General features: G+C 61.9%; 437 protein-coding genes, 6 tRNA genes, 11 pseudogenes and 1 riboswitch (2 of these 455 cut by a window edge). Of the genes and pseudogenes, 247 read left to right on the top strand and 207 right to left on the bottom strand.

Features of this window, described 5'->3' with window-relative positions; all coding sequences use genetic code 11:
• The 4 genes from ybaL to QMO82_RS26325 all read left to right on the top strand — a co-directional run.
• On the top strand, positions 1 to 1,483 hold the 3' portion of the coding sequence (gene ybaL / locus QMO82_RS26340; RefSeq protein ID WP_183605672.1) for a YbaL family putative K(+) efflux transporter. The gene continues 335 nt to the left of window position 1, outside the view; only the last 1,483 of its 1,818 coding nucleotides appear in the window; the start codon falls outside the window, past its left edge; the stop codon is at positions 1,481 to 1,483.
• A 54-nt stretch (positions 1,484 to 1,537) separates the two neighbouring features.
• Positions 1,538 to 1,918, top strand: coding sequence for a hypothetical protein (locus tag QMO82_RS26335; RefSeq protein WP_183605671.1), 381 nt, complete (start codon positions 1,538 to 1,540; stop codon positions 1,916 to 1,918).
• Between the two features lie 83 nt (positions 1,919 to 2,001).
• Positions 2,002 to 4,551 carry a protein translocase subunit SecD gene (gene secD, locus QMO82_RS26330; RefSeq protein ID WP_183605670.1) on the top strand — a complete coding sequence of 850 codons (2,550 nt, stop codon included), beginning with the start codon at positions 2,002 to 2,004 and terminating at the stop codon, positions 4,549 to 4,551.
• A gap of 170 nt (positions 4,552 to 4,721) precedes the next feature.
• Positions 4,722 to 5,438 carry an ATP-binding protein gene (locus tag QMO82_RS26325; RefSeq protein ID WP_183605669.1) on the top strand — a complete coding sequence of 239 codons (717 nt, stop codon included), beginning with the start codon at positions 4,722 to 4,724 and terminating at the stop codon, positions 5,436 to 5,438.
• Between the two features lie 70 nt (positions 5,439 to 5,508).
• Here QMO82_RS26325 and QMO82_RS26320 read toward each other — a convergent pair whose 3' ends face one another.
• The 3 genes from QMO82_RS26320 to QMO82_RS26310 form a co-directional block, all read right to left on the bottom strand.
• A complete protein-coding gene (locus tag QMO82_RS26320) occupies positions 5,509 to 5,946 on the bottom strand; it encodes a response regulator (protein WP_183605668.1) in 438 nt (145 codons plus the stop codon).
• Positions 5,947 to 5,976: 30 nt separating this feature from the next.
• Positions 5,977 to 6,681 (bottom strand): LuxR C-terminal-related transcriptional regulator, encoded by a 705-nt coding sequence (locus QMO82_RS26315; protein ID WP_183605667.1) that lies wholly within the window; start codon positions 6,679 to 6,681, stop codon positions 5,977 to 5,979.
• Positions 6,682 to 7,153: 472 nt separating this feature from the next.
• A complete protein-coding gene (locus QMO82_RS26310) occupies positions 7,154 to 7,531 on the bottom strand; it encodes a response regulator (protein WP_183605666.1) in 378 nt (125 codons plus the stop codon).
• Positions 7,532 to 7,725: 194 nt separating this feature from the next.
• Between QMO82_RS26310 and QMO82_RS26305 the strand changes: the two genes are divergently transcribed.
• From QMO82_RS26305 to QMO82_RS26290, 4 genes are read left to right on the top strand one after another with little or no spacing between them, the layout of a single operon-like run.
• Complete coding sequence (locus tag QMO82_RS26305; RefSeq protein WP_183605665.1) at positions 7,726 to 9,867, top strand: PAS domain S-box protein; 2,142 nt, start codon at positions 7,726 to 7,728, stop codon at positions 9,865 to 9,867.
• A complete protein-coding gene (locus QMO82_RS26300; protein WP_085736129.1) occupies positions 9,854 to 10,279 on the top strand; it encodes a response regulator in 426 nt (141 codons plus the stop codon). Before QMO82_RS26305 ends, QMO82_RS26300 begins: the two co-directional genes overlap by 14 nt.
• Before the next feature lie 4 nt (positions 10,280 to 10,283).
• A complete protein-coding gene (locus tag QMO82_RS26295; protein WP_183605664.1) occupies positions 10,284 to 11,879 on the top strand; it encodes a response regulator in 1,596 nt (531 codons plus the stop codon).
• Between the two features lie 21 nt (positions 11,880 to 11,900).
• On the top strand, positions 11,901 to 13,583 hold the full coding sequence (locus tag QMO82_RS26290; RefSeq protein WP_246718171.1) for a VOC family protein: 1,683 nt from the start codon (positions 11,901 to 11,903) through the stop codon (positions 13,581 to 13,583).
• Here QMO82_RS26290 and QMO82_RS26285 read toward each other — a convergent pair.
• The 3 genes from QMO82_RS26285 to QMO82_RS26275 all read right to left on the bottom strand — a co-directional run bounded on the left by QMO82_RS26285 (position 13,549) and on the right by QMO82_RS26275 (position 16,634).
• The gene (locus tag QMO82_RS26285) at positions 13,549 to 14,454 is read right to left on the bottom strand and encodes a DMT family transporter (protein ID WP_183605662.1); all 906 of its coding nucleotides are present in this window, start codon (positions 14,452 to 14,454) and stop codon (positions 13,549 to 13,551) included. The two genes, QMO82_RS26290 and QMO82_RS26285, sit on opposite strands and share 35 nt — an antisense overlap.
• Before the next feature lie 216 nt (positions 14,455 to 14,670).
• On the bottom strand, positions 14,671 to 16,125 hold the full coding sequence (locus tag QMO82_RS26280; protein ID WP_183605661.1) for an FAD/NAD(P)-binding protein: 1,455 nt from the start codon (positions 16,123 to 16,125) through the stop codon (positions 14,671 to 14,673).
• Positions 16,126 to 16,205: 80 nt separating this feature from the next.
• On the bottom strand, positions 16,206 to 16,634 hold the full coding sequence (locus QMO82_RS26275) for an OsmC family protein (RefSeq protein ID WP_183605660.1): 429 nt from the start codon (positions 16,632 to 16,634) through the stop codon (positions 16,206 to 16,208).
• Positions 16,635 to 16,778: 144 nt separating this feature from the next.
• Here QMO82_RS26275 and QMO82_RS26270 point away from each other — a divergent pair, with 144 nt between their 5' ends.
• From QMO82_RS26270 to QMO82_RS26260, 3 genes are read left to right on the top strand one after another with little or no spacing between them, the layout of a single operon-like run.
• The gene (locus QMO82_RS26270) at positions 16,779 to 17,039 is read left to right on the top strand and encodes a hypothetical protein (protein ID WP_003570398.1); all 261 of its coding nucleotides are present in this window, start codon (positions 16,779 to 16,781) and stop codon (positions 17,037 to 17,039) included.
• 55 nt (positions 17,040 to 17,094) lie between these two features.
• Positions 17,095 to 17,328 (top strand): DUF2188 domain-containing protein, encoded by a 234-nt coding sequence (locus QMO82_RS26265; RefSeq protein WP_183605659.1) that lies wholly within the window; start codon positions 17,095 to 17,097, stop codon positions 17,326 to 17,328.
• Between the two features lie 18 nt (positions 17,329 to 17,346).
• Complete coding sequence (locus QMO82_RS26260) at positions 17,347 to 18,198, top strand: Ku protein (RefSeq protein ID WP_183605658.1); 852 nt, start codon at positions 17,347 to 17,349, stop codon at positions 18,196 to 18,198.
• Between the two features lie 99 nt (positions 18,199 to 18,297).
• Here QMO82_RS26260 and QMO82_RS26255 read toward each other — a convergent pair whose 3' ends face one another.
• The gene (locus tag QMO82_RS26255; protein ID WP_183605657.1) at positions 18,298 to 19,104 is read right to left on the bottom strand and encodes a Ku protein; all 807 of its coding nucleotides are present in this window, start codon (positions 19,102 to 19,104) and stop codon (positions 18,298 to 18,300) included.
• A 499-nt stretch (positions 19,105 to 19,603) separates the two neighbouring features.
• Between QMO82_RS26255 and QMO82_RS26250 the strand changes: the two genes are divergently transcribed.
• Positions 19,604 to 20,938 carry an O-antigen ligase gene (locus QMO82_RS26250; RefSeq protein WP_183605656.1) on the top strand — a complete coding sequence of 445 codons (1,335 nt, stop codon included), beginning with the start codon at positions 19,604 to 19,606 and terminating at the stop codon, positions 20,936 to 20,938.
• Positions 20,939 to 20,981: 43 nt separating this feature from the next.
• Here the strand turns inward: QMO82_RS26250 and QMO82_RS26245 are convergent, their stop codons facing one another.
• Positions 20,982 to 22,127, bottom strand: coding sequence for a right-handed parallel beta-helix repeat-containing protein (locus tag QMO82_RS26245; RefSeq protein ID WP_183605655.1), 1,146 nt, complete (start codon positions 22,125 to 22,127; stop codon positions 20,982 to 20,984).
• A 640-nt stretch (positions 22,128 to 22,767) separates the two neighbouring features.
• Between QMO82_RS26245 and QMO82_RS26240 the strand changes: the two genes are divergently transcribed.
• The gene (locus QMO82_RS26240; protein ID WP_183605654.1) at positions 22,768 to 24,609 is read left to right on the top strand and encodes an acyltransferase family protein; all 1,842 of its coding nucleotides are present in this window, start codon (positions 22,768 to 22,770) and stop codon (positions 24,607 to 24,609) included.
• Here the strand turns inward: QMO82_RS26240 and QMO82_RS26235 are convergent.
• On the bottom strand, positions 24,599 to 25,249 hold the full coding sequence (locus tag QMO82_RS26235; protein WP_183606637.1) for a triacylglycerol lipase: 651 nt from the start codon (positions 25,247 to 25,249) through the stop codon (positions 24,599 to 24,601). The two genes, QMO82_RS26240 and QMO82_RS26235, sit on opposite strands and share 11 nt — an antisense overlap.
• Before the next feature lie 202 nt (positions 25,250 to 25,451).
• Between QMO82_RS26235 and QMO82_RS26230 the strand changes: the two genes are divergently transcribed.
• A complete protein-coding gene (locus tag QMO82_RS26230) occupies positions 25,452 to 26,477 on the top strand; it encodes a LacI family DNA-binding transcriptional regulator (protein ID WP_183605653.1) in 1,026 nt (341 codons plus the stop codon).
• Here QMO82_RS26230 and QMO82_RS26225 read toward each other — a convergent pair.
• From QMO82_RS26225 to QMO82_RS26170, 12 genes are all read right to left on the bottom strand, one after another.
• Positions 26,474 to 27,484, bottom strand: a complete 1,011-nt coding sequence (locus tag QMO82_RS26225; RefSeq protein ID WP_183605652.1) for a zinc-dependent alcohol dehydrogenase family protein — start codon at positions 27,482 to 27,484, stop codon at positions 26,474 to 26,476. The genes QMO82_RS26230 and QMO82_RS26225 overlap by 4 nt on opposite strands.
• Positions 27,485 to 27,539: 55 nt before the next feature.
• Positions 27,540 to 28,328: an L-iditol 2-dehydrogenase gene (locus QMO82_RS26220; protein WP_183605651.1), complete on the bottom strand. Its 789-nt coding sequence runs from the start codon at positions 28,326 to 28,328 to the stop codon at positions 27,540 to 27,542.
• A 136-nt stretch (positions 28,329 to 28,464) separates the two neighbouring features.
• Positions 28,465 to 29,523 carry a carbohydrate kinase family protein gene (locus tag QMO82_RS26215; protein ID WP_183605650.1) on the bottom strand — a complete coding sequence of 353 codons (1,059 nt, stop codon included), beginning with the start codon at positions 29,521 to 29,523 and terminating at the stop codon, positions 28,465 to 28,467.
• Positions 29,523 to 30,194 (bottom strand): D-lyxose/D-mannose family sugar isomerase, encoded by a 672-nt coding sequence (locus tag QMO82_RS26210; protein ID WP_183605649.1) that lies wholly within the window; start codon positions 30,192 to 30,194, stop codon positions 29,523 to 29,525. Before QMO82_RS26210 ends, QMO82_RS26215 begins: the two co-directional genes overlap by 1 nt.
• Positions 30,194 to 31,348 (bottom strand): Gfo/Idh/MocA family protein, encoded by a 1,155-nt coding sequence (locus tag QMO82_RS26205; protein WP_183605648.1) that lies wholly within the window; start codon positions 31,346 to 31,348, stop codon positions 30,194 to 30,196. Before QMO82_RS26205 ends, QMO82_RS26210 begins: the two co-directional genes overlap by 1 nt.
• Positions 31,349 to 31,370: 22 nt before the next feature.
• Positions 31,371 to 32,195 carry a class I fructose-bisphosphate aldolase gene (locus QMO82_RS26200; RefSeq protein ID WP_183605647.1) on the bottom strand — a complete coding sequence of 275 codons (825 nt, stop codon included), beginning with the start codon at positions 32,193 to 32,195 and terminating at the stop codon, positions 31,371 to 31,373.
• A 140-nt stretch (positions 32,196 to 32,335) separates the two neighbouring features.
• Positions 32,336 to 33,109 (bottom strand): SDR family NAD(P)-dependent oxidoreductase, encoded by a 774-nt coding sequence (locus QMO82_RS26195; RefSeq protein WP_183605646.1) that lies wholly within the window; start codon positions 33,107 to 33,109, stop codon positions 32,336 to 32,338.
• 11 nt (positions 33,110 to 33,120) lie between these two features.
• Positions 33,121 to 33,846, bottom strand: coding sequence for an SDR family oxidoreductase (locus tag QMO82_RS26190; protein ID WP_183605645.1), 726 nt, complete (start codon positions 33,844 to 33,846; stop codon positions 33,121 to 33,123).
• Positions 33,847 to 33,858: 12 nt separating this feature from the next.
• Positions 33,859 to 35,145, bottom strand: a complete 1,287-nt coding sequence (locus tag QMO82_RS26185) for a D-tagatose-bisphosphate aldolase, class II, non-catalytic subunit (RefSeq protein WP_183606636.1) — start codon at positions 35,143 to 35,145, stop codon at positions 33,859 to 33,861.
• A complete protein-coding gene (locus QMO82_RS26180; protein WP_183605644.1) occupies positions 35,145 to 36,122 on the bottom strand; it encodes a sugar kinase in 978 nt (325 codons plus the stop codon). The genes QMO82_RS26185 and QMO82_RS26180 overlap by 1 nt, the downstream gene beginning before the upstream one ends.
• A gap of 29 nt (positions 36,123 to 36,151) precedes the next feature.
• Positions 36,152 to 37,378: an ROK family protein gene (locus QMO82_RS26175; protein ID WP_183605643.1), complete on the bottom strand. Its 1,227-nt coding sequence runs from the start codon at positions 37,376 to 37,378 to the stop codon at positions 36,152 to 36,154.
• Positions 37,379 to 37,440: 62 nt separating this feature from the next.
• Entirely contained in the window at positions 37,441 to 38,325 is an 885-nt protein-coding gene (locus QMO82_RS26170; RefSeq protein ID WP_183605642.1) for a sugar phosphate isomerase/epimerase, read from the bottom strand.
• 295 nt (positions 38,326 to 38,620) lie between these two features.
• Here QMO82_RS26170 and QMO82_RS26165 point away from each other — a divergent pair, with 295 nt between their 5' ends.
• The 6 genes from QMO82_RS26165 to QMO82_RS26140 all read left to right on the top strand — a co-directional run bounded on the left by QMO82_RS26165 (position 38,621) and on the right by QMO82_RS26140 (position 43,936).
• Positions 38,621 to 40,054 (top strand): extracellular solute-binding protein, encoded by a 1,434-nt coding sequence (locus QMO82_RS26165; protein WP_183605641.1) that lies wholly within the window; start codon positions 38,621 to 38,623, stop codon positions 40,052 to 40,054.
• 96 nt (positions 40,055 to 40,150) lie between these two features.
• Entirely contained in the window at positions 40,151 to 41,026 is an 876-nt protein-coding gene (locus tag QMO82_RS26160; RefSeq protein WP_097619971.1) for a carbohydrate ABC transporter permease, read from the top strand.
• Positions 41,027 to 41,030: 4 nt separating this feature from the next.
• Entirely contained in the window at positions 41,031 to 41,867 is an 837-nt protein-coding gene (locus QMO82_RS26155; protein WP_183605640.1) for a carbohydrate ABC transporter permease, read from the top strand.
• Positions 41,868 to 41,871: 4 nt separating this feature from the next.
• Positions 41,872 to 42,078, top strand: coding sequence for a DUF2160 family membrane protein (locus QMO82_RS26150; protein WP_183605639.1), 207 nt, complete (start codon positions 41,872 to 41,874; stop codon positions 42,076 to 42,078).
• A gap of 58 nt (positions 42,079 to 42,136) precedes the next feature.
• On the top strand, positions 42,137 to 43,198 hold the full coding sequence (locus QMO82_RS26145; protein WP_183605638.1) for an ABC transporter ATP-binding protein: 1,062 nt from the start codon (positions 42,137 to 42,139) through the stop codon (positions 43,196 to 43,198).
• Between the two features lie 12 nt (positions 43,199 to 43,210).
• Complete coding sequence (locus tag QMO82_RS26140; protein ID WP_183605637.1) at positions 43,211 to 43,936, top strand: SDR family oxidoreductase; 726 nt, start codon at positions 43,211 to 43,213, stop codon at positions 43,934 to 43,936.
• 9 nt (positions 43,937 to 43,945) lie between these two features.
• On the opposite strand, the gene QMO82_RS26135 is transcribed toward QMO82_RS26140, so the two are convergent.
• The 11 genes from QMO82_RS26135 to QMO82_RS26085 all read right to left on the bottom strand — a co-directional run bounded on the left by QMO82_RS26135 (position 43,946) and on the right by QMO82_RS26085 (position 50,819).
• On the bottom strand, positions 43,946 to 44,197 hold the full coding sequence (locus QMO82_RS26135) for a hypothetical protein (protein ID WP_183605636.1): 252 nt from the start codon (positions 44,195 to 44,197) through the stop codon (positions 43,946 to 43,948).
• A 559-nt stretch (positions 44,198 to 44,756) separates the two neighbouring features.
• Positions 44,757 to 44,832, bottom strand: a tRNA-Phe gene (locus tag QMO82_RS26130).
• Between the two features lie 179 nt (positions 44,833 to 45,011).
• A complete protein-coding gene (gene yacG, locus QMO82_RS26125; protein WP_183605635.1) occupies positions 45,012 to 45,224 on the bottom strand; it encodes a DNA gyrase inhibitor YacG in 213 nt (70 codons plus the stop codon).
• A gap of 131 nt (positions 45,225 to 45,355) precedes the next feature.
• The gene (locus tag QMO82_RS26120) at positions 45,356 to 45,976 is read right to left on the bottom strand and encodes a Maf-like protein (protein WP_028757471.1); all 621 of its coding nucleotides are present in this window, start codon (positions 45,974 to 45,976) and stop codon (positions 45,356 to 45,358) included.
• Between the two features lie 55 nt (positions 45,977 to 46,031).
• Positions 46,032 to 46,250 (bottom strand): translation initiation factor IF-1, encoded by a 219-nt coding sequence (gene infA, locus QMO82_RS26115; protein ID WP_003545338.1) that lies wholly within the window; start codon positions 46,248 to 46,250, stop codon positions 46,032 to 46,034.
• Between the two features lie 123 nt (positions 46,251 to 46,373).
• Entirely contained in the window at positions 46,374 to 46,850 is a 477-nt protein-coding gene (locus QMO82_RS26110; protein ID WP_183605634.1) for a low molecular weight phosphatase family protein, read from the bottom strand.
• Between the two features lie 5 nt (positions 46,851 to 46,855).
• Positions 46,856 to 47,329 carry a UPF0262 family protein gene (locus QMO82_RS26105; protein WP_097619979.1) on the bottom strand — a complete coding sequence of 158 codons (474 nt, stop codon included), beginning with the start codon at positions 47,327 to 47,329 and terminating at the stop codon, positions 46,856 to 46,858.
• 4 nt (positions 47,330 to 47,333) lie between these two features.
• Positions 47,334 to 48,632, bottom strand: a complete 1,299-nt coding sequence (hisD, locus tag QMO82_RS26100) for a histidinol dehydrogenase (RefSeq protein ID WP_183605633.1) — start codon at positions 48,630 to 48,632, stop codon at positions 47,334 to 47,336.
• Positions 48,633 to 48,681: 49 nt separating this feature from the next.
• Complete coding sequence (locus QMO82_RS26095; protein WP_183605632.1) at positions 48,682 to 49,113, bottom strand: DUF2948 family protein; 432 nt, start codon at positions 49,111 to 49,113, stop codon at positions 48,682 to 48,684.
• Between the two features lie 111 nt (positions 49,114 to 49,224).
• On the bottom strand, positions 49,225 to 50,517 hold the full coding sequence (gene murA, locus QMO82_RS26090) for a UDP-N-acetylglucosamine 1-carboxyvinyltransferase (protein ID WP_183605631.1): 1,293 nt from the start codon (positions 50,515 to 50,517) through the stop codon (positions 49,225 to 49,227).
• Positions 50,518 to 50,624: 107 nt separating this feature from the next.
• On the bottom strand, positions 50,625 to 50,819 hold the full coding sequence (locus QMO82_RS26085; protein ID WP_010069185.1) for a hypothetical protein: 195 nt from the start codon (positions 50,817 to 50,819) through the stop codon (positions 50,625 to 50,627).
• A 157-nt stretch (positions 50,820 to 50,976) separates the two neighbouring features.
• Here QMO82_RS26085 and QMO82_RS26080 point away from each other — a divergent pair.
• Positions 50,977 to 51,051 (top strand) — tRNA-Thr (locus QMO82_RS26080).
• Positions 51,052 to 51,329: 278 nt separating this feature from the next.
• On the top strand, positions 51,330 to 51,572 hold the full coding sequence (locus tag QMO82_RS26075) for a DUF982 domain-containing protein (protein WP_097619983.1): 243 nt from the start codon (positions 51,330 to 51,332) through the stop codon (positions 51,570 to 51,572).
• Between the two features lie 301 nt (positions 51,573 to 51,873).
• Here the strand turns inward: QMO82_RS26075 and QMO82_RS26070 are convergent, their stop codons facing one another.
• Together QMO82_RS26070 and QMO82_RS26065 are read right to left on the bottom strand one after the other, a co-directional pair.
• Entirely contained in the window at positions 51,874 to 52,134 is a 261-nt protein-coding gene (locus QMO82_RS26070) for a hypothetical protein (protein WP_183605630.1), read from the bottom strand.
• A gap of 94 nt (positions 52,135 to 52,228) precedes the next feature.
• Positions 52,229 to 52,489 carry a BON domain-containing protein gene (locus tag QMO82_RS26065; protein ID WP_183606635.1) on the bottom strand — a complete coding sequence of 87 codons (261 nt, stop codon included), beginning with the start codon at positions 52,487 to 52,489 and terminating at the stop codon, positions 52,229 to 52,231.
• A gap of 125 nt (positions 52,490 to 52,614) precedes the next feature.
• Here QMO82_RS26065 and QMO82_RS26060 point away from each other — a divergent pair, with 125 nt between their 5' ends.
• Positions 52,615 to 52,890: a hypothetical protein gene (locus QMO82_RS26060; RefSeq protein ID WP_183605629.1), complete on the top strand. Its 276-nt coding sequence runs from the start codon at positions 52,615 to 52,617 to the stop codon at positions 52,888 to 52,890.
• Between the two features lie 107 nt (positions 52,891 to 52,997).
• Entirely contained in the window at positions 52,998 to 55,058 is a 2,061-nt protein-coding gene (locus QMO82_RS26055; RefSeq protein ID WP_183605628.1) for an ATP-dependent helicase, read from the top strand.
• 11 nt (positions 55,059 to 55,069) lie between these two features.
• Here the strand turns inward: QMO82_RS26055 and QMO82_RS26050 are convergent, their stop codons facing one another.
• From QMO82_RS26050 to mscL, 5 genes and pseudogenes are all read right to left on the bottom strand, one after another.
• On the bottom strand, positions 55,070 to 56,122 hold the full coding sequence (locus QMO82_RS26050; protein WP_183605627.1) for an enoyl-CoA hydratase/isomerase family protein: 1,053 nt from the start codon (positions 56,120 to 56,122) through the stop codon (positions 55,070 to 55,072).
• 83 nt (positions 56,123 to 56,205) lie between these two features.
• Positions 56,206 to 56,433: pseudogene (locus QMO82_RS26045) on the bottom strand (EAL domain-containing protein); the annotation flags it as partial.
• Between the two features lie 108 nt (positions 56,434 to 56,541).
• Positions 56,542 to 57,576: a UDP-glucose 4-epimerase GalE gene (gene galE, locus QMO82_RS26040; protein ID WP_183605626.1), complete on the bottom strand. Its 1,035-nt coding sequence runs from the start codon at positions 57,574 to 57,576 to the stop codon at positions 56,542 to 56,544.
• A gap of 194 nt (positions 57,577 to 57,770) precedes the next feature.
• Positions 57,771 to 58,937: a pyridoxal phosphate-dependent aminotransferase gene (locus QMO82_RS26035; RefSeq protein ID WP_183605625.1), complete on the bottom strand. Its 1,167-nt coding sequence runs from the start codon at positions 58,935 to 58,937 to the stop codon at positions 57,771 to 57,773.
• A 123-nt stretch (positions 58,938 to 59,060) separates the two neighbouring features.
• Complete coding sequence (mscL, locus tag QMO82_RS26030; RefSeq protein ID WP_183605624.1) at positions 59,061 to 59,498, bottom strand: large conductance mechanosensitive channel protein MscL; 438 nt, start codon at positions 59,496 to 59,498, stop codon at positions 59,061 to 59,063.
• A 318-nt stretch (positions 59,499 to 59,816) separates the two neighbouring features.
• Between mscL and QMO82_RS26025 the strand changes: the two genes are divergently transcribed.
• The gene (locus QMO82_RS26025; RefSeq protein WP_183605623.1) at positions 59,817 to 63,356 is read left to right on the top strand and encodes a PAS domain-containing hybrid sensor histidine kinase/response regulator; all 3,540 of its coding nucleotides are present in this window, start codon (positions 59,817 to 59,819) and stop codon (positions 63,354 to 63,356) included.
• A gap of 2 nt (positions 63,357 to 63,358) precedes the next feature.
• Here QMO82_RS26025 and QMO82_RS26020 read toward each other — a convergent pair whose 3' ends face one another.
• Positions 63,359 to 63,916, bottom strand: a complete 558-nt coding sequence (locus QMO82_RS26020; RefSeq protein ID WP_183605622.1) for a TetR/AcrR family transcriptional regulator — start codon at positions 63,914 to 63,916, stop codon at positions 63,359 to 63,361.
• Positions 63,917 to 64,053: 137 nt separating this feature from the next.
• Between QMO82_RS26020 and QMO82_RS26015 the strand changes: the two genes are divergently transcribed.
• Complete coding sequence (locus QMO82_RS26015; RefSeq protein WP_183605621.1) at positions 64,054 to 65,256, top strand: MFS transporter; 1,203 nt, start codon at positions 64,054 to 64,056, stop codon at positions 65,254 to 65,256.
• 60 nt (positions 65,257 to 65,316) lie between these two features.
• Here QMO82_RS26015 and QMO82_RS26010 read toward each other — a convergent pair whose 3' ends face one another.
• From QMO82_RS26010 to QMO82_RS26000, 3 genes are all read right to left on the bottom strand, one after another.
• On the bottom strand, positions 65,317 to 67,674 hold the full coding sequence (locus tag QMO82_RS26010; RefSeq protein WP_183605620.1) for a methyl-accepting chemotaxis protein: 2,358 nt from the start codon (positions 67,672 to 67,674) through the stop codon (positions 65,317 to 65,319).
• Between the two features lie 237 nt (positions 67,675 to 67,911).
• The gene (locus QMO82_RS26005; protein ID WP_183605619.1) at positions 67,912 to 68,355 is read right to left on the bottom strand and encodes a nuclear transport factor 2 family protein; all 444 of its coding nucleotides are present in this window, start codon (positions 68,353 to 68,355) and stop codon (positions 67,912 to 67,914) included.
• A gap of 106 nt (positions 68,356 to 68,461) precedes the next feature.
• Complete coding sequence (locus QMO82_RS26000; protein WP_183605618.1) at positions 68,462 to 68,866, bottom strand: GFA family protein; 405 nt, start codon at positions 68,864 to 68,866, stop codon at positions 68,462 to 68,464.
• A gap of 116 nt (positions 68,867 to 68,982) precedes the next feature.
• Here QMO82_RS26000 and QMO82_RS25995 point away from each other — a divergent pair, with 116 nt between their 5' ends.
• Complete coding sequence (locus tag QMO82_RS25995) at positions 68,983 to 69,426, top strand: MarR family winged helix-turn-helix transcriptional regulator (protein ID WP_246718165.1); 444 nt, start codon at positions 68,983 to 68,985, stop codon at positions 69,424 to 69,426.
• 201 nt (positions 69,427 to 69,627) lie between these two features.
• On the opposite strand, the gene QMO82_RS25990 is transcribed toward QMO82_RS25995, so the two are convergent.
• The 5 genes from QMO82_RS25990 to QMO82_RS25970 form a co-directional block, all read right to left on the bottom strand.
• Positions 69,628 to 69,837 carry a cold-shock protein gene (locus QMO82_RS25990; RefSeq protein WP_003545273.1) on the bottom strand — a complete coding sequence of 70 codons (210 nt, stop codon included), beginning with the start codon at positions 69,835 to 69,837 and terminating at the stop codon, positions 69,628 to 69,630.
• Between the two features lie 263 nt (positions 69,838 to 70,100).
• On the bottom strand, positions 70,101 to 72,314 hold the full coding sequence (locus QMO82_RS25985; RefSeq protein WP_183605616.1) for an FAD-dependent oxidoreductase: 2,214 nt from the start codon (positions 72,312 to 72,314) through the stop codon (positions 70,101 to 70,103).
• A gap of 16 nt (positions 72,315 to 72,330) precedes the next feature.
• The gene (locus tag QMO82_RS25980) at positions 72,331 to 72,714 is read right to left on the bottom strand and encodes a cupin domain-containing protein (RefSeq protein ID WP_183605615.1); all 384 of its coding nucleotides are present in this window, start codon (positions 72,712 to 72,714) and stop codon (positions 72,331 to 72,333) included.
• Positions 72,715 to 72,716: 2 nt separating this feature from the next.
• Positions 72,717 to 73,925 (bottom strand): acetyl-CoA C-acetyltransferase, encoded by a 1,209-nt coding sequence (locus tag QMO82_RS25975; protein ID WP_183605614.1) that lies wholly within the window; start codon positions 73,923 to 73,925, stop codon positions 72,717 to 72,719.
• A 100-nt stretch (positions 73,926 to 74,025) separates the two neighbouring features.
• Positions 74,026 to 75,822: an acyl-CoA dehydrogenase C-terminal domain-containing protein gene (locus tag QMO82_RS25970; protein WP_183605613.1), complete on the bottom strand. Its 1,797-nt coding sequence runs from the start codon at positions 75,820 to 75,822 to the stop codon at positions 74,026 to 74,028.
• Positions 75,823 to 76,078: 256 nt separating this feature from the next.
• On the opposite strand from QMO82_RS25970, the gene QMO82_RS25965 reads away from it, so the two are divergent.
• The 7 genes from QMO82_RS25965 (at position 76,079) to QMO82_RS25935 (ending at position 84,921) form a co-directional block, all read left to right on the top strand.
• Positions 76,079 to 76,768: a DNA-3-methyladenine glycosylase I gene (locus QMO82_RS25965; RefSeq protein WP_183605612.1), complete on the top strand. Its 690-nt coding sequence runs from the start codon at positions 76,079 to 76,081 to the stop codon at positions 76,766 to 76,768.
• A gap of 72 nt (positions 76,769 to 76,840) precedes the next feature.
• The gene (locus QMO82_RS25960) at positions 76,841 to 77,542 is read left to right on the top strand and encodes an SDR family NAD(P)-dependent oxidoreductase (protein WP_183605611.1); all 702 of its coding nucleotides are present in this window, start codon (positions 76,841 to 76,843) and stop codon (positions 77,540 to 77,542) included.
• Positions 77,543 to 77,627: 85 nt separating this feature from the next.
• Entirely contained in the window at positions 77,628 to 77,993 is a 366-nt protein-coding gene (locus QMO82_RS25955; protein ID WP_183605610.1) for a VOC family protein, read from the top strand.
• A gap of 330 nt (positions 77,994 to 78,323) precedes the next feature.
• Positions 78,324 to 82,097 (top strand): SEL1-like repeat protein, encoded by a 3,774-nt coding sequence (locus QMO82_RS25950; protein WP_183605609.1) that lies wholly within the window; start codon positions 78,324 to 78,326, stop codon positions 82,095 to 82,097.
• Positions 82,098 to 82,467: 370 nt separating this feature from the next.
• Positions 82,468 to 83,391 (top strand): sulfite exporter TauE/SafE family protein, encoded by a 924-nt coding sequence (locus tag QMO82_RS25945; protein ID WP_097621918.1) that lies wholly within the window; start codon positions 82,468 to 82,470, stop codon positions 83,389 to 83,391.
• Positions 83,391 to 84,191, top strand: a complete 801-nt coding sequence (locus QMO82_RS25940) for a TIGR02186 family protein (RefSeq protein ID WP_183605608.1) — start codon at positions 83,391 to 83,393, stop codon at positions 84,189 to 84,191. Before QMO82_RS25945 ends, QMO82_RS25940 begins: the two co-directional genes overlap by 1 nt.
• A 148-nt stretch (positions 84,192 to 84,339) precedes the next feature.
• Positions 84,340 to 84,921, top strand: coding sequence for a transglycosylase SLT domain-containing protein (locus tag QMO82_RS25935; RefSeq protein WP_097621916.1), 582 nt, complete (start codon positions 84,340 to 84,342; stop codon positions 84,919 to 84,921).
• 19 nt (positions 84,922 to 84,940) lie between these two features.
• Here the strand turns inward: QMO82_RS25935 and pdeM are convergent, their stop codons facing one another.
• The 3 genes from pdeM to QMO82_RS25920 all read right to left on the bottom strand — a co-directional run bounded on the left by pdeM (position 84,941) and on the right by QMO82_RS25920 (position 88,995).
• The gene (pdeM, locus tag QMO82_RS25930) at positions 84,941 to 85,666 is read right to left on the bottom strand and encodes a ligase-associated DNA damage response endonuclease PdeM (RefSeq protein WP_272783178.1); all 726 of its coding nucleotides are present in this window, start codon (positions 85,664 to 85,666) and stop codon (positions 84,941 to 84,943) included.
• 27 nt (positions 85,667 to 85,693) lie between these two features.
• Positions 85,694 to 88,204: a ligase-associated DNA damage response DEXH box helicase gene (locus QMO82_RS25925; RefSeq protein ID WP_183606634.1), complete on the bottom strand. Its 2,511-nt coding sequence runs from the start codon at positions 88,202 to 88,204 to the stop codon at positions 85,694 to 85,696.
• A 158-nt stretch (positions 88,205 to 88,362) separates the two neighbouring features.
• Positions 88,363 to 88,995, bottom strand: coding sequence for a YitT family protein (locus QMO82_RS25920; protein WP_183605606.1), 633 nt, complete (start codon positions 88,993 to 88,995; stop codon positions 88,363 to 88,365).
• A 127-nt stretch (positions 88,996 to 89,122) separates the two neighbouring features.
• On the opposite strand from QMO82_RS25920, the gene QMO82_RS25915 reads away from it, so the two are divergent.
• On the top strand, positions 89,123 to 89,623 hold the full coding sequence (locus QMO82_RS25915; RefSeq protein WP_183605605.1) for an Rrf2 family transcriptional regulator: 501 nt from the start codon (positions 89,123 to 89,125) through the stop codon (positions 89,621 to 89,623).
• A 23-nt stretch (positions 89,624 to 89,646) separates the two neighbouring features.
• On the top strand, positions 89,647 to 90,108 hold the full coding sequence (locus tag QMO82_RS25910) for a carboxymuconolactone decarboxylase family protein (RefSeq protein WP_183605604.1): 462 nt from the start codon (positions 89,647 to 89,649) through the stop codon (positions 90,106 to 90,108).
• 52 nt (positions 90,109 to 90,160) lie between these two features.
• Here the strand turns inward: QMO82_RS25910 and QMO82_RS25905 are convergent, their stop codons facing one another.
• From QMO82_RS25905 to QMO82_RS25895, 3 genes are all read right to left on the bottom strand, one after another.
• Positions 90,161 to 90,295 carry a hypothetical protein gene (locus QMO82_RS25905; protein ID WP_272782890.1) on the bottom strand — a complete coding sequence of 45 codons (135 nt, stop codon included), beginning with the start codon at positions 90,293 to 90,295 and terminating at the stop codon, positions 90,161 to 90,163.
• 136 nt (positions 90,296 to 90,431) lie between these two features.
• Positions 90,432 to 91,070, bottom strand: coding sequence for a YitT family protein (locus QMO82_RS25900; RefSeq protein WP_183605603.1), 639 nt, complete (start codon positions 91,068 to 91,070; stop codon positions 90,432 to 90,434).
• A 210-nt stretch (positions 91,071 to 91,280) separates the two neighbouring features.
• Positions 91,281 to 92,213 carry a class I SAM-dependent methyltransferase gene (locus tag QMO82_RS25895; protein ID WP_183605602.1) on the bottom strand — a complete coding sequence of 311 codons (933 nt, stop codon included), beginning with the start codon at positions 92,211 to 92,213 and terminating at the stop codon, positions 91,281 to 91,283.
• Positions 92,214 to 92,405: 192 nt separating this feature from the next.
• Between QMO82_RS25895 and QMO82_RS25890 the strand changes: the two genes are divergently transcribed.
• From QMO82_RS25890 to QMO82_RS25880, 3 genes are all read left to right on the top strand, one after another.
• The gene (locus tag QMO82_RS25890) at positions 92,406 to 92,672 is read left to right on the top strand and encodes a DUF6460 domain-containing protein (protein ID WP_183605601.1); all 267 of its coding nucleotides are present in this window, start codon (positions 92,406 to 92,408) and stop codon (positions 92,670 to 92,672) included.
• 1 nt (position 92,673) lies between these two features.
• A complete protein-coding gene (locus QMO82_RS25885; RefSeq protein ID WP_183605600.1) occupies positions 92,674 to 93,171 on the top strand; it encodes a CAP domain-containing protein in 498 nt (165 codons plus the stop codon).
• Positions 93,172 to 93,256: 85 nt separating this feature from the next.
• Positions 93,257 to 94,603, top strand: a complete 1,347-nt coding sequence (locus QMO82_RS25880; RefSeq protein ID WP_183605599.1) for an MATE family efflux transporter — start codon at positions 93,257 to 93,259, stop codon at positions 94,601 to 94,603.
• On the opposite strand, the gene QMO82_RS25875 is transcribed toward QMO82_RS25880, so the two are convergent.
• Both QMO82_RS25875 and QMO82_RS25870 read right to left on the bottom strand, forming a co-directional pair.
• Positions 94,579 to 95,667, bottom strand: a complete 1,089-nt coding sequence (locus tag QMO82_RS25875; RefSeq protein WP_283196553.1) for a quinone-dependent dihydroorotate dehydrogenase — start codon at positions 95,665 to 95,667, stop codon at positions 94,579 to 94,581. The genes QMO82_RS25880 and QMO82_RS25875 overlap by 25 nt on opposite strands.
• Positions 95,664 to 96,017 carry a DUF952 domain-containing protein gene (locus QMO82_RS25870; RefSeq protein WP_183605597.1) on the bottom strand — a complete coding sequence of 118 codons (354 nt, stop codon included), beginning with the start codon at positions 96,015 to 96,017 and terminating at the stop codon, positions 95,664 to 95,666. The genes QMO82_RS25875 and QMO82_RS25870 overlap by 4 nt, the downstream gene beginning before the upstream one ends.
• A gap of 118 nt (positions 96,018 to 96,135) precedes the next feature.
• On the opposite strand from QMO82_RS25870, the gene QMO82_RS25865 reads away from it, so the two are divergent.
• The 5 genes from QMO82_RS25865 (at position 96,136) to QMO82_RS25845 (ending at position 99,338) form a co-directional block, all read left to right on the top strand.
• The gene (locus QMO82_RS25865) at positions 96,136 to 96,534 is read left to right on the top strand and encodes a hypothetical protein (protein ID WP_183605596.1); all 399 of its coding nucleotides are present in this window, start codon (positions 96,136 to 96,138) and stop codon (positions 96,532 to 96,534) included.
• A gap of 92 nt (positions 96,535 to 96,626) precedes the next feature.
• Entirely contained in the window at positions 96,627 to 97,274 is a 648-nt protein-coding gene (locus tag QMO82_RS25860; protein WP_183605595.1) for a response regulator transcription factor, read from the top strand.
• A 147-nt stretch (positions 97,275 to 97,421) separates the two neighbouring features.
• On the top strand, positions 97,422 to 98,111 hold the full coding sequence (locus QMO82_RS25855; RefSeq protein WP_183605594.1) for a helix-turn-helix transcriptional regulator: 690 nt from the start codon (positions 97,422 to 97,424) through the stop codon (positions 98,109 to 98,111).
• Between the two features lie 11 nt (positions 98,112 to 98,122).
• Positions 98,123 to 98,842: a thermonuclease family protein gene (locus tag QMO82_RS25850; RefSeq protein ID WP_183605593.1), complete on the top strand. Its 720-nt coding sequence runs from the start codon at positions 98,123 to 98,125 to the stop codon at positions 98,840 to 98,842.
• Positions 98,843 to 98,924: 82 nt separating this feature from the next.
• Positions 98,925 to 99,338 (top strand): tellurite resistance TerB family protein, encoded by a 414-nt coding sequence (locus QMO82_RS25845; protein ID WP_003570543.1) that lies wholly within the window; start codon positions 98,925 to 98,927, stop codon positions 99,336 to 99,338.
• Positions 99,339 to 99,356: 18 nt separating this feature from the next.
• Here the strand turns inward: QMO82_RS25845 and QMO82_RS25840 are convergent, their stop codons facing one another.
• Complete coding sequence (locus QMO82_RS25840; protein WP_183605592.1) at positions 99,357 to 100,232, bottom strand: transporter substrate-binding domain-containing protein; 876 nt, start codon at positions 100,230 to 100,232, stop codon at positions 99,357 to 99,359.
• A gap of 417 nt (positions 100,233 to 100,649) precedes the next feature.
• Between QMO82_RS25840 and QMO82_RS25835 the strand changes: the two genes are divergently transcribed.
• Positions 100,650 to 102,659, top strand: a complete 2,010-nt coding sequence (locus tag QMO82_RS25835) for a methyl-accepting chemotaxis protein (protein WP_183605591.1) — start codon at positions 100,650 to 100,652, stop codon at positions 102,657 to 102,659.
• Positions 102,660 to 102,920: 261 nt separating this feature from the next.
• Here QMO82_RS25835 and QMO82_RS25830 read toward each other — a convergent pair whose 3' ends face one another.
• Positions 102,921 to 103,301: a VOC family protein gene (locus QMO82_RS25830; RefSeq protein ID WP_183605590.1), complete on the bottom strand. Its 381-nt coding sequence runs from the start codon at positions 103,299 to 103,301 to the stop codon at positions 102,921 to 102,923.
• 412 nt (positions 103,302 to 103,713) lie between these two features.
• Here QMO82_RS25830 and QMO82_RS25825 point away from each other — a divergent pair, with 412 nt between their 5' ends.
• Positions 103,714 to 103,992 (top strand): hypothetical protein, encoded by a 279-nt coding sequence (locus QMO82_RS25825; RefSeq protein ID WP_183605589.1) that lies wholly within the window; start codon positions 103,714 to 103,716, stop codon positions 103,990 to 103,992.
• Between the two features lie 26 nt (positions 103,993 to 104,018).
• Here QMO82_RS25825 and QMO82_RS25820 read toward each other — a convergent pair whose 3' ends face one another.
• The gene (locus QMO82_RS25820; protein ID WP_183605588.1) at positions 104,019 to 105,167 is read right to left on the bottom strand and encodes a helix-turn-helix domain-containing protein; all 1,149 of its coding nucleotides are present in this window, start codon (positions 105,165 to 105,167) and stop codon (positions 104,019 to 104,021) included.
• Positions 105,168 to 105,521: 354 nt separating this feature from the next.
• Between QMO82_RS25820 and QMO82_RS25815 the strand changes: the two genes are divergently transcribed.
• Genes QMO82_RS25815 through QMO82_RS25795 form a run of 5 tightly spaced genes read left to right on the top strand, consistent with a single transcriptional unit; the run spans position 105,522 to position 110,944 of the window.
• A complete protein-coding gene (locus tag QMO82_RS25815) occupies positions 105,522 to 106,568 on the top strand; it encodes a UDP-glucuronic acid decarboxylase family protein (protein WP_183605587.1) in 1,047 nt (348 codons plus the stop codon).
• The gene (gene galE, locus QMO82_RS25810) at positions 106,568 to 107,554 is read left to right on the top strand and encodes a UDP-glucose 4-epimerase GalE (protein ID WP_183605586.1); all 987 of its coding nucleotides are present in this window, start codon (positions 106,568 to 106,570) and stop codon (positions 107,552 to 107,554) included. Before QMO82_RS25815 ends, galE (QMO82_RS25810) begins: the two co-directional genes overlap by 1 nt.
• Positions 107,551 to 109,458 (top strand): glycosyltransferase family 2 protein, encoded by a 1,908-nt coding sequence (locus QMO82_RS25805; RefSeq protein ID WP_183605585.1) that lies wholly within the window; start codon positions 107,551 to 107,553, stop codon positions 109,456 to 109,458. The genes galE (QMO82_RS25810) and QMO82_RS25805 overlap by 4 nt, the downstream gene beginning before the upstream one ends.
• 19 nt (positions 109,459 to 109,477) lie before the next feature.
• The gene (locus QMO82_RS25800; RefSeq protein WP_183606633.1) at positions 109,478 to 110,416 is read left to right on the top strand and encodes a glycoside hydrolase family 26 protein; all 939 of its coding nucleotides are present in this window, start codon (positions 109,478 to 109,480) and stop codon (positions 110,414 to 110,416) included.
• Positions 110,417 to 110,434: 18 nt separating this feature from the next.
• Positions 110,435 to 110,944 carry a DUF995 domain-containing protein gene (locus QMO82_RS25795; protein WP_183605584.1) on the top strand — a complete coding sequence of 170 codons (510 nt, stop codon included), beginning with the start codon at positions 110,435 to 110,437 and terminating at the stop codon, positions 110,942 to 110,944.
• Between the two features lie 204 nt (positions 110,945 to 111,148).
• On the opposite strand, the gene QMO82_RS25790 is transcribed toward QMO82_RS25795, so the two are convergent.
• Positions 111,149 to 111,222: transfer RNA gene (locus QMO82_RS25790), tRNA-Gly, on the bottom strand.
• A gap of 59 nt (positions 111,223 to 111,281) precedes the next feature.
• The gene (locus tag QMO82_RS25785) at positions 111,282 to 112,376 is read right to left on the bottom strand and encodes a 2'-deoxycytidine 5'-triphosphate deaminase (RefSeq protein ID WP_183605583.1); all 1,095 of its coding nucleotides are present in this window, start codon (positions 112,374 to 112,376) and stop codon (positions 111,282 to 111,284) included.
• 73 nt (positions 112,377 to 112,449) lie between these two features.
• Positions 112,450 to 112,528: riboswitch (SAM riboswitch) on the top strand.
• A gap of 42 nt (positions 112,529 to 112,570) precedes the next feature.
• Here QMO82_RS25785 and QMO82_RS25780 point away from each other — a divergent pair.
• Together QMO82_RS25780 and apaG are read left to right on the top strand one after the other, a co-directional pair.
• Positions 112,571 to 113,755, top strand: coding sequence for an O-succinylhomoserine sulfhydrylase (locus tag QMO82_RS25780; protein WP_183605582.1), 1,185 nt, complete (start codon positions 112,571 to 112,573; stop codon positions 113,753 to 113,755).
• A gap of 242 nt (positions 113,756 to 113,997) precedes the next feature.
• The gene (gene apaG / locus QMO82_RS25775; RefSeq protein WP_183606632.1) at positions 113,998 to 114,390 is read left to right on the top strand and encodes a Co2+/Mg2+ efflux protein ApaG; all 393 of its coding nucleotides are present in this window, start codon (positions 113,998 to 114,000) and stop codon (positions 114,388 to 114,390) included.
• A gap of 195 nt (positions 114,391 to 114,585) precedes the next feature.
• Here the strand turns inward: apaG and QMO82_RS25770 are convergent, their stop codons facing one another.
• The 4 genes from QMO82_RS25770 to QMO82_RS25755 all read right to left on the bottom strand — a co-directional run bounded on the left by QMO82_RS25770 (position 114,586) and on the right by QMO82_RS25755 (position 118,533).
• Positions 114,586 to 115,173: a hypothetical protein gene (locus QMO82_RS25770; RefSeq protein WP_183605581.1), complete on the bottom strand. Its 588-nt coding sequence runs from the start codon at positions 115,171 to 115,173 to the stop codon at positions 114,586 to 114,588.
• 122 nt (positions 115,174 to 115,295) lie between these two features.
• Positions 115,296 to 116,291 carry an Hsp33 family molecular chaperone gene (locus tag QMO82_RS25765; RefSeq protein ID WP_183605580.1) on the bottom strand — a complete coding sequence of 332 codons (996 nt, stop codon included), beginning with the start codon at positions 116,289 to 116,291 and terminating at the stop codon, positions 115,296 to 115,298.
• Positions 116,292 to 116,379: 88 nt separating this feature from the next.
• Positions 116,380 to 117,294, bottom strand: coding sequence for an ornithine carbamoyltransferase (gene argF / locus QMO82_RS25760; RefSeq protein ID WP_183605579.1), 915 nt, complete (start codon positions 117,292 to 117,294; stop codon positions 116,380 to 116,382).
• Positions 117,295 to 117,333: 39 nt separating this feature from the next.
• The gene (locus tag QMO82_RS25755) at positions 117,334 to 118,533 is read right to left on the bottom strand and encodes an aspartate aminotransferase family protein (protein ID WP_183605578.1); all 1,200 of its coding nucleotides are present in this window, start codon (positions 118,531 to 118,533) and stop codon (positions 117,334 to 117,336) included.
• Between the two features lie 424 nt (positions 118,534 to 118,957).
• Between QMO82_RS25755 and QMO82_RS25750 the strand changes: the two genes are divergently transcribed.
• Positions 118,958 to 119,491 (top strand): GcrA family cell cycle regulator, encoded by a 534-nt coding sequence (locus QMO82_RS25750; protein WP_183605577.1) that lies wholly within the window; start codon positions 118,958 to 118,960, stop codon positions 119,489 to 119,491.
• A gap of 312 nt (positions 119,492 to 119,803) precedes the next feature.
• Here the strand turns inward: QMO82_RS25750 and phoB are convergent, their stop codons facing one another.
• The 7 genes from phoB to phoR form a co-directional block, all read right to left on the bottom strand.
• On the bottom strand, positions 119,804 to 120,487 hold the full coding sequence (gene phoB / locus QMO82_RS25745; protein ID WP_010068798.1) for a phosphate regulon transcriptional regulator PhoB: 684 nt from the start codon (positions 120,485 to 120,487) through the stop codon (positions 119,804 to 119,806).
• A gap of 178 nt (positions 120,488 to 120,665) precedes the next feature.
• Positions 120,666 to 121,379, bottom strand: a complete 714-nt coding sequence (gene phoU, locus QMO82_RS25740; protein ID WP_183605576.1) for a phosphate signaling complex protein PhoU — start codon at positions 121,377 to 121,379, stop codon at positions 120,666 to 120,668.
• A gap of 44 nt (positions 121,380 to 121,423) precedes the next feature.
• Positions 121,424 to 122,239 (bottom strand): phosphate ABC transporter ATP-binding protein PstB, encoded by an 816-nt coding sequence (gene pstB, locus QMO82_RS25735; RefSeq protein WP_003556197.1) that lies wholly within the window; start codon positions 122,237 to 122,239, stop codon positions 121,424 to 121,426.
• Between the two features lie 15 nt (positions 122,240 to 122,254).
• The gene (gene pstA, locus QMO82_RS25730; RefSeq protein ID WP_183605575.1) at positions 122,255 to 123,577 is read right to left on the bottom strand and encodes a phosphate ABC transporter permease PstA; all 1,323 of its coding nucleotides are present in this window, start codon (positions 123,575 to 123,577) and stop codon (positions 122,255 to 122,257) included.
• A complete protein-coding gene (gene pstC, locus QMO82_RS25725; protein ID WP_183605574.1) occupies positions 123,574 to 125,055 on the bottom strand; it encodes a phosphate ABC transporter permease subunit PstC in 1,482 nt (493 codons plus the stop codon). Before pstC ends, pstA begins: the two co-directional genes overlap by 4 nt.
• Positions 125,056 to 125,219: 164 nt before the next feature.
• Positions 125,220 to 126,254 (bottom strand): substrate-binding domain-containing protein, encoded by a 1,035-nt coding sequence (locus QMO82_RS25720; RefSeq protein WP_183605573.1) that lies wholly within the window; start codon positions 126,252 to 126,254, stop codon positions 125,220 to 125,222.
• Between the two features lie 516 nt (positions 126,255 to 126,770).
• The gene (gene phoR / locus QMO82_RS25715; RefSeq protein ID WP_183605572.1) at positions 126,771 to 127,994 is read right to left on the bottom strand and encodes a phosphate regulon sensor histidine kinase PhoR; all 1,224 of its coding nucleotides are present in this window, start codon (positions 127,992 to 127,994) and stop codon (positions 126,771 to 126,773) included.
• A 242-nt stretch (positions 127,995 to 128,236) separates the two neighbouring features.
• Here phoR and ppk2 point away from each other — a divergent pair, with 242 nt between their 5' ends.
• Positions 128,237 to 129,118, top strand: coding sequence for a polyphosphate kinase 2 (ppk2, locus tag QMO82_RS25710; protein WP_183605571.1), 882 nt, complete (start codon positions 128,237 to 128,239; stop codon positions 129,116 to 129,118).
• Positions 129,119 to 129,166: 48 nt separating this feature from the next.
• Here ppk2 and QMO82_RS25705 read toward each other — a convergent pair whose 3' ends face one another.
• Positions 129,167 to 130,351 (bottom strand): regulator, encoded by a 1,185-nt coding sequence (locus tag QMO82_RS25705; protein WP_183605570.1) that lies wholly within the window; start codon positions 130,349 to 130,351, stop codon positions 129,167 to 129,169.
• A 286-nt stretch (positions 130,352 to 130,637) separates the two neighbouring features.
• On the opposite strand from QMO82_RS25705, the gene QMO82_RS25700 reads away from it, so the two are divergent.
• From QMO82_RS25700 to QMO82_RS25675, 6 genes are all read left to right on the top strand, one after another.
• Positions 130,638 to 131,597, top strand: coding sequence for a nitronate monooxygenase family protein (locus QMO82_RS25700; RefSeq protein ID WP_183605569.1), 960 nt, complete (start codon positions 130,638 to 130,640; stop codon positions 131,595 to 131,597).
• A gap of 121 nt (positions 131,598 to 131,718) precedes the next feature.
• Positions 131,719 to 131,794: transfer RNA gene (locus tag QMO82_RS25695), tRNA-Thr, on the top strand.
• A gap of 194 nt (positions 131,795 to 131,988) precedes the next feature.
• Positions 131,989 to 132,462 carry a hypothetical protein gene (locus QMO82_RS25690; protein ID WP_183605568.1) on the top strand — a complete coding sequence of 158 codons (474 nt, stop codon included), beginning with the start codon at positions 131,989 to 131,991 and terminating at the stop codon, positions 132,460 to 132,462.
• A 197-nt stretch (positions 132,463 to 132,659) separates the two neighbouring features.
• Positions 132,660 to 133,040, top strand: coding sequence for a hypothetical protein (locus QMO82_RS25685; protein ID WP_183605567.1), 381 nt, complete (start codon positions 132,660 to 132,662; stop codon positions 133,038 to 133,040).
• A 237-nt stretch (positions 133,041 to 133,277) separates the two neighbouring features.
• A complete protein-coding gene (locus tag QMO82_RS25680) occupies positions 133,278 to 134,768 on the top strand; it encodes an MDR family MFS transporter (RefSeq protein ID WP_183605566.1) in 1,491 nt (496 codons plus the stop codon).
• A 41-nt stretch (positions 134,769 to 134,809) separates the two neighbouring features.
• Positions 134,810 to 135,379, top strand: coding sequence for an AAA family ATPase (locus tag QMO82_RS25675; protein ID WP_183605565.1), 570 nt, complete (start codon positions 134,810 to 134,812; stop codon positions 135,377 to 135,379).
• A 29-nt stretch (positions 135,380 to 135,408) separates the two neighbouring features.
• Here the strand turns inward: QMO82_RS25675 and QMO82_RS25670 are convergent, their stop codons facing one another.
• Entirely contained in the window at positions 135,409 to 135,786 is a 378-nt protein-coding gene (locus QMO82_RS25670; RefSeq protein ID WP_183605564.1) for a nuclear transport factor 2 family protein, read from the bottom strand.
• Positions 135,787 to 135,906: 120 nt separating this feature from the next.
• Between QMO82_RS25670 and QMO82_RS25665 the strand changes: the two genes are divergently transcribed.
• Positions 135,907 to 136,350 carry a MarR family winged helix-turn-helix transcriptional regulator gene (locus QMO82_RS25665; protein ID WP_183605563.1) on the top strand — a complete coding sequence of 148 codons (444 nt, stop codon included), beginning with the start codon at positions 135,907 to 135,909 and terminating at the stop codon, positions 136,348 to 136,350.
• 83 nt (positions 136,351 to 136,433) lie between these two features.
• On the top strand, positions 136,434 to 136,814 hold the full coding sequence (locus QMO82_RS25660) for a GFA family protein (RefSeq protein ID WP_183605562.1): 381 nt from the start codon (positions 136,434 to 136,436) through the stop codon (positions 136,812 to 136,814).
• Positions 136,815 to 136,882: 68 nt separating this feature from the next.
• Here QMO82_RS25660 and QMO82_RS25655 read toward each other — a convergent pair whose 3' ends face one another.
• Positions 136,883 to 138,877, bottom strand: a complete 1,995-nt coding sequence (locus QMO82_RS25655; protein ID WP_183605561.1) for an ABC transporter ATP-binding protein/permease — start codon at positions 138,875 to 138,877, stop codon at positions 136,883 to 136,885.
• A gap of 124 nt (positions 138,878 to 139,001) precedes the next feature.
• The gene (locus tag QMO82_RS25650; protein ID WP_183605560.1) at positions 139,002 to 139,901 is read right to left on the bottom strand and encodes a GntR family transcriptional regulator; all 900 of its coding nucleotides are present in this window, start codon (positions 139,899 to 139,901) and stop codon (positions 139,002 to 139,004) included.
• A gap of 227 nt (positions 139,902 to 140,128) precedes the next feature.
• On the opposite strand from QMO82_RS25650, the gene QMO82_RS25645 reads away from it, so the two are divergent.
• The 7 genes from QMO82_RS25645 (at position 140,129) to QMO82_RS25615 (ending at position 148,437) form a co-directional block, all read left to right on the top strand.
• Positions 140,129 to 141,631: a UxaA family hydrolase gene (locus QMO82_RS25645; protein WP_183605559.1), complete on the top strand. Its 1,503-nt coding sequence runs from the start codon at positions 140,129 to 140,131 to the stop codon at positions 141,629 to 141,631.
• 92 nt (positions 141,632 to 141,723) lie between these two features.
• Positions 141,724 to 142,743, top strand: coding sequence for an aldo/keto reductase (locus QMO82_RS25640; RefSeq protein ID WP_183605558.1), 1,020 nt, complete (start codon positions 141,724 to 141,726; stop codon positions 142,741 to 142,743).
• Between the two features lie 9 nt (positions 142,744 to 142,752).
• Positions 142,753 to 143,199 carry an RbsD/FucU family protein gene (locus QMO82_RS25635; RefSeq protein WP_183605557.1) on the top strand — a complete coding sequence of 149 codons (447 nt, stop codon included), beginning with the start codon at positions 142,753 to 142,755 and terminating at the stop codon, positions 143,197 to 143,199.
• Positions 143,200 to 143,407: 208 nt separating this feature from the next.
• A complete protein-coding gene (locus tag QMO82_RS25630) occupies positions 143,408 to 144,397 on the top strand; it encodes an ABC transporter substrate-binding protein (RefSeq protein WP_097622153.1) in 990 nt (329 codons plus the stop codon).
• A gap of 103 nt (positions 144,398 to 144,500) precedes the next feature.
• Positions 144,501 to 146,054, top strand: a complete 1,554-nt coding sequence (locus QMO82_RS25625; RefSeq protein WP_097622152.1) for a sugar ABC transporter ATP-binding protein — start codon at positions 144,501 to 144,503, stop codon at positions 146,052 to 146,054.
• 122 nt (positions 146,055 to 146,176) lie between these two features.
• Positions 146,177 to 147,151, top strand: coding sequence for an ABC transporter permease (locus QMO82_RS25620; RefSeq protein ID WP_097622151.1), 975 nt, complete (start codon positions 146,177 to 146,179; stop codon positions 147,149 to 147,151).
• A gap of 266 nt (positions 147,152 to 147,417) precedes the next feature.
• Complete coding sequence (locus QMO82_RS25615; protein WP_183605556.1) at positions 147,418 to 148,437, top strand: zinc-binding alcohol dehydrogenase family protein; 1,020 nt, start codon at positions 147,418 to 147,420, stop codon at positions 148,435 to 148,437.
• Positions 148,438 to 148,703: 266 nt separating this feature from the next.
• Here QMO82_RS25615 and QMO82_RS25610 read toward each other — a convergent pair whose 3' ends face one another.
• Positions 148,704 to 149,429, bottom strand: a complete 726-nt coding sequence (locus QMO82_RS25610) for a copper homeostasis protein CutC (protein WP_183605555.1) — start codon at positions 149,427 to 149,429, stop codon at positions 148,704 to 148,706.
• Positions 149,426 to 150,673, bottom strand: coding sequence for a LysR family transcriptional regulator (locus tag QMO82_RS25605; RefSeq protein ID WP_183605554.1), 1,248 nt, complete (start codon positions 150,671 to 150,673; stop codon positions 149,426 to 149,428). The genes QMO82_RS25610 and QMO82_RS25605 overlap by 4 nt, the downstream gene beginning before the upstream one ends.
• 49 nt (positions 150,674 to 150,722) lie before the next feature.
• On the opposite strand from QMO82_RS25605, the gene QMO82_RS25600 reads away from it, so the two are divergent.
• From QMO82_RS25600 to QMO82_RS25570, 7 genes are all read left to right on the top strand, one after another.
• Entirely contained in the window at positions 150,723 to 150,908 is a 186-nt protein-coding gene (locus tag QMO82_RS25600) for an acetyltransferase (protein WP_210305625.1), read from the top strand.
• Positions 150,909 to 151,093: 185 nt separating this feature from the next.
• Entirely contained in the window at positions 151,094 to 152,002 is a 909-nt protein-coding gene (locus QMO82_RS25595; RefSeq protein WP_183605552.1) for an ABC transporter substrate-binding protein, read from the top strand.
• 87 nt (positions 152,003 to 152,089) lie between these two features.
• Positions 152,090 to 153,256, top strand: coding sequence for an ABC transporter permease (locus QMO82_RS25590; protein ID WP_183605551.1), 1,167 nt, complete (start codon positions 152,090 to 152,092; stop codon positions 153,254 to 153,256).
• Positions 153,253 to 154,197: an ABC transporter ATP-binding protein gene (locus tag QMO82_RS25585; RefSeq protein WP_183605550.1), complete on the top strand. Its 945-nt coding sequence runs from the start codon at positions 153,253 to 153,255 to the stop codon at positions 154,195 to 154,197. The genes QMO82_RS25590 and QMO82_RS25585 overlap by 4 nt, the downstream gene beginning before the upstream one ends.
• Positions 154,194 to 154,943, top strand: coding sequence for an ABC transporter permease (locus QMO82_RS25580; RefSeq protein WP_183605549.1), 750 nt, complete (start codon positions 154,194 to 154,196; stop codon positions 154,941 to 154,943). Before QMO82_RS25585 ends, QMO82_RS25580 begins: the two co-directional genes overlap by 4 nt.
• 96 nt (positions 154,944 to 155,039) lie before the next feature.
• On the top strand, positions 155,040 to 155,435 hold the full coding sequence (locus tag QMO82_RS25575) for a VOC family protein (protein WP_183605548.1): 396 nt from the start codon (positions 155,040 to 155,042) through the stop codon (positions 155,433 to 155,435).
• A 74-nt stretch (positions 155,436 to 155,509) separates the two neighbouring features.
• The gene (locus QMO82_RS25570; protein WP_183605547.1) at positions 155,510 to 157,963 is read left to right on the top strand and encodes a glycoside hydrolase family 2 protein; all 2,454 of its coding nucleotides are present in this window, start codon (positions 155,510 to 155,512) and stop codon (positions 157,961 to 157,963) included.
• 206 nt (positions 157,964 to 158,169) lie between these two features.
• On the opposite strand, the gene QMO82_RS25565 is transcribed toward QMO82_RS25570, so the two are convergent.
• Entirely contained in the window at positions 158,170 to 158,562 is a 393-nt protein-coding gene (locus QMO82_RS25565) for a PRC-barrel domain-containing protein (RefSeq protein ID WP_183605546.1), read from the bottom strand.
• A 245-nt stretch (positions 158,563 to 158,807) separates the two neighbouring features.
• Between QMO82_RS25565 and QMO82_RS25560 the strand changes: the two genes are divergently transcribed.
• The 3 genes from QMO82_RS25560 (at position 158,808) to otsA (ending at position 164,274) form a co-directional block, all read left to right on the top strand.
• Positions 158,808 to 160,508 (top strand): long-chain fatty acid--CoA ligase, encoded by a 1,701-nt coding sequence (locus tag QMO82_RS25560; protein ID WP_183605545.1) that lies wholly within the window; start codon positions 158,808 to 158,810, stop codon positions 160,506 to 160,508.
• A gap of 185 nt (positions 160,509 to 160,693) precedes the next feature.
• Complete coding sequence (gene pgi / locus QMO82_RS25555) at positions 160,694 to 162,319, top strand: glucose-6-phosphate isomerase (RefSeq protein WP_183605544.1); 1,626 nt, start codon at positions 160,694 to 160,696, stop codon at positions 162,317 to 162,319.
• 554 nt (positions 162,320 to 162,873) lie between these two features.
• Entirely contained in the window at positions 162,874 to 164,274 is a 1,401-nt protein-coding gene (otsA, locus tag QMO82_RS25550; protein WP_183605543.1) for an alpha,alpha-trehalose-phosphate synthase (UDP-forming), read from the top strand.
• 58 nt (positions 164,275 to 164,332) lie between these two features.
• Here otsA and QMO82_RS25545 read toward each other — a convergent pair whose 3' ends face one another.
• From QMO82_RS25545 to QMO82_RS25535, 3 genes are all read right to left on the bottom strand, one after another.
• A complete protein-coding gene (locus QMO82_RS25545) occupies positions 164,333 to 165,259 on the bottom strand; it encodes a carbohydrate kinase (RefSeq protein WP_183605542.1) in 927 nt (308 codons plus the stop codon).
• 61 nt (positions 165,260 to 165,320) lie between these two features.
• Positions 165,321 to 166,010 carry an orotate phosphoribosyltransferase gene (locus QMO82_RS25540; protein ID WP_183605541.1) on the bottom strand — a complete coding sequence of 230 codons (690 nt, stop codon included), beginning with the start codon at positions 166,008 to 166,010 and terminating at the stop codon, positions 165,321 to 165,323.
• Positions 166,011 to 166,083: 73 nt separating this feature from the next.
• Entirely contained in the window at positions 166,084 to 166,737 is a 654-nt protein-coding gene (locus tag QMO82_RS25535) for a TetR/AcrR family transcriptional regulator (RefSeq protein ID WP_183605540.1), read from the bottom strand.
• A 101-nt stretch (positions 166,738 to 166,838) separates the two neighbouring features.
• On the opposite strand from QMO82_RS25535, the gene QMO82_RS25530 reads away from it, so the two are divergent.
• The 3 genes from QMO82_RS25530 to QMO82_RS25520 all read left to right on the top strand — a co-directional run bounded on the left by QMO82_RS25530 (position 166,839) and on the right by QMO82_RS25520 (position 168,887).
• Positions 166,839 to 167,663, top strand: coding sequence for an NmrA family NAD(P)-binding protein (locus QMO82_RS25530; RefSeq protein ID WP_183605539.1), 825 nt, complete (start codon positions 166,839 to 166,841; stop codon positions 167,661 to 167,663).
• A 2-nt stretch (positions 167,664 to 167,665) separates the two neighbouring features.
• Entirely contained in the window at positions 167,666 to 168,148 is a 483-nt protein-coding gene (locus tag QMO82_RS25525) for a DUF1772 domain-containing protein (RefSeq protein ID WP_183605538.1), read from the top strand.
• Positions 168,149 to 168,245: 97 nt separating this feature from the next.
• Positions 168,246 to 168,887 carry a glutathione S-transferase family protein gene (locus QMO82_RS25520; RefSeq protein WP_183605537.1) on the top strand — a complete coding sequence of 214 codons (642 nt, stop codon included), beginning with the start codon at positions 168,246 to 168,248 and terminating at the stop codon, positions 168,885 to 168,887.
• A 1-nt stretch (position 168,888) separates the two neighbouring features.
• Here the strand turns inward: QMO82_RS25520 and QMO82_RS25515 are convergent, their stop codons facing one another.
• The 7 genes from QMO82_RS25515 to QMO82_RS25485 all read right to left on the bottom strand — a co-directional run bounded on the left by QMO82_RS25515 (position 168,889) and on the right by QMO82_RS25485 (position 175,873).
• On the bottom strand, positions 168,889 to 169,425 hold the full coding sequence (locus QMO82_RS25515) for a glyoxalase superfamily protein (RefSeq protein WP_183605536.1): 537 nt from the start codon (positions 169,423 to 169,425) through the stop codon (positions 168,889 to 168,891).
• A gap of 202 nt (positions 169,426 to 169,627) precedes the next feature.
• A complete protein-coding gene (locus QMO82_RS25510) occupies positions 169,628 to 170,806 on the bottom strand; it encodes a GGDEF domain-containing protein (RefSeq protein WP_183605535.1) in 1,179 nt (392 codons plus the stop codon).
• A gap of 177 nt (positions 170,807 to 170,983) precedes the next feature.
• A complete protein-coding gene (gene pyrC / locus QMO82_RS25505; RefSeq protein ID WP_183605534.1) occupies positions 170,984 to 172,030 on the bottom strand; it encodes a dihydroorotase in 1,047 nt (348 codons plus the stop codon).
• Positions 172,031 to 172,204: 174 nt separating this feature from the next.
• Positions 172,205 to 172,837, bottom strand: coding sequence for a nucleoside triphosphate hydrolase (locus tag QMO82_RS25500; RefSeq protein ID WP_183605533.1), 633 nt, complete (start codon positions 172,835 to 172,837; stop codon positions 172,205 to 172,207).
• Entirely contained in the window at positions 172,834 to 173,631 is a 798-nt protein-coding gene (locus QMO82_RS25495) for an ATP-binding cassette domain-containing protein (RefSeq protein WP_183605532.1), read from the bottom strand. Before QMO82_RS25495 ends, QMO82_RS25500 begins: the two co-directional genes overlap by 4 nt.
• A gap of 2 nt (positions 173,632 to 173,633) precedes the next feature.
• On the bottom strand, positions 173,634 to 174,698 hold the full coding sequence (locus tag QMO82_RS25490; protein WP_183605531.1) for an ABC transporter permease: 1,065 nt from the start codon (positions 174,696 to 174,698) through the stop codon (positions 173,634 to 173,636).
• A gap of 155 nt (positions 174,699 to 174,853) precedes the next feature.
• Entirely contained in the window at positions 174,854 to 175,873 is a 1,020-nt protein-coding gene (locus QMO82_RS25485) for a sugar ABC transporter substrate-binding protein (protein WP_028756641.1), read from the bottom strand.
• Positions 175,874 to 176,101: 228 nt separating this feature from the next.
• Between QMO82_RS25485 and QMO82_RS25480 the strand changes: the two genes are divergently transcribed.
• On the top strand, positions 176,102 to 177,349 hold the full coding sequence (locus QMO82_RS25480; protein ID WP_183605530.1) for an ROK family transcriptional regulator: 1,248 nt from the start codon (positions 176,102 to 176,104) through the stop codon (positions 177,347 to 177,349).
• The gene (locus QMO82_RS25475; protein ID WP_183605529.1) at positions 177,333 to 177,806 is read left to right on the top strand and encodes an RbsD/FucU family protein; all 474 of its coding nucleotides are present in this window, start codon (positions 177,333 to 177,335) and stop codon (positions 177,804 to 177,806) included. The genes QMO82_RS25480 and QMO82_RS25475 overlap by 17 nt, the downstream gene beginning before the upstream one ends.
• 346 nt (positions 177,807 to 178,152) lie before the next feature.
• Here QMO82_RS25475 and QMO82_RS25470 read toward each other — a convergent pair whose 3' ends face one another.
• Positions 178,153 to 179,043 (bottom strand): type 1 glutamine amidotransferase domain-containing protein, encoded by an 891-nt coding sequence (locus tag QMO82_RS25470; protein WP_183605528.1) that lies wholly within the window; start codon positions 179,041 to 179,043, stop codon positions 178,153 to 178,155.
• Between the two features lie 231 nt (positions 179,044 to 179,274).
• Between QMO82_RS25470 and QMO82_RS25465 the strand changes: the two genes are divergently transcribed.
• Positions 179,275 to 179,754 carry a MarR family winged helix-turn-helix transcriptional regulator gene (locus tag QMO82_RS25465; RefSeq protein ID WP_246718163.1) on the top strand — a complete coding sequence of 160 codons (480 nt, stop codon included), beginning with the start codon at positions 179,275 to 179,277 and terminating at the stop codon, positions 179,752 to 179,754.
• Positions 179,755 to 179,936: 182 nt separating this feature from the next.
• Here the strand turns inward: QMO82_RS25465 and QMO82_RS25460 are convergent, their stop codons facing one another.
• Entirely contained in the window at positions 179,937 to 180,476 is a 540-nt protein-coding gene (locus QMO82_RS25460) for a MarR family winged helix-turn-helix transcriptional regulator (RefSeq protein WP_183606631.1), read from the bottom strand.
• Positions 180,477 to 180,564: 88 nt separating this feature from the next.
• Here QMO82_RS25460 and QMO82_RS25455 point away from each other — a divergent pair, with 88 nt between their 5' ends.
• The 3 genes from QMO82_RS25455 to QMO82_RS25445 all read left to right on the top strand — a co-directional run bounded on the left by QMO82_RS25455 (position 180,565) and on the right by QMO82_RS25445 (position 183,696).
• On the top strand, positions 180,565 to 181,365 hold the full coding sequence (locus tag QMO82_RS25455) for an SDR family oxidoreductase (RefSeq protein ID WP_183605526.1): 801 nt from the start codon (positions 180,565 to 180,567) through the stop codon (positions 181,363 to 181,365).
• A 108-nt stretch (positions 181,366 to 181,473) separates the two neighbouring features.
• Entirely contained in the window at positions 181,474 to 182,571 is a 1,098-nt protein-coding gene (locus tag QMO82_RS25450; RefSeq protein ID WP_183605525.1) for an NADH:flavin oxidoreductase/NADH oxidase, read from the top strand.
• A gap of 117 nt (positions 182,572 to 182,688) precedes the next feature.
• Positions 182,689 to 183,696 (top strand): helix-turn-helix domain-containing protein, encoded by a 1,008-nt coding sequence (locus QMO82_RS25445; protein ID WP_246718161.1) that lies wholly within the window; start codon positions 182,689 to 182,691, stop codon positions 183,694 to 183,696.
• Positions 183,697 to 183,745: 49 nt separating this feature from the next.
• On the opposite strand, the gene QMO82_RS25440 is transcribed toward QMO82_RS25445, so the two are convergent.
• Positions 183,746 to 184,648 (bottom strand): alpha/beta fold hydrolase, encoded by a 903-nt coding sequence (locus QMO82_RS25440; protein ID WP_183605524.1) that lies wholly within the window; start codon positions 184,646 to 184,648, stop codon positions 183,746 to 183,748.
• A gap of 252 nt (positions 184,649 to 184,900) precedes the next feature.
• Between QMO82_RS25440 and QMO82_RS25435 the strand changes: the two genes are divergently transcribed.
• Positions 184,901 to 185,482, top strand: coding sequence for a TetR/AcrR family transcriptional regulator (locus tag QMO82_RS25435; protein ID WP_183605523.1), 582 nt, complete (start codon positions 184,901 to 184,903; stop codon positions 185,480 to 185,482).
• Positions 185,483 to 185,511: 29 nt separating this feature from the next.
• On the opposite strand, the gene QMO82_RS25430 is transcribed toward QMO82_RS25435, so the two are convergent.
• The 3 genes from QMO82_RS25430 to QMO82_RS25420 all read right to left on the bottom strand — a co-directional run bounded on the left by QMO82_RS25430 (position 185,512) and on the right by QMO82_RS25420 (position 188,577).
• Positions 185,512 to 186,600 (bottom strand): alkene reductase, encoded by a 1,089-nt coding sequence (locus tag QMO82_RS25430; protein ID WP_183605522.1) that lies wholly within the window; start codon positions 186,598 to 186,600, stop codon positions 185,512 to 185,514.
• A gap of 76 nt (positions 186,601 to 186,676) precedes the next feature.
• The gene (locus QMO82_RS25425; RefSeq protein ID WP_183605521.1) at positions 186,677 to 187,681 is read right to left on the bottom strand and encodes an NADP-dependent oxidoreductase; all 1,005 of its coding nucleotides are present in this window, start codon (positions 187,679 to 187,681) and stop codon (positions 186,677 to 186,679) included.
• Between the two features lie 32 nt (positions 187,682 to 187,713).
• Positions 187,714 to 188,577, bottom strand: coding sequence for an alpha/beta fold hydrolase (locus QMO82_RS25420; protein ID WP_183605520.1), 864 nt, complete (start codon positions 188,575 to 188,577; stop codon positions 187,714 to 187,716).
• A gap of 712 nt (positions 188,578 to 189,289) precedes the next feature.
• Here QMO82_RS25420 and QMO82_RS25415 point away from each other — a divergent pair.
• The 3 genes and pseudogenes from QMO82_RS25415 to QMO82_RS25405 all read left to right on the top strand — a co-directional run bounded on the left by QMO82_RS25415 (position 189,290) and on the right by QMO82_RS25405 (position 191,943).
• Positions 189,290 to 190,837, top strand: a complete 1,548-nt coding sequence (locus QMO82_RS25415; RefSeq protein WP_183605519.1) for a bifunctional diguanylate cyclase/phosphodiesterase — start codon at positions 189,290 to 189,292, stop codon at positions 190,835 to 190,837.
• Positions 190,838 to 191,135: 298 nt separating this feature from the next.
• Positions 191,136 to 191,404, top strand: a pseudogene (locus QMO82_RS25410) (TetR/AcrR family transcriptional regulator); the annotation flags it as partial.
• 242 nt (positions 191,405 to 191,646) lie between these two features.
• Positions 191,647 to 191,943, top strand: a complete 297-nt coding sequence (locus tag QMO82_RS25405) for a YciI family protein (protein ID WP_183605518.1) — start codon at positions 191,647 to 191,649, stop codon at positions 191,941 to 191,943.
• Positions 191,944 to 192,004: 61 nt separating this feature from the next.
• Here QMO82_RS25405 and QMO82_RS25400 read toward each other — a convergent pair whose 3' ends face one another.
• On the bottom strand, positions 192,005 to 192,637 hold the full coding sequence (locus tag QMO82_RS25400) for a TetR/AcrR family transcriptional regulator (protein WP_183605517.1): 633 nt from the start codon (positions 192,635 to 192,637) through the stop codon (positions 192,005 to 192,007).
• Between the two features lie 475 nt (positions 192,638 to 193,112).
• Between QMO82_RS25400 and QMO82_RS25395 the strand changes: the two genes are divergently transcribed.
• Positions 193,113 to 193,928 (top strand): oxidoreductase, encoded by an 816-nt coding sequence (locus QMO82_RS25395; RefSeq protein WP_183605516.1) that lies wholly within the window; start codon positions 193,113 to 193,115, stop codon positions 193,926 to 193,928.
• Positions 193,929 to 194,021: 93 nt separating this feature from the next.
• Here the strand turns inward: QMO82_RS25395 and QMO82_RS25390 are convergent, their stop codons facing one another.
• The 9 genes from QMO82_RS25390 to QMO82_RS25350 all read right to left on the bottom strand — a co-directional run bounded on the left by QMO82_RS25390 (position 194,022) and on the right by QMO82_RS25350 (position 202,407).
• A complete protein-coding gene (locus QMO82_RS25390) occupies positions 194,022 to 195,059 on the bottom strand; it encodes a 4-hydroxyproline epimerase (protein WP_183605515.1) in 1,038 nt (345 codons plus the stop codon).
• 38 nt (positions 195,060 to 195,097) lie between these two features.
• Positions 195,098 to 196,348, bottom strand: coding sequence for an FAD-binding oxidoreductase (locus QMO82_RS25385; protein WP_183605514.1), 1,251 nt, complete (start codon positions 196,346 to 196,348; stop codon positions 195,098 to 195,100).
• Between the two features lie 79 nt (positions 196,349 to 196,427).
• Positions 196,428 to 197,705, bottom strand: coding sequence for an alpha/beta hydrolase (locus QMO82_RS25380; RefSeq protein WP_183605513.1), 1,278 nt, complete (start codon positions 197,703 to 197,705; stop codon positions 196,428 to 196,430).
• A 510-nt stretch (positions 197,706 to 198,215) separates the two neighbouring features.
• Complete coding sequence (locus tag QMO82_RS25375) at positions 198,216 to 199,097, bottom strand: aldo/keto reductase (protein WP_183605512.1); 882 nt, start codon at positions 199,095 to 199,097, stop codon at positions 198,216 to 198,218.
• 259 nt (positions 199,098 to 199,356) lie between these two features.
• Complete coding sequence (locus tag QMO82_RS25370) at positions 199,357 to 199,989, bottom strand: TetR family transcriptional regulator (protein ID WP_183605511.1); 633 nt, start codon at positions 199,987 to 199,989, stop codon at positions 199,357 to 199,359.
• A gap of 19 nt (positions 199,990 to 200,008) precedes the next feature.
• Entirely contained in the window at positions 200,009 to 200,680 is a 672-nt protein-coding gene (locus QMO82_RS25365; protein ID WP_183605510.1) for a class I SAM-dependent methyltransferase, read from the bottom strand.
• Positions 200,681 to 201,064: 384 nt separating this feature from the next.
• Positions 201,065 to 201,367: a hypothetical protein gene (locus QMO82_RS25360; RefSeq protein WP_183605509.1), complete on the bottom strand. Its 303-nt coding sequence runs from the start codon at positions 201,365 to 201,367 to the stop codon at positions 201,065 to 201,067.
• A 155-nt stretch (positions 201,368 to 201,522) separates the two neighbouring features.
• Complete coding sequence (locus QMO82_RS25355) at positions 201,523 to 201,894, bottom strand: cell surface protein (protein ID WP_183605508.1); 372 nt, start codon at positions 201,892 to 201,894, stop codon at positions 201,523 to 201,525.
• 192 nt (positions 201,895 to 202,086) lie between these two features.
• Positions 202,087 to 202,407, bottom strand: coding sequence for a hypothetical protein (locus QMO82_RS25350; protein ID WP_183605507.1), 321 nt, complete (start codon positions 202,405 to 202,407; stop codon positions 202,087 to 202,089).
• Positions 202,408 to 202,594: 187 nt separating this feature from the next.
• On the opposite strand from QMO82_RS25350, the pseudogene QMO82_RS25345 reads away from it, so the two are divergent.
• Positions 202,595 to 203,288 (top strand): annotated as a pseudogene (locus QMO82_RS25345) (class I SAM-dependent methyltransferase); the annotation flags it as partial.
• A 92-nt stretch (positions 203,289 to 203,380) separates the two neighbouring features.
• Here QMO82_RS25345 and QMO82_RS25340 read toward each other — a convergent pair.
• The gene (locus tag QMO82_RS25340) at positions 203,381 to 203,968 is read right to left on the bottom strand and encodes a hypothetical protein (RefSeq protein ID WP_183606629.1); all 588 of its coding nucleotides are present in this window, start codon (positions 203,966 to 203,968) and stop codon (positions 203,381 to 203,383) included.
• A 287-nt stretch (positions 203,969 to 204,255) separates the two neighbouring features.
• Between QMO82_RS25340 and QMO82_RS25335 the strand changes: the two genes are divergently transcribed.
• The gene (locus tag QMO82_RS25335) at positions 204,256 to 204,675 is read left to right on the top strand and encodes a hypothetical protein (RefSeq protein WP_183605506.1); all 420 of its coding nucleotides are present in this window, start codon (positions 204,256 to 204,258) and stop codon (positions 204,673 to 204,675) included.
• Positions 204,676 to 204,884: 209 nt separating this feature from the next.
• Positions 204,885 to 206,375, top strand: a complete 1,491-nt coding sequence (locus QMO82_RS25330) for a hypothetical protein (protein ID WP_183606628.1) — start codon at positions 204,885 to 204,887, stop codon at positions 206,373 to 206,375.
• A gap of 18 nt (positions 206,376 to 206,393) precedes the next feature.
• On the opposite strand, the gene QMO82_RS25325 is transcribed toward QMO82_RS25330, so the two are convergent.
• Both QMO82_RS25325 and QMO82_RS25320 read right to left on the bottom strand, forming a co-directional pair.
• Positions 206,394 to 207,002, bottom strand: a complete 609-nt coding sequence (locus tag QMO82_RS25325; protein WP_183605505.1) for a pyridoxamine 5'-phosphate oxidase family protein — start codon at positions 207,000 to 207,002, stop codon at positions 206,394 to 206,396.
• Between the two features lie 8 nt (positions 207,003 to 207,010).
• Positions 207,011 to 207,715: an SDR family oxidoreductase gene (locus QMO82_RS25320; protein ID WP_183605504.1), complete on the bottom strand. Its 705-nt coding sequence runs from the start codon at positions 207,713 to 207,715 to the stop codon at positions 207,011 to 207,013.
• Between the two features lie 115 nt (positions 207,716 to 207,830).
• Here QMO82_RS25320 and QMO82_RS25315 point away from each other — a divergent pair, with 115 nt between their 5' ends.
• The gene (locus QMO82_RS25315; RefSeq protein WP_183605503.1) at positions 207,831 to 208,706 is read left to right on the top strand and encodes a LysR substrate-binding domain-containing protein; all 876 of its coding nucleotides are present in this window, start codon (positions 207,831 to 207,833) and stop codon (positions 208,704 to 208,706) included.
• Between the two features lie 290 nt (positions 208,707 to 208,996).
• Here the strand turns inward: QMO82_RS25315 and QMO82_RS25310 are convergent.
• The 3 genes from QMO82_RS25310 to QMO82_RS25300 form a co-directional block, all read right to left on the bottom strand.
• Positions 208,997 to 209,073 (bottom strand) — tRNA-Arg (locus QMO82_RS25310).
• 121 nt (positions 209,074 to 209,194) lie between these two features.
• A complete protein-coding gene (locus QMO82_RS25305) occupies positions 209,195 to 210,715 on the bottom strand; it encodes an ATP-binding protein (protein WP_183605502.1) in 1,521 nt (506 codons plus the stop codon).
• A 369-nt stretch (positions 210,716 to 211,084) separates the two neighbouring features.
• The gene (locus tag QMO82_RS25300) at positions 211,085 to 213,082 is read right to left on the bottom strand and encodes a methyl-accepting chemotaxis protein (protein ID WP_183605501.1); all 1,998 of its coding nucleotides are present in this window, start codon (positions 213,080 to 213,082) and stop codon (positions 211,085 to 211,087) included.
• Positions 213,083 to 213,518: 436 nt separating this feature from the next.
• Between QMO82_RS25300 and rpmH the strand changes: the two genes are divergently transcribed.
• The 6 genes from rpmH to QMO82_RS25270 all read left to right on the top strand — a co-directional run bounded on the left by rpmH (position 213,519) and on the right by QMO82_RS25270 (position 217,659).
• Positions 213,519 to 213,653, top strand: a complete 135-nt coding sequence (gene rpmH, locus QMO82_RS25295) for a 50S ribosomal protein L34 (protein ID WP_003570740.1) — start codon at positions 213,519 to 213,521, stop codon at positions 213,651 to 213,653.
• Between the two features lie 21 nt (positions 213,654 to 213,674).
• The gene (rnpA, locus tag QMO82_RS25290; RefSeq protein ID WP_097616948.1) at positions 213,675 to 214,076 is read left to right on the top strand and encodes a ribonuclease P protein component; all 402 of its coding nucleotides are present in this window, start codon (positions 213,675 to 213,677) and stop codon (positions 214,074 to 214,076) included.
• Positions 214,076 to 215,869: a membrane protein insertase YidC gene (yidC, locus tag QMO82_RS25285; protein WP_183605500.1), complete on the top strand. Its 1,794-nt coding sequence runs from the start codon at positions 214,076 to 214,078 to the stop codon at positions 215,867 to 215,869. The genes rnpA and yidC overlap by 1 nt, the downstream gene beginning before the upstream one ends.
• Positions 215,870 to 216,022: 153 nt before the next feature.
• Positions 216,023 to 216,676 (top strand): ribosome biogenesis GTP-binding protein YihA/YsxC, encoded by a 654-nt coding sequence (yihA, locus tag QMO82_RS25280; protein WP_183605499.1) that lies wholly within the window; start codon positions 216,023 to 216,025, stop codon positions 216,674 to 216,676.
• 259 nt (positions 216,677 to 216,935) lie between these two features.
• Entirely contained in the window at positions 216,936 to 217,145 is a 210-nt protein-coding gene (locus tag QMO82_RS25275; RefSeq protein WP_183605498.1) for a cold-shock protein, read from the top strand.
• Between the two features lie 238 nt (positions 217,146 to 217,383).
• On the top strand, positions 217,384 to 217,659 hold the full coding sequence (locus QMO82_RS25270; RefSeq protein ID WP_183606627.1) for a hypothetical protein: 276 nt from the start codon (positions 217,384 to 217,386) through the stop codon (positions 217,657 to 217,659).
• Between the two features lie 184 nt (positions 217,660 to 217,843).
• Here QMO82_RS25270 and QMO82_RS25265 read toward each other — a convergent pair whose 3' ends face one another.
• Positions 217,844 to 218,008, bottom strand: a complete 165-nt coding sequence (locus QMO82_RS25265) for a hypothetical protein (protein ID WP_245433062.1) — start codon at positions 218,006 to 218,008, stop codon at positions 217,844 to 217,846.
• Between QMO82_RS25265 and QMO82_RS25260 the strand changes: the two genes are divergently transcribed.
• Positions 217,952 to 218,980, top strand: coding sequence for a sensor histidine kinase (locus QMO82_RS25260; RefSeq protein ID WP_246718239.1), 1,029 nt, complete (start codon positions 217,952 to 217,954; stop codon positions 218,978 to 218,980). The genes QMO82_RS25265 and QMO82_RS25260 overlap by 57 nt on opposite strands.
• Positions 218,981 to 219,095: 115 nt before the next feature.
• On the opposite strand, the gene QMO82_RS25255 is transcribed toward QMO82_RS25260, so the two are convergent.
• The 3 genes from QMO82_RS25255 to QMO82_RS25245 form a co-directional block, all read right to left on the bottom strand.
• On the bottom strand, positions 219,096 to 219,650 hold the full coding sequence (locus QMO82_RS25255; protein ID WP_183605496.1) for a fasciclin domain-containing protein: 555 nt from the start codon (positions 219,648 to 219,650) through the stop codon (positions 219,096 to 219,098).
• A gap of 142 nt (positions 219,651 to 219,792) precedes the next feature.
• Positions 219,793 to 220,512, bottom strand: a complete 720-nt coding sequence (locus QMO82_RS25250) for an anti-sigma factor (protein WP_183605495.1) — start codon at positions 220,510 to 220,512, stop codon at positions 219,793 to 219,795.
• Positions 220,509 to 221,048 (bottom strand): sigma-70 family RNA polymerase sigma factor, encoded by a 540-nt coding sequence (locus QMO82_RS25245; RefSeq protein WP_183605494.1) that lies wholly within the window; start codon positions 221,046 to 221,048, stop codon positions 220,509 to 220,511. The genes QMO82_RS25250 and QMO82_RS25245 overlap by 4 nt, the downstream gene beginning before the upstream one ends.
• Positions 221,049 to 221,190: 142 nt before the next feature.
• Here QMO82_RS25245 and argB point away from each other — a divergent pair, with 142 nt between their 5' ends.
• Positions 221,191 to 222,078, top strand: coding sequence for an acetylglutamate kinase (argB, locus tag QMO82_RS25240; RefSeq protein ID WP_010065789.1), 888 nt, complete (start codon positions 221,191 to 221,193; stop codon positions 222,076 to 222,078).
• 278 nt (positions 222,079 to 222,356) lie between these two features.
• Positions 222,357 to 223,505 carry an alpha-hydroxy acid oxidase gene (locus QMO82_RS25235; RefSeq protein ID WP_183605493.1) on the top strand — a complete coding sequence of 383 codons (1,149 nt, stop codon included), beginning with the start codon at positions 222,357 to 222,359 and terminating at the stop codon, positions 223,503 to 223,505.
• A 65-nt stretch (positions 223,506 to 223,570) separates the two neighbouring features.
• Here the strand turns inward: QMO82_RS25235 and QMO82_RS25230 are convergent, their stop codons facing one another.
• The 3 genes and pseudogenes from QMO82_RS25230 to bchE all read right to left on the bottom strand — a co-directional run bounded on the left by QMO82_RS25230 (position 223,571) and on the right by bchE (position 226,996).
• Positions 223,571 to 224,341 (bottom strand): isocitrate lyase/phosphoenolpyruvate mutase family protein, encoded by a 771-nt coding sequence (locus QMO82_RS25230; RefSeq protein ID WP_183605492.1) that lies wholly within the window; start codon positions 224,339 to 224,341, stop codon positions 223,571 to 223,573.
• Positions 224,338 to 225,411, bottom strand: a pseudogene (locus QMO82_RS25225) (bifunctional transcriptional activator/DNA repair enzyme AdaA). The gene QMO82_RS25230 and the pseudogene QMO82_RS25225 overlap by 4 nt, the downstream one beginning before the upstream one ends.
• Positions 225,412 to 225,466: 55 nt before the next feature.
• A complete protein-coding gene (bchE, locus tag QMO82_RS25220; protein ID WP_183605491.1) occupies positions 225,467 to 226,996 on the bottom strand; it encodes a magnesium-protoporphyrin IX monomethyl ester anaerobic oxidative cyclase in 1,530 nt (509 codons plus the stop codon).
• Positions 226,997 to 227,183: 187 nt separating this feature from the next.
• On the opposite strand from bchE, the gene QMO82_RS25215 reads away from it, so the two are divergent.
• Both QMO82_RS25215 and QMO82_RS25210 read left to right on the top strand, forming a co-directional pair.
• Entirely contained in the window at positions 227,184 to 227,897 is a 714-nt protein-coding gene (locus QMO82_RS25215; protein WP_183605490.1) for a pyrimidine 5'-nucleotidase, read from the top strand.
• Positions 227,898 to 228,018: 121 nt separating this feature from the next.
• Positions 228,019 to 228,657 (top strand): EF-hand domain-containing protein, encoded by a 639-nt coding sequence (locus QMO82_RS25210; RefSeq protein ID WP_183605489.1) that lies wholly within the window; start codon positions 228,019 to 228,021, stop codon positions 228,655 to 228,657.
• A gap of 75 nt (positions 228,658 to 228,732) precedes the next feature.
• On the opposite strand, the gene QMO82_RS25205 is transcribed toward QMO82_RS25210, so the two are convergent.
• The gene (locus QMO82_RS25205) at positions 228,733 to 229,599 is read right to left on the bottom strand and encodes an LOG family protein (protein ID WP_097616963.1); all 867 of its coding nucleotides are present in this window, start codon (positions 229,597 to 229,599) and stop codon (positions 228,733 to 228,735) included.
• 193 nt (positions 229,600 to 229,792) lie between these two features.
• On the opposite strand from QMO82_RS25205, the gene dapD reads away from it, so the two are divergent.
• The 3 genes from dapD (at position 229,793) to QMO82_RS25190 (ending at position 232,527) form a co-directional block, all read left to right on the top strand.
• Positions 229,793 to 230,653, top strand: coding sequence for a 2,3,4,5-tetrahydropyridine-2,6-dicarboxylate N-succinyltransferase (gene dapD, locus QMO82_RS25200; protein ID WP_183605488.1), 861 nt, complete (start codon positions 229,793 to 229,795; stop codon positions 230,651 to 230,653).
• 97 nt (positions 230,654 to 230,750) lie between these two features.
• Positions 230,751 to 231,944, top strand: a complete 1,194-nt coding sequence (gene dapE, locus QMO82_RS25195) for a succinyl-diaminopimelate desuccinylase (protein ID WP_183605487.1) — start codon at positions 230,751 to 230,753, stop codon at positions 231,942 to 231,944.
• On the top strand, positions 231,931 to 232,527 hold the full coding sequence (locus QMO82_RS25190; RefSeq protein ID WP_183605486.1) for a hypothetical protein: 597 nt from the start codon (positions 231,931 to 231,933) through the stop codon (positions 232,525 to 232,527). Before dapE ends, QMO82_RS25190 begins: the two co-directional genes overlap by 14 nt.
• 6 nt (positions 232,528 to 232,533) lie before the next feature.
• On the opposite strand, the gene truA is transcribed toward QMO82_RS25190, so the two are convergent.
• From truA to QMO82_RS25160, 6 genes are all read right to left on the bottom strand, one after another.
• A complete protein-coding gene (truA, locus tag QMO82_RS25185) occupies positions 232,534 to 233,352 on the bottom strand; it encodes a tRNA pseudouridine(38-40) synthase TruA (protein ID WP_183605485.1) in 819 nt (272 codons plus the stop codon).
• Positions 233,352 to 234,287: a methionyl-tRNA formyltransferase gene (fmt, locus tag QMO82_RS25180; RefSeq protein WP_183605484.1), complete on the bottom strand. Its 936-nt coding sequence runs from the start codon at positions 234,285 to 234,287 to the stop codon at positions 233,352 to 233,354. The genes truA and fmt overlap by 1 nt, the downstream gene beginning before the upstream one ends.
• 20 nt (positions 234,288 to 234,307) lie before the next feature.
• Positions 234,308 to 234,730 carry a type II toxin-antitoxin system VapC family toxin gene (locus QMO82_RS25175; protein WP_183605483.1) on the bottom strand — a complete coding sequence of 141 codons (423 nt, stop codon included), beginning with the start codon at positions 234,728 to 234,730 and terminating at the stop codon, positions 234,308 to 234,310.
• Positions 234,727 to 235,011 (bottom strand): plasmid stabilization protein, encoded by a 285-nt coding sequence (locus QMO82_RS25170; RefSeq protein ID WP_183605482.1) that lies wholly within the window; start codon positions 235,009 to 235,011, stop codon positions 234,727 to 234,729. Before QMO82_RS25170 ends, QMO82_RS25175 begins: the two co-directional genes overlap by 4 nt.
• A 65-nt stretch (positions 235,012 to 235,076) precedes the next feature.
• A complete protein-coding gene (gene def / locus QMO82_RS25165; protein ID WP_183605481.1) occupies positions 235,077 to 235,592 on the bottom strand; it encodes a peptide deformylase in 516 nt (171 codons plus the stop codon).
• 98 nt (positions 235,593 to 235,690) lie between these two features.
• A complete protein-coding gene (locus tag QMO82_RS25160) occupies positions 235,691 to 237,187 on the bottom strand; it encodes a globin-coupled sensor protein (RefSeq protein ID WP_183605480.1) in 1,497 nt (498 codons plus the stop codon).
• Positions 237,188 to 237,392: 205 nt separating this feature from the next.
• Here QMO82_RS25160 and QMO82_RS25155 point away from each other — a divergent pair, with 205 nt between their 5' ends.
• From QMO82_RS25155 to QMO82_RS25145, 3 genes are all read left to right on the top strand, one after another.
• A complete protein-coding gene (locus QMO82_RS25155) occupies positions 237,393 to 238,619 on the top strand; it encodes a DNA recombination protein RmuC (protein WP_183605479.1) in 1,227 nt (408 codons plus the stop codon).
• Positions 238,620 to 238,760: 141 nt separating this feature from the next.
• Complete coding sequence (locus tag QMO82_RS25150; RefSeq protein WP_183605478.1) at positions 238,761 to 239,660, top strand: ribokinase; 900 nt, start codon at positions 238,761 to 238,763, stop codon at positions 239,658 to 239,660.
• Positions 239,661 to 239,901: 241 nt separating this feature from the next.
• Entirely contained in the window at positions 239,902 to 242,262 is a 2,361-nt protein-coding gene (locus tag QMO82_RS25145) for a methyl-accepting chemotaxis protein (RefSeq protein ID WP_183605477.1), read from the top strand.
• A gap of 69 nt (positions 242,263 to 242,331) precedes the next feature.
• Here QMO82_RS25145 and ptsN read toward each other — a convergent pair whose 3' ends face one another.
• The 7 genes from ptsN to lptC form a co-directional block, all read right to left on the bottom strand.
• Positions 242,332 to 242,796: a PTS IIA-like nitrogen regulatory protein PtsN gene (gene ptsN, locus QMO82_RS25140; protein WP_003570770.1), complete on the bottom strand. Its 465-nt coding sequence runs from the start codon at positions 242,794 to 242,796 to the stop codon at positions 242,332 to 242,334.
• 70 nt (positions 242,797 to 242,866) lie between these two features.
• Complete coding sequence (raiA, locus tag QMO82_RS25135) at positions 242,867 to 243,442, bottom strand: ribosome-associated translation inhibitor RaiA (protein WP_003570772.1); 576 nt, start codon at positions 243,440 to 243,442, stop codon at positions 242,867 to 242,869.
• Between the two features lie 268 nt (positions 243,443 to 243,710).
• Positions 243,711 to 244,655 (bottom strand): DMT family transporter, encoded by a 945-nt coding sequence (locus QMO82_RS25130; protein WP_183605476.1) that lies wholly within the window; start codon positions 244,653 to 244,655, stop codon positions 243,711 to 243,713.
• 80 nt (positions 244,656 to 244,735) lie between these two features.
• Positions 244,736 to 246,295 carry an RNA polymerase factor sigma-54 gene (rpoN, locus tag QMO82_RS25125; RefSeq protein WP_183605475.1) on the bottom strand — a complete coding sequence of 520 codons (1,560 nt, stop codon included), beginning with the start codon at positions 246,293 to 246,295 and terminating at the stop codon, positions 244,736 to 244,738.
• A 152-nt stretch (positions 246,296 to 246,447) separates the two neighbouring features.
• Entirely contained in the window at positions 246,448 to 247,224 is a 777-nt protein-coding gene (gene lptB, locus QMO82_RS25120) for an LPS export ABC transporter ATP-binding protein (RefSeq protein WP_183606626.1), read from the bottom strand.
• 40 nt (positions 247,225 to 247,264) lie between these two features.
• A complete protein-coding gene (locus QMO82_RS25115) occupies positions 247,265 to 247,912 on the bottom strand; it encodes an LptA/OstA family protein (RefSeq protein ID WP_183605474.1) in 648 nt (215 codons plus the stop codon).
• A gap of 15 nt (positions 247,913 to 247,927) precedes the next feature.
• The gene (lptC, locus tag QMO82_RS25110) at positions 247,928 to 248,593 is read right to left on the bottom strand and encodes an LPS export ABC transporter periplasmic protein LptC (protein WP_183605473.1); all 666 of its coding nucleotides are present in this window, start codon (positions 248,591 to 248,593) and stop codon (positions 247,928 to 247,930) included.
• Positions 248,594 to 248,817: 224 nt separating this feature from the next.
• Between lptC and sppA the strand changes: the two genes are divergently transcribed.
• From sppA to QMO82_RS25095, 3 genes are all read left to right on the top strand, one after another.
• On the top strand, positions 248,818 to 249,768 hold the full coding sequence (sppA, locus tag QMO82_RS25105) for a signal peptide peptidase SppA (RefSeq protein WP_183606625.1): 951 nt from the start codon (positions 248,818 to 248,820) through the stop codon (positions 249,766 to 249,768).
• Between the two features lie 29 nt (positions 249,769 to 249,797).
• Positions 249,798 to 250,097, top strand: coding sequence for an integration host factor subunit beta (locus QMO82_RS25100; RefSeq protein ID WP_003544934.1), 300 nt, complete (start codon positions 249,798 to 249,800; stop codon positions 250,095 to 250,097).
• A gap of 171 nt (positions 250,098 to 250,268) precedes the next feature.
• Positions 250,269 to 250,601 (top strand): LapA family protein, encoded by a 333-nt coding sequence (locus tag QMO82_RS25095; protein ID WP_183605472.1) that lies wholly within the window; start codon positions 250,269 to 250,271, stop codon positions 250,599 to 250,601.
• A 53-nt stretch (positions 250,602 to 250,654) separates the two neighbouring features.
• Here the strand turns inward: QMO82_RS25095 and QMO82_RS25090 are convergent, their stop codons facing one another.
• On the bottom strand, positions 250,655 to 251,089 hold the full coding sequence (locus QMO82_RS25090; RefSeq protein WP_183605471.1) for a GNAT family N-acetyltransferase: 435 nt from the start codon (positions 251,087 to 251,089) through the stop codon (positions 250,655 to 250,657).
• Positions 251,090 to 251,164: 75 nt separating this feature from the next.
• Complete coding sequence (locus QMO82_RS25085) at positions 251,165 to 251,620, bottom strand: carbon monoxide dehydrogenase subunit G (RefSeq protein WP_183605470.1); 456 nt, start codon at positions 251,618 to 251,620, stop codon at positions 251,165 to 251,167.
• Between the two features lie 121 nt (positions 251,621 to 251,741).
• Between QMO82_RS25085 and QMO82_RS25080 the strand changes: the two genes are divergently transcribed.
• The 6 genes from QMO82_RS25080 (at position 251,742) to QMO82_RS25055 (ending at position 258,295) form a co-directional block, all read left to right on the top strand.
• Entirely contained in the window at positions 251,742 to 252,332 is a 591-nt protein-coding gene (locus QMO82_RS25080) for an NUDIX hydrolase (RefSeq protein ID WP_183605469.1), read from the top strand.
• A gap of 186 nt (positions 252,333 to 252,518) precedes the next feature.
• Positions 252,519 to 253,616, top strand: a complete 1,098-nt coding sequence (locus QMO82_RS25075) for a class I SAM-dependent methyltransferase (RefSeq protein ID WP_183605468.1) — start codon at positions 252,519 to 252,521, stop codon at positions 253,614 to 253,616.
• Complete coding sequence (locus tag QMO82_RS25070; protein ID WP_183605467.1) at positions 253,613 to 254,473, top strand: RNA methyltransferase; 861 nt, start codon at positions 253,613 to 253,615, stop codon at positions 254,471 to 254,473. The genes QMO82_RS25075 and QMO82_RS25070 overlap by 4 nt, the downstream gene beginning before the upstream one ends.
• Positions 254,470 to 254,973 (top strand): signal peptidase II, encoded by a 504-nt coding sequence (gene lspA / locus QMO82_RS25065; RefSeq protein ID WP_183605466.1) that lies wholly within the window; start codon positions 254,470 to 254,472, stop codon positions 254,971 to 254,973. The genes QMO82_RS25070 and lspA overlap by 4 nt, the downstream gene beginning before the upstream one ends.
• 55 nt (positions 254,974 to 255,028) lie before the next feature.
• Positions 255,029 to 257,308, top strand: a complete 2,280-nt coding sequence (locus QMO82_RS25060) for an ATP-binding protein (RefSeq protein WP_183605465.1) — start codon at positions 255,029 to 255,031, stop codon at positions 257,306 to 257,308.
• A gap of 108 nt (positions 257,309 to 257,416) precedes the next feature.
• A complete protein-coding gene (locus QMO82_RS25055; protein ID WP_183605464.1) occupies positions 257,417 to 258,295 on the top strand; it encodes a GNAT family N-acetyltransferase in 879 nt (292 codons plus the stop codon).
• 81 nt (positions 258,296 to 258,376) lie between these two features.
• On the opposite strand, the gene QMO82_RS25050 is transcribed toward QMO82_RS25055, so the two are convergent.
• A complete protein-coding gene (locus QMO82_RS25050) occupies positions 258,377 to 259,363 on the bottom strand; it encodes an AraC family transcriptional regulator (RefSeq protein ID WP_183605463.1) in 987 nt (328 codons plus the stop codon).
• Positions 259,364 to 259,596: 233 nt separating this feature from the next.
• On the bottom strand, positions 259,597 to 261,879 hold the full coding sequence (locus tag QMO82_RS25045; protein WP_183605462.1) for an NADP-dependent malic enzyme: 2,283 nt from the start codon (positions 261,877 to 261,879) through the stop codon (positions 259,597 to 259,599).
• 113 nt (positions 261,880 to 261,992) lie between these two features.
• On the opposite strand from QMO82_RS25045, the gene mutS reads away from it, so the two are divergent.
• From mutS to murJ, 4 genes are all read left to right on the top strand, one after another.
• Positions 261,993 to 264,719, top strand: coding sequence for a DNA mismatch repair protein MutS (gene mutS, locus QMO82_RS25040; protein ID WP_183605461.1), 2,727 nt, complete (start codon positions 261,993 to 261,995; stop codon positions 264,717 to 264,719).
• Positions 264,720 to 264,731: 12 nt separating this feature from the next.
• A complete protein-coding gene (locus QMO82_RS25035; RefSeq protein WP_183605460.1) occupies positions 264,732 to 265,007 on the top strand; it encodes a hypothetical protein in 276 nt (91 codons plus the stop codon).
• Between the two features lie 135 nt (positions 265,008 to 265,142).
• Positions 265,143 to 268,049, top strand: a complete 2,907-nt coding sequence (locus QMO82_RS25030; protein ID WP_183605459.1) for a [protein-PII] uridylyltransferase — start codon at positions 265,143 to 265,145, stop codon at positions 268,047 to 268,049.
• Positions 268,050 to 268,073: 24 nt separating this feature from the next.
• A complete protein-coding gene (gene murJ / locus QMO82_RS25025; RefSeq protein WP_183605458.1) occupies positions 268,074 to 269,654 on the top strand; it encodes a murein biosynthesis integral membrane protein MurJ in 1,581 nt (526 codons plus the stop codon).
• A gap of 7 nt (positions 269,655 to 269,661) precedes the next feature.
• On the opposite strand, the gene QMO82_RS25020 is transcribed toward murJ, so the two are convergent.
• The gene (locus tag QMO82_RS25020) at positions 269,662 to 270,090 is read right to left on the bottom strand and encodes a D-Ala-D-Ala carboxypeptidase family metallohydrolase (protein WP_183605457.1); all 429 of its coding nucleotides are present in this window, start codon (positions 270,088 to 270,090) and stop codon (positions 269,662 to 269,664) included.
• A gap of 186 nt (positions 270,091 to 270,276) precedes the next feature.
• Here QMO82_RS25020 and QMO82_RS25015 point away from each other — a divergent pair, with 186 nt between their 5' ends.
• The 17 genes from QMO82_RS25015 (at position 270,277) to QMO82_RS24935 (ending at position 285,455) form a co-directional block, all read left to right on the top strand.
• Positions 270,277 to 270,675: a VOC family protein gene (locus tag QMO82_RS25015; protein WP_183605456.1), complete on the top strand. Its 399-nt coding sequence runs from the start codon at positions 270,277 to 270,279 to the stop codon at positions 270,673 to 270,675.
• 98 nt (positions 270,676 to 270,773) lie between these two features.
• A complete protein-coding gene (trpS, locus tag QMO82_RS25010; protein ID WP_183605455.1) occupies positions 270,774 to 271,838 on the top strand; it encodes a tryptophan--tRNA ligase in 1,065 nt (354 codons plus the stop codon).
• 108 nt (positions 271,839 to 271,946) lie between these two features.
• Positions 271,947 to 272,438: a universal stress protein gene (locus tag QMO82_RS25005; protein WP_097617000.1), complete on the top strand. Its 492-nt coding sequence runs from the start codon at positions 271,947 to 271,949 to the stop codon at positions 272,436 to 272,438.
• Between the two features lie 105 nt (positions 272,439 to 272,543).
• Positions 272,544 to 273,110 carry a NifU family protein gene (locus QMO82_RS25000; RefSeq protein ID WP_183605454.1) on the top strand — a complete coding sequence of 189 codons (567 nt, stop codon included), beginning with the start codon at positions 272,544 to 272,546 and terminating at the stop codon, positions 273,108 to 273,110.
• Between the two features lie 88 nt (positions 273,111 to 273,198).
• Positions 273,199 to 273,861 carry a tRNA (adenosine(37)-N6)-threonylcarbamoyltransferase complex dimerization subunit type 1 TsaB gene (gene tsaB / locus QMO82_RS24995; protein ID WP_183605453.1) on the top strand — a complete coding sequence of 221 codons (663 nt, stop codon included), beginning with the start codon at positions 273,199 to 273,201 and terminating at the stop codon, positions 273,859 to 273,861.
• A complete protein-coding gene (locus QMO82_RS24990; protein WP_183605452.1) occupies positions 273,858 to 274,358 on the top strand; it encodes a GNAT family N-acetyltransferase in 501 nt (166 codons plus the stop codon). The genes tsaB and QMO82_RS24990 overlap by 4 nt, the downstream gene beginning before the upstream one ends.
• An 80-nt stretch (positions 274,359 to 274,438) precedes the next feature.
• Positions 274,439 to 274,867 (top strand): Fur family transcriptional regulator, encoded by a 429-nt coding sequence (locus QMO82_RS24985; protein ID WP_007633774.1) that lies wholly within the window; start codon positions 274,439 to 274,441, stop codon positions 274,865 to 274,867.
• Between the two features lie 27 nt (positions 274,868 to 274,894).
• Positions 274,895 to 275,692 (top strand): 1-acyl-sn-glycerol-3-phosphate acyltransferase, encoded by a 798-nt coding sequence (locus tag QMO82_RS24980; protein WP_183605451.1) that lies wholly within the window; start codon positions 274,895 to 274,897, stop codon positions 275,690 to 275,692.
• A gap of 317 nt (positions 275,693 to 276,009) precedes the next feature.
• On the top strand, positions 276,010 to 277,431 hold the full coding sequence (gene miaB, locus QMO82_RS24975; protein ID WP_183605450.1) for a tRNA (N6-isopentenyl adenosine(37)-C2)-methylthiotransferase MiaB: 1,422 nt from the start codon (positions 276,010 to 276,012) through the stop codon (positions 277,429 to 277,431).
• Positions 277,432 to 277,449: 18 nt separating this feature from the next.
• Entirely contained in the window at positions 277,450 to 278,502 is a 1,053-nt protein-coding gene (locus QMO82_RS24970) for a PhoH family protein (protein WP_183605449.1), read from the top strand.
• Entirely contained in the window at positions 278,502 to 279,017 is a 516-nt protein-coding gene (gene ybeY / locus QMO82_RS24965; protein WP_097617008.1) for an rRNA maturation RNase YbeY, read from the top strand. The genes QMO82_RS24970 and ybeY overlap by 1 nt, the downstream gene beginning before the upstream one ends.
• Positions 279,014 to 280,159: a hemolysin family protein gene (locus QMO82_RS24960; RefSeq protein WP_183605448.1), complete on the top strand. Its 1,146-nt coding sequence runs from the start codon at positions 279,014 to 279,016 to the stop codon at positions 280,157 to 280,159. The genes ybeY and QMO82_RS24960 overlap by 4 nt, the downstream gene beginning before the upstream one ends.
• Positions 280,160 to 280,391: 232 nt before the next feature.
• A complete protein-coding gene (gene lnt, locus QMO82_RS24955; protein WP_183605447.1) occupies positions 280,392 to 281,996 on the top strand; it encodes an apolipoprotein N-acyltransferase in 1,605 nt (534 codons plus the stop codon).
• 150 nt (positions 281,997 to 282,146) lie between these two features.
• On the top strand, positions 282,147 to 282,566 hold the full coding sequence (locus tag QMO82_RS24950; protein ID WP_183605446.1) for a helix-turn-helix domain-containing protein: 420 nt from the start codon (positions 282,147 to 282,149) through the stop codon (positions 282,564 to 282,566).
• Positions 282,567 to 282,743: 177 nt separating this feature from the next.
• Positions 282,744 to 283,982, top strand: coding sequence for a methionine adenosyltransferase (metK, locus tag QMO82_RS24945; RefSeq protein WP_183605445.1), 1,239 nt, complete (start codon positions 282,744 to 282,746; stop codon positions 283,980 to 283,982).
• A gap of 8 nt (positions 283,983 to 283,990) precedes the next feature.
• The gene (locus QMO82_RS24940; protein ID WP_183605444.1) at positions 283,991 to 284,692 is read left to right on the top strand and encodes a tRNA (guanosine(46)-N(7))-methyltransferase TrmB; all 702 of its coding nucleotides are present in this window, start codon (positions 283,991 to 283,993) and stop codon (positions 284,690 to 284,692) included.
• A 205-nt stretch (positions 284,693 to 284,897) separates the two neighbouring features.
• On the top strand, positions 284,898 to 285,455 hold the full coding sequence (locus QMO82_RS24935) for a dihydrofolate reductase family protein (protein ID WP_183605443.1): 558 nt from the start codon (positions 284,898 to 284,900) through the stop codon (positions 285,453 to 285,455).
• A 110-nt stretch (positions 285,456 to 285,565) separates the two neighbouring features.
• On the opposite strand, the gene QMO82_RS24930 is transcribed toward QMO82_RS24935, so the two are convergent.
• Both QMO82_RS24930 and QMO82_RS24925 read right to left on the bottom strand, forming a co-directional pair.
• Entirely contained in the window at positions 285,566 to 285,823 is a 258-nt protein-coding gene (locus QMO82_RS24930) for a DUF1150 family protein (protein WP_008524631.1), read from the bottom strand.
• Positions 285,824 to 285,870: 47 nt separating this feature from the next.
• Positions 285,871 to 286,296: an Hsp20 family protein gene (locus QMO82_RS24925; protein ID WP_003583826.1), complete on the bottom strand. Its 426-nt coding sequence runs from the start codon at positions 286,294 to 286,296 to the stop codon at positions 285,871 to 285,873.
• Positions 286,297 to 286,573: 277 nt separating this feature from the next.
• Here QMO82_RS24925 and QMO82_RS24920 point away from each other — a divergent pair, with 277 nt between their 5' ends.
• Positions 286,574 to 287,518 (top strand): nucleoside hydrolase, encoded by a 945-nt coding sequence (locus QMO82_RS24920; RefSeq protein WP_183605442.1) that lies wholly within the window; start codon positions 286,574 to 286,576, stop codon positions 287,516 to 287,518.
• A 42-nt stretch (positions 287,519 to 287,560) separates the two neighbouring features.
• Here QMO82_RS24920 and grpE read toward each other — a convergent pair whose 3' ends face one another.
• On the bottom strand, positions 287,561 to 288,193 hold the full coding sequence (grpE, locus tag QMO82_RS24915) for a nucleotide exchange factor GrpE (protein WP_183605441.1): 633 nt from the start codon (positions 288,191 to 288,193) through the stop codon (positions 287,561 to 287,563).
• 141 nt (positions 288,194 to 288,334) lie between these two features.
• Positions 288,335 to 289,423 (bottom strand): heat-inducible transcriptional repressor HrcA, encoded by a 1,089-nt coding sequence (gene hrcA / locus QMO82_RS24910; RefSeq protein WP_183605440.1) that lies wholly within the window; start codon positions 289,421 to 289,423, stop codon positions 288,335 to 288,337.
• A gap of 127 nt (positions 289,424 to 289,550) precedes the next feature.
• Here hrcA and rph point away from each other — a divergent pair, with 127 nt between their 5' ends.
• The 4 genes from rph to hemW are packed head-to-tail and all read left to right on the top strand — an operon-like array spanning position 289,551 to position 292,549.
• The gene (gene rph, locus QMO82_RS24905; protein WP_183605439.1) at positions 289,551 to 290,270 is read left to right on the top strand and encodes a ribonuclease PH; all 720 of its coding nucleotides are present in this window, start codon (positions 289,551 to 289,553) and stop codon (positions 290,268 to 290,270) included.
• A complete protein-coding gene (locus QMO82_RS24900) occupies positions 290,267 to 290,692 on the top strand; it encodes a VOC family protein (RefSeq protein WP_183605438.1) in 426 nt (141 codons plus the stop codon). Before rph ends, QMO82_RS24900 begins: the two co-directional genes overlap by 4 nt.
• Positions 290,693 to 291,337 (top strand): RdgB/HAM1 family non-canonical purine NTP pyrophosphatase, encoded by a 645-nt coding sequence (gene rdgB / locus QMO82_RS24895; protein ID WP_183605437.1) that lies wholly within the window; start codon positions 290,693 to 290,695, stop codon positions 291,335 to 291,337.
• Positions 291,338 to 291,346: 9 nt separating this feature from the next.
• The gene (hemW, locus tag QMO82_RS24890) at positions 291,347 to 292,549 is read left to right on the top strand and encodes a radical SAM family heme chaperone HemW (protein ID WP_183605436.1); all 1,203 of its coding nucleotides are present in this window, start codon (positions 291,347 to 291,349) and stop codon (positions 292,547 to 292,549) included.
• Positions 292,550 to 292,612: 63 nt separating this feature from the next.
• Here the strand turns inward: hemW and QMO82_RS24885 are convergent, their stop codons facing one another.
• The 5 genes from QMO82_RS24885 to mutM all read right to left on the bottom strand — a co-directional run bounded on the left by QMO82_RS24885 (position 292,613) and on the right by mutM (position 298,437).
• Positions 292,613 to 293,695: a saccharopine dehydrogenase family protein gene (locus QMO82_RS24885; RefSeq protein ID WP_183605435.1), complete on the bottom strand. Its 1,083-nt coding sequence runs from the start codon at positions 293,693 to 293,695 to the stop codon at positions 292,613 to 292,615.
• Positions 293,696 to 293,874: 179 nt separating this feature from the next.
• The gene (gene dnaA / locus QMO82_RS24880; RefSeq protein ID WP_183606624.1) at positions 293,875 to 295,425 is read right to left on the bottom strand and encodes a chromosomal replication initiator protein DnaA; all 1,551 of its coding nucleotides are present in this window, start codon (positions 295,423 to 295,425) and stop codon (positions 293,875 to 293,877) included.
• 853 nt (positions 295,426 to 296,278) lie between these two features.
• Entirely contained in the window at positions 296,279 to 296,557 is a 279-nt protein-coding gene (gene rpsT / locus QMO82_RS24875; RefSeq protein WP_183605434.1) for a 30S ribosomal protein S20, read from the bottom strand.
• A gap of 191 nt (positions 296,558 to 296,748) precedes the next feature.
• Positions 296,749 to 297,522 (bottom strand): enoyl-CoA hydratase, encoded by a 774-nt coding sequence (locus QMO82_RS24870; RefSeq protein WP_183605433.1) that lies wholly within the window; start codon positions 297,520 to 297,522, stop codon positions 296,749 to 296,751.
• 24 nt (positions 297,523 to 297,546) lie between these two features.
• Positions 297,547 to 298,437 carry a bifunctional DNA-formamidopyrimidine glycosylase/DNA-(apurinic or apyrimidinic site) lyase gene (mutM, locus tag QMO82_RS24865; protein ID WP_183605432.1) on the bottom strand — a complete coding sequence of 297 codons (891 nt, stop codon included), beginning with the start codon at positions 298,435 to 298,437 and terminating at the stop codon, positions 297,547 to 297,549.
• 149 nt (positions 298,438 to 298,586) lie between these two features.
• Between mutM and ubiE the strand changes: the two genes are divergently transcribed.
• The 8 genes from ubiE (at position 298,587) to QMO82_RS24825 (ending at position 308,561) form a co-directional block, all read left to right on the top strand.
• Positions 298,587 to 299,363 (top strand): bifunctional demethylmenaquinone methyltransferase/2-methoxy-6-polyprenyl-1,4-benzoquinol methylase UbiE, encoded by a 777-nt coding sequence (ubiE, locus tag QMO82_RS24860; protein WP_183605431.1) that lies wholly within the window; start codon positions 298,587 to 298,589, stop codon positions 299,361 to 299,363.
• 50 nt (positions 299,364 to 299,413) lie between these two features.
• Positions 299,414 to 300,988 (top strand): 2-polyprenylphenol 6-hydroxylase, encoded by a 1,575-nt coding sequence (ubiB, locus tag QMO82_RS24855; protein ID WP_183605430.1) that lies wholly within the window; start codon positions 299,414 to 299,416, stop codon positions 300,986 to 300,988.
• Positions 300,989 to 301,190: 202 nt separating this feature from the next.
• Positions 301,191 to 302,777: an aromatic amino acid lyase gene (locus QMO82_RS24850; protein ID WP_183605429.1), complete on the top strand. Its 1,587-nt coding sequence runs from the start codon at positions 301,191 to 301,193 to the stop codon at positions 302,775 to 302,777.
• A gap of 21 nt (positions 302,778 to 302,798) precedes the next feature.
• Positions 302,799 to 304,178 carry a dihydroorotase family protein gene (locus QMO82_RS24845; protein ID WP_183605428.1) on the top strand — a complete coding sequence of 460 codons (1,380 nt, stop codon included), beginning with the start codon at positions 302,799 to 302,801 and terminating at the stop codon, positions 304,176 to 304,178.
• Positions 304,175 to 305,455 (top strand): Zn-dependent hydrolase, encoded by a 1,281-nt coding sequence (locus QMO82_RS24840; RefSeq protein ID WP_183605427.1) that lies wholly within the window; start codon positions 304,175 to 304,177, stop codon positions 305,453 to 305,455. The genes QMO82_RS24845 and QMO82_RS24840 overlap by 4 nt, the downstream gene beginning before the upstream one ends.
• Positions 305,436 to 306,533: a DUF917 domain-containing protein gene (locus tag QMO82_RS24835; protein ID WP_183605426.1), complete on the top strand. Its 1,098-nt coding sequence runs from the start codon at positions 305,436 to 305,438 to the stop codon at positions 306,531 to 306,533. The genes QMO82_RS24840 and QMO82_RS24835 overlap by 20 nt, the downstream gene beginning before the upstream one ends.
• Before the next feature lie 3 nt (positions 306,534 to 306,536).
• Positions 306,537 to 306,866, top strand: coding sequence for a TfoX/Sxy family protein (locus QMO82_RS24830; RefSeq protein WP_183605425.1), 330 nt, complete (start codon positions 306,537 to 306,539; stop codon positions 306,864 to 306,866).
• A gap of 33 nt (positions 306,867 to 306,899) precedes the next feature.
• On the top strand, positions 306,900 to 308,561 hold the full coding sequence (locus QMO82_RS24825) for a urocanate hydratase (protein WP_183605424.1): 1,662 nt from the start codon (positions 306,900 to 306,902) through the stop codon (positions 308,559 to 308,561).
• Positions 308,562 to 308,578: 17 nt separating this feature from the next.
• Here the strand turns inward: QMO82_RS24825 and QMO82_RS24820 are convergent, their stop codons facing one another.
• Together QMO82_RS24820 and QMO82_RS24815 are read right to left on the bottom strand one after the other, a co-directional pair.
• A complete protein-coding gene (locus QMO82_RS24820) occupies positions 308,579 to 308,965 on the bottom strand; it encodes a VOC family protein (protein WP_183605423.1) in 387 nt (128 codons plus the stop codon).
• Positions 308,962 to 310,212, bottom strand: coding sequence for an MFS transporter (locus QMO82_RS24815; protein WP_183605422.1), 1,251 nt, complete (start codon positions 310,210 to 310,212; stop codon positions 308,962 to 308,964). The genes QMO82_RS24820 and QMO82_RS24815 overlap by 4 nt, the downstream gene beginning before the upstream one ends.
• A 90-nt stretch (positions 310,213 to 310,302) precedes the next feature.
• Here QMO82_RS24815 and QMO82_RS24810 point away from each other — a divergent pair, with 90 nt between their 5' ends.
• On the top strand, positions 310,303 to 311,181 hold the full coding sequence (locus QMO82_RS24810) for a LysR family transcriptional regulator (protein WP_183605421.1): 879 nt from the start codon (positions 310,303 to 310,305) through the stop codon (positions 311,179 to 311,181).
• A 1-nt stretch (position 311,182) separates the two neighbouring features.
• Here the strand turns inward: QMO82_RS24810 and QMO82_RS24805 are convergent, their stop codons facing one another.
• On the bottom strand, positions 311,183 to 312,088 hold the full coding sequence (locus QMO82_RS24805) for a LysR family transcriptional regulator (protein ID WP_183605420.1): 906 nt from the start codon (positions 312,086 to 312,088) through the stop codon (positions 311,183 to 311,185).
• Positions 312,089 to 312,214: 126 nt separating this feature from the next.
• Here QMO82_RS24805 and QMO82_RS24800 point away from each other — a divergent pair, with 126 nt between their 5' ends.
• The 3 genes from QMO82_RS24800 (at position 312,215) to coaBC (ending at position 315,147) form a co-directional block, all read left to right on the top strand.
• A complete protein-coding gene (locus QMO82_RS24800) occupies positions 312,215 to 312,979 on the top strand; it encodes an SDR family oxidoreductase (protein WP_183605419.1) in 765 nt (254 codons plus the stop codon).
• 71 nt (positions 312,980 to 313,050) lie between these two features.
• Entirely contained in the window at positions 313,051 to 313,800 is a 750-nt protein-coding gene (locus QMO82_RS24795; protein ID WP_183605418.1) for an SDR family oxidoreductase, read from the top strand.
• Between the two features lie 141 nt (positions 313,801 to 313,941).
• Entirely contained in the window at positions 313,942 to 315,147 is a 1,206-nt protein-coding gene (coaBC, locus tag QMO82_RS24790; RefSeq protein WP_183605417.1) for a bifunctional phosphopantothenoylcysteine decarboxylase/phosphopantothenate--cysteine ligase CoaBC, read from the top strand.
• A gap of 30 nt (positions 315,148 to 315,177) precedes the next feature.
• Here coaBC and QMO82_RS24785 read toward each other — a convergent pair whose 3' ends face one another.
• Complete coding sequence (locus QMO82_RS24785; protein ID WP_183605416.1) at positions 315,178 to 315,990, bottom strand: class II glutamine amidotransferase; 813 nt, start codon at positions 315,988 to 315,990, stop codon at positions 315,178 to 315,180.
• 511 nt (positions 315,991 to 316,501) lie between these two features.
• On the opposite strand from QMO82_RS24785, the gene QMO82_RS24780 reads away from it, so the two are divergent.
• The 4 genes from QMO82_RS24780 to QMO82_RS24765 all read left to right on the top strand — a co-directional run bounded on the left by QMO82_RS24780 (position 316,502) and on the right by QMO82_RS24765 (position 320,520).
• Entirely contained in the window at positions 316,502 to 317,179 is a 678-nt protein-coding gene (locus tag QMO82_RS24780; RefSeq protein WP_183605415.1) for a FadR/GntR family transcriptional regulator, read from the top strand.
• Entirely contained in the window at positions 317,176 to 318,465 is a 1,290-nt protein-coding gene (locus tag QMO82_RS24775; protein ID WP_183605414.1) for an MFS transporter, read from the top strand. Before QMO82_RS24780 ends, QMO82_RS24775 begins: the two co-directional genes overlap by 4 nt.
• Before the next feature lie 113 nt (positions 318,466 to 318,578).
• Positions 318,579 to 320,108: a S10 family peptidase gene (locus QMO82_RS24770; protein WP_183606623.1), complete on the top strand. Its 1,530-nt coding sequence runs from the start codon at positions 318,579 to 318,581 to the stop codon at positions 320,106 to 320,108.
• Positions 320,109 to 320,118: 10 nt separating this feature from the next.
• Positions 320,119 to 320,520 carry a GFA family protein gene (locus QMO82_RS24765; protein ID WP_183605413.1) on the top strand — a complete coding sequence of 134 codons (402 nt, stop codon included), beginning with the start codon at positions 320,119 to 320,121 and terminating at the stop codon, positions 320,518 to 320,520.
• 41 nt (positions 320,521 to 320,561) lie between these two features.
• On the opposite strand, the pseudogene QMO82_RS24760 reads toward QMO82_RS24765, so the two are convergent.
• Positions 320,562 to 321,113, bottom strand: a pseudogene (locus QMO82_RS24760) (Lrp/AsnC family transcriptional regulator).
• Between the two features lie 25 nt (positions 321,114 to 321,138).
• Between QMO82_RS24760 and QMO82_RS24755 the strand changes: the two are divergent.
• On the top strand, positions 321,139 to 321,525 hold the full coding sequence (locus QMO82_RS24755) for a RidA family protein (RefSeq protein WP_183605412.1): 387 nt from the start codon (positions 321,139 to 321,141) through the stop codon (positions 321,523 to 321,525).
• 44 nt (positions 321,526 to 321,569) lie between these two features.
• Here QMO82_RS24755 and QMO82_RS24750 read toward each other — a convergent pair whose 3' ends face one another.
• Positions 321,570 to 322,277 (bottom strand): glutathione S-transferase family protein, encoded by a 708-nt coding sequence (locus QMO82_RS24750; RefSeq protein WP_183605411.1) that lies wholly within the window; start codon positions 322,275 to 322,277, stop codon positions 321,570 to 321,572.
• Between the two features lie 114 nt (positions 322,278 to 322,391).
• On the opposite strand from QMO82_RS24750, the gene QMO82_RS24745 reads away from it, so the two are divergent.
• Entirely contained in the window at positions 322,392 to 323,285 is an 894-nt protein-coding gene (locus QMO82_RS24745) for a LysR substrate-binding domain-containing protein (RefSeq protein WP_183605410.1), read from the top strand.
• Positions 323,286 to 323,288: 3 nt separating this feature from the next.
• On the opposite strand, the gene QMO82_RS24740 is transcribed toward QMO82_RS24745, so the two are convergent.
• Positions 323,289 to 324,872 (bottom strand): peptide chain release factor 3, encoded by a 1,584-nt coding sequence (locus tag QMO82_RS24740; protein WP_183605409.1) that lies wholly within the window; start codon positions 324,870 to 324,872, stop codon positions 323,289 to 323,291.
• Between the two features lie 90 nt (positions 324,873 to 324,962).
• Here QMO82_RS24740 and dut point away from each other — a divergent pair, with 90 nt between their 5' ends.
• Positions 324,963 to 325,433, top strand: coding sequence for a dUTP diphosphatase (gene dut, locus QMO82_RS24735; RefSeq protein ID WP_183605408.1), 471 nt, complete (start codon positions 324,963 to 324,965; stop codon positions 325,431 to 325,433).
• A gap of 40 nt (positions 325,434 to 325,473) precedes the next feature.
• Positions 325,474 to 326,286 carry a hypothetical protein gene (locus QMO82_RS24730; RefSeq protein WP_246718158.1) on the top strand — a complete coding sequence of 271 codons (813 nt, stop codon included), beginning with the start codon at positions 325,474 to 325,476 and terminating at the stop codon, positions 326,284 to 326,286.
• A gap of 71 nt (positions 326,287 to 326,357) precedes the next feature.
• On the opposite strand, the gene QMO82_RS24725 is transcribed toward QMO82_RS24730, so the two are convergent.
• Positions 326,358 to 326,822 carry an Lrp/AsnC family transcriptional regulator gene (locus QMO82_RS24725; protein WP_183605407.1) on the bottom strand — a complete coding sequence of 155 codons (465 nt, stop codon included), beginning with the start codon at positions 326,820 to 326,822 and terminating at the stop codon, positions 326,358 to 326,360.
• 112 nt (positions 326,823 to 326,934) lie between these two features.
• Here QMO82_RS24725 and QMO82_RS24720 point away from each other — a divergent pair, with 112 nt between their 5' ends.
• Positions 326,935 to 327,837 (top strand): DMT family transporter, encoded by a 903-nt coding sequence (locus QMO82_RS24720; protein WP_183605406.1) that lies wholly within the window; start codon positions 326,935 to 326,937, stop codon positions 327,835 to 327,837.
• 34 nt (positions 327,838 to 327,871) lie between these two features.
• On the opposite strand, the gene QMO82_RS24715 is transcribed toward QMO82_RS24720, so the two are convergent.
• Positions 327,872 to 328,390, bottom strand: coding sequence for a Dps family protein (locus QMO82_RS24715; protein WP_183605405.1), 519 nt, complete (start codon positions 328,388 to 328,390; stop codon positions 327,872 to 327,874).
• A gap of 232 nt (positions 328,391 to 328,622) precedes the next feature.
• On the opposite strand from QMO82_RS24715, the gene QMO82_RS24710 reads away from it, so the two are divergent.
• On the top strand, positions 328,623 to 329,240 hold the full coding sequence (locus QMO82_RS24710) for a LysE family translocator (protein WP_183605404.1): 618 nt from the start codon (positions 328,623 to 328,625) through the stop codon (positions 329,238 to 329,240).
• 145 nt (positions 329,241 to 329,385) lie between these two features.
• The gene (gene cysK, locus QMO82_RS24705; protein ID WP_183605403.1) at positions 329,386 to 330,348 is read left to right on the top strand and encodes a cysteine synthase A; all 963 of its coding nucleotides are present in this window, start codon (positions 329,386 to 329,388) and stop codon (positions 330,346 to 330,348) included.
• A gap of 327 nt (positions 330,349 to 330,675) precedes the next feature.
• Here cysK and QMO82_RS24700 read toward each other — a convergent pair whose 3' ends face one another.
• The 11 genes and pseudogenes from QMO82_RS24700 to QMO82_RS24650 form a co-directional block, all read right to left on the bottom strand.
• Positions 330,676 to 331,704 carry a reverse transcriptase family protein gene (locus QMO82_RS24700; RefSeq protein ID WP_183605402.1) on the bottom strand — a complete coding sequence of 343 codons (1,029 nt, stop codon included), beginning with the start codon at positions 331,702 to 331,704 and terminating at the stop codon, positions 330,676 to 330,678.
• A gap of 156 nt (positions 331,705 to 331,860) precedes the next feature.
• Positions 331,861 to 332,181, bottom strand: coding sequence for a hypothetical protein (locus tag QMO82_RS24695; RefSeq protein ID WP_183605401.1), 321 nt, complete (start codon positions 332,179 to 332,181; stop codon positions 331,861 to 331,863).
• Between the two features lie 4 nt (positions 332,182 to 332,185).
• Positions 332,186 to 333,052 carry a hypothetical protein gene (locus QMO82_RS24690; RefSeq protein WP_183631810.1) on the bottom strand — a complete coding sequence of 289 codons (867 nt, stop codon included), beginning with the start codon at positions 333,050 to 333,052 and terminating at the stop codon, positions 332,186 to 332,188.
• Positions 333,053 to 333,288: 236 nt separating this feature from the next.
• Positions 333,289 to 334,551: a hypothetical protein gene (locus tag QMO82_RS24685; RefSeq protein WP_183605399.1), complete on the bottom strand. Its 1,263-nt coding sequence runs from the start codon at positions 334,549 to 334,551 to the stop codon at positions 333,289 to 333,291.
• Position 334,552: 1 nt separating this feature from the next.
• Entirely contained in the window at positions 334,553 to 335,260 is a 708-nt protein-coding gene (locus tag QMO82_RS24680) for a lysozyme (RefSeq protein ID WP_183605398.1), read from the bottom strand.
• A gap of 155 nt (positions 335,261 to 335,415) precedes the next feature.
• Positions 335,416 to 335,739, bottom strand: a pseudogene (locus QMO82_RS24675) (ATP-binding protein); the annotation flags it as partial.
• Positions 335,740 to 335,883: 144 nt separating this feature from the next.
• Positions 335,884 to 337,416 (bottom strand): YifB family Mg chelatase-like AAA ATPase, encoded by a 1,533-nt coding sequence (locus QMO82_RS24670; RefSeq protein WP_183605397.1) that lies wholly within the window; start codon positions 337,414 to 337,416, stop codon positions 335,884 to 335,886.
• A gap of 175 nt (positions 337,417 to 337,591) precedes the next feature.
• The gene (gshB, locus tag QMO82_RS24665) at positions 337,592 to 338,539 is read right to left on the bottom strand and encodes a glutathione synthase (RefSeq protein WP_183605396.1); all 948 of its coding nucleotides are present in this window, start codon (positions 338,537 to 338,539) and stop codon (positions 337,592 to 337,594) included.
• Between the two features lie 84 nt (positions 338,540 to 338,623).
• Positions 338,624 to 339,658, bottom strand: a complete 1,035-nt coding sequence (locus QMO82_RS24660) for an ABC transporter permease (protein WP_183605395.1) — start codon at positions 339,656 to 339,658, stop codon at positions 338,624 to 338,626.
• Positions 339,642 to 341,177, bottom strand: coding sequence for a sugar ABC transporter ATP-binding protein (locus QMO82_RS24655; RefSeq protein WP_183605394.1), 1,536 nt, complete (start codon positions 341,175 to 341,177; stop codon positions 339,642 to 339,644). The genes QMO82_RS24660 and QMO82_RS24655 overlap by 17 nt, the downstream gene beginning before the upstream one ends.
• A gap of 136 nt (positions 341,178 to 341,313) precedes the next feature.
• The gene (locus QMO82_RS24650) at positions 341,314 to 342,297 is read right to left on the bottom strand and encodes a sugar ABC transporter substrate-binding protein (protein ID WP_183605393.1); all 984 of its coding nucleotides are present in this window, start codon (positions 342,295 to 342,297) and stop codon (positions 341,314 to 341,316) included.
• A gap of 335 nt (positions 342,298 to 342,632) precedes the next feature.
• Between QMO82_RS24650 and QMO82_RS24645 the strand changes: the two genes are divergently transcribed.
• Positions 342,633 to 343,667, top strand: coding sequence for a LacI family DNA-binding transcriptional regulator (locus tag QMO82_RS24645; protein WP_183605392.1), 1,035 nt, complete (start codon positions 342,633 to 342,635; stop codon positions 343,665 to 343,667).
• A gap of 148 nt (positions 343,668 to 343,815) precedes the next feature.
• Here QMO82_RS24645 and QMO82_RS24640 read toward each other — a convergent pair whose 3' ends face one another.
• The 3 genes from QMO82_RS24640 to rsmI all read right to left on the bottom strand — a co-directional run bounded on the left by QMO82_RS24640 (position 343,816) and on the right by rsmI (position 345,708).
• Positions 343,816 to 344,319, bottom strand: coding sequence for a cupin domain-containing protein (locus tag QMO82_RS24640; protein ID WP_183605391.1), 504 nt, complete (start codon positions 344,317 to 344,319; stop codon positions 343,816 to 343,818).
• A 113-nt stretch (positions 344,320 to 344,432) separates the two neighbouring features.
• Positions 344,433 to 344,801, bottom strand: coding sequence for a YraN family protein (locus QMO82_RS24635; protein WP_183605390.1), 369 nt, complete (start codon positions 344,799 to 344,801; stop codon positions 344,433 to 344,435).
• Complete coding sequence (gene rsmI, locus QMO82_RS24630) at positions 344,791 to 345,708, bottom strand: 16S rRNA (cytidine(1402)-2'-O)-methyltransferase (protein ID WP_183605389.1); 918 nt, start codon at positions 345,706 to 345,708, stop codon at positions 344,791 to 344,793. The genes QMO82_RS24635 and rsmI overlap by 11 nt, the downstream gene beginning before the upstream one ends.
• 248 nt (positions 345,709 to 345,956) lie before the next feature.
• Here rsmI and dnaN point away from each other — a divergent pair, with 248 nt between their 5' ends.
• The 7 genes from dnaN (at position 345,957) to QMO82_RS24595 (ending at position 351,434) form a co-directional block, all read left to right on the top strand.
• The gene (dnaN, locus tag QMO82_RS24625; RefSeq protein ID WP_183605388.1) at positions 345,957 to 347,075 is read left to right on the top strand and encodes a DNA polymerase III subunit beta; all 1,119 of its coding nucleotides are present in this window, start codon (positions 345,957 to 345,959) and stop codon (positions 347,073 to 347,075) included.
• Between the two features lie 51 nt (positions 347,076 to 347,126).
• A complete protein-coding gene (locus QMO82_RS24620) occupies positions 347,127 to 348,038 on the top strand; it encodes a DUF72 domain-containing protein (protein WP_183605387.1) in 912 nt (303 codons plus the stop codon).
• 95 nt (positions 348,039 to 348,133) lie between these two features.
• Complete coding sequence (gene pmtA / locus QMO82_RS24615; RefSeq protein ID WP_183605386.1) at positions 348,134 to 348,733, top strand: phospholipid N-methyltransferase PmtA; 600 nt, start codon at positions 348,134 to 348,136, stop codon at positions 348,731 to 348,733.
• Entirely contained in the window at positions 348,734 to 349,315 is a 582-nt protein-coding gene (locus QMO82_RS24610) for a histidine phosphatase family protein (protein ID WP_183605385.1), read from the top strand.
• A gap of 6 nt (positions 349,316 to 349,321) precedes the next feature.
• Entirely contained in the window at positions 349,322 to 350,029 is a 708-nt protein-coding gene (gene pyrF, locus QMO82_RS24605; RefSeq protein WP_183605384.1) for an orotidine-5'-phosphate decarboxylase, read from the top strand.
• 25 nt (positions 350,030 to 350,054) lie between these two features.
• On the top strand, positions 350,055 to 350,342 hold the full coding sequence (locus QMO82_RS24600; RefSeq protein WP_183605383.1) for a DUF1330 domain-containing protein: 288 nt from the start codon (positions 350,055 to 350,057) through the stop codon (positions 350,340 to 350,342).
• Positions 350,343 to 350,453: 111 nt separating this feature from the next.
• Positions 350,454 to 351,434, top strand: a complete 981-nt coding sequence (locus QMO82_RS24595) for a complex I NDUFA9 subunit family protein (protein ID WP_183605382.1) — start codon at positions 350,454 to 350,456, stop codon at positions 351,432 to 351,434.
• 819 nt (positions 351,435 to 352,253) lie between these two features.
• On the opposite strand, the gene QMO82_RS24590 is transcribed toward QMO82_RS24595, so the two are convergent.
• The gene (locus QMO82_RS24590) at positions 352,254 to 353,051 is read right to left on the bottom strand and encodes an undecaprenyl-diphosphate phosphatase (RefSeq protein ID WP_183605381.1); all 798 of its coding nucleotides are present in this window, start codon (positions 353,049 to 353,051) and stop codon (positions 352,254 to 352,256) included.
• Between the two features lie 230 nt (positions 353,052 to 353,281).
• Here QMO82_RS24590 and QMO82_RS24585 point away from each other — a divergent pair, with 230 nt between their 5' ends.
• The 9 genes from QMO82_RS24585 to QMO82_RS24545 all read left to right on the top strand — a co-directional run bounded on the left by QMO82_RS24585 (position 353,282) and on the right by QMO82_RS24545 (position 363,489).
• Positions 353,282 to 353,974: a glutathione S-transferase family protein gene (locus QMO82_RS24585; RefSeq protein ID WP_183605380.1), complete on the top strand. Its 693-nt coding sequence runs from the start codon at positions 353,282 to 353,284 to the stop codon at positions 353,972 to 353,974.
• 12 nt (positions 353,975 to 353,986) lie between these two features.
• On the top strand, positions 353,987 to 355,144 hold the full coding sequence (queG, locus tag QMO82_RS24580) for a tRNA epoxyqueuosine(34) reductase QueG (RefSeq protein ID WP_183605379.1): 1,158 nt from the start codon (positions 353,987 to 353,989) through the stop codon (positions 355,142 to 355,144).
• On the top strand, positions 355,144 to 356,013 hold the full coding sequence (locus tag QMO82_RS24575) for an SDR family oxidoreductase (protein WP_183605378.1): 870 nt from the start codon (positions 355,144 to 355,146) through the stop codon (positions 356,011 to 356,013). Before queG ends, QMO82_RS24575 begins: the two co-directional genes overlap by 1 nt.
• Positions 356,014 to 356,421: 408 nt before the next feature.
• Positions 356,422 to 356,784 carry a septal ring lytic transglycosylase RlpA family protein gene (locus QMO82_RS24570; protein ID WP_097612507.1) on the top strand — a complete coding sequence of 121 codons (363 nt, stop codon included), beginning with the start codon at positions 356,422 to 356,424 and terminating at the stop codon, positions 356,782 to 356,784.
• Between the two features lie 150 nt (positions 356,785 to 356,934).
• A complete protein-coding gene (locus tag QMO82_RS24565; protein WP_183605377.1) occupies positions 356,935 to 358,224 on the top strand; it encodes an RsmB/NOP family class I SAM-dependent RNA methyltransferase in 1,290 nt (429 codons plus the stop codon).
• A gap of 220 nt (positions 358,225 to 358,444) precedes the next feature.
• Positions 358,445 to 359,716 carry an imelysin family protein gene (locus QMO82_RS24560; protein ID WP_183605376.1) on the top strand — a complete coding sequence of 424 codons (1,272 nt, stop codon included), beginning with the start codon at positions 358,445 to 358,447 and terminating at the stop codon, positions 359,714 to 359,716.
• Positions 359,717 to 359,763: 47 nt separating this feature from the next.
• Positions 359,764 to 361,302, top strand: a complete 1,539-nt coding sequence (locus tag QMO82_RS24555; RefSeq protein WP_183605375.1) for a di-heme oxidoredictase family protein — start codon at positions 359,764 to 359,766, stop codon at positions 361,300 to 361,302.
• Complete coding sequence (locus QMO82_RS24550; RefSeq protein WP_183605374.1) at positions 361,302 to 362,402, top strand: imelysin family protein; 1,101 nt, start codon at positions 361,302 to 361,304, stop codon at positions 362,400 to 362,402. The genes QMO82_RS24555 and QMO82_RS24550 overlap by 1 nt, the downstream gene beginning before the upstream one ends.
• A gap of 4 nt (positions 362,403 to 362,406) precedes the next feature.
• Positions 362,407 to 363,489 (top strand): DUF1513 domain-containing protein, encoded by a 1,083-nt coding sequence (locus QMO82_RS24545; RefSeq protein ID WP_183605373.1) that lies wholly within the window; start codon positions 362,407 to 362,409, stop codon positions 363,487 to 363,489.
• Between the two features lie 46 nt (positions 363,490 to 363,535).
• On the opposite strand, the gene QMO82_RS24540 is transcribed toward QMO82_RS24545, so the two are convergent.
• Positions 363,536 to 364,609: a DUF2252 family protein gene (locus QMO82_RS24540; RefSeq protein WP_183605372.1), complete on the bottom strand. Its 1,074-nt coding sequence runs from the start codon at positions 364,607 to 364,609 to the stop codon at positions 363,536 to 363,538.
• A gap of 219 nt (positions 364,610 to 364,828) precedes the next feature.
• On the opposite strand from QMO82_RS24540, the gene QMO82_RS24535 reads away from it, so the two are divergent.
• From QMO82_RS24535 to guaA, 3 genes are all read left to right on the top strand, one after another.
• Positions 364,829 to 365,278: a PaaI family thioesterase gene (locus QMO82_RS24535; RefSeq protein ID WP_003544704.1), complete on the top strand. Its 450-nt coding sequence runs from the start codon at positions 364,829 to 364,831 to the stop codon at positions 365,276 to 365,278.
• Positions 365,275 to 365,913: a 5'-methylthioadenosine/S-adenosylhomocysteine nucleosidase gene (locus tag QMO82_RS24530; protein ID WP_183605371.1), complete on the top strand. Its 639-nt coding sequence runs from the start codon at positions 365,275 to 365,277 to the stop codon at positions 365,911 to 365,913. Before QMO82_RS24535 ends, QMO82_RS24530 begins: the two co-directional genes overlap by 4 nt.
• Positions 365,914 to 366,085: 172 nt before the next feature.
• Positions 366,086 to 367,648 carry a glutamine-hydrolyzing GMP synthase gene (gene guaA / locus QMO82_RS24525; protein WP_183605370.1) on the top strand — a complete coding sequence of 521 codons (1,563 nt, stop codon included), beginning with the start codon at positions 366,086 to 366,088 and terminating at the stop codon, positions 367,646 to 367,648.
• A 339-nt stretch (positions 367,649 to 367,987) separates the two neighbouring features.
• Here guaA and QMO82_RS24520 read toward each other — a convergent pair whose 3' ends face one another.
• Together QMO82_RS24520 and QMO82_RS24515 are read right to left on the bottom strand one after the other, a co-directional pair.
• On the bottom strand, positions 367,988 to 368,590 hold the full coding sequence (locus QMO82_RS24520) for an NADPH-dependent F420 reductase (protein ID WP_183605369.1): 603 nt from the start codon (positions 368,588 to 368,590) through the stop codon (positions 367,988 to 367,990).
• Positions 368,591 to 368,739: 149 nt separating this feature from the next.
• On the bottom strand, positions 368,740 to 369,474 hold the full coding sequence (locus QMO82_RS24515; RefSeq protein ID WP_183605368.1) for an SDR family NAD(P)-dependent oxidoreductase: 735 nt from the start codon (positions 369,472 to 369,474) through the stop codon (positions 368,740 to 368,742).
• 292 nt (positions 369,475 to 369,766) lie between these two features.
• On the opposite strand from QMO82_RS24515, the gene QMO82_RS24510 reads away from it, so the two are divergent.
• A complete protein-coding gene (locus QMO82_RS24510; protein ID WP_183605367.1) occupies positions 369,767 to 370,663 on the top strand; it encodes a LysR family transcriptional regulator in 897 nt (298 codons plus the stop codon).
• Between the two features lie 124 nt (positions 370,664 to 370,787).
• Here QMO82_RS24510 and QMO82_RS24505 read toward each other — a convergent pair whose 3' ends face one another.
• Both QMO82_RS24505 and QMO82_RS24500 read right to left on the bottom strand, forming a co-directional pair.
• The gene (locus tag QMO82_RS24505) at positions 370,788 to 371,219 is read right to left on the bottom strand and encodes a type II toxin-antitoxin system VapC family toxin (RefSeq protein ID WP_183605366.1); all 432 of its coding nucleotides are present in this window, start codon (positions 371,217 to 371,219) and stop codon (positions 370,788 to 370,790) included.
• The gene (locus QMO82_RS24500; protein ID WP_183605365.1) at positions 371,216 to 371,515 is read right to left on the bottom strand and encodes a hypothetical protein; all 300 of its coding nucleotides are present in this window, start codon (positions 371,513 to 371,515) and stop codon (positions 371,216 to 371,218) included. Before QMO82_RS24500 ends, QMO82_RS24505 begins: the two co-directional genes overlap by 4 nt.
• A 285-nt stretch (positions 371,516 to 371,800) precedes the next feature.
• On the opposite strand from QMO82_RS24500, the gene QMO82_RS24495 reads away from it, so the two are divergent.
• A complete protein-coding gene (locus QMO82_RS24495) occupies positions 371,801 to 372,295 on the top strand; it encodes a GNAT family N-acetyltransferase (RefSeq protein WP_183605364.1) in 495 nt (164 codons plus the stop codon).
• Between the two features lie 84 nt (positions 372,296 to 372,379).
• On the opposite strand, the gene QMO82_RS24490 is transcribed toward QMO82_RS24495, so the two are convergent.
• From QMO82_RS24490 to QMO82_RS24480, 3 genes are all read right to left on the bottom strand, one after another.
• Entirely contained in the window at positions 372,380 to 372,925 is a 546-nt protein-coding gene (locus QMO82_RS24490) for a YbhB/YbcL family Raf kinase inhibitor-like protein (protein WP_183605363.1), read from the bottom strand.
• A gap of 38 nt (positions 372,926 to 372,963) precedes the next feature.
• On the bottom strand, positions 372,964 to 373,818 hold the full coding sequence (locus QMO82_RS24485) for a helix-turn-helix domain-containing protein (RefSeq protein WP_183605362.1): 855 nt from the start codon (positions 373,816 to 373,818) through the stop codon (positions 372,964 to 372,966).
• Between the two features lie 131 nt (positions 373,819 to 373,949).
• Positions 373,950 to 374,846, bottom strand: coding sequence for a LysR family transcriptional regulator (locus QMO82_RS24480; protein WP_183605361.1), 897 nt, complete (start codon positions 374,844 to 374,846; stop codon positions 373,950 to 373,952).
• 104 nt (positions 374,847 to 374,950) lie between these two features.
• On the opposite strand from QMO82_RS24480, the gene QMO82_RS24475 reads away from it, so the two are divergent.
• The 3 genes from QMO82_RS24475 to QMO82_RS24465 are packed head-to-tail and all read left to right on the top strand — an operon-like array spanning position 374,951 to position 377,027.
• On the top strand, positions 374,951 to 375,325 hold the full coding sequence (locus tag QMO82_RS24475) for an Atu4866 domain-containing protein (RefSeq protein WP_183606621.1): 375 nt from the start codon (positions 374,951 to 374,953) through the stop codon (positions 375,323 to 375,325).
• A gap of 58 nt (positions 375,326 to 375,383) precedes the next feature.
• Complete coding sequence (locus QMO82_RS24470; RefSeq protein ID WP_183605360.1) at positions 375,384 to 376,235, top strand: oxidoreductase; 852 nt, start codon at positions 375,384 to 375,386, stop codon at positions 376,233 to 376,235.
• Between the two features lie 57 nt (positions 376,236 to 376,292).
• Positions 376,293 to 377,027, top strand: coding sequence for an SDR family oxidoreductase (locus tag QMO82_RS24465; protein ID WP_183605359.1), 735 nt, complete (start codon positions 376,293 to 376,295; stop codon positions 377,025 to 377,027).
• A gap of 35 nt (positions 377,028 to 377,062) precedes the next feature.
• Here the strand turns inward: QMO82_RS24465 and QMO82_RS24460 are convergent, their stop codons facing one another.
• Entirely contained in the window at positions 377,063 to 377,626 is a 564-nt protein-coding gene (locus QMO82_RS24460) for a methylated-DNA--[protein]-cysteine S-methyltransferase (RefSeq protein WP_183605358.1), read from the bottom strand.
• 165 nt (positions 377,627 to 377,791) lie between these two features.
• Here QMO82_RS24460 and QMO82_RS24455 point away from each other — a divergent pair, with 165 nt between their 5' ends.
• From QMO82_RS24455 to ybaK, 4 genes are all read left to right on the top strand, one after another.
• On the top strand, positions 377,792 to 378,388 hold the full coding sequence (locus tag QMO82_RS24455) for a 2'-5' RNA ligase family protein (protein ID WP_183605357.1): 597 nt from the start codon (positions 377,792 to 377,794) through the stop codon (positions 378,386 to 378,388).
• Positions 378,389 to 378,461: 73 nt separating this feature from the next.
• Positions 378,462 to 379,517 (top strand): succinylglutamate desuccinylase/aspartoacylase family protein, encoded by a 1,056-nt coding sequence (locus tag QMO82_RS24450; RefSeq protein ID WP_183605356.1) that lies wholly within the window; start codon positions 378,462 to 378,464, stop codon positions 379,515 to 379,517.
• Between the two features lie 103 nt (positions 379,518 to 379,620).
• Positions 379,621 to 379,971, top strand: a complete 351-nt coding sequence (locus QMO82_RS24445) for an ArsC family reductase (RefSeq protein ID WP_183605355.1) — start codon at positions 379,621 to 379,623, stop codon at positions 379,969 to 379,971.
• 32 nt (positions 379,972 to 380,003) lie between these two features.
• Positions 380,004 to 380,477 (top strand): Cys-tRNA(Pro) deacylase, encoded by a 474-nt coding sequence (ybaK, locus tag QMO82_RS24440; RefSeq protein ID WP_183605354.1) that lies wholly within the window; start codon positions 380,004 to 380,006, stop codon positions 380,475 to 380,477.
• 49 nt (positions 380,478 to 380,526) lie between these two features.
• Here ybaK and QMO82_RS24435 read toward each other — a convergent pair whose 3' ends face one another.
• Positions 380,527 to 380,970 (bottom strand): MarR family winged helix-turn-helix transcriptional regulator, encoded by a 444-nt coding sequence (locus QMO82_RS24435; protein ID WP_183605353.1) that lies wholly within the window; start codon positions 380,968 to 380,970, stop codon positions 380,527 to 380,529.
• Positions 380,971 to 381,050: 80 nt separating this feature from the next.
• On the opposite strand from QMO82_RS24435, the gene QMO82_RS24430 reads away from it, so the two are divergent.
• Positions 381,051 to 381,734, top strand: a complete 684-nt coding sequence (locus QMO82_RS24430; RefSeq protein WP_183605352.1) for a glutathione S-transferase family protein — start codon at positions 381,051 to 381,053, stop codon at positions 381,732 to 381,734.
• 126 nt (positions 381,735 to 381,860) lie between these two features.
• A complete protein-coding gene (locus tag QMO82_RS24425; RefSeq protein WP_183605351.1) occupies positions 381,861 to 383,114 on the top strand; it encodes an aminopeptidase in 1,254 nt (417 codons plus the stop codon).
• Here QMO82_RS24425 and QMO82_RS24420 read toward each other — a convergent pair.
• Entirely contained in the window at positions 383,062 to 383,973 is a 912-nt protein-coding gene (locus QMO82_RS24420) for an EamA family transporter (RefSeq protein WP_183605350.1), read from the bottom strand. The two genes, QMO82_RS24425 and QMO82_RS24420, sit on opposite strands and share 53 nt — an antisense overlap.
• A gap of 81 nt (positions 383,974 to 384,054) precedes the next feature.
• Here QMO82_RS24420 and QMO82_RS24415 point away from each other — a divergent pair, with 81 nt between their 5' ends.
• Positions 384,055 to 384,552, top strand: coding sequence for a MarR family winged helix-turn-helix transcriptional regulator (locus QMO82_RS24415; protein WP_183605349.1), 498 nt, complete (start codon positions 384,055 to 384,057; stop codon positions 384,550 to 384,552).
• On the opposite strand, the gene QMO82_RS24410 is transcribed toward QMO82_RS24415, so the two are convergent.
• On the bottom strand, positions 384,553 to 385,146 hold the full coding sequence (locus QMO82_RS24410; RefSeq protein ID WP_183605348.1) for an NAD(P)H-dependent oxidoreductase: 594 nt from the start codon (positions 385,144 to 385,146) through the stop codon (positions 384,553 to 384,555).
• Between the two features lie 2 nt (positions 385,147 to 385,148).
• On the bottom strand, positions 385,149 to 386,729 hold the full coding sequence (gene xseA, locus QMO82_RS24405; RefSeq protein WP_183605347.1) for an exodeoxyribonuclease VII large subunit: 1,581 nt from the start codon (positions 386,727 to 386,729) through the stop codon (positions 385,149 to 385,151).
• A 307-nt stretch (positions 386,730 to 387,036) separates the two neighbouring features.
• Between xseA and QMO82_RS24400 the strand changes: the two genes are divergently transcribed.
• A complete protein-coding gene (locus QMO82_RS24400) occupies positions 387,037 to 387,282 on the top strand; it encodes a hypothetical protein (RefSeq protein WP_183605346.1) in 246 nt (81 codons plus the stop codon).
• Positions 387,283 to 387,320: 38 nt separating this feature from the next.
• Here the strand turns inward: QMO82_RS24400 and QMO82_RS24395 are convergent, their stop codons facing one another.
• Positions 387,321 to 389,168 carry a hypothetical protein gene (locus QMO82_RS24395; RefSeq protein ID WP_183605345.1) on the bottom strand — a complete coding sequence of 616 codons (1,848 nt, stop codon included), beginning with the start codon at positions 389,166 to 389,168 and terminating at the stop codon, positions 387,321 to 387,323.
• 160 nt (positions 389,169 to 389,328) lie between these two features.
• On the opposite strand from QMO82_RS24395, the gene QMO82_RS24390 reads away from it, so the two are divergent.
• Positions 389,329 to 390,336 carry a glycosyltransferase gene (locus tag QMO82_RS24390; RefSeq protein WP_183605344.1) on the top strand — a complete coding sequence of 336 codons (1,008 nt, stop codon included), beginning with the start codon at positions 389,329 to 389,331 and terminating at the stop codon, positions 390,334 to 390,336.
• Positions 390,333 to 390,704 (top strand): annotated as a pseudogene (locus QMO82_RS24385) (GtrA family protein); the annotation flags it as partial. The gene QMO82_RS24390 and the pseudogene QMO82_RS24385, both read left to right, overlap by 4 nt.
• A 134-nt stretch (positions 390,705 to 390,838) precedes the next feature.
• Here the strand turns inward: QMO82_RS24385 and QMO82_RS24380 are convergent.
• Positions 390,839 to 391,154 (bottom strand): annotated as a pseudogene (locus QMO82_RS24380) (LamB/YcsF family protein); the annotation flags it as partial.
• On the opposite strand from QMO82_RS24380, the pseudogene QMO82_RS24375 reads away from it, so the two are divergent.
• From QMO82_RS24375 to QMO82_RS24365, 3 genes and pseudogenes are all read left to right on the top strand, one after another.
• Positions 391,147 to 391,549, top strand: a pseudogene (locus tag QMO82_RS24375) (DDE-type integrase/transposase/recombinase); the annotation flags it as partial. The pseudogenes QMO82_RS24380 and QMO82_RS24375 sit on opposite strands and share 8 nt — an antisense overlap.
• 321 nt (positions 391,550 to 391,870) lie before the next feature.
• Positions 391,871 to 393,796: a HAMP domain-containing methyl-accepting chemotaxis protein gene (locus QMO82_RS24370; protein ID WP_183605341.1), complete on the top strand. Its 1,926-nt coding sequence runs from the start codon at positions 391,871 to 391,873 to the stop codon at positions 393,794 to 393,796.
• A complete protein-coding gene (locus QMO82_RS24365; RefSeq protein WP_246718156.1) occupies positions 393,796 to 394,275 on the top strand; it encodes a chemotaxis protein CheW in 480 nt (159 codons plus the stop codon). The genes QMO82_RS24370 and QMO82_RS24365 overlap by 1 nt, the downstream gene beginning before the upstream one ends.
• A gap of 302 nt (positions 394,276 to 394,577) precedes the next feature.
• On the opposite strand, the gene QMO82_RS24360 is transcribed toward QMO82_RS24365, so the two are convergent.
• On the bottom strand, positions 394,578 to 395,564 hold the full coding sequence (locus QMO82_RS24360) for a Gfo/Idh/MocA family protein (protein WP_183605340.1): 987 nt from the start codon (positions 395,562 to 395,564) through the stop codon (positions 394,578 to 394,580).
• 181 nt (positions 395,565 to 395,745) lie between these two features.
• Here QMO82_RS24360 and QMO82_RS24355 point away from each other — a divergent pair, with 181 nt between their 5' ends.
• Positions 395,746 to 396,693, top strand: a complete 948-nt coding sequence (locus QMO82_RS24355) for an aldo/keto reductase (protein WP_183605339.1) — start codon at positions 395,746 to 395,748, stop codon at positions 396,691 to 396,693.
• Between the two features lie 11 nt (positions 396,694 to 396,704).
• On the top strand, positions 396,705 to 397,148 hold the full coding sequence (locus tag QMO82_RS24350) for a GNAT family N-acetyltransferase (RefSeq protein WP_183605338.1): 444 nt from the start codon (positions 396,705 to 396,707) through the stop codon (positions 397,146 to 397,148).
• Positions 397,149 to 397,156: 8 nt separating this feature from the next.
• On the opposite strand, the pseudogene QMO82_RS24345 reads toward QMO82_RS24350, so the two are convergent.
• Positions 397,157 to 397,811: pseudogene (locus QMO82_RS24345) on the bottom strand (hypothetical protein).
• A gap of 113 nt (positions 397,812 to 397,924) precedes the next feature.
• On the opposite strand from QMO82_RS24345, the gene QMO82_RS24340 reads away from it, so the two are divergent.
• Complete coding sequence (locus QMO82_RS24340) at positions 397,925 to 398,422, top strand: ferritin-like domain-containing protein (protein WP_097617111.1); 498 nt, start codon at positions 397,925 to 397,927, stop codon at positions 398,420 to 398,422.
• A gap of 29 nt (positions 398,423 to 398,451) precedes the next feature.
• On the opposite strand, the gene QMO82_RS24335 is transcribed toward QMO82_RS24340, so the two are convergent.
• The gene (locus QMO82_RS24335; RefSeq protein WP_183605336.1) at positions 398,452 to 399,360 is read right to left on the bottom strand and encodes a LysR family transcriptional regulator; all 909 of its coding nucleotides are present in this window, start codon (positions 399,358 to 399,360) and stop codon (positions 398,452 to 398,454) included.
• A 121-nt stretch (positions 399,361 to 399,481) separates the two neighbouring features.
• Here QMO82_RS24335 and QMO82_RS24330 point away from each other — a divergent pair, with 121 nt between their 5' ends.
• A complete protein-coding gene (locus QMO82_RS24330; protein ID WP_183605335.1) occupies positions 399,482 to 400,477 on the top strand; it encodes an aldo/keto reductase in 996 nt (331 codons plus the stop codon).
• Between the two features lie 92 nt (positions 400,478 to 400,569).
• A complete protein-coding gene (locus QMO82_RS24325; RefSeq protein WP_183605334.1) occupies positions 400,570 to 400,929 on the top strand; it encodes a nuclear transport factor 2 family protein in 360 nt (119 codons plus the stop codon).
• A gap of 56 nt (positions 400,930 to 400,985) precedes the next feature.
• On the opposite strand, the gene pheT is transcribed toward QMO82_RS24325, so the two are convergent.
• The 5 genes from pheT to infC all read right to left on the bottom strand — a co-directional run bounded on the left by pheT (position 400,986) and on the right by infC (position 406,164).
• Entirely contained in the window at positions 400,986 to 403,409 is a 2,424-nt protein-coding gene (pheT, locus tag QMO82_RS24320; protein WP_183605333.1) for a phenylalanine--tRNA ligase subunit beta, read from the bottom strand.
• Between the two features lie 16 nt (positions 403,410 to 403,425).
• On the bottom strand, positions 403,426 to 404,508 hold the full coding sequence (gene pheS / locus QMO82_RS24315) for a phenylalanine--tRNA ligase subunit alpha (protein ID WP_183605332.1): 1,083 nt from the start codon (positions 404,506 to 404,508) through the stop codon (positions 403,426 to 403,428).
• Positions 404,509 to 404,657: 149 nt separating this feature from the next.
• Positions 404,658 to 405,062, bottom strand: coding sequence for a 50S ribosomal protein L20 (gene rplT, locus QMO82_RS24310; RefSeq protein WP_010067047.1), 405 nt, complete (start codon positions 405,060 to 405,062; stop codon positions 404,658 to 404,660).
• A gap of 38 nt (positions 405,063 to 405,100) precedes the next feature.
• The gene (gene rpmI / locus QMO82_RS24305; protein ID WP_003570998.1) at positions 405,101 to 405,304 is read right to left on the bottom strand and encodes a 50S ribosomal protein L35; all 204 of its coding nucleotides are present in this window, start codon (positions 405,302 to 405,304) and stop codon (positions 405,101 to 405,103) included.
• A 323-nt stretch (positions 405,305 to 405,627) separates the two neighbouring features.
• Positions 405,628 to 406,164 (bottom strand): translation initiation factor IF-3, encoded by a 537-nt coding sequence (gene infC / locus QMO82_RS24300; RefSeq protein ID WP_012559640.1) that lies wholly within the window; start codon positions 406,162 to 406,164, stop codon positions 405,628 to 405,630.
• Between the two features lie 178 nt (positions 406,165 to 406,342).
• On the opposite strand from infC, the gene QMO82_RS24295 reads away from it, so the two are divergent.
• Together QMO82_RS24295 and QMO82_RS24290 are read left to right on the top strand one after the other, a co-directional pair.
• A complete protein-coding gene (locus tag QMO82_RS24295; RefSeq protein WP_183605331.1) occupies positions 406,343 to 407,167 on the top strand; it encodes a carboxylesterase in 825 nt (274 codons plus the stop codon).
• 154 nt (positions 407,168 to 407,321) lie between these two features.
• Positions 407,322 to 407,921 (top strand): transglutaminase-like cysteine peptidase, encoded by a 600-nt coding sequence (locus QMO82_RS24290; protein WP_097617117.1) that lies wholly within the window; start codon positions 407,322 to 407,324, stop codon positions 407,919 to 407,921.
• Positions 407,922 to 408,336: 415 nt separating this feature from the next.
• On the opposite strand, the gene mbfA is transcribed toward QMO82_RS24290, so the two are convergent.
• Positions 408,337 to 409,320, bottom strand: a complete 984-nt coding sequence (gene mbfA, locus QMO82_RS24285) for an iron exporter MbfA (protein ID WP_183605330.1) — start codon at positions 409,318 to 409,320, stop codon at positions 408,337 to 408,339.
• Positions 409,321 to 409,545: 225 nt separating this feature from the next.
• Between mbfA and QMO82_RS24280 the strand changes: the two genes are divergently transcribed.
• Complete coding sequence (locus QMO82_RS24280) at positions 409,546 to 410,013, top strand: group III truncated hemoglobin (protein WP_183605329.1); 468 nt, start codon at positions 409,546 to 409,548, stop codon at positions 410,011 to 410,013.
• A 4-nt stretch (positions 410,014 to 410,017) separates the two neighbouring features.
• On the opposite strand, the gene QMO82_RS24275 is transcribed toward QMO82_RS24280, so the two are convergent.
• The 3 genes from QMO82_RS24275 to QMO82_RS24265 form a co-directional block, all read right to left on the bottom strand.
• On the bottom strand, positions 410,018 to 410,926 hold the full coding sequence (locus QMO82_RS24275; RefSeq protein WP_183605328.1) for a DMT family transporter: 909 nt from the start codon (positions 410,924 to 410,926) through the stop codon (positions 410,018 to 410,020).
• A gap of 135 nt (positions 410,927 to 411,061) precedes the next feature.
• A complete protein-coding gene (gene recX, locus QMO82_RS24270) occupies positions 411,062 to 411,613 on the bottom strand; it encodes a recombination regulator RecX (protein WP_183605327.1) in 552 nt (183 codons plus the stop codon).
• 9 nt (positions 411,614 to 411,622) lie between these two features.
• Complete coding sequence (locus tag QMO82_RS24265) at positions 411,623 to 412,648, bottom strand: histone deacetylase family protein (RefSeq protein WP_183605326.1); 1,026 nt, start codon at positions 412,646 to 412,648, stop codon at positions 411,623 to 411,625.
• A gap of 133 nt (positions 412,649 to 412,781) precedes the next feature.
• Between QMO82_RS24265 and QMO82_RS24260 the strand changes: the two genes are divergently transcribed.
• Positions 412,782 to 413,393 carry an HAD family hydrolase gene (locus QMO82_RS24260; RefSeq protein WP_183605325.1) on the top strand — a complete coding sequence of 204 codons (612 nt, stop codon included), beginning with the start codon at positions 412,782 to 412,784 and terminating at the stop codon, positions 413,391 to 413,393.
• A gap of 15 nt (positions 413,394 to 413,408) precedes the next feature.
• Here QMO82_RS24260 and QMO82_RS24255 read toward each other — a convergent pair whose 3' ends face one another.
• Positions 413,409 to 413,927 (bottom strand): GNAT family N-acetyltransferase, encoded by a 519-nt coding sequence (locus QMO82_RS24255; RefSeq protein ID WP_183605324.1) that lies wholly within the window; start codon positions 413,925 to 413,927, stop codon positions 413,409 to 413,411.
• A gap of 24 nt (positions 413,928 to 413,951) precedes the next feature.
• On the bottom strand, positions 413,952 to 414,518 hold the full coding sequence (locus tag QMO82_RS24250; protein ID WP_183605323.1) for an XRE family transcriptional regulator: 567 nt from the start codon (positions 414,516 to 414,518) through the stop codon (positions 413,952 to 413,954).
• A gap of 139 nt (positions 414,519 to 414,657) precedes the next feature.
• On the opposite strand from QMO82_RS24250, the gene tenA reads away from it, so the two are divergent.
• The 4 genes and pseudogenes from tenA to QMO82_RS24230 form a co-directional block, all read left to right on the top strand.
• Positions 414,658 to 415,356 (top strand): thiaminase II, encoded by a 699-nt coding sequence (gene tenA, locus QMO82_RS24245; protein ID WP_183605322.1) that lies wholly within the window; start codon positions 414,658 to 414,660, stop codon positions 415,354 to 415,356.
• A 75-nt stretch (positions 415,357 to 415,431) separates the two neighbouring features.
• Positions 415,432 to 417,264, top strand: coding sequence for a translation elongation factor 4 (gene lepA, locus QMO82_RS24240; RefSeq protein ID WP_183605321.1), 1,833 nt, complete (start codon positions 415,432 to 415,434; stop codon positions 417,262 to 417,264).
• Positions 417,265 to 417,322: 58 nt separating this feature from the next.
• Positions 417,323 to 417,553, top strand: a complete 231-nt coding sequence (locus tag QMO82_RS24235; RefSeq protein WP_183605320.1) for a type II toxin-antitoxin system CcdA family antitoxin — start codon at positions 417,323 to 417,325, stop codon at positions 417,551 to 417,553.
• Positions 417,554 to 417,560: 7 nt separating this feature from the next.
• Positions 417,561 to 417,851, top strand: a pseudogene (locus QMO82_RS24230) (CcdB family protein); the annotation flags it as partial.
• Between the two features lie 2 nt (positions 417,852 to 417,853).
• Here QMO82_RS24230 and QMO82_RS24225 read toward each other — a convergent pair.
• Both QMO82_RS24225 and QMO82_RS24220 read right to left on the bottom strand, forming a co-directional pair.
• On the bottom strand, positions 417,854 to 418,306 hold the full coding sequence (locus QMO82_RS24225) for a GFA family protein (protein ID WP_183605319.1): 453 nt from the start codon (positions 418,304 to 418,306) through the stop codon (positions 417,854 to 417,856).
• Positions 418,307 to 418,396: 90 nt separating this feature from the next.
• Positions 418,397 to 419,830, bottom strand: a complete 1,434-nt coding sequence (locus QMO82_RS24220; protein ID WP_210305629.1) for an MFS transporter — start codon at positions 419,828 to 419,830, stop codon at positions 418,397 to 418,399.
• 112 nt (positions 419,831 to 419,942) lie between these two features.
• Here QMO82_RS24220 and QMO82_RS24215 point away from each other — a divergent pair, with 112 nt between their 5' ends.
• Positions 419,943 to 420,395: a helix-turn-helix domain-containing protein gene (locus QMO82_RS24215; RefSeq protein WP_183605318.1), complete on the top strand. Its 453-nt coding sequence runs from the start codon at positions 419,943 to 419,945 to the stop codon at positions 420,393 to 420,395.
• Between the two features lie 37 nt (positions 420,396 to 420,432).
• Here the strand turns inward: QMO82_RS24215 and QMO82_RS24210 are convergent, their stop codons facing one another.
• On the bottom strand, positions 420,433 to 420,981 hold the full coding sequence (locus QMO82_RS24210; protein WP_183605317.1) for a sugar O-acetyltransferase: 549 nt from the start codon (positions 420,979 to 420,981) through the stop codon (positions 420,433 to 420,435).
• A gap of 11 nt (positions 420,982 to 420,992) precedes the next feature.
• Positions 420,993 to 421,730: a type 1 glutamine amidotransferase gene (locus QMO82_RS24205; RefSeq protein ID WP_183605316.1), complete on the bottom strand. Its 738-nt coding sequence runs from the start codon at positions 421,728 to 421,730 to the stop codon at positions 420,993 to 420,995.
• A 127-nt stretch (positions 421,731 to 421,857) separates the two neighbouring features.
• On the opposite strand from QMO82_RS24205, the gene QMO82_RS24200 reads away from it, so the two are divergent.
• Complete coding sequence (locus tag QMO82_RS24200) at positions 421,858 to 422,151, top strand: SelT/SelW/SelH family protein (RefSeq protein WP_071084390.1); 294 nt, start codon at positions 421,858 to 421,860, stop codon at positions 422,149 to 422,151.
• Between the two features lie 11 nt (positions 422,152 to 422,162).
• Here QMO82_RS24200 and QMO82_RS24195 read toward each other — a convergent pair whose 3' ends face one another.
• The gene (locus tag QMO82_RS24195; protein WP_183605315.1) at positions 422,163 to 422,576 is read right to left on the bottom strand and encodes a BA14K family protein; all 414 of its coding nucleotides are present in this window, start codon (positions 422,574 to 422,576) and stop codon (positions 422,163 to 422,165) included.
• A 168-nt stretch (positions 422,577 to 422,744) separates the two neighbouring features.
• Between QMO82_RS24195 and QMO82_RS24190 the strand changes: the two genes are divergently transcribed.
• A tRNA-Leu gene (locus QMO82_RS24190) sits at positions 422,745 to 422,831 on the top strand.
• Between the two features lie 191 nt (positions 422,832 to 423,022).
• Here the strand turns inward: QMO82_RS24190 and QMO82_RS24185 are convergent.
• Entirely contained in the window at positions 423,023 to 423,319 is a 297-nt protein-coding gene (locus QMO82_RS24185) for a DUF982 domain-containing protein (protein ID WP_183605314.1), read from the bottom strand.
• Positions 423,320 to 423,691: 372 nt separating this feature from the next.
• On the opposite strand from QMO82_RS24185, the gene rfbF reads away from it, so the two are divergent.
• From rfbF to QMO82_RS24145, 8 genes are all read left to right on the top strand, one after another.
• Positions 423,692 to 424,465, top strand: a complete 774-nt coding sequence (gene rfbF, locus QMO82_RS24180) for a glucose-1-phosphate cytidylyltransferase (protein WP_183605313.1) — start codon at positions 423,692 to 423,694, stop codon at positions 424,463 to 424,465.
• The gene (rfbG, locus tag QMO82_RS24175; RefSeq protein ID WP_183610827.1) at positions 424,456 to 425,520 is read left to right on the top strand and encodes a CDP-glucose 4,6-dehydratase; all 1,065 of its coding nucleotides are present in this window, start codon (positions 424,456 to 424,458) and stop codon (positions 425,518 to 425,520) included. Before rfbF ends, rfbG begins: the two co-directional genes overlap by 10 nt.
• Positions 425,517 to 426,752, top strand: a complete 1,236-nt coding sequence (locus QMO82_RS24170; protein ID WP_183605312.1) for a class I SAM-dependent methyltransferase — start codon at positions 425,517 to 425,519, stop codon at positions 426,750 to 426,752. The genes rfbG and QMO82_RS24170 overlap by 4 nt, the downstream gene beginning before the upstream one ends.
• The gene (gene rfbC, locus QMO82_RS24165; RefSeq protein WP_183605311.1) at positions 426,749 to 427,291 is read left to right on the top strand and encodes a dTDP-4-dehydrorhamnose 3,5-epimerase; all 543 of its coding nucleotides are present in this window, start codon (positions 426,749 to 426,751) and stop codon (positions 427,289 to 427,291) included. The genes QMO82_RS24170 and rfbC overlap by 4 nt, the downstream gene beginning before the upstream one ends.
• Positions 427,288 to 428,526: a glycosyltransferase family A protein gene (locus QMO82_RS24160; protein WP_183605310.1), complete on the top strand. Its 1,239-nt coding sequence runs from the start codon at positions 427,288 to 427,290 to the stop codon at positions 428,524 to 428,526. The genes rfbC and QMO82_RS24160 overlap by 4 nt, the downstream gene beginning before the upstream one ends.
• Before the next feature lie 76 nt (positions 428,527 to 428,602).
• On the top strand, positions 428,603 to 429,751 hold the full coding sequence (locus tag QMO82_RS24155) for a DegT/DnrJ/EryC1/StrS family aminotransferase (RefSeq protein WP_183605309.1): 1,149 nt from the start codon (positions 428,603 to 428,605) through the stop codon (positions 429,749 to 429,751).
• A 32-nt stretch (positions 429,752 to 429,783) separates the two neighbouring features.
• Complete coding sequence (locus tag QMO82_RS24150) at positions 429,784 to 430,542, top strand: cephalosporin hydroxylase family protein (RefSeq protein ID WP_183605308.1); 759 nt, start codon at positions 429,784 to 429,786, stop codon at positions 430,540 to 430,542.
• A 24-nt stretch (positions 430,543 to 430,566) separates the two neighbouring features.
• A complete protein-coding gene (locus QMO82_RS24145; RefSeq protein ID WP_183605307.1) occupies positions 430,567 to 431,241 on the top strand; it encodes a GNAT family N-acetyltransferase in 675 nt (224 codons plus the stop codon).
• A gap of 6 nt (positions 431,242 to 431,247) precedes the next feature.
• Here QMO82_RS24145 and QMO82_RS24140 read toward each other — a convergent pair whose 3' ends face one another.
• Positions 431,248 to 431,580, bottom strand: a complete 333-nt coding sequence (locus tag QMO82_RS24140; protein ID WP_183605306.1) for a hypothetical protein — start codon at positions 431,578 to 431,580, stop codon at positions 431,248 to 431,250.
• Positions 431,581 to 431,641: 61 nt separating this feature from the next.
• Positions 431,642 to 433,264 (bottom strand): GumC family protein, encoded by a 1,623-nt coding sequence (locus QMO82_RS24135; RefSeq protein ID WP_183605305.1) that lies wholly within the window; start codon positions 433,262 to 433,264, stop codon positions 431,642 to 431,644.
• 137 nt (positions 433,265 to 433,401) lie between these two features.
• Here QMO82_RS24135 and QMO82_RS24130 point away from each other — a divergent pair, with 137 nt between their 5' ends.
• The 12 genes from QMO82_RS24130 to QMO82_RS24075 form a co-directional block, all read left to right on the top strand.
• Positions 433,402 to 434,451, top strand: coding sequence for a glycoside hydrolase family 5 protein (locus tag QMO82_RS24130; RefSeq protein ID WP_183605304.1), 1,050 nt, complete (start codon positions 433,402 to 433,404; stop codon positions 434,449 to 434,451).
• A 2-nt stretch (positions 434,452 to 434,453) separates the two neighbouring features.
• Entirely contained in the window at positions 434,454 to 435,734 is a 1,281-nt protein-coding gene (locus QMO82_RS24125; protein ID WP_183605303.1) for a hypothetical protein, read from the top strand.
• Positions 435,735 to 435,902: 168 nt separating this feature from the next.
• The gene (locus QMO82_RS24120; RefSeq protein WP_183605302.1) at positions 435,903 to 436,919 is read left to right on the top strand and encodes an acyltransferase; all 1,017 of its coding nucleotides are present in this window, start codon (positions 435,903 to 435,905) and stop codon (positions 436,917 to 436,919) included.
• A gap of 218 nt (positions 436,920 to 437,137) precedes the next feature.
• On the top strand, positions 437,138 to 438,022 hold the full coding sequence (gene purU / locus QMO82_RS24115) for a formyltetrahydrofolate deformylase (protein WP_183610821.1): 885 nt from the start codon (positions 437,138 to 437,140) through the stop codon (positions 438,020 to 438,022).
• Between the two features lie 112 nt (positions 438,023 to 438,134).
• Positions 438,135 to 441,062 (top strand): aminotransferase, encoded by a 2,928-nt coding sequence (locus QMO82_RS24110; protein ID WP_183610049.1) that lies wholly within the window; start codon positions 438,135 to 438,137, stop codon positions 441,060 to 441,062.
• Between the two features lie 523 nt (positions 441,063 to 441,585).
• Positions 441,586 to 441,780: a hypothetical protein gene (locus tag QMO82_RS24105; RefSeq protein ID WP_003544544.1), complete on the top strand. Its 195-nt coding sequence runs from the start codon at positions 441,586 to 441,588 to the stop codon at positions 441,778 to 441,780.
• A 128-nt stretch (positions 441,781 to 441,908) separates the two neighbouring features.
• The gene (locus tag QMO82_RS24100; protein WP_183610048.1) at positions 441,909 to 442,904 is read left to right on the top strand and encodes a P1 family peptidase; all 996 of its coding nucleotides are present in this window, start codon (positions 441,909 to 441,911) and stop codon (positions 442,902 to 442,904) included.
• Positions 442,905 to 442,960: 56 nt separating this feature from the next.
• Positions 442,961 to 443,881 carry a LysR family transcriptional regulator gene (locus tag QMO82_RS24095; RefSeq protein WP_183610047.1) on the top strand — a complete coding sequence of 307 codons (921 nt, stop codon included), beginning with the start codon at positions 442,961 to 442,963 and terminating at the stop codon, positions 443,879 to 443,881.
• Between the two features lie 147 nt (positions 443,882 to 444,028).
• Positions 444,029 to 445,549: an ABC transporter substrate-binding protein gene (locus QMO82_RS24090; protein WP_183610046.1), complete on the top strand. Its 1,521-nt coding sequence runs from the start codon at positions 444,029 to 444,031 to the stop codon at positions 445,547 to 445,549.
• Positions 445,550 to 445,817: 268 nt separating this feature from the next.
• A complete protein-coding gene (locus tag QMO82_RS24085; protein WP_183610045.1) occupies positions 445,818 to 446,765 on the top strand; it encodes an ABC transporter permease in 948 nt (315 codons plus the stop codon).
• Between the two features lie 3 nt (positions 446,766 to 446,768).
• Complete coding sequence (locus QMO82_RS24080) at positions 446,769 to 447,632, top strand: ABC transporter permease (RefSeq protein ID WP_183610044.1); 864 nt, start codon at positions 446,769 to 446,771, stop codon at positions 447,630 to 447,632.
• A gap of 30 nt (positions 447,633 to 447,662) precedes the next feature.
• Positions 447,663 to 447,833, top strand: partial view of an amidase gene (locus QMO82_RS24075; RefSeq protein ID WP_183610043.1) — the beginning only. The gene runs 1,254 nt beyond the window's last position; the window shows 171 of its 1,425 coding nt (coding positions 1–171); its start codon is at positions 447,663 to 447,665; its stop codon lies off the right edge, out of view.

Here is a 447,833-nt window from a genome sequence, read left to right as displayed (position 1 = left end):
GCCGACCGGCGGCAGCCTGGTCTTCGGCCTGGCGCTTTCGGTCGCTTCAACCGTGGTGCTGCTGAAAGCGCTACAGGAGCGGCGGCTCGTCGAGACGGAGCGCGGCAGGATCGCCGTCGGCTGGCTGATCGTCGAGGATCTCGCCATGGTGCTGGCGCTGGTGCTGATCCCGGCCGCAGCCAGCATCGGCGGCGAGGGCCATGCTCCTGTCGAGCCGCTCTCGGCCGGGCTGAGCCGCCTGTTCGGGCTCGATCTCGGCATCGGCGGCATGATCGCCATGACGCTGGTGAAGGTGGCGCTGTTCGTGGCGCTGATGCTGGTCTTCGGCCGCAAGCTCATTCCGTGGACGATGCACCGCATTGCCCATACCGGGTCGCGCGAGCTGTTCCGGCTCGGCGTGCTGGCGATCGCGCTCGGCGTCGCTTTCGGCGCGGCAAAGCTCTTCGGCGTGTCGCTGGCGCTCGGCGCCTTCTTTGCCGGCATGGTGCTGGCCGAAAGCGAGCTCAGCCATCGCGCCGCCCAGGAAAGCCTGCCGCTGCGCGACGCCTTCGCCGTGCTGTTCTTCGTCTCGGTCGGCATGCTGTTCGATCCGAACATCCTGATCGACAAGCCACTGCCGATTCTGGCCACCATCTTCATCATCGTCATCGGCAAGTCCGTCGCCGCGCTGCTGATCGTGCTCGCCTTCAAGAAGCCGCTCGGCACGGCGCTGACGATTTCGGCCAGCCTCGGCCAGATCGGCGAATTCTCCTTCATCCTCGCCGCCCTCGGCGTCGAACTCGGTCTGCTGCCGGGAGAAGGCCGCGATCTGATCCTCGCCGGCGCCATCATCTCGATCATCCTCAATCCGCTGCTGTTCTTCCTCTGCGACCGCATGCGGCCGCTTTTCGAAGGTGCGAAACGTGAAGACGTCGTGGCGGACCCAGCCGCTGCCGATGCGATCGCCACCCAGGAGGAGACGCCGGCCGAAGACGACGAGGTGCACCCGACCGCTCTCGGCGGCCACGCCATTCTCGTCGGCTACGGGCGGGTCGGCAGCATCGTCGGACAGAACCTCAAATCGTCAGCCACACCTTTTCTCGTCATCGAGGATTCCGACAAGCGCATCGGCGAACTGAAGGCGCAGGGCATCGAAACCCTGATGGGCAATGCGGTGGCGAGGGAAACGCTCGACCTCGCCAATCTCTCAGGCGCCCGCAGCATCGCCATCGCCATCCCGAACGCCTTCGAGGCCTGCCGCATCGCCGAACAGGCGCGCAGCGTCAATCCGTCGATCCTCATCGTCGCCCGCGCCCATTCCGACGCCGAGGTCGATGAATTGAAGCACTATGGCGCCGACACCGTCATCATGGGCGAGCGTGAAATCGGGCTTGGCATGGTTGACCGGCTCGCCCAAGTGCATCATGAGAGTGTGCCCTATGAAGACGGGCATGGGCCTGATACAATTATCCCGGCGGATGACCCTCCGCCGCAAAGAGAATGAGAGATTGGCGCGCTTTTGAGCCGATACGGGAGTGACATCGCCGGGACGGAGACGATGGAGCTGGATCAGCACCGTCTGACGAACCGTATCGCCGCTTCCCTCCTCTTCGTCATCCTTGCTTATCTCGGCCTGCTTTTCGGCGGCAATCTGATCATCTCGCCCGATGTCGCCGTCAATACGCTTTCCTCCTCCGGCCGGGATCCGCAGCCGCCGCAGCTGACTGCGCGCGATGCCGTGCGCGGATTGCTCGCCACCGAGCGCAGGCTTGCGCCGAAGCAGGCAGTCCATGACAGCGGATCGCCCGCGCTTGCCGCCGCCCCGGTTCTCGATTTCGCCGGCTGGGACATATCAGCCGTTTTTCCGGCATCTGAAGCGTCGCTTCATGCCGCGGTCTCCAGGGCCCATCAGCCGCGCGCCCCGCCGGCGGCTGCCTGACGTTTGCGCCGAGGCGCTTCCGACATCTGACGACATACCGCCAGCGCCTGAGCGCCGGCCCTCGATTATCTAAGGAATACAACATGCGTACTTCACCATGGCTGGTGTTCACCTATACGGTGATCATCTTTCTCGGCCTATTAATCGCCCTGCCGAACGTCCTGCCGCAATCCGTCCTCCAGCGCGTGCCGGCTTGGCTGCCGCATGAACAGGTGTCGCTCGGCCTCGACCTTCGCGGCGGCTCGCATCTCGTTCTGGAAGTCGACGAAGCCGATCTGACCAAGGAGCGGCTGCAATCGCTGCTTCAGGACGCCCGCCGCGTGCTGCGCGAAAAGGGCATCCAGCCCAAGGCCGTCGTCCGCAGCCAGAACCAGATCGTCGTGACGCTCGCCGATGCCGCCCAGAGCGATGCCGCCGTCACCGAGCTCAAGACGCTCGCCAACCCGATCAGCACCGGCATCAGCGCCGGTCAGGCGGATCTTGCCGTCACTGCAAACGGCGCCACCATCACCGTCGGCTTCTCGCCGGCCGGCATCTCCGCCAATGTCGACAATGCCGTCCAGCAGAGCCTTGAAGTCATCCGCCAGCGCGTCGACCAGGTCGGCGTCTCCGAGCCGACCATCCAGCGCATCGGCGCCAACCGCGTGCTCGTCCAGCTTCCGGGCGCACAGGACCCGTCGCGCCTGCGTGAGCTTCTCGGCTCCACCGCCAAGATGTCGTTCCACATGCTGTCGCCGAACAACCAGCCAGGTCCCGGCGTGACCATGCTGAAGGACGATGAAGGCCGTACCTACCCGGTGCTCGATCGTGTCGAAATCTCCGGCGACCGGCTGTCGGATGCCCGCGTCAGCTTCGATCCGAACACGCATGAGCCGATCGTCAGCTTCCGCTTCGACAGCGCCGGGGCCAGCCGCTTTGCCGATATCACCCGTCAAAACGTCGGCAATCCCTTCGCCATCGTCCTCGACGACAAGGTGCTGAGTGCCCCTGTCATCCGCGAGCCGATCACCGGCGGTTCCGGCCAGATTTCCGGCAACTTCTCGGCCGACAGCGCCACGACACTTGCCGCCATGCTGCGCGCCGGCGCCCTGCCCGCCAAGCTGACGGTCATCGAGGAACGCACGGTCGGCGCCGACCTCGGCGCCGATGCCATCAAGATGGGTATTTATTCCGGCCTCGTCGGCTTTGCTCTCGTTGCCCTCTTCATCTTCGTTCTCTATGGCACCTGGGGCATCCTGGCGAATGTGGCGCTGCTGATCCACACGATCCTGACCTTCTCGGCCCTAACGCTGGTGGGGGCGACGCTGACCCTGCCGGGCATTGCCGGTGTCGTGCTCGGCATCGGCCTTGCGGTCGATGCCAACGTTCTCATTAACGAGCGCATCCGTGAGGAAACGCGCAAGGGCAAGAGCGCCTTCGCCGCCATCGATACCGGCTTCAACCGGGCCTATTCCACCATCATCGATGGCAACATGACGGCCCTGATTGCGGCCGCCATCCTGTTCTATTTCGGCTCCGGACCGGTTCGCGGCTTTGCCGTGACCATGGCGCTCGGCCTGATCATCTCGATGTTCACCTCGGTTGCCTTCGTGCGCGTCGCAATGATCGAGATCACCCGCCGCCGCAAGTTCAAGGTGCTGAACATCCGGCCGCTGATCCCGTTCAGCCCTTATGACAAGCATATCCAGTTCATGAAGGCGCGCTTCTTCGGCGTCACCGTTTCGGCGCTGCTGTCGATTGCCTCCGTCGTGCTGTTCATTCATCCCGGCCTCAACTACGGCGTCGATTTCCGCGGCGGCATCCAGATGTCCGTCAAGACGCAAGGGGCTGCTGATCTTGCGAAGTTCCGCGAAGGTCTTGATAGTCTCGGCCTCGGCGAAATCACGCTGCAGTCCTTCGGCGACAAGAACAGCATCCTCGTCCGCGCGCAGCGGCAGGAGGGCGGCGAAGAGGCGCAGACGGCAGCGGTGACCAAGCTGAAGGCAGAAGTCGCCAAGATCGACCCGTCCGCCACCGTCGAAGGCACCGACGTCATCGGCCCCAAGGTCAGCGGCGAGCTCGCCTCGGCCGGCATCCTGTCGGTGGTGATCGCAAGCTTCGCGATGCTGATCTATATCTGGGTGCGGTTCGAATGGCCGTTTGCCGTCGGCGCCATCGTCACGCTGGTGCTCGACGTCACCAAGGCGATCGGCTTCTTCGCGATCACCGGCCTCGACTTCAACCTGACGGCCATCGCCGCCATCCTGACGCTCGTCGGTTACTCGGTGAACGACAAGGTCGTCGTCTATGACCGCATGCGCGAAAACATGCGGCTCTATAAGTCGATGCCGTTGCGCGAGATCATCGACAAGTCGATCAACGAGACCCTGGCGCGAAGCCTCTACACCAATGCGACGGCCTTCCTCGCCCTGGTGCCGATGGCGATCTGGGGCGGCAGCGCCGTCTCGAGCTTCGCGATCCCGATGGTCTTCGGCATTCTCGTGGCCGGCGCCTCTTCGATCTTCATCGCCGCCCCGATTCTGCTCTTCCTCGGCGACTGGCGCCGCCGCCACGCCAAGGCCGCCCCGGGAGACGATACGGCCGTTGAGATCATCCCGCCGGAACAGGGTCGCCCGCGCAAGTCGGCAAGCTAAAATATCCAGTTGACGCATCCTTGAAGAGGGCGCTGGTTGCAGAGCCGGCGCCCTCTTTCTATTGTCGGTGACTGCAAGGATAAAATCATGCAGCGTTTCAAAGGATTACAGCGTCCTTTGCGTGCCTGAAAACAGACGCGGCGCTGCCACAGAGATCGGGAAACCGCAAGATGTCATCCGACCCGACGAGACCATCGGAAACCAATATTGCCGGCGACAGCGAGGAGCGCATCAAACGATTTCTCGCGACCGCCTCGCACGACCTGCAATCGCCGCTCCGCCATATCGCCATGTATGCCGAGCTGCTGCTCGACGATCTCGAGGAAACGCTCGACGGCGAACAGCTTCAGAGCCTCAGGATGATCATGGAGAAGGCGCAAGCCGCACAACGCCTCACCAAGGCATTGATGAGCCTTGCGGGCGGAGCACCTCAGGTGACACCTGAAGAGGTCGATCTGCAGGCGCTCTCCGAAAATGTCTGGGGCGAGCTGACCGACGAAACTGGGGTTAGCGATGCGACGCTTGAAAGCGAAGGCCTGCCCTCCATCCGCACCGACGCCGCCCTGCTCGGGCTGGTGCTGCGGCATCTGCTGACCAATGCCCTCATTTATCGCGGCGAAGCGCCGCCACATGTGACGATTGCGGCGGAGCGAAAGGGCACGGATTGGTTCATCCGGATCTCCGACAATGGCCCGGGCATCGATACTGCCTATCGCGAGCGGATATTCGAGCCTTTCTGGAAATTGCCGAAGGCGGGAGCGGTCCAGGGCGCCGGCCTCGGATTGACGACGGCGCGGGAGTTTCTGACGGCACTTGGCGGCAATATCAGCCTGGAACATTCGGATGCAAGCGGCAGCCGCTTCATCATCCGCCTTCCGATTGCCTAAGCGTCTCGCAAAAGTGTGCAGTGGTTATGCGAGTGGCAGGCGAATCTGAAGATCGCGCCGCGCTTTAGGGTCAAATGCTGTAATCGTCCTTCCAAAAATCCGGGACGTCATAGGTCACATATTCGCGGATGATGTGCTGCAGCGTCTGGGCATCGATCTCGTCCTTGCCGATGCGAAAATCGACGCCGTAGTTCGGGAACTCCTGGAAATAGCCGCCCGATATATCGGTCGAGACGACGCCGATCGGGCCGGTGTAACCGATGCCGCGCAGTTCCGGCACCGTTTCGCGGAAATCGGCGTTCGGCAGAAGGCGGTTGTCGAGCAGGATGAGATCGAAACGCGCCAAGCGGATTTTTTCCAGCGCGTCCCCGATAGACGGTGAATATTCGACCTCGACGGCCGGCTCGGAGAGCTCGGCGATCTTCTTCTTGAGCGCACGGAATTCGATGAATTCGTCGTCGACAAAGAGAACCTTTACGGCGTTCCTTCGGCCCGTTTCGGTGATCATCGTCTCAATTCCCCAATCCCGAAACCAGCTTCACGTAACCAAACCATTCCGCAAGGCGATCGCCACCATATGAACGCGGTTGACGGCGTCCAGTTTGCGCGCGGCCGCGGTGATGTGCGAATTGACCGTATGTTCGGAGAGACCGAGAATGATGGCGATCTCCGCCGACGTCTTGCCTTCGCTCGTCCATTTGACGATTTCCGATTCGCGGTGGGTCAGCCGTCCGGACATTTCCGGCGTCAGGATTTCCTCATAAAGCTTGTCGAAAATGCGCATGGCGTCGAGAAGCATGTCGGCGATCTCGCTCTGATCCGGCTCCTGACGCTCGCCGCTGAGCACAAGACAATAGCGCCGCCCTTCCGGGGTGAACAGCGGGATGAACAGGAAGACGCCACTCTGGAACTCGTTGAAAACGAGATCGGACCGGTAATCTTCCGGCCGCACATTCCTGCCGTGAACCGGCGTTGCCAGAAACTGAGCGGACTTTGCCCGGACGGTGCCGAGCGCTTCCTTCAACGTCGTGATGAAAAGGCCGACACGCCGGTCGGCGACATTGGTGATGACGATATCGCGTTCACCGAAAGGGGCCGAAGCCTCGGAAATGCGGGCCAGCGCGAAATTATCGAAGTTATAGTGCTGCGCGGCCGACTTCAGCAGACGGAAAAAATCGGTGCGGTTGATCGCCCGACTCAGCTCCGGTCCGGCATGAAAGGGAATTGCCGGGACATTGTTCATTCCCACTCTTCCTCTCCTCCGCCAATGCCTCCAATCCCGAAATCTTGGGATATACGTCTTAAACGCGAAGAGCTACAAAAATTGCGAGACGGTTGATGACGAATATCGAAACGGGGACTTTCGATATTTAAGGCGGAAATCATCAACTATCTCAACTACAAGTGATGCACGGGTTACTGAGGGGCAGTAGTTCTTACCTGGGTGTCGTAAATCTTCGCGCATCAACATCCATGAATGCGAGAAGGCAGTGCCAGACGTAAGCGCGAGAGAGCCGATAGACCCATTCAGCTAAGGGGTTGGCTGATGTTCGTGGCGGCGAACGCGGGTTGATCGGTTCTCTCAGCGCTTAATTTGCGTCGCATTTGCTTCGCTTCGGTTGCATCTTGGGATGCGTCCTCGACCTTGTCAATCTCGGTTTGTCATATGGCTTGGACAAAGGACAGGAAACAGCTTAGCGGGCTTTCGCCGTTTCCTACATCTCGAGATTGAGAATAATCCTGGCGAGGTCAAGCGGCTTTTCCAGATAGACATCGGCGCCGGCCTCAAGTGAGCGCGCCCGGTCCTCGGCCGCATCCGATCCGCTGCAGACAGCAAGCCGCATCGCTTTGAAACGATCATCCCGGCGCAGCCTGCTCACCAGGCCGATGCCGCTGTCGAGCGGCATGTAGAGATCGACGACCAGCAGTTCCGGCAGGGGCCAGCCTTCCGCCGCGCGCTGTTCCAGCGCCGCCAGCGCCGTCTCGGCGGTCGAAAAACAGAATAGATCGACCTCTATCTGCTGCTTCCTGCGGATATAGTCGAGATAGAAGAGATCATCCCTGCTGTCGTCGACATAAATTATGGTAGGCATTCAGCACCGTGATTTGGATATTGTTCGAATGAACCTCGTTGTCCTTCACCGTCACGATATCGCGATTTCACGAAAATTCGATCCATCTTATCGAAAAATCGTTTTGCGAAAAGCGTGGCACCGCCCGCCACTGACTATTGAGTATTCCTCGATTTCGGAAAAAATGGCGACGCCAAGCGAGGAGGAAACGACGGGTGCAGGATAAGGGCAACGTGGACCTTCAGGACCAGCGGAGGCGGTCGCGCTACCGTGGCTTCGCGATTGCGGTTGGCTGCCTGATGGTCCTTCTCGGGGTGAGCGCTGTTGCCGGCTGGCTGCTGCAGATCAAGGCGATCATTTCGCTCGTTCCCGGCTTTCCGTCGATGGCCTTCAACACAGCGCTCTGCTTCGTGCTTTCCGGCCTGGGGCTGGCGGCCTCGACGCTGGCTGCCCGTCGCTTTCGGTTGGCAGCAACGATCATGGCAGGGCTTGCCGCGGCGATCGCCGCGGCCCGGCTGGTGGAAATCATCACCATCGGGCGGACTTTCCACAATGTCGACCTGTTGATCGCGCGCTTCCTGGTTCCGCCCGATTTCATCGCTGAGATCGGTGGCGGCATGGGGCCGAATACGGCGTTGGTCTTCCTGATCGCCAATCTTTCGCTGCTGCTCGCTCTCCACGCGGAGAGGAAAAGCCAGGTGGTGCAGGAATTGACGAGCTATGTCGTCATCACCCTCGGCATGATCGCCCTGGCCAGCTATGTCACATCAGCCGAACAGGGTTACCGCTGGGGACCCTATGCGGCGATGGCGCTGCATACGGCGATCGGCATCGTGATCTTCGGCTCGGGGCTTCTCGCCCGCTCCTGGTGGATGCAGCCGGCAAACCGGGCGCAGATCCCGCTCTGGATCCCGGCTGCGGTCTGCTTCACCGGCCTTCTCGTCGATCTCTATACGCCGCTCGGCGTCGCCAACGGTATTCTCTATGTGCCGCTGGTGCTGACGGCGCTCTGGTTCGGCAACAGGAACGCGCCGCTTTTCTTCGCTTTTGCCTGCACCGTGCTTTTGATGCTCGGCTTCTTCGCCGTCCGGCACGACGAGGCGGCGTTCTGGCAGGAGATCGCCAACCGCACGATTACGGCGGCGACGCTCTGGCTGATCGCCATCCTCGTCTTTTATTTCATGCGCAACAATCATAACCTCGAAACCGAGCGCGTCCGCTTCGGCGCGCTGGTGCGCGGCACGCCCGATGCCGTCATCGTCATCGACGAGGCTGGAACGATCAGGAGCTTCAACCCAGCGGCCGAAACCATGTTCGGTTACTCTCCGCAGGAGACGATCGGTCAGAATATCAAGATGCTGATGCCCGAACCCTACCATTCCGAGCACGACGGCTATCTCGCCCATTACCGCCAGACCGGCGAAGAGCGCATCATCGGCACGACACGCATGGTCTCCGGACGACGCAAGAGCGGCATCGTCTTTCCGATCGACGTTTCCATCAGCGCCGTCGCCACCGGCGATACGAGGATTTTCGTCGGTATCGTGCGTGATATCAGCGAGCGCGCCAGGCAGGAAGAGCGGATGAAAACGACGCTTGCCCAGCTCGAGGCCTATACGGCCGAACTCGAGCGCAGCAACCACGACCTCGACGAATTCGCCTATATCGCCTCGCATGACCTCAAGGAACCGCTGCGCGGCCTGCACAACCACTCCCGGTTCCTGCTGGAGGACTATGAAGACAAGCTCGACGATGACGGCGTACGCCGGCTGAACCGGCTGGTGCGCCTCAGCCAGCGGATGGAGAAACTCGTCAACGACCTTCTTTACTTCTCCCGGCTCGGGCGGCAACAGCTGGCGGTCAAACGCACCGATATCGGCCTGATCGTCAAGGATGTCGTCGCGACGATGGAACTCCTGCTGGAGGAGCGACATGCCAAGGTCATCATCGACGGCCAGTTGCCGGATGTGGTCTGCGACGCGCCGCGATTGACCGAGGTGTTCCGCAATCTCATCACCAATGCGATCAAATACAATGACAAGCCGGCTCCGCTCGTTTCGATCGGCTATCTCGATCGGTTCGTCGGCAAGGACGGCACGGTTGCCCGCAACGTGTTTTTCGTTAGGGATAACGGCAAGGGCATACCCCAGGAATTCCATGAGGACATTTTCCGCATTTTCAAACGGCTGGAAAAGTCGCAGGATTCCGACGACGGCACCGGAGCAGGCCTCACCTTCGTCCGCAAGATCATCGCCCGGCACAATGGCGATATCTGGCTGGAATCCGAGGTCGGCGCCGGCACCACATTCTATTTCACCCTGGGAAAAAAACGCGAGGGGCAGAATGCAGCAGCGTGACACGCAACCGATCCTGATCGTCGAGGACAGCGAAGACGATTTCGAAGCAACGATGCGCGCCTTCAAACGCACCAACCTGCGCAATTCGATCCGCTGGGCGGCCTCCGGGCAGGAAGCGCTCGACATGCTCGCGGCGATGGTGCCGAAGCCGGGGCTGATCCTGCTCGATCTCAACATGCCGGGCCTTGACGGCCGCAAGACGCTGGAGGCGATCAAATCGAACGCCGGCTGGCGCAAAATCCCGGTGGTGATCCTGACCACCTCCGACGACGAGCGCGACATCGAAGGCTGCTATGCGCTGGGCGCCAATACCTATGTGCAGAAGCCGGTCGATCTCGACGGGCTGTTCGCGGCGATCCAGCGGCTGAAGGAATACTGGTTCGAAATCGCCATCCTGCCGCTCGAGGACTGACAGATTGGCGGAAGACTGCAGCATTCTCATCATCGACGACAATATCGACGATCGCGAGGTCTATCGCCGCATATTGGGCCGCGTCTCCAGCACCGCCTATACCGTTCTGGAGGCGGAGACGGGTGAAGAGGGCCTGGCGCTGAACAGCCGCAAACGGCCGAACTGCATTCTGCTCGACTATTCGCTGCCGGGGCGCGACGGGCTCGGCGTGCTGGCCGACATTCTGGAGCGCGATCCCGCCGCCAACGTCATCATGCTGACTGGCCAGGGCAGCGAAACCGTCGCCGTCGAGGTGATGAAGAGCGGCGCGCGCGACTATCTGACAAAGGATTCGCTGTCGCCGGAAACACTGCACCGCTGCATCCAGAACGCCATCATGCACGGCATGCTGGAAGCACAGCTGGAGCAGAAGCGGCAATCGCTTGAGATCTTCACACGGGCCATGGCCCATGACCTGAAGGAGCCGCTCAGGACGATCAAATCCTTCAGCCGCATCCTGCACGGGTCATCGGCGCTTCCGGCCGAAGACCGGGAACTGCTCGATTACGTGCTCAGCGCCGCCGACCATATGGAAGACCTGATCGTCAAGGTCTCGGGCTTCACCAGACTCGAGGCCTCCGGCGGGCCGGAGCTGACGCCAGTCTCGCTCTCCGATGTGCTTAATCAGGTGGAGGACAATCTGCGCCAGCAGACCGAAAGCCGCGGCGCCGTCATCATCCGCGGGACGCTGCCGGAGGTGATGGGCGATGCGACGCTGCTGACCCAACTCCTGCAGAACCTCGTGTCGAATGCCGTCCGCTACTGCGAGCAGAAGATTCCCGAGGTTACGATCTCAGGCGAGGCGCATGGAGACATGTGCCGTCTCACCGTGCGTGACAACGGACCTGGCATCGATCCTCAGCATCGCGAACTGATCTTCCAGCCGTTCAAGCGTCTCGTCGGCCGCGGCATCGAAGGCACCGGGCTCGGCCTTGCCATCTGCCGCCGCATCGCGCAGCTGCATGGCGGCGCGATCTGGTGCGAGGCGGAAAATGGGCCGGGCGCCACTTTCATTGTCGACGTGCCGCTCGCCGAGGCGAGGCCCGAGCCGCCGGCCGTATCGGTCATGCCGCACAGCGCCAAGCCCGCCGAGCAGCCGGGCGAAGGGCCCGGCAGGCTTGCCGAAGTGCTGCTGGTGGAAGACAGCCCGGCCGACATCCAGATTCTGAAGATCAAGCTGATGCGGCGGGAGAAGGTGAATTTCAACCTGCATGTCGCCACCAACGGACGCGAGGCGATGCGGCTGCTGGAAGAGCGCGCCGGCATCGCCGATCTGCCACAGATCGACCTGATGCTGCTCGACATCAACATGCCGATCATGGACGGCTTCGAGGTGCTGCATGCGCTTTCCGCCGATGTCCGCCTCAGCCAAATTCCCGTCTGCATTCTCAGCACCTCAAGCGATGAGACCGACATGCGACGGGCCCGAAATCTCGGCGCACGCGCCTATATGGTCAAGCCGCCGACCCTGCAGCAACTGGAAGAGGCACTCGAAGATGTCGAACATTTGGAGCTGCTGCAGCGCGGCGATTCGCTTGCGCTTTGTGCGGAACAAAACTAAGCGATGGTCATTGGCAACGGTATGACCTTCGCAGCTTTCATACTCGCGCTCCTGACGACGCCGCTTCAATCAGGACTGCTCCAGATGGTATCAGGCATACATCACGTCACCGCCGTCACTCGAAAAGTGCAGGCGAACGTGGATTTTTACGCAGGCTTTCTCGGCATGCGGCTTGTCAAGCAGACGGCCGGTTACGAGGACGCGACTCAACTGCATCTCTTCTACGGCGATGCGGCGGGCACGCCGGGTTCGCTCCTGACCTTCCTCGCCTGGGAAGATGGCGCGCCCGGCCGGGCCGGCTACGGCCAGATCAGCGAAATATCACTGTCGATCGACCCTGCGAGCATCGGCTACTGGCTGACGCGCGCCATGAGCTTCGGTCTGCGCTCGGAAGGGCCGGCCGACGAATTCGGCGAACCGGTGCTCCGGCTGAAGGACCCCGACAACATCATCCTCAAGCTCGCAGGCGCAAAGGCTCTGACATCGCCGGCCGTCTGGGACGGCGCCTCGATCCCGGTCGAGCACGCCATCCAGCGGGTGCGCGGTGCAACTATGCTGACGGAGAGGCCCGCCGAGAGCCGCGGCTTCCTCGAGCGCCATTTCGGCTATCGCTTCCAGGCCAACCGCGGCACGATCGACAGGCTGGTTTCGCAATCCGGCGACGTCATCGACGTGCGCGATGCCCGCGGCTTCTGGTCCGGTGCGCCGGGCACCGGCACGGTCGATCACGTCGCCTTCCGCGCGCCCGATGAGGAGACGCTGCTGTCCGTCCGCAAGGCGCTCGAAGCCACCGATGCATCGCCGACCAACATGCACGACCGCAAATATTTCCGCTCGCTTTACGCCCGCGAGCCTGGCGGCACGCTGGTGGAGCTTGCCACCGACAAGCCGGGCATGGCCGTCGATGAAGAACATGCCGCGCTCGGGACGAAGCTGTTCGTACCGCCCGAAGCCATCACCAATCTCCATGACCTGAAGGTGGTGCTGCCGCAATTTTCAATGCCCGGCCAGCCGCGCATCAATTATCGCGAGCTGCCTTTCGTCCATCGCTTCTATACGCCCCCGGATCCCGACGGCAGCGTCTTCGTGCTGCTGCACGGCTCCGGCGGCAATGAGACGACGCTGATGCCGCTCTTGAACAAGGCGGCGCCGCGGGCGACGCTGCTCGGCGTGCGCGGCCGGGCGACGGAGGAAGGTTTTCCGCGCTGGTACAAGCGCATCACCCCCTTCTCCTTCGACCAAAACGACATCAAGACCGAAGCGGAAGCCTTCGCAGCTTTCATCGAGGGTGCGGTCAAATCCTACGGGCTCGATCCGCAGAAGGTCGTCTATGTCGGTTACTCCAATGGCGCCAACCTGCTGAACTCGCTGCTCTACCTGCACCCGAACCTGGTTCACAAGGCGGTGCTGCTGCGCTCCATGCCTGTTCTCAGCGACTATCCGCATGCCGATCTGAAGGGCACGGATCTGCTCGTCATCAGCGGCAAGACGGATGCCTACGGCAAATATGCGAGCGAGCTGGAAGAGCGGTTGAAGAGTTCGGGCGCCACCGTCGATTCCGACGTCATTCCCGGCGGCCATGATCTCGGCGATGCCGATGTGCCGATCATCCAGAAGTGGTTGCTCCAGAGAATGGGCGACGATCCACCGCCGCTGGAGCAGCAAGCGACTAAGCCGAGGAGCGAGACGTTCGGGCAACCATGATCCCGGCAAGGACGACGGCGCCGCCCAGCGCCTGCATCGTGCCGATCGCCTCGTTGAGCAGCGCCCAGGCGAGGATGGCGGCGACGACCGGCTGCAGCAGCAGCGTCAGCGAGGAAAAGGCCGGCGGCAGATAGGCCAGCGCATAGGTGATCGCCGCCTGCCCGCCGGCATGGCTGATAAACGCGAGGCCAAAGACCATCGACCAGCCATAGACGGTCATCGGCAGCATGTGGCCCTCAATGAAGAAGGCGACCGGAAAGATGCAGATGGCAGCCGACGCCGTGCTCCACAGCATGATTCGCGTCGTATCGAACCGGCTGCGCAGGCTGCCGAGCGCAAGGATGTAGCAGGCATAGAAGAAGGCGGCTGTTGTCGCCAGGCCGTCGCCGTGAAGGTCGCCGTTGCCGATCGCTGCCGGTCCGCCTTTCAAGACGATGACGCCGGCCAGCGCCAAGGCAAGCCCGAGCAGGAAGACGCGGCTGATCCGCGCTTTGAAAAAGAGAAAGGCGATCACGGTGACGAAAACAGGCGCAAGGTTGGCGAGCAACGTCGCATTGGCGACTGACGTCATCGTGATCGAAAGGTGCCAGGCGGCGAGATCGAGCGACAGCATGACGCCCGGAAGGATGAGCAGGCCGTAGTCGGAAAGGTTTTGCGGCCTCGGCCCCCTCTCCTTTTTCATCAGCGAGACGATGACGATCGGGATCAGCGCCAGCGCCACGCGCCAGAAGGCCGTCGCCATCGGCCCGACCTCGGAAAGCCGGACGAAGATCGGCGAGCCACCGATCGCCGCCCCGCCGAGAATGAGCGCCGCCAGGGGGAAGCGGTTGGAAGGAGAGCCTTCGGAAAGGGTGGAGGCCGGCTGCGACATGATCTCGATATTCTTGGTCGCCCGAAAACAGGGCGGTGGGATATTGGCTGCCGAGTGCGTATCAGAAGTCGATCGCCGGCGACAGCCGCCAAGCGGCATCCGAATATAAGATCAAGCCGGATGCGTGTTTGGAACGGTTCAGCTTTAGAACCGCTTCAAACTTTGTTCTTACAATTGCCGGCAAAAGCGCTTCGCGTTTTGCCTGGGAAAACCGCTTTACACTTCTGGAATTGCTCCGGTCGCGTTCACCCGCAGCTTCCCGGCGATCTCGGTGGCGACGAAGAAGGCATGCTCGGTCACCTGCGGCAGGCCCATCAGTTCGCCGAACGTACCGCGCGCCAAAGGGCCGGAGATCAGCAGCGAAGGATCTGCCTTTCCGGATGGGCCGATCGCCTCCGAGCGCTCGGTGCAGGCAAAGCCGAGGCCTGTGGGATCAAGCGACAGGTGGCCGCTTGCGACCAATGCCGCGAGCCAGGGCTGGGTTTCGAGAATGCCGCCATGGGCCGGGCCGGTGGTGACGACGACGGCGTCATAACTCCGCTCCAGCGGCTGGCGCTGATGGCGCGGCTGCAGGGCGCAGACGATGCGCTCGCCTTCGATGCGCGCATCGGCGACCGAGCCGGCGAGAATCTCGAGGCGGTCGGCAGCAACCGCCGTGTCGAGCACCGCCTCGACCTGCGGCGCGATTCGGAAACGGTGCACGTCCCAATAGGGACGCAGATGGCGGACGAGGCGGCGGCGTTCGGCAACCGGCAGCGCTTGCCAGAGATCATATCCCTGCGCCCGCACCTGGTCGATCACGCCGTGCCAGCTGATGCCCTCAGCCTTCGCCGCTTTTATGGCGGTGCGGATCGCTGCCAGCAGCGACACGGCAGACGGGGCCGTACCGGCGAGGAAATCGCCGAAGAGCGGCTGCGGCACCGGCGCATGCCCACGCGACCGCAGGCCACGGCGCGAGATTGATGTCACCGGACCGTCATGCCCGCGTTCAGCCAGCGAGGCGATGACATCGGCAGCCGTCAGGCCGTTGCCGATGACCAGCACCCGGTCATGCGGACGGATCACGTCGAGCGCGCCCGGCTTGGTGGTATCGGCGACGAAACGGGGATGGGCTGCAAGCCGGCTCGCGAGCCGGCCGGGGGCTGCGGGCGGCGGGTGGCTGGTGGCGATCGCAACGATATCGGCCTCAGTGACGCCGCCTTTATCGTCGCGGATCGTCCAGCGGCCGGCATGGCGCTCAACGCTGGTCACGGCAGCGCGGCGATGACGCACGTCCCCATCCTCCAGCAACGGTTTCAGCAGGGAGGAGACGTAATCGCCGAACAGCCGACGCCGCGGGAAGAGCGAGCCATCGGGTCGTTTTGCGTCGGGGTCGTCGGCGACGGCGTCGCGGGCTTCGATCCAGGCCTGGAATTCGCCGATGTCGTCGGGCTGCAGGCTCATCTTGGCGGCTGGAACATTGATGCGATGGGCCGGATCTGTCGTGTCATAGGCAAGGCCGCGGCCGAGCTCGGCGCGCGGCTCGAAGACTAGGATGACGGGACGCTCGCCGCGGCTCGTTCGGCCGAGATGATAGGCGACACCTGCGCCGGAGACACCGCCGCCGATGATGGCGACGACGGGCGGTTCGAACGTCGGAGATGGCTTGGAATGCATGGCGGCCGGGATCATTGCTTTCGATGCCGGAAGCATAGAAGCCGGGCAGCGGCCGCGCAATCCTTCCGCCACCATTGTCTATAATTTTTATAGGCTTATCCCGATATCGTCGTCGAAAAATCGGGGTTGCCGCGGATTGTATTGCTCACCGTGCAGATCTCATCCTCCGCCGCATGGACGATCTTGCGCCGGCTTTCCTCATCGATATCACCCTTGATCGAGAAGGCGATGTTGAACCTGGCAACGCGCGAAAGGCCCTCCGTCGCCTTCTCGCCGGTGACGTCGGCGGTGATCTCGCTGATCTTGTCGAGAATGCCCATCTGGCTGGCGGCCATGCGGGCGCTGAGCACGAGGCAGGCAGACAGCGAGGAATAGAGCAGGTCGAGCGGGTTGAAGCCCGGCTGCGACGGCGACGTGACGATATCGATCTCGCCCTTGGTGGCGGAGGTGACATGCGGAAAACCGGTGCGGCCGAGAACGGCGGTGGCGCCGGTCGGGCGGGGACGGGCCTTAAGATCGACCATGATGAAATCCTCTCGTGAACATTCTGCAGATGGCAATTTCCGCCCGGCGCCGCACCGGGCAACGGCTGCCCGCCGGTTTCGGAACCTTTCCATCCGTCAGCAGTTGATTACACCTGAACGAAACAGTGACAAAGGTGGATTGCGATGGTGCATGTCCGCAGAATGGATCGCCAGGGCGGGCGCATGGACGCCCGCGATCGGCTGATCGTCGCGCTCTATGCACAGCTGAAGGCCGAGCGGGAAACACGCGAGACGCTGGAATGGGCGATCCGCAACGGTGCCGTCTCGCAGGAGGTGCTGGAGGCGATTGCCGCCGATCCGGTTCCCGTCGTCACCAGCGAGGATATCGCCTCGGTGGAGAAGATCATCGCGCTGGACGAGCGGCGCAAAACAAATCGGAATTAGAGTATGATGGCGACGCCGTCATGCTCCCTATCTCATTGAGAAGAGGAGATTCGAAATGGCCGATATCACCTATCAGGTCGTGCCGCATGACAATGGCTGGGCCTATAAGCTCGGCGACACGCTGTCGGAAACCTATGCGACGGCGGATGAAGCGATCGTTCACGCCAAGGACGCCGCGTCGCGTCAGAAGATCGGCGATGGCGACGCGTTGCTTGCTTATCCCGCGCCCGATGGCCGCGGCTGGGCATTCCAGGAACTCGAAACCGACAAGAGCAACAGTCGGCTCTGATTTGCGACGGAGGATGGAATGGCCGCGCGGGCAAGCTGGAAGGGTCATCTGAAGGTGGGCGACCTTGCCTGCGCCGTCGGGCTTTACACCGCCATTTCCTCTTCCGACCGCGTCTCCTTCAATATCATCAACCGCAAGACCGGCCATCGGGTGGAACGGCAATTCGTCGACAGCGAGACCGGCAAACCGGTCGAACGGGACGACCAGGTCAAGGGCTACCAGATGGAGAATGGCGATTACCTCGTCATCGAGGGCGACGAGATCGCGCAACTCATGCCGGAAAGCGACAAGGTGCTCAATATCAAGGCTTTCATCGGCTACGACGATATCGACAAGCTTTATTTCGACCGGCCTTATTACCTCGCCCCGGTCGACGAACATGACGAAGAGGCGCTGCTGCTGATTGCCAGGGGCATGCGTGACGGCAAGGTCGCAGCACTCGCCGAAGCCGTGCTGTTCCGGCGCAACCGGACGCTGCTGATCCGTCCGCATGACGACTGTATCGTCGCGACGATGCTGAACTTCGACTATGAGGTGCGTTCGGCTGATACCGTCTTCAAGGACATTCCCGACATCAAGTTCGACAAGGAGATGATCGCCCTTGCCGGCCATATCATCGGCACCAAGCAGGGCAGTTTCGAACCGAGCGAATATGTGGATCGCTATGAGGCTGCCCTCGTCGAACTGGTGAAGGCGAAGATCGAGGGCCGGGCACCGCCGAAGAAGAAACAGCCGCCGGAACGCAAGGTCGTCGACCTGATGGAAGCACTGCGCCAAAGCGCCGGCATGAGCGGCAAGAGCTCGGCAAAGCCGCCGGCACCGAAGAAGGCGCCGGCGCGCAGCGACAGCCCCAGCAAAAAGGCGGGCTGAGAGGGCTCTGGAAACCGGTCGATGCCTTGCCGAGAAAGCGCCGGGACGGTTTTTTCGCGGCGGCAAAATCGTTGGAGAAGAAGAGAAGATTGACCGTTCTTAACGCGGCGGCTTCCGCTCGCCCTCCGCGGCCAGGCTCTTTTTCAGCGCATCCATGATATTGATGACGTTGCCGGTCGATTTCACCGGTGCGGGTTTTTTCGCCGGCGCTGCCTTCTTCAGGCTCTTCTGCTTGCCGCGGATCATCGACTTCAGGCGCTTCTGGATCGGATCCTGCACCATGGCCGGGCTCCAATCTTTCGTCTCTTCCTTCACCAGCTGCGTCATCAGTGTCAGCAGCTTGCTGTCGATCTCCGCCTTGCCGTCGAGCTCGGCCACCGGTTCGCGCACCTCGTCGCCATAACGCAGGGTCCAGAGAACGATGCCCTTGCCCTGCGGTTCCAAGAGCACGGCACGCTCGCGACGATAGAGCACCAGCCTGGCGATACCGACCACATCATTCGCCTTCATCGCCTCGCGGATGACGCAGAAGGCTTCCACCCCGACCTTGTCCTCGGGGGCCAGAAAATGCGGTTTGTCGTACCAGATCCAATCGATCGAGCCGCGCGGTACGAATGTGTCGATATCGATGGTGCGGGTGCTTTCGAGCCCGACCTCCTCGATCTCCTCGTCTTCGAGCAGAACATAGTCGTCCTCGCCGCGCGGATAACCTTTCACCTGGTCCCGATCGGCCACCGGCTTATGGGTGACGCTGTCGACATAGCGGCTTTCGACGCGGTTCTTCGTCTGGCGATTGAGCACATGGAAACGCACTTTGTTGCTTTCGGTCGTCGCCGGCGTCAGCGAGACGGCGGCGGTGACGAGCGAGAGCTTGAGATAACCTTTCCAGAATGTCTGACGCGCCATGTCTGTCCTGCCTCCCGGACACGGTTGGGCATTGTTATCAACGGCGGATTCGGTGTTTGGTTCCGGGAACTGAATGAGGTTTCGATTGACGACAGCAGCCAACGTGCCGGCTGGCGCGGCAGGAGTGCGATCGCGCCGGCCTGTGGGTTGGACCAGCGGGCGCGACATATTGGAAGGTTCAGCAAACTGGATTCGACGAATGATATGGCTTAGAGTGACGCCGCATGGCGGGCTCAAGCAGGAACTGAAGCAATAACTAATTGATCCAGTTCACTAATTTGGCAAAGACCATGCACTGCAAGAAGAGCTGCGTGTCGGCTGTTTTGGATTGTGGGAGTGGTCAACCGATCGAACCGTAACGTTTCTGATGGGTCGTAGACGGAAATCAGTGTCGATGATTTCGATACCGCATACAGAGTCCAACAGAGGTAAATTGTAATTTTGGCTCAGTCCTATTTCGAATAGGAACATCCCCGAACATGAGATAGAAGAGCTCTTAATGGCGATACAAGACGCGTCTATAGCACGAGACTATTATCAGGGCAGCCACCGCCGGCGGACTGCTTCCAGATGGCGCGTCAGACGGGACGTGCTGGCGAAGCTGGTTCTTACTGTCGCATTTTACGCCGCGCTTTGGCGGGCGACCGGCATGTGGTACGGCCTGCCGGCAAATTTCGATGATGGCGCGGCGGTAGACCCGCTTCCGATGAAGTTAATGCTTTACAGCCTTATCCCATTGTCGGGTTTGTATTTTCTGTTGGAACAGCGGCAATTCATAAGGACCTTTTCGAGGATTTCACCTCTCATCGGGGTCGTTGCCATTTCCTGTCTGACATCAATCGTCTTCTCGATTGACAAAGGTGCGTCTCTCAAGGGATTGGCCGCCGTCATCGTTCTCGCGGTCCCACCGCTTCTGTTTCGCGCGCGGTACGGCAATGTGGAAGCCTTTCGCATCCTGGGACGTTTTGCGATCGCGGCTGCATTCATCAACGTTCTCTATACCGCCGCTTTCCCGCAATTCGCCATCATGCGCGGCAGCTATGCCGGCATGGTAAAGGGGGCGTTTTACCACAAGAATACGTTGGGACAGTTTTGCTCGGTCAGCTTTGTTTGTCTGTTGTCAACGCAGAAGCTGGGCCGGCTTCGTTACAGCACGCTGGTACGATGGGCTGCGATGCTTTGCCTCCTCGCTTTGATTGTAGCGACAAAGTCCTCGACAGCGGTTGTATTGACGATGTTCGGCAGTATCATGCTGTATGCTATCCGGATTATCCACGTCTATCCAAATCGCCTTTTTCGCTCATTTGTCGTCGCTTTGCTGTTTCTTCTTGTGGGTTTCGGCGCCAGTTTCATTTATTTAGGCGTGGCCTCCGCCGTTGCTGAAGCTTTCGGCAAAGACCTTACTTTCTCGGGACGCACCAACATCTGGGAACAGCTGTTTCCGCTGATATGGGATAGGCCGATAACCGGCTATGGCTTTGCGATGTTCCGCCAGCCAGACGTCATGGAGGAATATGTCAAGGTGACGTTCGACGCCCGGTCGACGCACAACACCTATCTCGAACTTGCCCTCAATATCGGCATTCCCGGTGTCAGTGCATGGGTCGTGTTTTTGGTGACCCGTCTGTTCCGGAAGATGACAATCGTCGAAGCCGATCAAGAGCAATCGGGCGCCAGACGAAAGGAAATCGTGATCGTCATCCTGATCATGCTTGGATCGATGACAGAGGCCGGGATGATGCTCGCACCTTTTATTCTCTGGCCACACACTGTGATTGCACTCTCCGAGCTGCGTCCGAAGCTGTTGGCAAACCGGAGACCGCGTGAGGCTTGAGACGCGGAGGCTTGACGGGCGCTCCGCTGGTCTCAGCGGGCGATTAAGTCGAGAGATAGCGTTTCTGCCAAGGCAGCATGCTTTCTTGCCATGCACGCGGCGTGAAATCGTCATAGGCAGTCTCGGCAATCGCCAGCATCCAATTCTGCTCCTTGCGGGCCAGCAAGACGCATGACAATTCCATGCCAGGTTCGATCGCAATGGAGGGCCGGTTGGCGCCTGGAATGTCGATCCCCTTGTCACGCCACTGGATGCGGATCTCGTCGGGCTCTGATGTCCATTCGCCGGAGGAAACGGAAACCTTTCCGTCGGGCTTGACGCGAAGCGGCGGCGGCGTGACGTTCAGAAAGCTGCCGTCGTTGAGATAGTTGCCGTCGACTTCCCCCGCCGTTGCCTCGCCGTTTCCCTTCAGAACGATGTCCTGCTTGCACCGCAGGAAAATGTTGCGTCGAAAGCTTCCGGACCAAGGCCGATTGGCGAAAAAACCGATCTCACATTCGCTGATCACGTTATCGTGGATGTTCATGTCTTTGCGAAATGCCAGGCTTTGGTCCGAGTAACCGCTCAAACTCACGCCGCGATTGCTGTTCTCGATCCTGTTGTCATAAACATGGTGGCCGGCATGGTTGGCTTGATCGCCGATCCCGTAACCGAAGGAATAATCGTTCATCCTCCCGTCCCGCATGACGTTGCTGCGCACGACCGCATCGTCGCCGATCGACGAAAAGGAGAAATTTTTGCCCCCGATGAAATTATATTCAACGCGGTATTGTCGCGTTCTGCCGCAAACCAGCGCCCCCTTGTTGGATGTGCTGGTCGGCGACTGAAGAAAAAGATTGCCCCGGATGACCACATTAGAGCTCACATTGCGGTCGTCGTTTTCGTAGGCGAATTGGCAACAATCCGCCCCCTGGCCGGGCGCCGCGCCGACGCGGTTGTTCTCCAGCAACACGTCCGACGTCATCGTAAGGTAAATGCCGTCACCGCGTACATTCTCGGTCTCGCAGCGCCTTATGACGAGATTCCTGCCATTGTGAAATTTGAAGCCGCGGGGAGAATTCTTGACGATCACATCTTCGATCACCGTATCGGAAAACACCTGATAGGCGAGGCCAATGTCCTCGGCGCCGTCGATGACCTGCCCCCGGGTGGATGCACCGTGAATTTTCTTTCGCAAGATGGCGGTCATCGGATCTCCATTCGATACGGTTGCAGCTCGTCATAATGAGGGATCGTGTGGCGGATGTTTGAATATCGGAAAATTATCTTAGCCTGAACGACCGCTGGGAAATCGATGCCAATAGACCCTGACATCCCGACAATCCGTATCGCGCAAATCATGCCTGCGCTTCCGTTTTATCGGGGTTCGGCCACATCGGCCGGAACAGTATCCGTCCATCCGCGCGCTCTGACCTTGGAGCGCTTGCCGGCATCCACCGGTCACACCTTCGCCCAATTTGGCCTGCAAGCCGTTCTGGCAATGCCGCGCTGCGTTTCAGCAGTCAATGTTAAATCACCCGTCAGGCTCTATGGCCTGAGTCGTGGAACCGTTGAAAGGCAGCTGTAAAATGTGCCCTTTAATTGAATCCCTGTCGCAATGAGAAGCGGATTGATATCGCTCTCCTTGTCGCCGGCTTCATCGGACGAATGGTAAAATAGCAGTACCCCGAAAACCCCGACCTTGCGGCCCCTGCGCTGACTCCAGAGGTCGTCTCTCGCCATGGCCGGAAACCCGTCTAAGGTGAGTTATTTTCATTTTACCCTGATGCCGGTTGCATCTTGAAGGGTCTCGCGGTACGAAGTTCCGGGAGGCCAAATCGAGGCCAAAAATGATTACGCATCGTCAAGATATCGACGGCCTGCGTGCCGTAGCCGTAATTTTCGTGATTCTTTATCACTGTGGATTTGATCGCATGCTCCCCGGCGGATTTATCGGGGTGGACATTTTCTTCGTGATATCGGGATATCTGATTACGAAAATCATTCTTGCCGACGTGAGCGATGGCCGATTCTCGATCGGCAACTTTTATAGTCGCCGAGCAAAACGAATTCTTCCCGCTGTCGTGGTCATGTATGCTTTTGTGATGGCGGCTTCCTATTTTACGATGCTGCCTGACGAAAGCTTGCGGGTTTTCAAATCCGTGACGTCCTCCGCGCTTTTTGCTTCAAATGCCTACTTCTATTTTACAACTGGATATTTCGATGATTCCGCGGAATTCAATCCAGTCCTGCACACATGGTCGTTGTCGGTCGAAGAGCAGTTCTACGTCTTTTTTCCCCTGATCGTCATGTTGGCTAGCCGATATGGGCGCAGGGCAACCGGGATGGCCATAGCGGGGCTTTTTGCGGTCAGCATCATTGCCTCCATTATCACCGTTCCAATCAATCGCTCCGCAGCCTTTTATCTTGTGCAGTATCGCGCGTGGGAACTGCTCGTAGGCTCTCTCATCGCAGGACCGGCATTGACGAAATTCGCTGATGCTCGGGTCAACCATGTGCTTTCGGCAATCGGTGCTTTGCTGATCTGCCTCAGCGCATTGCTGCTATCAAAGACGTCGGAGTTTCCCGGATTGACGGCGTTGCCCGCCACCGCAGGCACGGCGCTGATCATCTGGACAGGCCCAAGCACCGTTGTCAGCAAGCTTCTCTCATTGAGGGTCGCCACCTCCATAGGCTTGATCTCCTACTCGCTCTATCTGTGGCATTGGCCGATTTGGGTATTTTCGAACCAGTATGGGGCGTGGGACCACGGCTGGCAGTTGGTGCCAGTCGCTTTGAGTTTCGTCGTCGCATATGTTTCGTGGCGGTTTGTCGAAACGCCGTTCCGAACGATGAGATACCGACCTGCCGTGTCCGTTGCCGCCGGGGCTGCTTCAATCGCATCCGTAGCCATGCTGGCATTTGTCGGGCAACTCGCTGCCGAACAAATGAAAGAGGACAACACGGTCGTTGAGCGTGTGGCGGAATTTGCGGACTACGACCCTTCGAAAGCCTTTCGCAGTGGACAATGCTTCCTCACGTCAAACGACGGCATCGAAAAATACGATCGTGATGCCTGCCTGGCTCTATCAAAGAATCAGCAAAACATTGCGCTCGTCGGTGATAGTCACGCCGCTCATTTATATCCTGGGCTGAGGACGCTTACGGGGGCCAATGTCATTCAGGCGAACGCATCAGGATGTCGTCCTACTCTCGACACCGAAGGCGAAGAACGCTGCATCGAACTCATGAACTACATGTTCAAGGAGTTCTTGCCGAGTCATAAAGTCGATGTTCTCATATTGGCTGGGCGCTGGACAAAAGATGACGTGAAACTCATCAGAAAGACGGTGGATTACCTGTCACCCTTTGCCAAAAAGGTCGTCGTCTTCGGACCGGTGGCAGAATATAAATCTTCCCTACCACGGTTGCTCGCACACAGTCTCTACGAGAAGCAACCCTTTAAAGCCGCCGATCATCTGGTGCCTCGACAACATATCGGTCTGGACATTCAAGACGCCTTGGCCGGAAGCGGAGCAACATACATCTCCACTTATAAGACGATGTGCAACCCGGATTGTGTGGTGTGGACAAAAGGCGGAGACCCAGTCCAATTCGACTATGGGCACTTCACCGCTGACGGCTCCCGCGTTCTGATTTCAAGAGTTAAGCAAGCCCTGGTCATTCCGTAAACCGCCCATCTTTCAGAAACGACAGGGTCTCTTTCCACATCGTTCTGTTGACGGGTAAGAACGTGTGGTTGGCTGCGATGACGATATGCGCCGCCGCGCCGTCGAGACGGGTGCTCTCCACCGACACCTTTCCATCATTCGGCACCCTGAGACCGATGATAAAGGAAGAGACCGGGTCAATGGTCCGATTGCCGGCGATGATGCCGAGTTCGCAATCGACCGTGCCGAACAGCTGGGTCATGGCCGTTTGATCGGTCGTCAGCTGCTGTCCCGCCGGTCCATAGAATTTCCTGTATAGCGGCCAGCCCTTGAGGAAATCGGCAACCTGACTGCCGTTGTTCGGCGTTCCGACCATGACCACCCTGCCGAGGTTGGATGGGCGATCGTTCCTGAGAAAAGCCCGGATGATCAGCCCGCCCATCGAATAACCGACGAAATGGACACGGCCGTCGCCTCCTTCCTTCGCAGCACCGTCGATCTCCGGCCGAACGAAGTCGACGAGGTCGCCGATCGAAAACCGGGTGGAGGGGTAGCCGACATTGACGACCCGAAACCCGTGGCCGGACAGGAAGTTGGCGAGCTTCTGCATGCTTTTTCTGGTCCGGGCAATACCGTGAAAAAGGATGACCGTGTCGTTCATCATGTGTCCGCCCAAGGTGCCGCTATCGATCAAGCACCTATCCTGTAGCTTTCAAGGCGGACCTTGTCGATCAAGGCCGGATAACCATCAGTCCGAAGAGCGCCGGTGTGACGTCGCGCGCTTGATGCGGCGCCCCGCTAGTGATCTAGATGTGAACTGCAGCAGTCCGCCTTATTCGACCGCCCGAAAGAAATGCGAACACGTGACGACCAGCATCAGACATATCGCCAAACTTGCAGGAACGTCGGTCTCTTCGGTCTCGCGCGTGCTCAACAACAGCGGTTACGCCTCGCCTGAGCTCCGTGACCGGGTCGAGGCGGCGATCCGAACGCTGAACTACACGCCCAGCAAGGGCGCGCGCATGCTGCGCGGTGCGCCAAGCCGGATGATCGGGCTGATGCTGCCGTCGATCGACGTGCCTTTCTTCGGCATCCTGGCCCATGCCATCGAACAGGAATTGTTCCAGCACGGCTATCAGACGCTGATCTGCAGCACGGCGGAAAATATGGACCACGAGGCGCGCTATATCTCCATGCTGCTCGCTCAGCGCGTCGACGGCGTCATCGTCGCCAGCGCCTTCGGCAGCATCGAGCATTTCGGGGTGCTGCGGGACGCCCGCATTCCGATCATCGCCATCGACCGCGAACTGAACGGCATCGCCGACGAGGCTGTCATGGCCGATCATGAAGAAGGCGGGCGGCTGATGGCGCGCCATCTGATCGGTCTCGGCCACCAAGCGATCGCCATCGTCGGCGCGCCGGCACACAGCCAGCCGATCCAACTTCGCCTTCAGGGCATCACGGCGGAAATGGCTGGAAACGGCATCGCGCCGGCGATCGTGGCGATGGCGGAAGAGCACAGCTTTGCCGAAACCTACCGGCTGGCGCGGGAATTGCTGGCGTTCCGGCCGGATATCACCGCGATCATCGGCACGACCGACATTTCGGCGATTGCCGCCATCCATGCCATCCAGGATCGCGGATTTTCCGTTCCGAACGACTATTCGGTCGTCGGCTTCGACGATCTGCCGGAGGCCGCCTATGTCTTTCCGCGGCTGACAACGGTCGCACAGCCGATCCGCGATGTCGGGCAGCAGGCCGCCCGGTTGCTGGAATCGCTGATCGACGAGCACCAGACAGGGGACGAATCCCGGCGGGGTGCGATCGTCAAAGTGCCGGTCACGCTGATCGAGCGTGATTCCACCGGCCCCGTCCGCAACCGAGGCTAAGGCCGGACGATGACCTTGATCTCGCCCGGCAATGGTGCATTGCCCACCACCTCGGCGACCTCCTCGAGACCGATGGTTCTGGTGACCAGTGCGTCCAGTTCCAATGCCCCGCTCGCGACCATTGCCGCAGCGCGCGAATGGGTGAAGGGGTTGAGGTAGGCCGGCCTGATATCGACTTCATTGACCAGCAGATCGAAGGGCAGAACCGGCACCTCGACACCGGCCGGCGTCACCCCGAAAAGCACGAAGGCACCACCGCGCCGCGCCATTTTCAGACCGCTTTGAAGCGTGTCGCTGACGCCGGCGCACTCGATGACCACGTCAGCGCCACCTTTGGTGACCTCTCGAACGGACGCGATCGTGTCCGGAGAGGCGGGGTCGAAGGCGTGCGTCGCCCCCAGGCGCAGAGCAGTTTGGCGTCTCGATTGCTGCCGCGTGATCAAAATGATCTCGCCTGCCCCGGCCAGGCGGGCCAGTTGCACCATCAGCAGGCCGATCACGCCGCCGCCAAGGATGGCGACGCTGTCGCCCGGACGGATCCCTGCCTTGTCGATGGCGTGGATACAGCAGGCCAGCGGTTCACTGAAGGCGCCGTGAACGGGATCGAGGTCGGCCGGCAGGACGAAGGCCTGCGCGTGCGGCACCGCCACATATTCGGCAAAGCCGCCGTCCCGTGTCACGCCGATGGCGGTCAGCCTCTCACACAGATTCGGCCGCGCCCGCGTGCAAGCTGGACAGGTGCCGCAGGCAATATTGGGGTCCACCGTCACCAGCTCGCCGCCGGTAAACCGTGTCACACCATCGCCGATCTCTTCGACGATGCCGCTGAATTCGTGGCCCAGCGTGACGGGGATCGCTGTCGGATACTCGCCCTTGTACATGTGGCGATCGGAACCGCAGATGCCGGCGGCTGCGACCCGGACAAGCAGCTCGCCCGGCCCGGCAACCGGTTTTTCGACGCTGCGCATGGTCAAAGACCCGATCGACTCCAAGCGTACAGCCTTCATTCCACTCCTCCAGACCCCAAGTTCGATTGCCTATTGCTGCTGATGAAGCGAAGCGTCAGCTCATGACATTGCCGCCATCGACATTGTAGCACTGCGCCACGATGTATGCTGCATCGGGGCCGGCCAGGAAGGCTGCCATGGCCGCTTGTTCTTGGGGCGCGCCAAATCGTCCGGCGGGGACGGCGGCGGCCACGCGGCGTTTGACGTCGCCGGGTTTCAAACCTTCGCGGCTGCCGAGTTTTGCATCGACGACGTCCCACATCGGCGTATCGACGACGCCGGGCGCGATGGCGTTGACGTTGATCCCGTAGCGGATCAGCTCCAGAGCGCAGCTTTGCGTGATGCTGATGACGGCCGCCTTGGAGGCGCAATAAGCCACCGCCGGCCCTTCGCCCCGACGCCCCGCCTGGGACGAGAAGTTGATGATGCGTCCACCTTCCCCTCTCTCCACCATGTGCCGGGCGACGGCCTGCGTCATGAAGATCAGGCCTTCGATATTGACCTGAAATACCCGAGCGGTGCGCTCCCGGGATATCTCCAGAATCGACTCGACGTCGTAAATACCGGCGGCATTGACCAGGATGTCGATCTGACCGGCGGTTGAGATGGTGAAGCGTGCCGCCTCTTCGATACTGTCCTGGCTGGTCACGTCAAGCGCCACACCCCAGGCATCAGGACCGATCGTTTCCGCCACCCGCGCGCAGCGTTCACCGTCGAGATCCGCCACGACAACCCTGGCGCCTTCGGCGGCGAAGCGTTCGCAGACCGCTTTGCCGATGCCGCTCGCGCCTCCTGTGACCAATGCCACCTTGCCGGAGAGCCGTTCCGTTTCCGTATAGGTCATCGCCCTGCCTCCCCGGTCGCGCCTAAATCGGCAAGGTTGCCGTCTACGGCTGCCATAGTGAATAGCTTCATGTCTGCTCCTCCATTCCGACTGGACGATGATCGGCGCCACCCTCTCCCGAGGCGACGCCGATGGGTCAAGCGGGTTGCGGGTTCGTCTCCGTTGCCTCCTGAAGGAGGACGGATATGTCGGGGATGCCATCCGTGGCCGTCGCACCCCCAAGGCAACGCGCGGCCGCCGCATGGGCGACGGCGCAGATATGCTCGACCGGCCAGTTCTCATGCAGGCCGTAGAGCACGGCGGCGCAGAAGGCGTCTCCGGCGCCGACCGTGCTGACGATGTCACCGGGGTCGACGGGCCTTGACCGCGTCATGACCGGGGAAGCGCCTGATGCAAACCAGAAGCAGATTTCCGGCGCATGGATGATCGCTCCTTTCGCGACGCCCGCGCCCAGCAGGCGCTCGCCCGCTTCCAATAGCCCCGCCTCGATCAAATCTCCCTTCGCATCGCGAACGGTAACGCCGGTTGCCCGACCCGCCTCCATCTCGTTGATGATCAGGAAATCGCAGAAGGGCAGAGCGACGCCGACCTTGGCCGCAAAGTCCGGGTCTTCGCTCGAAACGAAATCCACGCAGGTCGTGAGCCCCGCGCGGCGCGCGGCCTCCAGCAGGCGCGACGCTCCCGAACGACCGTCGGGGCCGATGCGGTCGAGACCCGGCAACAGCATGAGGTAACCGAGATAGAACAGCCGATAGCCGGCCTTGGCGAAGGCCGCGGGTGAGACAAGCTCATCCGTGACGGCATCGTTGGCGCCGCCATGATAGAAGAAGGTGCGGTTCTGACCGGGCACATTCATGACATGCGTATGCGCCGTCACCCGGTCGGCCAGCGCCGTCAGCCCGCCGACGTCGACGCCGGCAACGGCAAGGCGGGCCTTGACGATTTCTCCGTCCTGATCGGCGCCGATGCATCCGGCCACCGCCAGCCTTCCCGGAAATCCGAGCGAGGCGAGATCGGTGACGACATTGGCCGCCCCGCCGCCCACGCCCAGATCCTGGTGCAGGATATGAGCAAGATTGCCCTGTTCGGGCCAATAGGACAGGGTGTGGACGCGATCGACGATGAAGTTTCCCGCGCAGACGATGCCGCCCTTTTTCCGACTGTCGCGATGTTGAACCTCCTCCCCGGTTCGCATCAGCGGCCTCCTTCGTTCCAGAGGGGTTTGAGCGGCGGCTCGTCCTCCTCGATCGCGGCAAAGCGGCCGATCGGCTCCAGGAAGACATTATCGCTGTTGTCGTCATTGACCTGGCTGACCTCGCCGACAAGCACAGCTCCGCCGCCTTTCCGGCCATAGAAGCGGTGGTAAAGCCCGGTGCGGATCGTCACGCTCTGGCCAGGCTTGAGAACCAGCGGCTCCCATGCGGAGAGGCGGTGCGGCAGCCCGTCGACCGGAACCGCCACATCCTCCGTCAGCACATTGCCATCGGCATCGGTTGCGGCGAATTCGATGACGAGATCGCCGCCGGCGCGATTGATGATGTCTTCCATCTTCGCCGCATGCCGGTGCGTCGGCGTGACCTGCCCTTCCCCAACGAAGAGCAACTTTTCGGCATAGGTCCGCTCACCCTCGATATCAACGATGCCATTGCGCAGGCAGAACAGCACGAGGCCGCATTCGGCAAACCGGTTCGAGCCGAAATCGGTGACATCCCAACCCAGCTGATGGGCGCGCAAATAGGCTGAGGCCTCCGGATGAGCGGCAAAATCCGCCGCCGTCCAATAGCCCCATGCCGGCAGAGACCAGTGCCAGCGCTCGAGAGTTTCGGTTGCCCGCCGCAAGGCGGCGTTGATCGCAGAGCGCTGCATCAGACGGATGCCCCACCATACGCGACCGGCACCACGACGTCTTCGCGGCCGGATTTGAGAGCAGCCGTCAGCACCGCATGATGCGCCTGCGCCTCCGCCGGCGTCGCGCAGCCGAAACCGTTGGCATTGCCGCCGGCAAGTTCGTCGACGAAGGCCGCCCACATCTGCTGTATGGCGTCGGCAAAACCGAATTCGAAGATCTTGCCTGTAATGGCTGGAAACAGCGAGCCGTAGCCGAGATCCTCGGTGCTCCAGGCTTGCGCACCGCCATTATAATCCATCCACTGCCACTGGCGCGGCGACTTCGTGCTGAAGAAAGCGCTTTTCTTCATGCCGAGAACGCGGATGTACCAGCTGTTGGATTCGCCGGGCGCGATGCGCCAGGTTTTCAGCACCATCGGGAAATCCTGATCGCCGGTGCGCACGCGGCTGCTGATCGTCGCATTGTCCCAGGTGGTGCAGGGCAGCATGCCGCCCTTGCCGTCGGGACGTTCGGTGACCTTCTTGACCAATTGCGCATGCAGGGTGGTCGGGCGCCAGCCGAGACGCAGCGGCACGTGCAGCACATGCATGCCGAGATCACCCATGCAGCCATAGTCGCCGTTGATCTCGGCCATGCGCTTCCAGTTGATCGGCTTCTGCCGGTCGATATCCGAAGAGTGCAGGAAACCCGCCTCGACTTCGAGGATCTCCCCCATCTCGCCGCTTTTTGCAAGCGCGATAACCTTCTGTGCGCCGGGGAAGAACGGCATTTCCGAGGAGCAGCGGACCAGGAGTTCGGGATGTTCGGCGAGAACCGCCATGATCTCCCGGTTCTGAGCTGCGTCCATGCCGAAGGGCTTCTCGCCGAGAAGATGCTTTCCGGCCTTCAGGATATCGATATAGAATTGCTGGTGCAGCACATGCGGGACTGCGCAATAGACCGCATCGACCTCGGGATTGGCCAGAAGCTCCTTATAGTCGGCGGTCACTTGGCGAACGCTCGGCACATGATCCTTGAACCAGTCGAGCAGCGTCGTGTTGGTGTCGCAGACGGCGACGATTTCCGGTCGTGCCTTCACATCGGCCAGATGCAGCCAGCGCGCCGCGGCGCTGGCAAATTCGCGCCCCATCAGGCCGCAGCCGATGACGCCGAAGCGGAATATTTTCGTCATGACATCTCCTCCCCGATGCGCGTCAGCCAATATGCCGGGAGGCTTGCTCGACGGAAGCCTTGTCATGGACGATCGCCATCAAGGCCCGCGTCATGCCGCCGGGATTGTGATGCTGGATGACGTTGCGGCCATAGACGATGCCACGGGCGCCCTGCTCCATCAACTGCTTGGTGCGGATCAGGATTTCCTGATCCGAAACGCGGCCGCCGCCGCGCACCAGCACCGGCAGGCCTTGGGCGATCTCGACCACGCGATGATATTCCTCGACATTGTCGCAGGGGTCGGCCTTGATGATATCAGCACCAAGTTCGGCCGCCTGACGCACAAGCGGCAGGATCTTGTCGATCGCGCCATCCACCATGTAGGCACCCTTGGAATTGTCCTGCATGACGAGCGGTTCGACCATCAGCGGCATGCCGTAAATCTCGCATTGGCGCTTCAGGCTGTTCACATTGCGCACGCAGGCGCGGTAGACCTCCGGCTGGTCCGGCAGCATCAAAAGATTGACGACGACACAGGCGGCATCCAACGCAACGCCCTGTTCCACCGCCCTGTCGATCATTTCGGAGAACAGCTGGGACGGCAGAGGATTGCCGTAAATGTTGGCGATGTCGGTGCGCAGCACCAGTGCCGGACGATGCTTGCCGGGGATCGCCTGCAGAATGGGTGCGGTCCCCGGCGGAAGCTGAATGGCATCGGGTGCCGCCTCAGCGATCACCTCGATGGCCATCTTCATGTTCTCGATGCCGGAAAGGAAGGTTCGTTCATTGAACATGCCGTGATCGATGGCAACGTCAAAACAATTTCCAGACACGCCGAAAAGTCGGTTCAACCGCGCGGATTTCATCACACTCCTCCCAGATATGGCAACGTTTCCACATTCGAATAAATGCAGCAGGAATGAGAGTCAAGAAAATGTGGTAACGTTTCCACATTCCCTGATTTGTTTGCAGCCGGCCTTCCAACGCGCGCCTCGCTCCCAAAAGATTACCAGCAGGTGAAGCCCGCATCGACATTGACGATCGCCCCGGTCATCAGGCTGGCTGCCCCCGATGCGAGGAAGAGGACAGCACTTGCCACCTCCTCCGGCGTTCCCATCCTGCCCATCGGTGTGTCGGCGAGCCAGAATGGAATCCGCTCGCGATTGGCTTCGACGGCCGCCACCATGGGTGTCTCGATATAGGTGGGCGCGACGGCATTGACCCTGACGCCGTGATGCGCCCACTCGGCGGCCAACGAGCGCGTGAGATGATGGACCGCCGCCTTGGAGACGTTATAGGCCGTCTGAGGCTGAGGCCGGTTGCAGATCGTCCCCGACATCGAGCCGAGATTGACGATGGCGCCCCGTTTCATCGAAATCATGGGGCGACCGAAGGCGCGCGAGCACCAGAAGACACCGTTGAGATTGACGTCCATCATGCGCAGCCAATCCGCGTCGGTGAGCTCCTCCGCCGGAATGCCGCTCTGGCCAATGCCGGCATTGTTGACGAGGATCGTTGTCGGCCGCCCGCCATCGGCAAGCTCGGTTGCGATTGCGTCCATTCGGGCCGCGTCGGTGACGTCACCAACCCGGACTTCGACGTCGTAGCCTCTGCCGCGCAGCGCAAGCGCTTGCTCAGCGTCGGCCCCGCTGCGTTCGATGACAACGACGGCAGCACCCGCCTCCGCCAGCGCCTCGGTGCAGCAGAGACCGATCGCACGCCCTCCGCCTGTGACCACCGCACGTTCGCCGTCCAGGCGAAATTTCTGCTGGTAACTCATGTCAGGCTCCTTCAGATGTCGAATGCGCTTGGAAGCACCACGATATCGCGGATGGTGACGTTGCGCGGCCGGGTCAGCATGAAGATGATCGCGTCGGCGACTTCCTTGGGCTCGATCAAAGCCCCGGCCTCCTTGGCCTTGCGAAGGTTTTCCTCCGGCCAGTCCGCAAGCAGAGCGCTGATCACCGGCCCCGGAGAAACCGAGCCCACGCGAATGCCGTTTTTCAGAAGCTGGCGTCGCATCGTCTGGACGAAGCAGGTCATCGCCCACTTCGACGACGAATAGACCGGCTCCCATGGAATCGCCGAATGTCCGGCGACCGAGCTGGTGACGACAATGTCGCCAGTGCCACGTTCGATCATGTGCGGAATGACATTTCGAACGTTCTTAATGACGACGTTCACGTTGAGATTGAGCATCCGATCGATGGTATCAAGATCGGTTTCCATCAGGTCGCCGCCGATATAGGTGCCGGCATTGGCGTGCAGGATGTCGAGTTTGCCCGTCTTCGACAGGACACCCTCGAGCAGTCCCGCGCACTGGTCCGGATCCAGCAAGTTGATCTTGAGCGGAATGGCGCGCTCGCCAAGCCGGGCGCAAACCGTCTCAAGGGCCTTCTCATCGCGGTCCACCAGCACGACCGTCGCGCCAGCGGCGAGCATTGCCTCCGTCGAAGCGAGTCCTATTCCGGACGCTGCACCCGTGACCGCTGCGATCTTCCCATTCAATTCCGTCATCGATTTCTCCTCCTATCTTGATGCTGATTTCTCGACGCCGCAGGCGGCGTGATAGTCCGAAAGACTTTTCGTCACTCTCCAGACCAGAACCTGTTCCGGATCGAGCGGCGCATCTGCGAAGTGCTGCGCGGCCGGCATGTGCTGCCAAAGCAAAGGCAGCGGCACGGATTGCCCTCGAAGGGCCTCGCATAGGCGCCGGACGGCGCCTTGCGCTTCAGCCGACGCCCAGTAGTAGCGGATGCGGTCGGAGAGCGAATAGTGACGCAACCAGCGCTTCTCGCCGTTCGTTCCGTGGTAGTGGCGGCTCCAATTGCCCGGTTGATCGAGCATCAGCGCCTCCATCGCCGTATAAAGCGGCCGCTCGCCGTAATCGGGCAAGAGGTCGGACGCGATTGCATCCAGCCCGTAGAGCGCCTCGCGCAGGACGAAGGTCAGCTCGGGACCGACCTTGAGGATGGGGAACCCGTCCTCGACCAGCGCGGTCAACGGGCCGGTGCCCTGATAATCGGTCGAGTGCGCCTCGAAGACGAATTGCGGCTCGTCTGTCAGCACCGATTGCAGCGCATCGATCTTGCTGCTGTCATAGAGGATGACATTGTGATTGCCGAACTCGACGCCCGGCTGAACGACCAGACCGATGGCGCGGCCGAACGCCTCCGCCAGTCCTGCCTCGGTAAAAACCCGGCGGTGGACGTCGATCGTCTTCAGCGCCGCCGCGGCGGCCGTCGGTTCGATCGTCGTCAGCGCATGGTCGGCCCCACCCGGCGGCGGCACCTCGGTGCCGATGACATAAACCGGCATTGCGCCGCCGGCCTTCTTCGCCGAGACGTCGGCGACTTTAGCCAGCCGGGCGGCACGATGGGCGGTGGTTTCGTCGTCGAGCGCCACCGGCTCGCCCAGGCAGCCCATCGAGGCATCGAGGTGAATCTTGCGGAATCCGGCGTCGACATAGGCGGCAACCATCTTCTCCGCCTCGGCCATCGCCTCTTGCGCCGGGCGATCGCGCCAAGGATTGGGACCGAGGTGATCGCCGCCGAGAACGATCAGATTTTCGGGGCACCCTTCCTCTGCGGCGATCTTCATCACGAGAGACGCAAAGTCGCTTGGCGTCATGCCCGTGTAGCCGCCGAGGTGGTTGACCTGGTTGCAGGTCGCTTCGATCAGGACGGTACTCTCCTGTTGCCGCCCGTGCCGAAGTGCAGCTCGAAGCACGATCGGATGGGCGGAGCATACGGAGGTCACGCCTTTCGGGTGGCCTTCGATCCTCAGCCTGGCGAGTTGGTTGAGATGCACCTGCATCACGGCCGCCTTTCCGTTGAAGCGATAAATGCATCGAGTTCTCGGCGAGTGCCGGCCCCTTCCATCGGGCCCAGCACGGTCACATTGCGGGCGCCGGCAGCCGAGGCATAGGTCAGCGCTTGCTGCTGAGACATTCCGAGCCGCCGGCAGGTGAGATAGGCACCGCCGAAGCAGTCGCCGGCACCCGTCGGGTCGACCTCCTGAACGACGAATGCCGGAGCGTCGATGCGGTCTCCTTGCCCGCCGAAATAGGTCGCGCCATCAGCTCCGCGTTTCAGCACGACCTCCTTGACACCGATCTCGAACAAGCGGCGGATCGCTTCTGCCTCGCCTTCGACACCTGCGGCACGCTCGAGCTCCTCTCCGGACGGCAGAAGGAGATCGGCCATGGCGACGAGCTTGGAAAAGCGGCGCTCGGTGTCCCCATCCAGCTTCAACTCCTTGCGAATGTTCGGGTCCACCGAGAGCGTTCCGCCGCGTGCCTTGACGATATCGACCGCCTTGTCGATCACCTCCCGCGCACTGGGGACCGACAGAGCCGAGCCCATCACATGAAGATGCCCGCTCCGATCGATCAGATCGCCGACCGTTTGCGACCAGCCGAAGCGCGCAGCTGCGGATGTGGCGATGTTGTAGACGAAATCCCGGGAGCCATCCTTGCGGTAGCGGACAAAGGCGCTTCCTGTGGGATAGTCCGGATCGATCGAGATCGCCGACACGTCGACGCCATCGCGTTTGAGGCGATCGGTATTGACGCGGCCGAAATCGTCATCGCCGACGGCGCCGACCATGGCCGCTTTGCCGCCCAGGCGGCCGCATTGCGAAATGAAGATCGCCGGCGCCCCGCTCGCAAACGGGCCGACCAGCGGCTGGGCTTCGAGAAACCCGTCTCCAACCGTCGTGGCGACGATCTCCACGAGGATCTCGCCTACGCAAACCGTGGGACCGAGCGCGTCCGGGGCCAATACTGAAGCCATTTCAATCCTGCTTTCGATCGTTCTTGTCGTCAACTCGTCGCCGATTGAACCGGCGCACCGTCCTCGCTGCCGAATTCCTCGTTCTCCAGTGACAGAAAGCGTTGGTGCAGCATGCATGCCGCCCCGAAGGCGGAACCGAACTCCGCATCGCCGTCGACGACGATCTCGGGCGTGGGGAAAGGAATGTTCTGGCCTTCCGACATGTGCACCGCCACGCGGGCGGCGACCATCGGGTAGAGGGATGCCACGGAGCCGCCGAGCACGATCCTGTCCGGGTCGAGCAGACGACACGCCTGCAGCAAGGCGTATGCGAGATGGCGCGACCAGCTTTCGGCGATATTGACCGCGGCCGGGACACGGTCACGAACGTCGCCGAGGAAGTCCTGCAGATCCGCGTCCTTGCGGCCGACAGCCTCGCGATACTGCCTGATGAGCACCTCGCGACCGATCAACTGTTCGAACTTCTGACCGCCGCTTCCCGGCACCATTGTGTGGCCGATTTCTCCCGCCAGGCCGTGGCCGCCCCGGAACAGCTTGCCATCGATCATGATGCCGCCGCCGACACCGGTTTCCATGAGCAGGAACAGGGTCACACCCGCGGCGCCGTGACGATAGCTGTCACCGATCGCAAAGGCGTTGGCGTCGTTTTCGACCGCGATCGGGAGGGTATCCGGGACGGCGGCCAGGAAGGCAGCGCGGCCAATCTCCTTCAACGGCACGTCCCGCCAGCCGATGATCGGGGCCAGGGTGACAAATCCATCCGGCAGGATATGGGCCGGCGTCGATATGCCGAGACCCTTGCACCTGCCGATCATCCCTTTCGCCATCGCGCCGATAATGAGTTCGACACCCTGCGCTACTGCCGCCTCCACCGTCGAAGACGGCGTATCGAACGCCATTTTCCGGCATGCCCGGACTTCGGCGGAGAGATCGATGACTGCTGCCGATATATGCTCGACGCCGATCTCTATCCCGACGAAGAATGCGGCATCGGCAACCAGTTCAAGCATGATGCCCGGACGGCCGGCACGGGAATGCTCCGAGCGCGGCTTGCCGCTCTCATCCGACTCCTGAACGAACCCGCCTTCCGTCAGTTCGGCGACGATCTCTCCCGAGGATGAGCGATTCATGCCGAGCTTGCGGGCGAGATCGGCTCGGCTGAGGCTTCGGTGGGCGTAGATCGTCTGCAAGGCGGCGACGATATTGTTCTGCCGGATCCTGCGCGGCGAACTCCCGATGGAGACGGTGTCGTTCATATTTCAATTCCCTTCAAGTCGCCCAACCCTTACACGACTGGAACAGGCTGTCAGAAGGATAATCAGGGCCGCGCGTTTGTGGCGCGGCGGCGCTTGGCCTCGTCATATTTCAGCTCGATGTAGCGCTTCGCATGGGCTGCAAGCGGATCATTCTCCTCCCAGGTATCGCGCCAGATCGCGCAGGCGAGCGAAAGGCCTTCGTCGACCACCGTCGTCGAGAAGCTTTCGAACACGATGTCGCTGCTGTAGTCGATGTCGAGCAGCGCGTCGAAGATCAGATCGAAGTTGATGACGCCGTCGCCGAGGTACCCGCGATTGCTCTCGCCGATGTGGAAGTAGCCGATCTTGTCGCCGGCCAGACGGATCGCGGCGGCCGGATTGGCTTCCTCGATGTTCATATGGAACGTGTCGAGATGCAGACGGACATGCGCCGATCCGGTCTCGGCGATGAACTTGAGCCCCTGCGCCGTCGTATTCAGCAGGTTCGTCTCGAACCGGTTGACGACCTCCAGGACGAGGTCGACGTTCGCCTGCCTGGCGACTTCGCCGGTTGCGGCGATCGCGGCGATACTGTTGTCCCAGCCCTTCTTCGTCGGCTGGCGATTGTACTTGGTATGGGCGGAATAGAGAATTCCACCGAGCTTGTTGCCGCCGATATCGCGGACCGCGCGAACGGCATCGGCCAGCGTCTGCCTGCCGGCGGAGACAGCAGACATGTCCTCGCTCGATACGTCCTTGTCGAGCGGCAGACCCATCGTCACGCCGATTTCGACGTCAAGGGATTGCGCAAGCTTCGCCAATCGATCGAGGTTGAATTTCTCGGGGCGCAGATAGGCAAATTCGATGGTGCGATATCCATGTTCGGCCGTCTTGTTGAGGGCCATCTCCAGCCCTTCCTGCGTTTGGCCGCCTGTCCATACAAATGAATGGATCCCCAATCGACGCATAGGTTTTTCCTCCACGATCTGCCTTTGATTGCGGACAGTGCTATGCCTTTTAGTTTGGTAAGGCAACAAATAATTTCAAGCTGATATTTTTTGTTGCCATGCGAAATATCTTTGCAATGCAGCATTTTAGGCCAATTCACACTAATCCGCCTCTGCAAAAGAAATTAGTTTCCGCAAAAATCAAAGAGATAGTCCGCCTATTTGCATGTTTAGACAACAAATGTTGCGCTGTCGGATTTTTTGGCCTACACAAGCACCGGCGAAACGATCTCGCTGCACTCTGGGAGGATTGGAAATGCATCATGCTTTGAAGGCTAGCGCGCTTGCGCTGACGCTCGGCCTCGCCACCACCGCCTCGCCGGCCTGGGCCGACTTCTGGTCCGATGCCGGGGCTAAATACAAGGGCGTGACGCTGCACGGCGTCACCGAAAGCACCCCGCCATCGAACTACATCAAGAACGTGCTCGCCCCGGAATTCGAAAAGAAGACCGGCATCAAGGTCGACATCGAGACGACGTCCTGGGATCAGATGTACGATAAGGCCATCAAGGACATGGAAGCCAAAACCGGCATCTATGACATGGTCTATATCGAGCAGGACATCATCTACTCTTATCTCGCCAGGAATTTCCTCGTCGACATCACCAAGACGCTGAAAGACCAGCCGGATCTGAAGGCGCCGACCTATGACGACTCGAACTTCACCAGCTTTGCCGACTACTTCAAGGACACGAGCGGCGATCTCTTCGGCGTTCCGATGGAAGCCTTCCTGAAGACCTATCTCTATCGTAAGGACCTGTTCGACGATCCGAAGATCAAGGAAGCCTTCAAGAAGGAAACCGGCAGGGAGCTGAAGCCGGCGACCACCCACGCGGAATATACGGAGATTGCCGAATTCTTCACGAAGTACGGCAAGGACAACGGCCTGGAGCTCTGGGGCACGACCGCTCAGGCCCATACCGGCCATCCGGCGTCCTGGTATGAATTCTTCGAGTCCATCGTGCCGACCTTCGGCGTCTACAATTGGGGCATCGACGCCAAGAACAATTATGCGGCGACGGTCGAACACGGCGGCTCGATGAACGGCGACAAGGCGAAGGCCGCGCTGAAATATTGGTTGCACCTGCGCGACATCGCTCCTCCGGAATCGACGCAGTCGACCTGGACGGAAACCGCGACGACCTTTGCCGCGGGTCGTGTCGCCCAGGGACTGATCTACGGTGAGAACGCCGCCTGGATCGCCAGCGATCCGGCACAGTCGAAGGTTGTGGGACAGGTCGGCTTCGCTCTGCCGCCGCTCGAGCCAGGCGTATTGGACGATGCGAAAGCCGGAAAGGGCTATATCGGCTATTACGATGGCGGCGCCTTCGGCGTGCCGATCACGTCCAAGAACAGGGAAGCGTCGCTGCTCTTCCTCGAATTCATCGGCCAGAACGAAGTGCAGCCCGATTGGGCGATCGCCGCACCGCGCATCACCAACAAGGCGACGTTCGACGATCCGAAGGTGAAGGAAATGGACGTCAAGCTCGGCGGCTTCTATACGATGCTGAAGGACGAGGGCAAGCTCTTCGCCGGCGCTCCTCCCTACCCCTTCCATGCGCAGGTGCGTGAAGCGACCGCTCCGATCTTCTACGACATCCTGACCGGCAAGATCGGTCCCGATGAAGGCCTCGACCAGATGGCGGCCAAGGCCGAAGAGGAGCTCACCTCGCTCGGCTATCGCAAATAAACATCCTCCCAACTGACGGGTCGTTTCCGACGACCCGTCATCTTTGCGCTCCTAGACGGAGCGGACGTCCACATAGCGTTCAATGGGGGATAGGCGATGCATTCGCAGAAGCTCGGATGGCTGTTGCTGTCACCGACCATCATAATCCTTGGACTGTTCGGGATCTTCCCGTTCATCTACGTCCTCTGGGTCTCGTTCCACGCGTGGAACCCGTTCGCGGCCAATCCGGGCATGGTCTTCAACTGGGCAGACAATTATCGGCGGCTGGTCTTCGACCCGCAGTTCCTGGCTTCGCTCGGCATAACCCTGGCATTCGTCTTCTTCGCGGTCGTGTCGGAACTGGTCCTCGGCTACATCCTTGCCCAGGCGCTGCTGAAGGACTTTCCCGGAAAAGCGGTGTTTCGCACGATCCATACCCTGCCGCTGATCATGGCGCCGATCATCGTCGGCTCCGTCTGGAAGCTGATGACCACGCCGTCGATCGGCATCATTCCCTATCTGCTCCGAAGCTGGTTCGGCTACGATCTGAATATCGGCCAGAGTGCCGTCGCGGCCTTCACCGTCACTGTCATCATGGACATCTGGCACTGGACGCCGCTCGTCACCCTCTCGCTGATCGCCGCCCTCGTCTCGCTTCCGTCGGACCCGTTCGAGCAGGCGCAGATCGACGGCGCCGGCAAGAGCCAGATCTTCTGGCACATAACGCTGCCTTTGATCCGCCCGGCCCTGCTCGCCACCGTGTTCATCCGGCTGATGGACGCGCTGCGCACCGTCGACGAAGTGCTGATGCTGACCGGCGGCGGTCCGGGTTCATCGACGCGCTACATCGGCGTCCATATTTTCCGGGAAGTCTTTCCGAAGACGAATTACGGCTACGGTTCGGCCATATCCGTCATCGTCCTTTACCTCACCATCGTCGTCTGCTGGCTGCTCTATGTCGGCCTGATTGCGCCCCGCGTGAAGAGAGGTTGACGCGATGAAGACCCAGCCCCCCTGGCTTCCGGTCGTCCTGTGGACCCTGATAAGCCTCGCGACCCTTTTCCCGATCTACTGGCTGTTCGTCATCTCGGTGAAGCAGCCCTTCGACCTGTTCTCGACGCCCGACGTCATTCTCCGGAGCTTCTTCTGGAAGAACTACCAAGACGTGCTGACCAATCCGACCTTGCGCGGCTACATGCTCAACTCGATGATCATTTCGTCGGGCAACGCGCTGCTTGTCACGACGCTCGGCTTTTTTGCCTGCTACGCCCTGACGCGCTTCGAGCTTGCCGGCAAGGAAAGCATCTTTTTCTGGACGATCACGAACCGCATGGCGCCGCCGGCGGTCTTCCTGCTGCCGCTTTTCCTGCTGCTGACGCAGGTCTACAGGATCGGCGACTTCTCGCTCGCCGATTCCAGGCTGGGCATGATCCTGGTCTATTGCTCCTTCAACCTTCCCTTCGCCATCTGGACGCTGCGCCCGACCGTGGAAGGCATTCCGAAGGAGTTGGACGAGGCCGCCTATATGGACGGCGCCAGCCCATGGGTCGTCCTCTATGACATCGTCTTCCCCCTGGCGCGGCCCGGACTTGCGGTGACGCTGATCCTGACCTGGGTGTTTGCGTGGAACGAATATCTGCTGGCGGCGACGCTCACCAATTTCAATGCGCGGACGCTGACCACCGGCCTGTCGGAATATGTGACGACCACGGGAACGGCCTGGGGCATCATGGCGGCGATCTCAATGCTGACACTGGTTCCGGCACTTATCGTGTTTTCGGTGGTGCAACGTCACATCGTTGCCGGCCTGACCTTCGGCGCCGTGAAAGGATGAAGCCATGACGTCTCCATCAGGAAATAATCAACGCAAGCCGGGCTTTCTGCCGATCGAAACGAACTGGTTCGACCGGCTGTTCATCGCGGTGGTGATCTGGGTCGCGCTCTCGCTGTTCTGGATGCGGTTCCTCGAGCCGTTCGGGCTTTCGGTCTGGTTTGCGGCAGCCATCTCGGCGGTGCTCGGCGCCTATCTCGTCTGGAAGGGATGAGCCGATGAATTCCCTCAACGCCAAGATACAAGCTGAACTGCTTTAGGGAGGAACGACATTGGCAAATGTACAGGTGAGCGACGTCACCAAGAAGTATGGCGCACTACAGGTCATGCACGGCGTCAGCGTCGACATCGAGGATGGCGAATTCGTCGTGCTGGTCGGCCCATCCGGATGCGGCAAGTCCACACTGCTGCGGATGATCGCCGGTCTCGAGACCGTCAGCGGCGGCGATATCCGGATCGGCGGCCGTGTCGTCACCAACGCTCCGCCGAAGGAGCGCGACATCGCCATGGTCTTCCAGAGCTATGCGCTTTATCCGCACAAGACGGTCGCCGAGAATATGGGTTTTCCGCTGAAAATGGCCAAGCGCCCCAAGGCGGAGATCGACGAGAAGGTCGGCAGGGCGGCCGAGATTCTCGACCTGACGCGTTATCTCGACCGCTATCCGAAACAGCTGTCGGGCGGGCAGCGTCAGCGCGTGGCGATGGGCCGCGCGATCGTGCGCGATCCGAAGGTCTTCCTGTTCGACGAACCATTGTCGAACCTCGACGCTAAACTCCGCGTCACCATGCGCGTCGAGATCAAGGAGCTTCACCAGCGGCTGAAGACCACGACCGTCTACGTCACGCATGATCAGATCGAGGCCATGACGATGGCCAACAAGATCGTGGTGATGCGCGACGGCAGGGTCGAGCAGATCGGCAAGCCGCTCGATCTCTACGACTTCCCGGTCAACCTCTTCGTCGCCGGCTTCATCGGCAGCCCATCGATGAACTTCCTGCAAGGTCGCATCGCCACCCGTGACGGCAGGAAGGTCGTCGTCACCGACCAGGGTATCGCCCTTCCCATGGGAAATACCAATGCGGACGAAGGAAGAGCCGTAACCTACGGCATCCGGCCGGAGCATATCACGATCGGCGATGAAGGCGTTCCGGTGGAGGTCTCGGTGTTCGAGCCCACCGGTTCGGAGACATTGATCTTCGGCCGCACGGGCGGCGTGCCGATCGACGCGCTGATCCGCGAACGCATCGAGGTCGATCCCGGACGGACGATGTACTTCCACATCGATCCCCGACGTGCACATATCTTCGATCGGGAAACGGGCCAGAGACTGTAAGGGAGACGATCCATGGAGTTCAAAGGAAAGACGGTTATCGTGACCGGCGCCGGAAAAGGCATCGGACGCGAAATTGTCAGGATGCTCATCGAGCGGGGTGCTGAGGTGGTGGCCCTGACGCGGAGTGCCGCCGACGTCGAAGCATTGCGTGGGGAGCCCGGCTGCCGGGCCATACAGGTCGATCTCGCCGACGCCGATGCGACCAGACAGGCTGCGATCGCCGCCCTTCCGGCCGATTTTCTCGTCAACTGCGCCGGCACGACCGAACTCCAGCCGTTCCTGGAGACAACCGTCGAAGCCTTCGACCGGCTTGTCGCGGTCAACACCCGTGCTCCGATGATCGTCGCCCAGGAATATGCTCGTTCACTGATCAAAGAGGGCCGCAGAGGCGCCATCGTCAATGTCTCGTCGGTCGCCGCCTTCGTCGGCCTCCCCGACCACGCTGCCTATTGCGCGTCGAAGGGTGGATTGGATGGCTTGACGCGCGTCATGGCCAAGGAGCTTGCACCTCACGGCATCCGCGCCAACGGAATCCATCCCACGGTGACGCTGACCCCGATGGCGGTGAAGGCATGGAGCGATCCCGAGAAGGCCACGGGGATGATGCAACGAATTCCCGTCGGTCGGTTTGCCGAGCCAGCTGACATTGCCGAAGTTGTTCTCTTCCTGCTTTCCGATGAAGCTGCCATGGTGAACGGGATATCGATGCCGGTGGACGGCGGCTATATGATCGCGTGAGATTCAGGATTAACGTGTCGTACGATCCTGCGATTGCGATACGGGAAACGGCGATTTTGGCCGCCGCACCAATCGGCGCAGCTCATCTTGATCAATAAAATGATCCGTCACGCCGGCCTCTTTGTCCGGATGGCTGAAAACAAGACCGTCGGAATCCTCGAGCTTCAGGGCTTGCTCCGTATTCATGATCCCGAGCGCCTGGCGCTCATACTCGGACTCGAGCGCCGCCTCGACGATGGCTTTTTTCTTGCGCATGTCCATGTCCTCCGTTGCTCAAATGGTAACGGACGGGCGGACTCGCGGTTCCCATCAGGGATTCACGATATGAGACCGGCTGAAACGAACATCCCATCGATACACGGCCCTCTATCGCACGGGTGTAGCAAGCAGTCAGCTGCAAACCTGTCTGAGTCACCCATCAAAATTTTGCAGCTTAACAGCACTTCGAGCTTTGGACCTCCGCGTCGTCACTCGCGACCGGAATGCCGGCGGAATTCTCTCATCACGGACTTGCGATTCCTTTCACTCTTTATGCTCTACCGTCAAAACCATTGGCATGGCCCAGTTGACCTGAAGGATCGGCCAGCGCAGTAATCTGACGTTGTCATCCTCGACCTGCGCCTCCCATCGCGCATAAAATGCAATTTCAAGTGAGGGTTTTCTACGACGGTTGTCTACACGGAGGACAGCCCAGCGCGCCCGTGCTCGGAGCAACATCGTTCGACGTTCGATACCACGTTTCGCGCTGCTACCGGCTGCGGCAGCAAAGCCGCACGTTTTCAGGCGTTCAAGAATCAGCTGATTGGTAAGGAAATCAAAGTGGTGCCCAGGACCGGAATCGAACCAGTGACACGCGGATTTTCAATCCGCTGCTCTACCAACTGAGCTACCTGGGCTAACCTGCTTCCGCTGGTGCTTTTCAGAAAAAGAACCGTGGGGCCTTGGTTCGCCCCGGAAGCGAGCGGGGTTATAGCATCTTGTTCGGCCATGGCAAGCGTCAAATGACTCTTTTTTGACGGTCTTGCCGGTTTTGCCGATTCATGAGGAAAAATAAGAGCTTCGCCGGGAAGTTTCTCTAGTTTTCCTCATCTGGGTAATCGGCCTTCGTCTCGTCGTCGGCCACCGGGATGGCATAGGCGCCGGTCAGCCAGCGGGAGAGATCGACCTCGCGGCAGCGATTGGAGCAGAAGGGGTAATGTTCGCGGTGGGAGGGTTTGCCGCATTCGGGGCAAGGGCGCGCCTTGCGCAGCGGCTCGACCTTGGCGGCCGGTTTGTTGTCGTCTGGCATATCGGTCCGTCCTAGAGCATGTCGAGCAAAAATGTCCAACGGTTTTGCGACAACGACATGCGTAAAAACAAAGCCTTAAAGCGCGAGGGATCTGAAAGATCGTGACGCGCTTCAAGCATCGGCCGTCGGGCTCAGCCCTCGGGCCACCGGCTATGCACATCGAAGCCTTCGCCGGTCAGAAGCAGAATGGTTTCATAAAGCGGCAGGCCGACGACATTGGTGTAGGAACCCACCATCTTCTGTACGAAGGTGCCGGCAAGGCCCTGGATGCCGTAGGCGCCTGCCTTGCCGCGCCACTGGCCGGAGGCCAGGTAGTTTTCGATCTCGAAGCCGGAGAGCCGCTTGAAGCGGACCTTGGTCTCGACGATCTTCTGGCGGATCTTGCGATCCGGCGTCACCAGGCAAACGCCGGTGTAGACCATATGGTTGCGCCCCGACAAGAGATGCAGCGAGCTCAACGCCTCGTCGGCAAACTCGGCCTTGCCGAGAATGCGCCGGCCGACGGCGACCACCGTATCGGCTGACAGGATATAGCTGCCCTTCCAGGTGATATCGCCTTTGATAGCGGCAAGGGCAGCCTCGGCCTTCTCCGCCGAAAGCCGGCGCGCGAGCGAACGCGGGTGCTCCGACTTCTTCGGCGCCTCGTCGATATCCATCGGCATCAGGCGCGATGGCTCGATGCCGGCCTGGTTGAGCAGGTCGACGCGACGGGGCGAGCCCGAGGCCAGAATGAGCTTGTATTTCAGCGTCATGGAACCTCGACCATCGGCAGACGGGAGAAAAACCCTTGCAGGGCCCTGGGCAAGCTTACTTGAAACGGTAGGTGATGCGGCCCTTGGTCAGATCGTAGGGCGTCATTTCCACCAGCACCTTGTCGCCGGCGAGAACGCGGATACGGTTCTTGCGCATACGGCCGGCGGTATGGGCGATGATCTCGTGTTCGTTTTCGAGCTTCACGCGGAACGTCGCATTCGGCAGAAGTTCGGTGACGATTCCCGGGAATTCGAGGACTTCTTCTTTAGGCATATAAGTGTTTTCTTCCTGTGGGTTGAATAGGCAGCGCAGGGCGCGCCTTCAAAATTTGGGCGGAAACTACACAATCAACGATGGTTTGTGAACCTTGTTGATCAGGCTTTCCTTTATTTGTTTTCAAGCCGATTGCGCGGCGATGCCATTTCGCTTGAGTAGCCGGCTTTCGATGAGGCCGGCCAGGTGATCGCGAACCTCGCGGTAGCTCTCCAGAATCTGCTCGCGCGTGCCGCTGACTACGGTCGGATCCATCGTCGGCCAGTAGACGACGTCGATCGCATTCGACCTGGTCAGCTCGAGCGCCGAATGATGGGCCTGCGGCGACAGGGTGATGATCAGATCGAAAAAATCGTCCTCGAGCTCTTCCAGCGTTTGCGGCTGGCGGCGCCCAAGGGACAGCCCGATTTCTTCGAGCACGACATCCACGAAGGGATCACGTTCGCCGGCGCGAACGCCGGCGGACTTGATATAGGTATTGGACGGCAGAATGCTACGGGCAATCGCTTCAGCCATCGGCGAGCGGATGGCATTCATGCCGCACATGAAGAGGATGGCGCCCGGCCGCTTTCCCTCCTCGACGTCGGCGGCGAGATCCATGGCCGTCACCCGCGCCAGTAGAGCACGCAGACCAGGGTGAACAGCCGCCGGGCGGTGTCGAAATCGACCTCTATCTTGCCGGTCAGCCTGTCCTTCAGCGTCTGCGAACCTTCATTGTGGATACCGCGCCGGCCCATGTCGATCGCCTCGATGCGGCTCGGTGTGGCCGAACGGATCGCTTCATAATAGCTCTCGCAGATCATGAAGTAATCCTTGACGATCCGCCGGAAAGGGGTGAGCGACAGGATATGGGTGGCAACCGTGCCACCCTCTTCCGTGGTGATGCCGAAGACCAGCTTCGAATCGACCAGCGAGATGTTCAACCGGTAGGGCCCGCCGGCATGGCCGAGCGGCGCGAAGCTGTTCTCCTCGATCAGATCGAAGATGGCGACGGCGCGTTCATGCTCGACATCGGGCGTCGAACGGCCGATCGTATCGTCCAAGACGACGTCGCAAAGCCGGAAATCGCCCTTCGCCATCCCCTCACCTTTCGAGGTTGAGGCGGATCGCGACCGATCGCGCATGGGCATCGAGGCCTTCGGAGACCGCTAGCGCGATCGCCGCCGGGCCGAGGGTGCGCAGTTGCTGCGGCCCAAGGCGCAGGATCGAGGTGCGCTTGACGAAATCGAGCACCGAAAGACCGGATGAGAAACGGGCCGAACGTGCGGTCGGCAGCACGTGGTTCGAACCGCCGACATAATCGCCGATCACCTCAGGCGTATGGGCGCCGATGAAGATCGCGCCGGCATTGCGGATGCCGTCGAGCAGCCGGTCCGGATCGGCGACGGCAAGCTCCAGATGCTCGGCGGCGATGCGGTTGGCGAGCGGAATGGCCTGTTTCAGATCGGAAACGAGGATGACCGCGCCGAAATCGCGCCAGCTTGCCGCCGCCGTCTCAGCGCGGTTCAGCGTCTTCAGCTGGCGTTCGACCGCCTGCTCCACCGCCTTGCCGAACTCGGCATTATCGGTGATCAGGATCGCCTGGGCGCTGACATCGTGTTCGGCCTGCGCCAGGAGGTCGGCGGCAATCCAATCCGGATTGTTGTCCTTGTCGGCAATGACAAGCACCTCGGAGGGGCCGGCGATCATGTCGATGCCGACGGTGCCGAAGACATGGCGCTTGGCGGCGGCGACATAGGCATTGCCCGGGCCGGTGATCTTGGCAACCGGGGCGATCGTCTCGGTGCCATAGGCAAGTGCCGCGATCGCCTGGGCGCCGCCGACACGATAGATCTCGGTGACGCCGACAAGCTTGGCGGCGGCAAGCACCGCCGGATTGACGGCGCCGCCGGTGGCGGGAACGGCGATGACGATGCGGTCGACACCGGCGACCTTGGCCGGCACGGCATTCATCAGCACCGAGCTCGGATAACTCGCGGTGCCGCCCGGAACATAGAGGCCGACCGCTTCGATCGCCGTCCAGCGCGAGCCGAGACCGACGCCGAGATCATCCTCATAAATATCGTCCTTCGGCAGCTGCCGGCGATGGTGGGATTCGATGCGCAGGGCCGCGAGCTTCAGCGCGCCCAGCACCTCCGATGGCACCGCCTCGACGGCGGCGTCGATTTCCTCTGATGTGACACGCATCGGCACGGTCGCGTAATCGATGCCATCGAATTTCAGCGAATATTCGGCCAGCGCCACATCGCCGCGCGCCCTGGTATCATCGATGATGGCGCGAACGGTGGCGTTCACATCCTCGGAAACTTCACGCTTCGTCGTCAGAAAGGCAGCGAAATGCTGCTCGAAACCTTCCGATGCCTGATCCAGCCAGATTGCCAAGGCCGATATTCCTTCTCAACTCGAAACTGCGATATTCAAACGTCAAGCGTCAGCGATGGCGCGGCTTGGAGGAGGCCTCCCAGGCGCCGCCGATATCGGCCAGCTGGACCTCGATGCATTCGACATCGAGCGCAATCGAGGCGGTGCCGGACAGCGACAGCTCGATCGTACCCTCCGGCCCCTCGCCCTTCTGCTCGAAGCGCAATGCCAGCAGCGACAGCACCTCGTCGCGTTTGCCACGATCGATGCCCAGCGACCGGACGGCAAGCACACGCTTGAAGACCAGGGCAGCACGGCGGCGCTCGAAACCCCGGCGCTTACGCGCGGCACCTTCCCAGACGAAACGATTGACGGCAAGCGCGAACTGCGCGTCACGCGGCGACCAGTCGATATCTCCGACCTTGAAGACGCTGTCCTGCATATGCGCGGAAACGACCGCAAGGTCTTCGTCATCGAGCGCCACAAGCTTCAGGTCGGTCATTCAGCCTCATCCCATCATCGGTCAATGCCGGGGGCACCGCCGGAATGGCGACGCGTCAGACAAGGGAAATAGGATGCTGCGGCGGATTACGCAACCGGGATAAGGGCGCGTTTACTCGCTGATGCGCTCGACGATGGCGCCGCAGCGGGTCAACTTCTCCTCGAGCCGCTCGAAACCACGGTCGAGATGATAGACGCGGGAGACCGTGGTTTCGCCCTCGGCGGCAAGGCCGGCAATGACGAGCGAAACCGAGGCGCGCAGGTCGGTCGCCATGACGGGCGCACCGCGCAGGCGTTCGACGCCCTCGATCTTCGCCGTCTGGCCGGAGAGCGAGATCCTGGCGCCGAGGCGGGCAAGCTCCTGCACATGCATGAAGCGGTTTTCGAAGATGGTCTCGGTGACGTGCGAAACGCCCGAAGAACGGGTCATCAGCGCCATGAACTGCGCCTGCAAATCGGTCGGGAAACCAGGGAAGGGATCTGTGACGATATCGACCGGCTTGATGCCGGCGCCGTTGCGCCGGATGCGCATGCCGTTGTTGGTCGAGAAAATCTCCGCGCCGGCGCGGCGCAGCGTTTCCACCGCGGTTTCGAGCAGCGCCACATCGGTATTTTCCAGCACGACGTCACCGCCGGCCATGGCGACGGCCATCGCATAGGTGCCGGTCTCGATGCGATCCGGCAGGACGCGGTGACGGGCGCCGGAGAGCGAGGTGACGCCTTCGATGGTGATGGTCGCAGTACCCGCGCCCGATATCTTGGCGCCCATGGCGTTCAGGCAGTTGGCGAGATCGACGACCTCGGGCTCGCGGGCGGCATTGCCGATGACAGTCGTGCCGCGGGCAAGGGTTGCGGCCATCATCATCACATGGGTGGCGCCGACCGAAACCTTCGGGAAGGTGTAGCGCGCGCCGATCAGGCCGCCGGCCGGCGCCCTGGCATTGATATAACCGGCATCGATTTCCATCGACGCGCCGAGCGCCGTCAGACCGTCGATGAAGAGATCGACAGGGCGCGTGCCGATGGCACAGCCGCCCGGCAGCGACACGCGGCAATGGCCCTCGCGCGCCAGGAGCGGGCCGATGACCCAGAAGGACGCGCGCATCTTCGAGACCAGCTCATAAGAAGCCGTGGTATCGACGATGGTGCGGCAGGTGAAATGGATCGTGCGGGCGTAGGAATCTTCCTGGCGCTCGCGGCGGCCGTTGACGGCAACATCGACGCCGTGATTGCCGAGGATGCGCATCAGGAGTTCGACATCGGCCAGATGCGGCACGTTTTCCAGCGTCAGCGTATCGCTGGTCAGAAGCGAGGCGATCATCAGCGGCAGTGCGGCATTCTTGGCGCCGGAAATCGGAATGATGCCATTCAGCTCATTACCGCCGACGATTCTGATACGATCCATGTGCGCTTACGGGCCGCGCCCGCCTTTCCTGAAAGTTGTGCCTTGAAAGAAGGAGTGAGGTGTTTAGGGGATTTATCAAAACGCTTCAATTGGCGAGGGACGGAACATTACGATTCGTCCATTTTTGCGGCGGGCAGGCCATTTGTTTCGTCGGCTTGCCCGGAACGGCGGGCGCGCACCTGCTGTTTGCGTCTTGAAAGATTTTCTCTGAGCTTGTCGGCGGCGCGCTCGCGGCGCAGTTTCGCCTGTGCCTCGATCGCCTCTTTGCGGCTCTGCTGGCCGGTTTCGGTCTTGTCGTTCATGCAGACAGGATTAGCCGAATTTGCGCCGATCCAAAAGTCCCTTGCGTGCCAATCCACGCGAAGTTGGAATTTGCTGCTTGCGCTTGCCGTCAAGCTGTGGCAATAGCCGCCCCGTTCCCGCAATTGAGCCGCCCGGCTCCGCACGGGTACTGGTCCTGCTGCCGTAGCTCAGTGGTAGAGCACACCCTTGGTAAGGGTGAGGTCGGTGGTTCAATCCCACTCGGCAGCACCAGTTTTCTTTCAGTATTAGGAATCATTTTGCTCTCTCTCGGTGAGAGTAGCCCCTGATCGCAATGGTGGCGCGCCGGCGCCATACAACTTATTTGCGACCGATAAAAATTCCTCATGGCCTGCGTGCGCACGCAAGCTGACATTTCGCCTCATCAGCAACCAACGATTCACCATTGTTGACCGTGAAAATCACGCTAGAATAGCGATCATGGCGGCGCCTCCCCGGAGGAATAGAGGCGCTGCACCGTTGTTTCTGTCGACAATCGTGGAGGAGCATCGATGGCAACTGAAAGATGGAACAGTCCGGTGACGGTCGGTTTCGAAGGTGCCAGCGCGCGAACGGTCAACGGCCCGTTCGATGCGTTGAAGTGCCTGGCGGATTTCTGGCCGAACGCACGCGGACTTCGTTACATCAAGGCCCGCAGCACCTGCCGGGCAGCACTCGACGGGCGCAAGAGCGTGGAAGAAGCGAGAGCTGAATTCCTGGCGGCGGCCGAAGAAGCGAAGCTGAAGCTGCATTGAACCTGCGCATAATCCTTTCCGAAAATCGATTCCGATTTTCCGGGTTATGCATTGCACTTCGCTGAGGATATCGACCATTCCCGGCGTTTCGGTAAAGGAAACGTGCCGGAACGGGGCAATGCTTTCATTTTGCTTAACCCTGCATCGAACTCGTGGCGGGTTTTGGTGCAACGGGCGTTGCGCCTGATACAGCTGTCTTCATAGAAGATGTTCAGCCATCATGATGATGGTCAGAGGCTCGTACCCTCTGCGGAAACGCAAGGCGAGCCTCGTCCGAGCAAGCCCTTCCTGTTTTCAGTTTTCAGCAGCCCGCGCCGCCCTCATTCTCCACCTCGACATAACCGACGCCGATGATCGTACCGTCTGCCGCGCGGATGAAGGAGGGGAGGTAGTGAGGCTCTGCCGGCTGGCAGGCGACGGTGCCGGTATATTCGTTGAGGGCGATCTGGTCCTTCGGCAAAGCGGAATAATTCGTGCCGGTTTCCAGCGAGGCATAGGCGGAGCCGGCAAGGACACCGCCTGTTATCAAGGTCATTGCCGAGAGGCGAAGAAGCGGCTGCATTAGGATCTCCAGCGTTCAGGTCCGGCCTTTCAACCCGCGGGATGGTATTTTGGTTCCCTTCATGCGTTGCAAAGACATGAGGGCGCGGGACCGGCTAGTGTCGCAGCAAGCGACTGTGCACATAGCCTCGTCCGACGATGTTCTCGGCGATCTCGACCGCCCGCTCGACATCACCACGCCTGTGCACGAAGCCTTCCAGGACGACATAGGCGCCCGATATGCTGACGGTGATTTCTCCCGCTTCGATATCGCCGGTCGCATGAAGGGCGCTTTCCACCGAGGCGCGCGTCGCCGCATCGCTGTGGCCCTGCCGGCCGGGCTCCTCATGGTCGGTGAATGCTGGAAACCCGAGCACCGTGACCGTCTCCTGATGTTGGTAGATGCAGGTTAACGCCGTGCGGGACGTTTCGTTGCAGCCGGGCGGATAGCCCTTGGCGGAAGAGGCTGCGATTTCCATATCTGGCTACAGTCGAAAGAGGGATGACGACGATGAAAGCGCTTCTATCAGCCTTGTTGACCGGGGCCTTGCTTGCCGGCTGTTCCTCGGCAGACAGGCCGGCGCTGGAACCCATTCCCGGCAGCATCACCTATGGCGGCCAGCCGCGGACGAAGCTGACCAAATCGCCGGTCGGCAGCGCCGTCCACCACCAATTCTACAACGGGACGGGCCAGCGGGTGGAGGAAACCTATATTCTTCAGCCCGATCGCAGCCTGAAACTGGTGCGGCGCGTAATCGGCCCGGATTTCCCCGATTGAGACTCGCTCGACGCAGCGCGGCGCTTGACAGCGGCTGAAATCGCGAACATTCAAGGAACATCTAATCTTTCCCCAGTGATTCTGCGGGAGCCCGACCGGACGGCTGGATGTATCTCGAAAAGCTCAATCCCCAGCAGCGCATGGCCGTCGAGCATGGCACGCTCACCGACGGCAGCCATATTGCCGGGCCGCTGCTGGTCATTGCCGGCGCCGGCTCCGGCAAGACGAATACGCTGGCGCATCGGGTCGCGCATCTGATCGTCAAGGGCGCCGATCCCCGCCGCATCCTGCTGATGACCTTCTCACGCCGGGCAGCCGCCGAGATGGCGCGCCGCGTCGAGCGCATCTGCCGGGATGTTCTCGGCGCCAATGCCGGCATCATGGCGGATGCACTGTCCTGGTCCGGCACCTTTCACGGCATCGGCGCGCGGCTGCTGCGCGATTATGCGCAGCAGATCGGCCTCGATCCTGACTTTACCATCCACGACCGCGAAGACAGCGCCGACCTGATGAACCTCATCCGGCACGACCTCGGCTTCTCCAAGACGGAAAGCCGGTTTCCGGCCAAAGGCACCTGCCTTGCGATCTATTCCCGAGCGGTGAATTCGGAGACCGCGCTCGATCAGGTGCTGCGCGATGCCTTTCCCTGGTGCGCGACATGGGAGAAACAGCTGCGCGAGCTTTTCGCCTGTTATGTCGAGGCCAAGCAGAGCCAGAACGTGCTCGATTACGACGACCTGCTGCTCTATTGGGCGCAGATGGTCGGCGAGACTGTCATTGCCGAGGATATCGGCAGCCGCTTCGACCATGTGCTGGTCGACGAATATCAGGACACCAACCGGCTGCAGGCCTCGATCCTCATGGCGCTGAAGCCGCAAGGCCAGGGGCTGACCGTCGTCGGCGACGATGCCCAATCGATCTATTCCTTCCGCGCCGCGACGGTGCGCAATATCCTCGATTTTCCCGCTGCCTTCAGCCCGGTCGCTGATATCGTCACGCTCGACCGCAATTACCGCTCGACGCAGCCGATCCTGGCGGCTGCCAACGCCGTCATCGATCTCGCCTCGGAACGCTTCACCAAGAATCTCTGGACCGAGCGGCAATCATCGGAGCGGCCGCGCCTGGTGACGGTGCGCGACGAGACCGAGCAGGCGCGATATGTCGCCGACATGGTGCTCGACAACCGCGAGGAAGGCTTGAAGCTCAAGCAGCAGGCGGTGCTGTTCCGCGCCTCGCATCACAGCGGCCCGCTGGAGGTCGAATTGACCCGACGCAACATTCCCTTCGTCAAATTCGGCGGGCTGAAGTTCCTCGACAGCGCACATGTCAAGGACATGCTGGCTGCGCTGCGCTTCGCCCAGAACCCGCGCGACCGAGTGGCGGGCTTCCGGCTGATGCAGATCCTGCCGGGCGTCGGGCCGTCGACGGCACAGAAGGCGCTCGACCTGATGGCTGAGGATGCGAGCCCGCTATCGGCGCTCGCCGAAATGCCGGCGCCGCCGCGCTCCGGCGAGGACTGGACTGTTTTCGTTGCCATGCTGCAGGAGATGAAATCCGGCAAGGCCGGCTGGCCGGCGGAGATCGGCCTGGCGCGGCAATGGTACGCGCCGCATCTGGAACGGCTGCATGAGGACGCCGCGACGCGGCAAGCCGATCTGCTGCAGCTCGAGCAGATCGCCGGCGGTTATGCCTCGCGCGAACGTTTTCTCACCGAACTCACCCTCGATCCGCCGGATGCGACCAGCGACCAGGCGGGCGTGCCGCTTCTCGACGAGGACTATCTCATCCTGTCGACCATCCATTCCGCCAAGGGCCAGGAATGGACGCGGGTCTTCATGCTGAACGTCGTCGACGGCTGCATTCCCAGCGATCTGGCCGTCGGCGCCACCGCCGAAATCGAGGAGGAACGCCGGCTGCTCTATGTCGCGATGACGCGAGCGAGAGACGGCCTCGATCTGGTCGTGCCGCAACGCTTCTTCACCTACGGCCAGAATTCGCAGGGCGACCGGCATGTCTATGCCTCACGTAGCCGCTTCATCCCGGCGACGCTGCTGCAGTTCTTCGAGGCCTGCAGCTGGCCGCAGGTGAAATCGGAGACCGCCGCGCAAGCGCAGGCGCGGCAGGTGCGCATCGATGTCGGCGCCCGTATGCGCGGCATGTGGCGATAGGCTGGAACAGTTCAGAGCGAAAGCGGCGGCTCGGCCGGTTTCAGGAAATGCTCGATTGTCGCCGCCCCGACGGCCTCGACTGAGGCGGGCGACCATTTCGGATTGCGGTCCTTGTCGATGACGGCGGCACGGATGCCTTCGAAGAAATCGGGATTATCAAGCATCTGCAGGCAGGCGCCGAGTTCGCGGCCGAGGCATTCGGCAAGCGAGGCGCTGCGGCGGCCGGCCCTGAGCAGCCGCAAAGCGAGCTTCAGGCTGGTCGGAGACCGCGTCAGCAGCACCCGGCGCGTCTCGGCGGCGAAATCGCCCTTCTCCTCGGCGAGTGCTGCCAGGATTTCCCCGACGTTGTCGAAACGGAAGGTGCGATCGATCAATGCCGCGTTCAGCCGCAGCCGGCTTTCTCCGGCGGGCTCCGAAAGCGCCTGCAGCACCGCATCGACGTCGCTCGATGAACTGCCGCGTGCCAAGCCCGACAAAGCATCGATCACCGCACCGAGCCGCGACGAAGCGATCTGCAGGTCGGCAAGCCCAGCGTGGAGCGCGTCGGCGGCACCGACATCCAGCCCGGTCAGCCCGAGCCATGTTCCGGCCTCGCCGGGCGCCTGCGGCAGCAGCCAGGTGGCGCCGACATCGGGGACATAGCCGATGCCGGTTTCGGGCATGGCGAGGCGCGTGCGCTCGGTGACAACGCGGTGGCAGCCGTGCGCCGACAGGCCGACGCCGCCGCCCATGGTGATGCCATCCATCAGCGCGACATAGGGTTTGGGATAGGAGGCGATCTGATGGTTGAGGCGGAATTCCTCGCGCCAGAAGGTTCCTGCCAGGCCATCGCCGGCGCGGGCGCTTTCATGCAGGGCGCGGATGTCGCCGCCGGCGCAGAAGCCGCGTTCGCCCTCGCCTGTCGCCACGACGCTTGCCACCTCGCAATCCTCGGCAAAAGCGTGCAGCGCCGCGGTGATCGTGCGGACCATCGGCAACGTCAGGCTGTTCAGCGCCCGCGGCCGGTTGAGCCGGATCACGCCTGCGGTGCCTCGCCGTTCAATGATGACTTCGTCGTCCTGCATGGTTCACCTCCTCGGTCACGACCATGAATAGACGACGATCCAGCTTCGCTCCAGTCGATTTGCGACTGGTCGATCGGATCCGTTCAGGCAGACAGCGAATTGCGCGCGGAGGCTGCCGCTTCGCACCGGGCGGCATAGTCGATGGCAAGTTCCAGCGGCAGCGGCCGCGAGAAATGATAGCCCTGCGCCAGACGAACGCCCATCGCCTTCAATCCGTCGGCGATCTCTTCGCTTTCGACGCCTTCGGCGACCGAGGCCATGCCGAGATTCTGGCCGAAATTGGCGACCGAGCGGGTGATGTTCATGCAGCGGGTCATGCAGGTCCCGCAGGCACGGGGATGGTCAACAGGCTGGCACCCCGGTAGAAGCGCTTCGCGCCTTGCCTGGCAAAACCGTTACACGCTTTGCCTGGAATTGCTCTAGAAAGACGCGGCGGCGAGTGCCCGGTGGATGCTGTGCAGATCGTCGACATTTCTGTTCGACAGGAAGAGTTCCCAATCGAGCGAGCTCTGGACGATGGTTTCGAGAGAATCGTATCTCGGTTTCCAGTCGAGCACCTGCCTTGCGAGCGAAGCGTCGGCGACGACGCTTGCCGAATCGCCGGCGCGGCGCGGCGCCATGTGGATCTTGAAGGAATGCCCGTGCAGGCGCGTGACCATGTTCAGTACGTCGAGCACGGAATAGCCGCTGCCATAACCGCAATTGGCAACGAGCGAGCCCTTGTCCTTGCGCAGGTGCTGCAGGGCTTTCAGATGTGCATCGACAAGATCGGTGACATGGATGTAATCGCGCACGCCGGTGCCGTCATGGGTGGGATAATCGATACCATAGACACTGACGCTGTCGCGCCTGCCGAGGGCTGCCTCGCAGGCAACCTTGATCAGGTGGGTGGCGCCTGAGGTCGACTGGCCGGCACGGTGGTCGGGATCGGCGCCGGCGACGTTGAAGTAGCGAAGCGCGACATAGTTGAAATCATAGGCGGCGGCGGCATCGCGCAGCATGAATTCGGTTATCAGCTTCGACTGGCCGTAAGGATTTTCCGGATTGAGGGGAGCGGTCTCCTTCACCGGCAGGTCCGTCTTCTGCTGGCCGTAGACGGCCGCCGTCGAGGAGAAGACGAAGTTGCGGATTCCGGCCTTGACCGAGGCGGAGAGCAGCGCCCGGGTCTTGCCGGAATTGTTGTCGTAATAGGAGAGCGGATCGGCGACCGAGACCGGGACGACGGCGGAGCCGGCGAAATGGATGATCGCCTCGATGTCGTTTTCGATGAAGATCTTCTTCAATATGTCGGGATCGGCGACGTCGCCGAGATAGAAACGCGCCGCCGGCGCCACGGCCCAGCGAAAGCCCGTGGAGAGGCGGTCGAGCACGACCACATCCTCGCCCGCATCGAGCAGCGCCCAAACCATGTGACTGCCGATATATCCGGCGCCGCCCGTCACCAAAACCGCCATGTCCCGCATCCCTGCTTTCGTTTTATAGCAGGGGCATCAGGCCCGGTTTTTCTTTCCAATTTTCTTATCGAACGGCCGTTCGAGGACCTTTGAACCGGTATGTTTGGACTTGTGGTTAGAGGCCGATTTCGGGCTTTGCTAGAGTTTTATCGATCGGGCGATTCCGGCACAAAACCAGCCGGCCTGGCCGCTTCTCAGCGCTTGAGGATATAATCGCAGAGACGCTCGGCCGCGATCGCCACCTGCGCGGGGTCGCGCAGGAAACAGGCGCGCAGGAAAAGCTCGCCGCCAGCGCCGAACGCGGTTCCGGGAGCAAGGCCGACGCCCGTCTTGTCGACGATATCGAGCGCTGCCTTGCGGCTGTCGGCGACGCCGTCGATCTTCAGGAAAGCGTAAAGCGCGCCGTCTGGCTTCAGCGTCTCGACGCGGTTGGTGGCAACAAGCGCATCGCAGAGAATATCGCGGGAGCGGGCTGCCTTGGCGATATTGGCAGCGATGAAATCGTCGCCCTTGTCCAGGGCGGCGACGGCGCCCTTCTGCATGAACTGCGCGACGCCCGACGTCGAATACTGGACGAGGTTTTCGAGCACCTGGCCCATCTCAGGGGGTGCGACGATCCAGCCGACACGCCAGCCGGTCATCGACCAGTTTTTCGAGAAGGAATTGACGAAGATGATTTTGTCATCAGGCGCCATCACATCGAGGAAGGAGGCCGCGCGGCCGCCTGGAAAATAATAGAGGGCGTAGATCTCATCCGCCATGATCCAGAGGTCGTGCTTGCGGGCCAGCGCCAGGATATCGGCGAGATCCTTCTTCGTTGCTGTCCAGCCTGTCGGGTTCGACGGCGTGTTGATGAAGAGGCCCCTGGTCTTTTCCGTGATGGCGGCTTCGATGCGGTTGAGATCGACCGCCCATTTGCCGCCTTCGAACTGCAGCTCGACACCGACCGAACATGCGCCTGCGATTTCGAGGGCGGCGGCAATATTCGGCCAGGCGGGGGTGAGATAGACGAATTCGTCACCCGGCGAGGTCAACGCCTGAACGCTGATCTGGATCGCCTGCATGCCAGAACCGGTGACATAGAAATGCTCGACCGGAAGCCGGATTCCGAAATGTCTGGCGTAATAATCCGAAAGCGCCTGGCGAAGCTCGGGAATGCCGCGCTGCCAGGTGTAGAAGGTCTCGCCTGAAGCAAGCGCATCCATCGCCGCCCGGCTGATGAAGTCAGGCGTCGGCAGATCACCTTCACCCACCCAGAGCGGCAGCAGGCCTTCGCGGCCACGGGCATAATTGACGACTTCGACGATCCCGCTTTCGGGCGCCGTAATGGCGCGCGGGCTGAGGCTTTTCACGATCGACATGCATATCTCCGGTTTCCGCCTTCATAGAGGATTTACGTCGGCAAATCCCATGATATCCAGTGATGGCACATCGATTTTCGTGATGGATCGGCCCGGCCGGAACGGATGGGGCTCCAGTGCGAATCAAGCCGTCGGGCGCGTGGCGAGAAGATCGCGGATTTCCGTCAGCAGCTGAACGTCTGCCGGCGGCGGGGGCAACTCTTCCGGTGCGGCCTTTTCCTGGCGCTCGACCTGGGCACGTAGGATGTTCACGCCCTTGACCATCAGGAAGATGATCCAGGCGAGGATCAGGAAGTTGATGAGGACGGTGAGGAAACTGCCATAGGCAAACACCGCTCCCTGCTCGCGGGCGGCCGCAAGCGACGGGGCGTTGACGGCCGAGGACAGTGGCAGGAAGTAATTCGAAAAATCGAAGCCGCCGAAAATGGCGCCCACGATCGGCATGATCAGATCGTCGACCAAAGATTTGACGATGCCGCCAAAGGCGCCGCCGATGATGACGCCGACAGCAAGATCCATGACATTCCCGCGCGCGATAAAGGCCTTGAACTCGTTGAGCATCGCATCCGTCTCCCTTCGATGCATTTCAAAGATATGCAAGTGTCTGTTATAGCGTCACGCGTCTCTACAGCCTCGTAAAAAAGGCTCAACGCTTTGAATTGACGCACAATTTATTCTTAATCAATTCCGATTTGAGGAATTATGCAGTAGCAGCATCTTCATTGCAATTCATCAATCGGCAATCGCAATTATTCGGCAATACCCCTCACGGCCTTTGACTTAAGGCCTAGATGGCCAGGAATTTTCAAAGCGCCTGAAATAACTTAAGCTGACCCCACGTTGCGGAGGTCCCGGCGGGTTTCCGCCGGCGGAGGGTCAATGCTTCCAGGCTGGGTCATATTCGCGTCTGCCTTCGGCTATCTGCTGCTGCTTTTCGCTGTGGCAAGCTATGGCGACCGCAAGAACCGCAGCCAGGGCACGCTTGATCGCGGCCCGGGCATGCTCGGCCCGGGCGCGCTGGAAGGCGGATGGCCCGTCGTCTATGCGCTGAGCCTTGCAATCTACTGCACCTCCTGGACCTATTTCGGCAGCGTCGGGCTTGCCGCGCAGCGCGGGTTGGAATTTGCTGGTATCTATATCGGCCCGATCCTGCTCTTCACGCTCGGCATGCCCTTGCTTCGCCGCATCATCGAGCTCGCCAAGGCCGAAAAGCTCACCTCGGTTGCCGATTTCGTCGCGGCGCGTTACGGAAAGAACCCGACGGTCGCCACCATCGTCGCGCTGATCTCGCTGATCGGCACCATTCCCTATATCGCGCTGCAGCTGAAAGCCATTTCCAGCACCGTCAGCGCCATGGTCAACCCGTCGGATTACGGCATCGGCAGCGGCAATCTCTATTTCCTCGACCTGCCGCTCCTCGCAACGCTGGTGCTTGCCTGCTTCGCCATCATGTTCGGCACCCGGCACACGGATGCGACCGAACACCAGGACGGGCTGATCCTCGCCGTCTCGATGGAATCCGTCGTCAAGCTCGTCGCCTTCCTGACGGCCGGCGTCTGCGTCATCTGGTTTCTCTTCGACGGTCCGGCCGACCTCTGGCGGAAGACCGTCGACAACACGCTGGTTATGTCGGCGCTGAGTTACCATACGCCGATCAGCCGCTGGATCACCCTGATCCTGCTGTCGGCCTTCGCGATCATCCTGCTGCCGCGGCAATTCCACGTGACGGTCGTCGAGAACCGGACGCCGAAACAGTTGAAACTCGCAGGCTTCCTGTTTCCTGTTTATCTCATATCAATCAATCTCTTCGTGCTGCCGGTGGCGATCGGCGGGCTCTTGACCTTCGGTGGCAACGGCAATGCCGATTTCTACATGCTGTCGCTGCCGCTTGCCGGCCAGATGCCGGTGGTGTCGCTGATCACCTTCATCGGCGGCTTCTCCGCCGCAACGGCGATGGTCATCGTCGATTCGGTGGCGCTGTCGATCATGGTGTCGAACGACATCATCATGCCGATCTTCCTCAGGCGCAAACTCGCCGGCCGCGCCAGCCTGCGCGACAATTTCGCCAAGACGCTGCTCAATATCCGCCGCAGCGCCATCTTCGCCGTGCTGCTGTTCGGCTATGCCTATTACCGCTCGACCGACAGCACCGCCGGCCTTGCCTCGATCGGCCTGCTTTCCTTTGCGGCGATCGCGCAGATCGCCCCGGCGCTCTTCGGCGGGCTGATCTGGCGGCGGGCGAATGCGCGCGGCGCCATCCTCGGGCTGATCTCCGGCTTCGTCATCTGGGTCTATCTGCTGTTCCTGCCCTCGCTCGGCGGCCCCGATTATTCCTATGTGGCAAGCGCCGTCCTCGGCTTCATCTTTCCCGGGACGACGCTGTTTACCGCCCCCGACGCCGATCCGCTGGTCAATGCGACCGTCATGAGCCTGCTCGTCAATACCGCCTTCTTCGTCGTCGGCTCGCTCACCCGCAATGCCAGGCCGCTGGAACGCATCCAGGCCGGCATCTTCGTCAAGCGGCATTCGCGCTCGCAATTTGCCACGCGCGGCTGGAAGACCCGCGTCAGCGTTGGCGACCTCAAGGCGGCGATCTCGCGCTATCTCGGCGAAGAGCGCATGCAGCGTTCGTTCACCACCTACGAACAAGGTTCCGGCCGCAAGCTGGAGGACGAACAGCCGGCCGACATGGCGCTCATCCATTTCAGCGAACAGCTGCTCGGCAGCGCCATCGGCTCCTCTTCTGCCCGGCTGGTGCTGTCGCTGATCCTGCAGAAGATCGAGGATGCCTCTTCCGATACCGCCTGGCTGCTCGACCAGGCGAGCGAGGCGCTGCAATATAACCAGGACATGCTGCAGACGGCGCTTTCGCAGATGGACCAGGGCATTGCGGTGTTCGACAGTTCCAACCGGCTGACGATCTGGAACCGGCGCTTCCGGCAATTGCTGGATCTGCCGGAAAGTGCCGGTCAGGTCGGTTTTCCCCTGTCGGAGATCGTCACCACGCTCAGCCAGCGCGGCGATATCGCGCCCGGCGATCTCAGCCAGACGGTGCGGCATTTTCTGACGCTCGACAAACCCTTCTCGCTGGTGCTCGGCGGCGGCGAGCGGATCATCGAGGTGCGCTCCAACGCCATGCCCGACAAGGGCATCGTCGCCACCTTCACCGATATCACTCAGCGCGTCACCGCCGACCAGGCGCTGAAACAGGCGAACGAGACGCTGGAACAGCGCGTCGCCGAACGCACGGCCGAGCTGACCCGCGTCAACCGCGAACTCGGCGAGGCGCGCGCTGCCGCCGACGAGGCGAATATCGGCAAGACCCGCTTTTTCGCCGCCGCCGGCCACGACATCCTGCAGCCGCTGAATGCCGCCCGGCTCTATTCCTCGGCGCTGGTCGAGCGCATGGCGCAATCCGACAACAGCCCGATCGTGCGCAACATCGATTCGGCGCTGGAATCGGTCGAAACCATTCTCGGTGCGGTGCTCGATATTTCGAGGCTCGATACCGGCGCGATGCGGCCACGGCTCGCCGCCGTGGCACTCTCCGACCTGCTCAAGCGCATCGAGACCGATTTCGCACCGATCGCCCGGGAAAAACAGCTGAAACTGGTGGTCATGCCGACGTCGCTCAGGGTCCGCTCCGACCCCAACCTTTTGCGCCGGCTGGTGCAGAACCTGGTTTCCAACGCCATCAAATACACGATCACCGGCAAGGTGCTGGTGGGTGCGCGGCGGCGCGGCAACCAGGTGATCATCCAGGTGATCGATTCCGGCATCGGCATTCCGCCGTCGAAATTCCGCACCGTGTTCAAGGAATTCGCGCGGCTGGATGAAGGCGCCAAAACCGCCTCCGGCCTCGGGCTCGGCCTTTCGATCGTCGACCGCATCGCCCGCGTGCTCAATCATCCGGTCGAGCTGCAGTCGACGCATGGCAAGGGCACTGAATTCCGCATCGCCATGCCGCTTGACGTCTCGCGCCCGGCCGAGGCCGCAGCGGCCGCCGCCCCTGCCGACCGCCCGGGGCAGCCGCTCAAGGGGCTGAAGATCCTCTGCATCGACAACGAGCCGAAGATCCTCGAAGGCATGCGGCTGCTGCTCAGCGGCTGGGGTTGCGAAGTCAAGGGGCTGGATTGTCTCGCCGACGTGATATCCAGCGACGGTCGTGACGGGCCGCCGGATCTCGCCATCGCCGATTATCATCTCGACGACGGCACAGGCATTGCCGCGATCCTGCATCTGCGCCGGCAGTTCGGCGCCGATATCCCTGCCCTGATGATCACCGCCGACCGCACGCCGGAGGTGCGCAGCGAAGCCGAGCGGCACGACATCGCCGTTCAGCACAAACCGGTGCGGCCGGCGGCGCTGCGCGCCTATATCACCCAGATTTCCGGCCTGAAACGCGCCGCCGCAGAGTAAAATTAGTCCGCTGTGTTCATGACGCGGGCGACCAGATCGCGCACACGCGCCGTATCCGGCACGTCGCCGAACAGGATGCGATACATGATCGGCGCCACGACCTGGTCCATGACCAGATCGACATCCGGAAACGGCCCGTGGCGGGCCTTCGCCCGCTCGGCGATGACGACGATCTGCTGGCGGGTATATTCGCAGCATTTGCAGGCATTTGCGCCTGCTTGCGCCGCCAGCACGTCGCGGATCATCTCGCGGCCCGGGCCGGAGGACATTTCCTCGGCATATTGCTCGGCCCAAGCCTCGAGATCGGCACTGCCGCTGCCGGCATCGACCGGCTGCATATCCGGGCGCAAACGCTCGACGGCGACATCGGCAAGAAGCGCCTGCAGGTCGCCCCAGCGGCGATAGATGGTCGACGGCGTCACACCCGCCTTGCCGGCGATCAGCGGGATGGTCACCTCGGCGCGGCTCATCTCGGCCAGCAGCTCACGCACCGCCTTGTGCACCGATGCCTGAACCCTGGCGCTTCTGCCGCCCGGGCGGAGATTCTCCTTCACTGCCATGCCTGCAACCCGACTTTTGCACCTGACGCCCATAGTTCAAAATCTTTGACAGAACCATAAACGCAAATAATTTGCCTTTACCAGGCGCCTACCCTACATGGAGCTAACGCAACTGTTTAGCTTTAAGGGGCTTATATATGGTCGCCGCAGCCAAATCCATAGAGAATTCGCCGCGCCCCTCGATCGGCTTTCATGCGCTGACGCTCGCCACTTTCTTCGGCGCCTCCGCAGCGCCCACGCCGCTCTACCGGATCTATCAGGAGAACTTCGCGCTCTCGCCGGTGCTGATCACGGTGGTCTTCGCCGTCTACGCCTTCGCGCTGCTGGCGGCACTGCTGATCGCCGGTTCGATCTCCGACCATCTCGGCCGCAAGCCGGTGATCTTTTTCGCCCTGGTGCTCGAAATCGTCGCCATGGGCCTGTTCGTCGTCGCCAGCGGTCCCGGCTGGCTGATCGCGGCGCGGATCGTGCAGGGCATTGCAACGGGGATTGCCGGCGCCTCGCTCGGAGCCGCTCTCGTTGATGTCGACCGGGCCAAAGGGCAGATCGTCAATTCGATCGCGCCGCTTTGCGGCATGGCGGTGGGCGCGGTCGGCACCAGCGCCTTGATCCAATACGGCCCCTTCCCGATGCATCTCACCTACGCGCTGCTGCTCGTCGCCTTCACCCTGCAGGCAGCGGCCATCTGGCTGACGCGCGAGACCGGCGGCACACGGCCGGGCGCGCTCGGTTCGCTGATACCGCGGGTCGCTGTTCCGCCGCAGGTGAAGCGGCCGCTGTCGCTGGTGACGCCGATCAACGTCGCCAACTGGACGCTTGCCGGCTTCTATCTGTCGCTGGTCCCGTCGCTGGTCGCCAGCACCACCGGCAGCGGCGCGCCGCTGACGGGCGGCGCCGTCGTCACCGCGTTGATGGTGAGCGGGGCAATCGCCGTCTATCTCAGGCGCGGCAAGACGGCCTCGGCCAACCTCGGTTTCGGCGTGTCGGCGAAGACACTCGGCATCCTGACGGTCGTTGCCGGCGTGCATCTCGCCAACGTGCCGCTGCTTCTCGTCGGCACCGTCTTCACCGGCGCCGGTTTCGGCACCAATTTCCTCGGCTCGATCGGCACGATCATGCCACTTGCCAAACCGGACGAGCGGGCCGGATTACTGGCGGCCTTCTACGTCCAGAGCTACCTCGCCTTCAGCCTGCCGGCGATCCTTGCCGGGTTCCTGGCGAAATCGGCCGGTTACGCGCTGACGACGGATATTTATGCGACGGCGATCTTGTTGCTGATGGGCGTCGGGATCACGGCGGTTCGCGCCGGCCGGCGCAAGGCGGCGGAAAGCGCAGCCTGACATTCTTCATCGGCCGAGATCGACCGGAGCGAAGGGTCTCCGCTCCGGTCAAGGGCTGTGTCAGAAGTCCTCCCAGCCATCGCCGGCCGAAGCTGCTGCCTTTGAGCCGCCGCCCAGAGCGACAGCCAGCGTCTTCTTCAATGCGCGGGCCGGAGAGGGAACGGGGGTCATCGTGTGCGATGATACGACTTTCGGAGCGGCGACCGGACGCGGGACATTCGAACGCGTCGTAGTCGAAGTCATGCCCGCGCCGGTATCGAGCCGGAACTGACCCAAGCGTCCGGAGAGGGCAGAGACCTCGGTCGCAAGCCTGTGGGCCGCCGCGTTGGACTCCTCCACCATGGACGCATTCTTCTGCGTCGCCTGATCCATCTGATTGACAGCCGTATTGATTTCCTGAAGGCCGGTCGACTGCTCGCGCGCCGACTGAACGATCGCGTCGACATTGCGGTCGATCTGCTGCACCTCCTGGACAATGCCTTCCAGAGCATCGCCGGTCTGGCGGACCAAGGCAACACCCTGCTGCACCTGGCCGCCGGATGAGCTGATCAGAGCCTTGATCTCCTTGGCCGCGCCAGCCGAGCGCTGCGCGAGCTCGCGGACCTCCTGAGCGACCACGGCGAAGCCCTTGCCGGCTTCACCGGCGCGCGCGGCCTCGACGCCGGCATTCAGCGCCAGCAGGTTTGTCTGGAAGGCGATCTCGTCGATCACGCCGATGATGTTTGAGATCGACTTGGACGACTGTTCGATGTCGTGCATCGCTTCGACGGCGCGTTGCACGATCTGGCCGGAACGTTCGGCATTTTCCTTCGTCCGAGCAACCATCGATCCTGCTTCTTCGGCACGCGCCGTGGAATCCTTGACCGACGTCGTAATCTGCTCCAACGCTGCCGCCGTTTCCTCGACGGAGGCCGCCTGCTGTTCCGTCCGGCGCGCAAGATCGTCGGCAGCAGAACGGATCTCCTCAGTGCCGCTTTGAATGACCGCAGCATTTTGCGAGAACGACAGCAGCGCCGACCGCAGTTTGACGACCGACTCGTTGAAATTGACGCGGGTCTGGTCAAGCGTCGCCGCGAAAGGCTGCTCGAGTGCGATCGTTACGTCGCCTTCGGCAAGCTTGGCGAGGCCAAGCGCCAATTCGCCGACGGCGAATTTGACGTCGGCTTCCTGAGCCTGGTCGATCCGGGCGCGCTCCGCACGCTCCTTTTCCTGCAGCATACGGTTTTCTTCTGCCTCGGTCTGCAGGCGTGCTCTTTCGCGGTTGCTCTCGAGCAGTGCCTTCAGGGAGCGCGAGAGGTCACCGATTTCGTCCTTCGCGTCGCCGTCTTTCAGGGTCACGTCGAGTTTGCCGGCAGCAATGTCGGCAGTCTCGCCGATCACGCTGGAAATCCGGCCGACGAAGCGGCGGGCGATCAGCCACCCGGCGAGGCCGAGCAGCAAGGCCGCTAGGCTGGTGGCGAGAACGGCATCCCGCACGACCGTATAGAGAGCCCCGAAGAGTGTCGCCTTCGGGACCGAAACGATCGCATACCAATTTGAGCTCTCGGCAAGCTTGACCGCGACGGCAACCGCCAGAGAGACGCTGCCATCCTCATTGGTCACCTCATGCTCGACACCGGGCGTGGCGATCAGACGATCCCAATCCGCAGTCTTTATTCCCGTCTCCGACAGGCTCTTGCCGATGAGGCTCGCATCCGGATGGCTCACGATCTTGCCGGCGCTGGTGACCAGTCCAAGGAAGCCCGCGCCCATGGGTCGAATGGCCGCCAGCGCCTTGTTGGTGTCCTGCAGCGAAAGATCGAGGCCGGCAACGCCGACCGCTTTTCCATCGATGATGATCGGCTTGGTGACGGAGGTCATCAAAACATCCTTGCCGTCGATCGCATAGGAATAGGGCTCGATGACAACGGTTTTGCGCTGTGTGAACGGCAGCTGATAATAGTCGCCCGGCCCAGCCAGTGTGTAATCGGTCAACGCGGTATGGGTGATCTGGCCGCCGCTGCGCACCCAGTAGGGCACATAGCGGCCCGTCGTGTCATGACCTTCCTTGCCGACGAAATCCTTGTCCTTGCCATCGAAGGCATTCGGCTCCCAGCCGGTCCAAGTCGCAAGGATTGACGGGTTGGCTTGCAGCATGTTGAGCAGGACCTTGTCCGCCTTGGTACGATCGGTGTCGCCCAGTTCCTTCATCGTCGTCAGCACGGTGTCCAGTCCGTCGACGATATGCACTGTGCCGCCGATATTCTTTTCGATATTCAGCGCTTCGGCTGTGGCGATCTGGCGCATCTGTTCGATGCTGCCGCTGCGAATTTCGTTATAAGCTTGATAAAAAATGATGCCGGAAGCACCAATAACGGCAATGACGCCGCAAGCCGCCACTGAAAAAAGATTGCGACTTGTCGTAGATTTGAAAAACATGTTCCCGCTCGTTTCGCTGCTGTACTAGCGGACGCCTCAAGTCAATTCGCCGGCGCGCTTGAACAACTGTCACCCAGCAAAACCGAAGGCTCCCGAGATCCATGCTTGCAAATTTTGATTAAAAAAGTTCTCATTCTCCACAAGTCGGCAAACGGAACTATCCGGTTCCAGTTGATATCCCACGATGCACGCCCCACTGCTAATTGCAGGATAGAATTATACAAACAGAGCGTGGCTTCACGGCGTCAGATCAAGCAGCGCGCGGCCGCTGCCATCCATCGCGAAAGGCACCGAGGCGTGCTGGTGGGCAACCAGCCAGCGGCCGTCCTGCTTGACGAGGCCCAGCGTCTGGCGGAACCAGAGATCGACCTCGGCGCCATCAGTCTTGGTTCCCGTCATGTGCATGAGGCCGCTCCAGAAGGCGACATCCCCGCCGACCGTCAGCTTGGCATCGCGCACCTCGCCGCCGATCGGGCCTTCCCAGGTGTCAAACCAGGCCTGCAGGCCCGCCTGGTCCTTGCCGTAATAGACGAGCGGCGGCGCCAGCGAAAATTCGACGGACTCTTCGGCCTCATAGGAAAGCGCCTCCTCGGCGTTCTTTTCCCCCAGCGCCTTGGCGCGCATCATCAGCATGGCGATGACCGCCTCTTCCTCGTGCCTGGCATTCGTTTCATCTTTCACATCCGTTCTCCTTCTCCGCTATGAACCGAGGACGAACGGGATGACGATGATCCGACAAGCTTTGCGCAATTCCAGCAAAACTGCCGCGCATTTTGTTGGAATTACTTCAGAGGTAACTCGTCACTTCAGGTTCGTTCCACCAGGCATCATGCCTGCCGTCGGAGTAACGGACCGGCAGTGCTGCCAGTTCCTCAGGGGTGATATCGTCGAGGCAGGCAATGTTGATCGAGACATAGGCGCCGCCGATCGCTTCGACATAACCATCGCCAAAGGCCGGCACGCCGCAAGTGCGGCAGAAGCGGTGATGACCGCTCATGGTGTTGAACTGGTAGTCTGATGTTTCCGCCGGGTCGCACATCAGCCGGAAATCCTCCGGCTTGACGTTGGCGCCCCAATAGCGCCGCTTGGCGCAGATCGAACAATTGCAGCGGCCGGTGCCTTCTTCGAGGTCCATGTCCACCTCGTAATGCACTTTGCCGCAATGGCAGCTTCCCTTGTAGGTTTTCTTCATGGGTGATCTCCTCCTTCGACGTTGCATCGGCCGATCGCGCATGACAATATGTTGTCATTATGGATGAGATACAAAATCGACAACATGTTGTCAAACAAAATCGACCGGAGCGAACGATGGAGGGGAATGCCTTTTCCGCTTTCGCGATCACGGCGCTTCGCCTTGCCGGCCATCTGACGGCGGCCGGCGACCAGCTGGCAAGACCGGCAGGACAGACCAGTGCCCGCTGGCAGGTGCTGGCCGCAGCAAGGCGCGGCGACATGTCGGTGGCGCAGATCGCCCGCGCCCTCGGTCTCGCCCGCCAGGGGGTGCAGCGGCTTACCGATGTGCTGGAAGGCGAAGGGCTGATCGCCTATGCCGACAACCCGCAACACCAACGCGCCAAGCTGGTGCGGCTAACGGCGGAGGGGGCGACTCGGCTTGACGTCATCGAGGTGGCGCAGGCCGGATGGGCGGACGGGCTCGGTGCCGCCTTTACGGCGGCCGAACTCGATGCGGCGCGGGCGGTGATGGCGCGGGTAATGGCGATGCTGGAGGGTGACGGGGCGGCTGGAGGCTGAGCGGCTTGGCCGTCTTGCGACGAAAAATCGGGAGATTCTTCAAGGTCGTGCCGCGGATGCATTTCTTGGGAAGGGCCTAGCACAAACCACCCAAAAATAAAAAAGGCCGGGCTAACCCGACCTTCCCTGCCATCTCAACGAACCGTGCCAGTACATCCGTGGTCACGATCCGGAGATGATATTCATAAGCCTTTTAAAGGCTCAGGCCGCCTGGAGGCGGTCTGCCGACATCTTGCCGGACTTGTTGTCGCGGACGAGCTCGTAAGACAGCTTCTGGCCATCCTTGAGATCGCGCATGCCAGCGCGTTCAACGGCGGAGATGTGGACGAAAACGTCGGCTGCGCCGTCGTCCGGCTGAATGAAGCCGAAGCCCTTGGTTGCGTTGAACCACTTTACGGTACCAGTGCTCATGACGATATCCTTTTCGAATCGTTCATAGAAGAATGCAGCCCGGACAAATGTCCAGGCGGCGATGAAAACCGATTTTGGAGGAAGTTCGCCAGGAACGACGCGAGCGCCGTTTCAAAGTTCATCTAGCAAGATCGATGCGTGAACGTTTAATCGGGAATTGTGTCCGTGACAAGGCGTCCGCAAGGAAAAGTCGAATTAGGGTTTGGCTGATCGAAAACGAACAATTCTTGAATGTCGTGCAGCAGCACAAGGGCAAAGGCGGCTCACGCCGCCTCCCCCACCCTCGCATAGGGATCGAACCGCCCGTAGAAGGTCTCGCCCTTGGCGGCCATGTCTTTCAAGAGCGGCGTCGGCCTGAAGTGATCTCCGTAAGCCTCCGCTAACTTTTCAGCCAGCTCCACGAAGGCCTTCGCGCCCATGCCGTCGATATAGCTCAGCGCCCCGCCGGTATAGGGCGCGAAGCCGAAGCCGAGGATCGAGCCGACATCGGCCTCGCGCGGATCGGTGACGATGCCTTCTTCCACGGTGCGGGCGGCTTCCAGCGCGATGGTGACGAGGAAGCGTTGCTTCAGGACGGTGACGTCGACCTCGTCCGCCTTTTTCTGCGGGTAGAGGGTCTTGAGGTCGGGCCAGAGCGACTTCTTCGCCGGCTTCGGCGGGTAGTCGTAAAAACCCTTGGAATTCTTGCGGCCGAAACGGCCCTCCTTTTCGACCAGGCGGGAGATGAGTTCCATATGCCTGGGGTCGATGGCTTTTTCGCCGAGATCGGCGACGGTGGCCTTGAGGATCTTCAGCGAGAGGTCGATCGCCACTTCGTCGTTGAGCGCCAGCGGTCCCACAGGCATGCCGGCCATCTTGGCGGCATTCTCGATCATCGCAGGCGGCACGCCCTCGATCAGCATGTCGTAGCTTTCCGACATATAGCGCAGCACGCAGCGATTGACGAAGAAACCGCGGGTGTCGTTGACGACGATCGGCGTCTTCTTGATGGCGGCGACATAATCGAGCGCCACGGCCAGCGCCTTGTCGCCGGTTTCGCTTCCGAGGATAACTTCGGTCAACATCATCTTTTCGACAGGCGAGAAGAAATGGATGCCGATGAAATCGGCCGGGCGTTTCGAATTCTTCGCGAGACCCGAGATCGGCAGGGTCGAGGTATTGGAGGCGAAGATCGCGCCTTCGGGCAGCACGGCTTCGACCGCCTCGATGACGGCTTTTTTCACCTCGCGATCCTCGAATACCGCCTCGATGACGAGATCTGTTTTGGCGAGGTCGGCATAATCGGCTGAGGGCGTGATGCGCGATAGCAGTGCTGCCGCCTCGTCCTGCGTAAGACGTCCCTTACCGACAGAATCCTTGACCAGGCCTTCGGAGACGGTCTTGCCCTTGGTCGCGGCTTCGATGTCGCGGTCGATCAACGTCACGGAAATGCCGGCGGCGGCGGTGACATAAGCGATCGAGGCGCCCATGAAGCCGGCGCCGACGACGCCGACATGTTTCAGCTCGGTCTTGGGGTGACCGGCCGGGCGGCGGGCGCCCTTGCCGAGCTCCTGCATGGAGATGAACAGCGAACGGATCATCGAGAAGGCTTCGCGGGTCTGCAGCACCTCGGTGAAATAGCGCTGCTCGATCTTCAGGCCGGTATCGAACGGCACCTGCAGGCCTTCATAGACACATTTCAGGATGGCAAGCGCTGCCGGATAATTGCCCGATGTTTCCCGGCGCAGGATCGCTGGCGCTGCCGGCCAGAGCTGAGCGGAGGCCGGCGTCCAGATGCCGCCGCCCGGCGCCTTGAAGCCCTTCTCATCCCAGGGGGCGACCGGCTTCAGACCATCCTTGATCATCTGCTTGGCGGCCGGGATGAGCTGATCCGGCTCGACCACCTGATGCACGAGGTTCATCGCCTTGGCGCGGGAGCCGGTCAGCGACTGGCCGGTCGTCATCATCTGCAGGGCATCCTGGGCGTTGGCCAGCCGCGGCACACGCTGCGTGCCGCCGGCGCCGGGGAAGATGCCGACCTTGACTTCGGGCAGCGCGATCTTGACGCTCTTGGCATTGGAGGCAACGCGGCCGTGGCAGGCGAGCGACAGTTCGAAGGCACCGCCCATGCAGGTGCCGTTGATGGCGGACACCCAGGGCTTGCCCGACGTTTCAAGCTTGCGGAACAGGCCGCTCATACGGCCGACCAGACCGAAGAGGGTCTGCACGGCCGTCTCTGGGCTTTTTACTTTCTCCTCCTGATAGGAGCTGAACATCGACTTGATCATCGACAGGTCGGCGCCGCCGGAGAAGGAGGACTTGCCCGAGGTGAAGACGACACCCTTGACGGCGGCATCGGCGGTCGTGGCGTCGATGATGGCGTCGAGTTCGGCCATCACCTCCGCGGTGAAGACGTTCATCGATTTGCCGGGCATGTCCCAGGTGACAAGAGTGATGCCGTCGGCGTCGGTTTCGAGCGTGAAATTGGTGTAGGTCATTGGGTTTCCTCCCCGATCAGGCCGGCAAATGGCTGCGCTGCGCGTCTAAGGTCTTCGTCTTTTCGGTGACGACGTCGCCGGTATGCTTGGTCTGCGATGGTTCGAATAGCACGATCCAGCATTCCTCCGGCGCAACCGGATTATGCTCGACACCTCTCGGGACGACATGAAAATCACCGGCGCTCAGATGCACATGCGGGCGGTCGCGATATTCGATGGTAAGCGCTCCCTTCCAGATGAGGAAAAGCTCGTCTTCATCGCGGTGAGAATGCCAGGCGAGCTGGCCCTGAACCTTGGCGAGCTTGACGCTCTGGCCGTTGAGATCGGCTATGACGCGGGGCGACCAGTGCTCGCTGACCTCGGCATATTCGGATTCGATGGTGCCGGTGTTGAAGCCCATCGTCAGACCCTTTCGATAACCGTTGCCGTGCCCATGCCGGCGCCGATGCAGAGCGTCACCAGTGCGGTGTTGAGGTCGCGGCGTTCAAGCTCGTCCAGCACCGTGCCGAGGATCATCGCGCCGGTGGCGCCGAGCGGATGGCCCATGGCGATGGCGCCGCCATTGACGTTGATCCTGTCGTGATCGATCTCGAAAGCCTGCATGTAGCGCAGCACCACGGCGGCGAAGGCTTCGTTCAGTTCGAAGAGGTCGATGTCGGCAAGGCGCATGCCTGTCCGCTTCAACAGCTTCTCGGTGACGTCGACAGGTCCGGTCAACATCAGCGCCGGATCTGAGCCGATATTGGCGAAAGCCTTGATGCGGGCACGCGGCTTCAGCCCCATGCTCTGACCGCCGGCCCTGGAGCCGAGCAGGACGACGCCGGCGCCATCGACGATGCCGGAGGAATTGCCGGCATGATGGACATAGTTGATGCGCTCGATCTCCGGATGGGCCTGGATGCCGACGGCCTCGAAGCCACCCATCTCGCCGGGCATCTGGAAGGACGGATTGAGGGAGGCGAGCGCCTGCATGTCGGTGCCGGGACGCATATGCTCGTCCTTATCAAGGATCGTCAGGCCGTTCTGATCCTTGACCGGGACGACCGACTTGTCGAACCAGCCGTTTTCCCAGGCATGGGCGGCGCGCTTCTGGCTTTCGACGGCGTAAGCGTCGACATCGGTCCTGTTGAAACCGTATTTGGTGGCGATGAGATCGGCCGAGACGCCCTGCGGCATGAAATAGGCCGGAAAATTCACCGAAGGATCCATGAACCAGGCGCCGCCGGACATGCCGAGGCCGACGCGCGACATGCTTTCGACGCCGCCTGCGATGACGATGTCGTCGGCGCCCTGGGCGATCTTGCCGGCGCCGAAATTGACGGCATCGAGGCCGGAGGCGCAGAAGCGGGAGATCTGCATGCCGGGCGCCCTGGTGGAGTAACCGGCTTCGAAGGCGGCCGCCTTGGGGATGACGGCGCCGGCATCCATGACCGGATCGACGCAGCCCATGATGATGTCGTCGACGGTGTTGGTGTCGAGCCCGTTGCGGTCGCGGATCGCTTCCAGCGTCTTGGCCGCGAGGCGGACGGAAGGCACCTCATGCAGGGCGCCGTCCTTCTTGCCGCGGCCGCGCGGCGTGCGAACGTGATCGTAAATGAAAACCTCGGTCATTTCCTCGTCTCCCTGGCGGCAATCTATCCTGCCTCAAATCCTGGAAGGAGGGGAAAAGACCCCTCCCCAACCCTCCCCACAAGGGGGAGGGAGAACCGGCTCAAAACGCGTCGGCGGCCAATTCCATCATCGTGTCGGCGCCGGCCTCGATGCGGGCCTTGCGCAGCGTGGTTTCCGGCATGATCCGCTCCATGAAGAATTTCGCCGTGATCAGCTTGTTCTTCAGGAAATCCTCGCGGGCGGCATCGCCCGATGCAAGGCCATCCTCGGCGGCTTTTGCCATCTTTGCCCACATATAGCCGAGAACGACGAGGCCGAAGAGGTGCATGTAGTCGGTCGAGCCGGCGCCGGCATTGTCGGGCTTGGCCATGGCGTTCTGCATGAACCACATGGTCGCGGCCTGGACGTCGTTCAAGCCCTTCTTCAGATGCTTGGTGAAGAAGGAGAGCTTTTCGTTGCCGCGGTTCTCCTCGCAGAAATCGCCGATCTCCTTGAAGAGGGCCATGGCGGCGCGGCCGCCGTTCAAGGCGAGCTTGCGGCCGACGAGATCGAGCGCCTGAATGCCGTTGGCGCCTTCATAGATCATGGCGATGCGGGCATCGCGCACATACTGGCTCATGCCGTGTTCTTCGATATAGCCGTGGCCGCCGAAGACCTGCTGGGCCATGACGGCATGATCGAAGCCCTTGTCGGTCATCACGCCCTTGAGGATCGGGGTGACGAGGCCGAGAATATCGTCGGCCGGCTGGCGCTCCTTCTCGTCGGTGGAACGGTGGGCGATATCGGACTTCAGCGCCGTCCAGAGCAGGAAGGCGCGGCCGGCCTCGTTGAAAGCGCGGATGGTCATCAGCGTGCGGCGAATATCCGGATGGACGATGATCGGATCGGCCTTCTTGTCAGGCGCCTTGGGGCCGGAGAGCGAGCGGCCCTGGATGCGGTCGCGGGCATAGCTGGCGGCATTCTGATAGGCGATCTCGGAAATGGCGATACCCTGCAGGCCGACCATCAGTCGCGCCTCGTTCATCATCACGAACATGGCGTTGAGGCCGCGGTTTTCGGCGCCGATCAGGAAGCCGGTCGCCTCGTCGTAATTCATCACGCAGGTGGCGTTGGCGTGGATGCCCATCTTGTGCTCGATCGCGCCGCAGGAGACGGCGTTGCGGGGGCCGAGCGCGCCGTCCTTGCCGACGAGGAATTTCGGAACGATGAAGAGCGAAATGCCCTTGGTGCCCTCGGGCGCGCCTTCGATGCGGGCGAGCACCAGATGAACGATATTGTCGGCCAGATCGTGCTCGCCGGCGGAGATGAAGATCTTCTGGCCCGATATTCTGTAGCTGCCGTCCGCCTGCAGCACCGCCTTGGTGCGCAGCATGCCGAGATCGGTGCCGCAATGCGGCTCGGTCAGGTTCATGGTTCCGGACCAGGCGCCGTCGACCATCTTCGGCAGATAGGTGCTCTTCTGCTCATCGGAGCCATGGACGAGGATCGCGGCGATCGCGCCCTGCGTCAGGCCGGGATACATCATCAGCGACATGTTGGCGGCAGAGGTATATTCGCCGACGGCAGTATGCAGCGTATAGGGAAGCCCCTGCCCGCCGAATTCCTCCGACACCGCAAGGCCGATCCAGCCGCCTTCGCGATAGGCCTTATAGGCTTCCTTGAAGCCCTTCGGGGTCGAGACGCTGGCATCGTCGTGGCGCGCGCAGCCTTCCTGATCGCCGGAATAATTCAGCGGGAAGAGCGCTTCCTCGGCAACCCTGGCCGCCTCGCCGAGGATCGCTTCGATCAGATCAGGCGTCGCATCGGCAAAACCGGGAAGATTGTTGTAGCGTTCGAGGCCCAGCACGTCGTTCAGGACGAAGAGCGTATCGTTCACCGGGGCCTTGTAGACTGGCATCTCTCGAATTCCTCCCATTCGGTTGACCGGATCGCGCCGGCCTCGGGCACTGTCTTACAAAATATTGACGTTTGCGTAAACGTCAAAATCTGCAGCCCGACCCGCTTTTTGCGAAAAAATTTCAACCGGCGACGGTGATAAAGCACCCGAAAGGCACGAGATGTCATCTCCCCTTCCTTGTCCATCTGGGAATGGCGTATAAGCGCAAGCGTCGTTCAACCCGCAATTCGGGAATGCCAAAGGAGGATCGCCGGGGATGATCAGTTTCGAGGCGATAAGGCAGCGTGCGGAGCAACGGAAAGGCGGAGCGGCAGCACTTCAGGCTCTGCTGGAGAAACACCGGCCGGATCACGACCGGCTGCGCGCCATATCAGACGATCGCATTCTCGCGGATATGACCCGGCGCATCTTCTATAGCGGCTTCGTCCAGAAGGTGATCGATGCGAAGTGGCCGGGTTTCGAGGCGGCCTTTGCCGGTTTCGATCCAGCGGCGCTGAATATCGCGCCGGACGATTATTGGCACGCTCTGATGTCGGACGAACGGATTATCCGCAACGGCGCCAAAATCATGTCGGTTCGCGCCAATGCCGCCTTCATCCGGGAGTTGGCAAGGGAACATGGCAGCGCCGGCGCCTTCTTCGCCGACTGGCCGCGGGAAGACCAGATCGGCCTTCTCGAGCTGTTGAGCAAACGCGGCAGCCGGCTCGGCGGCATGACCGGGCAATATTTCCTGCGCGGCATCGGCCGCGACAGCTTCGTCGCCACGATGGATGTGCTCGCCTGCCTCAGATCGGCCGGCGTGCCGCTCTCCTCCTCCGGCACGGCGAAGAAGGACCAGAAGCTGATCCAAGAGGCTTTCAACCACTGGGCCGACGAGACCGGCCTTTCCTTCATCCATCTGTCGCGCATCAGCGCCTATTCGATCGATGCGGCGCAACCGCACTGAAATTCGTCCGGGGCGGTAGCGCGAACCGTGCAGACTTCCTACGTCTGTGCGACGATCCATCGAGGACAAGACATGACCGACTTTCCCTATGGCAGCGCACTGATCGTCGGCGCCGGTTCCGGCATCAGCGCATCGCTCGCCCGGCACTTGTCGGCGCTCGGCGTCAAGGTCGGGCTCGCCGCCCGCAATATCGAAAAGCTGCAGGCGCTCTCCGACGAAACCGGCGCCAGCGTCTTTCGCGCCGACGTCTCGCAGCCGGCAAGCGTCGCGGCGCTGTTCGAAGAGGCGGGCTCTGCCATCGGCGGGCCTGAAGTGGTGATCTTCAACGCCGGCGCCCGCGTGCGCGGCCCGCTCGCCGAACTCGATCCCGCCGAAGTGGAAAAGGCGATCGCGACCACCGCCTACGGCGGCTTTCTGGTGGCGCAGCAGGCGGCGCAGCGCATGATCCCGCGCGGCCACGGCGCCATCCTCTTCACCGGCGCGTCGGCAAGCGTCAAGGGCTTTGCGCAATCGGCGCCCTTCGCAATGGGCAAATTCGCGCTGCGCGGCCTTGCCCAGAGTGCGGCGCGCGAACTCGGGCCGATGGGCATCCATGTCGCCCATTTCGTCATCGACGGCGGGGTGCGCTCGCAGACCCGGCCCGACCGGGCGGAGAAGCCGGATGGCACGCTGCTGCCGGATGCCATCGCCCAGACCTATATCGACGTGCTGCGCCAGCACCGCAGCGCATGGTCGCTGGAGGTGGAAGTCCGGCCGTGGACGGAGAGCTTCTGAGCTCCACCGCAGGCTGACAAAGCAACTTTCGCAGCGGGTCCATACAGGCTAGATTTGCCGTCAACGCTCTGCCGGGAGGAAACCGATGCCGCGTCTGGACCATGTCACGATCGAAACCCGCGATGCGCCTAGAATGATCGGTTTCTTCGAAACCTTGCTCGGCGTCAAGGAAGGTTATCGCCCACCCTTCGCCTCGCCGGGCCACTGGCTCTATCTCGACGAACGCCCGGTTATCCATCTCAGCCTGACATCGCGCAGCACCGATTTTCCGGCCGGCATCTTCAACCATGTCGCCTTCAGCCTTTACGAATTTGGTCCGGCGCTGGAGCGCATCAAGGCGACCGGCTACCGCTACGAATATTACGATATTCCCGACACCGATCTCGGCCAGGTCTTCGTTTACGGCCCCGAAGGCGTGAAGATCGAGCTGCAATATCCCAGGCCGGCCTGAGGCGCCCGCGGCCGTCCGATGTGACGAATTCAGCGGCAATTGCCGCTAAAAATGGCCTTTCGAACACAAACGTTAAAAAATTCTCATCGAGATTAACGGCTTGTTTACCACGTTTCGTGAAAGGTGCGGATTGAGCAGTAGTGATCCGCATTCCTTTTCCTAGTCTCGCGTTTCTAAGGATGCCGCTACATCGTTCAGCTTGAGGAAAGTCTAATTGACTATCTTCTTGTGAATGGTGCGCTCCGGTCCGCGGCAAAGCCGTGGGCAGCAGACGAAAAAGCCAAGGATCGAGCTCTGACGAGAGGTCGAGCAGTCGAAGCGAGCAAGAAGATGAACGGATCGCGATCAAATCCTTCCCGGCAGTCCGACAGGACCTCGCTCGATGCGCTGAACCGCACGATCGAAGGGCTGGAGGCACGCATCGAAGGGCTGATGGGCAGCGGGCGCGAACAGCGGCCGCGCACGGCAACGACCGAGCGCGATGCCTATGCCGGCGCCAACGCCCCGCGCCCCGCACGGGCGCCGCTCGAGCCGCGGCCGGATCCGCTCGCTGAAATCCGCCAGCGCCAGCGCGCCCTCGAAGCGGGCCGCGATCGGCCGTACGGACGCGAGCCTGCCCCGCTCTCACGCGAACCGGCGCCGCGCGCCGCCGCGCCGCTGCCGACACCCGCCTTCCGGGCCGGCGACGACACGATGACGGAGATCGCCCAGGCGCTCGTCAATCTGCGCCAGGACCTGAAGCGCGACATTTCCGAAGGCGTCACCCGCGAGATGAACGCGCTGCGCGCCGAACTGCGCGAGATCAAGACAAGCGCCGGAGACGGCCGTTTCGCCGACGAGATCCGCGCCGACATGGGCCGCCTTGCCCAGAGCATCACCCAGCTGACCGGCCGCTCCGCCGGCCCGGAGGCCGCCGGCCTGCGTGAGGATTTCGAAGATCTGCGCTCGCTGATGGACGGGCTGGCGCGCGAGGATTCGCTGCGCCACATGGAAAACCGCTGGGACGGCTTCGAGAGCCGGCTTGCGGCGCTCGATACCGAGGGACTGCAGGAAGAGCTGGTTTCGCTCGCCTACCGGCTGGATGACATCAAGCGCCATATCGGCGGCATGGGCGAAAGCCCGGCCGTCCGTGCGCTGGAAGACAAGCTGATTGCCATCGCCACGGCGATGGAGCAGTTCGGCAACATGATCCAGCCGCATGACCGGGTCATGTCCGAACAGTTCGCCGCCATGGACACGCGGCTCGACGAGATCAGCCGGGCGATCGCAGCCAGCGGACGCGCCGCCGCCACCAACGACCCGGCGCTGATGCAGCGGCTGGAAAGCCGGCTTTCGGCGCTCGCCGACCTGATGAGCCATGATGCGGCGAACCGCGTGAACCCCGCCGACGAGCTGGCGATGCGGCTGGAGGCGTTGACGACGCGCGTCGAGGAGCTGAGCAAGACGGAAGCGACGTCACGGCTCGACGAACGGCTGGAACAGCTTTCCTATCTTCTGGAGCGCACGCAGAAGGCAGCCCCCCAGCCCGACCTCACCGGCCCGCTGTCCGATATTTCCCGCAAGATCGACGCGCTCGAGAACGGCGCCGTCAACGATGTGCTGGCACAGCGGCTCGATTATCTCGCGCGGCGCATCGACGAGATGGCCTATCAGCAGCCGGCGCCGGCCGCAGCGATCGACGACGGCGCCTTCGAGCGTCTCGAAGGGCGGCTGAGCGACATTGCCGCCCGGCTGGAAGAGAGCACGGCGGCAGCGCCGACCGATTCGCGGGCGCTGAAGAACCTCGAAGACCAGATCGCCAATCTTTCGGCGCTGATGAGCGAGCCGCGCGAAAGCGCTGCGATACCGGCCGATTTCGACCGGCGCATGGGCGCGATCGAAGACTATATGGCGACCAGCGACGAATATATCATCGAGGCGGCGCGCCAGGCGGCGGAAGCGGTGGTCGAAGCCTATGCGCGCAATGGCAACGCGCAGGGTGGCGTGCCCGCTGCCGACATGTCGGCGCTGACGGCGCTGGCCGAGGATCTGCGCCACCTCGAAGATATCAGCCGCGACAGTGAGGAACGCACGCACAAGACGTTCAAGGCGCTGCACGAGACGCTGGTGCATATCGCCGACCGCCTCGACGGCATGGAAGAGCGCGGCCGGCCGGTCGCCCAAATGCCGGTCGCGGACGTCGATTTTGATGTCGATCCCTATGCGCTGATGGTAGCCGAAGCGGAGATGGCCCGGCCGCCGGCCGCTGCCCCCGCGCCGAAGGCTTCACCTGTGATCCGCACCGCCGAGGTCGCAGCCGAACCTGCCGCCCCGGCCCAAGCCACCGCCATGAGCGGAACGAGCGCGATCGCCATCGAAGCCGCGAGCAGGACGCCGGAAACTGCGACATCGGCACCGGCAAAGGTCGGCCTGCTCGCCAGCCTCGGCAAGCGGCTGCTGCCCGGGAAAAAAGCCGAGACCCGCGCAACCGAACGCCCGGTGATCGACCCCGCACCCTCGATCGATCCGACCGACGTGGTGCCGACGGATGCGGCAAACGAGCTGCTTGAACCGGGTTCCGGCACCCCCGACGTGAAGAAAATCCTCGAGCGAGTCCGCGCCAGCCAGAGTGCTGCACGCGGCAAACCCGCCACTGAGACCGATCGCGCCGATTATATTGCTGCTGCCCGCCGTGCGGCGCAGGCCGCCGCGATGGAGGTCGACGCCAACCCAAAACAGACAGCCGTCAAATCAGAAAAGAAGGGTGCCGCTGCCGACAAGGCCGGCAAGACGTCCGACAAGGCTTCCGACAAGACTGGCAAGACCAGCGCCTTTTCGCGCTACCGGCGGCCGATCCTGCTGGCGGTCGGCGCCGTGCTGCTTGCCATCATGGCCTTTCCGCTCGCCCGGACGCTGACGAGCGGCGAGCGCGCACCGCAGGCACCGGCGGAAGTTTCGGCGCTGACCGGGGCGGCGGAAAACCCGTCACCGGCCGTGCCGGAAGTAACACCCGCCCAGCCGGACACCGCCGCTCTCGGGACCACCGCTCCGGCAGCGGAGGCTACCCCTCCCCTCTCGGAGCAGGCGCAGCCGGAAGCTGCCCCGCCGGTTGTCGGCGAGCATCTGACCGACGCAGCGCCGCTCGACGGCGAAGGGGCTGCGACATTTGCTCCCTCGGCTCCATCAGGCGCAGCCCCGGAGACATCGGGCTTCGTTCCCGCGCCGGCAGCATCCGCACCGCAGGCCGCAATCACCATTCCCGACACGGTCCAGCCGAAATCGCTGGCCGACGCGGCAAGCACCGGCGATGCGCTGGCGCTGTTTGAGATCGGCGCGCGGTATTCTGACGGCCGCAACGGCATGACGGTCGATCAGAAGCAGGCGGCAAGCTGGTACCAGCTTTCGGCCGACAAGGGTTTTGCGCCCGCAGAATACCGGCTCGGCAGCATGTACGAGAAGGGCAACGGCGTCGAACGCGACATCGCCAAGGCGAAGGGCTTCTACGAACAGGCGGCCAACCAAGGCAATGCCAGCGCCATGCACAATCTGGCCGTGCTCTACGCCTCCGGCGCGCTCGGCCAGCAGGATTATGCGACGGCGGCCTCGTGGTTCACCAAGGCTGCCAACCTCGGCATCACCGACAGCCAGTTCAACCTGGCGATCCTCTGCGCCCGGGGCAACGGAGTGCCGGCGGATCTCGAAGAATCCTACAAATGGTTTGCGATCGCCGCCAAGGCCGGCGACAAGGATGCGAGCCAGAAGCGCGACGAAGTGGCCAATGCCATGAAGCCCGACCAGCTCGAACGGGCCCGCGCCAAGGCCGATCTGTGGAAGCCGGAGCCGCTCGACCACCGCACCAACGCCATCGACATTCCCGACGAATGGGCGGGAACCGGCCCGAAGACGGCGAGCGTCGACATGAAGAAGGCGATCCGCAACATCCAGGCGATCCTCAACAATAACGGCTTCGACGCCGGCGCGCCGGACGGCGAAATGGGCGCGAAGACCGTGACCGCGATCAAGAGCTTTCAGAAGTCGATCGGCCAGGAGCCGGACGGCAAGGTGACCGACGCGACTGTCAAGGCGCTGCTCGAGCGCAACAAGCAGGGCAGCAAAGCGATCTGAGCCACGGCCTCTCGACTCCCTCTTCTCCCCCCGGGGAGAAGAGAACATGCCGCCCCCCTCTCCGTTCCCCTCCTACCTCTCGCAAGGCTTGACCCCGATAGTTTAGGGGAGAGGCAGCTATAGGCGCGGTCCTGGCGGCACTATGCCGCAAGGGTCTTTCCAATTTTTCCGCCGCCTGTCACAAAACCGGAAAAAAGCCGGATTATGCCCGGACATATCGATCCGCGCATCGGCGAATCCTCTGCCACCGATCTCTCCGTCATTCAGGGCCGATCGAAAGCCTCTGGCAACGATTTCACAGTATGGTGCGCATTCGAACGGGGACGTACAGAAACCGGCCGACAGGCGCGGTCATCATTCGGGGTCGGCTGTGACAATCTATCTGCCCATCGCAGAATTGTCGGTGAACATTTTCATCATTCTCGGCATGGGGGCGGCCGTCGGATTCCTGTCGGGAATGTTCGGCGTCGGCGGCGGCTTTCTGATCACGCCGCTGTTGATCTTCTACAATATTCCCCCGGTCGTTGCAGTGGCGACCGGCGCCAACCAAGTCGTGGCGTCGTCGATATCAGGCGCGATCACGCATTTCCGGCGCGGCACACTCGACGTCAAGCTCGGCACGGTGCTTTTGATCGGTGGCCTCTCGGGCGCGACGGTCGGCATCTGGATCTTCTCGCTGCTGCGCGCCATCGGCCAGCTCGATCTGATCATCTCGCTGATGTACGTCATCTTCCTCGGCACCGTCGGTGGGCTGATGCTGCTCGAAAGCATCAACGCCATGCGGCGGGCTGCGCGCAACGAGCCGCCGGCGCCGCGCAAGCCCGGCCACCAGCACTGGGTGCACAAGCTGCCGCTCAAGGTGCGCTTCAAAAAATCGAAGATCTTTCTCAGCGTCATTCCGATCGTTGCGCTCGGCTTTGCGATCGGCATCCTGACCTCGATCATGGGTGTCGGCGGCGGCTTCATCATGGTGCCGGCGATGATCTATCTCCTGCGCATCCCGACCAATGTCGTCGTCGGCACCTCGCTGTTCCAGATCATCTTCGTCACCGCCTATACGACGATCGTGCAGGCGGCGACGAATTTTTCCGTCGATATCGTGCTCGCCTTCATCCTGATGGTGGCGGGCGTCATCGGCGCGCAATACGGTGTGCGCGTCGGCCAGAAGCTGCGCGGCGAGCAGCTGCGCGCCCTGCTCGGCCTGCTGGTGCTCGCCGTCGGCCTGCGTCTGGCGATCGCGCTGGTGGTGACGCCGGCCGACGTCTATTCGGTGGTGATGGGAGCCGGCAACTGATGCGCCTGCTTGCCGCCGCCATCATGTTGCTTTGCCTGCTGCCGGCGGTGGCCGGAGCGCAATGGCTGCCCGGGCAGTCCACCGAAGCGGTGCGCGAAGGGTTGGAAATCGGCACGTCGACCAGCGAAATCGCCATTACCTCGGACTTCCACGGCGCCGACCTGACGATCTTCGGGGCTCTCTCGAACACCGACCAGCTGCTGCTCGCCATCGGCCAGTATGATGTGGTCGTGGTGCTGGAGGGCCCGCGCCAGGATGCGACGGTGCGCAAGAAGGAGCGCGTCTTCGGCATCTGGGTGAATACGCGCTCGATGACCTTCGAGGCGGTGCCGCACTCCTATTCGATGTCGAGTTCGCGGATGATCGATGACCTGACGACACCGCTCGAACTGACCGATCAGGGGATCGGCATCGATCACATTCCGCTGACGCCGGTCGGCTTCGTCGGCGATGGCAGCAATCTCGGCGAATTCCGGGATGCCTTCCGGCGGCTGCAACAGGGCGGCGGGTTCTACGACCGCAACCCGAGCGGCGTGCGGTTCGTTTCCTCCAACCTCTTCAAGGCGAGCCTGCGCCTGCCGGCGAACATTCCGAACGGCGTCCACACGGTGCGCGCCTATCTGTTCAAGAGCGGCAATCTGGTGACCGAGGAATCGCTGCCGCTGCGCGTCATCAAAACCGGTATCGAGCAGACGATCACCGATGCGGCGCACGGCCAGCCGATCCTCTACGGCTGCGCGGCCGTGGCTCTCGCCGTCATCACCGGCTGGGGCGCCAGCCTGATCTTCCGCAAGGACTGATCCGCCGCAAGCGCGGCGCCGAGGCGCATTCGGATAACGTCAGCTATCCCGGCTGCACAAGGAAACATCCGGGGAAGTTCGTATTCGACTAAAAACCGGTCTTTAACATTTACGAGTTAGTAATCTCTCGGAAACGAGAGGTTTTGTCATGCGTACTCGTATCGTTCTGACCGCCGTGGGTCTCGCGCTGCTTGCCGGCTGCGCGACGGCGCCGAAGCAGACGCGAAACATCTGCGCCGTCTTCGACGAGCGCGACGGGCTTTTCTCCAGCTGGCAGAGTGCTGCCGAGCGGACGCAGAAGAAATATGGCGTACCCGTGCCGATCCTGATGGCGACGATGTATACCGAATCCGGCTTCCAGCCCTATGCGCGGCCGCCGCGCACCAAGCTGTTCGGTTTCATTCCCTGGACCCGGCCCTCGACCGCCTACGGTTATTCGCAGGCGCTCGACGGGACTTGGGATCATTATCAGTCGCAGACCGGAAACTGGACGGCGCGGCGGACGAACTTCGCCGACGCGATCGATTTCATCGGCTGGTATCACTATCAGAACAGCGTGGAGACCGGCATTCCGCTGAACGATGCCTATAATCTCTATCTCGCCTATTATTCCGGCCCGACCGGATACAAGCGCGGCGACTGGCGCTCGAACGGGCAGTTGCAGCAGACGGCGCAGAAGTTCGCGCGGATGGCAGGGACGTATCAGCAGCAATTGCGAGAGTGTGATTGATTTAAGGATGCGCCAAGCGCTATCCCCGCAAATTCCCGTAGCGGACCGAATAAATCCGATCGCGACCCAGTAGATGCGCCACCAGCGAAGCTTTGTCGAACAGGCCTTTCATCGCGTGATGACCGAGGTCGAGGCCGCCGCTCATGACGCCGAAGGCCGGCATCAGGAGGCGAGCGCCATCGGTGGCGAAACACGGGCGGCGGACGGATTTGTCGCGGCGGCGCACGGTCGCCGACGGGTGCAGGTGGCCTGATATTTCGCCGCTCTGCAAGCCGTTCCTCGGCTCGTGACGGAAGGTCAGGCCGGCATAATGCATCTCGTCGGCGGATGTACCCGGCAGATCGACGATGCCGTCGGGATCATGGTTGCCGTTGATCCAGATCCATTCGCGGCCGCGCGCCATATTGACGATCAGCGCCCGAAAATTTTCCGGCAGATGTTTTGAGCCGACGCGGTCGTGGAAATTATCGCCGAGCGACACGACGAGCTTCGGATCATAACGTGAGACGACGGCGGCAAGCACGGTCAGGGTCGCCAGCGTATCGTAAGGCGGCAGCATCATGCCGCGGCGCGCGAAGGCGGCACCCTTTTCCAGATGCAGGTCGGAGACGACGAGCAGGCCGGCATCCGGCAGATAGAGGGCGCCGAGCGGATCGCAGACGGCGCCAATGCCGTTCACCGATGTCTCGATGCCCGGTATCGCGGCCGGTCCCGATATGTCGCGCGCCAGCGCCAGGCGGTTCATCACTGTCGTCATTCCCAAATACAGTCATCATGCCAGAGCTTCGGCGATCAGATCGTCCGCCGCTTCGGCAAGCAGCGCATCATGGGCCTCGCCGGGCACCGCCTCGCGTCCGATTTCCAGCATCACCGGCACGGCTAGCGGGGAAATATGGTCGAGCGGGCGATGGGTGATGTGGCCCCTGATTCGCATCAGCATATCGCCAAGACGCCTAATATCCAAAAGTCCGGTCGCCGCATCCTGGCGGGTTGCCTGCAGCAGGATGTGATCCGGCTCGTGGCTGCGCAGCACGTCGTAGATCAGATCGGCGGAGACGGTGATCTGGCGGCCGCTCTTTTCCTTGCCCGGATGGCGGCGCTCGATCAAGCCCGCAATCACGGCGCAATTGCGGAAGGTGCGCTTCAACAGAAAGGATTCGTCGAGCCAGGCTTCGAGATCGTCGCCGAGCATGTCCGCGTCGAACAGGTCGGAGAGGTTGAGCCGGCCATTGCCGATCATCAGCCCCATATCCTCGAGGCCCCAGACGGCCAGCGAATAATCGGTGGCGACGAAGCCGAGCGGCTTGGCGCCGGCCCGCTCCAGCCGGCGGGTGAGCAGCATGCCGAGCGTCTGGTGGGCGAGACGGCCTTCGAAGGGATAGGCGACCATATAGCCGCGGCTGCCGCGCGGGAAGGTTTCGATCAGGAGCTCGTCGCGCTTCGGCAGCATCGACTTGTCGTTCTGCAGCGACAGCCAGTCGCGCACCTGATCCGGCAGGCGGCGCCAGCGGTCGGGATCGGCGATCATCGTCCGCACCTGCTCGGCGAGATAGGTCGACAGCGGAAACTTGCCGCCGTTGTAGGAGGGGATCTTCGGATCGAGGGAATAGGCCTGCGAGGCCAGGCATTCGTTTTCGCGGATGCCCTCGAAACGCAGCACCTTGCCGGAGAAGACGAAAGTATCGCCGGGCGACAATTGCTCAAGGAAATATTCCTCGACCTTCCCCAGCGTGGCGCCGCCGCGGCCGATCCTGCCGCCCTCGCCGCGCTTGACCATGCGGATGTTCAGCATCGGGCTTTCGACGATGGTGCCGAGGTTGAGGCGGTATTGCTGGGCGACCGCAGGATTGGAGACGCGCCAGCGGCCCTCCTTGGTCTTGCGGATACGGGCGTAACGCTCATAGGTGCGGAGCGCATAACCGCCGGTCGCGACGAAATCGACGATGCGCTCGAAGGTCTCCCAGCTGAGATCGGCATAGGGCGAGGCGCTGATGATTTCATCGTAGAGTTCCAGCATGTCGAAAGGTTCGGCGCAGGCCATGCCGAGCACATGCTGGGCGAGCACGTCGAGCGCGCCGCGGCCGACCGGCGGGGTATCCTGCGCGCCGATATAATTGGCATCGAGCGCTGCCTGGCACTCCATGACCTCGAAGCGGTTGGCGGGCACAAGGATCGCCTTCGACGGTTCGTCCATGCGGTGGTTGGCGCGGCCGATGCGCTGGGCAAGGCGCGAGGCACCCTTCGGCGCGCCGACATGGATGACGAGATCGACATCGCCCCAGTCGATGCCGAGATCGAGCGTCGAGGTGGCGACGACGGCGCGCAGCCGGTTTTCGGCCATCGCCGCCTCGACCTTGCGGCGCTGGGCGACGTCGAGGGAGCCGTGGTGGAGCGCGATCGGCAGGTTGTCGTCGTTGATCGTCCACAGCGCCTGGAACAGCATTTCGGCCTGGCTGCGGGTGTTGACGAAGAGCAGCGTCGTCTTGTGTTCGAGGAGCTGCCTATATACGTCGGGTATGGCGTAGCGGGCGGCATGACCGGCCCAGGGAATGCGCTCTTCGGTCGACAGGATCGAAATATCGGGCTTGGCGCCGCCTTCGACGACGACGAGACCGGCATGGTGCTCCCTGCCTTCCTGTTGGCCAACCAGCCATTTCTGCAAATCCATCGGTTCGGCGACGGTGGCCGACAGGCCGATGGTCTGGAGGCCGGGGGCAAGGCGGCGCAGGCGGGCAAGGCCGAGCGACAGCATATGGCCGCGCTTGGAGGTGACCAGCGAATGCAGCTCGTCGAGGACGATATATTTCAGGTCCTTGAAGAAGCGCTCGGCCTCGCGGTTGGCCAGCAGCAGGGCGACCTGTTCCGGCGTCGTCAGCAGGATGTCCGGCGGGTTGAGCTTCTGGCGCTGGCGCTTGGCGTTCGGCGTATCGCCGGTGCGGTTCTCGATCGTAACCGGCAGGCCCATCTCCGCGACCGGCTTCATCAGATTGCGTTCAATATCGATGGCCAGCGCCTTCAGTGGCGAGACATAGAGCGTGTGGATGCCGGTGAAGGCGGAGCCGGGCGGGATCTTGCCGCGGCGGGTGAGATCGATGAGCGATGGCAGAAAACCGGCGAGCGTCTTGCCGGCGCCGGTCGGCGCGATCAGCAGCGTGCTTTCGCCGGCCTCGGCGCGGGTAAGCAATTCCAGCTGATGGGCACGCGGGCGCCAGCCCTTTTCCGCAAACCAGCGGGTAAAGGCGGCAGGCAGCAGGGCACGGGCTTCGGAATCGATCTGGTCCACGCCCTGAAGGTAGTGAAAGCTCAAGGAAAAAGAAGAGCGTCCCGCCCTTATGAGCATGATGCCGAAAAGTGTGAGCGGTTTTCGGACGACATCATGGCCTGCTTCCTTGATCCAGATCCGGATGATTTCAGGCTGGAGCAGCCAGAAATCATCCGGATCTAGATTGCGATATAGCGGTCCTTGCGGTGGTTGATGGCAATCGTGAGGTTGAGCACGACGGCACCGAGCACGGAGCAGGCGATGATGAAGGGGCTGGCGACGAAGAAGGACAGCGCCAGGATGACGCAGTCGAAGCCGAGCTGAACGAGGCCGGCCCGCCAGCCGAGACGATCCTGGATGTAGAGGGCAAGGATGCCGATGCCGCCGAGACTGGCGCGGTGGCGGAAAAGCGCCAGCATGCCGGCGCCGATGACGAGGCCGCCGAACAGCGCGCCGGCGATAGGATTGACATGCGCGATGCCGATAAAGCCCGGGACGAATTCGGACAGGACCGAGGTCAGCGCAATGGCGGCGAAGGTCTTGATGGTGAAGGCAGGCCCCAAGCGGCGGAAGGCGAGATAATAAAAGGGCAGGTTCACGGCGAAGAAGCACAAGCCGAAGCTGAAGCCCGTCGCATAATGGGCGAGGAAGGCCATGCCCGCCGTGCCGCCGGCAAGCAGTCCGGCGCCGGAGAGCAGCGAGACGCCGAGCACGGCGAGCATGCTGCCGGCGACGATGCCCTGGGCGTCGTCGAAGCGCGAATGACGATCGGCGCTGGAATTCAGAAGGCCTGAGAAGGCGTTGGATGCCATGTTGTTCCCCTGTCGGCTTTTTCCCTCTTCTATCCGGCGGAGGCATAAAGGCAAGCAGGGACGGCGCCTCTTGACATCAGCCTTAATCGTAGATATTTTTTATCCACGAATTGAGGAGGCCGCCTGCATGAAGATGAGCGACGGGGTCGAGCAGGCCATTCACAGCGTAGCGATGCTTTCCGGCCTCACCGCAGGCGGCGTGCTTTCGGCCGCGGCGCTGGCGGAATTCCACGGTGTGTCGACGAGTTATCTCTTGAAGCACCTGCAGGCGCTGTCGGGGGCGGGCATCCTCGATACCGTACCGGGGCCGAGGGGCGGATATCGGCTGGCGAAGGCGGCTGAGGAGATCTCACTGCTCGACATCCTGCTCGCGGTTGAAGGACCGGCCCCGGCTTTCCGCTGCGCCGAAATCCGCCAGCGCGGGCCGAACCCGGTCTCCGACCGCTTCTTCGCCAAGCCCTGCAACATCAGCGCGGCGATGCTTCGGGCCGAGCGGGTCTATCGGGCCGAACTCGCCAAGACCAGCATCGCCGATATCGGCATCGAACTGAATACCCTCGACGACGGATCGATCGCAGCCAGAGGCTGCGCCTTCCTTGAAATCCATGAACGCAAGACGGCTCGTTGAGCCACTCACACCGGAGAAAGACCATGCAACCACGTTTCAACTTCGCCAAAGCCGCTCCCGACGCCTACAAGGCGGTCGCCGCACTCGAGCAATATGTCCAGTCCTCCGGGCTGGAGCGCCGCTTCATCCACCTGATCAAGCTGCGCGCCTCGCAGATCAACGGCTGCGCCTATTGCGTCGACATGCATGTGAAGGAAGCCCGCCATGATGGGCTCTCCGAACAATGGATCAACCTGATGTGCGTCTGGCGGGAATCGCCCGTCTATGACGCCCGCGAACGCGCCCTGCTCGGCTGGGTCGACGCGGTCACCAACATCGCCAAATCAGGCGCCCCGGATGCCGACTACGAGACGCTGAAGGCGCATTTCTCCGAGAAGGAGATGACTGAGATCACGGTGGCGATCGGCGCGATCAATATCTGGAACCGCCTCGCTGTCGGCTTCCGCTCGCAGCATCCGGTCGATGCCGCGCCGAAGGCAGCGTGACCGATATCGACGAGAAACCGACCCGAAAATCTCGGGTCGGTCGAATATCTGATCAATCCTGATCGGCAGCGGCCCGTGTGGCAACGGCGTCAGAGCCATTGTCCGAGAGGTCGATGCTGTTGAATATGTCGCGGACGACTCTGGTAATTTCCTCTGCGGAAGCGCCCTTGGCGTATTCTTCCTGCATGCGGCGTCTCACAAGTTTTTCCAAATCTGACATAACTCACCTCATCAAATCCGGCGCGGGAGGAGTGTCGCGCCGGGGCTGGTATCAGGCAAGTTACGATTTGTTTAGAATGGCTTACCGTTTTGTAAGGTTAGATCTACAGCGCGATGTAGCGATCGGCGCGGTGGTTGATGGCGACGAAGAGGTTGAGGACGACGGCGCCGAGGACGGAATAGAAGACGACCGGTGGGGTGGTGACGAAGAAGGCGGCGGCGAGCACGCACAGGTCGATGGCAAGCTGGACGAGGCCGGCGCGGATGCCGAAACGCTCCTGCAGATAGATGCCGAGAATGCCGACGCCGCCGAGGCTGGCGCGGTGGCGATAGAGCGCCAGCAGGCCGAAACCGAGCAGCAGGCCGCCGAGCAGGGCCGCCCAGGCCGGATGAATGCTCGATATCGAAAAGAACCGCGACTGCACATCTGCCAACACCGAGGTCAGGCCGATGGCGATGAAGGTCTTGATGGTGAAGGCCATGCCGAGGCGCTTCCATGAGAGATAGAAGAATGGCAGGTTGAGCAGGAAGAAGCCGAGGCCGAAATTGACGCCGAAGGCATAATGCAGGAGGAAAGCCACACCGGCGGTGCTGCCGGTGAGAAGGCCGGCGCTGGCGAGCACGTAGAGCCCAAGTGCGGCAACGAGGCTGCCGGAGAATATGCCCTGCATATCTTCGATCGGGGTGTGGCGCGTCGCACTGGTATTCCAGACGCCGCCAAGGGCATTGATGAGCTGTGTCATGTCGCCAGTCTCCACGGCAGACGAGTTGAGAAGCACGCTCGGGAAGACCTGGGCGCGATGGAATTTTGCACAATGAAAGAAGCCAGAGCACCTCGGCGATAATTGCCGCGCTCTCTGCTGATGCGGTGCAGTATCGGGTTTTTCGGGCTTCCGATCAAGCGAAATAGGTAAGCAATACTGACCTATAAAAACATCGCAAGAAAAGTTCGCTCACGCCGCCTTGCGCGTAAGGAACAGAATGCCGGACACCGGCTTTCCGCCATCTTTGCGAATGACCGACTTGACGGTCGCAAGGATTTCGAGGTCGTGGCGGGCAAGAAGCATGCTGACATAGCTTTCCGAATGGGCGTAACGCAGCGACGGGGCCAGATGAAAACCATCGCCATGGCCCGTATCCTCGACGGAAAAGGCGATATCGGCGCCTGGCGCAGCGAGTTCTCCGATGATGGCAAAGACGCTTTCGAGATTGCCGAGATACATCAGCACATCGGCTGCCGTCACCAGATCGGCGCGATGGCGCCCGGCACCCGCAAAGAGCCCGGAGAGCTCGGGCGCGAGCGAGAGATCGGCCCGGGCGAGGTGATCATAAACCCGCTTCTCGGCGGCCTTGGCCAGCATGTTCTGCGAGAGGTCGAAGCCTTCGAGGTGGGCGACATTGGCGCGGATCTCCGGGCCGAGCAGGCCGGTGCCGCAGCCGAGATCGATAGCGCGGTCATAATGCCTGCCGGTGGAGGCGACGAGGGCTGCGAGCTTCTGCGGGACGCTGTAGTCGAGTTTGTCGACAAGGGCTGATTCGAATCGATCGGCATAATCGTCGAAAAGGCGCTCGACATAGGGGCTCGGCGGACGGTCGGGCGTGGCGACATCGCCGAGAAGGGCGAGCTTGAGGGCGGCGCCGAAAATATCATCGGGATCGAGGGCAAGCGTCTTGCGATAGGCTTCGATCGCGGCAACCGCCCTGCCCGCCTTTTCCAGATAGGTGGCGAGGCGATACCAGCCGGCGGCCCAGGCGGGCACGAGTTCGAGCGCCTGCTCCATCAGCTCGGCCGCCGCCTCCGGCTCACCGCCCTCTTCGAGCATCCTGGCATAATCGGCGCGGCGGTCGGCGATGACATCGCCGGAGGAAAGCTGGTGGGGCTGCATCAACGGACCTATTGGTTGGCCCGCATTTGGCGGCGGTCACAAAAAAACTCAAGTCCTATTTCAGAGGCGAAGCGGCCCAGCCACAAAGGGAGCGAATCGGCCAAGCCCGCAAGGGGCTTAGGGGCCAATTCCGGAAAGGGCTTGCGGGCTGAAGGCCGTGACCTTATTCCAAGGGCAAATAGGAGATGGCGTATGTCCGATCAGGCGAACAGATTCCTCGGCGATTCAATCGGCCGCACATTGATAAAGCTTATCGTGGTGTCGCTGATCGTCGGTTTCGTCATGACCGTGTTCGGGCTGACGCCGTGGAATATCATCTATGGAATCCGCGACTTCATCCTGGAAATCTGGCACCGCGGCTTTGCGGCCCTCGGGCGCGTCGGCGATTATCTGATCCTCGGCGCGACGATCGTCATTCCGCTCTTCGTCATCCTTCGCCTTTTCAGCTATCGCCGGTAATATGACATCCATCGATCTTTCCCGGCGCGGGCTGCTGCGCCTTTCCGGACTTGCGCTCGCCGCCGGCATCGCCGGCTGCACCACGACCCCGCGAATCGCCGGCACGCCCTCGGACGGCGAGGACGAGACGGCGCGCGTGCTGCCGCTCGTCAACCAGCTCAGGGCAAAGAACGGCCTGCCGCCGCTGGCCATCGACCCGGCCGCGAGTAACGCCGCTCTGTTCCAGGCCAAACGCATGGCGAGCGCCGGCAAGATGGCGCATCTGATGGGGATGACCGACAGTTTCGGCGCACGTGTGAAAGCAAGTGGTGTCCGGCTGCCGGCGGCCGAGAATATCGCCTCCGGCCAGCAGAGCGTCGATGCGGTGGTGACCGCCTGGATCAATTCGCCGCATCATCTGGAAAACATGCTCGGCCGTTATGACGGCCTCGGCGTCGCCGTCGCCCATAATGCCTCTTCCCGGAACCTGCCCTATTGGGCCATGGTGCTTTCCAGCTGAGGCGATTCCGCCTGCAGCAGTTCAAGTGATGCAGCGTCTGTTGCGCGTCTGAAACGACGCCTGGCGCTGCCGCGACGAGGCCGGCATGGATACACGCAGCAATCACAACGCGCTTGCTTTCGACGTGACGCACCTGATGGTGCTGTCGATCGCGCTTCCGATGACGCTCGGCTTCATGACGACGCCGCTGCTCGGGCTGACGAACACCGCCGTGGTCGGCCGGATGGGCAATGCGGAGGCGCTGGCGGGGTTGGCGATCGGCGCGATGCTTTTCGATCTCATCCTCGGCAGCTTCAACTTCCTGCGCGCTTCGACGACAGGGCTGACGGCGCAGGCTTACGGCCGGCGCGACCAGCACGAGCAGCAGGCGGTTTTCTCCCGGGCGCTGATTTCGGCGCTCGGCTGCGGGCTGGCGCTGCTCTGTCTTTCGCCGCTGCTGATGGCGGCGGGCTTGACGCTGATGGGGGCGGAAGGCGCGATCGCCGAGGCGACCAGCACCTATTTCTCGATCCGCATGCTGGCGGCACCGGCAGCGCTCGCCAATTACGCCATCCTCGGCTTCGTGCTCGGGCGCGGACAGGGCAATGTCGGGCTGCTGCTGCAGGCGATCATCAACGGCATCAACATCCTGCTTTCCATCTATCTCGGCCTGAAGCTCGACTGGGGTGTGGCGGGGGTCGCCTGGGGAACGATGGCCGGCGAAACGGTCGGCGCGCTCGCCGGGCTTTTCATCGTGCTCAGCGGCTTTGACAAGACAGAGCGGCCGGCATGGGCGGAGATCGTTTCCAGGCACCGGCTGGCCGAGCTTTTCGCGCTCAATCGCGACATCCTGATCCGCACCTTCGTGCTGATCGGCGCCTTCACCATCATGACGCGGATCGGCACCGGCTTCGGCGCGGTGACGCTGGCCGCCAATGCCGTGGTGATGAATTTCTTCCTGCTGTCAGGCTATTATCTCGACGGGCTTGCCAATGCCGCCGAACAGATCATCGGCCGGGCGATCGGCGCACATTACCGGCCGGCCTTCGACCGCGGGCTGAAGCTTACGACCCTGTGGTCCTTCGGATTGGCGGCGCTCGGCTCCGCCTTCTTCTTCCTCGCCGGCCCTTGGCTGATCTCGGTGCTGACGACCTCACCCGAAGTGCGGCAGGCGGCCGAAACCTATCTGCCCTGGGCGGCGGTGACCGGGCTGACCGGCGCGCTCGCCTTCCTGATGGACGGGGTCTTCATCGGCGCGACATGGTCGGCCGAAATGCGCAACCGGATGCTGATGTCCTTTGCCGGTTATCTCCTGATGCTCGCGGTCTTCGTGCCGCTCTTCGGCAATCACGGCCTGTGGCTGGCGATGAACGCCTTTTTGCTCTTTCGCGGCGTCTTGCTGGCGATGCTGGTCAAGCGCCGGGCCGATCAGACCTTCCGCGCCGCCCAATAATCCAGCCTGGTGTCGCGCAGGTCGCTGATCGAGGCGGCCTTTTCGCGGTCCAGGAGTTTCGACAGGCCGCGGACGATATCGCCGGCCAAGCCAGGGCCTTCATAGACCATGCAGGAATAGAGTTGGACGAGATCGGCGCCCGCCCGGATCTTTTCCAGCGCGGTTTCGGCCGAGGAGACGCCGCCGACGCCGATGATCGGCAGATCGGGGCCGACGCGCTTGCGCATCCGGGCGAGCACCGCCGTCGACTTTTCGAACAGCGGCACGCCGGAAAGGCCGCCCGCCTCCTTCGCCCGGCGCTGATCCTTGAGGCCGTCGCGCGACAGCGTGGTGTTGGAGACGATCAGCCCATCCAGCGCATGCGAGAGCACTTCCGCGGCGATATCGTCCATGCCTTCCTCGGTCAGATCGGGGGCGATCTTCAGGAAGACCGGGATCTTCCGGCCTGTTGTCGCCGCCATCTCGTCGCGCGCCGCCAGCACGGACGACAGCAGCGCGTCCAGGCTTTCGCGCGCCTGCAGGTCGCGCAGGCCCGGCGTGTTCGGCGAGGAGATGTTGGCGGTGAAATAGCGCGCGACGGAATAAAAGCGGCGGATGCCGGCGACATAATCGGCGATGCGATCTTCGCTGTCCTTGTTGGCGCCGATATTGACGCCGATCATACCGCCGCCCGTGAGCGCGACGAGGCGCCCGAAGGCGGCATCATGGCCTTCATTGTTGAAGCCGAGGCGGTTGATGACGCCTTCATCCTCCACCAGGCGGAAGATGCGCGGGCGCGGATTGCCGGATTGCGGCTTCGGCGTCACCGTGCCGATCTCGGTAAAACCGAAGCCGAGCTTCAGCAGCGCTTCCGGCACCTCGGCATTCTTGTCGTAGCCGGCAGCCATGCCGAGCGGATTTTCGAAGGTAAGGCCGGCGACGGTCTGGCGCAGACGCGGATCAGGGGTAATCTGACAGGCGGGCACCAGGCCGGATTTCAGCGCGGCGATCGACATGCCGTGCGCCGTTTCCGGATCGAACAGGAAGAGACCCTTGCGGGCGAGACGCTTGAAGGGATCGATCATGGCGTAAGCTCCGGGAAGATATGGGCGCCGGCTTCGTCGAGCGGCAGCGCCGCCTCCCAGAGCACGGCTGCCAGCGGCAGATCGGCGAAGAGATGCGGGAAGAGATCGCCGCCGCGTGAGGGTTCGAAGACCAGCTTGTCACCGAAGCCGCTGCCATCAACGGCAATCAGCAGCAGGCCGGACTGGCCGGCAAAATGCAGGGCGGCGGTCTGCTTCACCTGGGCTGCCGTCGAGAAATGGATGAAGCCATCCTTGAGATCGATGCCGGCGCCATGAAAAATGCCGGTTTGTCTGGCTTGCTGCCAAAGCGTTTCCGTCACGATCTTGTAAAGGGTCGGTGTCACGCTCATTATGGCCTCGCAATTGCTGGTCCTTGGGTCACGAGGGCTTTGCCGGAAAGAGGCGGCGATGTCCACGCCCCGGCGCGAAAAACGGGACCAGTGGAAGCAAATTCCGGAGGATGAGACGATGAAGATTTTGGTTCTCACACTTGGCGTTATTCTCCTGCCGTTGGCGGCCGCAGCCGCGGAAGCCGATGCGGGCCGCTTCCAGTTGGAAAAGAGCGGCGACCATTTCGTCCGGCTCGACCGGCAGACCGGGGCGATGTCGATCTGCCAGGACAAGGACGGCGCCCTCGTCTGTCGGATGGCGGCGGATGAGCGGGCGGCCTATGAGGACGAACTCGACCGGCTTTCCGAGCGGGTGACGAAGCTGGAACAAGGCGGCGTCATCCAGCGGGCGCTGCCGAGTGATGCCGAGGTCGAGCGTTCGATCAGCATCATGGAACGGATGATGAAGAGTTTCATGGGGATGGTGAAGGAGTTCCGGGCCGAGGAAAACACCAATCCCCTTCCGCAGAAGACCTGATCTGATATAGTCCTATACCAGCAAACCAGCATTCAACGCGGAGGGACGGCGTCGCATGCCGGCATGATCGGGCTCTTGGGAGGGAGTTTTCGATGCACGAACAGACCATCATCATCGCCGACGATCATCCGCTTTTCCGCGACGCGCTGCGCCAGGCGGTCATCGGCATGGAGGGCCGGCAGTCGATTATCGAGGCCGGCGATTTTGCGGCCGCACGCAAGGCGGCCGGCGCCCATGCGGATGCCGACCTGATGTTGCTCGATCTCGCCATGCCTGGTGTCAGCGGCTTTTCCGGCCTGATGGCGCTGCGCTCCGAATTCGCCAGCCTGCCGATCGTCATCGTCTCGGCAACCGACGATGCGACCACGATCCGCCGGGCGCTGGAACTCGGCGCTTCCGGCTTCATTTCCAAATCTTCCGGCATCGACGACATTCGCCGCAGCATCCAGACGGTGCTGGCCGGCGATATCGCCACGCCCGAAAGCTATCGCGACGGGCAGGAGCAGGATCCGGATGTCGCCGACCTGATCCGCCGCCTGCATACGCTGACGCCGCAGCAAAGCCGGGTGCTGACCATGCTTGCCGAAGGGCTTTTGAACAAGCAGATCGCCTACGAACTCGGCGTCTCCGAGGCGACGATCAAGGCGCATGTCTCGGCGATCCTGCTGAAACTCGATGTCGACAGCCGGACGCAGGCGGTCATTCAGCTCGGCAAGATCAACATGGCGATGGTCGCCTGAACGCCCAGCAGCGAAATGACATCCGATATCGGCCGGCGGCTAAGGGCAGGATTTTATTCCTCTTTTGCCTTTACTCAGGCGGTACGGTCGGTTAATATTCGGCCCGGTTGAAGCGCGGCGTGCACGAGCCGCCGGGATCAGGCGCATATGCTGTCACACGAGCAGATCTGGGGGGCGATCGACAGGCTTGCCGAACGGCACGCGCTGACGCCATCAGGTCTTGCACGGCGCGCCGGGCTCGACCCCACCTCCTTCAACAAGTCGAAGCGGCTTTCCGCCGACGGGCGGCTGCGCTGGCCCTCGACGGAATCGATCGCCAAGGTGCTCGACGCGACGGGGGCGAGCATAGAGCAGTTTCTTGCCTTCCTGCGGCCGGGCGCCGCGCTTTCCGAACAAGGGGCTGAACAGTGGACCGAACAGCCTGATCGCGCGGTTACGCCGCAGGGCAGCTCGATTCCGCTGCTCGGCTTCGCCCAGGCCGGCGCCGGCGGCTTCTTCGACGATGGCGGCTTTCCGGCCGGCCAGGGCTGGGACGTGGTGGAATTTCCGGCAGCCCCGTCGCAGAAATCGGGCGTCTATGCGCTGGAGGTGCAGGGCGAAAGCATGATGCCGCTCTATCGCGACGGCGACGTGCTGATCGTCGAGCCGGCGGCGCAGGTGCGCCGCAACGACCGCGTCGTGGTCAGAACACGCGAGGGCGAGGTGATGGCCAAGGTGCTGCTGCGCCAGAGCCCGCGGTCGATCGAGCTGCTGTCGCTCAATCCCGACCATCCCAACCGCACCCTCGAGCTTTCCGATGTCGATTGGATCGCCCGCATCATCTGGGCCAGCCAATAGGAAGATATTCCATGCGCCCTGCCGCCGTCTTTACAGGTCTCATCGGGATGGCGGTGGTGGCCGGCCTGCTGATGGCCGGCGAAGCAAGGCTTCGCGGCGGCACCGCCGGCGACGAAACGGTATCTACGGAGGAGACGGCAAGCGCCGCGGCGGTTGCGGCTCCCGAGCCCGGCGAACCCGCGATATCGGACGAACAAGCCGAAAGGATCGCCGGCTTGGCGGAACCGGCGCCACCTCCAGCGCCGGGAGCAGGCGCAGGACCGGGCGACCGCGAGGCAGCCAAACCCACCGATGTCACTCAGCAAGCCCAAACCGCCACCCAGCAAGCGGCAGGTCCGGCCGCGAAAAAGCCGGTGGAGCTGGCGCGGCCGGCGGTCGAAAATGCCGGCAGTCTTTCGTTCGGCGAGCGCCGGCTTCAGCTTGCCGGCGTCATTCCGACAGCCGCCGATAAAATATGCGGGCCGGCGGGCCGGCAATGGCCCTGCGGCATGATGGCGAAGACGGCGCTGCGCCAGCTGCTGCGCAACCGGAGCGTCAGCTGCGATCTCGATACCGCGGAATGGAAGGGAACCGTGTCGGCAACCTGCCGGCTCGGCCCGCAGGATCTCGGCGCATGGCTTATCGAAAACGGCTGGGCGGAAGCGGCGGCGGGTTCGCCGCTTGCATCAGCCGCCGAGACGGCCAGGCAGGCGGGAAAAGGCATTTACGGCGACGACCCGCGCCGGAGATAACCGGCGGCCTTGACAGGGAGCCGATCCCTTGTAATGCCGGCTGCCAATTCCTACTCTGGGCTGATTGAAAAGGGAATCAGAGATGAACAAGCCGCTTTCCGCCCATGACGCGCTGATCTACGTGATGGTGATGGCCTCCGCCGTCGACAGCACGATGAACGACCGGGAGATGGAAAGGATCGGCCAGCTGATCGGATTCCTGCCCGTCTTCCGGGATTTCGATGACGACAAGCTGATTTCGGTGGCGCGCGACTGCGCCTCACTGCTTGCCGGACCGGAAGGCCTCGACGTCGTTCTCGAAACCGTGCGCGACACCCTGCCGGCAAAACTCTACGACACCGCCTATGCGCTGGCCGTCGAAGTCGCTTCCGCCGATCTTTCGGTCAAGGCGGAGGAACTCCGGCTGCTCAGCCTGCTGCGCGACCGGCTCGGCTTGGACAAGCTCACCTGCGCGGCGATCGAACGCAGCGCGATTGCTCGTTTCCGCAAGGGCTGAACAAATTGGACCGCGGCTTCAATAGAGCCCGTAGGGAAAATACCTGAGATAGATTTCCTGAAGACGACCGTTGCGCGACAGCGTAGCGAGCGCGTGGTCGATGGCCGCCGTCAGCACGCTGTCCTTCTGCCGCAGCATGATCGTCATGCCCTCGCCGAGGAATTGTTCGGAGAGATAGGGGCCGTCGAACAGCGCGCAGCATTTGGCCGAGGCCGGCGCGGAAACCCAGAAAGAAAGTTGCAGCGCATCGGCAAAGGCGGCATCGACCTTGCGGTCCTTGAGCGCCGCCAGCAGGGCGTCCTTGGTGTCGAAGGCTTGCGCTTTGATCGCCGGAAAGAAGGCTGAAAGCATCGCCTCATGCACCGTCCCCCTGACGACACCGACCGGATGGCTGGAAAGCGCAGCAGCGGTCTTTCCGTCGAGCGGCAGGGCGAGATTGCGGACGAAGCGTGCCGGCAGCATCAGGTAGGGCCGGGAGAAAAGGAATTGCCGGCGCAGCTCCGGGGTCACGGCAAGACCGGCGATAACCGCATCGCCCTGCGAGGCGGCGAGCGCATCCTTCAAATCGGCAAAGGGAATCGCCTGGATCTGGCACTTGTCCGAGATCTCCAGCTCGCTGCAGATTTCGCGGGCGAGGTCGACATTGAAACCGGACAGCTTGCCGTTCTGATCGGTGAAATTGAACGGCGGAAAATCGACCGAGGTCAGGAAGCGCAGCCGCACCAACGAAGAGAGATCGGGCTTGGCAAGACGCTCGCGGGCATCGAAAAGCAGCGGCAGCGAAGGCGCCGCCTGCTGCGCGGATGCGGCAAGACCCGACAAAAGTGCTGACAAAAACAGGCCGAATGCGAGAAAGCCCTTCAGAGTCAGGGATGCCAGCTTGGATTGTGTCATCGTGGTCTTGGTCTCGGGGTTCAGGGGCAAGCGTTGCGGCGTCGGCAAGATGTATCAGAGTCATACGGGACGGGGAATATGGGTGGGAGTGACGGGAGCGGACGACAGTCGCGTCGGCACACCCGCCTCGCCCTTCGAGGCCCCTGGCGCTCCAAGGCTTTGTCTTGGGTGCCATGGGCACGAACCTCTCAGCCCCTAAAAATTGCCGGCATCCACCGCCCCCGTGTTAGCGCAGAATTAAAGAATATCGCCTTTTATTTGTGGCGACGACATCGGACCCCGCCAGCCGATCGCATGATGCACCCGTCAGTCCAAACATATCCTTGAACCACGATATTGAAGCAGCACCTTTTCTGCAGCAATTGATTTCAAAAGCACCGGGCGCGCGACACGCCCCGTCAATCGGGTGACATTTCCATGTTGAAGCATCTGAAAATCCGTACGAAAATCATCTCGGTCGTGGCGCTGCTCGGGCTGGTCACGATGGCCGGCCTGATTTATGTCATCGCCGAGTTCCGCCGGGCGGACGCCGCCTACAGCGCCTTCATCGATCATGAGGCCCAGGCCTCGATGCTGAGCGCGCGCGCCAGCGCATCGGCGGTGGCCTCGGTGCTGCAGGTCACCCTGCTTGCCGACATGAAGCCGGATACGCCGGCGTACCAGACGGCGCTTGCCAAGCCGAGCAAGCTGCCACAGGCGCGTGACCAGATGAAGCAGGCGCTGGCGCTGGTGCCCGGCCGCAAGGCAGCGATCGATGAGATCCAGGCCGGCATCAATGAGATCGAAAGCCTGGCGAACAAGATCATCGAGCAGAGCAAGGTCAAGGACAGCGCCGGCGCGCTTTCGAATGTCGCGCTGATCAATGCCAAGCTCGGTGCGCTGACGCCGAAAATGACCGCCAACAACGACGCGATGATGGCAATGCTCAACGACGGCGGCGACGCGCTCTCGGCGTCGGTCAACAGGCGGATCGTCTTCTGCTTCGTGCTGATCGGCATCGCCGTTCTTCTTGCCGTCGGCTTCAGCGTGGTCGTCGCCCAGCTCGGCATCGCCGGCCCGATGATGCAACTGCGCCAGCGCATGACCCGGCTTGCCGAGGGTGACACCACCAGCGATGTCAGCGGTCTCGACCGCGGCGACGAAGTCGGCGAGATGGCAAAGGCAGTCTCGATCTTCCGCGACAACGCAATCGAGCGTGCAAAAATCGAGGCGCGCGCAGAGGCCGACCGCAATGTCAGCGACAGCGAGCGCCGCGAACGCGAGGCGCAGAAGACCCGCGAAGCCGCCGAACTCGACCGCGCCGTCGCAGCCCTCGGCGATGGCCTGCGCCGCCTGGCCGCCGGCGATCTCGCCTCGCATATCGACGAGCCCTTCGTCGCCCATCTCGATGCGCTGCGCCAGGATTTCAACAACTCGGTCGAAAAGCTCGACGAAACCATGAATACGGTCGGCGCCAATGCCCGGGCGATCGGCGCCGGCGCCAATGAGATCCGCTCTTCTGCAGACGAGCTTTCCAGGCGGACGGAACAGCAATCAGCCTCCGTCGAAGAAACGGCGGCAGCACTCGAAGAGATCACCACGACGGTGCGCGACGCCGCCAAGCGTGCCGAGGAGGCGAGCCAGCTCGTCGCCCGCACCCGCCTCGGCGCCGAGAAGTCGGGCGAGATCGTCCGCAAGGCCGTCGCGGCGATGCAGCAGATCGAGCAGTCCTCGGTCGCGATCGGCAATATCATCGGCGTCATCGACGACATCGCCTTCCAGACCAACCTGCTGGCTCTGAACGCCGGCGTCGAAGCCGCCCGCGCCGGTGAAGCCGGCAAGGGCTTTGCGGTCGTCGCCCAGGAAGTGCGCGAACTCGCCCAGCGCTCGGCCAATGCCGCCAAGGAAATCAAGTCGTTGATCACCAATTCCGGGACGCATGTGCAGACCGGCGTCTCGCTGGTCGGCGAGACCGGCAAGGCGCTCGATGTGATCGTCACCGAGGTGCAGGAGATCAACCAGCACGTCCACGCGATCGCCGAAGCCGCGCGCGAGCAATCGATCGGGCTGCAGGAGATCAACACCGCCGTCAACACCATGGACCAGGGCACGCAGCAGAATGCGGCGATGGTCGAGCAATCGACGGCGGCCAGCCACGGCCTCGCCACCGAAGCGGCAGCGCTCAACAACCTGCTCGGCCAGTTCCGGCTGACCGGCACGGGCGGTTTTACCGCCAGCGCGCCGATCGCGTCGGCCCGGCCGCCGGCAGCAGCACCGCGCGTGGCTCCCCGCCCGGCAGTCGGGGCCGCCCCGATCCGCGTTGCCAAGGAAGGGACAGCCCGCCCCGCCGCCTCACCGGCCCGCGCCCTCGGCCAAAAAATCGCCAACGCCTTTGGCGCCGGCCCCAGCACTCCGTCGAGCCAGGATCCGGACTGGACGGAATTCTGAGCAGCAGATCTTCGGCGCAAGGCACGGCTGCCTGGTTCGGACCACCGATTGCCCCTCACCCTAACCCTCTCCCCGCTCGCGGGGCGAGGGGACGTGCCCTGCGAGAGATGAACGAGGAACGGAGAGGTCGCGGCATGGTCCCTTCGCCCCGTTTACGGGGGTCCGAAGGACGGGTCGAGACCCGTGGCTCGACCCCGGTCGGTGGCGGCAGCCGGATGAGGGGCGGACGGCGGACGCCGCCCTTTCCCTTTGAGGCTTCGCCTAACCCGGCCGCCAACCAATCTCGACCAGAATGTTTCCAGGCGCCGTGCAATAAAACAGCCAGCCGCCGCGCATGGCGACCGGCGGGCCGGACAGCGCAGTACCGGCAGCAGCCAACCCGGCATGAACGGCATCAACATCCGCCCTTTCGGGCAGGATGAAACCGATATGATAGGTCTGGCGGCCGATCTCCACCTGATCGGCGGTGCCGAACTTTGCGATGGCGTGGCTGAGGACGATTTCGAGGCCGGCATCGTCTTCCAGGATCGCCAGGCCGTTCTGGCCGCGCATATCCTTCAGCGTCAAGCCGAAATGGCGGATGAAGAAATCCGCCGTCGCGGCGATATCCGGTACGTGAAAATCGAGATGGTTCAGGCGCATGACAGTCTCCGTTCGAAAAAATCCCGGGACTGCCTTTTGCCGTCTCCGCACGCCGCCGGGATCCCGCATCTTGATGCGGATCACGTCGCGGGTTCTCGTGCCATGGCACGGAGCAGAGCTTCGCGAGAGCGCTCTTGACGCTCCAGCGGAAGGAATCGGGCTTACCTCAACCGATCCTGCCTTTTTCGACGCTGCCGATCTAGCAGACGGCATCGATTTCGGCAATGGATGACGGTGCGGCTGGTGAAACGGGATTTTCAGCCTAATATCTATAAGTGGCTGCCGACCGCGCGATCACGGTGTCCCCGGCGACGCTTCTCGAAGGTTGGAGAGCGGCATGGGCGTTCGTGTCGTGAACTCTATCCGGCAAGGCGCTGAGTGATATTATTCATGGCATTGCGAGGGGGTAAATATGAAACCTGCAGTCATCGGCCTGATCGGCACGCTCGCTCTCGCGGGATGCAACACCGTCAGCTACAGCGGACCTGGCCTCGAACCCATCCCCGGCAGCATCACCTATAGCGGCCAGCCGCGCAGCAAACTCACCAAATCACCCCCAGGCTCCGCCTTCCCGCATGATTTCATCGACCAATACGGCCGGCAGGTCGAGGAAACCTACATCATCCAGCCCGATCGGAGCCTGATCATCGCGCATCGGCGGTACAAGCCGATCCGCTTTTTCGGGGATTAGGCTTGGTCGGCGTGAAACTTGTTGGATCAACCCGTCAGGGCCAGCCAATCACCGATCGTTTTTCCGTAACGCCGCGTGGAGCGGATGGCCGGAGCCGGCCGCTGTTGGGTTGCCACCGTCCTTCGGATTTCACGCGGGCTCAGCCTGAATTCGTGGATGAAGGCGCGCGTAAAATTGGCGGCGACCTCGAAACCGGCGGCTTCTGCGATTTCTGAAATCGGCCTGTGGTCGGCCGAATTGCTGAGATCCGCATAGGCCTGCAGCAATCGCCGCTTGCGAATATAATTGAGCACGCCTCCGTTCGCTTCAAACAGCTGGTAAAGCCGCGTACGCGAAATCCCCAACGCGCGGCACATCATGTCCGGTGTCAAGTTTTCCGAATGGAGATTGACGTGAATGTAGCGGTGCGCCCGCTCCATCAGTCCCATGTTGGTCTGGCTTTGACCGGTATCAGTCCTTGTGGACGATGCGGCGCCCGCAACGACCATATCGCCGATGGTTTGGATGATCCGGGGCACTTCCTCTATCGTCAGATTGCCGAGGTTCGTTTCGAGGCCCGTGAGATAGCCCGTGAGCAACTCGGCGTGGCTGCCCGAAAGAACCGTGCTGCCGGCGTTCTGGAGAAGGCTCGCATCGCGAGCCAGCAGCTCATAGGGCAGGAACACGAGCAAAGCTTCGGCATCGGTCATCCGTCCGCGATAGGGGCTGCCGAGAGACATGAAAAATATCTCGCCGGCACTGGTCTCGGTGACACGACGGTTGACCTCAGTCCAGGCTTGGCCGCTGCGCTGCAGGCCGACGTTCCAATGGTCGATGGGGCTCGATCCAAGCATGGCCTGATCACGGATATACCTGTGGGCATGCGCGCGCTGCTGGACGATGAGGATATCGCCGAGATGCCAGCCGATCTGCTCCGCGAGGAACCCGTCTTCCGGTGATTTTCCCTCCGGCAGATGAACATCCACGAGCGGCGCCATATGTGCCCCCCAGGCCTGGAATTGTTCTGCCGGTGGCAGGTCCTGCGTCGAGAATCGCAGCGGCACGAGTGCAGGGGAGCCATGGGGTGGGCGTTCCTTGCGCATGGCCGGTTCACGCGGCCAGCGCCGCCGTTCCATATGCGCCGGCCGTTCCTGTTCCGCGGCAGGATCATCGTCGGATTCAGACCCTGTAGCCATCCAATTCCTCCAGCGCATAACCCGACCCGAGCCATGGAAATTGAGAAAAGCAATTGTTTTTGCGGCTGAAATCTCCGCAGAACTCCGTCTGCAAAAGCGGAGGTGCTCGAACAGTCACCTCCATAAGTTGTTTATCATATTCCCCTTCGCTCTGAAATGTACGGAGCGATAATTTCCAGGACGTGAGGATAACGACAATTGCCTCCCTTAGCTGTATCTAAATAGACATCGGTGCTTTCCAAAAGAAAAACCGGACGAATAAAATATTCGCATGATCGAACGACTTAGTTTCGCGGTGTAGCGAAGTAACTATCGAAGATCCCATAGCAAAATCTGAAAACACGGGAGGTAGTCGTGAACTATCTTGGTAAGATTCATGCTCGCTCTGCGCAAACTTCGGCTCGTGATGCAAATGATCCATCCGGAATATCCCGTCCTCCCAAGAGAGTTCTTGTCGCCGGCGGTGCAGGTTTCCTCGGATCACATCTGTGCGAGACGCTTTTGGCCGCCGGACACCAGGTGATCTGCCTCGACAACTTTTCCACCGGCATGCGGCCCAATATCGCCCATCTGAAGCGAGTCGATCGCTTCAATGTCGTCGCCCACGATATCGTCCACCCGCTCGATCTGGACGTCGACGAGATCTATAACCTCGCCTGCCCGGCATCGCCCCCGCATTATCAGGCCGATCCGGTCCATACGACAAAGACCTGCGTGCTGGGCTCCCTCAACCTTCTGGAGCTGGCCGCGCGCACCGGCGCACGCATCCTTCAGGCATCCACCTCCGAAGTCTACGGCGACCCGAACGTCCACCCGCAAGTCGAAAGCTACTGGGGCAACGTCAATTCGTTCGGGCCGCGCTCCTGCTATGACGAGGGCAAGCGGTGCGCCGAGACGCTGTTCTTCGACTTCCACAACACGCACGGCGTCGAGATCAAGATCATCCGCATCTTCAACACCTACGGCCCGCGGATGCGTCCGGACGACGGCCGCGTCGTCTCGAATTTCATCGTACAGGCCCTGACGGGGCAAGACATCACGATATATGGCGACGGTTCGCAGACCCGCTCGTTCTGTTTCGTCGATGATCTCATCGGCGGCATGGTCCGCATGATGGCCTCACCGCCATCGCTGACGGGGCCTGTAAATCTCGGCAATCCGGGCGAATTCACGATCCGGGAGCTGGCCGAGCAGGTAATCGGATTGACCAGCTCCCGGTCGCAAATCATCCATCGCGCTCTGCCGGTTGACGATCCCCGGCAGCGTTGCCCCGATATTTCGCTTGCCATGCAGGAACTCGACTGGCGGCCGAAGATCGACTTGTCGAGCGGCCTGCGTCACACGATCGACTATTTCGATGGCCTTCTCACCCGTCCGGCACGCGAACTGGAGGCGGTCTGATGGATGCGCCCCGGGTCCTTGTCACGGGCGGTGCCGGCTATATCGGCAGCCACACCGCCAAGCTCCTCCGCTCGGAGGGAATTGAGCCTGTCGTCTACGACAATCTCACGACCGGAAACCGTTCGTCCGTGCGCTGGGGCCCTTTCGTCGAAGGTGACGTCCTCGACTCGCCATGCCTGATCGAGGTCATCGAGAAATATGCTCCCGATGCCGTCATCCACTTCGCCGCCTCGGCCTACGTGGGCGAGTCCGTGCAAAACCCAGCGAAATATTACAACAATAATGTCTGCGGTGCATTGTCGCTTATCGATGCCTGCCGGCAGACGGGGCTTCAGAACGTCATCTTCTCATCGAGTTGTGCCGTCTACGGCGTCCCCTCCGTGCTGGCGATCGATGAGACGTTGCCGAAGGCTCCGATCAATCCCTACGGCAAGACCAAGCAGATCGGCGAGGATATGCTCGCCGATTATGCGGCGGCCTACGGCCTGCGGTATGTTGCCCTGCGTTACTTCAATGCGTGTGGAGCCGATCCGGACGGCGAGCTTGGCGAATGGCACGTTCCGGAAACCCATCTCATTCCGCGGGCGCTGCTGGCCGCGGCCGGCCGGATTCCGCACCTGGAGATATTCGGCGATGATTACGATACCCCTGACGGGACCTGCATAAGGGACTATATTCACGTCGCAGATCTCGCGCGCGCCCATGTTCAGGCCTTCACCCATCTCGCCAAAGGCGGAGCAAACCTCGCTGTCAACCTCGGCACCGGGCGGGGTTTTTCCATCAGGGAAATCCTGCGCGTGATCCAGGAAACGACCGGGTGCGAAGTCCCGGTCGTCATCCATCCACGCCGGCCGGGCGATCCGCCCAGCCTCTACGCCGACGCCAGCCTGGCCCGCCAGACGCTCTGCTTCCAGCCTCGATATTCCGACCTCGAAACCATCGTGCGGACGGCGGCTCCGTTCTTCGGACTGGAGGCGCGCGCGTGACCGAACTTGCGATTACCCAAGCGACGCATGCTCCGGAACTCTCCCACGAGCCGCTTCTTGTCCCGGTTCTGACCGGACATCGGCGGACCGAATATCTGGTCTCGGCGGCCGTATGGGCCTGCGCCCTCGCCTATTTCTGGATCTGGTGGCTGGAGCCGCGCCATCACGTCGATGCTTTCGGCACAATTACGGTGAGCCTCGTTCTTTCCTGGGTTACCGCTCTGCCGGCCTATTTCATCGTCGTCTTCTATCGGGCGGCAAGACCGAACGGTCCCTTGCGCCTGCCGGCGGGCAGTCGAGTGGCCATGGTCGTGACCAAGGCGCCGGCCGAACCCTTCTCGGTCGTCAGTGAAACCCTGCTGGCGATGCTTGCCCAGGAGGTGGAACACGACACCTGGCTTGCCGACGAAGATCCTTCCCCCGAGACTCTCGACTGGTGCTCCGGGCACGGGGTCCTCGTCTCGACCCGCAAGGGGCGATCCGATTATCATCGGACGTCGTGGCCCCGACGCACGCGGTGCAAGGAAGGCAACCTCGCCTTCTTCTACGACCACCACGGCTACAACAGCTACGATTTCGTGGCGCAACTCGATGCGGATCATGTTCCCGCGCCCGACTATCTCTTCCACATGCTGCGTCCGTTCGCCGATCCAAAGGTCGGCTATGTCTCGGCCCCCAGCATTTGCGACAAGAACGCTTCCGAAAGCTGGTCGGCACGTGGAAGGCTCTATGTCGAGGCCAGCATGCATGGCTCGCTCCAAGCCGGTTACAATGGCGGCCTGGCGCCGCTGTGCATAGGGTCGCATTACGCGGTACGCACCGTCGCCCTCAAACAGATCGGCGGCCTCGGCCCGGAGTTGGCTGAAGACCATTCGACGACATTGATGATGAATGCCGACGGCTGGCGGGGTGTGCATGCGCTGGATGCCATCGCCCATGGTGACGGCCCTAGAACCTTCAGCGATCTCGTGACGCAGGAATTCCAGTGGTCGCGCAGCCTGGTCATGGTGCTGTTGCGGTACTCGCCGAGCCTCGTCGGCCGGCTGCCGCCCCGGCTCAAGTTCCAGTTCCTGTTTTCGCAACTCTGGTATCCGCTTTTTGCGTTCTTTATGTTGCTCATGTTTGCGTTGCCGATCATCGCGCTCATGCGCGGCCAGAACTTCGTGACGGTGACCTATCCAGATTTCCTGGCGCATTTCGCACCGCTTTCTATCGCTCTCGTGGTGATGGCTTATCGCTGGCGCGCCAGCAGCTCGTTCCGCCCCTACGACGCCAAGATCCTGAGCTGGGAATGCATGCTCTTTCTCTTCGCGCGCTGGCCCTGGGCGCTCGCCGGCACGCTGGCTGCGGTGCACGATTTTGCGACAGGCTCCTTCGTCGATTTCCGCGTCACGCCGAAAGGGCGGTCCGAAGTCGATCTGCTGCCGGTGCGTGTCCTGGCGCCCTACGCTTTGCTGGCGCTCATGGCGGTATTGCCCGCCCTGGCAATCGGCGATGCCGGCGCCTCCAAGGGGGGTTACTTCTTTACAATCCTGAACGCGGCAATCTACTGCGCGCTGCTGTTGGTCATCGTCGGGCGCCATTCGAAGGAAAATATGATTGCGGCGGCGCCGCGTTTCTACCGTCCGGCGATGGCGACCGTGCTTCTTGCGCTCGTCGCGCTGCCGGGGGTTGCAACCGTCATGCGCGGACAGGATGCGACCGAGGCACTCGCCTGGGGCAGCGGCCGCCTTCAGCTGTTCGAAGAGCGCTATGCCGTCTCCGGTGCAGGCCGGGGCGGGACTGCCCTGCGCACAATCTTCTTCAAACCACGATGGATTTCCGCTCCGGAGGAGATCCAACTGAGAACGGATGCCGCTCACCCGGATGTGCGGCCGAGCGTAGAGGAAGTACACAATGCATAGCCCATCCAAAATAGCCCTGTTGTCGTTAACCGGCCTGTTGCTGTCGGGAGTCGCGGTCCTGCCGACCGCTCTGGGCAGCTTTGCCGAAGGGCAGCCGCTTGCAATGACGACATCGTCCATTGCGCCGCCGACCAAAATGCCGGTCGTCACGAAGGAGTCGATCACGTTCGGCGCCTATGATCCGCACGGAGATTTAGGCGCCTCGCCCGATTCGAAGATCGAACACCTCTTCCTGCCCTGGGAAGATGTCGATCTGGGCACGCTCACCCTCGCCGACAATTATGCGCAAGCGCGTGGCCGCACCCTGCTGATCTCGGTCGAGCCGTGGACCTGGTCAGCCGATTGGCGCCAAACCTCGCAGGAACTGCTGCACAGCATCCTGGACGGTTCGCGCGATGCGAACATGGCCGCCATCTGCTCGACTGCTGCCAAGCTGAAAAGTCCGGTCATCATTCGCTGGGGACAGGAAATGGACGAAACCGACAGCCAGTTCTCCTGGTCGCATTGGCAGGGCGCCGATTATGCCAAGGCCTATCGCCGGATGGTGGAGGTCTGCAAGGTCCACCTGAAGACGGCCAAATACATGTGGTCACCGAAGGGCAATGAGGGGCTTCAAGCCTTTTATCCCGGCAACGATGTCGTCGATCTCATCGGGCTCTCGGTCTTTGGCCTGGAGCAATACGACAGGGACAAGACTGGCCGTGACCAGACGTTTGCCGAGCACCTTGCGCCCGGCTACGCCCGTGTCGCTGGTTACGGCAAGCCCATCATGGTTGCCGAACTCGGCTACGAAGGCGACGATTCCTTCGTGCGAAACTGGGCTGAGAGCGTAACGAAACGCTATCCCCAGTTCCCGGCGCTCAGCGCCGTCATCTACTTCAACGACCGTGAAGTCTATCCGTGGCCGGACGGCTATGGCCGCCCCGACTGGCGGGTCGTCCGCGAAAGCATCAATTGAACAAGAAGGAACCTGAACATGTCCATGCTTCAAAAAATGCTCCTGGCCGTGGCCCTGACCAGCGGTATCGCCACGGCCGCGTCCGCTGCCGGAACCAATGAGCCTGCGGGGATCGAGACCGCAAAGCCGATGAGCAGCGCGGAAATCTATCGGCTCTACAACCAGAATTCCTGGATGTGGAAAGCCGGCGCCGGCTACTTCTCCACAAAGGCGCGTCGCTTTACCGCCTGGTCGCGGGAAAATGGCTCGCCATCCTTCGGCATGGGCCGCTGGTTCATCACGGAGTCGGGGAAACTCTGCTTCAACGCCGACTGGCACGCCAAGACCGGAACGGCGACGGCAATCACCTGCTTCAGCCACCGCAAGAAGGGCGGCCTGATCTATCAGAAACGCGAACCGGACGGTGAATGGTACGTTTTCAAGAGCGCACTGGCACAAGCCACCGACGAATTCGCAAAGCTTCGCCACGGCGACTACGTAAGTTCTCAATTGGGGAGGATTGAGACGAGCGTCAGTAGGACCAAATAAAGGCGAAGCTAGGGGTTGCGCGCGGCCGAGGCGCCATCTGTTTCCTTGTAGGAGCCGATGCCTGCGCGCAACCCTTTTCATAAAAGATCGCGAAGCGCCTTCAAAAGGCGGCGAACGGACGCCCGGGGCCTCTTTATGCCACTGATTTACATGGATTTATTGGACGTCTGTGGACGTTAGTAGACAACTAGCCTGAGGGGCAGCTGGAGCGGGTGAAGGGAATCGAACCCTCGTATTCAGCTTGGGAAGCTGCTGCTCTACCATTGAGCTACACCCGCGATGCGCTGAGATTTCCAACAGATGGGGGCCGCTGTCAAGTCGCGGCCGCCGGGAAGCCTCAGATGCGGAAGTGCTTCGAGAGCTTGAGGCCCTGGGCCTGGTAGTTGGAGCCGAGGCCGGAGCCGTAGAGGCTGGCGGGCTTTTCCTGCATGTGTTCGTAGACCAGGCGGCCGACGATCTGGCCGTCTTCGAGGATGAAGGGCACTTCGTGGCTGCGGACTTCGAGCACGGCGCGGCTGCCGCGGCCGCCGGCCGGGGCATGGCCAAAGCCCGGATCGAAGAAGCCGGCATAATGGACGCGGAATTCGCCGACCAGCGGATCGAAGGGCGTCATCTCGGCGGCATAATCCGGCGGCACGTGCACCGCCTCGCGCGAGACGAGGATATAGAACTCGTCGGGATCGAGGATCAGCTCGTTGCGACCGCGGCTATAGAGCGGCTCCCAGAAATCATAGATGTCGTGCTGATCTTTCTTGTCGACATCGACGACGGCGGTGTGATGTTTGCCGCGATAACCGATCAGGCCGTCCTTGTCGCCGGCAAGGTCGATCGACAGCGCGATACCGCCGCCCGATACGTTCGGCTGCTTGCTGGCGACCAGGGTCTCGCTTTCATGCAGCTTCAACAATTCCGGCTCGCCGAGCAGGGAATGGCCGACGCGGAAGCGGATCTGCGACAGGCGCGAGCCGCGGCGCACGACGATCGGGAAGGTGCGCGGGCTGATTTCGAGATAGAGCGGGCCGGAATAACCCGCCGGGATCTTGTCGAATTCCTGGGCGTAGTCGGTAATGACGCGGGTAAAGATATCGAGGCGGCCGGTCGAGCTCTTCGGATTGGCCGAGGCCGACATGTCGGCCGGCAGCGCCAGGCTCTCCATCAGCGGCACGATGTAGACGCAGCCGGTTTCGAGCACCGCGCCTTCGGTGAGGTCGATGACATGCAGGCTCAGCCGGTCGAGCTTGTCGGACACCAGGTGCGAGGGCCCGGGCATGAAGCTGGCGCGCACGCGAAAGGCCTTGGCGCCCAAGCGCAGGTCGAGACTTGCCGGCTGGATCTGGTCGCGGTCCAGCTCCCGTTCGGAGATCAGACGCTCCGCTTCGAACAGCGCGGAGATCGCGCGATCCGCCAGAATTCCCGTTTCACGAGCCATCATGCCTCATCCATCATTTGCCGCCGACAAAACCAAACTCGGGGAATTGACGCAAGCAGCTAACAGCAGTATTGCAGAATTATCCCGTGGTGATTTGGCCGGTCGGCTTGCAGCCACGTTAAACAAGTGGCTAAAAAGACCGGGTTGAAACCGGTCTGCTTTTGCGACCGGTTTTTTTGTTATGTGAAGGTGATGGCATGAGCAAGACCTGGCGCCCGGCAACCCAACTCGTCCACGGCGGAACGCTGCGTTCGCAATATGGCGAGACCTCCGAGGCAATCTATCTCACGCAAGGTTTCGTCTATGACACCTCGGAAGCGGCCGAAGCCCGCTTCAAGGGCGAGACCGACGGCTTCATCTATGCCCGCTACGGCAGCCCCACCAACGACATGTTCGAAAAGCGCATGTGCATGCTCGAAGGCGCCGAAGACGCCCGCGCTACCGCCTCCGGCATGGCGGCCGTCGCCGCCGCAGTCCTCTGCCAGGTCAAGGCCGGCGACCATATCGTCGCGGCCCGCGCCCTGTTCGGCTCCTGCCGCTGGGTTGTGGAAACATTGGCGCCGAAATACGGTATCGAATGCACGCTGGTCGACGGCCGCGATCTCAAGAATTGGGAAGAGGCGATCCGGCCGAACACCAAGGTGTTCTTCCTGGAAAGCCCGACCAACCCGACGCTCGAGGTGGTCGATATCGCAGGGGTCGCCAAGCTCGCCAACCAGGTCGGCGCCAAGGTCGTGGTCGACAACGTCTTCGCCACGCCGCTGTTCCAGAAGCCCTTGGAGCTCGGCGCCCACATCGTCGTCTATTCCGCCACCAAGCATATTGACGGCCAGGGCCGCTGCCTCGGCGGCGTGGTGCTTGCGGACAAGGAATGGATCGACGAGAACCTGCACGATTACTTCCGCCATACCGGCCCGGCCATGTCGCCGTTCAACGCCTGGACGCTGTTGAAAGGCATCGAGACGCTGCCGCTACGGGTGCGCCAGCAGACGCAGAATGCGGCGAAGATCGCCGACTTTCTGGCCGAGCAGGGCAAGGTCGCCAAGGTGATCTATCCCGGCCGCAAGGACCATCCGCAGGCCGATATCATCGCCAAGCAGATGACCGGCGGCTCGACCCTCGTCGCCTTCGAGCTGAAGGGCGGCAAGGAAGCGGCCTTCGCGCTGCAGAACGCACTCGATATCGTCAAGATCTCCAACAATCTCGGCGACAGCAAAAGCCTGATCACCCATCCGGCCACGACGACGCACAAGAACTTGACGGAGGAGGCGCGTGCCGAACTCGGCATCTCTCCCGGCACGGTGCGCCTTTCGGCCGGCATCGAGGATACCGACGACCTGATCGAGGATTTCGCCAAGGCGCTTGCCAAGGTCTCGGCCTGACCGACTGGAATAGCGGCCGGACCCATTCGCGGTTCGGCCGCTGCCGGACCTCGCTCCGTGAGGTCGGGGGGAACAAGTTCGCCCGCGCCGGCGTTCGGAGGTAAAATTAACACTGACGATTAGGCTTAACGATCGAAAACCCTTCGATCATGACGGTTTCATCACTGATCAACGTTCCGTTCCTTGACGGACATGGCCTCTTTATAAGATACGGGTAACATATCTTGACTAAGGTGCAAGGCATGTATCGCGCCCTCACAAAGGATATCGAAGTCGTCGTCGAACCGTTCTATCTGGAGGAGCAATCCGATCCGGAAGACGATCGCTATGTCTGGGGTTACCGGATTGTCATCAGCAACAATTCCGGCATAGCCGTTCGCCTGGTCAACCGTTACTGGAACATCACCGACCAGAACGGACAGGTGGACGAAGTGACAGGCCCCGGCGTCGTCGGCGAACAGCCGCGGCTCAGCCCCGGCGACACCTACGAATATTCCTCCGGCTGCCCGCTCGACACCCCCTCCGGACTGATGTTCGGCCATTACCAGATGGAAACGGACGAAGGCGAGATATTCGATGTCGACATCCCCGCCTTCTCGCTGGATTCACCGGGGCTGCTGCGGGTGCTTAACTGACGTATGATCCCGAAATCGAGCGCAGATTGAAAGCGGCAGAGGGGCCCAGCGCGTCCTATGAGCGCAGGGCATCCAGACGTCATCTTCCGTCAATCATCTGCTAAGGCGCGTCGCGATCTTTCAGGTTCGCGTGCCGCGCTTTAGGTCTTTGTTTTTCGTATGTCTTTGCTAAAACTGCTGCACGCGCGACATGCTTTAAAGGTCAAAAGGATCCGAGGCCTGAGTACCTGGCTTTGCTTCAAACGGATCTTTTGATTGTGGCGGCGCCGGCTGTTGGGCAACGGCAGCATTTACCGCTTTTTGGCAGGCGAGCATCTCGTCGGTTGCCTTGACGGAATTTTTTAAACTCAGGGCAACAATCTGTTTTCCGTTAAAGGTCGCGCGAAAGCTCAATTTACGAGCGAACTCGGCAACCAAGCTCGAATCCTTAAAATCGATCCATAATGCCTTAAAGCCATCAAGGTCCACGGCGCTCGCATCAACTGTCCATTTTGAGCGATCTAAATAAAATTCAAGGGGATACTGCTTCCCGTCTTCCAAGGATTTCCAATTTACATTTCCAATCAGAATGTAAAAAGGACTTTCCTTTTTGACATAATTGAGGCCAAGACGAAAAACCGTGCCGTCTTCGAAGGAAGTCAGAACAAAGCAGCCGTTGCCTAGGGTCTTGTCGACAGCCACCTTCCAGCCGCCGACTTCTTTCCATTGGACTGTCTCGTCATCAGCCAAGCTCATTCGTGGCACCGCAGCTATGAGTGCGAGTACAAAAAACAAAAGTCGCATCAACGCCCCATCCCGCTTTCTTAGGCCAGAACCAAGAAACAGAATAGGTGCACAGTGACTACGCAAAGTCGAGTCACCGTGCTGCATCATCGCTAATCTTTTATTGCTCGCTGTGCGTGTCCTCAACCTTCGGCCGGCTGAAGCTCGGCCGGCTCGAAGCGGTAGGTGGTCGAGCAGAATTCGCAGGTGACGGCGATTTCGCCGTTTTCCTGGCTGGCCTCGATCTCCTCGGCGGTGAAGCCCTTCAGCACGCCCTTGATCTTGTCGCGCGAGCAGCTGCAGCGGTCGAAGACGGCGCGCGGTTCGTAGACGCGGACACCGCGCTCGTGGAACAGGCGGAACAGCAGCCGTTCGGTACCAACCAGCGGATCGGTCAGTTCATCGGCGTCGATGGTCTCGACCAGCGAACGGGCTTCGAGCCAGGCATCGTCCTCACCATGCGGGCGGCTGCCGGTGTCGCCGTCGCCGCCGTGGAGATCCGGCCGGCGCATGCGCTCGGGTGCTTCCGGCAGGAACTGGGCGACAAGGCCGCCTGCCCGCCAGCGATGGCGCGGCTTGCCGGCATCGTCGCGATCGAAGAGTTCGGCTGCGGCCAGGCGCACCCGTGTCGGGATCTGCTCCGACTGACGGAAATAGACGCCGGCAATCTCCTCGAGCGAGGTGCCGTCGAGTTCGACGATGCCCTGGTAGGGCTGGCCGAACTTGCCCTGGTCGATGGTGAAGGCGAGCACGCCCCGGCCGAGCAATTGCTCCGGCTCGGTTTCGCCTGCTGCGATCGCTTTGTTGAGCAGCGCCTGATCGAAGCGGGCATAGGCGCGGACATTTTCCGGCGTCGCGAAATCGGCGACGAGAAGATCGACCGGGCCATCGCCCTTGGTCTGCACCGTGAACTTGCCGTCGAATTTCAGCGAGGTGCCGAGCAGCACCGTCAAGACGACGACTTCGGCAAGCAGGCGGGCGACGGGTGCGGGGTAATGATGGCGCTCGAGGATCGCATCGAGCATCGGGCCGAGCTGGACGGCGCGGCCGCGCACGTCCAGACCCTCCACCTGGAAGGGGACGACATGGTCATCGCCGGCGAAATCAAACTGGCCGAGGGCGGCTGCAGCTTCTGCCATGGCTTTACTCCTAGTTTCGGAGCGATGGGTCAGCGTGCCCTTCGCTCGCGCGGCCGCAGGTCTATGACTCGCGGCATCCGATTATGGTTCAGATCGCGCCCAGGCACCAAGCAAGAATCGACTTCTGCGCATGAAGACGGTTTTCCGCCTCATCGAAGACCACGGATTGCGGACCGTCGATCACCTCGTCCGTCACTTCCTCACCACGATGAGCCGGCAGGCAATGCATGAACAATGCATCATTGCCGGCCTTCGCCATCAAGGCCGCATTGACCTGGTAAGGCTGGAAGACATTGTGACCCCGGGCCCGATGTTCCTGATTCATGGAGACCCAGGTATCGGTCACCACGCAATCGACGCCTTCGACCGCACGGTCGGCATCATGGCAGAGCATGATTTCGGCGCCCTCATTGCGGGCCCAGTTCAGATAGTGATCCTTGGGCTCCGAACCAAGAGGCACGGCCATGTTCATGCGATAGCCGAAGCGCGCAGCCCCTTCGACCAGCGAATGCAGCACATTGTTGCCGTCGCCGGTCCAGGCGATGGTCTTGCCCTTGATCGGGCCGCGATGCTCTTCGAAGGTCATGATATCGGCCATGATCTGGCAGGGATGGGTGTCATCCGTCAGCGCATTGATGACCGGCACGGTCGCATGCTCGGCGAGTTCCAGCAGCCTGGAATGCTCGGTGGTGCGGATCATGATCGCATCGACGTAGCGCGACAGCACCTTGGCGGTGTCGCCGATCGTTTCGGCGCGGCCGAGCTGCATTTCGGTGCCGGACAGGAACAGCGTTTCGCCGCCGAGCTGGCGCATGCCGACATCGAAGGAGACGCGGGTGCGCGTCGACGGCTTTTCGAAGATCATCGCCAGCATCTTGCCGGCGAGCGGCTTGTCGCCGGTGCCGGCCTTGAAGGCCTGCTTGCGGGCGAGCGCATCGTTCATGATGGTTCTGAGATCGGCAGAGGTGACCGCCGAAAGATCGAGGAAATGTTTAGGAGCCATGGTCTTCTTACCTGTCTGCGCCCGAGGGCGGCAATCTCTTCAAGCCGTCTTCTTGACCTTGGAGGCGCGAATGCTCTCGGCGGCGCGCTCGATGCGGGCAAGACCCTCGCGGGCTTCCTCGGCGGTGACGACGAGGGGCGGAAGAAGGCGGATGACGTTGTCGCCGGCGGGCACGCCGAGCAGATGGGCGGCGCGGATCGCCTGCAGCAGTTCGGCCGAGGGAATGGCGGCCTTGACGCCGAGCAACAGCCCCTCGCCTCTGATATCCTCAATCACATCGGGATAGCGATCCTTCAGCGAGGCGAGGCCCTGGCGGAAAACCAGTGCTACGTCGCGCACCTGCTGGAGGAAGCCATCGGCGAGAATGATGTCGAGCACGGCGCTGCCGACGGCCATGGCAAGCGGATTGCCGCCATAGGTCGAGCCATGCGTGCCGGCCTTCATGCCGGAGGCAGCCTCTGATGTGGCAAGGCAGGCACCGAGCGGGAACCCGCCGCCGATGCCCTTGGCGACCGCCATGATGTCGGGGGTGACGCCCGACCATTCATGGGCGAAGAGCTTGCCGGTACGGCCGACGCCGGTCTGGACCTCGTCGAGGATCAGCAGCAGGCCGTGTTCGTCGCAGATCTGGCGAAGCGCCTTCATGAATTCGGGGGTGGCGGGACGCACGCCGCCCTCGCCCTGCACCGGCTCGATCAGGACTGCGGCCGTGGCATCGGTGATCGCGGCGCGCACCGCTTCGATATCGCCGAAAGCCACCTGATCAAAACCCGGCGCCTTGGGGCCGAAGCCTTCGAGATATTTCTCCTGGCCGCCGGCGGCGATCGTCGCCAGCGTCCGCCCGTGGAAGGCGCCTTCGAAGGTGATGATATGGAAGCGCTCGGGATGGCCCTTGGAATACTGATAGCGGCGCGCCGTCTTGATCGCGCATTCGAGCGCCTCGGCGCCCGAATTGGTGAAGAACACCTTGTCGGCGAAGGTGGCGTCCGTCAGCCGTTTGGCCAGGCGCTCCTGGCCGGGGATCTCATAGATGTTGGAGAGGTGCCAGACCTTGTCGGCCTGCTCCTTCAGGGCGCCCACCACATGCGGATTGCTGTGGCCGACCGAGGTGACGGCGACGCCGGCGCCGAAATCGAGATATCGCTCGCCGCTTTCGGTGATCAGCCACACGCCCTCGCCTCGCTCGAACCGCAGCGGGGCACGAGAATAGGTGTCATAAAGCGGCGCGGCTTCAGCCATGGCGCGATCTCCCGATCTAAAGTTATGGGGCGACTGACTCCGGCTAAGAAAACCAGGCCCGAAAAATCAAAAATGCCGCCTTGCGGCGGCGACTGGCACTATTTCCTTTTCGCGCTGCAATGTCAACAAAACTGCGCCCTTAGCGCATGCAGCAAGGGTGTGCAGCGGCATTTTCAGTCTTCAACAGGCATTATTGCAGAAATGCCACGCAGGGGCAGCAAGTTGGGGAAAACTACGAATTCGATTCATCCGGATTCATGCGACTCTTGTCACGGAGTCAGCCTCACACTAGGTTAAAGTTCAATTACTAGACTGCATGCGGCGGAACTAGTCACCAAAATTGATCAAGCGTTTCTTGTTTCGGAGCTCCCGGGACAACGGTGAGGGATTCTGCCATCACCAACGCAAAAGGTGGAGACAGGGCATGAACTGGACAGACGAGCGGGTCGAGAAACTCAAGAAGCTTTGGGCCGAAGGACTGAGCGCCAGCCAGATCGCGGCGCAACTTGGCGGTGTCAGCAGAAACGCTGTTATCGGCAAGGTTCACCGACTGAGCCTTCCGGGCCGTGCCAAGGCCGGCGGCACCAGCACCGCGGCGCGAACGCCGAAGCGCAATACAGCGGCACCGCGCGCGCCGAACTACGCCTCTCGCGTCACCACCCGCACCGTTACCCGCCAGCAGGGCGCAACGATGCTGAAGGAAGAGATCGAGATCGAAACGATCGAGGAAATGGAATATGTGCCGAGGGGCAACGTGGTCGTGCCGATTTCGCGCCGCCTCGGCCTGACGGAACTGACCGAACGCACCTGCAAGTGGCCGGTCGGCGATCCGCTGAAGGACGACTTCCACTTCTGCGGCTGCGAATCCCCCGACAATTCGCCCTATTGCAGCTATCACCAGAAGCTCGCCTACCAGCCGGTCAACGAACGCCGCCGGGCGGCAGCGCGGGCTGGCTGAGAAGAACAGCATCGTTAGAATGCAGAAAACGGGCCGCGTGGCCCGTTTTTTTATGCGTGGATGGAAGCGCTCATTGCGGCTATGGCTGCCCCTCACCCTAACCCTCTCCCCGTAAACGGGGCGAGGGGACGTGCCACACGAGAGGTGTAGGAAGGGGAACGGAGACGTCGCGGCGGGGTCCCTTCGCCCCGCGAGCGGGGAGAAGGTGGCGGCAGCCGGATGAGGGGCAGTCCATCGCCGCGAACCGGACAGCAGCGGGACAAGCCCGAGCATCACGAAAGAGCCGTCGGCCGAGCTGTAGTGACGCAGCCCTCAGGCTTCCATCGAATACCCGGCGCCGCGGACGGTGCGGATGACGTCCTGCATGTTGGAGAAATTCAGCGCCTTGCGCAGCCGGCCGACATGGACGTCGACGGTGCGTTCGTCGACATAGATGTCGTGGCCCCAGACGCCGTCGAGAAGCTGCGAGCGGGAGAAGACCCGGCCCGGCGACGACATCAGGAATTCCAGCAGGCGGAATTCGGTGGGGCCGAGGCGGACTTCGCGGCTCTTGCGATGGACGCGGTGGGTTTCGCGGTCGAGCTCGATATCGCCGCACTTCAGCACCGTCGACAGCACCTCGGGACGGGCGCGGCGCAGCATCGCCTTGACGCGGGCAACCAGCTCAGGGGTCGAGAAGGGCTTGACGACATAATCGTCGGCCCCCGTCGAAAGTCCGCGGACGCGCTCGCTCTCTTCGCCGCGCGCCGTCAGCATGATGATCGGCAGGCGCTCGGTTTCCGGCCGCATGCGCAGGCGCCGGCAGAGCTCGATGCCGGAGACGCCGGGCAGCATCCAATCGAGGATCAGAAGATCGGGCGTGCGCTCCTGAAGCCGCATTTCGGCTTCGTCGCCACGAAGGATGGTATCGACCTCGAAGCCTTCCGCTTCGAGATTGTAGCGAAGAAGCACGCTCAGGGCTTCTTCGTCTTCAACAACTGCAACTCTCGGGATCATGCGTCTCGGTCTCCTCGCGCATGATCCTTAAACCGGGGGTGATTTAAGCAATGCATCCTGCGCAAATTCACAAACTGGCTGCGACCTCTTTGCGCGCCCGCACGGGCGCGCATGCAATTGACTGGTCCGGGCGACTGGCCCGGGCTGTCCGGGCGACTGGCCCGGGCTGTCCGGGCGATTATTCCGTAACCGCGCCGACGGTGTTGGCGCTGTCGTCCTTCGGACGATCGCCTTCCGGCTGCGCGCCGGTCGCCATGTAATAGATCGTCTCGGCGATGTTGGTGGCGTGGTCGCCGATGCGCTCGATGTTCTTGGCGCAGAAGAGAAGATGCGTGCAGCTGGTGATGTTGCGCGGGTCTTCCATCATGTAGGTCAGGAGCTCGCGGAACAGCGAGGTGTACATCGCGTCGATCTCGTTGTCGCGCTCGCGGATCGCATTCGCCTTGTCGGCGGCGCGCGTCGTGTAGACGTCGAGCACTTCCTTGAGCTGGACGAGCGCCAGCTCGGACAGATGCTCGAGGCCGCGGGCGAGCTTGCGGGGAACGCCGGTGCTTTGGACGGCGATGACGCGCTTGGCGGTGTTCTTGCCGAGGTCGCCGACGCGTTCGAGATCGGCGGCGATGCGGATCGAACCCATGATCTCACGCAGGTCCGCGGCCATCGGCTGGCGGCGGGCGATGGTGACGATCGCCTTGTCGCCGATTTCGCGTTCGGCGTGATCGAGGATCACATCGTCGGAGATGACCTTCTGCGCCAGCGCGGTATCGCCGTTGACCAGCGCCCGTACGGATTCGGCGACCATCTGTTCGGCCAGGCCACCCATTTCGGAAATCCGCCTGGAAAGGAACTTCAGATCATCATCATAGGCAGAATAAATATGTGTCGATGCCATGGGGCTTTATCCTCGAATAACGGAAAGGCTTGGTAACGCCAAAATCAGCCGAAGCGACCCATGATGTAGTCCTGGGTGCGCGGATCGTCGGGATTGGTGAACATCTTGTCGGTGTCGTTCTCCTCGACGAGATTGCCGAGGTGGAACATGGCGGTGCGCTGCGAGACGCGCGCGGCCTGCTGCATGGAGTGGGTGACGATGACGATCGTGTAGTTCTCGCGCAGTTCGTGGATCAGCTCCTCGACCTTGGCGGTGGCGATCGGGTCGAGCGCCGAGCAGGGCTCGTCCATCAAGATGACTTCAGGGCTGACGGCGACGGCGCGTGCAATGCAGAGGCGCTGCTGCTGGCCGCCCGAAAGACCCGTGCCGGATTCATGCACGCGGTCCTTGACTTCGTTCCAGAGACCGGCGCGCTGCAGGCTGGTCTCGACGATCTGGTCGAGATCGGCCTTCGACTTGGCGAGGCCATGGATGCGCGGGCCGTAAGAGACGTTTTCATAGATCGTCTTCGGGAACGGATTCGGCTTCTGGAAGACCATGCCAACGCGGGCGCGAAGTTCGACGACGTCGATATCGGGATCATAGATATCGTCGGTATCAAGCGTGATCTTGCCGGTGACGCGGCAGCCGTCGATCGTGTCGTTCATGCGGTTGAGGCTGCGCAGGAAGGTCGACTTGCCGCAGCCCGAAGGGCCGATCAGCGCGGTTACGGTGTTTTCGCGGATGTTCAGGTTCACGTCGAAAAGCGCGCGCTTCTCGCCGTAGTAAACCGAAACATCCTTTCCGATCATCTTATACGGGACGTTGCTCATCTTGTGATCCAGCGCCTTTTCAACTGCAGCTTCCGTCAACATGTTCATGATGTTTAACTCCGTTTACCAGCGGCGCTCGAAGCGACGACGCAAGAGGATGGCGCCCATGTTCATGACGATCAGGAACAGGAGCAGGACGATGATGGCACCCGAAGTCCGCTCGACGAAGGCACGTTCGGCCTCGTTGGCCCACATATAGACCTGCACGGGCAGGGCCGTCGAGGGATCGAGCGGTGTGGTCGGCGCGTTGGCGACGAAGGCGACCATGCCGATCAAAAGCAGCGGCGCGGTTTCGCCGAGCGCGTGCGCCAGGCCGATGATCGTGCCGGTGAGGATGCCGGGCATGGCGAGCGGCAGAACATGATGGAACACCATCTGCATCTTCGAGGCGCCGAGGCCAAGGGCTGCGGCGCGGATCGACGGCGGCACGGCGCGAAGTGCTGCGCGCGTCGCGATGATGATCGTCGGCAGGGTCATCAGCGTCAGCACCAGGCCGCCGACCAGCGAGGCCGAGCGCGGCAGGCCGATGAAGTTGATGAAGACGGACAGACCGAGCAGGCCGTAGACGATCGAAGGGACGGCGGCGAGGTTGTTGATGTTGACCTCGATCAGATCCGTCAGCTTATTCTTCGGCGCAAACTCCTCGAGATAGATCGAGGCGGCAACACCGATCGGCAGAGCGAGCACGAGCACGATCAGCATCAGGTAGAGCGAACCGATGAGGGCGACGCCGAGGCCGGCGGCCTCGGGACGGCTGGAATTGCCGTTGACGAAGAGGCCAGTGTTGAACTGCTTGTGGAGAGCGCCGCTCGCCTTCAGCTCGTTCATCCAGGCAACCTGCTTGTCGTTGACCTTGCGGTTCTTCTCATCGACCTTAAGATCGATCTGGCCCTTGCTGGCGCTGTCGACATTGGCGTCGGCGAGGACGGTGACATTGACTGTTTTGCCGATGATCGACGGATCGGCGATCACCATATCGCGCAGCTGGATCGGCGCACCCTTGGAGAGCATAGCGGTTGCATCGCGCACGTCAGGGCGGCTTGCGGCATTGATGTTCAGCTGCTTGACGATCGCGTCGCGCAGGAGAACCGGATAGTTGGCGGCGACCAGAACCGAGGGGTCGGTCGCTCGCTTATTGTCGGGGTCGATCGTCTTCTCGGTGAATTCGATCGGCAGCGTGATCGCCGTCTGCTGGAAGGCGGTGTAGCCCTTGCCGATCACCGTCCACAGCAGGATGAACAGGAAGACGAGACCGAAGGTGATGGCGGCGATGCCATAGGCCTGGAACCGGCGCTCGGCGGCGTAGCGGCGCTTGATGCCGATATCGCGGCGCGCAGGCGCCTTGGAGACGGTGACGCCTGATGTGGGAGAAACAATATCCGTCATTCGTACTGCTCCCGGTATTTGCGCACGATGTAGAGCGCATAGATGTTGAGGCAAAGCGTGATGCAGAACAGCGTGATGCCAAGGGCGAAGGCAACCAGCGTCTGCGGCGAGGTGAACTCGAGGTCGCCCGTCAGCTGGTTGACGATCTTGACGGTCACCGTCGTCATCGGCTCGAAGGGGTTGATCTGGATGCGGGCGGCGACACCGGCGGCCAGCACGACGATCATGGTTTCGCCGATGGCGCGCGAGGCCGTCATCAGCAATGCGCCGACGATGCCGGGAAGAGCGGCCGGCAAGACCACTTTCTTGATGGTTTCGGAGCGGGTGGCGCCGAGACCGAGCGAACCGTCACGCAGGGCCCGCGGCACGGCGGTGATGATGTCGTCCGACAGCGAGGAGACGTAGGGAATCAGCATGATGCCCATGACGATACCGGCGGTCAGAACGCTCTGCGCCTGAATGAAGTTGGTGTAGCTGCCGGAGAGCAGGCCGCTGACCTGAGCCGAGAAATCGCGCAGGAACGGGCCGACGGTGACGAGGGCAAAGAAGCCGTAGACGATCGTCGGAATGCCGGCGAGCACTTCGAGCAGCGGTTTGGCGACGCCGCGCACCTTCGGCGAGGCGTATTCGGCCATGTAGATGGCGGCAAAGAGACCGACCGGCACGGCGACCAGCATGGCGACCAGGCCGATATAAAGCGTGCCGAGCAACAGCGGGATCAGGCCGAACTGACCGAAGGACGAACTGCCGGCACCGGCAAAACGCGGATCCCAGACGGTGCCGAAGAAGAAGTCGGCGGCGGGAACGGCGGCAAAGAAGCGCGCGGCTTCCGACAGCATCGAAAGCACGATGCCGATCGTCGTCAGAATGGCGATCGAAGAGGCGAGCAGCAGGCCCCAAAGCATGACGCGCTCGACGCGGTTGCGGGCGCGGAAGCGCGGGGCAATGGCGCGCAGCGCATAGAAGGCGCCTGCGACAGCCAGAATGAAGACAACAGCCGTCATGACGAGGCGGCTCGTCATGCTCATGGCGTTGAGCTTCTTGGCGGCGTCGAGCATGTAAGGCTGGGGCTGGCCGGCAAGCGGCACACCCTTTTCGCTGAGCTTGGCCTGGAGTGCCGCCGGATCGCCGGCGACCGCTGCGGTTTCATCCGCGGTCAGCATCGTCAGGCCGCGGGCGACCGTCGCCACCATGGAATAGCCGAGATCCTGCTCGACGGCGGCTTGCGCCTTGACGTCGGCAGGAAAGGCGCCGCGAACGGAGGATTGGATGATGCCGGGGCTGACCGACAGCCAGACGCAGAGGACGATGAGGGCCGGAAGAACCGCCCAGATCGCCGCATAGGCGCCGTAATAGGCCGGCCGTGAGTGCAATGCCGAGGATCTGCCGCCGGCAAGCGCCGTGGCCCGGCTGCGCGCGACCAGATAGGCGGCGGCACCGATCACCACAAGGCACAAAAGTATGATGGATGTGCTCATTCGTTACGTCCCCAGGCCCGTAGCCCCCAAAGCCCGGCAGCTTCATCAGCCGCCTTCAGCTTCCAATCATGCAGAATGAATTCACCCTGCAGCACCGAAAACATCGGTGCGCGGGGATAAGGCAATGCCGGCGCGGGCCTGAAGGCGCCGCGCCGGCAAAGTCATTACATAGCCTTACCGGCTTCGACGTCCTTGCGGATCGCTTCGCGCTCGGCATCCGGAGCGGCGACGAGGCCGTATTCGGCGAGCGGGCCGTCAGGGCCGATCATCTGGTCGGATACGAAGAAGTTGACGTATTCCTTCAGGCCCGGAACGGCGCCGAGATGTGCCTTCTTGACGTAGAAGAACAGCGGGCGCGAAACCGGGTAGGTGCCGTTGGCGATCGTTTCCGTCGACGGAACGATGCCGTTTACGCTGGCAACCTTGAGCTTGTCGGCGTTGTTTTCATAGAAGGAAAGGCCGAATACGCCGACGCCGGTCTTGTTGGCGGCGATGCGTGCGAGGGTTTCCGGATAGTCGCCGTCGATGTCGACTGCAGCGCCGTCCTTGCGGACCGCGACGCAAGCCTTGCCCTGGGCGGCCTTGTCGGAGATTTCCTTGGCGATGACGTCAAGAGCGCCCGCAGCCTTGCAGCCGGCAGCGAGGACGTTCTGTTCGAAGACTTCGCGGGTGCCGTGCTTTTCGCCCGGGATATAGGCAGCGATATCAACAGCCGGAAGCTTCGGGTTGACTTCCGACCACTTCTTGTAGGGGTTGGCGACGAGCTTGCCGTCGACGACGACCTGGGCTGCGAGGGCCTTGTAGATGTCTGCCGGAACGTAGGCAACGTCAGGGTTGGACGAGTCGGTTGCGAAGACGATGCCGTCATAACCGATCTTGACTTCCTGGATGTCGGTTACGCCGGCAGCCTTGCAGGCTTCGGCTTCGTTCTTGTTGATCGGACGCGAAGCGTTCGCAATGTCGATGGTGTCTTCGCCAACGCCCTTGCAGAATTCCTTCAGACCAGCGCCCGTGCCGCCGGATTCAACGACCGGCGTCTTGAAGTTGGTGAAGGTTTCGCCGAAGGATTCGGCAACGATCTTTGCGTAAGGCAGGACGGTGGACGAGCCAGCAACCTGAATCTGGTCGCGGGCGACGGCAGCGCCAGCGAAAGCAGCGGTTGCAGCGAGCGCGGCAACGGTGAGCTTGAAGGTGTTCATTAGAAATCTCCCGGCATTTGGGCTTGTGTGAGTGCGGCCTGTAGAGAGGCCCTCGCAGTGCCTTTTTTCATCGGCGGGACTCTCTTAGCGCTTTAAGCACCGTCCTTTTATGTCAAATAGGTGAAACATTTGTGACAGCTTAAATAGTTGATTTATAATAGAAAATTTTAATTCGACCAGCCGATCGTGTCGGCGAACGGCAAAGTCTGGCTGTCAATCTACCTCGCGTTGTAAAAACCGATCACATATCGCCAACGGACAGGTTGGGCGGCGGTTTTCTGCTTTACGTCCTATCATGAAAGTCGTTCCGTGATGTGCCCCTCATCCGCCTGCAGCCACCTTCTCCCCGCTTGCGGGGCGAAGGGACCATGCAGCAAGCTCTCCGTCCCCATCAACCTCCCGCAAGGCAAGTCCCCTCTCCCCGTCTTTTACGGGGGTCCGAAGGACGGGTCGAGACCCGTGGCTTGACCCCGGTAAGGCTAGGGTGAGGGGCAAATCACGCGGCACGCCCGCGCGCTAAAAGCGAACCGTAAAATCGGTGCCCTTGCCGACTTCGGATTTGACGATCAGCCGGGCGCGGTGGCGGGTGAGGATGTGCTTGACGATGGCAAGGCCGAGGCCGGTGCCCTTTTTCGAGCGGCTGTCCTCGATGCTGACGCGATAGAAGCGCTCGGTCAGGCGCGGCACATGCTCGGCCGGAATGCCCGGCCCCTTGTCGACGATGCTGACCTCGACCGGCTGGCCGGTGCCGTTCTTCAGCCAGACGTCGACGACCTCGCCCTCCTGGCCGTATTTGCAGGCATTTTCCATCAGGTTCTCGAAGACCTGGACAAGCTCGTCGCGGTCTCCGAGCACCTCGACCTTACCATCAGGCAGATGCAGGTTGATGTCGACGCCGACATCCCTTGCCAGCGGCACCAGCGCGTCTCTGACATGGCCGAGCAGCGGCACCAGATCGATCTTCTCGTCCGGCGCGATATGCGATTTCAGCTCCAGCCGCGAGAGCGACAGCAGGTCGTCGACCAGCCGGCTCATGCGCGTCGTCTGATCGAACATGATGGCGAGGAAACGCGCCTGCGCCTTCAGATCGTTCTTTGCCGGTCCCTGGATGGTCTCGATGAAGCCGCGCAGCGAGGCAAGCGGCGTGCGCAGTTCATGGCTGGCATTGGCGACGAAATCCGACCGCATGCGGTCGATACGGCGAACCTCTGAAATATCGCGGAAGGAGAGGATGAAATAGCGCTCACGCGGCCCGTCATCGGCCGAGAATTCAACGGGGGCGCTGCGCACGATATAGACGCGCTCGGAGGGCAGCCGCTCGGCATGCTCTATCTGGTTCGGGGCGTTGGTGGCGATGGTTTCGCGCACCATGTCGAGCACACCAGGCGAGCGCAGGCGGGCCGATATATGGGAGCCGAGCGCCATCTCGCCGAAGGCCTTTTCGGCAGCGCGGTTCTGGAACAGCACCGAGGCGTCGTCCGACAGCACCATGACCGGGATATCGAGGCCGGAAAGCGTGGCGGAGATCTCAGGCAGGCGGCTCGGCGGCGCCTCCGGCGCGATCTCCGCCGGTTCGAGCGGCTCGGCCTTGATCACCGGCGCCTCGTTGAACAGTGCGGTCAGGACCATCGCCAGCAGCAGGACGAGCACGACCCATTTGTTCATGCCGGCGGCAAGCGCGACCAGGGCGCTGAGGATTGCTGCAAGCAGCACCGGCCGCTCGCGCCGGATGCGCGCCAACAGGCTTTTTCTCCATGGAGTTTCGTCTTGCAAGTGCCCTCGCGGCGTCGATTCGTTTTTCTTTATATTGGAACTCTGCCTGATAGCGGCAATTCATGACAGAAGTTTTCGGACTGCCGCCCCGAAGCGAAAGGCCGCAGCCGAAACCCACGAAAAATTGCCGGTCATCCGTGAAAGATTTGATTTTCAACGATAACTATGTTCGCCTGTGGGAAGAGAACAATCAGGCTGAGGAGGAACCTATGGACGAGGACGTCGAAACCAGGGCCGTGGAGCTGGAGATCCGCGGGAAGAAGCGCATCTTTGATGTCGACAATCCCGTTCTGCCGGATTGGGTGGAGGAACATGCGCTTGCTTCCGGCGAATTTCCCCACAAGAAGAAACTCAAGGAAGAAGATTATGTCGAGCAGCTGGAAAAGCTGCAGGTGGAACTCGTCAAGGTGCAGTTCTGGCTGCAGGCGACCGGCAAGCGGGTGATGGCGCTGTTCGAAGGGCGCGATGCGGCCGGCAAGGGGGGCGCGATCTCGGCCTCTTCGGAGAATATGAACCCGCGCCTTGCACGCGTCGTGGCGCTGACCAAGCCGACCGAGCGCGAACAGGGGCAATGGTATTTCCAGCGTTATGTCGCGCAGTTTCCGACCGCTGGCGAATTCGTGCTGTTCGACCGATCCTGGTACAACCGCGCCGGAGTCGAGCCGGTCATGGGCTTCTGCACGCCGCAGCAATATGAGGACTTTCTCAAACAGGCGCCGCAGCTGGAAAAGATCATCGCCCATGAGGGCATCTTCTTCTTCAAATTCTATCTCGATATCGGCCGCGAGATGCAGCTGAAGCGCTTCCACGACCGCCGGCACGATCCGCTGAAAGTCTGGAAACTATCGTCGATGGACATTGCGGCGCTGACCAAATGGGGCGACTACAGCGACAAGCGTAACCGGATGCTGAAGGAAACCCATACGGATTTCGCACCCTGGACGGTGATCCGCGCCAATGACAAGCGGCGGACGCGCCTCGAACTCATCCGTCACATGCTGAACAGGATGGATTATGACGGCAAGGACAAGACGGTGCTCGGCACGGTCGATGAAGAGATCATCGGTTCAGGGCCTGGATTCTTGAAATAGGGCTTTCTGACATCGAGCTTTCTGAAATGGACGGGGCTGAGCGGAGCGTCATTGCCCCGGCAGGATGCGGATGGCGAAGAGGTTGATGCCGCGCGCCTTGCCGTCGAGATCGCTGTTGATCGTCAACGTGCCCGGCGCATTCGGCGCCAGCGAGCGGTCGAACTTCACCTGCAGCAGCGCATCCGATTTTTCGCGGGTGACGTTGAAGCGATGGCGGGCACAATTGCCGAGCGTCTGGAAATTGCATTCAACGGTGACCTGGGTCGGCTCGTCACTGGTCGATTGCAGGGTCAGCGCGATGGTCGAGGATTTGCCGGCGAGCTGCTGCAGCACCGAAGCGGGCACGCTGATGGCGATATTTCCGTCGGCAGCCCCGCTCTCGGAAATCAGCCGGATGGCCGGGCCGTCATTTTCTGTGATTTTTTCGGTGTGCGCCCGCGGGCTGCTCTTGATCTTGTCGGCATCGTCAGGCTTGAACACCGGGATCCAATCGGCCGAGAAACTGTTCTGCGGATCGATGGTCACCGGCTGATCGGTGGGGGAAGCAGCATTGCCGGCGCTGTCGTCATTGCCGGTGAAATCCTCGGGTTGGGTGCTGGCCGGCGGATTGGCGACGCTGGTGTCGCGCTCGGCCGCCGTCAGCAACAGGCCTGATGTATGCGCCCACCAGGCGCCGATGCCGACGAAAGCCAGCAACACGCACCAGACGAGCAGCCGCGAAAAGAATTTGCGCGGCTTGCGGCGACCGGCCGCCCGCTCCGGGCGGAAATCCATATTGGTGGCGCGCTGGCCGCGGGCAAGCCGTTCCTCGCCGACGGGGGCGGCAGCCAGATGATCGGCACTGCCGGCATGCACGTCGTCGAGGCTCGCCTCATCGCGGCGGCCGAAGATCACCTCGGGGGCGCGGGTCTCGCCTGACAGCGCGGGGCTGTCGATATCGTCGACTTCGGCGCGGTGAACCGCAGGTGGCATTTCCACGACAGGCGGCACCGGCACTTCGGGCGGCCGCTGGCGGGGGTGGAGGCGGTCGCGCTCCTCGCCTTCGATGGCGTGGATGGTGCTTTCCAGGCGATGGCGGTGATGGGCGACGACCTCGGTATCGGTGATATCCTGCTTGCGGAGACCGGCTTCAAGCGCCTGGCGGGCCGACTGATAGATCCTCGCTCGAACCTCCGGATTGTCGCGTTCGGAATTTTCGAGCGCTGTTCTGATGGCCGTTTCTAATCCGCTCACGTCTAGTCCTTCACCTTGAACTCGGCATCGGACTGCAATCCCCGCCGTTCTCCATCAAAATTCGGTAGCGGCAAGTGCGGCAAACCGCAAGCCTTGCGGGGCCGGGGCGCGGTTGATCGGCGGGGATAATCGGCAGGTTTCAGCGCTTGCAGGCCTCATTTTGTCAGCTATTGCAGACATATATTCGGGGTGAAATCGGCAAACGCATGGCAGCCACTCTTTTATCGGCTTTCCTTCTCTGTTATGAAATTGACGTTTTCGTAAACGTCAATGGAAGCGATGAGCCATGGCCCTGCCCCCGATCCTCAAAGACAAATTGAGACTGCCGGTCATCGGCTCGCCGCTGTTCATCATCTCGCATCCCAAGCTGACGCTGGCGCAATGCAAGGCCGGCGTCGTCGGCGCCTTTCCGGCGCTGAACGCCCGGCCGGAAAACCAGCTCGACGAATGGCTGGCGGAGATTACCGAAGAACTCGCCCGCTACGACGCCGTCCATCCCGAGCGGCCGGCCGCCCCCTTTGCCGTCAACCAGATCGTCCACATGTCGAACAAGCGGCTGGAGCACGACCTCACGCTCTGCGTCAAATACAAGGTGCCGATCGTCATCTCCTCGCTCGGCGCCGTGCCCGAGGTCAACGCCGCCGTGCATTCCTATGGCGGCATCGTGCTGCATGACATTATCAACAACCGCCACGCCCATTCGGCGATCCGCAAGGGGGCCGACGGGCTGATTGCGGTCGCAGCCGGCGCCGGCGGCCATGCCGGCACGCTGTCGCCCTTTGCGCTGATCCAGGAAATCCGCGAATGGTTCGGCGGGCCGTTGCTGCTGGCCGGCGCGATTTCCACCGGCGGCGCCATCCTTGCCGCAGAAGCGATGGGCGCCGACATGGCCTATATCGGCTCGCCCTTCATCGCCACGCAAGAGGCGCGCGCCGCAGACGCCTACAAGCAGGCGATCGTCGAAGGCGCCGCCGGCGATATCGTCTATTCCAACTTTTTCACCGGCATACACGGCAACTATCTCAAGCCCTCGATCGTGGCTGCCGGCATGGACCCCGACAACCTGCCGCTCGCCGATCCCTCGAAGATGGATTTCGAACAGGCCACCGGCGGCGCCAAGGCCTGGAAGGACATCTGGGGCAGCGGCCAGGGCATCAGCGCCATCAAGGCGGTCGAGCCGGTGGCAAATCTCGTCGACCGGCTGGAGGCCGAATACAGGGCGGCGCGCGCCCGGCTGGCGCTCTGAGGCGCGCTTTCCCGCCCCTCCCCTCTTTTTTGCCAAAGCCATGACAGGGCGCTTGAAATCTTCGGACAATGGCTGTATCAGCGCCATGCAAATCGCGGGCCGCATGCTTCGGCCGTGAAATGCCGCTTTAGCTCAGGTGGTAGAGCACATCATTCGTAATGATGGGGTCGCAGGTTCGAGTCCTGCAAGCGGCACCATTTTTCTTTCATCGCGTGCTGAAACCCCGCATTTTAAGCCTCTCTTAAAATTCTGCGTCCACCTTTGGCCATTCGGCAGGCAAAGCCTCAACAGCTTGAGCGCTATTTCACTCAAGGCGGCTGGGCTGCCCCTCATCTATATGAGCGCGACCGATATCGATCGAACGAGAGTAGGTTAGCGATTAGGAGGATCTATGAGGACATCGCTTTTAAGTCTCGCGCTTTTCACATTTAGCTTGTCCGCTGCGCAGGCAGAAGACTTCCCTCTCGCCTCCTGTGCCGGATGGAATGGAACGCTTGTCCGCAAGACCGGCATCGATTCAAGCACTGCAGTTATGGAAGGAAAGGTCACTCGAGCCGACTTCCAGGAATATTGCAAGCGAGACCCAGGATGGGAGACAACAGCCCATGGCGGCAAACTGACCGTCAAGCAGTGCGTAGCGATGTACACAAAAACCGATGGGAAAGACACGTTCCGCTCCACCGCCAATTGCAGCGAAGGCACCTTGTCCTTCGAACCTTCTGCCGGAGAACCGCTGCGTGTCACTTTCCCATTACCAGAGAATGCGGACGTATCATGCGCTTCGGGGATGCCGCCGCTGATCGAGCAGTTCAGGCTTCTCTGCCCTCAGGCGGCGCGGGAGTTTCATTTGATGGATGACGAATGACAGGAGGGCCGTCTCGGCACTCCGGTCAACAATGACATTTGCTCGGTACTTTCTGCTTCGGTACCGGGGGAGCCGGCGCCGGTAGCTTTGCAGGGAAGTTTCTCCCCGATCAAACGACCGTGAATCCGCACCGACGACAGGAACAATGCCACGGCAGAGCAGGTTTTCTTCCTGAGACAAAAACGACGGAGAAAATCATGTCCTGCAAATTCATCGCGATATCCCTCCTTTCGATCGGTTTTGCCGGCTCGGCGCTGGCGCAGACGGCCGGCGGGGCGGATGCCAATGGGCGACTTTCGGCGGCACCGATCGTTGGCGGGTCGGGGAGTTCAGGCGCCGGTTCCACCGGCACCGGTTCGGGCGGAACTGGTTCTGCCGGCGGCAGAGCGACGGGCACCGGGTCTGTCGGGACCGATCCCGGCACAACAGGCAGCACGACCGGCAATGGCGGCGTCGATCTCAACAGCGGCCGGAGCACGATCAATCCCGGTGGGGTCAATCCCGATCTGCAGCCGACGCCGGGTTGTACCGCCGGTTCCGCGGATAGCGGGTCGGCCGGCGAGGCCTGCCCGCAATGAGGATAGGGCGGATGCCGCCTGACTTCCTGACGGAATGAAAGGCTCCGGGCGAAGTGGCACCGGGACTTCGCTTCGGCCGCTCCCACGTCGGGCGAAATATCAGCTGCCGCGGGAACGGCTTTACGACTCGCGCTTGCGGACGTAAAACTACCCATCACTCCGCACATGGCACACCGCCCCACACCAGCCAGCCTGCCGATTTTTCCGGCATCCGCGGAGCACCCGAAGAGGATCGTCATGTCGAATGCAGCGCAACGCTCGAACCGCGTGCTTATCGTCGCCACCATCATGCTCGCGACCTTCATGGTGGCGATCGAGGCGACGATCGTGGCGACCGCGATGCCGCGCATCGTCGGGCAGCTCGGCGGCTTTTCCTATTACAGCTGGGTGTTTTCGGCTTTCCTGCTGGCGCAGTCGACGACCACTGTGATCTACGGCAAGCTTTCCGACATCTTTGGGCGCAAGCCGGTGCTGATCGGCGGCATCCTGATCTTCCTCGCCGGCTCTTTGCTCTGCGGGTTTGCCTGGTCGATGATGTCGCTGGTGCTGTTCCGGCTGCTGCAGGGGCTGGGTGCGGGCGCCATCCAGCCGGTGACGATGACTGTTATCGGCGATCTCTTCAAGCTCGAGGAACGCGGCCGCGTGCAGGGCGCGATGGCGACCGTCTGGGCGACCTCGGCCGTCGTCGGGCCGCTGGCCGGCGGCATCATCGTCGACACCTTCTCCTGGGCCTGGATCTTCTGGATCAACCTGCCGATCGGCATCATCTCGATCATCGCCTTCATGGTCTTCCTGAAAGAGGACGTGGCGCACAAGCAGGCGAAAATCGACTACCTCGGATCGGTGCTGTTTTCGATCTCGATCGTTGCGCTGCTGATCATGCTGACGGAAACCGATGCCAGCGGCTGGATCCTGCTGTCGCTTTTTTCCGTCTTCGTGGTCGCGGGCGTTCTCTTCCTCGCCCAGGAGAGGCGGGCGCCGGAGCCGATCATTTCGATCCCGCTCTGGAGCCGCCGGCTGATCGCCACCAGCAATGCGGCAACGCTGCTGGCCGGCATGGCGCTGATCGGGCTTTCCACAATCCTGCCGATCTATGTGCAGGGCGTGCTCGGCCGTTCGCCGATCGTTGCCGGCTTCACGCTGACCATGCTGGTCGTCGGCTGGCCTTTGGCGGTGATGCTCTCCAGCCGCCTCTACAAGGCGTTCGGCATCCGCCGCACCTTGCGCGTCGGCAGCCTGATGTTTCCCTTCGGCGCCTGCTTCCTGTTGTTCCTCACGCCGGAGAGTTCGCCTGTTATTGCCGGCGTCGGCTCCTTCTTCATGGGCTTCGGTATGGGTCTGATCAGCCTCACCAGCATCGTGCTGGTGCAGGACAGCGTCGAATGGTCGATGCGCGGCAGCGCCACCGCCTCGATCATCTTTGCCCGCAGCCTCGGCAATACGCTCGGCGCCACCGTGCTCGGCGCGATCCTGAACGCCGGCATCAACCACTATGCCAGCGGCGAAACGGCGGCGGGCCTGCATGAGGCGCTGAACCAGCCGACCGGGCTCTCGGCGCTCGCCGCCGATCCTGCCATCCGCGCCGTCTTCAATGCGGCGCTGCACTGGAGCTTCTGGGGCGTGGTCGTCGTCGCGGTGCTCACCTTCTTCACCACCTGGCTGATTCCGGTCGGGCCCGGCCGCAAGCGCGAAGGCGGGGCTGTGACAAGCGAGGCGGCTTCGCACTAAGCCTTCGACGGGGCCCATAAGGGAGATCAACGAGAACGGAAATGGGCGTCAAAAACTATTTGATCGAAGGCGTTTCCGGCAGCGGCAAAACAACGGTGGCGGAAGAGTTGCAGCGGCGCGGTTACCACGTCATCCACGGTGACCGGGAATTGTCTTATGTCGGCGATCCCGAAACGGGTGAACCCTTGCCTGTCGACAAGACCGTGACGGACAGTGTCACTTGGGTGCACGCGCATCACATTTGGGATGTCGGCAAAGTCAGATCCATGGTCGCCGATCAAGGCAAGGCGATCTCCTTCTTCTGCGGCGGCTCTCGAAATTTCTCCCGCTTTATCGATCTGTTTGACGGGGTTTTCATTCTCGACGTCGATCTCGACACGTTGAACCGGCGGCTGGCCTACAGACCGGCAGACGAGTTTGGCGGAAAACCTGCCGAACGGGCGCTGATTGTGCGATTGCATGCAACGAAAGAAAACACGCCGCAATCTGGTGTCGTCATCGACGCCACCGCGCCGATCGCCGTCGTTGTCGACGAGATTCTCTCGAAATGCGAAAATGGCTTTGCGGATATGTCGGCCGCGACGCGCCGAGAGCGGTCATCCCCGGCATAGTTCGTGCAAACTTACAGAGCATCCCAGGCTTACCGGGCATCCCGGATATCGAAGCGAACGATCTTACCACCTTCGATGCGGAAGATATGCGTGACGGTCTTGTCCTTCAGGCCGTGGCTTTGCCCCTCCAGCGGCTGGCCATTGAGATCAAAGACCGACTGGATCACCTCGACCGCGACGGCGCGGTCTTCCGTTTCCTCAAATGCGACCGGCTCGACATGTGGGCTGATGACGGCCCACTGGCGGGTCCAATAGTCGCGCACGGCCTCGCGACCATTGATATGGCCGCCATCCATGCCGTTGGCCCAGGCGACGTCATCGGAAAGGACGGCAATGACAGCGTCGATGTCTCTGGCGTTGAAGCCGGCGTAGATGCGCTTGAGCATTTCGACGTCATTGTTGGACATATCGTTTCCTCAGCGGAGGTTGAAAGATCGGCTCGGCGGCATCGAAACGGCATTGCCGAATGCGGTGCGTGGAGATATATACGTACATATGTATCTTGTGGTCAAGGAGGGGCAAGCGGAATGAATGAAGACGTGCTTTCGACACCGGGGCATCTCGTCAGTCTTGCGGCGCGAGGATTCGCGCGCTTGAGCGAGTCACGCCTCAAACGGCTCGGCTTCGGTGTCGGTCAGTTGCCTGTGCTGGTCGCGCTGCAAGATGGCAAGGCAAGCACGCAGCGCGATCTCGCCCGCTTTGCGAGAATAGAGCAACCGCCGATGGCGCAGATGCTCGCCCGCATGGAGCGGGATGGCTTGATCGAGCGGACACGCGACCCGGCTGACGGGCGCAGCAGCCGCATCGTGCTGACGAAGGCTGCACAGAAAAGCATGCCGGCGGCAATTGTGGCCTTGTTCCAGGGAAATAGGGAGGCATTGATCGGGTTCACCGATGCCGAAGCGGCACAGCTTGTCGATCTGCTCAAGCGGCTGATCGACAATCTGGATCGGATGGTGAGCACGACGTGATTTATATGGAGCGTCCGAGAACTCCGCGGCAACCAGCGCGATCCTCGGCTTAGAGGCAAGTTTGGCTTATTGGAGGAACGCTGGTGCATAAAGGATCCTGTCTGTGTGGTGCGGTAACTTTTGAGATCGAAGCCGATCTACGAGCGCCGGACGCATGCCACTGCTCCAAATGTCGAAAACAATCCGGGCACTTTTTCGCTTCAACCGACGTACCTCGACATCAGATCAGGATCCAGGGAGGCGAAAATGTGACCTGGTATCAATCCTCGGAAAAGGTGCGGCGTGGATTTTGCGCGATATGCGGATCATCACTGTTTTGGGATCCACCTCATCGCGACTGGCTTAGTGTCGCGATGGGTGCATTTGACAGCTCGACCGAAACCAAACTGAAAATGCATATCTTTGTCGCTGACAAAGGCGACTACTACGACATCACCGACAACCTGCCCCAGAATGAGCAATAGGTAACTGCTGCAGCGACGTCTGCTTCGGGCCTAGCAGGCGCACGCTTCCGGCCCCGACGAAGGACATTTCATTCTGGGACCGTGCTGTCTTTATTCGAACTCGGGCCGTCTTTCAGCACCGAGGGGTTCTTCAAAACGCGCACAAGCAGGTTCGGTTTTCGCTTGCGCGGAAGATCGATATCGCTGACGAGCTTTGCACCGCCCTCGCGCCGCTCCAGCGTGATCTTGCGGCTATGGAAGGCTTCCAGCTCGGCGCGGTGCGCGACGCTGATGATGGTAACCTCAGGGAGTTCATCGATCACCATCTGCATCATCTTTTCCTGGCTCTTCTCATCGAGTGCCGACGTTGCTTCATCCAGCACGATGATATCGGGATGGTGCAGCAGCAGACGCGCAAAGGCGAGCCGCTGCTTTTCGCCGCCCGACAATGTCTGGTCCCAGGGCGCCTCTTCCTCGATCTTGTCATTCAGATAATCCAGTCCCACCTTGTCGAGGGCCGCCCTGATCTGATCCAGCGTCCAGCTGTCGGCGGCGCCGGGATAGGCGACGGCACGGCGAAGCGTGCCCGAAGGGATATAGGGTCGTTGCGGCAACATGAACAATCGTCGGTCGGCGTGGAAATTGACGCTGCCCTCGCCCCACGGCCAAAGACCTGCGATGGCCCGCACCAGCGTGCTCTTGCCCGACCCGGATTCTCCGGCGACGAGCACCCGCTCGCCTGCTTCGATCACCACCTGGGTTTCCTTGACCACGGCGGTGCCGTCGTCAAGCGACACGGAGAGATCGTTCAGGCTGAGCATCGCATCGCCTTCCGTTTCACCGCGCTTGATGCGCCCGAGCGCATTGCTCTGCTCGGCGCGCTCGAGCCCATCAAGCGACATCATCAGCGAAGCGATGCGGCGGGCACAGGCGTTCCAATCGGCAAGACGGGGGTAGTTATCAACAAGCCATCCGAACGCGCTCTGCACGATGGCGAAGGCAGACGCCGCCTGCATGACCTGTCCAAGCGTCATGCTGCCTTCGAGAAATTTCGGGGCGCACAGCAAAACCGGCACGACTGGGGCAAACAGACTCGATCCCTGCGACACAAGGGCTGTGCGCATATGCTGACCTGCTAGGAGCGCCCACTGCCTGAGCACTTTGGCGAAGGTCTTGTCGAGGTCGTTGCGCTCCTCCTCTTCACCGCCGAGCAATGCAATGCTCTCGCCGTTTTCCCGGACATGCGTCAGCGTATAACGAAATTCGGCTTCCGCTTGATTTTTAGCCTCGGAGACCTGGACGAAATGGCGGCCGATGACCGTCATCGAACTTGATGTGATCGTGGCATAGAGGACCGCAGTGATGACGAGAAAACCGGGAATGGTAACGGTCGAACCTGCAATCGTCAGGGTCAGGGCGCCGCCGATCGTCCAGAGGACCACGATGAAGGTCGAGGCCGACAGAAAGGCGGCAATGACGCCAGAGATGAAATCGACAGGGGCTTCTGTGGCAATCCGCAAATCCTCCGCGATGCGGGCTTCGGGGTTCTTGTGGTCACCGCCGATGAGGTTCAACTGATAGTAGCGACCGCTTGCGAGCCAGCGCGCGATGACGGTGGTCGTCAGCCACGAACGCCAGCGGCGCTGGATCATCATGCGAAGAGCCACTTGTGCGGTGACAAGGGCTGCAGTTCCGAGCGCCAGCGGCAGGAATACGATGCTCAAGGTATAGACGGTGCGGGCATCGTGTTGCTCCAGGGCGTCAAAAATCGCGCGGTTCCAGAGATTGATTCCGTACTGGAAGCCGACATTCATGCCGATCAGGGTCAACAGGCCGATTGTGCACGGCCAGGCAAGCTTGTCACCACTGCGGCCCCAGTAGCGGCGCGCGCTGATCCAGAAACGCTTCAGCAAATACCGCTTGCGTGCCTGCTCGGCCTCCTCAGGCGTCAACTCCGGATCGGGTGGGATGGCATCTGGCGGCAACACGACGTCGACAGTCGATGCCTTCCCCTGGCGCGACTTCTCGGCACCGTGCGGTTCGGTGCCATCGACCGATTTGGGATTGGGTTTAGCGGCCGTCATGAGCACGATAACGGCTTACAAATCAAAAGGTTTCATGATGCCGGTGTGGAGGGTGATATCGGAGACTGCTTCGTGCCGCTTGGCGGCACGCCTTTCATTTTCCTTTCCACAGTGACTTCCCACCTCACGCAGTTTCGCTGGCGATCTGCGGCAGGGATTGCAGCAGGGTCTGGCGGGCGGAGCGCAGATGCGCGCGGCAGGCGGTTTCGATGGCGGCCTGGTCGCCGGATTCGAGCGCTGCGATATAATCCAGATGTTCGTGGATGGCGCGCTCGTTGCGCTCGCGGGCGGCGGTCTTGTTCCACTGGTAGTGATAGTGGAAGACGATGGCGATCGCGTCGTAGAAATCGGCGATGAAGCGGTTTTTCGAGGCGCGGTGGATCAAGAGGTGGAAGCGTTCGTCGATGACGGAGAAATCCCTGAAGCGCTGGTTGATGTCGGCAAGCATGGCGTGATGTTCGTCACGGATGGCGGCAAGATCGGTCCAGGCCTGATGATCTCTCGGAAGCCGGCCGAATTCGGCGGCGGAGTGCAACTCGAACATCTCGCGCACATCGGCCAGCTCGAGGGCGAATTCGCGGGTGAAGCCTTTGAGCGTCCAGTGGCTGTTCGGCCGTTTCTCGATCAGGCCGAAGCGGGAGAAGCGGATCAGGAATTCGCGCACGCTGGTTGTGCCCGTGCCGATCTCGCGGGCAAGCTCCAATTCGTTGATCTGCATGCCCGGTGCGGCATCGTCGGCGAGGATGCGCTGCATGAAGCTGCGCTCGATGATGTCATGCAGGGAGTCTGTTTCTTCGGAGGGAAAGAGGTCGCGGTCCGTCGGTTGGCGCAATACGATCTTCTGGCGCTTGTTCCAGCGGATGATGCCTTCTTCGCTGAGCCGCGTCAGGATGGCGCGCGCCGTCGAGCGGCTGACGCCGAGCTGGGCGGCGATCTCCGGTTCCGAAGGCAGTGCGGTATCCGTGCGCAGGGCTGCGGCATACCTGTTGTAGGCTTCCTTGAAGACCGTATTCTGCCTTGCCACCAGACCCCGCTTTCCGCCCTCGTGCCCGTCGCCCTGCTCTAAAGCTGGGCAAACCGACCGGGGCTTGTTCAAACGACCTTTAACTCATTTCCGGTCGCCTGCGGCCCATTGCCTCCCTCGTCCACAGGATCAATATTCCCGTTGACTTGAAAATGTTTATTGTAGATAAAAAACAAAATCAATGCGCATTCGCCGATGCAGCGGGCGTTTTGTTAGGGAGAAGAGACTTGGACAAACTGCCTTGGATCATCCTGTCGGCCGGTGACAATGTCGCGGTCGCAACCGCGGCCATCGCGCCGGGTTCGACGGTTGCCGGCATTCAGACCCGTGAGAAAATCGACCCCGGCCACAAGGTGGCGATTGCCGATATTCCGCTTGGGTCGCCGGTGGTGAAATACGGCCAGGCAATCGGCCGCACCACGGCCGAGGTCAAGGCTGGCGACCATGTGCACAGCCACAACCTGCATTTCGAAAACGACCGGCTGGCGGCGACCGCCAATTCGGCGCCGGAGACGGCGACGGCCGACGACGTCGCGCGCACCTTCATGGGCTACCGCCGTGCCGACGGACGGGCGGCAACGCGCAACTATATCGGCATCATCGCCAGCGTGAACTGTTCCACCACGGTCTGCCGGGCGATCGCCGACGAGGCGAACCGGACGATCCTGCCGCATTACGAGGGCATCGACGGTTTCGTGCCGATCGTGCACGACCAGGGCTGCGGCATGAGCTCGACCGGCGACGGCATGAACGTGCTGCACCGGACGCTGGCCGGCTACACCAGACATGTGAATTTTGGCGGCGTGCTGATGATCGGCCTCGGCTGCGAGGTCAACCAGTTGACGCTCTACGGCCAGAGTGGTGCCGGCGCCTCGAAGCGGCATTTCAACATCCAGGATGCCGGCGGTTCGCGCCGTGCGGTCGAGCGCGCCATGGGCATGCTGCGCGAAATCGCCGCCGATGTCGGCAGGGAAAAACGCGTGCCGATATCGATCGGCGAGATCATCATCGGCCTGCAATGCGGCGGCTCGGACGGCTTTTCCGGCATCACCGCCAATCCGGCGCTCGGTGTCGCCGCCGACTTGCTGGCGGCCGCCGGCGGCACGGCGATCCTGTCGGAAACTTCGGAGATTTACGGCGCCGAACATCTGCTGCGCAGCCGCGCCGTCAGCGACGAGGTGGCAAAGAAGCTCGACGAGAAAATCGCCTGGTGGGAGGACTATGTCGCCCTGCACGGTGCCTCGCTCGACAACAACCCGTCGCCCGGCAACAAGCGCGGCGGTCTCACCACCATCCTGGAAAAATCGCTCGGCGCGGTTGCCAAGGGCGGGCGTTCGCCGCTGACGGCGGTCTATGGTTATGCCGAGCGGGTCACCGCTCCCGGCCTCGTCTTCATGGACACACCCGGTTACGATCCGGTTTCGGCGACCGGCCAGGTGGCCGGCGGGGCGAATATGATCGCCTTTACGACGGGCCGCGGCAGCTGCTTCGGCTGCCGGCCGGCGCCGTCGCTGAAGCTTTCCAGCAATTCAGCGCTCTATGCCTCGATGGAAGAGGATATGGACATCGATTGCGGCACGATCGCCACGGGTGACGCGACGATCAGCGGCAAGGGCCGCGAGATCTTCGAGCTCATCGTCGACACCGCCTCGGGCAAGAAGACCAAGAGCGAGCTCTTCGGCTACGGTGATAACGAATTCGTGCCCTGGCATCTGGGCGCAACGCTCTAGTTTTTTTGTTTCTACGCAATCCCGGACGGAAAACCGCTGCACACTTTTCCTGGGATTGCTCCAGAATCTCGAGTTCTTCGCGAGGAGGAATGATGCAGACGAGAAAGATCGGCAAGACCAAGCTTGAGGTGACCGAAATCAGTTTCGGCGCGGCAGCGCTCGGCGGTCTTTACCGCGCCTGCCCGCGCGAGCAGGCTATGGAGACGCTGCAGGCGGCCTGGGACAGCGGCATCCGCTATTTCGACGTGGCGCCCTGGTATGGGCTCGGCCTTGCCGAACGCCGGGTCGGCGATTTCCTGCGTGACCAGCCGGATGGCAGTTACGTGCTGTCCACCAAGGTCGGCCGGCTGCTCAGGCCGGTGCCGACCGGCACCGTGCCTGACTATAGCTATGTCGATCCGCTCTCCTTCGATGCCGATTACGACTATTCCTATGACGGCATCATGCGCTCGGTCGAATTCAGCTACGCCCGCCTCGGCCTCAATCGCATCGATATTCTCTATGTGCACGATCTCGGCGGCTACACCCATGGCGCGGCGAAGAATGCGGTCCACCAGAAGCAGTTTCTCGATTCCGGCGTGAAGGCGCTGGAGGAGCTCAAGTCCTCGGGCGCAATCTCCGCCTTCGGCCTCGGCGTCAACGAAGTGCCCGTTTGCCTCGACGTCATGCGCCATGCCGATCTCGACTGCATCCTGATGGCCGGCCGCTATACGCTGCTCGACCGTTCGGCCGTTGCCGAACTCTTGCCGCTCTGCCGGCAGAAGGGCACCTCGCTCGTCGTCGGCGGCGTCTTCAACTCCGGCATTCTCGCCACCGGCCCGATGCCGGGCTCGCATTTCGATTATATGCCGGCTGATGACGAGGTGCTGGCCAAGGTCGGCGCCATGGAGGCGATCGCCAAAAGCCACGGGGTGCCGCTCGCCGCTCCCGCCCTGCAGTTTCCGCTGCGCGATCCGATCGTCGCATCGGTGCTGATCGGCACGGCCAAGCCGTCCAGCCTGATACGCAACATGGAGATCGTCGAGCCGCGGCTTGCCGACGAGATCTACGCCGAATTCGAGCCCTATACGCTGGTCGCGCCGCCGCTCGGCGCCGAAGCGGTCCGGGTCTGAGGAGAGACTATGCTTAGGGGTATTCATCCGCTGCTCGGTCCCGACCTGCTTCATGCCCTGAAGACTATGGGGCATGGCGACGACATCGTCATATCGGACGCCAATTTTCCCTCGGGCTCGATGGGTCCGCCGGTCATTCGCGCCGACGGCGTCAGCGCCACTGACATGGCCGAGGCGATCCTCACCCATATGCCGCTCGACACTTTCGTGCCGGAAACGGCGTGGCGGATGGAAGTGGTCGGCGACCCTGATGCGGTGCCCGAAGTCTGTGCCGAGTTCCAGCAAATCGTTGCCAAGCGTGCCGGCGATTTCCGCATCGTGCCGGTGGAGCGTTTTGCCTTCTACGCGATGGCCCGCAAGGCCAGCTATATCGTCGCGACGACGGAATTCCGGCTGTACGGCAACCTGATTTTGAAAAAGGGCGTCGTGCATCCGCATGAGGTCGATCTGGGCTGAACCCTATTTTAGGGTATTATTGTATTGAAATAAAATCAGTTGCTTGGGCGGAGTTTAGCAAAGCAAAAAAGCCGGATCGGCGCTCTTGCAATTTGAATGCGCCTCGGCTAGCTTCTGCCGGCAAATGTTTTTTATCGATAAAAACCCTCCGCCAGCGTTCAGCGGTCCGGTTTATTGGAGGAGAACGCATCCTGAGAGGAGAACCCTTATGACTATCGTGAAATCCCTTCTGTCCCGCCGTGCCTTTACGGCGCTTGCGGGTGCCGCCGTCATCGCCACGGCGATGCCGGTCACGTCCTTTGCCGCCGACGTGACGATCCCGATCATCGTCAAGGATACGACGTCCTTCTACTGGCAGATCGTTCTGGCCGGCGCCCGCAAGGCCGGTAAGGATCTCGGCGTCAACGTGCCGGAGCTCGGCGCCCAGGCCGAATCCGACATCAACGGCCAGATCAGCATTCTGGAAAACGCCGTGGCCGGCAAACCGGCCGCCGTCGTCATCTCGCCGACCGAATTCAAGGCACTCGGCAAGCCGATCGATGAAGCCGCCAAGTCGGTTCCGATCATCGGCATCGACTCGGGCGCCGACTCCAAGGCATTCAAGTCGTTCCTGACGACCGACAACGTTCAGGGCGGCCGCATCGCCGCCGACGGTCTTGCCGCCGCCATCAAGGAGATGACGGGCAAGGAAGAGGGCGAAATCGTCATCCTCACCAACCTGCCGGGCGTCGGCTCGCTCGAGCAGCGCCGCGAAGGCTTCCTGGATCAGATCAAGACCAAACATCCCGGTCTCAAGGTCATTGCCGACAAGTACGGCGACGGCCAGGCGACGACCGGCCTTAACATGATGACCGACCTGATCACGGCCAACCCGAAACTCGTCGGCGTCTTCGCCTCGAACCTGATCTTGGCACAGGGCGTCGGCCAGGCGATCGCCGAAAACAAGCTCGGCGACAAGATCAAGGTCATCGGCTTCGACAGCGACGACAAGACGGTCGGCTTCCTCAAGGACGGCGCGATCGCCGGCCTCGTCGTTCAGGACCCCTATCGCATGGGCTATGACGGCATCAAGACCGCGCTTGCCGTCTCCAAGGGCGAGAAGGTTCCGGAAAATGTCGACACCGGCGCCAACCTCGTCACCAAGGCGAATATGGCCGATCCGAAGATCGACGCACTGCTGAACCCGAAGATCAAGTAACGAAGACAGACGGGCCGCGCCGGCTTCAAAAACCGGCGCGGCCTTTTTCATCCATGGTATGGTTACCAGGGTGGAGCAGACGTGACACAAGGAGGAGAGGTCCATGATCGGACTGGAAGAGGTCAGTCATCGCCATGATGACAGCGCGACGCTGAAAGAAGCCAATCGAATTCCCGCCGGATCGCCTATCCTCGAACTCAAGGGCCTGCAGAAGAATTACGGCCATGTCCAGGCACTGAAGCCGGCGACGCTGACCTTCCTGGCCGGTGAAATCCACGCCATCGTCGGCGAAAACGGCGCCGGCAAATCCACCCTGATCAAATTGCTCACCGGCGTCATTACCCGCACGGCCGGCGAAGTGCTGTGGTGCGGCCAGCCGGTGGGGCTGTCGACGCCGAACGAGGCGATCGCCCGCGGCATCAACGCCGTGCACCAGGAGGTCGTGCTCTGCCGGCACCTGACGGTGGCCGCCAACCTCTTTCTCGGCGACGAGGTCAATCGCTACGGGCTGATGCGCAAGAAGCAGATGGAGAAGCTGGCGCAGGCCGTGCTCGACGATCTCGGCTTCGGCCTGCCGGCCGGTGCGCTGTTGAGCTCGCTGACCATCGGCCAGCAGCAGCTCGTCGCCACCGCGCGCGCGGCCATGCGCGGCACGCAGTTCCTGATCTTCGACGAACCCACCGCCTATCTGACGCGCCAGGAATCCGCACAGCTCTTCAAGCTGATCCGCCGCCTGCAGGGCGAAGGCGTCACCATCGTCTATATCAGCCATCGCATGGAGGAAGTCTTCGAGCTTGCCGACCGTGTCTCGGTGCTGCGCGACGGCACGCATGTCGGCACGCGGCTGATCGGCGAGACCAACGATGCCGAGCTAATCGCGCTGATGATCAACCGCTCGATCGAACAGATCTATCACAAGGAAGAGATTGCAATCGGCGAGACGATCGTCGAGGTCAACGGCCTCTCCGGCCCGGGCTTCGAAGACGTGTCGCTCAGCGTCAAGGCGGGACAGATCGTCGGCCTCTACGGGCTGATCGGCGCCGGCCGCAGCGAATTCGCGCTCGGCCTCTATGGCCGCCAGCCGATCAGCGCCGGCGAAATCCACTGGAGAGGCAAGCGCGTCGATATCAGGAACGAACGCACGGCGATGGAGCTCGGCATCGCGCTCGCGCCCGAAAGCCGGCGCGACCAGGGGCTCTGCCTCAACCTGCCGATCGGCCTCAACATCAACCTGCCGGTGTTCGGGCGCCTCAGCCACGGACCTGTGATCAATCACGCACGCGAATCGGCCAATGCCGACAAGCAGATCCGCGATCTCAGCATCAAGACGCCGAGCCGGCGCGTTCCGGCCTCCAGCATGTCGGGCGGCAACCAGCAGAAGATCGTCATCGGCAAATGGCTGAGCCACGGCGCCCGGCTGTTCATCTTCGACGAACCCACAGTCGGCGTCGACGTCGGCACCAAGGCTGAGATCTACCGGCTCTTCGCCAAGCTTCTGAAGGAGGGAGCAGGCATCATCCTGATCTCCTCCTACCTGCCCGAGGTCTACGAACTGGCCGACCGGCTGCACGTCTTCCGCGGCGGCAGGATCGTCGCCAGCCATGATTTCCACGCGGCGACGCATGAAGAAGTGCTCAGCGAAGCGATCGGCGTCTGAGCACAAGCAATTCCAGCAAAAGTGCGCTGCGGTTTTGCGTCCGGAAATTGCGTAAAACAAATAGATGGAGAATTCCCGCGCTTTTGGAGAAAAGCGGAAATTCTCTAAGAGGGAGAAATTTCATGACTGCCACCCCCACCGAAATCGTCGCGCCGCCGCCGCGCCGGAAAATGAACATCCTGTTCGGCCTGACGCTGATCGGCCTGCTGATCTTCCTCTGGATCGTGCTTGGCTTGGTCACCCCGAGCTTCTGGACACCGCTCAACATCTCGAACCTGCTGCGTCAGGGTGCGATGACGGCGATCCTGGCGCTCGGCCAGACCTTCGTCATCATCACCGCCGGCATCGACCTCTCGGTCGGCGCCATCGTCGGCTTCTGCACCGTCATCATCGCCTGGCTGCTGCAGGCGGGCGTGCCGCTCTGGGGAGCAATCGTGCTGACGCTCGCCATCGGTGTGGCAATCGGCGCCTTCCATGGCTTCGGCATCGTCCATATGGGCCTGCCGCCGTTCATCATCACGCTGGCAACGCTGACGTCGCTGCGCGGTATCGGCCTGTTGATCACCAACGGCTCGACGATCAGCATCACCGACGAAGGCTTCAGCAATTTCGCGCGGGCCGATTTCCTCAGCATTCCCAGCCTGTTCTGGATGGTCATCCTGGTGGCGGTGCCCTCCTTCATCTTCCTGCATCTGAGCCGCTGGGGCCGCTATCTCTTTGCGGTCGGTTCGAATGCGGAAGCCGCGCGCCTTTCCGGCGTCAACGTCAAGGGCATGATCTATCTTGCCTATATCCTCTCGGCCGGCTTTGCCGCCTTCGTCGGCGTGCTGCTCGCCTCGCGCATCGCCATCGGCAATGCGACGCAGGCCGACGGCTGGGAACTGCAGGCGATCGCCTCCTCCGTCATCGGCGGCACCAGCCTGTTCGGCGCGGTCGGCTCGGTGCATGGCCCGCTGATCGGCGCCTTCATTCTCGCCACCATCAACAACGGCGCCAACCTTCTGAACGTCAACTCCTTCTGGCAGCGCATCATCACCGGTCTGCTGATCATCGTGATCGTGTTCTTCGACCAGCTGCGCCGCCGCCGGAGCAATTGATAGGCGAGCAAGAGATCGCCGCCTGCCCCTCATCCGGCTACCGCCACCTTCTCCCCGCTCGCGGGGAGAAGGGAAAATACCGCAAACCTCTCCGTCCCCATTGACGTCGTGTAGGGCACCTCCCCTCGCCCCGTTTACGGGGGTCCAAAGGACGGGTCGCGACGAGTGGCTCGACCCCGGTAAGGTTAGGGTGAGGGGCAGCTATCTGCACGAACCGAACAGCAGTGGCACGACACAGAGTAAAAACCAGGAATGCGAGACCCGTCATGAAAGCAGTTGTTTGCCGGGAGCCCGGCGTGCTCGATATCGTCGAGCGTCCTTCGCCTGCGGCACCGGCAGCCGGCTGGGTGCGCCTTGCCGTCAGCCATGTCGGCATCTGCGGCACCGACTACCACATTTTCGAGGGCAAACATCCCTTCCTCGAATATCCCCGGGTGATGGGCCACGAGATCTCGGCGACGGTGCTGGAAGCCGGCGATGGAGTGGACCTCGCGGCCGGCACGCCTGTGATCGTCAATCCCTATCTCTCCTGCGGGCAATGCATCGCCTGCCGCCAGGGCAAGCCGAATTGCTGCACCAATATCAAGGTGCTCGGCGTCCATACGGACGGCGCCTTCTGCGAGGAAATCTCGGTTCCATCAGGCAATCTCTATCCCGCCAAGGGCTTGAGCCTCGAGGCGGCGGCGACGACCGAGTTCCTGGCGATCGGCGCCCATGCGGTGCGCCGATCGATGACGGGTGCGGGAGCGCGGTCACTTGTGATCGGCGCCGGCCCGATCGGGCTCGGAGCGGCGCTCTTCTCGCGCATTGCCGGCCATGAGGTGACGCTGCTCGATACCAGCACCGAGCGGCTGCAGATGGCGTCGGACCGCTTCGGCTTCACCTCCGGCATCGTTGCCAACGACCAAACGGCAGACGCCGTCAAGGAAAAGACCAATGGCGACGGTTTCGACGTGGTCTTCGACGCGACCGGTTATGGCCCGTCGATGGAAAGGGCCTTCTCCTTCGTTGCCCATGGCGGCGCACTGGTGCTGGTCAGCGTCGTCAAGGACGATATCCGCTTCTCCGATCCCGAATTCCACAAGCGCGAAATGACGCTGATCGGCAGCCGCAACGCCACCCGCATCGATTTCGAACATGTGGCGGATTCGATTGCCAAAGGCCTGGTGCCGGTGGAAAAACTGATCACCCACCGCACGACGCTTGCCGACGCGCCGCGCGATCTGGCGCGCTGGGCGCATGAGAAGAATGGGCTGATCAAGGCGGTGATCAGGGTTGGTGGTTAGAGTGCGATGCGTAACATGCACGCTGCGTGCTGGGCGTGGATGCTCGGGTCAAGCCCGAGCATGACGGAGGTGGGGGCAAAGACCGGCAGGAGGCGGGACGTCTGGAGGAATTCCAACAAAACCGCTGCGCATGCGGTACTTGCCGTAAAGGCTCCCCCACACTCCGTCTTCCTCGGGCTTGACCCGAGGATCCACAGCCGCAAGCGCTGCATTCGCGTTCGAAGTATCCAAAACGCAAAGCGGGTTCGCCTGAAACTACGGCACTGCTAAGCCACCGATTCGATCGCCCTACGCATCTCCCTGACAACCGTGACATCCGTCTTGTTCATACTCTTCGCCTCAAACCCGAAGGCGACCGCGCGCGGATCGGCGCTTTCGACCGGCGAACTGCAGGAGCCATGGACCTCGCGGGCGCCGGTCGCCTGCAGGATCTCCCCGACATTTCCAGGGCGGATGCCGCTGCCGGGCATGATCGTGATGCGGCCGGCGGCTTTTGCCGAGAGGCGCTTCAGCGTGTCGAGACCGTCGGTCGCCTTCAGCGCGCAGCCTGACGTCAGGATACGTTCGCAGCCGAGTTCGACCGCCTGCTCCAGCGCCTGATCGGCATCCGGCACCAGATCGAAAGCGCGATGCAGCGTCGAGCCGAGGCCGGCCGCATGCGCCTTCAGGCGGTGGATCAGCGGCAGGTCGAGCGTGCCGTCCGGCCGGTTGGCGCCGATGACGACGCCGGCGAGGCCGGCGGCGCGCACCGCATCGATATCGAGCATCATCGCTTCCTCGTCCGTCGCGCCGAAGATGAAGGGGCCGGCGTGTGGGCGGATCATCGCATAGACAGGAATGGGCGCGCGGGCGGCGATCCGTATCAGGCCCGGCAGCGGCGTCAGGCCGCCGAGCTCGAGGGCCGAGCAGAGCTCGATGCGGCCGGCGCCGCCCTCGATCGCGGCGGCAAGGCCCTCGGCGCTGTCGACGCATACTTCGAGCAAGATCGTCACGCTGCAGTCTCCCTGGTTCCGATGTCCGCCTGCCGCACGGTGTGCGCGACGGGTTGCGACGTCATTCTCGCCGCCGCCTCGATGATGACGGTGCAGGCATCGGCGGCGGCTTTGCGATGGTTGAAGGCGACGTGATAGGACATCGGCAGATGCACGTCGAGATCGACGATGCGCACCTTGTCGGCGATCGGCAGGGCGCTGACCCGGCCGAGAAAAGAGACATAGCCGTGATTGGCGACGAGATCGACGATCACGGGCAGCGAATCCGCCGCGGTGATATCCTGGCCGCGGAACCGCCGATCGGGCGCGCGCTCGTAGCTGAAGGCCATGGCCGCATGGCCGAGGCCGGTGCGCGGGCTCGGCATGCAGATCGGGTGGCCGGCGACCAGATCGGCGACGCTGGTCTCGGTGCTGTCACGCGGGGCGATCACCACCATGTCGGTCTGCAGCAATTCGCGATGCCGGAAGCTTTCGAGGCCGAAGACCGAATCCAGGATCGCCACATCGATGCGGCCGTTCTTCAGCGCCTCGCGCAGATCGTCGGCGGTCATCGACACCAGCGAGATCGCATTGTTGTTGCGGCGGAGATTCCATTCGGAGACCAGCACGCCCAGGCAGCGCGCCACCCAGCTTTCCGATCCGGTCGGGATGATCGAGCCGATGCGCAGCGACCGGGCGGTGCGCCGATAACGCTCGTCGGCCGAGGATTTCAGGTCGTTCCACGCCTGGCTGATCGCCATGAAGATCTGGTAGGCGCGCCTGCCCTCCTCCGTCAGCACCGAGCCCTGCGCCTGCCGCTCGAACAGGCGGCCCCCCAGAAATTTCTCAAGATTGGCAAGCTGAAGCGAAAGCTGTGGCTGCCCCAAGCGGAGGCGGCGCGCGGCCCGGTTGATGCTGCCCTGATCGGCCACTTCGAGAAAACGCTCGATGGTGACGATCTTGACCGGAATGCGGGATGCCCAGGCCTCGTAGGCCTCGGCGGCGGCGGCGTCATGGTCCGTGAATTGGCCGAATTCAGCGATCGCCGCCGTGATCGGCGCCAAGCCTTCCAGCACCCTGCCGCTTGCGATCAGCGTGACCAGCTCGCCGGAGGCGCGTTCCGTCAGCTTCATCGCCAGTTCGGTCTCGAGATTATGGATAGCCGTGGAGACAGTGGAGGGCGACAGCTGGAAGCGCCGGGCGGTCTCGCGCACCGAACCGGATGTCAGCACATGGCTTGCAATGAACAGGGCCCCAAGATGCAAACGACCGCCTCCGGAAAGTGCTGGAAAAACCGGACGATATGATGTGTTCATGAAAAAAGATATCCCTGCCTCCAAGGCGGCGGGCTATCGTTCCCGTCATAAAATATCCGGGCGGCGGGAAACCGCGAGAGAGCACCGGAGCATCGTGGAAACACGCAAGGGGATAAAAACAAATCGCGCCGGCCCCGGAAAAGGGAATGCGTTTCCGCGCATGGAGATGTGTTCGACGCCATAATCGGCCGCGTGACCGCAAATACTGGAGGGGGCTTGCATCGATTTTTCCGAAGGGCACGCTATTTCCATGACGCACGCAATTCCGGCATGATGGCGGCTCGGTCGCCCTCGCCGGCGGATTTCCTGCGCGCAAGCCACCGCCAACGGCTTGTGCCTCATTCACGGTGTTTAACAAGGGGACTTTCCATGCTGAAGAAACTCGCACTTGCCGTTTCGCTCTCCGCCTTCGCGGTGGGTGCGGCCCAGGCCGCCGACGTCGTCGTCTCGTCGAAGATCGACACCGAAGGCACGCTGCTCGGCAACGTCATCGCGCTCGCGCTCGAAGCCAACGGCATCAAGACGCAGGACCGTATCGCGCTCGGCGCGACACCGGTCGTGCGCAAGGCGATCACTGCCGGCGAAATCGACATCTATCCGGAATATACCGGCAATGCCGGCTTCTTCTTCAACAAGGCCGACGACGCCGCCTGGAAGAATATCGACCAGGGTTATGAGCTGGCGAAGAAGCTCGATTACGACGCCAACAAGATCGTCTGGCTGACGCCGTCGCCCGCCAACAACACCTGGGCGCTTGCCGTGCGCAACGATGTCGCCGGCCCGAACAAGCTGAAGAGCCTCACGGACTTCGGCAAGTGGGTTGCCGGCGGCGGTGACGTCAAGCTTGCCGCCTCCGCCGAATTCGTCAATTCGGCCGGCGCGCTTCCCGCCTTCCAGACGACCTACGGCTTCCAGCTGAAGCCCGACCAGACGGTCGTTCTCTCCGGCGGCGACACGGCAGCGACGATCAAGGCGGCCGCCGACCAGACCAACGGCGTCAACACCGCCATGGTCTATGGCACCGACGGCGCTATCGAAGCGGCTGAACTCACCGTTCTCGAAGACGACAAGAACGTGCAGCAGGTCTACGCGCCGACGCCGATCATCCGCGAAGAGGTGCTGAAGGCCAATCCGAAGATCGAGGAAGTGCTCTCGCCGATCTTCAAGAGCCTGACCGCCGACGAGTTGCGCAAGCTCAACGCCAAGATCCAGGTCGACGGCGAGCCGGCAAAGTCCGTCGCCGAAGCCTATCTCAAGGAAAAAGGCTTCCTGAAGTAGTCGTCGCTCGCTCCGCCCGATCGCGGGCGGAGCCTCCCTTTGCTGATAGGCTTGGCCAGATAGGGTTGGCCGGACAGGGCTGAATTGATGGAAGAAACTTCAGCGGTCCGCAGGCTGGACCGGCTCGGCGTGGTTCTGGTGGCCGGCGGCATCGCGGCGACGGCCCTGATGCCCTTCATCTATGTGAAGGCCAACCGTATCGCCGCCGGCAAGCCGATGCTCTTGACGCAGCTTCTTCCCCAGCCTTCCGTCATCATCCTGACCGTGCTTCTCGTTCTCTCTGCCTTCGCAACGCTGTTCCTGCGCAATGCCTTGGCGCGGCTCGTCATCGCGACCCTCTGCCTTGTCGCGCTGATCGTGGCGATCGGCCTGGTCTCGGCCGCAGCGACGCCGCCCGGCAGCACGGTGGCGCGGATGACGCCCGGCGGCGGTTTCTGGGTGCTGTTTGCGGTGATCGGGCTCGTCATCTCGGATGCGCTGGTCAAAATCCGGCTGGCGCCGTGGATGCGGGTTGCGGCCCTTGCCGCCTATACCGCACTGCTCTTCCTTTCGCTTTCGTCAGGCCTGCTCGACAGCCTGTCGATCATGAAGGAATTTTCCACACGGGCGCCGCAGTTCGAGACCGAGGCGATTTCGCATCTGCTGCTGGCCTTCGGTTCGCTTGCCATTGCCATCATTCTCGGCCTGCCGCTGGGCATCCTTTGCTTCTGGGTGCCGAAGCTGCGCGCCATTGTGCTGCAGGGGCTCAGCCTCATCCAGACGATCCCGAGTCTGGCGCTCTTCGGCCTGCTGATGCTGCCGCTCGGTTATCTCGCCACTCATGTGCCGCTCGCCGCCGCCATCGGCATCCGCGGCATCGGCACGGCGCCGGCACTGATCGCACTGGTGCTCTATTCGCTGCTGCCGATCGTCGCCAATACCGTCGTCGGCCTTGAGGGCGTCGACCCCTCGGTGCGGGACGCTGCGGCCGGCATGGGGCTGACACGCCTGCAGATCCTGACCGGCATCGACATGCCGCTCGCCTTCCCGGTCATCCTCACCGGCATCCGCATCGTGCTGGTGCAGGCGATCGGCATGGTGACGATCGCCGCGCTGATCGGCGGCGGCGGCTTCGGCATCTTCATCTTCCAGGGGCTCGGCCAGACGGCCATGGACCTCGTCCTGCTCGGCGCCGTGCCGACCGTCTTCTTCGCCTTCTCATCGGCCGTCATCCTCGATGCGGTCATCGACAGCATCCGGGGATCCGCCGCATGAGCATGATCGAGATCAGGAACGTCACCAAGCGCTACGGCACCGCCACCGTCGTCGACGACGTCTCGATGCGCGTCGAGAAGGGTGAGATCACCGTCATCGTCGGCACCTCGGGCTCCGGCAAATCGACGCTGATGCGGATGATCAACCGGCTGGTGCCGATCAGCGAAGGTCAGATCTTCGTCGGCGGGCAGAATGTTGTGGACGTTGAGGTGACCGAGCTTCGCCGCAAGATCGGCTACGCCATTCAGGGCCACGGCCTGTTTCCGCACCGCACCGTGGCGCAGAATATCGCCACCGTCCCGCAGCTTCTCGATTGGGATTCCGCCCGTATCGCCAGACGGGTCGAGGAACTGCTCGGGCTCTTCAACCTCGATCCGGCGACCTTTGCCGACAAATATCCGCATCAGCTTTCCGGCGGCCAGCAGCAGCGCGTCGGTGTCGCCCGGGCGCTGGCGGCAGAACCGGAACTGTTGTTGATGGACGAACCCTTCGGCGCGCTCGATCCAGTCATCCGCGGCAAGGCGCAGGACGACCTGCTGGCGATCCAGAAGCAGTTCGGCACGACGGTCATTCTCGTCACCCACGACATGGACGAGGCCTTCCATCTCGGCAACCAGATCGCCGTGATGAGCCAGGGCAGATTGCTGCAATGCTCGACGCCGGAAAAGATCCTCACCGAACCGGCCGATCCCTTCGTGCAGCAATTGACCGGCACCTCCGACCGGGCGCTGAAGCTGATGTCGCTGCTGCCGCTGAAAGAGAGCATGGAGCCGGCGAAGAGCGGCCTCGCCTATGCCCTGCCGCAATCGCTGAGTCTCCGCGATGCACTCGCCGAAATGATCTGGCAGGGGGTCGACGAGGCGGCCGTTGAGAACGGCGAGAAGGCGCCTGTCGGTTCGATCTCGATGAGCCGGCTTCTCGAACTGGGCCGCAAGGCATGAAACTCCTCGTCGCCAATCTCTTCCGCCTGGCGGCGCTCGCCCTGCTTCTGATCCTGCTGTTCAGGACGGAGTGGCTTTCCTTCCTGCTGGTGCCGCTGACCAGCAACAATGCGCCCGCCGTCTATACGCAAAACAGCCTTGCCTCGCTGGCCGTCGGCCATCTGCAACTGGTGATCGGCTCGATTGTCTGCAGCGCCGTGCTTGCCGTTGTCGGCGGCATCTTCGTGACGCGGGAAAGCGGGGCCGATTTCCTGCCGCTGTCGCGCGCGATCGCCAATGCCGGGCAGACCTTTCCGCCGGTCGCGGTGCTGGCGCTCGCCGTGCCCGCGACGGGCTTCGGCGCCATGCCGACGCTGATTGCGCTCTTTCTCTACGGCCTGCTGCCGATCTTCGAAAACACCGTCGCCGGGCTCAAGCAGGTTTCGCCGCAAATTCTCGATGCCGCCGACGGCATGGGCATGAACGGCACGCAGCGGCTGTTTCGCGTCGAGTTGCCGTTGGCCCTGCCGCTGATCCTCGAAGGGCTGAAGGTCGCGACCGTCATCAATATCGGCACGGCGACGATCGGCTCGACAGTTGCCGCAAAGGGCCTCGGCGAGGTGATCATCGCCGGGCTGATATCCGACAATACCGCCTTCATCCTGCAGGGCGGCCTGATCGTCGGCCTGATGGCGGTGCTGATCTATGACGCCATGGGCCTCGTCGAAGCGGCGATCACCCGAAGAATCGGCTTGCGCGCGGCGTAAGAGGACGGGTACCAAGGCTGCAGTAATTCAAAGTGCTACAGCGTCCTTTGCGCGTCTAAAAAGACGCGCGGCGCTGTAGTGCAATGGGAGGCCGCCTTGGCGAAGATGATCCACTCCATGATCCGCGTTCTCGACGAGGCGCGCTCCGTCGATTTCTACAGCAGGGCCTTCGGCCTTTCGGTCGCCGACCGCGTCGATTTCGAAACCTTCACGCTGATCTATCTGAGCAATGCCGAGACCGGCTTCGAACTGGAACTGACGGTCAACAAGGGCCGCACCGCGCCCTATGATCTCGGCAATGCCTATGGCCACCTTGCCGTCTCGGTCGAAGAGGTCGCCATCGAACGGGAGCGGCTGTCGAAGCTCGGGTTTCATCCCGGCGAACTGGTGGAGCTCAATCGCGACGGCAAGCTCTTCGGCCTGTTCTTCTTCATCAGCGACCCCGACGGCTACAAGATCGAGGTGCTGCAGCGCCACGGCCGGTTTCTCTGACGCTTCTCAGAGCGACACAGTTCCACTCCACAGAGAATCCCACAGCTTCGAGCGGCATGAATGAGGAGCCCGCCATGATCGAGAAGACCGCGCTCAATTCCGGCTGGACGCTCACCTGTAACGATACAGGAAGATCCGGCCTGCCCTCTGCCATTCCTGCAACGGTGCCGGGCTGCGTGCATCTCGACCTTCTCGCCAACCGGCTGATCCCCGATCCCTATATCGACGTCAACGAGATCACCAATGACTGGATCGGCAAAACCGACTGGACCTATCACTGCCGTTTCGAAGCGGCGCCTGACGATGGCAGGGTGCAGGAGCTGGTCTTCGAGGGGCTCGATACGATCGCGGTGATTGCCCTCAACGGCGAAGAGATCGGCCGCACCTTCAACATGCACCGCACCTATCGCTTCGATGTGTCGGCACTGCTGAAGGTTGGCCAGAACGACCTCACCGTCACCTTCCGCTCGGCTTACGCCTATGGCGTGGAGATGGAGAAGCACTACGGCTACCGGCCCAACAATTATCCGGGACCGGGCAATCTGATGCGCAAGATGGCCTGCAATTTCGGCTGGGACTGGGGGCCGACGCTGGTGACGGCAGGGCTCTGGAAACCCGTTCGGCTGGAGAGCTGGGATCGGGCACGGCTTGCCGAAACACGCGTATCCGCAAGCCTTGCCGGCGGCGACGGGCTGGTGAAGGTGCATGCGACGCTGGCGCGCCATGGCGATCACGGGCCGTGCCGGCTGGTCGCCGAGATCGGCGGGGTGACCACGACGGTGGCGATCGGCGCTGACAACGACGCGGTTTCCTTCGAGCTCCGCCTCCCCTCGCCGCAGCTCTGGTGGCCGCACCATCTCGGCGCGCAGCCGCTCTATCCGCTGACGCTGAAGCTGATCGACGATGCCAGCGGCGGTCTGCTCGACAGCTTTCAGCGCGACCTCGGCTTCCGCTCGCTGCGGCTCGATACCGCGGCCGACGAACACGGCTCGGCCTTTACCTTCGTCATCAACGACGTGCCGCTGTTCATCTGCGGGGCGAACTGGATTCCAGACGATTGTTTCCCCTCGCGGGTGACGGCCGAGCGTTATGCCGCGCGGATCGAGGAGGCGAAGGCCGCCAATATCCACCTGCTGCGCGTCTGGGGCGGCGGCATCTTCGAGCGCGAAGCGTTCTACGAGGCCTGCGACCGCATGGGCATGCTGGTCTGGCAGGATTTCCTCTTTGCCTGCGCCGCCTATCCGGAGGAGGAGCCGCTCAGAAGCGAGGTCGAGGCCGAGGTACGCGACAATGTCGTGCGGCTGATGCCGCATGCCTCGCTGGTCCTCTGGAACGGCAACAACGAGAATATCTGGGGCTTCGACGAATGGGGCTGGCGGCCGATCATCAAGGCGGGCGAAAGCTGGGGCCTCGGTTATTATCTCGACCTGCTGCCGAAACTCTGCGCCGAAATCGATCCGGACCGGCCCTATTATCCCGGCAGCCCCTATTCCGGCTCGATGGAGATCGAACCCAATGCCGACGCACATGGCTGCAAACATATCTGGGACGTGTGGAACGATGTCGGTTACGAGGTCTATCGCAGCTACATCCCCCGCTTCTGCTCCGAATTCGGCTGGCAGGCGCCGGCGGCCTGGGCGACGATCGAAGAAAGCGTGCACGACGCGCCGCTGACGCCGCAATCGAACGGCGTCTTCCACCATCAGAAGGCCACCCAAGGCAACGACAAGCTGATCCGCGGCCTCTCCGGCCATCTGCCGGAGCCGCAAGCGATGGACGACTGGCACTTCGCCACCCAGCTCAATCAGGCCCGCGCCATCCGCTTCGGCATCGAGCACATGCGCTCGCATCGGGATATCTGCAAGGGCGCCGTCGTCTGGCAGTTCAACGATTGCTGGCCGGTCACCTCATGGGCGGCGCTTGATTCGGCCGGGCGCCGCAAGCCGCTCTGGTATGCGCTGAAGGCGGCCTATGATCCGCGCCTGCTGACGATCCAGCCGCGCCGCGATGGCCTTGCGGCGGTGGCGGTCAACGAACGCACCCTGTTCTGGCGGGCGAAGATTGCCGGCAAACGCCTGAAGCTCGACGGCACCGTGCTGGCCGAATTCGAATTCTGGCGCCTGCTCTGCGACCGCTTCGAGGCCAAGGAATTTCCGCTGCCTGGGGATATCGTCACGCCGGACTTACCAAAGAACGAGGTTGTTGTCGTCGACATGCTCGATAGGCGGGCTTTTCATTATTTCGTCGAGGATATCGACCTTGCCTTGCCGGCGCCGCGGTTGGTGGTCGATGTCAGCGGGATCGACGGTGGGGTCGCCGTGAAGGTGACGGCGCAAAATTTCCTCAAGGATCTCTGCTTGATGGGGGATCGGCTGGATCCGGATGCCGTCGTCGATTCGATGCTGGTGACGCTGCTGCCGGGCGAGAGCCATGTCTTTGTGGTGAGGACGGCGGAGACGATCGTGGCTGACGACATTATCGTCGGCACCGTATTGCGCTCGGCCAACGATCTTGTTGCAGGGGACTAAAGAGGTCTCACATCCGGCTGTGCCGGCTACTCGGTTGAAAATGTGGTCTGTTAGCTGCCGTGGTCTCTACCTCCCTCATTCCTGTGCTCGTCACAGGAATGAGGGTGAGCAAGTCTGCCGGATCGGGTAAGAGCGAAGCTCATCGCCAAACACCAAAAAGGCCCCGCATCCCGCGGGGCCCTTCCAGCTCGGCCTATCGGACGACGTTACATCCAGTAGGGCGGCACGCCGTAGTAATCATAGACCCGGCGGCCATTGTCGTTGTACCAGGTGTCGTCATCGTCCGAATAGCTCGGGGCGCCTTCGATCTGCTCCTTGGTCAGGTCGATGCGATAGCCGTCCAGCTGGGTGTCGTAGTTCAGCTTTTCCCAGGGAAGCGGATAGTGGTCGTGACCGATGCCGAGGAAGCCGCCGAAGCTCAGTACGGCATAGGCGACACGGCCATCGAGCTTGCCGATGATCAGGCGTTCGATCGAGCCGATATGCCTGCCATCGGCACCATAGACACGGGTGCCTTCGACGCGATCGCTGGCGATCAGCGAGTGCGTGACCTTGGCATCCGGGTCACGGCGGCTGGCGTCAGAATCCTGATTCAACATTGTGGATCTCCTTTTGGTGTTCCTCATGGTTGGGTATGCAAGATCAACGTCATGGTAACCTCAAAGTTCCCCTCCCCATCTCACGCAAGGGGCGAATGTTGACGTTTACGTCAAGGTTAGTATAGCTTCATTCGGCTTGAACCGTTCAGGCAATGGCATAAGCTGCCGGACTGGAAGATGGAGGACTGCTTCCAGTCGATTACCGGCTCGGGTCGGTGCGGCGGCCGCAAGGGAGAGAGGATACGATGAACAGCATTTCCGTCCATCCGAACGGAGCCAAGCCGGATAAGCCCTGGCTTGCCAGCTATCCCGATGTCGTACCGGCCGAACTCCCGCCGCTGGAATATGCCTCGCTTGCCGAACTGCTCGAAAAATCCTGCGCCCGTTACGCCGACCGCACCGTCTTTTCCAGCATGGGCAAGGCGATGCGCTACCGCGAACTGGAGAGCCAGACGCAGAAGGTTGCCGCCTGGCTGCAGAGCATCGGCCTGGAAAAGGGCGACCGCGTCGCGGTGATGATGCCGAACGTGCTGCAGAACCCGGTCGCCACCTACGCCATCCTCAGGGCCGGCCTCGTCGTCGTCAACGTCAACCCACTCTATACGCCGCGTGAACTCGAACATCAGCTGCGGGATTCCGGCGCCAAGGCGATCTTCGTGCTGGAGAATTTCGCCCGCACGGTGGAGCAGGTTTTGAACAAGACCGATCTGCGCCACGTCGTCGTCACCTCGCTCGGCGAAATGCTGGGGGCCAAGGGGCTGATCGTCAATTTCCTCGTGCGCAAGGTGAAAAAGCTCGTTCCCTCCTGGTCGATCCCTGAGCACAAGAGCTTCAGCCAGGTGCTGCGCGACGGGGCGCAAAAGACGCTGCAGCCGGTGACACTTGCGGGCAGCGATATTGCCTTCCTGCAATATACGGGCGGCACGACAGGCATTGCCAAGGGCGCGGTGCTGACCCATGCAAACCTGCTCGCCAACAAGCTGCAGCTGTCGCTATGGCTGCGATCGGCTTTCGAGCGCAAGAAACAGCCCGAAGTGCTGAATTTCCTCTGCGCCCTGCCGCTCTACCACATCTTCGCGTTGACGGTGAATTCGCTGATGGGCTTGTCGCTCGGCGCCCACAATATCCTGATCGCCAATCCGCGCGACATACCTGGCCTCGTCAAGGAATTCGGCAAGTCCGACGTGCATATCTTCCCCGGCCTCAACACGCTGTTCAATGCGCTGATGAACAATGCCGATTTTGCCAAGCTCGATTTCTCGCCGCTGATCATGTCGCTCGGCGGCGGCATGGCCGTGCAGCGCCCGGTCGCCGACCGCTGGCTAAAGATGACCGGCACGCCGGTGACGGAGGGCTACGGGCTATCCGAGACCTCGCCGGTTGCCACCGCCAATCGTTTCGATTCGGCCGAGTTCACCGGCACGATCGGCCTGCCGATGCCCTCCACCGACCTCGATATCCGCGATGAGGAAGGCCATTCGCTGCCATTGGGCGAAGTCGGCGAGATCTGCATCCGTGGGCCGCAGGTGATGGCCGGCTATTGGCAGAAGCCGGAGGAAACGGCGCGGGTGATGACCGAGGACGGCTATTTCCGCTCCGGCGACATGGGCTTCATGGACGCGCGCGGCTTTACCAAGATCGTCGACCGCAAGAAGGACATGATCCTGGTCTCGGGCTTCAACGTCTATCCGAACGAGATCGAGGAGGTCGCCGCCATGCATGCCGGTATCCTCGAGGCCGCCGCCATCGGCGTGCCGGACGGACATTCGGGCGAGGCCGTCAAGCTCTTCGTCGTCAGGAAGGATCCGAACCTGACGGAATCGGAGGTGAAGGCCCATTGCATCGCCAACCTCACCAATTACAAACGGCCGCGCTTCATCGAGTTCCGCACCGAGCTGCCGAAGTCGCCTGTCGGCAAGATCCTGCGCAAGGATCTGCGCGGCTGAATTGACGAATTCAAAGTGAGACAGCGTCCTTTGCGCATCTTTCGGCCGCGCGGCGCTGTCATGAAATTGACGGCCATCCGCTCGCCACGGGTGGCTTTTTTATATGTTGAGCGGCGGCTGAACTTGATTTGCACTGGAGAAAGCGAATAGTTTCCGCAACCTTTCCGCCTCCAAAGGAGCCTCCCATGAACGCCATCGTCGAACAGCTGAAAAGCACCGCTGATGCCACCAAGGCGACCGATATCCGCGCCGCCTTCGCCGCCGATCCGCAGCGCTTTTCGCGTTTTTCCGTCGCGCTTGACGACCTGCTGATGGATTTTTCCAAGACGGCGGTCAATGACGACATCCTCAAGCTGCTGGTCAAGCTTGCCGAAGAAGGCGGCGTCGAAAAGAAGCGCGAGGAAATGTTCTCCGGCAAGGCGATCAATTTCACCGAGGACCGCGCCGTTCTGCACACCGCGCTGCGCAACCGCTCCAACACGCCGGTTCTGGTCGACGGCAGGGACGTCATGCCCGATGTCAACGCGGTGCTTGCCGCCATGGGTAGGTTTGCCGACGAGATCCGCTCCGGCGCGCTGAAAGGCGCCACCGGCAAGGCAATCACCGATGTCGTCAATATCGGCATCGGCGGCTCGGATCTCGGCCCCGTCATGGCGACGCTGGCGCTTGCCCCCTTCCATGACGGCCCGCGCGCGCATTTCGTCTCCAACATCGACGGCGCCCATATCGCCGACATCCTGAAGCTCGTCGAGCCCGAGACGACGCTGTTCATCGTCGCCTCGAAGACCTTCACCACCGTCGAAACGATGACCAATGCACAGACGGCGCGCAATTTCATCGCCAAGGCGCTCGGCGAAGCGGCCGTGCAGCATCATTTCGCCGCCGTCTCGACGGCGCTCGACAAGGTCGCCGCCTTCGGTATCGACAGCGCCCGCGTCTTCGGCTTCTGGGATTGGGTCGGCGGCCGCTACTCGATCTGGTCGGCCATCGGCCTGCCGCTGATGATCGCCGTCGGGCCGGAGAATTTCGGCAAATTCCTCGACGGCGCCCATGCCGTCGACAATCACTTCCGTAAGGCGCCGATTACCGAGAACCTGCCGATGCTGCTCGGCCTGATCGGCTTCTACCACCGCAATGTGCTCGGCTACCCCACCCGCGCCATCCTGCCCTACGACCAGCGCCTGTCGCGCTTCCCGGCCTATCTGCAGCAGCTCGACATGGAATCGAACGGTAAGGGCGTCACCATCGACGGCACGCCGGTCGAGGGCAATTCCGGCCCGGTCGTCTGGGGCGAGCCCGGCACCAACGGTCAGCACGCCTTCTACCAGCTCATCCATCAGGGCACGAGCATCATCCCGGCCGAATTCATGATCGCCGCCAACGCCTTCGAGCCGGAGCTGCGCCACCAGCACCAGCTGCTAATCTCCAACGTGCTCGCCCAGTCGGAAGCGCTGATGAAGGGCCGCACCTTCGCGGAAGCCAAGAAGCAGCTGACCGACAAGGGCATGGACGACAAGAAGGCCGATTTCATCGCTCCGCACCGCGTCTTCACCGGCAACCGTCCGTCGATCACCTTCGTCTACGACAAGCTGACCCCCTACGCCCTCGGCCGCCTGATCGCGCTCTACGAACATCGCGTCTTCGTCGAAGGCGTGCTCTTCCGGATCAACTCCTTCGACCAATGGGGCGTCGAGCTCGGCAAGGAACTGGCGACTGGCCTGCTGCCGGTTGTCGAGGGCAAGCAGAGTGCGGCATCGCATGATTCGTCGACGCAGGGCCTGGTTGCGGCGCTGGCGAAGCTTGCGAAGTAAGCGAGAGATCGCCCCTCACCCTAATCCTCTCCCCGTTCTGACGGGGAGAGGGGACGTGCCATGCGAGACGTAGATGAGGACGGAGAGCTTGCGGCATCGTCCCTTCGCCCCGTTTAGGGGGAGAAGGTGACGGCAGCCGCATGAGGGCTGACGCTGGCTCCAACCTTACAAACCAATCTCATGCACCCAGAGCGGATTGGCGCCCACATCGTCATTGCGGCCCGCAAAAGGTGAACGTATAGCGGCCTGTCTGATGCATTCCTGTCTACAGGGCCCACGGCGCAAAACCGGATTGAACGTTCTTCTAATAGAAAATTTTAGAAAGAATTCTTTCAATTCCCCCGCAATCGCCCTAGATTCAAGCAAATTCTATGCGCAGGGTATTCCGACGACATGGCCTACAAGCCGGGGACGACGCCCCGTTTCGTTGTTTCCGCTGGCGTATGCACCGGGCCACTCGCGTCCGGATTTACTCTTTCGCGCCCAGTTCACGAGATTGCTCGAGACGCTCGCAACAGAGCGTTTTCACGATCGATCGTCACCAAAGGAAGTTCATGAGCCGTCTTATCGTCGTATCCAATCGTGTTCCCATGCCGGCCAAAGATGGGAGCGCCGCGGCCGGCGGGCTGGCCGTGGCGCTGCAGGCAGCCCTGCAGGCGCGCGGCGGCATCTGGATGGGATGGTCGGGAGAGTCGAGCGGAGACAGGGAGCCTGGTCCGCTGGCGCACCTGCAGAAGGGGAACATCACCTATGCGCTGACCGATCTCACCGACACCGACGTCGAGGAATATTATCGCGGATTTGCAAACCGTGTTCTCTGGCCCATCTGCCACTACCGCCTCGACCTCGCCGAATATGGCCGAAAGGAAATGGCCGGTTATTTCCGCGTCAACCGGTTTTTCGCGCACCGGCTGGCGCCGATGATCGAGCCGGACGACATCATCTGGGTTCATGACTATCACCTCATTCCGCTGGCCGCCGAACTGCGCCAAATGGGGCTGAAGAACCGGATCGGCTTCTTCCTGCACATTCCCTGGCCGCCGGCCGACATTCTCGTCACGATGCCGGTCCATGAAGAAATCATGCGCGGGCTCTCGCATTACGATCTCGTCGGCTTCCAGACGGACTACGACCTCCAGAACTTCGCCGGGTATCTCAGAAGGGAAGGCATTGGCGACGACCTTGGAAATGGATCGTTCGATTCACATGGGCGGATATTCAAGGCGGGCGCCTATCCGATCGGGATCGAAACCGCGGCCTTCGCCGACTTCGCCGAGAGCGCCGCAAACAATGTCATGGTGCAGAAGACCCGGCGCAGCGTTGAAGGCCGCGACATGATCATCGGGGTCGATCGCCTCGATTATTCCAAGGGCATCATTCAGCGGCTAGAAGCGTTCGAACGCTTCCTCACCGGCAATCCCGCCTATCAGAACAAGGTCACCTATCTGCAGATCACGCCGAAGTCGCGATCGGAAGTTCCCGAATACGAGCATATGCAGAAGATGGTCGCCGAGCAGGCCGGCCGCGTCAACGGCGCCATCGGGACGGTCGACTGGGTGCCGATCCGCTATGTCAACCGTTCGATCAACCGCACCGTGCTCGCCGGCCTCTACCGCCTGGCGACGATCGGGCTGGTCACGCCGTTGCGCGACGGCATGAATCTCGTCGCCAAGGAATATGTCGCCGCTCAGAACCCGGATCGCCCGGGCGTCCTGGTGCTATCGCGCTTTGCCGGCGCGGCTCGGGAGCTGAAGGGTGCGCTGCTGGTCAATCCCTACGATGTCGAAGGCACTGCCAATGCGCTTGCCAGGGGCCTTGCCATGTCGCTTGGGGAGCGCCGCGAGCGCTGGAGCATGATGATGGAGCATCTGCTCTCTCACGATGTCTCGCTTTGGTGCGAAAACTTCTTGCGGGACCTGGTGACCGCTCCCGAGCTTGCCCGAACAGGCGCCTGATCGATCAGCGTCCAGCCGCGTCACCACAAAGAGCCTCGCACCGGCCGGGGCGCGAGGGTTAAAGAGCGATCTCATGCGCCCAGGGCGGGTTGGCGCCGGCGCGGGAGACGGTGACGGCCGCAGCTTTGGCGCCGAGCGCCAGGGCGTTGCGCAGCGCCTTTTCGTCAAGATTGGCGACCTGCCCCTTGGTCAGCAGACCATCCATCTTCAGCGACGCCAGCACGCCGGCATCGAAGGTATCGCCGGCGCCGACCGTATCGACGACGGTGACGCGCTCACTCGGCACCGTGACCTTGCGCTCGCTTGTATAACCGGAGGCGCCTTCCGCGCCCTTGGTGATGACGACGAGCTTGGCGCCGTGGGCAAGCCAGTGGGCGGCGAGCGTATCATGGTCACCTGAAAGACCGAACCAATCGAGATCCTCGTCGGAGAATTTGACAATGTCTGATTTGGCCGCCATGCGCTTGATGCGGGCCATATGCGCCGGTTTGTCCTTGATGAAGCCGGGGCGGATATTCGGATCGAGCGAGATGACGCGGGTCGCGGCTTCACGGTCAAGCAGCGCCTCGTAGGTTTCGCCGCAGGGGCTGGGGATCAGGCTGATGGCGCCGAAATGCAGGGCTTCGCAATCGTCGCCGAGCACAGGCAGATCGGCCTCGGTGATCATCCGGCCGGCCGTGCCCTCGTCGTAGAAAGCATAGGTCGCCTGGCCGTTGACCAGCTTGACGAAGGCGATGGTCGAGGGACGCGGGGTGATGGCGCATGGGCTGTAATCGACATTGCTCGCCTTCAGCGTCGAAAGCAGGATTTCGCCCATCATGTCCTCGGCGATGCCGGTGAAGAAGGCGGTGGGGATGCCGAGGCGGCCGAGCGCGATGGCGGTGTTGAAGATCGCGCCGCCGGCATAGGGGGCAAAGCCCTTTTCGCCCAAGGTGGTGTCCCTCGGCAGCATGTCGATCAAGGCTTCGCCGCAGCACAAAATCATCGAATTCCTCCCAACAGCATTTCTACGTTCATCAACCGATTAAGCGAGCTTTTGTCAATAGCTAGAGCGAAAGCTCACTGACGCCGCCATTCCTGCCCGACCATGCGAGCGGCGCATCGAGGAAGGCCTCGACCTCTTCAAGCGTCTTGTCGTCGAACAGCTTCTGCGCCTTGGCGACGGCCAGAACATTGCGCCAGGTGGCGATGTGATGCAGCCGGACCTTGCCGTCGGCAAAACGCTGGTCGCCGAAGATGCCGTAGAAGAACAGCGCGATGCCGTGATCAACGATGCCGCCGGCGGCCCGGACCGCGTCGATGAACTTGAACATGCTGCCGCCTGCTGTCGTCAGGTCTTCGATGACGAGCACGCGCGAACCTTCCGGCATATTGCCTTCGATCTGGGCATTGCGGCCATGGCCCTTCGGTTGCTTGCGGACATAGATCATCGGCAGGCCGAGACGATCGGCCAGCAGGGCGGCGAAGGGGATGCCGGCGGTCTCGCCGCCGGCGATGCAATCGAACTGCTCGAAGCCGGCATCGCGCAACAGGGTGCTGGCGGCGAAATCCATCACCGTCGAGCGGATGCGCGGGAAGGAGAGCAGCTTGCGGCAGTCGATATAGACCGGGCTCGCCATGCCGGAGGAGAGTTTATACGGCTGGGCGGCATTGAAATGCACCGCCTTGATCTCCCAGAGCATCTTGGCCAGCAACTCGGCCATCACGGCGCGATCGGGAAATGTGGTCTGGATCATGCGGCTCTCCTTCGGCTTGGATCCTTGCGGGAATAGCAGCAAGAGCCCGCCGTTTCCAGACGAAAGGCGGCGATCACTGCAGCAGACGGTCGATATCGGCGTTCTGCATTTTCTTGAGCAGGGCAACCGCCTGGGCGCCCTCCTCCGCATCCAGCGAAACGGCGTAACGCACGCCGGCGGCAAGCAGCTGCATCGTCAGCCTTGCGATCGCGAGCAGCGCCTTGCGGTCGCGATCCGGCCCTAGACGGATAAGCACGCCGAGAAATGCCTGGGCATGGAATTCCATGTCCTCGGCATCGATCTGCTGCAGCAGCTTGTCGGTATGGGTCGCATGCCAGATGTCGCGCATCACAGGCTCGCGGCGGAAGAAGCCGTAATATTCGTCGACGATATTGGCGAGCGCGCCCTGCAGGCCGGCGGCGTCGGCGACCTTCGCCAGCTCCGCCTCGACGCACCGTCTGCCCTCTTCGTTGAAGCGCTCGGCCAAGGTGCGGATGATCGAGCTCTTGTCGGGGAAATATTGATAGAGGGCGCCGAACGAAAGACCGGCCTTTTCGACGATCTCGCTCATCTTCAAGCCGTCGCTGCCATGGCTTTCGATCAGCTCCGAGGCGACGGCGAGGATCTTTTCGAAACGCTCGCGGCCGCGCTGCTGGCTGGGAATCCGGCGCGGCTGGCCGGTATGCTCCGACTGGCGTCTGCGCGTGGCGACCGGCTGTTGCGACATCGTCTGCTCCTTTTCCAAGTTGACAAAGAAAATAAGAGAGATTATCTCATTTTGCAAATGAGAGAGTTTCTCTTGTTTTGAGATTTGGGAGGAGTTTTGACATGCAGACTTCCGAAATTGTCCTCGTCGGTGGATCGGGAAAGACCGGCAGCCGCATCATCAAACGTCTGGAAGCGCGTGGGCTCACCGTTCGCGCCGCATCGCGCTCGAGCGCCCGTCCCTTCGATTGGGAGGACAGATCGACCTGGTGCGGCGCACTCGAGGGCGCATCGAGCGCCTATGTCGCCTTCCAGCCGGATCTTTCCGTCGCCTGGGCGGCATTGGTGATCGGGGCGCTCGCCAAGGTCGCGGTAGACTGTGGCCTTGAGCATATCGTGCTGCTCTCCGGTCGCGGCGAAGAGGGCGCGCAACGCAGCGAGGCGGCGCTGAAGGCCTCCGGCATTGACACGACCATCCTGCGTGCCTCCTGGTTCTGCCAGAATTTCAGCGAGGGCGCCTTTGTCGAACAGATCCTCGCCGGCCGGCTGCAATTGCCGGCGGGCGAGATCCGCGAACCCTTCATCGATGCCGACGATATCGCCGATGCGGCCGTCGCCGCCTTGACCGATCCCGGCCATCGCAACAAGGCTTACGAACTGACCGGCCCGCGGGCGCTGACATTCCGACAGGCGGTCGCCGAAATCGCTGAGGCCGCCGGGCGGCCGATCGAATATGAACAGGTGTCGATGGCTGAATTCACCGGCGGGCTTGCGGCTGCCGGCCTGCCGCAGGGCCTGACCGATCTTCTGGAGGAACTGTTCGGCCAGGTGCTCGACGGGCGCAATTCCAGCACTATGGACGGTGTCGCCGAAATTCTCGGCCGCCCCGCCACCGATTTCGGCCACTATGCGCGGGAGACCGCGGCAACCGGACTATGGAGCGCCTGACCATGCAGATCGTTCTCACCATCTCCCTCGCAGCCGCAGCGATCGGCAGCGGCCTCGTCGCCGGCATCTTCTTCGCCTTTTCGACCTTCATCATGACCGCCTTCTCGCGGATTCCTGCAGAGCAAGGCATCGCGGCGATGAACTCGATCAACGCCACGATCGTCCGCTCGCCCTTCATGGGCCTGTTCGTGCCGACGGCGATCCTCTGTGTCGTCATCGCCGTGCTGGCGATGATCGACTGGCGCGGCGGGGCATCCCTGCTGATGGTGGCGGGTGCGGCACTCTATGTGCTGGCCTCCTTCCTCTCGACCATCATCTTCAACGTGCCGATGAACGATGCGCTTGAGAAGGTCGCCGGTAGCGGGCCGGACACGATGGCGTTCTGGGCCACCTATCTCAGGGACTGGACGTGGTGGAACCATGTGCGGACGATCGCCTCGCTGCTTGCCTCGGTCGCTTTCGTGCGGGCGCTGATGATTGTTTGAAAGATTGCTTCTCGGCGATCCGCCGCGCCTTTCAGGAATCGGGTGGTTGGCCCCGGGCGGGCATGCGATGTTGGGCAATCGCCGCGAAAGGACCGTCATGTTTACGCTTCACGATTACATGCCGTCGCAAAATGGCTGGAAGGTCCGGGTTTTGCTCGGCCTGCTCGACATACCCTATCATAGCCGTATCGTCTCGATCTTCGAGGGCGAGAGCCGCACCGAGGCGTTTTTGAAACTCAATCCGGTGGGCGCCATCCCGGTTCTCGAACTCGACGACGGGCGTCCGATCGCCGAATCCAATGCGATCCTCACTTTTCTCGCCGAGGGCACGCACTTCCTGCCGTCAGATCACTATCTGCGCGCCAAGGTCATGCAATGGCTGTTCTTCGAACAGTATCATGTCGAGCCGGTCATCGGCTCGCTGCGCTTCTGGACGTTGACGGGACGGCTGGAGCGTAACCAGAGCATGGTTGCGGGCAAGCGCGAAGCCGCAACCCGCGCGGCCGCCGCAATCGATCGCGGCCTGACCGACAGCCTGTTTCTTGTCGGCCGGGAGCTGACGATCGCCGATATCGCCGTTTACGCCTATAGCCACCGGGCCGAGGATTGCGGCTTTTCTCTCAAATCTTATCCCGCCTTCGTCGCCTGGTCAGAGCGCGTTCGGGATGCCATCGGGGCGGATTATCCGGTCTATCCCTATAGCATCGACCCACATTCCGATGCCGGCGCGACACGGTAGACTACGTCTGCTCGCAGAAGGCGATGCGGTTGCTGAAGGGGTCGATGACGGTCATCTCCAGCCCCCACGGCGCTTGCTCGACGCCGGGCTTCATGTAGCGGTAGTCCTTGCCGGCAAGTTCGGCGTGGTAGGCCCGCACATTGGCGACGCGGACAAAGGCCTTGGCGCCGGGGCTGGCGTCGCCGGAATGTTCGCTCAGGTGCAGTGCCATGCCGTCACGCGAGACCTGGCAATAGAGCGGAAAATTTTCGCCGAAACGGTGCTCCCAATCGAGACGGAAGCCCAGGAAGCCGCAATAGAATTCCTTGGCCTTTTCGACCGAGAAGATGCGGAAGATCGGCATCGGCGGCTCGATGCCGATGACCGAGCGGGAGGTGCCCGCCTCCTCTATCTTCGCCGAGAGAATATTCCATTGATCGAGCCCGAACTGGCGGGCAACGATTTCGAGCGTTTCGCTGTGGGTGAGCGAAATGTCGCGGTCGGCGAGGGCCTGCCGCAATGTCTTTGCCATGAGCTTGGCATCGCGAAAATCGCGCATGATGTCATCCTTCCGTTGACGGCAAACAGGAAGATCAGTGCCCGCGTCTGCTGACCCGTTCGCCATCGATCGCCAAACGGCACGGATGTGAAGGATGTTGTCTGGATGCATTCACCATAACGCCAGAGCGTCAAACTCGAGCGTCGCGGGGCGGCTGGCCGCATCCGGCCGACGGCGATAGTATGAGAGGATCGATCGGCGATCAAGACGCGGTGCGCGCTGCCTCGACGGGAACGGCCTGCAGGTGGCCGGCAAGCTCGACCCGGTTGCGGCCGGCGCGCTTGGCAGTGTAGAGCGCCTTGTCGGCGGCGCTTAGCATGGCGTCGAAATCCTGCGGCTTCGAGCGGCCGGGCGCGACGCCGACGCTGACCGTGCATGTCAGCACTTCGTCATCGATATGGATTTCGCGCGCCTCAAAAGCCCGGCGGATGCGCTCGGCCGTGAGTTCCGCCCGGCCGGGCATGATCTCCTTCAGCACCAGCGCGAATTCCTCGCCGCCGAGCCGGGCGGCAATGTCGCCGCTGCGGCAATGGGCGGCGAGTTCGCCGGCGAAGACCTTGAGCACACGATCGCCGGCTGCATGGCCGAAGCGGTCGTTGACGGATTTGAAATGATCGATGTCGAAGACGATGACGGCGGTGGTCGCGCCCATCGGGCGCGTGCCGTACTCGTCGAACAGGGCGCGGCGGTTGAGCAGGCCGGTCAGCGGATCGGTGATCGCCTCCAGACGATGGCGGGCGGCCAGCCGCCACTGATGCAGCGCCAGCGATAGCGCGCCGATGCCGGTCATGCCGGCGATGCAGACGGCGAGGCTCAGGTCTTCGGCCCAGTTGCTGGGAGCCTTGCCGAGCACCAGCTTGCCATCGGAGATCAGCACGGCGGCGCAGAGGACGAAAGAGATCGCCGTCAGCGTATAAAGCGCGGTGATGCCGAGGAGCGGCGCCGGCGCCTCGGCGCGGGCGAGCCAATACTGCCGGGCGGTGGCAAAGAGCAAAAGGGCGATGGCGATATTGTCGGCGATGAAGGCCAGGCCGTCATAGCCTGATAGCATCGGCACGACGGAGAAGACCATCGCCGCAAGGGCGCGGATCACGATCGCCGGGACGGACGGGCGGCCGGTGAGGAACTGCCGGCCGGCCCCCCATATGGTCGCAAAACCGGCATGAAACAGCACGAAATTGGCGACGCCCAGCCATGTCTCCGGCCTATTGACATAGGCGCTGTAGACGAAAATGCCGCTGACGACGAGGACCAGGCCGACGGTGGCGGTCAGCAGCACCGTTTCCGCCCGACGGACAATCCAGCTTCCCATCAGCGTCACGGCCAGGCATGCCGTGGAAACGCCGAGCGCCAACAAAAGGGAGTTGTAGTCAAGCGTCATGCTTTTCAGTCTCCGCAGCTTTTCCAGCGCCTGATGTTGGCAGCTTATGGGGTCCGCGGCGAGGAATGTCTTATGCATCCGTTAACAAATGATGCACTGCACAATGCGAATGTTACGCGTTTAACGTCGCGCCGAAACTTAAGATGAATATTCCATTTAAAATTGAATTCTGAACGCTTACGCTTGCTGCACGACCTGCCAATGCAAGGGAAACATCGGATCGAACACCGTCACCGGACCGGCGCCGGTTTCAATCCTCGCGGGAAAGACGACCGGCTCGGCCTGCCGTGACAGGGTTATGCGCTCCTCGTTCGGCTGAAGCCCGTACCAGGCCGGTCCGTTCAGCGAGGCGAAGGCTTCGAGCCGCTCCAAAGCGCCCTCCTGTTCGAAGACGTGGGCAAGGCAGCTCATCGTGTTGATCGAAGTGTAGATGCCGGCGCAGCCGCAGGCGCATTCCTTCAGCGGGTCGACATGCGGGGCGGAATCGGTGCCGAGGAAGAAGCGGGCGTCACCGCTTACGGCAGCCGCACGCAAGGCCAGCCGGTGGTTTTCGCGCTTGGCGACCGGCAGGCAGTAATAATGCGGACGGATGCCGCCGACCAGGATGGCGTTGCGGTTGATGATCAGGTGATGGGTGGTGATCGAGCCGGCGAGATTTGATTTGGCCGCCTTGATGTAATCGATGCCATCTGAGGTCGTCACATGCTCCATCGTCACCTTCAGTTCCGGCAGGCGCTGCCGCAGCGGATCGAGCACGGTGTCGATGAAGACGGCCTCGCGATCGAAGATATCGACCTCAGGCGTCGTCACCTCACCATGGACGCAGAGCGGCAGACCAATCTCAGCCATGCGCTCCAGCACCGGCAGCGCCTTTTCCATGTCGCGCACGCCGCCATGCGAATTGGTGGTGGCGCCGGCCGGGTAAAGCTTGACGGCGGTGATGAGACCGCTGTTCTTCCCCTCCTCGACATCGTCGGGGCTGGTGTGTTCGGTGAGATACAGCGTCATCAGCGGCTGGAAGCGATGGCCTTGCGGCAGGGCCTTGAGGATACGCTCTTTGTAAGCCTTGGCGTCTGATGTCGTGACGACGGGCGGCACCAGATTGGGCATGATGATGGCGCGGGCGAAGGTGCGGCTCGTATCGGCGATCACGCCTTCCAGCATGGCGCCATCGCGCAGATGCAGGTGCCAGTCGTCGGGACGGCGGATGGTGATCGATTGCATGGCAGGCCTCCGAAGCGATGCGTCTGCGGCCTCGATAGCACTAAAGCGCGTCGCATTGAAATTGAATCATGCGACGCGCTTTCGCTCTTTTTTCGTGCATGTCGTTGCCCCAAAACCGCCGCACACTTCCGGGCGATATGCATTATCCCTTATGTGAAAACAATCGCCGCGGCATCACGCCAGCGCGATCTCCAGCGTCACATCGGCCGGGCGGCGGTTTTCGAGGATCAGCCGGCCGTTCGGCAGGTCGTTGCCGTAGACCTTGGCACTCGCCTCTTCCTCGGTCAGCTTGTAACCGCGCCAGCGGTCCCAAAGGCGCTCTTCCAGCACCTCGATCGGCGGAGCGAGCATGATCGTGTAGTCGAAGATGCCGTCGAGCTCAGCCCATTTGCCCTGTGTGAAGAGCAGATAGTTGCCTTCGATGATGATGAAACGATCCTCGGGAGCGATCGGGCGGGCGGAGGCAATCGCAAGTTCGCGCGAGCGGTCGAAGACGGGAACGAGAACTTCCTGATCAGCGGGGCGAACCGCGCGGACGATATCCAGGAAGCCGCGCACATCGAAGGTCTCCGGAATGCCCTTGCGGGCAAGCAGGCCGCGTTCGATGAGAATGGCATTGTCCATGTGGAATCCATCCATGGGCAGCACCGCGACGCTCTCACCTTTTGCCTTCAGGGCGTCGGCGAGATTGTCGGCCATGGTGGATTTGCCGGCACCGGGCGGCCCGGCGATCGCCACCAGGAAACGCCTGGAGTTGCCGGCGCGGCTCAGAACCTCGCCGGCAATTTCGTCTACTCCAGCCGTCATGCAGCGACCGGCTCCGTCGGCACCGCCTTGGCGCCGGTCATGAAGGCGACGGCGTCGGACATGGTGTATTCCTTGGGATTGATCACCGTGAGACGCCGGCCGAGACGGTGGATATGGATGCGGTCGGCCACCTCGAAGACATGCGGCATGTTGTGGGAGATCAGCACGATCGGCAGGCCGCGCGCGCGCACGTCGAGGATCAGTTCCAGCACGCGGCGGCTTTCCTTGACGCCAAGGGCTGCCGTCGGTTCGTCCATGATGATGACCTTGGAGCCGAAGGCGGCGGCACGGGCGACCGCGACGCCCTGACGCTGACCGCCGGAGAGCGTTTCCACCGCCTGGTTGATGTTCTGGATGGTCATCAGGCCGAGTTCGGACAGCTTGTTGCGCGCCAGCTTTTCCATGGCCGGCCGGTCGAGCATGCGGAACCAGGAGCCGAGCGGACCCGGTTTGCGGATCTCGCGGCCGAGGAACATGTTGTCGGCGATCGACAGCGCCGGCGACAGAGCGAGGTTCTGATAGACGGTCTCGATGCCGGCCTCGCGCGCTTCCATCGGCGAGCGGAACTGCACCTGCTTGCCTTCGAGCGTGATCACCCCCTCGTCCGGGGTGACGGCGCCCGAGATCGCCTTGATGAGCGACGATTTGCCGGCGCCGTTATCGCCGATGACGGCGAGGATTTCACCCGGATAGAGGTCGAAATCGGCATTGTCGAGCGCAGTCACGCGGCCATAGCGCTTGACGAGACCCCGGGCAGTGAGAAGGGGGGCGGTGAGAAGGGGTTCGCGAGCCATGATTACACCGAAACCTTTCTGATCCACTGGTCGATGGCGACGGCGGCGATGATCAGCACGCCCGTCAAGAGGACTTTCCATTGCGGGTCGGCGCCGAGCATGTTGAGGCCCATCGAGACGACGCCGACGATCATCGCGCCGAAGAGCGTGCCGAGAATGGAGCCACGGCCACCGAAGAGCGAGATGCCGCCGATCACGGTCGCGGTGATCGCCTGGAGGTTATAGTCGGTGACCGCCGAGGACGGCGAGATCGAGCCGTTGCGGCCGATCGAGACCCAGGCGGCGAAGGCGGCGATGACGCCGGAGATGGTGTAGACGGTGAGCAGCACCTTCTTGGTCTGGATGCCGGAGAGCTTGGCCGCTTCCGGATCGTCGCCGACCGCATAGACATGCCGGCCCCAGGCGGTGTGATTGAGCACGTACCAGAGCAGCATGACGAGCAGCACCATGGCGATGACGCCGAGGGTCAGCACGGCTGTGCCGGCTTTGAAGCTCATGGCGAAAAGATGCAGCAGCGGCGCCTGTTCGTCGACGTCGGTGTCGCGGATCGTCTCATTGGCGGAATAGATGAAATTCGTCGCCATGACGATATTCCAGGTGCCGAGCGTGACGATGAAGGGCGGCAGCTTCATGAAGGCGACGAGAAAGCCGTTCAGCAATCCGCACAGGCCGCCGACCAGGAGGCCTGATATGACGGCGATCGGCGTCGGTATGCCGTAGGTGATGGCGACATTGCCCATGATGACCGCCGAGATCACCATGATGACGCCGATCGAAAGATCGATGCCGGCCGTCAGGATGACCAGCGTCTGGGCAGCACCGAGAATGCCGACGATGGCGATCTGCTGCAGGATCAGTGTCAGCGTATAGGACGAGAAGAACCGTCCGCCGATGGCGATGCCGAAGATGATGATCGCCAGCACCAGCACGATCAGCGGCACGGCGGCCGGCGTCGAGTGCAGAAAATGCTGGGCGCGCTTGATCAGCGAGACATCCTGGTGCTCGAAGGAGGCGACGCTCTTGTCGCTGCCGTCGAGGACGCGTTCGAATTCCTGTGTTCCGGTCATGGTTCCTCCTCCGCATCCGCGCGCCGAACTCGCGCGGGGGCCGTCACCGATATCCTTCCGGTCTTTGCTGAGCCGGTTCGTGAGGCGACGGTACATCGTCCGTCGAAAACGGCCGGGGATCAAGCCCCGGCCGGTCTGCTTTCAATAAAGCGGGCTTAGCCCCAGCACTTGTCGGTGCCTTCCTTGGTGTCGATCGACTTGACGCCGGAGACCGGCTTGTCGGTGACGAGCGAAACGCCGGTGTCGAAGAAGGACTTGCCTTCGGTCGGCTTCGGCTTTTCACCGCTGTCGGCGAACTTCTTGATCGCCTCGATGCCGAGCGACGCCATCAGCAGCGGATATTGCTGCGAGGTGGCGCCGATGACGCCTTCCTTGACCGACTTGACACCCGGGCAACCGCCGTCGACCGAGACGATCAGCACGTTCTTTTCCATGCCGACGGCCTTCAGCGCCTGATAGGCACCGACTGCGGCCGGTTCGTTGATCGTGTGGATGACGTTGATGCCAGGATCCTTCTGCAGAAGGTTTTCCATGGCCTTGCGGCCGCCTTCTTCATTGCCGTTGGTCACGTCATGACCGACGATGCGCTTGTCGTCTTCGTCGCCGATCTTGTCCGGGTTCTTCGGGTCGATGCCGAAGCCGATCATGAAGCCCTGGTCGCGCAGAACGTCGACCGTCGGCTGCGACGGGGTCAGGTCGAGGAAGCCGACCTTGGCGTCCTTGGCCTTGTCGCCGAGCGTTTCCTTGGCCCACTGGCCGATCAGCTTGCCGGCGAGCAGGTTGTCGGTGGCGAAGGTGGCATCGGCGGCATCGGCCGGCTCGAGCGGCGTGTCGAGCGCGATGACCAGCAGGCCGGCATCACGCGCCTTCTTGACCGAAGAGACGATGCCCTTGGTGTCGGAAGCGGTGAGCAGGATGCCCTTGGCGCCGTCGGCAATGCAGCTTTCGATCGCGGCCACCTGGCTTTCGCTGTCGCCATCGATCTTGCCGGCATAGGACTTCAGCGAAACGCCGAGTTCCTTGGCCTTGGCGGTCGCACCTTCCTTCATCTTGACGAAGAAGGGGTTGGTGTCGGTCTTGGTGATGAGGCAGGCAGCAACGTCAGCCGCCATGACAGGAGCGGAAAAAGTGACACCAAGCGCGAGCGCGCCGAAAGCGAGAACAGATTTCTTCATGGAACTCCTCCCAGAGTTTGCCGGCGCCGCCCCTGCGGGACCGGAATTTAAAGATATGACACTTCGCCGTGGATCGCCAATGCCTCCCAGCGGTCCCGTGCCCTTGACGACGGCAATTAAGAGCGAAAAGAAATCGGCTTGTCAATAAATAAATCCAATTGAATTATTAATTCGATGTGGCATGCTCGATCGAATTAGGGCATAGGCCAACAATCGGGAGGAGCGGCCATGTCGTCCTTGGATGGACCGGCGAATATACCGGTCCCGCCACCAATTCTGAATCCGGCCGGCGGTGCGAACCAGGTCAGGGTGCGGGCCTATAACGAACGGCTCGTGCTGTCGCTGGTGCGTCTCTACGGCGCGCTGTCGAAGGCCGATATCGCACGCCGCAGCGGCCTGTCGGCGCAGACCGTCTCCGTCATCATGCGGGTGCTGGAGAAGGAAGGGCTGCTGTCGCGCGGGGAACCGGTGCGCGGCCGAGTCGGCCAGCCGTCGATCCCAATGCATCTCAATCCCGACGCCGTCTATTCCTATGGTTTAAAGATAGGGCGACGCAGCGCCGATCTGGTGCTGATGGATTTCGTCGGCCGCATCCGCATGCAGCTGCACAAGACCTATGCCTATCCGCTGCCGGAGGAAATCCTCGCTTTCGTCACCTCGGGCATCCAAGATCTCGAGGACCGACTCGACGACAAGCAGCGCGGCCGCATTGCCGGCCTCGGCATCGCCGCGCCTTTCGAGCTCTGGAACTGGGCCGAAGAGGTGGGTGCGCCGCCGGGCGCCATGGAGGTCTGGCGCGAGGTCGATCTGCAGGCCGATATCGCCGCGCGCGTCGCCCATCCGGTCTTCCTGCAGAACGATGCGACCAGCGCCTGCGGCGCCGAACTCGTCTTCGGCATCGGGCCGTCCTATCCGGATTTCGTCTATTTCTTCATCGGCTCCTTCATCGGCGGCGGCATCGTCCTGAACTCGGCGATCTTTTCCGGCCGCACCGGTACGGCCGGGGCGATCGGGCCGCTGCCGGTGCGCGGCAAGAACGGCGAGACCAAGCAGCTGCTCGAAATCGCCTCGATCTTCGTGCTCGAAAACATGCTGCGCGAACGCGGCATCGATCCCGAGCCGCTCTGGTATTCGGCCGACGACTGGGTGGATTTCGGCGAGCCGATGGAAAGCTGGATCCAGGATAGCGCCAAGGCGCTGGCGCAGGCGATCGTCGCCGCCGCCTCGATCCTCGATTTCAGCGCGGCCGTGATCGACGGCGGCTTTCCCCACTGGGTGCGCAGCCGCGTGGTGCAGGCGACGATCGACGAAGCCGCCAAGCTCGACCTGCAGGGCGTCGTCATGCCCGAAATCATCGAGGGCGCGGTCGGCGCGCAGGCGCGCGCCATCGGCGGCGCCAGCCTGCCGATCTTTGCGCGTTACCTCACCGACCAGAACGTACTCTTCAAGGAGGTAGACCATGCTGAAAGGACTTGACCCGCTGTTGAGCCCGGAGTTGCTTTCGACACTTCGGGCCATGGGCCACGGCGACGAGATCGCCATCGTCGATGGCAATTATCCGGGGGTCGAACATGCGCGCCGGCTGATCCGGCTCGACGGCCACCACCTCATCCCGGTGCTCAACGCCGTGCTCAGCGTGCTGCCGATCGACGATTTCGTGCCCGAGGCGATCTTCCGCTCGACCGTCAAGGCCGAGCGCGACAAGCTCGACCCGGTGCATGAGGAGATGATCGACTGCTGCGCCCGCCACGAGCCGCACCGACAGGTGGTGCCGCTGATCGGCCAGGATTTCTACGGCCGGGTGCGGGCCGCCCATGCGGTGATTCAGACCAGCGAGCCGCGGCTCTACGCCAACATCATCCTACGCAAGGGGGTGATTTATCCGAAAGAGGCGGGTGCGCAGGCGGCCGAGGTGGATCCGTTCGTTTACTAGGACAGGAATGGCTTCAGGCCGAGTCAGCAGAGATTTCGGCCTGCAGACAAGGTGGCCAACTGCTCTTTGTCGTAGGCATGCGTTACAAGAGAACCGAGAGGCCGCGGCATGCCCTCTTTTCCCCGCTGGGGAGAAGTGCCGGCAGGCGGATGAGGGGGCCACAGGGCGCATTACTAAATAGCCCTTACACGCATCCTTCGCGTACATTCCTGCATGCCCTGAACAGAAATCAAAATGGTTTCTTAGCGTCATTTGGGGAGTCCCGAGGATGATGACTCGCCAGCGCGAACGCAAGGCGGGCGACAGCCGACGGGTCAGCCGCCAGATCGCGTCGCCCGCCGCGCCGTCACTTCGTGGCGAGCTGTGTGTTCAAGGCCTGAACAAACGCTGTGCCGAACGCCGCGTCGGACATCGGCTGTTGGCCGGTTATCAGTTCGCGATCGACCACAACATTACTTGCCCAGGGTGCCGACGCATTCTGCACAACGGCTCCCGCCGAGGCTAGCGCCTCGTCAGCGTAGAACACGACATTACCGCCCAGTAGCACATCGCCTTCGACCTGCTTTTCCTCGGCGGCAGAGAACGCTGTCAGGCGATAGCCGGCATAAGGCCAACCCTGGCTGAGCGATTGCAGCTGGGTGCTGTCGTTCGCGCTGAGTGCGAGACGATAAGCCTGCGGGTCAGGTAGCGTGGAAAGCAGCGCCACCGGGCCATGACAGATAATGCCCGTCGGTCGGCCGCCGTCGTGGAATGCGCGCAATATCTGTCCCAGCGATTGATCCTGGACAAGGTCCTGCATCGGCGCATGCCCACCGGGAATAAAGACGCCGACGAACTCCCTAACGCCTGCAGATTGAACAGCCGAGAGGCGAAGCGGTTGCTTCAGGTTGTCGAAGCCGTTGATGTAATTCTCCGCCTCGGCACGCTTGGCATCGTCGCCCCCGAAATAGTTCTTGTGATTCGAGTTCGAGTCCATTTGCGGCGTATCGCCGTTTGGATTGGCAAACACAGGTGTGTAACCAGCATCGACGATCTGCTTCAGCGGAACGGCGAGTTCATTCAGGAAATAGCCGGTTTTGTAGGTCTTGCCGTCTCGAAGTTCGAGCTGATGGGCGCTCGACATCACCACCAGAACTTTGCCCTTGCTCTGCGCGGAGGCCGCCGTTGGCGCTACGATCGCCAGTCCCATCGCCAATCCCATCGCGAGGACAGCGCTACCCATACGTACAATACTCATCTGCTTTTCCTTTGTGTTGATCGGTTTGGTCGAGCTCTCTCGGAGCCAATTCGTCCGAGAGCAATCCCTTCAACGGGTTGGGAAGCACCTAGCCAAACCAATTTCAAAATACCGGCATATGCCGATAATTTATCTATGGTATATACCGATATCTTGTCAAGACGACGGAATAGGGCTAGTGAAAATGAGAAAACAATCGCCTGTGTCCGAGGCTCAAAGGAGGTTTGTCGGTTGAAGAAGAAAGCCAGTGTCGACCCGAATTATTGCAACAACACCGTTTTACGGCAGGCCACGCGGCGAATGGGCCAGCTCTATGATAGCATCATCGCACCGAGCGGTTTGAGGGCCACTCAGCTGGGATTGTTGACCCATGTGGTCTCACTGGGCGAGCCTACAATGCGGGAACTCGCCGAGGACATGGTCATGGACCAGTCTGCGCTTGGCCATACGTTGAAGCCGCTTGAGCGCAGCGGCTACCTTGAGCTGATCGTCGATCCTCAAGATCGCCGTGCCCGTCGGATTCGTCTTACCCAAGCGGGGACACGCAAGTTCGAAGACACGTTGGTCCTGTGGAAAACGGCCCAGGATAGCTTTGAGGCCGCCTTTGGGGCAGAGAAGGCGGCCGAATTACGAGCGGTCCTGACGTTCCTGGCATCGGACGATTTTGAGTTGGCGTTTAACGCGCCAACACCCAGCGCCCCCGGCGATTAATCGAAACATCGCTTGCCGGTTCTTTTTCGGTGCCAGGGTCAAGGCGTGGCCGCGCTGATCTCTCTAGTTGCGCATTCGTATAGGCGACAAGCGGCCGGCATTTCGCTTCCGTCGGATTGAGAACAAGCCACGACACCGCCTATCCCAAGCGAAAGGCGTTCACCGAGCTTAGGACAAGGCGATCATCCTTTCAGACTGCGACGCGCCTCATAGGCTTCTAGGAATTCCGGAGAGGCGACATCATCCGCCAGCGTGCGGAGCGCAGCCGCGGAAGGACCTAGTACGACCTCAACGCGCTGATTGGCGTCAGCCCAATGGACCAACGCCTCGTGCATGCGGTGCTCGCCAGATCTCGTCAGCATTGCGTGCTTCGTTCGGCCGTCATGTTCGTCAGGCACGAGTTCGACGAGCCTGTCCCGGACCAGCGGGCGAAGGGCGTGGGTCAAAGCGGAAATGCTGACGGCAAGGCGCTCGGCGAGCGATTGCAAGGTGGGCCATGGATGGCCGCCCTCGCGCAACGCGGCTATCTGGGTCAGAAGCCCGACTTGAGTAGCCTTTAGCCCGGTTGGCGCTACCGCATCATCGTAAAGCTGGCCCAGCCGCCGTGACGCGCGCCGAAGAGCAGTGTTGGTGCACACGAGTTCAGACAGAAGCTCCGGCGGGCTCAGCCTACCCGTGCGCAGTTCCTCTGCCGCATCGTCAATCGAAAGTTTCTTACCCATCACACAAAAATAGTTGAGCACTCATCCATTGACAAGGGCCAAACGTGGCCATACTTAAACTTGAGCACTCAACAAAAAGGAGCTTCACATGTCTGCATCATCGTTCAAGCCCGTTGCTGTCGTTACGGGCGCCTCTGCCGGCATCGGCGCCGTCTATGCCGAGCGGCTCTCCGAAAGGGGCTATGACCTTATCCTTGTTGCTCGGCGCGCTGAACGCCTGAAGGCGCTCTCGGACAAACTGGGTGCGGCCCACGGCACGAAAGTTGAGGTGGTGGAAGCCGACCTCACGAATGACGCCGACCTCGCGCGTGTCGAAAAGGTGTTGAAGGCCAATTCGGCGATCACGCTCCTCGTGAACAATGCCGGCAACGCGACGCTGGCTCCCATCGCCAAGACCTCTGAGGAAGACGCGGCCTCAATGATCGCACTCAACGTCATCGCGCTCACACGCCTCACGCACGCCATTCTGCCGGAATTCCTCGGCCGCAACGAGGGTGCAATTATCAACGTCGCTTCGGTCCTGTCCTTCCACGCACTGCCGATCAGCGCGATCTACAGCGGCACCAAGGGCTATGTGATGAACTTCAGCCGCGGCCTGCAGCAGGAATTGGCTGGGACCAATGTCCGCCTGCAACTTGTCATGCCGGCATCTACGGCAACCGAACTCTGGGATTTGTCGGGAATCCCGTTGGCGTCCCTCAACCAGGCCGCGGTGATGACGTCCGAAAACCTGGTGGATGCTGCTCTGGCCGGGTTCGATAGCGGCGAAGACATCACGCTGCCATCCGTTGCCGACGCCACTCTCTGGGACAGGTTCGACGAAGCCCGTTCCAAGCTGTTCGCCGCGACACAGACCGGTGAACCTGCACCTCGCTACCGCGCCGCCTAATCCAGCGGCGTAAAACCCAATGGATCGACTGCACCGGGTAATGCGTGCGCCAGCCGGCGTAAGCAGCTCCATGCAGAAAATCTGCTTTCCTTATTGAGGAGAAACCAATTGCCCAATTTATTCGACCAATTCACGCTGAAAGGCGTGACCCTCCGAAACCGGATTGCGGTTTCCCCCATGTGCCAGTATTCCGCGATCGATGGCGTCCCCAACGACTGGCACAACGTCCATCTCGCCAGTCTGGCGCGGGGTGGCGCGGGCCTTGTCAACGTCGAAGCCACAGCGGTCTCTCCTGAGGGCCGGATCACACCGGGCTGCACCGGTCTTTGGAACGATGACCAGGCCGAGGCCTTTGCGCCGATCGTCGCCAGCATCGAAAAGGCCGGTGCGGTCGCAGGGATTCAGATCGGCCATGCCGGCCGCAAGGCCAGCGCCAACCGCCCGTGGGAAGGCGACGATCATATCGCCGACGGCGACCCGCGCGGCTGGGAGACCATCGCACCCTCCGCCATTGCATTCGGCGGCGGCCTGCGGAAGGTCCCACGTGCGATGACGAAAGCCGACATCGATCGCGTTCGTGGCGATTTTGTCTCTGCGGCGATCCGCGCGCGCGATGTTGGATTCCGCTGGCTCGTGCTGCATTTTGCCCATGGCTATCTCGGCCAAAGCTTCTTCTCGTCGCATTCGAACCAGCGCGACGACGAATATGGCGGCAGTGCGGAAAACCGCGGACGCTTTCTCCTCGAGACACTCGCGGCCGTTCGTGAAGTCTGGCCCGAGGATCGGCCGCTTACGGCTCGCTTCGGCGTTATCGAGTTTGACGGCCGTGACGAAGAGACCCTGCAAGACGCGATCGATCTTGTGGGGAAATTCAAGGCAGCCGGCCTCGATTTCCTTGATGTCAGCCTCGGTTTTTCGACCCCGACGGCCAATATTCCGTGGGGTCCTGGGTTTATTGCGCCTTACGCCGACCGAGTCCGGAAGGCCACTGGCCTCCCCGGCTCGGCGAGTTGGAATATCACTCAGCCGGAGCAGGCGGACGAACTCATCCGCAGTGGACAGCTCGACCTGGTGATGGTCGGCAAGGCGATGCTCGCCGATCCGCATTGGCCGTACACAGCCGCGCGCAAGCTCGATGTCGAGCGTCCGTCCTGGACATTGCCCGCCCCCTACGCACATTGGCTCGCATCCTACCGCGCGGCCTGAATGATCGGGCGCCTTCGACATTTTTCGAAGGCGCTCGTTTTCTTTATGGCGATACACGCAAACAGGACGACGCGCCTCATCTCAACCCTGTTCGCATCCTACTCTGGGGAGTTTCTCATGTTCAATAATTCGGAGTTGGGTCCCAGATGGGCCGGAACAAACTTCGAAAGTATGTTGGAAACCTTGGTCGAAGTCGCTCCTTTTGAGGGCTACACGACTGATGCCATGGAAGACTTCACTTGGAGTGCCAACGCTTGGTCGAATGGGACGTTGACCCTCAGCGAGATGGCTTGCAACAGGCCGTGGCATCTCTCGGCGACATCGGGCACGCCGGAGTGGCTGACGATCATGGTCCCGCGAGACGGCATCTGCGGCGTAACCCTGGGGCAGAACACCGCCACAGCGTTGCCGGGTCAACTTCTGCTCGGCCAGAATCACGAGGTAGATCGTTTCTTCGTGCAGGGTACCCTTCATCGATCCGAGAAACTTCATCTGGACTGGAGCGTGATATCGCAGACAGTTGGGGAACTGCTCGAGGCGCCAGTGAGCGGATCGCTTGATTTGTTGCCTCAAGTTGACCAGCATAGCCCCGCTGGGATTCTGTTCAAGAATCTGGTCGAGACCATCATCTCCGGCATGCGTGAGGACGGCGTCCTGCTTCATTCGCCGATCGCGATGACCAACCTCACACAAGCGCTCGGTCATTTGGTCGCGCGCTCAATGCCCCACCGTTATTCCAGGCAACTGGAAAAGAAGATCTTTGCGCCGGCACCTTGGCACATTCGTCGCGCCATCGATTTCATGCGCGCGAACATCAGCACGCCAATTACCATGTCGATGGTGGCTCATGCTGCCAACGTATCGGTTCGGACATTGGAAACCGGTTTCCGCACATTCAAGGAAACAACGCCGGCGGCCTACCTGAGAACATTGCGGCTACGAGCCGCCAGGCAAGACCTTCTCGACCCGTCGAACCGGCTAGAGATCAAGGACATCTGCCTGAGGTGGGGCTTCTTCCACGGCGGCCGCTTCTCGGCAATGTATAGATCGGTTTACGGGGAGACGCCCCAGGAAGCGAGAAGGCGTCGAGGTCACCCGCTTGCCAATAGTCGCCTGAAATCATAGCTGCCGCGACCTGATCGCGTGACTGCGCTCCGGTGCAATGGTCCGAATTTTACTCCGACGCAGGGGTAAAAGGATGACGCCTGAGAAACGCAGCCACTTGTTCTGTAACCTCGCCCGGTGAGGAGTCAGGGAAAAAATGCCCGCCCGGTATAGCTCGGGCGTCCATGGTCGTGCAGCGATCCGCCCAGGTGGCTGGGAGATTATAGAGTTTGGCCATCACGCCACGAGCGCCGTAGAGGATCAGCGCCGGCGCGGATATACGTCTGCCCTGTTCCGCCAGATCGTCGGCGAGATCGACGGCCAGCGCCGCGCGATAATCGTTGCAGCCGCCGGCAATCGCCTTGGCATCATGCCATGACGCCCGGTAGGCGGCGAGCTGGTCGGCGTCGAAATCCTGTCGACCCGTCGCGCCCCATCCAAACAGGCAGGTTTCATAAAAGAGATCGGGGCTTGCTTCGATCATTCGCTCCGGGAAGGGCGCGGGTTGAGCGAGGAAGAACCAGTGCCAGTAGTGTTGAGCGACCTCCCTGCGCAGGTCGGTCAACAATACGGCCGTCGGCACGATGTCCATCAGAATGACACTCGCCACAACCGCAGGATGGTCAAGCGCCAGCCTGTGCGCTGCTCGGGCACCACGGTCGTGACCCACGAGGTGAAACCGCTCATGCCCCAGGGTTTTCATCAAACCGACCTGATCGGCGGCCATGGCGCGGAAGCTGTAGTTGGCCAGATCAGGTCGAGCCGGTGGTTTGTCGGAGGAGCCATAACCGCGTAAATCAGCACAGATCACCCGATAGCCGAGGGTGACCAGATCCGGTGCGATCCGTGCCCACAATGCCTTGGTCTGCGGAAAGCCATGCAGCATCAGCAGTGGCTCTCCCGCTCCCGCGGCGACATAGGCGATCTCCACGCCATCGACAGCAATACGGCCGCTTTCAAAACCGTCAAACATAATCCCCTCCCCGCTTTCGCAACGACAACAGTGCCTCAACGGTCAGGGCGCCAACCCTGGCCGCGGAAGATGCAGAGAGCCGCGACAGGCGAGTTACCCCGACCTTGACGAAACGGGCGGGTTCCGTGAGATGCGTATCTGCCATCAGGTACTCATACTGGCTACCGTTATTAATGATATACATCATCAATAAGTCAAGCTACAATGGCACATGACATCATAGCTCGGCATAGCGGTCGAAAGGGCTGTAAAGTGCGGATCACCAAGGAAAAGAAGCAGGAAAACTACGAGCGGATTATCGCCACCGCGTCGGAGCTGTTTCGCGAGCGCGGATTCGACGGCGTGGGCGTGGCGGAATTGATGGAGCGCGCGGGGCTCACCCATGGCGGCTTCTACAATCACTTCCGCTCCAAGGAGGAGTTGATCGCGGAGTCGACCGAGAATGGTTTGAGCGAGACCTTGAGGCGCTATGCCGGTCATGACGTCCTCGCCGTCATGGAACTTTATCTGGCGCGCGAACACCGGGATGGGCGCGGCCAGGGATGCACGGCCGCGGCGCTGAGTAGCGATGCCGCTCGACAGCCTGAAGAAACGAAGGCCGTTTTTGCTGCGGGAATAGACAATCTGGTGCGCGCGCTGGAGGGAGGCATTGCAGGAAGACACGCTTCCGGCGTCGGCGGGCGCGCGCAAGCCATCACCATCCTCGCGCAGGCCGTTGGAGCAATCGTGCTTTCGAGGGCCTGCCCGGACGATTCCCCGCTGGCGGACGAACTGCTTGATGCCTGCCGGGCGGATTGCCGCGACGCCATCGAAAATCGAACGCGGGAAACATAGGGCCGCCTGTAGCGGCCCTATTGCCACCCCTATATTGGCACGGCCATGCTGGGATAGTCGGTGTAGCCTGCCGCGCCGCCGCCATAGAGCGTCGCCATATCCAGATTGGCGAGCGCCGCACCGGCTTTCAGGCGGTCGACAAAATCCGGATTGGCGATGAACGGCTTGCCAAAGGCGAACAGATCCGCCAGCCCCTGCTCCAGCCTGGTCGTCGCAAGTTGCAGATCGTAGGCGTTATTGGCGATGTAGCTATTCCCGAACCTGCGGCGAAGCGCCTCATAGTCGAAGGGTGCGATGTCGCGCGGGCCGCCTGTCGCACCTTCGACAACATGGAGGTAGGCAATGCCCAACTCGTCGAGCTTCTCGACGATGTAATTGAACTGCGCCTGCGGATCGGTTGCCGATATCCCGTTGGCCGGCGACACCGGTGAAATCCGAACTCCGGTTCGCTCCGCCCCAATTTCCTCGATGACCGCGGCCGTCACGTCGAGCGTCAGCCGGGCGCGATTTTCGATCGACCCGCCATAGGCATCGGTGCGGGTGTTAGCTCCGTCCTTGGCGAACTGGTCGAGCAGGTAGCCGTTCGCGCCATGAACTTCGACGCCATCGAAACCGGCGGCAATCGCATTGGCGGCGGCGCGACGGAAATCCTCAACAATGCCGGGGATTTCGTCCGGCTCGAGCGCGCGAGGTTCGGATACATCGACGAAAGCATTGTGCACGAAGGTCTTTGTCGCAGCCCTGATCGCCGAGGGCGCGACCGGCGCCTGGCCATTCGGCTGCAGGTCGACATGCGATACCCGACCGACGTGCCAGAGCTGCAAGAAGATACGGCTGCCCTTGGCATGCACCGCCTCGGTCACCTTTCGCCAGCCGTCGATCTGCGCCTGCGTGTAGATGCCGGGTGTGTCCTGATAGCCCTGGCCCTGCTGCGAAATCTGGGTCGCCTCCGAGATGATCAGGCCGGCCGAAGCCCGTTGCCCATAATATTCGGCCATGAGATTGCCCGGCACAAAACCGACGCCGGCTCTGTTGCGCGTCAACGGCGCCATGACGATGCGGTTGGATAGCGTGAGGGAGCCGAGTGTGGCGGGCTCAAAGAGTGTCTTGCTGGTCATTTTTCACTTTCACCAAGAGTTGGAAGTTATGTCTGGCGTTCGCCTCACAACAGACGCCGCGTCGGTCAGGTCGACCTCAGTCCGCGACCGTGATGACCACCTTGCCCTTCGCAAGCCCGGTCTCGACATAGGTCAGCGCATCGCCGGTCTTCTCGAACGGGAACACCTTGTCGACGACCGGTCGGATCACGCCTGACTCGATCAGGCGGGCAATCTCGCCCAGTTGCTGTCCCTCGGCGCGCATGAACAGGAATGAATAGGTGATGCCGAGACGCTTGGCCTTTTTCCGAACCCCGCGGCTGAGCAGGCGCAGCACCAGTTTCAGGAACAGGTTCAGGCCGAGTTCCCCCGCGAAGGCAGGATCGGGCGGACCAGAAATGGAAATGAGCCGGCCACCCGGCTTCAGCACGCCCAAGGATTTTTCGAGCGTCGTTGGATCCTGACTGTTCAGCACGAGATCGTAGCCCGACAGGAGCTTCTCGAAATCCTGCGTCTTGTAGTCGATCACCACATCCGCCCCGAGGCTTTTGACCAGCTCGGCATTCGCAGCGCTCGTCGTCGTCGCCACCGTCGCGCCGAGATGCTTGGCGAGCTGAATGGCGAAAGTCCCGACACCGCCGGAACCGGCCTGAATGAAGACCTTCTGGCCAGGCCTCACCTTGCCCACCTCGACCAGCGCCTGCCAGGCAGTCAGCCCCACCAGCGGGATGGATGCCGCTTCGCTCATGCCGAGGTTGTTCGGCTTCAGCGCCACATCGGCTTCATCGACGGCAATGAATTCGGCGAACGTGCCGACCCGATGATCGCGCGGCCGTGCATAGACCTCGTCGCCCACCTTGAAGCGCCTGACCCTGGATCCGGCTTTGACGACCGTTCCGGCAAGGTCGTGCCCGAGGATGAAGGGCGGACGATAGGGGAGAATGAGCTTGAATTCTCCGTCCCGGACCTTGGAGTCCAGCAGGTTTACGGCCGTCGCCTGAATCCGGATCAGGACATCATTGTCCTGCAATTGCGGTTCCGGCAGATCGGCCAGGCGCAGAGCGCCCTTCTTCTTGTACTTATCAACGACGAATGCCTTCACGGGGCCTCTCCAATTCGAATTTTATTGCGGCGTCAGGCGCCGAGGAAGGACAAAGCCTTCGGTACGAAATCGGCGTGGTTCTGGAAAATCCCGCCATGCCCGGCGTCGTCGTAGATCACCAGTTGCGCGCCGGGGATGCGGCGGGCCATATCGGTGCTGTTTACTGTGGGGACCATGATATCATTGTCGCCATTGGCGATCAGGACCGGGATATCGATGCGGCCGAGATCCTGAGGCGCCTGCTGCCCCCAGGCCTTGATCGCCTTCAGCTGCCGCAGGAATGCCCTCGGCGTCGGGCCCTTGTCCCTCCCCGCCTTCCGCACTTTCAAGTGATCCAGAAAGGCTTTCGCGGCTTGCCGGCCATTGGCCGTCGAGGTGAAAAACAGATAGGTTTTCGGATCGCGCAGCGTCAGCAGGCCTTTGATGATCAGCGGCCAGGAAACGGCTCCGACCTGCTTGATCCCTTTGCCGCCGGCCGGGCCTGTTCCGGTCAAAATGAGCTTCCGCACAAGGTCCGGCGCCTTCAGCGTGATGTCCTGTGCGACAAATCCCCCGAGAGAAAAGCCGAGCAGATCGACTTTTTGGAACCCAAGCGTTCGGATCAGCGCGATCGCGTCGTGCGCCATCTCGGCGATGGTGAGCGGGGCCGTGCCGCCCGAGGTGCCGATGCCCCGGTAATTGGTGGCGATGACGTGATGCTTGGTGGCAAGACCATCGACAATCCGGGGATCGAAATTGTCCAACACCGCGCCCCAATGGTTGAGAAGAACGACCGGCACGCCGCCTTGGGGGCCAAGGTCGCGATAGGCAAAAGCTGTTTCCCCCACATTGATCCAGAGATTGGGCGCCTCGGCATAGCAGGTAGCAGGCCGAAGGTACCTGATAGGCGTGTTCATCGTTTACTCCATTATCCCGGAACCGGCACGCTTGAGAGCCTTGCCGATGCCGCTCGATGTCCCGGCGAGAAACGCCGTTTTCCCAATCATCGCCTTAGCCTTCCGTATGACCGCCGACCGTCGCGGTGGTCAGCTTCAGTCACTCACTATAATGACAACTATCATCATAAATATTAATGATATTCATCATCAAAGCTGTCAAGCGGAATTTTCCGGGAAACGCCGACATTCAAGAGAGCCTCATCCTGAGGCGCCCCGCAGGGGCCTCGAAGGACGAGGCGGGCATTCCAACGCTCGATGCGTGCAACGAGCAACGTTGCGGCGTGTCCTTCGAGGCTTCGGCCTCTGGCCTCCGCGCGGGATGAGGGAGGTTGGCGGATGCCGCAGCCCGGCCCCTCTTCTTCTCATCGAGCTCATCCACGAAGGAAGACACGATGGAATCGAAGAACCGTCCGATTTGCGGGAAGAATATCCGTTTCGCGCAGCGAAACGCCCGCGCCTTCGTCAAAGCAACGCGCCATTAACCTTCAAAGGTCAGACGATCTTACGGATTTGTCGATACTGTGCAGCTTCATCAACGACTGTAATGCCCGACCCTTGTAATGCCGCCCGAATGAGTTGTGGCGGTCTTCGATCACGGTAGGGCGACCGGGGACGATGCGGTCCTGCAAACTGGCCATGACGGCTCTTCAGATAACAGGAGCCTGTTCATATGCCTCGCATCCAACCAACCAGACCGCAGATGGAGATCGTTGCCTGGCTCGCGGTCTTCCTGCTTCTCTTCAGCCTGTCGTGGTCCTTCCACTGGCATGAGGGGCTGGATGCGTTCATCGAGAAGCATGATCACTATCCGCTGGACCACGCGCTCCTTGCTCTGAATATCTCCGGGTTTCTCGGGCTGATTTATTCCGCGCTGAGGATCAGGGATCTTTCGAGAGAGATCAATCGCAGGCTGCAGGCCGAAAAGAACGTGGACTGGATTGCCTGTCACGACACGCTGACCGAACTGCCGAACCGCAGATTTCTGGAATCCATCTGCGCGCAATCAATGAGCGATCAGAGGGTGCAAGAGACCTATGCCGTGTTCAGCATCGATCTCGACGGCTTCAAAAAGATCAACGACCTGCTGGGGCACGATCATGGTGATGCGGTGCTGAAGACGGTTGCTCAGCGGCTCTCCTCGCTCTTTCCGCGTGAGCATGTTTTCCGTCTTGGCGGAGACGAGTTCGTCATTCTGGCGCGGCGCACTGGAAATCCCGATCTTGCCGCACTGGGGAGCCGCATCGTGAGCGTGATCGGCAAGCCCTTCTCATTCAATGGGGTCGCCGCCGACCTCGGCGCCAGCGTCGGCTTCGCGCTCTATCCGGAGAACGGCGACGACCTCAGCCAGGTCATTCGACATTCCGACTGCGCGATGTATGTCGCCAAGAAGCAGGGGCGCAATCTGGTGAAGCCCTTCGTGGCGTCGATGCAGGACGAGTTGGCGAAACGCATTCGGGTGGAGGCCGATCTAAGATCAGCCATCAGGAAGGCTGAAATCGTTCCCTATTATCAACCGCTCGTCGACCTGAAGACGAACAAGATTATCGGCTTCGAGGCGCTGGCACGCTGGAAGACCGCCTCCGGCGAATTCATCCCGCCGAACGAATTCATTCCCGTGGCGGAGGAAGCCGGGCTGATCGTCGAATTGACCGACCAATTGCTTCGCCATGCCTGCACCGATGCGCTGTCCTGGCCAAGTGAGCTTGTCCTGTCGTTCAACCTTTCTCCGATCCAGTTGAGCGACCGGCTGCTGGGCCTCAGAATTCTCAAGATATTGGGCGATGTCGGTCTGCCTGCGCACAGGGTCGAGCTCGAGGTGACGGAGAGCGCCATCATCCAGGACGCCGTCACCGCACGAATCGTCCTCGACGATCTGGTGAACGCCGGCGTCAGGATCGCTCTCGACGATTTTGGAACAGGCTATTCCAGCCTCTCGCAGCTCTCCAACTACCGGTTCGACAAGATCAAGATCGACAGGAGTTTCGTCGCTTCATTCGAGACCAACGACAAGCAGGACAAGGTGATCAAGGCGATCATCGCGCTCGGCGCCGGACTTGGCGTGACGATCACCGCCGAAGGCATCGAAGAAGAGAGCCAGCTTCAGCGGCTTCAGGATTTGGGCTGCGACATCGGCCAAGGCTATCTGCTTGGCAGGCCGGCCCCGGTCGAGGAGCTTGCCACAGACCAGGTCAGCGCCAGAATTTTGCAACGCGGTTGATGGAGGCCGCGGTATATCGGCTCAATCAGAGCCGACACGTGCTTAGCGACTTATGCCTCACTTTTCGCCCAAAGCTGCTTGGCTTTGTCGGCGTCGAGCGCACAGGACCTGACGCCATCGGCGAACGGGTTAGCCGTGTCATGTTCGACGCGACCGCGCAATCTTCGAGATAGTCTCCGCCGATCTCAGCCACGACTGCGTCCCAGACCGAGGTTGCCGCTACCTGCGGAATCTCTTTCAACTCTGCCGGCGGAAGACCGGCTTCGGCGCGGGCTTTTCAATGGCGCCGTGGCGGGAATCGGATGAAGCGGAACCTGTGCGGCAAGTTGATCGACTTTCGTGCGGCTGCTCAGGCGCAGCTTCGTGAACGGCTTCGCACGGGCCAAGGCTGAGGGCGACCTACCGGAGACGGCCAAAGCCGATGCCCTTGTCGTCATGGCTCTCACGCATGGCGTGGCGGTGCAGGCCAAAGCCGGATTCAGCTGCGAGATGCTGGAGGCCGTTGCCGAGCAAGCGCTGTCCACCTGGCCGACCGGCCGTTCCGCGCTCTCCGAAACGTCATCCTAAACCTTAAGCGACGGGTGCTGGCCGTCGCCGCGCTCACCATCGAGCAAAGCGCCTGCGACGATGGTCGTTCGGGCCGTGAAGATTCTTCATATCGATATCTTTTTGATAGTGACTTAGTTTTAAATTGATAGTAACCAGACGCGGGTCGATGTTCCGCCGCAGAAGACAGGCTGAAAGAGGCAAGGCTCAAGTGTGGGGGCGTAGCGACCGTCTTCAATGTTCCGGCAACTCAGGAGCCAGATATGAAATACTACCTGTGCAAATACATTCCGCCGCGCCCAGACTTTCTGGCGACCATGTCTGCCGACGAGCAGCAATGGATGAAGCAGCATGGGGTTTTCCTCGATACGCACCTCCAGGAAGGAAAGATCGTCGCGCATGGTCCGGTGATGGATCCTGCCGGCGGCTACGGCGTCTCGCTCTACCAGATTGGCGATGATCAAGACATTCAGGCGATCACGTCGGAAGATCCCATCGTGAAGAACGGCGCCGGCCATTATGAACATCATCCGATGCTTCATCTGAAGGCGCGCGGCTGACGTCGCATCGGCGCCGTTGCCGGCCCAAGAGGGAGCGCTTTTCAGCGAGCTGTTGACCGGCTCATCGCAGATCTCTCACCGGCCAATGAAAGTTCAACATCGACGGCAGCAAGGTGCCCAGCAGCTCGGCTTCCGGCTCGTCGCTTCTGAGTACGAACGAGAATTTGTCTTCGATTGCCATGTGGGCAATCCCGTGGATCGTCGACACAGCCGCGACGATGCCGGGATGCACGGCTTGGTCCGTTTCCGGTGGAAAAGTCGATCCATAATATTCTGCGGCGGCAAGGACGAAGCCAGCCATGGCGGAATAGACGGCAGGCTCGAAGTCGGGGTGATGGCGGTTGACCAGATCCTTGCGGCAGATCAGGCGGAAATGGCCGGAATTGTCGAGGGCGTATCTGACATAAGCCGTCCCGAGCGACTGGAGCTTCTGCTCAGCAGTTTGATCCTCAACGAGAGCATCGGATAAATACCGAGCTAGTTGGCCATAGGCTGCGATCGCCACCTCGGTGAGCAGGCCGACGATGCTGCCAAAATGGTGTTTCGGCGCGCCGGGCGACACGCCGGCCCGGCGGGCTGCCTCCCGCAACGAAAATCCCTCGACGCCGCTTTCCCGGATGATCTCATCGGAGGCCGCGATCAAAGCCGAGCGAAGTTCGCCGTGATGGTAGTTTTCCCGGGTTGTCACGCTCACGTCAATTCCTCAAAAATTGCACCCAGATCTATACACTGCATAAATTCCCCTTTACACGGGATTTATGCAGTGTATAGATAGCATCTGTCCAGTTCACGCATAGCCGAAACTTCAGGGATTTGCATCCATGAGTATATCAATCGCCCATATCGGCCAGGAAGATGGCCTCGCGGATCTGCGCTCGCCGAACAGACCGACTTCGTTCGAGAGGGTGGATCGCAAATCCCCTACGCGCTGCATCGGTGGCTCCGTCGAGTTTGCATCTCGCCACGGCGATCACTCAAGAGATTTCCGCGGGGAACGGCATTTGCTTGAACTCGGGCCCGGCGCTGGCGTGCTGAACTAAGTCACACCGGCAATCCCTTTCAACATCAGGTTCCAACCGGGCGGTCCCACGAGGCCGCCCGACCCAAAACGACGACCGTAATATCCCACAACCCATTGCCGTTGGCGGCACGATCGGAAGGAAATTGAAATGAGCAACAACAACCGCGGCGTCGCCGTCGTCACAGGTGCAGCGGCCGGTATCGGCCGCGCCACGGCAAAGGCTCTGGTAACCGCGGGCTACCGCGTCTTTGGAACCAGCCGCAAGGCGACAGCCGGGTCCATCAATGGCATCACGATGTTGACCTGCGACGTGACGGACAGTCAATCGGTCGCGGGCATGATCGCCGAGGTCATCAAACAGGCTGGCCGCATCGACGTCCTCGTCAACAATGCCGGTGGCGCACTGATCGGCGGAGCGGAAGAGTCCTCGATCGAACAGGCTCAGGCACTTTTCGACTTGAATGTCTTCGGGATCATTCGTGTTACGAACGAGGTGTTGCCGATCATGCGGAACCAGCGCAACGGCCGCATCATCAACATCAGTTCGGTCGTCGGATTCATTCCGAGCCCGTTTAGCGCGCTCTACACTGCGACGAAACATGCTGTCGAAGGTTATTCCGAATCGCTCGATCACGAAGTCCGCACGTTGGGGATCCGCGTCCTGCTCGTCGAACCTGCATTTACCCGCACCGCTCTCGACCATAACTCGACGCAGCCCGACCGCATGACTGGTGTTTACGACGGCGGCCGCAAGACGACACAAGCTGTCTGGAACAGCGCGATCAAGGCAGGCGATGCGCCCGAAGTGGTTGGCGAAGCGGTCGTCAAGGCAGCCACCGCGAAATCGCCGAAACTGCGCTATCCCGCCAGCAAAGCCGCCCGTCAACTGCACTTCCTGCGCCGCTTCGTTCCCGCCAGTGCATTCGACAAGAGCCTGCGCAAGCAGATGAAGTTGCCGGTCTGACATGTTCTGCGGCTCAACAATGCGCCCCTGGCCGTGACCCCGTGTGGTTAATGCCGATGCCCACGCCCGCCCCGCGGGTTCATGCCTGAGCGATCAAATCTCCCCGGCCGACGGTCCCCAGACATCCGTCAGCGCGAAGCCGTTCGGGTGCGGGTCGAAGGGGTCGAGGGCTACCTGGGTCAGGCCGAAGGTGAAGCCGCGGCCGGTGATGGTGGGGATGACGGCCGGGCGGCCGGCCACTTCGGTGACCGCCTGCAGGCCGACCTCGAATTCCGAGCCAATGATCGATTTCGAGGTGAAGGTATCGCCGACCTTGGCCTTGCCGCGGGCATAAAGCGTGGCGAGATTGGCGGAGTTGCCGGTGCCGCAGGGCGAGCGGTCGGCCCGGCCGGGCCACATGGTGGTGCAGGTGCGCACCGTGCCATCGGCTTCGGTATCGCGGAACATCACATAGGCGACGCCCGAGATTGCCGGGATCTCGGGGTGGACGACCTTGATGTCGCGGTTGATCAGTTCCTTGAGGATCATGCCGGCCTGCACGAGGCCGGCGGCATTGGCCTTCTCGATCTTGAGATTGATCTGGCCGACATCGACGAGCGCATAGAAGATGCCGCCATAGCAGATATCGGCCTTGATCTTTCCCCAATGCGGCGTGTTGATCTCGACATCGAGCTCATGCACGAAGGACGGCACCATCGTCAGCCGGACCTTCTCGCAGCGCCCGTCGCGGCAGGTTGCCGTCGCCTTGACGAGGCCGGCCGCGGTTTCGAGCGTGACGATCGTTTCCGGCTCCTGCATCTCGATGATGCCGGATTCGAGCAGCGCCGTGGTGACGCAGATCGAGTTCGAGCCGGAGCTCGCATGCGCCTGATCGGGCTGCAGGATGATGAAGGCGGCGTCGGCCTCCGGGTGCCTCGCCGGCAGCAGCAGGTTGACCGAGCCGATCGGGGCGCCGCGCGGCTCCAGGCAGAGGAAACGGCGAAGCTCGTCGCCCTTCGGATCGGTGTTTAACCAATGCAGCTGGGCGGCAATGGTATCGCCGGGGATTTTCGGGACGCCACCGATCGCCACACGGCCGATCTCGCCCTCGGCATGGACATCCAGCAGCTGGATCGTGCGCTTCCATCTCATATCGAAACCTCCGGTTCAGACGGCGGGTGACGCCGTCATTAGTATCGGCCTATGCGGAACGGGGTCATGTCGACCGGCGGCTCAGTGCCGGTCACCATATCGGCAATCACGAGCGCTGTCGTTGCGGCATATGTCAGGCCGAGATGGCCGTGGCCGGTCGCATAGAAAACGCCTGATATCTTCGACGACGGCGAAATGATCGGGATCGTGTCGGGCAGCGCCGGACGATGCCCCATCCATTCCGTCGCCTCCTCGACCTTCAGGCCGGGCAGCACCCGCTGGGCATGGCGCACCAGCACCCTGGGGCGGCGGAAATCCGGAGCCGCATCGAGACCGGCGAGTTCGACATTGCCGCCGACGCGGATGCCGCCCGCCGTCGGCGTCACCATGAAGGCGCGATGGGGCCAGATCACCGAATAACGCATGGAGATGCCGGGCTTCATGATCTGCGTGTGATAGCCGCGCTCGGTTTCGAGCGGGATCGGCTCGCCGAGCTTTGCGGCGAGGAAACGGGTGTGGACGCCGGCGGCGAGCACCACCGAACCCGCCTCGATGCGCCTGCCATCCTCGAGGAGAACAACGGCAGTGCCATCGCCCTTGCGCTCGATATTTCTCACAGCGCCGGAAACGAAGTTTGCGCCCGCAGCCTTTGCGGCGTCGGCGAGTTTGACCACCAGCCTGTAGGGATCACGGATCGACTTGTTGTCGGGCAGCAGCACGGCTTTGGCGATCGTCTGCGATAGCGTGGGTTCGTAATATTGGATGGCGCCGTTGCTCAAGACCTCGAATTCGAGACCGTAGCGCTGCATCGTGGCGAGATGAGCACGATCGGCGGTAAATTCCGCCTCGGTCTCGTAGATCGCCAGGCACCCTTCTTCGGTCATCAACTCGGGCGCGCCGATCGCCGACAGCATTTGCCTGAAATCGCCGAGCGCCCGGTGCGACAGGCTCATGCCGGCATCCTCGATCGCTCGGAGCCGCGACGGCCGACCAGCGGCGAGGAAACGCAAGAACCAGGGCAGCATTTTTGCCGCATAGGAGGGCCGCAGCCAGACCGGGCCTTCCGGATCGAGCAGCCAGCCGGGGATCTTCTTCCAGGTCGAAGGGCCAGAACCGGCGGCAAAATCCAGTGCGATGCTCGCCATATTGCCGAAAGAGGTGCCGCGTCCCGGCTCACCTTTGTCGATCAGCGTCACCTGCAAACCACGCCGCTGCAGCTCGAAGGCGATCGAGGCGCCGATCACGCCCGCGCCGACGACAACCACGCTCTTCTTCGTCTCATCCGCCATGAATCAACCCATCGCACAGCACACAGGATTGCCGTCGCGACTCTGATATATCAGATCAGCGGTGCTGCCTACGAAATTTTTATTGGCTTTCGGGCAGGCCGGCGCCGACGCTGTCGCCGACCGAACCGACGGTATTGTTCATCGACTGGCCGAGACGTTTCAGCTGGGCGTCGTAGTTGCGCCGGGTGCGTGGATCGAAGATCGCGATCGGTGTGCTGACGGCGACGCTGACCGCGCTCCCGGCGGTCTGGGCAGCGCCCATCGCCACCGCGCCGACGGCCTCGCCAAGGCCGACATTGGAATCGCTGATCGTCTGGCCGGCAATCAGCCGGTCGCCGATCAGCTTCACCACTTCGGGGCTTTCGGCGAACTTGCCGTGGTTCAGCCGGTCGCCGCCCTTGAGCTTGGTGAGGTCGAGCACGGTGATGCCGGCTGCTTCGAGCTTGCTGCGATAGGGTTCGGCGGAGGGATCGATCTGGCCGAGCCGGTCGACATTGCCGGAGATGCGCCGCGACAGCGCCAGAGCCCGGTCATCCTGCGAGACGAAGATGGTGAAGTGCGGCCTGTCCTTGCCGAGGCTTGCGAACTGGCGGCCGAAGACGTCGACATCGAGATCCGGCGAAGCGAGGATGACATTGTTGATCTTCGAAGCGACGTGACCATTGCGGATCGCCATTTGCCGGAGCGCCTCGACGGTCAGCCAGGTGCCCATCGAGTGGGCCATGATGGTGACGTCGCTGACGGCCGGATTGGCGGCGGTGCGGGTCAGCAGCTCTTCCAGCGCGTCGCGGGAATAGTTGGTGCTTTCCTTGTCGTAATTATAATCGAAAATGCTGGCGCGCGACGGCCAGGTGAAGACGACGGGCGCGACGTCGGCATGGGAATCATGGACGATCTGCGCGAAGCGGTAGACGGCATCCTCATAACGATTGTTGAAGCCGTGCACGAAAACCAGCACGCGGCGGCTCTTCGGCATATGGCCCTTCAGCCAGGTCTCGCCGGCCCGCTCGCCTTCCAGGGGATCGACGGATACGGTGACGAAATCGCGCAGCGGATCGGCCGGCAGCCGCTTTGGCCATTGCACCTGCCCGACCTTGCGATTGGCTTCCGGCGGGATCGAGACATCGACGGCATTGACGGCGAGCCCGGTGCCGCGTTCACCGGAGAACAGCACGGCGGGATTGTCGTCGGCAGCCCGTGTCGTCGCGACGAGGAGATCGACCTTGGAGGTGCCCGGCGGCACGGTGCCGGCCGCCTGCATGACGCCGACCGGCCTGCCGCCACAGCTGGAGAGCATAAGCGCTGTAACCAGAAGACCTGTCAGGGCCGCATGCGAGGCGCGCCATTTGCCGATCATGACCAAACTCCAACCGGTTCACGCACCGGACAGGCGGCACACGTTCAAATAGTCCGACGACGCGGGCCGAGTCAAACCGGATGAGGTGGAACGCTTGAGCGGAAAACGAAAAGAGCCTGGCGCGGGAGGAGGTGCGCCAGGCTCTTGATCCTGACTGACAACTGGGAGGAGGAGTGTTGTCAGTCCGACGTAAGAGCGCTGGGAGGAGGAGTGCGCTGCTTACGAAGATAGTAATACCGCATTCACTTGACCGGGAATAGCGAAAATACCGCAATGCAGCAATGCATTGAATGCAAGGCTTGCCCTTAAAATGGCAGGTTGGCGCCTCATTTTGCAGCATGTTTGACCAGATGGTCAAATTTTTGCTGAAAAATGAGGCCGGGGAGATTGCCCTTCACCTGGCTGCCGCCACCTCTGCCTGGGTCGAGCCACGTGTCTCGCCCCGTCCTTCGGACCCCCGTAAACGGGGCGAAGGGACCACCGGTCAAAACCGACACCGGTCCGCGCAAATCAAGCCGCCTTGAAAACCCTCCGACCCTCCGCGTCCAGCGCCGAAAACTCCTCATCCGACAGCGTGATCTCCACCGCCGCGACGTTTTCCTCGAGATGCTTGACCTTGGAGGTGCCGGGGATCGGCAGCATGACCGGGCTGCGCTTCAGCACCCAGGCGAGTGCGATCTGGCTCGGGGCGGCGTTGTGCTTCCTGGCGATGATATCGAGCAGGGAGCCGGGTTTGGCGAGATCGCCGGCGGCCAGCGGGTACCAGGGGATGAAGCCGATATTGTGCTTCGTGCTGTAATCGAGCACGTCCTCGCTGGTGCGGTCCACGAGATTGTAGCGGTTCTGGACGGTCGCGACCTTGAAGTGCTTCGACGCCGCCTCGATGTCGGCAACGGACACTTCGCTCAAGCCGGCATGGCGGATGAGACCGGCATCGAGCAGCGATTTGATCGCATCGAACTGTTCCTTGGCCGGTACCTTCGGATCGATGCGGTGCAGCTGCCAGAGGTCGATCTGCTCGAGGCCGAGATTGCGCAGGCTCTTATGCACCTGCTGGATCAGATATTCCGGACGGCCGACGGGCAGCCAGAGATTCGGACCATGGCGGGTCAGGCCGCCCTTGGTGGCGATGACGGACTTGGCGGCATAGGGATGCAGCGCCTCCTTGATCAGCCATTCGGAAACATCGGGACCGTAGGAATCGGCCGTATCGATGAAATTGACGCCGAGTTCCGGCAGGCGCTTCAGCGTTCGGATCGATTCGGCATGATCGGCGGGCTCGCCCCAGATGCCGTCACCGGTGACGCGCATGGCGCCGAAACCGAGACGGTTGATCTCGATTTCGCCGCCGATCTTGAAGGTGCCTGACTTGGCTGCGTTGTGACTGGACATGGTCTTTCCTCTCTTGGTCAATGGAATCGTTCAAAATCGGCGGAGCGGTCGGAAACCGCCCAGTCCAATGGCCGCGGCATGCATGGCGCGGCCATTGGAGATGCCTTCGAATTCGAAATGTCTGCCCTGATCGAAGCGATGCCGGCATGGTGAGGTGATGAATGAGATGCGGACGCTGCGACGCCTGCACATATAGGACGGCGCCGTCGGGATTACAGTGACGGCGCTGAAAACAGCCATCACTCTCAGGCGAGGCCCGTCAAAGCCTGGCCTTTGCCTCGTCGCCGAATTCCGCCAGGATGTTCCAGAGTTCGGCGAGGATCTCATGAGCGAAATTCTGCGGCGAGGCGCCGGGCGGACGCTGCTGCCAAAGTTCGCTGCCGACGCGCAGCGCACCGATGACAACTGCTGCAAGGACGCGCATGCGGGAGCGCTCGGGAGCGCTTCCCTTGCGCAGCAGCAGCGCCTCGGCGAGCTTTTGTTCGAGCCGGGCATATTTCAGCTGGTCGCGAGCCTTCAGCGCCGGCGTGTCATGGATGAGTTCAGCCAGCGCCAGGCCACGCTCGTCGACAGAGGCGATGACGGTTGCGGCGATCGCCGCCTCGACCGCCGCGACGGAAGATTCACTCGCGGGCCTTGCGGCGACCTCCGCCGTCAGCCGATCGGCGAAACTATCCTGCCAGGCGAAAACCACCTCTTCCTTGGAGGGGAAATAATCGAAAAAACTGCGCTTGGAGACGTCGGCCGCCTCGGTGATGTCCTCGATGGTCGTGGCCTCGAAACCGCGCCGGAGAAAGAGGCTCACCGCCGCCTGCTCGATGCGCTCGCGCGTCTGCCGCCGCTTGCGTTCTCGCCGGCCTTCCCCCGTCTGCGTCCGTTTGCTCTCAGCCATTCCTGCCCGGCATCATCGTTCAGCGGCCGGTTTCGTTGGAAAAGGCGGCGACATCGTCGAGTTCCGCGTCGCCCTCACGATAGCTGAAGCGCTCGCGCGACAATTCCAGCGGCTCGCGGCGCGAGATCCGGTAGACCGAGGCCGGCGGCAGATTGCGCACCGTGCCGCCGATGCGCACCGCCTCCAGGCCGAGGCGGTCGAGGATCGGCCGCGGCGCCGGGCAGCGCGGACCATAGGTAAACTGATAGACGGCCCCGCCCGGCCGCATATAGGCGAAGGCGCCGGCCAGGATCGAGGCGATCTTGCTCGGCGACATGGACAAAAGCGGCAGGCCGCTGACGACAGCGCCGACCGGCTCGCCCTCGAAAATATCGGCATGGGCGAGTTGGGCCGCATCCATCTGCAACACACGCGCCGTCGGGAACCGCGCCTGCAGCGCCGTGATGAACTCCGGACCGTATTCGATCAGAGTCAGATCCGCTTCGCTGACGCCGCGCGCCAGGAGTGCCCGGGTGAAGACGCCGGTTCCGGGACCGAGCTCGATGATCGGCCCGTCGAGTGCGGCAATCTCACTGGTCATGATCCTGGCAAGCGAATCGCCCGAGGGCGCGATGGCCGCGACCCGAAGCGGGTTGCTGATCCAGGAGCGGAAAAAATGCAGGAAATCGGCGCATGCAGCCTTTGCGGTCATGACTATCCCACCTGTCTGAAATTCGATTGATTATGAAAAGCGACCATCGCGGCGAGCATGGCAATTCCAAGGCAGACACGTCAATCACTCTTCGATGCGGCGTTTCGCAGCGCCACCATCGATCATTTGCTTGATTCTGTACTTATGGGATTTTTGCACTTGATGCAAGATTTGCGCATAGGAGTTAGGGAAAGACAGGACGGCACTCCCAGCAAAAGGGTGGCGGCTCCCGCCACCTTCTCCCCGCTCGCGGCGCGAAGGGGATATGCCGCGACCTCTCCGTTCCTCACCCACGTCTCGCGAGGCACGTCCCCTCTCCCCGTTCTTTGCGGGGCGAGGGTTAGGGTGAGGGGCAATACCCGAACCGGACCGCTGCAGATGTCCTCAGTAATTGCAGCTGGAACTGCTCGTTGGGTTGAAACCGAGCTTGCAGTCCATGTTCAGCGGCTTCTTCGGGTTCATCATATAGTGCGTCGAGCCGGTGGTTTCCGCGGCGCGCTCGCCGATCGAGCCGGTCGTGCGCCGGTCGTGTTCAACCTTGGTTTCCTGGTTGGCAACCGGACGCGCGGTCGCACCCTGCTCCGTCGCGCTCGACTGGAGGGGAGCTGCCGCGGCGGAAAGGGCCGAGAGGCCGAGCATTGCACTGAGCGTCGCGGCGATCAGGCCGGTCTTGAAAGTGGTGGTCATCATCGTCTCCTTGGGAGGATTTCAGGGAATTTACTCCCCGCAATTAGGAAGGCGATCTGTCACAAACCACAGCCCGCAAGCAGGGATCACAGACATGTGAGGGGAGGCCATGATCGAGAAAAAGGCGGCTCATCGCCGCCTTTTCATTTGCCGGCTCAATAGCCGTTATCGCAGGGCATGCTGCCGGGACCGATCGATCCCGAGAACGTAGGGTTGCACATTTCCGGGGCTGCAGGTCTGTTCACCGGCTGGCGGACAATGGAGCCCGTGGTGCCGGGTTCGACGCCGAAGGCGGCAAGCGGATACCAGTAGCCATCGGAATAGCGCCGCGTGCCGGGGCGTTCGGTGCGGAAGCCTTGATAACCATGCCAGGATCCGGCATGTGGTTTATATTGCACCATTTTTACATCAGAGATACCGGGCGGGAAAGCCGTCTCGACAGGGGCTGCCTGCACTGATGCGATCGACGCGAAGGCGAGAAGGGCACCGAGCGCGACGGTGGAAGGGGAAAGTCTGAGCATCTTCATGATAAACCCTCCTTACTGGATTTATCCGACGAAAATGCCTTTCCCACATGCGGAGTTCCGCGTTCCCATGCAACTTCCAAAACTCGTGATTGCAGGCGATCCGGCGTGACTAAATCGCCGAAAAACGTGAAAAGTCGCGATCAGCAGAAGAGGCTCAAACAGCACAGGGGCGGAAACGTGAATTCTGTGTTCTTAATTCGCGTATAATGTCCGGTAGCCTTGGCCGGAGAGGCAGGCGACATATTGCCGATGGGCAGCGGCGCGCGCCGTCGTTTCCGCCTCCAGTTCATCGGCTCCGACATAGCCGGTCAGCTGGGCGCGCAGCTGATACTGCTTCCTCGCCTCATCATACATGGCGTTGCCGTCGGTCATGCAGATACCGTGTGCAACAGCAGGCGGATTGACCGGCACGCCGATCGCCAGGAGCACGGGATCGTTGGCGTGGTCGATGCAGCCGGCAAGCGCCGTCATCATCGCCAGGACTGCCGGAGCCCGAAAAATTCCCACCGTCATGCATTCCTCCGGCCGAAGCGCCTCTGAGATCATCAGACCCGCGGATACATCAGGAAGGTTGCGCGAAACTAATGCATGTCACCGTGGGTTAAGAACGGCAGCACCGCGCAAGTTTGAATATTGCTTAAATATTATATTAGCGATTACTAATAATCACGGACATTAATCTCTTCGGGGGAGGAAGATTATGGTTTCGCCGTGGGTAAACGACGCGCTGTCGCATGCGCAATCAGCATTTCCAGCAAGATCAACACTGATATTCTTGAGGTTGGCGGCGGCTCCCGCACGCATATCCTACTGAAAGGCGCGCGATATACGGTCCTCGACATCTCGAAGGAGCAGCTCGAGAGGAACAAGGACGCCGCGGAGCGGATCCTCGGCGATGCTCAAACCACAGATTACGGAGACCGTCACTTCGACGCCTGTGTCTTCTGGGACGTTCTCAGCGTTTGGAAAGCCCGCGCTCTGCCTTGTTGAGAGCTCATGACACCCTGCCTCCCGGTGGCCTGGTGTTCGTCAAAGGCCCGATCCTCAGCTCGGCCAAAGGCATCTTCACCGATCTCACGCCTTGGTGGAGCCACGTGTTGTTCTATCGCTATGTCATCAGGCAGAAAAACGCCGGCAAGCCGGGCTATGCTCCATTTCGCGTCGAGCACGCCGCCGAGGCATCCGATTCGGAGAATGCCGGGACATTGAAGGACCTCGGCATGGATATCGTCTTCGTCGGCGAATATGTGTCGACCCAGGTGCATGCGCTCAAGGACCGAATTCCCCCGCTTTACTGGCTCTATGAGGCTTTCGGCCTTCTGCTTCGGACAGTTTCGGCCGGGAAGATCGGCGGACGGGAGACGGAGTTTCTGACCGTGGCAAAGTGCCTTCGTCAGCAACTCCCCACCAGACTCTATATAGCACCTCGGAATCCCGAAATTGGCTGCTGCCTTGAAATCCTTCACTATTTCCTCGGCCTCACCCATCATGAAGCGCGGCGAATTTCGGAATCCCGAAGCGGCAGTATTTCGGGATTCCGAAGCGGCGTTTTTTTCTTCCTGCCGAGGCGACCGCGTTTGTCGGCGGCGAGCTTGCGGTCGGTCTCGGACCATTTCCGGCAGTTTTCGGCCGTGCACCGCTTCCACTCGTCGGTGGGTGGCGCGCCCTCGTGGTCGCCGACAAATGTCAGCGTGAACCGGTTGGGATGCGCGACCCCGCTGCCCGCCCGGCCGCGGCGAACTTTTATCAGCCCCTTATATTCCAGCTCATCGAGCGCATCGGCGACATATTCGCCGGTAACGCCGTAGGACACGAATTGCGGATGGGTCACCACAAGCTTGCCGTTCTCAAGGGCTGCGTGCGAGGTATGCTCGATGACGATGCGGAAGAAAGCCCGGCAGGCATTGGCGCTCAATGTCGTGAAAGCCGGGGATTCCAGCAGCTGAATGGTGAACCATTGCCAGCGAAGGCTGCCGTCATCCGTGCCGCTCGGCGGAGCAGTATGCTTGCGCACCATCGCCCGCGTCTTGCCGGCACTGGTTCGGCTCTTGTCACGAGGGTTGAATTCCGCCATCAGCCCCTCGCCCCTGTTACCGGCCGATCCTTCGGCAAAACGCCGGTGCTGCGAGACCGGGAATTCCATTCATAGCGCGTGTCATGGCCAAAGCCGGTCCAGACGACCACCTCGCCGATAGGGAAAAATTTGCTCGACATCCGGCATTCCATGGTTGCAATTGCGGGCAACCTAGCGCAAGAACGATCCATGAACTAGGAAAATATTCTTAGTTTTGATCTTATATTCTCCGATTGCGTCTGCTAGGATCAGGGCACTAAATCTCAGGGGATAGGAGCGCGATACGAATGATCGGCATGGGGGAAAAGAGCGTGGTTGTTTGCGGCAAGCGATTGCTGGCCTTGTTTTCGATCTTGCTGGCAAGCGCCGTCCAGGCCTTTCCCTGCGATCAGCCGGTCGTGATCTCGAACTGGTCCTTCTGTGCGACCGGCAATGTGAGCGCTGAGGGCGGCGCCGCTGATTGGAAAATCGTTCCCGCATGGACTCACCAGGACGCCATAAGCGCGTATTTCGGAAACGATCCGCGGCTCTTGGCAAACCACGGGCTTTGCAACGCCAAATTCCGTCGCGTCGTCCTCTGCCAGCCGGGATGGCAAACGGGCAACCCGGATGAGTGCTCATACCTGGTTTGCAGCGGCTATTACTCAGCCTTGTTCGGGAAGGAAGAAAGGGAAGCCTATATGAAAGACCATCCGGACGAGCAATAGTTTTTCGCTTCGCTGTCTTGGGGCAGAGACCGGAGCGGCCGCTGAGAAGTTAACCATAATCTCCCGATCTCGATGTTGAAAACCTGAAGCAGCTTCGCGCAAAACGATTATTGCGACAGGGGTACTACCCATCCTCTTCATCGGCAAATATGCTCGCTGCCGGCAGCCGGAAGGTGCCGCAACCTTCAATGTTCAGAGGCCTTGCCAGCATGACATCATTGTACTGGAAGAGTTTTGTCTGGTTTTGCCTGGGCGTCACACTCTCCCATCCGGCATGGTCCGACGATGGCATCACAATTCCGGGCTATGAGCCGGCGACCGGCGTCGAGCATGGCTACAGCGTTCAAAAAGCCATCGAAACTGATATGTCGTTCTGGTTCGACAAGCCAGGCGCCTCGGTGACAGTGCGCGGTGCGTTTCGCCAGCGCATGACGGTTCTGTCGCGGGATGAAAACGGCATGCGGGTCCGCTGGTCCCTCAGCGCCGATCTGCCGGCAGGCACCGCAGGCTCTCCCGACAGCTATCAGATGAACCTGCCTTATCGGAATTCGCTGACAGCCTATGGCACCCCAACGCTCGAGCTGGAAACGGACCTGAACGGCTCTCCTAACACTCTGTTCGGTGCCGATCGGATCCTCGCGCATATGCGCGAGATGGCCGCCAATGGGCCGGGTGGGGTCGCCGAAACGGGTGCCTCCGCGACGCGGGCAAGCGGCGTCTATGACATCCTCAGCAAGATAGAGCAGAATCCTTTGCTCATTGCGGCCGCCTTGGTGCCGGAGGCACAGTTGCTTGCGATGGGGCAATCCGATCAGGATGACGTCATGCAGATCGGCCAGCCCCTGGAGGTGTCGCAAACCGAGGATTATAGCGGCGTCGATGTCCCCGTGGTGTCGACCTGGACCCTGGAATCCACCGACGCGGTCTCGCGCACAGCGACCCTTTCCCTGTCGGAGGAATTCGATGCCGCGGCGTTCAGCCAGTCGCAGCAGTTGGCGATCACAAAGATGATGGCGGCCTTTCCCGACCGGGTAAAAAGTCTTGCCGCCGATCAACTGGCTTCGGTCAAACGCGCCAGCAAGACCCGAAGCGCCAAATTCGTGGTGTCGCTGGACGATGGTTCGGCGGTCGAAGCAACCGAGACCATCAGCATGACGACCGGCGGGGCAACGTTCCGCACATATACCCACATCCTGCGCGAGGATATGCCGGCGCGCCTGCCGCTTCCCACGGCCCTGACGGCAACGGATCTGCCGACGCCCGATCTGCGGGGGGAGCCCCTGCCATCGGCCACCACCCGGCCGGGCATCCTGGATGAACTTTCAACAAAGCCGGTTCCGCCAACGGCATCGCCGGATACAACCGTTGCCGCAGGCAATGTGGAGGCCAAGGCGATCGCGCCGGTCTCGCTTAAGGTGCAGAGCGCGGAGGTAGTCCGGTCTCCCGTGTCCTCCGACCAGGGCCTGAATATCGTGCTCACCCCGGAAAGCGCCGCCACTTTCCGCGATTTCACCCAGGCAGCATTGGGACGGCAGACGCAGGTGCTGATCAACGACAAGGTGGTGATGGAACCCTGGATGAGGGAGCCGATCATGGGCGACCACTTTGTTCTGGGGGGAACGGATGGGAAAGAAGTGGAGGCGCTCGCCGAACAGTTGCGGATTCCCGAAGCTTCGATTGTCGTGCGGCTGCGCCCGTGAGGGCGCCACCGATCCCTGTCATGGATTGACCCATTGGCTGGCTGCAAGAGCGCCCGTCTCGTCATAGGTCAGCAGCGCTCTTCGGTTGCCCTGCCGGCGCAACTGGAACCAGTCCAGCGCCCGAGCGCGAAAGATCAACAGGCCGAAATGCGGCTTTCCCTCAGCCGCATCCACAGGCTTCGGCAGAGCTGCCTCATCAACGGCGTCAAAGCCAAGCTCGTCGCCGGGTGGACCGCCGGCATAGGTCATCCGCGTCCAGGCGGAGAGCTTGTCCCAGGCGGCGTTGGCCTGATGACTTCCAGGAGTATGGCGTTCGACCGTCCCCTGAAGCCGAAACTGCAACTGCGTCTGCGCGCAGAAGCCGAGGACCGTGGCATGGGGATTTGCCGAAAGCTCACGCCATTTCGGGCTGCGCGCATCGGTGTGAAACTCCAGAAGCAGCAACGACCGGTCAGCGCGCCGCAGCACCACCATGCGCGCCTGCGGCCTGGCCTCGGTATCGACGGAGCAGAGGTTCAAGAACCGGAAACCCGACTGCGGGTTTGACGCCGCCGTTTCCAGCTCTCGCCATGCAGAAGCGTCTATCTCGGCGAGGTTCGGTGGCACGGCCTCATGATCTATCTCCATGGCCTGGCTCAGACGGAACGGGTAATGCCGCCATCGACGCGGATGTTCTGGCCGGTGATGTAGCCGGCGCCTTCGGAGAGCAGGAAGGCAACCGTCGCTGCGATTTCCTCGGCCGTGCCATAGCGGCCCATCGGCACGCTGTCACGCCGCTCGTCGGTGGCGGGCAGGCTGTCGATCCAGCCGGGCAGGACGTTGTTCATGCGGATGTTCTTGGCCGCATAACTATCCGCGAAGATCTTGGTGAAGCTCGCCAGCCCCGCCCTGGCAAACGCCGAAGTTGGGAACATCGCCGAAGGCTCGAAGGCCCATGCCGTCGAGATGTTGACGATGGCGCCGCCCCCTTGAGCCTCCATGATCGGCGCGACCAGCCGGATCGGCCGCACGGCGCTCAGGAAATAGACCTCCATGCCCTTGTGCCAGTCCTCGTCTGATATTTCAAGGATCGGCGCACGCGGGCCATGGCCGGCGGAGTTGACCAGCGCGTCGATCCGCCCCCATGTCTCCATCGCCAGATCGACGAGCCGCTTCACATCGTCATTCACCAGGTTCGAGCCGGTGACGCCGACGCCGCCCAATTCCCGGGCGAGCGCCTCGCCCTTGCCCGACGACGACAGCACCGCAATGCGATAGCCATCCCCAGCGAGTTTTCTGGCGGCGGCGGCGCCCATGCCGGAACCGCCTGCGGTGATGAGAGCGACTTTTTCTTTCGACATCAGAGCCTCCAATCGTTGAATTGCGCAGCAGTATGCCAGAGACAGCGTCGACTTTCGCGCCAGAAAGAAACGTGTCAGACTGTAGAAAATCTACTGGAATGCCCTCGGAAAACCAATGGTCCAACCCCGCCGCAAGCTGCCGCCGCTGAATGCCCTGCGCGCCTTCGAGGTCTCGGGCCGCAGGTTGAATTTCCGCGCCGCCGCCGAGGAGCTGGGCGTCTCGCAAGGGGCGGTGGCGCAGCAGGTGCGCGCGCTGGAAGATCAACTCGGCCTGATGTTGTTTCAGCGGCTGGCGCGTGGGCTGGCTCTGACCCCGCAGGGGGCGGCCTATCTTGCCGATGTGACCCGTGCCTTCGATACACTCAGTGACGCCACGGGTCGGCTGCTCGCACGGCCTGATGCCGTGACGATCAGCGTCACCCCGACGGTCGCCGCCAAGCTGTTGATCCCCCGCCTCGCCGAGCTCAAGGCGGCCCTTCCCGACGTGGAGCTACGGACGGTCGCCACCGAGGCGCTGTCCGATTTCGATCGCGATCAGGTGGACATTGCGGTGCGGCTGACACGCCAGCCTTTTCCGGCATCCCTGGAGGCGAGGCTGCTGTTTCGCCAGGAACTGGTCGCCGTCGCCAGCCCTCATCTGGTCAAGGGCCTGGCCCTTCCTCTGACAGCCGATGCGCTTCGCAAGCTGCCGCTCCTACATGACACACTCAGCCCCTGGCCGCTCGTGCTGCGATCGCGCGAGAAGCTGCCGGGCGCCGTGTTCAACCACACGACGCTGGCGCTTGATGCGGCGCTCGCCGGCCAGGGCGTCGCCCTGGCATGCCGGGCTTTCGTGGCGGCGGATCTCGAGGCCGGGCGGCTGGTGCGGGTGACGGATGCGACCACAACAATCGAACCCGACTATTTCCTGATCCGCAAACGCTCGTCATCGCCGCGAAAGGCGGTCGATGCGGTATGGCACTGGTGTGCAGCACGGTTATCGGTCGGCTAGATGTTTAGACTAGACCCGGGAGCTTTATCCCGCATGGCGGCAAGTCTCGGGGGCCCCTGCCCTTTTGGGAGGATCGTCAGCCTATGAGGCGGCGGCCAGAACGATGGCGATAGCGAGCAGCAGAGGATCCATCCACTTGAAGTGGCCCACGGCGGGTTGGTTTTTCATGGGTCTGTTCTGTCATGCCCTGTAACTGCCTGCCAAGCCGCCTCAGGGCAAGGTTCGGACGGACGGCGGTTTGACCTTGCCGTTCGAGGCGTTAACGCGGATCTGCAGTGACAGAAGAGAAATGGCGCACCCGAAGAGATTCGAACTCCTGACCCCCAGATTCGTAGTCTGGTGCTCTATCCAGCTGAGCTACGGGTGCGTGCAAATGCGGCGGTGCCGCTTGCGTGGGCGATCCTCTAAAACGTCCTTCGGGACAATGCAAGAGCAATTCTGAAAAAATCGCGTCTTTGCCAGTTTGTATCAGCGCCTTCCGAAGCCTGTCACTTTTCGCTGTGCGTCCGGCTGCGGTAATCCTCCAGTGAAACCGGGCGATCGGGGATCTCGATGCGGAACTGCGTGCCGACCGTCGGTTTTTCCACAAGCGCGATCGTACCGCCATGGGCGAGCACCAGCTCGCGGGCGATGGTGAGGCCTAAGCCGGTGCCGCCGGAGCGGGCGGAACCGCGGAAGGCGGCAAAGAGGTTCTGGCGCGCCTTCAAAGGCATGCCGGGGCCGGTATCATCGACGGTGATGCTGACGACGCTGCCGACGCGCTGGGCGGCGACGGTGATGCGCCTGACGGCGCCCGGGGAGGCCTCGCCCGGCGCGGTCAGCGCCTGCAGCGCGTTGCGGCAGAGATTGTGGATGACCCGGAACAGTTGCTCGCCGTCGGCATCGACCTTGAGATCGGCGCCGATCTGCTCCGTGAATTCGATGCCGCTTTGCGGATCGATCGCCAGCATGTCCTTGACGTCCTGGGTGAGCTCCAAAAGCAGGATATGGCGGCGGCGCGGGGCCGATTCGCTGGCCTTGCCATAGGACAGCACCTCGGTGGTGTAGCCGACGGCGCGGTCGATGGTGCGCAGCAGCTTCGGGGCGAAGCTCTTGACCATCGGATCATCGACATCGACCAGCCGGTCCGACATCAGCTGCGCCGACGCCAGGATATTGCGCATGTCGTGATTGATCTTGGAGACGGCGAGGCCGAGAGCGGCAAGGTTCTTCTGCTGCTTCAGCGTCTTCTGCAGCTCCATCTGCATCGAGGTGAGGTTGCGGCCGGCGACCGCCAGTTCGTCGCGGCCGCCGTCGCCGATATAGATATGGGCGGGGTTTTCGGGATCGGAGGAGAATTGCTGCATGCTGCCGGTCAGCCGGCGGATCGGGCCGATGAGGATGCGGTTGATCGCAAAGAAGATCAGCGTCGCGGTGAAGAGCGAGATCAGCACCGACAGCAGCAGGACGTTGCGGGAATAGGCAAACATCGCCGTGCGCAACTGCCTGTCTCTCATCACCACCTCGACGCCGGTATTGGTGTCGCCGACCGGGCCGTAGACGCGGATCATCCTGGCGCCGCCGAAGACCAAGGTGTCGAGCGCATCGCGGATCGCCGTCATTGGCGGCACGTCGGTGAGATCATAGGCCTCGTCGACCGAGGTCGGCATATCGGTGGTCGCCAACAGCCGCGAGGTGCCGTCCTTGCGCAGCACGATCGCCTTGGTGCCGGTCGCCTCCAGCGTTTCCTTCTGCAGCGCGCGCGGCAGCTCGACCGGCTGCAGCCCGTCGATGACGATGGCGGCGGCGGCTGCCGTGTTCAGCCTGTCCTGCAGCCAGCGGATGCGCATGCCGGCGACCGAGGGGAAGAAAATCAGGATTTCGGCGAGCATGATGAAGACGACGGTGAGCCAGAGCAGCTTGCCGGACAGCCCGCCGAACATGCCGGCAGACGGGCACGGCGCCCTTGCGGCCTCGCCGGCCGCGGGGGTTTCCGCCGAAGGATTGTCGCCCTGATTTTGAATCGGCATTCTGGTCTCGCCCGATCGGCAGCACGTCGGCCGCCCTCACCGTTGGAGCTCTATATTAGACCAAAAGCCTCCGCTTTCAAATCTTTGCGAGCAGCGTCACGTCGTCACAAAGAAACGCCCGGCCTGGAGGAAAAAGTCCCCTCCCAAACCCCTCCCCACAAGGGGGAGGGCTAATTCGCGGCGCCCGCACGCAGCAAATATCAGCCTTTCCGCGGATGAGACGATGAAGTCGGAAGCGCCGGTGCGGCAGGTTGAGCCCCTCCCCCTTGTGGGGAGGGGTTTGGGGCGGGGTCTTTGCCCGATGCGGTCCAGACAGAATAAACTAACGCCGCCCGGAGGCGGCGCTAGAAGGTGGTGTGACAGTAAACCTTAGAACTCTTCCCAGTTCTGTTCGGCGGCTGCCGCATTGCCGCCGAAGGCGCGGGCGACCTTGGCGATGGCGCGGCGAGCCGGAGAGGCGGCTGGCCGGTGCGGCTCGTTGCGGACGAGCGCCACAGGTGCCGGCGCGTCATCCGAGAGTTTGAAGCGGGCAATCAGGCTCACCAGCCCGTTGGCTTCGGCCGAAAGCCGGTGCGTGGCCGCGGAGGTTTCCTCCACCATCGCCGCATTCTGCTGGGTCACCTGATCCATCTGGTTGACGGCGGTGTTGACTTCCTTGAGGCCGGTCGACTGTTCGGTCGCCGCCGTCGCGATCGAATGGATATGGTCGTTGATGGCGATGACCCGGGTGCCGATTTCGGCCAGCGCCTCGCCGGTCGCCTGGACGAGCTTGACGCCGACCTGCACCTCGTTGCCCGACTTGGTGATCAGCGCCTTGATGTCCTTGGCGGCCGTTGCCGAACGCTGGGCGAGCTCGCGCACTTCCTGGGCGACCACCGCAAAGCCCTTTCCGGCCTCTCCGGCGCGCGCCGCCTCGACGCCGGCGTTCAGTGCCAGCAGGTTGGTCTGGAAGGCGATCTCGTCGATGACATTGATGATCTGGCTGATTTCGCGCGACGCCTGCTCGATGCGGCCCATGGCCTCGACGGCATTGCCGACGACGACGCCGGAGCGGCCGGCATTCTCCTTGGCTTCGGAGACCATGATGGTTGCTTCATGCGCCCGCTCGGTGGAATTCTGAACGACGGCGGTGATTTCGTCGAGGGCGGCCGAGGTCTGTTCGAGGGCGGCCGCCTGCTGCTCGGTGCGCTTCGACAGGTCGTCGCTGGCATTGCGCAGTTCCGCGGTGTTGCCGTTCATCCCTTCCGTGGTCTCGCGCACTTCGCGCATGGTCGCCTGCAGGGTGACGAAGGTATTGTTGACGTTTTGCTGCAGCTCGGCGAAGGCGCCCTGGAAGTTGCCGTTCATCGTCTGGGTGAGGTCGCCCTCGGCAAGGCTGGCGATGACGCGGCGGGTCTCGCCGATGCCGGCATCGACGCTCGACAGCAGCGTGTTGATGTTGCCGGCGAACTGATTGAGGTTGTCGTCCTCATAATCCTTATTGATGCGGTGGCTGAAATCACCGGCCGCAGCCGCAGCCACGACGACGGACATGCTCGACTGCAGGTCATCGCTCTTGGCGCGCATCGCCGCTTCCTGGGCGTTCAGCCGCTTGATCGCAAGGCCGTTCTCCTTGAAGACCGCAACGGCCGCGGCCATCTCGCCGATTTCGTCCTGACGTCCGGCAAAGGGAACCTCGGCTTCGAAATTGCCGTCGGCGACCGCCTTGATCGCATGGGTGACGCGCTTGATCGGTCGGCTCAGATGGCTGGTGCCGATATAAAAGCCCATGCCGATGCCGGCCGCGATGCCAATGCCGGTAATGCTGAGGACGAGCATCAGCACCCAGGAGCGGAAACTTTCGATTTCGGCGTTGACGGCCTCGAGGGCGGCCTTGTCGGTAGCGACGACCGCGTCGATTTCCGCCTGGAACGCCTTGCGGTTGGCGCGGTTGGCGTCCGTGTTGCCCTGCTGGCTGGCGGCCTCGGGACCGACCTCGGTACCGAGGCGGGCGGTTTCGGTGCGGAAGGTGCGGAATTCGGCGGCGCGAGCGACGAGCTTGGCGAACGTCTCCTTCTCGCTCTCGCGAACGAGCGGCGCCCAGCCCGCGATGACCTTGTCGATCTCATCGAGATCGGCCATCAGGCCCTTGGCGAAGTTCGGCGTATCCTTGATCGTCTTGGCCGCATAGATGCCGCGCGATTCCATCACCACCGCCGTGACGAAACGGTTGAGGCGCTCGCCGGCATAGGCGCGGGCGGCGGCCTCCTCATAAGCCGTCAGGTTACGGCTGTATTCGTGCATGGCCGACAATGCCGTTGCGCCGATCAAAAGCGCGACCGCGCCCATCACGCAAACCAGCAGATTAATTTTGCCGCGGATCTTCAATGCGATGCCCTCCTAGCGCCAACACTGCCTGGAAAGCAAATTCCCAGCCCGTGACGCTAGATATCGGCGAAATTGATTAAAGTTAGATTTCCAATGTTTACGATTATGACCGACGAAAATTCGCCGTGTCGACTTGAAGGACGGGCGCGAGCGGGGCTGGAAAACCGAGCCATCCGCAATAAACTACCTGTACTTGCCACAAAAGATACAACCGTTCGGCGCGCGTGGAAATTCTTAACACCAGAGTGCGAAAAATAGCAGTCGGGCAGCACCGCAAAGTGAAATTATCCGGTATAATTGACTTTCGCAGGCTTCATCCGTATAAGCCGCCGCACGTTCGGTCACCCAGGCCTTTCATGGCCCCGCCCGTTCGAAAAACAACGCTCCTTGCATTATGCAAATTCAAGAAGGGCCGCACTCCGCGGTGTTTAAATAAATGAAGCGTACCTACCAACCATCCAAGCTTGTTCGCAAGCGTCGCCACGGCTTCCGTGCGCGCATGTCCACCAAGGGTGGCCGCAAGGTCATCGCCGGCCGCCGCGCGCAGGGCCGCAAGCGTCTTTCGGCTTAAGGCCGGGTTGCCCGGTAAGAGATGGCGGGCGAATTGACGACCAAAGACCAGAAACACACTGTCGGGCGGCTGAAAAGCCGCCCGCAGTTTCTTGCCGTGCGCGAAGGCGAAAAACGCCGCGGCGGCCTCTTCCTGCTCGAAGTCCTCGACCGGAAGGAACCCGACAGCCAAGCCCGTGTCGGTTTTACAGTCACCAAAAAACATGGCAACGCGGTCGAACGGAACCGCATGCGCCGCCGCCTGAAAGAGGCGGTGCGGCTTCATGCGGGGTTTGCAATGCAGCCCGGACACGACTATGTGGTTGTCGCGCGCAGGGACGTGCTTGAGGCGTCCTTCAAAGAATTGGCCGCGGAACTAAAATTTCGCGTGGAAACCAGGCCGAAACACCGGCGCTCCGGAGACGGACGCCCCAGGAACGTATGATGGAAAACAACCGCAATTACTTCATTGCGATCGCTCTCTCGGTGCTGATCGTCCTCGGCTGGCAGTTTCTCTATATGAATCCGCGCATCGAAAGCCAGCGCAAGGCGCAGGAAGCTCAGAAGGCGCAGCAGCAGACCGAGCAGGCGCAGCAGCCCGCCGCAAGCGGTGCGACGCCGGCCCAGACGAGCGGCGCGGCCCCTTCCAGCCAGGCGGCCGCGACGGCGACACTCGAGCAGGCGCTGCAGAAGTCCCCGCGTGTCGTCATCGATACCCCGGCACTTTCCGGCTCGATCAACCTTGCCGGCGCCCGCCTCGACGACCTGAAGCTTAAGGGCTATCACGAGACCGTCGACGACTCGAGCCCGATCATCACGCTGTTCAGCCCGGCCGAAACCAAGGACGGTTACTTCACCGAACTCGGCTATATCGGCAGCGACGCCACAGGCAGCGTTCCCGGTCCCTCGACGCTCTGGACGGCGCCCGAGGGCGCCAAGCTCACCGAGAAAACGCCGGTGACGCTTACCTACACCAATGACAAGGGCCTGACGTTTACCCGCACCATCTCCGTCGACGAACGCTACATGTTCACCGTCGCCGACAAGATCGAGAATACAGGCCAGGCGCCCGCCTCGCTCAATTCCTACGGCCGTGTCACGCGCTACAACAAGCCGACGACGCCGTCGGTCTACGTCCTGCATGAAGGCTTCATCGGGGTGATCGGCGATGACGGCCTGGTGGAAACCAAATATACCGCCGCCGAGAAGGAAGCCGTGAAACCGGCTAAATCCACCGGCGGCTGGCTCGGCATTACCGACAAATACTGGGCCGCGACGATCGTTCCGCCGCAGACTAGCCCCTATGAGGCAAGCTTCTCGCATTTTCCCGACGGTCAGCCCCGCTATCAGGCCGACTATAAGGAAGATGCCTTCACCGTTGCGCCGGGCCAATCGATCGAACTCAAGAACCTCGTTTTCGCCGGCGCCAAGGAAGTGCCTGTCATCGACGGCTATGAGGCCAGCTACTCGATCCCGAAGTTCGACCGCCTGATCGACTGGGGCTGGTTCTATTTCATCACCAAGCCGATGTTCAAGCTGATGGACTTCTTCTATCGCTTCTTCGGCAATTTCGGTGTGGCGATCCTGTGCACTACCATCGTCGTCAAGGCGCTGTTCTTCCCACTCGCCAGCAAGCAGTATGCTTCGATGGCGAACATGAAGCGCATGCAACCGAAGATGGAAGAGCTGAAGGCGAAATTCGCCGACGATCGCATGGGGCTGCAGCAGGCAACGATGCAGCTCTATAAGGACGAGAAGATAAATCCGATCGCCGGCTGCTGGCCGGTGGCGCTGCAGATCCCGATCTTCTTCTCGCTCTACAAGGTGATCTACATCACCATCGAGATGCGGCACGCGCCGTTCTTCGGCTGGATCAAGGATCTTTCGGCGCCCGATCCGACGACGATCGTCAATCTCTTCGGCCTGCTGCCCTTCGAGGCGCCGACGCTGCTGCATCTTGGCGTCTGGCCGCTGATCATGGGCGTTACCATGTTCCTGCAGATGCGCATGAACCCGACGCCGCCCGATCCCACCCAGGCGATGATCTTCAACTGGATGCCGCTGGTGTTCATGTTCATGCTGGCAAGCTTCCCGGCCGGCCTGGTCATCTACTGGGCTTGGAACAACACGCTCTCGGTGGCGCAGCAGTCGGTGATCATGAGGCGCCACGGCGTCAAGGTCGAACTGTTCGACAATCTGAAGGGTCTGTTCCGGCGAAAACCGGCGCCATCGAAATAGCGCTTGCAAAGCCCCGCTCCGGCGGGGCTTTCCGTTTCCGGTGGGCCGACGACGGCGGCGAAGCATCGCCTGCGAACCGCCGCAAAGCTTGACATCCGTCCGCAAAACCACGAAGCCCGGTAAAAGACCGAACCCAGAGATTGCAGAGCCCGCATGCCAGACACCGAAAAGCCGCTCTTCGGCCACCCATGGATTTTCATCCGCGGCGTCCCATCGCTCAACTTCCTGCCGCCGGAAGGGCCGCTTGAGGTGGCCTTCGCCGGGCGTTCGAATGTCGGCAAGTCATCGCTGATCAACGCGCTGGTCGGCCAGAAAGGCTTGGCGCGCACCTCGAACACGCCGGGGCGCACGCAGGAACTCAATTATTTCGTTCCGGACGGCTATTCCGGCGAAGGCGGTGACCTGCCGCCAACGGCGATCGTCGACATGCCGGGTTACGGTTATGCGCAGGCGCCGAAGGAGCAGGTCGACAAGTGGACCAAGCTGGTTTTCGACTATCTGCGCGGCCGCGCGACGCTGAAGCGCGTCTATGTGCTGATCGACAGCCGCCACGGCATCAAGAAGAACGACGATGACGTGCTTGATCTGCTCGACAAGGCGGCCGTCTCCTACCAGATCGTGCTGACCAAGACCGACAAGATCAAGGCGGCTGGTGTGCCGAAGCTGCTGGCCGAAACCGCGGAAAAGATCCGCAAACGGCCGGCCGCCTATCCCGGCGTGCTGTCCACCTCGTCCGAAAAGGGCGATGGGCTGGATGAACTGCGCCAAGCGATCGCCGAAACCGTCGGCATCGCCCGCTGGAAATAGCGCGCGCGCCCCGACGCGGTGCCCTGTTTGGTGTAAAGCTCTCCACGACATCCTAACGTTGAATATGCTGCCAATTGAAAACTAAAAGTTGACGACACCGCTTTGTTGAGTTAGATAGCGATCATCGAATTTTGCTTGCTGGCTTGGTTATCGCGCGATTGGCACCGTGCTCTGAACGAACTTCCTTTCAAAAATCGCTATCATCATCCGCATCGCCTTGGCGCTGCGGTTCTTCAATATTGCTATGAAAGGGTTCATCATGACCACTGGCACAGTTAAATGGTTCAATTCCACCAAAGGCTTCGGCTTCATTCAGCCTGACAATGGCGACGCTGACGCCTTCGTTCACATCTCCGCCGTCGAGCGCGCCGGAATGCGCGATCTCGTCGAAGGCCAGAAGATCGGCTTCGACCTTGAGCGTGACAGCAAGTCTGGCAAAATGTCCGCTTGCAATCTCCAGAACGCTTAATCGATATCTGCTTTCCTTTGACCACGGATGTACTGGCACTGCCGGAAGCACGTTATCAATTCAAGGCCAGGCGATTTGCCTGGCCTTTTTGTTTTCCGACCACAAGGCAAGCCGAGCGTGGTCGATCCGCCGTCACCGGGAGATCGTCTCCGGCACATGGACTTCACCGCATCGCCATCTCCGGAACATCGCGAAATCAGGTGATGCTCACGGTCCACTTGCACCCAAGGAAGCATCGATGACAGAGAATACGAAGGAACTTCAGGCGATCAATACGGCTTGGCAGATCGCCATTCAGGAGATCTTACGCATGGTTATCCGAGACATGTATCACGGCGGCGGCGAGGAATCATTCAAGACGCATATCAAGCGTATCGAAGAGGCGGCCGTGGACAGCATTTACACGGATTTGCGGCTGCGCGGGACAGATGAATGGACTGAAGTCCTGGTCAAGGATAAAGCCAGCAATTTCGTCACGATGCTGCTGACGTCCTTTACCTATGATCGGGCCTAGAGCAATTCCAGCAAAAATGCGAAGCGGTTTTCCGTCCGGAATTGCGTAAAAACAAAAGGATAGAGCGGTTCTGCGCTTCCGTTAAAAGCTGAACCGCTTTAGATCACGGCCCGGCATAATCGCCGCGCCGGAAACTGCCTACATGGGCTGACCGGCGTTGATTGCGCTTGCCTCCCCGCAGTTTTTAAAGCAACCCTTCACTCTCATGCTGTGCAAGAGCAGCCGTGTCCGCGAGTAATGTTTGATGACTGATAGCAAAGACCAGCCCCTTTCGCCCGAAGGCGTCGGCAATTTGCCTCATCTTGCCGAAGCCCTCGATGACGACCGGTTTCGACATTTTCTCGATCATGTTCCATTCGCAGTGGCCGTCTCCGAACTCGGCGGCAACGAGGCGCTGATTTACGTCAACCTCGAATTCGAGCGGCTGACGACGCTGGCGGCAACGCAGGTCCAGGGAAAACGCTGGTCGGAAATCGAATTGAATTCGACCGCCGTTTCAGGAGAAGCAACGCTCACCGCGGCTGTGACCTCTGCGGAGGAATATGTTGGTGCCTTCTCGCTGGCAGCCGAAGCTGAGAGCACGGCGATAATCGATGTCTGGTCGAATACCATCATCGACGACGACGACACTCCGCTTTTCCGATTGGTGGCCTTTGCGGCTCGCAATGAGGCAGCGGCTGATCAGAGCTTCAACGAGTTGCTGACGGAGAAAGATGTCCTCCTGCGCGAACTTCAGCACCGCGTGAAGAACAATCTTCAGATGATCACGGCGCTCATCCGGATGGAGGCGCGCAATGCTCAGCAGAGTGAGGAAAGCGAAAGGTTTGCACGCCTTGCCGGGCGGATTGAAGCCTTGGCTCTTCTCTATCGCTCGCTATCAGACGAAGAAAAGGGCGGGACAATCGATCTTGGCACCTATGTGAGCCAAATCGCCGCCTCGGTGATGGCGGCCCACGCAGTGGAAGGTATCCGGCTGGACATGAAGGTCGATACCTGGCCGGTTTCGGTCAATGTGGCCATGCCGGCCGGACTTGTCATCAACGAACTCCTCACCAATACGCTCAAACATGCCTTCGTCGGGCGTGATGGCGGGGAGATCACGCTTCGCTGTGTCGTCAGCGATACCGGGTGCAGGATCACCGTCGCCGATAACGGGATCGGTCTTCCTCCAGATGTGACCTGGCCGCATCCCGGCAAGCTGAGCGCGATGATCGTACAGTCCCTGAAACAAAATGCCCGCGCCGAAGTGGAGGTGACCTCGTCGCCGCACACCGGCATGAGTGTCTCACTCGTCTTCCCGAGAACCGAAGCGGCCCAATAGCCTCCTCAGCGGTTATCGCACCCCTCTCCTGGACGCATTAGATTTCAGACAGCACGCATCATTCTCGCTGGCATCAGGGGCGCCCCGAAGAGCGCCCCATGTGTCACGCGCCGGCTTACATCTTCGGCAGCAGCACCTTGTCGACGACGTGGATGACGCCGTTCGACTGTTTGACGTCGGCGATCGTCACATGTGAGACACCGCCGTTTTCATCGGTCAGCGTGATCTTACCCTTGCTCTCCTTGGCTTTCAGCACGCAGCCGCCTACGGTCTTGATGTCGTGCTCGCCGCCGTCATCCCTGATCATCTTGGCAACGGTCTTGGCCATCGCATCGGCGGCCACGACATGGCAGGTCAGCACCTTGGTCAGCGTCGCCTTGTTTTCCGGCTTCAGCAGCGTGTCGACGGTGCCCTTCGGCAGGGCGGCGAAAGCCTCGTTGGTCGGCGCGAAGACGGTGAAGGGGCCTTTACCCTCGAGCGTGCCGACCAGGCCGGCGGCCTTGACGGCTGCGACCAGGGTCGTGTGATCCTTGGAATTCACGGCGTTTTCGATGATGTTCTTGCTGTCGAACATCGCCGCACCGCCGACGATCGGGTTCTTGGCGGCAGCAAAGGCGACGGCGGACAGGGCGGTGGCGAGCGCGAAGCCGCGCAATACGGACTTGATCATGATTTTCTCCTCACCGGACAGCATCCGCGGGCCTTATGCCTGAGCGTCGTCCGGACATTTCGAACTACGGAGGTTTGCGCCGAAGAGTTTCAGAGAGGAGAAAATGATTTTACGGGCGGGGCGATTGGCGGCCGGCGCCCGATCATGGCCGATGCAGGGGGCCGCTTGCGATCACCGGACCGGTCGCCTGGCCGGTTGGTGAGCCGCCGAAAGGTTCGAGGCTGACGGCAAGGGTCGCGCCGTCGGCGAGTTGGCTGCGCAGATCGGCGGGTATGACCAGTTCACCGCTCTCGCCCGGCTGGAAGACGCCCAGCGATTTCGGCAGGCCGCTGCCCGGCACCAGCCAGAGTTCCAGCGACTTCTCCTCCGGCTTGCCGGCGGCGACCGGCACGATCTTCAGCCGGCCGCTCTGCAGTTCGTAGGAGGCGAGAAGATTGATGGCGTTGTTCTGGCCGGAGAGCGAGGCGACGAGCGGTGTCGGCCCCTGTGGCTGCGGCACCACGCCGGAGGCGAAGATGACGGCGCTGACGGCAACGACGATGCAGGCAAAGCTCAGCGAGCGCCAGAAACCGGCCGAATTCCAGAGCCCTTGTGAAAAGGATGCGGGTTTTCCAGCATCGCCGAAAAGCCGCGCCTCGATCTGTTTGAAGGTTTCCCGGCTTGGAGCAGCGGCTTCATACTCGTCATTGAAGGCGGAAAGATTGGTTTCCCAGCGGCTGACGATGGCGGCGAAGGGCCGATCGTGGCGCATGCGCTCTTCCACCACCCGCCGGTCCTGCAGCGACAGGACGCCAAGCACATATTCGCCGGCGAGAACCTCGTCGCGGGAGCGGTCTCCCTTGCTTTTGTCGGGCGATGTCATCGTTCCATGCACTCTCTCAGTTTCAAGAGGCTGCGCCTGAGCCAGGTCCGCATCGTGTTCAGCGGGACACCAAACTGATCGGCCAGTTCCTGATAGCTCAGTCCTTCGACATAAGCCCGTTTCACCGCGACCGCACGATCAGCTTCCAACTCTTCCATGCAGGTGTCAATCCGCCTTCCTTCATCCTTCGTCATCGTCTGCATTTCCGGGTCGGGCAAGGCATCGGCAAGATCGTAGGCGCTGTCGAGTTCGTCGGCGACAGGTTTGCGCGCCCGCAGTGTATCGATCGACCGGTTGCGGGCAATCGCCGAGAGCCACGCCGAGGACGAACCCGTGGCTGCCTGGAAGCTTCGGGCCCGTTGCCAGATGCTGATATAGACTTCCTGCAAGGCTTCTTCGGCTTCCGTGCGATCCTTCAAGATACGCAGGCAGATCGCAAAAAGTTTCGGTCCGGTCTGGTTGTAGAGGGCCACGAAGGCCCTGCGGTCGCCGAGCGCGACGCGGCCGATCAGGTCTGCAATGTCATCGCCTTGCATGCCGTTCCTCATATCATGCTTGCGCTGCCGGACGGCGACAGCGTCCTGCTCCGCGCCAGATACGAAAAACTATTGCCCTCTGGATTATTCCCTCTGTCGGAAACTTGCGATAAAAGGCCGCGAACAATTCTGCGGGGTCCCCATGAACGAGTCCGAAAGCGAACTGCAGGCACGGCTTCTGGCCAAGGCGCTGCCCTTCATGCAGCGTTACGAGAACAAGACGATTGTCGTGAAATATGGCGGCCACGCCATGGGCAATCCCGAGCTCGGCAAGGCCTTTGCCAGCGATATCGCGCTGTTGAAGCAATCGGGCGTCAACCCGATCGTCGTTCACGGCGGCGGCCCGCAGATCGGCGCCATGCTGAACAAGATGGGCATCGAATCGAAATTCGAAGGCGGGCTTCGCGTCACCGACCAAAAGACGGTCGAGATCGTCGAGATGGTGCTGGCCGGCTCGATCAACAAGGAAATCGTCGCGCTGATCAACCAGACCGGCGAATGGGCGATCGGACTTTGCGGCAAAGACGGCAACATGGTCTTCGCCGAAAAGGCGCGCAAGACCGTCAAGGACCCGGATTCCAACATCGAACGCGTGCTCGATCTCGGCTTCGTCGGCGAAGTGGTCGAAGTCGACCGCACGCTGCTCGATCTGCTCGCCCGCTCCGAGATGATTCCGGTGATCGCACCCGTCGCCCCCGGCCGCGACGGCGCCACCTACAACATCAATGCCGATACCTTCGCCGGCGCCATTGCCGGGGCGCTCAACGCCACGCGGCTGCTCTTCCTGACCGATGTGCCCGGGGTGCTCGACAAAAACGGCCAGCTGATCAAGGAGCTTTCCGTCGCCGAAGCGCATGCGCTGATCGCCGACGGCACGATCTCCGGCGGCATGATCCCGAAGGTCGAGACCTGCATCGATGCGATCAAGGCCGGCGTCCAGGGTGTGGTCATCCTGAACGGCAAGACCGCCCATTCCGTGCTGCTCGAGATTTTCACCGAGCACGGCATCGGAACGCTGATCGTTCCCTGAGCGAGGCTGCGCAAGGAGCAGCGCTGCGGCGTATCCTTCGAGACTCCGCCCTGCGGGCTGCGCGCTTGGGATGTGAGGGATGTTGGGGGATGCCGGGGGGGAGCAGAGGCGTCGGAGGATGCCGCGGGGATAGCGACTGACCATCATCAGGCGTGTCCCTGCAAACCTCCCAAGCAACGATATCCGCTCCGACAGGCCGCAAATCGCACGATCTAGCCTTGGCAAGATTTCGAATCGTGCTTTAGGTTGCGGCCCGAAACAAATGGGTCGAGCAAAAGATGCGCCTCACAGACTGCTATAATTTTCACGATTTCCGGCGCATGGCCAAACGGCGGCTTCCCGGGCCGATCTTCGACTATATCGATGGTGCTGCCGATGACGAGGTGACCTATCGGCGCAATAGCGCGGCCTTCGAGGCGTGCGATCTGGTGCCCGACGTTTTGCGCGGGGTGGCCGAGGTCGATATGTCGGTGACCGTCATGGGCCAGAAGCTGGCCATGCCGGTCTATTGCTCGCCGACGGCGCTGCAGCGGCTGTTCCATCACCAGGGGGAGCGGGCGGTCGCGGCGGCGGCGGGAAAACACGGCACGATGTTCGGCGTCTCCTCGCTCGGCACGATCAGCCTGGAGGAAGCGCGCCAGATCAGCAGCGGGCCGCAGGTCTATCAATTCTATTTCCACAAGGACCGCGGCCTCAACCACGAAATGATGGCGCGGGCCAAGAATGCCGGCGTGCAGGCGATGATGCTGACGGTCGACAGCATCACCGGCGGCAACCGCGAGCGCGACAAGCGCACGGGATTTGCCATTCCCTTCAAGCTCAATCTCGCCGGCATGATGCAATTTGCGATCAAGCCGTCCTGGGCGATCGACTGGATGACGCACGAGGCTTTCCGGCTGCCGCAGCTTGAAAACCACGTGAAGATGGACGGCGGTGCGCTGTCGATCAGCCGATACTTCACCGAGATGCTCGATCCCTCCATGTCGTGGAACGACGTGGCTGACATGGTGCAGGCCTGGGGCGGGCAATTCTGCCTGAAGGGCATCATGTCGGTCGAAGACGCCAAACGCGCCGTCGAGATCGGCTGCACCGGCATCGTGCTGTCCAACCATGGCGGCCGCCAGCTCGACGGTTCGCGCAGCGCTTTCGACCAGCTCGCCGAGATCGTCGATGCCGTCGGCGATCGGATCGACGTGATGATGGATGGCGGCGTGCAGCGGGGAACGCATGTTCTTAAAGCGCTGTCGCTGGGAGCAAAGGCGGTCGGGCTCGGCCGCTACTATCTCTTCCCGCTGGCCGCTGCCGGACAGCCCGGCGTCGACCGGGCGCTGGAGACGATGCGCACCGAGATCGAACGCGACATGAAGCTGATGGGCTGTACCTCGGTCGACCAGCTGAGCCGGCGCAATCTGCGCTTCCGTTCCTGAGCACAAGCGGAATGTTATTCCGGGCCGCAGCCCTTCGTGGGATGCGGCCCTCGCATCGATCGGCGTCAGATCAGGTTATAAATCGCCGCCGCTTCCTGCTTCAGCTTCTCCATCATCGACCGGTAAGGCCCCGGGCCATAGCTGATGCGGCCGACGCCGAGCCTTGCCAGGGTTTTCACATCGGGGGCGCCGGCCCGCATCATGATGTTGACCGGCAGCGACGATGCCGCGCAGATCTGTTCGATCAAGGCGGGATCGATCAGGCCGGGCACGAAGAAGCCGTTGCCGCCGGCGGCCGCATAGGCCCTGCCCCGCTCGATCGCCTCGTCCACCAGGCCGGCGTGTTTGGAAAGATCGCTCTCGGCCAGGAAAAGGTCGGTGCGGGCGTTGATGAAGAAGGGGATATCTTTGCCGTCGGCCATGGCGCGAATGGCGCGGATGCGGGCCGCCTGGCTCTCGACGGGATAGAGCCCCTCGCCGGCGACCACCCGATCTTCGAAATTGATGCCGACGGCGCCGATTTCCACCAGCCTGGCGACATTGGCGGCGGCGACCTGAGGCTCTGCCGAATAGGCGCCTTCGAAATCGACCGAGAGCGGCAGGTCGATGACATCGATGATGGATTTCGCCGTCTCCACAAGCACCGACATCGGCAGCTTCTCGCCATCGGCAAAGCCGTGGGCGGCGGCGACCGACCAGCTTCCCGTCGCAAGCGCCTTGGCGCCGGCATCGGCAACGGCCTTTGCCGTGCCGGCATCCCAGATATTGTAGAGGACGATCGGATTGCCCTTGCGGTGAAGCGCGCCGAATGCCTTGGCCTTTTCAGTCTGGTTCATGCTGTCTCCTCCATCTTTGCCTGCGTGCTGATCTTCTCTTCATGCCGCAGCAGCCACTGCTTGCGCCAGAGCCCGCCGCCGTAACCGGTCAAAGAACCATCGGCGCCGAGCATGCGGTGGCAGGGCACGATGATGGCAAGCTGGTTGGCGCCATTGGCGCGGCCGACGGCACGCACCACTTCCGGCCTCTCCATCTCCCTGGCGAGATCGCCATAGGCGCGTGTCTCACCGACAGGGATATCGATCAGCTTTGCCCAGACATGCTTTTCGAACGGCGTGCCCCCGAGCGCCAGGGGCGTCGTGAAAACGGTGCGCCGCCCGTCGAAATAATCGCGGATCTCCGCTTCGATCCGATCGATAACAGGGGTGCGGCCGATCGCGACGGAGGAGCGGATGCGCTTCTGCAGCGCTTCGAGTTCGGTCGGCAGCGCCTTGCGATCGTGAAATTCGAGAAGATGCAGATGCGTCTTGTCGGCGACCGCGATCATCGGCCCGAGCGGGGTGTCGAACCAATCGGCAAAGAGCAGTTCGCGGTTCTACGCGAGCGCCGGCGTCTTGCCGATAAGCCGCTGGAAAGCCGCCCGGAAACCACTCGGCGACTCGTATCCGGCGTCGATCTGCGCATCGATGACGCGCACGCCATCGGCCAATTGCCGGGCCGCCTCGCCGAGCTTGATATAGCGGACGATGTCGTGGAAGGTCATGCCGAGCGCCCGCTTGAAGGCGCGGCGCACGGTCGAGGGATCATGGCCGCGGCGCACGAGCTCATCCTCGCTCCAGCGAACCTCCGGCTCGCCGTCGAGCGCGGCAAGCAACGCGTCGACCACAGGCTCCCTGCCCGGCTGCTCCAGCGGCTTGCAGCGACGGCAGGGTCGGAAACCGGAATGCATGCAGGCGGCGATCGTGTCGAAGAACAGCGTATTTTCCCGCTTCGGCTTGCGCGCCGGGCAGGTGAGACGACAGAAGATGCCTGTCGTCTTGACGCAGACATAGGCCTGGCCCTCATAATCGGCACTGCGCGCGATCAGGGCTTCATAGAGCGTATCGTCATCGGGGCGTTCGAAAAGCATGACCACTTTCTAGCACCGCACGCCTGCCGCGTCCGCCGAAAATCGGGCGTCTATTTTATTCCGCCGCGTCGAGGCTTTTCACATGCCGCTGCGGGCGCAGCATGGATTCCTCCTCGGCATCCTGCGGCGCACCCCAGAAATTCTCGAGCGTCGGGCCATCCGTGAGATGGCGGCGGCGGAAGAGGAATTCGACAATCTCGTGAAACCAGACGCGGCGCCCCATCTGCGTATACCAGCGCATGGAATGGCGCTGCTCGGGATCACGATGGAAGAGGATGCGCAGCAGCGCCTTCGGCCGCGCCTGGACGGCCACCTCGATGAGCTTGACGCAGGCGACCAGCACGATCGGGCTGAGATACCGCATCTTCAGCACCTGATGCTTGTAATCCCATTTGCGGATATCGGTTTCGATAACCTGCCGATCACGGGCGATGCGGAAGAACGGCGTCCAGCGATGCGGCGTGACATAGAGCGCCTGGATCTGGTCGGGATCATAGGAGAGCAATTGCCGGAAGCCGCGCCAGAGATGGCCCAGCGTCTCCTCCTCGAAACCGACGACCCAGGTCGCCATGGAGAGGATATCGTGTTGGCGTAGAAGGCGGATCGCCTCCCGGTCGGTTGCCTTGGCTCCCCCCTTCTTGATCAGCGTCAAGGTCGCCTCGTCGGTGTTTTCCATGCCGATCAACCAGCGCACGACACCAGCCTTGCGATAGAGATGCAGGATATCCGCATCGCGGACGATATCATCCGCCCGTGTCGAGCCGACGATCTGCACCGGCACATTCTCGGCGATCATCGCTTCGAGAAAAGCCAGCCACGCCTTGCGCGAGGAGGTCGGATTCTCGTCGGCCAGGTTGATCAGTTCCACACCCTCTTCGCGATACAGCCTGGCGATCTCGCGGGCAAACAGTTCCGGCGAGCGGTGACGCCAGCGGGTCCAGAAGCCGCGCTGGCCGCAATAATTGCAAAGATGCGGACAGCCGCGTGAAAACTGCATGACGACGGCACGCTTGCCGCCCCAGTAGCTGTAACGGCGATGATCGATCAGCTCCCAGCCGACGCGATAGGCATCGAGATCGGCGATCGCCTGCGCCGGCTGCGTCGCCAGGATTTCGCCATGGTCATCGCGAAAGGCGATGCCGGGAACGGTTGCGAGCGGGCGGCCCGTCGCCAGGCAATCGGCAAGGCGCCGCATCGTTTCCTCGCCTTCACCGCGCACGAGAATGTCGAATGCCGCCGTCTCGGCCAGAACCTCCCGCCAGTGATAGGTCGGAAAGACGCCGCCATAGATGATGGAGATTTTGGGATCACGGCATTTGATCGCCTCTGCGATCGCACGGGCTGTGGGATGGGCCGAGGTCGAGCCGGAATGGCCGATCAGCACCAGATCCGGGTGGCTGCCCACCGCCCGGCTGACAATCTCCGCTATCTCCATCGGTCCGAACTCGGCATCGATGAGACTGACGATATGACCGTCGTCGATCAGCGGGCCTGCGACCGCGAGAAGGCCGAGCGGTGGAAGGTGATCATCGGGAATGCGACTGCCGATCGCCGTATGCGGCGGATTTATCAGAACGATCCTCATTGCGGCTTTACCCTTGCGGGTCCCCCTGTCTGACGCAGGCAGAAAGTCACCGCGATCGATGGCAATATTCAGCCGAAATCCTCTTAAAGTTGTGAAAATCTGACGGCTTTTTTGCGGAAGCCGCCGTCAGGCGAAGGCCTAAGGCAAAGGCCTTTGGTTTCCGCGGCAGCCGTGCCATAAGACCGCCATGACCAAGATCGACCGCACGCCTGATAAAGCCGATTTCGAGCACGTCACAGACTGGGTCTTCGACCTCGACAACACGCTCTATCCGCATCATGTCAATCTGTTCGCGCAGATCGACAAGAACATGACCGCTTATGTCGCGACGCTCTTACAGATGGAGCGGGAAGAGGCGCGCAAGCTGCAGAAGCAATATTACCTCGAGCATGGCACGACGCTGCAGGGGCTGATGATCCATCACGGCATCGACCCGAACGACTTCCTCGAAAAGGCGCATGCGATCGACTATTCGGCGCTGACGCCGCAGCCGGAACTCGGCGCGGCGATCAAGGCGCTGCCGGGGCGCAAATTCATCTTCACCAATGGCAGCGTCAAGCATGCGGAAATGACGGCGGAGGCGCTCGGCATTCTCGAGCATTTCGACGACATCTTCGATATCGTCGCGGCCGATTACGTGCCGAAGCCGGCGCAGGCGACCTATGACAAGTTCACGGCGCTGAAGCGGGTCGAAACCGCCAAGGCGGCAATGTTCGAGGACCTGCCGCGCAATCTGACGGTGCCGAAGGCGCTCGGCATGCAGACCGTGCTGCTGGTGCCGCGCAATCTGGAAGACACGGTCGTCGAATGGTGGGAAAAGACCAGCGGCGAAGAGGATCATATCGATTTCGTCACCGACGATCTCGCCGCCTTCCTCGGCAGGATTACCGCTCCGGACTGATTCGGCCCCCGCGCTGACGGATTACCAAAGTTTCACCCAGCTTACCGATGTTTAACTGGGACTTTCCGCCCCGTTGCCATAGCTTTCTTCCTGAGGGGACACCTCACGAAAGGCTAATACGATGTACCGCAACAAGCTGATACTGGCAGCGCTTTCCTCCAGCCTCATCTTCGGCGCAGCCGCCGGGGCAGGCTATGCCGCACCCGGTGACGGGCCGCGTCAGCACCCTGGCAGGCACGGTTCCATGCACGGTCCGGGGCCTGCCGCCTTCCGCGAAATCACCTATGTCAGAATGCTCAAGCAGTTCGACACCAACAAGGACGGACAAATCTCCAAAGACGAGGCGACCGCCGGCATCGACAAGATCTTCGCTGCGATCGACACCAATCATGACGGCTCGCTGACCCCGGGCGAAATCGGCGCATACCAGAAAGCGCAGTTGCAGGCGATGAGAGATCAGCGCAAGCAGGACGCCGGCGACAACAAGGATGCCGATACCGCAGACGCGACGCCTGATAATAACGACCAGGGACAGCCGCCGCAGGCTGGTCACGAGGGTCGCGACGGGCATCGCTGGATGCACCATGGCGGCAACATCATGCGCGCCTCGATCATGATGCACCGCGTCGATACCGACCAGAACGGCCAGATTTCCAAACAGGAGGCCGAAGCCGCCATCGACAAGCTGTTTGCGCGGATGGACCGCAACAAGGACGGCGTCATCTCGATCGACGACATGCCGGACCGGCCGCTTCTGTAAGGCCGGGCGCACCATGCTCCCGTTCTATCCTGCTTGGGAAAGAGCGGGAGATTGGTTCAAGCACCGCGCTGAGCTCTATTCGCGGTGTTCGTAGAAATCCTGGACGATCTTCCAGGCGGCTTCGGCGGTGTCGACGAAGCTGATCAGCTTGACGTCGTCGGGCGCGATCGTGCCGAATTCGGCCAATGCGTCGAAATTGATGATGCTCCGCCAGAAGGCCTCGCCGAAGAGGATCAGCGGCAGGCGCTCCATGCGGCCGGTCTGGATCAGCGTCAGGCATTCGAAGAACTCGTCCAGCGTTCCGAAGCCACCCGGGAAGACCGCGATCGCCTTGGCGCGGACCATGAAATGCATCTTGCGGATGGCGAAATAGTGGAAATTGAAGCTGAGCTCCGGCGTCACATAGGCGTTCGGCGCCTGCTCGTGCGGCAGCACGATGTTGAGGCCGATCGAGGGGGCGCCCTCGTCGGCCGCGCCGCGATTGCCCGCCTCCATCACGCCGGGACCGCCGCCGGTGACGATGACATATTCGTGGAAATTGAAGGTGGCCGAATATTTCGAGCAGAGCCGGGCGAATTTGCGCGCCTCGTCATAATAGACGGAGGCCGCCTCCAGATTGGCGCGCTGGATATCGTTGCGGGCCGCCCAGGCGCTCTGGCCGGGGGCGGGAATGCGGGCGCCGCCGAACATGACGACGGTCGACCTGATGCCGCGTTCGGTCAGCATCATTTCCGGCTTCAACAGTTCCAGCTGCAGGCGGATCGGCCGCAGCTCCTCGCGGCAGAGGAAATCCTCGTCGACATAGGCAAGGCGGTAGGCGGGCGACATCGTCTGCGGCGTCTTCGGCACGGCCTCGGCGCGCTGCCTGTCGGTCGAGCTGCTCTTTAGTGGGTCCCATACGCCATCCTTGCGCCGCGAACCGCCGTTTCGTCCTTTCGCCATGTCGAAATGCCTTTCAGTAATGCCGGCCAAGAGACCGGATATGTCGCTATAACGCCTTGAATCCAGATATGATCTTGTCGGAAAAATCATTCCGTTCTACGGGTTCATGCTGTAGAGCAGGATAAACCCCGCCAACCGCACTTCCGGAGACCTTGCCGTCTCCACGATAAAGATCGAAGTTTAAGGAATTCTCATGAGCGCCACCGACCTCGCATCCCTCGAAAAGATCATCGAAACCGCCTTCGACAATCGCGACAATGTGAACACGTCGACCAGGGGTGAGGTTCGCGATGCGGTCGAAGCAGCACTCGATCTGCTCGATGCCGGCAAGGCCCGTGTCGCGACGCGCGGCGCCGACGGCGCCTGGACGGTGCATCAGTGGCTGAAGAAGGCCGTGCTCCTGTCCTTCCGCCTGAACGACATGGAGGTGGTCAAGGGCGGCTCCGGCAGTTCCACCTGGTGGGACAAGGTGCCTTCGAAATTCGAGGGTTGGGGCGAGAACCATTTCCGTGCCGCCGGCTTCCGCGCCGTGCCGAACTGCGTCGTGCGCCGCTCGGCCTATATCGCCCCGAACGCGATCCTGATGCCGTCCTTCGTCAATCTCGGCGCCTATGTCGGCGAAGGCACGATGGTCGACACCTGGGCGACGGTCGGATCCTGCGCGCAGATCGGCAAGCATGTGCATCTTTCCGGCGGCGTCGGCATCGGCGGCGTGCTGGAGCCGATGCAGGCCGGCCCGACGATCATCGAGGACAATTGCTTCATCGGCGCCCGTTCGGAAGTGGTGGAAGGCTGCATCATCCGCGAAGGCTCGGTGCTCGGCATGGGCGTCTATATCGGCAAGTCGACCAAGATCGTCGACCGCGCCACCGGCGAGGTGAGCTACGGCGAAGTGCCGCCCTATTCCGTCGTCGTCGCCGGCTCGATGCCGTCGGGCAATGCGACGATGGGCAACGGCAAGCCGGCGCCGCATCTCTACTGCGCCGTCATCGTCAAGCGCGTCGATGAACAGACCCGCTCGAAGACCGGCATCAACGAGCTGCTCAGAGATTGATGACATCGGCAGAGTGATCCGGTAAACAGACGGCGTCTTTTCCGCGAGGCGCCGCCTTGCCATGTCTTTGCCATTCCCGCCGGATAGTTCGACTGCCATGACCGCTACCGATCCCGTCGCCAATCTCCAGACGCTGATTCGCTGCCCCTCCGTGACGCCGGCCGAGGGCGGCGCGCTGTCGGCGCTCGACGCCATGCTTGCGCCGCTCGGCTTTGCCGTCGACAGAGTGAAGGCGAGCGAGGAGGGAACGCCCGATATCGAAAACCTCTATGCCCGCCTCGGCAGGTATGGCCCGCATCTGATGTTTGCCGGCCATACCGATGTCGTGCCGGTCGGCGACGAGGCCGCCTGGACGCATCCGCCCTTTGCCGCCGAGATTTCCAACGGCGAGCTTTTCGGCCGCGGCGCCGTCGACATGAAGGGCGGCATTGCCTGTTTCGTCGCCGCCGTCGCCCGTCATATCGAGAAAAACGGGCCGCCGGCCGGCTCGATCTCCTTTCTCATCACCGGCGACGAAGAAGGCCCGGCGATCAACGGCACGATCAAGCTCTTGCAATGGGCGGCCGAGCGCGGCGAGCGCTGGGATGCCTGCCTTGTGGGCGAGCCGACCAATCCGGACAGGCTCGGCGACATGATCAAGATCGGCCGGCGCGGCTCGCTGTCGGGCAAGATCACCGTGCACGGCGTCCAGGGCCATGCCGCCTATCCGCATCTTGCCGACAATCCGGTGCGCGGCATGCTGCAGCTGACCCAGGCGCTGATGGACCCGCCGTTTGATGGCGGCACCGACGACTTCCAGCCCTCGAACCTCGAGGTGACCACGGTCGATGTCGGCAATCCAGCGACCAATGTCATTCCGGCCAAGGCCTCGGCAAGCTTCAATATCCGCTTCAACGACAGCTGGACGGCCGAGACGCTGCGGGCCGAAATCCTCCGGCGCCTCGATGCCGCCGCCGGCAACGGCCAGCTGCGGCCGGGCCGCGAACCGGTGAAATACGATATCGTCTGGGCCGACCGGCCGAGCCATGTCTTCCTGACGCGCAACAATGCGCTGATCGCCTCGCTGTCATCGGCCGTCGAGGGTGTGACCGGCCAATCGCCCAAGCTTTCGACCACCGGCGGCACGTCGGATGCGCGCTTCATCAAGGATTATTGCCCGGTCGTCGAGTTCGGCCTCGTCGGCCAGACGATGCACATGGTCGACGAGCGCGTCGCTGTTGCCGATCTGGAGACGCTGACGGCGATCTACGAAATCTTCATCGCCCGTTGGTTCGCCAATGCCGGGGCTTAGGGAAGTCCAGTATTATCTGGCCGGCCTCTGGCTGCTGATCCGGCTGGATCCGCGCGGCTTCCGCTATCTCGACATGTCCGAGCGCGGCGTCAACCGCTCGTTCTGGGCGATCGCCTGGTGTCTGCCGCCGATGGGCATTTCCTGGCTCTGGTGGCGACAGGTCTTTCTGCGGTCGATGCCGCCGGAAGCCGATGTCGGCTTTGCCTTCTATATCAGGCTCGGCTTCGTCGAGCTCGCCAACTGGTTCGTGCCGCTGGTCTTTGCCGGGCTGCTGCTGCTTGCCTTCCGCATGGGCGAGCGTTTCGCGCCGGTCGTCGTCAGCGTCAACTGGCTCGGCGTGCCGCTCTCCTATATCAACGGGCTGCTGCTGGCGATGGTGGTCTTCCTTCCCGGCTCCGTCGGCCTCGTCTCGCTGCTGCTGCTGGCCTTCATGCTGGCGCAGGTCTTCGTGCTGGCCCGCATTCTCCGGATGATCTGCCACGGTCACGCGCTGATGGTCGGGGCGATGACGCTGGTGCTGTTGGTGCCGTCGATGATCCTTTCGGAATATCTGCAGCACTTCCTCGGCATCTATCCCACCTGAGCAAGCTTACAACGGATCATCAGTCTCATCGGCATCGATATCGGCGTTGGTGACAGGCCTGCGGCGGTCGATGATCACCTCGGGATAATCCACCTGCATGAAATAGAGCCCGTCCGGCGGCGCCACCGGGCCGCAGGCCTTGCGGTCGCGCGCCTCGAGTGCTGCCTCGACATCGTCTGGCGTCCATTTGCCTTCGCCGGCGAGCTTCAGCGTGCCGGCGAAGGAACGGATCTGATTGTGAAGGAAACTCTGCGCCGTGGCGCGGATCTCGATCAACTCGCCATTGCGCGTCACATCCAGCCGGTCGAGCGTGCGCACCGGGCTGTTTGCCTGGCAATGGGCGGATCGGAAAGTGGAGAAATCGTGCCGGCCGACCAGCCGCTGGGCAGCGGCATGCATGACCGCGTGGTCGAGCGCCTTCGGCACCCACCAGGCCTTGCCGGCCTCGAGCGCGAGCGGCGCGCGGCGGCTGATGATGCGGTAGAGATAGTGGCGCCGCAGCGCCGAGAACCGGGCATCGAAGAATTCAGGAACCGCCTCGACCTCGATAATCGAGACACGCTCGCCGGCGAGCCTGAGATGCGCGTTCAAGGCATTCTGCAGCTTGTAGGGCGACCACTCCTTCGTAAGATCGGCATGGATTACCTGCCCCATGGCATGAACGCCGGAATCGGTGCGGCCGGCGCCGCGGATCGATACCGTCTCGCCGGTCAGAGACAGCACCGCCGCTTCGATCGCGCCCTGCACCGAGGGACCGTTCTCCTGCCGCTGCCAGCCTACATACGGCCCGCCGTTATATTCGACGGTCATGCGGAAACGCGGCATCAGCGAAGCCTCGTGCCGGCTGCAAGCGGCGTGCCCCTAAGGAAATCGGCCGCGGCCAGCGGCTTGCCGCCGGCCTTTTGCAGCCTGGTCAGCCGCACCGCACCCGAACCGCAGGCGACCACGAGATCGTCCGTCAGCAATTCGCCCGATGCGCCTTGGCCGTCAGCCAACTCGGAAGCCAACACTTTCACCCGTTCCGGCTTGCCGCCGATTTCGAGCTCGAACCAGGCGCCCGGAAACGGCGCCAGGCCGCGGATATGGTTGTGAACATCCCCGGCATTTCCAGCGAAATCGATGCGGGTCTCGGCCTTGTCGATCTTGGCGGCATAGAGCACGCCCTCGTCCGGCTGCGGCGTCAGCGGCAGATCGTTCATCTCCAGCTTCACCATGGCCTCCGCCATCGCCTTGGCGCCGACGAGCATCAGCCGGTCGTGCAGCTCGCCAGCCGTCATGTTCGGGCCGATCTCGACTTCGCGGGTCAGCGCCACGGCGCCGGTATCGAGCCCCTTGTCCATCTTCATCACCATCATGCCGGTCTTTGCGTCGCCCGCCATGATCGCCCGCTGGATGGGCGCGGCCCCCCGCCAGCGCGGCAGCAGCGAGGCGTGGCCGTTGTAGCAGCCATCCCGCGTGCCGTTCAAAATCGCCTCCGGCAGCAACAGTCCGTAGGCGACGACGACGCCGACATCGGCATTCAAGCCACGAAATCGCTCGCGCTCCTCCGGGTCCTTGAAATTGACCGGGGTGAAGACCGGCAGACCGAGCAGTTCGGCGGCCTGATGCACCGGCGATTTCTGCAGATCGAGCCCGCGCCGTCCACCCGGCCGCGGCGGCTGGGTATAGACCGCAACGATCCTGTGGCCGGCATCGACGAGCAGGCGCAGGGTCGGAACCGAGAACTCCGGGGTTCCCATGAAAATGATGCGAAGAGACATTCTATCTCGCCAATTGAGGATCAGCCGTCTTCAAACGGGTTTACGAGCTTGAGATCAAGCTCCTCGAAATCTCTGGTGTTGCGGGTGGCGAGCGTCGCGCCGTTGGCAAGGCAGATGGCGGCAATCATGGCATCCTGGACCGAAATCGGCCGCCCTATGCTTTCGCGTTTCGCCCGCAAACGACCGGTTACTATAGCCGTTTCCAAATCCCAGCCGACGATACGCTCACGAAATTGGCCCTTCACCAAATTCTCGATAGCCCGGAAGAAGCGGTCCGATCCTGTTTTCAGGAGGACCCTTTCGGCTCCGTAAATCTGCTCCATCAGCCCGACCGTGCAAAGCCAGATTCTCGAGGCATCCTGCAGCGATATCCAGGCCTTCACCTTTTCACTTGGCAATGGCCTGGCGAACTCGGAAACCACATTCGTATCGAGAACGATCATTCGAAATCCTCGAACGGCCGGCCGAAATCCTTTTTCCGCGCGGCCTCGATTTCGTCCATGATTGCAGCAAATTCATCGTCCACTGCGTTTTCGCTGACAAAAGCGGCGCGTATTGCTTCGTAGGCCGACAGACTCTCGGGCTTTGCTTCGGTTTTCCTTTTCAGCGCTTCCCGCAAAAGTTCCTTGGCCTCGTCGGAAAGGCTGTTTCCGCTCCGCTGTGCCGATTCCGCAATGTCTCGCTTCATCGCCTCGGAAATATTTCTGATCAGAAAATCACCCATGCGGCGCCTCCATCATGATATCAGTGATATCATAGTGCCTCACCGGTGAATTTTCAACGTGCTGCTCAGAGCACCTTGGACTTCGCCGCCTTGGTGAACTTCTTGATGACCATTTCCCGCTTCAACCGCGAGATATGATCGATGAAGAGCACCCCGTTCAGATGGTCGATCTCGTGCTGCAGGCAGGTGGCGAGCAGGCCGTCGGCTTCAACAGTCTGTTCCTTGCCGTTGCGGTCGAGATATTTGACCGAGACGACGGCGGGGCGTTCGACCTCGGCATAATAATCCGGGATCGACAGGCAGCCTTCCTCATAGACCGAGCGCTCGTCGGACGATGTGACGATCTCGGGATTGATGAAGACCTGCGGCTGCTTTTCTTCACCCTCGCGCGACACATCGATCACCAGCATGCGGCGCGGTACGCCGATCTGGATCGCCGCAAGGCCGATGCCCGGCGCGTCGTACATGGTTTCCAGCATGTCGTCGGCAAGGCGCTGCAGGTCGGCGTCGACCCGCTCGATCGGCTTGGAGAGCTGGCGGAGAAGGGGATCGGGAAGAATGATGAGTGGCTTGATGGTCATGGCGTTCCCATAACCCATCTTTTCCGACTATGGAATTATCCGGCGGGCGGGGAAGACGCTTTTTTCCCATCCCCGCCCGGAATTTCGCCATATTCGCCTCACGCCGCCCGGCGGGCAGCGGTGACGGCACGGCCCTCCGGCCGGGCGCGGAAGCGCCGCAGCAGCTCGATCAGGCTTTCCACCTCGTCCTTGAGGCGGCGGGTTTCCGCCGACGATTGTTCGACCATGTCCGAATTCTGCTGGGTGATCGCCCCCATGTTGCGGACGGCGACGCTGACCTCGTTGACGCCGGTCGCCTGATCGCGGGCGGCGGCGGCGATATCGGCGACGAAACGGTTGATGATGTCGATGCGGCTGATCATGTCATTCAGTGCCTCACCGGTGCTGGAAACGATGCCGACACCCTCGTTGACCTGGGTCGAGCTCTGCGAGATCAGGTTCTTGACCTCCTTGGCCGCTTCCGCCGTACGCTGGGCAAGCTGGCGGACTTCCTGGGCGACGACGGCAAAGCCCTTGCCGGCATCGCCGGCGCGGGCGGCCTCGACACCGGCGTTCAGCGCCAGAAGATTGGTCTGAAAAGCGATCTCATCGATGACGCCGATGATCTTGGAGATCCCGGTCGAGGATTTCTCGATGCCGGCCATCGCCGAGACGGCGCTGGTGACGAGTTCGCCCGAGTTCTTCGCCTTCTCTTGCGTTTCGCGCACGGCGGCCGAAGCCTTCTCGGCATTGGCGGCGGTCTGGCCGACGCTGACGGAAAGCTGCTGCAGGGCGGCCGAGCTCTCCTCGACGCCTGCCGCCTGCTGGGCGGTGCGCAGCGCCAGATCGTTGGTGGCATTGGAAATGACGTCGGCGCCGCTCATGATCTGGCCCGAGGTCTCGCGCACGGAGGCGAAGGACTGGCTTAGCGCCCTGACGGCGCGGTTGTAATCCTCGGCCATCTGCCTGAAATTGCCCGGCAGGTCGGACGGCAGGGTGGCTTCGAGATCACCTTTCGACAGTGCTTCCAGAGCGCGGCGCAGCTGCTCCAGCGCGGTCGCCTGATCGGATTCGGCCTGGGCACGCTCCTCTTCCAGAGCGCGGCGCTTTGCTTCGAGCGTCTCCAGATAGACCGAGATGGAATAGTCCATGTCGAGCATGCCGGCCTTGATAACGGCCGACAGCTTCTCGGCCAGTTGCTTGCCCTGCTGGCGCGCGAAGACCGACGGCCACTGCTTTTCCATGATGCCCTTGACCAGCTCGGACATGACGATGGCGTAACCGCCGATATACCAGCGCGGCTCCAGCCCGATGCGGGCGTGCGTCCGGCCGACCGCGGTCACGCCGTTGACATAGCTCTCGTCGAAGGCGCCGCCGGCAAGATTGGCCCAATGATCCTGCTGGCGCTTCTTGGCATGGCCGACATGGTTCTTATCGGCGAAAAAGCCTGAAACAGCAGGGGTCCTGGCGATCTTGGCATAGAATTTATCAAGGGCGCCGCCGATTAGCTCGGATATGACAGGGCGCAGATCCCGCATCGACTTGCGCGCCGCCTCATCCAGTTCGATGAAATCGAGGCGTTGCCTGAGGGCACTGTCGGTCTGCTGGGATGTCATGGAGGGTCTCTGTACTTGGCGCGAGGCGCGGGAAGGAATTTCTGCGCCACAGGTTTTGGCGAATATGGTTGAGCAATCGTTAAATCGGCGCGCGATTTTTTCTCAGGCGCCGGCAGGAGCCGCAGCGGGGGGAAGATAGTGAGGACTGCCAATTTCGTTCACGTTTTGATCTATATATCGCCGTGTCTTCTGTTATGCTCGCGGCATGACCGTCCATTCCGAATCGCTCGCCCTTTCCCTTGCCTCGATCAGTCCGGCCATGCTGGCGCTTGCCGGCGGGGTTCTCGCCGCCCTCGCCCTGCTGGTGATCGTGCTTCTGCTGCGCAGCGCCAGCCTTCGCCGCGAACAGGCGGAGGAGGCGAGCTTCCGCGCTGGGGAAAACGAAGCGCGCATGGCCGAGCTTTTGAAGATCCAGGCGGAGATGCAGGGCCGCATCGCGGCGATGACCGAAGTCTTCGGCGCGCGGCAGAGTGAACTCAACCAGACGATCAGCCAACGCCTCGACGGCATGTCGCAGCGTGTCAACTCGACGATCACCGAGCAGACCAGATCGACGCATGAGAACCTGCAGCGGCTGCAGGAACGGCTGGCGGTGATCGATGCCGCACAGAACAATATCCAGACCCTCGCCAAGGATGTCGTCGGGCTGCAGGCCATTCTGTCCAACAAGCAGACGCGCGGCGCCTTCGGCCAGTCGAGGATGGAAACGATCGTCGCCGACGGCCTGCCGATGGGCGCCTATACCTTCCAGCAGACGCTGTCCAACGGCTCGCGGCCGGACTGCACGATCCGCATGCCGAACGGCGCGCCGCCGCTGGTCATCGATGCGAAATTTCCGCTCGAAGCCTGGAACGCCATCCGCGACGCCGGCAGCCCGGAGGCCGGCAAGATCGCCGGCCAGCAGTTCCGCCGCGACATGGAGGTCCATATAAGGGACATTTCCGAGAAATATCTGATCCAGGGGGAAACCCAGGATACGGCCTTTCTCTTCGTGCCGTCGGAATCGATCTTCGCCGAGATCCACGAGAACTTCGAGGCCGTGGTGCAGAAGGCGCACCGGGCGCGCATCGTCATCGTCTCGCCGTCGCTGCTGATGCTGTCGATCCAGGTCATCCAGGCGGTGCTCAAGGACCAGCGCATGCGGGCGCAGGCACATCTGATCCAGGGCGAGGTGGCGATCCTGATGGAGGATCTCAGCCGCCTCGACGAGCGGGTGCGCAAGCTGCAGGGCCACTTCGCCATGGCGCAGAAGGATATCGACATGGTGGTCACCTCGGCCGACAAACTCACCAGGCGCGGCGCCAAGATCGAGGCGCTGGAATTCGAGGCCGGCGGCGGCGACGAAAAGCCTGCCCGCGACAGCGAACCCGCCGCCAAATCGGTGGAAAGCCGCACCGGTCTTCTCAAGCTCCGGGTGGTTGACGAGGAGTGACCGCTTCGGGCAGTGTCTCGCCCGCAAGAAACAGCAGGAGCATGATGCCGTCGGAAAACCACGCTGAGTTTTCGGCATCACGCTCTATCGAAGAATTGGAGCATGACGTCAGTTGCTGGCTCCAAAAGACGGGACACCCTGATGATCACAGTTTTCGGGTCCATCAACATGGACCTCATCGCCACCACCGAGCGCCTGCCGAAGCCCGGCGAAACGGTGGCCGGCAACGGTTTTGCCACGGCCGCCGGCGGCAAGGGCGCCAACCAGGCGCTCGCCGCCCGCCGCGCCGGCCGCTATGTGCATATGGCCGGCGCCGTCGGCAAGGATAGCTTCGCCGCGGATGCCCTTTCGCTGCTCGATGCGGCGGGAACCGATCTTTCTCTCGTCAGGCATGTCGACGGTCCCACAGGCACGGCGCTGATCCTGGTCGGCGGCGACGGCGAAAACATGATCGCCGTCGTTCCCGGCGCCAATGGCCAGGTCACGCCTGACGACGCCGCAACGGCAATCGGCGGCATGAGCGAAGGCGACATCCTGATGCTGCAGCTCGAAGTGCCGGCCGCCGCCGTCGAACGCGCATTGTCGGCCGCCCGCGCCAAGGGCGTCACCAGCATCCTCAACCTTGCTCCGCTGATCCCCGATGCGGCCCGCCTCGGCCGGCTCGCCGATATCGTCATTGCCAATGAGACCGAGTTCGAGCGGCTTGCCGGACAGGACGGCATGGATGCCCAAGCGCGTGAGGCAGCCCTTCAGCGCCTGCACGCCGAAACCGGCCAGACGCTGATCGTGACGCTTGGCGGCGACGGCGTCATCGCCATCCGCGACGGGGCGATTTCAAGGGCGCAGGGGCTGAAGATCGAACCGGTCGACACCGTCGGCGCGGGAGACACATTCTGCGGCTATTTCGCTGCAAGCCTCGACGACGGCCTCGATTTTGCCACGGCGCTGCGCCGCGCGGCCGTTGCCGGCTCGCTCGCCTGCCTCAAATCAGGCGCGCAGCCCTCAATTCCCTTGAGTGAGGAAGTCGCAGACAGAATATAGTCTGCGCCCCTCGCGACACGTCGTCAGGCCTCCCTCAATTTTGAGGGGTGTTTCTGCGGCTTTCCTCATATGAACCACTAAAGTTTCACTCAAATTTAAGAGGTCTCCGGCGATCTTCCCGGTGATCGCCGGATCGTCGCATTTGCGGATCCGCGGCTTACACGGCTGCTCCATGACGGGGCGATGCCTTTGCTCCTGCGCCGGAGAATGCCCGTTCGGCGCATGCTTGCCCGAGGATCCCATGTTCACTTTTCGAATGAAATCGCTTGCGGCGAAACTCATCGTCATCACCGGCGTCGCCATCGCCCTTGTCCTCATCGTTTCTAACTTTTTCCTCATCGGCCAGACCCGGGATCGCGTCCAGACGCTGACGATGGATCAGGCCAACCTCGAGGCAAAATCGATCGCCAATGAAATCGCCGCCAATGTCGGCGAACTCGCCAGCGCCGCCCGCAGCATGATGGGTGTGCTCGGCCGAGCCCATGAAGGCAAGTCGCTCGATCGCAAGGGCATGATCAACGTGTTGAAGGCCAATCTCGAGCAGAATGCCTTCGCCTTCGGCAGCTGGTTCTGCGAGCAGCCCGGTGCGCTTGACGGCAAGATCACCGAGCTTGCCAACAACAAGGACGAAGGCGTCAACAAGAACGGCGTCTTCACGCCCTACTGGTCGAAGACCAAGGATGGCGGCGTCCAGTATTCGACCTTCGATGAAGATTATACCGCCGAATGGTGGAAGCTCGCCGCCGACAGCGGCAAGGGCGCGATCACGACGCCTTACATGGCCGAGGGCACCGACGTGCCGACGCTGCTGACCTCGATTGCCTATCCGGTCATATCAGGCGGCAAGATGATCGGCGTCGGCGGCGTCGATATCTCGCTGAAGTCGCTGACCGACAAGCTGCAGGCGCTGCATCCTTTCGGCTCCGGCCGCGTGACACTGCTGTCGCAGGCCGGCAACTGGATCGTCGCGCCGGTCCCCAACCTGATGACCAAGCCGTATGACGGCGAAGGCGCCGACGTCGTCAAGTCGACCCTGTCGAGCAAACAGCCCGGCCTGGTCAGCAACCTCACCTATGACGGTCTCGCCCCCTTCGACCGCGTCGTCTATCCGTTCGCGGTTCCCGGCGTCAACGCCACCTGGGTCGTGCTCGTCGACGTACCGCACACCGCGATCAACGCGCCGGTACGGGACCAGACCTACATGATGATCATCAACGGCCTGATCGTGCTCGGCGCTGTCATGCTGGCGCTCTATTTCGCCGTCCGCTCGCTGGTGCAACGGCCGCTCGGCGGGCTCGTTGCCAGCGTCGAAGCGCTCGGCAACGGCAAATATGACGAACCGGTCGCAGCCCAGCACCGCACCGACGAAATCGGTTCGGTCGCCAAGGCGCTGGAAGGCTTCCGCTTCACACTCGCCGACAGCCGTCGCCTCGAAGACGATGCCGCCAGAGAGCGGCATGCGGCGGAGAGCGAGCGCAGCCGTTCGGAATCGGAACGCCAGCAATCGGTGTCGCTGCAACGCCATATCGTCTCGATCGTCGGCGCCGGCCTTTCGGAACTGTCGCAGGGCAATCTCGGCTACCGCATCACCGACGAATTCCCCGGCGAATACGGCAAGCTGAAACAGGATTTCAACGCCGCCCTTGCGAGCCTTGAAGAGACCATCAACACGATGACCCTCAGCGTCGCCAATATCGGCTCGGGCACCGGCGAGATCAGCAACAGCGCTTCCGACCTCGCCAAGCGCACCGAACAGCAGGCGGCAAGCCTGGAAGAGACGGCGGCCGCGCTCAACGAGCTCACCGCACAGGTCGATTCCAGCGCCGATCATGCGCGTACCGCCGCCGACAATGTCAACCTCGCCTGCCAGGATGCCGAAAAATCTGGCGAAGTGGTGCAGAAGGCGATTGCCTCGATGCAGGGGATCGAGCAGTCTTCGACGGAGGTTTCCAGGATCATCGGCGTCATCGACGAGATCGCCTTCCAGACCAATCTGCTGGCGTTGAACGCCGGCGTCGAGGCGGCCCGCGCCGGCGAAGCCGGCAAGGGTTTTGCCGTCGTCGCCCAGGAGGTGCGCGAGCTCGCCCAGCGTTCGGCAACCGCCGCCAAGGAGATCAAGACGCTGATCAACACCTCGGCCGTCCAGGTCAAGGAAGGCGTCGACCTCGTCGGGCGCGCCGGCGGCACGCTGCACAAGATCGCCGAGCAGGTGATGGGCATCAACGAGCTCATCCGGCAGATCTCGGCATCGGCCAGCGAACAGGCCGTCGGCCTGAAGGAAATCAACCAGGCCATGAACCAGATGGATCAGGTGACGCAGCAGAACGCAGCGATGGTGGAGGAAGCGACGGCCGCGAGCGTCGCGCTCAACGACGAAGCCCAGACGCTGAAGGCGCTTGCCACGCGCTTCAACGTCTCGGGCTCGGGCAACGCCGCGGCGCTTGCCTCCGTCGCGCAAAAGATGCGGACGCCCGTTGCCGCGGTCGCCTCGCACCGCGTGGCCGCTCCAGCAATCCGCGCGGCCGCTCCTGCGGTCCGCCGAGCGGTTGCCCCGTCGCGCAGTTCGGCGGCCGTGGCTGAGGACAGCTGGGAAGAGTTCTGATCGTTCCGCCGTCTAAATGCAAAGGGCGCCTGATTTCCAGGCGCCCTTCACATTTCGCGGATGATGGGCTTAAGCGGCGTTCGACGTCTGCTCTTCGTTGAGGAAAGCGTAGATCGCCGAAGCGGAATCGGTGGCGCGCAACTTGGCGACGAGATCGTGATCGCGCAGCACGCGGGCGATACGCGACAGCGCCTTGAGATGATCGGCACCCGCGCCCTCCGGCGCCAGCAGCAGGAAGACGAGATCGACGGGCTGGTCGTCCAGCGCCTCGAAGTCGACCGGCTGCTCCAGCCGGGCGAAGATACCGACGATCGAATGGATGTTGACCAGCTTGCCGTGGGGAATGGCGATGCCGTTGCCGACGCCGGTCGAGCCAAGGCGTTCGCGTTGCAGGATGACGTCGAAGATCTCCCGTTCGGACAGCCCGGTGATCCTGGCGGCTCTTGCGGCCAACTCCTGAAGCAACTGTTTCTTGGAATTTACTCTGAGGGCGGGAATGATCGCATCCTGATGGAGCAAATCTGCCAATGCCATTTCTTTTTCCTTCTGTCGCCGGGATCAAATGCAAGGAGCGGCGGCATTACCGCCGCTCACCGCCCAGATCTCAGCCTTTGATATTGGCTGAATCGATCCAGCCAATATTTCCGTCGTGCCGACGGTAAACGATGTTCAGATGTTCCTTGCCGGGGCTGCGGAACAGGAGAAGCGGCTCGTCGGTCATGTCGAGCGCCATCACGGCGGTAGCGACCGACATGGTCTTCAGCTGCTTCGTGCTTTCGGCGACGATTGCCGGGGCGAAATCGTCGGGAATTTCATCCTCGTGGTCAGGAACGGAATCCATGACCGTGTAGGAGACTTCTGCAAAACCGTTCAGATGGTTTCCGGCATGATGGTCCTTCAGCTTGCGCTTGTAGCGGCGCAGCCGTTTTTCGATGCGCTCCGAAGCGGCGTCGAAAGCCAGCTGGGGATCGGTCGCTTCACCGGCCGCATGCAACACCACCCCGCTGTCGAGATGAAGCTTGCAGTCAGCGGAGAAACGAGAACTCGCCTTTTCCACGGTCACCTGACCCGAGTATCCCCCGTCGAAGTATTTCGTGATGGCCATACCAATTTGGTCCTCGATCTTTTGACGGAACGATTCACCAATTTCCATATGTTTACCGGACACACGCACACTCATGGAGTTTCCCTTCTTATCGTCGTTTGCGGGTATCAGTTTACGCCAAGCCTCAGGTTCATCCAAGCACTTCGCGCAATCTCAAGCAAGATCGGCGTCAGCCTGCTGGTCCTTGGTGCCCTTCTGATGTTGGGGATAACTCCAGACGCCGTTCGCGGCATCGATTGCGGCGGGCTTCTAGCCAGCCGCTGCCGAAAAGTCAATAGGGCGAAAAACTGCGATCACTAATGCTCGCCTTGCGTGCATGCGGCACACTGCTACACAGCGCTTATCACCGATCGCCAACCAATGGCTTCCAGGGTCTTCCCGTTATGAGTGCGGCCATCCTTGCCGGGATCGTCATGGCTGCGACACCTGCTATGACGCAAACGAGTCCGATCCATGCCGTCGGGCTCAGCCTTTCGCCGAGGAAGACGATGCCGATCGCAACGCCGATCGGCACCCTGAGATAGGCTTGCGAGGTCGTTCCGACCGAACCCAGCGTCTGGACGAGACGGAAATAGATCGCAAAGGCAAGCGCGGTCGAAAAGGCGGAAAGGCCAAGCAGCGCCAGCATCGATGCCGTCGACGGATCGAGTTCCCAAGGCCGATCGACGACGAGGCCGACGGGCAAGAGAATGACGGCGCCCGAGATCAACGAGCCGGCCGCCGGCACAGCGGGATCGAGACCCTTGAAGTTCTTGCCGAAAATCGCGGCACCTGCATAACAGACGGTCGCCAGGATGATGGCAAGCTGGGCCATCAGGCTTTCGCCGAGCCCGCCGAGCGCTTCAAGGCCGATGACGAGGCAGATGCCGGCAAGGCCCGCCATGACGCCGAAAAGCTTTCGCACCGTCACCTGCTCATGGCGGGTGATCAGCACGGTCAGCAGAAAGGTGAAGATCGGCGTTGCCGAATTGAGAATCACCGCCAATCCCGCATCGACGGTTTGTTCCGCCCAGGCGATCAGGGTGAAGGGAACGACGCTGTTCAGACAGGCCTGGAGGAAGAACCGCTGCCACGTCGCGAGGTCATTGGGCAGGCGGATTTTGCGGTGGCGGAGGACGGCAAGCAGAATGGCGCCGGCAATCAGCGTGCGCGCGGCGATCAACGTAAGCGGTGGAATGGTTTCGACACCGATCTTGATGAAGGTGTAGGAGGAGCCCCAGAGGGTCGCCAGCGCCAGCAGCAGGGAAAGCTCCCTGGCAAGATTCGGATTTTGCGGCATGGTTGGCATTTCGCTGTTGGTTCAAAACACCGGAGAAATAGCGCAATTTGCGGGCGGGATGCTTCGATCGAGGCCGAAGCATCCCAGCGTCAGAAGCCGGCGACCTTGGCGAGGGCCCGCTTTTCGCGGCGGCGTTGGACCGAGGAGGCGATGTTCATGGCCTCCCGGTATTTCGCAACAGTGCGGCGGGCGAGATCGATGCCGCCCTTTTTCAGCATGTCGACGATATCGTCGTCGGAGAGCACCGCGTCCGGGCTTTCCTGCATGATCAGCGCGCGAATCTTGTGACGCACCGCCTCGGCCGAATGGCTGTCTCCGCCCGCAACGGCGCTGATCGAGACGGTGAAGAAATATTTGAGCTCGAAGAGACCGCGCGGCGTCAGCATGTATTTGTTCGAGGTGACGCGGCTGACGGTGGATTCGTGCATCTTGATCGCCTCGGCGACCGTCTTCAGGTTCAGCGGGCGCAGGTGGTCGACACCGTTCAGCAGGAAGGCGTCCTGCTGGCGGACGATCTCGCTTGCCACCTTCATGATGGTCTTCGCCCGCTGGTCCAGGCTGCGCGTCAGCCAGTTGGCGCTTTGCAGGCAATCGGAGAGGAAGGCGTGATCCTCGCCATTCCTGGTCACGCGGGAAAAATAGGACTGATTCACAAGCACGCGTGGCAGCGTATCCGGATTGAGCTCGACCAGCCAGCCGCCGTCCGAGGAGGGCCTGACGACCACGTCGGGCATGATCGCTTCGGAAACGCCGGTCTCGAATCCGCTGCCGGGTTTGGGATTGAGCTGGCGGATTTCGCCGAGCATGTCGAGAAGGTCTTCCTCATCGACACCGCAGAGCCGCTTCAACGTGGCGAAATCGCGCCGTGCCAGCAGTTCGAGGTTTTCGACCAGCGCCTGCATGGCGGGGTCGTAGCGGTCCTTCTGCCTCAGCTGGATCGCCAGGCATTCGGCGAGGCTGCGGGCGAAAACCCCCGGCGGATCGAGCGTCTGGAGGGCGGCAAGCACGCGCTCGGCCGCGGTGAGGCTCGTGCCCAGCCGCTCGCGGGTCTCGACGATATCGGCTTGCAGATAACCGGCATCGTCGAGCTGATCGACGAAGTTCTGCGCGATCAGCCGGTCGGCCATGTCGGGCAGAACGAAAGGGATCTGCTGGGCGAGATGATCGCGCAGCGACACCTGGCCGGCGACGAAATCGTCGAGATCGTAATCGGTGCCCTCGCCGCTGCCCGGCATCGATTTCCATTGGCCGACGAGCTCCGGCGCATCGAGGCGCTGCGGCGCGCTGTCATCGGGAAAGACATTGGTATAATTGGCGTCGAGCTCGTCGTTCAGCCGGCTGGTGCTGGCGCTGCCGCCATTGTCGTACCAGTCGCTGGAGAGCGCCTCGGTGCGGTTGTCGTCACCGTCGTCCGAGCCTGCATCCTCGGGTGAACGAGCATAAGGCTCGTCTTCGGCTTCGCCGCGTTCGGACCCTGCCTCGCCGTCATTCGACGGAAATTCGAGCAGCGGGTTCTTCTCCACTTCCTGGGCGATGAACTGGCTGAGTTCGACATGCGTCATCTGCAGCAACTGGATGGATTGCATCAGTTGCGGTGTCATCACCAGGGATTGGTTCTGGCGCAGGAAAAGACTGGCGGACAGTGCCATGACGGACGCGAAACTCCCTCAATTCCTCCGGGAAACCGCGTCCGATCAAGGCTTCGGGCCGCGGAAATCCAACTTGGCCCAAAAATTGCTTTTTTATCTCATTTGGTCAAGCGGAACTATGCCGCAAGGTGAATTTCTGAGGGATCAGCCGCTCAGAGGCTGAAATTGTCGCCGAGGTAGAGCCGGCGCACTTCGGGATTGTTGACGATGTCGTTGGCCCGGCCATGGGTCAGCACCTCACCGGCATGGATGATGTAGGCGCGGTCGATCAGACCCAGCGTCTCGCGCACATTGTGGTCGGTGATGAGAACGCCGATGCCCCGCGCCGTCAGGTGGTGAACGAGATTCTGGATGTCGGCGACCGAGATCGGGTCGACGCCGGCGAAGGGTTCGTCGAGCAGCATGAAGGTCGGGTCGGTCGCAAGCGCGCGGGCGATTTCAAGGCGGCGGCGCTCACCGCCCGACAGGGCGACGGCGGCACTCTTGCGCAGCTTCTGGATATGAAACTCCTCCAGCAGTTCGCTCAGCTTCTGCTCGCGCTCGGCCTTGTCCTTGACATGCACTTCGAGAACGGCGCGGATATTCTCTTCCACCGTCAGGCCGCGGAAGATCGACGCTTCCTGCGGCAGGTAACCGACGCCGAGGCGCGAGCGGCGGTACATCGGCATGGTCGTGACATCGTTGCCGTCGATCTCGATCGTGCCTTCATCGACCGGCACGAGGCCGGTGATCATGTAAAAACAGGTGGTCTTGCCGGCGCCGTTCGGGCCGAGCAAGCCGACGGCCTCGCCACGGCGCACCACCAGCGAGACGCCATTGACGACGCGCCGCGTCGCATAGGTCTTCGTCAGACCGCGTGCGATCAGCGTTCCGTGATAGCGGCTCTTGTCGGCGGCACCCGCAGCTTGTGGCCCGGGCTTACCGAACATGGTGGATAGCGATGATAATTTCACGTGGGAGGCCGGCTTCTCAGTTCTGCTTCTGCTGCGTATTCGGCTGCGACTTCGGATCGAGCTGAATCTGGACACGCCCACCGCAGCTTTCAAGCTCCGCCTGGCCGGTTTGCATGTGAACCGTCAGCTTGCAGCCGGTAAAGACGTTCGGCCCGTCCGACAGAATAACCTTGTTGCCCTGATCCGCCGTGAGGACGAATGTCTGCGAGGCCATGTCGAAATTGCCGTCATCGGCAGTCGCCGTCTGCGTGCCCGAGGTCAGGAGGACCTTGTCCGTGACCAGGATCTTGTCGATATCGGCGCTTCCCGATGCCAGCGAGCCCGACTGCTGCGGCTGCGCCGCGGGCTGGGCGGCAGGTTGCGTCCCGTCGGCGGCCGGCTTTGCCGCCTTGTCCTTGTAATAGACGGTCATCTTGCCGGACTGCATCGTCGTCGTCCCCTGGACGACCTTGACCTTGCCGGTGAACAGCGCCGTGTGTTCCTGGTCGTGAATCTCCAGCTTGTCGCTTTCGATCTGGATCGGCTGGTCGTTGGAAAGCTTCATGCCCGACATCGTGGCGGCCTGCTGCGCGCCCGCGCCCGAGGCCGTCAGCATAAGGGCAAATGCGCCGGCAACGAATGCCATGCCTGTCTTGCAAGTGGAAATGCGACAATCTTTTGTCATGGATGACCCGGCTGGTTAAGTGCCCTGTTTATGGATGGTGGATGGATCGACATTCATGCGAACATTCCCCTCGAATGTGATCACCCGCCCCTTATCGGTTATCTCCATCGTCTGCGCAAGAATGGAGGCATTGTCCTTGGTGATGGTGACGGGATCGTCGCTCCGCATGTTTCCGCCCTTGATGTCGAGCTGGGCGGACTGGAAATTCGCATTGAGGCCGCTGCTCAGCACCAAAGTGAAGGGGGCCGTCATATGCAGATTGTCGGTAGCGCGGTTGTAATCGGCGGTCGAGGCGACGACGCGGGCGATCAGGCCGTCATTCATCGGCACGGCGGCCTTGATGGTTTCGAGCGTGATAAGATTGGGATTGCGGATGTCCTGCAGCGCCCGTTCGGCCAGCATCGAATAGTTGATGCCGTCGGAATTTCGGCCTGATATCGCCGGCTTTTCCATCACGACCTTGCCGTTCTCGATCTTGGCGCCTTCCAACTTGATATTCTCGGGCAGATAGATGCTGACCAACGCCACCGCCGTGAGGCCGGCCGCGATGATGAGGGCGGCCAAAGGCAGCAAAATCTTCAGCCGCCGCACCCGGGCGGAATGGAACAACGCATCGCCATAGGCGCTCTTGCCGGACCCGGCATAGGCGGCATGTCCGTTGTTCTTCAGGGTATCGAGCATAGGCCTCGTCCATGTGCGGTGATCGCCGCGCCTTCAGAACAAAGCCGGCCGCCAATCACAGTTCGTTTCGCATTATTACATTGGCTTGCCAATATGGAATTTTTTCTGCAACAAGCAACAAAACGGAAAAACATCAAAAAGTGGCATTCGTACGCGCCGCTGCCACCTATTTCACCGGACCTCTCGGCGGCGTGCCGAAGCCGGGGCCTGCGCTGGAGGTTTCTATGGACAGTTCGATGATTGCGGATCGCCGGCGGCTGCGCCGCAAGCTCTGGTTCTGGCGCCTCTTCACGATGGCCCTCGTCGTGGCACTTGGTTTCGCCTTCTACCGCTTCGCCGTCGGCGATGCCGCGACGGAGCGCCCGCATATCGCCCATGTGACGATATCAGGGCTGATCGTCGATGACGACGAGCTTCTGGAGCGGCTGAAGAAAGTCGAGACCAGCGATCAGGTGAAGGCCGCGGTGATTTCGATCTCCTCGCCCGGCGGCACGACCTATGGCGGCGAAAAAATCTTCAAGGCGATCCGCGCGATATCAGCCAAGAAGCCGGTCGTCTCCGACGTGCGCACCCTTGCCGCCTCCGCCGGCTACATGATCGCCACTGCCGGCGATACGATCATTGCCGGCGACAGCTCGATCACCGGCTCGATCGGCGTCATCTTCCAGTATCCCCAGATCCAGCCGCTGCTCGACAAGATCGGCGTGTCGCTGCAGGAGATCAAATCCTCGCCGCTGAAGGCCGAGCCCTCGCCCTTCCACGAGGCGAGCGAGGAGGCCAAGGCGATGATCCGCAACATGGTGGTCGACAGCTATAACTGGTTCGTCGATCTGGTCGCCGACCGGCGCAAGCTGCCGCGCGACGAGGTGCTGAAACTGGCCGACGGCACGATCTATACCGGCCGCCAGGCGCTGAAGGTGAAACTCGTCGATACGATCGGCGGCGAGCCTGAGATCCGTGCCTATCTCAAATCGCGCGGCGTCGACGCCGACCTGCCGATGGTGGACTGGGACAAGAAGAGCAATACGCCGTTTCTGCTCGCTGGGGCTGTTTCGCGGTTGATTACGATCTTCGGTTATGATGATCTCTTGAAAGGCCAGGATATCAATGGAATCCTGCCCCCAAAGTTGCTTCTTGACGGGCTGCTTTCAGTTTGGCAGGTTGGCCGGGATTGATAAGAAATCAATAATTTAAGGGGGCGAATGTGATCAAGTCCGAATTGGTGCAGATTGTTGCAGCACGCAACCCGCATCTCTATCATCGCGACGTCGAGAATATCGTCAACGCGGTTCTCGACGAGATCACGGATGCACTGGCTGCGGGCAACCGCGTCGAATTGCGCGGCTTCGGCGCGTTTTCGGTCAAGAACCGCCCTTCCCGGTCCGGCCGCAACCCGCGCACCGGCGATACCGTCTTCGTCGAGGAGAAGTGGGTTCCCTTCTTCAAAACCGGCAAGGAACTGCGCGAGCGGCTGAATCCCGGCCAGGCCGACGAAGAGGATTGAGCGGCGGCCGCCTGCGGCGAAACCGCACTTGAACTCGGGCGCCGTTTTCCTATTCTAGATCAAGAGTGAGCGCATGATGTCGTCCGAAAACCGCTCACATTTTTCGGGCCGATGCGTAGATGCAAAGCGCCGCGCAAAGACACCGGCGCATCCGACGCATGGAGACTTCAAATGGCCAAGAAGATCGTCAACCTGTTGATTCTGCTGCCGCTCGGTGTCATCCTCATCGTCTTCTGCGTCGCCAACCGGCAGAGCGTCACGCTCGCCTTCAACCCGTTCCGGCCTGACGATCAGGTGCTTGCGCTTTCCGCGCCCTTCTTCGTCTTCCTATTCATCGCCCTCATCACAGGCATGCTGATCGGCGCGGCCGCCACCTGGTTCAGCCAGGGCAAACACCGCAAGCGCGCCCGCACCGAAGCCAAGGAAGCCATCCGCTGGCAGGGTGAGGCCGACCGCCACAAGAGCCGCGCCGAGGAAATCGCCGGGCAGCTGCCGGCGCGGTAAAACCGGCTCAAGCTCTTTGTGCATGCATTGGGATTTCGACGAGACGCCGGCGGTCAAACCGGAAAAAAGCTCAGTTCCTCATAGTCGCCCTCCGGCGACGCGCCGTTGCCGGTCACGCTGAAACCATGGGCGAGGTAGAACGCCTTCGCCCGTCGGTTCTTCACCAGGCACTTCAGCCGGTACTGGTGTTGCGGCCATTCGGGCAGCGCCCGCAGCAGCGCCGTCCCGGCACCCTGCCCCTGGAAGTCCGGGCTGATATAGAGCATGTGGATGAAATCATCGGCCGGCCAGAGCGACAGGAAGCCGGCTACACCGCCGTTTTCATGCTCGCAGACGAAGACCGTCTCGCCATTGGTGTGGGCGGCGAAATCCTCGCGGTGGAACTTGCCGGGATCGACCCAGACGAATGTTTCGCGGCGCACGGAAAGATAAATCTCCGCGAGCATTTCCTGGTCTTCCGCACGCGGCGGCCTGATGGTCCACGTCATGACGTCGATTTAACCCAAGCCCCGACCCGCGCCAAGCCCCAAGCGCGTGGCCCAAAGCCTGGCATTGTGCCAGGATCAGCCGGCCGCCATCTTCGCGACGACGGCGGCATTGAAATCCGAAAAGAACCCCTCGGCGAGCCTCTGCGAGGTCGAATCGAGCAGGCGTGCGCCGAACTGGGCAAGCTTGCCGCCGAGTTCTGCTTTTGCCCGATAATGCAGGATGGTCTCGCCGCCGCTTTGTTCGAGCACGATATCGGCGCTGCCTTTGGCGAAGCCGGCAAGACCACCCTTGCCTTCGGCCGACAGCGTATAGCTCTTGGGCGCATCGACATTTGAAAGCGTCAGCACACCATGGAAGGTGGCCGACAACAGGCTGAACCTGACCTTGATCGTCGCCTCGAAGGTCTCAGGCGACAGCCGCTCGATGCTCTGGCAGCCTGGAATGCAGCCGCGCATGATCTCGGGATCGTTGAGCGCTGCCCAGACGACGTCCCGCGGCGCGGCGATGCGTTCTTCGCCGGTGAAATCCATTCGATAGCCCCATCTCCGATTCGCTCACCTTATCCCAGCGGGAAAGCGCTTTGCCAAGGCGGGACGGAATGTTATCTGCCGGGTTCTGATGACACACATCTGACACACAAGGGATGGGCCGATGACCGACGAACTAAAGCCCTGGAGCGTGACGACAAGCCGTATCACCTATGAGGACCGCTGGATCCGGCTCCGGAGCGACGATTGCGTCACCGCCGATGGAACCGTCATCGCGCCCTTTCATGTGCTCGATTATCCCGACTGGATCAACGTCATCCCTGTGATGCCCGACGGGCGCGTGCTGCTGACGCGGGAATACCGGCACGGCCGCGGCGAGATCGTGCTCGGTCTCGTCGCCGGCGGCGTCGAACGCGGCGACAGCAACAGCGGCGATGCCGCGTTGGCGGCAGCACAACGCGAGCTCCGGGAGGAAACCGGCTATGAAGCCTCGACCTTCATCAAACTGCTCACCTCCTATCCGAATGCCGCCAGCCACAGCAACGCGGTGACGAGCTGGCTGGCGCTCGGCCTGAGCAAGGCCGGCGAACCGCGTTTCGACCCCGGCGAGAAGGTCGAGTTGCTGTTTGCTGATCTTATTGCCATCCTTGGCGACCTGCAGTCCGGCGCCGTCATCATGCAGTCGATGCATGTCGCAGCCCTCTATGCGGCGGAAAGCTGGCTTCGCACGCAGGCGTCCGAAGGCTTGAAATAGGCACCGCGCCGGGACAACCCTCTCCTCTTGCCCAGGCTTGGCCGGTTGCGCAGTTGATCCGCCACGCTTTTCTGGGCTACTGCATATTCAAAGTGCTGCAGCGTCCTTTGCACGTCTGAAAGACGCGCGGCGCTGCAGCGGACGTACAGCCGACAAGACACCCCGACAGAGACGCGGAAGAGCACGTTGAAACAGAGAGAAGGCCGGCCGGGCCAGAAGAAGACATCAGGTTCTTCCGGTGAAAGCCGAAGGAACGATCGGACAGGCCGGCCGCCGAAGCCGGTCGCACGGCCTGCGGCCGCCGGCGAGATGGTGCGCCAGGCGGCTCCCCCCGCCGCCGTCGAGCGTCCGCTGATGACGCGCAGCGGCGAGCGTCCGGCTGAGCGCGTGCCTGTCATCCTCGAATCGATCGGGGCCGGCGACTTCCACCTGATCGACAGCGGCAACGGCGAAAAGCTGGAGCAATACGGCCCCTACCGCATCATTCGCCCGGAGGCCCAGGCGCTGTGGCGGCCTTCGCTGCCCGCGCACGTCTGGGAGAAGGTCGATGCCGCCTTCACCGGCGATACCGACGAGGAAGGCACCGGCCGCTGGCGCTTCCCGAAGGAGGCGCTCGGCGAGACCTGGCCGCTCAATCTGCTCGGCGTCGATTTCCTCGGCCGGTTCACCTCCTTCCGCCATGTCGGCGTCTTCCCGGAGCAGATCGTGCACTGGAGCTGGATGAAGGATCAGGTCGAAAAGGCCGGCCGGCCGCTGAAGGTGCTGAATCTTTTCGGCTATACCGGCGTCGCTTCGCTGGTTGCCGCAGCAGCCGGCGCCGAAGTCACCCATGTCGACGCCTCGAAGAAGGCAATCGGCTGGGCGCGAGAAAACCAGGCGCTCGGGCGCATGGAAAAGCTGCCGATCCGCTGGATCTGCGAGGATGCGATGAAATTCATCCTGCGCGAGGAGCGCCGCGGCAGCCAGTACGACATCATCCTCACCGATCCGCCGAAATTCGGCCGCGGCCCGAACGGCGAAGTCTGGCATCTCTTCGAGCATCTGCCCTTGATGCTCGATGTCTGCCGCGAGATCCTGTCGCCGAAGGCGGTGGGCCTGGTGCTGACGGCCTATTCGATCCGTGCCAGTTTCTATTCGATCCACGAGCTGATGCGCGAGACGATGCGGGGCGCCGGCGGCGTTGTCGAATCCGGCGAGCTGGTGATTCGCGAGGCGGGCACCGACGGCAAGACCGAGGGCCGCGCGCTTTCCACCTCCCTCTTTTCCCGCTGGGTGCCGAAATGAGCAAGGACTTCCACGATCAGGGACCGCGCAGGGTCGGGCAGGTGAAAGAAGTCACCTCGCTCGCCAATCCGATCATCAAAGACATCAAGGCGCTGACGAACAAGAAGTCGCGGGAGGAAAGCGGGTCGTTCCTCGCCGAAGGACTGAAGCTCGTCATCGATGCGATCGAGCTCGGCTGGACGATCCGCACGCTGGTCTATGCCAAGGCGGCCAAGGGCAAGCCGCTGGTCGAGCAGATGGCGGCAAAGACCGTCGCCTCGGGCGGGCTGGTGCTCGAAGTCAGCGAAAAGGTCATCGCCTCGATCACCCGCCGCGACAACCCGCAGATGGTCGTCGGCATCTTCGAGCAGCGCTGGAAGATGCTGCGGGACATTCGGCCGAGGGATGGCGAGACCTGGGTGGCGCTCGACCGGGTGCGCGATCCCGGCAATCTCGGCACCATCATCCGCACCGCCGATGCGGCCGGCGCCTCCGGCATCATTCTGCTGGGAGAGACGACCGATCCCTTCTCGCTCGAAACGGTGCGGGCCACCATGGGCTCGGTCTTCGCCGTTCCCGTCGCGCGGGCGACGCCGGAGGAATTCATCGCCTGGCGGAAATCGGCCGGCGTCTCCGTCGTCGCGACGCATCTTGCCGGCGCCGTCGATTACCGCACGATCGACTACCGGAAAAAACCCGTCGTGCTGTTGATGGGCAACGAACAATCTGGCCTGCCGGACCAGCTGGCCAGGGAAGCCGATGCGCTTGCCCGCATTCCGCAGCAGGGCCGCGCCGATTCCCTGAACCTCGCCGTCGCCACCGCCGTCATGCTTTTCGAGGCGCGCCGCCATCTCCTCTCACTTGCCGAGGGCAAATGACCGAACAGACGCTTGCACGCCCCGCACTGTTTTCACGCCCGGCGCCGATCCTCCTCTTCATCGTCGTCGCCGTTCTCATCGACCAGGTCGTCAAGATCACTGTCGATCATTACCTGCCGCTGCAGGAGGCCGTGCCGGTCATTCCGATGCTGGCGCTCTACCGCACCTATAATCTCGGCGTCGCCTTTTCGATGCTGTCGGGCATGGACGGCTGGTTCATCGTCGGCATGCGGCTCGTCATCGTCGCCTTCGTCATCTGGCTGTGGTACCGCACGGCGAAGGACCGCTGGCTTGCCCATCTCGGTTATGCGCTGATCATCGCCGGCGCGATCGGCAATCTGGTCGACCGCTTCGCCTATGGCCATGTGATCGATTACATTCTGTTCCACACCGAAAGCTGGTCCTTCGCGGTGTTCAATCTCGCCGACAGCTTCATCACCATCGGCGCCGGCTGCGTCATTCTCGACGAGCTGCTGCTGCCGAAAAAGGCCGGCCGCTAAAATCTTATCGAATTCCTGAAGGCATTCGGAAGAGGCCTCATGTTAGCCATATACCATGCAAAGTCTGGGACAATTGCAGGAAACATTGTCCGCCGCCTTCGGCGGACCCGCCGCCAAGCCGCATGAAGAGCGGATGGCGGGCTCCTCCTTGCGACCCGGCGCATCGGCGCGTCAGACAGCCGACGACCGCAAGATCGGGCCTGCAACGACGCGGCGCCTGCTGTTCTACTGGCTTGGTGGGGCCGGCCTCCTTGCCGCGATGATCCTGACGCTGCTTGCCCATGCCGGCGATCCGCTGCTGCTGTCGGGCGGTCTTGTCGTTCTCGGCCTTGCCGTCATATCAAGTTATGCCGTCCTGATGATTCGCAGGCGCAGAGCCCGGCGCGGCGGCAAACCCCTGCCGGATTGGAACGATGGCGCAAAGCTGTTTGCCGACGTGCACGACGTGCTCGGCGACATCACCGTCAGCCGCAGCATGGACCGGCGTATCATCTCCGCCAACGACACGTTTTGCCGCCTGACCGGGCGGCTGCATCCGGAGGGGCTGAGCTGCGAGGAGATCGGGCTTGCCTTCCGCCCCGGCCCGATACCGCACTGCTACGACGTCGAGATTTCGACGCCGGACGGCCAGCGCATCTTTGTCTGGCGCGACGTCGTCACCCGCGACCCGGCAAACGGCCGCCTGCTGCTGCAGAGCGTGGCGCGTGATGTGACCGACGAGCGGCTCATCGCCCAGGGCCGCGAGGAGGCCCGTCAGAAGGCCGAATATAACAGCGCCGCCAAATCGAGGCTGCTCGCCACCGTCAGCCACGAGGTGCGCACGCCGCTTTCCGGCATCCTCGGCATGACACACCTGCTCGCCGAGACGCGGCTGACGCAGGAGCAGCAGGACTATCTGGCGAATATCCGCCAATCCGGCCACGCACTGACGCAGCTGGTCGAGGATCTGCTCGATTTCTCCACCATCGAGGTCGGCCGCTTCGCGCTGCACCCGCGCTCGGAATCGCTGCGCAAGCTCTTGGAAAGCGTCGTCGAGATGCTCGCCCACCGGGCGCATGAAAAGGGTATCGAGATCGGCGCCACGGTGTCATCCGATGTGCCGGAGAATATGAACTTCGATCCGGCGCGCCTGCGCCAGGTTCTCTTCAACGTCATCGGCAATGCCGTGAAGTTCACCCAGGTCGGCGGTGTCTTCATTCGCGTGTCCCTCGACGCGGACGACCTATCGATCACCGTCACCGATAGCGGTCCCGGCATGACGGCGGAGGAGCAGGCGCGCGTCTTCGGCGAGTTCGAGCAAGGCGGCAGCGTTACCGACAAGAGCAGCGGTACCGGGCTCGGCCTTGCAATCTCCGCCCGGATCATGCGCGAATTCAACGGCACGCTGACGGTCACCGGCGAAAAGGGCAGAGGCAGCGAATTCACCATCCGCTTCCCTATCGATATCGGCAGCGAGCGCCCCGACCGGCGAAACACGCTGCTTGCCGGCAACAGCGTCGTGCTTTTGGCGCCGGTAGGTGCGGCGCGCGCCGCCATTGCCGAGACGATCACCGCGCTCGGCGGCCTCTGCCACCTCGTCGCCGACGGCGAAAGCGCGCGGGCAACGCTGCTCGGCTTGGCAAAAGGCGGAAAGCGGCCGACCGATATCATCATCGACCATCGCATGTCGGCGGAATTTTCCGCCCATCTTGCCGATCGCGCCGAAATCGCAGCCCTTGGCCTGCGCAAGGTGCTGCTCGTCAATCCAGAAGAGCGCAGCGCCCATCCGCTCGACCTTTTCGATGCCTGGCTCATCCGGCCGCTGCGCGAACAATCGCTGATCGACGTGTTGCGCGGGCGCATGCGCGGCATGGAGAAGCGCGACGCGCTGAACGACAATCAGCCGGGCTTCGGCCTTTCCGTGGCGGAGACGATGGCGACAGCGAGCGGGCTCAACATCCTGCTTGGCGAGGACGATCCGATCAATGCCATGCTGGTGCGCGTCGTCCTGGAAAAGGGCGGGCATAAGGTGCGCCATGTCGAGGATTTCGAGGCGCTGCTCGATTGCGCCCTTGGCGAGGCGAATGCCCGGCCCGATATCATCATCAGCGACCTGTCGATGCCCGGTGGGAACGGCATCGACATGCTGGGACGCCTGCGCGGCCACGAAAGGCGGCTCGACCTCGTCTCGGTGCCGGTGATCGTTCTCACCGCCGACAAGAGCGACGAATCGCGCCGCCAGGTCTTACTCAACGGCGCCAACCGCGTCATGGTCAAGCCGGTCGACCCGGTGCGGCTGCTGACCGAAGTTCAGGCGGTCGCCGCACTTTCCGCCCGCCGGGCAGAGGCGCGGTAACGTGCCGCGGGACCGGCATGCTTCTTGCGTTGGGAAATTCAATATGTCACTTTCCTGTCGCAGAGAAGTGTTTTATGGCGTCGATAAGCCGGCAACGGGAGAATCGCCATGTCCGCCATCGACATCCTCAATCGTGACACCACCGCGGAGGCTGCACGGCCCTCGACGGCTGCTGCGCAGAAGGACGGCGACATCCTCGGCCGCATCGGCAATCTGGAAACTCGCCTTGCCCGCACGGCGCGCGAGATCGATGCCGCCCAGGCCGTGCGGTATCGCGTCTTCGTCAATGAAATGAAGGCGCAACTGCCGCTGGACGCCATGCGCCGCCAGCGGGATGTCGATGCCTATGACGCTGTCTGCGACCATCTTCTCGTTCTCGACCGCACGATCGAGGGTGACCCGGAAGACCAGATCGTCGGCACCTACCGGCTGCTGCGCCAGGATGTCGCCATCGCCAATGGCGGTTTTTACTCGGCTTCCGAATTCGAGATCGAAGGCCTCATCGCCAAACATCCGGACAAGCGCTTCATGGAGCTCGGCCGTTCCTGCGTGTTGCCGGAATACCGCACCAAGCGCACCGTCGAGCTTCTCTGGCAGGGCAACTGGGCCTATGCGCTGAAGCATGGCGTCAGCGCCATGTTCGGCTGCGCCTCTTTCCCCGGCATCTACCTCGAAAGCCATGCTCTGGCGCTGTCTTTCCTCTACCACAATGTGCTGGCGAAGAACGAATGGGCCGTGGGCGCCCTGCCGGATCTCGCCCGCAACATGGATCTGATGCCGGTCGAGGCGATCAACCCGAAGCGGGCGCTGATGGCCCTGCCGCCGCTCATCAAGGGTTATCTGCGCCTCGGCGCCATGGTCGGCGCCAGCGCGGTCGTCGATCACGCCTTCAACACGACCGACGTGCTAATCGTGCTGCCGATCTCCAGCATTTCCGACCGCTACCTGAATTATTACGGCGCCGACGCCGGCCGCTTCGCGAGCTGATGCCGGTCTTCCCGGACATGTGCAGCGGTTGCGGGCCGCTTGTGAAAAACCAGTGACGGCCGGTCTAACGGATGAGCGCCCTCATCCACCATATCGCTTTCTCGTATCCGACGGCTTTTCTCCATAGGCCGCCCGATAGATTGCCGAAAAACGGCCAAAGTGAAAGAACCCCCACTTCAAGCAGAGGTCCCGCAACGGCTGTCGGTTCGACGGATCACGGAGATCCTCGCGGACGGCGTGCAGGCGGAGCGTCCTGAGATAGGCTGCCGGTGTGGCTCCCTTGAAGTCGCGAAAACCGACTTCGAGAGCGCGAATGGAAACGCCTGCCGCCTCCGCGACGCTCTGCATCGTCAGCGGCTGGGCGATGTTGGCATGCATGAATTCGATGGCTCGACGGATATGCCGCGGCGTTATCAGATGGATTTTCTTGTCGAGCAGATGCGAGAGCCGATGAGGAATCAAGCGCACCACGAGATCGGCAAGCGCCTGGGTCAGGTTCGCCATGGCGATCGGCGAGTGAAGCAGCGGCCCGTTGTTGCGCAGGCCCATGATCATCGTTTGGACGAGATTGCCGAGCAACTGTCCCGCTGCCGTGGAAAAATCGATGACGGGCGCCAACTCCATTGTCCCGATCAGCGGTCTCTCCAGTATGGCGGCGGCGGCCTGAGCGATGATTGTCCAGTTCAGACTGAGTGTGTCCGACCGGTGAGGCGCTGCTCGGATGGAAACCCATTCCGACTCAAGATTGTTCATCAACAGCAGCCGCCCAGGCGTGGCTTCGACCACTGTCCGACCAAGCCTGACATTGAGGGCACCCGTACGCGGAACGACGATTGCCAGAGTTTCCGGCGTTCCATGTGCCGTTCTTGCACCCCAGTCGCCGGAATCCTGGTTGCTGACCAGCGACAAGCTTTCATCACCCCAAAACCCGACCTTCCAGTCGAGCGGTTTCTCCCGGCCATTGCGCCATGCGTCGAGCGAACCAAACCCCTTGGTCAGGGCCTCGACCATATCGTCGAAAGTTGCCCCCTGAAATCGGGCGGTGAAATCGGCGGATGCGTCTAGCATGGGAAACCAACCGGCTGATATTAAAACAACTGAGCTGCGAAACCGCATCGATTGCCCGCAGTTCTTTAATGTCCCTGCGGGCAGATTCATGCCGCCCCTATAGGTTCATTGTATCAAAAGTATGATTTATCGAAAGAGTCGTCTTCATCGCGACTGCCCATGAAAACTTATGCCCGACCGACGGGAAGTCGGCCGGGCACGGAATGCCGTCTGTTATGTGGGCGGGACGCGGTTTACGAGCCGCTATAGGCCGCGATCGCCGCCATGTTGACGATGTCGGAATCCTTGGCGCCCATCGAGGTGATCTGCACCGGCTTGTCGAGACCGACGAGGATCGGGCCGATCACCGTGGACCCGCCGAGTTCCTGCAGCATCTTGGTCGAGATCGAGGCCGAGTGGAAGGCCGGCATGACAAGCACATTGGCCGGGCCGGAGAGGCGGCAGAAGGGATATTGCTCCATCACCTTGCGGTTCAGCGCGACATCGGCGGCCATCTCGCCGTCATATTCGAAATCGACGCGGCGCTTGTCGAGGATCTTCACTGCCTCGCGCACCCGCTCGGAGCGTTCGCCCGAGGGATGGCCGAAGGTGGAATAGGCGAGCATCGCGACCCGTGGCGGATAACCCATGCGCCGTGCGAGACCGGCAGCCTCCTCGGCGATGTCGGCAAGCTGCTCGGCCGTCGGCATGTCGTGCACCGCCGTATCGGCAACGAAGACGGTGCGGCCTCGGCAGAGCGCCAGGGATACGCCGATGACCCGGTGGCCGGGCTTCTCGTCGATGCAGCGGCGCACATCCTCGAGCGCCGTCGAATAGTTGCGGGTGATGCCCGTCACCATGCCGTCGGCGTCGCCGAGCGCCACCATGGAGGCGGCGAAATGGTTGCGGTCGTTGTGGATCAGCCGCTGGGCGTCGCGGTGGAGATAACCGTGCCGCTGCAGCCTGGCATAGAGATAGTCGATATAGGCCTCGACGCGCGTCGAGATACGGGCATTGACGATCTCGAGGCCGGGACGGTTGAGATCGATGCCGGCGCGTTCGGCCGTCGCCCGGATCAGGTCCTCGCGGCCGAGCAGGATGGCGGTGCCGAGCTGCTGATTGGCGTAGGACAGTGCGGCGCGCAGGACCTGCTCTTCCTCGGCCTCGGCAAAGACGATCCGCTTCGGGTGCCGGCGGACGCGCTCGTAGAGCCTGGCGAGCGTCGAGGCGATCGGATCGCGGCGCGCCGACAGCTCGCGGGCATAACCGGCCATGTCGGTGATCACCTTGCGGGCGACGCCGCTTTCGATCGCCGCTTCAGCCACCGCAACCGGGATCGCCGAGATCAGGCGCGGATCGAAGGGGACGGGGATGATGTATTGCGCCCCGAACCGCGGCCGGTTGCCCTGATAGGCGGCAACCACGTCATCCGGCACATCCTCGCGGGCAAGGTTTGCCAGCGCCTTGACGGCGGCAATCTTCATCGCGTCGTTGATTGTCGAGGCGCGGACGTCGAGAGCGCCGCGGAAGATATAGGGAAAGCCGAGGACGTTGTTGACCTGGTTCGGGTAGTCCGAGCGGCCGGTCGCCATGATGGCGTCGTCGCGGATGCGGGCGACCTCCTCCGGCGTGATCTCGGGATCGGGATTGGCCATGGCGAAGATGATCGGCCGGTCCGCCATCGAGCGGATCATCTCGGCCGAGAACGCCCCCTTCTGCGACAGGCCGAAAACTACGTCGGCGCCTTGCATCGCCTCTTCCAGCGTGCGCGTGTCGGTCTTTGCCGCATGCGCCGATTTCCACTGGTTCATGCCCTCGGTGCGGCCCTGGTAGATGACCCCCTTGGTGTCGCAGAGGATGACGTTCTCAGGGGCAAAGCCCATCGCCTTGATCAGCTCGACGCAGGCGATCGCCGCGGCACCCGCACCGTTGCAGACGAGCTTCGTCGTCTTCAGGTCGCGGCCGGTCAGCTCCAGCGCGTTGATCAGGCCGGCAGCGGCGATGATCGCCGTTCCATGCTGGTCATCATGGAAAACCGGAATGTCCATCAGTTCGCGCAGCCGGCTTTCGATGACGAAACAATCCGGCGCCTTGATGTCTTCGAGATTGATGCCGCCGAAGGAGGGACCGAGGAAGCGCACGCAATTGATGAACTCGTCGACATTTTCGGTATCGATTTCGAGATCGATGGAATCGACGTCGGCGAAGCGCTTGAACAGCACCGCCTTGCCTTCCATCACCGGCTTGGAGGCCAGCGCACCGAGATTGCCGAGACCGAGAATGGCCGTGCCATTTGATATGACGGCGACCATGTTGCCGCGCGCGGTGTAATCATAGGCCGTCTGCGGATCGGCGGCGATCGCCTTGACCGGAACGGCGACACCCGGCGAATAGGCCAGCGAGAGGTCGCGCTGCGTCGCCATCGGCTTGGTCGGGTTGATTTCCAGCTTGCCGGGCCGGCCCATGGCATGAAATTCAAGCGCCTCCTGGTCGGTAACTGATGTCGCCGGCCGGTCCTTCTTATCGATATCGGGCATAAATCCTCCAACGTCCTGTGGGCGACGCTTTGCTCTTCCTCAAATGCTGTTGTCATCTATAGCGGCGCGCGGATAGGGTTGGCACCTGTTTTTTTGGGAAAAACTGCAGCTCCGTGAACGCACGAATAGACACAGAGAACGAAGCCTTTTCGGCTGCCGAGCTTGCCACGGCGGAAAGCCGTGCCTCGGCGACGCCGATGATGGAGCAATATATCGAGATCAAGGCGAACAATCCGGGTTCGCTGCTCTTCTATCGCATGGGCGATTTCTACGAGCTGTTCTTCGAAGATGCGCTGGAAGCCTCGCGCGCGCTCGGCATCACGCTGACGAAGCGCGGCCAGCACATGGGCCAGGATATCCCGATGTGCGGCGTTCCGGTGCATGCTTCCGACGATTATCTGCAAAAGCTGATTTCACTGGGTTTCCGCGTCGCCGTCTGCGAGCAGATCGAGGATCCGGCCGAGGCGAAGAAACGCGGCGGCAAATCCGTCGTCAAGCGCGACGTCGTCCGCCTGGTCACTCCAGGGACGATTACCGAGGAAAAGCTGCTTTCGCCCTCGGAATCCAACTATCTGATGGCGCTGACCCGCATTCGCGGCGGGGCCGAACCCTTGCTGGCGCTGGCCTGGATCGATATTTCCACCGGCGTCTTCCGGCTTGCCGAGACCGAAGTCTCGCGGCTGCTTGCCGATATCCTGCGCATCGATCCGCGCGAGCTCATCCTGCCCGACACGATCTTCCACGATCCCGAGCTCAAGCCGGTCTTCGACGTGCTTGGCCGCACCGCGGTGCCGCAGCCTGCCGTGCTCTTCGACAGCGCCAGTGCGGAAGGCCGGATCGCCCGTTATTTCGGCGTCGCGACGCTCGACGGCTTCGGCACCTTCTCGCGTGCCGAGCTGGCAGCAGCTGCCGCTGCCGTCGCCTATGTCGAAAAGACGCAGATCGCCGAGCGGCCGCCGCTTGGCAAGCCGGAGCGGGAAAGTGCGGCGTCGACGCTGTTCATCGACCCGGCCACCCGCGCCAATCTGGAATTGGCGCGCACGCTGTCGGGTGACCGCAACGGTTCGCTGCTGAAGGCGATCGACCGCACCATCACCGGCGGTGGGGCGCGGCTTCTCGCCGAGCGGCTGATGTCGCCGCTGACCGACCCGGCCCGCATCAATGCCCGGCTCGATTCGATCGGCTTCCTGATCGACGAACCCCTGCTCTGCGGCAGTCTGCGCGACACGCTGAAACATGTTCCCGATATGCCGCGCGCCCTATCCCGCCTCGCGCTCGACCGCGGTGGCCCGCGCGATCTCTGGGTGATCCGCCAGGGCCTGGAAGCAGCGGCGGGACTTGCGGATCTGCTCGCAAGCGCGATGCTGCCGGAAGAGCTCGGCCAGGCACTATCAGGACTGCAGGCCCTTCCCGCGGGCCTGGAAAAGCTGCTGGCCGAGACGCTCGCCGACGAATTGCCGCTGTTAAAGCGCGATGGCGGTTTTCTCCGCGACGGCGCCAGTGCCGAACTCGACGAGGTCCGGGCGCTGCGTGATCAGTCGCGCCGGGTCATTGCCGGGCTGCAACTGCAATATGCCGAGGAGACCGGCATCCGGTCGCTGAAGATCAAGCACAACAACATCCTCGGCTATTTCATCGAGGTGACCGCCGGCAATGCCTCGCCGATGACGGACACGGCGGAAGCGAAGGCGCGTTTCATCCACCGCCAGACGATGGCGAGCGCGATGCGCTTCACCACCACCGAACTTGCCGATCTCGAAAGCCGCATCGCCAACGCCGCCGACCGGGCGCTGACGATCGAGCTTGCCGCCTTCGACAGGATGACGGCGGCCGTGGTTGCGGAAGCCGAAGCGATCAAAACGGGCGCCCGGGCGCTTGCCGTCATCGATGTCGCAGCAAGCCTCGCGCTTCTCGCCGAAGAGCAGGCCTATTGCCGGCCGCAGGTCGACGGCTCGAAGATGTTTGCGATCGAAGGCGGGCGCCATCCGGTCGTCGAGCAGGCGCTGCGGCGGCAGGCGGGCGGCCCCTTCGTCGCCAACAATTGCGATCTCTCGCCGAAAACCGGCGACAAGGACGGCGCGATCTGGCTCTTGACCGGGCCGAACATGGGCGGCAAGTCGACCTTCCTGCGGCAGAACGCGCTGATATCGATCCTGGCGCAGATGGGCTCCTTCGTGCCGGCGACATCGGCCCATATCGGCATCGTCGACCGGCTTTTCTCGCGCGTCGGCGCGTCCGACGATCTGGCGCGCGGGCGCTCCACCTTCATGGTCGAGATGGTCGAAACCGCTGCGATCCTCAATCAGGCGAGCGACCGTTCGCTCGTCATTCTCGACGAGATCGGCCGCGGTACCGCCACCTTCGACGGCCTATCAATCGCCTGGGCCTCCGTCGAACACCTGCATGAGGCGAACCGCTGCCGCGGCCTCTTCGCCACGCATTTCCATGAACTGACCGTGCTTTCGGAAAAGCTTGGCCGGCTATCGAACGCCACGATGCGCGTTAAGGAATGGGACGGCGACGTCATCTTCCTGCACGAGGTCGGTCCGGGTGCGGCGGACCGCTCCTACGGCATCCAGGTCGCGCGCCTTGCCGGGCTTCCGGCCTCGGTCGTGACACGGGCCCGCGACGTGCTCACCCGCCTGGAGGATGCCGACCGCAAGAATCCGGCGAGCCAGTTGATCGACGACCTGCCGCTATTCCAGGTGGCGGTGCGCCGCGAGGACACCGCCCGCGGCCCGTCCAAGGTCGAAGAGGCGCTGAAGGCGATGAGCCTTGACGACATGACGCCGCGCGAGGCAATGGACGCGCTTTACGACCTCAAGAAGAAACTGAAATAGGAGCTGCGCGCCATGTTCATGGAAAAGCTGGTTCGCGAAACCGAGCGTCTGTCGCTCATCTGCTCCATGCTCGACACGATGCGGCGCGCCGATAAGGACCGCAATGCACGCGGCTGGACCTCACCGATCGGCATGCTGAAAATCACCCGCTGTTGCGCTGCGATCTCGGAGCTCGCAACGTCGATCGCCAAGGCGGGCTATCGCGAATGCGACAGGCAGTCGCTTGAAGAGATCATGAGCGAGACACGGCAGGTGCTGTATTTGCTGAACGCGCGGGCCGCCGGCTGAAGATTTCCGGAAAAGCCCTGCGGTTGCGTCAAAGCGCCCTCGCCTCTTGCCGCGAACCAACACCATTTCGCCAAATTTAAAGGTTCTTGCAGTATGAAAGCCCGTGTCAATCGCCGGGCAAAGGGGCTATAGCGCATGCAGACGAAACAAGCGGCAGGCCGTGAACCGGCCGTCCGGCATGAACAGGAAACCGCCCCGGCGACAGCGATGCGCGACCTCGATTTCTCCCATATCCTCGATGTCGAGCTCCTGCAGAAGCAGTGCGATGCCGTTGCCGAGGCCAACCGCAACCGCCCGGACGTCCTGCGCGCCGATCTTCTGGCGGTGCTGAAAAAGGCGAGCACGGAAGGCCGGCAGAAGGCGCGCGCCGCCCTCATGGCCGATGGCGGCGGGCTCAATTGCGCCTACCGGATTTCCTGGCTACAGGACCAGATCATCACTGTCCTCTATAAATTCGCCACCGCCCATATCTTTCCGCAGCAGAAGGACAAGTTCGCGGTCACCGCCGTCGGCGGCTACGGCCGCGACACGCTGGCGCCGGGCTCCGATATCGACCTGCTCTTCCTCTTCCTGCCGCGGCCGGCGGAAGAGACGCACAAGGCGGTCGAATTCATGCTCTACGTGCTCTGGGACATGGGCTTCAAGGTCGGCCACGCCACCCGCACGGTGGAGGAATGCATCGCGCTTTCCAAATCCGACATGACGATCCGCACCGCCATCCTGGAGATGCGCTACATCTGCGGCCTGCAGCAATTGGAAACCCAGCTCGAGACCCGCTTCGACAAGGAAATCGTCACCGGTACCGGCCCGGAATTCATCGCCGCCAAGCTTGCCGAGCGTGACGAGCGCCACCGCAAGGCGGGCGACACGCGCTATCTCGTCGAGCCGAATGTCAAGGAAGGCAAGGGCGGGCTTCGCGACCTGCACACGCTGTTCTGGATCTCGAAATATTATTATCACGTGCGCGACCAGGCGGAGCTGGTCAAGCTCGGTGTGCTGTCCAAGCACGAATACCGCCTGCTGGAGAAGGCCGACGATTTTCTCTGGGCGGTGCGCTGCCATATGCACTTCCTCACCGGCAAGGCCGAGGAGCGCCTGTCCTTCGACATCCAGCGCGAGATCGCCGAAGCCTTCGGCTATCACACCCGCCCGGGCCTTTCGGCTGTCGAGCGCTTCATGAAGCACTATTTCCTCGTCGCCAAGGATGTCGGCGATCTCACGCGCATCCTCTGCGCCGCGCTCGAAGACCAGCAGGCGAAGTCGATCCCGGGGCTTACCGGCGTCATCAGCCGCTTCACCCACCGCAACCGCAAGATCGCCGGCAGCGTCGAATTCGTCGAGGACCGCGGCCGCATCGCGCTCGCCGACGCTGATGTCTTCAAGCGCGATCCGGTCAGCATCCTCCGGCTCTTCCACGTCGCCGACATCAACGGGCTGGAATTCCATCCGGACGCGCTGAAACGCGTCACCCGGTCACTTGCGCTGATCGACAACAGCCTCAGGGAAAACGACGAGGCGAACCGGCTGTTCATGTCGATCCTGACGTCGAAGCGGGATCCCGCGCTGATCCTGCGCCGGATGAACGAGGCCGGCGTGCTTGGCCGCTTCATCCCCGAATTCGGCAAGATCGTCGCGATGATGCAGTTCAACATGTATCACCACTATACGGTCGACGAACATCTGATCCGCACCGTCGACATTCTCTCCGAGATCGACAAGGGGCGCGCCGAGGAGCTGCATCCGCTTGCCAACAAGCTGATCTCAGGCATCGAGGATCGCGAGGCGCTTTATGTCGCGGTTCTTCTGCACGACATCGCCAAGGGCCGCCAGGAGGATCATTCGATCGCCGGCGCCCGCGTCGCCCGCAAGCTCTGCGCCCGCTTCGGCCTGTCGCAGAAGCAGACGGAGATCGTCGTCTGGCTGATCGAGGAACATCTGACCATGTCGATGGTGGCGCAGACCCGCGACCTCACCGACCGCAAGACGATCACCGATTTTGCCGACCGGGTGCAGTCGCTCGAACGGCTGAAGATGCTGCTGATCCTGACCATCTGCGATATCCGCGCCGTCGGCCCGGGCGTGTGGAACGGCTGGAAGGGCCAGCTCCTGCGCACGCTCTACTACGAAACCGAGCTGCTGCTTGCCGGCGGCTTTTCGGAAGTCTCCCGCAAGGAGCGCGCCAATGCCGCCGCCGAGGCGCTGCGTGCGGCACTTTCGGACTGGAGCCAGAAGGACCGAAATACCTATACCAGACTGCACTACCAGCCCTATCTGCTGTCCGTGCCGCTGGAAGACCAGATCCGCCACGCCGATTTCATCCGTCAGGCCGACAGAGCCGGCCAGGCGCTTGCCACGACGGTACGCACCGACAGTTTCCACGCAATCACCGAGATCACCGTGCTGTCGCCCGACCATCCGCGCCTGCTTGCCGTCATCGCCGGCGCCTGTGCGGCGGCCGGGGCCAACATCGTCGACGCGCAGATCTTCACCACGTCGGACGGGCGGGCGCTCGACACCATCCATGTCAGCCGCGAATTTACCGACGATGCCGACGAGCTGCGCCGGGCCGCGACGATCGGCCGGATGATCGAGGACGTGCTGTCCGGCCGCAAGCGGCTGCCCGAGGTCATCGCCACACGGGCGCGCAATCGCAAGAAAAGCAAGGCCTTCGTCATTCCGCCGTCAGTCAACATCACCAACAGCCTGTCGAACAAGTTCACCGTCATCGAGGTCGAATGCCTCGACCGGCCGGGGCTGCTGTCGGAGATCACCGCCGTGCTCTCCGATCTGTCGCTCGACATCCAGTCGGCCCGCATCACCACCTTCGGCGAGAAGGTGATCGATACCTTCTACGTCACCGATCTGGTCGGCCAGAAAATATCAGGCGACAGCAAGCGCGCCAACATCACCGCCCGGATGAAAGCCGTCATGGCCGAGGAGGAGGACGAACTGCGCGAGCGCATGCCCTCCGGCATCATCGCGCCGGCCGCCACAGCCCGGACATCGCCGTCAGCCGAAAAGAAAGCCGATTCCTCCGCATGAGTCCCCAAGCATGAGCCCCCACGCATGAGCCTCGTCAAGAAATTCGCCACCGTCGGCGGCGCCACCCTCGGCAGCCGCATCTTCGGCTTCGCCCGCGAAACGCTGATGGCGGCGGCGCTGGGCACCGGGCCGATGGCCGACGTCTTCTACGCCGCCTTCCGCTTTCCGAACCTGTTCCGCCGGCTGTTTGCCGAAGGCGCCTTCAACGCCGCCTTCGTGCCGCTCTTTGCCAAGGAGATCGAGGCGAACGGCACGGAAGGCGCCAAGCGCTTTTCGGAAGAGGTCTTCGGCGTGTTGTTTTCGGTGCTGCTGCTCATCACCATCGTGATGGAGCTTGCCATGCCGCTCTTGGTGCGCTTCGTCATCGCGCCGGGCTTTGCCGACGATCCCGACAAGTTCTCGATCACCATCCGCATGGCGGCGGTGATGTTTCCCTATCTGATGTGCATGTCGCTGACGGCGATGATGAGCGGCATGCTGAATTCACTGCATCATTTCTTCGCCGCCGCCATTGCGCCTGTCTTCCTCAACGTGGTGATGATCGGGGCGCTGTTTTATGCGCTCTATACCGGCGCCGATCCGCTGGCGACGGCCTGGTATCTCTCCTGGGGCGTTCTTGCCGCCGGCGTGTTGCAGCTCGCCGTCGTCTATATCGGCGTGCTTGCCGCCGGCATGAGCATCGGTTTCCGCTTCCCGAAAATGACGCCCAACGTCAAGCGGCTGCTGATTCTGGCGGTGCCGGCTGCGGTGACGGGCGGCATCACCCAGATTAACCAGCTGATCGGCCAGGCGATCGCCTCGTCGCGCGACGGCGCGATCGCAGCACTTCAATATGCCGACCGCATCTATCAGCTGCCGCTCGGCGTCGTCGGTGTCGCCGTCGGCGTGGTGCTGCTGCCGGAACTTGCCCGGGCGCTCAAGGGCGGCAACCTGCGCGAGGCCGGAAACCTGCAGAACCGCTCGATCGAATTCGTGCTGTTCCTGACCATCCCCGCCGCCTTCGCGCTCTGGATCCTCTCCGACGAGATCATCCGCGTGCTCTACGAGCGCGGCGCCTTCCATCAGGAAAACACCGCCGTCGTCGGCGCGATCCTGGCAATTTACGGCATCGGCCTGCCGGCCTTCGTGCTGATCAAGGCGCTGCAGCCGGGTTTCTACGCCCGCGAGGACACCAAGACGCCGATGCGCTTTTCGGCGATCGCGGTTGCCACCAACTGCGCCACGGCGCTGACGCTCTTCCCCTATATGGGCGCGCCCGGCATCGCCGTTGCCGAAGCCACTGCCGGCTGGATCAGCACCGTGCTGCTGTTCACCACGCTTTTGCGCCGCGGCCATCTGACATGGGAATGGGCGCTGGCAAAACGCGCCGCCCTCCTGATCGTCGCCGCGGCCGTCATGGGCGCGGCCATCGTCTTCCTCAAGCAATATTTTGCGCCCTGGCTCGCCTCCGGTGCGCCGCTTCTGACCAAGATCGGCACGCTGGGACTGCTGATTGCGATATCCATGCTGGTCTATTTCGCCGCCGCCTTCCTGATCGGCGGGGCAGATCTCGGCATGATAAGGCGCAACCTGAACCGCAAGCCGGTGCCGGCAAAGGACGCGTGAGATCGCTTTAGCAATCGACCCATCGCCTTCGCGGTCCGACGTCGACATGGACAATGCCGTTGCAATAGGTGCCGATGCCGCCGATGCCGGGGGCGCTTCTTGCGGCCGCAATGATGGTGCGCTCCGAGAGACCCGGCATCCGGATATCGGCGGCCAGGCATTTTCCATGCAGGGAGCCATGGCGGCGGGGATGCAGCCTGTGGCCGGAGGTGATCACCGGGCGGCGGCCGGTCTTTGCGGCGATGTGCGACAGCACCGCCCGCAGCCGCGCGGGAAAGCAGCCGGCCCGGACGCTGACGGTCTGCACCGTGTAGGCGGTGCGCGCCTCGTGCTTGGGAAGATGAATGGCCTGCCTTTTGAGCTCTTGACCGACGGCACCCGTTGCTGATTGTAGGGCGAAAAGGCCCGCCATGGCCAACAAAGCTGCGTTCTGCATGGTCGCTCCGATCGGCTATCCCGGCGCCCCAACAGTGCCGGCGCCAAGCGGAGGATTTTCAGTTCAAAAAAAGCTTTTCTGTGAAATTTTATACTCAATTGTGAGTAAACAACTTGATCAATTTGGCTTAAAATAACGGAAACTGCCGATCCAAAATGGAATAAACATCTCAGTCGGGAGGTAGACATGACGATCCAGTCGCTTTTCCTCGTCACCCTCGTGGTCGACGACTACGACCGCGCCAAGGCCTTCTATTGCGACGCCCTCGGTTTCGATTGCCTGCAGGACGAGCGCCAGCCGGAGGGTAAGCGCTGGGTGGTGGTGCGGCCCAGGGGCGGAGATGGAGCGGCCTTCCTGTTGGCGCAGGCGGCAAATGCGGCGCAGCGGGCGGCGATCGGCAATCAGACGGGCGGGCGTGTCGGCTTCTTTCTGAAGACCGATGATTTCGCCCGCGACCATGCCGCGATGCTGGCGGCCGGCGTGCGCTTTTTGGAAGCGCCGCGCCACGAGGTTTACGGCACGGTCGCCGTCTTTGCCGATCCCTACGGTAACAGCTTCGATCTGATCCAACACGCCGATGCGTGAACCTCTTGATTGCGACCGGTCGCCCGTGCATAAGCCGCGGCGTTAGCAACATAGGCAAAAAAAGCCTTGGGGCCCTCCACCAGCCTATTGAGGACGACATGAGCGAATTCAAGAAACTCGTATTCTCCGGCGTGCAGCCGACCGGCAACCTGCATCTCGGCAATTATCTCGGCGCGATCCGCCGCTTCGTGGCGCTGCAGGAAGGCAATGACTGCATTTACTGCGTCGTCGATATGCATGCGCTCACCGCCCAGCTCGTGCATGAGGACATGCCGAGCCAGACGCGCTCGATCGCCGCCGCCTTCATCGCCGCCGGCATCGACCCGGAAAAACATATCGTCTTCAATCAGTCGGCCGTGCCGCAGCATGCCGAACTCGCCTGGATCTTCAACTGCGTCGCCCGCATCGGCTGGATGAACCGCATGACGCAGTTCAAAGACAAGGCCGGCAAGGACCGTGAGCAGGCCTCGCTCGGGCTTTACGCCTATCCGAGCCTGATGGCCGCCGACATTCTCGTCTATCGCGCCACCCATGTGCCGGTTGGAGAAGACCAGAAGCAGCATCTGGAACTGGCTCGTGACATCGCGATGAAGTTCAACCTCGATTATGCCGAACATATCGGCAGGACCGACTACGGCATCGACATCACCGTCGGCAACGAGCCGGTGCATGCCTATTTCCCGATGGTTGAGCCGCTGATCGGCGGACCGGCGCCGCGCGTCATGTCGCTGCGCGACGGCACCAAGAAAATGTCGAAATCCGACCCGTCTGATCTCTCGCGCATCAACCTGATGGACGACGAGGATGCGATCTCGAAGAAGATCCGCAAGGCAAAGACCGATCCGGACGGCTTGCCGAGCGAGATCGACGGGCTGCAGGGCCGCCCGGAAGCCGACAATCTGGTGGCGATCTATGCCGCACTCGCCGACACGTCGAAGGCCGACGTGCTGGCCGAATTCGGCGGCCAGCAGTTCTCTGTCTTCAAGCCGGCGCTGGTCGATCTCGCCATCCATGTGCTGGCGCCGATCACCGGCGAGATGCGCCGGCTGATGGATGATACCAGCCACATCGACGCCATCCTGCGCAAGGGCGGCGAGCGCGCCAGGGCACGCGCCGAGGTGACGATGAGCCAAGTTCGCGACGTCATCGGCTTCCTCTATTGAGGTAGATCTCCTCTTCTTCCCGCTGCGGGAGAAGAGGACCTTCTTTGGGGCATCAGCCCAAAAAACTGGGCTTGCAAATTTTCCGCTTCGGGTGTCAGAGTCCGCGTCATGGTATCGAAGCGACTCTCCCGGCTCGAAGGTCATCGCCGCAAATTCATGGCGGTGATCGACGGTACACCCGAATGCCAGCGCGCCGTTCATTATGCCGGCCGGCGGGCAAAGAATTCCAATGGCGGGCTGGTGCTGCTCTACGTCATCCCCGACGGGGATTTCCAGCAATGGCTCGGCGTCGAGGAGATCATGCGGGCGGAAGCGCGCGAGGAGGCCGAGGCGGTCGTTGCCAAGATCGCCCAGATCGTGCGCGAGACGATCGGCATCGAGCCCGAGATTGTCATCCGCGAAGGCGGTGCGGCCGAACAGATCAACACCGTGATCGAGGAAGACCGCGATGTGGCGATCCTGGTTCTGGCCGCCGGTTCGGCGAAAGAAGGTCCAGGGCCGCTGGTCTCGTCGGTTGCCGGCCGCGCAGCGGCCTTTCCGATCCCGGTGACGGTGCTGCCTGATACGCTGACCAACGAGGAAATCGACGCTCTCTGCTAGCTTTTCTTGAGTACAAGTCTCTTGATTAGAACAGGCAATGAGCTTATCTTCTTTTGAAGAATTCTAAAGACGGCCGTGCTATGGGCCGGCCGCATGGAGAACCAGATGTTCATTCAGACCGAAGCCACGCCGAACCCCGCCACGCAGAAGTTCCTGCCGGGCAAGGTGGTGATGGAAAACGGCACGGCCGAATTCCGCAGCGCCGACGAGGCTGAGGCTTCGCCGCTCGCCGCCCGCCTGTTCGACATTCCGGGCGTCACCGGCGTCTATTTCGGCTATGATTTCATTTCCGTCTCCAAGGACGATGCCGAATGGCAGCATCTTAAGCCGGCTATATTGGGCTCGATCATGGAGCACTTCATGTCCGGCAAGCCTGTCATGGGCGATGCCTCCATCCTCTCCGAAGACGCCGATGCCGGCGACGAATTCTTCGACGAAGGCGATGAATCGATCGTGCTGACCATCAAGGAACTTCTGGAGACCCGCGTGCGCCCCGCCGTTGCCCAAGACGGCGGCGACATCACCTTCCGCGGCTTCAAGGACGGCAAGGTCTATCTGAACATGAAGGGTTCCTGCGCCGGCTGCCCGTCTTCGACGGCGACGCTGAAGCACGGCGTCCAGAACCTGCTGCGCCATTTCGTTCCGGAAGTGCAGGAAGTGATTGCCGCTTAAAAATCTTGAACCCATCCGGCCGTTCATCGCAGGTTCGGCTGGGCGGATTTATCGATAGGCGACAATAGTTTATTCGGAAATTGATGGCATGATCGTTCTGGCGCTGGACACGGCAGGTGTGGATTGCGCTGCCGCCGTTTATGACAGCGGCAGGAATACGGTGCTGGGGGAGGCATCGGACATGATCGGCAAGGGGCATGCTGAACATCTGATCGGAATCGTCGACCGCGCGCTGGATCAAGCGGGACTGGCCCTTTCTCATATCGACCGTCTTGCCGTCACCATCGGCCCCGGCTCCTTTACCGGTATCCGCGTCGGCGTTGCCGCAGCCCGCGGCTTTGCGCTTTCCCTCAATGTGCCCGCCGTCGGCGTCACCACGCTCGAGGTCATGGCATCAGCCCAGCGCGACAAGACGCCCGGGCGGGCAGTGCTGGCGGCGATGGATGCCAAGCGGGACGAGATCTATCTGCAATCCTTTTCAGCCGACGGTTCGCCGCTCGATGAGCCGCGGGCGGTCAGCGTTGCGGAAGCACAGGCATATGCCGCCGGCTTCGACGGCGAAATCACCGGTTCGGCGACGCCGCTCCTGAAGGCCGACGGCGGCGGCGATCATGCCAACCAATTCCCGATCTCCGTCGTGGCGCGCCTCGGTGCAGCCGCCTCCCCCGATGCCGGAAAGCCGAAGCCCCTTTATCTGCGCGGACCCGATGCCAAGCCGCAGGCCGGGTATGCGATCGCCCGACGAGTATGACCATGCTGGAAGCCTATCTGACGCTGAAGCCGGAATTCGAAATCATCGCCATGGAACGCGAGGATTGCCGCGATGTCGCCGCCCTGCACGGCGAGCGCTTCGCCCGCCCCTGGGGCGACGGTGAATTTCACGGCTTGCTGATGCAGGAGACCGTGTTCGGCTTCGTTGCGCGGCAGACCAATGCCATCCTGAAAAAGCCGCTTCCAGGGTTCATCCTTGCCCGCCATGTCGCCGGCGAGGCGGAGATCTTGACGATCGCCGTGCAGGCGAAGGTCGCCCGTGCCGGGCTTGGCTGGCGGTTGATGCAGGCGGCGATGCGGGAAGCTCGTACACGCGGCGGCGAGAGCATGTTTCTCGAAGTCGACAACGGCAATACGGCAGCCCTTGGCCTCTACCGCAAGCTCGGCTTCGAAAAGGTCGGCGAGCGTCAGGGTTACTACAAGCAGGAGAACGGCGCCCTCTCCACGGCGCTTGTCATGAAGCGCGTTCTTCGGTAGTTCCGTCAGCGAGATGACATGCAGGCCGGCGCAAATGCCGTGCGGCGTTGTCGAAACACGAATATCTTTAAAGGCGGGCCATGTCTGATGTAGCCAAGACCCTTGAGGAGCTTTGCACCGAACGCGGCATGCGCATGACCGAGCAGCGCCGCGTGATCGCGCGCATCCTGGAAGACTCGGAAGACCATCCCGACGTCGAAGAACTCTACCGCCGCTCGGTGAAGGTCGATGCGAAGATTTCGATTTCGACCGTCTACCGCACCGTGAAACTGTTCGAGGATGCCGGCATCATCGCCCGCCACGACTTCCGCGACGGACGCTCGCGCTACGAAACGGTGCCGGAAGAGCATCACGACCACCTGATCGACCTGAAGACCGGCACCGTCATCGAATTCCGCTCGCCGGAGATCGAGGCACTGCAGGAGCGCATCGCCCGCGAGCACGGCTTCCGGCTGGTCGACCACCGGCTGGAGCTCTACGGCGTTCCGCTGAAGAAGGAAGATCTCTGAAGCAATGGCAGCCCGGGAGACCAGCATTTGATCGCCTGGCTGCGCATCACGTTGGCTGCGATCGTCATCCTTGCCGTCAGCATCGTGCTCATGCCGCTGCAGGTGCTGGCGCTCCATTTCGACTGGCGGCTGCGCCGCAGGCTGCCACGCGTCTGGCACCGTATCGTCTGCTATTGTCTCGGCATCCGCGTTCGCGTCACCGGCAGGCTGGAAGAGCGCCGGCCGCTGATGCTCTGTTCCAACCATTCGTCCTGGCTCGATATCATGGTGATGTCGTCGGTTGCCGACGTCGCCTTCATCGCCAAGATCGAGGTCAGCGACTGGCCGATTTTCGGCACGCTCGCCAAGCTGCAGAAGAGCGTCTTCGTCGTGCGCGAGGAGAAGCGCAAGACCGGTCACCAGGCAAACGAGATCGCCGGGCGCATGGCCGACGGCGAGATCGTCGTGCTTTTCCCGGAAGGCACGACCTCGGACGGCAACCGGCTGCTGGAGGTCAAGTCGTCGCTGTTCGGCGCCGCCGCCATGGCGGTGCCTTATTCGCCGACCGGAACCGTCGTGGTGCAGCCGGTGGCGATTGCCTATACCAAGGTGCACGGCATCGCCATGGGGCGCTATCACCGGCCGCTCGCCGCCTGGCCGGGCGATATCGAGCTGCTGCCGCACCTGCTCGACATCGTACGCTGCGGCGCGATCGACGCCGAGGTGTCCTTCGGCGAGGCGGTGGATTACCGCACTGACACCAACCGCAAGGAGGTGAGCGCGACGATCGCCTCGCGTATCCGCAAGCTGCTGAACAGCCGCCTGCGCGGGCGGGAAATCTTCTAGAGCCTTTCCTGGTCAGATTGCGGCATTCTGCCGGAGCAGGTTTTCGTCAGGGCAGAGGCGATTGGCGAAGGGCATACCCCAAGGTACGTCCGAGCCGATCGCCTCTGATCCTGGCGCAAAGATGCCCGGCCCTTCGGGTTGGCTGAAACGGGTCGCCTGCTCGACCGGCTGGCTTGGCCGTCGAGCTTACTACGACGCGCCGGCCGGTCGACCATCCGACTCCGTTTGAGCCAGCAGGATGCTGCAATCTGACCAGGAAAGGCTCTAAAACAAGATTTCGATTTTCTCGGGCGGCAAAAACCACTAAATAGCGCGCCATGACACAGGACAGCGCCCTTCTCCAGGCCCCGGAAGCAATCCTCAACGAGGGCCTCCGCGACGGCAGCAACAGCCGCAAGGTCTTCATCAAGACCTATGGCTGCCAGATGAACGTCTATGATTCAACGCGCATGAGCGATGCGCTCGCCCGCGACGGCTATGAGCCGACGGAAGACATGGAAGAGGCCGACCTCGTTCTGCTCAACACCTGCCATATCCGCGAGAAGGCGGCCGAGAAGGTCTATTCGGCGCTCGGACGGCTGCGCGAGATGAAAAAGCGGAAGGCGGCGGACGGCCGGGAGATGATGATCGGCGTTGCCGGCTGCGTCGCCCAGGCCGAAGGCGAGGAGATCCTGCGCCGCGCCCCCGCCGTCGACGTCGTCATCGGCCCGCAGACCTATCACCGCCTGCCGGAGGCGCTGCGCCGGGCCAAACAGGGCGTCCGCGTCGTCGATACGGAATATGCGATCGAAGACAAGTTCGAGCACCTGCCGATCGCCGAGAGCCGGAAGATCCGCGCCCGCGGCGTCACCGCCTTCCTGACCGTGCAGGAGGGCTGCGACAAGTTCTGCACTTTCTGCGTCGTGCCCTATACGCGCGGCTCGGAAGTGTCGCGGCCGGTTTCCCAGATCGTCGAGGAAGCCGAAAGGCTCGTCGAGGCGGGCGTGCGCGAGATCACCCTGCTCGGGCAGAACGTCAATGCCTGGCACGGCGCCGGGCCGCAGGGCGAGGCATGGAGCCTCGGCGACCTGCTCTATCGCCTTGCCGAGATCCCGGGCCTGGCGCGGCTGCGCTATACCACAAGCCATCCGCGCGACATGGACGACCGGCTGATCAACGCCCATCGCGACCTCCGGGCGCTGATGCCCTACCTGCACCTGCCGGTGCAATCGGGCTCGGATCGCATCCTGAAAGCGATGAACCGGCGCCACACGGCGGCCGAATATCTGACGCTGATCGAGCGCATCCGCTCGGTGCGGCCCGACATCGCGCTGTCCGGCGATTTCATCACCGGCTTTCCGGGGGAGACAGACAGGGATTTTGAGGATACACTCAGGCTTGTGGAGGAGGTCCGTTACGCACAGGCCTTCTCGTTCAAATACTCGACACGGCCGGGCACGCCCGGCGCGGAACTGAAGGACCAGGTGCCGGAAGAGATCAAGGCAGAACGGCTGGAACGCCTGCAAGCGCTTCTCCTGAAGCAGCAGCAGGAATTTGCCGAATCCTGCATCGGCAAAGAGATCGATCTGTTGCTGGAAAAGCCCGGTCGCATGCCGGAACAGCTGATCGGACGTTCTCCCTGGCTTCAATCCGTGAATGTTGATGCAAAAGCATCGCAAATCGGTGACATTATTAAAGTGCGAATCACCGGAACCGGAACAAACAGCCTGTTTGCCGAACGCGCAGAGGCTGCGGTTTAACCCAAGGAGCCCGACCGCTTGAACGGACAAGAATTGGTTTCTTCTTCACCGCGCCATCCCCCCCGCACGCCGAGCGATACCAATCACTTCGTCCTGACGTTCGAGAACAATCGCTTCGCCAGCGAGCTCTTCGGTCAATTCGACCAGAACCTCAAGCTGCTCGAGGAACGGCTCAACATCGATGCGCGGGCGCGCGGCAATTCGGTCGTCATCACAGGCGATGTCGTGACCACGAACCAGGCGCGGCGCACGCTCGACTATCTCTATGAAAAGCTTCAGAAAGGCGGCAGCGTGGAACGATCCGACGTTGAGGGCGCAATCCGCATGGCGGTCGCCGCCGACGATCAGCTCAGCCTGCCCACCATGGAGCGCAAGGCTAAGCTGACGATGGCACAGGTTTCCACCCGCAAGAAGACGATCATCGCCCGCACGCCCACCCAGGATGCCTATATCCGGGCGCTTGAGCGTGCCGAGCTGGTCTTCGGCGTCGGCCCGGCCGGCACCGGCAAGACCTATCTCGCCGTCGCCCATGCCGCCCAGTTGCTGGAGCGCGGCGCGGTCGAAAAGATCATCCTGTCACGCCCGGCGGTCGAAGCCGGCGAGCGCCTCGGCTTCTTGCCCGGCGACATGAAGGAAAAGGTCGATCCCTATCTTCGCCCGCTTTATGATGCGCTCTACGACATGATCCCCGCCGACAAGGTCGATCGGGCGATCACCGCCGGCGTCATCGAAATCGCGCCGCTCGCCTTCATGCGCGGCCGCACGCTGGCCAATGCCGCCATCATCCTCGACGAAGCCCAAAACACGACATCGATGCAGATGAAGATGTTCCTGACGCGTCTCGGCGAAAATGCCCGCATGATCGTCACCGGCGACCCGAGTCAGATCGACCTGCCGCGCGGCGTCAAATCCGGCCTCGTCGAGGCGCTGCAGCTTCTGAACGGCGTCGAGGGCATCTCGATCGTGCGCTTCAAGGATACCGACGTCGTGCGCCATCCGCTGGTCGGGCGCATCGTCAGGGCCTATGATTCCACCTATGCCGTCGAAGCCGAAGTCAGCCGGCAGGACTGATGGCCGAACTCGACATCCAGATCAGCGTCGAAGACATCGGCTGGCCGGGCGAGGAGACGCTGCTGTCCTTTTGCGAACGTGTGCTCGGCGCCGCAGTGGTCTATGTCAGAGACAGCGAGAAGCAGCCCTTCCCGACGATGCCTCCCGAGGTTTCGCTGGTCTTCACCGACGACGCCTCGATCCAGGACATCAACGCCGAATGGCGCGGCAAGGACAAGGCGACCAACGTGCTCTCCTTTCCTGCCTTTCCGGTCCAGCCCGGCAAAATGCCCGGTCCGATGCTCGGCGACATCATCATCGCCCGGGAGACGGTGGAGCGGGAAGCGCAGGAGTTTGAAAAGAGTTTCGACGACCACCTGACCCATCTTCTGGTGCACGGTTTCTTGCATCTTCTCGGCTACGACCATATGAATAATGCCGAAGCCGAAATTATGGAGGGGCTGGAGACTCGCATTTTGGCGCAGCTCGGCCTATCTGATCCCTACGAGGGTCAAGACCTTAAAATGGAACCATGAGCGACTTTACGACGAAGCCGGCGGCAGACGCCAAGGACTCCGAGCCATCCTCCTCTTCGGACGAGGCGGGCAGTAGTAGTCGGCCATCCGGCCGATCCCAATCCTTCTGGTCGCGCGCCGCGCGCATCCTTCGCCCGCAGCAGGGCTCACGGCTGCGCGAGGATCTTGCCGACGCGCTGATGACCGATGCGGCCGGCGACGACGCCTTTTCGCCTGACGAACGGGCGATGCTCAACAACATCCTGCGCTTTCGCGAGGTGCGCGTCGCCGACGTGATGGTGCCGCGCGCCGATATCGAGGCGGTCGACCAGAACATCACCATCGGCGAGTTGATGATCCTCTTCGAGGAATCCGGCCGCTCGCGCATGCCCGTCTATGCCGATACCCTCGACGATCCGCGCGGCATGGTGCATATCCGCGATCTGCTCTCCTATGTCGCCAAGCAGGCGCGCAACAAGCGCCGCGGCCCGGCGAAACCGACTGCCGCCCTGCCGGCGATCGAGGTGGCGCCCGAGAACATCCAGAAGCCGACGCGGTCGGCCAAGCCGAATTTCGATCTCGCCCGTGTCGACCTGCAGAAGACCCTGGCCGAGGCCGGCATCATCCGCAAGATCCTGTTCGTGCCGCCGTCGATGCTGGCCTCCGACCTTTTGCGCCGCATGCAGGTGAACCGCACGCAGATGGCGCTTGTCATCGACGAATATGGCGGCACCGACGGGCTCGCCTCGCATGAGGACATCGTCGAAATGGTGGTCGGCGACATCGACGACGAACATGACGACGAAGAGGTGATGTTCAAGCGTGTCGCCGAGGATATGTTCGTCGCCGACGCCCGCGTCGAGCTGGAAGAGATCGCCCAAGCGATCGGACCGGATTTCGACATCAGCGAGCAAGTCGACGAGGTCGATACGCTGGGCGGCCTGATCTTCTCCGCACTCGGCCGCATCCCGGTGCGCGGCGAGGTCGTCCAGGCGCTGCCCGGCTTCGAATTCCACATTCTCGACGCCGACCCGCGCCGCATCAAGCGGCTGCGCATCACCCGCAAGCGCCATGCGATGCGCCGCCGCGCCAAGGCGGATGGCGACATCGCTCCCGGCTCCGACGCCGGCGACGACCGGCCGGCGGAATCGACCGCCAACTAAAGTTGTTTGGTTTCATGCATGTCGTTCTCCCGGAACCGCCGCACAGGTCCGGATGGCATGCATTACAGCGCCGCGCGTCTTTGGACGCGCAAAGGGCGCTGTAACACTTGGAAATTACGCATCGTGCTTTCCGAAATCGATTCCGATTTGCGGGCCGATGCGGCAACAGGACAAAGCGCCGCTTTTTTGAAAGACTGCGAACGGGTTGATTCGCGGTTTGATGGGAGTGTGCATGGAGCGGCTTGCGGACAGGGTTATCCTCGTCTGGGGGTTCAAACGGTCGCTGCTGGCCGTCGCCGCCGGGGCCTTCGCCGTGTTGGCGCTGCCGCCCTTCGGCTTTTTCGCGGCAATGTTTCTTTCCTTCACGCTGCTCGTCTGGCTGATCGACGGGGCGGCGGCTTCGCCTGAAAGCGGCCTGATCGGCAGGCTGTGGCCGGCATTTACCACCGGCTGGCTGTTCGGCTTCGGCTATTTCGTCGCCGGCCTCTGGTGGCTCGGCCATGCGCTGCTCGTCGATCAGGAGGAATTCGCCTGGGCGCTGCCCTTAGCCATTCTCGGGCTGCCGGCCTGTCTGGCGATTTTCTACGGGCTGGCGGCCGCTCTCGCGCGGATCTTCTGGTCCGACGGCATGGGGCGGATCGCCGCACTTGCAGCCGGCTTCGGGCTGATGGAATGGCTGCGCAGCGTCATCCTGACCGGCTTTCCCTGGAACGCCATCGGCTACGGCATGATGCCCGTTCCGCTGATGATGCAGTCGGCGCATGTGATCGGGGCGATGGGGGTGACGACACTTGCCGTCTTCATCTTTTCTGCGCCTGCCCTTGCCGGCACGCGGCAAGGTGCGCGGGTGGGCATCGCGCTCGCCGTGGCGCTGTTTGCCGCCCATCTCGGTTATGGCGCATATGCCCTCTACCTCGCGCCGCGGCCGGAAGCCTTGCCCGAGGACAAGCGGCCGGTGGTGCGGCTGGTGCAGCCTGATATCGACCAGGCGGCGAAGATGGACAACGACGCGGACCGCAATGCGATCTTCGAGACGCATCTGAAGCTGTCGGCCGAATCGCCCAGGAATGGCGGACGCAAGCCCGATATCATCGTCTGGCCGGAAACCTCGATCCCCTTCATCCTGACCGACAATCAGGATGCGCTGACGCGGATCGCCGATACGCTCGACGACAACCAGATCCTGATCGCCGGCGCCGTGCGCGCCGAGGAGATGGGACCCGGCACGCCTGTGCGCTACTACAATTCCATCTATGTGATCGACGGCCGCGGTCAGATCATCGCTGCCTCCGACAAGGTGCATCTGGTGCCTTTCGGCGAATACCTGCCCTTCGAGGACGTGCTCAACGAATTCGGTATCCAGAACGTCGTCGAGATGCCGGGCGGGTTTTCGGCGGCGGCAAGCCGGCACCTGCTGGCGCTGCCCGGCGGGCTCAACCTCTATCCGCTGATCTGCTACGAGATCATCTTCCCCGACGAGATGACCGGCGGCATTAAAGACGCCAATGCGATCCTCAATATCACCAATGATGCCTGGTTCGGGGCGACGCCCGGACCCTATCAGCACTTCCAGCAGGCGCGGGTCCGGGCTGTCGAAACCGGGCTGCCGCTGATTCGCGACGCCAATAGCGGTATTTCGGCGCTGGTGAATGCGCATGGGGAAATTGTCGCAGGCCTCGATCTTCAGGAAACCGGTTTCATCGATGCAACTGTCGATAGGTTTGGCGGAGAGCTTGGAACGACAATCCCCCGGCAAACATACTTCTGGTTGACCGAGGCGCTGCTCATTTTGATTGCGCTAATTTCTCGTAGAGGTTTTATTTCCGGGTTGAATTGACCAAAAACCCCTAAAATTGCATAGTGATGACAATCGGCGTTCTGAGCGTTTGTTGACAGGGGGATTCTCACCGCTTGCAACGTGGCGTTTGGGATGGATCAGGGGCATGCCGGTTAGAAACAGATTGAAATTCTTAGCTAGGGCACGACCATGATTGAAAATAAAAAGAAGCCTAACCCGATCGACATCCACGTTGGCAGCCGTATTCGCCTTCGCCGAACAATGCTTGGCATGAGCCAGGAGAAACTCGGTGAAAGCCTCGGCATCACCTTCCAGCAGATTCAGAAATACGAAAAGGGCACCAACCGCGTCGGCGCAAGCCGCCTGCAGAATATCTCGAACATCCTCAATGTTCCGGTTTCCTTTTTCTTCGAGGACGCGCCCGGCGAACATACCGGCTCCGTCGGCGGCATGGCCGAAGCCTCCAGCTCGAATTACGTCGTCGATTTCCTCTCCTCCTCGGAAGGCCTGCAGCTCAACCGCGCCTTCGTCAAGATTTCCGATCCCAAGGTTCGCCGCAAGGTCGTGGAGCTGGTGAAGGCGCTGGCCGCTGAGGCCGACGCCGACTGAGCCACCCCCTCGCAGAAATCGAAAGGCGGTCGAAAGGCCGCCTTTTCTGCGTTTTTAGGGCAAAATTTGTCACTTTGCCGCGGATATAAAGATATATTTATGTCCTTCTGCGCTTGTCATCGGGCCTCGAACTGAGTACCTACTAGCTAGCTTTTGTTCTTTGAGGGGAATCCCGGAATGCGCGCGAATTATCTCTTTACCAGCGAATCTGTTGCCGAAGGTCATCCGGACAAGGTCTGTGACCGCATCTCCGACGAGATCGTCGATCTGGTCTACCGCGAAGCGGCCAAAACCGGCGTCAATCCATGGGGCGTGCGCATTGCCTGCGAAACGCTGGCGACGACCAACCGCGTCGTCATCGCCGGCGAAGTCCGCCTGCCGCCGAGCCTGATGAAGAAGGACAAGGACGGCAAGGACGTCATCAATCCGTCGAAGTTCAAGGCCGCGGCGCGGCGCGCCATCAAGGATATCGGCTACGAGCAGGACGGCTTCCACTGGAAAAAGGCCAAGATCGACGTGCTGCTGCACTCGCAGTCGGCCGACATCGCCCAGGGCGTAGACAGCGCCGCCGACCAGCAGGGTGACGAGGGCGCCGGCGACCAGGGCATCATGTTCGGTTACGCCTGCAAGGAAACGCCGGACCTGATGCCGGCCCCGATCTACTACTCCCACAAGATCCTGCAGCTGCTCGCAGTCGCCCGCAAGAAGGGTGACGGCGAAGTCGCCAAGCTCGGCCCCGACGCCAAGAGCCAGGTGACCGTGCGTTACGTCGACGGCAAGCCGTCGGAAGCGACCTCGATCGTGCTGTCGACCCAGCATCTCGACGAGAGCTGGGATTCGAACAAGGTTCGCGCCGTCGTCGAGCCTTATATCCGCGAAGCGCTGGGTGAACTGAAGATTGCTGACGATTGCAAGTGGTACATCAACCCGACCGGCAAGTTCGTCATCGGCGGACCGGACGGCGATGCGGGCCTCACCGGCCGCAAGATCATCGTCGACACCTACGGCGGTGCCGCTCCGCACGGCGGCGGCGCATTCTCCGGCAAGGACACGACGAAGGTCGACCGTTCGGCCGCCTATGCCGCCCGCTACCTTGCCAAGAACGTCGTTGCCGCCGGTCTTGCCGACCGCTGCACGATCCAGATCTCCTACGCGATCGGCGTCGCCCAGCCGCTGTCGATCTATGTCGACCTGCACGGCACCGGCAAGGTCACCGAGGATCAGATCGAAGCGGCTATCCGCAAGAACATGGACCTTTCGCCGACCGGCATCCGCCGCCACCTCGACCTCAACAAGCCGATCTATGCCAAGACCTCGGCCTACGGCCATTTCGGCCGCAAGGCCGGCCGCGACGGCTCGTTCTCCTGGGAGCGCACCGACCTCGTGAAGGCGCTCAAGGAAAGCCTGAAGGCCTGAGATAAAGCATGACGGATATGGAACGCCGCGGCCGGGCGACCGAAGCCTTTTTCGGTCGCCGCAAGGGCAAGGCCCTGCGCGAACAGCAGGCCGAGACGCTGAACAGTCTGCTGCCGGCATTCCTGATCGATCTCTCGGCGGCTCCCCCGGAGCCGCTGACCTCCCTCTTTCCGGTTCCAATCGAGAGATTGCGGCTGGAGATCGGTTTCGGCGGCGGCGAGCACCTGATTCACCGCGCGCTGGAAACGCCGTCGACCGGCTTCATCGGTGTCGAACCCTTCGTCAATTCCATGCAGAAGCTGCTGTCGCGCATCGGCGAGACCGGCGCCTCCAATATCCGCGTCTATAATGACGACGCGACGCAGCTGCTCGACTGGTTGCCGGACGCTTCACTCGATCAGATCGACCTGCTCTATCCCGACCCCTGGCCGAAGCGGAAACACTGGAAGCGCCGCTTCGTCTCGAAAACCAACCTCGACCGCTTTCATCGCGTGCTGAAGCCCGGCGGCCTGTTCTGCTTCGCCTCCGATATCGACACTTATGTGAACTGGACGCTGCTCAAATGCCGCGACCATGGCGGCTTCGACTGGATGGCCGACAATGCAGCGGATTGGCTCACCCCTTATCAGGGCTGGCCGAGCACGCGTTACGAGGCCAAGGCCCGGCGCGAGGGCCGCTCTTCGGCCTATCTGACATTCCGGAAGATCTGAGTCCCCCCTGGGGCCAAGTCGGTGCAGACGCAGTCTCCAGCGCTCCCCCAGCGCCTTGAGAGTGAGGATTGGGCAGCCTGAGCACGGGGCGTTCACGCACGCCCCAAAAACCGATTGCGATATAAAATCAGTCGATCTATGCTGTAACCGATTGCACAACACAATTAGACCCGCGCGGATGTGCCATTCACGAAAGGAAGCTGAGATGGCTAAGCTCGTGTTCGGAATGAACCAGTCCCTGGATGGCTACGTCGATCATATGGCGTTTGGGCCAAGCCCGACGCTCTTCCGCCACTTCATCGAGGCGGCTGAGCGGCAAGCGGGCAGCGTATATGGCCGGCGAATGTATGAGGTCATGCGTTACTGGGACGACGATCATCCCGAATGGGACGCAGAGCGACAGGCCTTCGCGGCAGCATGGCGGAACCAGCCGAAATGGGTCGTCTCGCGCTCTTTGAAGTCCGTCGGTCCCAACGCCATGCTTGTTGGGGAAGATCTTGAGGGCGCGATCCGCAAGCTGAAGGGCGAACGCGACGGGGAGATCGAAGTTGCCGGCCCGGACCTGGCGCAAAGCCTCACCGAACTTGGCTTGATCGACGAGTATCAAATCTACCTGCACCCTGTCGTGCTCGGTCACGGCAAGCCATATTTCGCCAGGCCCCGGGCGCCGCTCCGCCTTGTGACCACTGATCGGATCGACGAGGATGTGATCAGGTTGACCTATGTTCCCTCTCGCGACCCGCCGGATGGATATCGACGCTGAAGCCTGAGCGGCGACGCGCATATATCGCGACACCAGCAAACCGCGGCGAAATCGGATCAAATGGCCCGCGCACCGGCATCACGGTGAAACGCAAGAGCGGTCGTTGACGGTCAGTGCAGGCTGACCGTCTTCAGTTCGTCCTCGGCAGCCTTGAAAAAGGTGCTGGAGCGGTTGTCCGTCAAGAGGATCGGCGTGCCGTCGGCGCCGAAAAGTGCCCAGAGATCGACGTTCGGATCGATATCCGGCGCCTCTGGAAAACACTTGGCGACCTCTTCGGTGCGCATCTTTCTGATATAGGCGACCTCGCCGTTGCCGATGTGGGCAAGCTCGGATTTGGTCAAGTGAGACGTGGCTTCTTTCATCAACATTCCTGTTCCTCCGGGAGAAGGGACCAACGGTTCGACAAACCGTTGTGCTACTGTGAGACCGAAATGTTAATTTTCTTGACCATGCGAGCGGGCTCCGGACGAATTAGATCGACGGAGAGCAGACCGTTCTTCAGACCGGCTCCGAGCACCTGCATGCCATCGGCAAGAACGAAGGTGCGCTGGAACTGGCGGGCGGCGATGCCGCGATAGAGATAGTCGCGCTCACCCTGCTCCACCTGCCTGCCGCGGATCAGAAGCTGGTTCTCCTCAATGGAGACATCGAGTTCCTCCTCGCTGAAACCGGCCACGGCAAGAGTGATGCGCAGACGTTCCGGCGCGCCGCTGTCAGCGCCGATGCGTTCGATATTATAGGGCGGATATCCGTCGCTCGCCTTGGAAATGCGCTCCAGCGTCTTTTCCATGGCATCGAAGCCCAGAAGCAGCGGGCTGGCGAAAGGGGTAATGCGGCTCATCTCTTTTCAAGTCCTTGATGCAAGCGACCATCCCGGACCTCAAACGCAGCATCCGGATGCCGCTAATATGGGGAGAGCAGCCCGGCGCTGCAAGGCGCGGCGCGACGTGTCGGCCCCTTCTCAATTTTAAAGCGCTGTCGGCGGCTGTTGCTTGACAAAGCGCCGGCTGCCTCGCATCAAAACGTGCCCGCACGCACTGTGCTGATTTGTGACGAGACATGAAGAAATTGGTGCATGCTGAGACAGCGGGCACCCCCGTGAGGATGGAACGATCGGAATGGCAAGCGCAAGAAAGATCATCATCGACACCGACCCCGGCCAGGACGACGCGGCCGCCATCATGCTGGCCTTCGGCAGCCCCGATGAGCTTGATGTGCTGGGGATCACCACCGTCGCCGGCAACGTGCCGCTTTCGCTGACCAGTCGCAATGCGCGCATCGTCTGCGAGCTCTGCGGCCGGACGGAGACCAAGGTTTTCGCCGGCGCCGACGCGCCGATCGCCCGCAAGCTGGTGACCGCCGAACATGTGCACGGCAAGACCGGCCTCGACGGCCCTGATCTCAGCGAGCCGACGATGGCGCTGCAAACAGGCCATTCCGTCGATTTCATCATCGAGACGCTGCGCCGCGAGGAGGCAGGCACGGTGACGCTCTGCACGCTCGGGCCGCTCACCAATATCGGCCTGGCCTTGCAGAAGGCGCCCGACATCGTCCCCCGCATCCGCGAGCTGGTGATGATGGGCGGCGGCTTCTTCGAGGGCGGCAACATCACGCCGGCGGCCGAGTTCAACATCTATGTCGATCCCGAGGCAGCCGATATCGTCTTGCGCTCAGGCGTGCCGATCGTGATGATGCCGCTTGACGTGACGCACCAGTTGCTGACCCGCAAGGACCGGGTGAAGCGGATGGCCGAGATTGGCACGGCGCCTGTTAAGGCGATGGTCGAGATGCTGGAATTCTTCGAACGCTTCGACATCGAGAAATACGGCTCCGACGGCGGGCCGCTGCACGACCCCACAGTTATCGCCTATCTGCTGAAGCCGGAGCTTTTCACCGGCCGGGACTGCAATGTCGAGATCGAGGTGCGCTCCGAACTGACGGTCGGCATGACCGTCGTCGACTGGTGGCATGTCACCGAGCGCAAGCGCAATGCGAAAGTCATGCGCCATGTCGATGCGGACGGCTTCTTCGATCTGCTGATCGAACGCTTCGCCCGCATCTGATTTTTTGGCCTTCCCTTCTCCTCGACGGAGAAGGGAAGGATTTCAGGCGTCTTTTTCGTCGAAGACGGAATTGGTTTCGGCTTCGGCCGGCTTCGGGCCGCCCTTGGCGACACCGACCATGGCCGGGCGCAGCACGCGCTCGCCGATGGTGAAACCGGCCTGCACGACCTGGACGACCGTGTTGTTCGGCACATCAGGGTTCGGCACTTCGAACATTGCCTGATGGAAATTCGGGTCGAACTTCTGGCCGACCGGCTCCAGCTTGCGGACGCCGTGGCGCTCCAGCGCCGACAGCATGGCGCGCTCGGTCATTTCGACACCCTCGATCAGCGTGCTGAGGCCGGCATCGGCCGCGGCCTTGGTCTCCGGAGAGATGGCATCGAGCGCGCGGCGCAGATTATCCGAGACGGCGAGCATGTCGCGCGCGAAACCCGCGACGGAATAGGACTTGGCATCCTTCACCTCGCGCTCGGTGCGCCGGCGCAGATTGTCCATTTCGGCAGCAAGGCGCAGATAGCGGTCGCGCAACTCGCCGTTTTCGGCTTTCAGGAGCTCGAGCGGGTCCGGCTGGGGGGCCTCTTGCTGCGCAGTATCGTTCTCGACGTAGGCGGCAGCGTCGGCTGCGGCATCGGCCGCAGTTGCGTCAGGTCCGTTTTTCGTCGTGTCATCGGTCATGACGGTCTCCGGTTGGTGTCTTCAGATGCGCCCGATATCGAGGTTTGACCGAAAAAAATCAAGTCTGCGTGACAAAGAAGCGAAAATTCCGCGCGCCTTATAGCGCCGCCCGCCTTTCAGACGCGCAAAGGGGCTGCGGCATCAATGCGGATTGCGCGAAAGCCGGGAGACCAGCTGGGCGGTGTAATCCACCATCGGCACGATGCGGGAATAGTTGAGCCGCGTCGGGCCGATGACGCCGACGGCGCCGACGATGCGGTCGTCATCGTCACGATAGGGCGCGACGATCAGCGACGAGCCGGACAGCGAGAAGAGCTTGTTTTCCGAACCGATGAAGATGCGCACGCCCGAACCGCTTTCGGCGAGATTGAGGATCTCGATCAGACTGTCCTTCTTTTCGAGATCGTCGAACAGCAGACGCAGCCGGTCGAGATCCTCGGCGCCGGCGAGGCCTTCGAGCAGGTTGGCGCGGCCGCGGATGATCAGCTGCGTGGGCTTTCCCTCGTCCGGGCTGCCGGCCCAGACGGCGATGCCGCGCTCGACGAGATCACGCGACAGGGCATCGAGTTCGTGACGGACATTATCCTTCAGCTGGCTCAATTGTTTGCGCAGCTCCGGCAGCGTCTGGCCGGACATATGGGCATTGAGAAAATTGGCCGCCTCCGTCAACTGCGAGGAGGTGACGCCCGCCGGCAGCTCGATGATGCGGTTTTCCACCTGATCGTGATCGCCGACGAGCACGGCCAGCGCCTTGGTCGGTTCGAGCCGGATGAACTCGACATGTTTGAGCACCGGATCGCTTTTCGAGGTGATGACGAGGCCGGCGCCGCGCGAAATGCCGGACAGCATGCGGCTTGCCTCGTTCATCATCGATTCCAGAGGATTGCCGCCGCTTTCGGCCCGCACCTGCCGATCGATATTGGCGCGATCCTCGGCCGAGAGGTCGCCGACCTGCATGAAGGCATCGACGAAAAAGCGCAAGCCGATCTGGGTGGGCAGCCGGCCGGCGCTGATATGCGGCGAATAGATCAGGCCGAGATCTTCGAGATCGCTCATGACGTTGCGCACCGAGGCCGGCGACAGCGACATCGGCAACAGGCGGGACAGATTGCGCGAGCCGAGCGGCTCGCCGCTCTCCAGATAGCCTTCGACGATGCGGCGAAAAATTTCCCTGGAGCGCTCGTCCAGCGCCGCAACGGCATCCGAAACCGACGTCGACCTGATGCCCATGAAGCTTACGAACCCGCGCTGATGATACTTCCCGAAAAGTAAGTCAAACTCGCACCCGTGGCAAAAGGGAATTTGCAAATAGGCGCCGCCAATCGTAGAAGCGGTCAACAAACCCCAGGAGATAAGTATGCGGCCTTCAGGCAGAAAAATCGACCAGATGCGTAAGGTCACGTTCGAGCGCAATTTTTCCAAGCATGCGGAAGGCTCCTGCCTGGTCAAGTTCGGCGACACGCATGTGCTCTGCACCGCCAGCCTCGAAGAAAAGACGCCGCCATGGCTGCGCAATACCGGCAAGGGCTGGGTCACGGCCGAATACGGCATGCTGCCGCGGGCAACCGGCGAGCGCATGAAGCGCGAGGCCGCCGCCGGCAAGCAGGGCGGCCGCACCCAGGAAATCCAGCGGCTGATCGGCCGGTCGCTTCGCGCCGTCGTCGATCTGCAGGCGCTCGGCGAGCGGCAAATCACGCTCGATTGCGACGTCATCCAAGCCGATGGCGGCACGCGGACAGCCTCGATCACCGGCGGCTGGATCGCGCTTTACGACTGCCTGAAATGGATGGAAAGCCGCAACATGATCAAGGTCGACCGGGTCCTGAAGGATCATGTCGCCGCCATCTCCTGCGGCGTTTTCGCCAGCCAGCCGGTGATCGACCTCGATTATCTCGAGGATTCCTCAGCCGAGACCGATGCCAACTTCGTCATGACGGGCGCTGGCGGGATCGTCGAGATCCAGGGCACGGCCGAAGGCACACCGTTTACCGAAGAGGAATTCACCTCGCTGATGGGGCTTGCCAGGAACGGCATCGGCGAACTCGTCGCCCTGCAGAAGCAGGCCATCACGGGATGAACTCCATGCTGGAAGGCATGTTGGAAACGGCGCTCTACGCGCGGGATCTCGACCGGGCGGAGGTCTTCTACGAAGACGTTCTCGGACTTGAAAAGATCGCCCGCGCCGGCAACCGGCATGTCTTCTTCCGCTGCGGGCCTGGCGTGCTGCTGATCTTCAATCCAGAGGAAACGGTGAAGCCGCCGGCGCCTGGATCCCTGCAGGTGCCGCCGCACGGCACGACCGGCGAGGGTCATGCCTGCTTCCGGGTGTCCGGCCGCAATATCGATGCGATGGCCGAACGGCTGAAAGCGGCTGACGTGGCGATCGAATCCGAGGTGCATTGGCCAAACGGCGGCCGCTCGATCTATTTCCGCGATCCGGCCGGTAACAGCCTGGAATGCGCAGAGGCTAAAATCTGGGGCATCGAACAGGATATCTGAATGCGCAAGCTTGAAACGAAGACCATCGTCGTCGCCAGCCATAATGCCGGCAAGATCCGCGAGATCCAGGAATTGATCGGGCCGCTCGGCTTCACCGCCAAATCGGCCTCCGAGCTGAACTTCGTCGAACCGGATGAAACCGGCACCAGCTTCGAGGAGAATGCGACGATCAAGGCCGTCGCTTCGGCCAATGCCTCAGGCATGCCGGCGCTTTCCGACGATTCCGGGCTGGTGGTCGACGCACTCGGCGGCGATCCCGGTGTCTACACCGCCAATTGGGCGGAGACCTCAGACGGCACGCGTGATTTCGACATGGCGATGGCCAAGGTGGAAAAGGCGCTGCAGGATGCCGGTGCGACGGCGCCGGAGCAGCGCAGGGCGCGTTTCGTCAGCGTGCTCTGCCTCGCCTGGCCGGATGGGCATACCGAGCTCTTCCGCGGCGAGGTGGAAGGCAACGTCGTCTGGCCGCCGCGCGGCACACAGGGCTTCGGCTACGATCCAGTCTTCCAGCCCGAGGGTTATGGCGTCACCTTCGGGGAAATGAGCGGCGAGGAAAAACACGGCTGGAACGTCGGCAAGCCGCAGGCGCTGTCGCACCGGGCCCGCGCATTCAAACTCTTTGTCGAAACCTGCCTGGAGGCATAAGGTCACCACGTGGACAATTTTGACACGCCAGGCTCCTCGCGCGATGCGACGCTGCTGCCCGATACCGGCGAGCCCGGCTTCGGCGTCTATGTCCATTGGCCCTTCTGCGCGGCGAAGTGTCCCTATTGCGACTTCAACAGCCATGTGCGCCACCAGCCCGTGGATCAGGAGCGCTTTACATCAGCCTTCCTGAAGGAGATGGCGACGGTCCGGGCCATGAGCGGGCCGAAGACCGTCACCAGCATCTTCCTCGGCGGTGGCACACCCTCGCTGATGAAACCGGAAACGGTCTCGGCCATTCTCGACGGCATTGCCCGGCACTGGCATGTGCCCGATGGCATCGAGATCACCATGGAAGCCAATCCTTCGAGCGTCGAGGCCGACCGCTTCCGCGGCTACCGGGCGGCCGGCGTCAATCGTGTCTCGCTCGGCGTGCAGGCGCTGAATGATCGGGATCTGAAATTCCTCGGCCGGCTGCATGATGTCGCCGACGCGCTGAAGGCGATCCGGCTGGCGCGCGACATTTTCCCGCGCATGTCCTTCGACCTGATCTACGCCCGGCAGGAGCAGACGGTCGAACAGTGGGAAAGCGAGCTGAGGCAAGCGATCTCCTATGCGGTCGACCACCTCTCCCTCTATCAACTGACCATCGAGGAAGGCACGCCCTTCTACGGCCTGCACAAGGCGGGCAAATTGATCGTCCCAGACGGCGAGCAATCGGCTGTGCTCTACGAAGCGACGCAGGAGATCACCGCGCGCGAAGGCATGCCGGCCTATGAGGTCTCCAACCATGCCCGGCCGGGTGCCGAAAGCCGGCATAACCTGACCTATTGGCGTTACGGCGATTATGCCGGCATCGGCCCCGGCGCCCATGGAAGGCTGACGCGCGGCCCCGAAAAGATCGCAACGGCCACCGAGCGCAAGCCGGAAGCCTGGCTCGACATGGTCGAGCGCGACGGTCACGGCATTCTTGACGAGGAGCGGCTCGGCTATGAGGAACAGTCCGACGAGCTGCTGCTGATGGGATTGCGGCTCCGGGAGGGCGTCGACCTTGCCCGCTGGCAGCAGCTTTCGGGCCGCGAGCTCGACCCGAAACGCGAGGAGTTCCTGCTCGAACACAAATTCATCGAGCGGATCGGCAATTCACGCCTGCGCTGCACGCCATCCGGCATGCTGATCCTCGATTCCGTCGTCGCCGATCTCGCCTGCTGACATATAGGCAGCGGGTTGATCCCGGCGCGGCAGCGATGTCGCTATCCGCGCCGAAAGCATGTCTCAGCCGTGGCTGGTGGCGCCTGATTTGAACAGGCTGCCGGTCGGCGTCTTCAAGAACATCTCCAGCGGAATATGCTCCTGGTGCAGGAAACCGGTCGCCGGCAGCAGGCCGTCGCGGACCATCTCGATGACGGCAACGACCGAGGCCGACGTCGTCCAGGCGATCGCCGTGCGGCGCGCGCCGGCAATCTCGATCGGATAATAGGCGCGCACGAACTCCTTGCGGCGCAGGCTGCCGTTCTCGGTCCCCTCGGCAGCGACATGGACATAGACGACGTCGTCTTCGACAGGCGGCTTGGCGTTGGTCAGGATCTCGCCGGCAAGCTTGCGCTTGTCGCGCATCAACAGCTCGTGGAAGAAGAAATTCATCAGTTCCATATGGCCGGGATAACGCATCGTCTTGTAGTCGAGATTGTCGATCTTGCCGAGCATGGTGTCGCACATGGTGCCGAGACCGCCCGAGGTCGTGAAGGCCTCGAGCTTGACGCCGCCGACATAGACGGTCTCGTGCCATTCCATCGGCGAGACCAGCTTGCGCACGCCGCCCTCGATGACCTCGCAATCGTTCAGATATTCGTTGACGACGCCCTCGGGCGACCAGTTGAAGGCGTAGCCGAGCAGTCCCGTGGGATGCTGCGGCAAGGCGCCGACGCGCATGCGGATCGAACGGCAGCGATCGAATCCGTCGGCAAGGCTGGCGCCGACGATGCCGACGAAACCCGGTGCCAGACCGCATTGCGGCGCCATCAGGCCGCGGGCGGTCTTTGACAGTTCGATGATGAAATTGGTTGTCGGAACGTCTTCCGTCAGGTCGAAATAGTGAATGCCGGCGAGATGGGCGGCGCGCGCCAATTCGATGTTCAAATGATAGGGCAGGCAGGAGAGCACCGCCTCGACACTGGAGAGCAGTTCGCCGATCACTTCGGGATCGGAAATATCGCCGGTGCGGCATTTGAACGGGACGTCGCTCAGCGGCAATTGCGCATCGACGCCGATCACCTCGAAGCCGCCTTCATGCAACAGCGTCGCCGCCAGCCGTCCGACCTTGCCCAGGCCGAGAACGGCGATCTTTTCGAAACTCATTGATTTCCTCCCACGCGCCGTTTTGACGCTTCAGTCTCTATCTTCATGCAGGCCGTTCCCCAAAACCGCTGTGCTTTGGGCGACATGCACGGGATGCGCCGGAGGTATAGAATAAAAAGCTTATAAAGGAAAACGGCCGGAATCGCTTCCGGCCGCCCAATCCTCAAGAAAACCGTCGATTATTCGTTGATCAACCGCTTCAGAAGCTCGACTTCGTGCGAAAGCTTGGTGTCTCCCGAAATCAGCTCCTCGATCTTGCGCACGGCATGCAGCACGGTCGTGTGATCGCGCCCGCCGAAACGGCGGCCGATCTCCGGGAAGGAGCGCGGCGTCAGCGTTTTCGACAGATACATGGCGATCTGGCGCGGCTTGACGATGACGCGGGTGCGGCGGTTCGAGACCAGTTCCTGGCGCGAGACGTTGTAGTGCCTGGCGACGATGCGCTGGATGTCCTCGATGCGCACCCGGCGGGGCTCGCCGGAGCCGACCAGATGGGCGAGGAGTTCGTCGACGCGCTCGATCGACAGGTTCGGCTCGAAGGAGCGGCGGAAGACCAGCTGGTTGAAGGCGCCTTCGAGTTCGCGGCCGCTGGCCGTGACGTTGCGGGCGACATGCTGGAGCAGTTCGGCCGGAATTTCGAGCGACGGATCTTCGAGCCGGGCTGCGGCAAGGCGACGCTTGAGGATTTCGAGACGCATCTCGTAATCCGGCGCGTCGAATTCGATCGCAACACCGCCTTGCAGACGCGAGCGGACGCGGGGATCGAGCGACTCCAGTTCCCAGGGCGCGCGGTCGGCGGCGACGACGACCTGCTTGGCGCTGTCGAGCAGCATGTTGAGCAGATGGCAGAATTCATGCTGGATCATCTTACCCTGCAGGAACTGCATGTCGTCGATGATCAACAGATCGATGTTGCGCAGCGAATCCTTCAGCGTCAGCGCATCATTGTCGCGGATCGCTGTGGCGAAGCGCCACATGAAATATTCGGCGGTGAGATAAACGACGCGCAGAGCCCTGGGGTTCTGCACCGCGGCATTGGCGACCGCCTGCAACAGATGGGTCTTGCCGAGGCCGACCGTCGAATGGATGAAGAGCGGATTGAAACGCACAGCGCCGGAACCGGCTTCGGCGATCGTCTTCGCCGCCGCAAGCGCGACACGGTTCGAGCTGCCTTCGACGAAGGTGTCGAAGGTGAAGCGGCTATCGAGCGGCGAACCGAAGAGCGGCGAACCGAAGCTTGCGGGCCTTGCCGCAGCAACAGCCGAAACCGCCTGCTGGACGGCCTGACCGGCCGGCTGGGCGCTTGCGGGACGGCGCGCCTGGGGAGCAACGACCGGCTCGGGCTGAGCCGCCTCGTCGAGCGCCTTGGCGCCGCTGCGCGTTGCCGTGCGCACCAGGACTTCGATCTTCAGAATTTCCGGATCCTCGGCCTGGAACAGACCGGTGATGAGATCGAGATAACGATTGTTGATCCACGACTTCAGGAAGGTCGTGGGAACCGAAAGGCGAACCACGCTCTTCGATACCGAATGCAGCTTCAGCCTGGCGAACCAGCTGGCATAGACGTCAGGACCGACCTGGGCCTTCAAGCGCGCGCTGACACGCTCAAACAAGATGCTGTGCTTCATTTCCGCCTTTGCTTCTCCCATTTCCAGGCGAATGGAGCCAAACGCCTGCGGTGCCACATCCCCATTGTCGAGCCCGCCCGTCGTCATCGTATTCATCTGCATAATGCCGCCTTTCAATTCCACCGGGCGGCCTCCGCTAAAATAGCCGCCCGATCATTCCCCGCTTTGGCGGGCTGACGGATCCTCATGAGCCGCTCACCTGCCGGTTCACTCAAACACTGCCCCCGAAGGGACCGGCACAAAATTCCGTTCCAGGGACCGCATTCATGCAGCACCTTCATCGGCGTTCCGTGCCAGGCTGGCGGTCGATCCTCGTTTTCGGCCGACAGCCCGAACGCAATATTACTTTAACCTTCTCCGGCGGCCTCGCCTTAAACGTGTGGCCGCTGAAGGCACAAAACATCCCTGCCCGTAACAGCCACGTTACGGCCCAAATCCGTCGAGTGCTTGAAAAAACGGAAGCGCTAGGCTCCGTAACAAATGGCGCAAACTTATCGCCCTGCCGACGTGGCAGTTAAGACCGAGCCTCTGCAGGTGATGTCCGCGCCCTCTGTTGGAAGCCATTTAGGCAGGATCAAAAGGCAATATCAACGATGAATTTTACGCAAAATTAAGAAGCGGCCATTGACTCCGCCCGCCCCTTTCGGGCGTCACACCAGCGTCAAAAAAGAATCGCTTTTGAATCAAGGAGATTCCCCGTTCGGGCTATTTTGACACGCATGGAAAGAAAAAAAATAAAAATCTTCTTGACTCCCCCCTGGTCCCGGAAGCGTGGGGCAGAGTCGCGCAATGCAGAAGCATCCTAGCGCAAGTCTTTGTTTTTAAACGCTTTTTCCTGTCATGGCGCTGACACGAAACAGTCGTGAGGTTAACCATACGGGGGCTGATCGGCGGAATCGAAAAAGCCCGGTAAAATTACCGGGCTAATCATAACGAGGAGGTCGTTAATGGAAGATTACGCGGTCGCGGTGACCGAAAGCGCCTTCACACGAGCGGCCAGACGCGAGACCTTGCGCGAGGCCGTGTTGGCGTGCAGCACGCCCTTGCTGGCGGCGCGGGCAAGCTCGGGCTGAGCAGCCAGGAAAGCTTCCTTCGCCTTGACGGCGTCACCGGATGCGATGGCCTCTTCGACCTGGCGAACGAAAGTACGAACGCGCGAGCGACGAGCCTTATTGACGTCGGTACGGCGGGCGATCTTGCGGGTCGCTTTTTTCGCCGAAGTTGTATTGGCCATGGATGCCTCTCTCAAGAATTCGAACAAACTCCGCCATTACCGCGGGCCTTGCGGCCACAAAATCCAGCAATGCGGGAGCAATCGCGGAAAACCAGACCGGCTTTCCGAACCGTGGGCGGGCATATAACTCTAAAGCCGGCCCACGTCAACGCGGATTTTCAAGCTTTGCCGCGGGAACCGCCGAAAAGCCTTCAACGGTGCGTAAAAGCCGGTTTGCGCTTCTCGACGAAGGCCGCCATGCCTTCTTTCTGGTCGTCGGTGGCAAAGAGGCTGTGAAACAGCCGGCGCTCGAAACGCAAGCCCTCCTCCAGCGTCGTCTCGAATGCGCGACTGACCGCCTCCTTGGCCATCAGGACCGAGGGCCGCGACAGCGAGGCGATCTTTTCGGCTGCGGCAAAAGCCTCTTCCAGCAGACGCTCGGGCGCCACCACACGCGAAACGAGTCCCGATCGTTCCGCCTCGGCTGCATCCATCATCCGGCCGGTCAGGATCAGATCCATCGCCTTCGCCTTGCCGACGGCGCGCGTCAGCCGCTGCGAGCCGCCCATGCCGGGAATGACGCCCAGGGTGATTTCCGGCTGGCCGAACTTCGCCGTTTCCGAGGCGATGATGAAATCGCACATCATGGCGAGCTCGCAGCCGCCGCCGAGGGCAAAACCGCTGACCGCGGCGATGACAGGCTTGCGCGCCTTGGCGACATCATCCCAGCCGCTGATGAAATCACTCTTATAGATATCGGCAAATTGAAGCGCCTGCATCTCCTTGATATCGGCGCCGGCGGCAAAGGCGCGCTCGGAACCGGTGAGCACGATCGCGCCGACCGTCTCGTCGGCGTGGAAGCCGGCATAGGCCTGCTTCAACTCCTTGAGCACGGTGGAATTCAGGGCGTTCAGCGCCTGCGGCCGGTTCAGCGTGACGAGGCCGACATTGCCTCGGGTTTCGACGATCAGGGTCTCATAGGCCATGCTGTTCTCCCGGGTTTCTCACTCTTATTTCTGGCAGGTGGCGCAATAGAAGGTGGAGCGGCCCGCCTGGACGATACGGGTGACCGTACCGCCGCAGCCGGGCGTGCGGCAAGCCTGACCTTCGCGATCATAGACGGAGAAGGAATGCTGGAAGTAGCCGAGCGATCCGTCGGTCTGGATATGGTCGCGTAGCGACGATCCGCCGGCGGCGATCGCATCGGCGATAACGTCGCGGATCGCGGCGACGAGCAGGTCGAGCTGCGCCTTCGGCCGGCCCCCTGCCGTCACCAGCGTGCCGGCGGCGCGGATCGGCGAAAGATGCGAGCGCCACAGTGCCTCGCAGACATATATATTGCCGAGACCGGCAATGTTTTTCTGGTCAAGCAGCGCGCTTTTCAGCGGCTGCGCCTTGTCGCGGAAACGTTCGGCGAGATAGGTGGCGCCAAGCTCGTTTCCCGTCGGCTCCGGGCCGAGATCGCGGAAGAACGGATGGGCGGCGAGATCGGCCCGCCCCACCATATCCATGAAGCCGAACCGGCGCGGATCGTTGTAGACGACGCGGCGCGGGCCGCCCGAACCTTCGAGATGAAAGACGACGTGATCGTGCTTCTCGTCCTTCGCACGGGCATGGTGGAATTCGCCTGGTATGGCGGAGGCTGCACCCTCCTCGATGCGAAAGGAGCCGGACATGCCGAGATGGGAAATCAGCGTGTTGCCGTCGTCGAGATCGACCAGCAGATATTTGGCGCGACGGCCGAGACCGATAATGGTGCGGCCGGAAACCCTGTCGGCGAAAGCATCGGGAAAGGGAAAGCGCAGATCGCCGCGGCGCAGCTCCAGCCTGGTGACGCGAGCCCCCTCCATCGCCGGCGTCAGGCCGCGTTTCACCGTTTCGACTTCTGGCAATTCCGGCATCTTAACCCATCTATATCTAACGTGTTTCAACCGACGGCGATGTGCGCTATAGCGCCAAGGTGCCGCGGAGAGCGCGGCCCAGTGATAACGTCGCGCGCCGTCTTTCGCTATGGCCGCCGCGCCCGAATCTTAAGGAATGGAGCAGTCTGATGTCAGAAAGCCGCACCTCCGCCGACGGCGGCATGGAGACCTCCTATGGCTTCCGCGAGGTGTCGGACGGCGAGAAGCAGGGCCTGGTCAACCAGGTGTTCCACAAGGTCGCCAAGCGCTACGACATCATGAACGACGTCATGTCGATGGGCATGCACCGCGCCTGGAAGGATGCGATGATCTCGGCGCTGAACCCGCGCAAGGAACCGGGCTACAAGGTGCTCGACGTTGCCGGCGGCACCGGCGACATCGCCTTCCGCATCGTCGAGGCCTCGGGCAGACAGGCGCATGCCACCGTGCTCGACATCAACGGCTCGATGCTCGGCGTCGGCGCCGAGCGGGCTGAGAAGAAGAAGCTTTCCGGCAATCTCACCTTCGTCGAGGCGAATGCCGAGGAACTGCCCTTCGAGGCAGGCAGCTTCGATGCCTATACGATCGCCTTCGGCATCCGCAACGTGCCGAGGATCGACGTAGCGCTGTCTGAGGCCTATCGCGTCTTGAAGCGCGGCGGGCGGCTGCTGGTGCTGGAATTTTCCGAAGTCGACATGCCGCTTCTCGACAAGATCTACGATGCCTGGTCGTTCAATGCCATTCCGCAATTCGGCAAGGCGATCACCGGCGATGCCGAACCCTATCAATATTTGGTGGAATCGATCCGCAAGTTCCCGAACCAGGAGAATTTTGCGGCAATGATCCGCCAGGCCGGCTTTTCGCGCGTCACCTACACCAATTACACCGGCGGCATTGCCGCACTCCACTCCGGCTGGAAGCTCTGAGGGATGAGGGTGGAGAAATTGGTCGCGGCTTCGCAAGCAGGCAAACCTGCATGAGCACTTTCGGAGCTTATTTCCGCCTCTGGCGCGTCGGCTGGGTGCTCGTGCGTGAGGGCGTCGTGTCGGCGCTTCCGTCCGAAGGCTTGCCGCCGCCGATCGCGCTTGCCAAATCCTTCGTCACGGTTTTCGAGCGAAGCAAGGCGCGGCATCAGAAGCGCAGCGACCGGTTGGCCCAGGCTGTCGAGCGGCTCGGTCCCTCCTATGTGAAGATCGGGCAGTTCCTGGCGACGCGGCCGGATGTCGTCGGCGTCGAATTCGCCAACGACCTGTCGCAGCTTCAGGACCGCATGGCCTTCTTTCCCTCGGCAGCCGCCAAGGCCAATATCGAAGGCTCGCTCGGACGGCCGATCGGCGAGCTCTATGCGAGCTTCGGCGATCCGATCGCCGCCGCCTCGATCGCGCAGGTGCATCCGGCCGAGGTCGATAGCGCCGAGGGCCGGAAGAAAGTCGCCGTCAAGATCGTGCGGCCCGGCGTGCGCCAGCGCTTTGCCCATGACATCGAGGCGATGTATCTCGTTGCCCATATGCAGGAGCGTTTCCTGGCGTCCAGCCGGCGGCTGCGCCCGGTCGAGGTGACGAAGACGCTGGAGCAGACAACCAAGGTGGAGATGGATCTTCGCCTGGAGGCAGCCGCCCTTTCCGAGATCGCCGAGAATACCGAAAAGGATCCCGGCTTCCGCGTGCCGAAAGTCGACTGGGAGCGCACCGGGCGCGACGTCATCACCATGGAGTGGATCGACGGCACGAGGATGTCCGATGTCGAGGGCCTGCGCGCGGCCGGCCACGATCTCAACCTGCTTGCCGATACGCTGATCCAGTCGTTCCTGCGCCACACGCTGCGCGACGGCTTCTTCCATGCCGACATGCATCCGGGCAACCTCTTCGTCGATGCGGACGGGATGATCGTCGCCGTCGACATGGGCATCGTCGGGCGGCTGGGCAAGAAGGAGCGGCGGTTCCTCGCCGAAATCCTCTATGGCTTCATCACCCGTGACTATATCCGCGTCGCCGAGGTGCATTTCGAGGCCGGCTATGTGCCCGGCCACCACAATGTCGAGAGCTTCGCCCAGGCGATCCGGGCGATCGGCGAGCCGATCCATGGACAGCCGGCCGAGACGATCTCGATGGGCAAGCTGCTGACATTGCTGTTCGAAGTGACCGAACTCTTCGACATGGCGACGCGGCCGGAGCTAGTGATGCTGCAGAAGACCATGGTCGTGGTCGAAGGCGTGTCGCGCATGCTCAATCCGCGCTTCAACATGTGGAAGGCATCCGAGCCCGTCGTCGGTGACTGGATCCGCACCAATCTCGGGCCGAAGCGGATCGCCACGGATCTCAAGGATGGGCTGAAGGCGGCGGTAAAGCTCGCCGAAGCCGTGCCCGAAATCGCAGCGAAGACCGAAAAATTCCACCATCAGCTTCTGCATATGAGCGAGCACGGGCTGCGCTTCGACGCTGAGACGGCGGAGGCGATCGGCAAGGCCGAAGCGCGGTACAACCGCTCGGCCAGGATCGCGCTTTGGATCATCGCATTGACGCTTGTCTATATTGCCTGGATGCTGAGCTGACCGCCTGCCAAAAACATGCTGTGTTCGGCATTTGGGATATCCCATGTGACGGAGTGCTCGCTTAGTCTGAGATTCAGAGCATGATACCGAAAAGTGTGAGCGGTTTTCGGGCGACGTCATGCTCTGACTCTTTAATTTAGAACAGGATTCAGATTTTAAGCCGATCCGGCCTAGAATCATCCTGTTCTGGGGAGATAGGCACATGAAGCACGAACGCCTTGGCATCGAACTTTCCGGACAACCGCTCGGTTTTGCCGAGATGGTGACGATTGGTGCGGGCAAGGCTAAGATTTCGGCTTCGGCGACAGGCATGGCCCGCATCGCGATCGCCCGCGAGATCGTCGAGGATGCGATTGCCTCCGGCATGCCCGTTTACGGCTCGACGACCGGCGTCGGCGCCATGAAGGATGTGGAGTGGTCGGCCGACGAACTCGACACCTTCAATCTCGGCCTGGTGCGCGCCCATCATTTCGGCACCGGCACCCCCTTTTCCTGCAATATTGTGCGCAATGCCATGGCGATCCGTATCAACACGGCGCTGACCGGGCAGGTCGGCTGCACGCCGGAGCTGATCCAGGCCTATATCAGGATGCTCGAGGCCGATCTCATCCCGGTCGTACGCCGCACCGGCTCGATCGGCTGTGCGGATATCGGCCTGATGGGGCAGATCGGCGCGGTGCTGACCGGCGTCGGCGAAGCGATCTATCGCGGCAACCGGATGCAGGCGGCCGAGGCCTTCCGGGCCGCCGGGCTGGAACCAATGCGGATGGCGCCACGCGACAGCCTCGCCTCGCTCAGCATCAATGCGGTGAGCTTTGCCTCGGCGGCGGAAACGACGCGCAATGCTGCTGCCTCGATCCGCGTCCTGCTGGCAACGGCGATGATGGCGGCCGGCGCGCTCGGCGCGTCCCGCGATCCCTGGAAGGCGGTCCGGCATGTCGGAACGGCGCGCGAAGCGCTGATCGGCGCCTGGCTTTGCAATGCCTCCGACGAATGGAACTGGCCCGTCGCAACACATGTGCAGGATCCGCTCAGCCTGCGCATGATCGCCCAGGTGTTCGGCGCGGTGATCGAAAACCTTTTATCGACCGGCCACAAGATCCTTGCGGCCACCGGGCGCTCGGACGACAATCCCGTCGTCGTCGAAGGCCGGGTGATGACGTCGGGCGGTTCTCTGCCGCTCGATGTGACGATCCTGCTCGAATCGGCCGCGCTCTGCATGGCGCATGCGGCGCGCAACGCCTTCAACCGCTGCGTCATTCTCGGCAACGGCCAGCGGCGCGATCTGCCGGTCAATCTGGTGCCGCCGGGGCGGATCGCCACCGGTTTCGGGCCGATCATCAAACTTGCCGGCGAGATCTTCTCGCGCGTGCTGTCGATGTCGAATCCCGTGTCGGCCCAGTCGCTGGTCGTCGCGGCGGGTCTTGAGGACGAGGCCGCCTTCCTGCCGCTCGTCATCGAACGCTTCGATCGGCAGATGCGGGCGCTGAAGCGCCTCGCAGCCCTCGAGGCGCTGCTGTCGGCCCAGGCGATCGACATTCTCGGCGATGAACCGAAGGGCGTCGCCGCCATGCTCTACGCGGTCGTGCGCAAACATGCCGAATTCTATACCGTGGACCGGCCGCTTTCGGCGGAGGTGGAGGCGATCGAGGAAGAGCTCGGCTCGGACGAGTTCCTCTCGAAGCTGATCGAGCAGGTGCCAATCGCCTCCTTCGACGACTTCTTCGCGCTCGGCTCGCTGCAGCGTATCGAAGAGCGGCTGCCCAGCCAGGAGCCGGCAATAGTCTGATTGAGCTTAGGGAGAAGCGGCATGGATTTCGATCTCGTTCTGCAGGGCACGGTGGTGCTGCCGGACCGCATTCTCGAGCAGGGCTATGTCGCCGTGCGCGACGGTGAGATCGCCGAGGTCGGCCTCGGGGCGCCGCCGGCGGCGCGCGAACGGCATCTGCTCGGCAAAGCGCTGATCCTGCCCGGTGCGATCGACGCGCAGGTGCATTCGCTTTCGCAGAAGGACCAGGAGGATTTCATCTGGTCGACGCGCTCGGCGGCGGCAGGAGGCGTGACTGTCATCGTCGACATGCCCTATGACGAGGGCGATCTCGTCTGCTCAGCAGCGGCGGTGAAGCGGAAGATCGACCATGCCGGTCCGCAGGCGCGCGTCGACTTTGCGCTTTACGGCACCATCGATCCGGAAGAAGGCCCGGCGCGGATCCGCGAAATGGTGGAGGCAGGTGTCGCCGCCTTCAAATTCTCGACCTTCGGCACCGACCCCAAGCGCTTTCCGCGCATTCCGCCGGCTCTGCTCGACGCCTGTTTTGCGGCAATTGCGCCGACGGGGCTGACGGCGGGCGTGCACAATGAGGACGACGAGGCGGTGCGCAGCTACATCGAGCAGGTGAAGGCAAGCGGCATCAGCGACTGGCGGGCGCACGGCCTGTCGCGGCCGCCGATCACCGAGTTGCTGGCGATGCACACGATCTTCGAGACGGGTGCTGCCACCCACTGCCCGGCGCATGTGGTGCACTGCTCGCTCGGGCGCGGCTACGATATCGCGCGCTCCTATCGCCGCGACGGTTTTGCGGCGACGGTCGAATGCTGCATCCACTACCTGACGCTCGACGAGGAAAACGACGTGAAGCGCCTCGGCGGCAAGGCGAAGATCAATCCGCCGGTGCGGCCGCGCGCCGAGGTGGAGAGGCTCTGGAGGAAGGTGGCGGAGGGCGATGTCTGGCTGGTCTCGACCGATCACGTCAGCTGGTCGGAAAACCGCAAAACCAATCCCGACATGCTCGCCAACGCCTCCGGTGTTCCCGGCCTTGAAGTGATGGTGCCGCTTTTCGTCAAAGGTGCCATCGAGCGCGGCATTCCGCTGACATGGGCCGCCAGGCTGATGGCGGAGAACCCGGCGAAACATTTCCGGCTCGACCATATCAAGGGCGCGCTGACGCCTGGCAAGGATGCCGATATCGTCGTGCTGGAGCCGCGCGATAGCGTCTATGACGCCGCAGCGAGCGGCAACAACGTCGTCGGCTGGAGCCCCTATAACGGCATCCGCCTGCCCTGGACCGTCTCGGCCACTTACCTGCGTGGCGAAAAGATCGCCGAGGGTGCGAAGGTGCTGGCCGAGCCCGGTACCGGGCGCTTCGTGCGGCCGTTGCCGCGCCAAGTCATTGCGGAAGCTGAAGCATGAGCCGCAATCTTCCCGTCAATGCCGACCGGATCGCTGCAGATATCGAGGCGCTGGCCGGGATTACCGAGCCGGGGCATCCCTGGACGCGGCGAGCCTTCTCTCCCCTCTTTCTCGACGGCCGGGCCTATATCGAAGCGCGGATGAAGGCGGCGGGACTGGAAACGCGGATCGATGCCGCCGGCAATCTGATCGGCCGGCGGACAGGCCGAAAACCGTGGCTCGGCACGATCATGATCGGCTCGCATTCCGACACCGTGCCGGACGGCGGCCGCTTTGACGGCATCGCCGGGGTGATCTCGGCGCTGGAGGTGGCGCGCGCATTGACCGACCAGGGTCTGGAGCTCGACCACGATCTCGAAGTCGTCGATTTCCTGGCGGAGGAGGTCAGCATCTTCGGCGTCTCCTGCATCGGCAGCCGCGGCATGACCGGCCAATTGCCGGAGGCCTGGCTTTCGCGCGCCAGCGACGGACGCGATCTGGCCGAAGGCATCGCTGAGGTCGGCGGCAGACCGGATGTGCTGATGCAGCAAAACAGGCCCGATATAGCAGGCTTTCTCGAGCTCCATATCGAACAAGGCCCGGTGCTCGAAGCCGAAAAAGAGGATATCGGCATCGTCACCGCGATCTCCGGCATCACTCGGATCGAGATCACCGTCGAGGGCCGGGCCGACCATGCCGGCACGACGCCGATGGACCGGCGGGCCGACGCCCTGGTGGCGGCTTCGCAGCTGGTGCTCGATATCCGCAATGCCGCCGCCGAGCTTGCCAAAACGCCGGGGCATTTTGCCGCGACGGTCGGCGAATTCCGCATCGAGCCGAATGCCGCCAATGTCGTGCCGTCGAACGTAGTGCTGCTGATCGACGGGCGCGCTGAGATCCGTGCCGATATGGAGGCTTTCTGCCGCTGGCTCGACGGCCACGTCGAAAAGCTGGCGACGGCCAACAGCGTGACGATCAAGGCGCCGAACCGGGTTTCCGACAATCTGCCGACACCCGGCGATGCCGGGCTGCTTTCGACCTTGGAGGCCGCCTGCGACCGTGTCGGCGCCAAACATCGGCGCATGGCCTCCGGCGCGGGGCACGATACGGCCTGGATCGCCAAGGTGGCGCCGGCGGCGATGATCTTCGTGCCGTGCCGGGACGGCCGCAGCCATTCGGCCGACGAGTGGGCCGAGAATAACGATATCGCGCTCGGCGCCGCCGTGCTTTTCGAAGCGGTGCGCGAGATGGACAAGAGCTTGAATCAGGAGAAGGCGAATGGGACGCATACTCGTTGAGAAGGACGTGGAAGCTGCCGTCAAGGGCGGCTCGGTCTATGCCGCCGGCGGCGGCGGCTGGGCCGATCACGGACGGATGCTCGGACTTGCCGCCGTCAATATCGGCAAGCCGGAGCTGGTGTCGATCGACGAGCTGAAGGATGAGGATTGGATCGCGACCGCAGCCGCGATCGGCGCGCCGGCTTCGACCACGCCCTGGGAAATGCAGGGCATCGACTATGTGAAGGCGGTGCAATTGCTGCAGGAGGCGCTGGGCGAGAAACTATCCGGGCTGATCATCGGCCAGAACGGCAAATCCTCGACGCTGAACGGCTGGCTGCCATCGGCGATCCTCGGCACCAAGGTGGTCGATGCGGTCGGCGATATCCGCGCACATCCGACAGGCGACATGGGCTCGATCGGCATGGCCGGTTCGCCCGAACAAATGATCCAGACCGCGGTCGGCGGCAACCGGGCGGAGAACCGTTATATCGAACTGGTCGTGAAAGGGGCGACGGCGAAGATCTCGCCGGTGCTGCGCGCCGCCGCCGATCAATCCGGCGGCTTCATCGCCAGCTGCCGCAATCCGCTCCGGGCCTCCTATGTCCGCAGCCATGCCGCACTCGGCGGCATCTCGATGGCGCTTGCGCTCGGCGAGGCGATCATCGCGGCGGAGAAGCGCGGCGGATCAGCCGTCATCGACGCGATCTGCAAGACGACGGGCGGCCATATCCTTGCCGAGGGCATCATTACCCGCAAGGACGTCGTCTACACCAAGGAAGCCTTCGACATCGGCACGATCACAGTCGGCTCGGGCGGAACATCGGTGACGCTGCATGTGATGAACGAATATATGGCGGTGGACGACGCGGATGGTGAGCGACTTGCCACCTTCCCTGCCGTCATCACCACGCTTTCGCCGGAGGGCGAGCCGCTCAGCGTCGGCCAGCTTCAGGAGGGCATGCATGTCTTCATCCTGCATGTGCCGATGGATATCATTCCGCTTTCGGCAAGCGTGCTCGATCCGAGCGTCTATCCCGTCGTCGAAAAGGCGATGGGGATCGAGATCGCCCGCTATGCGCTGGCGGCGAGGGCCTGAGTCATGGCGCGCGACCGGGGTCTCGAAGAACTGCTGCGCGAGGAACTCGGCGATCGGCCGGGCCTTGCCGAGAAATCCATGTTCGGCGGCTGGGCCTTCATGCTGAACGGCAACCTCCTCTGCGGTGCGCGCCATGACGGCATGCTGGTCCGTCTCGGCAAGGGCAATGACGGCTGGGCGCTGGCATTGCCTGATGTGATCCAGATGCTGTCGGGCGAGCGAGTGATGCATGGCTGGGTGCGAGGCGGTGCCGAGGTTTACGGCGACGATGCCCTGAGACGGCGTCTGCTCGATGCGGCGCTCGCCTATGTGGGATCGCTGCCCAGCAAATAACGAACGAAGGCAGAGCAAAACGAGGAACCCACGATGCCGAAGGCCAATCCACGTCATCCGAAATTTCCGATTCCCGGCGGGCCGGAACTGCGCGCCAAGGGCTGGCGGCAGGAGGCGCTGCTGCGGCTGCTCGAAAACGTGCTGTCCGTCGGCGAGGATCCCGACAATCTGATCGTCTACGCCGCGCTTGGCAAGGCGGCCCGCAACTGGGCGGCGCACAGGGGCATCGTCAAGGCGCTGATCGAGATGGAAGAGGACCAGACGCTGCTCATCCAGTCCGGCAAGCCGATCGGCCTCGTTCGAACCCATGCCAAGGCGCCGCTGGTGATCATGGCCAACTGCAATATCGTCGGGCAATGGGCAAAGGCCGAAGTGTTCTACGAGCTGCAGCGCAAGGGGCTGATCTGCTGGGGCGGGCTGACGGCCGGCGCCTGGCAATATATCGGCAGCCAGGGCGTCATCCAGGGTACCTATGAGATCTTCATGCGCATCGCCGAGCGGCGCTTCGGCGGCGATCTCCTCGGCCGCTTCGTGCTGACGGCCGGCCTCGGCGGCATGGGCGGAGCGCAGCCGCTTGCCGGCCGCATGGCAGGGGCTGCGATCCTCTGTGTCGACATCGATCCGGAGCGTGCCCGCAAGCGCCAGCAGATCGGCTATCTCCAGGAAATCGCCCCCGATCTCGACACCGCCCTTCAGATGATCGATGCAGCGGTGAAGGACAAACGGGCGCTTTCCGTCGGCCTCGTCGGCAATGCTGCGGAAGTCTATCCTGAGATCGCCCGCCGCGGCATCGTGCCCGACATCGTCACCGACCAGACCTCGGCGCATGACCTCGTCTATGGCTACGTGCCGAAGGGCATGAGCCTCGAGCAGGTCAAGGGCCTGCGCGACGACGGCCAGGGGCAGTTGATGGCGGCAAGCCGCGCCTCGATCGTAGACCATGTGACGGCGATGCTGGAGTTTCAGAAGCGTGGCTCGGAAGTCTTCGACAACGGCAACCTGATCCGCACGCAGGCCAAAGAGGGCGGCGTTGCCAATGCCTTCGACATTCCGATTTTCACCGAAGCCTATCTCAGGCCGCTGTTTGCCCGGGCGATCGGCCCGTTCCGCTGGATGGCGCTATCTGGCGAGGAGAGCGATATCGCCCGGATCGACGATCTGCTGCTTGAGATGTTCCCTGATAACAAGATCATCACCAACTGGATCCGGCTGGCGCGCGAGCATGTGCCCTTCGAAGGGCTACCGGCGCGCATCGCCTGGCTCGGCCACGGCGAACGCACCGCACTCGCCCGGCGCGTCAATGCGCTGGTTGCGAGCGGCGAACTCAAAGGCCCGGTCGCCTTCTCCCGCGACCATCTCGACGCCGGCGCCATGGCGCATCCGAATATCATGACCGAGGGGATGAAGGACGGCTCCGACGCGATCGCCGACTGGCCGCTGATCGATGCGATGATGCTCTGCTCGTCGATGGCGGATCTCGTCGTCATCCATTCCGGCGGCGGCGGCTATGCCGGCTACATGACGAGCTGCGGCGTCACCGTCGTCGCCGACGGCACGGATGCCGCCGACGAACGGCTCGACCATGCGCTGACCAACGATACGGCGCTTGGCGTCATGCGTTACGCCGATGCCGGTTACGAGGAGGCACTAGATGAGGTGGCGAAGAAGGACGTGCCCTATATCCGGCTTGGTTGATGTGCGGGAGGCGGACGTCAGGCAATCAGATTGGAGACTTCGAGGAGGTTGCCGTCGGGGTCCCTGAAATAGACCGAGCGCAGACGTCCGGTCGCGCCGGTGCGTTCGACCGGGCCTTCTTCGATGGCGATGCCTGAGGCCTGCAGATGGGCGATGACATCGGCAAGCTGTGTCTCGGCGATGAAGCAGAGGTCGCCGGAGCCGGGTGTGGGTTGCCTTGCCTTGGGATCGAATTCGTGGGCGGCCTGATGCAGGTTGATCTTCTGCCCGCCGAATTTCAGCGCCTTGCGGCCTTCTGCAAAGGTTTCGACCGACATGCCGAGGATGCGGGAATAGAAATCGCAGCTGATGGCGATATCGGCGACGGTCAGCACGAGATGATCGAGGCGGTCTATGCGGATCATGCTTTTCTCCTCGCGAGGTGCTGGGCAAAACAAGCGGAGACAAAGGCAAGCGCCAGCAGGACGAGCGTGAAGATAACGACGGCGGCCCAGCCTTCAACCGCGAAGAACCAGCCGCCCGCCGAACCCATGAGGCTGGAGCCGACATAATAGGCGAGCATATAGAGTGACGAGGCGTGACCTTTGGTGCCATGCGCCAATCTGCCGACAAGGCCGCTGGCGATGGAATGGCTCATGAAGAAACCGGTCGTCAGCACGATGATACCGAGGATAATCGTCGGCAGCGAGGCGAAGAGTGTCAGCGCGCTGCCCACGGCAGTCAGCGCGAGACCGAAAAGAAGCACGGAAAAGTGGCCGATCCGGTCTCCGAGCAGGCCGCCGATCGAGGAGGCGCCGATGCCGAAGAGATAGACGGTGAAGATCAGGCCGAGTTCGGTCTGGTTGAGGCCGTAAGGCGGCGCCACCAGGCGGAAACCGGCATAATTATAGATCGTCACGAAGGAGCCCATCGCCAGGAAGGCGATGGCGAAGAGGAAGGGCAGCGCCGGATTGCTGAGATGGCCGAGCCAGGCTTTTGCATGAAAGCGCGGATCGAAGCCCGGCCGGCGGACGAAATTGCGTGACGGCGGCAGCAGGGCGATGAAGCCGATTGCGGCGGCAAGGCCGATGGCGCCGATGAGAAAGAGCGCCGGGCGCCAGGTGAGATATTCGGCGAAGATGCCCGTCAGCACCCGGCCGGACATGCCGCCGAAGGCCGTGCCGCCGACATAGAGGCCCATGGTGGCGCCGAGGCCGCGCGGATCGATTTCCTCGGCGAGATAGGCCATGGCGACGGCCGGCACGCCACCGAGAACGAGACCCTGCAGGGCGCGGATGACGAGCAGCAGGTGCCAATTCGGAGCAAAAGCGGTGGCAATGGTCAGCAATGCCGCCCCGACCAGCGATATCGACATCAGGCTGCGGCGGCCAAGGCCTTCCGAGACGGCGGCGGCACAGACGATGGCGACCGCCAGGAAACCGGTGGAGAGCGAGAGGGACAGTGAACTTTCGGCCGGGCTGACGGAAAATTGCTGCGAAAAGATCGGCAGCAGCGGCTGGACGCAATAGAGCAGCGAGAAGGTGGAAAAGCCGGAAAGGAAGAGCGCCACGCTGGCGCGGCGATAGGCGCCGGTGCCACGGGTCAGGTAGTGCTTCTGCCCTGGGATCGCGGCTGTTTCGGCGGTCTTCATTGCATGTACTGACGTTGGCATATCTCATCCTTCCAGCCTCCGATCTAGTCAACGCCACGCCATTTGTCCAATATATGACACTGTCGATTCCGATAGGTTTTGGAGATGGCGATGGAGCTGCGGCATTTGAGATATTTCCTGGCAGTGGCGGAGGAAGGAAATTTCACCCGTGCCGCCGGCAAGCTCGGCATCGGGCAGCCGCCGCTCAGCCAGCAGATCCGCGACCTGGAGAGGGAGGTGGGTGCGGCGCTGTTTCACCGCGTGCCGCACGGCGCCGAATTGACGGCGGCGGGTACAGCCTTCCTCGGCGAGGCAAAGGCTTCGTTGGCGGCTGCGGAAAAGGCGAAGCTTGCGGCGCAAAGCGCCAATCGCGGCGAGACCGGCCGGCTGTCGCTCGGCTTCACAGCCTCCTCCGCCTTCAATCCCGTGGTCAGCACGTCGATCCGACGGTTTCGCGCGCGCTGGCCGGAGGTGCAACTGTCGCTGACGGAAATGAATACGCTGGCGCTGATGCAGAAGCTGGAAGCCGGCGAGCTCGACGCCACCTTCATGCGCCCCAGCCTCGACGATCCCACGGGCATAAGACTGCGGCGGCTGTCGGATGAGCCGATGGTGATCGCCCTGCCGGCCAGCCATCCCTTGGCACGGCATAGCAAGCTGCCGCTCGCGGCGTTGGCAGACGAACCCTTCATCCTCTTTCCGCGACTCGTGGGCTTGAGCCTCTACGACGATGTCGTGCTCGCCTGCCGCAAGGCGGGATTCGAGCTGACCGTGGCGCAAGAAGCGCCGCAGATTTCCTCGGTCGTCAATCTGGTGGCGGCCGATCTCGGCGTCTCGATCGTGCCGGCTTCGATTTCGCAGATCAAGCTCGAAGGCGTGGCCTACCGGCCGATCGAAGGGCCGCCGGCCGTGGCGCGCCTGGCGCTGGCAATCCTGAAAACACACTGCTCGCCGGTCACCGAGAACTTGATCAGCGTGCTGAGCTCTTGAATCAGCCCATCGGATCCCAATAAGGCGGATCGCCGAAGCTCTTCTTCAGGTGATCGGCGATGGCGCGGAGCTTGGCAGAGGGATTTCGGCCCTCGGGATGGGCCATGTAGATGAATTCGGCCTCCGGCCTGTGGCCGACATCGATTTCGGCAAGCCGGCCCTCGCGAATGGCCGGGCCGGCGATGAAGGCCGGCAGCAGCGCGATGCCGAGGCCGGCAATGGCGGCGTCGCGGAGCATGTCGCCATTGTTGATGCCAAGCGCCAGTTTCGCGCGAACGACGACCGCTCCCTCCGGCGTCTGGAAGCGCCAGTCGGCAACGCCGCGATTGGTGTAGAAGATGCCGCGATGGCTGTTGAGATCATCAAGTGACGACGGCATCCCCTCGCGGGCGAGATAATCCGGCGAGGCGCAGAGAAGACGGCGGCTGCGGGTGAGCTTCCAGGCGACCAGCCTGTTATCGGCGATCGGGCCGTTGCGAATGATGGCGTCATAGCCGTCCGAAGCGGCATCGACGCGCCGGTCATCGATATCGAGCGTCAGTTCGATCTCGGGATGGTCGGCAAGAAAGGGATAGAGCGCCGGGCCGAGATGCATGCGGCCGAAGGTGACCGGCGCGGCGATGCGGATCGGGCCGGACAGTGTTCCGCGCCGCTCGGCCATATCGGCGGCGGCTTCCTCGATCTCGCGCACGATGCGCGCGGCGCGCTCCAGGAAGACCGCACCATCCTCCGTCAAAGTGAGCTTGCGCGTCGTTCGGTGCAGCAGCAGGCCGCCCAGCGACTTCTCCAGTTCCGCCAACCTTTCGCTGACCACGGATTTGGAGAGGCGCAGGCGTCTGGCGGCCTCGCTGACCGAGCCCGCCTCGACCACGGCGACGAAAGCCGCAATACCTTCGATCCTGATCATCGTTCGGTTTTTCCGAATTCGAGTTCCACGATCTGGAGACTAATCCGAACGAAAGGAAAATGCCATCTTCCATCCAACGAAAGGGGCGGCAGGGGCCGCCTCACCTCAAATCCAGGAGATGAAATCATGAACCGCTTGAACAACAAGGTCGCGATCGTCACCGGCGCAAGCTCCGGCATCGGCCGCGCGACGGCAAAGCTCTTCGCCGCCGAAGGCGCCAAGGTCGTCGTCGGCGCCCGCCGCCAGGGCGAACTCGACAGCCTCGTCGCGGAGATCAAGGCAGAGGGCGGCGACGCCATCGCCATTGCCGGCGACGTGCGCTCGGAAGATTATCACAAGGCGCTGGTCGCCGCCGCCGTGACGAATTACGGCAAGCTCGACATCGCCTTCAACAATGCCGGCACGCTCGGCGAAGCCGGTGCGAGCACCGCTGTTTCCGAAGCAGGCTTCAGCGAGGCACTGGCAATCAATCTGACGGCCTCCTTCCTCGCCGCCAAGCACCAGATCGAGGCGATGGTGGAAAATGGCGGCGGCTCGGTGATCTTCACCTCGACCTTCGTCGGCTACAGCTTCGCCTTTCCCGGCGTTGCCGCCTATGCCGCCAGCAAATCCGGGCTGATCGGCCTGACGCAGGCGCTTGCCGCCGAATTCGGCCAGCAGGGCGTGCGCGTCAATGCCATCCTGCCGGGTGCGGTCGATACAGACATGTATCGGGACATGAACGATACACCTGAGAAGCAGGCCTTCGTCACCAATCTGCATGCGCTGAAGCGTGTCGCAACACCCGAAGAACTCGCTCGCTCGGTCCTCTATCTCGCCTCCGACGATGCGAGCTTCGTCACCGGCACGGCGTCGTTGGTCGACGGCGGCGCTTCGATTACCCGCACCTGACGAAGGCGGGCGATCCCTCCCATTGACCAACAACGGGGCTGCGGCCCAATATCCATCGAAGGAGCTTCATCATGTCACGTCTTCAGAACAAGACAGCCCTCATTACCGGCGGCACCAGCGGCATCGGCATCGAAACCGCCCGCCAATTCATCGCCGAAGGCGCCCGTGTCGTCGTTACCGGCAGCAGCGCGGCAAGCGTCGAGGCGGCCCGCGCCGAACTCGGCGACAAAGCCACCGTCATCCAGGCCGATGCCGGCAATGCGGCCGGCCAGAAGGCCGTGGCCGACACGGTGAAAGAGGCTTTCGGCACGCTCGACATTCTCTTCGTCAATGCCGGTGTCGCCGAATTCGGGCCGCTGGAACAATGGAGCGAAGCCGCCTTCGACAAGTCGGTCGCGATCAACGTCAAGGGGCCGTTTTTCCTGATCCAGTCGCTGCTGCCGATCTTTTCGAAGCAGGCTGCGATTGTGCTCAATACCTCCATCAACGCCCATATCGGCATGCCGAACTCCAGCGTCTATTCCCTGACGAAGGGTGCGTTGCTGACGCTTGCCAAGACCCTGTCGGGCGAACTCATCGGCCGCGGCATCCGTGTCAACGCCGTCAGCCCGGGGCCGATCGCCACGCCGCTCTACAGCAAGCTCGGGGCGTCGGAAGCCGATTCCAAGGCGATGACCGCGCAGATCCAGTCCCAGATCCCCGTCGGTCGTTTCGGGAGCCCCAGCGAAGTCGCGAAGACGATCATCTTTCTCGCCTCCGACGAGGCCGCCTATATCGTCGGCAGCGAACTGATCATCGACGGCGGGATGAGCAACCTCTGAACCCACGAAAATGGCGGGCTGACGTCATGAACGGGGCGGCACCCGCCGGCTGCGGCCGATGCGTGCCGTCCCTGCGATTGCATGTTCTGCGCCAAAGGCTTAGGGTCGGGACCAGTCAAAAAGGCGACGGGTAGAAAAGCCATGGCTCTCAGCGGCAAACGCATCCTCCTCATCATCTCCGGCGGTATCGCCTGCTATAAGAGCCTGGATCTGATCCGCCGGCTGCGCGAGCGGGGCGCGAGCGTGCGCCCTGTGATGACCAAGGGCGCGCAGGAATTCGTCACGCCGCTGGCCGTCGGTGCGCTGGCGGCGGACCACGTCTTCCTCGACCTGTTTTCGCGGCAGGACGAACAGGATGTCGGCCATATCAGGCTGGCGCGCGACTGCGACCTCGTGCTGATCGCCCCTGCCACGGCCGACCTGATGGCGAAGATGGCGAACGGGCTTGCCGACGATCTCGCTTCGACCGTGCTGCTGGCAACCAACAGGCCGGTGCTTGCCGCACCGGCGATGAATCCGGCCATGTGGGCGCATCCGGCGACCCGGCGCAATGCCGCGATGCTGAGGGCCGACGGCATCCGCTTCGTCGGGCCGATGGCCGGCGAGATGGCGGAGAGCCGGGAGGCCGGGCTCGGCCGGATGGCGGAACCGCTGGAGATCGTCGCGGCGGCCGAAACCCTGCTCGACGAAGGAGAAACGCCGCTCAAGGGACGCAAGGCGATCGTCACATCGGGACCGACCCATGAGCCGATCGATCCGGTGCGCTACATCGCCAACCGCTCCTCCGGCCGGCAGGGCCACGCGATTGCCGCAGCCCTTGCCAAGCTCGGAGCCGAGGTGACACTGGTTTCAGGGCCGGTGACGATCGCCGATCCGGTCGGCGTCAACGTCATCCACGTCGAGCGGGCCGAGGAAATGCGCGATGCCGTGCTGGCGGCGCTGCCGGCCGACATCGCCGTGATGGTCGCAGCGGTGGCGGACTGGCGCGTCGCCTCGGCCGCCGACCAGAAGCTGAAGAAACATCCGGGCGAATCCATTCCGACGCTGGCGCTGACCGAGAATCCGGACATCCTGAAAACCGTCGGCCATCACACGATGCGGCCGAAGCTGGTGATCGGCTTTGCCGCCGAGACGCAGGATGTGGAAAACAATGCCAAGGCGAAGCTCGAACGGAAGGGCGCCGACATGATCGTCGCCAATGACGTTTCTCCAGCGACCGGCATCATGGGCGGCAGCCGCAACAGCGTCAAACTCGTCCGTCACGACGGTGTCGAGCAATGGCCGGATCTTGCCAAGGAAGAGGTTGCCGAAAGGCTGGCCGCCCTGATCGCCAGGCAGCTTAGCTGATCGCGAGCGGGCTCAGCTGGACGCGAGCGTTCAGGCAGAAACAGCCACAGGCTGCAGCCTGGCGGCGCCGCGCTTCTCCGGCCGGAAATCGGCGACGTCGATGCCGTTTTTGCCGACGGTGACGGCGCTGCCGTCCGGAATCTCCGCCCAGGCATCGCCATCGTCGTTCAGCGGCTCGGAGACGAGGCAATAGCCGGCTCCGACCGGTGAGGCATAGAGCGTCGGCGCCTTGCGATCGGTGGCATAACGGATCGCATAAAGCGTGTTACCGTCGGAGAAGGCGGCGGTAAAGCGCAGCAGGATCGAGCCGATGACGCTGCCGGCCAGATCCTCGACGACACCGATCATTTCAGCCATCGCGGCGATCGGCGCCTCACGCAGGCCGAACTGCAGCGCCAGCAGGAACATCAGCTCGGAATCGGTGGTGCCGCCGCGGGCATTGAACAGCTCGTCGTCAAGCAGCGCCTCCATCGGCCGGCGCAGGCGCTCGAAGCCTGCGATCTGGCCGTTATGCATGAAGGACCAGGTGCCATGGGTGAAGGGATGGCAGTTGTCGCGGCGCGTGCCGCCGCCTGTGGCAGCACGGACATGGGCGAGAAAGAGCGGCGAACGGATCTGCCGTGCCAGGCTCTTCAGATTGCAATCCGACCAGGCCGGGAGGATATCGCGGTAACGGCCGGGCTCGGGCCTGTCGCCATACCAGGCGATGCCAAAGCCATCGCCATTCGTCGCCGTCTTGGCGCGGGTGGCGCAATGGGACTGCTCGATCAGCGAATGGGCGGGCGAGGATACCAGCTCCTCGAGATAGAGAGGGTCTCCGCGATAGGCTGCCCAGCGACACATGGCTTTCCTGCTCCGAAACCCGCCGCCGCACCGGCGGGCATGCTCTAAATTGTCTGATGTCACGGCTAATAACAGCTTAACGCGCGGCCGGTTTGCAAGGGCAAGATGACCGTTTCGTGGCGCAAAACATCTTCAAATTCGGCGACCAGCTGTGTTCTCTCGTGAACACCTGCGTTCCGCAAAGACAGCGCATACGTGCATTTCTGCTTGCATCTCAAAAGAATCAGCCTAACTTTAAGCCATCAGCAACAGAACGAAAGGAAGGTGATCCAATGTCTAATGAGATTTCGGACCTCGTAACGGGCATGGGAGAGGTGATGAAAGCGAGGCAGCCCTCGCACTAATCCCCGCCTTCCTGGGGCTGCATCGACAGTCCAGGCCAGTTTGAGGCCAAACTCATGGAAAAGGGTCGCCGAGGCGGCCCTTTTTTATTGCCTTGACGCGATCGCATTGACGGAGGAGCGAAATCCCATTACTCATAAAGTCATCAGATGACTTTATGAGTAATGGGATGCGCGCCCTCAGCAAGACCAATCTCGCCGATGAAGCAATCGAAGCGATCCGCGGCGACATTCTCGGCAAACGCTGGGCGGTCGGCGAGAAATTGCCGAACGAAGCCTCGCTGTCGGCGATGCTCTCCGTCAGCCGCGGCACGGTGCGCGAGGCGGTGCGGGTTCTGGTCTCCCAGGGTTATCTCGAGACACGGCAGGGGTCTGGAACCTATGTGCGCTCGACCAGCGATGCCGGCCGGCCGCTGACGATGGCGCGGCGCGCCAGCCTGCGCGACCAGTTCGAAGCGCGCCTGGCGCTCGACGTCGAAGCGGCCCGGCTGACGGCAGTCCGCAAGACGCCGGCGACCATTGCCGGGCTTCGCCGGCTGCTTGCCGAACGCGGCAGTTACGATGGCGTCGATCAGGCGGCCTTCATCGAGCGCGACCTCGCCTTCCACAAAGCCGTCATCGCCGCTTCCGGCAACCGGGCGATGATCGAGATCTACGATTTCTTCTCGGCCTCGATCGCCGACACCATCGCCGCGACGCTCGGCACGGATATTCCGGAACCCGATATGCAGGCGCATGCCGCTATCGTCGACGCCATCGAAACCGGCGATCCCGACCGGGCGGATGCGGCGGTGCGTCGCTTCATGGCGCCGGTTCTTGCCGCCCTCGACCGGATGATCCTGTCATGACCATGCCCGCCACCGATGCCCACGCACTCGACGCCGCCGACGAACTGCTTGTAGACGCCGAGGCCGGCAGCCTTCCTCCGCCGCAAGCAACACCGGTGCGGGGTTCCGCAGATCGTTTTCTGCTCGGCGCGAGCCTGGTGCTGATCGCCTTCAACCTGCGACCGGTGTTCTCAAGCGCCTCGGCGCTGCTGCCGGAAATCCGCATTGAACTGGGGCTGAGCGCGCTGGGCGCCAGCCTGCTCACCACCCTTCCCGTCGTCTGCCTCGGCGCCTTTTCGCCGCTTGCGCCTCGCCTTGCCCAGCGCCTCGGCACTGAGCGCACGCTGCTCGGCGTTATCCTGCTTCTGGCGCTCGGCACGGCTTTACGCGGACTTTCCTCCGTGCCGCTGCTCTTCATCGGCACCGCGCTCGCCGGCGCCTGCATCGCCATCGGCAACGTGTTGCTGCCGGGGCTGGTGAAGCGGGACTTCGCCGGCCGCGCCGCACTGATGACCGGCTTTTACACGATGGCGTTCTGCGCCGGTGCGGCAAGTGCCGCCGGGCTGACGCTGCCGATCGAGCACGCACTCGGCGGCTCCCTTGCCGGCGCCCTCGCCATCTGGGCGTTGCCGGCGCTTGCCGTCGGTCTCATCTGGCTGCCCCAGGTTCTTCGCACCGGCGGCCAGGCGAGACGAAACGGCTTCCACGTCAAAGGCCTCTGGCGCGACCGACTCGCCTGGCAGGTGACGCTGTTCATGGGGCTGCAATCGGCCCTTGCCTATTGCATCTTCGGCTGGCTGGTTCCGATCCTGCGCGAACGTGGGCTCGACGGCGTTACATCAGGGGCGATCGTGTCGCTATCGGTGATGGTGCAGGCGGCATCCTGCCTTGTTGTGCCGCATATCGCGGTGCGCGGCCGCGACCAACGGCTGATCAATGCCAGCCTCTGCGGCGTCGCCGTCACCGCCCTGCTCGGCCTGCTGTTTGCGCCGCTGTCGACGGTCTGGTTATGGGCGGTGCTGCAGGGCGTCGGCCAGGGTGGGCTGATCGCCGCGGCGATGACGACGATCGTGCTGCGCTCGCGCGATCCCGAGGTCGCCGCCCATCTTTCCGGCATGGCGCAATGCGTCGGTTACCTCCTGGCCGCCATCGGCCCGCTCATCGTCGGCCTCATCCGCGCCTGGACGGGGAGTTTTTCCTGGTGCGCCGCCCTCTTCGTCGCGCTCGGGCTGGGAGCGGCGATCAACGGCTGGAGGGCTGGCCGAGCGGTCGAAATCAACGTTCACGCTGTGGAGAAGGCCGGCTGAGCCGCTCGTTCACTTGCTCGTTCACTGGCCCATCACCATCTCTTGATGCCCGTCGCCGATCGCGGATGCTACGCTATCTCAAGCTCATATCCCGCACCGCCGGAGAAGACATGTTGCGTTTACATCTACTGTTTCTGCTTGCCGCACTTGCCGGGTCGCTGGCCCCTGCCCTTTCCCCGGCGCAGGAAAGCGGTCACGAGAGGGCCAATGTCGAAAGCGCCGCGCGCGAGGGCGTGCTGAAGCTGCTGCCGGCCGATTCCGTCACCGAGCACGAGTTGACGATCGGCGGCCGGAAGGTCGCCTATACTGCCACCGCCGGCACGCTTGACCTCTTCGGCCAGGATGGAGCGCAGACCGGCGCGATCTTCTATACCGCCTATGTCGCGAAGGACGGCGGCCCGGATCGACCGCTGACCTTCGCCTTCAACGGCGGGCCCGGTGCTGCTTCCGCCTTTCTGCATCTCGGGCTGGTCGGGCCTGCGGTGCTCGACTTCGGACCGCAGGGACGCGACGGCGCCAATGCGAAGCTCGTCGACAACCCGCAAAGCTGGCTCGATTTCACCGACCTGGTGCTGATCGACCCGATCGGCACCGGCTGGAGCCGGACGGCAAAGGCCGACGACGCCTCCAATTATTACAACGTCAATGCGGATGCTGAGAGCATCGCCAAGGCGATCGCCCTCTATGTCGCGCACAACAACCGTTCCAACTCGCCGAAATATCTTCTCGGCGAAAGTTATGGCGGCTTCCGCGCCGCCAAGGTCGCCTCGGCGCTGCAGGAAAGCCAGGGCATCATCGTCGCCGGCGCGGTGATGCTTTCGCCCTTGCTCGAAGGCCAGCTGATGTTCAATGCCGATCAGTTCGCGCTCGGCGCCGCGCTGGAGCTGCCGTCGCTGGCGGCGGCCGAACTCGACCGGCGCAACGTTTTCGACAAAGAGAAGCAGAAGGAGGCCGAGACCTTCGCGCTCGGCGACTATCTGACGACACTCGCCGGGCCGCCGCCGACGGGCGCCGATGCCACGGCCTTCTATGGCAGGATTGCCAGGCTGACGGGCATTCCCGAGGATATCGTCACCCGCAACCGCGGCTTCCCAGGCAATTCCTTCGTCAAACATTCCGACGCCGGCAGCGGCGCGGTGACGAGCCCCTACGACGCCGCCTTTGCCACCCCCGACCCCTATCCGGAATCCGATTACGACCGCGGCGACGACGCCATCCTCGACGGCTTCACCCGCGCCTATGGCGGCGCCTTTGCCGGTTACGCCCGCAACCAGCTCGGCTTCAGGACGGAGATGACCTATTCGCTGCTCGACAGCGATATCAGCCGGCGCTGGGAATGGGGCGGGCGCGGCGGCGGCTCGCGCTTGCAGGCGAGCGCCACCGACGACATCCGGCAGCTGCTCGCCTCGAACCCGGCCTTTCACCTGCTGATCGCGCATGGCTACAGCGACCTGGTGACGCCTTACGGCGTCAGCCGCTACGTGGTCGACCATCTGCCAGCGTCGCTTGCCGGCGGCCGCGTCGGGCTGAAACTTTATCGCGGCGGCCATATGTTCTATACGAAAGCCGATCAGCGGGCCGCCTTCACGGCCGATGCCAAGGCCTTCTACGCCACACGGCCGGCCGCACCGCCGGCGGACTGAGGAATCGCCGATGCATATCACCGGGGGATGCCACTGCGGCGCCATCCGCTACCAGGCGGAGATCGATCCGGAACGGATCTCCATCTGCCATTGCACCGATTGCCAGCGGCTGACAGGTTCCGCCTATCGCGTCACCGCACCGGCGCGGTCGGCCAGTTTCACGCTCACTTCAGGCGCGCCGAAAGCCTATGCGAAATATGGCGACAGCGGCGGTCTCAGCCGGCAATTCTTCTGCCCCAATTGCGGATCGCCGCTTTACCGCACCGATGGCGAAGGCGGCGCGATCGGCATCCGCGTCGGCAGCATCGACCAGCGGCGGGAACTCACGCCTAGGAAACAGATATGGTGCCGGTCGGCTTTAACAGGGGTGGAGAATATCGAGCACCTGCCGCGCTTTGACGGCGAGGACTAAGGAGACGATTGCATCTGGACTCGGCAACGTTCGCCCCCAGCCTATTCCGGCAAAGGCATATCCGGCCAGCTCTCGGTGAAGCCGGCCTGCACGGGACGCTCCAAATAGGTGGAAAGCGCGATGTAGCTGCGGGTGCCGGTGACGCCGGGAACGGCATGGATCTGCGCCAGAAAAGCCTCCAAGGCCTGCGGGCTGGCGGTGCGGACCTTGAAGAGAACGCTCGCGTCGCCCGCGACCGAATGCATCTCCTCGACCTCGGGAAACTGCAAGACCTGCATCAACCGCTCGCTCTTGCCCCAGCCGGCCGCTTCCACATGCACGAAAGCAAGCAGCGGTTTGCCAAGCGCCGCACCGTCCAGCGCAGCATGCACGCCTTTGATCGCGCCGGATTGTCTGAGGCGGCGCGCACACGCTCATGCACGGCCGGCGTAACTCTGGCCGCTGTCGGCGGCGAGTGCCGCTAATATTTTTCGGTCGAAGACATCAATGGCCGGCTGCTGCGGGTGCCTCTGCCGAAGATCCTCTGTATTTTTAGCCACTCGGTAAACTCCTCTTCCTGCCGAAAAATAATCGCCGATACTGGCATTTTTCAACAGAATTCGGCGGAAGGGAAATCTCATGGAGATGATCGAGCGCAGTCCGGAAAGCGGGATCTATGCGGCGAGCCCCGACTACATCCACGCGCTGGAGGTCAGGCATCCCACGCGGCTGCTCTTCGTCAGCGGCACGATGGGTCTCGGTGCAGAGGGAATGGCGGCACCTGATCTGGAAGGACAGCTGGAGCTTATCTGGTCCAATCTGCGCGCCATCCTCGCTTCGGCTGACATGACCGTGGACAATATCGTCCGGCTGACGAGCTATCTGCGCGACGGCGCCTTTGTGGAGGCGAACCAGAATGCCCGTCTTCGCGCACTTGGCGGCCGCGCCGTCCCGACCACGGCCATCATCGTCGAAACGCTGCGCAACGACTGGCTCGTCGAGATCGAGATCATCGCTGCCGGATGACGGCAGATTGGCCATCGCACCCAAAGGCGCGATGGCCATAATTTTCAGGCCGCCTGTTTCAACAGGCCGAGGGCCTCGGCCAGATCGACCTCACCGAGGAAACCGCCGCTGCTTTTCGCCTCCTGCCGATGCTCGATCGCATGGGCAAAACGCACGGCCGGCTGCTGCTGCATGCGCTCATAGAGGCGGTGCAGGCCGGGAAACTGCCGGCGGTCGACGACCTTGTGAAAATCGTTCCAGCGGGCGATGCCGACGAAATAGGCATCGGCCAGGCTCGGCCCGTGGCCGAGAAGCCATTCGCGGCCGGCAAGCAGACGCTCCAGCGTATGATGCGCTTTTTCGACCCCAGCGATGCCATAGGCCGTGAGGGCCTGTTTCTGCTGCGGCTCCAGCGGATGTTCGAACGCATACCAGAGCGGACCGAAGGCCTTGAAGTAGGTGGTATTGAGAAAGGCCAGCATCTGGTTCAGCCGATCGAAATCCGCCGACCCCTGCGCAAAACCCAGGCCGGTGCCGATCGCGCGGGCGCCGATATGGTGGAGGATCGCCATGCTTTCGCTGATCGTCCTGCCATCTTCGAGCAGCAGCGACGGGGTTTCGCCGACTGCATTGATCCTGATGTAGTCGTCGGAGGAGACCATTTCCGGCATCGCGACGCGGCAAAGCCGATAAGGCAGACCGGACCATTCCAGCGCGACGATCGAGCCGAAGGAGCAGCCTTCCGGCACGCCGTAAAACAATATGGGTGACATCAATCGTTCCTTTCAGAATCGAACTCTTTTGGACGTGATCAATGTGCTGATGTGGACGATCCTGCGGTAGAGGCTATAAATGCATCGCAATGTCTACATTTGTGGAAGATGGTCATGGCGCCTTTCAACCTCAACGATCTTCATCTCTTCGTCCAGGCCGTCGACAGCGGCAGTTTTACCGCCGCCGCCAGACATCTCGGCATTCCGAAATCGACCGTCAGCAAGCGGGTTGCCGAGCTGGAGGGGCGCCTCGGCGTCCGGCTGATCCAGCGCACGTCGCGCAGCTTCGCGCTGACCGAGCTCGGCCGGGAATTTTTTCAGCATGCCCAGGCCTCGATCATCGAGGCGGAAATGGCCGAAGGCATCGTGCGGCGACATCTGGCTGAACCGGCCGGCAGCGTTCGCCTCACCGCCTCGGTGCCGACGGCGCAGTTCACCCTGACGGAACATCTGCCGGCGCTGGCAGCGCGATATCCGAAGCTTCGGCTCTCCGTTCACGTAACGGACCGCTTCGTCGATATCGTGCAGGAAGGCTTCGATATCGCGCTGCGCAGCCACCGCGGGCCGCTGCCGGATTCGGCGCTGGTGCAGCGGAAGCTCGCCAGCCACCCTTTCCTCGTTCTGGCTTCGCCGGATTATATCAGTACGCACGGACAACCGCGCCGGCCGGAGGAGCTGGTCGAGCACGCAACGATCATGACCAGCCTGACGGAGAACCAGTGGCGGCTCACCTCCGATGACGGCGATGAGGCACTCGTGACACTGCAATCCGTCATGGCGGCGGATGAGCCCTATGTCCTGATGGAAACGGCCGCTGCCGGGCTTGGCATTACCTGCCTGCCGACATCCGTCTGCCGGAAGGCGCTGGCAGATGGGCGGCTGGTGCGGGTGCTGCCGGAATGGACGGCCGGCAGCATCGAGACGACGATCCTTATGCCGCACCGGCGCGGCCAGCTGCCGGCGGTGCGCGCCGTCGTCGATTTCCTGGCCGAGCGGCTCGGCGGTTAGCTATCACGCCGCCTTGGCGGCGTGATATTCCTTGATCGCGACCATCTTGATTGCCGGATAACGCTCGGACTCGTAACGCAGCGAGAAGCCGTCCTGGGCGAGGAAGACCGGATCGCCGTCGAGGTCGCGGGCGATATCGCCGCGCTTGACGGTGAGGAATTTTTCCAGATCGGCGGGCTGATCGGCCGAGATCCAGCGGCAGACGGAGAAACGCGACATTTCGAAGGAGACCGGCAGGCCGTATTCGGCCATCAGCCGCTCCTTCAACACGTCGAGCTGCAGGGCGCCGACGACGCCGACGATTGCCGGCGAGCCGTCTTCCGGCGAAAACAGCTGGACGACGCCCTCTTCGGCCATCTGCTGCAGAGCTTCCTTGAGCTTCTTCGCCTTCATCGCGTCTTCCAGGCGCACCCGGCGCAGGATCTCCGGCGAGAAGTTCGGCACACCCTGGAAGACCAGCGATTCACCCTCGGTCAGCGTATCGCCGATGCGGAGCGTGCCGTGGTTGGGAATGCCGACGACGTCGCCGGCATAGGCGGTGTCGGCGAGCTGGCGCTGCGACGCGAAGAAGAATTGCGGCGCCGTCAGGCCGAGCTGCTTGCCGGTGCGGGCAAGCCTTGCCTTCATGCCGCGCTCGAGCTTGCCGGAGCAGATGCGGGCAAAGGCGATGCGGTCGCGGTGGTTGGGATCCATATTGGCCTGGATCTTGAAGACGAAGGCCGTCATCTTGTCGTCGGTGGCGTGCACCGTCCTGGTATCGGCGACCTGGTCACGCGGCGGCGGCGCAAACTCGCCGAGCGCGTTGATGAGGTCGCGAACGCCGTAATTGCGCAGCGCCGAACCGAAGAAGACCGGCGTCATGTGGCCTTCCAGGAAGGCTTGGCGGTCGAACGGACGGCAGGCCTCGATCGCCAATTCCGTCTCCTCGACGAAGGCCTGGCGTTCGTTTTCCGGCAGTCTGCCGGCCACGCTCTGCGGGCCGTTTACCGGCGTTCCCTCGACTTCGGTATCCGATCCGCGCACGGTGTTGGCGGCAATATTGTAGGAGCCGCAGAAGGTCTTCGAGCGGCCGATCGGCCAGGTGATCGGCGCCGTATCCAGCGCCAGCTTCTCTTCCACCTCGTCGAGGATCTCGAAGGGATCGCGGCTTTCGCGGTCCATCTTGTTGATGAAGGTGATGATCGGGATATCGCGCATGCGGCAAACTTCGAAAAGCTTCAGCGTGCGCGGCTCGATACCCTTGGCGGCATCGATGACCATGACCGCGGCATCGACGGCCGTCAGCGTGCGATAGGTGTCGTCGGCGAAATCCTCGTGACCCGGCGTGTCGAGGATATTGAAGACATTGTCGTTATATTCAAAGGTCATCACCGAGGTGACGACCGAGATGCCGCGTTCGCGCTCGATCTTCATCCAGTCCGAGCGCGTCTGCATGCGATCCTTCTTCGCCTTGACTTCGCCGGCAAGCTGAATGGCGCCGCCGAACAGCAGCAGCTTTTCGGTGAGCGTCGTCTTGCCCGCGTCCGGGTGGGCGATAATAGCGAATGTGCGGCGGCGGGAGACCGCCTCGGCGAGACTTTCGGCCATAATGTGAATCCTGTGGAATTGCCGCTTAACTAGCGACTAAAGGCCGGCTTTGCAATTGACCTTGCCCTTCCACGCGCAAAGTAATGGGCCATGACCATTCATCACGATATCAGACCGACGCTGAACCTCATCCGCTTGGCCAACGGCGAAGGCCTCGACCTGCCTGCCTATGAAAGCAAGGGAGCGGCCGGTATGGACCTGCGCGCCGCCGTCGACGAGGCGGCCCCGCTGACACTTCTGCCCGGCAAGCGGGCGCTGGTGCCGACCGGCTTCATCTTCGAAATCCCGGAAGGTTTCGAAGGACAGGTGCGACCGCGCTCCGGCCTTGCCTTCAAGAACGGCATCACCTGCCTGAATACGCCCGGCACCGTCGACAGCGACTATCGCGGTGAAGTGAAGGTGCTGCTTATCAATCTCGGCGAAGAGCCCTTCATCATCGAGCGCGGCATGCGCATCGCCCAGATGGTGATCGCGCCGGTGACGCAGGCACGGGTGGCGGAGATCCCCGAAGCCAGCGAAACGGCGCGCGGCGCAGGCGGCTTCGGCTCCACCGGTGTGTGATTGGCCAATTAGACCATTCAAGCCATTGGTCGGTTGATGAATGGCAGGAACAGCATTCTCGGGGGAACTTATGCGATTTAAGGGCGCGACATGGCGCGTGATTGCAATGCTGGCTGCAGCACTCGTTGCGACACCGACGCTTGCGATCGATTCAACAAAGCTTCAGTCGATTCGCTCTTCGTTGTCTGTGGAAGAGATCGTCGCATTTGCAATGGCGAAATCGACGGTGCCGATTCTCGACATCGACAAAACAATCGAGATCAACATCGTCCTCAATGCAAAGGGTATGGAGAGGAGCGATATTCAATCTTTTCAGATTGAGCTTTTGCGCGTCTTCTCTGCGATCAGCGCTTACGCGGAGATCAGTATCAATCTCAATGCCAGTAGATCCATAGATTACTCGTCTGCGGTGCCATATGTGCCTTTCGGTGATCAGAACCAGCCGTCAAATACGCAGACATTCGACGTATTCATCGATCGTGATGTACTGAAACTGGCAAAATTGGGCCAAATAGCAGTTCACGATATAGACACCCTCCGAAGCACGTCGGACGCGTCGACATGCTATCGCGAGAGCCGGATAGGAAATCCGGTTGTCAATGTGCTCGTCGACCGCAACATCAATCCGGTGGGCTGCCTGTATGGAGTTCTGCTGCAAACGATTGGACTTAAAGATGCTTTTGGCCGAGATGCTGCGACTTTCAATCCCGGAAGAATTCCCGGGTTTAGGATCAACGCTGAAATGGCGGCGGCATATGCAATTCGTGAGTGTCAGTCTCTCATCGATGAAAAAAATCCGTTTGAAAAATGCCTGCGGGATGTTCTGGACGGCGGCAAATCAGAAACTCGTTAGGCGACGCCAGCACGAAGTCTCCCCTTTTCAGTATCGTCGGTGGCGACTTCAGAGGCGGCCCGGACGTCCGTCTATTTCCGGCGGGACAGCGGCGGCAGGCGTCGTTTGACGGGTGAGGCTTTGATCATCGAGGTGTTGGTCTCCGCCCTTTCGGCAACCCGGTCGAGGAGGCCGTCCAGTTCCGACATCGAGCGGATGACCAGGCGGGCGATGAAGCAATCCTCGCCCGTCACCTTGTCGCATTCGACGATTTCAGGAATGTCCTGGATGATGCGCTCGACGATGTGCAGCTGTCCCGGCAGCGGGCGCACACGCACGATCGCCTGCAGGGGATAACCGACGGCGGCGGGATCGAGATCGATGGTGAAGGCCTTGATGACGCCGCGTTCCTCCAGCCGGCGCAGGCGCTCGGCGGCACTCGGCGAGGAGAGGCCGACCTCTTGCGCCAACTCCTTCAGCGAGATCCGGGCATTGCCGGCCAGCGCCTCCAGAATGGCCTGATCGATTTCGTCGAACGATTGCACGTCATTAGCCACGGCTACCTATTTCCCTCTTATGATTAGGCGATATCGGCCATCTTCCTTTTTATCATTATATAAAATCGTCTCCCGCCGCAATATTCTCATGTCTTCGAAAGCGGAGGTTATCATGGGCAGCGACATCAGACGGGGCACAGTGGAAATGACGGCAGCGATGCTGATCTCGGGGACGATCGGCTGGTTCGTCGTCATGTCGGGCCAGCCTGTCAGCGGCGTGGTCTTCTGGCGCTGCCTGTTCGGCGCGCTCACCTTGCTGGTCATCTGCGGTGCTCTCGGGCTGCTACGGCCCGGCATCATCACGTTGCGCGCCTTCGGCATCGCCATTTTTGGCGGCGTCGCCATCGTCTTGAACTGGCTCTTGCTGTTTGCCTCCTATTCACATGCGACGATTTCGATCGCGACGACGGTTTATAACACCCAGCCTTTCATGCTGCTGGTGCTCGGCGCGCTCTTTCTCGGCGAGAAGATCACCGCCACCAAGCTGTTCTGGCTGACACTTTCCTTCGCCGGCATGATTGCCATCGTCGAGGCAAAACCGGAGACAGGCGGGGCGGCATCGGAGGGTTACGGCCTCGGCATCCTGATGGCGCTCGGTGCCGCTTTCTTCTACGCGCTCGCAGCCCTTGCCGCGAAATGGCTGAAAGGCACGCCGCCGCATCTGATCGCGCTCATCCAGGTCGCCACCGGCATGCTGATGCTGGCCCCGATGACCGACTTTTCCCATCCGCCGCAGGATGTCGGGGGCTGGGCAATCCTCGTCACCGTTGGCGTCGTCCATACCGGGCTGATGTATGTGCTGCTCTACGGCGCGATCCAGCGGCTGCCGACACATCTCACCGGCGCGCTGTCCTTCATCTACCCGATCGCGGCGATCCTCGTCGACCGGCTGGCCTTCGGCCATGCGCTGCAGCCGATGCAGATATTAGGTGCGGCAATCATCTTGCTTGCCGCCGCCGGGATGAATCTCGGCTGGACGCCGCGCTGGCTGCGGCCGCGGGCGGTGGAGAGCTGAGAACCGGGCGCTCTGACACGCCCGGTTGCCGACATTACCTCTGCGGGCGCGTCGTTTCGAACAGGAACCAGGTGCGGCGCTCGCCCTCGTCGATCCAGTTCTCGATCAGGCTGGCCGTTGCGACATCATTATGCTCGTCGCAGAGGTCATGCACCTCGCGCAGCAGCGAAACGAGCTGCGCATTGTCCTCGCGCAGTTCCGACAGCATGTCCTCCGGCGTGACGAAATCCGCGTCATTGTCGGCAATGCGCTGCTGGCGGGCGATTTGGCCGATGGAGCGCAGCGTCGTGCCGCCGATCTTGCGGGCACGCTCGGCAATGTCGTCGGTCATCGCGAAGATCTGCTCGGCCTGTTCGTCGAGCAGCAGATGATAGTCGCGAAAATGCGGGCCGGACATGTGCCAGTGGAAATTCTTGGTCTTCACGTAAAGCGTAAAGACATCGATGAGCAGCGCGGTCAGCGCCGCCGAAATATCGGTGATGGCGTTGGCCGACAGGCTGGACGGCGTCTTGAGGGGCGAAAGCCTGCGGGTTTCGGCTGAGCTAGGGGACATCCATTCTCTCCTTGGTGATGAAAATCGCTACAGCGCCGCGCTCCTCTTCGAGAAGCGCGCAGGACGCCGAGGGCGCGTGCAGAGAGAAAACTAGCAAGGCCGGATCGCTTTCCAAGTGGATCATGGTTCAGCGGACCTATTCCTGATGCTTATGGACTGATCAGCGTCGAAGCATTGATGAAGCTTCAACACGCGATATAGAGAGGTTCAGCCAATCCAGTGGATATGAAAGGTGAGCCTCACCGCCCTGATCGCCTATGCCGGAGCGCTGTTCATCGCCGCGGCCATTCCGGGACCCGGGATCACCGCGATCGTCGCCCGCGCGCTCGGCTCGAATTTCCGCGAGACCTTCTTCATGGGTCTCGGCCTGGTGCTCGGCGACATGACCTATCTCACCGCGGTCATTCTCGGCCTTGCCTTCGTGGCGCAGACCTTCACCGAGGTGTTCGTCGCCATCAAGATCGCCGGCGCCCTCTATCTCGGCTACATCGCCTGGAAACTCTGGACGGCGGGACTGCTGCCGCAGGATATCGCCGCGAAGAAATCCAGCAATATCGGCCTATCCTTCCTCTCCGGCCTGCTGGTGACGCTCGGCAATCCGAAGACGATGCTGTTTTATGTCGCCCTTGCGCCGACGCTGATCGATATCGGCAATATCGGGCTGCGTGACTACGCGCTGCTGCTCACTGTAACCTTCGTGGTGCTGATCATCGTGCTGGTGCCCTATATGCTGCTTGCCTCGCGGGCCAGGACGATGCTGAAAAAGCCGCGCGCCTTGCAGGTGCTGAACCGGGTTGCATCAGGCATCCTCGCCGGCACGGCGGCCTTCATCGCCACGCGGGCTGCCTGAAATAAACATTCGGCAAGAAACGGTTTCCAAAGGTTTTTTTCTCTCCTGATCGTGCCTGCAGGGCGAACGCGCTCTGGCCTAGACCGGGCTTTGACCCTATTCTCCCCCTCGATTCCAGGGTCAGGATTTCAAAGGGAGAACACCCATGTCGCACAAGCCCGGCCGCGGCCGCATCTATTCCTCGATCACCGAGACCATCGGCGATACGCCGCTCGTGCGCTTCGACAAGCTGGCGCGGGAAAAGGGCGTCGTCGCCAACCTGATCGGCAAGCTCGAATTCTTCAACCCGATCGCCTCGGTCAAGGATCGCATCGGCGTGGCGATGATCGAAAGCCTCGAAGCGCAGGGCAAGATCACCCCCGGCAAGACGGTGCTGATCGAGCCGACCTCCGGCAACACCGGTATCGCGCTTGCCTTTGCCGCCGCCGCCAAAGGTTATCGGCTGATCCTCACCATGCCGGAAACGATGTCGGTCGAGCGCCGCAAGATGCTGGCGCTGCTCGGCGCCGAGCTGGTGCTGACCGAGGGACCGAAGGGCATGAAGGGCGCCATCGCCAAGGCCGAGGAACTGGCGTCCTCCCTTCCCGATGCCGTCATTCCGCAGCAGTTCGAAAACCCGGCCAATCCCGAGATCCACCGCAAGACGACGGCCGAGGAAATCTGGAACGATACCGACGGCACGGTCGATATCGTCGTCTCCGGCATCGGCACCGGCGGCACGATCACCGGCGTCGGACAGGTGCTGAAGAGCCGCAAGCCCGAGATCAAGATCATCGCCGTCGAACCCGCCGACTCGCCGATCCTCTCCGGCGGCAACCCCGGCCCGCACAAGATCCAAGGCATCGGCGCCGGCTTCGCGCCAAAAATCCTCGATACCGGCATCTATGACGAGGTCGTCACCGTCACCAACGATGAAGCCTTCGAACAGGCGCGCCTGGTTGCCAGGCTCGAAGGCGTGCCGGTCGGCATCTCCTCGGGTGCTGCGCTGACCGCCGCCATCAAGGTCGGCATCCGCCCCGAGAATGCCGGCAAGAACATCGTCATCATCATCCCGTCCTTTGCCGAGCGTTATCTGTCGACGGTGCTGTTCGAGGGGCTTGGCAGCTGAGGCAAGGCTTGGTCGGGGCTTTCCTGGCGCTCTATATGCAAGACGGCGCGCGGCGCACCGTCTTGCAGTTGTCACCTACTCGAACCGCAGAGCCTCTTATTGCAGTCGGATGAAAGCTCCGCAGCAGATCAGGCATCCGTCGGATGAGATCGGCGGCGGAGATGGCCGACACATCGATGCGAGGTAATCCGCCTCCGGAGTCGACTCACGCGATGGAGAGGGGCCATCTCGCAGCTCTGCCACTTTCCGACGGAGCACAGAAGCGCGTTATAGCAACGCGTCGGATTCGAAGAGTTTAAGAACAAATATTCTTATACCTCTCTTTGTCTAAAGGACTTTTTTCAGTTCTTTCAGGTAGCGCATATCTTCAAGGAAATGAGGTTCCTTCGTCACGAAAAAAGCGAAGTTCAACCTTCCCATCAGCCGATCTACGTAGTTTGGACTACTGTTATTGGTCTTTCGAAGATGCCCATTTATTCCAAATTTTCTGATATAATACATTTCTTGGCGAATATTTTTCCGATCTATTCGAAGAACATTTAGACGCTCATTTACGACAATACCCGTTACGTATTTGCGGGCGCCTGGGCCAGAGTACGATGTTTTCTTTTGATTTATTTCTAATCCATATTTTTTCAGTTCGGATCGGATGAAAGGGATCAGTGACTTCACCCGATCATCAGATGCGCTGAAGGCCATGTCGTCGGCATATCTTGTGTAAAAAATATCGTTTTGGACGCAATGCTCAAACACGGTGTGATCGAATTCCCGCATCACCAAATTCGAGAGCATCGGGCTTGTCGGCGCACCTTGCGGCAGGCCGTTATTAAGTGTGCAAAGGCCTGTGAGAAGGCGAGAAACCTGACGAGTATATCCGATCTCAAAAAACATTGTGTATATTGCATGCTCAGTTATATTTGAGAAAAAGTCTTTGATGTCGATCTTCAGCATGAATGGTCGTCGGCGATGAATGACTGCGTTGCCGCGCAGGGTATGATTCTTGCGGAACGCCTTGGCCACTTTATGCGGCTCGACGTCGTTCAGAATCTCACCTGCAATAAATTTTTGCACTGCCTTTAGTGTTGGCAATGGCTCATTCAGCGTTCGAACGCCGCCGTTTTTCTTGGCAATTTTATACTCTCGATAAAAATGCAACGGAGAAGCAGAAACGGAAAATAGAAACTGCTCCGTGTATCCTACTAATTTAGACAGGTGCTGGGTGTCGAGTATCGGCTTGGCTTTATTGTCGGAAATACACTTAATGTACTGCTGTACTACCGCGCCTCTGTCTTCATTTCCGAAATCATCGAATAGATCCAGCTGAACATATTCTTTCGAAAAGCGGAAGTTGAGCATCAAACGTTCCAGTTACTAAATAACCATTACCTTTAGGTATTGCGCCGTAAGGCGCTTCAATGGAAATTACATTTTTCCTCCGTGAAAAATTCATTTCCATTGAATGGGCCTAAAGTACCATCCAATCCAGATCGCCGACTCGCCGATCCTGCGGTCTTACCGCTGGGTTCTAACTCGCTCTCTTATTTGAGTGAACGTTTGATGCTCAATCACATACTGCGCATTTCTGTCCAATTTTTCAACCGCATATTCGGTAAGTTGGGTTAGTAGTTTCGGATCGGGTCGCCTAATTGTCGGGAGTGTCACATTGGGTCCAAGGGCAAACTTCGCCTCGTTCCGAACCAGGCGACCTTCTTTTAGCAGTTGCCGAATTGCTCCGGCAATTTGCACGGCGGTAAAGCCCATTTGCTCGACTGACGAAAGGGAGCCATCGCGAGCAACCGCAACAAGAACCGCATCCTCGATTGATATCGCCATTCTTTCAGCCTCTTGGAAAAATCGCTGGCCATAGCTTTCCATTTTGGTCGTGCTTACACCAAAATATCGGCAAGGTGTTGTTAGGCGTCTTTTTCATGGTTACGAGTGCCTCAGATCGTAAAAATCCGCGACGAAAGTTTCTTCCAACGTCAGCCCTACCTTCGATCCGACCATAAACTTGGAGCGGGTCTATAGCTTGACCTAGGTCCGATGGATCGGACAAAGACCGTGAGAGTTCCACCATTGGAATCGCGGCATAGCAAAAATCGCTAATGCGTTCCCTCGCCTTTGCCATCATCGCTATTGAGTACAAATAGACGTTCGCCGCTTGCAACCCGTAACTCGCTGCGCATTTCTTGACGAACGCGCGAAACTGGGACCCGCTGCCGACAAAGTCATCAACAACGATGATATTGAAGTCTGCTATGCGATCGCCAACGGATTCAAGCGACTCCAGGATCAGCATTTCGGAAAATTTATCATCGTCTAGGAAACGAGTGAGATCGTAGCTGACAGCATGCCCGCTTTTAATTTTGCGATCTTTGTCACTTACCGGAATAATGATAATTGCCTCATCATAAAATAGGCCCTCAATATGCTTTGCAATTTTAAAGCAATATTGGTCATATTCCGTGCACAAGAAATATCTGCGTATAAGAGATTTTAGTAATTCGAACTCTTCGTGATCGTTTACTCGCTCGAATAACTCGAATGTGATGCTGTTTATCATATCTCCCTTGTTGTTTATTAGATCATTCCAGCCTTTTTGCAAAATTATTTCATCAATTTCGTTTAACTGTTCAAGGCTAATGTCCATTATGCGTTCCGGGATTTTGGCTTCAAGAAAATCGACTGGCGAATGAAGTTCCACACTCTGTACCTGCATAGATAGATGCACTATCACCTTACCAAGCAATTGGCGACAGTATCAACCACAGGTATCGAGTGTTCAACAGCCCGTGGATTTTCTCTTCCATGGACTAACCGCATCACGATCCGGCCTTCGTCGACCATCAACATGTTGTCGTCAATTCTATGAAGAAATAACAGCAGCGCAGACTAGGTTATTCCGCTAAGAACTCAAAAAGTTGCGGTCCAGGGTGCTAATTAGCGCGATAAATTCACCAATTCGGAAGGCTCGGCCACCTTAGTCGCCAAGCCGCATTCCCACGTCGTTTTTGACGTCCATTGTTGCTTGCCCTCCGAGGTTTGGAAAGGCTCGTAATGGACATATTTCGTATAGTATCGAGTTAGGGATACTTTTCCTAGCGCGTTGAAATTAATCTTCGTTTCTTGCGTCGTACCTCTTGTCTGACATTTGTTGTCTCGAGAATATTTGCAGTAGTTGGTCTCAAAACGCCGCTCTGTCGCGAGGTCTCTTGAACGCTCTACCGGCCGATCTAAGATGCCGCCCTGCGAGGACTCTAGCGTAGCCCGAAGATGCTCATAATAGGGGCCGCACATGCGTTCGACGTGTGCCTTTTTCTTTCTATTTGCAGGGTCAAGGGTTCCATTGCTGTTGACGTCATATCTAGCTACCGTTTGAAACTCCGCTTTCTTCACATCCTGACCGCCGTTGTAGGTTGTGAAAATCAAAGTCATCTCTTCGCCGAGGACGTCTGTGATATAGAAAAAAGCACCACCATCGTCGTCGGCTGCATACCACTTGCCGCTCGGATACTTCGCCGAAAGATCTCCGACTGAGGCGGTGACCGGTGGCCCTACGTAAGGGAACAGCGGCTTGGCTATCTTCTTTGGAACGACGCTGCCCCCGCAAGTTTCAAATCCTTTTCTTGCCGCGGCAAGGCTTTCATTTCTGTTCGGATACTCATCGTCCTTCACATTTCTTAAACGACTGAGAACATCTTCCAGGCCCGCCCAATCGCCATTCATTCTTGCTACGGCACAACCGGCAAAGCGGTCCGCCTGCGTTTCTTGGACTTTAGTTGAAAGTTTCCTTTGTGCAGTAAAGTGGCGATTAAGGAGGTGACCCAGTTCATGGCCAAAGATAGCAATCGCCTGGGTACGATCATCGCCGATCACTTCCTGGATCCACTTAGGATTGTATATCAGGTACTCCCCCTCAGGCACACCGTCTGAGTCGGAAGACGCATACCACGCGTGGGCTTTCTCTTCGATGTAGCAGGGGACCACGGTGAACCCCTTATCCAAGCCAATTGAAGAAGCGACCTCCTGAACGAGTCGTTCTGCGTCCGTGGCAGCAATCCCGGCTGCAGATCCTTCTGATACCCGTTCTTTGTAATATCGTTTCACACAAGTTTTAGGGTTAGCCAGCGCCGTGCAGGTGAGGCTGAGATAGGCAGCTACCACGATAATGAAGGTCCTCCGGATCCACCAAACGGCCTTCACTTTACTCTCCAACAAAAATATCGATGACTGGACCCGCGCCACTCGCTACACCCAATCCGGCGCAATCAGACCGGTCAAACGTACTATTTTTTCCTGATTGGAGATTTCCTCGAAACAACGCAGCTTCACATGCACGACGATCTTTCAGTCCAGGCAGAACCTTGCCCTTCGCCTTTATCCATCGGCCGAATTGATTCGCAGCTGCGTCAAAATCGCCATCGTTCACCAGTTCAAGCAGCGTTGAATCTGCAAACTTTTCCTTGCCTACGTTAAACGTGAAAGATGCCAAAGCGCTAAATTGCTCATCCGAGAGATCTACTTTCACATATCGCTGGACTGCGATTCTTGCAGTACGCGTATCTTTCTCCAAAAGCGCGGCTCCGGCCCCCTTTGACAGAGGTCTGGCAAACTCACCAAGATCTATACTCGCACAGGCTTGTAGTGCAATAAGATGGCCATAACCGATGGTACAGTAGGCCGCTGGATCATCATAAGCGGACGGATACCATCCCTCGAAGTACTTTATGAGTTCGCTCGCGATAACTAGTATAGGCCTTGCTTCTACTCCTTTTGACGCACCGCGAGGCTCATTGAAATCTTCAACCTGACTTTGCGAAGGGACGTGGCTTAGCTGTACTTGGCTTTCCGCGTGCGCAGATGCGAGGAACAATATTGATAAAGAACTGGAAAGCGAGAATAGCTTAAGCATAGAAGTCCCCAATTTTTTATTAGTTGTTACCAGGAAAACGCGGTTGCGCAATTAAAAAGTGTAGGTTTGTAATGAAAGTGCCGGTAATAGCGCTAAATTTTCGTTGAAAAACTGCCCGTGAAGGCTGATGAAAAAACAGAATAATGCACCTTAAAAAGATTGTGGCCCCCCGGCGTTGCGATCTCAAGCGCGCGCTTGGCGCTTTCCTGGCCCTTGATCTCGGCAAGATCCGGCAGGTTGGCGGCATTGGCGCGGATCGACGGCTCCGGCCTCGACAGCACCTGCGTGCCGCGGAAATGATTGGCAAGGGCAATCAGGCTGCGGGGTGCGAGAATATCGACATCCGCGCATGCCCAGGCGGCTTCGGGGCCGCTTTCGGCGGGGCAGATCAGCCCCTTGCCCAGCGCATTGGCGCCGATCGCGGCCGGCAGATCGAAATGCGAGCCCCCCTTCAGCAGGCCGGCCAGCGCCAGATTGACCAGCTTCGCCGCAGCACCGGGGCCGAACGCTATCTCTCGACGGCGCTGTCCGGGGGCCTCGGTAACTTAGGCAGGGACTCTGGCCGGGGCTATCCCGGTCAAGTCATCTTCGCAGAGAATCGAGCCGCTCGGCGCCCTTATTTCCTACGCCGCAGCCGTCAGCCTTTCGCCGGCGATCCTGTAGGAGATCGCTTCGGCGAGATGGATGCGGCCGACGGTTGGTTTGCCGTCGAGATCGGCGAGCGTGCGGGCGACCTTGAGGACGCGGTGGTAGCCGCGGGCGGAGAATTTCATCTTTTCGGCGGCGTCGCGCAGCAGCTGGAGGCCACTGGCATCGGGCTCGGCCAGTTTCTCGATCATCGCGGTGGAGCAGCGGGCATTGGTGCCGATGCCTTTTGCCCCGGCGCTTTCGAAGCGTTGCTGCTGGATCTCGCGGGCGCGGGCGACGCGGCGGGCGACGTCGGCGCTGCTTTCCGCCGCCATCGGCCGGATCAGATCGGCGGCGGAGACGGCCGGCACGTCGATGCGGATATCGATGCGATCCATCAGCGGGCCGGAGATGCGGGCCTGGTAATCGCTCATGCAGCGCGGGCCGCGGGCGCAGGTATGTCCCGGCTCGCCGGCCATGCCGCAGCGGCAGGGGTTCATCGCCGCGATCAGCTGGAATTTCGCCGGATAGGAGACGCGGTGATTGGCGCGCGCGATGACGCATTCGCCGCCTTCGAGCGGCTGGCGCAGCGCATCGAGCGCCTGCGGCGTGAATTCGGGAAACTCGTCGAGAAACAGCACGCCGTGATGGGCAAGCGAGGCTTCGCCGGGACGGACGCGCAGGCCGCCGCCGACGAGGGCGGCCATGGTGGCGGAATGATGCGGGGTGCGGAAGGGCCGGCGGTCGGAAAGCTTGCCGCCGGAGAGCTGACCGGCGATCGAGTGGACCATCGACACCTCGAGCAGCTCGGCGGCCGAAAGCGGTGGCAGGATCGACGGCAGCCTGGCCGCCAGCATCGACTTGCCGGAACCGGGAGGGCCGACCATCAAGAGATTATGGCCGCCGGCGGCGGCCACTTCGAGTGCGCGCTTGGCGCTTTCCTGGCCCTTGATCTCGGCAAGATCCGGCAGGTTGGCGGCATTGGCGCGGATCGACGGCTCCGGCCTGGATAGGACCTGCGTGCCGCGGAAATGATTGGCAAGGGCAATCAGGCTGCGGGGTGCGAGGATATCGACATCGGCGCCCGCCCAGGCGGCTTCGGCGCCGCTTTCAGCCGGGCAGATCAGCCCCTTGCCGAGCGCATTGGCGCCGATTGCCGCCGGCAGCGCGCCAGATATGGCGGCGATCGTGCCGTCGAGATTGAGCTCGCCGACGACGACAAAATCCGACAGCGCATCGGCGGGAATGGCGCCGAGGGCAGCCATCAAGGCCAGCGCGATCGGCAGATCGAAATGCGAGCCTTCCTTCGGCAGATCGGCAGGCGCCAGATTGACGGTCACCCGCTTTCCCGGCAGCGCCAGGCCGGAGGCGTGAAGGGCTGCCTGCACGCGCTCACGGCTTTCGGCCACCGCCTTGTCGGGCAGGCCGACGATCTGCATGCCGACCTTGCCGGGAGCGACCATGACCTGCACCTCGACCGGCACACCTTCGATGCCCTGAAATGCCACCGTACTGACACGCGCGACCATATGCCCATCCCTTGTCCCGCAAACTCTTATAGCGCCTGCAACCCTTCAGGGCCAGCGGTTGCAATCTGGCACGGAAACAGGACTAAAACAAGAACAATCAAGGAACGCAGTCAGACATACATTGTGACCGGGGTTGTACCCGGTCATAGCAGGCGCGTGGGGTTACGAGCCGAGATCAGCCGCGCTTGCGCTCGATCGCGTCCCAGAGCAGGCTCGCAATATCGGCGCCGCCGAATTTCTTGACCTCGCGAATGCCGGTGGGAGAGGTGACGTTGATCTCGGTCATGTAATCGCCGATCACATCGATGCCGACGAGCAGGAAACCACGCTCGCGCAGCGCCGGGCCGATGCGGGCGCAGATTTCGCTTTCGCGCGCGGTCAACTCGGTCGCCTCGGCGCGGCCGCCGACATGCATGTTGGAGCGGCTGTCATGTTCGGCCGGCACGCGGTTGATGGCGCCGGCGAATTCGCCGTCGACCAGGATGATGCGTTTGTCGCCCTTGCGCACGTCGGGCAGATATTGCTGGGCAATGAAGGGCTCACGGAACAGCTGGCCGAACATCTCGAGCAGCGAGGAGAGGTTGCGGTCGTCGCGGGTCGAATGGAAGACGCCGGCGCCGCCATTGCCGTAGAGTGGCTTCAGGATGATATCGCCCATCTCGTCGCGGAAGCGGCGGATCTCGGCGGCATCCTTGGTGATCAGCGTCTTCGGCATCAGATCGGCAAATTCGGTGACGAAGATCTTCTCCGGCGAATTGCGCACCCAGGCCGGATCGTTGACGACGAGCGTCTTCGGGTGGATGCGCTCAAGCAGATGCGTCGAGGTGATATAGGCCATGTCGAAGGGCGGGTCCTGGCGCAGCAGCACGACATCCATGGTCGAGAGGTCGACGCGCTCGGGCGTGCCGAGTTCGTAGTGATCACCCTTGATGTCGCGCAGCAGCATCGGCTCGACGCTGGCAAAGAGCTTGCCGTCGCGGAAGCTCAGGCGGTCGGGCGTGTAATGGAACAGCCGGTAGCCGCGCGCCTGGGCTTCCAGGCTCATGGCGAAGGTGGAATCACCTGCGATATTGATGCCTTCGACATGGTCCATCTGGACCGCTACATTGGTGATCTTGGCCATTTCCGTCCCTTCCTGACTGCCGGACAGATGTAGGTCGGCCAGGGCTCAAACGCAACGGCCAATCAAGGGCCTACGCACCCCCGACTAACGCGTCTCGAGGATCCGCATCAGCCGGCCGCGATAGCTGTCGAGAATGACGGCGAGCACGATGACGGCGCCGATGACGATCGGCTTGATATTGTCGTCGGCGCCAAGCAGCTGCAATCCCGTCGACAGGACCTGCAGAATGCAGGCGCCGACCAGCGTGCCGATGATCGAGCCTTTGCCGCCAGAGAGGCTGGTGCCGCCGATGATGACGGCGGCGATGGCATTCAGCTCATAGCCGATGCCGGCAACCGGGCTGCCGACATTGAGGCGGAGCAGATAGACCATGGCGGCAATGCCGGCGGTCAGCCCGGAGATGGTGAAGACCGCGATCTTGTATCGTTTCGGCTGGTGCCCGGACAGCCGCACAGCCTCTTCATTGGTGCCGATCGCAAAGACGAAACGGCCGAAGACGGTGTAGCGCAGCACGAACCAGCCGATCAGGACGACGACGATCGCAATCAGGAAGATCGACGGAAAGATGCCCCAGAAGATCAGGTTGCCGAAATCGACGAAGGGCTGCGGCAGGCCTGTGATCGTCGAATTGTCGCTGACCACGCGGGCCAGGCCGCTGGCGACGTTCAGCATGCCGAGAGTGACGATGAAGGACGGCAGTTTCCATTTCTCGCAGATCCAGCCGTTGACGGCGCCGAGGATGGCGCCGGTGCCCATCGAGGCAAAACAGGCGAGAACAATCGCCTGCCATGGCGAAAACGCCGGATTGATCATGATCGTCGCACCGATCACCGTGCAAAGGGCGAGCAGCGAGCCGACCGAGAGATCGATGCCGCCGACGAGAATGACGAAGGTCATGCCCGCAGCCAGCACGGTGTTGATGGCGATCTGCACGAAGATCTTCAGAAAATTCTCCGGCGTCGCGAAATAGGGCGCCGTCGCCGAGAAAAACGCCAGGATCAGGACGAGGGCAATGGCGACACCCGCCTCCTTCATCGAGATCCGGATCAGCTTGTCCCAGACGCTCACCTGTTTCGCCCCAGTTTTCGCCTCAGTCTGTTTTTCAATGTTGGCGGACACGGCTGTACTCCTTGTAGGCGAGCGAAAGGATCCTGCTTTCGTCAAATTGTTCCCGGGCTATTTCACCTGATATCTTGCCGTCGGAGAAGACGATGATGCGATGGCAGATGCCGATCAGCTCCGGCAGATCCGAAGAGACGACCAGGACACCTTTGCCCTCGGCCGCGAACTTCCACAGAAGCTCATAGATTTCGGCCTTGGCGCCGACGTCGATGCCGCGGGTCGGCTCATCGAAAATCAGCACCTTGGGGCCGCGGAACAGCCATTTGGCGATGACGACCTTCTGCTGATTGCCGCCGGAAAAGGTTCGGACGGCCTGATGGATGGACGGGGTCTTGATCCTGAGCTCGCGCACAAGGCGCTGCGCGTGATCATTCTCGGCCTTCCCGATGATCAAGCCGTTGCGGGAGATCTTGTCGAGAGCGGTGATGGTGGCATTTTCGGCGCAGCTCATGTCAAGCATCAAGCCTTGCATCTTGCGGTCTTCTGTCGCCAGGCACAGCCCCGCCGCAACCGCATCCTTGGGCGAATTGATCTCCACCGGCTCGCCGTTCAGCCGAATTTCGCCGGCCGCCTTGACGTCGGCGCCAAACAGGGCGCGAACCGCCTCGGTGCGACCGCTGCCGACGAGGCCGGCAATGCCGACGATCTCCCCCTTTGCCACGGAAAAGGACAGTTCCGGGCTATGTCGCGTCACCTTCAGGCCGGAAACGCCGAGCGCCTCGCCTGAAACAGTGCTGTCGCCTTTGAAAATGCCGTGATCGGAAAGCTTGCGCCCGACCATCAGCTCGACGATCTCAGGGATGCCAAGTCCTGCGAGCGGCCGGGTGATCACGTGCTGGCCGTCGCGGAGCACCGTCACATCGTCACCGACCTCGAAGATCTCCTCCAGCCGGTGCGAGATATAAAGCGTGGTGACGCCACGCTGCTTCAGCCGTTTCAGAATTTCAAAGAGGCGATCGACTTCCTTGGAGGTCAGCGTCGCCGTCGGCTCGTCGAGAACGAGAAGCTTGCTTTCGTAGCAAAGCGCCTTGGCGATCTCGACCAGCTGCAGCTGCGCGACGCTGAGGCGGCTTGCCAGTGTCGTCGGGGCGACGTCGAGGCCGACCTCATCCAGCAGTTCCGCCGCTCTGGCGTTCATCGCCTTGTAGTTCACCAGACCGTATCGGCGCGGCAGATGCTCAAACAGCAGGTTTTCGGCAACCGTCAGGTTGGAAAGCGGGTGCAGCTCCTGGTGAATGACCCGGATGCCCGCCCTGAACGCCTCCAGCGGCGAGGACGGATGATAAGGCTTGCCGTCAAACAGGATATGGCCGTCATCCGGCCTGAAGACGCCGCCGAGCAGATTGATCAGGGTCGATTTTCCGGCGCCATTCTCGCCAAGGAGAACGTGCCCCTTGCCGCGGCCGATCCGCATGGAGACATCCTTGAGCGCCACGACGCCGGGGAAGCGCTTGCCGATCCCCTCCAGCCTCAGAATCTCGTCATCTGCTGTGTCTGACACGGCGACCTCATGCATGGTCTCTTCAAACCCTCGCGCAACGCGCATCGGAGAGGCCCGAAACGAGCCTCACCCGGAGCGATCAACGCGTCAATCGATTGGTGGCGATGGCGTCGGCCGCAGCCGGCGCCACGTTTGCTTTGGGGCAACCCGACTATTTCAGATCGGCTGCCGTGACCAGCTTGACGTCGGTCTTGACCCAGCCGGTGAATTTTTCGCCGGCCAGTTCCCGCAGGCCATAGTCGATGCCCATGACCGCCATCTGCGCGCCATACTGCTCGACTGTCGCAAGCATCTTGCCGTCCTTGATCAGCGGCTGCACCGGCGGGATGTTGTCGAAGCCGACAACCTTGATCTTGCCGGCCTGGCCGGCCGCATCGAGAGCCTTGACGACGCCGAGAGCCATGGAGTCGTTGGCAGCCATCACACCTTGAATATCCTTATACTTCGTCAGGAAATTCGTCATGACGGTGTTGGCTTCTTCCGTCTCCCAATGGGCGGTCTTGCTGTCGAGAAGCTCGAGCTTGCCAGACTTGACGGAATCCACGAAGCCTTCCTTGCGCTCCTTGGCATTGTCGGCCTCGGGGTTGCCCTCGAGGATGACGACCTTGGCGCCGGGGCCGAGATCCTTGGCAAGCGCATCGCCTGCAAGCTTTGCCCCTTCCTTGTTGTCAGGCCCGAAGAAAGCGAGATCGATCCCGGCCTTCTTCTTGGCATCGGCATCGAGCGGTACGTCGATGTTGATGACCTTGACGCCTGATTTCACGGCCTTTGCCAGCGGCGTCGCCATCGCCTTGGAATCGGCCGGCGCAACGACGATGATATCGTATTTCTGGGTAACGAAGTTTTCTACGGCATCGACCTGCGAGGCGAAATCGCGCTCGTCCTTCATGCCGACGGCCTTGAAGTCGAACTTGTCCTTGTTCTCGGCCGCATATTTGTCGGCGCCGGCCTTCATCTGCTTGAAGAACTCATTGGACAAGGATTTCATGATCAGGCCGACCTTCGGCTTGCCGGCCGCAAAGGCGGGCGACACGCCGCAGGACAGCGCAAGCACCAATGTGCCGGCAAGCCCGAGCTTCAAGGCCGCACGGCGCGGCGCACTGATCATGACGGATTCACGCTTAGAATTGGACATTTTTTCCTCCCGAACGGCTCTGGGCTCAGCTCCATCTGAGTTGCCCGCGGCAATGAACCGTTTCCAACGCCATCTGGGTAGCATGCCCTCGGGAATTGTCAAGCGGCCGAAAATGAGACCGGGCAATCTTCCGGATCGCTATATCCGACATATATTGACATGCATGCGATGAACCGTTTCCATAGAGGGCCTTGCCAGACTTGCATGCAAGTTCAGCCGTCGAAATTGCAATACAGCCCTTTGACTAGGGAGCTGAAGACCATTAGCTGAAAGCCTCGATCCGGCGCCCCGTGGGTGTTTTTCGAAGGCGAAGATGAAGGGCCACTGTTTCTGTCATGTCAAAGGTCGGGATTAGGGACGTTGCCAAGCTTGCGGGAGTTTCCACCGGCACCGTTTCGCGGGTTCTGAACGATCATCCCTCGGTTACGAAGGAAGTGCGGGTGCGCGTCGGAGGGATCATCAAAGACCTCGGCTATACGCCCGACCCGTCGGCCAGAAGCATGCGCAGCAAGGTCAGCCGGCTGATCGGCATCGTCATTCCGGATCTGACCAATCCGTTCTTTGCGGAACTTGTCCAATCGGCGGAACAAGCGGCGGCCAATCACGGCTATAACATCATCGTCATGACATCCTTCGATCATGCCGCCAAGGAGGCTGACCGCATCAGTCAGCTGACGAGCCGAAAGGTCGACGGCATCATGCTCGTTCCCAGCAATGATTTCCATCGGATCAAGCCGCCGAAGGGAGTGCCGATCGTCGTCGTCGACCGCCTCATGCCGGGATATTCCGGCATTGCCGCCGATCACCGCAACGGCGTGCGCCTCGGCGTCGAGCATCTTCTGAAGCTCGGCCATCGCCGCATCGGTTTCATCTCGGGGCCCGGGCACTCCGTCCCGGCCAACGATCGCCTCAGGGGCTATCTCGACGCAATGGAACAGGCAGGGGAACAGGCGGGAGAGCAAACGGATGGCGGCACGGCAATGGCCGGGCCACCGCTGATTGCCGAGGCGGCTTTCGACTATGAAAGCGGCCGTTCGGCGGGAAATTACCTTCTGGCGCGCGCCCGCAACGAACGGCCGACGGCGATCTTTGCAAGCTCGGACCAGCAGGCGATCGGCTGCATGCGGGCAGCCCATGATCTGGGGATCCCGGTCCCGGCCGCGCTTTCGATCGTCGGCTTCGACGGCATCCCGCTCGCCAGCATGACGACGCCGCGGCTGACGACGGTGAAGCAGCCGATCCAAGACATGGCCGCAGCGGCAGTCGCCGTTCTCTTGAACAAGCAGACTGCGCCCGAGCTCGACAATCCGATCCTGTTTGCCTGCGAGGTTTTAAAAGGGGAAACGACCGCCCCGCCCCAGCCGGATTAGAGCAATTCCAGGAAAAGTGCGAAGCGGTTTTCCGAGGCAAAGCGCGAAGCGCTTTTGCCGGGAGTTGCGTTAAAACAAAAAGTTGTGGCGGTTCTGCGCTTCCATCAAAAGCTGAACCGCTCGTGCCTCTGAAAATCGAAGCCGATCTTCAGGCGGCGATGCCCTGGTTGCCGCCATTGCGCAGCATGTTACGCAGGCGATAGGCGATCGCCAGGGGCTTCGGGAAGGGCTTGCGGAGGAAAGCGACCTTGCGGACGTAATTGTCGACCCGCCAACTCGCCCAGGTCCCCCCGGCGAAAAAGGCGACGTCGCCGGCGCCGAGGGTGCGTTCGGTGCCGTCCTCGGCGGTGATATGGACCTCGCCCTCGAGGATCATCACGGTCTCGTCCCAGCCGAAATACCAGCGGAATTCGCCCGCCGTGCAATCCCAGATCGCCGTCAGCGACGCCTCGTCATGGCCGCGCGAATGTTCGGCGGTGCGCGCCTGCGGATCGCCGCTGACGATCCAGTCCGGATTGATCGGCGTCGACTTCAACGGCAGCAGGTCGCTTGCATGGGCGATGAAGGATTTGGCGGCCGGCTTCACCACGGCATAAGGCACCGAGCGCGCGGCCATGGCGACCGCACTTGCAAGCATCAGCTTCCAGGCCATGAAACAATCCCCAATTGTTATCCCTGCCGAGGGCGTAGCAGAGAGTCGTAAGAAGCTGGTTCACGCGGGGACTAAAATTTTAACGATCGGGAAAGCCGATGGGTCGAAAGAGGTCAGAAGGCATCAATAAAGTGCCGCGGCAGCCGGCCCGGCATGATCGCCACGATATCATAACGCTGGGAAAGGCGGGCCTGATCCGCCTGGCGGGCAAGCCAGAGGTCGCTTGCCGCCCGTATCCGCTTCTGGGCGGAGACAGAGACGGCGTCGACAGCCGCTGCCTCGCCATGGCGGGCCTTGACCTCGACGAAAACGGCAAGATCGCCCTTGCGGGCAATGATATCGATCTCGCCGAGCCGGGTGCGGTGGCGCAGAGCCAGGATGCGGTAACCCTTCAGCATCAGGAAGACGGCCGCGACATATTCCGACATGCGACCGCGGCGCAGCGCCTTCCTCCTGATGGCGGTGAGGTCGCTATCGGCCATCGGCGCCCTTCAATTCCAGCAGGCGTTGATAGAGCACCTTGCGCGGCAGGCCGGTGAGGCGAGCGGCTTCCGTCGCCGCCTTGGCCGTCGGCATTGATTTCGAGAGATCCGCCAGCACGGCTTCGACATCGGCCTCATCCGTCTCCACCGGCTCCGGCGGGCCGATGACGAGGACGATCTCGCCCTTGACGTTTTCCACCTGCTGATAATGCGCGGCGAGGTCGGCAAGGGTGCCGCGGCGGAACTCCTCATAGGTCTTGGTCAGCTCGCGGCAGACGGAGGCCGGGCGCGTGGCTCCGAGCACATCGGCGGCGGCGAGAAGCGTCGCGCCGATGCGATGCGGCGATTCAAAGAAGATCAGCGTCGCCGGGGCTGCGGCCAATTCACCGAGACGGTCGCGGCGGGCCTTGTCCTTGACCGGCAGGAAACCGGCGAAGAGGAAGGCGTCATTCGGCAGGCCGGAGCCGACAAGGGCTGCAAGCGGCGCCGAAGCGCCGGGAATGGGAATGACGCGGTAACCCGCCGCAATCGCCTGTTGCGCCAGCCGATAACCGGGATCGGAAACCAGCGGCGTGCCGGCATCGGAGACCAGCGCCACCGACCGGCCGGCTTCGAGCGCCTGCAGCAGTCGGGGGCCGGCCTCGTCGGCATTGTGCTCGTGATAGGAAAAGGGGCGGTTCTGGATGCCGTAGCGGTCGAGCAGCACGCGGGTGACGCGCGTATCCTCGCAGGCGAGCACATCGGCGCCGGCCAGCGTTTCCAGCGCGCGCAGCGTGATGTCGCCGAGATTGCCGATCGGGGTGGCGACGAGATAGAGCGCCGCCTCCAGCGGCCGGGCCGGCACCGTTGCATTGTGCAGGCGGAAGCTTCGCCGGGTGGCTGCTTCCGCTGTCGTTTCCTCATTCATGCCATTTGCTTTCGTCCCGCCGTCATCGAACTCTTATGGGCGAGCGGCAGCGCTTCGGCAAGGGTTCGGATTTCTGTGAGCATTGCTCCGGAAAACCTGAAATGCAGGCGCTTGGCCCTGCATGCCTCTTGCATTCCGATGCTGAAGTCTGCCATTTTGCCCGTCCACTCCCCCGGCCTCAAGTCGGGACAGCATTCTTCGGGTGCTCGATGCGCCCGGACAGTCACGGTCGAAAGCGGTAGCATCCCATGCGTATTACTATTGAGCGGTCAAACCTGTTGAAATCGCTGAACCACGTCCACCGCGTGGTCGAACGTCGCAACACGATCCCGATCCTGTCCAACGTATTGCTCAAGGCCGACGGCCAGAACCTCGACATGAAGGCGACCGACCTCGACCTCGAAATCACCGAGGCGACGCCTGCCAGCGTCGAGCAGCCCGGCGCCACCACCGTTCCCGCCCACCTTCTCTACGATATCGTCCGCAAACTTTCCGACGGCTCGGAAGTGCTGCTGGCCACCAGCACCGACGGCGGCTCGATGACCGTGCAGTCCGGCCGATCGAAATTCTCGCTGCAGTGCCTGCCGGAATCCGACTTCCCGGATCTGACCGCCGGCACCTTCACCCATAGCTTCAAGCTGAAGGCGACCGATCTGAAGATGCTGATCGACCGCACCCAGTTTGCGATCTCGACGGAAGAGACGCGTTACTATCTGAACGGCATCTTCTTCCACACGATCGAGAGCAAGGGCGAGCTGAAGCTCAGGGCGGTCGCCACCGACGGCCACCGGCTGGCGCGCGCCGATGTCGACGCGCCCTCGGGTTCGGAAGGCATGCCCGGCATCATCATTCCGCGCAAGACGGTCGGCGAGCTGCAGAAGCTGGTCGACAATCCCGAGGCTGTCGTGACCGTCGAGGTCTCCGACGCCAAGATCCGCCTGACGATCGGCTCGATCGTCATGACCTCGAAACTGATCGACGGCACCTTCCCGGACTACCAACGCGTCATCCCCACAGGCAACGACAAGGAAATGCGCGTCGACTGCACGAGCTTCGCCCAGGCCGTCGACCGTGTCTCCACAATTTCCTCGGAACGCGGCCGCGCCGTGAAGCTGGCGCTGTCCGAGGGGCAGCTGATGCTGACCGTCAACAATCCCGATTCCGGCAGCGCGACCGAGGAAGTCGCCGTCGGCTACGACACGGACGCGATGGAAATCGGCTTCAACGCCAAATATCTGCTCGACATCACCGCCCAGCTTTCCGGCGAGGAAGCGATCTTCCTGCTGGCCGATGCCGGCTCGCCGACACTGATCCGCGACACGGCGGGCGACGACGCGCTCTACGTGCTGATGCCGATGCGCGTCTGACGGGAACGAAGCCTGCTTGCCTCCGTTTTACCCTGTGAAGGCGGAGGATCCTTGATGAAGAAGACTGGAACGGTTCGCATCGGCATATCCGGCTGGACCTATGCCCCCTGGCGCGGCCAATTCTACCCGAAGGACCTGCCGCAGAAGCAGGAGCTTTCCTACGCCGCCCGGCACTTCCCATCGATCGAGATCAACGGCACATTCTATAGCCTGCAGCGGTCCGAAAGCTTCGGCCGCTGGCGCGATGAAACGCCCGACGATTTCGTCTTTGCGGTCAAGGGCCCGCGCTTCATCACCCATATGCTGCGGCTGCGCGATATCGAGACGGCGCTTGCCAATTTCCTCGCCTCCGGCCTGTTGCGGCTTGGCCCCAAGCTCGGGCCGATCCTCTGGCAATTTCCGCCGAACATGGCCTTCGATGCCGATCTTTTCGAAAACTTCCTGGCGCTGCTGCCGCAGGACCGCGATGCGGCGACAGCGCTTGCCAAGCGGCATGACGGGCATGTCAAGGGACGCGCCTGGCTTCGAAGCGATGGCGACCAGCCGATCCGCCATGCGTTGGAAATCCGCCACGACAGCTTCCGTTCTCCCGGCTTCATCGAGATGCTCCGGCGCCACAAGGTGGCCCTCGTCTGCGCCGATACGGTGGAGTGGCCGCTGTTGATGGATATCACCGCCGATTTCATCTATTGCCGCCTGCATGGCTCCGAGCAGCTTTATGTCAGCGGCTACGAGGATGAGGCCCTCGACCTCTGGGCGGACCGGATCCGCTCCTGGGCAACCGGCGGAGAGCCGGAGAACGCGCCGCGGGTGCTGGCGCCGCTCAACGCGCCAGCCAAGGGCCGCGACGTCTATCTTTATTTCGACAACACCGACAAGAAACTGCGCGCCCCTGTCGACGCCGATCACTTAAGCGAAAGGCTTGCCGATCTCATGCCGCGTTCGCACCGGAAAGCCGCATGAGCTGTTGATGCCGATATCCTTGTTGCGAAAATCCTTGTCCCGGGAGCGACAAGCAGCATATTAAGACAGTCGATCAACATGCGGATGGGTGGAGAATGCGCTTAAAGGTCAAGGTGAAGGAACGGCTGGGCAAGAAGTTCGACGACGAGATTCGCTTCTTCCGGGGCATGATGCAGGGTCCGAAGACGGTCGGCTCGATCGTGCCGACCTCCTCGATCACCGCCAAGCGCATGGCAAGCGTCATCGACATCAATTCCGAGCTGCCGGTGCTCGAACTGGGACCAGGCACCGGCGCCATCACCAAGGCCATTCTCGGCCGCGGGGTGAGGCCGGAAAATCTGGTCGCGATCGAATATTCGACGGATTTCCATCAACATCTGCTGCGGACCTATCCCGGCGTACACTTCATCAACGGCGACGCCTTCGATCTCAAGACCACGCTCGGCGACTACGGCGACCGGACGTTCGATTGCGTCATCTCCTGCATTCCGCTGCTGAACTTCCCGATGGCAATGCGGGTCTCGCTGCTCGAAAGCCTGCTCGACCGCCTGCCTCCGGGACGGCCGGTGGTGCAGATTTCCTACGGCGCGATCTCGCCGATCGCCGCCAACGCCGATCGTTACAGCATTCATCATTTTGATTTCGTCGTCCGCAATATTCCTCCAGCCCAACTCTGGATCTATCGGCGAGGATAAATGTTCGGACTTTATATCACCCACCCCCAGGTCAAAATCGACCCGGAGGTTCCCGTTCCCAAGTGGGGTCTCTCCGACATCGGCGCCGAGCGTGCCCGCAAGGCTGCGTCGAGCAATTGGGCGAAACGGCTGACCCGCATCATCTCCAGCGACGAGACGAAAGCGATCGAAACGGCGGAAATCCTCGCCGAAGCTGCGGGCGTGACAATCGAGATCGTGCATGGCACGCATGAGAACGATCGCTCTGCCACGGGTTTCCTGCCGCCGGACAAGTTCGAAGAGGCAGCCAACTGGTTCTTCGCTCACCCGCAGGAGAGCTTCAGGGGCTGGGAGCGGGCCGCCGATGCGCAGGCCCGCATCGTCGAGGCCGTCAACACCGTTCTGGCCACGCATGATGCGGCAGCACCGATCGCCTTTGTCGGCCATGGCGGCGTCGGCACGCTGCTCAAATGCCATCTGGCGGGCAGGCCGATCGGCCGCGACCGCGATCAGCCGGGCGGCGGCGGCAATCTCTATGCTTTCGGCCTTGCGGATCGCCGCTTATCATGCGACTGGACGCCCATCGAAGACTGGCGGGGGTGACTTCACATGGACGCACGCGAGCGGTTGATCGTCGGCCTGGATGTTCCAACGATCAGCGAGGCGGAGAAACTGGTTTCCACGCTCGGCGACGACATCCTCTTCTATAAGATCGGCTACCAGCTGGCCTTTGCCGGCGGGCTCGAATTTGCCCGCGATCTCTCCGCCAGCGGCAAGAAGATCTTTCTCGACATGAAGCTGCTCGACATCGACAACACGGTTGCTTCAGGCGTCGAAAACATCGCCAAGATGGGCATGTCGATGCTGACGCTGCACGCCTATCCCAAGGCGATGAAGGCGGCGGTCGAAGCCGCGGCCGGCTCCGGCCTCTGCCTGCTCGGCGTCACCGTGCTGACCTCGATGGATGCCGAGGACCTTGCCGAGGCCGGCTACAGCCAGGATCCGCACAGCCTGGTGCTGCGCCGGGCCGGACAGGCGCGCGCCGCCGGCATGGGCGGTATCGTCTGTTCGGCGGCGGAAGCGGCCGAGGTGCGCGAGATCGTCGGCCCCGATATGGCGATCGTCACCCCGGGCATTCGCCCGACCGGCAGCGACCACGGCGACCAGAAGCGGGTGATGACACCTTTCGACGCACTGAAGGCTGGCGCCACGCATCTCGTCGTTGCCCGGCCGATCGTCAGAGCGCCCGATCCGAGAGATGCCGCCCGCGCGGTGCTCAACGAAATGGTGGGCGCGCTCTGGCCGGCCAACCGCTGAATTCAAAAAACAAAGGGAGAAGACCATGGCCAAGGGATATTGGATCGCCCGCGTCGACGTGCGCGATGCCGAGCGCTACAAGGATTACGTGGCGGCGGCCAAGCCGGCCTTCGAAAAATACGGCGCGAATTTTCTGGCGCGCGGCGGCGCTTTTACCGAACTGGAAGGCAAGGCGCGCGCCCGCAACGTCGTGATCGAATTTCCCTCGATGCAGCATGCGGTCGACTGCTATCATTCGCCGGAATACCAGATCGCCGCGAAAATCCGCCAGGAAGCGGCGGATGCGGAAATGGTCGTCGTCGAAGGCGTCTGAACGGTCTCGCATCCCCAGAAACTGACGGCGCGATGGGCCTTCCCGTTGCGTCGGGATTGGGCTAAGACGAGTGCCGAACAGCATCCCGCAAAGCCTTTCGAGGAGCCTGCCATGACCCTTGCCAACCTGCCGCCACTCGTCACCGTGTTCGGAGGGTCCGGCTTCGTCGGCAGGCACGTGGTTCGGGCGCTGGCCAAACGCGGCTACAACATCCGGGTCGCGGTGCGCCGTCCCGATCTCGCCGGCTTCCTGCAGCCGCTCGGCAATGTCGGCCAGATCTCCTTCGTGCAGGCGAACCTGCGCTATCGCAACTCGATCGACCGCGCCGTCGACGGTGCAAGCCATGTCGTCAACTGCGTCGGCATTCTGCACGAGACCGGCCGCAACACCTTCGACGCCGTACAGGAATTCGGCGCCCGCGCAGTCGCCGAAGCGGCGCGCAACGCCGGCGCAACGCTCACCCATATTTCAGCGATCGGCGCCGACGCCAAATCGACTTCGGACTATGGCCGCACCAAGGGCCGTGCCGAAACCGCCATCCTCACCATCAAGCCCGATGCGGTGATTTTCCGTCCGTCGATCGTCTTCGGGCCGGAGGACAGCTTCTTCAACAAGTTTGCCGACATGGCCCGCATGTCGCCGATCCTGCCGCTGATCGGCGGCGGCAAGACGAAATTCCAGCCCGTCTATGTCGAGGATATCGCCGAGGCCGTCGCCCGCGCCGTCGACGGCAAGGTCGCCGGTGGCAAGGTCTATGAGCTTGGCGGCCCTGAGGTGCTGAGCTTCCGCGAATGTCTCGAGATGATGCTGAAGGTTACCAGCCGCAAGAACCCGCTGGTCTCCCTGCCCTTCGGCGTCGCTTCGCTGATCGGCAGCATCGCCTCGCTGGTCCCCTTCATCACGCCGCCGATCACGCCGGATCAGGTGCGCATGCTGAAGCGCGACAACATCGTCTCGGCAGAAGCCGAAGCGGAAGGCCGCACGCTGAAGGGCGTCGGTATCACGCCGACCATGCCGGCATCGGTGCTCGGCTCCTATCTCGTGCAGTATCGTCCGCACGGCCAGTACACCGGCACCGGCAAGGCCGCCTGAACAATTTCGAGCTTGGAAACAACGCCGTTCGCGGATAACGCGGACGGCGTTTTCGTTGGAGCATTTCCGTTTTTCTTCGAATCACGAAAATGCTCTATCTCTTTCTTTTCACGCAATTCTAGGCAAAGCGTTTCACGCTTTGCCTCGCAAAACCGCTGCACACTTTTGCTGGAATTGCTTTAGCCGTCTCAAGCAAAGCCGGCGCAAGTTTGAAATGTTGTTGTGCTGCTCGTATCAAGTGCAGTTGCATAAAAGACGCATCGGAAAATTTGTGGAATTAACGCCAAATTTAGCAGGAACATTTATTGCTATTTGCCATTCCACTGACTACCAAACCCGCGCGTCTTCCAACGGACTCAACGCTTGGGATCGCGTGCGGCAATCACTGTGAAAGGCATTTCTCGATGGGCAAGTCAATCGCGCTTCTTTTTGCGTGTGCGGCGCTAATTATCCTGGCAGGCTCTTTCGTTGCGCCAGGTTCTGTCGCGGCGGTCAAGGGTGACTGCTCGCCGGCCTACGGCGTCGATCCTTGCTCGACGGCTTCGATCAGCCATTGACGACAGGCCGGCCTTCTGCGCCGCCATTCCAATCAAAGACAAACAGTCAGCCCGAGCGCCTGAATCAGAGGGGCGTCACAATGAGTGCTCCGTTTGGAGTGCTCAGTATTGCCGGCTTAAAAGAGCGGCGGCGACGTATATTCTCTTAATATCACCTGTCTGAAAGACCGGCGCCTCGCCGGTCGTCGGGCTTCTGTTCGCGAAGCCCGACAGGGCATTTGCATTCGCGCCTGGGACGCGAATGCAATGCAGTGGGGATGTCTCAGGCGATCACGCCGGTCGCGGCCATGCCGAGCAGCAAGACGCCGAGAATGATGCGGTAGGTGGCAAACAGCGTGAACCGGTTGCTTCTGATATAGGCGAGCAGCCATTTGACGGCGACGAAAGCGACGATCGTCGACACGACGAAGGCGATGCCGAGCGCAGTCCAATCCTCGTTTGCCGCGCCGCCATCCTTGAAGGTCTTCAGCAATTCATAGCCGCTTGCGGCATACATTGTGGGAATGCCGACGAGAAAGGCGAATTCGGTCGCGGCGGCGCGGTTGCCGGTGCCGGCGAGCATGGCGACGAAGATCGTGGCGCCCGAGCGCGACGTTCCCGGGAAGATGCCGGCAACGATCTGGGCGATGCCAACCAGAATGGCGACGAGCCAGGTGATCTCCTTATGGGGGGCCTTACGCGCCGCAGCCCATTCGGCAAAGATCATCCAGATACCGCCGATGATCAGCGCCCAGGCGATCGGCGTCGCCGTCTCCGGCAATTCAAAACCGAGCTTCTTGACGACGAGGCCGAGGATTGAGGTGATGAGAAAGGCGACGATCAGCTTGGCGGCATAATCGCGGTTGGCCGGATCGCGCCAGCCGAGCACCAGATCCAGCAGACGACGCCAGTAGATGATGGTGACGGCGAGGATGGCGCCGGCCTGAATGACGATGTTGAACATATCAGACCGGTGTCCGAGCCATTGCTCGGCAATGATCAGGTGGCCGGTGCTCGAGATCGGCAGAAATTCGGTGATCCCCTCTATGACACCGAGAATTGCAGCATTTATATAATCCATACATTGTCTCCGGTTTAAAGTTCGGCCGGGCCTGAGCGCTTGGGTCGATCAGGCTGCCGCTTCCATTCGTTCGTTAGACCGTGTTTCGCCATCGTCAGATGGGGTAAAATCCGATTCGCTTGTATTGGCGGGGCCAAGCTCCTATAGCTTCAACCAATGAGTCATGACTAGGGCGCTATAATCGAGCTGCCACACAGTCCTGTAACAGCAATCACAAAGCCCGAGTATCGATGCCCACGCTTTATCATCATCCCATGTCATCCGCATCTCGCTTCGTCCGGCTGATCCTGGCGGAATACGGCTATCAGGCGGATCTGATCGAGGAGCAGACATGGGAAAAGCGCCGGGATTTCCTGGCGCTCAATCCGGCCGGCACATTGCCGGTTTATGTCGACGACAGCATGCGGGCGCTCTGCGGCGCCACCGTCATTTCCGAATATCTGGACGAGACGCACGGCGTGTTGAAACGCGACCGGCGGCTGCTCGCCGAAGACCCTTTCCAGCGGGCGGAAATCCGCCGGCTGGCCGAGTGGTTCATGCAGAAGATGGAAAACGACGTGACCAAGCCGCTCGCCCGTGAGCGTGTCTACAAGTTGCAGATGACCGCCGATCAGGGCGGCGGAGCGCCGGATTCGAAGATTTTGCGCACGGCCCGCGCGAATATCCGCCAGCATATGCGTTACCTCACCTGGCTGGCCGGCTCGCGCCAGTGGCTTGCGGGCGAGCGGATGAGCTATGCCGATCTTGCCGCCGCCGCCTCGATCTCGATCCTCGACTATCTCGGCGAGATCGAATGGGCGGACGCGCCGGTCGTCAAGGACTGGTACCAGCGGCTGAAGTCGCGGCCATCCTTCCGGCCGATGTTGACCGAGCGCGTGCGCGGCCTGACGCCGGTTTCGCATTATGCCGATCTGGATTTCTGACGAGGGCTCTTCATGCCCGAAGCTGATGACAATGACAAAGAGCGCCGCCGCCGCGACAATTTGACCGCGTTCGTGCGGGCAGAATCTGCCGCCAAGGGCTTCGATCTCTGCCGCATCACCCGTCCGGATGCGATCCCTGAAGCGAAAGAGCGTCTCGGCCAGTTCATCGATGCCGGGCGCCATGGGACGATGGACTGGATGGTGGAGACGCGCGACCGGCGCGGCGATCCGCGCACACTGTGGAGCGAGGTGCGCTCCGTCGTCGTCTTCGGCCTCAACTACGCCCCGGAGGAAGATCCACGCGGCATTCTCGACAAGCCCGATAAGGCCGCGATCTCGGTCTATGCCCGCAACCGCGATTACCACGACGTGATCAAGGGCCGGCTGAAGGAGATCGCCACGCGCTTTGCGGCACGGGCCGGCGCAGATGTGAAAGTGTTCGTCGATACCGCGCCTGTGATGGAAAAGCCCCTGGCGGCGGCGGCCGGCTTGGGCTGGCAGGGCAAACACACCAATCTCGTCAGCCGCACCCACGGTTCGTGGCTGTTTCTCGGCACGATGTTCACCACCGCCGATCTCGTGGTCGACGCAGCTGAGGCCGATCATTGCGGCTCCTGCCGCGCCTGCCTCGATGCCTGCCCGACGGCCGCCTTTCCGGCGCCTTACCAGATCGATGCGCGGCGCTGCATTTCCTATCTCACCATCGAGCACAAGGGGCCGATCGATGCCGATCTGCGCGTGCTGATCGGCAACCGCATCTATGGCTGCGACGACTGCCTTGCCGCCTGTCCGTGGAACAAGTTTGCAAGCTCCGCTTCCGAGATGAAACTTAAGGCGCGGGAAGAGCTGAAGGAACCGTCGATCGCCTTTCTGCTGACGCTCGACGATGCCGCTTTCCGCGCCTTCTTCAGCGGCTCGCCGGTGAAACGGATCGGCCGCGACCGCTTTATCCGCAACGTGCTGATCGCCGCCGGCAATTCCGGCGAGACGGCGCTCATCGGGCAATGTCGCAAGCTTTCGGGCGATGCCTCGCCTGTCGTCCGCGGCATGGCGATATGGGCGCTTTCGCGGCTGATGGAGGCTGACGAATTTTCAGCCTTTGCCGCACAAAGGGCTGATGAGCGCGATGACGACGTGCTGAACGAATGGCGGCTGGCAGGAGTGGGCTGATGCATGTGATGATCTTTGGCTGCGGCTATTCCGGCACGGCAATCGCCAAGGCCTTCGCCGGTGAGAACATGCGCGTTTCCGGCACCACGCGTTCGCCTGATAAGATGGACGTGCTCCGCCAGAACGGCATCGACGCATTCCTTTTCGACGGCGAGACCATGGAAGAGGGGCTGCGCCGGGCTTTGGCTGATGTTACCCATCTCGTGCAGTCGATCGCGCCTGGGAAGGCCGATCCGCTGCTGCGGCTGCTCGGCGAAGATGGCGCAAGCCTGCTGCCGAGGCTCGAATGGATCGGTTATCTCTCCACCGTCGGCGTCTATGGCGATCACCAGGGTGCCTGGATCGATGAGGAAACGCCGTGTGTGCCGGTGTCCGGGCGCTCGAAGGAGCGGCTCGAGGCGGAAGCGGGCTGGCTGGCTATGGGTGAGACGTGCTCTGTGCCGGCGGCGGTGCTCCGCCTTTCCGGCATTTACGGGCCGGGGCGCAATGCCTTCTGCAATCTGGAAAGAGGCACGGCGCGGCGCCTGATCAAGAAGAACCAGGTGTTCAACCGCATCCGCGTCGAGGATATCGGCGCGGCGACCCGCTTCCTGTCGGAGCATGGCCTTAGCGGCATCTATAATGTCACCGACGACCGGCCGGGCCCGCCGCAGGAGGTGATCGTCGAGGCAGCCCGGCTGATGGGCGTCGAACCGCCACCGGAGCAGGCGTTCGAGACCGCCGAGCTGACGCCGATGGCGCGCTCCTTCTACGGTGAGAACAAGCGGGTTTCGAATGCGAAACTCAAGGCGGCCGGCTTCGAATTCTCCTTCCCCGACTATCCCATGTCGCTAGCGCAATTGTGGCGGGACGGACGCTGGCGCGGTTAGATCCGGGCCGCTGCCTGTGACCAGGGTCATAACCCAAAATGAGTAGGAAATTCCTACTTTCCGCCTTGAGCAGAACAATTCTCGCCGCACATTATGGTTAACAGCCTTTGAATTTGCTCAAATGTGGCGGTAAATATGGCGAAAGCAGAAAAAAAATTTCGTGATTTTTGTGAAGGCCGTGGAGTTTAAAACTTCGTCGGAAAAATCATTTGAATTTTAGCTGTTTTCATTGCGTTTTTTCCATGTTCCGCCATGCGCGGCCAATTCTCATAATTTATCAATGGTATCACAAATATTACAGACTGTAATATTACGTGATCGTGCGTGGCACTTTTTCGCCACTTTTTAACAGATTTAAGCCCCGCCGCCTGCAAGGGCGTGAGTTCAATAGTTGAGGGGTACTCTGTTTTGAAGAAAATACGTCGTTCTATTATCGCTGCCGCAACTATTGCAGCCTGCTCTTCCTTGCTTCCGGCGGAGAGTTTTGCTGGAAATGGATGTGGTGGTGCTTCATGGTACGCACTTCACTCCAAAACTGCTTCCGGGGAACGTATGAACCCTGCCGTCTTGACTGCCGCACATCGTTCGCTCGCCTTCGGCACCAAGGTCAAGGTCACCAACCGCAACAATGGCCGCACCGTCGTCGTCCGCATCAACGATCGCGGCCCGTTCATCCGCGGCCGGGTGCTCGACCTGTCGCGGGCTGCCGCGCAGAATATCGGCATGGTGAGCTCCGGCACGGCGAAGGTATGCTACCAGGTGATCAGCTAAGCCCGGAGCTTGCGACCGGCTGTGCTGTCAGCGGCGCTTGCTCTTGCCGTCAATCGCGGTTACCACGCGGTTGAGACTTGTGAACAATCCGCCCCGCGACCGTCGCGGCTGCCAGGATCCTTCGCAGGCACGGCAACAGGAGATTTGTGAATGCGTCTGGGCGGCCGCCTCGAAGGGGCGATTTCTGTGCTCGCGGACATCGATGCCCGCAAGCGGCCCGTCGCCGACGCGCTGAAGGACTGGGGCCTGGCGCATCGTTTTGCCGGCTCCGGCGATCGCGCGGCGATCGGCAACATCGTCTATGACGCCCTGCGCATGCGGCTCTCCCATGCCTGGCTGATGGATGACGACAGCGCTGCAGCCATCGCCCATGCCGTGATGTTCCGCCAATGGGGTTTCACCCCTGGCAGCCTTGCCGCCGAACTGGCGGATGACAAGTTTGCGCCGACACCACTGTCGACCGAGGCCGCCTCGGCCTTTGGGAGCCGCTCGCTTGACGATGCGCCGCCGCATATCCGCGGCGATATTCCCGAATGGGTCCAATCCTCCTTCGAACAGGCCTTCGGCGCCGGCTGGCTTACCGAGGCACAGGCGCTCGCCGCCCGCCCGACGCTCGATCTGCGCGCCAACAGCCTAAAGGCGTCCCGTGACAAGGTCGTCAAGGCGCTCGAAAGGGCCAGCGCGCATGCAGCCAAGATCGCCCGCTACGGCATCCGGATTGACGCCGGCGAAGGCGCCTCGCGTCTCCCCAACGTAACAGCCGAACTTTCGTTCCAGAAAGGCTGGTTCGAAGTTCAGGACGAGGGATCGCAGATCGTCGCCGATCTGGTGCTGGCGAGCGACGGCGAACAGGTTCTCGACTATTGCGCCGGAGGCGGCGGCAAAACGCTGGCGATGGCGGCGGCCATGCAAAACAAGGGACAGGTTCACGCCTATGATGCCGACCGCAAACGGCTGGCGCCGATCATCGAGCGGCTGAAGCGGGCGGGCACGCGCAATGTCCAGGTGCATGACGACGCCAGGGCGCTTTCGGCCCTTGCCGGACGCTGCGACAAGGTGCTGGTCGACGCGCCCTGCACCGGCACCGGCACATGGCGCCGCCGCCCCGACACGAAATGGCGGCTGACGACAAAGAACCTCGACGAACGCACCACCCAGCAGCAGGACGCGTTGGCGCAGGCGAGCGGCTTCGTCAAACCAGGCGGCGAACTGATCTACGTCACCTGCTCGGTATTGCCTCAGGAGAACGAGGAACAGGTGCGCCGCTTCACGGCTGAGAATTCCGATTTTCAAATCGTCAGCGCCCTGCCTGCCTGGGATCAGCTGTTCGGAAAAGACAGCCTGCGTCCGCACTCTTCCGACGGCCTGACGGTGACGCTGACGCCCGCCTCCACCGACACGGACGGTTTCTTCTTCTGCCGCATGCAGCGCAAGGGCTGACGCGGCCGGGACAATGGATGCCGCGGCGGAATGACGCTGCGCAGCACGGCGCAACGGTCCGATTGCCGCCGATTTTTCACATAAATGCCGTTCAAAAGGGCAGGTTGGCAACAACTGCTCAATGTTAAAATTATTCCAAACTAGAGCGTTTGACACCAGTTTACTTTTGCGCGAAGAGACGGAGCCCGATTAGACGGAAGATCCGTCACAGGAGAGGATCATGAAGCTCAACACATTCCGCGCAGCCTTGGCGATTGCCCCCGCCGCCCTGCTCGCCCTTCCCGCGCATGCCGAGACCGATGCTGCCGCGGTGGTGAAACACTATGCCGACGTGGCGCATGCGAAATACGAAGACTCGCTGACGACGGCCAAGACGCTCGACGCCGCCATCGACGCCTTCCTGAAGGCGCCTGATGACGCGACGCTGAAAGCCGCCAGGGAGGCCTGGATCAAGGCGCGTGTTCCCTACCAGCAGACGGAAGTCTATCGTTTCGGCAATCCGATCGTCGATGACTGGGAAGGCAAGGTCAATGCATGGCCCCTCGATGAAGGCCTGATCGACTATGTCGACGCCTCCTACGGTACCGAGAGCGACGAAAATTCGCTCTATGTGGCCAATGTCATCGCCAACAAGACGATCAAGATCGACGGCAAGGATGTCGACGCCTCGAAGCTGACGCCGGAATTCCTCTCCGGCACGCTGGCCGAGGCCGGCGGCATCGAAGCCAATGTTGCGACCGGCTACCACGCCATCGAATTCCTGCTCTGGGGCCAGGATCTGAACGGTACAGGCCCCGGCGCCGGCGACCGCCCGGCCACCGATTACGACCTCAAGAATTGCACGCACGGCAATTGCGACCGCCGCGCCGAATATCTGAAGTCCGCCTCCACCTTGCTCGTTTCCGACCTGCAGGAAATGACCGACAACTGGACGCCGGACGGTGCGGCGACGAAGAACGTCGAAGCCGATCCGAAGGCCGGCCTCGTCGCGATCCTGACGGGCATGGGTTCGCTTTCCTACGGCGAGCTTGCCGGCGAGCGCATGAAGCTCGGCCTGCTGCTGCACGATCCGGAAGAAGAGCATGATTGCTTCTCGGACAATACCTACAACTCGCATCTCAACGATGCGATCGGCATCGCCGCCGCCTATACCGGCAACTATACCCGCGTCGACGGCACCAAGCTCAGCGGCCCGTCGCTGCACGATCTGGTGGCCGCCAAGGACAAGGCGCTCGACGCCGAAGCGGAAGGCAAGCTCACCAAGACGCTCGATGCCATGAACGCCATGGCAAAGCGCGGCGAGACGGTCGAGAAGTACGACCAGATGATCGCCGAGGGCAACAAGGAAGGCAACGCCGTCGTCCAGGCCGCCATCGACGGGCTGATCGACCAGACGAAATCGGTACAGCGCGTTATTGCCGCACTCGATCTCGGTACGGTTCAGCTTGAAGGTTCCGACAGCTTGGATAATCCTAACGCCGTCTTCAAATAAGTAAAAAGGCGGGCCGCTTCGAAAGCCGGAGCGGCCCGGACCCTGAAATGTCGCATGCCCCGGCCCGCCGATTGATCGCCAGCGCAACGCTCTGCGCCACGCTTGCCGGTTTTTCCGTCAGCATTGCTGCCGGTTTCGATCTGCCGACGAAACGCACCGACCTTTCCGCGGCCGATCTGAAACGTGTCGCCGACGTCACCCGGCCGACGACAAATTTTTCCAAGGCAGAACAATACGAAGCGATGCAGGCGGGGGCTGCGACCTCGATCGACCCTGTCACCGAGGACAGCTTCTCGCATATTTCGGCCAACATCCCCTTCGAGGAAGAGCAGAATTTCAAGCTCGGCAATGCGCTGTTCCGCAAGCTCTGGGTTTCCGCGCCCTCTTCGACACAAGCCTCCGATGGTCTCGGGCCGCTGTTCAACGCCCGCTCCTGCATGAGCTGCCATGTCAATGACGGCCGCGGCAAGCCGCCGGAGGGAGGCCCCAGCGCCACCTCGATGTTGCTGCGGCTTTCCCGCGCGGCCGGGACACCGGAGGAAGAAAAGGCGATCGCGAGTGCTGATGTCGTCAATTTTCCCGATCCGGTCTACGGCCACCAGCTGCAGGATCTTGCCGTTCCCGGCCTTGCCGCCGAGGGAAAGTTGGCGATCAGCTACCGTGAAGAACCGGTGACGCTCGGCGACGGCGAGATCGTGTCGCTGCGCCGGCCGAGTTATGCGGTTGTCAATCCCGCCTATGGGCCGCTCGATCCCGCAACGACGATTTCGCCGCGAGTCGCCTCGGCGATGATCGGCCTCGGGCTGATCGAGGCCATTCCCGAAGCCGATATTCTTGCCCATGCCGATCCGGACGATGCCGACGGCGACGGCATTTCGGGCAAGGCTGCGATGGTGCGCGATCACCTGAGCGGCAAGATCGCGCTCGGCCGGTTCGGCTGGAAGGCGCAGAACGCCACGGTGCGCGACCAGAGTGCCGATGCCTTTGCCAGTGATATCGGCATCTCGACGCCCGATCAGCCGAATGCGCAGGGCGACTGCACCAAGGCGGAAGAAAAATGCCTTGCTATGCCGACCGGTGTGCAGAAACGGCTGGGCAAGGAAGAGGCGCCCGGTTCCATTCTCGACCTCGTTACCTTCTATTCCTCAAATCTCGCCGTCCCGGCGCGCCGCAAGGCCAGCTTTCCCGAGACGCTGCGGGGCAAGCGGATCTTCTACGAAAGCGGCTGCATGTCCTGCCATGTGCCGAAATTCGTCACCCGCCGGGATACGCCGGACAAGGCACAGTCCTTCCAGCTGATCTGGCCTTATTCCGACTTTCTTCTGCACGATATGGGCGACGGCCTTGCCGACGGGCAGCAGGTCGGCCTTGCAAGCGGACGTGAATGGCGCACGCCGCCGCTATGGGGTATAGGACTGACCCGGACTGTCAGCGGACACAGCTTTTTCCTGCATGACGGCCGTGCGCGTGATCTCACCGAAGCGATCCTCTGGCATGGCGGCGAAGCTGAAAAGGCCCGCAACGCTTTCTCCTCTCTGTCGAAAGACGACAGGGCGGCCCTGATTACATTCCTGGAGTCACTTTGATGCGCCTACCGCACCCCCTGCTCTGCCTCTCTCTGCTCGGCCTCGCCACGTCAGCGACCGCCCAGACCGCCGCTCCTCCGGCAGGGGTGAACGAGGATGCCGTTCCCGCCGTCATGCAGCGCGCCGTCGACGAAGTGATCCGTCCCGGCTATCGCAACATGCAGCAATCGTCTGCCCGGCTGACGACGGCGATGAAGGATCTTTGCGCCGACGGCACGCAGCAGACGCTCGACAAGGCGAAATCCGCCTTCGACGATACGATCCGCTACTGGTCGATCATCGAGATCGTCCAGACCGGACCCGTCATCCAGGACAATCTCTTCGAGCACATCCTGTTTTATCCCGACCGCAAGGGTGTCGGCCTGAAGCAGGTGCAGGCGCTGATCGCCAAGGGCGACCCGAAGGATGCGACGGTCGATGCGATCGCCGGCAAGAGCGTCGCGCTGCAAGGCCTGACGGCCCTGGAATATGTGCTTTACGGCAACGGCTCCGACGATCTCGTCAAACAGAAGGGCGGCTTCCGCTGCCTCTACGGCCAGGCAGTCGCCGGCAATATCCAGCGTGAGGCCGGCGAAGTCGTCGCCGCCTGGGAAAAGCCCGACGGGGTGCAGGCAAGCTGGAAACATCCAGGCCCGCAAAGCAACGATTTCATGGACAACAAGGAAGCCGTGACGGCGCTGCTCGGCATTCTCGTCCACGGCGCCGAAAATGTCCGCGACCAGCGGCTGGAGCAATTCTACAAGGGCAAGGATACCGCGCCGCGTCCGCGCATGGCGATCTACTGGCGCTCCAAGAATACCTGGAAATCGATGGCCGCCAACATCGACGGCCTGCGCACGCTCTGGCAGAAGGCCGGCATGGCCGAGCTTCTGCCGCCGGACAAGCAGCCGATCGCCGCTTCGATCGACGAGGATTTCAAATCGCTGCTCGACAGCGTGCCGAAGCTCAATCCCGACATCGACGTGGCGACAAGCGATGCGGAGAAGGCCAAGCTCGATACGCTGCTTGCCGAGAGTCGCGACCTGATCACCAGGATCAGCGACGAATATGGCGCAGCGATCGGCCTTTCGGCCGGCTTTTCCTTTTCGGATGGAGACTGAAGCGATGATGCGAAGTGCCCCAATCGACCGGCGCAGCTTCATCAAGGCAGCCGGGATCGGTTTCCTTGCGGCCTTGACGCCGAGGTCGCTGATGGCCCTGGAGCAAGCCGATGCGGTCTATGCTTCGGGCATTCGTGCTGCCGATGGCTCCTATGCCGTCGCGACCGTTACGGAGCGCGGCGAGGTCGTCGATCAGGTGGCGCTTCCGTCCCGGGCGCACGGCATGGCCTTCAGCGCCGCCACCGGCAAGACCGTCGCCTTCGCCCGCCGGCCCGGCACCTATGCGATGATTTTCGATGGCCGGAATAAGGGCGAACCAATCGTCATCAGCTCCAGGGAAGATCGGCATTTCTACGGCCACGGCGCGTTCTCTCCCGATGGTCGTCTGCTCTATGCCAGCGAGAACGACTTCGACGGCAATCGCGGCATGATCGGTCTCTACGACGCCACCGACCGCTTCACCCGCATCGGCGAATTCGAAACCTACGGCATCGGCCCGCACGACATGACGGTTTCCGATGACGGACGCCTTCTGATCGTCGCCAATGGCGGCATCGAGACGCATCCGGATTTCGGCCGCACGAAGCTCAATCTCGGGGCGATGCAGCCGTCGCTGGTGCTGATCGATGCGGCGACCGGGGCGCTGATCGAAAAACATATGCTGCCTGCGCAATGGGCACAACTCTCCACCCGCCACGTCGATCTCGACGACAAGGGCCGCATCTGGTTCGCCTGCCAATACGAAGGCCACCGTAACGACCTGCCGCCGCTTGTCGGCCATTTCGCCAAGGGAGAGGATCTGTCCTTCATCGACCTGCCGGAGGAGACGACGCACAGGCTTGCCAATTACGTCGGCGCAATCGCCGTCAACCGCAGCGAGGGCCTCGTCGGCGTGACGTCGCCGAAAGGCGGCGCCTCGGTGACCATCGACGCAAGGTCGGGCAAGGTGCTCTCGGAGACGAGCATTCCGGATGCCGCGGGCATCGCGCCGGCAAGAAGCGGCTTTGCCGTCTCCTCCTATGACGGCGATTTCCTGTCGACCCGCAGCGATGTCGCCTGGGACCAGCACATCGTGCGGATCTCTTAGAGCATGACGCCGTCCGAAAACCGCTCACACTTTTCGGCGTCATGCTTTAACGGCCGCGTGCATAGGCTTTCTGCTCGGCACTGACGCTCGATGCGGCGGCCCTTGCCGCCTCATGCAGCCATTCAGGCCCCCGGGCCTGCAGGTCCCGCAGGATCACTGCCGCCGCCGCATCGTCGGAATGGCAATTGGCGATCTCAAAGCCCATCAGTTCGAGCATCGTCGGCGAAAGCAGCACCTCCTGGTGCTTGTCGATCTCGATCTTGCGGCTGTTCGGCGAAAGCCTGCGCACGAGAATACGGCCGGAGACGCCATAATGGGGATCGGCGGAGCGCGCCCGTCCGCCGGCGATTTCGCCCACGCGGATCGCCAGGTCTTGCGGCCTGTGGCGAAGCGACCAGGCCGACGGCACCAGCGCCTTCGCCTCGCGCAGCACCGGCCCACCCTGCCACTCGGCGTAAGCGACGAAACGCGGCCGGCCGAGACTGCCGGTGCCGCCGCTGCGCGGCTTCGCCACGAAAGGTCCTGAGCCGGGCGGCAGTGCATCTGCGAGCGCCTTGACATAGGCTGATGGCGGCGGTTTGCTGCCGGCAGGCAGCATTTCATATTTCTTCCAGAATTCGCGGCGTTCGGAATTCGGCAGCATCAGCGCCTTGCGCAGCCATTTGTGATCGCGTTCGAGGATAACGGGCAGCGGATTTTCAAGACCCCTGCGATAACCGGCAAGGATCACTTCGCCGATCATCCGAACCGAGGGGCCGTCGCCGTTCCGCGCCAGGATGGCGCTTGCCGTAAGGCGAACGAGATCCAGTGCATAAGGCATCACCGCCGCGTCGTCGAAATCATTGACGCCCCAGACGAGCCGGCCCTCGGCATCGCGCCAGGTGCCGAAATTCTCCAGATGCGTATCGCCGATCGCCAGCACTTCCGGCGCGGAGCCAAGTTCCGGACAGATATCGAGGATGATCTCGCACCAGCGCCAATAGGTGGCGCGCAGGAAGACGAAATCGTCGCTGCGCATCTTCTCGTGCTTTTCGCGGAGATCGTCCTTGACGAGATCGGCCCCGAGTTCGCCGGCCAGCCAGCTCTCGAAATTCTGGACCGATTGCGATATCGTCGTCATGCGCCGGCGCTCCTTCGTTTCCAGACATGACGCGGAGAATACGCGCTGGGCGCGAAGCTGCAATCGTCTTCGCACCGGCTTGCACAGCGGCAAAAAGTCGAAAGGTGGCCCCGGCGACACGGTGCGCGCTTTCCGCCGCGGTCCGGACCGATTTCAGCAATGTGCAGCTTGTCGAATCCGGCCCGCCATGCCACTTTCGCCGCTGCAAGAGGGGCAGACATGAGCGAGACTGACAGGGGCGATTTCCGCGCGCGAATTCGCCGCAATTTTGCGCGGCAGGCGGCGATGGAGACGATCGGCGCGGAGTTGACGCGTGTCGAGCACGGCGTCGTCGAGATCGAGCTTCCCTTCGACGTCAAACTAACACAGCAGCACGGCATCCTGCATGCGGGCATCATTTCCGCCGCGCTCGATTCGGCCTGCGGTTTTGCCGCCTACAGCGTCATCGACCCCGAAGCTTCGATCCTGACGATCGAGTTCAAGGTCAATCTCATGTCTCCGGGGCGTGGCGATCGTTTCCTGTTTCGCGGGGAAATCACCAAACCCGGCTCCACCATCATCGTCGCCGACGGGCGAGGCTACGCGATCAGCGACGGGCCGGCCAAACTCATCGCCTCCATGACCGGAACGATGATGGTGATCCGCGGCAGGGAAGGAATTACGGGATGAAGTTCGAACTGAAATCGGTCGCAGGAAAATCCATCCTTTTCGTCATGGCGGCCGAGGCCGAATACGGTCCCTTCCTGCGGTCGCGCATCGAACCCCTGATGACCGGCGTCGGCCCTGTGGAGGCAGCGGTTGCGCTGACCAAGACGCTCGCGCGGCTCGATGCGGCCGACGATCTGCCCGATCTCGTCGTTTCGCTCGGCTCGGCCGGCTCGGCGAAACTGGAGCAGACCGAAATCTACCAGGTGACCTCGGTTTCCTACCGCGACATGGACGCCTCGCCGCTCGGCTTCGAAAAGGGCAAGACACCTTTCCTCGACCTGCCGGCGGTGCTCGATTTGCCATTGCGCATTCCCGGCATTCCGGAAGCAAGCCTTTCCACCGGCGGCAACGTCATCTCAGGGGCGGCCTATACCAATATCGACGCCGACATGGTCGACATGGAGACCTTTGCGGTGCTGCGCGCCTGCCAGGGCTACAAGCTGCCGCTAATCGGCCTTCGCGGCATTTCCGACGGCGCCGTCGAGCTGCAGCATATTTCCGGCTGGACCGAATATCTGCATATCGTCGACCGCAAGCTCTCCTATGGCGTCGACAGCCTGTTCACGGCGCTGGAGGACGGGGTTTTCTGGTTCTAGAGCATGTCGCGCAAAAGTGTGCAGCGGTTTTGCGATAACGACATGCGTAAAAACAAAAACCTGCCAGCGCCGCGCGTCTTTACAGACGCGCGGGGACAATCGGAACAATAAAAACCTGATGCCGCCGATTTCCCGGATTGCCAGGCGAAGCGCTTTTCATTAAAGCCTCGCCATGACCCAGACAGCACATCCCGACTCCGTTCTCATCGTCGATTTCGGCAGCCAGGTGACCCAGCTCATCGCACGTCGCGTGCGCGAGGCCGGCGTCTATTGCGAGATCGTTCCCTTCCAATCGGCCGAAGAGGGCTTCAACCGCCTGCAGCCGAAGGCCGTGATCCTGTCCGGCAGCCCGGCTTCCACGGTGGACGAGGGATCGCCGCGAGCGCCACAGATCATCTTCGACAGCGGCCTGCCGGTCTTCGGCATCTGCTACGGCCAGCAGACGATGTGCATGCAGCTCGGCGGCAAGGTCGAAAGCGGCCATCACCGCGAATTCGGCCGCGCCTTCCTCGAGGTCGACAGGGATTGCCAGCTGTTCGAGGGCCTCTGGTCCTCCGGCTCGCGCCATCAGGTCTGGATGAGCCATGGCGACCGCGTCACCGCGCTGCCGGATGGTTTCGAGGTCGTCGCCACCTCCTCCAACGCGCCCTACGCCTTCATTGCTGACGAGAAGCGCAAATATTACGGCGTGCAGTTCCACCCCGAGGTCGTGCATACGCCTGATGGCGCCAAGCTGATCGGCAATTTCATTCACAACATCGCCGGCATCAAGGGCGACTGGTCGATGTCAGCCTATCGCCAGAAGGCGGTCGAGCAGATCCGCGAGCAGGTGGGCGACAAGCGCGTCATCTGCGCGCTTTCGGGCGGCGTCGACAGTTCCGTCGCAGCCCTCTTGATCCACGAGGCCGTCGGCGACCAGCTGACCTGCATCCTCGTCGACCACGGGCTGATGCGCAAGGATGAGGCGGCCGGTGTCGTCGCCATGTTCCGCGAGCACTACAATCTGCACCTGCTGCACGTCGATGCCGCCGATCGTTTCATCGGCGAACTCGAAGGCGTCAGCGACCCGGAAACCAAGCGCAAGATCATCGGCCGGCTGTTCATCGAAACCTTCGAGGAAGAGGCAAGGAAGCTCGGCGGCGCCGACTTCCTCGGCCAGGGCACGCTCTATCCCGACGTGATCGAAAGCGTTTCCTTCACCGGTGGCCCGTCGGTGACGATCAAATCGCACCACAATGTCGGCGGCCTGCCGGAGCGCATGAAGATGCAGCTCGTCGAGCCGCTGCGCGAGCTCTTCAAGGACGAGGTGCGCGCGCTCGGCCGCGAGCTTGGCCTGCCCGACAGCTTCATCGGCCGCCACCCTTTCCCAGGCCCCGGCCTTGCCATCCGCTGCCCCGGCGGCATCACCCGCGAAAAGCTGGAGATCCTGCGCGAGGCTGATGCGATCTATCTCGACGAAATCCGCAAGGCCGGCCTCTACGACGCCATCTGGCAGGCCTTCGCCGTGCTGCTGCCCGTCCAGACCGTCGGCGTCATGGGCGACGGCCGCACCTATGAATTCGTCTGCGCGCTGCGCGCCGTCACATCCGTCGACGGCATGACGGCGGACTTCTACCACTACGACATGGAATTCCTCGGCCGCGCCGCCACGCGTATCATCAACGAGGTACGCGGCATCAACCGCGTGGTCTACGATGTTACGTCGAAGCCGCCGGGTACGATCGAGTGGGAGTGAAGGGGACAGAGGACTCTCAGGCGAATCCTAGGCATCGATAGCAGTCGATAGATTCCAGGCGACCCGCAGATCTGCGGCTCTGTCGCGCGTCTCCCCGCTCTTCGAACGGCGCCCATACGCCGTCCGGCCCACCCCAACCTTCGCGACTTTGTGACCTTCAAGTATTCGGTCGCGCGCTGCTCGAAGACGTTAGAGCGGTTCAGCTTTTCACAGAAGCCAGAACCGCTCTAACCTTTTGTTTTCACGCAATTCCGGACGGAAAGCCGCTTCGCACTTTTCCTGGAATGCTCTAGCACGCGCGACCAGTTCTCGGCGCCGATCGCCCGGGTCGTAGATCGATTACTGCTCCTTCTTGAACAAATCCTGGAAGATGAGCTGGCCCCAAGTGCGGCCGCGTGCGTGCACCAGCGCGCCACCCTCGTCGAGCTTTCCCACCTTGACGGGTGCAAAGCCGAGTTGTTTGGCCAAGGCGGCCACATGAGCGATCGCGTCCTCGTCGTCACTCGACAGAAAGACGACCCGGTGCCCACCCTCGACGATCGGATCAGCAGCCAGGGTGGCCGCAATCAGGTGATTGAAACCCTTCACGAGCTTGGCGCCGGTGAACGCCTTCGCAACGAAGGCGGAAGACGGCAGGCCGTCCAGCTCTTCGGGAGGAAGGGGAAACGAGTTCGTCGCGTCGATGACTGTCTTCCCTTCCCAGTTCGGCAGGGCCTTCGCAACCTCGCGATGCTCCCAGAACGGGACCGCCAGGATGATTGTGTCGGCCTCGAGTGCATCCCGCAGCCACTTGGCGACGACCGTGGGTCCAATCGCCTGAGCCTGCGGCGCCAACGCCTCGGGCGGCCGGCGGCTCGCAACGGTCACGTCGATGTTTTTACGTGCGAAGGCGTAGGCGAGCGCCTGGCCTATCTTACCGAATCCTACAATCGCATAGCTCATAATGCTTCTCCAATCCGTGTAGATATTGGTTCCCCGGCCTTCAACGGCGCTGGGTATTCGTTCCGCTGTGTGGCCACCATTGCGCGTCCTGCCGTGAACGGCTTCCGCGCGGCCGGACAGCCAGCCACTTCCGGCGATCCGGCGCGAATTCAGATGGCCGAGAAGCCGCCGTCGACAGACAACTCTACCCCATTCACGAAGCTCGAATCGTCTGAAGCAAGAAACAGCGCGACCGCCGCAATTTCCTCAGGACGACCCATCTTTCCCCGCGGGATCAGGGATTCGAACATCTGCTTCGCCTCCTCGGTGAGGACTTGGTCCTGCATCGGTGTGGCGATCGGCCCAGGGTGCAGCACGTTCACCCGGATATTCCTGCCCTTCAGCTCGTTGAGCCACCCGCGTGCGAATGCGTGCAGCGCCGCCTTGCTCGCTGCATACACGCTGTAACCAGGAAAACCTTTCACCGAAGCAACTGATCCGGTCATGAAGATCGATCCGCCATCGTTGAACAGCGGCAACGCCTTTTGCACCGTGAACAGCGTGCCGCGCGTATTCAGGCCGAAGGTCGCATCGAAATGCTGCTCGGTGATCTCGCCCAGTGGGACGGCTTCGCCCGTGCCGGCGCTCGCATACAGGACGTCAATCTTGCCCTTTTCCCGCTTGACTGTATCGAACAGGCGGTCGAGGTCGTCGAGATTGGACGCGTCGCCGCGCACGCCGGTCACGTTCCGGCCGATCAACTTGACGGCCTCGTCCAGCGCCTCCTGTCTCCGACCCGTGATGAAAACATAGGCGCCTTCTTCAACGAACCGCTTGGCGCTCGCCAGCGCCATGCCGCTCGATCCACCCGTGATGACTGCAACCTTACCCTCAAGCTTTCCCATGACTTCTCCTTCCAGGCTCCGCCTGTGATCGTTCGGGGAGGTCCCCGATACCCTCAAAATAGGTCCGCCGGAGTCAGGCATTGAGTGCGGAAGCGCGCACATCGGTGGTGCAAAATCGATCCGGCTGGACGACGGACGTCAGCCGCGACGATCGGTGTCCGTCGTTCGGAATTGGGCCGCGCTCGTCGGCATAGGCTATGATGAAAGCCCGTACTGCTGTACGAATGCGTTAGATACGGGCTTTGGAAGGCGCACCGCGCGGTGCCGGATTGCACCATGATCGGCTGGCACCATGATCGACTGGGATGACGTTCGCTACTTTCTTGCCGTCGCGCGCGGAGGCTCGGTGCGGGCTGCCGCCAAGCGCCTCGGGGTGAATCACTCGACCGTGCTGCGACGCATCGCTCAGCTCGAGGAACGCCTCGGGGCGCAGATGTTCGAAAGGCTGCCTTCGGGCTACCGCCTGACGGCTGCGGGCGAAGAGGTCCTCGAACTCGCGAACCAGATGGAAGCGTCGTCGCACCAGCTGGAGACGCGCGTCTTCGGTCGCGACCAGAGCGCGCGCGGGCTTTTGCGGGTGACGCTTCCACCGTTCCTCGCCACACACCTGCTGATGCCGGATCTCGCCGACTTCGCGCGTCTGCATCCGGACATCGAGATGGAAATCTTGTCGACCGGCGAGGTCGCGAATCTGACCAACCGAGAGGCCGACGTCGCGATCCGCATTGTCGCCGACCGCAAGACCCTGCCGCTCAATCTTCACGGCCTGAAGGGACCGGAGCTGTTCAGCGGCGTCTACATGTCTCGCGATCGACTAGCCGCGTGGCGTGCGGGCGCGTCTGATCCCATTCGGTGGATCGTCATAGACAATCATGGACTCCCGGTCTGGGCGCGCGAGGGAGAGGTTTACACCACGGGAGTTCCGTTCAGGACCCCGGACGCCGAGACGCAGATCGTTGCAGTACAGCAAGGGATCGGGATGACGAAACTGCCGTGCTTCGTCGGCGATTCCGACCCTCTATTGGTGAGGGTGCCGGGCACCGACCTGCCCATGCATGGGACGCTCTGGCTTCTCACACAGGGGGAGACACGCAAGACGAAGCGCGTGCGGCTCTTCACGGAGTTCGTATCCCGCAGGCTCGCGGCGTACGCTCCGCTTCTCGCGGGGCTATCTATATCGCGCGACTGACGGCCCGGCAGGTGGCCGGCGACGCTTGCCGTAATCCGGTCAGAAGCCGAGGGCTCTCTTGACTACCCCGCTTGCCTCTCAGACGATCATCAGCACGCGGACGAAAACAGCCGAGACCGCCGCATCAGACTGCTCCGTGGATCGGATTGACGATCTGGAGTCCGGCAAAGTCCTTTTCGTTATCCGTTACAACAACGCACTCGTTCGCCGCGGCGACAGCGGCGATGATCATGTCGAGCCCGCTGCGCGGCTTGCCGGCCGCTTTCCCTTCCGCCATCAGCCGTGCCCAGATCAGGCCCGCTTTGTCGTCGAACGACAGGATGCGGCCCGCAAACAGCGCCTGCGGTCCTTCACGCCCGGAAAACCATTTGTCGAGCGCGTCGCGTTTCTTGCCGCGTGGCTTCTCCAAAATTCCGCGATGGATCTCCGCAACGGTCAGTGAGGAGATGAACAAATCCTCGTCGCGCTGCGTCGACATCCATGCAAGAAGCGATTCCGATGGCTGCGGTTTGACGACATTGCTGATGATGTTGGTATCGAGGAGGTAGCGCGTCACAAGTCGACTTTGCGTCCCTCTTCCCGGGGGCGGGAAAGGTCGAGGTCGGCGTCCACCAGCGGCGAACGACGCAATGCGGCGAGAATCCCACCAGGCTTCGGCGTCTCGCCGACGATCGACTTGCTTACGGTCGCGCGCAGCTCCGAAGCCTCGGGCGTGTCCTCCGACAGGCGTCGGGCGAGCGACCGGATGAGGTCGCGATCAGCGTCCTTGCCGAGCACTTCGAAGCGCACCAAGCCGCGCTCGCCAAGGCGGGATCGATAATTTTGGATGGCGCGCTTCTGTGAACTTCCCATGATGACCTCCGGCTTATTTCCAGTAATATAGCCAGAACCAGGGTTTTCAGCAAGTTTGCGCGGCCAGCGTTCAATTTACGATCGGCGCTCTACCGTCGCCGGCATCTTGCGATCCTCGCATCGGACTGCTATTCGCATTTAAGTCTTAGAGGAGAATGCCTTTGTCTGCCGTCGCAACGAACCAGAATTCACCGGCTGCGGCGGTAGGGATGAAGGCGCTCGGCATCGTGACCGAGAGCTGATCCTCATTCTACCGCTCGGCCTTAGCGCGCCCCATGCCGGCGCATGTCTAATGTCGAGAAGATTATGATCATCGAACTAACCAGTCGTGACTTCGAAGCGCTGCTGAAGGGCATCGCGCCCCTCCATCTGCGCCTTGTCGAAGACAGCGCCCTTGCGCCTCCCGAGATATTGCAGATGTTGAGCCGGCTCGCGGCTGACATCGGCGCCGAATTTTCGCCGGCGGCCTGGATGATCGTCGAGGATGGCGAGATCGTCGGCCTCTGCTCCATCGTTCGGGTCCCACATGATGGAAACATCCATATCGGCTATGGAGTTGCGCCGTCCCGCCAGGGTCTTGGATGCACGACCCGGGCGATAGGGCAATTGCTGCAGTGGGCGCGGAACGATCCTCGCGTGGCGCTGATCTCTGCAGAGACCGGGTTGGAGAACATCGCGTCACAGCGCGTCCTCGAGCGCAATGGATTCACCCGCGCCGGCGAGCGTATCGATGCCGAAGACGGTCCGTTGATTTGCTGGGAAGTAGCGACGGCCGGATAAGCCCGCACAGGAACGGCCGGACCGAGGTTCAGTCACCTCGGCCGGCCGTTGTCATGCAAGGATGATGCGATCCTGAGCGCGGCTTCAGCGGCCGTAGGTGACCTCGACGGAGGCCTTGTCGAGCGTATTTGCCCTGACATAGAAGCCCACCATGGCGGCCGGCGCCGTATCGGGAAGCGGGAGCTTGTCGACCGAGAGCGCGTAGACGGTGAACTGGTAGTGGTGCGGCTTGTCGCCGGCCGGCGGGCATGCGCCGCCGTAGCCTGACGTACCGAAGTCCGTGTGACCTTCGACGGTGCCGGCGGGAAGCTTTTTGTCACCGCTGGCGCCGGTGGCGATCTTCGCGGTATCGGCGGGAATGTTGAACACGGACCAATGCCACCAGCCCGAGCCGGTCGGCGCATCCGGATCGTAAGCCATGATGGCGAAGCTCTTGGTTCCCTCGGGAGCGCCCGACCAGGTCAGTTCCGGCGAGATGTTCTTGCCCGAGCAGCCAAAGCTGTTGAAGACCTGCGCATCGGCCATCGTCTTGCCGGCGACCAGATCCTTCGAGGTAAGCTTCATTTCGGCCTGGGCGGCCGTCGCGCCGAAGACGGACGCGGCGAGAAGTGCTGCTGTGATGAAACGCATTCTGTTTTCCTGCGGTTGATGATGCAGGAGAACTATCGTCAGCGCTGGAGCATATCTGCCCCGGTCTGCTCAACTTCTGTCCCGATCCGCTCAAAATGCTCGGAGCCGCCCCGCACATGGCGTGGATTGACGCCAAACCGCTCCTTGAACCGCGCCGCAAATTGAGACGGTGAATCATAACCGACCTCAAGGGCAACCTGCGCCATCGGCAGTGTCGTCGTCTGGATGAGCCCCAGGGCACGGTTCATCCGCGTGTCGCTGAGGATCTCACTGAAGCCGGTATTCTCGGCGGCGAGTTTGCGCCTCAGCGTCGCTTCGCTCATGTTGAACGCGCGCGCCGCCTGCCCCAGCGTCCAATCGAAAGCGGTATCGCTTTCGATCATCTGCCGCAGCCGGTCCTCAAGCCGAGGGCTTTGGCATTGGCCGAGCACCGCGCCGCAGAGCGCAAACCAGGTGATCAGTTCGATCAAACGAGCCTTGGCAATGGCGCCGGGAAGCCTCGTCAGATTGCCGGGCTGACAGCAATAGTCAAACAATGCCGCAGCTTCCTCCGGCAGCTCCGAAGTGCTTGCCGGGACCGGTCTCGACGGAACGGCAATCGATCCCATCCTGCTATAGGCATCCTCGAAAAGCCGTCGCGGAACAGGTAGCGCCAAGGTCTGATACTTCTGCGGCGCCTTGGGAATGTTCTCCATCGTCAGGGGGCGATAGTCGGGCAGCAAGCCAAAGGCGCCCGCTTCGAGGCGCAAAGCCTTATCATCCGCCATGACGATCTTCGTTCCCGATTGCACCTGGATCAACAGGGGACTCGTATTGACGAGACGATAAAAACAGGCGCGCCCACCTTGGCGGACCAAGGCCCTGGTCGGAACGGGAAAGGCGTCGTCGAGCATATGTTCTCCGGCAATGGGATAGAGCGGCGACCGGCAGAGCTGGCATGAAGACGACCGCTGATCCGCGAGGCTCGGGAATACCAAAACCATGTGGCAGCGGCAACATTGAGCCGGGGATCCCGAGACCATGTCTACCTTCTACGGGACCTGCCGACATAATCGACCAATACGCGCAGCTTCAGCGGCTGCCTCTGGCGCCTGGGATAGTAGAGATAGAAGCCCGGGAAGGGCGGGCAAAAGTCCTCCAGCAGCGGCATGAGTTCGCCGCGTTCGATATAGGGCTGGAAGGTTTCCACCATGCCGAAGGTGATGCCTGCTCCGGCACAGGCCATGCGGATCATCATGCCCATGTCGTTGGTCGTGACGGCGAGATCGACGGAGACGTCGAAGTCGCGATCGTTCTCAGTGAACTCCCAGCGATAGGGCGCCGTATCCGGGCGTGGCCGCCATCCGATGCAGGAGTGGTCCTGCAGTTCGCGCGGATGGTGGGGATGGCCGCGGCGCTCGAGATAGGCGGGGGATGCGGCCGCGCATTGTCGCTGCTCTTCGGAGACTGAAATCGCAATCATGTCCTGTTCGATCACTTCGCCCAGCCGGACACCCGCGTCGAACCCGGCCTCGACGATATCGAATTCGTCATCGGTGATGGTGATATCGAGTTTGATGTCAGGGCAGGCTTCCATGAAGCCGGCCAGCAAGGTGCCGGAGAGGAAGTTCTCGGCGATCGAGGAAACCGTGATCCTGAGCCAGCCGCTTGGGCGCGCCTGCATTTCCCGCACCGTCTGCATCGCATCCTTGACCTGGCGGACCGATGGACGAACCGCCTCGAAGAACACTTCGCCGGCTTCGGTCAGGCTGACGCTGCGCGTCGTGCGCCGGACCAGGGCGACGCCGACCCGATCTTCCAGGCGTTGCAGGGCCTGGCTGACGGCGGAGCGGGTGACGCCAAGCCGCTCGCCGGCGAGCCGGAAGTTGCGCGCCTCCGCCACAGCAAGAAAAACTGAAATGCCTTCGAGATCGTCGACCATTGGTTAGCATTTCTAACCACGTCATCCTGGATTGGCAACTTAATCGCTCGGCTTCTCCGTCTTATCTTTCAGTCGAGGTCATGAAGGCTTCGAAAGGCAAGGCAATGCGAAGGATTTTCAAAAGCCCCCTCCTGCAGTTTTTCACGGCGGTCACCCTGGCTGGCGCGGCGACCGATTCGTCCGCCGCCGATACCGTGAACGACCGAGAAACTCAGCAGCAACAAACAAGCGAGAACACAATGCAGCAACATCCCTATGTCGGCATGTGGGTTACGGATGATGGCCGCGTCCGCCACGAACTTCTGCCCACTGGCCGCTACGACGAAGCCCGCGGCAACCGGGAAAGCGCCTACCGGGGACGCTACGAAGTCACCGGAAGCCACATCGAATATTGGGATGATACGGGCTTTACGGCCGACGGCGATTTCGTCGACGGTAACACCCTCCATCATGGCGGCATGGTGCTTCGGCGCAAATGACGCGCCGCCTGAAAGGCAATACCCCACAGGAGAAGGCCGCGTTTGCCGGCCGGAAAGGATGACGATCATGTCTTCCCCAACACCCATCTGGTTCATCACCGGCGCATCGTCCGGCCTCGGCCGGGCGCTCGCCGAAGCCGTCCTGGCGCGTGGCTGGCGCGCCGCCATGACGGCGCGCAGACCCGAGAGCCTGGCAGATCTCACGGCAGAGCATGGCGACCGCGCGCTCGCCCTTGCACTCGATGTGACGGACAGCAACTCCGTCGCCCGCGCCGTTCATGATGCCGAAACCCATTTCGGCGCGATCGATGTCCTCGTCAACAATGCCGGCTACGGCTACCTCTCGGCGATCGAAGAGGGCGACGATGCGGAGATACGCGCTCAGTTCGAGACCAATGTCTTCGGATTGATCGCCGTCACCAAGCGGGTCCTGCCGGGCATGCGCCGACGCCAGCAAGGGCATATCTTCAACGTCTCCTCGCTCGGCGGGCTCGTCGCTTTTGCCGCAACCGGCTACTACCACGCCACCAAGTTCGCGGTCGAAGCCTTGTCGGAATCGCTTTCGCATGAGATCAAACCGCTCGGCATCGATGTGACAATCCTCGAACCCGGCGCCTTCCGCACGGACTGGGCCGGCCGGTCGATGGTCGAATCCAGCACGATCATCGAAGACTATGCCGAAACATCCGGCAAGCGACGCCAGACCACCCGCTCGATCTCCGGCAACCAGCCGGGCGATCCCACGCGCGCGGCCACCGCGATCATATCGGCTTTCGAAGCGGACGCGCCGCCGCTGCGCCTGCTGCTCGGCGCACCCGCCCTGAAGATCGCCCGCGAACGGCTCGATGCGCTGCGCGCAAACTTCGATGCCTGGGCGGAGACGACGCTCAGCGCCGATTTTCCCACCTGACCACCAAAAAACCCTCAACCGCATCGCCAGGCGAGCGGCGTACAAATGGAGCTTGAAATGTCTGATATCAAAGGAAAAGTCATTGCCATCACCGGAGCCAGCAGCGGCATCGGAGAGGCTGCGGCAAAGGTACTGGCTGCCGCAGGCGCCCATATCGTGATCGGCGCCCGCCGCACCGAGCGCCTGGAGGAACTCGCCGGCGACATCGCCGCAAAGGGCGGGACGGTGCGCCTGCGACAGCTTGACGTCACCGACCGTTCCCAGGTGGAAGCCTTCGCGGGCTTTGCCAAATCCGAATTCGGACGGCTGGATGTCATCGTCAACAATGCCGGGGTCATGCCGCTCTCGCCGCTCGAGGCCCTCAAGGTCGACGAGTGGGACCGGATGGTCGACGTCAATATCAAGGGCGTTCTCTACGGCATCGCAGCGGCGCTTCCGATCATGAAGGCGCAGGGATCGGGGCAGATCATCAACCTGTCTTCGATCGGCGGCCACAGCGTCTCGCCGACGGCGGCTGTCTATTGCGCGACGAAATTCGCGGTGCGGGCGATCTCGGACGGATTGCGGCAGGAGACCGATCGTATCCGCGTGACCGTCATCTCTCCCGGCACGACGACATCGGAACTGGCCGACACCATCACCGATCCGACGGCGCGGGACGCCATGAAGGCTTTCAGGGCGATCACGATCAGCCCCGAGGCCATCGCCAATTCGATCCTCTACGCCGTCAGCCAGCCTGATGACGTCGATGTCAGCGAGATCATCATCCGGCCGACAGCCAGCCCGCATTGAGCGGTTGAGGCTCTATCAAAAAGCACCTGCGCCGCTTAAAAACCCAGCGACTGCTGGGCAGGCGGCGGCGGTGCGAGGTTGACGCCTTCGAGTTCCAGCATGCGGGCCTTCGAAGTCGAGCCGCCGGGAGCGGAAAAGCCGCCGATCTTGCCGCCTGCGGCAAGCACCCGGTGGCAGGGGATGATCAATGCGACCGGGTTCTTCGCCATCGCCTGGCCGACGTCGCGAGCGGCTTCCAGCCCGACGCCAAGCTCCTTGGCCAGCGCGCCGTAAGTGGTGGTGCGGCCCCAGCCGATACGCCTTGCCGCCGCATAAATATCCCGGAAGAAGGCATCCTGGCCGGCAAGATCGACTTCGACGCCGGAAAAATCCGTCTCCTCGCCCTGGAAGTAGCGCTTCACCGCAGCGACCGTCTCCAGCACAGCAGGCGTCGGAGTGCCGGCTTCGGCATCCGGCAGGCGGCGCACCAAGAGCCGTTCGGCCGCTTCCGCTGCTTTGGTCGGTAGCTGGAAGCGGGTGATGCCGGCGTCGCTCCAGGCGATGCCGCAGAAACCGCCTGCGGTTTCGAAGATGAGATAGTGGTGCGTTGTCTCACTCACGACACAGCCTCCGCGTTTTCGATACCACAAAATCGTACGGGGCGGCCGCTGTTTCAACCCGTTTCTTGCACGATTGTTCTTTTTTTGTTCTTGATATTCCGTTCTCTCGGGATATCCTTCGGCATTCTTTTGGAACGATGAGGCGGGTGATGACGAGCTGAGGCCATGAACCAGATTCCCTTCGACTTCGGCCATGGCCCAAACCAGCCTGGGCGGCGGAGCGGCGGACACCGGCTGTTCTTCGCACTCCGTCCTCCCGCGACCATTGAGCAGCAGCTGGCCGCGATCGCCGATGACCATGGCAAGACCTTCTCCCTTTCCGCAAAACCGCGGCTTTCGACGCTGCATGTGAGCGTTATCGGCGTCGGCGACTATGACGAGCTGCCGGAGGACGCGGTGTTTGCGGCGCGCCAGGCAGGCGCCACGGTGGAGGGCGCGCCGATCGCGATCAGTTTCGACAGGATCATGAGCTTTCGGCGGGAGGACAAGGCACGGCCGCTGGTACTTTGCGGTGAAGGCGGGCTGAAACCGCTTACGCGGCTGCATGTCCAATTGGGCGTCGGCATGCACAATACAGGATTACCACACAATATCAGCCGCAATTTCACGCCGCATATGACGCTGCTCTACGACCGCAAGGCCGTGCCGCCGACGACCCTCGCCGGGCCGGTTTCATGGACGGCGCATGAATTCCTGCTGATCCACAGCCTCCTCGGAAAAACCGAACACCGGATCGTCGATCGCTGGCCGCTGCTCGGCTGAGCTTGCACTTGCGCAATTTCCACGCATAAGACTCGGAAAACCTGTTCGAGATACAAACGAGAGCCAGGACAGCATGGACGTTTCAGAGATCATCATCCCGGGAGATACGCCGGGAACGGAGTGGCGGCTGCCGGTGCTGCGCTTTAAGGGCCGCGATCCGAAGGCGCCGAGAACCTATATCCAGGCGGCCCTGCATGCCGGTGAGCTGCCGGGAACGGTGCTCTTGCATTTCCTCTGCGAGCGGCTGCGGCAGGCAGAAAGTGAAGGCGGGATCGCCGGCGATATCACCATCGTGCCGCAGGCCAATCCGATCGGTGCGGCGCAATCGCATTTCGGCGAATTGCAGGGTCGTTTCGACCTGGGCTCACGCACCAATTTCAACCGCGATTTCCCGCTGATCTCCCTTGTCGATCGGGCGACACTGATCGAAGACCTCGACGATTATCCGGCTACCGACAGATTGAAGCGACAGCTGCTGCATATGGCGCTGGCCGCCGATCTCGTGCTCGACCTGCATTGCGACGATGAATCCCTGCAATATGCCTATATCGACGAGGCCTTCTGGCCGGAGGCCGCCGATCTTGCAGCCGCACTCGATATGGAGGCCGTGCTGCTTTCGGATGGCGAAAGCTCGGCCTTCGAGGAGGCTGTCGGTTTCGCATGGAAGTATCAGGTTCCGGGCGAACGCCAGTCCCGACTGCCCGGCAAACTTTCCGTCACCGTCGAGCTGCGCGGCAAGCGCGATGTCGATCCGGTCCTGGCGAAAAAGGATGCGGACGGGCTCTGGCGTTTCCTCGTGACTCGGGGGATCGTCAGCGGCGAGACGGCGGCGGTAACATTTTCCGGCCCGGCCGTGCCGCTCGACAATGTCGAGATTGTTCGCGCCCCCGCAGGCGGCACCGTGCTCTTCCATCGCAATATCGGCGAGAGGATTGCGGAAGGCGATCTTCTCATGACGATCATCACCCGGCCGGGGCAACCGGGCGGCATCGACTTGCATGCCCCACAGGACGGGTTGATCCTGACCCGAACATCGGACCGGCTGGTGCGGCGGCGCGGCGACCTGATGAAGATCGCCTGCGACAGCCCCAGCAGCGTCTCGCGCAAGGCCGGCGCACTGGAGAATTGAGCCGGACCGGTGATCGCCGAGCCGGGGGATAACACGCCGCACGGCGTTTGCGCCGGCTTGCGTGCATGCTATCTCGCTGTCATCACAGGGAGATCGATCGGGCATGGCCGTCACCATCTATGGCATCAAGAATTGCGACACGATGAAGAAGGCCCGCAGCTGGCTGGAAGAACACAGCGTCGCCTATGAGTTTCACGATTACAAGGCGCTCGGTATCGACCGCGCCCATCTCGAGACCTGGATCGACCAGGCCGGCCTCGATACGGTGCTCAACCGCGCCGGCACCACCTTCCGCAAACTGCCCGATGCCGAGCGCGAGAACCTGACCCGGGAAAAGGCGATCGCCCTGATGCTCGACCAGCCGTCGATGATCAAGCGGCCGGTGCTGGAGGCGAAGGGCAAGCTGCTGGTCGGCTTCAAGCCGGAGATGTATGCCGGTACGTTCGGCGGCTGACAGGCGGGCTCGCTGAGTTCACGGGGGAAGAGATGTCCAAGACCACGCGCGCGACTCAGCTTCTTTCGCAGGCAGGCGTCGCCTTCACGGTCCATGCCTATGATTACGACCCCAATGCCGAGCGCGTCGGACTGCAGGCCGCCGAAGCGCTCGGCGAGGCGCCGCATCGGGTGCTGAAGACGCTGATGGCGGAGGTGGACGGCAAGCCGGTCTGCGTCGTCGTGCCGTCGGATCGCGAAGTCAGCATGAAGAAGCTTGCCAGCGCCTTTCACGGCAAATCGGCCAACATGATGAAGCCCGCCGATGCCGAGCGGCTGACAGGGTATCATGTCGGCGGCATCAGCCCGTTCGGCCAGAAGAAGGCGGTGCCGACGGCGATCGAGCAAGCCGCCCTTGCCGAGCCGCTGGTCTATATCAATGGCGGGCAGCGCGGGCTGCAGGTGCGGGTCGATCCGAAGGATGCGTTGACGGTGCTGAAAGCTGTTGCTGCGCCGCTGATTGCCTGATCGGAGCCGGATGCCGAAAACTGCAAGCGGTTTCGGCATTATGCTCCTGCTATAAGAAGCGGTCGAGCAGGCCAGCGATCGTCTTCGCCTCGCTGTCGGCAAGCTTGCAGCCGATATGGGTTTCGATCGATCCGGCATAGACGATCCACATGCGCTCGCGAAGCTTTCGGCCGGCATCGGTGACCACCACCCAGCGGCCGCGTCCATCTTCTGCGAAGACCTCGCGCCGGACCAGGCCCTCTCTTTCCAGCCGGTCGATCAGCCGGGACAGATTATACTGCGTCAGCAAGGTCCGCTCCTCGATCTCGTAGGGGCGCAGCCTGCCGTCTTGCGAGCGCGCCAATTCCCACAGCACGTCGTACCAGGCAAGCGGCGGGAGGCCCGCCGCTTTCAGCTCAGCTTCGATCGCGCCGAGCAAGCGCTCGCGGGCGCGCATGATGCTCGTCCAGGCAGAGGTGACAGCTTCGCTTGGTTTCAGTGTTTTTTCGGACATAGATGCAAGTACATTTATCTTGAATGGCGCCGCAAGCGATATTATATGCATTTGCATCTACCATCGCCAAGGAGACTGCTATGAGCAAGCTTACCCTCGTCAGCCATCACCTCTGCCCCTATGTGCAGCGCGCCGCGATCGCGCTGCACGAAAAGGGCGTGGCCTTCGAGCGCGTCAACATCGATCTTGCCGACAAGCCGGACTGGTTCCTGAAGATCTCGCCGCTTGGCAAGGTGCCGCTGCTCGGGATCGAGGAGGAGGATGGCAGCGAGGCCGTGCTGTTCGAAAGCAGCGTCATCTGCGAATATCTAGAGGAAACGCAGATTGGTGTGGCACTGCATCCTGCAGACGCGCTGACGCGTGCCCGCCATCGCGGCTGGATGGAATTCGGCTCGTCCGTACTTTCCGATCTCTGGGGCTACGAGACGGCGCAAGATGCTGCGCAGCTGGAGACCAAACGCAAGGCGCTCATTGCCAAATTCGCCACGATCGAGAAGGTGCTGACGGACGGGCTCTATTTCGGCGGCAACGGTTTCAGCCTGGTCGACGCCGTCTTCGCGCCGGTTTTTCGTTATTTCGATCTCTTCGACACACTCGGCGACAGCGGCATCTTCGAGGGGCTGGAGCGGGTGAAGCGCTGGCGCAAGGCGCTGTCCGAACGGGCAAGCGTCAAGGCTGCGGTTGGCGAAGACTACCCGCGGCGGCTGATCGAATTCCTCGAAAAACATAACTCGATCCTGCTCAGGCTGCCGGCGGCCGCCTGAAGCGCGCGCCAGCGGCTGGACATCCATCCGGCCGCTGGCAATTCGGCGGTGATGCGCTTCATTTTCGCCGCAAACGGGTCTAAGTCTTCCAGCCCTAACCGTTGATGACAGAAGGCAGGTTGAACCATGACTTTCATGCCCCAGAGCCAGAACACCGTTGATCCCGTCAAGCTGGAAAAGCTTGCGGAAGTCGCCGTCAAGGTCGGGCTGCAGCTGCAGAAGGGTCAGGATCTTGTGATTACGTCGCCTGTCGTGGCGCTGCCGCTGGTGCGCCTGATCACCAAACATGCCTACCAGGCCGGCGCCGGGCTGGTGACGACCTTCTATTCCGACGAGGAAACGACGCTGGCGCGTTATCAGTATGGCAGCGACGAAAGTTTCGACCGCGCCTCCGGCTGGCTCTACGAGGGCATGGCCAAGGCCTATGCCAACGGGGCGGCCCGTCTTGCGGTCGCCGGCGACAATCCGCTGCTGCTTGCCGAGCAGGATGCCGGCAAGGTCGGCCGCGCCAACCGCGCCAACTCCACCGCCTACAAGCCGGCGCTGGAAAAAATCTCGAATTTCGACATCAACTGGAACATCGTCTCCTATCCCAACCCATCTTGGGCCAAGGTGGTCTTCCCCGACGATCCGGAACCGATCGCCATTGCCAAGCTCGCCAAGGCGATCTTTGCCGCCTCGCGCGTCGATCTGGACGATCCCGTCGCCGCCTGGGCCGAACACAATGCCAATCTTGCCAAGCGCTCCGCCTGGCTGAACGGCGAGCGTTTCGCCTCGCTGCATTTCAAGGGACCCGGCACCGATCTAACGGTCGGCCTTGCCGACGGGCATGAATGGCACGGCGGCGCTTCCACCGCCAAGAACGGCATTACCTGCAATCCGAACATCCCGACCGAGGAAGTCTTCACCACGCCGCATGCGCTGCGCGTCGAAGGCCATGTGTCGAGCACCAAGCCGCTTTCGCACCAGGGCACGCTGATCGACAATATCCAGGTGCGCTTCGAGGGTGGGCGCATCGTCGAGGCGAAGGCGTCGCGCGGCGAAGAGGTGTTGAACAAGGTGCTCGATACCGATGAGGGCGCGCGCCGGCTGGGCGAAGTGGCGCTAGTGCCGCATTCCTCGCCGATTTCGGCGAGCGGCATCCTGTTCTACAACACGCTGTTCGACGAAAACGCCTCGTGCCACATCGCGCTCGGCCAGTGCTATTCCAAGTGCTTCCTTGACGGCGCGACGCTGAGCCAGGAGCAGATCAAGGCGCAGGGCGGCAATTCCAGCCTGATCCATATCGACTGGATGATCGGCTCCAACAAGGTCGATATCGACGGTATCAAGCCGGATGGTTCGCGGGTTCCGGTGATGCGGCAGGGCGAATGGGCCTGAGCGGCATCATCACACGCTGACTGAGCCAGACGCTGGCAAGAACCATGGCAAAGCCGGCAATCTGTGCCGGCGTCAGGCTCTGGCCGAGCGCCAGCCAGCCGAGCAGGGTCGCAACGACGGGGCTGAGGAAGCCGAGCGAGGCCGCGGCCGAGGGCTCGATGCGGGATAAGCCGCGAAACCACAGCAGATAGGTGAAGGCCGCGCCGATGAGGCCGAGCCAGGCGATGCCGAGGATATTGGCTGCCGTCGGCACGGGAAGTGCCGGCTCCAGCAGCAAGGCGACGGGGACAAGCAGGATGCCGCCCGCAGTCAATTGCCATGAGGTAAAGGTCAGGCTGGAGACCGGTGGTTGCCAATGGCGGGTCAGCACCGTGCCGAAGGCCATCGAGACGGCGCCGGCAAGACCGGCGGCGACGCCGACAGGATCGAGCGCCGCATTCGGCGACAATACCAGCAGCGCCACGCCTGACATGCCGATCAGGCCGGCAATGACGGCGAGGAAGCGGATCGGTTTGCCGAGGAAGAGGCGCGCGAGCGCAATGACGATCAGCGGCTGCACAGCGCCGACAGTGGCCGCCACACCGCCCGGCAGGCGATAGGCCGAAACGAAGAGCATCGCCCAGAAGAACGAGAAGTTCAGCGCACCGAGAATGAAGGCGCGGCCCCACCAGACGCCCGTCGGCAGCTTCCGAACAAGCAGCAAGAGGAGCAGGCCGGCCGGCAGAGCACGCAACAAGGCGACCGTGAGCGGGTAGCCCTGCGGCAGGAAGGATGTCGTGACGAAATAGGTGCTGCCCCAGATGGCGGGCGCGACGGCGGTTGTCAGCACATCAGCGAAATAGCGCGAATTTATCTTCATATCAAGAATCTCTATGTCAAGATAAATTCAGCATAGCGCATTTTATCTTGACGTCAAGATATCTACTGCTATCGATGTGGCATGGGTGAAGAGAAGCAAGATCACGTCGACAGGATCCTGGCGCAATGGCGGCGCGAACGGCCGGACCTCGACGTCGAACCGATGGGCATCCTCGGGCGCCTGAAGCGCCTCGGCACCCATCTCGGCCGCGGAGTCGAAGCCGTGCTGCTGAAGCACGGGCTGTCCACCTCCGCCTTCGACGTGCTGGCCACCCTTCGCCGCGCCGGCACGCCTTACCGGCTTTCGCCGGGCGAGCTCCTGGAGATGACCATGGTCAGCTCCGGCACCATGACGAACCGGATCGATCAGCTGGAGAAGGCGGGTTTCGTCGAGCGCGTCGTCAATCCGCAAGACAGGCGCAGCGTGCTGATCGCGCTGACGGATAAGGGATTTGCGACCGTCGAAGAGGCGGTCGGCGCCCATGTCGCCAACCAGCAGCGGCTGACGCGCAATCTGACAGTCGAAGACAAGGCCGAGTTCGACCGGCTGCTCAAGAAATTCTTGTCGGATTTCGAATAGTCAGGCGACGGTGGCAAGCGCCTTGCGGACGCGCTCAAGATGCGCCTTGCGCCTGGCTTCCGTCGCGCGGTCCATGTCGTGCAGGCTCAGCATGCGGAAGACGAGCTTCTTCGAGCAGAAAGCGGCAATGCCGCGCTTCAGCAGGCGACGGACGGGATTGCCCATATAGAGCTGCACCAGCCACCAGGGCGAGCCCGTCGTCGTCAGCGCGTAGAGCAGCCGGATATTGGTGAGCTGAGGCACGATGCGGCCGCCGGCGGCATCATGGGTAAAGGCCACGCCCGGTGCAAAGATGCGATCGAAGAAGCCCTTCAGCACGGCCGGGAAATTGAACCACCATTGCGGAAAGACGAGAACGAGACCTTCGGCCGCCTTCAGCCGGGCAACGATATCGGCAACGGCCGAGGTGTCGTAGGGCGTGTCGAAGTAACCACGGCGCTCGGCCTCGGAGAGGCGCGGATCGAAATCCTCAGCGTAGAGATCGATGAGATCGACGACATGACCGGAGGCTTCCAGCGCTTCGCGAGCGGTGCGCGCCACCGAGGCGGCAAAGCTTTCCGGCAGCGGATGGGCCAGCACCAGCAGGATTCGCATCGTCAGAACAGGCTTCCCTGCTTCGGCGGCTCTGCGGTTTGCGTACTGCGCTTTCTGGCGCTGGCAGGCACCGAACCGCCTTCGGTCGTCAGGGCGCCAACGCGGCCGTCGGCAAACTCGATGACGATCCCCATGCCGGCGGAGAGTGCTGAAGCCTGCGAGACCGGTCTATTGTCCTCGTCGCGGATGACGGCGTAGCCGCGCTTCAGCACATTTTTATAGGAGAGCGACTGGAGAACACGGTCTTGCGCGGAAAGCTCGGCACGAGCACGAGTCACCTGATGGCGGATCGCCGTATCGGCATGGCGCGAAAGATTGCCGAGCCGCTCGCGGCCGCGATCGGTCTGGATCTTCAGCCGGCCGGGCAGCGAGGTGAGGACTGCCTCGGCGCGGTCGATGCGAGACTTCGAACGGTCAAGCAGGCGCTCGATGGTGCGTTCGGCCCGCGCCATCCGCTCGTTCAGAAGCTGGCGCCGCTCGGCGATGCGATTGGAGAGCACATCAGGGCGAAGATGCGAGGCGACACGCTCGAAACCACGTCGCTTGTTGATCGTATTGAGTTCCAGCCCACGCCCAAGGCCGGCCGCCGCCTCGTCGAAGCGGCGGCGCGGCAAGGCGAGAAGCTGATCGAGCGACGGCAAGGCCCGCATCAAAGCACGGACCGACTGGCGGCGCTGATCCATCTGGCGGTTCATGCAGCCCTGCAGGCGCGCGGCAAGAGCGGCGGCCTGCGCCTCGAGCTCCGCCTTGACCGGTACCGCCATTTCCGCAGCCCCCGTCGGCGTCGGGGCGCGGACATCGGCGGCATAATCAATCAGCGTCCAATCGGTTTCGTGTCCGACAGCCGAGATCAGCGGTATCCGGCTTTCAGCGGCGGCGCGCACGACGATCTCGTCGTTGAAACTCCAGAGATCTTCCAGGCTGCCGCCGCCGCGCGCGACAATCAGCACATCCGGGCGCGGGATGGCACCGCCCGGCTCCAGCGCATTGAAGCCGCGAATGGCGTTCGCCACTTCCTCGCCGGACCCCTCGCCCTGCACCTTCACCGGCCAGACGAGCACATGCACGGGAAAACGATCGGAGATGCGGTGAAGGATATCGCGGATCACGGCGCCGGTCGGCGAGGTGACGACGCCGATCACGCGGGGCATGAAGGGCAGCCGCTTCTTGCGGGCGGCATCGAACAGGCCCTCGGCGGAAAGCTTGCGCTTGCGCTCCTCGATCAGCGCCATCAGCGCGCCGGCGCCGGCCGGCTCCAGCGTCTCGATGACGATCTGATATTTGGAAGAGCCGGGAAAGGTGGTGACCTTGCCGATAGCAATGACTTCCATGCCTTCCTCGGGGCGGAACTTCAGCCGCGAGAAAGTGCCCTTCCAGATGACGGCGTCGATGCGGGCGCGATCATCCTTCAGCGCGAAATAGGCATGGCCCGAGGAGTGCGGCCCACGATAACCTGATATTTCGCCGCGCACGCGAACCTGGTCGAAGGCAGTTTCGACGGTGCGCTTGATCGAGCCGGAAAGCTCCGAAACCGAATATTCGGTAAGGTTGGTCGGCGAATCGCTGTCGAAGACGTTGCTCATTCCTTCTTTCTAGCGCATCGGCAGCAAACGGGAAGGTCGGCATCGATGCAGAGGCCGTTTTCCCGGCTATTGAAATCAGCAACGGGCCGACGCCGTCGTCGCGCCATTTAGCTCGGTCGGCTTGGCGGCCGACAGCGAATTCACTGAAATTCGTTTGGTTGCGGAACAGATAGTTACAATTCGCGTTTTACCTGAAAGGGATTGCTAACCACCGCAATACAAAGGCTTTTCTGCCGAGATGGCCGGTAAATCTTTGTTAGCTGGCGCTTCCTATGCTTCCCCTCGTTCTTCGGGAAGGGTGCTGAAAATGATTATTCTCACAGCAGCAGCATTGGGCATCAGCGCCGGACAAACGCGCTCGGCCGCCGCGATCGCGTTGATCGCCGCGCTGATCGGAATGACATTCGCGGTGGCGGCGATCACCTCGCCCGGACCGGTGTCGATCCTGGCATTCGCCTATGCCGTCCTCGGCTATAATGCCGGCCTCATGCTCTTCGTTCTCGGGCTCTATGCCAATACGCGTCTTCGTCGCGCGACGCGCGTTTCTCACTAAAGCGCTTCTCACCAAAGATTGCCCAACAGCCGACGGCGTCAATTCGCCGCCGGCCGATAGCGAAAGAACTGAACGCCCGTGCCCGCGGTCTTCGGAAGCGGTTGCAGATAGGGCGGGATATTGCCCTTACCAAGCTCGGCATAGAGGCCATCCGGCTTCAGCTTGGCGATCTCACGCGTCTGCAGGTCACCGGCGCAGAACCCAAGCATCGTCACCCCAGCCCCCTTCAGGAAGGCTTCCGCCTCCCGTGGCTCGGCCAGCCCGATATGCAGCTCCGTCAGCATGCCGCCCTGGTTGCGGTGATAGGGCGCCGAGAGAACCCGATTTTCCGTGAAGCGGAGGATCGGCACGCCCATTTCCGACGGCGCGGAGACCAGCCCCGCCGGAAGCCCGGCGAGCGGCGCCAGTGCCTCCTTCGATGTGCAGGACATCTCTTTTGCCGGCTCGGCCGTTTTCGTCTGCGCGGCATTCTCCATCTGCAGCGAGACAAAACCGCCAGCGGCGGCCCAGGCGGCCGGAACACTTGCGAGCACGGTCACGATATAGACGAAGGCTGCCGCGACATTTTCGCTGTCGCCGTTGGAGATGCGCCTGACGTCGATGATCAGCAAGGCAAGCGGCAGGATGGAGAGCAGGTTCGAGAAAGCCGCGCCACGCACCTGGATCAACGCGATTGCCCAGCTGGTCGCCAGCAGGAAGAGCAGAACCAGATGGATCTGCATGCGGTCGCGCTTGATGATGCGGAAGATGCAGACGGCGATGCCGAAGAGGCCGGCGGCATGGAAGGCGCCGATCGAGAAGGGGTCGGTGCGGCCGAGAGCGAAGATTGACTTCGCTTCGGGGACGTTTCTCAACCAGAGTTCGACCAGCATCGGATCGAGATCGGCCAGCGGATTGCTCAGGCATTGCGGCGCGATCACCATCGCCGAACCGAGAACGCCGGCGCCGACGACGGCGAGCGCCGCAAAGCGAAACGGTCGGTGCAGGCCGCTCGCAAAGACCGCCGAAAACAGCAGCAACCCGCCGCCGATTGCCGCCAGGCTGTAATAACCGAGCGAGAGATTGTCCGAGGTGACGGTCGAATAGAGCCGGGGCGGCACCGTTGCGAAAAAGAGAATGCTGATCGCAATCGCCAGCCCCAGCCCGAAGGCCTTTGCGGCAGCGGCGTAATTTTCGCCCTCCCATGCCCAGAGCAGGGCGACGGTCAGGCAGACGGAAGCGACAAATGGCGTCGTCTCGGCGCCGATGGCAATGGCGACAGCCGCCGCGATGCCGGCGACCGCATAGTTCCAGCCGCGCCGCTTGGGATCGAGCAGCATCGCTACCATCGTCGCGACCAGCGCCAGCTGCGCATTGTGATGATCGATGGCGCCGGGAGCGAAACGGCTGCCGGTGTAGATGGCTAGGCCGGTCATGCCGAGGCTGATGTGCATGCCGGCAACGCCGCCGATGCGCCGGCCGGCAACGGCCATGGCGAGCATGGTTGGCAGGATGAGCGATATCGGCCAGAGGCCAAGCGCCAGCGCCTCGGCCGTCTCGCGGGGCGCAAACAGGCCGAAGAACCAGATCAGCGACGCGATCGGCAAATCGATCAGCCGGGACCAGTGCATCAGCGTGCCGCCGTCGAGGCCGAGGCGGTATTGCATCAGATCGAACCAGCCCTGCCCGGCGAGAAAATCGCGAACCTCGACGAGGCGCATTCCGTCGTCATTGTCGGGACCGACGTAATCAACAGCCTCGGTGAGATTGATCACCAGGATGACGGCAGCAACAACGACGCTGTAGGCGATGACGGTTGGCCGGAGAGATGTCAGCAGGCCGCGTATTCCGCCGCCGGGTGCGGCGGTCACGGATGATGAATGAGCGATCGGCTGCAAGGCGTTCATCGTGGTTAGCGGTTCGTTTCCGGACGGCCGAAGCTTAGCCGCCGCCGATCAAGAAAGTGTAAAGCTATCTGCGCGGCCGCCGATTTCGCCGGCGCCATAGGGGTCTTGTTAAGTCGGGTCATTTAGGCTGGGCGCGGCTTTAAGAGTAACGAGTGGAGTCATGGCCCGATCGCGTACCCATCATCCGGACATTGCCGTTCTGCTTCCCTGCTATAACGAGGCGGCGACGATCGGCGCTGTCGTGCGGGGCTTCCGGGCGGTGCTGCCGGACGCTGCAATCCACGTCTATGACAATAATTCCACCGACGGAACCACGCTGCAGGCGATGCTGGCCGGCGCGCATGTGGTGCGCGAGCGGCGCCAAGGCAAAGGCCATGTGGTGCGCCGCATGTTCGCCGATATCGAGGCCGACATCTACATCGTCGCCGATGGCGACGGAACCTACGCGCCTGACGATGCCGAGGAACTGGTGCGCACGCTTCTGCTGGAACGCGCCGACATGGTTGTGGGCACAAGGCGCGGCGTTCATGACGATGCCGGACGTCAGGGCCATGCGCTCGGCAACCGGCTATTCAACCTGCTCTATCGGATGATCTTCGGCCCTGAGTTCACCGATATTTTTTCCGGTTACCGTGCTTTTTCGCGCCGCTTCGTCAAAAGCTTTCCGGCGGTATCGGGCGGCTTCGAGATCGAAACCGAAATGTCCGTGCACGCCTCCCGGCTGAAGCTGCCGGTCGGCGAGCTGGAGCTCGACTATGGCCGCCGGCCGGAGGGCTCGCATTCCAAACTGTCGACGTTCCGTGACGGCGCCAGGATCCTCTGGATGTTCGCGATGCTGATGAAGGAGACGCGGCCCTTCGCCTTCTTCAGCGCGATCAGCGCCGCCTTCATGCTGGCGAGCCTCGGCTTCATGGCGCCGGTGCTGGCGGAATATTTCGAGACGGGCCTGGTCAGCCGCATGCCGACCTGGGTGCTGTCGATGGCGCTGATGATGATCTCCTTCATGCTGTTCACCGCCGGCGTCATCCTGGATTCCGTCGCACGCGCCCGCGCCGAACAGCTTCGTATCCATTATATGAGCCTGGAGACGCCGAGCGCGATGAAGGCGCCGCTGAGCGACACAGGGCCGATGTCGCGCGCCGGCCGCGGCAAGGTGGATGCGGCATGAGAAAGCTCATCCGCTTCGCGATCGCCGGCGGCATCGGCTTCCTCGTCGATGCCGGCATCCTGTCGGCGCTGCTCGACCTGACACCGCTCGGGCCATTTCTGGCGCGGCTCATCGCTATCGCCTTCGCGATGGCGGCGACCTGGGCTTTCAACCGGAGCTTCACCTTCGATCGCTCCGGCCGTTCGCTGGCCGCCGAAGGCTTCCGCTACGGCTCGGTCGGGGTGACGGCGGCGCTGGTCAATTACGGGCTCTATTCCGCGCTGCTGCTATCGCTGCCGTCCCTTCAGCCGCTTGCGGCCATGGTGATCGCCAGCGTCGCCTCGATGGTCTTCAGCTTCTTCGGCTATTCGCGCTTCGTCTTCCGCGCGCGCAACGGTGCTCCATTCACCGAGCTTCCCGAGGCCTTCAAAAACTTGACGGCAACCACCGACCCGAAACAGACCTAAGAGACGGGTCAATTCTCGGCGCAAATGCCGGGTCACTTCTCAGTGCAAATCCACAGCATGTACTGCGCGAAGATCCGCGAGAGCTCGGCGTTGACGGCCATTTCCATGTAAAGCGCGCCATGCGGCTTCACATGCGGAAGCCGGGCGCCGTGGCGGCGGGCGAATTCTCGCGGCGCGCCCACCTGGTAGACATGTCGTTGACCAGTTCCTTGGCCGTTCCAGCGATCTTGCGGCGGCCGAAACCCTGAAGGTCGTTATAGCCCGGATGCGCGCCGATGCCGACGCCATGCTCCGTGGCCAGCCGAACCGTCTGGTCCATGGGTTGGGATCGCCGGCGTGAAAACCAGCGGCGATATTGGCCGAACTGATCACCGCGAAACGCGATCTCGACGCAGCCAAGCGGTTCTTTCGTAAGATGGTGAAAGACGAGCCCACGGCTCTCGCCCAGCAGGATTGGCACGGATGCCGCCAATACCCTCCCATCGATGATCAAGACGTCGGTTGACGATCGGCCTCTGCCGCCAGACCCAGTGCATTATGGCACCAAGCATCTCCAGCAAGGCATCGAGAGCAACCATTTCCGGGTGAAGAAGAACATGCCAAATCGGCGGCTACTAATCCTGCAAAACGGCACGGCGGACGATCGCGAGCTTCGAAGCCATGCTCTGGTTGAAGAAGGGCTTCGGTTTTTTGGTGATTGGACCGTCAACAATCAGAACGATCTTCTCGCACGCCTCTTCGGACTGCCAAAGGTTAACAGAGTCTAAGAATCAACTCCGAAACGGGGGCACTATGACATCGTATAGCGGGGGGCCAGTCAGATATCCACATCGCGTGCCAAGTATCCGCAAACCGAGCCATTCGTTTCGTCACTCACCTCGATCAAACCAAATTAATCCAAAATAAATAAGTCACGACAATTTTCTGTCTTCAGGAGTAGTCATCACCCCTCGCGAGGGAAATGTATTGCTCTGCATGGCCCCATGAGCGGAATGTATTCCGTTCCCTTTAAGCCTTCGGCAGAATGATTTTGCTCTTCGGCAAATCCCCCGCGCCCGAAGGGCGCTCTACTGCTCGGAGTAACTGTTATGTCCCGTCCTAAAATAAAAACGGCCCTGATCGGGCTCCTCAGTGTAATAGCGGTCGCCATCGCCGCTTTCTCATATTTTTCTCTGCAGTCGCTGATCACAACAAACGGGAATGTAACCGAACTCTCCGGCAATTTGATGCCAAGTGCTATGGCTGCGAAGGAAGTTGATACGGCGCTTTCCGATCTGCGTGTAGCCTACCTCGCTCATCTCGCGGCATCAGACCAAAAGACGCAAGATGAGGCGCAGACGGCAATCGACCGTGAGACGGCTCGCATCGAGAACGAAATTAAGAATTACGAGGCCCTCGGTCTTGACGATAAGGATCGAGACCTCGTCAGTGGCTTGCGCGCGAAACTTTTGCTTTTGGGGAAGGCTGGCGAGAAATACGTAAAATTTTCTGCAGCTTCTCAGGATGACGATGCCAAGGTTGTCATGAATGACGAAATGGCTCCCATTGCCGATGCCATGGCTGATCTAATTGACAAGCTTGTTGCCGTCAACAAGGATGCCGCATCCGAGGCAAGTGTCGAAAGCGTGGCCAATTTCTCCTCTACCGTAAAGGTTACGTACGTAGCCATCGCGCTTATATTCGGAATTGTCTTGGGCGCGGTTTACTTTGCCGTCATGGGCATTTCAAGACCAATCGGCAGAATAACAGCATCCATGATCGATCTTGCGGGTGGCGACTCGGAAAAGGCCATTCCATTTGCAGGCCGCGCAGACGAAATCGGCGAAATGGCGGGTGCCGTCGAAGTCTTTCGTCAGGCAGCCATCAGCAACAAGCGGCTGGAGCAGGAAGCTGAAGCAGCTCGGGTTCACGCGGAAGCCGACCGCATCCGTCTGACCGCAGAGGCCGAAGCGGCTGCGCAGAAGCGCCTTCAGGAGGCGACATCTGGTCTGGCGGCTGGACTGCGCCGACTTGCAACTGGTGATCTAAGTTTCCAACTCAACGAGGCCTTCGCACCGGACTTCGAAGCCCTGCGTCACGATCTGAATGGTGCGGTCGGGCAGCTTGCCGAAACCCTCCGGGCTGTTGCACAGGCTACGACGCAGATCGACAACGGCACCCGCGAGATTAGTCAGTCCGCCGCAGACCTGTCCAAGCGCACCGAGCAGCAGGCTGCCTCCCTGGAGGAGACAGCAGCGGCACTGGACCAGATCACAGCCAACGTCTCGAACTCGTCAAAGCGTGCTGACGAAGCACGGACCGTCGCCGCGCAGGCAAACACCAGCGCAACTCATTCCGGCAAGGTGGTCGCCAATGCGGTCGATGCCATGCAAAAGATCGAGCAGTCCTCCAACCAGATCTCCAACATTATCGGAGTCATTGACGAGATCGCCTTCCAGACCAACCTTCTGGCCCTCAATGCCGGTGTCGAAGCCGCCCGCGCCGGCGATGCGGGCAAGGGGTTTGCCGTCGTTGCCCAGGAGGTGCGTGAACTCGCGCAACGTTCCGCCCAGGCTGCAAAGGAAATCAAGGAACTGATCCGAAATTCATCCACCGAGGTGCAAAGCGGCGTCAAGCTGGTGAGCGAAACCGGCGAAGCGCTCAAGACGATCGAGGGCTATATCGTAACAGTCAATCAGCATATGGAAGCGATCGCCACATCGGCACGCGAACAATCGATTGGTCTTGCGGAGGTGAACACCGCCGTCAATCAGATGGATCAAGTGACGCAGCAGAACGCGGCAATGGTGGAAGAGAGCACGGCGGCGAGCGCAACCCTCGCCGGCGAGGCAGGACGCCTGCGCGAACTCATCGGCCAGTTCCAGCTCGGCGGCGCGCTCCGCCAGACAGCATCGGTAATGGCTGCGGGTAGCAATCACCGTCCTGTCGCATCACCCGCAAAGCAGATAGTGGGACAGGTGGCCCGAGCATTTGCTGGAAATACAGCTGTCAAGGAAAGCTGGGAGAATTTCTGATGAATGTCACCGTCAACTCACCCATGAACGACAGCGAAACGCTTGAGATCATCGCGTTTCGGCTGCACGATCAGGAATTCTGCGTGCGCACCACGACCATCCGCGAGATTCGCGGATGGGGTCTGGCGACGCCGATCCCTCATGCGCCCTCCGATGTTATCGGCGTCATGAATCTGCGCGGGACGGTAATCCCGATTATCGATCTTGCCTACAAGCTCGGCATGAAAAGCACGGAGGCCAACGAACGCAGCGCCATCGTCGTGGCCGAGATTCATGGCATGGCAACTGGTCTGGTCGTGGACCGGGTCTCGGACATTCTGACAATCACCGCCGACCTCCTTCAACCGGTTCCGGATATCAGCGTTTCCAACGGCATGCGTTACGCCGATGGCATTATCGCACAGCCGGACGGCATGATTTGCTTTTTGAACCTGGAGAGAATGTTCGACCAAGTTGAGTCTACCAAAATGGTTGCATAGTCGCCTCTCTGCTATGCGTCATAACTTGGTAACCATTTTCCGAACACGACTTAAACGCCCGCAATTCACAACACGCGGCGTCCTCGGATCTGGCCGGCTAGCCGCACGCATCGCCGCCATGCCGGTCAGCTCTTGTCGGACGCGTTGAACTCCTCCGTACCGCAGATCTTCGGAGCAGCGGCGCCTCGGGCTGATCAAAAGTGTTAGAGCGCCGCGCGTCCAAAAGGACGCGCGGCGCTCTAACACTTTAAATTGGCGCACAATCCTTTCCGAAGATCGATCCCGATTTTCGGGGTTATGCGCTAGACTGCCTCCCAGCCGTCCTTCTCGCTGGCCCGGTAGATCGCGTCGATCACCTTCTGGTTCAGCTTCGAATTTTCGAGCGTGACGATCTCTTCCTTGCCGTCCTTCACCGCCCGGGCGAAGGCCTCGACCTCACGCCTGTACTGGCGGCTGTCCTGGAAGCGGAAGATGCGCGATTCATTGTGGCTGCGATCGGCAAGCTCGATCTCCTCCGGCCCCCAGCGATTGGCGTTGAACGGCGACTTGACCTCGATATAGCCGTCGCTGCCGTGGAACACCATGACCTGGCGATTGGCCATCTGCGTCGAGATATAGAAGCTCAGCTCGAAATCGCCGAAATCGGCCTTGACGCTCGAATAGATATCCGTGCCGAAATCCGGATCGCGCTCGGTGGTCGCCTGGATCCAGAGCGGCTCCTTGCCGGTGGAAAAACGGGTGCTCATGACGGGGTAAACCCCGATATCGGGAAGGCCGCCGCCGCCGAGCTCGGGAATGTTGCGCATGTTGGTGGCGTCGCGGTTGAAATAGGTGAAGGCGCCCTGCACATGCCGGAGCGAACCGATCGCCCCCTCGTCGATCAGTGCGCGCACCTTCTGCCAAACCGGGGAATAGGTGATCATATAGGCTTCGGTGACCACCACGCGGTTACGGTCGCGGGCGGCGATCACCTCGTCGATATCGCCTGATTTCAAGGCGAGCGGTTTTTCGCAGAGCACGTGCTTGCCGGCATCGGCTGCCTTGATCGACCATTCGATATGCTGGGCGGTCGGCAGCGGGATATAGACGGCGTCGATGACGTCGGAGGCCAGCATCTCCTCGTAGGAACCGAAGGCATGCGGCACCGAGAAACGGTCGGCCATCTCCCTTGCGCGGGTGAGATCACGGCTGGCAATCGCCGTGACAACGCAATTTTCCGCATCCTGGATCGCGGGAACGACATTGTCGCGGCCGATCTTCGCCGTTGAAATGATACCGAAACGCAGCATGATCCAAGCCTCCCCAAACTGATGTCCGCGAACCATATTCAGGCCGCCGCTGCGGCGCAATGGCGCGACCCGAAATCACGGAAGTTTGGTTTCCCTCACGCGTCGATCGCGCTAAGTTTGCGTGAGGGCGGCGTTCTGCCGTATCCGCGATTTCAATCAATTTACGATTTTGGAGAGCGTCATGGAAATGCGCCGGCTTGGAAAAACAGGTCTTTCGGTCGCGCCGATCGTCATCGGCGGCAATGTCTTCGGCTGGACGGCCGACGAGAAAACATCCTTCGCCATTCTCGACGCCTTCTTCGATGCCGGCCTGAACACGATCGATACGGCGGATGTCTATTCGGCATGGGTTCCCGGCAACAAGGGCGGCGATTCCGAGGAGATCATCGGGCGCTGGCTGAAACAGGCCAAGATTTCCCGCGACAAGGCCGTCATCGTCACCAAGGTCGGCTCGGACATGGGACAGGGAAAGACGCTGAAGGCGAGCTATATCCTGAAGGCGGTCGAGGATTCGCTGCGTCGGCTGCAGACGGATTATATCGACCTCTATCTCTCGCACTGGCCGGATGCCGATACGCCGCACGAGGAAACGCTTGGTGCCTATGCCAAGCTGAAGCAGCAGGGCAAGATCCGCGCCATCGGCTGCTCGAACTATGATGCTGACCTCCTCCAGGCCTCATTCGACGCCGCCGAAAGAGCCGGGCTGCCGCGTTACGATGTGCTGCAGCCGGAATATAATCTCTATGAGCGCGCAAGCTTCGAAGGGCCTCTCGCCGAGCTCTGCCTTACCCAGGATATCGGCGTCATCACCTATTTCAGCCTCGCCGCCGGCTTCCTCACCGGCAAATACCGCAGCAAGGCCGATACTGAAGGCCGCGCCCGCGAAGGCCGCGTCTCGCAATATCTCGACGACAAGGGCCTGCGTATCCTTGCCGTGCTCGACAAGGTCTCGGCCGAAACCGGCGCCAGCCCTGCGGAAATCTCGCTCGCCTGGCTCTTGCGCAAGAAGGGCGTGACGGCGCCGATCGCCAGCGCCACCAGCCTTTCGCAGCTTGAAAGCCTGGTGAAATCGGCGACACTGGCGCTTTCCGATGAGGCGATGGCGCTGCTCGACGAAGCCGGCGCCTGAAAGGAACACCCATGACAGTGACGATCCGCGATGCCCGCCCCGAGGACGAAGCGCGCTGGCGCCAACTCTGGGCGGCCTATCTCGCTTTTTACGAGGTCACGGTCGATGCCGATATCACCGATTCCACATGGCGCCGGGTCTTCGATCCGGCCTCGGCAATTTCAATGCGCATCGCCGAAGTCGATGGCAGGATGATGGGTTTTGCGCTCTATCTCACCCATGAGGGCACGTGGATCCGCAGCAGGGACTGCTATCTCGAAGACCTGTTCGTCGATGCCGATGCGCGCGGCATGGGCGTCGGGCGGGCGCTGATCGATGATCTCATCGCCATCTGCAAAGCCAAAGGCTGGTCGCGGCTCTATTGGCATACGAGCGAAGAGAACAAGACCGCCCGGGCGCTCTACGACAGCTATGTCGAAAGCGACGGCCACATCCGCTACCGCATCAGTTTCTGAGCGGGGCATCAGTTTCTGAGCGGGGGAAAGCCTTCATAGAACGCGGCGTGATTGCCCTCCCAGTTCGCCATGCCCGGTTTGGTCAGGATGCCGCGTGGCCTGACATAACTCTGGATCACCCGCTTCGGCCGTTCGTGCCACTGGATATTGAAGGCCCAGAGCTTCGGGAAGAAGCAGAGCGAGGCGTAAGGCAGGTGGTCGTGAATCCACCAGGCGAGCCGCTGCCAGTCGCTTTCATCGCTGAAATGGTCGAGCATCCATGGCACGGCAATGCAGACCGCGGCGCCCATGCAGCCGTCAAAATCCCTCATATCCCAGATGTGATGCGCTGATGTGGCGGCATTGGTCGAGCAGTTCAGATTGTTCTCGTTGCCGAACCTGTTCACCCCAGGCGAACGATAGCCGGAACGGATATGCAGGCGCCCGAACGTCGCCTGCAGCGGCTCCAGCAACTCCTTGCAGAGTCTCCTGCCCGCCTCGACCGCCAGATCGGGATCTTCGGGGATATTGGGGATGCGGTAGAAATCGGCGATCTCGGAATGCAGGAAATCACGGAGGAAGAAATTCTGCGACAACCTTACGCGGCCAAGATCCTCCAGCCCCTTCATCGAATTCGGCTTTCGCATGAGTTTATCTTCCTCCTGTATCGACGGCCGGAATCATCACCCGGCGCAGATTTCCCGTCCACCCGAAATCGATCGGGAACAATTAGCGCGATCCTCGCTTCTTAGTGTGTCGCCGCATTCGCGGCCTTTCCCAGAACAAGGATCGAGAAAATGGCCAAGGAAAAGACGTTGGAAGATCTATTCCACGACACACTCAAGGACATCTACTTTGCCGAACGGCAGATTTTGCGCGCCCTGCCGAAGATGGCGCGCGCCGCCCAGTCCTCCGAACTGAAGGCGGGCTTCGAAAAGCACCGCGAGGAAACCGAAGCTCAGGTCGAGCGCCTGCAGCAGGTTTTCGAACTGATCGGCAAACGCGCTCAGGGCAAGACCTGCGAGGCGATCCAGGGCATTCTGGCCGAGGGCGAGGAAATCATGGAAGAATTCAAGGGCACGTCAGCCCTCGATGCCGGTCTGATCTCGGCTGCCCAGGCGGTCGAGCACTACGAAATCGCCCGTTACGGCACGCTGAAGACCTGGGCCGCGACACTCGGCCTCAAGGATGCCGTCCGCCTGCTCGACCAGACGCTGCAGGAAGAAACGGCGACCGACAAGACGCTTTCGCAGCTCGCCACCACAGCAGCAAACCAAAAGGCTAAGGCCGCCTGACGGATTGAGAACGGGCGGCGGTTTCAGTCCTAGCGGCCGCCCGTATCCGTCTCGACATATCGGAAGAAATCAATGAAGGCGCGCAGCGCCGGCCGCATCTGCCGCCGGGTGGGATAATAGAGAAACGGCCCGGAATAGGGCGCGCACCAATCTTCCAGCACCCGCACCAGCCTGCCGGCCGCCAGTTCGGCATAGACCCGCATATCGAAGAGATAGGCAAGCCCGGCGCCGTTCAGCGCCGCCAACAGAGCCAGCCTGTCTTCGCTGACGATCAGCGGCCCGTCGACCGCTACAACGAGTTCCTGCCCGTCCTTTTCGAATTCCCAGCGATAGATCGAGCCATTGGTGAAGCGCCGCTTGATGCAACGGTGATGGACGAGATCGCGGGGGTGTTCCGGTTTCGGATAGCACTCGAAATATTCGGGCGACGCGGCGATCACCGTCGTCAGATTAGGCGAGAACCTGACCGCGATCATATCGGCCTCCAGACTCTCCTCCAGCCTTATGCCGGCGTCAAAACCTTCCCTGACGATATCGGTGAAGCCGTCCTCATTGGCGATCTCCAAAGTGATATCGGGATAAAGGTTGAGAAAGTCGCCGAGGCGCGGGGCAAGCAGCAGGTCGGAGGCAAAGCGCGGCGCAGTGACGCGCAGATTGCCGGCGGGCTTACTGCGGGTATCGCGGACCGCCTCCAGGGCAATATCGATCTCCTCCAGCGCCGGACGCAGTCTTTCGAGAAGCAGTCGGCCCTCTTCCGTCGGCGCGACACTGCGGGTGGTCCGCGCCAGAAGCCTGACACCCAGGCTTTCCTCCAGGCTCGATATCGCATGGCTGATGGCCGAGGGCGCGACGAGGAGTTCCTTGGCGGCGGCGCGGAAGCTGCGATGCTCCGAGACGGCGGCGAGAACGGCAAGTTGCGAAAGCTGAGTTCTGTTCATTGATCGAATTTATAGAACAGCCTGTTAGAAACCGCATGTATTTTCTGACTGATGCAGCGGCGATATGGTCTATCCACACCGCAACGATCCCTCAAGCGGTGGCTCAGAAAAGGAGCACATCATGAAAACCCGGAAACTCGGAAACGATCTGACCGTCTCTGCCGTCGGCCTCGGCTGCATGGGGATGAGCTTTGCCTATGGCGCCAGTGACGATGCGGAATCGATCCGGACGCTGCATCGCGCCATCGATCTCGGCGTCACCTTTTTCGACACTGCCGAAGTCTATGGCCCCTTTACCAACGAGGTTCTTCTCGGCAAAGCGCTGAAGCCGTTCCGCGACCGCGTCGTGATCGCCACCAAATTCGGCTTTAAGATCGATGCCAGCAAGCCGGGTATTGCCGCCATCGCCGGCGTCGACAGCCGTCCCGAACATGTGCGTGCGGTCGCCGAGGCCTCGCTGAAACGCCTCGGCATCGAGACCATCGACCTCTTCTACCAGCACCGGGTCGATCCCAATGTGCCGATCGAAGAAACGGTCGGCGTCATGGCGGAACTGGTCAGGGAAGGCAAAGTCCGCACGCTCGGGCTGTCGGAAGCCGGCAGCGCCACCATTCGCCGCGCACACGCGGTCCATCCGATCGCGGCCCTGCAGAGCGAATATTCACTCTGGACCCGCGACCCCGAAGAGGAGGTGCTTGCCACCTGCCGCGAACTCGGCATCGGCTTCGTCCCCTACAGCCCGCTCGGCCGCGGCTTCCTGACCGGCGCGATCCGCAAAGCGGAGGATCTCGGCGCCGACGACTTCCGCCGGCAGGTGCCGCGGTTTCAGGCGGAAAATTTCGATGCCAATGCCGCCCTCGTCGCGACACTCGAGCGGCTTGCCGCCGAGAAAGGCGTGACGGCCGCGCAGCTGGCGCTGGCCTGGGTATTGAGCCAAGGGGACGACATCGTGCCGATCCCCGGCGCCCGCAAGCTTCACCATCTCGAACAGAACGCCGCTGCTGCCGATATCGCGCTGAGCCCGGCGGAACTCGGAAGGCTTGAAGAAATCATTCCGGCCGGGCAGGTTGCTGGCAAACGTTACTCGGATGCCTCGCTTGCCATGACGAACCTCTGAGACAGGAAAAGCCCGGCCCGATGCAACCGGCCGGGCTTGCCTTCGCATCCGGCGAAACTATCTAACGCCATCTCGGAGAACGGGATGAAAACATGTCAGACAGGCAGGCAGTCGAACAGACGGTTCATCTCTATGTCGAAGGCATGGCCTTCGGCAATGAGGCGGCCTTGAAAAAGGCCTTTCATCCAAAAAGCTCGATCATCGGCCATTACGAAAATGCCGTCGAATGGCTGACGCGCGACGAATTCATCACGGCGATCCTGGCGGAAGAGCCGGCGCCGCCCGGCACGCAGCCCTACATGGACATCCAGAACGTCGATGTCGAAGGCGATGCGGCAAGCGTCAAGGTCACCGACGATTTCGCCGGCATGCGCTTTACCGACTATCTCTCGCTGCTGAAGATCGACGGCCGCTGGACGATCGTCAGCAAACTCTACCATCTGCATCTGTGAAAAGACCGGCCGCTTTCGCGACCGGTCCATTGTTTTCGCGGGAAGGCAGGGAGAGTTCAGCTTCTGAGAACGCCGCCGGTGAATTTCGCAACGCTGGCGACGATCTTCTGCGTCAGCGCCTCAAAATCCTCGTCCGTCAGCGTGCGCTCGACCGGCTGGATCTGAACCTCGATCGCCACCGACTTCTTGCCCTCGCCGACCGATGTACCCTCGAAAATGTCGAAGACGTTGACGCCGGTCACCAGCTTGCGGTCGGCGCCGGTGGCCGCCTTGACGATGGCGCCGGCTTCGACCGTCTTGTCGACGACGAAGGCGAAGTCGCGCCGCACCATCTGGAAGGGCGACAGCTCGAGCGCCGGTTTGGTGCGCGTTGCCTTGCGCTTGGCGTCCGGCATGGCGTCGACATAGACCTCGAAGCCGCAGAGCGCGCCGGAGACGTCGAGCGCCTCCAGCGTCAGCGGATGGAATTCGCCGAAATAGCCGAGCACAACCTTCGGCCCCATCTTGATCGTGCCGGAGCGGCCGGGATGATACCATTCCGGTCCGCCCTGCTCGATCTGGATATTGCCCATCGGCAGGCCGCAGGCTTCGATGACGGTGAGCGCATCGGCCTTGGCGTCGAAGACGTCGACCGGCTTGCCGCCGCCCTTGGCGGCGTTCGACCAGGCGCGACCGGCGCCGGCAAGCGAGGCCGTGCCGCGGCGAATGCCGCCGGCCACGCGGCGCTGACCCTCAGGCCTGTCGTTCTCATAAGTGCCTGAGACCTCGAAGAGGGCGACGTCGGCATAGCCCTTGTCGGCATTGCGCTGGGCTGCGGTCAGCAGGCCCGGCAGAAGCGAGGGGCGCATATCCGACATTTCGGCGGCGATCGGGTTGGCAAGCTTGAGGGCCGGCGAGCCGCCGCCGAACAGCTTTGCCTGGTCTTCCGGAATGAAGGACCAGGTGACGGCTTCGAGCATGCCGCGGGCGGCCAGCGCCCGCTTGGCAAGGCGGGTGCGGATTTGCAGCGTCGTCAGGATCTTGCCGTTGACATCAGCATGCCTTTCGAGCGGTGCCGGCTTGATATTGTCGACGCCGTGGATGCGCATGACCTCTTCGACGAGATCGGCCTTGCCATCGACATCGGGACGCCAGGAGGGAACAGCGACGGAAACACGCTCGCCGGAACCGGAAACCGTGAAGCCGAGACGCGTCAGAATCGTGTTGCTTTCCTCATTCGAGATGTCGAGGCCGGTCAGGCGCTTGACCTCGGAATAGGGGAAATCGACGATCTTCGGTTCGTAACCTTGGTAACCGACGATCTCGGCCTTGGCGGCCTTGCCGCCGCAGAGTTCCAGCACCAGTTCCGTCGTGCGTTCGAGACCGGGCAGCATATATTCCGGATCGACGCCGCGTTCGAAGCGGTAGCGGGCATCGGTGATAATGCCGAGGCTGCGGCCTGACTTGGCGATGTTCATCGGATCCCAGAGGGCCGATTCGATCAGCACGTCGACGGTGTTCTCGTCGCAGCCGGAATGTTCGCCGCCCATGATGCCGCCGATCGATTCGATGCCGTCTTCATCGGCGATGACGACGTTGTTCGGCGAGAGCTTGTATTCGCGCTGGTCGAGCGCCAGCACGGTCTCGCCTTCGGCGGCGCGGCGCACCGTCAGGTTGCCCTTGATCTTGGCGGCATCGAAGACGTGGATCGGCCGGCCCTGATCGAAGGTCATGTAATTGGTGACATCGACAAGCGCGTTGATCGGGCGCAGGCCGATGGCGATCAGCCGCTGCTGCATCCAGCGCGGGCTGGGGTCGTTCCTGACGCCGCGTACGAGGCGCAGCGCAAAGCCCGGGCAGAGTTTTTGATCGTCGAGATCGAGCGTCAGCTTCACCGGAGTCTCGCCTTCGACCGCGAAAGACGGCGCGGGCCGCGTCTTCAACGTGCCGAGGCCGGAGGCGGCGAGATCGCGAGCGATGCCGTGGATCGAGGTGCAGTCCGGACGGTTCGGGGTCAGGTTGATCTCGATGACCGGATCATCGAGATGAGCATACGCGGCATAACTCTTTCCGACAGGCGCATCCTCGGGCAGGTCGATGATGCCATCGTGACTGTCGGAAATCTCAAGCTCCTTTTCGGAGCACATCATGCCATGGCTTTCGACGCCGCGGATATTGCCGACGGCAAGCGTCACACCGATGCCGGGAACATAGGTTCCGGGCGCGGCGAAGGCGCCGAGGAGACCGGCACGCGCATTCGGGGCGCCGCAGACGACCTGGACCGGCGCGCCCGAGCCGGTATCGACCATCAGCACCTTCAGGCGATCGGCCTGCGGATGTTTTTCCGCCGAGACAATTCTGGCGATGACGAAGGGCTGGAACGCCGCCTTGTCGTCGACATCCTCGACCTCCAGCCCGATTTCGGTGAGGCGCGTGCAAATTTCATCGAGGCCGGCATCCGTTTCCAGATGCTCTTTCAGCCAGGAGAGCGTGAATTTCATCGTCTCAATTCTCCGTTCAAGCGCTCAAACCGCCGAACAGCGTCGGCATGTCGAGCGGGCGGAAGCCGTAATGCGTCATCCAACGGACGTCGGCGTTGAAGAAGTCGCGCAGGTCGGGCATGCCGTATTTCAGCATGGCGATGCGGTCGAGGCCCATGCCCCAGGCAAAACCCTGATATTCGTCCGGATCCAGGCCGCCATAACGCAGCACGTTCGGGTGAACCATGCCGCAGCCGAGGATCTCCATCCAATCGGTTCCTTCGCCGAACTTGACGATCGGGCCGGAGCGGTCGCACTGGATATCGACCTCGAAGGATGGCTCGGTGAAGGGGAAGAAGGACGGGCGGAAACGCATCGTCACGCTATCGACCTCGAAGAAGGTCTTGCAGAATTCCTCCAGCACCCAGCGGATGTTGGCGACATTGGCCTTCTTGTCGATGACCAGGCCCTCGACCTGATGAAACATCGGCGAATGCGTGGCATCGCTGTCCTGGCGGTAGGTCTTGCCGGGAATGATGATGCGAATCGGCGGTTTCTGCGCCTCCATGGTGCGCACCTGCACCGGCGAGGTATGGGTGCGCAACACCTTGCGCTCGCCATTCTCATCCGGGTTGAAGAAGAAGGTGTCGTGCATCTCGCGGGCCGGATGGCCTTCCGGGAAGTTCAGCGCGGTGAAATTGTAATAATCGGTCTCGATGTCGGGACCTTCGGCGATCGAGAAGCCCATGTCGGCGAAGATCGCGGTGATTTCGTCGACGATCTGGCTGATCGGATGGATACGACCGCGTTCGGCCGGCGAAGAGCGCACCGGCAGGCTGACATCAACCGTCTCGGCTTTCAGCCGGGCATTGATCGCCGCTTGCTTGAGCGTCGTCTTGCGGGTGGCGAGAGCCTCGGTCACCGCGTTCTTCAGAACGTTGATCGCCGCGCCCTTGGTCTGGCGTTCTTCCGGCGTCATGGCGCCGAGCGTCTTCAGGAGTTCGGAGATCGAGCCCTTCTTGCCGAGGGCGGAAACGCGCACGGCTTCGAGCGCCGTCTCGTCATTGGCGGCGGCGATTTCGGCGAGCAGCGATGCGTTGAGCTGGTCGATATCTGACATTGTCACTTCTTTCCGTCCAGTATCAGGCGGGCGATCGGGAGGCAGGCGGCGCCGGCCGGCGCCAGGAATATAAAGAAAGAAAAACCCGCGCTAGCCCAAACCAGCGCGGGTTTCCCAAAATCATAAATTCAAAGCTTGGGAAGCGCTGGTTACTTGACCGCGCCTTCAAACTCGTTGGCCGTGCCGGCTTCCTTGAGGTATTCAAGAGCCTTCTTGGCAGCGTTGACCAGCGCGCCGAATGCTTCCGGCTCGTGGATCGCCATGTCGGAGAGGACCTTGCGGTCGACTTCGATGCCGGCCTTGTTCAGGCCGTCGATGAAGCGGCCGTAGGTCAAGCCGAATTCGCGGACAGCGGCGTTGATGCGCTGGATCCAAAGCGCACGGAAGTTGCGCTTGTTGACCTTGCGGTCGCGGTAGGCGTACTGCTTCGAACGATCGACGGCAGCCTTGGCGGTACGGATGGTGTTCTTGCGGCGGCCGTAAAAGCCCTTGGCGGCCTTTAGAACCTTCTTGTGCTTGGCATGGGCAGCGACGCCCCTTTTTACACGTGCCATATCATGATCTCCTTAAATCTAGCGTTCGCGGACGAGTCTCAGAGACCGTTCGGCAGGTAATTCTTGATAACCTTGCGGCCATCCGGTTCTGCGAGAACCATGGTGCCACGTGCATCGCGAATGAACTTGTTGGTACGCTTGATCATGCCATGGCGCTTGCCGGCAGCGGCAGCCTTGACCTTGCCGGTCGCGGTGATCTTGAACCGCTTCTTGGCAGAGGACTTCGTCTTCATCTTGGGCATTTTGCTACTCCTTCTGTCCTCCCTGCGCGCTTTATCAAAAAAGCCCTCTCGCGAAGTCCGGTTCTCCGGCCGTCGCAACAAGGTGCGGGAGCGTTTGTTGTTGATCTGCGGCATCGGCGACGAACCGTTCCGCAAGCATTCGAAACTGCCACGGCATGCCCTGCCGGTCAGTTCGGACGCGCGCTTATAACCGCAGCGTCCTGAAAGTGCAACGGGGCCGCGGAGGAATCTTCGCCCTCGAAGCACTAGGGTCGGAAACACATGCGCCCAAAGCACAAAAGCCGCCCTTGCGGACGGCCTTGGGGCGAAAAACTGCCTGGCGCTTATTTCGGCGCCAGCACCATCATCATCTGGCGGCCTTCGAGCTTGGGTTCGGCTTCGACCTTGGCGAACTCGGTCGTATCGGCCTTGACCTGCTGCAGAAGCTTCATGCCGAGTTCCTGGTGAGCCATTTCACGGCCGCGGAACTTCAGCGTCACCTTGACCTTGTCGCCTTCGTCGAAGAAGCGACCCATCGCCTTCATCTTCACCTCATAATCATGGGTGTCGATGTTCGGGCGCATCTTGATTTCTTTGACTTCGACGATCTTCTGCTTCTTGCGCGCTTCGGCGGCCTTCTTCTGGTTGGCATATTTCAGCTTGCCCAGATCGAGGATCTTGCACACAGGCGGTTCGACATTGGGGGAAATTTCGACGAGATCGAGGCCGGCTTCTTCCGCCATTCTCAAGGCCTGGTCGGTAGGCACGACGCCCATATTCTCGCCGTCAGCCCCGATCAGCTGAACTTTGGGAATGCGGATTTCACGGTTCGAGCGCGGTCCGTCCTTCACGGGCGCGTCGGTTTTAAAAGGTCTGCGAATGGTCGTATTCTCCTCGCGTTGTTTTCGGAACGTTGCAGCCTCGCGCTCCCAATCAGGGTGCACAAACGTGTCGCGTCATCGCTGCAACGGAGTCAATATCATCCTTTAGCGGAAAAATCACCCGCTGTCAGCCTGCCAAGAATCTGTTTTATAGGCCAAAACAACAGGAGTTTCGCCGATGCCCGATCAGATGCCCAATGCCCAGCCGCAGTTCCTGACGGTCGGCGAAGGCGAGGCGGCGCGCGAGATCGCCATCATCGTCCGCCCCGCGCAGGCCGGCAACGATGCACCGGCGCTCGTCTGGTTATCCGGCTATCGCTCCGACATGAGCGGCACCAAGGCAGTGGAACTCGATGGGCTGGCGGCGGAACTTGGGCTCGCCTGCATCCGCCTCGACTATTCCGGCCACGGGCTTTCCGGCGGCAGCTTCGGCGACGGCACGATCTCGCGCTGGCTGGAGGAGTCGCTGGCCGCCATCCGCCATGTCGCGCCCGACCGGGTGATCCTCGTCGGCTCGTCGATGGGCGGCTGGATTGCGCTCAGGCTGGCGCAGGAACTTGCGCGGCAGGGCGGCCCGAAGCTCGCAGGGATGGTACTCATCGCGCCGGCACCGGATTTTACCTCCGAGCTGATCGAGCCGAACCTCAAGGCCAAGGAGCGCAAATCGCTTGCCGAGCGCGGCTATTTCGAAGAGCGTTCGCAATATAGCCCTGAACCGAACATCTATACCAGGGCGCTGATCGAGGATGGCCGGCGAAACCGGGTGCTCGACGGCATCATCGAAACGGGCTGCCCGGTGCATATCCTCCAGGGCATGAAAGATGCCGACGTTCCGCATGCGCATGCGATGAAACTCGTCGAACATCTTCCCGCCGACGACGTGGTGCTGACCTTCATCCGCGACGGCGACCACCGTCTTTCCCGCCCCGGCGATATCGCGCTTCTTATCAGCGCCGTCAAAGGCATCGTCCGTTCATCGACAGCCATAACCATGCCCGCTTGAAGAGTACCGACCCAGAATACGTCCACAGGCTTGTTGCATTTTAACCATGTCGGCGAGTTGCAAGGTCCTACCAAGAAGTAACGATTGACTCTTCTCGACACTCTCCATTAACACTTTGTTAATAAATAAGGGGCGATGCGAGGAAAGAGCGGGCGTGCGGATCAAGGGTATTTTTGTGGCCATGATGGCCATGTTTGCGATGGCGACGGCCGCCATACCGGCCCCCAGCAGAAATGCTTCCATGGTGACAGGCAATGCCACCTCACAGCCGATCGGCCACTATGATTTCTGCCAGATCCACCGCAGTGAGTGCGGTGCAAACCGCAATTCCGGCCCGGTCGTCATGACCGCCGCAAAGTGGTCGATGGTGCGTGCGGTCAATGCCACGGTCAACCGCACGATCACGCCGATGACCGACAAGGAAATCTACGGCAAGGACGAGGTCTGGGCCTATCCGACCACCGCCGGCGACTGCGAGGATTTCGCGCTGTTGAAACGCCGCATGCTGATCCAGCGCGGCTTTTCGGCCGCCGATCTGCTGATGACCGTCGTGCGCAAGCCGGATGGCGAAGGCCATGCCGTGCTGACGCTGCGCACCGCCGAGGGCGATTTCGTGCTCGACAACCTCGCCTCCGAGGTCAAGCCGTGGTTTGGAACGCCCTACTCCTTCGTCAAGCGCCAGTCGAGCTACAATTCCGGCCGCTGGGTCACCATCGAGAACGGCCGCGACGTTCTGGTCGGCGCGCTACGGTAAGGATTACGACGGGGAATGTGGGAAAAGGCCGGCGATTTGCCGGCCTTTTGCTTTTTGGGAGTTAGCTCCAGCTTTCCTCCCTTGAAGCGACGAGGGGAGCGAATGCACTGAGCGCAGGCGAAGGGCAAGAATGCCGGCACACCCATCTCATCCTGAGGTGCCCCGAAGGGGCGTCGAAGGACGGGGCTAACCACCGGCCTCGGCAAGTGCAGAAACCTCTGCGGCATTCGGCCAGCCGCCCTCGTCCTTCGAGGACCTTTGCCGGGTGCCTCAGGATGAGGGCTGATCGTAGTGTGTGGGTCTGAGATGAGGCTTCGGTGTGCCACGCCGTCTCCCGGCCCTTCGCTTTGGGCTCAGGGCGTTCGTCGCTGCAATCGATTCGCTGGATCGATTGCTCGGCTTCGCCGACCGCTCCTCACCCATTCCCAATCAATATCCCGGCGCCGAGCACCAAACCGCCGCCCAACACCACCTGGAAGGCGGCGCGCAGGAACGGGGTTTCCATGTAGCGGTTCTGGATGAAGGCGATGGCCCAGAGTTCGAAGAAGACGATGACGGCGGCGGTGATCGTTGCCGTCCAGAAATGCGGGATCAGATAGGGCAGCGCGTGGCCGAGCCCCCCGAGCGCCGTCATGATGCCGCAGGCAAGGCCGCGCTTGACTGGCGAACCCCGGCCGGAAATCTTGCCGTCGTCATGGGCGGCTTCGGTGAAACCCATCGAGATGCCGGCGCCGACGGAGGCCGACAGGCCGACGAGGAAGGTCTGCCAGGTATCCTGCGTGGCGAAGGCGGCGGCAAAAATCGGCGCCAGCGTAGAGACGGAGCCGTCCATCAGCCCGGCCAGACCCGGCTGCACATAGGTCAGCACGAATTGCCGATGCACCGCCTCGTTCTCGTCGCGCTTGACATCCTCAGGCGTATGTTTGTCGCCCAGCATGCGGGCGATATCCTCATGCCCCTGTTCGGCAAGCGCGAGATCGCCGAGAAGTTCGCGCGTCGAGGCATCCGAAGTGCGTTTTGCCGCCTCGACATAGAAACGGTATGCCTGCTCCTCCATCGCCTCGGTCTCCTGCCGCATCGCATCCAGCGACAGGTTTGCCCTGAGCCAGTCGGGCTTGCGCTCATAAAAGCCTTGCACATGCTCGCGCCGGATCAGCGGAATGCGCTCACCGAAACGCTGGCGATGAATTTCGAACAGCGACTTGCGATGCGTGTCCTCGACCTCGGCCATATCCTCAAAGACTTTGGCAGAGGCCGGAAATTCGCGGCGCAGCCTGTCGGCATAGGCGAGATAGATGCGGGCATCGTCCTCCTCGGAGGCGATCGCCAAAGCGAGGATCTCCTGCTCGGACAGCGACTCAAACGATCGTTTCGAGGATCTGAAAAACCGCGCCAGCATGATCTTCTCCAAATTTTAGAATTATTCTAAATCTAAAGACGCAGGCGTTGGCGGTCAAGGGCATCGGGGCGATTCAAAGTGCTACAGCGTCCTTTGCGCGTCTCGAAAAGACGCGCGGCGCTGTAGGCTGCTGACAGATTGCCGCAAGCGGCACGGACGACTTTGGCTGGTGGCGATAAACACCTATATGAGGGCTGCCGCATCACGCGGCGCCGGGGTTTTGGAATGGACAATGACATTCAGGGCCGCCCTGCCCATGTCGCGGCGATCCGCGAAAGGGCGGAGGCCGAAATGCGGGAAATGGGTGTCGACGCGGCCTTCATCGACAGGCTGGTCGAGACCTTTTACGCCCGTGTGCTGGCGCATCCCGATCTCGGCCCGGTGTTCGACGCCAGGCTTTCCGGCCGCTGGCCGGAGCATATGGCGAAGATGAAAAGCTTCTGGTCGGCGGTCGCCTTCCGCAGCGGCGCCTATGGCGGCAAGCCGGTGCAGGCGCATACCGGTGTCCAGAAGCTGACGCCCGATCTCTTTCCCAAATGGCTGTCGCTGTTTGCCGCAACGCTCGACGATGTCGCTCCCTCGCCGGAGGCCAAGGCCTGGTTCATGGCGACGGCGGAACGGATCGCCAGGAGCCTGACGCTGTCGCTGTTCTACAATCCGGCGCTCGACGATCCGACGAAAAAGACGAGCTGATCTTTTATTGCCTTGCAGAAAATGTGGCGCCGGCGCTTGCGGCGACGACCAAGGCCGTTCCGGCCATCTGCAGAAGCGTCATCGGCTGGGCCAGGATGACGAAACCCGCGAGTGCGGCGATCGCCGGCTCGAGGCTCATGAGAATACCGAAGGAGGTTGTCGGCATCCGCCGCAAGGCGATCAGCTCCAGGGTGTAGGGCAGCAGCGGCACCAGAATGGCAAGGCCCGCCATTTCAATCAGGCCGTAGGCATCGAGCGCCGGCACGGCACCGGCAAAGCCGAAGGGTGTCGCGACCAGTGCGGCAACCATCAGCGACATGGAAAGCCCTTCCAGCCCCTTGAAGCTCGCACCGATCTTTTTCGTCAGGACGATATAGATCGCCCAACCGGTTCCCGCGCCGAGCGCAAAGACGATACCCTCGATATTGCCGACCCAGCCTTCGCCGTCATGCGCAAGAGCCAGAACGCCAAGCCCGGCAAGCAAGGGCCAGATCAGACGCCGGCCGAGGCCGTAGCCGATGGTCGCCACGGACAGCGGACCGAGAAAATCGATCGCCACGGCGAGACCGAGCGGAATGCGCTCGATCGCCGCGAAGAAACTCATGGTCATCAGCGCCGTCGTCGTGCCGAGGACCAGAGCGCTCGTCCATTGCGCCCTGGTGTAGCTGACGATGCGCGGCCGCACGAAGATGGCGAGAATGGTGGCCGCAAAGGCAAGCCGCAGCCAGGAGGCGCCGGCCGGTCCATATGTGGCGATGGCCGAGGAGGACAATGCCGCGCCGAACTGGATCGACGACATGGACATGAGGCACATCAGCGCGCCGGTCGCCACGCCGCCCGAAGACGACGCCATACCTGGCTGCGCGATCACGGCTGCACCATCCGTCCCGGTCTCGATAGTCTTGCTGTCCATGTGCCCCCCGATCCTGGCGCGGTTCTAAGCCGAAGAGGGCGGAGAACCAAATTCAAACTTTTCATGCCGGGATCAAGAGCGCTGATGCTGGGAAATGCCAGGGATCGGCCGCCGGTAGGGGATCGAGTTCACGCCTCAGAGCCGGCCGGCAAGGATGACCTCTTCCGCATCTTCGAAGCTCATCTCGAAGACCTTCCTGCCGATGTCGAAGCTGAAGCCGTTGCGGGCAAAAGCCGAAAGTTCCTTGGCCTTCCGCCTGTCGTCGAGCTCGACGCGGCGGAAGGGACCGAAGGCGCGCTTGCGGGCGAATATCGCTGCGGAATAGAGATCGTCAGCCTCTCCGAGCGCAGCCTCGACCTTGTCGCTGGAGACGCCCTTGGCAGTCAGCTTCCGGGCAATCGCGCGCTTCGATTTGCCGCCGCGCACAGCAGAGCGCGTGCTGATCTCGGCATAGGCGCTATCGTCGAGCACCTTGTTGTCATAGGCAAATTTGACGGCGAAATCGGCAACGGCCTTGAGCTGTGCCGCGCTGATGTCGGCGAATTTCTCCTTCGCCTTGCGGGTAATCGCGTCAAAGAGCTGCTTTTCCGTCATCATCCGCCGCTCGAGCCGATAGATGGCGGAGTTGCGCGCCCAGCTCAGCATGCGGGATGTCGGGATATCGGATGGAACGATCTCGTCGGTCATCGGCAGTAATCAGGCTTCCAGACCCTCGAGGACATTGGCGACATTGAGCCCGATCTCCGGAACACCGTAGCCACCTTCCATGCAGGCAAGCACCGGCAGGCCGGCGGAAGCGATCATCACGCCCATGCGGGTGAAATCGTCGGAGGTGAGGCGGAAGAAGGAGATCGGATCGCGCTCGAAGGTATCGACGCCAAGCGCCACGACGATCGCCTCGGCGCCGAAGTCTTGGATCCGGGCGAGCGCATCCGCAAGCGCCGAAGACCAGACCTCCCAGGGGGTATGGGGCGGCATCGGATAGTTGCGGTTGCTACCTTCGCCCTCTCCCTCGCCTTCCTCGTCGGCATGGCCGAGGAAATAGGGAAAGGCATGCATCGGATCGCCATGCAGCGAGGCGGTGAAGACATCGCCTCTGTGATAGAAGAGATCCTGCGTGCCGTTGCCGTGGTGGAAATCGACATCAAGCACCGCGACTTTCCTCGCACCATGGTCGAGCAGCCGCTGCGCGGCGACGCCCGAATTGTTGATGAAGCAATAGCCGCCGAAGAGATCGATGCCGGCATGGTGGCCGGGCGGGCGGCAGAGCGCGAAGGCGAAGCGATTGCCGGCATTCAGCCAGTCGGCGCCTGTGATCGCGCAGCGCATGGAAGCGATCGCCGCCTCGTAGGAGCCCTTGGTGATCGAGGTGTCGGCGGCATTGGCGTAATGGCCGATCGCGCCGACGATATTGTCGGGTACACGCTGGCTGGTGCGGCGAACGGCGAAGGAATTGGCGATCGCCTCGCCGGTGAAACCGGCCGCCACCCAGCGTTCCCAGACGGTGGCAAGGAAATCCAGATAGGCGGGATCATGCACCTTAAGGGCGGTCTCCAGCCCGTGCGCATCGGGCGCCACCACGTCGGTAAGGCCCGCCTCCTTGACCGCCGCCAGGATCCATTCGGCGCGAAACGGCGCCTCGAAGGGCGTCACCAGCTGGCCGGCGTGCAGCTCGGTCCTCGCATCGCGCAGCTTGTGATCCTCGGAATAGATGACGCGCATTTCAGATCCTGCCCTTGATTGACAATGGAGATTTACACGGCTCGGCCGCGACAAAAAAGTGGCGCCACGTCTTGAACGCCCAGGCGGATGACGCCACCTTCGCCGGTGTTTTGAGAACGAGGAACTTTTCCGCATGAAAGTGCTGATGGTCGATGTCGACGGCGTGCTCATTCATGGTCGTCCGGTGGACGGCCTGCCTCACTTCACCTATCTGGAGCGCGATCTCGGGCTGCGTGTCGACCTGCTGCAGCGGGAATTCTTTCAGACCCACTGGCGCGATATCATCATCGGCCGCGAGGCGTTGGAGCCGAGGCTCGCCGGCGTTCTCGTAAAGATCGCGCCCCACCTCAGCGCCGAAACACTGATCAACTACTGGTTCGAAAACGATTCCCGGCTCGACCGCAATCTGCTGGAAGAGCTCGCCGCTCTCAGGCAAAGCGGCATCACTCTCTTGTTGGCGACCAACCAGGAACATAGGCGGGCACGCTACCTGATGGACCAGATCGGCCTTAGCGCGCATTTCGACGACATCATCTATTCCGCAGCACTCGGGCACAGCAAGCCTTCGCCTGATTTCTTCCGGCTGGCGACCGAGCGGGCCGGCGTGCTGCCCGGCGAGATCGCCTTCATCGACGATATGGCAGTGAACGTCGAAGCGGCGCGGCAATTCGGCTGGAATGCGGCGCAATGGACGGCGGACACGACGCTTGGCGGCGCGCTTCCGGTCTTCGCCAGGCCGGCATGAGCGGGGCCGGCGCAATCAGGTAAGCCGCTTGTAGAACAGGGTGGTGGCGCAGAACCCGCCTTCCGGCCACAGCGCATAATCCGGAATGACGCCCACGCGCTGCCAGCCCAAGCGCGGATAGATCGCCTCGGCATCGCTGCCGGTTGCGGTGTCGAGCACGAGCAGGGTCTTTCCGCGGCTTGCCGCCTCACGCTCAGCAGCATCCATCAGCAGCCGGGCGAGCCCCTTGCCGCGGGCGGAGCGGTGCACCAGCAGCTTCTTCAGATCGCCGCGATGCGGCTGGTTCGGCATCTGCGCGGCACCCACCTGGACGGTGCCGACGATCCTGCCGTCGAGTTCAGCGACCAGCAGCAGATTGCCGCCGGTGGCAACGGCATCGGCGACATCACGCCAATAGGGCTCGGCATCCTCAGGCCCATAGGGCTGCATGAAGCCGACGGAGGCGCCGCCCGCGACGCAATCGACAAGCACTTGCGAAAGGGCCGGAATGGCAGCGCGGGCCTCCTCGGCGGAAAGGTTACGAATAGCAGGCATGCTGTTCTCCTGAATTGAATGCTTCTATCGGCCGCCGCGATCGAGCACGACGCAATAGCGCGCCGGCGCGTTGCCGGGATTGTGGAAGACGTGACCCTCGCCGACCGGCATGAAGAGGCAATCGCCGGGGCGCAGCCGATAGACGATCTCAGCCGCCGTCATTTCCAGCTCGCCGTCGAACAGCCAGATATGCTGCGTCATGCCATGGGCGCTCGCATGCGGGGGGAAGCTGACGCGGGCGCTGGCGGGGAATTCGACCTCGACGATATCGACATCGGAAGCCGTGCCCGGGGGTGACACAGACCGTCTGAGATAACCGGTCTCCGGATCGCGCCAGACCTGCTGTTCCTGCCTCCGGACGAGCGGCGAGGCCTGCCCCTCTTCCGCAAAGAAGGCCGACAGCGACAGGCCGAGTGCGGCGCAGATCCTTGCCAGCAGCGCAGCGGTCGGGCTCGCCTCCGCCCGCTCGATGCGCGAGATCATCGCCCGGCTGACGCCGGAGGCCACGGCAAGATCATCCAGCGTCAGGCTCTTTTCCAGCCGTAGCGTGCGAATGCGAATGCCGATCGCCTGTTCGAGCTGCTGTTCCATCCGTCATCCTTGATTCCACTATAAGAGAAATACATTATCCGATGATGGAATCAACCACCTTTCGAGTTGACCGACCAGCCTTGCTTTCGCCGCCGTGGCGTCGATATATGACAGCGCAAATCGAAGATGGGAGACAATGATGGATGCCAGCACGCCCAGCACGGAACAGACGGGAAGCTTCACGGCTGCCGCCTGGGACAGGATCGCTCCCATCATGGCTGAAATCGAGGCTTTGCCGCTGCTGCAGCGCCTTTCGGACGGCACGCTGCCGCCCGAGGTTTTCCGGCACTATATCCTGCAGGACGCGCTCTACCTGAAGCATTATGCGCGATGCCTCGCCATCGTCGCGGCCAAGGCGCCCGACAATGCGCAAGTACTGCGCTTCCTCGGTTCGGCGCAGAAGGCAATCACCGTCGAGCAGGGCCTGCATGCCGGCTTCCTTACCCAGTTCGGCATCACCTCGGCGGATGTCAACGCGGCCGAGCCCTCGCCTGCCGGCTTTGCCTATACCAACTTCCTGCTCGCCACCGCCTATCATAGCTCCTACGCGGTGGCGCTATCCGCCATCCTCCCCTGCTTCTGGATCTACTGGCACGTCGGCGAAGCGATCAAGAACCGGCCTGTTATCGACGGCAATGCGTTCCAGGCCTGGATCAACACTTATGGCGATCCGCAATTTGCCGCCGGTGCCCGCGAAGTAATCGCTCTGACCGACATCGCCGCCCGCTTCGCATCACCAGTGGAGCGTGCTCAAATGACCGATGTCTTCGTCCGCGCCTCGCAATATGAATGGATGTTCTGGGATTCAGCCTGGCGGCTGGAGACGTGGCCGGTCTGACACGCGTCCGATAAGCTGCAAATAGCGTAAACGGCGGGATAATTACCGCTTTGCGGCAGGGGGCGGCGCTGCTATATGGCGCGCATGAGCACCAATTCGACCACTCCGCTTTCCCATATCCGCAATTTTTCGATCGTGGCCCATATCGACCACGGCAAATCGACGCTGGCCGACCGCCTGATCCAGACGACGGGCGGCCTTGCCGAGCGCGAAATGTCCGAGCAGGTGCTGGACAATATGGATATCGAGCGCGAGCGCGGCATCACTATCAAGGCCCAGACCGTGCGCCTGCACTACCAGGCGAACAATGGCGAGAAGTACATTCTCAACCTGATCGACACGCCCGGCCACGTCGACTTCGCCTATGAAGTCTCACGGTCGCTGTCGGCCTGCGAGGGCTCGCTGCTCGTCGTCGACGCCAGCCAGGGCGTCGAAGCGCAGACGCTCGCCAACGTCTACCAGGCGATCGACAACAACCACGAGATCGTCACCGTCCTCAACAAGATCGACCTGCCGGCCGCCGAACCCGACCGCATCAAGGAACAGATCGAGGAAGTGATCGGCATCGACGCCTCGGAGGCGGTGCTGATTTCGGCCAAGACCGGCCTCGGCATTCCCGACGTGCTGGAGGCGATCGTCCACAAGCTGCCGGCGCCGAAGAGCCCCGGCGGCGAAAAGGCGCCGCTGAAGGCGCTGCTCGTCGACAGCTGGTACGACACCTATCTCGGCGTCATGGTTCTGGTGCGCATCATCGACGGCGTGCTGACCAAGGGCCAGACCGTGCGGATGATGGGCACCGATGCAAAATACCAGGTGGAACGCGTCGGCGTGCTGACGCCGAAGATGGTCACTGTCGACAGCCTCGGCCCTGGCGAGATCGGCTTCATCACCGCCTCGATCAAGGAAGTGGCCGACACCCGCGTCGGCGACACGATCACCGAAGACAAGCGGCCGACGGCTCAGGCGCTGCCGGGCTTCAAGCCGGCGCAGCCGGTGGTGTTCTGCGGGCTCTTCCCGGTCGATGCCGCCGATTTCGAGGATCTGCGCGCCGCCATGGGCAAGCTTCGCCTCAACGACGCCTCCTTCTCCTTCGAGATGGAATCCTCGGCCGCGCTCGGCTTCGGTTTCCGCTGCGGCTTCCTTGGCCTGCTGCATCTCGAAATCATCCAGGAACGGCTGGAGCGCGAGTTCGACCTCGACCTCATCGCCACAGCCCCTTCCGTCGTCTACAAGATGTTCATGACCGACGGCACGGAGCGGGAGCTTCACAATCCGGCCGACATGCCCGATGTCGTCAAGATCTCCGAAATCCACGAACCGTGGATCCGCGCGACGATCCTGACGCCCGACGATTATCTCGGCGGCATCCTGAAACTCTGCCAGGACCGCCGCGGCATCCAGATCGAGCTCACCTATGTCGGCACGCGCGCGATGCTGACCTACGACCTGCCGCTCAACGAAGTCGTGTTCGATTTCTACGACCGGCTGAAGTCGATCTCGAAAGGCTATGCCTCCTTCGATTATGCCCTCACCGACCACCGCGAAGGCAACCTCGTGAAGATGTCGATCCTCGTCAACGGCGAGCCGGTCGACGCACTATCGATGATGGTGCACCGCACCGCCGCCGAAAAGCGCGGCCGCGACATGTGCGAGAAGCTCAAGGAACTGATCCCGAAGCACATGTTCAAGATCCCGATCCAGGCGGCGATCGGCGGCAACGTCATTGCCCGCGAGACGATCTCGGCGCTGCGCAAGGACGTGACCGCGAAATGCTACGGCGGCGACGCCACCCGAAAGCGCAAGCTGCTCGACAAGCAGAAGGCCGGCAAGAAGCGCATGCGCCAGTTCGGCAAGGTGGAAATCCCGCAGGAAGCCTTCATCGCGGCGTTGAAGATGGGCGACGAATAACGCTTCTCAATGGCATCTTATGCGCATATGATCTGCGCATAAGGCCAAGGAGATCGTTATGGCTCAGCGGCCAAGAAAAGCAGCGAACCTGTCTCTTGATGAAGGTCTCGTGTCCCAGGCACGCGCGCTCGGCATCAATATATCCCGGGCGGCGGAAGATGGGATCGCAAAGGCCATAAAGGCGGAGCGCGAGCGGCTGTGGCGTATCGAGAACGCTGAGGCTATTGCCGCTTCCAATGCTTATGTCAAAAAGCACGGCCTGCCGTTTCAGAAATATCGACAGTTCTGATGGCTGATTTCATGTCTATAATCTCACGCATTCCGATGCGCTTGCTCTTGATCTGCAGTCCGATTTGCTTGGCGAGTTGACGACGCGGACCATGGTGCCAATGCTTCCATTGGAAGCTCTTCCCAAAATCATGCGCCAGCTCAATCCGCAATTCGTGATCAATGACATGCCATACGTGATGGCCACCCAATTCACCGGTGCGATTTCCATCAAGGAAATCGCAGGCGTGGTCGCGGATCTTACCGCCGACAGCGACCGCATCGTGGCTGCCGTCGATTTTCTTTTCCAGGGCTTCTGAGATTAACCCTTGCCCATATATTCCTTCACCAGCCCCTCATACGCGTCCATCGCGGGCAGCTCCGCGTAGCTGTGCACCGCGCCGGTCTCAGCGAAGGACAGTTTCTCGCTCGTCCATGTCTCGATGAAAGGGGTGAACCAGCTGGGGTCGTCGAGCATGGTCGCGCGCAGATTGACGAACCAGTCCATGCCTTCCGGCCGGGTGAACATCCAGCTCATGCAATGCGGGCAGAAATAATGCTTGGTGACGCCGTGCAGACCGCCGATGACCGGCTCGCCTTTGGTGACCTCGAAGCCTTCGTTCGGGATGGCGGTGCTCAGCGAATAGGCGCTCGCGGTCATCCTCTGACACCCCGTGCAATGGCAGGCCATGGTCAGCAGCGGCGCAGCACTGATTTTCAGCCGCACCCGGCCGCAGCGGCAGCCGCCTTCCATGGGTAAATTCGGCTCGCTCATGATTTCCCTCCCTGTTTCGCCTTCTCATCTAGCGGAGCTTTCGCCGCTGTCGAGATGGCAAGGCCACGAGTGAGGCCTTGCCAAGCGCCGTCAGGCGACGGCCTCGCGGCGAGAGCCGTCGCGGCCACGCAAGCCGGTCGCCATCACCAGCGCGCCAAGCGCGGCGGCGGCGAGCGGTACCAGAAGGGCCACGCGCAGGGATTCCAGCCGGGCTTCGGGAGAGACTTCTTCACCCAGCATATAGGCGCCTATGGCGCTGACGCCGGAAAGGCCGAGTGCGGCTCCGAACTGGATTGCCGTATTGACCAAACCGGCGGCAAGCCCGTGCTCGTCCTCGGCGATACCCTCGGTCGCGACAATGGTCAGCGGGCCGTAGCCGAGCGCGAAGGCAAGGCCGAGCAGCAGCATCGACGGGAACATGGCGGCATAGGTCCAGTCGAAGCCCATGCGCAAGAACAGCCCATAGCAGGCGAGCGCCAACAGGAAACCGGCGAGGATGACGCGGACATTGCCGAAGCGGTCGACGAGCCGCGGCGTCAGGATCGGCGCGACCACCGCATCGATGCCGATCGCCATCAGCGCCAAGCTCGTCTGCATCGGCGTCCAGCCGAGCAGCTCCTGCAGATAAAGCGAGGCGATGAACTGGAAGCCGAAAAACGAGCCGGCAAACAGCAGCGCGCCGAGATTGGCGCGAATCAGCGCGGCCGAGCGCAGGATGCCGAGCCGCACCAACGGAGTGGACGAGCCGCGCTCGATCAGGATGAAGGCAAGCCAGAGCAGCGCGCTCACTGCAAAGGCGGCGATCGTCCATCCCGTGCCCTCGCCCGGATGCTCGAGCCGGATGACGCCATAGGCCGCCAGCAGCATGGCGCCGGTCAGCGCGATCGCGCCTGATATATCGAATTTTCCGCGGTCGGCACCCGCATCTCTATCCGTGATGAGCCGCGGGCCGACGGCAAGCAGGATCGCCGCCAACACCACCGGCGCGAAAAACACCCAGCGCCAGTCGATCGCAGCAAGCAGGCCGCCGGCGACGAGGCCGAGCGAGAAGCCGGCCGAGGCCGTCGAGGCGTAGATCATCACCGCCCGGTTACGCTGCGGTCCTTCGGGGAAATTGGCGGTGATGAGCGCCAGGCCGGCCGGCGTCATGAAGGCGGAGGCGGCGCCGGTGACGAAGCGGGCGAGAAGCAGCATCCAGCCCTCGCTCGCGAAACCGCCGAGGCCGGAGAAGGCGAGGAAGATTGCCAGCGCCGTCAGGAAGACTCGCTTCTTGCCGAACATATCGGCGGCCCGGCCGCCCAGCAGCATGAAGCCGGCATAACCCAGCACATAAGCGCTGACGACGGCGCTGAGAGTCGTTGTCGACAAGCCGAGATCGGCGCGGATCGCCGGCAGCGCGATATTGAGCATGGCGACATCGATGCCTTCGAGGAAGATCGCGCCGCAGAGCACGATCAGGGCCCCGGCTGCGCGGGCGCTCATGCGGCCCTCACTTGTCTTGGTCTGGGAAGATGGGTTGGACATGAAATCCGTTCCTTCGGTTGACGCGCTGAAACAACGGGCGAGGCATGAAGTTACTTTTCATGCCTCAGTTCCCTCTTGTAACCGAAGCTTAGGTAAGACATGATCCGGCACCATGGAAGAAGGCACTTCAAACTCACCGAGTGACATTTGCCGCACCGGCAAGGACGATGACGTCCTGCCAGGCAAGGACTATGACGTCCTGCAATGGGATGCGCGTGAGGAATGCGAGGTTCGGCAGATCCTCGACCGCATCGCCGACAAGTGGTCGCTGCTCGTCATTGCGCTGCTCGAAAAACGCACGCTTCGCTTCACCGAATTGAAGAGGAATATCGACGGCATCAGCCAGCGCATGCTGACGACGACACTCAGGCACCTGGAGCGCGACGGCATCATCGAGCGCACCGTCTATCCCGTCGTGCCGCCGAAGGTCGATTATGCCCTGACGCCGCTTGGATGCACCCTGCACGAGACGATCCGTTCGCTGGTGCTGTGGACCGAGCAGAACCAGGCGGATATCATCGCCGCGCGGCAGCGCTACGATGCGCGGGCCGGCGATGGTTTGTAGCCGGCAAACGATGTCCGTTCCGGCCCAATACTGGGTGTTATCTGATGCGGGCCGGATTGCCGACCACGGTTGCGCCGGCCGGCACGTCCTTCGTCACCACCGCGCCGGCGCCGACGATTGCGCCCTGCCCGATCGTGACACCGCCGAGGATGACTGCGCTGCCGCCGACCCAGACGTCGTTGCCGATAACGACCGGCCGGGCGATCTCGATGCCCTGGCTGCGAAGGGCTGCCTCCTTGTGATGCTCGGCGCAATAGATCTGCACGCCGGGGCCGAACATGCTGCGGTCGCCGATGATCACCCGGCCGGAATCGAGGATGGTGCAACCGGCATTGAAATAGACGCGGTCGCCGAGAACGATATTGATGCCGTAGGAGCAATGAAACGGCGCCTCGATAAAGACATTCGGCGCCGCCTGGGCAAAGAGCGCCCTCAGGGCCGGCGCCACCGCGCCGCGCTCGTCCGGCGGCAGCGTGTTGTGCGCATGGACGGCCCGACGCGCCTGCCGGCGCAAGAGGTCGAGCTCGTCATCGAGGCAGCAATACCATTCGCCCGCGGCCATCTTCTCGCGTTCGCTTGCCGGCATCGCGTCGCCTATCACGCAGAGGCCTGCGACAGCATCACGATCTCTTGCCGTTCGATCAGGCTGACCCATGCACGCGCGATGGCAAGACCGGCGGCATCGGCAGCATCGCCATGCCTTGCCGCCAGTTCGGCATGGTTTTCCAGCCAGCCCGGGGCGATGCGCGCGATCGTCTCGGGGAAATCGGCCTTCCACTCCTCGACAACACTTGTGTCGGCCTCGAAATGGAACTGGGTGCCGTAGACGGCGCGGCCGATACGGAAGGCCTGGTTCTCGGCGACAGGGCTCGTGGCGAGACGGACGGCGCTCTCCGGCAGGGTAAAGGTATCGGCATGCCATTCGAAGATGGTGAATTCGCCGCCGAGCGCCGACAGCAGCGGGTCCATCCTGCCTTCGGCGGTAACGCCGATCCTGTGCCAGCCGAACTCGCGGGCGGCGCCCAGCAGATTGTCGGCGCCATAGGCACGGGCGAGGATCTGGCTGCCGAGGCAGATGCCGAGCACGGCCTTGCCGGCATCGCCGAAGCGGCGCGCAAGCCGCGCGAGCTCCGGCAGGTACGGATGCGCCTCGTCATCCAGCGCGCTCTGCTCGCCGCCGAGGACGACGAGCGCGTCATGGTCCGACATATTCTGCGGCAGGATGCCGTCCTGCCACACGCGAAACCACTCGATCTCAGCTCCCGCCTCGTCGAGCGCTCTGGCAAGCGCGCCGAGACCGGTATTGCGCATATTTTCAACGACGGCGACTCGCATAGGCTTTTCCCGACTGATGACGACAAGAGGAGACCATGCCGGACCGCGGCGCGCAAGACGCTTGTGCGGGACCGATTGCGCGGGCCTGCACCAGGGCTTACATCAACCCGAACGAAAGGAAATCGCCATGACAGAAAAAGCCCGCGTCTCGATCCTCTACTGCACCCAGTGCAACTGGCTGCTACGCGCCGCCTGGATGGCGCAGGAGCTGCTGCACACCTTTTCCGACAGTCTCGGCGAAGTGGCGCTGATCCCCGGCACCGGCGGCAATTTCGAAATCCGCGTCAACGGCGATCTCATCTGGGAACGCAAGCGCGACGGCGGCTTTCCCGGGCCGAAGGAGCTGAAGCAAAGGGTTCGCGATATCGTCGAGCCCGGCCGCGATCTCGGCCATGTCGACCGCGCCTCGCTGGAAAGCTGACCGCAGCAGTCTCAGCGATAGGGCGAGCGGCAGACCCTGTAGACGCCTTCATAGGTGAGGAAGTGATCCGTCCTCGGATTGTAGGAGCGGTATTCGTTGGTGCACCAGGCGATATGTTTGTTCGGATCCTGCGGCTGCACGCGGCGCACTGGCGGCGGATCATAGGTCAGCTGCGGCCGCCCGGCGGCGCCCGGCAGGTAATAGGTCGGCCCCGCGCCCCGCGGCCGATAATTCGGCTGGACATAGGCGGGGCGATGCCATTGCTGCGGCCCGAAACCGAAGCAACCGCGAAAATCGCAAAGCGTCGATCCGGTGTTGAGCGGCCCGACCCCCGGCTTGCCCAGCTTCAGCGAATCGGCAGCCGCCATGGCGGGCGCGAGACCGGCTAAAAGACCGGCGAGCAGAAGGGCGCGGGAAAAGGGCATGATGCATTCCTTTCGATATTTCCTTTATATAGGGCGTGCCGATCGGAGCGCTATGCCCGGCCTCCGGCCGCTCCCCGCAGGCGGCCGGCTGCTTTTTCGTCAACTGTCAGAAAAACTTCAAAAACCCAGTTGACAGTCAGAAGCCGCCCCCTTACATCGCTCTCCGTCGCCCAGATGGCGGAATTGGTAGACGCGCCAGCTTCAGGTGCTGGTACCCGAAAGGGTGTGGAGGTTCGAGTCCTCTTCTGGGCACCATTCCCGTTTCAGTCCGTCGTAGACGGTCCGGAAACAACCCAAAGAAGCCCGGTTTACCGGGTTTTTTTATTGTCTGATGTTTTACTGACGTCCCATTCCATCCAGACACTTTGTTGACAGCATCGAAGCGACCCGTCGATGCCGGCATTAAGATGCCAATAGCGCCTCAAGCGAACGGGCTCGCCGCCGTTTCACGCGGCCATATGGGGGGTCGCCGCCCTGCTGTCGGGAATCACGGTTAGAACCCCCAGACCGGCTTCTCTGGCGGCGCTGAGGAGCAATTCCCGCAGTTCGTCCATTCCGATCTGGCCGATGATGGCATCGGCGCAAGCCTTGACCGCGACGACATATTCTTCTCCGTCTTCAAACGGCCAGTCCACCATCAGCACTTCGGCGGCGTCGCGGAGCGTCCTGACGATCCTGCGCTTGTGCCGGCCGCCGAGAAAGAGAACAAGAGGCGCAAAATCCGCCGATGTGTTCCATTGCATGGCACTTTCTCCCCAAAGGTTGGAATATTAGTAACAATGCAAGAAGCATGCCGTCAACCGGCGGGGCGCTTTCTGGAAGTTTCGATCCATCCTCCCGAGCACCCACGGAGAGTCTCGCGAAGCCGCCTTTCACAACGCCCATGCGAGCTTCCCGCGCTGGTAGCGCTTGACGGTGTTCCAATGCCGATCACGGCGTTGCCGTCGGCACCGCATCCATGAAATCCGCAGGCCGGTCCCAGCGCTGCAAGCCTCGCACAAGAACGAAATCGGATACCGGGACAAGGATGAAATACTGTCGTTCCGTCTGCAAGGAGCCCGGGCGGCTCAAAGAGGGACGGAAAGCTTGACTAGACACTCTGGAGTTCGCTTGGGATGAAAGTCGTAATTCTCGCCGGTGGCCTTGGCTCTCGTCTTGCCGAGGAAACCAGTATTCGCCCCAAGCCTCTGGTCGAAATCGGCGGCATGCCGATCCTCTGGCACATCATGAACATCTATGCCCATCACGGGCTCGATGATTTCATCATCTGCGCCGGCTACAAGGGCTATATGATCAAGGAATATTTCGTAAACCTTGTTCTGCACCACAGCGACATCACCGTCGATCTCGGCGCCAACAGTATCAATTATCACGGCGGCAAACGACCGAACTGGCGCGTGACCGTGGTCGATACCGGCATGCATTCGATGACTGGCGGCCGTCTGGGGCGCATTCGCGACCATCTGACACCAGGCGAACCCTTCTGCATGACTTATGGCGACGGCGTCGGCGACATCGACATCGCCGCCGAAGTCGCCTTCCATCGCGATCACGGCCTGAAGGCGACGATGTGCGCGGTAACCCCGCCCGGACGTTACGGCGCCACGAATATCGAAGGCCAATTCATCACCTCCTTCGTGGAGAAGCCGAGAGGCGACGGCCAACGCATCAACGGCGGCTTCTTCGTGCTCGACCCTTCCGTGGTCGACCTCATCCCAAGCGACGACACGATTTGGGAAGCCGGCCCGCTGGAGTGGCTTGCCGCCAACAACCAGCTTGCCGCCTTCAAGCATGACGGCTTCTGGCAGCCGATGGATACATTGCGCGAGCGCACCCATCTGGAAGAACTCTGGAATTCCGGAAAGGCGCCGTGGAAGCTATGGGCCTGACGGACTTCTGGAAAGGGCGGCGGGTTTTCCTCACCGGACACACGGGCTTCAAGGGTTCCTGGCTTTCCCTGTGGCTGGAGCGGCTCGGCGCAGAGGTCACCGCCGTGTCGCGGGCGCCGGAGACCGAACCGTCGCTCTACCGCAAACTCGCTCCCTGGGACGATCGCGGTCATCATATCGTCGATATCCGCGACGCTGAGGCGCTTCTTGCTCTCTCCAGGCGTGTCGAGCCGGAAATCGTCATCCATATGGCCGCGCAGGCGCTGGTACGGCGCTCCTACGAGAACCCAGCCGAGACCTTCTCGACCAACGTCATGGGAACGGCAAATGTTCTCGACGCCATCAGGCAGACGCCCACTGTCAAGACCGTGCTCGTCATCACCTCGGACAAGGTCTATGCCAATAACGGCAGCGGCATCCCGTTCGTCGAGACCGATACACTCGGCGGCAAGGACCCCTACAGCAATTCCAAGGCCTGCACCGAGCTCGTCTGCCAGAGCTACCGCGACAGTTTCTTCAAAGAGCGCGATCTCAGGCTCGCCACGGTGCGCGCCGGCAACGTCATCGGCGGCGGCGACTGGTCCAGAGACCGGCTGATCCCCGATTTCATCCGCGCCTTCGAAGGCGGCCAGCCGATCCTGCTGCGTTATCCCGAAGCGATCCGTCCCTGGCAGCATGTGCTGGAACCGCTCGGCGGTTATCTCAGCTTCGCGCAAGCGCTGACCGAGGTGCGTGGCCACGATCTGCCGGATGCGCTGAATTTCGGTCCGCATCCCGAAAGCTTCGCCACCGTTTCCGAACTTGCAGAGGCGCTCGGACGCGCACACCGCGTCGAAGGCGCGTGGCGGCTGGCGCCCGGCGAACATCTGCCGGAAGCGCCGGCGCTGACGCTGAGTTCGGCGCTGGCGCTCGACACCATCGGCTGGCGCCCGCGCCTCAGCCTGCAACAGACTATCGACTGGACCGTCGCCTGGTACAAAGCCAACCGCGAGGGCGAAGACATGCGCGCCTTCTCGCTCGGCCAGATCGCGGCATATGAGGAAGCAGTATCATGACAGCGCACAATTGCCGGTTTTGCGACGCCCCGTTGAAGCATCGCTTTGTCGACCTCGGCTCGACGCCGCTCGCCAATGCCTATCTGACGGAAGAGCAGCTCAAGCAGCCGGAGCCATCCTATCCGCTGCGCGCCTTCGTCTGTTCGCAGTGCTGGCTGGTGCAGGCCGACGCTTTCGTTCCGCCTGAGGACATCTTCAGCCACTATGCCTATTTCTCCTCCTACAGCGACAGCTGGGTGGAGCATGCCCGCCAGTTCACCATCATGGCCCGCGAGCGTTTCGGCCTCGGTCCGACATCGCAGGTCATCGAGGTGGCCAGCAATGACGGCTATCTGCTCAAACACTTCGTCGAGGCCGGGGTGCCGGTGCTCGGCATCGAACCGGCCGAAAACGTCGCCGAGGTCGCGCGCGGCATCGGCGTGCCGACAGAGGCGCGTTTCTTCGGCAAGGCGACGGCTGAGGATCTCGTTTCGCGCGGCCACGCAGCAGACATCGTCATCGGCAACAACGTGCTTGCCCACGTGCCCAATATCAACGACTTCGTCGGCGGGCTTTCGGCCGTGCTGAAGCCTGACGGCATCGTCAGCGTCGAATTCCCGCACCTGCTGCGGCTGATGGAAAACATCCAGTTCGATACTGTCTACCACGAGCATTTCTACTATCTATCGCTGCTGGCCGTCGAGAAGGCCTTCGCCGCGCACGGCCTCACGGTATTCGATGTGGAGGAATTGCCGACGCATGGCGGCAGCCTGCGCGTTCTCGCCCGCCGCACGACATCGGCCACTCATCCGAGCGGCCCCAGTGTCGCCAAAGTGCGCGCTGACGAAGCGTCCGCCGGCTTTGACAAGATCGAAACCTATGAGGCCTTCCAAAGCCGCGTAGCTCCAATAAAAGATGGGTTACTGGCGTTCCTCAAGGAAGCCAAGCGCAACGGCAAGACGGTTGCGGCCTATGGTGCCGCCGCCAAGGGCAATACGCTCCTGAATTTCTGCGGCGTCGGCACCGACCTCATCGATTATGTGGTCGACCGTAACCCGCACAAGCAGGGACATTACCTGCCGGGCAGCAAGCTGCCGATCTACGCGCCGGAAAAAATGGACGAGACGAAGCCGGACTACGTTCTCATCCTGCCGTGGAATATCAAGAACGAAGTCGTAGCGGCCAACAGCAAGGTCGGCGCCTGGGGCGGGCGCTTCGTCGTCGCGGTGCCGGAACTGACGGTACTCGGATGAGATTCTTTCCGACCGCGGTTTCGGGTGCTTTTGTTGTGGAAGTCGACGCGCGCTACGACGAACGCGGGCTTTTCGCACGGACTTTCGATGCCAAGAGCTTTGAGGACCACGGTCTCGTACCTGTCTACCCGCAGTGCAATGTCTCGCAGAACCATAGGCGCGGGACGTTGCGCGGCATGCATTACCAGGCCGATCCCCGACCGGAGGTCAAGCTGGTGCGCGCTACACGCGGCAGGGTTTTCGACGTGGCGCTCGATCTGAGACGAGATTCCCCAACCTATCTCCAATGGGCGTCGGTCGAGCTCGATGCTGCTCGTCACAACGCCTTTTACATCCCTGGCGGCTGCGCACACGGCTTCATGACACTCGAGGACGACTGCGAGCTCTTTTACCAGATGTCGGAAGTCTATGTGCCGGAGCTTGCCCACGGCGTCCGCTGGGACGATCCCGCCTTTTCCATCGCCTGGCCATTCAGGCCCAGCGTCATCAACGAGCGCGACGTTGCGCTTGAAAGCTACAGCCAGGAGACAAGCCTTTGAGCGGCATCAAACTCAGCATCTGCATCCCGACCTATAATCGCGAAGCCTATCTCAGAAATGCGCTGACATATTGCCGAAACGACTATAAGTTCAGCTTCTCCTTCGAGATCGTCATCTGCGACAACGCCTCCACGGATGGCACCCAGCAGGTTGTCGAGGAGTTCATCGGTCACGGATTGCCGATCCGCTATTGTAAGCGCGAGGTCAATGCCGGTGCCAACGCCAATGTCACGAGCGCTCTCCGCCTCGGCAGAGGGGAATATCTCATCTATCTCGCCGACGACGACATCCTCATCGCGGATGCGGTGGCCGACACCGTCAGATATCTCGACGATAATCAGGAGGTGACTTGCGCCCATGCGCCCTGGTTCCTCTACGACGAAGTCGCCAAAAACGACATCACGAAATTCTACAATGTCGAGGAAGACCGAAAATTTGCGCTTGGCAGCTTCACCGAGGTCTTCCAGTATATTTTCGAACGCCACATCTTTCCGGAAATCGCGATCTACCGCGCATCGGCCCTGCGGTCGGCCTGGATTCCGCGAGACATCTGCTTCTATCCGTTCCCGTTCCTCGCGCATTTCCTCGATCAAGGCGCGATCGCGTTCCTACAGCGTCCGTTCTATCGCTCCATCGCCAATTCGGCGATCGTTCGCGACCGGCCACAGGAAGGCACCAACGACGTCATGACGAGCTGGGATCGGTATCGCGGCGGGCTTGAATATTTCCTTTATACCGGGGTCAAGCGCGGGGCAGTGAACCTGACGCCCGAGACACGTCTCAGGTATGAGGAGATGTGCAAGATCTTCACACTCAACCGCATGGCGGTCGCCTTCCGCTTCTGGGCTGCGCGCAAGAACTTCATCAAGGCCTACGAGCTCTATACCCGCGTCATGTGGGGCGGGATGCTCGATCACCCGGAAATCCGTCCCTTCCGAGAAGGGCTGCCCCTGATGGTCGCCATTCAGACGCTGGTCAGCGAGGTGAATTCGGCGATCGGGATCAACACGCTGCTTCTCGCCGGTTTCACGGAGATCGCAGCGCTCGAAAATCTGATGCGAGAGCTCGGGCTGAGCGAAAAGGTGAAGGTGACAAAGGAACTCAGCGACAGCCCGCTGGAAAGCACCGCCGTCTTCGTCAGCGTCGAACGCGATCGGGAATATTTCGTAGCACTCGGCTACCTGCCCAATCTCGTGTTCCACGAGCACGATCTCGCCCGGCACATCATCATGTGAGCCTCGCGCCAGTTTCAAAAACTAGCGTCGTGGCGGGCGCCTGCGTCTTGATTTCAATTCAACAGAAATTAGCGGCATGACAAACAGGATCTTCTACACCAAGCCTTCCATCACCCAGCTTGAAACCGATTATGCCACGGACGCGGCAGCAACCGGCTGGGGCGCACGCTGTTATGACTACATCAACCGCTTCGAACGCGACTTCAAGACTTACCTCGGCAGCGACTTCGCCATCGCGACATCGAGCTGCACCGGCGCCATGCACATGGGCCTAGCCGCGCTCGGCGTCGGCCAAGGCGACGAAGTGATCCTCGCTGACACCAACTGGATCGCCACCGTCTCGCCGATCGTCCACCTCGGCGCTAAGCCTGTTTTCGTCGATGTGCTGCCGGATTCCTGGTGCATCGATCCGGGCGAGGTCGAGCGGCACATTTCCCCGAAGACCAAGGCGATCATCGCGACCCACATCTACGGCAATCTTTGCGACATGGATGCGCTGCTCAAGATCGGCAAGCGCACCGGCATCCCGGTGATCGAGGACGCGGCCGAAGCGATCGGCTCCGTCTCGCATGGCCGCCGCGCCGGTTCGATGGGCGCCTTCGGCACCTTCTCCTTCCACGGCACCAAGACGCTGACGACGGGCGAAGGCGGCATGTTCGTCACCAGCGACGCCGCGCTTTACGAACGGGTGCTGACGCTCAGCAACCACGGCCGCGCACGCGGCCAGACCAAGCAGTTTTGGCCCGACGAAATCGGCTTCAAGTACAAGATGTCCAACATCCAGGCGGCCATTGGCTGCGCGCAGATCGAGCGCATCGAAGAGCTCGTCGCCCGCAAGCGGGAAATCCTCGCCGCCTACATGGTACGGCTTTCCGCCCTGCCCGGCATCTCGATGAACCCGGAATACAGCGGCACGATCAACGGCGCCTGGATGCCCACCGCGGTCTTGCATCCGTCGACGGGTATTACCCGCGAGATGATGCAGCAGGCCTTCGAGGCCGCCGATATCGACGCGCGCGTCTTTTTCTATCCCCTGTCCAGCCTCTCCATGTTCGAGGACCGGCCCGAGAACGTGAACGCCTGGAGCATTCCGGGGCGGGCGATCAACCTGCCAAGCTATCACGACATGAGCGAAGCCGATATCGACCGGGTGGCGGCGACGCTGCTCGATGTGGCGGCCGGGCGGATTTACCACAACAGCGCGGCATTGCAGCAGTCGGCCTAGGACCGCCATAGAGCGAAGGACAAAGAACAGTCATGACTACCAAGGACGACCGTCTCGAATTCGAGGCCCACAAGCGGGAAATGTCGCTTGCGCTCGGTAAAGACGAAGCAAGCTTCCAGCAATCGCTGAATACGCTGATCGGGCTCGACAAGTTCGACTATTTCTATCTCTGGTCGTGGATGGGCGTGCCGATCATCCAGCTTCCGGTCGATATCCTGGCGACCCAGGAAGTCATCTGGGCAACCAAGCCCGATGTCATCATCGAAACCGGCATTGCGCGCGGCGGCTCGCTGATCTTCATGGCGTCGATCCTCGCCGCTATGGGCAACGACAAGGCCAAGGTTGTCGGCGTCGACATCGACATCCGCGCCCATAATCGCGAGTCGATCGAAACCCATCCGATGTCGAACCGGATCAAGATGATCCAGGGCGGTTCCGTCGACGACGACGTGCTTGCCGCCGTGAAGGCGGAGATCCCGCCGGGCGCCCGCGTGATGGTGGTACTCGACAGCGACCATTCCTACGAGCATGTTCTGGCGGAATGCCGCGCCTACGGTCCGCTGGTGACGGAAGGCTGCTACCTGGTCGTCGCCGACACGCTCATCGGCCACCTGACGGAGGAACAGGCCTTCACAAAACGTTCCAAGGTCTGGCTGCGCGGCAACGAGCCGTTGAAGGCCGTCACCGATTATCTGGCAGAAACCGACCGCTTCGAAGTCGATCCGGTTCTGAACGGCAAGCTCGTGCTGTCTTCCTCGCCGGGCGGCTATTGCATCTGCCGCAAGGCGTGAGCGGACAATCAGGGATCGTCGTTCATGACGCAGGTCGATATCGTCAGCCTCAAGGACAATGCGGATCCGGCCAGACGGCTCCGACTTCCGATCAGGGACGACACCGGTAGGCACGTGGGCGACCTCCAATGCATCGACAGGTCGATGCTCGACGAGCCCGGCCTGATCGACGACCTGACGACGTGGCGCAGCCAGTCGATGCCGTTTTTCCTCACCCAGTTTAGCGCCGTCGAGGAGCGTACGCGGCGGTGGCTCGAAACCATCTCCCTGCCCGCCGCCGACCGCATCCTATTCGTCATTTGCGATCCCGATGGAAACCGGTTCGGCAATTTCGGCATCTGCAACATCCAGCCCGGCTCGGCCGATTTCGACAACGTCATCCGCGGCCGCGCGAGCGGTATCCGAAACCTGATGTTCCATTGCGGCAGGGCACTGCTGGAGTGGATGTTTTCCGGGCTCGGGGTCGAAACGGCTGAGCTGCATGTCTTCTCCCACAATGAAAAAGCGATCGGCCTTTACAAGCGGCTGGGCTTTGCGCCGGCCGAAAGCCTGCCACTGCGGCGCACGGAGGAAGAGGGCATGGTCAAATATTCGATCGTCGATCGGTCGGAAGCAAATGCCGGCTTCGACTATCTGAGAATGGAGCTTCCAATCGAACGTTTCCGGCAGGCGTATCCGGCGGCTTTGCTGACCGCCTGAAACACCTCACCGCACCGGCTGATAGTGGCCGCGCAGCGGAACCTTGTCGTCCATCGAGATGAAGCCGTCGCGTTCGCAGACATACATCAGCGTCGGCATGCCGCCGGAGCGGAAGATCTCGTCATAACGGCGGCGGATCTGGACGGTTTCGGTGCGGCAATTGTAGGATTCCTCTTCCTTCTTGTCCGGCTGCGCCTTGACGCCGGGCAGACCCTTATAGGGATAGAGGGGTTGAACGCCCGAATCGACGGATTTCGTCCAGTCGACGGCAAAGGCGGACGAGGGCGCTAGGCCGGACACGGCAACGAGCAATATCGAAAGCATCATCACAAGCCGCATGGCAACTCTCCTGCCGGCGTCGGTGGCCGCTCTGACGATGTAGGAAAGCTGAATATCGTCATCAAGCGGCGGCAGGAGGCGACGTCCTGAAATAACTTCTGATGACGGGGTGGCCGAAAAGGCCGGCGAGGATCGCAAAACCCGCGCCGACGACGAAACCGGCGAGGAGACCGCCGATGATGCCGGCCGCCAGCAGGATTTTCTTGCCCGGACCATCGGCCTTGACGGGCGGCTCGGCCGGCGAGATGACGCGAATGTTACTCTGGTTGAGGTTCTGCTCCTCGCTCGTCTGGCTGGAGCGCTTCAGAACCGTCTCGTAAATATCGCGCGCCGCCGTCGCCTTGCGCTGCAATTCGTTCAGTTCCACCTGTTTGTCCGAGGTGCTCGCCTGCAGCGCCTTCTGTACGGCCAGCTCCTTGGCGATGCTGTCCTCGGCTGACTTGGCCTGCTCGTATTCGCCCCTTGCCGAGGTGGCGAGACGCTGCAATTCGCCCCTGATTTCGCCCGATATGCTCTGCAGCGAGGAGCGGGCCGCCTGCAGGCGCGGGTGACGCGTGCCCATCTGGCTTTCGAGGCTGCCGACGGCGGCGGCCTGGGTGGCATATTGCTGACGTAGGCTGACGAGCGGCGAGGTGACGCCGCCTTCGGTCTGGTTGCCGGCGACGATGTCTTCGACGCGGAGATTGGCGACGGCATCGGCGCGGGCCTTGGCCTGGATGGTCTTTTCCTGCGCCGACACCAGCAGCGTGTTCAGCGAGACGAGCCGCTGATCGGAAATCAAATTGCCCTCGGTCGCGGCCATGTCGTTGTCGGCGCGGAAGGTTTCGACGGCCTGTTCGGCCTCCAGCACCTTCCGGCGCAGATCGTCGAGGCGTCCGTCGAGTGTCGAGGAGGTGTTTTCGTAGATGCCGTTCGAAGCGCTGTTCTCCTCCTCGGTGAAGGAGGTGACGACCTGGTTGGCAAGTCTTGCGGATTTTTCAGGATCATTCGTCGTCGCGGCAAGCGAGACGACATAGGTGCTAGCCTCGCGGGTGATGACAAGCGCCTTCTGCAAGGTACCGATCACGGCGGCGCCATCGGTGCGGCCGCCGGTGAATTCCGGATCCTGGTCAAGCTTCATGGCCTGGATGACGCGGCGCAGCACATTGCCCGAGGTCAGGATCTGCACCTGGCTGTCGATCAGCGTCGAGATCATTTCCGGCGAGGGTCCCGAAGATTGGCCACCCGCATCGGCAAGACCGATCTGGCGCGGATCGAAATAGAGGCTGCTGACGGCGGTGAATTTCTGTCCGATGAATGGCGCCACTGCCCCGCCGGCAACGGCGCCGAGAAGCGCCAGACCGAGGACGACCAGCCGTCGGCTCCAGATCGCAGCGACGCTGGAGCGGAGGTCGAGAAGCGGTGCGGCGGGCGCGGGCGCTGCGTTCGACGGCGCGTCCGCGACAGGCTGTTTCAGAGGTGGAGGCGCCGGACGCTCGGATTGCCGGGTTTGCGCAACCCTTGCCGGCGGCGGCACAGAAGCAGGAGGGGGGACAGGAGGGGCGGGTTCAGGCATCGGAGGGACGAAATCGTCCGGACGGACGACAGGACTGCGCATGCGCACGCCTTCCGGCGCAGTCTGAGACGGCTCAAAACTGCGCCAGCCGGGAAGCCGGCTTACCCTGTTCCTGTCATACTGGTTCATACGCGCACTCGTGTCCCGCCCAGCGTGAAAGACTGAAGCCGAGGTGCTGAGACTTTAGAAATTCTTAGCTAACGGACCGTTAAAATAATCCGCAGCGACGCCAATGTTGCGATTTGAGGCGATTGCGAGGGGTAGCGATGAGGGCGAGACGACATCTGACAGCGCTGCTGCTTGCCGCCGCTCTCTTCCCCTCGCCGGCTCTTGCGACTGAGGCGCCCTGTTACCGCGGCGTCAATCTTTCCGGCGGCGAATATGGCGAGCGCGACGGCACCTACGGCACCAACTATACCTATCCCAGCGAAGAGACGATCCGCTATTTCGCCGAAAAGGGCCTGACGATCATCCGCCTGCCGTTCCGCTGGGAGCGGCTGCAGCCGGCGCTCGGCGGGCGGCTCGACGAGGACGAACTCAAGCGGGTCAAGGATACCGTCGGCCTGATCCGCAAACACGGCATGGCCGTGCTGCTCGACCCGCATAATTTCGGCTATTACGACAAGGTGCAGGTCGGCACGGCGCCGGCGACGAATGCCGCCTTCGGTGATTTCTGGGCAAGGCTCGCGGTCGAATTCGCCAATCAGGACGGCGTTCTCTTCGGCCTGATGAACGAGCCCTACGACATCAAGGCGACGGACTGGCTCACCGCCGCCAATGCGGCGATCCGCAGCATCCGCGCCGTCGGCGCTCGCAATCTCATTCTGGTGCCGGGTACGTCGTGGAGCGGCGCTCACAGCTGGGAGAAGGACGTGATCGGCGGCGCCAACGGCACGGTCATGCTCGGCGTGCGCGATCCGCTCGATTTCTACGCCTATGAGGTCCACCAGTATCTCGACGTCGATTCCTCCGGAACCCACCCGACCTGCGAAGGCTCGACTGCTGCGGTCGAGGCGATCGCCGAGGTCACCGCCTGGCTGAAGCGCAACCACAAGCGCGGCTTTCTCGGCGAATTCGGTGCCTCCGCCGACAAGGACTGCATGAGCGGGTTGACCCAAATCTACGCCACCATGTCCGGGAATAGCGACGCCTGGCTCGGCTGGTCTTATTGGGCGGCGGGCGAATGGTGGCCGGCGGACGAGCCGTTCAACGTCCAGCCGCGAAAGGGCCCTGAGCGGCCGCAGATGCGGCTTCTGGTCGAGGCGGCAAAGGCCGATGCCGGCACGTGTTCCGCCGTCAAGCCGGTGGGGAAATGAGAATGGCGGTCGGCGACCACAAAGCTGCGACCTTTGCCGTCGCCGGCAATCGGCTCGATGCTGCCGGCGAGGCGTCGCGCGTCGATTACCCGGTGCTCTGGCTCGGTCTGCTTTCGGTGCTCTATAACGGCATTCTCGCCTTCATCAACCACAACATCATGCCGCTGTCGATGGCGCATGTCGCCGCCAGCGAAGGCCTAATCATGGCGAGCGCCATCCTCTATATCCTGCACAAGGGGATCTACGAGACCGACCTGCCGGCCTTCCTGTTCCTGCTGTTCACGCTCGTCGTGACCATCTATGTCAGCGTGCTGAACCGCATGCTGTTCATCGATCATTTCCGCAACATTCTGATCATCTTCTGCTTCACCGGCCTCGGCGGCTGGAGCAACGAGAAAACCATGAAGCTTGCCTTTCGCTGGGCAAGCCTTGTCGTCATGATCTTCCTGATCTTCGAGATCGTCAGCGTGCCGTTCTATGTCAGCATCGTCCATCCGTCCGATTATTTCGCCAATACGCGCGGGCTGCTGCCGCTGAGCTACAACACGACGGGCCTGTTCCAGAATGCGCTCGGCTTTCCCGAGCGCTTCTCCTTCGGCATCATCGACCATCGTTCCTCCTCGATCTTCCTCGAACAGGTGTCGCTTGCCAATTTCTGCGGCGTGATCGCGGTCTATCTGATCTCGATGTGGGAAAAGCTCGGCCGCTGGGACCGACTGCTAATGATCGGCACTGCCGTGCTGATCCTGGTGACCAACGACACGCGCACGATGCTGATCTTCTGTTTTGCCTGCATCGTCGGCTATTTCGTTTTTCCCAAAATCCCGAGGAATTTCAATCTGGCGCTGATGCCGCTGATCGTCGCTGCCGGTTTTCTCGTCTACACCTTGAAACCCAATGCGACCGGCGACAACTTCACCGGTCGCATCAACCTGACGATGAAGAAGATCATGGAACTCGATCCGCTCGCCATCCTCGGGCTTTCGGTCGACCGGGTCGCCGAATTCGCCGATAGCGGCTATGTCTACCTGATCTACGCGGCGACGATCTTCGGCGTCATCGCCCTATGGCTGTTCGTCTGCCTCTTTCCCGCGGGGCGCACGGCGGCGCAGCGGCGCTGCGCCCATTCACTTTCTCTTTTCATTTTTCTGAATATGATGATCGGGGGAACCGCCGTTTTCTCGATGAAGATCGCCGGTCTCCTTTGGTTCGTCGTCGGATATATGCGCTTCCACGACAGCCCGCGCATCCGGCAGGGTGCTCCGGCAGATGTAGAGAGTTGACCGCAGCGGCATGGTTGAGACCGACGCACGCGAGCCCTAGAACAGGATGATTTTAGGCCGGATCGGCCTAAAATCTGAATTCTGTTCTAAATCAAAGAAATAGAGCATGATGTCGTCCGAAAACCGCCCACACTTTTCGGCATCATGCTCTAGGGAGCAAGACGCCGAATGCTGGTCCAGCTTCAATATCTGCGCGCCGTCGCGGCGCTGATGGTCGTCTATTTCCACGCGATATTGCAGCTTGCCAAGGTCAATCCGGCGGTCGACGCCACCGCCTTCGTCTATGGTGAAACCGGCGTCGACATCTTCTTCGTCTTGAGCGGTTTCGTGATGTGGCTGACGACGAGCGGACGGGCGATGAGCCCGGTCGATTTCGCCCGCCGGCGTCTCAAAAGGATCGTGCCGCTCTATTGGCTGGCGACGCTGTTTTCGGCCGTCGTGGCGCTGCTGGCCCCGTCACTGCTGAAATCGACGGTGTTCGACCTGCCGCATCTTACCGCCTCACTGTTCTTCCTGCCGTGGGCCAATCCCGCCGATCCCGGCACGATCACGCCGGTGGTCGTGCCAGGCTGGACGCTAAATTACGAGATGTTCTTCTACTTCGTGTTCGCGCTGCTGCTGCCGCTTTCGGAAGTTCGCCGCATCCCGGCGATGTTTGCCGTCTTCGCCATCATCCTGATTGCCTGCCAGCTGCTGCCGGAGACGACGGCCAGCCGGTTCTACGGCGAGCCGATCATCCTGGAATTTCTCGCCGGCGTCGGGCTTGGCTGGCTCTACGGGCAAAAGCTGCTGCTGCCGAACCGCTGGGCCTGGGCGGCACTTGCCCTGGGTTTTGCGTTTCTCTTCATCAACGAGGCGCTGATGCGGCCGGAAAGCCGGTTCTACGCCTGGGGAATCCCGGCGATCTTCATCGTCTACGGCGCTGTTTCCATCGATTTTTCCAGGCTGCCGGTGGTGGGATGGCTGAACTATCTCGGCGACTCCTCCTACAGCATCTATATCACCCACGCCTTCACGCTGGCTTTCCTGAGGGTCGTCGCCGACCGACTGCCGATCGGCATCCTGCAGCAGCCGGTGCTTTTCGTGATCCTGTCGCTGGTGCTCTCGTCTATCGGCGGCGCCGTTATCCATGAGATCACCACGCCCCGCCGGAAAACGGCCGTGGCGAGCCGTCCGCCGGCCTAAGTTCAGCGGCGAAGGCGAGAATACGCATCCAAGCGGCGCTGACGGTACAGTTTTTTGCGCAACTTCTCCTAAGCTTCAGACTTGGCAATGAGAGAACTTGCAGAAACGTGATGGTTTCTCTTGCAATTTGTCGCATGAATGAAAGCGCGCCGGCCTATCCGCGGCCCGGGCTTTGATCTAAGCACGGCGGCGGCCTTGCAGAGGGAAGAGGGAGAGACATGAAAAGCTATGTATTGACGGTATCCTGCACATCGACGCGCGGCATCGTGGCGGCGATTTCGAGCTATCTGGCCGAGAAGGGCTGCAACATCATCGATTCCAGCCAGTTCGACGATCTCGATACCGGCAAGTTCTTCATGCGCGTCAGCTTCATTTCCGAAGAGGGACTTTCCGGCACCGAGATCGGCGCCGATTTTGCCGCCGTCGCCGCGCCCTTCGAAATGGAATACGAATTCCACGACAGCGAGAAGCGCATGAAGGTGCTGCTGATGGTGTCGCGCTTCGGCCATTGTCTCAACGACCTGCTCTACCGCTGGAAGATCGGCGCCCTGCCGATCGACATCGTCGGCGTCGTATCCAACCATTTCGACTACCAGAAGGTCGTCGTCAATCACGACATCCCCTTCCACCATATTCCGGTCACCAAGGCCAACAAGGTGCAGGCCGAGGCCCGGATCATGGAAGTGGCCGAGCAGACCGGCACCGAGCTAATCGTGCTCGCCCGCTACATGCAGATCCTGTCGGACGAGATGTGCAGCAAGATGTCGGGCAAGATCATCAACATCCACCACTCCTTCCTGCCGAGCTTCAAGGGCGCCAATCCCTACAAGCAGGCCTATGGCCGCGGCGTCAAGCTGATCGGGGCAACCGCGCATTACGTCACCGCCGATCTCGACGAGGGCCCGATCATCGAGCAGGACACGGCGCGCATCACCCATGCGCAGTCGCCCGACGACTATGTCTCGATCGGCCGCGATGTCGAAAGCCAGGTGCTGGCGCGGGCCATCCACGCCCATATCCATCACCGCACCTTCATCAATGGCAACCGCACCGTCGTCTTCCCGGCCAGCCCCGGCAGCTACGCCTCCGAACGCATGGGTTGAGCGCCGGCAGGCCTCACATCTCTTTTGCTGGCAAACGACAATCTCCCGTTGCCTGCCAGCGGCAAGTATTTGATTATCGCGTGAGGTAATCGAATCATGCGGGAGGGGTGCCATGACCGACGAGGTGCTTGTTGATCGCATGGCGCTGCCGCGTCCCGACGTCACCGTCACCGATGCGGAAGAGATCCTGCTTGCTCACTACAGCCTCTCCGGCACGCTTGCCGAGCTCGGCAGCCAGCAGGATCGAAACTATCGCGTCGATAGCAATAGGGGCCGCTATGTCCTGAAGATCTGCCATGCGGCCTACGAGACCCGTGAACTCGAAGCGCAGAATGCGGCGATCCATCACCTCAAAAGCAAGCCGGATGCACCACGCGTTCCCAATGTGATTGCCACGAATGACGGGCGCGAGATCGTCGTCCTGACCGTGCGCGGGCAAGGCTACCAGGTCCGGCTGCTGGAATATCTGGAAGGCCAGGGGCTGACGGAGCTGAGATATGTGGCGCCGGCTTCGGTCGCCGCACTCGGCGCGCTCTGCGCAAGGCTGGCGCAGGCGCTTGCCGATTTCAATCATCCGGGTCTCGACCGCAGCCTGCAATGGGATCTCAGGCGCGCCGGGCCGGTCGCGGTGCAGCTGCTTTCCGCCATCACCGACAGCGCCGCGCGCGACCGGATCGCCAAGACCATGGTGATGGCCGTTCGCCGCATTCAGCCCTTGGCGCCGTCGCTTCGGCTGCAGGCGGTGCATCACGACGTCACCGGCGACAATGTCGTCGGCCGCCGCAATGCCCATGGCCACACCATCCCCGACGGGGTGATCGATTTCGGCGACATCATCCGCGGCTGGCTGGTCGGCGACCTTGCCGTCACCTGCGCTTCGCTGCTGCATCAGGCAGAGGGTGATCCTTTCCATATCCTGCCGGCCGTTACCGCCTATCAGGCGATCTACCCGCTGACCGACGAGGAGCTGAAGGCGCTCTGGCCATTGATCGTCGCCCGTGCGGTCATTCTTGTTGCCAGCGGTGAGCAGCAGATTTCGGTCGATCCGGATAATGACTATGTCCGCGGCAATCTCGACCGCGAGTGGGCGATCTTCGATACGGCGATGTCCGTGCCCTTCGAGCTCATGGAAGCCGCGATCCTCAAGGCAGCCGGCGCCGATGTCGCCGCCCCGGACGCATCGGGATGGCTGCCATTGCTGCCTGACATCGAGCCCGCCGAGATCGCCTATGTCGATCTTGGGGTGCGGAGCCCGCATTTTTCCGCCGGCAACTGGCTGAATGCCGACATGGACTGGCGACTGCTTGCCCGCGCCGCAACCGAAAACGGCACGGCAGCGACGCGCTACGGCGAATACCGGCTTTCCCGCGCGAGCCTGGGAAACGCCAAGGCACTGGCGACCTGCGCCCTGCATATCGATATCTGCCTTGCCGCAGGCAGCGCGATCGCCGCACCCTTTGCCGGCCGGATCAGCTGGAAGGACCAGCATCTGACGCTCGCCGGCGACAGCGTGACCCTTCACCTCGACGGGCTCGACCTCTCGGTCGAGGATGAAGCCGAGATTGCTGCGGGCGACCCGCTCGGCGCGGTGGTCGGAGAGGCTTCGTCGCTCGGCGGTCTGCGCGTTCAACTTTGCAGCGTCGCCGGGCTCGAGCCGCCGCTCTTTGCCACACCGCGCGAGGCAGCGGCCTGGTCGGTGCTCTGCCCTTCTCCCTCGCTGCTTCTCGGGCCGGGAGCGGATGCGCCGCTTGCCGATAGCGCCGAGCTGCTCACCAGGCGACAGGCGCATCTGGCGGGAGCGCAGAAGAACTATTACGCGGCGCCGCCGCAGATCGAGCGCGGCTGGCGGGAGCATTTGTTCGACGTCGAGGGCCGCGCCTATCTCGATATGGTCAACAACGTCTCCATTCTCGGCCACGGCCATCCAAAGCTCGCGGCGGCGATCAGCGCCCAGTGGCTGCGGCTCAACACCAATTCACGCTTCCACTATGCCGCGATCGCGGAATTTTCCGAACGCCTCGCCGCACTGGCTCCGGATGGCCTCGACACGGTCTTCCTGGTCAACAGCGGCTCCGAAGCGAACGATCTGGCGCTTCGGCTGGCGCAAGCCCACAGCGGCGCGCGCAACATGCTCTGCCTGCTCGAAGCCTATCATGGCTGGTCGACGGCAAGCGACGCCGTCTCCACCTCGATCGCCGACAATCCGCAGGCGCTGACAACCCGGCCCGACTGGGTGCATACCGTCGTGTCGCCGAACACCTACCGCGGCGACTTCCGTGGTCCCGATACGGCAGCGGATTATCTCGGCATGGCGACGCCGGTGCTGGAGGCGATCGACGCCGGCGGCGAAGGTCTGGCAGGCTTCATCTGCGAATCGGTCTACGGCAATGCCGGCGGCATTCCGCTGCCGGACGGTTATCTCCAGCAAATCTATGCCGAGGTGCGCGCCCGCGGCGGCCTCTGCATCGCCGATGAGGTGCAGGTCGGTTATTCCAGGCTCGGACATTATTTCTGGGGTTTCGAGCAGCAAGGGGTCGTGCCCGATATCATCACTGTCGCCAAGGGCATGGGCAACGGCCATCCGCTTGGCGCCGTCATCACGACGCGGGAGATCGCCCAGTCGCTGGAGAAGGAGGGCTCGTTCTTTTCCTCCACCGGCGGCAGCCCGGTCAGTTGCATCGCCGGCATGACGGTGCTCGACATCATCGCGGAGGAGAAGTTGCAGGAAAATGCCCGGACGGTCGGCGATCACCTGAAGGCACGGCTCGCTGCGCTGATCGACCGCCATCCGATCGCCGGCGCCGTGCACGGCATGGGGCTCTATCTCGGCCTCGAATTCATCCGCGACAGAACAACCCTGGAACCGGCAACGGCGGAGACGGCTGCCATCTGCGACAGGCTTCTCGAACTCGGCGTCATCATGCAGCCGACCGGCGATCACCAAAACGTGCTGAAGATCAAACCGCCTCTCTGCCTCAGTATCGAAAGCGCCGATTTCTTCGCCGACATGCTGGAGAAGGTGCTTGATGAAGGCTGGTGACACGAGGCTTTCCTGAATAAACCAAATCGGTCATTTCGAGGCGTTTCGATTTTTGATGAAATGGGCCATTGCCTGAGACAGCAAGGCTTCCTATCTCTGCCGCGGTGATCGATGAAACTTTGATTCTGTCATGCGAATTTTACGAAGAGCTGATATGTTTCTTTCTGTAAGTTCGGGCTACGACGGAATGAATTTTTTCGGATCGTCGATATTTTGACACGTTTCGGAATATGTTTCTGACGGGCTATCGGGTAATCTCTACCAAGTTAGTAGATTACCAAAGGCAGCCATCACCGGCCCCGGGCTCTTCCGGGACCTCTCAAGTGCAACGCCAACGCAAGGAACGAGACATGATAGACATCGATATTCTCGCCGATCTGCTTGGGCGATCTGTGCTTGGCAATGACCGTCCGGGCGCCCTCTCCCGCCCGAACTGTCGAATGTGACGTTCGTCCTCCTTTCAACGGTACCAGACAAGTCAATTCGCCATGGCTGCGCATGTCGCGCGGCAGGAGTTCTATTTATGAAGAAGCAAGTTATCGAATATGCAGGCGTTCCCGTCGGGATCGTCATTCCCGACGAAGATCGGTTGAAGTTCATCGCCGTGAAATTCCATGTCCACGACCTCGACGAGCAGCGTTTCGGCTCGCCGGATGAGGTGCGGCTGGCCATCCACGATCTGATGACCCGCCGTCATCCGAAGCCGCTTCATGCCTGAGGGCATGCTGTCGGCATTGCGTTCGCGGCTTTTCAAGATGTCCGACTGGTCCCGCCACTTGGGGCCGGTCTTGTTTTTTGAGGGCAATTGCAGTCCTATCGGCGGCCTTTCCGTGTAAGGACGCGCCGTTGCCCGATCTTCTCAACCTTATCACCGACATCGAAGGTGTTTCCGTCGGCCATGCGACCGATCTCGTGCTCGGTTCCGGCGTCACCGTCATCGTCTTCGACGAACCGGCCGTCGCATCCGGCACGGTGCTCGGCGGCGCGCCCGGCGGGCGCGACACCGGCCTGCTCGACCCGTCGATGACCGTCAGCACCGTGGATGCCTTCGTGCTGTCCGGCGGCTCTGCCTTCGGCCTCGATGCCGCCGGCGGCGTGCAGGCGCGCCTGCGCGAACTCGGCCGCGGCTTTGCGGTCGGGCCGGTCCGCATACCGATCGTGCCGCAGGCGATCCTGATGGATTTGCTGAACGGCGGCGACAAGGATTGGGGGCTGCACTCGCCCTATCGCGACATGGGCTATGCGGCAGTGAAGGCGGCCGCCAAGGGCACATTCGCGCTCGGCACCGCAGGCGCCGGCACCGGGGCGACGACAGCCACCTTCAAGGGTGGACTCGGCTCGGCCAGCGCCGTCAGCAGCGCCGGGCATCGTGTCGCAGCTGTTGTCGCGGTCAATGCGCTGGGCTCGGCAACGATCGGCGACGGACCGCATTTCTGGGCGGCCCCTTTCGAAAAAGACGGCGAATTCGGCGGGCTCGGCATGCCTGGTGTGGCCGACCACCGGATGCGGCTCAAGGGCATGAACACGCCTTCAACGACGATCGGCGTCGTCGTTACCGACGCGCAGCTGACGAAGGCCGAAGCGCACCGGCTTTCGCTTGCCGGCCATGACGGCTTTGCCCGGGCGCTGCTGCCGGCGCATCTGCCGCTCGACGGTGATACCGTCTTTGCCGCATCGACGGCCAAGCATCGAAGAGACGACATGGCGAGTCTGATGGAGCTTTGCCACCTCGCCACCATCGTCATGGCGCGGGCGATCGCCCGTGGCGTCTACACGGCAACCGCTTTGCCGGTCGAGGGCGCGCAAAAGGCCTGGCGCGACCGCTACCCGAACGCCGATTGATTGGATAGGGTCAAAACCCGGACAGATCGAATATGCCGAATGGCGGAGAGACGTGAATGCAGATCCGGGCGCTGATGTATTTCGACGAGCTGGTCAGGACCAATTCCATGCGCCAGGCCGCCGAGAACCTCAACGTCGCGCCGACGGCGATCAGCCGGCAGATCGAGAACCTCGAATATCATTTCGGCGCGCCGCTGGTCGAACGCAGTGCCCGCGGCGTCAAGCTGACTGCGGCCGGCGAGCTGCTCGCCGCCCGTGCCGGCCGGACGCTGCGCGAACTCGATCACGTGCAGCAGCTGATCGAAGACCTGAAGGGCCTGCAGCGCGGCCGTGTCAGCATCTATGCCAACGGCGCCACCGTCGCCAATCTCTTGGCGCCGGCGCTTGCCGAATTTAGCCTGAAATATCCGCAGCTGCGTTTCACCGTGACGATCACCAGCGCTCGGCAGGCGGTGGATGCCATCAACAGCGCCGAGGCCGATATTGCGGTAACGCTGTTTGCGCCGGTCATATCAGGCACCAAGGTGCGGCTGCGCTCCGAGATCGCCTATGATCTCATCGTCACGCCGCAGCATCCGGCGGCCGCCCTTGCCGAAATCCCTATCCGCAAACTCGCCGACTACCCATTGGCCCTGCCGGATCAATCCTTCGGTTTCCGTCAGGCCTTCGACGCGTTGTTCGAGAAAGAGGGGCTGAGCCTCGATCCGGTCTTCGTCACCAGTTCGCTCGAAATGCTGAAGGAACTCGTGCTCAGCGGCGCTGCGGCGACGCTGCTGCCGGCGTTGACCGTCCGCCGCGAGATCGAGGCGGGTCAGCTCCTGGCCATTCCGCTTGCCGGCAAGACCGGTATCCGCACCCATGTCGATCTCTGCGTCGCGCCGGACCGACAGCTGTCCTTCGCGGCGACGAAACTGCTCGACTTCATCGAGAGGTTCATGCGCGAGCGAGCGCACCGCCGAGGCGAGACGAAAGACTGATGCCGCCGGCTTGCATTGCCCGCGAATTTCGGGTGTAGCTTTTTCGGCTACACTGGGCACACAAAATCGTCATTGTGTGTGCACCGGTATGGTGTCACCTTATCCGCAAAAGGCCTTCGTCATCGACGCGGCCAGACAGGGAACATGATGAACAAGCTTTCGTTTGCACCTTTCGTCCGGCGGCTTTCGCTCGGCGCCGCGCTTTCCGCCGGCCTGGTGATGACGGCGCTGACGCCGGCCCAGGCGGCGAAGACCATCCTCAATCTCGGCATGAGCGTCGAGCCGACCGGCCTCGATCCGACGATCGCAGCACCGGTCGCGATCGGCCAGGTGACCTGGCAGAATGTGTTCGAGGGGCTGGTGACGATCGACCAAGCCGGCAAGATCCAGCCGCAGCTGGCAAAAAGCTGGGAGATTTCGCCCGATGGCCTGACCTATACGTTCAAGCTGCAGACCGGTGTCAAATTCCATGACGGCGAGGCCTTCGATGCCGCGAGCGCCAAGTTTTCGCTCGACCGCGCCCGCGGCGCGGATTCGGTCAATCCGCAGAAGCGCTTCTTCGCTTCGATCGCCTCGATCGATACGCCCGATGCCGAAACGCTGGTGCTGCATCTCTCGGCGCCGACCGGCAGCCTGATCTACTGGCTCGGCTGGCCGGCCTCGGTGATGGTCGCCCCGAAGACGGCGGCCGACGACAAGACGACGCCGATCGGCACCGGTCCCTTCAAATTCACCGGCTGGGCGAAGGGCGACAAGGTCGAACTCGCCAGGAATGCCGATTACTGGAACAAGGATGCCGCCGCCAAGCTCGACAAGGTGACCTTCCGCTTCATCGCCGATCCGCAGGCGCAGGCGGCGGCGCTGAAATCCGGCGATCTCGACGCCTTTCCGGAATTTGCAGCACCCGAACTGATGAGTTCTTTCGACGGCGATGCCAGGCTCGTCACCCGGATCGGCAATACCGAGCTCAAGGTCGTTGCCGGCATGAACACTGCCAAGAAGCCGTTCGACGACAAACGTGTGCGCCAGGCACTGATGATGGCGATCGACCGCAAGACGGTAATCGACGGCGCATGGTCCGGCCTCGGCACGCCGATCGGCAGCCACTACACGCCGAACGATCCGGGTTATCAGGACATGACAGGCGTGCTGCCCTACAACGTCGAAAAGGCGAAGGCGCTGCTTGCTGAGGCCGGCTATCCCAACGGCTTCACCTTCACGATCAAATCGCCGCAGATGGCCTATGCGCCGCGCAGCGCGGAGGTGATGCAGGCGATGCTTGCCGAGATCGGTGTGACGATGAATATCGAACCGACCGAATTTCCGGCGAAATGGGTCCAAGACATCATGAAGGACCGCAACTTCGATATGACGATCGTCGCCCATGCCGAACCGCTCGACATCGACATCTATGCCCGTGATCCCTATTATTTCAATTATAAGAACCCCGCTTTCAACGCGTTGATGAAGAAGGTCCAGGAGACCACCGATCCCGCCGCGCAGAATGCGATCTATGGCGAGGCGCAGAAGATCCTCGCCGAGGACGTGCCGGCGCTTTACCTCTTCGTCATGCCGAAACTTGGCGTCTGGGACAAAAAGCTGAAGGGGCTGTGGGAGAACGAGCCGATCCCCTCGAATGTGCTCTCTGGGGTTTCTTGGGACGAGTAGGCGGCGGGTTCGGGCGGATTGAGAGGCATGGGATGAGCGAAGGGAAGCCGCATAGCGAAACGCTCAATGCCGGTCGCAGCCCTCTCCGTCCATCATTCCTGTGCTCGTCACAGGAATCCAGCGCGCCCAAGTCCTTGGGCGCGCGAGACTTGTGTGCCTGGACGAGAGTTATTCACGGCGCAGACGCGCCGTGGCTGGATTCCTGTGACGAGCACAGGAATGAGGGAGGGCGGGGGAGCCGCCGGGCCACATCGAAAGCGTGGCGCGCATGATCCCACTCCTCGCCCGCCGCTTTGCCGGTCTCCTCGTCACGCTTCTCATCGTATCGCTGCTGATCTTCGCCGTCATGGATCTTCTGCCCGGCGACCCGGCCTCGATCATGCTCGGCACCTCGGCGACGCCGGAAACGCTGGCGGCGCTGCGCCACGATCTCGGGCTCGACCAACCGCTGCTGCTGCGTTACGGGTACTGGCTGACCGGCGTGTTCTCCGGCGATCTCGGCACTTCTCTGACCTACGGCGTCCCGGTCGCGGGTTTGATCGTCGAGCGGCTGGCGGTGACGCTGCCGCTGGCGCTGATGGCGATCATGTTTTCGCTGGCGATTGCCTTGCCGCTCGGTGTGCTGGCCGCCTCGCGCCGCGGCGGTGTCTTCGACATCGTCGCAACGCTGTTTTCGCAGATCAGCATCGCCGTGCCCGCCTTCTGGGTGGCGCTGCTGTTGATCATCCTTTTTTCGACGATGCTCGGACTGATGCCGGCCGGCGGTTTTCCGGGCTGGAGCGCCGGTATTCTGCCGGCATTGCAGGCGCTTGTTATGCCCGCCGTCGCACTGGCGATGCCGCAGGCGGGCGTGTTGACGCGGGTAGCGCGCTCAGCAGTGCTCGACACGATGCATGAGGATTTTGCCCGCACCGCCGTGGCTAAAGGGCTCTCTCGTGCTGCGGTGCTGTGGCGGCATATCGTGCCGAACGCGCTGATCCCGATCCTCACGATGATTGGCCTGCAATTCACTTTTCTTGTCGCCGGCGCGGTGCTGGTGGAAAACGTCTTTAACCTTCCCGGCCTCGGGCGGCTAGCCGTTCAGGCGCTCTCGCAGCGCGACATCATCGTCATGCAGGACGTCGTCCTGTTCTTCGCAGGCCTGGTCATCGTGGTGAATTTCATCGTCGACCTCTCCTATCTCGTCATCGATCCCAGGATGAGAAAGGCGGCCTGAGGCATGGTACCGATCGTTTCTACCGCCATCCCCAGTCGCCGCCGGAGCTTTAGACTTAGCCGGCGAATGAACTTGATCTCCGGGGCTGTCATCATCGGCCTACTGGTTGGCGTGGCACTGCTGTCGCTCGTCTGGACGCCGCTGCCGCCGGCGAAAATGCAGATCATCCACAAACTGCAGCCACCGTTTGCCTTCGGCCTGCTCGGCACCGACCAGTTTGGCCGCGACGTGCTGTCGATGCTGATGGCGGGGTGCTGGAATTCGCTGTCAATCGCCATCACCGCAGTTGCGATCGGCGGAACGCTGGGTTCGATATCAGGCATTTCGGCAGCAGCCATCCGCGGTCCCTTCGAAGCGCTGCTGATGCGCATCTGCGACGTTATCTTCGCGCTTCCGCCGATCCTGTCGGCCATGGTGCTCGGCGCCTTTCTCGGGCCGGGACGGTTCACCGCGATCACCGCGATCGCCGTCTTCATGATCCCGGTCTTTGCCCGGGTGACGCTTGCGACCTCACTGCAGGCCTGGAGCCGCGATTATGTGACGGCGGCGCGGGCGATCGGCAATACGCGCCTGACGATTTCACTGCGCCATGTGCTGCCGAATATCGTCAGCCAGATCATCGTCCATGGGGCGATCCAACTGGGGCTGGCGATCCTCACCGAAGCGGGTCTCAGCTTCCTCGGGCTCGGCATGGCGCCGCCGGCGCCGAGCTGGGGCCGGATGCTTGCCGATGCGCAGACCTATCTGGCGCTCGCCCCCTGGCTGGCGGTCCTGCCGGGCCTTGCCATCGCGCTCACCGTCTTCGGCCTCAACATGCTCGGCGACGGTTTGCGCGATCTGCTCGACCCGCGCGAGGCGAGCCGCTGATGTCCTCCCAAGACGAAAGCCCGAAAGACCATGACCGAAACCAACCTCACCATCCGCGAACTCAGGGAGCGCTTCGCCGATAAAAGCCTCTCCCCACTCGAATACTGGCTTTCCCTGGAAGACCATATCGCCGCCTGGGAGCCTTCGATTGCGGCACTCTACCTCTACGACCCGGAAGCGGCGCGCGCGCAGGCGAAGGCA

The organism is Rhizobium sp. BT04, assembly GCF_030053135.1.
GTDB classification, from domain to species: Bacteria; Pseudomonadota; Alphaproteobacteria; order Rhizobiales; family Rhizobiaceae; genus Rhizobium; species Rhizobium binxianense.
Note: the sequence above shows the minus strand (reverse complement) of the source record. Positions and strands in the feature narration are given on the sequence as shown.

Excerpts from the sequence above, each read along its gene's own strand:
- QMO82_RS24250 (WP_183605323.1), bottom strand. The coding sequence starts at position 414,518 with ATGGAACAGCAGCTCGAACAGGCGATCGGCATTCGCATTCGCACGCTA.
- QMO82_RS24220 (WP_210305629.1), bottom strand. The coding sequence starts at position 419,830 with ATGTCCAACCCATCTTCCCAGACCAAGACAAGTGAGGGCCGCATGAGC.
- QMO82_RS24800 (WP_183605419.1), top strand. The coding sequence starts at position 312,215 with ATGAACCGCTTGAACAACAAGGTCGCGATCGTCACCGGCGCAAGCTCC.
- rplT (WP_010067047.1), bottom strand. The coding sequence starts at position 405,062 with ATGGCACGTGTAAAAAGGGGCGTCGCTGCCCATGCCAAGCACAAGAAG.
- QMO82_RS26240 (WP_183605654.1), top strand. The coding sequence starts at position 22,768 with ATGATTACGCATCGTCAAGATATCGACGGCCTGCGTGCCGTAGCCGTA.
- yacG (WP_183605635.1), bottom strand. The coding sequence starts at position 45,224 with ATGCCAGACGACAACAAACCGGCCGCCAAGGTCGAGCCGCTGCGCAAG.
- mscL (WP_183605624.1), bottom strand. The coding sequence starts at position 59,498 with ATGCTCAACGAGTTCAAGGCCTTTATCGCGCGCGGGAATGTCATGGAT.
- QMO82_RS24750 (WP_183605411.1), bottom strand. The coding sequence starts at position 322,277 with ATGTCACCCATATTGTTTTACGGCGTGCCGGAAGGCTGCTCCTTCGGC.
- QMO82_RS26280 (WP_183605661.1), bottom strand. The coding sequence starts at position 16,125 with ATGATCCCGGCCGCCATGCATTCCAAGCCATCTCCGACGTTCGAACCG.
- QMO82_RS24185 (WP_183605314.1), bottom strand. The coding sequence starts at position 423,319 with ATGCAATGGAACACATCGGCGGATTTTGCGCCTCTTGTTCTCTTTCTC.
- QMO82_RS24815 (WP_183605422.1), bottom strand. The coding sequence starts at position 310,212 with ATGCCAACGTCAGTACATGCAATGAAGACCGCCGAAACAGCCGCGATC.
- QMO82_RS26000 (WP_183605618.1), bottom strand. The coding sequence starts at position 68,866 with ATGAAGAAAACCTACAAGGGAAGCTGCCATTGCGGCAAAGTGCATTAC.
- QMO82_RS24260 (WP_183605325.1), top strand. The coding sequence starts at position 412,782 with ATGAAAGTGCTGATGGTCGATGTCGACGGCGTGCTCATTCATGGTCGT.
- QMO82_RS25385 (WP_183605514.1), bottom strand. The coding sequence starts at position 196,348 with ATGGCGGATGAGACGAAGAAGAGCGTGGTTGTCGTCGGCGCGGGCGTG.
- QMO82_RS25405 (WP_183605518.1), top strand. The coding sequence starts at position 191,647 with ATGAAATACTACCTGTGCAAATACATTCCGCCGCGCCCAGACTTTCTG.
- QMO82_RS25270 (WP_183606627.1), top strand. The coding sequence starts at position 217,384 with ATGACAGAGAATACGAAGGAACTTCAGGCGATCAATACGGCTTGGCAG.
- QMO82_RS24780 (WP_183605415.1), top strand. The coding sequence starts at position 316,502 with ATGCGCGCCCTCAGCAAGACCAATCTCGCCGATGAAGCAATCGAAGCG.
- purU (WP_183610821.1), top strand. The coding sequence starts at position 437,138 with ATGAAAAGCTATGTATTGACGGTATCCTGCACATCGACGCGCGGCATC.
- QMO82_RS24545 (WP_183605373.1), top strand. The coding sequence starts at position 362,407 with ATGATGCGAAGTGCCCCAATCGACCGGCGCAGCTTCATCAAGGCAGCC.
- QMO82_RS24140 (WP_183605306.1), bottom strand. The coding sequence starts at position 431,580 with ATGCGGCTTGTGATGATGCTTTCGATATTGCTCGTTGCCGTGTCCGGC.
- QMO82_RS24655 (WP_183605394.1), bottom strand. The coding sequence starts at position 341,177 with ATGCATGAGGTCGCCGTGTCAGACACAGCAGATGACGAGATTCTGAGG.
- QMO82_RS24535 (WP_003544704.1), top strand. The coding sequence starts at position 364,829 with ATGAGCGAGACTGACAGGGGCGATTTCCGCGCGCGAATTCGCCGCAAT.
- QMO82_RS25340 (WP_183606629.1), bottom strand. The coding sequence starts at position 203,968 with ATGGCGGAATTCAACCCTCGTGACAAGAGCCGAACCAGTGCCGGCAAG.
- QMO82_RS26205 (WP_183605648.1), bottom strand. The coding sequence starts at position 31,348 with ATGACGAAAATATTCCGCTTCGGCGTCATCGGCTGCGGCCTGATGGGG.
- QMO82_RS25330 (WP_183606628.1), top strand. The coding sequence starts at position 204,885 with ATGACATCATTGTACTGGAAGAGTTTTGTCTGGTTTTGCCTGGGCGTC.
- QMO82_RS25750 (WP_183605577.1), top strand. The coding sequence starts at position 118,958 with ATGAACTGGACAGACGAGCGGGTCGAGAAACTCAAGAAGCTTTGGGCC.
- QMO82_RS25015 (WP_183605456.1), top strand. The coding sequence starts at position 270,277 with ATGACGATCCAGTCGCTTTTCCTCGTCACCCTCGTGGTCGACGACTAC.
- QMO82_RS25325 (WP_183605505.1), bottom strand. The coding sequence starts at position 207,002 with ATGGAGATAGATCATGAGGCCGTGCCACCGAACCTCGCCGAGATAGAC.
- QMO82_RS25795 (WP_183605584.1), top strand. The coding sequence starts at position 110,435 with ATGTCCATGCTTCAAAAAATGCTCCTGGCCGTGGCCCTGACCAGCGGT.
- QMO82_RS25245 (WP_183605494.1), bottom strand. The coding sequence starts at position 221,048 with ATGCAAGGCGATGACATTGCAGACCTGATCGGCCGCGTCGCGCTCGGC.
- QMO82_RS24450 (WP_183605356.1), top strand. The coding sequence starts at position 378,462 with ATGGACGTTTCAGAGATCATCATCCCGGGAGATACGCCGGGAACGGAG.
- truA (WP_183605485.1), bottom strand. The coding sequence starts at position 233,352 with ATGCCGCGTTTCCGCATGACCGTCGAATATAACGGCGGGCCGTATGTA.
- QMO82_RS25445 (WP_246718161.1), top strand. The coding sequence starts at position 182,689 with ATGTTCAATAATTCGGAGTTGGGTCCCAGATGGGCCGGAACAAACTTC.
- QMO82_RS26085 (WP_010069185.1), bottom strand. The coding sequence starts at position 50,819 with ATGAACGACAAGACCGAAACCGGCCAGCAGAGCCGCAAAGAGGCGATC.
- QMO82_RS25320 (WP_183605504.1), bottom strand. The coding sequence starts at position 207,715 with ATGTCGAAAGAAAAAGTCGCTCTCATCACCGCAGGCGGTTCCGGCATG.
- QMO82_RS24490 (WP_183605363.1), bottom strand. The coding sequence starts at position 372,925 with ATGCGTTTCATCACAGCAGCACTTCTCGCCGCGTCCGTCTTCGGCGCG.
- rsmI (WP_183605389.1), bottom strand. The coding sequence starts at position 345,708 with ATGAATGAGGAAACGACAGCGGAAGCAGCCACCCGGCGAAGCTTCCGC.
- ptsN (WP_003570770.1), bottom strand. The coding sequence starts at position 242,796 with ATGGCATTGGCAGATTTGCTCCATCAGGATGCGATCATTCCCGCCCTC.
- yihA (WP_183605499.1), top strand. The coding sequence starts at position 216,023 with ATGCCAGACACCGAAAAGCCGCTCTTCGGCCACCCATGGATTTTCATC.
- QMO82_RS25940 (WP_183605608.1), top strand. The coding sequence starts at position 83,391 with ATGCGCCTGCTTGCCGCCGCCATCATGTTGCTTTGCCTGCTGCCGGCG.
- dapE (WP_183605487.1), top strand. The coding sequence starts at position 230,751 with ATGACCGCTACCGATCCCGTCGCCAATCTCCAGACGCTGATTCGCTGC.
- QMO82_RS24510 (WP_183605367.1), top strand. The coding sequence starts at position 369,767 with ATGATCGACTGGGATGACGTTCGCTACTTTCTTGCCGTCGCGCGCGGA.
- dut (WP_183605408.1), top strand. The coding sequence starts at position 324,963 with ATGACCATTCATCACGATATCAGACCGACGCTGAACCTCATCCGCTTG.
- QMO82_RS24465 (WP_183605359.1), top strand. The coding sequence starts at position 376,293 with ATGTCTGATATCAAAGGAAAAGTCATTGCCATCACCGGAGCCAGCAGC.
- QMO82_RS24420 (WP_183605350.1), bottom strand. The coding sequence starts at position 383,973 with ATGAAGATAAATTCGCGCTATTTCGCTGATGTGCTGACAACCGCCGTC.
- miaB (WP_183605450.1), top strand. The coding sequence starts at position 276,010 with ATGACACAGGACAGCGCCCTTCTCCAGGCCCCGGAAGCAATCCTCAAC.
- QMO82_RS24575 (WP_183605378.1), top strand. The coding sequence starts at position 355,144 with ATGCATGTGATGATCTTTGGCTGCGGCTATTCCGGCACGGCAATCGCC.
- QMO82_RS25640 (WP_183605558.1), top strand. The coding sequence starts at position 141,724 with ATGCAGACGAGAAAGATCGGCAAGACCAAGCTTGAGGTGACCGAAATC.
- QMO82_RS24425 (WP_183605351.1), top strand. The coding sequence starts at position 381,861 with ATGACTTTCATGCCCCAGAGCCAGAACACCGTTGATCCCGTCAAGCTG.
- QMO82_RS26075 (WP_097619983.1), top strand. The coding sequence starts at position 51,330 with ATGGCAACTGAAAGATGGAACAGTCCGGTGACGGTCGGTTTCGAAGGT.
- QMO82_RS25395 (WP_183605516.1), top strand. The coding sequence starts at position 193,113 with ATGAGCAACAACAACCGCGGCGTCGCCGTCGTCACAGGTGCAGCGGCC.
- QMO82_RS24395 (WP_183605345.1), bottom strand. The coding sequence starts at position 389,168 with ATGAACGCCTTGCAGCCGATCGCTCATTCATCATCCGTGACCGCCGCA.
- QMO82_RS25045 (WP_183605462.1), bottom strand. The coding sequence starts at position 261,879 with ATGCCCGATATCGATAAGAAGGACCGGCCGGCGACATCAGTTACCGAC.
- QMO82_RS25510 (WP_183605535.1), bottom strand. The coding sequence starts at position 170,806 with ATGACGCTTGACTACAACTCCCTTTTGTTGGCGCTCGGCGTTTCCACG.
- QMO82_RS24105 (WP_003544544.1), top strand. The coding sequence starts at position 441,586 with ATGAAGAAGCAAGTTATCGAATATGCAGGCGTTCCCGTCGGGATCGTC.
- QMO82_RS25890 (WP_183605601.1), top strand. The coding sequence starts at position 92,406 with ATGTCCGATCAGGCGAACAGATTCCTCGGCGATTCAATCGGCCGCACA.
- QMO82_RS25360 (WP_183605509.1), bottom strand. The coding sequence starts at position 201,367 with ATGACCACCACTTTCAAGACCGGCCTGATCGCCGCGACGCTCAGTGCA.
- pstC (WP_183605574.1), bottom strand. The coding sequence starts at position 125,055 with ATGAGCACATCCATCATACTTTTGTGCCTTGTGGTGATCGGTGCCGCC.
- QMO82_RS25350 (WP_183605507.1), bottom strand. The coding sequence starts at position 202,407 with ATGACGGTGGGAATTTTTCGGGCTCCGGCAGTCCTGGCGATGATGACG.
- QMO82_RS25570 (WP_183605547.1), top strand. The coding sequence starts at position 155,510 with ATGATCGAGAAGACCGCGCTCAATTCCGGCTGGACGCTCACCTGTAAC.
- QMO82_RS26135 (WP_183605636.1), bottom strand. The coding sequence starts at position 44,197 with ATGGACATGCGCAAGAAAAAAGCCATCGTCGAGGCGGCGCTCGAGTCC.
- QMO82_RS25665 (WP_183605563.1), top strand. The coding sequence starts at position 135,907 with ATGAATGAAGACGTGCTTTCGACACCGGGGCATCTCGTCAGTCTTGCG.
- QMO82_RS24365 (WP_246718156.1), top strand. The coding sequence starts at position 393,796 with ATGAATGTCACCGTCAACTCACCCATGAACGACAGCGAAACGCTTGAG.
- raiA (WP_003570772.1), bottom strand. The coding sequence starts at position 243,442 with ATGAGTGTGCGTGTGTCCGGTAAACATATGGAAATTGGTGAATCGTTC.
- QMO82_RS25560 (WP_183605545.1), top strand. The coding sequence starts at position 158,808 with ATGAACAGCATTTCCGTCCATCCGAACGGAGCCAAGCCGGATAAGCCC.
- QMO82_RS25420 (WP_183605520.1), bottom strand. The coding sequence starts at position 188,577 with ATGAACACGCCTATCAGGTACCTTCGGCCTGCTACCTGCTATGCCGAG.
- QMO82_RS26035 (WP_183605625.1), bottom strand. The coding sequence starts at position 58,937 with ATGTCGATCGTGAAAAGCCTCAGCCCGCGCGCCATTACGGCGCCCGAA.
- guaA (WP_183605370.1), top strand. The coding sequence starts at position 366,086 with ATGACCCAGACAGCACATCCCGACTCCGTTCTCATCGTCGATTTCGGC.
- murA (WP_183605631.1), bottom strand. The coding sequence starts at position 50,517 with ATGGATCGTATCAGAATCGTCGGCGGTAATGAGCTGAATGGCATCATT.
- QMO82_RS25060 (WP_183605465.1), top strand. The coding sequence starts at position 255,029 with ATGCAAAGTCTGGGACAATTGCAGGAAACATTGTCCGCCGCCTTCGGC.
- QMO82_RS25020 (WP_183605457.1), bottom strand. The coding sequence starts at position 270,090 with ATGCAGAACGCAGCTTTGTTGGCCATGGCGGGCCTTTTCGCCCTACAA.
- QMO82_RS25235 (WP_183605493.1), top strand. The coding sequence starts at position 222,357 with ATGCGCCTCACAGACTGCTATAATTTTCACGATTTCCGGCGCATGGCC.
- QMO82_RS25690 (WP_183605568.1), top strand. The coding sequence starts at position 131,989 with ATGAGGACATCGCTTTTAAGTCTCGCGCTTTTCACATTTAGCTTGTCC.
- QMO82_RS24200 (WP_071084390.1), top strand. The coding sequence starts at position 421,858 with ATGACAGAAAAAGCCCGCGTCTCGATCCTCTACTGCACCCAGTGCAAC.
- QMO82_RS26290 (WP_246718171.1), top strand. The coding sequence starts at position 11,901 with ATGACCTTCGCAGCTTTCATACTCGCGCTCCTGACGACGCCGCTTCAA.
- QMO82_RS24210 (WP_183605317.1), bottom strand. The coding sequence starts at position 420,981 with ATGCCGGCAAGCGAACGCGAGAAGATGGCCGCGGGCGAATGGTATTGC.
- QMO82_RS24530 (WP_183605371.1), top strand. The coding sequence starts at position 365,275 with ATGAAGTTCGAACTGAAATCGGTCGCAGGAAAATCCATCCTTTTCGTC.
- QMO82_RS25255 (WP_183605496.1), bottom strand. The coding sequence starts at position 219,650 with ATGATCAAGTCCGTATTGCGCGGCTTCGCGCTCGCCACCGCCCTGTCC.
- QMO82_RS25275 (WP_183605498.1), top strand. The coding sequence starts at position 216,936 with ATGACCACTGGCACAGTTAAATGGTTCAATTCCACCAAAGGCTTCGGC.
- QMO82_RS26220 (WP_183605651.1), bottom strand. The coding sequence starts at position 28,328 with ATGACCTATACGGAAACGGAACGGCTCTCCGGCAAGGTGGCATTGGTC.
- QMO82_RS25970 (WP_183605613.1), bottom strand. The coding sequence starts at position 75,822 with ATGCCAGTCTACAAGGCCCCGGTGAACGATACGCTCTTCGTCCTGAAC.
- QMO82_RS25685 (WP_183605567.1), top strand. The coding sequence starts at position 132,660 with ATGTCCTGCAAATTCATCGCGATATCCCTCCTTTCGATCGGTTTTGCC.
- QMO82_RS24550 (WP_183605374.1), top strand. The coding sequence starts at position 361,302 with ATGCGCCTACCGCACCCCCTGCTCTGCCTCTCTCTGCTCGGCCTCGCC.
- QMO82_RS25230 (WP_183605492.1), bottom strand. The coding sequence starts at position 224,341 with ATGAACCAGACTGAAAAGGCCAAGGCATTCGGCGCGCTTCACCGCAAG.
- QMO82_RS25920 (WP_183605606.1), bottom strand. The coding sequence starts at position 88,995 with ATGGCATCCAACGCCTTCTCAGGCCTTCTGAATTCCAGCGCCGATCGT.
- QMO82_RS26255 (WP_183605657.1), bottom strand. The coding sequence starts at position 19,104 with ATGGCGCGTCAGACATTCTGGAAAGGTTATCTCAAGCTCTCGCTCGTC.
- QMO82_RS25765 (WP_183605580.1), bottom strand. The coding sequence starts at position 116,291 with ATGGCAGAAGCTGCAGCCGCCCTCGGCCAGTTTGATTTCGCCGGCGAT.
- QMO82_RS25905 (WP_272782890.1), bottom strand. The coding sequence starts at position 90,295 with ATGCAGGAAGAATACGCCAAGGGCGCTTCCGCAGAGGAAATTACCAGA.
- QMO82_RS24840 (WP_183605427.1), top strand. The coding sequence starts at position 304,175 with ATGAGCCGCAATCTTCCCGTCAATGCCGACCGGATCGCTGCAGATATC.
- QMO82_RS26285 (WP_183605662.1), bottom strand. The coding sequence starts at position 14,454 with ATGTCGCAGCCGGCCTCCACCCTTTCCGAAGGCTCTCCTTCCAACCGC.
- QMO82_RS25155 (WP_183605479.1), top strand. The coding sequence starts at position 237,393 with ATGACCGTCCATTCCGAATCGCTCGCCCTTTCCCTTGCCTCGATCAGT.
- QMO82_RS26325 (WP_183605669.1), top strand. The coding sequence starts at position 4,722 with ATGTCATCCGACCCGACGAGACCATCGGAAACCAATATTGCCGGCGAC.
- rpsT (WP_183605434.1), bottom strand. The coding sequence starts at position 296,557 with ATGGCCAATACAACTTCGGCGAAAAAAGCGACCCGCAAGATCGCCCGC.
- phoU (WP_183605576.1), bottom strand. The coding sequence starts at position 121,379 with ATGGCATCGACACATATTTATTCTGCCTATGATGATGATCTGAAGTTC.
- QMO82_RS25315 (WP_183605503.1), top strand. The coding sequence starts at position 207,831 with ATGGTCCAACCCCGCCGCAAGCTGCCGCCGCTGAATGCCCTGCGCGCC.
- QMO82_RS24485 (WP_183605362.1), bottom strand. The coding sequence starts at position 373,818 with ATGCTCGACGACGCCTTTCCCGTTCCGACCAGGGCCTTGGTCCGCCAA.
- QMO82_RS25085 (WP_183605470.1), bottom strand. The coding sequence starts at position 251,620 with ATGGATTTCACCGGCGAAGAACGCATCGCCGCGCCGCGGGACGTCGTC.
- QMO82_RS24435 (WP_183605353.1), bottom strand. The coding sequence starts at position 380,970 with ATGTCCGAAAAAACACTGAAACCAAGCGAAGCTGTCACCTCTGCCTGG.
- ubiE (WP_183605431.1), top strand. The coding sequence starts at position 298,587 with ATGTCAGAAAGCCGCACCTCCGCCGACGGCGGCATGGAGACCTCCTAT.
- pyrF (WP_183605384.1), top strand. The coding sequence starts at position 349,322 with ATGGACGCACGCGAGCGGTTGATCGTCGGCCTGGATGTTCCAACGATC.
- QMO82_RS24325 (WP_183605334.1), top strand. The coding sequence starts at position 400,570 with ATGTCAGACAGGCAGGCAGTCGAACAGACGGTTCATCTCTATGTCGAA.
- QMO82_RS25915 (WP_183605605.1), top strand. The coding sequence starts at position 89,123 with ATGAAGATGAGCGACGGGGTCGAGCAGGCCATTCACAGCGTAGCGATG.
- QMO82_RS26225 (WP_183605652.1), bottom strand. The coding sequence starts at position 27,484 with ATGAAGGCTGTACGCTTGGAGTCGATCGGGTCTTTGACCATGCGCAGC.
- QMO82_RS24825 (WP_183605424.1), top strand. The coding sequence starts at position 306,900 with ATGCCGAAGGCCAATCCACGTCATCCGAAATTTCCGATTCCCGGCGGG.
- QMO82_RS25355 (WP_183605508.1), bottom strand. The coding sequence starts at position 201,894 with ATGAAGATGCTCAGACTTTCCCCTTCCACCGTCGCGCTCGGTGCCCTT.
- QMO82_RS24340 (WP_097617111.1), top strand. The coding sequence starts at position 397,925 with ATGGCCAAGGAAAAGACGTTGGAAGATCTATTCCACGACACACTCAAG.
- hrcA (WP_183605440.1), bottom strand. The coding sequence starts at position 289,423 with ATGGGCATCAGGTCGACGTCGGTTTCGGATGCCGTTGCGGCGCTGGAC.
- QMO82_RS24205 (WP_183605316.1), bottom strand. The coding sequence starts at position 421,730 with ATGCGAGTCGCCGTCGTTGAAAATATGCGCAATACCGGTCTCGGCGCG.
- QMO82_RS25370 (WP_183605511.1), bottom strand. The coding sequence starts at position 199,989 with ATGGCTGAGAGCAAACGGACGCAGACGGGGGAAGGCCGGCGAGAACGC.
- QMO82_RS24680 (WP_183605398.1), bottom strand. The coding sequence starts at position 335,260 with ATGCTTAAGCTATTCTCGCTTTCCAGTTCTTTATCAATATTGTTCCTC.
- murJ (WP_183605458.1), top strand. The coding sequence starts at position 268,074 with ATGAGCCTCGTCAAGAAATTCGCCACCGTCGGCGGCGCCACCCTCGGC.
- QMO82_RS24085 (WP_183610045.1), top strand. The coding sequence starts at position 445,818 with ATGATCCCACTCCTCGCCCGCCGCTTTGCCGGTCTCCTCGTCACGCTT.
- trpS (WP_183605455.1), top strand. The coding sequence starts at position 270,774 with ATGAGCGAATTCAAGAAACTCGTATTCTCCGGCGTGCAGCCGACCGGC.
- QMO82_RS25860 (WP_183605595.1), top strand. The coding sequence starts at position 96,627 with ATGCACGAACAGACCATCATCATCGCCGACGATCATCCGCTTTTCCGC.
- QMO82_RS25095 (WP_183605472.1), top strand. The coding sequence starts at position 250,269 with ATGGCCAAGAAGATCGTCAACCTGTTGATTCTGCTGCCGCTCGGTGTC.
- QMO82_RS26095 (WP_183605632.1), bottom strand. The coding sequence starts at position 49,113 with ATGACCGACCTGAAGCTTGTGGCGCTCGATGACGAAGACCTTGCGGTC.
- QMO82_RS25215 (WP_183605490.1), top strand. The coding sequence starts at position 227,184 with ATGACCAAGATCGACCGCACGCCTGATAAAGCCGATTTCGAGCACGTC.
- QMO82_RS25030 (WP_183605459.1), top strand. The coding sequence starts at position 265,143 with ATGCAGACGAAACAAGCGGCAGGCCGTGAACCGGCCGTCCGGCATGAA.
- grpE (WP_183605441.1), bottom strand. The coding sequence starts at position 288,193 with ATGACCGATGACACGACGAAAAACGGACCTGACGCAACTGCGGCCGAT.
- QMO82_RS24585 (WP_183605380.1), top strand. The coding sequence starts at position 353,282 with ATGCCCACGCTTTATCATCATCCCATGTCATCCGCATCTCGCTTCGTC.
- QMO82_RS24595 (WP_183605382.1), top strand. The coding sequence starts at position 350,454 with ATGACCCTTGCCAACCTGCCGCCACTCGTCACCGTGTTCGGAGGGTCC.
- QMO82_RS25630 (WP_097622153.1), top strand. The coding sequence starts at position 143,408 with ATGACTATCGTGAAATCCCTTCTGTCCCGCCGTGCCTTTACGGCGCTT.
- QMO82_RS24715 (WP_183605405.1), bottom strand. The coding sequence starts at position 328,390 with ATGTCCCCTAGCTCAGCCGAAACCCGCAGGCTTTCGCCCCTCAAGACG.
- QMO82_RS26150 (WP_183605639.1), top strand. The coding sequence starts at position 41,872 with ATGACGTCTCCATCAGGAAATAATCAACGCAAGCCGGGCTTTCTGCCG.
- QMO82_RS25585 (WP_183605550.1), top strand. The coding sequence starts at position 153,253 with ATGAGCATGATCGAGATCAGGAACGTCACCAAGCGCTACGGCACCGCC.
- QMO82_RS24950 (WP_183605446.1), top strand. The coding sequence starts at position 282,147 with ATGATTGAAAATAAAAAGAAGCCTAACCCGATCGACATCCACGTTGGC.
- QMO82_RS24740 (WP_183605409.1), bottom strand. The coding sequence starts at position 324,872 with ATGGCCGAAAGTCTCGCCGAGGCGGTCTCCCGCCGCCGCACATTCGCT.
- QMO82_RS25475 (WP_183605529.1), top strand. The coding sequence starts at position 177,333 with ATGCTGAAAGGACTTGACCCGCTGTTGAGCCCGGAGTTGCTTTCGACA.
- QMO82_RS25855 (WP_183605594.1), top strand. The coding sequence starts at position 97,422 with ATGCTGTCACACGAGCAGATCTGGGGGGCGATCGACAGGCTTGCCGAA.
- QMO82_RS25680 (WP_183605566.1), top strand. The coding sequence starts at position 133,278 with ATGTCGAATGCAGCGCAACGCTCGAACCGCGTGCTTATCGTCGCCACC.
- QMO82_RS24500 (WP_183605365.1), bottom strand. The coding sequence starts at position 371,515 with ATGGGAAGTTCACAGAAGCGCGCCATCCAAAATTATCGATCCCGCCTT.
- QMO82_RS24900 (WP_183605438.1), top strand. The coding sequence starts at position 290,267 with ATGAACTCCATGCTGGAAGGCATGTTGGAAACGGCGCTCTACGCGCGG.
- QMO82_RS24700 (WP_183605402.1), bottom strand. The coding sequence starts at position 331,704 with ATGCTCAACTTCCGCTTTTCGAAAGAATATGTTCAGCTGGATCTATTC.
- pgi (WP_183605544.1), top strand. The coding sequence starts at position 160,694 with ATGAACGCCATCGTCGAACAGCTGAAAAGCACCGCTGATGCCACCAAG.
- QMO82_RS25545 (WP_183605542.1), bottom strand. The coding sequence starts at position 165,259 with ATGATTTTGTGCTGCGGCGAAGCCTTGATCGACATGCTGCCGAGGGAC.
- QMO82_RS24935 (WP_183605443.1), top strand. The coding sequence starts at position 284,898 with ATGGCTAAGCTCGTGTTCGGAATGAACCAGTCCCTGGATGGCTACGTC.
- QMO82_RS25865 (WP_183605596.1), top strand. The coding sequence starts at position 96,136 with ATGAAGATTTTGGTTCTCACACTTGGCGTTATTCTCCTGCCGTTGGCG.
- rfbF (WP_183605313.1), top strand. The coding sequence starts at position 423,692 with ATGAAAGTCGTAATTCTCGCCGGTGGCCTTGGCTCTCGTCTTGCCGAG.
- QMO82_RS24820 (WP_183605423.1), bottom strand. The coding sequence starts at position 308,965 with ATGATCCGCATAGACCGCCTCGATCATCTCGTGCTGACCGTCGCCGAT.
- QMO82_RS26165 (WP_183605641.1), top strand. The coding sequence starts at position 38,621 with ATGCATCATGCTTTGAAGGCTAGCGCGCTTGCGCTGACGCTCGGCCTC.
- QMO82_RS25090 (WP_183605471.1), bottom strand. The coding sequence starts at position 251,089 with ATGACGTGGACCATCAGGCCGCCGCGTGCGGAAGACCAGGAAATGCTC.
- QMO82_RS26270 (WP_003570398.1), top strand. The coding sequence starts at position 16,779 with ATGGTGCATGTCCGCAGAATGGATCGCCAGGGCGGGCGCATGGACGCC.
- apaG (WP_183606632.1), top strand. The coding sequence starts at position 113,998 with ATGTATCGCGCCCTCACAAAGGATATCGAAGTCGTCGTCGAACCGTTC.
- QMO82_RS25035 (WP_183605460.1), top strand. The coding sequence starts at position 264,732 with ATGTTCATGGAAAAGCTGGTTCGCGAAACCGAGCGTCTGTCGCTCATC.
- QMO82_RS25000 (WP_183605454.1), top strand. The coding sequence starts at position 272,544 with ATGTTCATTCAGACCGAAGCCACGCCGAACCCCGCCACGCAGAAGTTC.
- QMO82_RS25755 (WP_183605578.1), bottom strand. The coding sequence starts at position 118,533 with ATGGCTGAAGCCGCGCCGCTTTATGACACCTATTCTCGTGCCCCGCTG.
- QMO82_RS25190 (WP_183605486.1), top strand. The coding sequence starts at position 231,931 with ATGCCGGGGCTTAGGGAAGTCCAGTATTATCTGGCCGGCCTCTGGCTG.
- rph (WP_183605439.1), top strand. The coding sequence starts at position 289,551 with ATGCGGCCTTCAGGCAGAAAAATCGACCAGATGCGTAAGGTCACGTTC.
- QMO82_RS26010 (WP_183605620.1), bottom strand. The coding sequence starts at position 67,674 with ATGTTTTTCAAATCTACGACAAGTCGCAATCTTTTTTCAGTGGCGGCT.
- QMO82_RS24430 (WP_183605352.1), top strand. The coding sequence starts at position 381,051 with ATGAGCAAGCTTACCCTCGTCAGCCATCACCTCTGCCCCTATGTGCAG.
- lepA (WP_183605321.1), top strand. The coding sequence starts at position 415,432 with ATGGCGCGCATGAGCACCAATTCGACCACTCCGCTTTCCCATATCCGC.
- QMO82_RS24850 (WP_183605429.1), top strand. The coding sequence starts at position 301,191 with ATGAAGCACGAACGCCTTGGCATCGAACTTTCCGGACAACCGCTCGGT.
- ybaK (WP_183605354.1), top strand. The coding sequence starts at position 380,004 with ATGTCCAAGACCACGCGCGCGACTCAGCTTCTTTCGCAGGCAGGCGTC.
- phoB (WP_010068798.1), bottom strand. The coding sequence starts at position 120,487 with ATGATCCCGAGAGTTGCAGTTGTTGAAGACGAAGAAGCCCTGAGCGTG.
- QMO82_RS25880 (WP_183605599.1), top strand. The coding sequence starts at position 93,257 with ATGGATACACGCAGCAATCACAACGCGCTTGCTTTCGACGTGACGCAC.
- QMO82_RS25305 (WP_183605502.1), bottom strand. The coding sequence starts at position 210,715 with ATGCCGATTCAAAATCAGGGCGACAATCCTTCGGCGGAAACCCCCGCG.
- QMO82_RS26140 (WP_183605637.1), top strand. The coding sequence starts at position 43,211 with ATGGAGTTCAAAGGAAAGACGGTTATCGTGACCGGCGCCGGAAAAGGC.
- QMO82_RS26155 (WP_183605640.1), top strand. The coding sequence starts at position 41,031 with ATGAAGACCCAGCCCCCCTGGCTTCCGGTCGTCCTGTGGACCCTGATA.
- QMO82_RS24805 (WP_183605420.1), bottom strand. The coding sequence starts at position 312,088 with ATGATCAGGATCGAAGGTATTGCGGCTTTCGTCGCCGTGGTCGAGGCG.
- QMO82_RS25830 (WP_183605590.1), bottom strand. The coding sequence starts at position 103,301 with ATGCGCCTGAACCATCTCGATTTTCACGTACCGGATATCGCCGCGACG.
- yidC (WP_183605500.1), top strand. The coding sequence starts at position 214,076 with ATGGAAAACAACCGCAATTACTTCATTGCGATCGCTCTCTCGGTGCTG.
- QMO82_RS26055 (WP_183605628.1), top strand. The coding sequence starts at position 52,998 with ATGTATCTCGAAAAGCTCAATCCCCAGCAGCGCATGGCCGTCGAGCAT.
- QMO82_RS25770 (WP_183605581.1), bottom strand. The coding sequence starts at position 115,173 with ATGCGACTTTTGTTTTTTGTACTCGCACTCATAGCTGCGGTGCCACGA.
- QMO82_RS25365 (WP_183605510.1), bottom strand. The coding sequence starts at position 200,680 with ATGACCGCAAAGGCTGCATGCGCCGATTTCCTGCATTTTTTCCGCTCC.
- lnt (WP_183605447.1), top strand. The coding sequence starts at position 280,392 with ATGGAGCGGCTTGCGGACAGGGTTATCCTCGTCTGGGGGTTCAAACGG.
- QMO82_RS26320 (WP_183605668.1), bottom strand. The coding sequence starts at position 5,946 with ATGATCACCGAAACGGGCCGAAGGAACGCCGTAAAGGTTCTCTTTGTC.
- QMO82_RS25975 (WP_183605614.1), bottom strand. The coding sequence starts at position 73,925 with ATGACCGAGGTTTTCATTTACGATCACGTTCGCACGCCGCGCGGCCGC.
- QMO82_RS24280 (WP_183605329.1), top strand. The coding sequence starts at position 409,546 with ATGGACAATGACATTCAGGGCCGCCCTGCCCATGTCGCGGCGATCCGC.
- QMO82_RS24390 (WP_183605344.1), top strand. The coding sequence starts at position 389,329 with ATGGCCCGATCGCGTACCCATCATCCGGACATTGCCGTTCTGCTTCCC.
- QMO82_RS24145 (WP_183605307.1), top strand. The coding sequence starts at position 430,567 with ATGACGCAGGTCGATATCGTCAGCCTCAAGGACAATGCGGATCCGGCC.
- QMO82_RS24195 (WP_183605315.1), bottom strand. The coding sequence starts at position 422,576 with ATGCCCTTTTCCCGCGCCCTTCTGCTCGCCGGTCTTTTAGCCGGTCTC.
- rdgB (WP_183605437.1), top strand. The coding sequence starts at position 290,693 with ATGCGCAAGCTTGAAACGAAGACCATCGTCGTCGCCAGCCATAATGCC.
- QMO82_RS25595 (WP_183605552.1), top strand. The coding sequence starts at position 151,094 with ATGCTGAAGAAACTCGCACTTGCCGTTTCGCTCTCCGCCTTCGCGGTG.
- argB (WP_010065789.1), top strand. The coding sequence starts at position 221,191 with ATGAACGAGTCCGAAAGCGAACTGCAGGCACGGCTTCTGGCCAAGGCG.
- QMO82_RS26120 (WP_028757471.1), bottom strand. The coding sequence starts at position 45,976 with ATGACGCTGAAATACAAGCTCATTCTGGCCTCGGGCTCGCCCCGTCGC.
- QMO82_RS25265 (WP_245433062.1), bottom strand. The coding sequence starts at position 218,008 with ATGATCGAGAAAATGTCGAAACCGGTCGTCATCGAGGGCTTCGGCAAG.
- QMO82_RS24415 (WP_183605349.1), top strand. The coding sequence starts at position 384,055 with ATGGGTGAAGAGAAGCAAGATCACGTCGACAGGATCCTGGCGCAATGG.
- queG (WP_183605379.1), top strand. The coding sequence starts at position 353,987 with ATGCCCGAAGCTGATGACAATGACAAAGAGCGCCGCCGCCGCGACAAT.
- QMO82_RS25635 (WP_183605557.1), top strand. The coding sequence starts at position 142,753 with ATGCTTAGGGGTATTCATCCGCTGCTCGGTCCCGACCTGCTTCATGCC.
- QMO82_RS24645 (WP_183605392.1), top strand. The coding sequence starts at position 342,633 with ATGTCAAAGGTCGGGATTAGGGACGTTGCCAAGCTTGCGGGAGTTTCC.
- QMO82_RS25485 (WP_028756641.1), bottom strand. The coding sequence starts at position 175,873 with ATGAAGAAATCTGTTCTCGCTTTCGGCGCGCTCGCGCTTGGTGTCACT.
- QMO82_RS25250 (WP_183605495.1), bottom strand. The coding sequence starts at position 220,512 with ATGACATCGCCCGACAAAAGCAAGGGAGACCGCTCCCGCGACGAGGTT.
- QMO82_RS25175 (WP_183605483.1), bottom strand. The coding sequence starts at position 234,730 with ATGATCGTTCTCGATACGAATGTGGTTTCCGAGTTCGCCAGGCCATTG.
- QMO82_RS24480 (WP_183605361.1), bottom strand. The coding sequence starts at position 374,846 with ATGGTCGACGATCTCGAAGGCATTTCAGTTTTTCTTGCTGTGGCGGAG.
- QMO82_RS24150 (WP_183605308.1), top strand. The coding sequence starts at position 429,784 with ATGACTACCAAGGACGACCGTCTCGAATTCGAGGCCCACAAGCGGGAA.
- coaBC (WP_183605417.1), top strand. The coding sequence starts at position 313,942 with ATGGCTCTCAGCGGCAAACGCATCCTCCTCATCATCTCCGGCGGTATC.
- QMO82_RS26190 (WP_183605645.1), bottom strand. The coding sequence starts at position 33,846 with ATGACGGAATTGAATGGGAAGATCGCAGCGGTCACGGGTGCAGCGTCC.
- QMO82_RS25960 (WP_183605611.1), top strand. The coding sequence starts at position 76,841 with ATGACCGACTTTCCCTATGGCAGCGCACTGATCGTCGGCGCCGGTTCC.
- QMO82_RS24360 (WP_183605340.1), bottom strand. The coding sequence starts at position 395,564 with ATGCTGCGTTTCGGTATCATTTCAACGGCGAAGATCGGCCGCGACAAT.
- QMO82_RS24940 (WP_183605444.1), top strand. The coding sequence starts at position 283,991 with ATGACGGATATGGAACGCCGCGGCCGGGCGACCGAAGCCTTTTTCGGT.
- QMO82_RS26070 (WP_183605630.1), bottom strand. The coding sequence starts at position 52,134 with ATGCAGCCGCTTCTTCGCCTCTCGGCAATGACCTTGATAACAGGCGGT.
- QMO82_RS26275 (WP_183605660.1), bottom strand. The coding sequence starts at position 16,634 with ATGGTCGATCTTAAGGCCCGTCCCCGCCCGACCGGCGCCACCGCCGTT.
- QMO82_RS25590 (WP_183605551.1), top strand. The coding sequence starts at position 152,090 with ATGGAAGAAACTTCAGCGGTCCGCAGGCTGGACCGGCTCGGCGTGGTT.
- QMO82_RS24370 (WP_183605341.1), top strand. The coding sequence starts at position 391,871 with ATGTCCCGTCCTAAAATAAAAACGGCCCTGATCGGGCTCCTCAGTGTA.
- QMO82_RS24785 (WP_183605416.1), bottom strand. The coding sequence starts at position 315,990 with ATGTGTCGCTGGGCAGCCTATCGCGGAGACCCTCTCTATCTCGAGGAG.
- QMO82_RS24650 (WP_183605393.1), bottom strand. The coding sequence starts at position 342,297 with ATGTCCAATTCTAAGCGTGAATCCGTCATGATCAGTGCGCCGCGCCGT.
- QMO82_RS24520 (WP_183605369.1), bottom strand. The coding sequence starts at position 368,590 with ATGAGCTATGCGATTGTAGGATTCGGTAAGATAGGCCAGGCGCTCGCC.
- QMO82_RS25470 (WP_183605528.1), bottom strand. The coding sequence starts at position 179,043 with ATGAGTATTGTACGTATGGGTAGCGCTGTCCTCGCGATGGGATTGGCG.
- QMO82_RS25055 (WP_183605464.1), top strand. The coding sequence starts at position 257,417 with ATGTCCGCCATCGACATCCTCAATCGTGACACCACCGCGGAGGCTGCA.
- QMO82_RS26015 (WP_183605621.1), top strand. The coding sequence starts at position 64,054 with ATGGTCGCCGCAGCCAAATCCATAGAGAATTCGCCGCGCCCCTCGATC.
- QMO82_RS24730 (WP_246718158.1), top strand. The coding sequence starts at position 325,474 with ATGGCAGGAACAGCATTCTCGGGGGAACTTATGCGATTTAAGGGCGCG.
- QMO82_RS24695 (WP_183605401.1), bottom strand. The coding sequence starts at position 332,181 with ATGGCGATATCAATCGAGGATGCGGTTCTTGTTGCGGTTGCTCGCGAT.
- QMO82_RS24720 (WP_183605406.1), top strand. The coding sequence starts at position 326,935 with ATGGGCAGCGACATCAGACGGGGCACAGTGGAAATGACGGCAGCGATG.
- QMO82_RS25785 (WP_183605583.1), bottom strand. The coding sequence starts at position 112,376 with ATGATGGCTCGTGAAACGGGAATTCTGGCGGATCGCGCGATCTCCGCG.
- QMO82_RS25700 (WP_183605569.1), top strand. The coding sequence starts at position 130,638 with ATGGCCCTGCCCCCGATCCTCAAAGACAAATTGAGACTGCCGGTCATC.
- QMO82_RS24080 (WP_183610044.1), top strand. The coding sequence starts at position 446,769 with ATGGTACCGATCGTTTCTACCGCCATCCCCAGTCGCCGCCGGAGCTTT.
- QMO82_RS24235 (WP_183605320.1), top strand. The coding sequence starts at position 417,323 with ATGGCTCAGCGGCCAAGAAAAGCAGCGAACCTGTCTCTTGATGAAGGT.
- galE (WP_183605586.1), top strand. The coding sequence starts at position 106,568 with ATGGATGCGCCCCGGGTCCTTGTCACGGGCGGTGCCGGCTATATCGGC.
- tsaB (WP_183605453.1), top strand. The coding sequence starts at position 273,199 with ATGATCGTTCTGGCGCTGGACACGGCAGGTGTGGATTGCGCTGCCGCC.
- QMO82_RS25335 (WP_183605506.1), top strand. The coding sequence starts at position 204,256 with ATGATCGGCATGGGGGAAAAGAGCGTGGTTGTTTGCGGCAAGCGATTG.
- QMO82_RS24410 (WP_183605348.1), bottom strand. The coding sequence starts at position 385,146 with ATGCGAATCCTGCTGGTGCTGGCCCATCCGCTGCCGGAAAGCTTTGCC.
- QMO82_RS24795 (WP_183605418.1), top strand. The coding sequence starts at position 313,051 with ATGTCACGTCTTCAGAACAAGACAGCCCTCATTACCGGCGGCACCAGC.
- QMO82_RS24765 (WP_183605413.1), top strand. The coding sequence starts at position 320,119 with ATGCATATCACCGGGGGATGCCACTGCGGCGCCATCCGCTACCAGGCG.
- bchE (WP_183605491.1), bottom strand. The coding sequence starts at position 226,996 with ATGAGGATCGTTCTGATAAATCCGCCGCATACGGCGATCGGCAGTCGC.
- QMO82_RS25455 (WP_183605526.1), top strand. The coding sequence starts at position 180,565 with ATGTCTGCATCATCGTTCAAGCCCGTTGCTGTCGTTACGGGCGCCTCT.
- rnpA (WP_097616948.1), top strand. The coding sequence starts at position 213,675 with ATGGCGGGCGAATTGACGACCAAAGACCAGAAACACACTGTCGGGCGG.
- QMO82_RS25580 (WP_183605549.1), top strand. The coding sequence starts at position 154,194 with ATGAAACTCCTCGTCGCCAATCTCTTCCGCCTGGCGGCGCTCGCCCTG.
- QMO82_RS25160 (WP_183605480.1), bottom strand. The coding sequence starts at position 237,187 with ATGACATCCCAGCAGACCGACAGTGCCCTCAGGCAACGCCTCGATTTC.
- def (WP_183605481.1), bottom strand. The coding sequence starts at position 235,592 with ATGACCATCAAGCCACTCATCATTCTTCCCGATCCCCTTCTCCGCCAG.
- QMO82_RS25955 (WP_183605610.1), top strand. The coding sequence starts at position 77,628 with ATGCCGCGTCTGGACCATGTCACGATCGAAACCCGCGATGCGCCTAGA.
- rfbG (WP_183610827.1), top strand. The coding sequence starts at position 424,456 with ATGGGCCTGACGGACTTCTGGAAAGGGCGGCGGGTTTTCCTCACCGGA.
- infA (WP_003545338.1), bottom strand. The coding sequence starts at position 46,250 with ATGCCTAAAGAAGAAGTCCTCGAATTCCCGGGAATCGTCACCGAACTT.
- ppk2 (WP_183605571.1), top strand. The coding sequence starts at position 128,237 with ATGGACGAGGACGTCGAAACCAGGGCCGTGGAGCTGGAGATCCGCGGG.
- QMO82_RS24925 (WP_003583826.1), bottom strand. The coding sequence starts at position 286,296 with ATGAGCCGCATTACCCCTTTCGCCAGCCCGCTGCTTCTGGGCTTCGAT.
- otsA (WP_183605543.1), top strand. The coding sequence starts at position 162,874 with ATGAGCCGTCTTATCGTCGTATCCAATCGTGTTCCCATGCCGGCCAAA.
- secD (WP_183605670.1), top strand. The coding sequence starts at position 2,002 with ATGCGTACTTCACCATGGCTGGTGTTCACCTATACGGTGATCATCTTT.
- QMO82_RS25380 (WP_183605513.1), bottom strand. The coding sequence starts at position 197,705 with ATGATCGGCAAATGGCGCGCCTCGCATGCGGCCCTGACAGGTCTTCTG.
- QMO82_RS25625 (WP_097622152.1), top strand. The coding sequence starts at position 144,501 with ATGATCGGACTGGAAGAGGTCAGTCATCGCCATGATGACAGCGCGACG.
- QMO82_RS24670 (WP_183605397.1), bottom strand. The coding sequence starts at position 337,416 with ATGGTCGCGCGTGTCAGTACGGTGGCATTTCAGGGCATCGAAGGTGTG.
- QMO82_RS25825 (WP_183605589.1), top strand. The coding sequence starts at position 103,714 with ATGAAACCTGCAGTCATCGGCCTGATCGGCACGCTCGCTCTCGCGGGA.
- sppA (WP_183606625.1), top strand. The coding sequence starts at position 248,818 with ATGGACAGTTCGATGATTGCGGATCGCCGGCGGCTGCGCCGCAAGCTC.
- QMO82_RS25885 (WP_183605600.1), top strand. The coding sequence starts at position 92,674 with ATGACATCCATCGATCTTTCCCGGCGCGGGCTGCTGCGCCTTTCCGGA.
- QMO82_RS25990 (WP_003545273.1), bottom strand. The coding sequence starts at position 69,837 with ATGAGCACTGGTACCGTAAAGTGGTTCAACGCAACCAAGGGCTTCGGC.
- galE (WP_183605626.1), bottom strand. The coding sequence starts at position 57,576 with ATGGCGGTTTTGGTGACGGGCGGCGCCGGATATATCGGCAGTCACATG.
- QMO82_RS24155 (WP_183605309.1), top strand. The coding sequence starts at position 428,603 with ATGACAAACAGGATCTTCTACACCAAGCCTTCCATCACCCAGCTTGAA.
- QMO82_RS25850 (WP_183605593.1), top strand. The coding sequence starts at position 98,123 with ATGCGCCCTGCCGCCGTCTTTACAGGTCTCATCGGGATGGCGGTGGTG.
- QMO82_RS25480 (WP_183605530.1), top strand. The coding sequence starts at position 176,102 with ATGTCGTCCTTGGATGGACCGGCGAATATACCGGTCCCGCCACCAATT.
- QMO82_RS24455 (WP_183605357.1), top strand. The coding sequence starts at position 377,792 with ATGAACCAGATTCCCTTCGACTTCGGCCATGGCCCAAACCAGCCTGGG.
- QMO82_RS25520 (WP_183605537.1), top strand. The coding sequence starts at position 168,246 with ATGTTTACGCTTCACGATTACATGCCGTCGCAAAATGGCTGGAAGGTC.
- QMO82_RS24255 (WP_183605324.1), bottom strand. The coding sequence starts at position 413,927 with ATGCCTGCTATTCGTAACCTTTCCGCCGAGGAGGCCCGCGCTGCCATT.
- QMO82_RS26235 (WP_183606637.1), bottom strand. The coding sequence starts at position 25,249 with ATGAACGACACGGTCATCCTTTTTCACGGTATTGCCCGGACCAGAAAA.
- QMO82_RS24475 (WP_183606621.1), top strand. The coding sequence starts at position 374,951 with ATGCGAAGGATTTTCAAAAGCCCCCTCCTGCAGTTTTTCACGGCGGTC.
- QMO82_RS25615 (WP_183605556.1), top strand. The coding sequence starts at position 147,418 with ATGAAAGCAGTTGTTTGCCGGGAGCCCGGCGTGCTCGATATCGTCGAG.
- QMO82_RS24515 (WP_183605368.1), bottom strand. The coding sequence starts at position 369,474 with ATGGGAAAGCTTGAGGGTAAGGTTGCAGTCATCACGGGTGGATCGAGC.
- QMO82_RS25540 (WP_183605541.1), bottom strand. The coding sequence starts at position 166,010 with ATGATCCAGACCACATTTCCCGATCGCGCCGTGATGGCCGAGTTGCTG.
- QMO82_RS25080 (WP_183605469.1), top strand. The coding sequence starts at position 251,742 with ATGACCGACGAACTAAAGCCCTGGAGCGTGACGACAAGCCGTATCACC.
- QMO82_RS25895 (WP_183605602.1), bottom strand. The coding sequence starts at position 92,213 with ATGCAGCCCCACCAGCTTTCCTCCGGCGATGTCATCGCCGACCGCCGC.
- QMO82_RS25670 (WP_183605564.1), bottom strand. The coding sequence starts at position 135,786 with ATGTCCAACAATGACGTCGAAATGCTCAAGCGCATCTACGCCGGCTTC.
- QMO82_RS24600 (WP_183605383.1), top strand. The coding sequence starts at position 350,055 with ATGGCCAAGGGATATTGGATCGCCCGCGTCGACGTGCGCGATGCCGAG.
- QMO82_RS25535 (WP_183605540.1), bottom strand. The coding sequence starts at position 166,737 with ATGTCGCAACAGCCGGTCGCCACGCGCAGACGCCAGTCGGAGCATACC.
- QMO82_RS25620 (WP_097622151.1), top strand. The coding sequence starts at position 146,177 with ATGACTGCCACCCCCACCGAAATCGTCGCGCCGCCGCCGCGCCGGAAA.
- QMO82_RS25440 (WP_183605524.1), bottom strand. The coding sequence starts at position 184,648 with ATGTTTGACGGTTTTGAAAGCGGCCGTATTGCTGTCGATGGCGTGGAG.
- QMO82_RS24870 (WP_183605433.1), bottom strand. The coding sequence starts at position 297,522 with ATGGCCTATGAGACCCTGATCGTCGAAACCCGAGGCAATGTCGGCCTC.
- pyrC (WP_183605534.1), bottom strand. The coding sequence starts at position 172,030 with ATGCAATCGATCACCATCCGCCGTCCCGACGACTGGCACCTGCATCTG.
- QMO82_RS26175 (WP_183605643.1), bottom strand. The coding sequence starts at position 37,378 with ATGAACGACACCGTCTCCATCGGGAGTTCGCCGCGCAGGATCCGGCAG.
- QMO82_RS26110 (WP_183605634.1), bottom strand. The coding sequence starts at position 46,850 with ATGGATCTCGCCGCCGACGTCGAGGAGGGAAAGCGGCCGGGCGCCATC.
- QMO82_RS26335 (WP_183605671.1), top strand. The coding sequence starts at position 1,538 with ATGGAGCTGGATCAGCACCGTCTGACGAACCGTATCGCCGCTTCCCTC.
- xseA (WP_183605347.1), bottom strand. The coding sequence starts at position 386,729 with ATGAGCAACGTCTTCGACAGCGATTCGCCGACCAACCTTACCGAATAT.
- QMO82_RS25870 (WP_183605597.1), bottom strand. The coding sequence starts at position 96,017 with ATGAGCGTGACACCGACCCTTTACAAGATCGTGACGGAAACGCTTTGG.
- QMO82_RS24135 (WP_183605305.1), bottom strand. The coding sequence starts at position 433,264 with ATGAACCAGTATGACAGGAACAGGGTAAGCCGGCTTCCCGGCTGGCGC.
- QMO82_RS25525 (WP_183605538.1), top strand. The coding sequence starts at position 167,666 with ATGCAGATCGTTCTCACCATCTCCCTCGCAGCCGCAGCGATCGGCAGC.
- QMO82_RS26105 (WP_097619979.1), bottom strand. The coding sequence starts at position 47,329 with ATGGCGAAGGGCGATTTCCGGCTTTGCGACGTCGTCTTGGACGATACG.
- QMO82_RS25845 (WP_003570543.1), top strand. The coding sequence starts at position 98,925 with ATGAACAAGCCGCTTTCCGCCCATGACGCGCTGATCTACGTGATGGTG.
- metK (WP_183605445.1), top strand. The coding sequence starts at position 282,744 with ATGCGCGCGAATTATCTCTTTACCAGCGAATCTGTTGCCGAAGGTCAT.
- QMO82_RS26060 (WP_183605629.1), top strand. The coding sequence starts at position 52,615 with ATGACGACGATGAAAGCGCTTCTATCAGCCTTGTTGACCGGGGCCTTG.
- QMO82_RS26050 (WP_183605627.1), bottom strand. The coding sequence starts at position 56,122 with ATGCAGGACGACGAAGTCATCATTGAACGGCGAGGCACCGCAGGCGTG.
- QMO82_RS26315 (WP_183605667.1), bottom strand. The coding sequence starts at position 6,681 with ATGAACAATGTCCCGGCAATTCCCTTTCATGCCGGACCGGAGCTGAGT.
- QMO82_RS24745 (WP_183605410.1), top strand. The coding sequence starts at position 322,392 with ATGGCGCCTTTCAACCTCAACGATCTTCATCTCTTCGTCCAGGCCGTC.
- QMO82_RS24635 (WP_183605390.1), bottom strand. The coding sequence starts at position 344,801 with ATGGCCGATAGCGACCTCACCGCCATCAGGAGGAAGGCGCTGCGCCGC.
- QMO82_RS24295 (WP_183605331.1), top strand. The coding sequence starts at position 406,343 with ATGCCCGATCAGATGCCCAATGCCCAGCCGCAGTTCCTGACGGTCGGC.
- QMO82_RS24810 (WP_183605421.1), top strand. The coding sequence starts at position 310,303 with ATGGAGCTGCGGCATTTGAGATATTTCCTGGCAGTGGCGGAGGAAGGA.
- rpoN (WP_183605475.1), bottom strand. The coding sequence starts at position 246,295 with ATGGCACTGTCCGCCAGTCTTTTCCTGCGCCAGAACCAATCCCTGGTG.
- QMO82_RS24225 (WP_183605319.1), bottom strand. The coding sequence starts at position 418,306 with ATGAGCGAGCCGAATTTACCCATGGAAGGCGGCTGCCGCTGCGGCCGG.
- QMO82_RS25910 (WP_183605604.1), top strand. The coding sequence starts at position 89,647 with ATGCAACCACGTTTCAACTTCGCCAAAGCCGCTCCCGACGCCTACAAG.
- dapD (WP_183605488.1), top strand. The coding sequence starts at position 229,793 with ATGAGCGCCACCGACCTCGCATCCCTCGAAAAGATCATCGAAACCGCC.
- QMO82_RS24565 (WP_183605377.1), top strand. The coding sequence starts at position 356,935 with ATGCGTCTGGGCGGCCGCCTCGAAGGGGCGATTTCTGTGCTCGCGGAC.
- QMO82_RS25130 (WP_183605476.1), bottom strand. The coding sequence starts at position 244,655 with ATGCCAACCATGCCGCAAAATCCGAATCTTGCCAGGGAGCTTTCCCTG.
- QMO82_RS25375 (WP_183605512.1), bottom strand. The coding sequence starts at position 199,097 with ATGTCCAGTCACAACGCAGCCAAGTCAGGCACCTTCAAGATCGGCGGC.
- QMO82_RS24125 (WP_183605303.1), top strand. The coding sequence starts at position 434,454 with ATGGCGGTCGGCGACCACAAAGCTGCGACCTTTGCCGTCGCCGGCAAT.
- QMO82_RS24110 (WP_183610049.1), top strand. The coding sequence starts at position 438,135 with ATGACCGACGAGGTGCTTGTTGATCGCATGGCGCTGCCGCGTCCCGAC.
- QMO82_RS25995 (WP_246718165.1), top strand. The coding sequence starts at position 68,983 with ATGGAGGGGAATGCCTTTTCCGCTTTCGCGATCACGGCGCTTCGCCTT.
- mutM (WP_183605432.1), bottom strand. The coding sequence starts at position 298,437 with ATGCCGGAATTGCCAGAAGTCGAAACGGTGAAACGCGGCCTGACGCCG.
- QMO82_RS24640 (WP_183605391.1), bottom strand. The coding sequence starts at position 344,319 with ATGGCCTGGAAGCTGATGCTTGCAAGTGCGGTCGCCATGGCCGCGCGC.
- lptB (WP_183606626.1), bottom strand. The coding sequence starts at position 247,224 with ATGTTCGGTAAGCCCGGGCCACAAGCTGCGGGTGCCGCCGACAAGAGC.
- QMO82_RS25600 (WP_210305625.1), top strand. The coding sequence starts at position 150,723 with ATGAAAAAAGATATCCCTGCCTCCAAGGCGGCGGGCTATCGTTCCCGT.
- argF (WP_183605579.1), bottom strand. The coding sequence starts at position 117,294 with ATGGCTCCTAAACATTTCCTCGATCTTTCGGCGGTCACCTCTGCCGAT.
- lptC (WP_183605473.1), bottom strand. The coding sequence starts at position 248,593 with ATGCTCGATACCCTGAAGAACAACGGACATGCCGCCTATGCCGGGTCC.
- dnaN (WP_183605388.1), top strand. The coding sequence starts at position 345,957 with ATGCGTATTACTATTGAGCGGTCAAACCTGTTGAAATCGCTGAACCAC.
- recX (WP_183605327.1), bottom strand. The coding sequence starts at position 411,613 with ATGACCGACGAGATCGTTCCATCCGATATCCCGACATCCCGCATGCTG.
- QMO82_RS26250 (WP_183605656.1), top strand. The coding sequence starts at position 19,604 with ATGGCGATACAAGACGCGTCTATAGCACGAGACTATTATCAGGGCAGC.
- lspA (WP_183605466.1), top strand. The coding sequence starts at position 254,470 with ATGACCGAACAGACGCTTGCACGCCCCGCACTGTTTTCACGCCCGGCG.
- QMO82_RS25875 (WP_283196553.1), bottom strand. The coding sequence starts at position 95,667 with ATGATCGATCCCTTCAAGCGTCTCGCCCGCAAGGGTCTCTTCCTGTTC.
- QMO82_RS24930 (WP_008524631.1), bottom strand. The coding sequence starts at position 285,823 with ATGTTGATGAAAGAAGCCACGTCTCACTTGACCAAATCCGAGCTTGCC.
- QMO82_RS24560 (WP_183605376.1), top strand. The coding sequence starts at position 358,445 with ATGAAGCTCAACACATTCCGCGCAGCCTTGGCGATTGCCCCCGCCGCC.
- QMO82_RS24755 (WP_183605412.1), top strand. The coding sequence starts at position 321,139 with ATGGAGATGATCGAGCGCAGTCCGGAAAGCGGGATCTATGCGGCGAGC.
- QMO82_RS25820 (WP_183605588.1), bottom strand. The coding sequence starts at position 105,167 with ATGGCTACAGGGTCTGAATCCGACGATGATCCTGCCGCGGAACAGGAA.
- QMO82_RS25145 (WP_183605477.1), top strand. The coding sequence starts at position 239,902 with ATGTTCACTTTTCGAATGAAATCGCTTGCGGCGAAACTCATCGTCATC.
- pstB (WP_003556197.1), bottom strand. The coding sequence starts at position 122,239 with ATGAACATGTTGACGGAAGCTGCAGTTGAAAAGGCGCTGGATCACAAG.
- QMO82_RS25935 (WP_097621916.1), top strand. The coding sequence starts at position 84,340 with ATGCGTACTCGTATCGTTCTGACCGCCGTGGGTCTCGCGCTGCTTGCC.
- QMO82_RS24590 (WP_183605381.1), bottom strand. The coding sequence starts at position 353,051 with ATGGATTATATAAATGCTGCAATTCTCGGTGTCATAGAGGGGATCACC.
- QMO82_RS25675 (WP_183605565.1), top strand. The coding sequence starts at position 134,810 with ATGGGCGTCAAAAACTATTTGATCGAAGGCGTTTCCGGCAGCGGCAAA.
- rpmI (WP_003570998.1), bottom strand. The coding sequence starts at position 405,304 with ATGCCCAAGATGAAGACGAAGTCCTCTGCCAAGAAGCGGTTCAAGATC.
- QMO82_RS26245 (WP_183605655.1), bottom strand. The coding sequence starts at position 22,127 with ATGACCGCCATCTTGCGAAAGAAAATTCACGGTGCATCCACCCGGGGG.
- QMO82_RS24775 (WP_183605414.1), top strand. The coding sequence starts at position 317,176 with ATGACCATGCCCGCCACCGATGCCCACGCACTCGACGCCGCCGACGAA.
- QMO82_RS26195 (WP_183605646.1), bottom strand. The coding sequence starts at position 33,109 with ATGAGTTACCAGCAGAAATTTCGCCTGGACGGCGAACGTGCGGTGGTC.
- QMO82_RS24885 (WP_183605435.1), bottom strand. The coding sequence starts at position 293,695 with ATGAGTTTCGAAAAGATCGCCGTTCTCGGCCTGGGCAAGGTCGGACGG.
- QMO82_RS25070 (WP_183605467.1), top strand. The coding sequence starts at position 253,613 with ATGAGCAAGGACTTCCACGATCAGGGACCGCGCAGGGTCGGGCAGGTG.
- QMO82_RS24090 (WP_183610046.1), top strand. The coding sequence starts at position 444,029 with ATGAACAAGCTTTCGTTTGCACCTTTCGTCCGGCGGCTTTCGCTCGGC.
- QMO82_RS24470 (WP_183605360.1), top strand. The coding sequence starts at position 375,384 with ATGACGATCATGTCTTCCCCAACACCCATCTGGTTCATCACCGGCGCA.
- QMO82_RS24400 (WP_183605346.1), top strand. The coding sequence starts at position 387,037 with ATGATTATTCTCACAGCAGCAGCATTGGGCATCAGCGCCGGACAAACG.
- QMO82_RS26310 (WP_183605666.1), bottom strand. The coding sequence starts at position 7,531 with ATGCCTACCATAATTTATGTCGACGACAGCAGGGATGATCTCTTCTAT.
- QMO82_RS24215 (WP_183605318.1), top strand. The coding sequence starts at position 419,943 with ATGGAAGAAGGCACTTCAAACTCACCGAGTGACATTTGCCGCACCGGC.
- QMO82_RS25430 (WP_183605522.1), bottom strand. The coding sequence starts at position 186,600 with ATGACCAGCAAGACACTCTTTGAGCCCGCCACACTCGGCTCCCTCACG.
- QMO82_RS25835 (WP_183605591.1), top strand. The coding sequence starts at position 100,650 with ATGTTGAAGCATCTGAAAATCCGTACGAAAATCATCTCGGTCGTGGCG.
- pheS (WP_183605332.1), bottom strand. The coding sequence starts at position 404,508 with ATGTCAGATATCGACCAGCTCAACGCATCGCTGCTCGCCGAAATCGCC.
- QMO82_RS26215 (WP_183605650.1), bottom strand. The coding sequence starts at position 29,523 with ATGCGAACCGGGGAGGAGGTTCAACATCGCGACAGTCGGAAAAAGGGC.
- QMO82_RS26265 (WP_183605659.1), top strand. The coding sequence starts at position 17,095 with ATGGCCGATATCACCTATCAGGTCGTGCCGCATGACAATGGCTGGGCC.
- QMO82_RS24275 (WP_183605328.1), bottom strand. The coding sequence starts at position 410,926 with ATGGACAGCAAGACTATCGAGACCGGGACGGATGGTGCAGCCGTGATC.
- QMO82_RS24350 (WP_183605338.1), top strand. The coding sequence starts at position 396,705 with ATGACAGTGACGATCCGCGATGCCCGCCCCGAGGACGAAGCGCGCTGG.
- fmt (WP_183605484.1), bottom strand. The coding sequence starts at position 234,287 with ATGTCTCTTCGCATCATTTTCATGGGAACCCCGGAGTTCTCGGTTCCG.
- QMO82_RS26025 (WP_183605623.1), top strand. The coding sequence starts at position 59,817 with ATGCTTCCAGGCTGGGTCATATTCGCGTCTGCCTTCGGCTATCTGCTG.
- QMO82_RS25985 (WP_183605616.1), bottom strand. The coding sequence starts at position 72,314 with ATGACCTACACCAATTTCACGCTCGAAACCGACGCCGACGGCATCACT.
- QMO82_RS25720 (WP_183605573.1), bottom strand. The coding sequence starts at position 126,254 with ATGAACACCTTCAAGCTCACCGTTGCCGCGCTCGCTGCAACCGCTGCT.
- QMO82_RS26185 (WP_183606636.1), bottom strand. The coding sequence starts at position 35,145 with ATGCAGGTGCATCTCAACCAACTCGCCAGGCTGAGGATCGAAGGCCAC.
- pheT (WP_183605333.1), bottom strand. The coding sequence starts at position 403,409 with ATGAAATTCACGCTCTCCTGGCTGAAAGAGCATCTGGAAACGGATGCC.
- QMO82_RS25980 (WP_183605615.1), bottom strand. The coding sequence starts at position 72,714 with ATGGGCTTCAACACCGGCACCATCGAATCCGAATATGCCGAGGTCAGC.
- QMO82_RS24845 (WP_183605428.1), top strand. The coding sequence starts at position 302,799 with ATGGATTTCGATCTCGTTCTGCAGGGCACGGTGGTGCTGCCGGACCGC.
- QMO82_RS25780 (WP_183605582.1), top strand. The coding sequence starts at position 112,571 with ATGAGCAAGACCTGGCGCCCGGCAACCCAACTCGTCCACGGCGGAACG.
- QMO82_RS24495 (WP_183605364.1), top strand. The coding sequence starts at position 371,801 with ATGTCTAATGTCGAGAAGATTATGATCATCGAACTAACCAGTCGTGAC.
- QMO82_RS24445 (WP_183605355.1), top strand. The coding sequence starts at position 379,621 with ATGGCCGTCACCATCTATGGCATCAAGAATTGCGACACGATGAAGAAG.
- cysK (WP_183605403.1), top strand. The coding sequence starts at position 329,386 with ATGTCGCACAAGCCCGGCCGCGGCCGCATCTATTCCTCGATCACCGAG.
- QMO82_RS25205 (WP_097616963.1), bottom strand. The coding sequence starts at position 229,599 with ATGGCGAAAGGACGAAACGGCGGTTCGCGGCGCAAGGATGGCGTATGG.
- dnaA (WP_183606624.1), bottom strand. The coding sequence starts at position 295,425 with ATGCAGATGAATACGATGACGACGGGCGGGCTCGACAATGGGGATGTG.
- QMO82_RS24130 (WP_183605304.1), top strand. The coding sequence starts at position 433,402 with ATGAGGGCGAGACGACATCTGACAGCGCTGCTGCTTGCCGCCGCTCTC.
- QMO82_RS25530 (WP_183605539.1), top strand. The coding sequence starts at position 166,839 with ATGCAGACTTCCGAAATTGTCCTCGTCGGTGGATCGGGAAAGACCGGC.
- QMO82_RS25900 (WP_183605603.1), bottom strand. The coding sequence starts at position 91,070 with ATGACACAGCTCATCAATGCCCTTGGCGGCGTCTGGAATACCAGTGCG.
- QMO82_RS24330 (WP_183605335.1), top strand. The coding sequence starts at position 399,482 with ATGAAAACCCGGAAACTCGGAAACGATCTGACCGTCTCTGCCGTCGGC.
- QMO82_RS26300 (WP_085736129.1), top strand. The coding sequence starts at position 9,854 with ATGCAGCAGCGTGACACGCAACCGATCCTGATCGTCGAGGACAGCGAA.
- QMO82_RS24960 (WP_183605448.1), top strand. The coding sequence starts at position 279,014 with ATGAGCGACTTTACGACGAAGCCGGCGGCAGACGCCAAGGACTCCGAG.
- QMO82_RS26200 (WP_183605647.1), bottom strand. The coding sequence starts at position 32,195 with ATGAAATCCGCGCGGTTGAACCGACTTTTCGGCGTGTCTGGAAATTGT.
- QMO82_RS25565 (WP_183605546.1), bottom strand. The coding sequence starts at position 158,562 with ATGTTGAATCAGGATTCTGACGCCAGCCGCCGTGACCCGGATGCCAAG.
- QMO82_RS25965 (WP_183605612.1), top strand. The coding sequence starts at position 76,079 with ATGATCAGTTTCGAGGCGATAAGGCAGCGTGCGGAGCAACGGAAAGGC.
- QMO82_RS24095 (WP_183610047.1), top strand. The coding sequence starts at position 442,961 with ATGCAGATCCGGGCGCTGATGTATTTCGACGAGCTGGTCAGGACCAAT.
- QMO82_RS25460 (WP_183606631.1), bottom strand. The coding sequence starts at position 180,476 with ATGGGTAAGAAACTTTCGATTGACGATGCGGCAGAGGAACTGCGCACG.
- QMO82_RS26260 (WP_183605658.1), top strand. The coding sequence starts at position 17,347 with ATGGCCGCGCGGGCAAGCTGGAAGGGTCATCTGAAGGTGGGCGACCTT.
- QMO82_RS24540 (WP_183605372.1), bottom strand. The coding sequence starts at position 364,609 with ATGACGACGATATCGCAATCGGTCCAGAATTTCGAGAGCTGGCTGGCC.
- QMO82_RS24610 (WP_183605385.1), top strand. The coding sequence starts at position 348,734 with ATGTTCGGACTTTATATCACCCACCCCCAGGTCAAAATCGACCCGGAG.
- QMO82_RS25655 (WP_183605561.1), bottom strand. The coding sequence starts at position 138,877 with ATGACGGCCGCTAAACCCAATCCCAAATCGGTCGATGGCACCGAACCG.
- QMO82_RS24835 (WP_183605426.1), top strand. The coding sequence starts at position 305,436 with ATGGGACGCATACTCGTTGAGAAGGACGTGGAAGCTGCCGTCAAGGGC.
- QMO82_RS24335 (WP_183605336.1), bottom strand. The coding sequence starts at position 399,360 with ATGAACAGAACTCAGCTTTCGCAACTTGCCGTTCTCGCCGCCGTCTCG.
- QMO82_RS26210 (WP_183605649.1), bottom strand. The coding sequence starts at position 30,194 with ATGCAGCGCTCTGCGATCAACGCCGCCTTGCGGCGGGCAACCGAAACT.
- QMO82_RS25170 (WP_183605482.1), bottom strand. The coding sequence starts at position 235,011 with ATGGGTGATTTTCTGATCAGAAATATTTCCGAGGCGATGAAGCGAGAC.
- ybeY (WP_097617008.1), top strand. The coding sequence starts at position 278,502 with ATGGCCGAACTCGACATCCAGATCAGCGTCGAAGACATCGGCTGGCCG.
- QMO82_RS26180 (WP_183605644.1), bottom strand. The coding sequence starts at position 36,122 with ATGGCTTCAGTATTGGCCCCGGACGCGCTCGGTCCCACGGTTTGCGTA.
- rpmH (WP_003570740.1), top strand. The coding sequence starts at position 213,519 with ATGAAGCGTACCTACCAACCATCCAAGCTTGTTCGCAAGCGTCGCCAC.
- QMO82_RS25390 (WP_183605515.1), bottom strand. The coding sequence starts at position 195,059 with ATGAGATGGAAGCGCACGATCCAGCTGCTGGATGTCCATGCCGAGGGC.
- QMO82_RS24920 (WP_183605442.1), top strand. The coding sequence starts at position 286,574 with ATGGCAAGCGCAAGAAAGATCATCATCGACACCGACCCCGGCCAGGAC.
- QMO82_RS24990 (WP_183605452.1), top strand. The coding sequence starts at position 273,858 with ATGACCATGCTGGAAGCCTATCTGACGCTGAAGCCGGAATTCGAAATC.
- QMO82_RS25050 (WP_183605463.1), bottom strand. The coding sequence starts at position 259,363 with ATGCTAGACGCATCCGCCGATTTCACCGCCCGATTTCAGGGGGCAACT.
- QMO82_RS24555 (WP_183605375.1), top strand. The coding sequence starts at position 359,764 with ATGTCGCATGCCCCGGCCCGCCGATTGATCGCCAGCGCAACGCTCTGC.
- QMO82_RS26160 (WP_097619971.1), top strand. The coding sequence starts at position 40,151 with ATGCATTCGCAGAAGCTCGGATGGCTGTTGCTGTCACCGACCATCATA.
- QMO82_RS25005 (WP_097617000.1), top strand. The coding sequence starts at position 271,947 with ATGGTATCGAAGCGACTCTCCCGGCTCGAAGGTCATCGCCGCAAATTC.
- QMO82_RS24355 (WP_183605339.1), top strand. The coding sequence starts at position 395,746 with ATGGAAATGCGCCGGCTTGGAAAAACAGGTCTTTCGGTCGCGCCGATC.
- QMO82_RS26020 (WP_183605622.1), bottom strand. The coding sequence starts at position 63,916 with ATGGCAGTGAAGGAGAATCTCCGCCCGGGCGGCAGAAGCGCCAGGGTT.
- QMO82_RS25840 (WP_183605592.1), bottom strand. The coding sequence starts at position 100,232 with ATGACACAATCCAAGCTGGCATCCCTGACTCTGAAGGGCTTTCTCGCA.
- QMO82_RS25500 (WP_183605533.1), bottom strand. The coding sequence starts at position 172,837 with ATGACGGCTGGAGTAGACGAAATTGCCGGCGAGGTTCTGAGCCGCGCC.
- QMO82_RS25150 (WP_183605478.1), top strand. The coding sequence starts at position 238,761 with ATGATCACAGTTTTCGGGTCCATCAACATGGACCTCATCGCCACCACC.
- QMO82_RS25115 (WP_183605474.1), bottom strand. The coding sequence starts at position 247,912 with ATGACAAAAGATTGTCGCATTTCCACTTGCAAGACAGGCATGGCATTC.
- pmtA (WP_183605386.1), top strand. The coding sequence starts at position 348,134 with ATGCGCTTAAAGGTCAAGGTGAAGGAACGGCTGGGCAAGAAGTTCGAC.
- QMO82_RS24120 (WP_183605302.1), top strand. The coding sequence starts at position 435,903 with ATGCTGGTCCAGCTTCAATATCTGCGCGCCGTCGCGGCGCTGATGGTC.
- tenA (WP_183605322.1), top strand. The coding sequence starts at position 414,658 with ATGGATGCCAGCACGCCCAGCACGGAACAGACGGGAAGCTTCACGGCT.
- pstA (WP_183605575.1), bottom strand. The coding sequence starts at position 123,577 with ATGACGGATATTGTTTCTCCCACATCAGGCGTCACCGTCTCCAAGGCG.
- QMO82_RS24265 (WP_183605326.1), bottom strand. The coding sequence starts at position 412,648 with ATGCGCGTCATCTATTCCGAGGATCACAAGCTGCGCGATGCGAGGACC.
- QMO82_RS25415 (WP_183605519.1), top strand. The coding sequence starts at position 189,290 with ATGCCTCGCATCCAACCAACCAGACCGCAGATGGAGATCGTTGCCTGG.
- QMO82_RS24170 (WP_183605312.1), top strand. The coding sequence starts at position 425,517 with ATGACAGCGCACAATTGCCGGTTTTGCGACGCCCCGTTGAAGCATCGC.
- rfbC (WP_183605311.1), top strand. The coding sequence starts at position 426,749 with ATGAGATTCTTTCCGACCGCGGTTTCGGGTGCTTTTGTTGTGGAAGTC.
- QMO82_RS25950 (WP_183605609.1), top strand. The coding sequence starts at position 78,324 with ATGAACGGATCGCGATCAAATCCTTCCCGGCAGTCCGACAGGACCTCG.
- QMO82_RS26170 (WP_183605642.1), bottom strand. The coding sequence starts at position 38,325 with ATGCGTCGATTGGGGATCCATTCATTTGTATGGACAGGCGGCCAAACG.
- QMO82_RS25495 (WP_183605532.1), bottom strand. The coding sequence starts at position 173,631 with ATGGCTCGCGAACCCCTTCTCACCGCCCCCCTTCTCACTGCCCGGGGT.
- ubiB (WP_183605430.1), top strand. The coding sequence starts at position 299,414 with ATGAGCACTTTCGGAGCTTATTTCCGCCTCTGGCGCGTCGGCTGGGTG.
- QMO82_RS25210 (WP_183605489.1), top strand. The coding sequence starts at position 228,019 with ATGTACCGCAACAAGCTGATACTGGCAGCGCTTTCCTCCAGCCTCATC.
- QMO82_RS24985 (WP_007633774.1), top strand. The coding sequence starts at position 274,439 with ATGTCTGATGTAGCCAAGACCCTTGAGGAGCTTTGCACCGAACGCGGC.
- QMO82_RS25515 (WP_183605536.1), bottom strand. The coding sequence starts at position 169,425 with ATGCGCGATTTTCGCGATGCCAAGCTCATGGCAAAGACATTGCGGCAG.
- QMO82_RS25490 (WP_183605531.1), bottom strand. The coding sequence starts at position 174,698 with ATGACCGGAACACAGGAATTCGAACGCGTCCTCGACGGCAGCGACAAG.
- QMO82_RS24830 (WP_183605425.1), top strand. The coding sequence starts at position 306,537 with ATGGCGCGCGACCGGGGTCTCGAAGAACTGCTGCGCGAGGAACTCGGC.
- mbfA (WP_183605330.1), bottom strand. The coding sequence starts at position 409,320 with ATGCTGGCGCGGTTTTTCAGATCCTCGAAACGATCGTTTGAGTCGCTG.
- pdeM (WP_272783178.1), bottom strand. The coding sequence starts at position 85,666 with ATGAACCGCCTGGCGCTGGCGCGCGACATATCGGGACCGGCCGCGATA.
- gshB (WP_183605396.1), bottom strand. The coding sequence starts at position 338,539 with ATGGCCAAGATCACCAATGTAGCGGTCCAGATGGACCATGTCGAAGGC.